Annotated in this window: 396 protein-coding genes, 6 tRNA genes, 4 other RNA genes, 6 pseudogenes and 1 riboswitch; of the genes and pseudogenes, 211 read left to right on the top strand and 201 right to left on the bottom strand. The window is 58.2% G+C overall.

Going from position 1 to position 436,550, the window contains the following annotated elements; translation table 11 throughout:
• Window positions 1-16 precede the first annotated feature (16 nt).
• Together ACL2XG_RS23695 and ACL2XG_RS23690 are read right to left on the bottom strand one after the other, a co-directional pair.
• A complete protein-coding gene (locus tag ACL2XG_RS23695) occupies window positions 17-2,134 on the bottom strand; it encodes a phage tailspike protein (protein WP_413723351.1) in 2,118 nt (705 codons plus the stop codon).
• A 660-nt stretch (window positions 2,135-2,794) separates the two neighbouring features.
• Window positions 2,795-3,514: a LuxR C-terminal-related transcriptional regulator gene (locus ACL2XG_RS23690; protein ID WP_413723352.1), complete on the bottom strand. Its 720-nt coding sequence runs from the start codon at window positions 3,512-3,514 to the stop codon at window positions 2,795-2,797.
• Between the two features lie 416 nt (window positions 3,515-3,930).
• Here ACL2XG_RS23690 and ACL2XG_RS23685 point away from each other — a divergent pair, with 416 nt between their 5' ends.
• Window positions 3,931-4,638, top strand: a complete 708-nt coding sequence (locus tag ACL2XG_RS23685; protein WP_410014154.1) for an SOS response-associated peptidase family protein — start codon at window positions 3,931-3,933, stop codon at window positions 4,636-4,638.
• A gap of 98 nt (window positions 4,639-4,736) precedes the next feature.
• Here the strand turns inward: ACL2XG_RS23685 and ACL2XG_RS23680 are convergent, their stop codons facing one another.
• Complete coding sequence (locus tag ACL2XG_RS23680; protein WP_413723353.1) at window positions 4,737-5,363, bottom strand: glycoside hydrolase family 19 protein; 627 nt, start codon at window positions 5,361-5,363, stop codon at window positions 4,737-4,739.
• A 464-nt stretch (window positions 5,364-5,827) separates the two neighbouring features.
• On the opposite strand from ACL2XG_RS23680, the gene ACL2XG_RS23675 reads away from it, so the two are divergent.
• Window positions 5,828-6,022 carry a hypothetical protein gene (locus ACL2XG_RS23675; protein ID WP_413723354.1) on the top strand — a complete coding sequence of 65 codons (195 nt, stop codon included), beginning with the start codon at window positions 5,828-5,830 and terminating at the stop codon, window positions 6,020-6,022.
• Between the two features lie 411 nt (window positions 6,023-6,433).
• On the opposite strand, the gene iraP is transcribed toward ACL2XG_RS23675, so the two are convergent.
• Both iraP and alaC read right to left on the bottom strand, forming a co-directional pair.
• Window positions 6,434-6,736, bottom strand: coding sequence for an anti-adapter protein IraP (iraP, locus tag ACL2XG_RS23670; protein ID WP_413723355.1), 303 nt, complete (start codon window positions 6,734-6,736; stop codon window positions 6,434-6,436).
• Window positions 6,737-7,063: 327 nt separating this feature from the next.
• Window positions 7,064-8,296, bottom strand: a complete 1,233-nt coding sequence (gene alaC, locus ACL2XG_RS23665) for an alanine transaminase (protein ID WP_413723356.1) — start codon at window positions 8,294-8,296, stop codon at window positions 7,064-7,066.
• 396 nt (window positions 8,297-8,692) lie between these two features.
• Between alaC and ACL2XG_RS23660 the strand changes: the two genes are divergently transcribed.
• Window positions 8,693-10,372, top strand: coding sequence for a LytS/YhcK type 5TM receptor domain-containing protein (locus ACL2XG_RS23660; protein ID WP_413723357.1), 1,680 nt, complete (start codon window positions 8,693-8,695; stop codon window positions 10,370-10,372).
• Between the two features lie 34 nt (window positions 10,373-10,406).
• Window positions 10,407-11,141 carry a LytR/AlgR family response regulator transcription factor gene (locus ACL2XG_RS23655; RefSeq protein ID WP_413723358.1) on the top strand — a complete coding sequence of 245 codons (735 nt, stop codon included), beginning with the start codon at window positions 10,407-10,409 and terminating at the stop codon, window positions 11,139-11,141.
• 83 nt (window positions 11,142-11,224) lie between these two features.
• Here the strand turns inward: ACL2XG_RS23655 and glk are convergent, their stop codons facing one another.
• Window positions 11,225-12,202, bottom strand: coding sequence for a glucokinase (gene glk, locus ACL2XG_RS23650; RefSeq protein WP_413723359.1), 978 nt, complete (start codon window positions 12,200-12,202; stop codon window positions 11,225-11,227).
• A 135-nt stretch (window positions 12,203-12,337) separates the two neighbouring features.
• Complete coding sequence (locus tag ACL2XG_RS23645) at window positions 12,338-13,030, bottom strand: aspartate/glutamate racemase family protein (RefSeq protein ID WP_413723360.1); 693 nt, start codon at window positions 13,028-13,030, stop codon at window positions 12,338-12,340.
• A 321-nt stretch (window positions 13,031-13,351) separates the two neighbouring features.
• Between ACL2XG_RS23645 and mgrA the strand changes: the two genes are divergently transcribed.
• Window positions 13,352-14,341, top strand: a complete 990-nt coding sequence (gene mgrA, locus ACL2XG_RS23640; protein WP_413723361.1) for an L-glyceraldehyde 3-phosphate reductase — start codon at window positions 13,352-13,354, stop codon at window positions 14,339-14,341.
• Window positions 14,342-14,518: 177 nt separating this feature from the next.
• Here mgrA and ACL2XG_RS23635 read toward each other — a convergent pair whose 3' ends face one another.
• Window positions 14,519-15,757, bottom strand: coding sequence for an Nramp family divalent metal transporter (locus ACL2XG_RS23635; RefSeq protein ID WP_410014144.1), 1,239 nt, complete (start codon window positions 15,755-15,757; stop codon window positions 14,519-14,521).
• Between the two features lie 383 nt (window positions 15,758-16,140).
• Between ACL2XG_RS23635 and ACL2XG_RS23630 the strand changes: the two genes are divergently transcribed.
• On the top strand, window positions 16,141-17,325 hold the full coding sequence (locus tag ACL2XG_RS23630; RefSeq protein WP_410014143.1) for a NupC/NupG family nucleoside CNT transporter: 1,185 nt from the start codon (window positions 16,141-16,143) through the stop codon (window positions 17,323-17,325).
• A 155-nt stretch (window positions 17,326-17,480) separates the two neighbouring features.
• Here ACL2XG_RS23630 and ACL2XG_RS23625 read toward each other — a convergent pair.
• The 3 genes from ACL2XG_RS23625 to gltX all read right to left on the bottom strand — a co-directional run bounded on the left by ACL2XG_RS23625 (window position 17,481) and on the right by gltX (window position 19,234).
• A tRNA-Ala gene (locus ACL2XG_RS23625) sits at window positions 17,481-17,556 on the bottom strand.
• 66 nt (window positions 17,557-17,622) lie between these two features.
• Window positions 17,623-17,698: transfer RNA gene (locus tag ACL2XG_RS23620), tRNA-Ala, on the bottom strand.
• A 126-nt stretch (window positions 17,699-17,824) separates the two neighbouring features.
• Window positions 17,825-19,234: a glutamate--tRNA ligase gene (gene gltX / locus ACL2XG_RS23615; RefSeq protein WP_413723362.1), complete on the bottom strand. Its 1,410-nt coding sequence runs from the start codon at window positions 19,232-19,234 to the stop codon at window positions 17,825-17,827.
• 247 nt (window positions 19,235-19,481) lie between these two features.
• Between gltX and ACL2XG_RS23610 the strand changes: the two genes are divergently transcribed.
• From ACL2XG_RS23610 to ACL2XG_RS23580, 7 genes are all read left to right on the top strand, one after another.
• A tRNA-Val gene (locus ACL2XG_RS23610) sits at window positions 19,482-19,557 on the top strand.
• Window positions 19,558-19,613: 56 nt separating this feature from the next.
• Window positions 19,614-19,689: transfer RNA gene (locus ACL2XG_RS23605), tRNA-Val, on the top strand.
• A gap of 41 nt (window positions 19,690-19,730) precedes the next feature.
• Window positions 19,731-19,806, top strand: a tRNA-Val gene (locus ACL2XG_RS23600).
• Window positions 19,807-19,823: 17 nt separating this feature from the next.
• Window positions 19,824-19,899, top strand: a tRNA-Lys gene (locus ACL2XG_RS23595).
• A gap of 44 nt (window positions 19,900-19,943) precedes the next feature.
• Window positions 19,944-20,069: non-coding RNA, RtT sRNA (locus tag ACL2XG_RS23590), on the top strand.
• A 45-nt stretch (window positions 20,070-20,114) separates the two neighbouring features.
• Window positions 20,115-20,240: non-coding RNA, RtT sRNA (locus ACL2XG_RS23585), on the top strand.
• 44 nt (window positions 20,241-20,284) lie between these two features.
• Window positions 20,285-20,410: non-coding RNA, RtT sRNA (locus ACL2XG_RS23580), on the top strand.
• A gap of 38 nt (window positions 20,411-20,448) precedes the next feature.
• On the opposite strand, the gene ACL2XG_RS23575 is transcribed toward ACL2XG_RS23580, so the two are convergent.
• Entirely contained in the window at window positions 20,449-21,351 is a 903-nt protein-coding gene (locus ACL2XG_RS23575) for a LysR substrate-binding domain-containing protein (protein ID WP_413723363.1), read from the bottom strand.
• Window positions 21,352-21,468: 117 nt separating this feature from the next.
• On the opposite strand from ACL2XG_RS23575, the gene ACL2XG_RS23570 reads away from it, so the two are divergent.
• The 4 genes from ACL2XG_RS23570 to ACL2XG_RS23555 all read left to right on the top strand — a co-directional run bounded on the left by ACL2XG_RS23570 (window position 21,469) and on the right by ACL2XG_RS23555 (window position 24,738).
• Entirely contained in the window at window positions 21,469-22,305 is an 837-nt protein-coding gene (locus tag ACL2XG_RS23570; protein WP_413723364.1) for an enoyl-CoA hydratase/isomerase family protein, read from the top strand.
• 18 nt (window positions 22,306-22,323) lie between these two features.
• Window positions 22,324-22,731 carry a nuclear transport factor 2 family protein gene (locus ACL2XG_RS23565; RefSeq protein ID WP_413723365.1) on the top strand — a complete coding sequence of 136 codons (408 nt, stop codon included), beginning with the start codon at window positions 22,324-22,326 and terminating at the stop codon, window positions 22,729-22,731.
• Window positions 22,732-22,733: 2 nt separating this feature from the next.
• The gene (locus tag ACL2XG_RS23560) at window positions 22,734-23,147 is read left to right on the top strand and encodes a carboxymuconolactone decarboxylase family protein (protein WP_413723366.1); all 414 of its coding nucleotides are present in this window, start codon (window positions 22,734-22,736) and stop codon (window positions 23,145-23,147) included.
• A 622-nt stretch (window positions 23,148-23,769) separates the two neighbouring features.
• The gene (locus ACL2XG_RS23555; protein WP_413723476.1) at window positions 23,770-24,738 is read left to right on the top strand and encodes an alpha/beta hydrolase; all 969 of its coding nucleotides are present in this window, start codon (window positions 23,770-23,772) and stop codon (window positions 24,736-24,738) included.
• A gap of 63 nt (window positions 24,739-24,801) precedes the next feature.
• Here ACL2XG_RS23555 and ACL2XG_RS23550 read toward each other — a convergent pair whose 3' ends face one another.
• Window positions 24,802-25,626 carry an SDR family oxidoreductase gene (locus ACL2XG_RS23550; RefSeq protein WP_413723367.1) on the bottom strand — a complete coding sequence of 275 codons (825 nt, stop codon included), beginning with the start codon at window positions 25,624-25,626 and terminating at the stop codon, window positions 24,802-24,804.
• A 110-nt stretch (window positions 25,627-25,736) separates the two neighbouring features.
• On the opposite strand from ACL2XG_RS23550, the gene ACL2XG_RS23545 reads away from it, so the two are divergent.
• Window positions 25,737-26,657 (top strand): LysR family transcriptional regulator, encoded by a 921-nt coding sequence (locus tag ACL2XG_RS23545; protein WP_410014140.1) that lies wholly within the window; start codon window positions 25,737-25,739, stop codon window positions 26,655-26,657.
• Window positions 26,658-26,675: 18 nt separating this feature from the next.
• Here ACL2XG_RS23545 and ACL2XG_RS23540 read toward each other — a convergent pair whose 3' ends face one another.
• The 14 genes and pseudogenes from ACL2XG_RS23540 to ACL2XG_RS23475 form a co-directional block, all read right to left on the bottom strand.
• A complete protein-coding gene (locus tag ACL2XG_RS23540) occupies window positions 26,676-28,199 on the bottom strand; it encodes a DHA2 family efflux MFS transporter permease subunit (RefSeq protein ID WP_413723368.1) in 1,524 nt (507 codons plus the stop codon).
• Window positions 28,200-28,211: 12 nt separating this feature from the next.
• Entirely contained in the window at window positions 28,212-29,432 is a 1,221-nt protein-coding gene (locus tag ACL2XG_RS23535) for an efflux RND transporter periplasmic adaptor subunit (protein ID WP_410014138.1), read from the bottom strand.
• 10 nt (window positions 29,433-29,442) lie between these two features.
• On the bottom strand, window positions 29,443-30,906 hold the full coding sequence (locus ACL2XG_RS23530) for an efflux transporter outer membrane subunit (RefSeq protein ID WP_413723369.1): 1,464 nt from the start codon (window positions 30,904-30,906) through the stop codon (window positions 29,443-29,445).
• 15 nt (window positions 30,907-30,921) lie between these two features.
• Window positions 30,922-31,368 (bottom strand): MarR family winged helix-turn-helix transcriptional regulator, encoded by a 447-nt coding sequence (locus tag ACL2XG_RS23525; RefSeq protein WP_410014136.1) that lies wholly within the window; start codon window positions 31,366-31,368, stop codon window positions 30,922-30,924.
• A gap of 210 nt (window positions 31,369-31,578) precedes the next feature.
• Window positions 31,579-32,313, bottom strand: coding sequence for a 4'-phosphopantetheinyl transferase family protein (locus ACL2XG_RS23520; RefSeq protein WP_413723370.1), 735 nt, complete (start codon window positions 32,311-32,313; stop codon window positions 31,579-31,581).
• A 64-nt stretch (window positions 32,314-32,377) separates the two neighbouring features.
• On the bottom strand, window positions 32,378-33,184 hold the full coding sequence (eutC, locus tag ACL2XG_RS23515) for an ethanolamine ammonia-lyase subunit EutC (protein WP_410016757.1): 807 nt from the start codon (window positions 33,182-33,184) through the stop codon (window positions 32,378-32,380).
• Window positions 33,185-33,226: 42 nt separating this feature from the next.
• Window positions 33,227-34,606, bottom strand: coding sequence for an ethanolamine ammonia-lyase subunit EutB (locus tag ACL2XG_RS23510; protein ID WP_410014134.1), 1,380 nt, complete (start codon window positions 34,604-34,606; stop codon window positions 33,227-33,229).
• Between the two features lie 13 nt (window positions 34,607-34,619).
• Window positions 34,620-36,005, bottom strand: a complete 1,386-nt coding sequence (gene eat, locus ACL2XG_RS23505) for an ethanolamine permease (protein ID WP_410014133.1) — start codon at window positions 36,003-36,005, stop codon at window positions 34,620-34,622.
• A 239-nt stretch (window positions 36,006-36,244) separates the two neighbouring features.
• Window positions 36,245-37,759, bottom strand: coding sequence for an ABC transporter substrate-binding protein (locus ACL2XG_RS23500; RefSeq protein ID WP_410014132.1), 1,515 nt, complete (start codon window positions 37,757-37,759; stop codon window positions 36,245-36,247).
• A 12-nt stretch (window positions 37,760-37,771) separates the two neighbouring features.
• The gene (locus tag ACL2XG_RS23495; RefSeq protein ID WP_410014131.1) at window positions 37,772-38,782 is read right to left on the bottom strand and encodes an ABC transporter ATP-binding protein; all 1,011 of its coding nucleotides are present in this window, start codon (window positions 38,780-38,782) and stop codon (window positions 37,772-37,774) included.
• Entirely contained in the window at window positions 38,779-39,771 is a 993-nt protein-coding gene (locus ACL2XG_RS23490) for an ABC transporter ATP-binding protein (protein ID WP_413723371.1), read from the bottom strand. Before ACL2XG_RS23490 ends, ACL2XG_RS23495 begins: the two co-directional genes overlap by 4 nt.
• Window positions 39,768-40,613, bottom strand: coding sequence for an ABC transporter permease (locus ACL2XG_RS23485; RefSeq protein WP_410014129.1), 846 nt, complete (start codon window positions 40,611-40,613; stop codon window positions 39,768-39,770). Before ACL2XG_RS23485 ends, ACL2XG_RS23490 begins: the two co-directional genes overlap by 4 nt.
• Window positions 40,610-41,548, bottom strand: coding sequence for an ABC transporter permease (locus tag ACL2XG_RS23480; protein WP_410014128.1), 939 nt, complete (start codon window positions 41,546-41,548; stop codon window positions 40,610-40,612). Before ACL2XG_RS23480 ends, ACL2XG_RS23485 begins: the two co-directional genes overlap by 4 nt.
• 23 nt (window positions 41,549-41,571) lie before the next feature.
• Window positions 41,572-41,985 (bottom strand): annotated as a pseudogene (locus ACL2XG_RS23475) (alpha/beta fold hydrolase); the annotation flags it as partial.
• A 253-nt stretch (window positions 41,986-42,238) separates the two neighbouring features.
• On the opposite strand from ACL2XG_RS23475, the gene ACL2XG_RS23470 reads away from it, so the two are divergent.
• Together ACL2XG_RS23470 and ACL2XG_RS23465 are read left to right on the top strand one after the other, a co-directional pair.
• The gene (locus ACL2XG_RS23470; RefSeq protein ID WP_410014127.1) at window positions 42,239-42,997 is read left to right on the top strand and encodes a LuxR family transcriptional regulator; all 759 of its coding nucleotides are present in this window, start codon (window positions 42,239-42,241) and stop codon (window positions 42,995-42,997) included.
• Window positions 42,998-43,087: 90 nt separating this feature from the next.
• Window positions 43,088-44,008, top strand: coding sequence for a proline iminopeptidase-family hydrolase (locus tag ACL2XG_RS23465; RefSeq protein WP_413723372.1), 921 nt, complete (start codon window positions 43,088-43,090; stop codon window positions 44,006-44,008).
• Between the two features lie 65 nt (window positions 44,009-44,073).
• On the opposite strand, the gene ACL2XG_RS23460 is transcribed toward ACL2XG_RS23465, so the two are convergent.
• Window positions 44,074-45,552, bottom strand: a complete 1,479-nt coding sequence (locus tag ACL2XG_RS23460; protein ID WP_413723373.1) for a 4-hydroxyphenylacetate 3-hydroxylase N-terminal domain-containing protein — start codon at window positions 45,550-45,552, stop codon at window positions 44,074-44,076.
• Between the two features lie 198 nt (window positions 45,553-45,750).
• The gene (locus ACL2XG_RS23455) at window positions 45,751-46,194 is read right to left on the bottom strand and encodes a hypothetical protein (protein WP_413723374.1); all 444 of its coding nucleotides are present in this window, start codon (window positions 46,192-46,194) and stop codon (window positions 45,751-45,753) included.
• Window positions 46,195-46,290: 96 nt separating this feature from the next.
• Here ACL2XG_RS23455 and ACL2XG_RS23450 point away from each other — a divergent pair, with 96 nt between their 5' ends.
• From ACL2XG_RS23450 to ACL2XG_RS23435, 4 genes are all read left to right on the top strand, one after another.
• Window positions 46,291-47,322 carry a putative B6 ABC transporter substrate-binding protein gene (locus ACL2XG_RS23450; RefSeq protein ID WP_413723375.1) on the top strand — a complete coding sequence of 344 codons (1,032 nt, stop codon included), beginning with the start codon at window positions 46,291-46,293 and terminating at the stop codon, window positions 47,320-47,322.
• A gap of 62 nt (window positions 47,323-47,384) precedes the next feature.
• The gene (locus ACL2XG_RS23445; protein ID WP_413723376.1) at window positions 47,385-48,947 is read left to right on the top strand and encodes a putative B6 ABC transporter ATP-binding protein; all 1,563 of its coding nucleotides are present in this window, start codon (window positions 47,385-47,387) and stop codon (window positions 48,945-48,947) included.
• Window positions 48,944-50,032 (top strand): putative B6 ABC transporter permease subunit 2, encoded by a 1,089-nt coding sequence (locus ACL2XG_RS23440; RefSeq protein ID WP_413723377.1) that lies wholly within the window; start codon window positions 48,944-48,946, stop codon window positions 50,030-50,032. Before ACL2XG_RS23445 ends, ACL2XG_RS23440 begins: the two co-directional genes overlap by 4 nt.
• Window positions 50,033-50,042: 10 nt before the next feature.
• On the top strand, window positions 50,043-50,975 hold the full coding sequence (locus ACL2XG_RS23435) for a putative B6 ABC transporter permease subunit 1 (RefSeq protein WP_413723378.1): 933 nt from the start codon (window positions 50,043-50,045) through the stop codon (window positions 50,973-50,975).
• A gap of 148 nt (window positions 50,976-51,123) precedes the next feature.
• On the opposite strand, the pseudogene ACL2XG_RS23430 reads toward ACL2XG_RS23435, so the two are convergent.
• Window positions 51,124-51,662, bottom strand: a pseudogene (locus ACL2XG_RS23430) (IS630 family transposase); the annotation flags it as partial.
• Between the two features lie 520 nt (window positions 51,663-52,182).
• On the opposite strand from ACL2XG_RS23430, the gene ACL2XG_RS23425 reads away from it, so the two are divergent.
• Window positions 52,183-53,505 (top strand): transglutaminase-like domain-containing protein, encoded by a 1,323-nt coding sequence (locus ACL2XG_RS23425; protein ID WP_413723379.1) that lies wholly within the window; start codon window positions 52,183-52,185, stop codon window positions 53,503-53,505.
• Window positions 53,506-54,085: 580 nt separating this feature from the next.
• Here ACL2XG_RS23425 and ACL2XG_RS23420 read toward each other — a convergent pair.
• The 3 genes from ACL2XG_RS23420 to zipA all read right to left on the bottom strand — a co-directional run bounded on the left by ACL2XG_RS23420 (window position 54,086) and on the right by zipA (window position 57,440).
• Entirely contained in the window at window positions 54,086-54,304 is a 219-nt protein-coding gene (locus ACL2XG_RS23420; RefSeq protein ID WP_331120350.1) for a DUF3820 family protein, read from the bottom strand.
• Window positions 54,305-54,333: 29 nt separating this feature from the next.
• Window positions 54,334-56,358, bottom strand: coding sequence for an NAD-dependent DNA ligase LigA (gene ligA / locus ACL2XG_RS23415; RefSeq protein ID WP_413723380.1), 2,025 nt, complete (start codon window positions 56,356-56,358; stop codon window positions 54,334-54,336).
• A gap of 68 nt (window positions 56,359-56,426) precedes the next feature.
• Window positions 56,427-57,440, bottom strand: a complete 1,014-nt coding sequence (zipA, locus tag ACL2XG_RS23410; protein WP_413723381.1) for a cell division protein ZipA — start codon at window positions 57,438-57,440, stop codon at window positions 56,427-56,429.
• 228 nt (window positions 57,441-57,668) lie between these two features.
• Between zipA and cysZ the strand changes: the two genes are divergently transcribed.
• From cysZ to crr, 5 genes are all read left to right on the top strand, one after another.
• Entirely contained in the window at window positions 57,669-58,433 is a 765-nt protein-coding gene (cysZ, locus tag ACL2XG_RS23405) for a sulfate transporter CysZ (protein ID WP_413723382.1), read from the top strand.
• Window positions 58,434-58,576: 143 nt separating this feature from the next.
• Window positions 58,577-59,545 carry a cysteine synthase A gene (cysK, locus tag ACL2XG_RS23400; protein WP_410014115.1) on the top strand — a complete coding sequence of 323 codons (969 nt, stop codon included), beginning with the start codon at window positions 58,577-58,579 and terminating at the stop codon, window positions 59,543-59,545.
• Window positions 59,546-59,959: 414 nt separating this feature from the next.
• Window positions 59,960-60,217 (top strand): phosphocarrier protein Hpr, encoded by a 258-nt coding sequence (gene ptsH, locus ACL2XG_RS23395; RefSeq protein ID WP_162368145.1) that lies wholly within the window; start codon window positions 59,960-59,962, stop codon window positions 60,215-60,217.
• 53 nt (window positions 60,218-60,270) lie between these two features.
• Entirely contained in the window at window positions 60,271-61,998 is a 1,728-nt protein-coding gene (gene ptsI, locus ACL2XG_RS23390) for a phosphoenolpyruvate-protein phosphotransferase PtsI (RefSeq protein ID WP_410014114.1), read from the top strand.
• 41 nt (window positions 61,999-62,039) lie between these two features.
• On the top strand, window positions 62,040-62,549 hold the full coding sequence (gene crr, locus ACL2XG_RS23385; RefSeq protein WP_413723383.1) for a PTS glucose transporter subunit IIA: 510 nt from the start codon (window positions 62,040-62,042) through the stop codon (window positions 62,547-62,549).
• A gap of 1,342 nt (window positions 62,550-63,891) precedes the next feature.
• Here crr and ACL2XG_RS23380 read toward each other — a convergent pair.
• The 8 genes from ACL2XG_RS23380 to ACL2XG_RS23345 form a co-directional block, all read right to left on the bottom strand.
• Window positions 63,892-65,208 carry an ATP-binding protein gene (locus tag ACL2XG_RS23380; protein WP_410014113.1) on the bottom strand — a complete coding sequence of 439 codons (1,317 nt, stop codon included), beginning with the start codon at window positions 65,206-65,208 and terminating at the stop codon, window positions 63,892-63,894.
• Window positions 65,208-65,888: a response regulator transcription factor gene (locus ACL2XG_RS23375; protein WP_410014112.1), complete on the bottom strand. Its 681-nt coding sequence runs from the start codon at window positions 65,886-65,888 to the stop codon at window positions 65,208-65,210. The genes ACL2XG_RS23380 and ACL2XG_RS23375 overlap by 1 nt, the downstream gene beginning before the upstream one ends.
• A 110-nt stretch (window positions 65,889-65,998) precedes the next feature.
• Window positions 65,999-66,886 carry a cysteine synthase CysM gene (gene cysM / locus ACL2XG_RS23370; RefSeq protein ID WP_413723384.1) on the bottom strand — a complete coding sequence of 296 codons (888 nt, stop codon included), beginning with the start codon at window positions 66,884-66,886 and terminating at the stop codon, window positions 65,999-66,001.
• A gap of 72 nt (window positions 66,887-66,958) precedes the next feature.
• Window positions 66,959-68,050 carry a sulfate/thiosulfate ABC transporter ATP-binding protein CysA gene (gene cysA / locus ACL2XG_RS23365; RefSeq protein ID WP_410014110.1) on the bottom strand — a complete coding sequence of 364 codons (1,092 nt, stop codon included), beginning with the start codon at window positions 68,048-68,050 and terminating at the stop codon, window positions 66,959-66,961.
• Entirely contained in the window at window positions 68,050-68,916 is an 867-nt protein-coding gene (gene cysW / locus ACL2XG_RS23360; RefSeq protein WP_410014109.1) for a sulfate/thiosulfate ABC transporter permease CysW, read from the bottom strand. Before cysW ends, cysA begins: the two co-directional genes overlap by 1 nt.
• The gene (cysT, locus tag ACL2XG_RS23355; protein WP_410014108.1) at window positions 68,916-69,749 is read right to left on the bottom strand and encodes a sulfate/thiosulfate ABC transporter permease CysT; all 834 of its coding nucleotides are present in this window, start codon (window positions 69,747-69,749) and stop codon (window positions 68,916-68,918) included. Before cysT ends, cysW begins: the two co-directional genes overlap by 1 nt.
• Window positions 69,749-70,771: a sulfate ABC transporter substrate-binding protein gene (locus ACL2XG_RS23350; protein WP_413723385.1), complete on the bottom strand. Its 1,023-nt coding sequence runs from the start codon at window positions 70,769-70,771 to the stop codon at window positions 69,749-69,751. The genes cysT and ACL2XG_RS23350 overlap by 1 nt, the downstream gene beginning before the upstream one ends.
• A 249-nt stretch (window positions 70,772-71,020) precedes the next feature.
• Window positions 71,021-71,605, bottom strand: a complete 585-nt coding sequence (locus ACL2XG_RS23345) for an RpoE-regulated lipoprotein (protein ID WP_413723386.1) — start codon at window positions 71,603-71,605, stop codon at window positions 71,021-71,023.
• A 299-nt stretch (window positions 71,606-71,904) separates the two neighbouring features.
• Here ACL2XG_RS23345 and ACL2XG_RS23340 point away from each other — a divergent pair, with 299 nt between their 5' ends.
• The gene (locus ACL2XG_RS23340) at window positions 71,905-72,300 is read left to right on the top strand and encodes a YgiW/YdeI family stress tolerance OB fold protein (protein ID WP_410014105.1); all 396 of its coding nucleotides are present in this window, start codon (window positions 71,905-71,907) and stop codon (window positions 72,298-72,300) included.
• Between the two features lie 43 nt (window positions 72,301-72,343).
• Here the strand turns inward: ACL2XG_RS23340 and ACL2XG_RS23335 are convergent, their stop codons facing one another.
• Window positions 72,344-72,769 (bottom strand): GNAT family acetyltransferase, encoded by a 426-nt coding sequence (locus ACL2XG_RS23335; RefSeq protein WP_410014104.1) that lies wholly within the window; start codon window positions 72,767-72,769, stop codon window positions 72,344-72,346.
• 243 nt (window positions 72,770-73,012) lie between these two features.
• On the opposite strand from ACL2XG_RS23335, the gene amiA reads away from it, so the two are divergent.
• The 5 genes from amiA to tkt all read left to right on the top strand — a co-directional run bounded on the left by amiA (window position 73,013) and on the right by tkt (window position 78,543).
• Entirely contained in the window at window positions 73,013-73,888 is an 876-nt protein-coding gene (amiA, locus tag ACL2XG_RS23330; RefSeq protein ID WP_410014103.1) for an N-acetylmuramoyl-L-alanine amidase AmiA, read from the top strand.
• Between the two features lie 103 nt (window positions 73,889-73,991).
• Window positions 73,992-74,912, top strand: coding sequence for an oxygen-dependent coproporphyrinogen oxidase (gene hemF, locus ACL2XG_RS23325; protein WP_413723387.1), 921 nt, complete (start codon window positions 73,992-73,994; stop codon window positions 74,910-74,912).
• A complete protein-coding gene (locus ACL2XG_RS23320; protein ID WP_410014101.1) occupies window positions 74,912-75,361 on the top strand; it encodes a YaiI/YqxD family protein in 450 nt (149 codons plus the stop codon). Before hemF ends, ACL2XG_RS23320 begins: the two co-directional genes overlap by 1 nt.
• A 221-nt stretch (window positions 75,362-75,582) precedes the next feature.
• Window positions 75,583-76,533, top strand: a complete 951-nt coding sequence (gene tal, locus ACL2XG_RS23315; protein WP_410014100.1) for a transaldolase — start codon at window positions 75,583-75,585, stop codon at window positions 76,531-76,533.
• A 15-nt stretch (window positions 76,534-76,548) separates the two neighbouring features.
• Window positions 76,549-78,543, top strand: a complete 1,995-nt coding sequence (gene tkt, locus ACL2XG_RS23310; RefSeq protein WP_413723388.1) for a transketolase — start codon at window positions 76,549-76,551, stop codon at window positions 78,541-78,543.
• A 171-nt stretch (window positions 78,544-78,714) separates the two neighbouring features.
• Here the strand turns inward: tkt and ACL2XG_RS23305 are convergent, their stop codons facing one another.
• On the bottom strand, window positions 78,715-79,422 hold the full coding sequence (locus ACL2XG_RS23305; protein ID WP_413723389.1) for a phage antirepressor KilAC domain-containing protein: 708 nt from the start codon (window positions 79,420-79,422) through the stop codon (window positions 78,715-78,717).
• A gap of 218 nt (window positions 79,423-79,640) precedes the next feature.
• A complete protein-coding gene (gene nudK, locus ACL2XG_RS23300) occupies window positions 79,641-80,219 on the bottom strand; it encodes a GDP-mannose pyrophosphatase NudK (RefSeq protein ID WP_413723390.1) in 579 nt (192 codons plus the stop codon).
• Between the two features lie 307 nt (window positions 80,220-80,526).
• On the opposite strand from nudK, the gene acrD reads away from it, so the two are divergent.
• Window positions 80,527-83,703, top strand: a complete 3,177-nt coding sequence (gene acrD, locus ACL2XG_RS23295) for a multidrug efflux RND transporter permease AcrD (protein WP_413723391.1) — start codon at window positions 80,527-80,529, stop codon at window positions 83,701-83,703.
• A 117-nt stretch (window positions 83,704-83,820) separates the two neighbouring features.
• On the opposite strand, the gene ypfM is transcribed toward acrD, so the two are convergent.
• Window positions 83,821-83,880, bottom strand: a complete 60-nt coding sequence (ypfM, locus tag ACL2XG_RS23290; RefSeq protein ID WP_410016756.1) for a protein YpfM — start codon at window positions 83,878-83,880, stop codon at window positions 83,821-83,823.
• 363 nt (window positions 83,881-84,243) lie between these two features.
• On the opposite strand from ypfM, the gene ACL2XG_RS23285 reads away from it, so the two are divergent.
• From ACL2XG_RS23285 to ACL2XG_RS23265, 5 genes are all read left to right on the top strand, one after another.
• Complete coding sequence (locus ACL2XG_RS23285) at window positions 84,244-84,420, top strand: hypothetical protein (RefSeq protein WP_413723392.1); 177 nt, start codon at window positions 84,244-84,246, stop codon at window positions 84,418-84,420.
• 219 nt (window positions 84,421-84,639) lie between these two features.
• Window positions 84,640-85,020 carry an ArsC family reductase gene (locus tag ACL2XG_RS23280; protein WP_410014094.1) on the top strand — a complete coding sequence of 127 codons (381 nt, stop codon included), beginning with the start codon at window positions 84,640-84,642 and terminating at the stop codon, window positions 85,018-85,020.
• Between the two features lies 1 nt (window position 85,021).
• Entirely contained in the window at window positions 85,022-86,149 is a 1,128-nt protein-coding gene (gene dapE, locus ACL2XG_RS23275) for a succinyl-diaminopimelate desuccinylase (RefSeq protein WP_413723393.1), read from the top strand.
• Window positions 86,146-86,820, top strand: a complete 675-nt coding sequence (locus tag ACL2XG_RS23270) for a M15 family metallopeptidase (protein ID WP_413723394.1) — start codon at window positions 86,146-86,148, stop codon at window positions 86,818-86,820. The genes dapE and ACL2XG_RS23270 overlap by 4 nt, the downstream gene beginning before the upstream one ends.
• Window positions 86,821-86,824: 4 nt before the next feature.
• Window positions 86,825-87,013 carry a YpfN family protein gene (locus ACL2XG_RS23265; protein WP_331117783.1) on the top strand — a complete coding sequence of 63 codons (189 nt, stop codon included), beginning with the start codon at window positions 86,825-86,827 and terminating at the stop codon, window positions 87,011-87,013.
• Between the two features lie 55 nt (window positions 87,014-87,068).
• On the opposite strand, the gene ACL2XG_RS23260 is transcribed toward ACL2XG_RS23265, so the two are convergent.
• The 6 genes from ACL2XG_RS23260 to dapA form a co-directional block, all read right to left on the bottom strand.
• Window positions 87,069-89,090 carry a tRNA(Met) cytidine acetyltransferase TmcA gene (locus ACL2XG_RS23260; protein WP_413723477.1) on the bottom strand — a complete coding sequence of 674 codons (2,022 nt, stop codon included), beginning with the start codon at window positions 89,088-89,090 and terminating at the stop codon, window positions 87,069-87,071.
• Between the two features lie 55 nt (window positions 89,091-89,145).
• A complete protein-coding gene (locus ACL2XG_RS23255; RefSeq protein ID WP_331117787.1) occupies window positions 89,146-89,598 on the bottom strand; it encodes a DUF441 domain-containing protein in 453 nt (150 codons plus the stop codon).
• Window positions 89,599-89,620: 22 nt separating this feature from the next.
• Window positions 89,621-90,478 (bottom strand): neutral zinc metallopeptidase, encoded by an 858-nt coding sequence (locus ACL2XG_RS23250; RefSeq protein ID WP_410014091.1) that lies wholly within the window; start codon window positions 90,476-90,478, stop codon window positions 89,621-89,623.
• Between the two features lie 159 nt (window positions 90,479-90,637).
• Window positions 90,638-91,351 (bottom strand): phosphoribosylaminoimidazolesuccinocarboxamide synthase, encoded by a 714-nt coding sequence (gene purC / locus ACL2XG_RS23245; RefSeq protein ID WP_410014090.1) that lies wholly within the window; start codon window positions 91,349-91,351, stop codon window positions 90,638-90,640.
• Window positions 91,352-91,596: 245 nt separating this feature from the next.
• Window positions 91,597-92,646, bottom strand: a complete 1,050-nt coding sequence (gene bamC, locus ACL2XG_RS23240; protein ID WP_410014089.1) for an outer membrane protein assembly factor BamC — start codon at window positions 92,644-92,646, stop codon at window positions 91,597-91,599.
• Between the two features lie 18 nt (window positions 92,647-92,664).
• Window positions 92,665-93,555, bottom strand: coding sequence for a 4-hydroxy-tetrahydrodipicolinate synthase (gene dapA, locus ACL2XG_RS23235; RefSeq protein ID WP_410014088.1), 891 nt, complete (start codon window positions 93,553-93,555; stop codon window positions 92,665-92,667).
• A 128-nt stretch (window positions 93,556-93,683) separates the two neighbouring features.
• Here dapA and ACL2XG_RS23230 point away from each other — a divergent pair, with 128 nt between their 5' ends.
• The 3 genes from ACL2XG_RS23230 to ACL2XG_RS23220 all read left to right on the top strand — a co-directional run bounded on the left by ACL2XG_RS23230 (window position 93,684) and on the right by ACL2XG_RS23220 (window position 96,319).
• Window positions 93,684-94,274: a glycine cleavage system transcriptional repressor gene (locus ACL2XG_RS23230; RefSeq protein WP_413723395.1), complete on the top strand. Its 591-nt coding sequence runs from the start codon at window positions 93,684-93,686 to the stop codon at window positions 94,272-94,274.
• Window positions 94,274-94,741 (top strand): thioredoxin-dependent thiol peroxidase, encoded by a 468-nt coding sequence (bcp, locus tag ACL2XG_RS23225; RefSeq protein WP_410014086.1) that lies wholly within the window; start codon window positions 94,274-94,276, stop codon window positions 94,739-94,741. Before ACL2XG_RS23230 ends, bcp begins: the two co-directional genes overlap by 1 nt.
• Before the next feature lie 105 nt (window positions 94,742-94,846).
• Window positions 94,847-96,319: a M48 family metalloprotease gene (locus ACL2XG_RS23220; RefSeq protein ID WP_410014085.1), complete on the top strand. Its 1,473-nt coding sequence runs from the start codon at window positions 94,847-94,849 to the stop codon at window positions 96,317-96,319.
• 49 nt (window positions 96,320-96,368) lie between these two features.
• On the opposite strand, the gene hda is transcribed toward ACL2XG_RS23220, so the two are convergent.
• From hda to upp, 3 genes are all read right to left on the bottom strand, one after another.
• The gene (gene hda / locus ACL2XG_RS23215) at window positions 96,369-97,082 is read right to left on the bottom strand and encodes a DnaA inactivator Hda (RefSeq protein ID WP_410016754.1); all 714 of its coding nucleotides are present in this window, start codon (window positions 97,080-97,082) and stop codon (window positions 96,369-96,371) included.
• A 107-nt stretch (window positions 97,083-97,189) separates the two neighbouring features.
• Window positions 97,190-98,488 (bottom strand): uracil permease, encoded by a 1,299-nt coding sequence (gene uraA, locus ACL2XG_RS23210; RefSeq protein ID WP_410014084.1) that lies wholly within the window; start codon window positions 98,486-98,488, stop codon window positions 97,190-97,192.
• Between the two features lie 57 nt (window positions 98,489-98,545).
• On the bottom strand, window positions 98,546-99,172 hold the full coding sequence (gene upp, locus ACL2XG_RS23205) for a uracil phosphoribosyltransferase (RefSeq protein ID WP_162368174.1): 627 nt from the start codon (window positions 99,170-99,172) through the stop codon (window positions 98,546-98,548).
• A 235-nt stretch (window positions 99,173-99,407) separates the two neighbouring features.
• On the opposite strand from upp, the gene purM reads away from it, so the two are divergent.
• A complete protein-coding gene (purM, locus tag ACL2XG_RS23200) occupies window positions 99,408-100,445 on the top strand; it encodes a phosphoribosylformylglycinamidine cyclo-ligase (protein WP_410014083.1) in 1,038 nt (345 codons plus the stop codon).
• Window positions 100,445-101,083: a phosphoribosylglycinamide formyltransferase gene (gene purN / locus ACL2XG_RS23195; RefSeq protein WP_413723396.1), complete on the top strand. Its 639-nt coding sequence runs from the start codon at window positions 100,445-100,447 to the stop codon at window positions 101,081-101,083. Before purM ends, purN begins: the two co-directional genes overlap by 1 nt.
• Window positions 101,084-101,187: 104 nt before the next feature.
• Here the strand turns inward: purN and pstB are convergent, their stop codons facing one another.
• Genes pstB through ACL2XG_RS23180 form a run of 3 tightly spaced genes read right to left on the bottom strand, consistent with a single transcriptional unit; the run spans window position 101,188 to window position 105,861 of the window.
• Window positions 101,188-102,003, bottom strand: coding sequence for a phosphate ABC transporter ATP-binding protein PstB (gene pstB, locus ACL2XG_RS23190; protein ID WP_410014081.1), 816 nt, complete (start codon window positions 102,001-102,003; stop codon window positions 101,188-101,190).
• Between the two features lie 13 nt (window positions 102,004-102,016).
• Window positions 102,017-103,630, bottom strand: coding sequence for a phosphate ABC transporter permease PstA (gene pstA, locus ACL2XG_RS23185; RefSeq protein WP_413723397.1), 1,614 nt, complete (start codon window positions 103,628-103,630; stop codon window positions 102,017-102,019).
• Window positions 103,627-105,861 carry a phosphate ABC transporter permease gene (locus ACL2XG_RS23180; protein WP_413723398.1) on the bottom strand — a complete coding sequence of 745 codons (2,235 nt, stop codon included), beginning with the start codon at window positions 105,859-105,861 and terminating at the stop codon, window positions 103,627-103,629. Before ACL2XG_RS23180 ends, pstA begins: the two co-directional genes overlap by 4 nt.
• A 178-nt stretch (window positions 105,862-106,039) precedes the next feature.
• On the opposite strand from ACL2XG_RS23180, the gene ppk1 reads away from it, so the two are divergent.
• From ppk1 to yegD, 6 genes and pseudogenes are all read left to right on the top strand, one after another.
• Window positions 106,040-108,109 carry a polyphosphate kinase 1 gene (ppk1, locus tag ACL2XG_RS23175; RefSeq protein WP_410014078.1) on the top strand — a complete coding sequence of 690 codons (2,070 nt, stop codon included), beginning with the start codon at window positions 106,040-106,042 and terminating at the stop codon, window positions 108,107-108,109.
• A 3-nt stretch (window positions 108,110-108,112) separates the two neighbouring features.
• Window positions 108,113-109,648 carry an exopolyphosphatase gene (ppx, locus tag ACL2XG_RS23170; RefSeq protein ID WP_410014077.1) on the top strand — a complete coding sequence of 512 codons (1,536 nt, stop codon included), beginning with the start codon at window positions 108,113-108,115 and terminating at the stop codon, window positions 109,646-109,648.
• A 271-nt stretch (window positions 109,649-109,919) separates the two neighbouring features.
• A complete protein-coding gene (locus ACL2XG_RS23165) occupies window positions 109,920-110,066 on the top strand; it encodes a YfgG family protein (protein WP_410014076.1) in 147 nt (48 codons plus the stop codon).
• Window positions 110,067-110,446: 380 nt separating this feature from the next.
• Window positions 110,447-111,706: pseudogene (locus ACL2XG_RS23160) on the top strand (magnesium transporter); the annotation flags it as partial.
• A gap of 142 nt (window positions 111,707-111,848) precedes the next feature.
• Window positions 111,849-115,211, top strand: a complete 3,363-nt coding sequence (locus ACL2XG_RS23155) for a diguanylate cyclase (RefSeq protein WP_413723399.1) — start codon at window positions 111,849-111,851, stop codon at window positions 115,209-115,211.
• Between the two features lie 72 nt (window positions 115,212-115,283).
• Window positions 115,284-116,642, top strand: a complete 1,359-nt coding sequence (gene yegD, locus ACL2XG_RS23150; RefSeq protein ID WP_413723400.1) for a molecular chaperone — start codon at window positions 115,284-115,286, stop codon at window positions 116,640-116,642.
• A gap of 34 nt (window positions 116,643-116,676) precedes the next feature.
• Here yegD and ureG read toward each other — a convergent pair whose 3' ends face one another.
• The 8 genes from ureG to ACL2XG_RS23110 form a co-directional block, all read right to left on the bottom strand.
• On the bottom strand, window positions 116,677-117,312 hold the full coding sequence (gene ureG / locus ACL2XG_RS23145; RefSeq protein ID WP_413723401.1) for an urease accessory protein UreG: 636 nt from the start codon (window positions 117,310-117,312) through the stop codon (window positions 116,677-116,679).
• A 105-nt stretch (window positions 117,313-117,417) separates the two neighbouring features.
• The gene (locus ACL2XG_RS23140) at window positions 117,418-118,095 is read right to left on the bottom strand and encodes an urease accessory protein UreF (protein ID WP_413723478.1); all 678 of its coding nucleotides are present in this window, start codon (window positions 118,093-118,095) and stop codon (window positions 117,418-117,420) included.
• Window position 118,096: 1 nt separating this feature from the next.
• Window positions 118,097-118,549: an urease accessory protein UreE gene (gene ureE / locus ACL2XG_RS23135; RefSeq protein WP_413723402.1), complete on the bottom strand. Its 453-nt coding sequence runs from the start codon at window positions 118,547-118,549 to the stop codon at window positions 118,097-118,099.
• A 17-nt stretch (window positions 118,550-118,566) separates the two neighbouring features.
• Complete coding sequence (gene ureC / locus ACL2XG_RS23130) at window positions 118,567-120,270, bottom strand: urease subunit alpha (protein WP_410014071.1); 1,704 nt, start codon at window positions 120,268-120,270, stop codon at window positions 118,567-118,569.
• The gene (locus ACL2XG_RS23125; protein WP_410014070.1) at window positions 120,267-120,584 is read right to left on the bottom strand and encodes an urease subunit beta; all 318 of its coding nucleotides are present in this window, start codon (window positions 120,582-120,584) and stop codon (window positions 120,267-120,269) included. The genes ureC and ACL2XG_RS23125 overlap by 4 nt, the downstream gene beginning before the upstream one ends.
• A 16-nt stretch (window positions 120,585-120,600) precedes the next feature.
• Window positions 120,601-120,903 (bottom strand): urease subunit gamma, encoded by a 303-nt coding sequence (locus ACL2XG_RS23120; protein WP_323476240.1) that lies wholly within the window; start codon window positions 120,901-120,903, stop codon window positions 120,601-120,603.
• Between the two features lie 11 nt (window positions 120,904-120,914).
• Window positions 120,915-121,748, bottom strand: coding sequence for an urease accessory protein UreD (locus ACL2XG_RS23115; protein ID WP_410014069.1), 834 nt, complete (start codon window positions 121,746-121,748; stop codon window positions 120,915-120,917).
• Between the two features lie 341 nt (window positions 121,749-122,089).
• Window positions 122,090-122,602 (bottom strand): GNAT family N-acetyltransferase, encoded by a 513-nt coding sequence (locus tag ACL2XG_RS23110; RefSeq protein WP_413723403.1) that lies wholly within the window; start codon window positions 122,600-122,602, stop codon window positions 122,090-122,092.
• A gap of 147 nt (window positions 122,603-122,749) precedes the next feature.
• Between ACL2XG_RS23110 and ACL2XG_RS23105 the strand changes: the two genes are divergently transcribed.
• Window positions 122,750-122,980 (top strand): DUF1272 domain-containing protein, encoded by a 231-nt coding sequence (locus ACL2XG_RS23105; RefSeq protein WP_410014067.1) that lies wholly within the window; start codon window positions 122,750-122,752, stop codon window positions 122,978-122,980.
• Between the two features lie 177 nt (window positions 122,981-123,157).
• Window positions 123,158-123,340, top strand: coding sequence for a hypothetical protein (locus ACL2XG_RS23100; RefSeq protein WP_410014066.1), 183 nt, complete (start codon window positions 123,158-123,160; stop codon window positions 123,338-123,340).
• Between the two features lie 96 nt (window positions 123,341-123,436).
• Here the strand turns inward: ACL2XG_RS23100 and ACL2XG_RS23095 are convergent, their stop codons facing one another.
• Both ACL2XG_RS23095 and ACL2XG_RS23090 read right to left on the bottom strand, forming a co-directional pair.
• A complete protein-coding gene (locus ACL2XG_RS23095; protein ID WP_413723404.1) occupies window positions 123,437-124,393 on the bottom strand; it encodes an aldo/keto reductase in 957 nt (318 codons plus the stop codon).
• A gap of 28 nt (window positions 124,394-124,421) precedes the next feature.
• Window positions 124,422-125,354, bottom strand: coding sequence for a LysR substrate-binding domain-containing protein (locus ACL2XG_RS23090; protein ID WP_413723405.1), 933 nt, complete (start codon window positions 125,352-125,354; stop codon window positions 124,422-124,424).
• A gap of 248 nt (window positions 125,355-125,602) precedes the next feature.
• Here ACL2XG_RS23090 and ACL2XG_RS23085 point away from each other — a divergent pair, with 248 nt between their 5' ends.
• The 12 genes from ACL2XG_RS23085 to ACL2XG_RS23030 all read left to right on the top strand — a co-directional run bounded on the left by ACL2XG_RS23085 (window position 125,603) and on the right by ACL2XG_RS23030 (window position 142,989).
• Entirely contained in the window at window positions 125,603-126,766 is a 1,164-nt protein-coding gene (locus ACL2XG_RS23085) for a methionine aminotransferase (protein WP_410014063.1), read from the top strand.
• A 59-nt stretch (window positions 126,767-126,825) separates the two neighbouring features.
• Window positions 126,826-127,608, top strand: a complete 783-nt coding sequence (locus tag ACL2XG_RS23080; RefSeq protein ID WP_413721144.1) for an ABC transporter substrate-binding protein — start codon at window positions 126,826-126,828, stop codon at window positions 127,606-127,608.
• 190 nt (window positions 127,609-127,798) lie between these two features.
• Window positions 127,799-129,055 (top strand): MdtA/MuxA family multidrug efflux RND transporter periplasmic adaptor subunit, encoded by a 1,257-nt coding sequence (locus tag ACL2XG_RS23075; protein ID WP_410014061.1) that lies wholly within the window; start codon window positions 127,799-127,801, stop codon window positions 129,053-129,055.
• Window positions 129,055-132,174, top strand: coding sequence for an MdtB/MuxB family multidrug efflux RND transporter permease subunit (locus tag ACL2XG_RS23070; RefSeq protein WP_410014060.1), 3,120 nt, complete (start codon window positions 129,055-129,057; stop codon window positions 132,172-132,174). Before ACL2XG_RS23075 ends, ACL2XG_RS23070 begins: the two co-directional genes overlap by 1 nt.
• Window positions 132,171-135,257, top strand: a complete 3,087-nt coding sequence (gene mdtC, locus ACL2XG_RS23065; RefSeq protein ID WP_413721145.1) for a multidrug efflux RND transporter permease subunit MdtC — start codon at window positions 132,171-132,173, stop codon at window positions 135,255-135,257. Before ACL2XG_RS23070 ends, mdtC begins: the two co-directional genes overlap by 4 nt.
• 7 nt (window positions 135,258-135,264) lie before the next feature.
• Complete coding sequence (gene mdtD, locus ACL2XG_RS23060; protein ID WP_413721146.1) at window positions 135,265-136,719, top strand: multidrug transporter subunit MdtD; 1,455 nt, start codon at window positions 135,265-135,267, stop codon at window positions 136,717-136,719.
• An 11-nt stretch (window positions 136,720-136,730) separates the two neighbouring features.
• Entirely contained in the window at window positions 136,731-138,116 is a 1,386-nt protein-coding gene (gene baeS, locus ACL2XG_RS23055) for a two-component system sensor histidine kinase BaeS (RefSeq protein ID WP_413721147.1), read from the top strand.
• Window positions 138,113-138,823, top strand: coding sequence for a two-component system response regulator BaeR (gene baeR / locus ACL2XG_RS23050; RefSeq protein ID WP_410014056.1), 711 nt, complete (start codon window positions 138,113-138,115; stop codon window positions 138,821-138,823). Before baeS ends, baeR begins: the two co-directional genes overlap by 4 nt.
• 85 nt (window positions 138,824-138,908) lie before the next feature.
• Window positions 138,909-139,247, top strand: coding sequence for a YegP family protein (locus tag ACL2XG_RS23045; protein ID WP_410014055.1), 339 nt, complete (start codon window positions 138,909-138,911; stop codon window positions 139,245-139,247).
• Between the two features lie 155 nt (window positions 139,248-139,402).
• Window positions 139,403-140,791, top strand: a complete 1,389-nt coding sequence (gene yegQ, locus ACL2XG_RS23040; protein WP_413721148.1) for a tRNA 5-hydroxyuridine modification protein YegQ — start codon at window positions 139,403-139,405, stop codon at window positions 140,789-140,791.
• Between the two features lie 252 nt (window positions 140,792-141,043).
• Window positions 141,044-141,943 carry a lipid kinase YegS gene (gene yegS, locus ACL2XG_RS23035; protein WP_410016752.1) on the top strand — a complete coding sequence of 300 codons (900 nt, stop codon included), beginning with the start codon at window positions 141,044-141,046 and terminating at the stop codon, window positions 141,941-141,943.
• Window positions 141,944-142,074: 131 nt separating this feature from the next.
• The gene (locus tag ACL2XG_RS23030) at window positions 142,075-142,989 is read left to right on the top strand and encodes a hypothetical protein (protein WP_413721149.1); all 915 of its coding nucleotides are present in this window, start codon (window positions 142,075-142,077) and stop codon (window positions 142,987-142,989) included.
• Here ACL2XG_RS23030 and thiD read toward each other — a convergent pair.
• The 4 genes from thiD to ACL2XG_RS23010 form a co-directional block, all read right to left on the bottom strand.
• Window positions 142,936-143,739 (bottom strand): bifunctional hydroxymethylpyrimidine kinase/phosphomethylpyrimidine kinase, encoded by an 804-nt coding sequence (thiD, locus tag ACL2XG_RS23025; protein WP_410014052.1) that lies wholly within the window; start codon window positions 143,737-143,739, stop codon window positions 142,936-142,938. The genes ACL2XG_RS23030 and thiD overlap by 54 nt on opposite strands.
• Window positions 143,736-144,530, bottom strand: coding sequence for a hydroxyethylthiazole kinase (gene thiM / locus ACL2XG_RS23020; protein ID WP_413721150.1), 795 nt, complete (start codon window positions 144,528-144,530; stop codon window positions 143,736-143,738). The genes thiD and thiM overlap by 4 nt, the downstream gene beginning before the upstream one ends.
• Before the next feature lie 39 nt (window positions 144,531-144,569).
• Window positions 144,570-144,670, bottom strand: a riboswitch (TPP riboswitch).
• 120 nt (window positions 144,671-144,790) lie between these two features.
• Window positions 144,791-145,012: a hypothetical protein gene (locus ACL2XG_RS23015; protein ID WP_413721151.1), complete on the bottom strand. Its 222-nt coding sequence runs from the start codon at window positions 145,010-145,012 to the stop codon at window positions 144,791-144,793.
• 303 nt (window positions 145,013-145,315) lie between these two features.
• Entirely contained in the window at window positions 145,316-146,047 is a 732-nt protein-coding gene (locus tag ACL2XG_RS23010; protein ID WP_410014049.1) for a helix-turn-helix transcriptional regulator, read from the bottom strand.
• 424 nt (window positions 146,048-146,471) lie between these two features.
• On the opposite strand from ACL2XG_RS23010, the gene ACL2XG_RS23005 reads away from it, so the two are divergent.
• From ACL2XG_RS23005 to ACL2XG_RS22995, 3 genes are all read left to right on the top strand, one after another.
• Complete coding sequence (locus tag ACL2XG_RS23005) at window positions 146,472-146,918, top strand: N-acetyltransferase family protein (RefSeq protein WP_413721152.1); 447 nt, start codon at window positions 146,472-146,474, stop codon at window positions 146,916-146,918.
• A 202-nt stretch (window positions 146,919-147,120) separates the two neighbouring features.
• On the top strand, window positions 147,121-148,074 hold the full coding sequence (locus ACL2XG_RS23000) for a quinone oxidoreductase family protein (protein ID WP_413721153.1): 954 nt from the start codon (window positions 147,121-147,123) through the stop codon (window positions 148,072-148,074).
• 122 nt (window positions 148,075-148,196) lie between these two features.
• Window positions 148,197-149,090, top strand: coding sequence for an SDR family oxidoreductase (locus ACL2XG_RS22995; protein ID WP_413721154.1), 894 nt, complete (start codon window positions 148,197-148,199; stop codon window positions 149,088-149,090).
• Between the two features lie 26 nt (window positions 149,091-149,116).
• Here the strand turns inward: ACL2XG_RS22995 and ACL2XG_RS22990 are convergent, their stop codons facing one another.
• Window positions 149,117-149,725 (bottom strand): TetR/AcrR family transcriptional regulator, encoded by a 609-nt coding sequence (locus ACL2XG_RS22990; protein ID WP_413721155.1) that lies wholly within the window; start codon window positions 149,723-149,725, stop codon window positions 149,117-149,119.
• Window positions 149,726-149,840: 115 nt separating this feature from the next.
• On the opposite strand from ACL2XG_RS22990, the gene ACL2XG_RS22985 reads away from it, so the two are divergent.
• Window positions 149,841-150,236, top strand: a complete 396-nt coding sequence (locus tag ACL2XG_RS22985; protein WP_413721156.1) for a hypothetical protein — start codon at window positions 149,841-149,843, stop codon at window positions 150,234-150,236.
• Window positions 150,237-150,347: 111 nt separating this feature from the next.
• Here ACL2XG_RS22985 and ACL2XG_RS22980 read toward each other — a convergent pair whose 3' ends face one another.
• On the bottom strand, window positions 150,348-151,367 hold the full coding sequence (locus ACL2XG_RS22980; RefSeq protein WP_413721157.1) for a zinc-dependent alcohol dehydrogenase family protein: 1,020 nt from the start codon (window positions 151,365-151,367) through the stop codon (window positions 150,348-150,350).
• 154 nt (window positions 151,368-151,521) lie between these two features.
• Between ACL2XG_RS22980 and ACL2XG_RS22975 the strand changes: the two genes are divergently transcribed.
• Complete coding sequence (locus tag ACL2XG_RS22975; RefSeq protein ID WP_413721158.1) at window positions 151,522-152,436, top strand: LysR family transcriptional regulator; 915 nt, start codon at window positions 151,522-151,524, stop codon at window positions 152,434-152,436.
• Here the strand turns inward: ACL2XG_RS22975 and ampC are convergent.
• A complete protein-coding gene (gene ampC, locus ACL2XG_RS22970; RefSeq protein ID WP_413721159.1) occupies window positions 152,433-153,608 on the bottom strand; it encodes a class C beta-lactamase in 1,176 nt (391 codons plus the stop codon). The genes ACL2XG_RS22975 and ampC overlap by 4 nt on opposite strands.
• A 287-nt stretch (window positions 153,609-153,895) precedes the next feature.
• On the bottom strand, window positions 153,896-154,393 hold the full coding sequence (locus ACL2XG_RS22965) for a MarR family winged helix-turn-helix transcriptional regulator (protein WP_413723479.1): 498 nt from the start codon (window positions 154,391-154,393) through the stop codon (window positions 153,896-153,898).
• Between the two features lie 156 nt (window positions 154,394-154,549).
• On the opposite strand from ACL2XG_RS22965, the gene ACL2XG_RS22960 reads away from it, so the two are divergent.
• Complete coding sequence (locus ACL2XG_RS22960) at window positions 154,550-155,488, top strand: AraC family transcriptional regulator N-terminal domain-containing protein (RefSeq protein WP_413721160.1); 939 nt, start codon at window positions 154,550-154,552, stop codon at window positions 155,486-155,488.
• 46 nt (window positions 155,489-155,534) lie between these two features.
• On the opposite strand, the gene ACL2XG_RS22955 is transcribed toward ACL2XG_RS22960, so the two are convergent.
• Window positions 155,535-155,966, bottom strand: coding sequence for a helix-turn-helix domain-containing protein (locus ACL2XG_RS22955; protein WP_413721161.1), 432 nt, complete (start codon window positions 155,964-155,966; stop codon window positions 155,535-155,537).
• Window positions 155,967-156,454: 488 nt separating this feature from the next.
• Between ACL2XG_RS22955 and ACL2XG_RS22950 the strand changes: the two genes are divergently transcribed.
• On the top strand, window positions 156,455-157,066 hold the full coding sequence (locus ACL2XG_RS22950) for a glutathione S-transferase family protein (RefSeq protein ID WP_410014038.1): 612 nt from the start codon (window positions 156,455-156,457) through the stop codon (window positions 157,064-157,066).
• Here the strand turns inward: ACL2XG_RS22950 and ACL2XG_RS22945 are convergent.
• Window positions 157,063-157,971: a LysR family transcriptional regulator gene (locus ACL2XG_RS22945; RefSeq protein ID WP_413721162.1), complete on the bottom strand. Its 909-nt coding sequence runs from the start codon at window positions 157,969-157,971 to the stop codon at window positions 157,063-157,065. The genes ACL2XG_RS22950 and ACL2XG_RS22945 overlap by 4 nt on opposite strands.
• A 107-nt stretch (window positions 157,972-158,078) precedes the next feature.
• On the opposite strand from ACL2XG_RS22945, the gene ACL2XG_RS22940 reads away from it, so the two are divergent.
• The 4 genes from ACL2XG_RS22940 to ACL2XG_RS22925 all read left to right on the top strand — a co-directional run bounded on the left by ACL2XG_RS22940 (window position 158,079) and on the right by ACL2XG_RS22925 (window position 160,593).
• Complete coding sequence (locus ACL2XG_RS22940; RefSeq protein ID WP_410014036.1) at window positions 158,079-159,011, top strand: NADP-dependent oxidoreductase; 933 nt, start codon at window positions 158,079-158,081, stop codon at window positions 159,009-159,011.
• A gap of 55 nt (window positions 159,012-159,066) precedes the next feature.
• On the top strand, window positions 159,067-159,936 hold the full coding sequence (locus ACL2XG_RS22935; RefSeq protein ID WP_410014035.1) for an SDR family oxidoreductase: 870 nt from the start codon (window positions 159,067-159,069) through the stop codon (window positions 159,934-159,936).
• A 57-nt stretch (window positions 159,937-159,993) separates the two neighbouring features.
• On the top strand, window positions 159,994-160,311 hold the full coding sequence (locus ACL2XG_RS22930) for an ABC-type transport auxiliary lipoprotein family protein (RefSeq protein WP_413723480.1): 318 nt from the start codon (window positions 159,994-159,996) through the stop codon (window positions 160,309-160,311).
• 81 nt (window positions 160,312-160,392) lie between these two features.
• Entirely contained in the window at window positions 160,393-160,593 is a 201-nt protein-coding gene (locus tag ACL2XG_RS22925) for a hypothetical protein (protein ID WP_410014028.1), read from the top strand.
• Window positions 160,594-161,531: 938 nt separating this feature from the next.
• On the opposite strand, the gene ACL2XG_RS22920 is transcribed toward ACL2XG_RS22925, so the two are convergent.
• The gene (locus tag ACL2XG_RS22920) at window positions 161,532-161,666 is read right to left on the bottom strand and encodes a hypothetical protein (RefSeq protein ID WP_410014026.1); all 135 of its coding nucleotides are present in this window, start codon (window positions 161,664-161,666) and stop codon (window positions 161,532-161,534) included.
• Between the two features lie 348 nt (window positions 161,667-162,014).
• Window positions 162,015-162,569, bottom strand: a complete 555-nt coding sequence (locus ACL2XG_RS22915) for a TetR/AcrR family transcriptional regulator (RefSeq protein ID WP_413721163.1) — start codon at window positions 162,567-162,569, stop codon at window positions 162,015-162,017.
• 92 nt (window positions 162,570-162,661) lie between these two features.
• Between ACL2XG_RS22915 and ACL2XG_RS22910 the strand changes: the two genes are divergently transcribed.
• Window positions 162,662-163,405, top strand: coding sequence for an SDR family NAD(P)-dependent oxidoreductase (locus tag ACL2XG_RS22910; RefSeq protein WP_413721164.1), 744 nt, complete (start codon window positions 162,662-162,664; stop codon window positions 163,403-163,405).
• A 447-nt stretch (window positions 163,406-163,852) separates the two neighbouring features.
• Here ACL2XG_RS22910 and ACL2XG_RS22905 read toward each other — a convergent pair whose 3' ends face one another.
• From ACL2XG_RS22905 to guaB, 3 genes are all read right to left on the bottom strand, one after another.
• On the bottom strand, window positions 163,853-164,677 hold the full coding sequence (locus tag ACL2XG_RS22905; RefSeq protein WP_413721165.1) for an isocitrate lyase/PEP mutase family protein: 825 nt from the start codon (window positions 164,675-164,677) through the stop codon (window positions 163,853-163,855).
• Between the two features lie 275 nt (window positions 164,678-164,952).
• Window positions 164,953-166,530, bottom strand: coding sequence for a glutamine-hydrolyzing GMP synthase (gene guaA / locus ACL2XG_RS22900; protein ID WP_413721166.1), 1,578 nt, complete (start codon window positions 166,528-166,530; stop codon window positions 164,953-164,955).
• Window positions 166,531-166,680: 150 nt separating this feature from the next.
• Window positions 166,681-168,144: an IMP dehydrogenase gene (guaB, locus tag ACL2XG_RS22895; RefSeq protein WP_413721167.1), complete on the bottom strand. Its 1,464-nt coding sequence runs from the start codon at window positions 168,142-168,144 to the stop codon at window positions 166,681-166,683.
• 161 nt (window positions 168,145-168,305) lie between these two features.
• Here guaB and xseA point away from each other — a divergent pair, with 161 nt between their 5' ends.
• Entirely contained in the window at window positions 168,306-169,751 is a 1,446-nt protein-coding gene (gene xseA / locus ACL2XG_RS22890; RefSeq protein ID WP_413721168.1) for an exodeoxyribonuclease VII large subunit, read from the top strand.
• Between the two features lie 27 nt (window positions 169,752-169,778).
• Here xseA and ACL2XG_RS22885 read toward each other — a convergent pair whose 3' ends face one another.
• On the bottom strand, window positions 169,779-171,002 hold the full coding sequence (locus ACL2XG_RS22885) for an MFS transporter (protein ID WP_413721169.1): 1,224 nt from the start codon (window positions 171,000-171,002) through the stop codon (window positions 169,779-169,781).
• Window positions 171,003-171,489: 487 nt separating this feature from the next.
• Between ACL2XG_RS22885 and mqo the strand changes: the two genes are divergently transcribed.
• The 5 genes from mqo to ACL2XG_RS22860 all read left to right on the top strand — a co-directional run bounded on the left by mqo (window position 171,490) and on the right by ACL2XG_RS22860 (window position 178,634).
• The gene (gene mqo, locus ACL2XG_RS22880; protein WP_410014018.1) at window positions 171,490-173,109 is read left to right on the top strand and encodes a malate dehydrogenase (quinone); all 1,620 of its coding nucleotides are present in this window, start codon (window positions 171,490-171,492) and stop codon (window positions 173,107-173,109) included.
• Between the two features lie 262 nt (window positions 173,110-173,371).
• On the top strand, window positions 173,372-176,587 hold the full coding sequence (locus ACL2XG_RS22875) for a beta-galactosidase (RefSeq protein ID WP_413721170.1): 3,216 nt from the start codon (window positions 173,372-173,374) through the stop codon (window positions 176,585-176,587).
• Entirely contained in the window at window positions 176,580-177,032 is a 453-nt protein-coding gene (locus tag ACL2XG_RS22870) for an N-acetyltransferase family protein (RefSeq protein WP_413721171.1), read from the top strand. The genes ACL2XG_RS22875 and ACL2XG_RS22870 overlap by 8 nt, the downstream gene beginning before the upstream one ends.
• A gap of 145 nt (window positions 177,033-177,177) precedes the next feature.
• Window positions 177,178-178,212: a M4 family metallopeptidase gene (locus ACL2XG_RS22865; RefSeq protein WP_413721172.1), complete on the top strand. Its 1,035-nt coding sequence runs from the start codon at window positions 177,178-177,180 to the stop codon at window positions 178,210-178,212.
• An 80-nt stretch (window positions 178,213-178,292) separates the two neighbouring features.
• Window positions 178,293-178,634, top strand: coding sequence for a protealysin inhibitor emfourin (locus tag ACL2XG_RS22860; protein ID WP_410014014.1), 342 nt, complete (start codon window positions 178,293-178,295; stop codon window positions 178,632-178,634).
• Here the strand turns inward: ACL2XG_RS22860 and ACL2XG_RS22855 are convergent.
• The 10 genes from ACL2XG_RS22855 to ndk form a co-directional block, all read right to left on the bottom strand.
• Window positions 178,631-178,852, bottom strand: coding sequence for a zinc ribbon domain-containing protein (locus tag ACL2XG_RS22855; protein WP_410014013.1), 222 nt, complete (start codon window positions 178,850-178,852; stop codon window positions 178,631-178,633). The genes ACL2XG_RS22860 and ACL2XG_RS22855 overlap by 4 nt on opposite strands.
• Before the next feature lie 81 nt (window positions 178,853-178,933).
• Entirely contained in the window at window positions 178,934-180,415 is a 1,482-nt protein-coding gene (gene der / locus ACL2XG_RS22850) for a ribosome biogenesis GTPase Der (protein ID WP_413721173.1), read from the bottom strand.
• 137 nt (window positions 180,416-180,552) lie between these two features.
• Window positions 180,553-181,734, bottom strand: coding sequence for an outer membrane protein assembly factor BamB (bamB, locus tag ACL2XG_RS22845; protein WP_410014011.1), 1,182 nt, complete (start codon window positions 181,732-181,734; stop codon window positions 180,553-180,555).
• Between the two features lie 10 nt (window positions 181,735-181,744).
• Window positions 181,745-182,368, bottom strand: a complete 624-nt coding sequence (locus tag ACL2XG_RS22840; RefSeq protein ID WP_410014010.1) for a YfgM family protein — start codon at window positions 182,366-182,368, stop codon at window positions 181,745-181,747.
• 13 nt (window positions 182,369-182,381) lie between these two features.
• Complete coding sequence (gene hisS, locus ACL2XG_RS22835) at window positions 182,382-183,656, bottom strand: histidine--tRNA ligase (protein ID WP_410014009.1); 1,275 nt, start codon at window positions 183,654-183,656, stop codon at window positions 182,382-182,384.
• A 23-nt stretch (window positions 183,657-183,679) separates the two neighbouring features.
• Entirely contained in the window at window positions 183,680-184,801 is a 1,122-nt protein-coding gene (gene ispG, locus ACL2XG_RS22830) for a flavodoxin-dependent (E)-4-hydroxy-3-methylbut-2-enyl-diphosphate synthase (protein WP_413721174.1), read from the bottom strand.
• A gap of 31 nt (window positions 184,802-184,832) precedes the next feature.
• On the bottom strand, window positions 184,833-185,819 hold the full coding sequence (rodZ, locus tag ACL2XG_RS22825; RefSeq protein ID WP_413721175.1) for a cytoskeleton protein RodZ: 987 nt from the start codon (window positions 185,817-185,819) through the stop codon (window positions 184,833-184,835).
• A complete protein-coding gene (gene pilW, locus ACL2XG_RS22820) occupies window positions 185,809-186,564 on the bottom strand; it encodes a type IV pilus biogenesis/stability protein PilW (RefSeq protein WP_410014006.1) in 756 nt (251 codons plus the stop codon). The genes rodZ and pilW overlap by 11 nt, the downstream gene beginning before the upstream one ends.
• An 83-nt stretch (window positions 186,565-186,647) precedes the next feature.
• Window positions 186,648-187,844 carry a bifunctional tRNA (adenosine(37)-C2)-methyltransferase TrmG/ribosomal RNA large subunit methyltransferase RlmN gene (locus ACL2XG_RS22815; RefSeq protein WP_410014005.1) on the bottom strand — a complete coding sequence of 399 codons (1,197 nt, stop codon included), beginning with the start codon at window positions 187,842-187,844 and terminating at the stop codon, window positions 186,648-186,650.
• A gap of 180 nt (window positions 187,845-188,024) precedes the next feature.
• Window positions 188,025-188,456: a nucleoside-diphosphate kinase gene (gene ndk, locus ACL2XG_RS22810; protein ID WP_331122459.1), complete on the bottom strand. Its 432-nt coding sequence runs from the start codon at window positions 188,454-188,456 to the stop codon at window positions 188,025-188,027.
• A gap of 498 nt (window positions 188,457-188,954) precedes the next feature.
• Here ndk and sseA point away from each other — a divergent pair, with 498 nt between their 5' ends.
• Window positions 188,955-189,797 (top strand): 3-mercaptopyruvate sulfurtransferase, encoded by an 843-nt coding sequence (gene sseA, locus ACL2XG_RS22805; protein WP_413721176.1) that lies wholly within the window; start codon window positions 188,955-188,957, stop codon window positions 189,795-189,797.
• A gap of 112 nt (window positions 189,798-189,909) precedes the next feature.
• Here the strand turns inward: sseA and sseB are convergent, their stop codons facing one another.
• The 5 genes from sseB to trmJ form a co-directional block, all read right to left on the bottom strand.
• Window positions 189,910-190,704, bottom strand: a complete 795-nt coding sequence (gene sseB, locus ACL2XG_RS22800) for an enhanced serine sensitivity protein SseB (protein WP_413721177.1) — start codon at window positions 190,702-190,704, stop codon at window positions 189,910-189,912.
• A 118-nt stretch (window positions 190,705-190,822) separates the two neighbouring features.
• Complete coding sequence (pepB, locus tag ACL2XG_RS22795) at window positions 190,823-192,121, bottom strand: aminopeptidase PepB (RefSeq protein WP_413721178.1); 1,299 nt, start codon at window positions 192,119-192,121, stop codon at window positions 190,823-190,825.
• Between the two features lie 155 nt (window positions 192,122-192,276).
• Complete coding sequence (locus ACL2XG_RS22790) at window positions 192,277-193,491, bottom strand: IscS subfamily cysteine desulfurase (RefSeq protein WP_413721179.1); 1,215 nt, start codon at window positions 193,489-193,491, stop codon at window positions 192,277-192,279.
• A 51-nt stretch (window positions 193,492-193,542) separates the two neighbouring features.
• Complete coding sequence (gene iscR / locus ACL2XG_RS22785) at window positions 193,543-194,043, bottom strand: Fe-S cluster assembly transcriptional regulator IscR (RefSeq protein ID WP_413721180.1); 501 nt, start codon at window positions 194,041-194,043, stop codon at window positions 193,543-193,545.
• Window positions 194,044-194,145: 102 nt separating this feature from the next.
• Window positions 194,146-194,889 (bottom strand): tRNA (cytosine(32)/uridine(32)-2'-O)-methyltransferase TrmJ, encoded by a 744-nt coding sequence (trmJ, locus tag ACL2XG_RS22780; RefSeq protein ID WP_410013999.1) that lies wholly within the window; start codon window positions 194,887-194,889, stop codon window positions 194,146-194,148.
• A 117-nt stretch (window positions 194,890-195,006) separates the two neighbouring features.
• On the opposite strand from trmJ, the gene suhB reads away from it, so the two are divergent.
• Entirely contained in the window at window positions 195,007-195,810 is an 804-nt protein-coding gene (gene suhB, locus ACL2XG_RS22775) for an inositol-1-monophosphatase (RefSeq protein WP_331122451.1), read from the top strand.
• Window positions 195,811-195,822: 12 nt separating this feature from the next.
• Here suhB and ACL2XG_RS22770 read toward each other — a convergent pair whose 3' ends face one another.
• A complete protein-coding gene (locus ACL2XG_RS22770; protein WP_413721181.1) occupies window positions 195,823-196,866 on the bottom strand; it encodes a nickel/cobalt transporter in 1,044 nt (347 codons plus the stop codon).
• Between the two features lie 2 nt (window positions 196,867-196,868).
• Window positions 196,869-197,534, bottom strand: coding sequence for a DUF1007 family protein (locus ACL2XG_RS22765; RefSeq protein ID WP_413723481.1), 666 nt, complete (start codon window positions 197,532-197,534; stop codon window positions 196,869-196,871).
• 228 nt (window positions 197,535-197,762) lie between these two features.
• Between ACL2XG_RS22765 and csiE the strand changes: the two genes are divergently transcribed.
• Entirely contained in the window at window positions 197,763-199,040 is a 1,278-nt protein-coding gene (gene csiE, locus ACL2XG_RS22760) for a stationary phase inducible protein CsiE (RefSeq protein ID WP_410013995.1), read from the top strand.
• A 169-nt stretch (window positions 199,041-199,209) separates the two neighbouring features.
• Here csiE and glyA read toward each other — a convergent pair whose 3' ends face one another.
• From glyA to purL, 6 genes are all read right to left on the bottom strand, one after another.
• Window positions 199,210-200,463, bottom strand: coding sequence for a serine hydroxymethyltransferase (glyA, locus tag ACL2XG_RS22755; protein WP_410013994.1), 1,254 nt, complete (start codon window positions 200,461-200,463; stop codon window positions 199,210-199,212).
• 280 nt (window positions 200,464-200,743) lie between these two features.
• Window positions 200,744-201,082 (bottom strand): nitrogen regulatory protein P-II, encoded by a 339-nt coding sequence (gene glnB / locus ACL2XG_RS22750; RefSeq protein ID WP_331122444.1) that lies wholly within the window; start codon window positions 201,080-201,082, stop codon window positions 200,744-200,746.
• Between the two features lie 65 nt (window positions 201,083-201,147).
• A complete protein-coding gene (glrR, locus tag ACL2XG_RS22745) occupies window positions 201,148-202,485 on the bottom strand; it encodes a two-component system response regulator GlrR (protein ID WP_410013993.1) in 1,338 nt (445 codons plus the stop codon).
• Complete coding sequence (locus tag ACL2XG_RS22740) at window positions 202,485-203,270, bottom strand: two-component system QseEF-associated lipoprotein QseG (RefSeq protein ID WP_410013992.1); 786 nt, start codon at window positions 203,268-203,270, stop codon at window positions 202,485-202,487. Before ACL2XG_RS22740 ends, glrR begins: the two co-directional genes overlap by 1 nt.
• Before the next feature lie 2 nt (window positions 203,271-203,272).
• Complete coding sequence (locus tag ACL2XG_RS22735) at window positions 203,273-204,709, bottom strand: sensor histidine kinase (RefSeq protein ID WP_410013991.1); 1,437 nt, start codon at window positions 204,707-204,709, stop codon at window positions 203,273-203,275.
• Between the two features lie 648 nt (window positions 204,710-205,357).
• Window positions 205,358-209,245, bottom strand: a complete 3,888-nt coding sequence (purL, locus tag ACL2XG_RS22730) for a phosphoribosylformylglycinamidine synthase (protein ID WP_413721182.1) — start codon at window positions 209,243-209,245, stop codon at window positions 205,358-205,360.
• A 223-nt stretch (window positions 209,246-209,468) separates the two neighbouring features.
• On the opposite strand from purL, the gene mltF reads away from it, so the two are divergent.
• Window positions 209,469-211,100: a membrane-bound lytic murein transglycosylase MltF gene (mltF, locus tag ACL2XG_RS22725; protein ID WP_413721183.1), complete on the top strand. Its 1,632-nt coding sequence runs from the start codon at window positions 209,469-209,471 to the stop codon at window positions 211,098-211,100.
• Here the strand turns inward: mltF and tadA are convergent.
• From tadA to murQ, 3 genes are all read right to left on the bottom strand, one after another.
• On the bottom strand, window positions 211,090-211,605 hold the full coding sequence (tadA, locus tag ACL2XG_RS22720) for a tRNA adenosine(34) deaminase TadA (RefSeq protein ID WP_413721184.1): 516 nt from the start codon (window positions 211,603-211,605) through the stop codon (window positions 211,090-211,092). The genes mltF and tadA overlap by 11 nt on opposite strands.
• 55 nt (window positions 211,606-211,660) lie before the next feature.
• Complete coding sequence (gene yfhb, locus ACL2XG_RS22715; protein ID WP_410013987.1) at window positions 211,661-212,299, bottom strand: phosphatidylglycerophosphatase C; 639 nt, start codon at window positions 212,297-212,299, stop codon at window positions 211,661-211,663.
• A gap of 192 nt (window positions 212,300-212,491) precedes the next feature.
• Window positions 212,492-213,433: an N-acetylmuramic acid 6-phosphate etherase gene (gene murQ, locus ACL2XG_RS22710; RefSeq protein WP_410013986.1), complete on the bottom strand. Its 942-nt coding sequence runs from the start codon at window positions 213,431-213,433 to the stop codon at window positions 212,492-212,494.
• Between the two features lie 180 nt (window positions 213,434-213,613).
• Here murQ and ACL2XG_RS22705 point away from each other — a divergent pair, with 180 nt between their 5' ends.
• Entirely contained in the window at window positions 213,614-214,462 is an 849-nt protein-coding gene (locus ACL2XG_RS22705; protein ID WP_413721185.1) for a MurR/RpiR family transcriptional regulator, read from the top strand.
• Between the two features lie 100 nt (window positions 214,463-214,562).
• On the opposite strand, the gene ACL2XG_RS22700 is transcribed toward ACL2XG_RS22705, so the two are convergent.
• Window positions 214,563-214,997 carry a GtrA family protein gene (locus tag ACL2XG_RS22700; RefSeq protein WP_410013984.1) on the bottom strand — a complete coding sequence of 145 codons (435 nt, stop codon included), beginning with the start codon at window positions 214,995-214,997 and terminating at the stop codon, window positions 214,563-214,565.
• A gap of 605 nt (window positions 214,998-215,602) precedes the next feature.
• Here ACL2XG_RS22700 and ACL2XG_RS22695 point away from each other — a divergent pair.
• Complete coding sequence (locus ACL2XG_RS22695; RefSeq protein WP_413721186.1) at window positions 215,603-215,911, top strand: hypothetical protein; 309 nt, start codon at window positions 215,603-215,605, stop codon at window positions 215,909-215,911.
• A gap of 423 nt (window positions 215,912-216,334) precedes the next feature.
• Window positions 216,335-216,595 carry a YfhL family 4Fe-4S dicluster ferredoxin gene (locus ACL2XG_RS22690; protein ID WP_410013982.1) on the top strand — a complete coding sequence of 87 codons (261 nt, stop codon included), beginning with the start codon at window positions 216,335-216,337 and terminating at the stop codon, window positions 216,593-216,595.
• A 140-nt stretch (window positions 216,596-216,735) separates the two neighbouring features.
• Here ACL2XG_RS22690 and acpS read toward each other — a convergent pair whose 3' ends face one another.
• The 11 genes from acpS to rpoE all read right to left on the bottom strand — a co-directional run bounded on the left by acpS (window position 216,736) and on the right by rpoE (window position 226,209).
• Window positions 216,736-217,122 carry a holo-ACP synthase gene (gene acpS, locus ACL2XG_RS22685; protein ID WP_410013981.1) on the bottom strand — a complete coding sequence of 129 codons (387 nt, stop codon included), beginning with the start codon at window positions 217,120-217,122 and terminating at the stop codon, window positions 216,736-216,738.
• Window positions 217,122-217,853, bottom strand: coding sequence for a pyridoxine 5'-phosphate synthase (gene pdxJ, locus ACL2XG_RS22680; RefSeq protein ID WP_410013980.1), 732 nt, complete (start codon window positions 217,851-217,853; stop codon window positions 217,122-217,124). The genes acpS and pdxJ overlap by 1 nt, the downstream gene beginning before the upstream one ends.
• A gap of 43 nt (window positions 217,854-217,896) precedes the next feature.
• The gene (recO, locus tag ACL2XG_RS22675) at window positions 217,897-218,643 is read right to left on the bottom strand and encodes a DNA repair protein RecO (protein WP_410013979.1); all 747 of its coding nucleotides are present in this window, start codon (window positions 218,641-218,643) and stop codon (window positions 217,897-217,899) included.
• A gap of 11 nt (window positions 218,644-218,654) precedes the next feature.
• Window positions 218,655-219,560: a GTPase Era gene (gene era / locus ACL2XG_RS22670; RefSeq protein ID WP_410013978.1), complete on the bottom strand. Its 906-nt coding sequence runs from the start codon at window positions 219,558-219,560 to the stop codon at window positions 218,655-218,657.
• Window positions 219,557-220,237 (bottom strand): ribonuclease III, encoded by a 681-nt coding sequence (rnc, locus tag ACL2XG_RS22665; protein WP_162368421.1) that lies wholly within the window; start codon window positions 220,235-220,237, stop codon window positions 219,557-219,559. Before rnc ends, era begins: the two co-directional genes overlap by 4 nt.
• Before the next feature lie 185 nt (window positions 220,238-220,422).
• Window positions 220,423-221,400, bottom strand: coding sequence for a signal peptidase I (lepB, locus tag ACL2XG_RS22660; protein WP_410013977.1), 978 nt, complete (start codon window positions 221,398-221,400; stop codon window positions 220,423-220,425).
• Between the two features lie 15 nt (window positions 221,401-221,415).
• Window positions 221,416-223,215 (bottom strand): translation elongation factor 4, encoded by a 1,800-nt coding sequence (gene lepA, locus ACL2XG_RS22655; protein WP_410013976.1) that lies wholly within the window; start codon window positions 223,213-223,215, stop codon window positions 221,416-221,418.
• Window positions 223,216-223,513: 298 nt separating this feature from the next.
• Entirely contained in the window at window positions 223,514-223,990 is a 477-nt protein-coding gene (gene rseC, locus ACL2XG_RS22650) for a SoxR-reducing system protein RseC (protein WP_413721187.1), read from the bottom strand.
• A complete protein-coding gene (gene rseB, locus ACL2XG_RS22645) occupies window positions 223,987-224,952 on the bottom strand; it encodes a sigma-E factor regulatory protein RseB (protein WP_413721188.1) in 966 nt (321 codons plus the stop codon). Before rseB ends, rseC begins: the two co-directional genes overlap by 4 nt.
• Window positions 224,952-225,605, bottom strand: coding sequence for an anti-sigma-E factor RseA (gene rseA, locus ACL2XG_RS22640; RefSeq protein WP_410013973.1), 654 nt, complete (start codon window positions 225,603-225,605; stop codon window positions 224,952-224,954). Before rseA ends, rseB begins: the two co-directional genes overlap by 1 nt.
• Window positions 225,606-225,633: 28 nt before the next feature.
• Entirely contained in the window at window positions 225,634-226,209 is a 576-nt protein-coding gene (gene rpoE / locus ACL2XG_RS22635; protein ID WP_162368415.1) for an RNA polymerase sigma factor RpoE, read from the bottom strand.
• Between the two features lie 422 nt (window positions 226,210-226,631).
• Here rpoE and nadB point away from each other — a divergent pair, with 422 nt between their 5' ends.
• Complete coding sequence (gene nadB, locus ACL2XG_RS22630; RefSeq protein ID WP_410013972.1) at window positions 226,632-228,272, top strand: L-aspartate oxidase; 1,641 nt, start codon at window positions 226,632-226,634, stop codon at window positions 228,270-228,272.
• A 32-nt stretch (window positions 228,273-228,304) separates the two neighbouring features.
• Here the strand turns inward: nadB and ACL2XG_RS22625 are convergent, their stop codons facing one another.
• Entirely contained in the window at window positions 228,305-229,102 is a 798-nt protein-coding gene (locus tag ACL2XG_RS22625; RefSeq protein ID WP_413721189.1) for a tRNA1(Val) (adenine(37)-N6)-methyltransferase, read from the bottom strand.
• Window positions 229,103-229,234: 132 nt separating this feature from the next.
• On the opposite strand from ACL2XG_RS22625, the gene srmB reads away from it, so the two are divergent.
• Window positions 229,235-230,590 (top strand): ATP-dependent RNA helicase SrmB, encoded by a 1,356-nt coding sequence (gene srmB, locus ACL2XG_RS22620; protein ID WP_413721190.1) that lies wholly within the window; start codon window positions 229,235-229,237, stop codon window positions 230,588-230,590.
• Between the two features lie 366 nt (window positions 230,591-230,956).
• Here the strand turns inward: srmB and grcA are convergent, their stop codons facing one another.
• Window positions 230,957-231,340 carry an autonomous glycyl radical cofactor GrcA gene (gene grcA, locus ACL2XG_RS22615; protein ID WP_410013969.1) on the bottom strand — a complete coding sequence of 128 codons (384 nt, stop codon included), beginning with the start codon at window positions 231,338-231,340 and terminating at the stop codon, window positions 230,957-230,959.
• Between the two features lie 339 nt (window positions 231,341-231,679).
• Here grcA and ung point away from each other — a divergent pair, with 339 nt between their 5' ends.
• Window positions 231,680-232,363: a uracil-DNA glycosylase gene (ung, locus tag ACL2XG_RS22610; protein WP_410013968.1), complete on the top strand. Its 684-nt coding sequence runs from the start codon at window positions 231,680-231,682 to the stop codon at window positions 232,361-232,363.
• A 62-nt stretch (window positions 232,364-232,425) separates the two neighbouring features.
• Here the strand turns inward: ung and grpE are convergent, their stop codons facing one another.
• Window positions 232,426-233,022 (bottom strand): nucleotide exchange factor GrpE, encoded by a 597-nt coding sequence (grpE, locus tag ACL2XG_RS22605; protein WP_413723482.1) that lies wholly within the window; start codon window positions 233,020-233,022, stop codon window positions 232,426-232,428.
• Window positions 233,023-233,145: 123 nt separating this feature from the next.
• Here grpE and nadK point away from each other — a divergent pair, with 123 nt between their 5' ends.
• The 3 genes from nadK to bamE all read left to right on the top strand — a co-directional run bounded on the left by nadK (window position 233,146) and on the right by bamE (window position 236,234).
• Window positions 233,146-234,024 (top strand): NAD(+) kinase, encoded by an 879-nt coding sequence (gene nadK / locus ACL2XG_RS22600; RefSeq protein ID WP_413721191.1) that lies wholly within the window; start codon window positions 233,146-233,148, stop codon window positions 234,022-234,024.
• 87 nt (window positions 234,025-234,111) lie between these two features.
• Window positions 234,112-235,773, top strand: a complete 1,662-nt coding sequence (recN, locus tag ACL2XG_RS22595) for a DNA repair protein RecN (RefSeq protein ID WP_413721192.1) — start codon at window positions 234,112-234,114, stop codon at window positions 235,771-235,773.
• Window positions 235,774-235,886: 113 nt separating this feature from the next.
• Window positions 235,887-236,234 carry an outer membrane protein assembly factor BamE gene (bamE, locus tag ACL2XG_RS22590; protein WP_413721193.1) on the top strand — a complete coding sequence of 116 codons (348 nt, stop codon included), beginning with the start codon at window positions 235,887-235,889 and terminating at the stop codon, window positions 236,232-236,234.
• 176 nt (window positions 236,235-236,410) lie between these two features.
• On the opposite strand, the gene ACL2XG_RS22585 is transcribed toward bamE, so the two are convergent.
• Both ACL2XG_RS22585 and ACL2XG_RS22580 read right to left on the bottom strand, forming a co-directional pair.
• The gene (locus tag ACL2XG_RS22585) at window positions 236,411-236,707 is read right to left on the bottom strand and encodes an RnfH family protein (protein WP_413721194.1); all 297 of its coding nucleotides are present in this window, start codon (window positions 236,705-236,707) and stop codon (window positions 236,411-236,413) included.
• Window positions 236,697-237,134 (bottom strand): SRPBCC family protein, encoded by a 438-nt coding sequence (locus tag ACL2XG_RS22580; RefSeq protein WP_413721195.1) that lies wholly within the window; start codon window positions 237,132-237,134, stop codon window positions 236,697-236,699. Before ACL2XG_RS22580 ends, ACL2XG_RS22585 begins: the two co-directional genes overlap by 11 nt.
• A gap of 159 nt (window positions 237,135-237,293) precedes the next feature.
• On the opposite strand from ACL2XG_RS22580, the gene smpB reads away from it, so the two are divergent.
• The 5 genes from smpB to ACL2XG_RS22555 all read left to right on the top strand — a co-directional run bounded on the left by smpB (window position 237,294) and on the right by ACL2XG_RS22555 (window position 240,408).
• Complete coding sequence (gene smpB, locus ACL2XG_RS22575) at window positions 237,294-237,776, top strand: SsrA-binding protein SmpB (RefSeq protein WP_410013963.1); 483 nt, start codon at window positions 237,294-237,296, stop codon at window positions 237,774-237,776.
• 46 nt (window positions 237,777-237,822) lie between these two features.
• Window positions 237,823-238,205, top strand: a transfer-messenger RNA (tmRNA) gene (gene ssrA / locus ACL2XG_RS22570).
• A gap of 180 nt (window positions 238,206-238,385) precedes the next feature.
• Window positions 238,386-239,624: an integrase domain-containing protein gene (locus ACL2XG_RS22565; RefSeq protein WP_413721196.1), complete on the top strand. Its 1,239-nt coding sequence runs from the start codon at window positions 238,386-238,388 to the stop codon at window positions 239,622-239,624.
• Window positions 239,625-239,780: 156 nt separating this feature from the next.
• The gene (locus ACL2XG_RS22560) at window positions 239,781-240,110 is read left to right on the top strand and encodes a type II toxin-antitoxin system RelE/ParE family toxin (protein ID WP_413721197.1); all 330 of its coding nucleotides are present in this window, start codon (window positions 239,781-239,783) and stop codon (window positions 240,108-240,110) included.
• Window positions 240,100-240,408 carry a helix-turn-helix domain-containing protein gene (locus ACL2XG_RS22555; protein WP_162368404.1) on the top strand — a complete coding sequence of 103 codons (309 nt, stop codon included), beginning with the start codon at window positions 240,100-240,102 and terminating at the stop codon, window positions 240,406-240,408. The genes ACL2XG_RS22560 and ACL2XG_RS22555 overlap by 11 nt, the downstream gene beginning before the upstream one ends.
• A 121-nt stretch (window positions 240,409-240,529) precedes the next feature.
• Here the strand turns inward: ACL2XG_RS22555 and ACL2XG_RS22550 are convergent, their stop codons facing one another.
• The 3 genes from ACL2XG_RS22550 to ACL2XG_RS22540 all read right to left on the bottom strand — a co-directional run bounded on the left by ACL2XG_RS22550 (window position 240,530) and on the right by ACL2XG_RS22540 (window position 244,375).
• Window positions 240,530-241,858, bottom strand: a complete 1,329-nt coding sequence (locus ACL2XG_RS22550) for an AAA family ATPase (RefSeq protein WP_413721198.1) — start codon at window positions 241,856-241,858, stop codon at window positions 240,530-240,532.
• Window positions 241,855-242,826, bottom strand: a complete 972-nt coding sequence (locus ACL2XG_RS22545; RefSeq protein WP_413721199.1) for a reverse transcriptase domain-containing protein — start codon at window positions 242,824-242,826, stop codon at window positions 241,855-241,857. The genes ACL2XG_RS22550 and ACL2XG_RS22545 overlap by 4 nt, the downstream gene beginning before the upstream one ends.
• A 685-nt stretch (window positions 242,827-243,511) precedes the next feature.
• Entirely contained in the window at window positions 243,512-244,375 is an 864-nt protein-coding gene (locus ACL2XG_RS22540) for a phage integrase N-terminal domain-containing protein (RefSeq protein ID WP_413721200.1), read from the bottom strand.
• Window positions 244,376-245,431: 1,056 nt separating this feature from the next.
• Between ACL2XG_RS22540 and hsdR the strand changes: the two genes are divergently transcribed.
• The 7 genes from hsdR to ACL2XG_RS22505 all read left to right on the top strand — a co-directional run bounded on the left by hsdR (window position 245,432) and on the right by ACL2XG_RS22505 (window position 253,831).
• Window positions 245,432-247,867, top strand: coding sequence for an EcoAI/FtnUII family type I restriction enzme subunit R (gene hsdR, locus ACL2XG_RS22535; RefSeq protein ID WP_413723483.1), 2,436 nt, complete (start codon window positions 245,432-245,434; stop codon window positions 247,865-247,867).
• 70 nt (window positions 247,868-247,937) lie between these two features.
• The gene (locus ACL2XG_RS22530) at window positions 247,938-249,407 is read left to right on the top strand and encodes an N-6 DNA methylase (protein WP_413721201.1); all 1,470 of its coding nucleotides are present in this window, start codon (window positions 247,938-247,940) and stop codon (window positions 249,405-249,407) included.
• On the top strand, window positions 249,407-251,170 hold the full coding sequence (locus tag ACL2XG_RS22525) for a restriction endonuclease subunit S (RefSeq protein ID WP_413721202.1): 1,764 nt from the start codon (window positions 249,407-249,409) through the stop codon (window positions 251,168-251,170). Before ACL2XG_RS22530 ends, ACL2XG_RS22525 begins: the two co-directional genes overlap by 1 nt.
• Window positions 251,171-251,180: 10 nt before the next feature.
• Window positions 251,181-252,281, top strand: coding sequence for a nuclease (locus tag ACL2XG_RS22520; protein WP_413721203.1), 1,101 nt, complete (start codon window positions 251,181-251,183; stop codon window positions 252,279-252,281).
• A 658-nt stretch (window positions 252,282-252,939) separates the two neighbouring features.
• Complete coding sequence (locus tag ACL2XG_RS22515; RefSeq protein WP_410013962.1) at window positions 252,940-253,191, top strand: prevent-host-death protein; 252 nt, start codon at window positions 252,940-252,942, stop codon at window positions 253,189-253,191.
• Complete coding sequence (locus ACL2XG_RS22510; RefSeq protein WP_413721204.1) at window positions 253,181-253,465, top strand: type II toxin-antitoxin system RelE family toxin; 285 nt, start codon at window positions 253,181-253,183, stop codon at window positions 253,463-253,465. The genes ACL2XG_RS22515 and ACL2XG_RS22510 overlap by 11 nt, the downstream gene beginning before the upstream one ends.
• Window positions 253,466-253,648: 183 nt before the next feature.
• Window positions 253,649-253,831 (top strand): hypothetical protein, encoded by a 183-nt coding sequence (locus ACL2XG_RS22505; protein WP_410016824.1) that lies wholly within the window; start codon window positions 253,649-253,651, stop codon window positions 253,829-253,831.
• A 47-nt stretch (window positions 253,832-253,878) separates the two neighbouring features.
• Here ACL2XG_RS22505 and tnpB read toward each other — a convergent pair.
• Window positions 253,879-253,986 (bottom strand): annotated as a pseudogene (gene tnpB / locus ACL2XG_RS22500) (IS66 family insertion sequence element accessory protein TnpB); the annotation flags it as partial.
• Between the two features lie 108 nt (window positions 253,987-254,094).
• On the opposite strand from tnpB, the pseudogene ACL2XG_RS22495 reads away from it, so the two are divergent.
• The 4 genes and pseudogenes from ACL2XG_RS22495 to ACL2XG_RS22480 all read left to right on the top strand — a co-directional run.
• Window positions 254,095-254,353, top strand: a pseudogene (locus ACL2XG_RS22495) (transposase); the annotation flags it as partial.
• A 109-nt stretch (window positions 254,354-254,462) separates the two neighbouring features.
• Window positions 254,463-254,837, top strand: a pseudogene (locus tag ACL2XG_RS22490) (integrase core domain-containing protein); the annotation flags it as partial.
• A gap of 153 nt (window positions 254,838-254,990) precedes the next feature.
• Window positions 254,991-255,323, top strand: a complete 333-nt coding sequence (locus ACL2XG_RS22485; protein ID WP_413721205.1) for a type II toxin-antitoxin system HicA family toxin — start codon at window positions 254,991-254,993, stop codon at window positions 255,321-255,323.
• A gap of 71 nt (window positions 255,324-255,394) precedes the next feature.
• The gene (locus tag ACL2XG_RS22480; RefSeq protein WP_413721206.1) at window positions 255,395-255,805 is read left to right on the top strand and encodes a type II toxin-antitoxin system HicB family antitoxin; all 411 of its coding nucleotides are present in this window, start codon (window positions 255,395-255,397) and stop codon (window positions 255,803-255,805) included.
• 288 nt (window positions 255,806-256,093) lie between these two features.
• Here ACL2XG_RS22480 and ACL2XG_RS22475 read toward each other — a convergent pair whose 3' ends face one another.
• Window positions 256,094-257,110, bottom strand: a complete 1,017-nt coding sequence (locus ACL2XG_RS22475; RefSeq protein ID WP_413721207.1) for an NADP-dependent oxidoreductase — start codon at window positions 257,108-257,110, stop codon at window positions 256,094-256,096.
• 91 nt (window positions 257,111-257,201) lie between these two features.
• Between ACL2XG_RS22475 and ACL2XG_RS22470 the strand changes: the two genes are divergently transcribed.
• Window positions 257,202-258,104 (top strand): LysR family transcriptional regulator, encoded by a 903-nt coding sequence (locus ACL2XG_RS22470; protein ID WP_413723484.1) that lies wholly within the window; start codon window positions 257,202-257,204, stop codon window positions 258,102-258,104.
• A gap of 279 nt (window positions 258,105-258,383) precedes the next feature.
• Window positions 258,384-259,190: an SDR family NAD(P)-dependent oxidoreductase gene (locus ACL2XG_RS22465; protein ID WP_413721208.1), complete on the top strand. Its 807-nt coding sequence runs from the start codon at window positions 258,384-258,386 to the stop codon at window positions 259,188-259,190.
• A 352-nt stretch (window positions 259,191-259,542) separates the two neighbouring features.
• Here ACL2XG_RS22465 and ACL2XG_RS22460 read toward each other — a convergent pair whose 3' ends face one another.
• The 7 genes from ACL2XG_RS22460 to ACL2XG_RS22430 all read right to left on the bottom strand — a co-directional run bounded on the left by ACL2XG_RS22460 (window position 259,543) and on the right by ACL2XG_RS22430 (window position 264,748).
• Window positions 259,543-260,019: a cold-shock protein gene (locus ACL2XG_RS22460; protein WP_413721209.1), complete on the bottom strand. Its 477-nt coding sequence runs from the start codon at window positions 260,017-260,019 to the stop codon at window positions 259,543-259,545.
• Window positions 260,020-260,237: 218 nt separating this feature from the next.
• Window positions 260,238-260,507 (bottom strand): hypothetical protein, encoded by a 270-nt coding sequence (locus ACL2XG_RS22455; protein ID WP_413721210.1) that lies wholly within the window; start codon window positions 260,505-260,507, stop codon window positions 260,238-260,240.
• A gap of 145 nt (window positions 260,508-260,652) precedes the next feature.
• A complete protein-coding gene (locus ACL2XG_RS22450; RefSeq protein ID WP_413721211.1) occupies window positions 260,653-261,246 on the bottom strand; it encodes a TetR/AcrR family transcriptional regulator in 594 nt (197 codons plus the stop codon).
• The gene (locus ACL2XG_RS22445) at window positions 261,246-261,587 is read right to left on the bottom strand and encodes a DMT family transporter (RefSeq protein ID WP_410013953.1); all 342 of its coding nucleotides are present in this window, start codon (window positions 261,585-261,587) and stop codon (window positions 261,246-261,248) included. The genes ACL2XG_RS22450 and ACL2XG_RS22445 overlap by 1 nt, the downstream gene beginning before the upstream one ends.
• 377 nt (window positions 261,588-261,964) lie before the next feature.
• Window positions 261,965-262,504, bottom strand: coding sequence for a DUF2058 domain-containing protein (locus tag ACL2XG_RS22440; protein WP_413721212.1), 540 nt, complete (start codon window positions 262,502-262,504; stop codon window positions 261,965-261,967).
• Window positions 262,505-262,642: 138 nt separating this feature from the next.
• Window positions 262,643-263,533, bottom strand: a complete 891-nt coding sequence (locus ACL2XG_RS22435; protein ID WP_413721213.1) for an oxidoreductase — start codon at window positions 263,531-263,533, stop codon at window positions 262,643-262,645.
• A 324-nt stretch (window positions 263,534-263,857) separates the two neighbouring features.
• The gene (locus ACL2XG_RS22430; RefSeq protein WP_413721214.1) at window positions 263,858-264,748 is read right to left on the bottom strand and encodes a LysR substrate-binding domain-containing protein; all 891 of its coding nucleotides are present in this window, start codon (window positions 264,746-264,748) and stop codon (window positions 263,858-263,860) included.
• A gap of 164 nt (window positions 264,749-264,912) precedes the next feature.
• On the opposite strand from ACL2XG_RS22430, the gene ACL2XG_RS22425 reads away from it, so the two are divergent.
• The 4 genes from ACL2XG_RS22425 (at window position 264,913) to ACL2XG_RS22410 (ending at window position 267,652) form a co-directional block, all read left to right on the top strand.
• On the top strand, window positions 264,913-265,458 hold the full coding sequence (locus ACL2XG_RS22425; RefSeq protein WP_413721215.1) for a sugar ABC transporter: 546 nt from the start codon (window positions 264,913-264,915) through the stop codon (window positions 265,456-265,458).
• Between the two features lie 4 nt (window positions 265,459-265,462).
• A complete protein-coding gene (locus tag ACL2XG_RS22420; protein WP_413721216.1) occupies window positions 265,463-265,789 on the top strand; it encodes a hypothetical protein in 327 nt (108 codons plus the stop codon).
• 13 nt (window positions 265,790-265,802) lie between these two features.
• Window positions 265,803-266,645, top strand: coding sequence for an MBL fold metallo-hydrolase (locus tag ACL2XG_RS22415; protein WP_413721217.1), 843 nt, complete (start codon window positions 265,803-265,805; stop codon window positions 266,643-266,645).
• Window positions 266,646-267,298: 653 nt separating this feature from the next.
• On the top strand, window positions 267,299-267,652 hold the full coding sequence (locus ACL2XG_RS22410) for a hypothetical protein (RefSeq protein ID WP_413721218.1): 354 nt from the start codon (window positions 267,299-267,301) through the stop codon (window positions 267,650-267,652).
• A gap of 381 nt (window positions 267,653-268,033) precedes the next feature.
• Here ACL2XG_RS22410 and ACL2XG_RS22405 read toward each other — a convergent pair whose 3' ends face one another.
• On the bottom strand, window positions 268,034-268,384 hold the full coding sequence (locus ACL2XG_RS22405) for a hypothetical protein (protein ID WP_413721219.1): 351 nt from the start codon (window positions 268,382-268,384) through the stop codon (window positions 268,034-268,036).
• 643 nt (window positions 268,385-269,027) lie between these two features.
• Between ACL2XG_RS22405 and ACL2XG_RS22400 the strand changes: the two genes are divergently transcribed.
• Complete coding sequence (locus ACL2XG_RS22400) at window positions 269,028-270,266, top strand: IS110 family transposase (RefSeq protein WP_413721220.1); 1,239 nt, start codon at window positions 269,028-269,030, stop codon at window positions 270,264-270,266.
• A 206-nt stretch (window positions 270,267-270,472) separates the two neighbouring features.
• Window positions 270,473-270,964: a lysozyme inhibitor LprI family protein gene (locus ACL2XG_RS22395; protein ID WP_413721221.1), complete on the top strand. Its 492-nt coding sequence runs from the start codon at window positions 270,473-270,475 to the stop codon at window positions 270,962-270,964.
• 312 nt (window positions 270,965-271,276) lie between these two features.
• Here ACL2XG_RS22395 and ACL2XG_RS22390 read toward each other — a convergent pair whose 3' ends face one another.
• Together ACL2XG_RS22390 and ACL2XG_RS22385 are read right to left on the bottom strand one after the other, a co-directional pair.
• On the bottom strand, window positions 271,277-272,236 hold the full coding sequence (locus ACL2XG_RS22390; protein ID WP_413721222.1) for a quinone oxidoreductase family protein: 960 nt from the start codon (window positions 272,234-272,236) through the stop codon (window positions 271,277-271,279).
• Between the two features lie 149 nt (window positions 272,237-272,385).
• Window positions 272,386-272,775 carry a RidA family protein gene (locus ACL2XG_RS22385; protein ID WP_413721223.1) on the bottom strand — a complete coding sequence of 130 codons (390 nt, stop codon included), beginning with the start codon at window positions 272,773-272,775 and terminating at the stop codon, window positions 272,386-272,388.
• A 141-nt stretch (window positions 272,776-272,916) separates the two neighbouring features.
• Between ACL2XG_RS22385 and ACL2XG_RS22380 the strand changes: the two genes are divergently transcribed.
• Window positions 272,917-273,837 (top strand): LysR substrate-binding domain-containing protein, encoded by a 921-nt coding sequence (locus ACL2XG_RS22380; protein ID WP_413721224.1) that lies wholly within the window; start codon window positions 272,917-272,919, stop codon window positions 273,835-273,837.
• 182 nt (window positions 273,838-274,019) lie between these two features.
• Here the strand turns inward: ACL2XG_RS22380 and ACL2XG_RS22375 are convergent, their stop codons facing one another.
• The 4 genes from ACL2XG_RS22375 to ACL2XG_RS22360 form a co-directional block, all read right to left on the bottom strand.
• A complete protein-coding gene (locus ACL2XG_RS22375) occupies window positions 274,020-274,502 on the bottom strand; it encodes a glutathione peroxidase (protein ID WP_410013943.1) in 483 nt (160 codons plus the stop codon).
• A 253-nt stretch (window positions 274,503-274,755) separates the two neighbouring features.
• Entirely contained in the window at window positions 274,756-275,418 is a 663-nt protein-coding gene (locus ACL2XG_RS22370) for a dTMP kinase (RefSeq protein ID WP_410016746.1), read from the bottom strand.
• 200 nt (window positions 275,419-275,618) lie between these two features.
• Complete coding sequence (locus tag ACL2XG_RS22365) at window positions 275,619-276,359, bottom strand: SDR family oxidoreductase (RefSeq protein WP_413723485.1); 741 nt, start codon at window positions 276,357-276,359, stop codon at window positions 275,619-275,621.
• Between the two features lie 295 nt (window positions 276,360-276,654).
• Window positions 276,655-277,596: an alpha/beta fold hydrolase gene (locus ACL2XG_RS22360; RefSeq protein ID WP_413721225.1), complete on the bottom strand. Its 942-nt coding sequence runs from the start codon at window positions 277,594-277,596 to the stop codon at window positions 276,655-276,657.
• Window positions 277,597-277,689: 93 nt separating this feature from the next.
• Between ACL2XG_RS22360 and ACL2XG_RS22355 the strand changes: the two genes are divergently transcribed.
• A complete protein-coding gene (locus ACL2XG_RS22355) occupies window positions 277,690-278,304 on the top strand; it encodes a CGNR zinc finger domain-containing protein (protein WP_413721226.1) in 615 nt (204 codons plus the stop codon).
• A 142-nt stretch (window positions 278,305-278,446) separates the two neighbouring features.
• Here ACL2XG_RS22355 and ACL2XG_RS22350 read toward each other — a convergent pair whose 3' ends face one another.
• Both ACL2XG_RS22350 and ACL2XG_RS22345 read right to left on the bottom strand, forming a co-directional pair.
• The gene (locus tag ACL2XG_RS22350; protein WP_413721227.1) at window positions 278,447-280,405 is read right to left on the bottom strand and encodes a glycoside hydrolase family 127 protein; all 1,959 of its coding nucleotides are present in this window, start codon (window positions 280,403-280,405) and stop codon (window positions 278,447-278,449) included.
• A gap of 32 nt (window positions 280,406-280,437) precedes the next feature.
• Window positions 280,438-281,835, bottom strand: coding sequence for an MFS transporter (locus tag ACL2XG_RS22345; RefSeq protein WP_410013939.1), 1,398 nt, complete (start codon window positions 281,833-281,835; stop codon window positions 280,438-280,440).
• A gap of 264 nt (window positions 281,836-282,099) precedes the next feature.
• On the opposite strand from ACL2XG_RS22345, the gene ACL2XG_RS22340 reads away from it, so the two are divergent.
• The 14 genes from ACL2XG_RS22340 (at window position 282,100) to ACL2XG_RS22275 (ending at window position 294,922) form a co-directional block, all read left to right on the top strand.
• Complete coding sequence (locus ACL2XG_RS22340; protein ID WP_413721228.1) at window positions 282,100-282,921, top strand: AraC family transcriptional regulator; 822 nt, start codon at window positions 282,100-282,102, stop codon at window positions 282,919-282,921.
• Window positions 282,922-283,799: 878 nt separating this feature from the next.
• Window positions 283,800-284,150 carry a flagellar transcriptional regulator FlhD gene (gene flhD, locus ACL2XG_RS22335; RefSeq protein ID WP_413721229.1) on the top strand — a complete coding sequence of 117 codons (351 nt, stop codon included), beginning with the start codon at window positions 283,800-283,802 and terminating at the stop codon, window positions 284,148-284,150.
• Window positions 284,151-284,152: 2 nt separating this feature from the next.
• Window positions 284,153-284,719 carry a flagellar transcriptional regulator FlhC gene (gene flhC, locus ACL2XG_RS22330; protein WP_413721230.1) on the top strand — a complete coding sequence of 189 codons (567 nt, stop codon included), beginning with the start codon at window positions 284,153-284,155 and terminating at the stop codon, window positions 284,717-284,719.
• A gap of 323 nt (window positions 284,720-285,042) precedes the next feature.
• Window positions 285,043-285,189, top strand: coding sequence for a hypothetical protein (locus tag ACL2XG_RS22325; RefSeq protein ID WP_410013935.1), 147 nt, complete (start codon window positions 285,043-285,045; stop codon window positions 285,187-285,189).
• Between the two features lie 319 nt (window positions 285,190-285,508).
• On the top strand, window positions 285,509-286,429 hold the full coding sequence (locus tag ACL2XG_RS22320; protein WP_413723567.1) for an alpha/beta hydrolase: 921 nt from the start codon (window positions 285,509-285,511) through the stop codon (window positions 286,427-286,429).
• 115 nt (window positions 286,430-286,544) lie between these two features.
• Window positions 286,545-286,691, top strand: a complete 147-nt coding sequence (locus tag ACL2XG_RS22315) for a hypothetical protein (RefSeq protein WP_410013933.1) — start codon at window positions 286,545-286,547, stop codon at window positions 286,689-286,691.
• A 380-nt stretch (window positions 286,692-287,071) separates the two neighbouring features.
• Complete coding sequence (locus tag ACL2XG_RS22310; protein WP_410013932.1) at window positions 287,072-288,181, top strand: ABC transporter ATP-binding protein; 1,110 nt, start codon at window positions 287,072-287,074, stop codon at window positions 288,179-288,181.
• A complete protein-coding gene (locus ACL2XG_RS22305) occupies window positions 288,171-288,821 on the top strand; it encodes an ABC transporter permease (protein ID WP_410013931.1) in 651 nt (216 codons plus the stop codon). Before ACL2XG_RS22310 ends, ACL2XG_RS22305 begins: the two co-directional genes overlap by 11 nt.
• Window positions 288,818-289,543, top strand: coding sequence for an ABC transporter permease (locus tag ACL2XG_RS22300; RefSeq protein WP_410013930.1), 726 nt, complete (start codon window positions 288,818-288,820; stop codon window positions 289,541-289,543). The genes ACL2XG_RS22305 and ACL2XG_RS22300 overlap by 4 nt, the downstream gene beginning before the upstream one ends.
• 15 nt (window positions 289,544-289,558) lie before the next feature.
• A complete protein-coding gene (locus tag ACL2XG_RS22295) occupies window positions 289,559-290,461 on the top strand; it encodes an ABC transporter substrate-binding protein (RefSeq protein ID WP_410013929.1) in 903 nt (300 codons plus the stop codon).
• 37 nt (window positions 290,462-290,498) lie between these two features.
• Window positions 290,499-292,046 carry an HAL/PAL/TAL family ammonia-lyase gene (locus tag ACL2XG_RS22290; RefSeq protein ID WP_413721231.1) on the top strand — a complete coding sequence of 516 codons (1,548 nt, stop codon included), beginning with the start codon at window positions 290,499-290,501 and terminating at the stop codon, window positions 292,044-292,046.
• Complete coding sequence (locus ACL2XG_RS22285; RefSeq protein WP_410013927.1) at window positions 292,043-293,245, top strand: CaiB/BaiF CoA transferase family protein; 1,203 nt, start codon at window positions 292,043-292,045, stop codon at window positions 293,243-293,245. Before ACL2XG_RS22290 ends, ACL2XG_RS22285 begins: the two co-directional genes overlap by 4 nt.
• Window positions 293,246-293,267: 22 nt before the next feature.
• Window positions 293,268-294,158 carry a 3-hydroxyacyl-CoA dehydrogenase family protein gene (locus tag ACL2XG_RS22280; RefSeq protein WP_413721232.1) on the top strand — a complete coding sequence of 297 codons (891 nt, stop codon included), beginning with the start codon at window positions 293,268-293,270 and terminating at the stop codon, window positions 294,156-294,158.
• Complete coding sequence (locus tag ACL2XG_RS22275) at window positions 294,155-294,922, top strand: enoyl-CoA hydratase-related protein (protein WP_410013925.1); 768 nt, start codon at window positions 294,155-294,157, stop codon at window positions 294,920-294,922. The genes ACL2XG_RS22280 and ACL2XG_RS22275 overlap by 4 nt, the downstream gene beginning before the upstream one ends.
• Before the next feature lie 116 nt (window positions 294,923-295,038).
• Here the strand turns inward: ACL2XG_RS22275 and ACL2XG_RS22270 are convergent, their stop codons facing one another.
• Window positions 295,039-295,200, bottom strand: coding sequence for a hypothetical protein (locus ACL2XG_RS22270; RefSeq protein ID WP_413721233.1), 162 nt, complete (start codon window positions 295,198-295,200; stop codon window positions 295,039-295,041).
• A gap of 1,234 nt (window positions 295,201-296,434) precedes the next feature.
• Between ACL2XG_RS22270 and ACL2XG_RS22265 the strand changes: the two genes are divergently transcribed.
• Window positions 296,435-297,424 (top strand): GlxA family transcriptional regulator, encoded by a 990-nt coding sequence (locus tag ACL2XG_RS22265; protein WP_410013923.1) that lies wholly within the window; start codon window positions 296,435-296,437, stop codon window positions 297,422-297,424.
• A gap of 8 nt (window positions 297,425-297,432) precedes the next feature.
• On the opposite strand, the gene ACL2XG_RS22260 is transcribed toward ACL2XG_RS22265, so the two are convergent.
• A complete protein-coding gene (locus ACL2XG_RS22260; protein WP_410013922.1) occupies window positions 297,433-298,110 on the bottom strand; it encodes a trypsin-like peptidase domain-containing protein in 678 nt (225 codons plus the stop codon).
• Between the two features lie 773 nt (window positions 298,111-298,883).
• Window positions 298,884-299,105, bottom strand: a complete 222-nt coding sequence (locus ACL2XG_RS22255; protein WP_410013921.1) for a hypothetical protein — start codon at window positions 299,103-299,105, stop codon at window positions 298,884-298,886.
• Between the two features lie 140 nt (window positions 299,106-299,245).
• Here ACL2XG_RS22255 and ACL2XG_RS22250 point away from each other — a divergent pair, with 140 nt between their 5' ends.
• Both ACL2XG_RS22250 and ACL2XG_RS22245 read left to right on the top strand, forming a co-directional pair.
• Window positions 299,246-300,118, top strand: a complete 873-nt coding sequence (locus tag ACL2XG_RS22250; RefSeq protein WP_410013920.1) for a LysR family transcriptional regulator — start codon at window positions 299,246-299,248, stop codon at window positions 300,116-300,118.
• 17 nt (window positions 300,119-300,135) lie between these two features.
• Window positions 300,136-300,690, top strand: coding sequence for a sugar O-acetyltransferase (locus tag ACL2XG_RS22245; protein ID WP_413721234.1), 555 nt, complete (start codon window positions 300,136-300,138; stop codon window positions 300,688-300,690).
• 5 nt (window positions 300,691-300,695) lie between these two features.
• On the opposite strand, the gene ACL2XG_RS22240 is transcribed toward ACL2XG_RS22245, so the two are convergent.
• A complete protein-coding gene (locus ACL2XG_RS22240; RefSeq protein WP_410013918.1) occupies window positions 300,696-301,187 on the bottom strand; it encodes a CinA family protein in 492 nt (163 codons plus the stop codon).
• Between the two features lie 190 nt (window positions 301,188-301,377).
• Window positions 301,378-301,542 (bottom strand): hypothetical protein, encoded by a 165-nt coding sequence (locus tag ACL2XG_RS22235; RefSeq protein ID WP_410013917.1) that lies wholly within the window; start codon window positions 301,540-301,542, stop codon window positions 301,378-301,380.
• A gap of 176 nt (window positions 301,543-301,718) precedes the next feature.
• Between ACL2XG_RS22235 and ACL2XG_RS22230 the strand changes: the two genes are divergently transcribed.
• Entirely contained in the window at window positions 301,719-301,853 is a 135-nt protein-coding gene (locus ACL2XG_RS22230; protein WP_413721235.1) for a hypothetical protein, read from the top strand.
• Window positions 301,854-301,880: 27 nt separating this feature from the next.
• Here the strand turns inward: ACL2XG_RS22230 and ACL2XG_RS22225 are convergent, their stop codons facing one another.
• A complete protein-coding gene (locus tag ACL2XG_RS22225) occupies window positions 301,881-303,173 on the bottom strand; it encodes an MFS transporter (RefSeq protein ID WP_413723487.1) in 1,293 nt (430 codons plus the stop codon).
• A gap of 96 nt (window positions 303,174-303,269) precedes the next feature.
• On the bottom strand, window positions 303,270-304,730 hold the full coding sequence (locus tag ACL2XG_RS22220) for a diguanylate cyclase (RefSeq protein ID WP_413721236.1): 1,461 nt from the start codon (window positions 304,728-304,730) through the stop codon (window positions 303,270-303,272).
• Window positions 304,731-304,885: 155 nt separating this feature from the next.
• Here ACL2XG_RS22220 and ACL2XG_RS22215 point away from each other — a divergent pair, with 155 nt between their 5' ends.
• The 3 genes from ACL2XG_RS22215 to ACL2XG_RS22205 all read left to right on the top strand — a co-directional run bounded on the left by ACL2XG_RS22215 (window position 304,886) and on the right by ACL2XG_RS22205 (window position 308,081).
• Complete coding sequence (locus ACL2XG_RS22215; RefSeq protein WP_410013915.1) at window positions 304,886-305,170, top strand: YciI family protein; 285 nt, start codon at window positions 304,886-304,888, stop codon at window positions 305,168-305,170.
• Window positions 305,171-305,497: 327 nt separating this feature from the next.
• A complete protein-coding gene (gene aldA, locus ACL2XG_RS22210) occupies window positions 305,498-306,940 on the top strand; it encodes an aldehyde dehydrogenase (protein ID WP_410013914.1) in 1,443 nt (480 codons plus the stop codon).
• A gap of 175 nt (window positions 306,941-307,115) precedes the next feature.
• Window positions 307,116-308,081: a 2-hydroxyacid dehydrogenase gene (locus ACL2XG_RS22205; RefSeq protein WP_410013913.1), complete on the top strand. Its 966-nt coding sequence runs from the start codon at window positions 307,116-307,118 to the stop codon at window positions 308,079-308,081.
• A 33-nt stretch (window positions 308,082-308,114) separates the two neighbouring features.
• Here the strand turns inward: ACL2XG_RS22205 and ACL2XG_RS22200 are convergent, their stop codons facing one another.
• The 3 genes from ACL2XG_RS22200 to ACL2XG_RS22190 form a co-directional block, all read right to left on the bottom strand.
• A complete protein-coding gene (locus ACL2XG_RS22200) occupies window positions 308,115-308,675 on the bottom strand; it encodes a DUF1003 domain-containing protein (RefSeq protein ID WP_410013912.1) in 561 nt (186 codons plus the stop codon).
• A 166-nt stretch (window positions 308,676-308,841) separates the two neighbouring features.
• A complete protein-coding gene (locus ACL2XG_RS22195) occupies window positions 308,842-309,594 on the bottom strand; it encodes a hypothetical protein (RefSeq protein ID WP_410013911.1) in 753 nt (250 codons plus the stop codon).
• 339 nt (window positions 309,595-309,933) lie between these two features.
• Window positions 309,934-310,278 (bottom strand): ArsR/SmtB family transcription factor, encoded by a 345-nt coding sequence (locus ACL2XG_RS22190; protein ID WP_410013910.1) that lies wholly within the window; start codon window positions 310,276-310,278, stop codon window positions 309,934-309,936.
• 129 nt (window positions 310,279-310,407) lie between these two features.
• On the opposite strand from ACL2XG_RS22190, the gene ACL2XG_RS22185 reads away from it, so the two are divergent.
• From ACL2XG_RS22185 to ACL2XG_RS22165, 5 genes are all read left to right on the top strand, one after another.
• Complete coding sequence (locus ACL2XG_RS22185; RefSeq protein WP_410013909.1) at window positions 310,408-311,157, top strand: SDR family NAD(P)-dependent oxidoreductase; 750 nt, start codon at window positions 310,408-310,410, stop codon at window positions 311,155-311,157.
• 112 nt (window positions 311,158-311,269) lie between these two features.
• Entirely contained in the window at window positions 311,270-311,566 is a 297-nt protein-coding gene (locus ACL2XG_RS22180) for a DUF1330 domain-containing protein (RefSeq protein WP_410013908.1), read from the top strand.
• 26 nt (window positions 311,567-311,592) lie between these two features.
• Window positions 311,593-312,273, top strand: coding sequence for an NAD(P)H-binding protein (locus tag ACL2XG_RS22175; RefSeq protein ID WP_413721237.1), 681 nt, complete (start codon window positions 311,593-311,595; stop codon window positions 312,271-312,273).
• A 42-nt stretch (window positions 312,274-312,315) separates the two neighbouring features.
• Window positions 312,316-313,257, top strand: a complete 942-nt coding sequence (locus tag ACL2XG_RS22170) for an AEC family transporter (protein WP_413721238.1) — start codon at window positions 312,316-312,318, stop codon at window positions 313,255-313,257.
• Between the two features lie 17 nt (window positions 313,258-313,274).
• A complete protein-coding gene (locus ACL2XG_RS22165) occupies window positions 313,275-314,003 on the top strand; it encodes an SDR family oxidoreductase (RefSeq protein WP_413721239.1) in 729 nt (242 codons plus the stop codon).
• On the opposite strand, the gene ACL2XG_RS22160 is transcribed toward ACL2XG_RS22165, so the two are convergent.
• Window positions 313,998-315,011 carry an AMP-binding protein gene (locus ACL2XG_RS22160; RefSeq protein WP_413721240.1) on the bottom strand — a complete coding sequence of 338 codons (1,014 nt, stop codon included), beginning with the start codon at window positions 315,009-315,011 and terminating at the stop codon, window positions 313,998-314,000. The two genes, ACL2XG_RS22165 and ACL2XG_RS22160, sit on opposite strands and share 6 nt — an antisense overlap.
• A gap of 342 nt (window positions 315,012-315,353) precedes the next feature.
• Here ACL2XG_RS22160 and metQ point away from each other — a divergent pair, with 342 nt between their 5' ends.
• A complete protein-coding gene (gene metQ / locus ACL2XG_RS22155; protein ID WP_413721241.1) occupies window positions 315,354-316,169 on the top strand; it encodes a methionine ABC transporter substrate-binding lipoprotein MetQ in 816 nt (271 codons plus the stop codon).
• Between the two features lie 38 nt (window positions 316,170-316,207).
• On the opposite strand, the gene ACL2XG_RS22150 is transcribed toward metQ, so the two are convergent.
• The 3 genes from ACL2XG_RS22150 to ACL2XG_RS22140 are packed head-to-tail and all read right to left on the bottom strand — an operon-like array spanning window position 316,208 to window position 318,733.
• A complete protein-coding gene (locus ACL2XG_RS22150; protein WP_410013902.1) occupies window positions 316,208-317,026 on the bottom strand; it encodes a MetQ/NlpA family ABC transporter substrate-binding protein in 819 nt (272 codons plus the stop codon).
• 20 nt (window positions 317,027-317,046) lie between these two features.
• Entirely contained in the window at window positions 317,047-317,715 is a 669-nt protein-coding gene (locus tag ACL2XG_RS22145) for a methionine ABC transporter permease (RefSeq protein ID WP_413721242.1), read from the bottom strand.
• Window positions 317,708-318,733 carry a methionine ABC transporter ATP-binding protein gene (locus ACL2XG_RS22140; protein WP_413721243.1) on the bottom strand — a complete coding sequence of 342 codons (1,026 nt, stop codon included), beginning with the start codon at window positions 318,731-318,733 and terminating at the stop codon, window positions 317,708-317,710. The genes ACL2XG_RS22145 and ACL2XG_RS22140 overlap by 8 nt, the downstream gene beginning before the upstream one ends.
• Before the next feature lie 357 nt (window positions 318,734-319,090).
• Between ACL2XG_RS22140 and ACL2XG_RS22135 the strand changes: the two genes are divergently transcribed.
• Genes ACL2XG_RS22135 through ACL2XG_RS22110 form a run of 6 tightly spaced genes read left to right on the top strand, consistent with a single transcriptional unit; the run spans window position 319,091 to window position 326,519 of the window.
• Window positions 319,091-320,770 (top strand): TIGR04028 family ABC transporter substrate-binding protein, encoded by a 1,680-nt coding sequence (locus ACL2XG_RS22135; RefSeq protein WP_413721244.1) that lies wholly within the window; start codon window positions 319,091-319,093, stop codon window positions 320,768-320,770.
• Window positions 320,771-320,805: 35 nt separating this feature from the next.
• Complete coding sequence (locus ACL2XG_RS22130) at window positions 320,806-321,750, top strand: ABC transporter permease (RefSeq protein WP_410013898.1); 945 nt, start codon at window positions 320,806-320,808, stop codon at window positions 321,748-321,750.
• Window positions 321,747-322,637 carry an ABC transporter permease gene (locus tag ACL2XG_RS22125; RefSeq protein ID WP_413721245.1) on the top strand — a complete coding sequence of 297 codons (891 nt, stop codon included), beginning with the start codon at window positions 321,747-321,749 and terminating at the stop codon, window positions 322,635-322,637. Before ACL2XG_RS22130 ends, ACL2XG_RS22125 begins: the two co-directional genes overlap by 4 nt.
• Window positions 322,637-324,337, top strand: a complete 1,701-nt coding sequence (locus ACL2XG_RS22120) for a dipeptide ABC transporter ATP-binding protein (protein WP_410013896.1) — start codon at window positions 322,637-322,639, stop codon at window positions 324,335-324,337. The genes ACL2XG_RS22125 and ACL2XG_RS22120 overlap by 1 nt, the downstream gene beginning before the upstream one ends.
• Window positions 324,338-324,348: 11 nt before the next feature.
• Window positions 324,349-325,413, top strand: a complete 1,065-nt coding sequence (locus ACL2XG_RS22115) for a putative FMN-dependent luciferase-like monooxygenase (RefSeq protein WP_410016743.1) — start codon at window positions 324,349-324,351, stop codon at window positions 325,411-325,413.
• On the top strand, window positions 325,410-326,519 hold the full coding sequence (locus tag ACL2XG_RS22110) for an alkylhydroperoxidase domain protein (RefSeq protein ID WP_410013895.1): 1,110 nt from the start codon (window positions 325,410-325,412) through the stop codon (window positions 326,517-326,519). The genes ACL2XG_RS22115 and ACL2XG_RS22110 overlap by 4 nt, the downstream gene beginning before the upstream one ends.
• A gap of 57 nt (window positions 326,520-326,576) precedes the next feature.
• Here ACL2XG_RS22110 and choX read toward each other — a convergent pair whose 3' ends face one another.
• Both choX and betC read right to left on the bottom strand, forming a co-directional pair.
• Window positions 326,577-327,524: a choline ABC transporter substrate-binding protein gene (gene choX / locus ACL2XG_RS22105; protein WP_410013894.1), complete on the bottom strand. Its 948-nt coding sequence runs from the start codon at window positions 327,522-327,524 to the stop codon at window positions 326,577-326,579.
• A gap of 23 nt (window positions 327,525-327,547) precedes the next feature.
• A complete protein-coding gene (betC, locus tag ACL2XG_RS22100) occupies window positions 327,548-329,083 on the bottom strand; it encodes a choline-sulfatase (RefSeq protein WP_410013893.1) in 1,536 nt (511 codons plus the stop codon).
• Between the two features lie 106 nt (window positions 329,084-329,189).
• Between betC and ACL2XG_RS22095 the strand changes: the two genes are divergently transcribed.
• The 4 genes from ACL2XG_RS22095 to ACL2XG_RS22080 all read left to right on the top strand — a co-directional run bounded on the left by ACL2XG_RS22095 (window position 329,190) and on the right by ACL2XG_RS22080 (window position 333,907).
• On the top strand, window positions 329,190-330,137 hold the full coding sequence (locus ACL2XG_RS22095; RefSeq protein WP_413721246.1) for a choline sulfate utilization transcriptional regulator: 948 nt from the start codon (window positions 329,190-329,192) through the stop codon (window positions 330,135-330,137).
• Between the two features lie 99 nt (window positions 330,138-330,236).
• On the top strand, window positions 330,237-331,127 hold the full coding sequence (locus ACL2XG_RS22090) for a quaternary amine ABC transporter ATP-binding protein (protein WP_413721247.1): 891 nt from the start codon (window positions 330,237-330,239) through the stop codon (window positions 331,125-331,127).
• Entirely contained in the window at window positions 331,124-331,957 is an 834-nt protein-coding gene (locus ACL2XG_RS22085) for an ABC transporter permease (protein ID WP_410013890.1), read from the top strand. The genes ACL2XG_RS22090 and ACL2XG_RS22085 overlap by 4 nt, the downstream gene beginning before the upstream one ends.
• A gap of 879 nt (window positions 331,958-332,836) precedes the next feature.
• Window positions 332,837-333,907 carry a porin gene (locus ACL2XG_RS22080; protein ID WP_410013889.1) on the top strand — a complete coding sequence of 357 codons (1,071 nt, stop codon included), beginning with the start codon at window positions 332,837-332,839 and terminating at the stop codon, window positions 333,905-333,907.
• A gap of 67 nt (window positions 333,908-333,974) precedes the next feature.
• Here ACL2XG_RS22080 and bhsA read toward each other — a convergent pair whose 3' ends face one another.
• The gene (gene bhsA / locus ACL2XG_RS22075) at window positions 333,975-334,232 is read right to left on the bottom strand and encodes a multiple stress resistance protein BhsA (RefSeq protein WP_410013888.1); all 258 of its coding nucleotides are present in this window, start codon (window positions 334,230-334,232) and stop codon (window positions 333,975-333,977) included.
• 304 nt (window positions 334,233-334,536) lie between these two features.
• Between bhsA and cecR the strand changes: the two genes are divergently transcribed.
• Genes cecR through ACL2XG_RS22050 form a run of 5 tightly spaced genes read left to right on the top strand, consistent with a single transcriptional unit; the run spans window position 334,537 to window position 340,243 of the window.
• Window positions 334,537-335,235, top strand: a complete 699-nt coding sequence (cecR, locus tag ACL2XG_RS22070) for a transcriptional regulator CecR (protein ID WP_410013887.1) — start codon at window positions 334,537-334,539, stop codon at window positions 335,233-335,235.
• The gene (gene hlyD / locus ACL2XG_RS22065) at window positions 335,232-336,266 is read left to right on the top strand and encodes a secretion protein HlyD (RefSeq protein WP_410013886.1); all 1,035 of its coding nucleotides are present in this window, start codon (window positions 335,232-335,234) and stop codon (window positions 336,264-336,266) included. The genes cecR and hlyD overlap by 4 nt, the downstream gene beginning before the upstream one ends.
• Complete coding sequence (locus ACL2XG_RS22060) at window positions 336,256-337,998, top strand: ATP-binding cassette domain-containing protein (RefSeq protein WP_413721248.1); 1,743 nt, start codon at window positions 336,256-336,258, stop codon at window positions 337,996-337,998. The genes hlyD and ACL2XG_RS22060 overlap by 11 nt, the downstream gene beginning before the upstream one ends.
• Window positions 337,985-339,127 (top strand): ABC transporter permease, encoded by a 1,143-nt coding sequence (locus ACL2XG_RS22055; RefSeq protein WP_413721249.1) that lies wholly within the window; start codon window positions 337,985-337,987, stop codon window positions 339,125-339,127. The genes ACL2XG_RS22060 and ACL2XG_RS22055 overlap by 14 nt, the downstream gene beginning before the upstream one ends.
• 9 nt (window positions 339,128-339,136) lie before the next feature.
• Window positions 339,137-340,243 carry an ABC transporter permease gene (locus tag ACL2XG_RS22050; protein WP_410013883.1) on the top strand — a complete coding sequence of 369 codons (1,107 nt, stop codon included), beginning with the start codon at window positions 339,137-339,139 and terminating at the stop codon, window positions 340,241-340,243.
• Between the two features lie 34 nt (window positions 340,244-340,277).
• Here the strand turns inward: ACL2XG_RS22050 and ACL2XG_RS22045 are convergent, their stop codons facing one another.
• Window positions 340,278-341,237 (bottom strand): quinone oxidoreductase family protein, encoded by a 960-nt coding sequence (locus ACL2XG_RS22045; protein WP_413721250.1) that lies wholly within the window; start codon window positions 341,235-341,237, stop codon window positions 340,278-340,280.
• 118 nt (window positions 341,238-341,355) lie between these two features.
• On the opposite strand from ACL2XG_RS22045, the gene ACL2XG_RS22040 reads away from it, so the two are divergent.
• Window positions 341,356-342,294 (top strand): LysR family transcriptional regulator, encoded by a 939-nt coding sequence (locus ACL2XG_RS22040; RefSeq protein WP_413721251.1) that lies wholly within the window; start codon window positions 341,356-341,358, stop codon window positions 342,292-342,294.
• 25 nt (window positions 342,295-342,319) lie between these two features.
• On the opposite strand, the gene ACL2XG_RS22035 is transcribed toward ACL2XG_RS22040, so the two are convergent.
• The gene (locus ACL2XG_RS22035) at window positions 342,320-343,579 is read right to left on the bottom strand and encodes an MFS transporter (protein WP_413721252.1); all 1,260 of its coding nucleotides are present in this window, start codon (window positions 343,577-343,579) and stop codon (window positions 342,320-342,322) included.
• Between the two features lie 372 nt (window positions 343,580-343,951).
• Between ACL2XG_RS22035 and ACL2XG_RS22030 the strand changes: the two genes are divergently transcribed.
• Window positions 343,952-344,959, top strand: a complete 1,008-nt coding sequence (locus tag ACL2XG_RS22030; RefSeq protein ID WP_413721253.1) for a LysR family transcriptional regulator — start codon at window positions 343,952-343,954, stop codon at window positions 344,957-344,959.
• Here ACL2XG_RS22030 and ACL2XG_RS22025 read toward each other — a convergent pair.
• The 6 genes from ACL2XG_RS22025 to hypA are packed head-to-tail and all read right to left on the bottom strand — an operon-like array spanning window position 344,951 to window position 351,410.
• The gene (locus ACL2XG_RS22025; RefSeq protein WP_413721254.1) at window positions 344,951-347,458 is read right to left on the bottom strand and encodes a carbamoyltransferase HypF; all 2,508 of its coding nucleotides are present in this window, start codon (window positions 347,456-347,458) and stop codon (window positions 344,951-344,953) included. The genes ACL2XG_RS22030 and ACL2XG_RS22025 overlap by 9 nt on opposite strands.
• 11 nt (window positions 347,459-347,469) lie before the next feature.
• Window positions 347,470-348,483: a hydrogenase expression/formation protein HypE gene (hypE, locus tag ACL2XG_RS22020; protein WP_410013877.1), complete on the bottom strand. Its 1,014-nt coding sequence runs from the start codon at window positions 348,481-348,483 to the stop codon at window positions 347,470-347,472.
• Complete coding sequence (gene hypD / locus ACL2XG_RS22015) at window positions 348,480-349,595, bottom strand: hydrogenase formation protein HypD (RefSeq protein ID WP_413721255.1); 1,116 nt, start codon at window positions 349,593-349,595, stop codon at window positions 348,480-348,482. The genes hypE and hypD overlap by 4 nt, the downstream gene beginning before the upstream one ends.
• The gene (hypC, locus tag ACL2XG_RS22010; RefSeq protein ID WP_413721256.1) at window positions 349,582-349,875 is read right to left on the bottom strand and encodes a HypC/HybG/HupF family hydrogenase formation chaperone; all 294 of its coding nucleotides are present in this window, start codon (window positions 349,873-349,875) and stop codon (window positions 349,582-349,584) included. Before hypC ends, hypD begins: the two co-directional genes overlap by 14 nt.
• Window positions 349,866-351,026, bottom strand: coding sequence for a hydrogenase nickel incorporation protein HypB (hypB, locus tag ACL2XG_RS22005; protein ID WP_413721257.1), 1,161 nt, complete (start codon window positions 351,024-351,026; stop codon window positions 349,866-349,868). Before hypB ends, hypC begins: the two co-directional genes overlap by 10 nt.
• A 39-nt stretch (window positions 351,027-351,065) precedes the next feature.
• Window positions 351,066-351,410 (bottom strand): hydrogenase maturation nickel metallochaperone HypA, encoded by a 345-nt coding sequence (gene hypA, locus ACL2XG_RS22000; RefSeq protein ID WP_410013873.1) that lies wholly within the window; start codon window positions 351,408-351,410, stop codon window positions 351,066-351,068.
• A gap of 292 nt (window positions 351,411-351,702) precedes the next feature.
• On the opposite strand from hypA, the gene ACL2XG_RS21995 reads away from it, so the two are divergent.
• From ACL2XG_RS21995 to fdhF, 14 genes are all read left to right on the top strand, one after another.
• Window positions 351,703-351,831 (top strand): hypothetical protein, encoded by a 129-nt coding sequence (locus tag ACL2XG_RS21995; protein ID WP_410013872.1) that lies wholly within the window; start codon window positions 351,703-351,705, stop codon window positions 351,829-351,831.
• Window positions 351,832-351,875: 44 nt separating this feature from the next.
• The gene (locus ACL2XG_RS21990; protein ID WP_410013871.1) at window positions 351,876-352,496 is read left to right on the top strand and encodes a 4Fe-4S dicluster domain-containing protein; all 621 of its coding nucleotides are present in this window, start codon (window positions 351,876-351,878) and stop codon (window positions 352,494-352,496) included.
• A gap of 2 nt (window positions 352,497-352,498) precedes the next feature.
• Window positions 352,499-354,514, top strand: a complete 2,016-nt coding sequence (gene hyfB / locus ACL2XG_RS21985; RefSeq protein WP_413721258.1) for a hydrogenase 4 subunit B — start codon at window positions 352,499-352,501, stop codon at window positions 354,512-354,514.
• Between the two features lie 11 nt (window positions 354,515-354,525).
• A complete protein-coding gene (locus ACL2XG_RS21980) occupies window positions 354,526-355,476 on the top strand; it encodes a respiratory chain complex I subunit 1 family protein (protein ID WP_410013869.1) in 951 nt (316 codons plus the stop codon).
• An 18-nt stretch (window positions 355,477-355,494) separates the two neighbouring features.
• On the top strand, window positions 355,495-356,934 hold the full coding sequence (locus ACL2XG_RS21975; RefSeq protein ID WP_413721259.1) for a hydrogenase 4 subunit D: 1,440 nt from the start codon (window positions 355,495-355,497) through the stop codon (window positions 356,932-356,934).
• An 11-nt stretch (window positions 356,935-356,945) separates the two neighbouring features.
• Window positions 356,946-357,596 (top strand): hydrogenase 4 membrane subunit, encoded by a 651-nt coding sequence (gene hyfE, locus ACL2XG_RS21970; protein WP_413721260.1) that lies wholly within the window; start codon window positions 356,946-356,948, stop codon window positions 357,594-357,596.
• 4 nt (window positions 357,597-357,600) lie between these two features.
• The gene (locus tag ACL2XG_RS21965; RefSeq protein WP_410013866.1) at window positions 357,601-359,178 is read left to right on the top strand and encodes a hydrogenase 4 subunit F; all 1,578 of its coding nucleotides are present in this window, start codon (window positions 357,601-357,603) and stop codon (window positions 359,176-359,178) included.
• Window positions 359,175-360,890, top strand: a complete 1,716-nt coding sequence (locus tag ACL2XG_RS21960; protein ID WP_410013865.1) for an NADH-quinone oxidoreductase subunit C — start codon at window positions 359,175-359,177, stop codon at window positions 360,888-360,890. Before ACL2XG_RS21965 ends, ACL2XG_RS21960 begins: the two co-directional genes overlap by 4 nt.
• Before the next feature lie 11 nt (window positions 360,891-360,901).
• Window positions 360,902-361,453: a hydrogenase 4 subunit H gene (gene hyfH, locus ACL2XG_RS21955; RefSeq protein WP_413721261.1), complete on the top strand. Its 552-nt coding sequence runs from the start codon at window positions 360,902-360,904 to the stop codon at window positions 361,451-361,453.
• Complete coding sequence (locus ACL2XG_RS21950; RefSeq protein WP_413721262.1) at window positions 361,450-362,232, top strand: NADH-quinone oxidoreductase subunit B family protein; 783 nt, start codon at window positions 361,450-361,452, stop codon at window positions 362,230-362,232. Before hyfH ends, ACL2XG_RS21950 begins: the two co-directional genes overlap by 4 nt.
• Complete coding sequence (locus tag ACL2XG_RS21945; protein ID WP_413721263.1) at window positions 362,225-362,626, top strand: formate hydrogenlyase maturation HycH family protein; 402 nt, start codon at window positions 362,225-362,227, stop codon at window positions 362,624-362,626. The genes ACL2XG_RS21950 and ACL2XG_RS21945 overlap by 8 nt, the downstream gene beginning before the upstream one ends.
• 98 nt (window positions 362,627-362,724) lie before the next feature.
• A complete protein-coding gene (gene hycI / locus ACL2XG_RS21940; RefSeq protein ID WP_413723488.1) occupies window positions 362,725-363,168 on the top strand; it encodes a hydrogenase maturation peptidase HycI in 444 nt (147 codons plus the stop codon).
• A gap of 276 nt (window positions 363,169-363,444) precedes the next feature.
• On the top strand, window positions 363,445-363,984 hold the full coding sequence (locus tag ACL2XG_RS21935; RefSeq protein WP_410013861.1) for a 4Fe-4S dicluster domain-containing protein: 540 nt from the start codon (window positions 363,445-363,447) through the stop codon (window positions 363,982-363,984).
• Between the two features lie 61 nt (window positions 363,985-364,045).
• The gene (fdhF, locus tag ACL2XG_RS21930) at window positions 364,046-366,205 is read left to right on the top strand and encodes a formate dehydrogenase subunit alpha (protein WP_410013860.1); all 2,160 of its coding nucleotides are present in this window, start codon (window positions 364,046-364,048) and stop codon (window positions 366,203-366,205) included.
• Between the two features lie 1,704 nt (window positions 366,206-367,909).
• On the opposite strand, the gene ACL2XG_RS21925 is transcribed toward fdhF, so the two are convergent.
• On the bottom strand, window positions 367,910-369,913 hold the full coding sequence (locus tag ACL2XG_RS21925; RefSeq protein WP_413721264.1) for a sigma 54-interacting transcriptional regulator: 2,004 nt from the start codon (window positions 369,911-369,913) through the stop codon (window positions 367,910-367,912).
• A 407-nt stretch (window positions 369,914-370,320) separates the two neighbouring features.
• Between ACL2XG_RS21925 and focA the strand changes: the two genes are divergently transcribed.
• Window positions 370,321-371,178, top strand: coding sequence for a formate transporter FocA (focA, locus tag ACL2XG_RS21920; protein WP_410013858.1), 858 nt, complete (start codon window positions 370,321-370,323; stop codon window positions 371,176-371,178).
• 156 nt (window positions 371,179-371,334) lie between these two features.
• Here the strand turns inward: focA and ACL2XG_RS21915 are convergent, their stop codons facing one another.
• The 11 genes from ACL2XG_RS21915 to ACL2XG_RS21865 all read right to left on the bottom strand — a co-directional run bounded on the left by ACL2XG_RS21915 (window position 371,335) and on the right by ACL2XG_RS21865 (window position 382,590).
• Window positions 371,335-372,609 carry a type II restriction endonuclease gene (locus ACL2XG_RS21915; protein ID WP_410013857.1) on the bottom strand — a complete coding sequence of 425 codons (1,275 nt, stop codon included), beginning with the start codon at window positions 372,607-372,609 and terminating at the stop codon, window positions 371,335-371,337.
• 307 nt (window positions 372,610-372,916) lie between these two features.
• Entirely contained in the window at window positions 372,917-374,203 is a 1,287-nt protein-coding gene (locus tag ACL2XG_RS21910) for an MFS transporter (RefSeq protein WP_410013854.1), read from the bottom strand.
• Window positions 374,203-375,357, bottom strand: coding sequence for a mandelate racemase/muconate lactonizing enzyme family protein (locus tag ACL2XG_RS21905; RefSeq protein WP_413721265.1), 1,155 nt, complete (start codon window positions 375,355-375,357; stop codon window positions 374,203-374,205). Before ACL2XG_RS21905 ends, ACL2XG_RS21910 begins: the two co-directional genes overlap by 1 nt.
• Before the next feature lie 242 nt (window positions 375,358-375,599).
• Entirely contained in the window at window positions 375,600-375,833 is a 234-nt protein-coding gene (locus ACL2XG_RS21900; RefSeq protein ID WP_410013852.1) for a hypothetical protein, read from the bottom strand.
• Window positions 375,834-375,938: 105 nt separating this feature from the next.
• Window positions 375,939-376,847 carry a fructokinase gene (gene mak / locus ACL2XG_RS21895; protein WP_410013851.1) on the bottom strand — a complete coding sequence of 303 codons (909 nt, stop codon included), beginning with the start codon at window positions 376,845-376,847 and terminating at the stop codon, window positions 375,939-375,941.
• Window positions 376,848-376,875: 28 nt separating this feature from the next.
• Window positions 376,876-377,910, bottom strand: coding sequence for an ABC transporter permease (locus tag ACL2XG_RS21890; protein ID WP_413721266.1), 1,035 nt, complete (start codon window positions 377,908-377,910; stop codon window positions 376,876-376,878).
• Window positions 377,907-378,926, bottom strand: a complete 1,020-nt coding sequence (locus tag ACL2XG_RS21885; RefSeq protein WP_413721267.1) for an ABC transporter permease — start codon at window positions 378,924-378,926, stop codon at window positions 377,907-377,909. The genes ACL2XG_RS21890 and ACL2XG_RS21885 overlap by 4 nt, the downstream gene beginning before the upstream one ends.
• Window positions 378,927-378,946: 20 nt before the next feature.
• Window positions 378,947-380,428 (bottom strand): sugar ABC transporter ATP-binding protein, encoded by a 1,482-nt coding sequence (locus tag ACL2XG_RS21880; protein WP_410013848.1) that lies wholly within the window; start codon window positions 380,426-380,428, stop codon window positions 378,947-378,949.
• Window positions 380,429-380,493: 65 nt separating this feature from the next.
• Window positions 380,494-381,483: an autoinducer 2 ABC transporter substrate-binding protein gene (locus ACL2XG_RS21875; RefSeq protein WP_410013847.1), complete on the bottom strand. Its 990-nt coding sequence runs from the start codon at window positions 381,481-381,483 to the stop codon at window positions 380,494-380,496.
• A 29-nt stretch (window positions 381,484-381,512) separates the two neighbouring features.
• Window positions 381,513-381,986 (bottom strand): VOC family protein, encoded by a 474-nt coding sequence (locus tag ACL2XG_RS21870; protein WP_410013846.1) that lies wholly within the window; start codon window positions 381,984-381,986, stop codon window positions 381,513-381,515.
• 31 nt (window positions 381,987-382,017) lie between these two features.
• Window positions 382,018-382,590 carry a sugar isomerase gene (locus ACL2XG_RS21865; RefSeq protein ID WP_410013845.1) on the bottom strand — a complete coding sequence of 191 codons (573 nt, stop codon included), beginning with the start codon at window positions 382,588-382,590 and terminating at the stop codon, window positions 382,018-382,020.
• A 627-nt stretch (window positions 382,591-383,217) separates the two neighbouring features.
• On the opposite strand from ACL2XG_RS21865, the gene ACL2XG_RS21860 reads away from it, so the two are divergent.
• Both ACL2XG_RS21860 and ACL2XG_RS21855 read left to right on the top strand, forming a co-directional pair.
• Entirely contained in the window at window positions 383,218-384,342 is a 1,125-nt protein-coding gene (locus ACL2XG_RS21860) for a GntR family transcriptional regulator (RefSeq protein ID WP_410013844.1), read from the top strand.
• A 108-nt stretch (window positions 384,343-384,450) separates the two neighbouring features.
• A complete protein-coding gene (locus ACL2XG_RS21855) occupies window positions 384,451-386,850 on the top strand; it encodes a phosphoketolase (RefSeq protein WP_413721268.1) in 2,400 nt (799 codons plus the stop codon).
• A gap of 645 nt (window positions 386,851-387,495) precedes the next feature.
• On the opposite strand, the gene ACL2XG_RS21850 is transcribed toward ACL2XG_RS21855, so the two are convergent.
• From ACL2XG_RS21850 to ACL2XG_RS21830, 5 genes are all read right to left on the bottom strand, one after another.
• The gene (locus ACL2XG_RS21850) at window positions 387,496-387,672 is read right to left on the bottom strand and encodes a general stress protein (protein ID WP_410013842.1); all 177 of its coding nucleotides are present in this window, start codon (window positions 387,670-387,672) and stop codon (window positions 387,496-387,498) included.
• Between the two features lie 537 nt (window positions 387,673-388,209).
• The gene (locus ACL2XG_RS21845; protein ID WP_413721269.1) at window positions 388,210-389,262 is read right to left on the bottom strand and encodes a LacI family DNA-binding transcriptional regulator; all 1,053 of its coding nucleotides are present in this window, start codon (window positions 389,260-389,262) and stop codon (window positions 388,210-388,212) included.
• A gap of 23 nt (window positions 389,263-389,285) precedes the next feature.
• The gene (locus ACL2XG_RS21840) at window positions 389,286-390,089 is read right to left on the bottom strand and encodes an ABC transporter permease (protein WP_410013840.1); all 804 of its coding nucleotides are present in this window, start codon (window positions 390,087-390,089) and stop codon (window positions 389,286-389,288) included.
• Window positions 390,073-390,861 carry an ABC transporter ATP-binding protein gene (locus tag ACL2XG_RS21835; RefSeq protein ID WP_413721270.1) on the bottom strand — a complete coding sequence of 263 codons (789 nt, stop codon included), beginning with the start codon at window positions 390,859-390,861 and terminating at the stop codon, window positions 390,073-390,075. Before ACL2XG_RS21835 ends, ACL2XG_RS21840 begins: the two co-directional genes overlap by 17 nt.
• Before the next feature lie 60 nt (window positions 390,862-390,921).
• Window positions 390,922-391,632, bottom strand: coding sequence for a M24 family metallopeptidase (locus ACL2XG_RS21830; protein ID WP_410013838.1), 711 nt, complete (start codon window positions 391,630-391,632; stop codon window positions 390,922-390,924).
• A 339-nt stretch (window positions 391,633-391,971) separates the two neighbouring features.
• On the opposite strand from ACL2XG_RS21830, the gene ACL2XG_RS21825 reads away from it, so the two are divergent.
• The 7 genes from ACL2XG_RS21825 to ACL2XG_RS21795 all read left to right on the top strand — a co-directional run bounded on the left by ACL2XG_RS21825 (window position 391,972) and on the right by ACL2XG_RS21795 (window position 400,634).
• Window positions 391,972-392,742 (top strand): glutamine amidotransferase, encoded by a 771-nt coding sequence (locus tag ACL2XG_RS21825; protein WP_410013837.1) that lies wholly within the window; start codon window positions 391,972-391,974, stop codon window positions 392,740-392,742.
• 52 nt (window positions 392,743-392,794) lie between these two features.
• Window positions 392,795-393,673: a nitrilase family protein gene (locus tag ACL2XG_RS21820; protein WP_410013836.1), complete on the top strand. Its 879-nt coding sequence runs from the start codon at window positions 392,795-392,797 to the stop codon at window positions 393,671-393,673.
• Window positions 393,674-393,922: 249 nt separating this feature from the next.
• On the top strand, window positions 393,923-395,452 hold the full coding sequence (locus ACL2XG_RS21815; RefSeq protein WP_410013835.1) for a sodium:solute symporter family protein: 1,530 nt from the start codon (window positions 393,923-393,925) through the stop codon (window positions 395,450-395,452).
• 10 nt (window positions 395,453-395,462) lie between these two features.
• Complete coding sequence (locus tag ACL2XG_RS21810) at window positions 395,463-396,236, top strand: glucosamine-6-phosphate deaminase (RefSeq protein WP_413721271.1); 774 nt, start codon at window positions 395,463-395,465, stop codon at window positions 396,234-396,236.
• A complete protein-coding gene (locus tag ACL2XG_RS21805; RefSeq protein WP_410013833.1) occupies window positions 396,229-397,386 on the top strand; it encodes an N-acetylglucosamine-6-phosphate deacetylase in 1,158 nt (385 codons plus the stop codon). The genes ACL2XG_RS21810 and ACL2XG_RS21805 overlap by 8 nt, the downstream gene beginning before the upstream one ends.
• A gap of 72 nt (window positions 397,387-397,458) precedes the next feature.
• Entirely contained in the window at window positions 397,459-398,595 is a 1,137-nt protein-coding gene (locus tag ACL2XG_RS21800) for an ROK family protein (protein ID WP_413721272.1), read from the top strand.
• Between the two features lie 242 nt (window positions 398,596-398,837).
• Window positions 398,838-400,634, top strand: a complete 1,797-nt coding sequence (locus ACL2XG_RS21795) for a hypothetical protein (protein WP_413721273.1) — start codon at window positions 398,838-398,840, stop codon at window positions 400,632-400,634.
• A 47-nt stretch (window positions 400,635-400,681) separates the two neighbouring features.
• Here the strand turns inward: ACL2XG_RS21795 and ACL2XG_RS21790 are convergent, their stop codons facing one another.
• Window positions 400,682-402,838 carry a putative bifunctional diguanylate cyclase/phosphodiesterase gene (locus ACL2XG_RS21790; protein ID WP_413721274.1) on the bottom strand — a complete coding sequence of 719 codons (2,157 nt, stop codon included), beginning with the start codon at window positions 402,836-402,838 and terminating at the stop codon, window positions 400,682-400,684.
• Window positions 402,839-403,212: 374 nt separating this feature from the next.
• Here ACL2XG_RS21790 and ACL2XG_RS21785 point away from each other — a divergent pair, with 374 nt between their 5' ends.
• Genes ACL2XG_RS21785 through ACL2XG_RS21775 form a run of 3 tightly spaced genes read left to right on the top strand, consistent with a single transcriptional unit; the run spans window position 403,213 to window position 407,376 of the window.
• Entirely contained in the window at window positions 403,213-404,844 is a 1,632-nt protein-coding gene (locus ACL2XG_RS21785) for an MFS transporter (protein WP_410013829.1), read from the top strand.
• Window positions 404,845-404,854: 10 nt separating this feature from the next.
• Window positions 404,855-405,964: an HlyD family secretion protein gene (locus ACL2XG_RS21780; protein ID WP_410013828.1), complete on the top strand. Its 1,110-nt coding sequence runs from the start codon at window positions 404,855-404,857 to the stop codon at window positions 405,962-405,964.
• Window positions 405,964-407,376, top strand: a complete 1,413-nt coding sequence (locus tag ACL2XG_RS21775) for an efflux transporter outer membrane subunit (protein WP_410013827.1) — start codon at window positions 405,964-405,966, stop codon at window positions 407,374-407,376. Before ACL2XG_RS21780 ends, ACL2XG_RS21775 begins: the two co-directional genes overlap by 1 nt.
• Before the next feature lie 91 nt (window positions 407,377-407,467).
• Here the strand turns inward: ACL2XG_RS21775 and ompC are convergent, their stop codons facing one another.
• The 3 genes from ompC to ACL2XG_RS21760 form a co-directional block, all read right to left on the bottom strand.
• Window positions 407,468-408,556 (bottom strand): porin OmpC, encoded by a 1,089-nt coding sequence (gene ompC / locus ACL2XG_RS21770; protein ID WP_410013826.1) that lies wholly within the window; start codon window positions 408,554-408,556, stop codon window positions 407,468-407,470.
• 124 nt (window positions 408,557-408,680) lie between these two features.
• The gene (locus tag ACL2XG_RS21765) at window positions 408,681-410,246 is read right to left on the bottom strand and encodes an MFS transporter (protein ID WP_410013825.1); all 1,566 of its coding nucleotides are present in this window, start codon (window positions 410,244-410,246) and stop codon (window positions 408,681-408,683) included.
• A 326-nt stretch (window positions 410,247-410,572) separates the two neighbouring features.
• A complete protein-coding gene (locus tag ACL2XG_RS21760; protein ID WP_413721275.1) occupies window positions 410,573-411,223 on the bottom strand; it encodes a TetR/AcrR family transcriptional regulator in 651 nt (216 codons plus the stop codon).
• A 128-nt stretch (window positions 411,224-411,351) separates the two neighbouring features.
• Here ACL2XG_RS21760 and ACL2XG_RS21755 point away from each other — a divergent pair, with 128 nt between their 5' ends.
• Together ACL2XG_RS21755 and ACL2XG_RS21750 are read left to right on the top strand one after the other, a co-directional pair.
• A complete protein-coding gene (locus tag ACL2XG_RS21755) occupies window positions 411,352-412,173 on the top strand; it encodes an alpha/beta fold hydrolase (RefSeq protein ID WP_413721276.1) in 822 nt (273 codons plus the stop codon).
• A gap of 27 nt (window positions 412,174-412,200) precedes the next feature.
• A complete protein-coding gene (locus ACL2XG_RS21750; RefSeq protein WP_413721277.1) occupies window positions 412,201-413,004 on the top strand; it encodes an SDR family oxidoreductase in 804 nt (267 codons plus the stop codon).
• A 66-nt stretch (window positions 413,005-413,070) separates the two neighbouring features.
• Here ACL2XG_RS21750 and treA read toward each other — a convergent pair whose 3' ends face one another.
• A complete protein-coding gene (gene treA / locus ACL2XG_RS21745; RefSeq protein WP_410013824.1) occupies window positions 413,071-414,723 on the bottom strand; it encodes an alpha,alpha-trehalase TreA in 1,653 nt (550 codons plus the stop codon).
• A 491-nt stretch (window positions 414,724-415,214) separates the two neighbouring features.
• Here treA and fucO point away from each other — a divergent pair, with 491 nt between their 5' ends.
• Entirely contained in the window at window positions 415,215-416,366 is a 1,152-nt protein-coding gene (gene fucO / locus ACL2XG_RS21740; protein WP_413721278.1) for a lactaldehyde reductase, read from the top strand.
• 922 nt (window positions 416,367-417,288) lie between these two features.
• Here fucO and ACL2XG_RS21735 read toward each other — a convergent pair.
• Entirely contained in the window at window positions 417,289-417,489 is a 201-nt protein-coding gene (locus ACL2XG_RS21735; RefSeq protein ID WP_410013822.1) for a hypothetical protein, read from the bottom strand.
• A gap of 474 nt (window positions 417,490-417,963) precedes the next feature.
• On the opposite strand from ACL2XG_RS21735, the gene ACL2XG_RS21730 reads away from it, so the two are divergent.
• Both ACL2XG_RS21730 and ACL2XG_RS21725 read left to right on the top strand, forming a co-directional pair.
• A complete protein-coding gene (locus ACL2XG_RS21730; RefSeq protein ID WP_413721279.1) occupies window positions 417,964-418,539 on the top strand; it encodes a S1 family peptidase in 576 nt (191 codons plus the stop codon).
• Window positions 418,540-418,620: 81 nt separating this feature from the next.
• Window positions 418,621-419,715, top strand: coding sequence for a LacI family DNA-binding transcriptional regulator (locus ACL2XG_RS21725; protein ID WP_413721280.1), 1,095 nt, complete (start codon window positions 418,621-418,623; stop codon window positions 419,713-419,715).
• Between the two features lie 14 nt (window positions 419,716-419,729).
• Here the strand turns inward: ACL2XG_RS21725 and ACL2XG_RS21720 are convergent, their stop codons facing one another.
• Both ACL2XG_RS21720 and ACL2XG_RS21715 read right to left on the bottom strand, forming a co-directional pair.
• A complete protein-coding gene (locus ACL2XG_RS21720; RefSeq protein ID WP_413721281.1) occupies window positions 419,730-420,059 on the bottom strand; it encodes a DHCW motif cupin fold protein in 330 nt (109 codons plus the stop codon).
• Window positions 420,060-420,136: 77 nt separating this feature from the next.
• The gene (locus tag ACL2XG_RS21715) at window positions 420,137-420,775 is read right to left on the bottom strand and encodes an RpiB/LacA/LacB family sugar-phosphate isomerase (RefSeq protein WP_410013818.1); all 639 of its coding nucleotides are present in this window, start codon (window positions 420,773-420,775) and stop codon (window positions 420,137-420,139) included.
• A 613-nt stretch (window positions 420,776-421,388) separates the two neighbouring features.
• Between ACL2XG_RS21715 and ACL2XG_RS21710 the strand changes: the two genes are divergently transcribed.
• Window positions 421,389-421,736 (top strand): helix-turn-helix domain-containing protein, encoded by a 348-nt coding sequence (locus ACL2XG_RS21710; RefSeq protein WP_413721282.1) that lies wholly within the window; start codon window positions 421,389-421,391, stop codon window positions 421,734-421,736.
• A gap of 307 nt (window positions 421,737-422,043) precedes the next feature.
• Here ACL2XG_RS21710 and ACL2XG_RS21705 read toward each other — a convergent pair whose 3' ends face one another.
• Window positions 422,044-423,612 (bottom strand): hypothetical protein, encoded by a 1,569-nt coding sequence (locus ACL2XG_RS21705; protein ID WP_413721283.1) that lies wholly within the window; start codon window positions 423,610-423,612, stop codon window positions 422,044-422,046.
• A 158-nt stretch (window positions 423,613-423,770) separates the two neighbouring features.
• Here ACL2XG_RS21705 and ACL2XG_RS21700 point away from each other — a divergent pair, with 158 nt between their 5' ends.
• The 4 genes from ACL2XG_RS21700 (at window position 423,771) to ACL2XG_RS21685 (ending at window position 428,706) form a co-directional block, all read left to right on the top strand.
• The gene (locus tag ACL2XG_RS21700; RefSeq protein ID WP_413721284.1) at window positions 423,771-425,051 is read left to right on the top strand and encodes a Gfo/Idh/MocA family protein; all 1,281 of its coding nucleotides are present in this window, start codon (window positions 423,771-423,773) and stop codon (window positions 425,049-425,051) included.
• Window positions 425,052-425,348: 297 nt separating this feature from the next.
• Window positions 425,349-426,041, top strand: a complete 693-nt coding sequence (locus ACL2XG_RS21695; RefSeq protein ID WP_413721285.1) for an ABC transporter ATP-binding protein — start codon at window positions 425,349-425,351, stop codon at window positions 426,039-426,041.
• A 71-nt stretch (window positions 426,042-426,112) separates the two neighbouring features.
• Window positions 426,113-427,045 (top strand): ABC transporter substrate-binding protein, encoded by a 933-nt coding sequence (locus ACL2XG_RS21690; protein WP_413723489.1) that lies wholly within the window; start codon window positions 426,113-426,115, stop codon window positions 427,043-427,045.
• 8 nt (window positions 427,046-427,053) lie between these two features.
• Window positions 427,054-428,706, top strand: a complete 1,653-nt coding sequence (locus ACL2XG_RS21685; protein WP_413721286.1) for an ABC transporter permease — start codon at window positions 427,054-427,056, stop codon at window positions 428,704-428,706.
• Window positions 428,707-428,768: 62 nt separating this feature from the next.
• Here ACL2XG_RS21685 and ACL2XG_RS21680 read toward each other — a convergent pair whose 3' ends face one another.
• On the bottom strand, window positions 428,769-429,095 hold the full coding sequence (locus ACL2XG_RS21680) for a glucose PTS transporter subunit EIIB (protein ID WP_413721287.1): 327 nt from the start codon (window positions 429,093-429,095) through the stop codon (window positions 428,769-428,771).
• A gap of 355 nt (window positions 429,096-429,450) precedes the next feature.
• Between ACL2XG_RS21680 and ACL2XG_RS21675 the strand changes: the two genes are divergently transcribed.
• From ACL2XG_RS21675 to epmB, 4 genes are all read left to right on the top strand, one after another.
• Window positions 429,451-429,972, top strand: a complete 522-nt coding sequence (locus ACL2XG_RS21675) for a hypothetical protein (RefSeq protein ID WP_410013811.1) — start codon at window positions 429,451-429,453, stop codon at window positions 429,970-429,972.
• Window positions 429,973-429,982: 10 nt separating this feature from the next.
• Window positions 429,983-430,432: a DUF421 domain-containing protein gene (locus tag ACL2XG_RS21670; RefSeq protein WP_410013810.1), complete on the top strand. Its 450-nt coding sequence runs from the start codon at window positions 429,983-429,985 to the stop codon at window positions 430,430-430,432.
• A gap of 445 nt (window positions 430,433-430,877) precedes the next feature.
• The gene (locus tag ACL2XG_RS21665; protein ID WP_410013809.1) at window positions 430,878-431,666 is read left to right on the top strand and encodes a fatty acid desaturase family protein; all 789 of its coding nucleotides are present in this window, start codon (window positions 430,878-430,880) and stop codon (window positions 431,664-431,666) included.
• Window positions 431,667-432,032: 366 nt separating this feature from the next.
• The gene (gene epmB, locus ACL2XG_RS21660) at window positions 432,033-433,055 is read left to right on the top strand and encodes an EF-P beta-lysylation protein EpmB (RefSeq protein ID WP_410013808.1); all 1,023 of its coding nucleotides are present in this window, start codon (window positions 432,033-432,035) and stop codon (window positions 433,053-433,055) included.
• Between the two features lie 49 nt (window positions 433,056-433,104).
• On the opposite strand, the gene ACL2XG_RS21655 is transcribed toward epmB, so the two are convergent.
• Window positions 433,105-433,521, bottom strand: coding sequence for a winged helix-turn-helix transcriptional regulator (locus ACL2XG_RS21655; protein ID WP_413721288.1), 417 nt, complete (start codon window positions 433,519-433,521; stop codon window positions 433,105-433,107).
• A gap of 102 nt (window positions 433,522-433,623) precedes the next feature.
• Between ACL2XG_RS21655 and ACL2XG_RS21650 the strand changes: the two genes are divergently transcribed.
• The gene (locus ACL2XG_RS21650) at window positions 433,624-434,745 is read left to right on the top strand and encodes an NADH:flavin oxidoreductase (RefSeq protein WP_410013806.1); all 1,122 of its coding nucleotides are present in this window, start codon (window positions 433,624-433,626) and stop codon (window positions 434,743-434,745) included.
• A 393-nt stretch (window positions 434,746-435,138) separates the two neighbouring features.
• Window positions 435,139-435,636: a ferritin-like domain-containing protein gene (locus ACL2XG_RS21645; RefSeq protein ID WP_410013805.1), complete on the top strand. Its 498-nt coding sequence runs from the start codon at window positions 435,139-435,141 to the stop codon at window positions 435,634-435,636.
• A 317-nt stretch (window positions 435,637-435,953) separates the two neighbouring features.
• On the opposite strand, the gene ACL2XG_RS21640 is transcribed toward ACL2XG_RS21645, so the two are convergent.
• Entirely contained in the window at window positions 435,954-436,463 is a 510-nt protein-coding gene (locus ACL2XG_RS21640; protein WP_410013804.1) for a ferritin-like domain-containing protein, read from the bottom strand.
• Between the last annotated feature and the right edge of the window lie 87 nt (window positions 436,464-436,550).

Below are 436,550 nucleotides of genomic sequence, written 5' to 3'. Positions count from 1 at the left end.
ATCATCACTGAGCGGCTTAGTTGAATATTCTGATATTAATAGCAATGGCAAAGGGAGAACTGACGCCAGTAACAGCAACTCGCGGCGATGAATTAGCGGGCCAAGTCACAAAAATTCCAGTACCAGAATTTCTATGGTCGCACAGTACAGTATCAGGCGTAGAGACTGAACCATCAACGCCACGCTTACCCAAAACGCACATATACTTACTACCCTCAAAGGCACTACCATCCACAGCGCGAGTTGTGATAATAATTTCCGCTACTCCGTGTGTGATAATAATATCGCCGCCATCAGAAATATCATAAACGGTGCCATTAATAGCATTGGTAATAACTTCGTGCCATTCGTAACCGAATGTCACACCATTAATTTGAGCCGTAGAATAACGTAGCGATTGGACAACCGTTCTATCCCGAGTTAAATCAAAAGCGGTCTGTGGGCGCTCCATCCATGTTCGACCAGCATTCATAGATCCTAGCCTGTATGTTGGAATATTGACACTGGAGCCTATACTACCGATCCATGGCCGAGATAAGTCATTTTGTGCATATTCAATAATACCATTGCCATCTTCATGAGAAGCGCCTCCTTTTTCTGTTCTGATGCCTTCAATCACTGTGTTATTTTGGTCGCCTTCAATATGAAGTATAGCCTTCAATTTTACAGTTGTATTTCCATGAATCTCAGTCCATTTTGAATCATATTGTGATGTACTTTCTTCAAAATATAAAGCATATTCAATATCAGCAATAAACATATTTTGTTCGAATTGCCTAGCGAATGAAGATTGTGCGCCTAGTCCAATAGTCCGGCCATAGCGATGCGCAAACCGGCAATTGACATAGGCAATGTTATAAAATGCATTGTTTTCAGACCAGAACAGCTTATTGTTTGTCAATATTCCTTCACCATTACTAAAGTCTATAAATGAACAATTATGAAATTTAGCCGCCCCACAATCATCCATCCGTAGACCACCAGCCGCAGCACTGTTAGTCCTATTTTCCATCCTCAATCCGCGGACCTCGAAATGCGCATGCATTGCTGCTGTACCAGTTTGATAAAGACGTAGGCCATAAACGGATTCCCGTACATCAACTTTATAAACGAGACCTTGCCATAAAGGATCTGTGGAATCAGATTGCAAACGGAGGGTGTGGGTAGTCGCGGTGGCAATAAATTCTCCACGGGGAACTCCATTACCTTTCCATGCCCGGGTGATGCGCCCTATTTCATCAATATACATTGCGAAAGAGCCTGCGGACACAGCTACGTCATAACCCTTGATATCGGCCATAACTTTATATGTTTTACCAACCGTAAGACCGGTAAGAATAATTCTCGCCATCCCTTGCGAGGCTGAAGCAGCACCCCAGGATAAACCGCCTGTTGATGTGAGTTCAACATTGCCGGTCAATGACCATCCGGAGAAAGTAACGGCGCTAACAGCAATATATTGCGCTATTAATGTGCCCGCGTCGACCAGGATCCGCGCGCCGGAAAAATCCAGCACGTGATCGATGACATTACTGACCGCTGTGCGATTAATTGAAAGCTGCTGAGTTATCAAAAACGTGCCAGAGCTTGTATTAAAATATCCGCCGCCTATAGACGAACAAAAATCAAGCCATGCTTGAATCGCTGCGGTATCATCCGTAACACCATTGCCTATGGCGCCAAAATCATAAGGTGTTATGGTGTGACTCAGCTTATTACCGATTGTTTTTTGGGGATAAGTATTCGTTATATCATAGCCTATCCACCCAGCTGCAGCCGTATCTAACAACTGATCTTTAAACTGATCAGGGTCATATTTCAACACGTTTGGAAAGTAAAATTGCTGGACGCCATCAGCATCAAGGACGGTCATTGACTGCCCTTCAACCGTTACAAATTTTGCTACCTGACCGGCATACACTGGATAGCCTCCGGCATTGATGTTTATAGGTTGAGCTACCGCGGTATAGGTACCCTCCGCACTCTCTACATAAACCTGTATTTGATTTGCAGCCACAGTCGGGTCCGTGTCAATCTGCCCGACATAGACAGAACCATTGGCGCATGCTTGGAAGCTATTGGCAAGGGTGAATAATTGTGATGGCATAGATACAACGATATTAGGTATGGTCATATGTTTAGTACCTCTTTGAATGTGTTAGATAAACCGTTTACTTCATTAGGTTGATATTTAGCAACCTGTTAAATGGACTGAGTAATGTAATGACCAAAAGAGAAGCGGCACAAATTAAACAACGGCATTTTTAACCACATAACAGATAATTATGTAAAAATGCTTCCTGAAATATGTCCATACCAAAAATCGTATCATAGAGAACTGTAAATAAAAACAGTACTTGACTACACCCCCAGCAGGCATTGCTGAGGTTTAAATCGATCATCAGCTATTTCAGCCGGACATTCTCCTTCTCCGGTTGCCATAAGTGTTGCCATCCAGAGGAAGACAGACCAACCACTCGTTTACACCAGGTGTAAAAGTTATATCGGAAATCCCCAGCTTGCCACAAACCGCTGGTACGGGGGTATCCAGTCCAGCCTGTTTGAAATCAAACGCGATCCACGCTTCTGTGTAACGGGACTTTTTGGTCGGCATTACCTCTGTCAAAGGGATAGGTTCATCACGTCGGATTGGCGATTTTGGGTGGGGCAGAATTCGGGGTGGGGTCAGTATGAAAGGCTGAACTTGCGAAACGGACATGGCCGGAAAATCGTAGGGCACTGAGCGGAAGGGAGATTTACATTCACCCCCGCCCAGAACTGACCAAAGCAAAGATCAGATTATTGAATCGCTGAAATTAATTGCTTCATGAGTTAGAAATCTCTTGGGGAGATAACGATGGTAATTATGTTTCTCGCAAAAATCCCTTAACTCCCCGATCTCTGTTACATGCACTTTATTGTAAATCTTCTGCATATAGTTATTAAATGTATTTAATGAAAGATTTAACCTAGCAGCAGCCTCTTTTGACTTCAAACCTTGCAAGCGATAAAACATTATTTCGCACTCGCGCTCAGTGAAAGTGTCATCCGGCTTATTCAATAATAGTGATCCCGGCATATGCCCTTTTACATAGTCGTTAAGTGTATATACTGTAAGTTGTGTATTATAACCAAGCATACCTATGCATTCGTGCTTATCATTAAAATAAGGGATTTTATGAAATATGAATGGAAAATCCACAGCATGAGGATGTAGCTCCAACGTAGAAAAAGGAGTCTGCGTCTCAAATATACGTTTATATTGTTTGGCAAAATTCTCTATTGATTCCTCGGTATCTAATATAGCGCAATCGAATTCACTGTCGAATTTACCAATGATTTCATTAGGCGACTTTTTGTCTGCGAGTAGAGCAAGCGGCTGATTGCAATAAACCAGCCTGGAGGACAAATCTCTTATCGCTATGGGACTTTTTAATTGGTCAAAAACGTAACGCATGGTGTTTGTAATATTAACTTCAGGAACCACAGTACACTTGCATATGTCATTACTCATAATTACCCCCGGTCATTGATGATATTTAAAAACTGTATCATCGCAAGGAGTGACTAACTACTGGCCTAAAGTACAGCGTAATAAAATAACATCCTTAATTTTACGGCTTAAGGTTTTTAATTAACGAATTTTTTCACTTTAATAAAAAAATAACTAGCCTTGCATTTCAAATAAACAATTATTGATGAGAGAAGTAATTGTTAATAGTGTGAGCCCCGCAGTGCTTTGGCCCATTATGGCCCATTTTTATTAATGATATTATGGAAGCATTAAATTTCGGATTACTGAAAGGATTAATGACGGGAAAATGGTCGGTTTAGTTTTACGGCACAATTTAAATTATTGTCGGGCTGCCACAGTTCTGTCTCTTCTATCCCGTCTATACTTAAGATCTCTCTGCAATATAGATGACGACCATGTGCGGCCGATTTGCTGAATTTAATACCAGAGAACACTATCTCGATTTCCTGCGAAGTGATGTTGCGTTTTCGGGCGCATTGGATGGCGAGCCGATAGGCCGCTACAACGTTGCTCCAGGCAGTCGCGTTCTGCTGCTGAACCAGCGCGACGATACGCTGCATCTGGATCCCGTTATCTGGGGTTATCAGCCCGCCTGGGCCAAAGAAGCAGGCCGCCCTCCCCTGATTAATGCCCGGTTAGAAACTGCCGCCGCCAGCCGCATGTTTAAGCCGCTATGGCACCATGGCCGCGCGCTGGTGATGGCCGACGGTTGGTATGAGTGGAAGAAAGACCCGGACCATACAAAAGTTAAACAACCCTATTTTATCTATCATAAAAATAAGAAGCCGATATACCTGGCCGCGATAGGCAGATTCCATCCCGATGCCCTGGACGCGCCGGAAGATGATGGTTTTGTAATCGTGACGGCGGCCAGTGATCAGGGGTTGGTGGATATCCATGACCGGCGGCCGCTGATCATGACGCGAAAGGCGTCATTAGAATGGATATCGCCGGATACGACGTCGGGGCGCGCCGAGGAGCTGGCCCATGATTGCGCCATGCCGGCGGGGGAGTTTGCGTTTCATCCTGTCAGCAAGACTGTGGGGAATATTCACAATAACAACAGTTCGCTAATTGCAAAAATTGATAATTCACACTTATAGTCCTCGCGCCGGCGAGGACTATACAGGGATGCCGCCGGGTACCGTGGGTGCCGCACAAACGGTCATATCAGCCGCCAGGACGGCACGCCACGGCATTTTCAGCACAGCGCATCCACCGCGACTTTATAGCGGGCCTGCCTATCGGCCAAGCCGTTGACGCCGCCGTTAATCCGTCTAGTCAGCCCCACCATATCGCCAATATCGGCGAAAGTGTTACATTTATTGGCCTGCCAAAACCATCCGGCCGAACGCGCGGCATTGATATCCGCCAGGAGCAAATCAGGCTCGGCAAGCAGATCTAAATCGAGCGCTTTACCGCAGGCGGCATAATTAGCATAAAAGGTCACCTGTTTTAAACCTCGCCCGCGATATAACCAGCCGTCTCCCGGTCGCGTATTTCCGTATCTGCCGCCATAAACAATATTGGCTATTTTCTGCTGCCTGTCGATAGGCAGGGTTCTTTCAGAAGGTTGGCGGCCCAACGCCTCGCGCTGTGCCGGCGTTAAGCGATTGCCGAATATCTTGAGTCCGTTTATCGAATAATTAAACGATTCCACTACTGTGGTAAATCCACCTGATTCCGTACCGATTTGCGCAATAAAAGCTGCCTGGCGCAGCGGCGTATTAATACTGAATTCAGCCATAATAGCCGCCATATGCGGAAACCAGCGTGCGGCTAACCCGGCGCTGATATTAGCCGCCTGTTGGAATTGCTCGAGTGTCATATGCTTTGGCCCTTAACCGCCTGGTTTTCCTCCAACCCTTACACAAGGCAAGCCGTCTACGCTGCTAAAGGTTGCCGGCCCGGCGGTGATGGCCCTTAACCCTGGCGCGTCCCGCCGCAGGGCTGCGCTTGGGAACAATCGTCAGGGCCATCAGTATCATGAACATGCCGGCCTAGCAGGGGAGCTTGATCGATTCCGCGGGTGAGCAATCCGGGCAATTCGGGAAGGAAATCGCCTTTAGCGCCCAACGCTGGGTCTGACGGGGCTTAACCATGTTTACCTCACCCAGTCGCTATCTGCGTGACCGCGATGCCAGGTGTGTCCGTCATGGGCGGGCAGCGGCCGGGGCGGAGATAAAAGAGCAGCAAGCCATTTTTGCGCTAGAATAATCAGGTAAGCGCGCATTTCCGCTGGTGGGATGTGCTATCACATAATGGAAACATTTTAAAAGGCATGGCATTAACATGAAGAAATTCATCATCGCAATGATGACTGTAGTATTAGCCCTACCCTTTTCCCCCCTTACGTATGCCCATGCCGGGGATGAATATCATCCTAAAACAGTGCATAAATATCACCGTCACCACCGTGCGGCAAAGCATCATGGCAAAAAGCAGATCTATCGCAAGGCCGAGCCACAGGTGGGACATAACAGATGATGGGGAGTAAATCAGCTTTAACAGCAACAGCGTGGCGAAACCGGGTCGTATTGCGTTGAGATAGGCTGATGGCGTTGATCCGGCAGGACCCGCCATAAAATAGCGGCTTTTTTCATACCACTTAAAAGTGATTACACTTTGACATTATACTAATTAATATAATATTTTGCTGGTATATTTCCTGGGTGTTGTAGGCTTGTTATTATCTTATTGCAGGGGTTATTGTTTTAATTATTGGCTAATGCGCTATTATCAGAGGCAATCAATGAGGATATTGCCGCCGGAACCTGCCCGCCGGCATAGGAAACAGGAAGCCATGCTGATGGGCAGCGCGCCAGCGCTTATTATTTAAACGACAATAACATCAATAAGTTATACTACGATATCACCGCGCCGTTAAGCCACGGGCTATTAATCGTTGTTAACCTTTTCTTCGTCGCCGTTGACTTCAACATACTGCGAGACTGAGATCAACCGGACAAAATGCGCCAATAATAAATCCACATCCGTTTGCAGAATCTCCTCGCTGGCGCCGGAAGCCGATAAAATGGCTTTTTCTATGTTGGTCGCCATAACCGATGAGCTACCCTGCCCGACAGTCAGCACCAGCGCGGCCAGGAGCAGGGACTGGGCTTCAACCTGGGCAGTCAGCTCTTTTGCCGCCGCATCCGCTTTGGCCATTTTTTTCAATATATCAATGACAAGGTTTCTCATAGTTTCCTACCTGGACGAAATCGCGGCCAACAGGTTGCCACGGCACTAAACATAGCCTGCTTATATTACTCTTATTGTGAGTAGGATAACATCTTCTGAACTGTAAGTATTGTGCGCGATGACCGCCACCATGGCGCCCACGCCAGTTGTAGTCCCATTGACGCGTATAGGGCGCTGTTGTGCAGGGATTAATTCATTAGAAATATTTATCAATCAACACAACATTATCCCCACCCACGAAGCAAAATGCCGTATGCGGGGACGAATGCCGTGTTGCCGGACCGGAAGAGAAGACGTTCCCCCTCCGCCAGGCCGGGTAACCGTTCCCTAGTCCGTAATGGCCTTGGCGCCGGCGGGTTTCAGCACGCCATCGGCACGGAACATGGCCTTGATGCCGCGTACCGCCTGCCGGATACGATCCTGGTTCTCAATCAGCGCGAAACGAACATGGGTATCGCCGTAGTCGCCGAACCCAATGCCCGGCGATACGCAGACCTTGGCGTCCGACAGCAGTTTTTTCGCGAATTCCAGGGAACCGAGATGGGCATAGTGCTCCGGGATCCTGGCCCAGACATACATGGACGCCTTTGGGGTATCTACCATCCATCCCGCCTCGTGCAGGCCGCGCACCAGGACATTGCGGCGCTGGTGATATTGTTCGACGATATCCAGTACGCATTGCTGGTCGCCTTCCAGCGCGGCGATGGCGGCCACCTGCAGGGGGGTAAACGTACCGTAGTCATGGTAACTTTTGATACGCGCCAGGGCGTTGACCAGTTCCGGATTACCCACCATAAACCCGATGCGCCAGCCGGCCATGTTATAGCTTTTCGACAGGGTGAAAAATTCCACCGCAATGTCCTTGGCGCCTGGCACCTGCATGATCGACGGCGCTTTCCATCCATCATAAACAATATCGGCATAGGCGAGATCGTGTACCACCAGCACGCCGTACTGCTGGGCCAGGGCCACCACCCGTTCAAAGAAGTCCAGCTCGACGCATTGCGCCGTGGGATTGGACGGGAAGCCCAGAATCATCATTTTCGGCGTGGGAATGCTTTCGCGAATGGCGCGCTCAAGCTCGCGGAAAAAGTCCACCCCCGCCACCAGCGGCACCGAGCGCACCTGGGCGCCGGCTATCACCGCGCCGTAGATATGTATCGGATAGCTGGGATTCGGCACCAGTACGGTATCGCCATGATCGAGGGTAGCCAGCATCAAATGGGCCAGGCCCTCTTTGGAACCGATGGTGACGATGGCCTCGCTGTCGGGATTGATCTCGACGCCGTAGCGATCGGCATACCAGCCCGAGATCGCGCGCCGCAGCCGGGGAATACCGCGGGAGGTGGAATATCCATGGGTATCCTCCCGTTTGGCGACAGTACAAAGCTTTTCAACGATGTGCGGCGGCGTGGGCCCGTCGGGATTACCCATGCTGAAATCAATAATATCCTCTCCGCGCCGGCGCGCGGCCATTTTCAACTCGGCGGTGATATTGAATACATAAGGGGGGAGACGATCGATGCGTGTAAAACGCCGTGGCAAACCGGATGCGGCCATAATATCCTCGTTGTACGTTAGCGCCCGGACCATCCGAGCGACGCCGGCCCATGCGTGGGCCTGTCCATGAAGCTATCCTATATTCGGCATGATTTCAATATCAACGGCAGACATCGCGGCGGACAAGATAAAAAGAGGAAATCTGAAATTTTATTTATCGATTATTCCCCTTTATTGCGGCAAATATTGGCCTGAAAACCGCGCGGCGGGCGATTTATGCCGGTAAATAAAATCCCCTTATGTTTACTCAGACTTCCCCGTTTTACGGCACTTCTCGCGTCATGGCGGCCGGAGCCGCCGCGATCCCCGACGGCGTCCGCGGCGGCAAATCTGGAATCTCAGGCGTCCATTGCTTATAGTAACGGCTAAAGGTTGGCCATTTACCGGGATGTCGTGGTGAAAGAAATGTTCGAAATGCTGCTGGCGGTCTATGAACGGGCGGCATTAATGTTGATTTGTCTGTTTTTGTTGACGCGCATCCGCCAGTTCCGCCAGTTATTGCAAAAAGAACAGCACACCCGCCAGGAATTGCTGGCGGTCACCGCCATTTTTTCCCTGTTTGCCATTTTCAGCACCTATTCCGGCATCCATGTGGAAGGCTCGCTGATTAACGTGCGGATTATTGCGGTCATGTCCGGCGGTATTTTATTCGGGCCCTGGGTCGGCATCGCCACCGGGATTATCGCCGGCGTGCACCGCTATCTGATCGATATCGACGGCCCGACCTCGGTGCCTTGCCTTATCAGCAGCGTGGTGGCGGGTTTTGTCTCGGGCTGGATCAAGCTTAGGGTGATAAAAGAGCGCCGCTGGGGCATCGGCATCCTGGGCGGCATGCTGTGCGAGTGCCTGACCATGCTGCTGGTCATTCTCTGGGCGCAGCCGATGTCCCTGGGGCTGGATATCGTGTCCAAAATTGCGCTGCCGATGATCCTCGGCGGGGTCAGCATCGGCATGATCGTGCTGCTGGTGCAGGGGGTCGAGGATGAAAAAGAGGTGATCGCCGCCCGGCAAGCCAAGCTGGCGCTGGATATCGCCAATAAGACCCTGCCCTACTTTCGCCATATCAACAGCGAATCCCTCACCACCATTTGCGATATCATCCGCGCCGATATCAAGGCCGACGCCGTGGCCATCACCAATGAACATCATATCCTGGCTTATGTCGGGGTCGGGGCCGAATTGTACAATATCGGCCATGAGATCATCAGCGATATGACCAGGGAAAGTATTCAAAGCGGCAACATCACCATCAAGAACAATGACGAGGCGGACCGTACGCCGCAAATCCACTCGCTTATCATTATCCCGTTATGGGAAAAAGGCGTGGTCACCGGCACCCTGAAGATCTATTACTGTCACGCCCATCAGATCACCAATTCACTCAAAGTGATGGCCATCGGCCTGTCGCAGATTATTTCGACGCAGATCGAGGTGTCGCGCATCGAACAGCTGAGGGAAATGGCCGACCAGGCGGAACTGCGCGCGTTACAAAGCAAAATTAATCCGCATTTCCTGTTTAATGCGCTTAACGCCATTTCCTCGTCGATCCGCATCAATCCGGATACCGCCCGGCAGCTGATTACCAATCTTTCCCGTTACCTGAGGTACAATCTGGAATTAAACGGCGCGCAAATCGATATCAAAAAAGAGCTTTATCAGATCCAGGATTATATCGCCATCGAGCAGGCGCGTTTCGGCAGCAAGCTGAGCGTTATTTTTGATATCGATGAAGAGTTGTCGTTCCCCCTGCCCAGCCTGCTCATCCAGCCGCTGGTGGAAAACGCTATTGTACACGGCATCCAGCCTTGCCGCGGTAAAGGCGTGGTGGTGATTTCCGTGCGGGAGGATACCGGCGGACGTATCCGTATTGCGGTAAAAGACACCGGCGGTGGCATCAGCGCGGAAGTCATCGAGCAGGTTAAACGCAATGAACTGCCGGCCGGGAAAATCGGCCTGCTGAATGTTCATCACCGGGTATTGCTGTTATATGGCGAAGGGCTGCATATCCGCCGTCTTGAACCGGGCACCGAGATTTGGTTTTACATTACCCCCCAGCCCCACAAGCTGGCGGCATGACGTCCATGGAGGACATGTTTAACCGCGAGGCACCATGAAAGCCATAATTGTCGAAGACGAATTCCTCGCCCAGGAAGAATTACGCTACCTTATCCATAAGCACAGCGGCCTGACTATCGAGGCCACGTTCGACGATGGACTGGATGTCCTGCGCTACCTGCAGCATCATGAGGTGGATGTGATTTTTCTCGATATCAATATCCCCTCCCTGGACGGCGTGTTGCTGGCGCAGAATATCAGTAAATTCAGCCATAAGCCGGAAATAGTCTTTATTACCGCCTATAAAGAACATGCGGTGGAGGCGTTTGAGCTGGAAGCCTTTGACTATATCCTGAAGCCTTATCAGGAATCGCGCATCGTCACCATGCTGCAAAAGCTGGAGGCGCAGCATCAGGCCGCCCCGGCGCCGGCTGCGGGTGCGGCGCCAGGGCGGCGGAATCAACACGCCATTAATTTGATCAAAGACGAGCGCATTATCGTTACCGATATCAGCAATATCTATTATGCGGCGGCGCAGGAAAAGGTGACCCTGGTCTATACGCGGCGCGAGGAATTTGTCATGCCGATGGTCATCACGGAATTCTGCAGCCGGTTGCCGGAGGAGTTTTTTTTCCGTTGCCATCGGTCGTATGTGGTGAACCTGGGAAAAATTCGTGAAATTGTGCCCTGGTTTAATAATACCTATCTGCTGCGCCTGAGCGATCTGGATTTTGAAGTGCCGGTCAGCCGCAGCAAGGTCAGGGCCTTCCGGCAATTGATGCGGCTGTAGCCGGGGGTTGGCTACAGAACCGTGTCCACGGGCATGCAGGGCAAGAGGGTAAAGGCGCCGGCAACAGCCGGCGTCCGGTCAGATCAGACCGAAACCTGGAGTTGAAGACCCATTAGCTGGCGCATATGCGCGCCGGCGCCGAGCAAGCCCGGTTGTTCGTGCCTGATCAGAAACACCGGGATATCGCGTACGTAATCGTTAAAGCGGCCTTTATCCTCGAACGCCGCGCGAAAACCGGAGGCGCGGAAAAATTCCAGGAAGCGCGGCACCAGGCCGCCGGCGATATAAACGCCGCCAAACGTGCCCATGTTCAGCGCCAGATTGCCGCCAAAACGCCCCATCAGCACGCAGAACAGCGACAGCGCGCGCCGGCAATCGTCATTGCTGCCGTCGACGGCCTGTTCCGTGACCTGTTGCGGCTCCAGTGAATCCGGAACGCGGCCATCGATGGTGACGAGGCTGCGGTACAAATTAACCAGCCCGGGGCCGGATAATACGCGTTCGGCCGACACATGGCCGAACTCGCCGCGCAGCACCGCCAGGACATCGGCTTCCTCTTTGCTGTTAGGCGCGAAGTCGACATGGCCGCCTTCGCCCGGCAGGCTTATCCAACGCTGGTCCAGATGCAACAGATGGCACACGCCAAGGCCGGTGCCGGCGCCGTACACGGCAATCGGCCCCTGGGCCTGCGCCTGCGTGCCGCCAAACTGCACCACATCGCCGGCGGCGAGCATCGGCACCGCCATCGAGACGGCGGTAAAATCATTGATGACCTCCAGGCGCGCTAATCCCAGGCTGTCCTTCATGGCCTTGATGGAAAATGCCCAGGTGCTGTTGGTCATCTCCACCCAGTCATCGGTTATCGGACAGGCGATAGCGATACAGGCCTCCGTGGCCTCGACCTTTTGCGCGGTCAGGTAGTGACGGATCACCGCTTCAAGGGTGGCGTAATCTTTACCGGAATAGGTGTGGATATGGGAAATCGCGCCATTGTCCATATCGCATAACGCCAGGCGGGCATTGGTTCCCCCAACGTCACCGACCAGGGCATATTTTGTCATTATGTAAGGCTCCGCTAACTCTTCTACTTGCCGTCGGAGGGTTACCGGCAGCAAACATAAACAATTTATTAATATAATAATAATACCAGTTATATTGGCCAATGCTATAAATTGAGTTTGCTTTCGGATTCGCCTTTATCCCAGGGCAAAGGCCACCGCGGCGGCGGCGTGGAGGGTGGTGGTGTCGAACAGCGGCACCGTTGCGTCGTCTTCGCCGATCAGCAGGCCGATTTCGGTGCAGCCGAGGATCAGTCCCTCGATGCCCTGGCCCTCCAGCGAAGCAATAATGCGCCGGAAGGTGTGGCGCGATTCATCGCGGATCTTGCCCAGGCATAACTCCTCGAAAATGATGTTATGAATCGCGTCCATTTCCGCAGCGCCCGGAACGGTGATTTCGATGCCGTGCGGATGCTCGAACCGCCGGCGATAAAAATCCTGCTGCATGGTAAAGCGGGTGCCCAATAGCCCGACCCGCCGCAGGCCACGGGCATTGATTTCCCGGGCGGTGGCATCGGCGATATGCAACAGCGGCAGTGGACAGGCCCATTCAATGGTGTCCGCCACCTTATGCATGGTGTTAGTGCAAAGGACGATGGCCTCGGCACCGGCTTTTTGCAGCAATACCGCTTTGGCCGCCAGCAGATCGCCCGCCCGTTGCCAATCACCCTCGGCCTGCATGTGGGCGATTTGGGCGAAATCGACGCTGTACAGCACCAGATCCGCCGAATGCAACCCGCCCAATGCGCCGCTAATGCCTTGGTTAATCAAGCGGTAATAAGGTAAAGTGGATTCCCAGCTCATGCCGCCTAACAGCCCTAGTGTTTTCACTGTGTGATCCTCGTGCGTCTTCGGCCGGGTCAATGCCGCGGCAACCGTAGCGCTTGTATTGTTTGTCAGGGAAGGGTTATTTTTAACTGAGTTTGATGATAAAACGGTGCTTGCCCATCACACCCGCGACAAGCTCGCGCGCGTTTGTTTGTCAGTAGTCTGAGTTATTTTTAATGGAATTTATCGCTTAACTGATGCTAAGCGCAATATATTATCCGACCAGGATAATTCACCGTTGCCGGTAAGCCTATGCCGTCGCTTGCCCGGCGAATTTAGCGGTAACCGATTCCTACCGTGATAGTAATGATAAAAGGATACTTTATGGTTTATCTGGCCAATCCAACGCGTTACGACGATATGTTATATCGCCGCTGCGGTAATAGCGGTCTTCAACTGCCGGCGGTGTCGCTCGGCCTGTGGCATAATTTCGGCGACGTCACGTTGCTGGAAAACAGCCGCGCCATGGTGCGCCGCGCCTTTGACTTAGGCATTACCCATTTTGACCTGGCCAATAACTACGGGCCGCCCCCGGGATCCGCCGAAGCCAATTTCGGCCGGTTGCTGCGCGAGGATTTGCTCCCCTACCGTGACGAGCTGATTATTTCCACCAAGGCGGGCTATACCATGTGGCCCGGGCCTTACGGCGACTGGGGCTCGAAAAAATACCTGGTGTCCAGCCTGGATCAGAGCCTGCGCCGTCTGGGCCTGGACTACGTGGATATCTTTTATCATCATCGTCCGGACCCCGCTACGCCGCTTGCCGAAACCATGAGCGCGCTGGATCTGCTGGTACGCCAGGGCAAGGCGCTCTACATCGGCCTGTCCAACTACCCCGCCGCGCTCGCCAGGCAGGCGTTGGCGCTATTAAACGACCTCGGCACCCCCTGCGTGATTCATCAACCCAAATATTCCATGTTTGAACGGTGGGTGGAACCGGAACTGCTTGATGTGCTGGCTGAGAACGGCGTGGGGTCGATAGCCTTTTCGCCGCTGGCCGGCGGTCAGCTGACGGACCGCTACCTGAACGGCATACCGCAGGATTCGCGGGCGGCCAGACCGGGTATGACCCTGACGCCGGAACAGCTTACCGCGCAGAAAATGGATAAGGTACGGCGCCTGAACGATATTGCCCTGGAACGCGGCCAGAAGCTGGCGCAAATGTCTCTGGCCTGGGTGCTGCGCGGCGATCGGGTAACGTCGGTGCTGATTGGCGCCAGCAAAACCTCGCAAATAGACGACGCGGTGGGGATGCTGGCCAATCGCGAATTCAGCGCCGACGAATTGGCGCGTATCGAAGCGATACTGGCATAAGGCCGCGCCGGCCCGCAATTTCCGCCCGGTATTGGCGGGCCCGGCGTGCCACGGAGCCTCGGTCGGGCGCATAAACCGCGCCCGGCCAACCCCATAGACACGCATTGCCCTTAACGCGCCGGGTGCGACCTCCGCGGTAGGGTGGCGTATCGGATAACCGGAGAAGATAAAGTCCGGTTACAGGCCGAACGCGGTGCCCACCATCAAATAGCCATTCAGCGTTACCACCACCGCCACGATAACCCACCCCAACGTCTGGATCAGGCGCGAGTTCACCATGTCGCCCATCAGGACGCGGTTGCCGGTAAAGGTCAGCAGCGGCACCAGCGCCAGCGCAATGCCGAAGCTGAGCAGAACCTGGCTTAATACCAGGATACGGGTCGGGTCCAGCCCCATCATGATAACCACAAAGGACGGCAGCATCGTGACCACCCGCCTTACCAGCAGCGGTATGCGAAAACGCACAAATCCCTGCATCACCACCTGCCCGGCCATGGTGCCCACCACGGTGGAGGACAGGCCCGCCGCCACCAGGCTCAAACCGAATACCGTCGCCGCCGTATGGTTCAGCAGCGGCGCCAAGGTCAGGTAGGCCTCATCCAGATCGGCGATGCCGGTATGCCCGCTGAAGTGAAATGCCGCCGCCGCGGTGGCCATCATGGCCAGATTGACAAAACCGGCGGTGGTCATGGCGATGGCCACATCCAGTTTAGTCGAGGAGTAGCGTTGGGCGCGGTTGCCGTGCAGTCCGTTTTGCGTCAAGGAAGAATGCAGGTAAATCACATGCGGCATAATGGTGGCGCCCAGCACCCCGGCGGCCAGGAAAACCGCGTCGCCGTTCGGCAGGCTGGGCAGCAGCATGCCTTTACCCAGTTCCGCCATATTCGGTTGCGAAAAAAACAGCTCCGCGATATAGGCGGCGGCGACAAACAGCAGCAGCCCGCCAATGACCAATTCCAGTGGTTTTTGACCCCGCTGTTGCAACATGAGGATCAAGAATGTGGCGATGCCGGTAATGATTGCGCCTTGCAGCAGCGAGCAGCCCAGCAGCATTTTAAAACCGATGGCCGCGCCGACGAATTCCGCCAAATCGGTGGCCATGGCAATGATTTCAGCTTGTATCCAGTAGGCCCACACCGCCGGGCGCGGGAAGCGATCGCGGATATGCTCCGCCAGGTTCTTGCCGGTGGCGATACCCAGCTTTGCCGACAACAGCTGGATGAGCATGGCCATAAAGTTGGCCCACACCACCACCCAGAGCAATCGGTACCCGAAGCTGGCGCCCGCCTGGATATTGGTGGCGAAATTACCGGGGTCGATATAGCCAATCGCCGCGATAAACGCCGGGCCAAGCAATGAGAGCTTTACCTTGCGTGATGCGCGATTGACACCGTCCGCAGTTCGGCTATTCAGCATATCAGTGACCCTTATGATCCATCGAATTAGCTTCATCCTATCCAAACGATAATAATTATCAAGCGCATTTAGGACGTTTCGGGTTATCTCTGCGATAGATGACGATGATGATGAGCATAAAGGGGGCAAAACCCAGCCTAATGACAGTTTCATCCCTAATTGGACCGGCTTAGAAGCGCCAATGGGTTACTAAATTACATTAGCACACTATTAACATAATTGGATATAAATTTAACTTTTTTCGCGACTTATCTGTGACCGCCTCGCTATCCTCATCTTCTGCTAGAGGATTTTTATATATTTGCAACTTATAACTCGTTTTTAGTTCGACCGTTACATAGAATGAGCGGCAAATTATTGCCTGCCTCATAACTGGAGCAACTATGTCCCGGATTTTTCATTTTGTCCTCGCTCTTGCCGTAGTGGCAATCCTGGCGTTATTGGTCAGCCACGATCGTAAAAAAATCAGGCTGCGCTTTATTGTTCAACTATTAGTCATTGAAGTCCTGCTTGCTTATTTTTTCCTTAACTCGCAGATTGGATTGGGTTTTGTGCAGGGATTCTCGGCGCTGTTTGATAAGTTGCTAGGATTTGCCGCCGAAGGGACAGGATTTGTTTTCGGTAATATGAATAAACAGGGCCTGGCATTCTTTTTCCTGAATGTGTTATGTCCGATTGTATTTATCTCGGCCCTGATAGGTATTTTGCAGCATATCCGGGTGCTCCCTTTTATTATCCGCATCATCGGTACCCTGCTGTCGAAAATTAACGGTATGGGCAAGCTGGAGTCGTTTAACGCCGTCAGTTCGCTGATCCTGGGGCAATCGGAAAACTTCATCGCTTATAAGGATATCCTGGGCAAGATGTCCGAACGCCGGATGTACACCATGGCGGCCACGGCGATGTCGACGGTATCGATGTCCATCGTCGGCGCCTATATGACCATGCTGGAACCGCGCTATGTGGTGGCCGCGCTGGTATTGAATATGTTCAGCACCTTTATTGTGCTGTCATTGATCAATCCCTACCAGGTCGGCAAGGAAGAAGAGCTGCAGATGAGTAATCTGCATGAAGGACAGAGCTTTTTCGAAATGCTGGGTGAATATATCCTGGCGGGCTTCCGGGTGGCCATTATCGTCGCGGCCATGCTGATTGGCTTCATTGCCATTATCGCCGCCATAAACGCCTTGTTCAGCCTGGTGTTCGGCATCAGCTTCCAGGGCATACTGGGGTATATATTTTATCCCTTTGCCCGGGTCATCGGCATCCAGGGCGACGAGGCGCTGCGGGTCGGCAGCATCATGGCCACCAAGCTGGTCTCCAATGAGTTTGTCGCCATGATGGATTTGCAAAAGGTTGCCGGCCAACTGTCCGCGCATTCCGTCGGCATCCTGTCGGTATTCCTGGTGTCGTTTGCCAACTTTTCATCCATCGGCATCGTGGCCGGCGCGATTAAAGGCCTGAACGAACACCAGGGCAACGTGGTATCCCGCTTCGGCCTGAAGCTGGTGTACGGCTCGACGCTGGTCAGCCTGCTGTCCGCCGCCATCACCGGTTTGGTAATTTAAACCGCCGTCCATCTTGCCGTCATAACGACGGTGCGGTTGGGGCCGGGGAAACCCGGCCTTTTTTATAGGATTGACGCGATAAATCGAGGCGGCGCCAGGCATGCACGCACAAGATATAAAAACAAAAAACCGGCCAGAAGCCGGTTTTTTTAATGTGGTGGAGCTAAGCGGGATCGAACCGCTGACCTCTTGCATGCCATGCAAGCGCTCTCCCAGCTGAGCTATAGCCCCAACGTACTTCCTGGGTAACACGAACACCGTCGTAACACATCATCATATCAGGCCAATCGAGGTGATTGGTGGAGCTAAGCGGGATCGAACCGCTGACCTCTTGCATGCCATGCAAGCGCTCTCCCAGCTGAGCTATAGCCCCGTACCCGACACATCATGTCTGGTGGACGGGGCGCATGATATGAAACCCGGCAAACAGTGTCAACGGCTAATTGAAATTAACGCATCAAACGCTGAAAAAGCCGTCAAATCCTCGATAACGAACGGTTTATCCGGCGCGCTGGGCGATATAGTCCAGCGCCTTATCGATACGGGCCAACGAACGTGACTGTCCGACGGCATGGACGGTGACATCCAGCGCCGGCGACTGGCCCGCGCCGGTGACCGCCACGCGCAGCGGCATCCCTACCTTGCCCATGCCCACGTTGAGCTCCGCCGCCGTCTCCTCGATAGCGTTATGCACGTGTTCAGGCGACCACGACGTCAGGGCGGCCAGTTTGGCGCGCGCCAGCACCAACGGCTCGCGGGCCACCAGGCGCAGATGTTTTTTGGCCGCGTCGGCATCGAACTGCTCGAAATCCTCATAGAAATAATGGCATGAGGCCGCCATTTCTTTCAGGGTCTTGCAGCGATCGCCGAGTAATGTCACCAGCTCCGCCAGTTGCGGCCCATTGCGGGTATCAATGCCCGCTTGTTCCATATGCCATACCAGGTGGGTGGCGACGTATTCCGGCGGCAGATGATTAATGTAGTGGTGATTAAGCCACAGCAGCTTTTCGGTGTTAAAGGCGCTGGCCGATTTGCTGATATCGTCCAGGGTAAACAGCCGCTTCATTTCTTCGATGGAGAAAATTTCCTGATCACCATGGGACCAGCCCAGGCGCACCAGGTAATTCAGCAGGGCCTCAGGCAGAAAACCGTCGTCGCGGTACTGCATTACGCCCACCGCGCCGTGGCGTTTGGACAGCTTCTTGCCGTCGTCGCCCAGGATCATCGAGACGTGGGCATATTCGGGCACCGGCGCGCCCAGGGCCTTGAGAATATTGATCTGGCGCGGCGTGTTGTTGATATGATCCTCACCGCGGATAACATGGGTGATTGCCATATCCCAGTCGTCAATCACCACGCAGAAATTATAGGTGGGCGAGCCGTCGGTACGGCGGATAATCAGGTCGTCAAGCTCTTGGTTGCTAAATTCAATCGGGCCGCGAATATTATCATTAAAGATAACCGAGCCGTCCTGGGGATTGGCGAAACGCACCACGCAAGGCTCGGCATCGTCATGCTGTTCATGGCTGTGGCGGCAGCGGCCGTCGTAACGCGGTTTCTCGCCGTTGGCCATTTGCTGCTCGCGCAGGGCTTCCAGGCGCTCCCTGGAGCAATAGCATTTATAGGCGGTGCCCTGCACCAGCATGTCGTCGATCACCGCGTTATAACGGTCGAAACGTTTGGTCTGGTAGTAAGGACCTTCATCCCAATCCAGGTTCAGCCAGTTCATTCCGTCCATAATGGCGTTGATAGCTTCCTGGGTGGAGCGCTCAAGATCGGTATCCTCGATACGCAGCACGAACTCCCCGCCCTGGCTACGGGCAAACAGCCATGAATATAAAGCGGTACGGGCGCCGCCGACATGAAGATAGCCGGTGGGGCTGGGCGCAAAACGGGTTTTAATTTTCATCAGGAACACTGCCTTATTACGCATGGCTGACAGTCGGGAGCAATGCTCCCGGCCGGTTATAAAAAGTGGACAATATTCTACCACTCCAGCCCGATTCCTCAACGCTGTTCCACTTTTGCTGCTCCTTTTGCAGAGATTAAAGGCGCAAACCCGTTCATCTTGACTAATTTTACGACGAACACACTTTTTACTTTCAAAAATCGTTGACTCACTTGGCAGTATCCCTATAATGCGACTCCACACGGCGGGGTGATTAGCTCAGCTGGGAGAGCATCTCCCTTACAAGGAGAGGGTCGGCGGTTCGATCCCGTCATCACCCACCACTTAATTTTCTAAGTGGCTCCGCTGTGAGAAATAGAAGTAATACGCGGTAAGAAGTGGGTGATTAGCTCAGCTGGGAGAGCATCTCCCTTACAAGGAGAGGGTCGGCGGTTCGATCCCGTCATCACCCACCACTTCTTAAGTCGGTATTGTTTTGATGTTCGTTTACAGAAATGGGTGATTAGCTCAGCTGGGAGAGCATCTCCCTTACAAGGAGAGGGTCGGCGGTTCGATCCCGTCATCACCCACCATTTCTGTCCTTTTAAGTGGGTCGTTAGCTCAGTTGGTAGAGCAGTTGACTTTTAATCAATTGGTCGCAGGTTCGAATCCTGCACGACCCACCACTTTCAAGAATACCCCCCAAACTTCAAACCAAGCCAATACCTCAATATTTCGCGTGTCGTGCGGATTTGAACCTGCGCAGGTTCGAGTCGAGCGCAGCGAGACAGCGTTGCCGCCAGGCGACGACCCGAAGGGCGAGGCCAGCGGCCGAGTCATCCTGCACGACCCACCACTTTCAAGAATACCCCCCCAATCTTCAAACCAAGCCAATACTACAATATTTCGCGCGTCGTGCGGATTTGAACCTGCGCAGGTTCGAGTCGAGCGCAGCGAGACAGCGTTGCCGCCAGGCGACGACCCGAAGGGCGAGGCCAGCGGCCGAGTCATCCTGCACGACCCACCACTTTCAAGAATACCCCTCAAACTTCAAACCAGGCCAATACCTCAATATTTCGCGCGTCGTGCGGATTTGAACCTGCGCAGGTTCGGGTCGAGCGCAGCGAGACAGCGTTGCCGCCAGGCGACGACCCGAAGGGCGAGGCCAGCGGCCGAGTCATCCTGCACGACCCAACAGCTTTCGTTCCGGGGTGACACTGGCCCGATAACTTCAGCTATACCGCCGCGGTTTTGCTGCGTAAAAAATCGAGCACGGCTCTGGTTGCTGCGCTGATGTGCTTATCACGGTAATAGTAGGCCCAGAAGCCCTGATAGACAGGACACCACTCCTGCAACAAAGGCACCAGCTTCCCGCTATCAATCTCTTCCTGTAAATGGTGCTCGACCCACATGGCAATACCCAGACCCTCTGTTGCGGCCCGTACCGCTGCACGCCGATCATTGATGGTCAGTGGCCCCTGTACTGCAAGGGTGATTTTCTCGCTGCCTTTACTGAACTCCCAGTTATAAGGCGAGGCATCAGGCTGCTGCCGCCAGTTAATACATCGATGGCGAGCCAGGTCTCTGGGGTGTTCTGGTGTTCCATTGGCCGCAAGGTAATCGGGGGAAGCCACCGGAATTTGTCGTAGTGCAGGGCCAACCGGAAAGGCGACCGTTTCCGGGTGTATGTATTCACCTAAGCGAAAACCAATGTCATATCCCTCACTGACGATGTCGATCCAGGCATCGTCCAGACGAACTTCCAGAGTGATTTCCGGGTATGAGGTATGAAATGTCGCAAGACGAGGGGCGATCAGATCATTCCAGGCAACGCGCGGCATAACGAGCCTGACATTCCCGACCGGGTGTTCACGTTGCCAGGATAGTTCCCGGGTTGCGGCTTCAATTTCCTGAAACGCCAGGCTCAGGCGTGCCAACAGTTGTGCCCCCTGATCGGTTGTGGACACACTTCGAGTGGTACGATGAAAAAGCTGGACCCCGGTCCGCTCCTCCAGGCGACGAATGATCTGGCTCATCGCTGAAGGGCTAATCTCCAGCAGACGAGCCCCGCCATTAAAGCTACCGGCTGTCGCAACAGCGATGAACGCTTCGTAGTCTTTAAATAGAGTCGATTTCATAGAGGTGTAAATTATATATCCTAACTGACATAGTTAATTGAAAATAACGGCGATTATCATTTTATTTATAATATGTATGCTTGTCGACACACTAGACACACTAATAGGAGAACCTTGATGCCTGACAAGCGATATTCCACCCTGCGTAAGCAACTGGATGATGGCGTGGCCACTGTCACGTTTGACAATCCTCCCCTCAATCTCGTCACCCCTGAAGTGATCGGGGAACTGACACTACTGCTTGAGGAATTGCGAACGGATGATAGGGTACGCACCATTGTGTTCGACAGTGCTGACCCCGATTTTTTTATCGGACATGCGGATCTCAACCTCTTTCTCGGCCCCCGTGATCGGGTGCCGCCGAAAGGCAACACACTCAACCCACTGCAAACCCTTCTGGAAACACTGCGAACGCTGCCTAAGGCCACTATCGCTATGCTTGACGGGCGTGCAGTCGGGATTGGGCCGGAGTTTCTTACCTCCTGTGATATGGCTTTTGCCTCTGATCGCTCGGTCCTGATGCAATTCGAGGTGGCTATGGGCGTGCTGCCTGGTGCAACGGGCTCACAGCGCCTGCCACGCCTACTGGGACGTATGCGGGCACTTGAAGTGATTCTGGGATGCGATGAAATCGCCGCTGATGTGGCTGAACGTTATGGCTTTATCAACCGTGCGATGCCAGTGGCCGAGCTCAAACCCTTTGTGAAGAGGCTAGCCCACCGGATTGCAACTTTCCCGGCGCAGGCTATCGCACTCACCAAAGTGGCGGTGGATGCTGCCGATCATCTGCCGATCCATCTCGGCCTGCTCGAAGAGAGTCATACCCTTAATCAGACGCTGGTGAGTGGCGAAGCTCAACGCCGGATGAAATCGTTTCTCGCTATGGGAGCGCAGACGGTGGAGTTTGAGAAAAACGACTTCGCCAGTTCGCTCGACAAGCTGCAATCTTCCTAATCGGAAAGGAGATATCACATGATCCACTTAACACCCAGGGCAGCGATGCAAAAGCTGGTCGATGATATTTCGAGTGATAACTGGCACGAACTGCACATGCTGTATGCACCTGACGCAGTTGTCCGCCATCCCATCGCACGTGATGAGCGCTCGTTGCTGCAAGGACGTAAAGGCCTAAAACAGCATTTTGAACGTTTTTTCGCCACAGGAGTGAAATTGCGTGCGACACCGATTCATTTCATTGATACCACGGACCCCGAACTGGTGATCGGTTCCTTCACCTACCACGGTGAAAAGGGTTTCGGGATGGAACATTTTGATCTGGAAGCGTGTTTCATCTGGCGGGTCCGTGATGGATTGATTCTTGACACGACCGATTACCTCAGCCCTCCGGTGCCGCCCCGTGACCAAACACAGGAGAAATAAACATGACACAATCCGCTATTAACCTCAGCCAGACCACCACTGAACGTCGTCAGCGAGGTGAGGAAATCATACGTCTACTGACCAATGGCGCACCGCAGCCTGCTTCACTGGATGCACTGGAACGTGACTTCCCGTTTCTTTCAAATGCCGTGAGTGCATTCGCGGTTGGTGAAATTTTCGATCGCACCGGCGTGTTGGACATTCGCACGCGTCAGATTGCGCTTTGTACGGCTTTCGCAGCGCTGGGTCTGACGGATTTTTTGAAGATTCATGCCGGTTATGCCCTCAATCACGGTGCCAGCGAAGAAGAAATTAAGGAAATCGCCAATATCGTGATTATTCCGGGTGGTTTCCCCCGGGCCATCATGGCTTCGCAGGCAATTTCAGCGTTACTTGCGGAGCGCAAAAAGGACTGACGACCAGACACCCATGCAGAACGCACTACCATCAGGCTGTGCGTTACTTTTTGGGAAATATGTTTCCCCCGACTCATGGCTTTTGAACTTAATTGATGGATGTCATAACCATCTTCTGGCCCGGCGGTACCTTACAGTAAAACCCACTACGGGAGGCGATATATTTTGTCATCGGGCCAGAAACAGGCTGGCATAGCTGTCGGATGTGTATACTGCTTTCAGCGAACACAGACCGAAAATTAATCTGATTAAATGCTTTTTAAACATGTACCTATCCCACAAGCGGCGCCGTCAATCGGCTCTCGGGGAACGCGAGCGGCTGGGGTGGCTAAAAAAAGCTGATTAAATAGCTTGCTATTTAATATCGAGTTAACTAAATTACCTCCAGGGAACTTAGCAAGGCCGGAAAGACCCAGTTAACCTACAAGACACCGCACCTGTGCTAACGTTTTCAGGACAGAGTTACAACCAATTAAATAGTGTGCTATATATTATTTCACTATTTAATGATGTGTGTAGCATAACCGCCACCATCGCCCCCGGCGATACTTTTTATCACTCAAGGAAATTTATCATGAACAAATTAACCACCCTGTTTACCGCTTCACTGTTGACGCTCGGCATGAGCAGCGCGTTTGCCGCGGGCCAGACCTCCGCCGCCGATCGCCAGGTCCAGGCGTTCCTGAACGCGTTGAACAGCCAGGGCGGCAAACCCATGGAGCAGCTTTCGCCGCAAGATGCCCGCCAGGTATTGGCTGATGCGCAAGCCAACGCCAAGCTGCCGCCGGCCGATGTCAGCGAAAAAACCATTAACGTCGACGGGAAGGATATCTCCCTGACCATCGTCAAACCTGCCGGCGCCAGCGGCACGCTGCCGGTATTTATGTTCTTCCACGGCGGCGGCTGGATCCTGGGCGACTTCCCCACCCATGAACGCCTGGTGCGTGATTTGGTCGTGGAATCCGGGGCGGCGGCGGTATTTGTAAATTACACGCCTTCCCCAGAAGCGCATTATCCGGTGGCCATCAACCAGGCCTATGACGCAACGCGCTGGGTAGCCGAACATGGAGCGGAAATCGGCGTCGACGGCTCACGTCTCGCCGTGGCCGGCAACAGCGTCGGCGGCAATATGGCGACGGTGGTGGCGCTGATGGCAAAAGAAAAAGGCGCGCCGAAAATCCGTTTCGAAGCCCTGATGTGGCCGGTGACCAACGCGAATTTCGATACTGTTTCCTATAAAACCTACGCCAACGGCCATTTCCTGACGCGTAATATGATGAAATGGTTCTGGGATGCTTATACCAAGGATGTCGCGCAGCGCAAGGATATTCACGCCTCGCCGCTGATGGCAACCCCGGCCCAGTTGAAAGGCCTGCCGCCGACGCTTATCCAAACCGCCGAGCTGGACGTACTGCGCGATGAGGGTGAAGCCTATGGCCGCAAACTGGATGCCGCCGGCGTAGACGTTACCATCACCCGTTATAACGGCATGATCCATGACTTCGGCTTGTTAAACCCGTTAAGCCAGGTGCCGGCGGTGCGTTCCCAAGTCCTGCAGGCCGCGACCGAACTGAAAACCCATCTGCAATAAGCACTCCGTTGATGACCACCCGGGAGCCTGATGGCTCCCTTTGCGTTATCCGCAGCCGGGCTGTCAGCAAAATCTTTCCCGCATAAAAGCAATATACTCATCCTCGGGCAATTCGCGCCGGGCGCGGATAAATCCCCGGCTATCGTCCCCGATCAGATAACGCAAACGATCCGACCCATCGGTGGCCGCCTCATGGATAACCTTGGCCACATCCAGCGCACTGATGGTCCTGGCCGCGCCCAGCGCGGCAAATGCCCGCTGCGTCTTGGCGATAAAAAGCGCGTAATCGGTTAATCCTTTATCCTGGGCTTGATATTCGCCCTGGCGCTCGACAAATCGGGTTTCCGTCACGCCGCCGTGCGGGATAACCAGTTTTACGCCGATGCCCACCGCCGCCAGCTCATAGGCCAGCGCTTCGCTAAACCCCTCCAGGGCAAATTTACTGGCGCAATAAAGCGAAATCATCGGCAGGGTGAACAGGCCGGCGCCGGAACTGAGATTGATAACAGTACCGCTGCCCTGGCGGCGAAAATGCGGCAATAGCGCCCGTGTCACCGCCATGACCCCGAAAACGTTGACGGCGAACTGCCGCTGGATCTGGGCCTCGGTCACGGCCTCAAACAGTCCGAACTGGCCGAAGCCGGCGTTATTGACCAGCGTGTCGATAGCGCCAAAGCGTTGCATGCCGGCGTCGATGGCGTCGCCGATGCTGTGCGCATCCTCCACATCGAGCCTGGTCAGCAAGATATTATCGCGCCCGGCCAGCGGGGATTCCGGCTGCGGGTGGCGTAGCGTGGCGACCACGTTCCAGCCTTGATCGGCAAAATAGCCGGCGGCGGCCAGGCCGATGCCGGAAGAGGTGCCGGTGATGAGCAGGGTTTTTGCCATGGGTGACAGACTCCGTTGGAAAGGCGTGAATGCCTGCGGCCAGCATAAATCCGTTGAAAGCATGCAACAATAGGCCTAATTTGACATGATTTGATGCAGGAAATAGCACAATGAAGAATACGGCATTGTTCGAACTGCAGGCTATAGACGCGGTGGCGTCGGCCGGCAGTTTCCGTCAGGCCGCCAGCCAGCTCGGCATTTCACCGTCGGCGCTTAGCCACCGGGTGGCGACGCTGGAAAGCCGTCTGGGGGTGCGTCTGTTTAACCGCACCACCCGCAGCGTTTCATTATCCCAGGCTGGCGAGCAATTGCTTAACCGGGTACGCCCGGCGCTCAATGAAATCGATGCGGCCATGGAGGGCGTCAACCGGTTTCGCCTGACGCCGTCCGGGCGCCTGCGGCTCAATACCGCCGAAGCGGCGGCCAGGATGATCCTGCGGCCGATCGTGCTGGAATTTTTGCGCCGTTATCCCGATATGACGGTGGAGATCGTGGCCGACGGCCGGCTGGTGGATATCGTCGCGGAGGGCTTCGACGCCGGCATCCGGCTGGCGGAAAGCGTGCCGCTGGATATGATTGCCGTGCCCTGCTCGCCGCCGCTGCGTTTTCTGGTGGTGGGCGCGCCGGCGTATTTTGCCTTATACGGCCGTGCGCAGGAGCCGGGCGAACTTGTCCGGCACCGCTGCCTGCGCAGCCTGCTGCCCAGCGGCGCGCCGCTGCATTGGCAATTTGAACGACGGGGCGAAAAGCGGGTGGTGAATGTGAGCGGCCCGCTGACGCTGGATAACCAGCCGCTGATGATCGACGCAGCCCTGGCGGGCGCCGGTCTGGCCTGGGTGAGTGAATCGGCGGCGGCGCCCTATCTGTTGTCCGGCGCGCTGTCGCCGGTACTGGAAGACTGGTGTCCGCGGTTTGCGGGGCTGCGCCTGTATTATCCGGGACACCGGCTGGTGCCGGCCGGTTTACGCATGTTTATCGATCTTATCCGTGAAGTCATGGATAGTCATGGCGACGCCCGGACGCCGCCATGAAGAATGCGCGCAATGACGTTAGTGTCCCCCGCCCCCGCCGCCCTGGGCGCTGAACGGCGGTTTCGCCAGCCAGATAACCAGGATCAGGGCAAAAAACATCCAGCCCAGCAGGGTAAAGTAGTCAATGGTGGAGAGCATATACGCCTGGCTTTCCACCAGCTTATCCAGTTGCGCCATGGTGGTCTGGCTGGCGCCCCCCAGCCCGGCGATATACTCCTGGGTGTTGGCGCTGTAGGGCGTGATGTTTTCCGTCAACTGCGCATGGTGGAAAATTTCACGCCGTTGCCAAATCCAGGTGGTTAACGAAGAGGCAAAACTGCCGCCCAATACGCGCAGGAAGGTTGCCAGTCCCGATCCGTCGGCAATCTCCCTTGGCGACAGGCTCGAGAGCAGGATACTGGTGGTCGGCATAAAAAACAGCGCCACGCCGATCCCCATAAAGCCCTGGATCATCGCAATATGATAATAATCCACCTGGGTGGTGAAATCAGCGCGCATAAAGCAGCTGACGCCGATCACCAGGAAGGAGCCGCCCGCCAGCAGCCTGAGGTCGAACTTATGGGCATAGCGCCCCACCAACGGCGACATGAATACCGGCAGTATGCCGATCGGCGCCGCCGCCAGCCCCGCCCAAACCGGTGTGTAGCCTAATTGGGTTTGCAGCCACTGCGGCAGCAACAGATTGATGCCGAAAAAGCCCGAATACCCCAATACCAGCGCCAGGGTGCCGAATGAAAAGTTGCGGTAGCGGAACAGTCGCAGATTAACGATGGGATGTTTATCGGTAAACTCCCAAATCACCAGGGCTGTCAGCGAGATAGCGGCAATCAGCGCGCCGATGATAATAAAGTTGGACCCAAACCAGTCCAGGTCGTTTCCTTTATCCAGCACCACCTGCAGCAGGCCGACGCCCACCACCAGCAGGCCCAGGCCGATATAATCTATAGGCTGGTGCTCCTGCTCCTCCGGGCGCCCCTTTAACTGGGCGAACACCAGCATGGCGGCAAAAATACCTATGGGTACGTTGATAAAGAAGATCCACGGCCAGGTGTAGTTATCGGTAATCCAGCCGCCCGCCAGCGGACCGACAATGGGCGCCACCACCGTCACCATGGCCAGCAGCGACAGCGCCATCCCCCGCTTGGCGGCGGGATAAATCGACAGCAGCAGGGTCTGCGCCATGGGATACAGCGGACCGGCGAAGAACCCCTGCAAGGCGCGGAAAATGACCAATTGCGTCATGCTTTGCGAAATACCGCACAAAAACGAGGTGATGATAAACAGCAGCACCGACGCCAGGAACAGTTTGGTCTGGCCGAAGCGCCGCGACATCCAGCCGGTCAACGGCAGGGCGATGGCGTTGGAGACCGCGAACGAGGTAATAACCCAGGTCCCCTGCTCCGAGCTGACGCCCAGATTGCCGGAAATGGTCGGCAACGCCACGTTGGCAATCGTGGTATCCAGTACCTGCATAAATGTCGCCAGCGACAGTCCGATGGTGGCCAGGACCAGGCTGGGCGGACGAAACGATTGTTCACTCATGGCGACTCCGCATTAATTTTTACCCTGGCCGGCGGCCATGGCCTGCTCGCCATTTTCATGGATGATGCGGGCCACCAGCTTATCGGCTTCCACCAGTTGATGGTCGTAGACATCGGTGGCGAAACGCGGCTGCTCTTGCGGATTAACCGCCAACACGGGGCCGTCCTGGTTGTGCAGGTTCACGGTCACGTTGGTGGACAGCCCTATGCGCAGCGGGAATTTATCCAGATGATCGGGCTCCAGGCGAATGCGCACCGGTAAACGCTGGACAATCTTGATCCAGTTGCCGCTGGCGTTTTGCGCCGGCAGCAGCGAGAAGGCGCTGCCGGTGCCGACGCCCAGGCTTTCGACCTTGCCGCGATAGGCGACATCGCCGCCGTAAAGGTCGGCATCAATTTCCACGGGCTGGCCGATGCGCATTTTCACCAGCTGTGTTTCCTTGAAATTGGCGTCGATCCAGATTTGATCCAGCGGCACCACCGCCATCAGGGCGCTGCCCGGCTGCACGCGGCTGCCGACCTGCACGGAACGCTTGGCCACATAACCGCTGACCGGCGCCACCATGGTGCTGCGCACATGATCCAGATAGGCCTTGCGCAGCTGGGCGGCCGCGGCCTTCACATCGGGATGGGAACTGATGGTGGTGTCGTCCACCAGGGCAAACGTGGTGCTTAACTGCTGCTGGGCCGACGTGAGCGAGGTTTCCGCCGAGGTCAGCGCGTCGCGTGAATGCGACAGCTCTTCCTGGGATATCGCCCCGTCGCGCGCCAGGTTGGCCCGCCGCTGGTAGTCGTCCCGGGCGCGCTGCAGCTGGATCTTGCTCGCCGCCACCATGGCCTTGTAATTATCCACATTGCTGTATAATCCCCGCACCTGGCGCACGACCTTGGCCAGATTGGCCTCGGCGCTTTCCTGGTTGACGATGGTATCGCTGGGATCCAGGCGCACCAATACCTGGCCCTGGCGAACAAAGTCGCCGTCATCGGCGGCGATGGCGGTAACCGTACCCGACACCTGCGGCGTAATCTGCACCAGATTGCCGGAGACATAGGCATCATCGGTGGATTCAAAAAAACGGGCGTGCAGCCAATAATAAAGGCCAAAAGCAATAGCGGCCACAATAATTATCGCCATTAAAATCAACAACATCAGTCTGCGCTTACCCGACTTCGCCGGCGGATTGACCGGCGCGGCGTTGTTATCTGTTGGAGCGTTGGTGGAATTCTCAGCCATAAAATAGTTCTCAGTGTGCTTGATTCATGGCCACGTTTTGCGCGGCATTGGAAGAAACGGAAGAATGAAAGCCGCCGCCCAGCGCCTGCATCAGCAAGATGGCGGTGTCGGTACGATCGGCATTCAACGCGGCCAGCTGACGCTCGGCCTGGATAAGCTGTTGTTCTACGCTCAGGGCATCAAGATAGTTGCCGACGCCCGCGCTGTAGCGCTGCATGGCATTGCCCCATGAATCATTGGCGATATCCCGCGCGCGCATTTGCTGCTGGATTTGGATATCCAGTGAATTCAGGCGGGTAATGGCATCGCCAATATCCCCCAGCGCCGACACCAGCGACTGGTTGTATTGCGCCACCGCCAGATCGTAATCGGCATTGCTGCCGGCCAGATCGGCGCGACGGCGGCCGCCGTCGAAGATGGGCAGCGACAGGGCTGGTCCAATGCTGAAATAACGTTCTGGCGCGCCAAAGAACGCGTCTCCCACCAGCGATTTGGTGCCGGCGGCGGCGGTCAGGTTAATGTTGGGGTAAAAGGCGGTACGGCTGACCTTGATATCCTTGGTTGCCGCCTCGACCCGCCAGCGCGCGGCCACCAGATCCGGCCGGCGGCCGAGCAGCTCGGCCGGAAGCGTGGGCGGCAGGCTGACGACGGACGGCGCAATCAGCTTCGGCCGCGGCAGGCCGGCGGCGCGATCCGGGCCCTGCCCCAGCAATACCGCCAGACGGATGCCGGCGGCGCGCACCTGCTGCTGGGTGTCGGTCAGGCTGGCTTCGGCCGAGGCCTCGAGGCTTTCGGTCTGTTGATACTGGAATTTACTGTCCAGCCCGGCGTTAAGACGCTTGGAGGCCAGATTCAGCATGGTGCGGGTGCGCTCCAGATCTTTTTGCGCCAGATCCTGCATCGCCCAGGCCTGGCCCAGGGTGTTGTAGGCGCGCGCCACGTCCGCGGACAACGTCAGCCTGGCCGCCTGGCGATCGACCTCCGAGGCGTTGGCCCGACCGACCGCGGCTTCCCAGGCGGCACGCTGCCCGCCCCATAAATCGAAGCTGTAATCGAAGTTCGCCGACAGGGTGCGCAGCGTGGCATATCTTTTACCTTGCCCGGTGGGATCGTCCACCGCGGACATGCGTTCGCGCGTGATGCCGGCGTTAGCATCAAGCGTCGGCATGCGATCGGCCTCGGCGGCCAGGACCGTGGCGCTGGCCTGGCGCGCGCGCGCGTCCGCCACCTGCAGATCGGGGCTGGAACGCAAGGCTTGCTGGATGAGCAGGTTAAGCTGCGGGTCGCCAAGGCTGTTCCACCAGTCGGCAGCCGGCCAGCCGGCGCTGGACAGGGTATTGGCCTTCAGCGTGTTTTCACTGTGCAGGCTGGCGACATCAAGCGTCCGGCCTTCGGTATGTAAACCATTTGGCAGGGCGCACCCCGCCAGGATCAGCGAGCAGAGCAACGGTAATAAACGAATGCGCAACGGCATAGTAAAATTTACTCCTTAAATACCGGCAGGGATCGCCAGCTTCTTCAGCAGGCGATCGAATTCATTAAGTTCTGAGGGTGTCAGGGGCGCCAGTAAATCATTAAAGGACTTGAGCGCTATCTGCGGGATCTGCCGGCAAAACGCATGCCCCTGCTCGGTCAGCGCCAGATGGAATTGACGTCGATCGGTGGTGCTGCGCACCCGCATGATCATCTTTTTATTCTGCAGCCGGTCCAGCATGCGCGACATGGCGCCGCTATCAAGGGAGATGCAGCGGCATAGCTCCGCCGACGTGGTTAAACCGTCCCGGTTCATCATCAACATGACCTTGAACTGGGCGGCGGTAATCTCGTAGGGTTCCAGATAGCGTTCAAGAATACGATCCTTGCACAGGTTCAACCGGTGGATTTGCCGTCCCCAGGCATAGACCTTATCAATATCGTCAGCGGAAAAATGGTCCATAATAATCTTTGCCTAGGCAGCTATTAGGCGGGGGACTATACTGCGGCTAAAGTACGTAAACAACCGTCAGTTTTGTAACCAAATATTTACACATGGAGAAATCGGCCGGCGCGGGCTTTTCCACATGGAGAAAAGCGCACTATTTGGTAAACCGACCAGCCTCGTTGGTAAACCGGCCAGCCTCGCCGGGCCAGCAGCAGCCGCAGGATCTCAGTCGTTGCCGATCGCCAGTACCGTCAGCACATCCTCCTCCCTGACGGCATAACCGCATTCAAACAGCATGCCCACCGGCAGCGCGGGCGTCAGTTCGACCTGCAGCTCCAGGGTGATGCGGTTGCCGGCCAGGCGGACCACGCGCGCGTCGAGAAAATCGAAGTAACGCTTGACCGAGGGATACAGCGCCTTGAACAGGCTCTCCTTGGCGGAAAACGCCAGGGTCAGGGCGACGGCGAAAGGCAGTTCCAGGGTGGCGAAATACTCGCGCTCCCAGGCGCTGATGATACCGGGCCACAGTTCCAGCGCGCGGGGACCGTTGATCAGTGTTTCGATATCTACGCCCAACCCGGATACCGCACGACCTGGGCGCCGCCAGCCTATACCGATGGCCAGCGTGCCGTGATGGGTCAGCGCGCCCTGCACGTCGTCCGGCCAGGCCGGCGCCCGGTCTTCCCCCGCCAGCAAATCGAAATGGCGATAGCCCGCATCCTCTAATACGCGTCCGGCGACGATGCGCCCCGCCAGATACTCCCCGCGCCGTTTAACGGCGGCGCCGGCGATTGACGGCGGCAGCCTGATACCCCGGGCGGCAAAATCCTCATCGTGATATAAGGCGATGTCAAAGCGACAGGACCAGGCCCGCGCCGGCGCAACCAGGGTAAGCAGATCGGCGGGGCCGAACGGCAGTCCCTGGTCCACGGATAAAATACAGGAAACAGGGTGGCTCATATCGTGAAGGTATCCTTATCGGGTCAAACGCTCAGGAAAACCGGCGCTATCCGCATAAGTATAATCACATTTTGCCCGGCAGGCGTTCGGCCTGTTTAAACAAGGGCTTAATCAGGCCGTATAAGGCCGGATTGTCGCTTTCATCCTTCAGTGCGATGCCCGATAAACGCCGCTGCCCGGCCTGTTCAAGCAGCCATGCCAGTTTAAAGGCCGCCTGGGGATAATCCAGCCCCTCGGGACGGATATTGGAGATACAGTTGCGTTCCGACTCCAGGCGCCGGATATGGGGCTCCCAGGTAAAATAGATGCCCAGGCTGTCAGGCGAGGATAAGCCGGGCCTCTCGCCAATCAGGATTGCCACCGCCCGCGCCTGCAGGCAGGCGCCGATATCATCCCCCAGGGCCACCCGCGACTGGTGGGCCAGCACCACCGGCGCCATTTTCAGCCCCAACAGCGCCAGGTAAGGCGTCAACGCGCGGATAAACGGCACCGCCTGGCGATGTACCGCCTTCGAGGACAGGCCGTCGCCGACTACCAGCAGGATATCGGCCTGTTTATCCGGATACGCGGTTAACATCTTGCGGCTGTCGTCGCCAAGACGGCGGCCCAGGTCCGGCCGGCAAAGATAGGTCTCCCGGTTTTGCGCCGCGCTGTGCACCGTAAGCGTGGTTATGCCATCCGCTTCCAGCTGTCGCGCCAGCGATTCGCTGTCAAAGGGTTGATGCACCGCGTCGCGGGCCTGGGCGTGGGCCAGCCCGAAGTTGAGCAGTTCACGGGTAGGCAGGCTGGAGCCGGAACGGCCGAGCGCGATGCGCGCCGCGGTAAACTCCCGCAGGCCCTCCCAGGGGTTGGCATGGACGCTATTGCCCACCGGATATTTGCCGGCCGGCTTCGGGACAGTTTTACTCATGGCTCACTCCAGGACATGATGTTGCAGCAGGGGATGCTGGCCGCTGGTGTCGCGCAGCATCCCGTCGGCGTTGATAATCTGCATACGCTGCAGCCAGGCGGAAAACTCCGGGGCATGTTTGAGCCCGAACAGCTCGCGTACATACAGGGCGTCATGGAACGATGTGCTTTGATAATTCAGCATGATATCGTCCGCGCCCGGCACCCCGATCAAGAACGTCAGCCCGGCGGCGGCCAGCAGGGTCAGCAGCGTGTCCATATCATCCTGGTCGGCCTCGGCATGATTGGTGTAGCAGACATCGCACCCCAGCGGCACGCCCAGCAGCTTGCCGCAAAAATGATCTTCCAGCCCGGCGCGGATAATCTGTTTGCCGTCATACAGATATTCCGGTCCGATAAACCCCACCACGGTATTGATAAGCAAGGGTTTAAAGCGGCGCGCGATGGCATAGGCGCGGGCTTCGCAGGTCTGCTGATCGACGCCGTGATGGGCATTGGCCGACAGGCAACTGCCCTGCCCGGTCTCGAAGTACATCACGTTGTCGCCCAGCGTGCCCCGGTTCAGGCTCAGCGCCGCCTGCCGGGCTTCATCCAGCAGCGCGAGGTTGATGCCGAAACCGGCGTTGGCCGCCTCGGTGCCGGCTATCGACTGGAAGACCAAATCTACCGGCGCGCCGCGCTCAATCAGCTTGATGGTATTGGTGACATGGGTCAGCACGCAGGATTGGGTGGGAATGGCAAAACTGCTGATCACGTCATCGAGCATATAGTTGAGTTTTTCCAACAGCGGCAGGCTGTCGCTGGCGGGATTGATGCCGATCACCGCATCGCCGCTGCCATACAGCAAACCGTCGAGCATGCTGGCGGCGATGCCTTTGAGATCGTCGGTGGGATGATTGGGCTGCAGCCGGACGCTCATATGGCCCGGCAGGCCGATGGTATTGCGAAAGCGGGTGATCACGCGGCATTTTTTCGCCACCAGGATCAGATCCTGGTTACGCATGATTTTGCTTACCGCCGCGGCCATTTCCGGCATGATGCCCGCGGCGACCTGGGTCAGGCGGGCGCTGTCGGTGCGCTCGGACAGCAGCCAGTCGCGGAAATCGCCCACCGTCAGGTGGGCGATGGGAGCAAAGGCCGCCGCGTCGTGACCGTCGATAATCAGGCGCGTGACCTCATCCGTTTCATAAGGAATAAGCGGCTGCTGCAAAAATACCGTCAGCGGCACATCCGCCAGCGCAATGCGCGCCGCCATACGCTCCTCGGCGCTGCCGGCGGCCACTCCGGCCAGGTAATCGCCGGAACGCGCCGGCGATGCCTTGGCCATCAGTTCGCGCAAATCGGCAAAACGGTAGCTGCGATGACTTAGCGTGGCGTGAAACATCAACCCTCCGGGATCAGTCCGATAACGTCAGCTGCGGATCCGGCGCCGCCGCGTCGCGGGCATAACGCGTCAGGCGGAAATAGGCATAACCCAATAACATCATTATGGCGAAAATCATAAACAGCATTTGATTGTAATAGATCATCGCCACCAGGCAGATGACCGCCATCACCAGCGCCAGCGCCGGGGCAAACGGATACAGCGGCGCGCGGAACGGGCGGATAAGCCGGGGTTCAAGGCGGCGCAGTTTAAACAGCGACGCCATGGAGATGATATACATTACAATAGCACCGAATACCGACATGGTAACGATGTTGGCGGTTAACGGCTGGCCGCCGATGATAATCAGGGAATCGGAAAAAATCGCCGCGATGCCCACCACGCCGCCGGCAACGATCGCCAGATGCGGCGTGCGAAAACGCCGGTTGATCCTGGAGAGCGGTTTCGGCAGGTAGCCGGCGCGCGCCAGGGCGAAAATCTGGCGCGAGTATCCCATGATAATACCGTGGAACGACGCAATCAGCCCGAACAGTCCCAGCCAGACCAGCATATGCAGCCAGCCGCTGCTGCCGCCGACGATAATCTTCATCGCCTGCGGCAGCGGGTCGTTGATATTGGCCAGTTTGGTCCAGTCGCCCACCCCGCCGGCAAACACCATCACGCCGAGCGCCAGCGCCGTTAAGGTCAGGATGCCGCCGATAAAGGCGCGGGGAATGGTGCGCTGGGGATCCTTGGCCTCTTCGGCCGCCATGGAGGCGCCTTCAATGGCGAGGAAAAACCAGATGGCAAACGGAATGGCGGCAAAAATACCGGAAAACGCGCCGACGCTGAAGTGTTCCGCGCCGGCCCAGCCGCCGCGGGTAAAGTTGGCCAGGTCGAAGCCCGGCGCCACCACGCCCATAAACACCAACAGCTCAAATATCGCCAGCAGGGTGACCAGTAGCTCGAACGTGGCGGCGATACTGACGCCGAGAATATTCAGCGTCATAAACACCAGATAGGCGGCCAGGGCCACCCAGCGCGGTTCCAGCGCCGGAAACTGCACGTTAAGATAGGCGCCGATGGCCATGGCGATGGCCGGCGGGGCAAAGACAAATTCCACCAGGGTGGCGAAACCGGCAATAAAACCGCCGGTGGGACCGAACGCGCGATGGGCGTAGGCGAAGGGACCGCCCGCATGGGGTATGGAGGTGGTCAGTTCGGTGAAGCTGAAGATAAAGGCGCAATACATGGCCGCCACCGCCACCGCGGTGACCAGGAAGCCCAGCGTGCCCGCCTGGGCCCAGCCGTAGCTCCAGCCGAAATACTCGCCGGAAATCACCAGGCCCACGGCGATGCCCCACAAATGGAAACTCCCCAGCGTACGCTTCAAAACCGGTGCCACTTTTGTGCTTTGCATAATGGTGTCCTAGGCTATGTAAGTATTTGTAAAGGTGCAAAGGTCATACCACATCAGCGGAGCACGGTGAATTGAGGCCAATATGCTGATAAAACAGCCGAATCGTTGATTAAAGCGCCGGCCGGGAGGCATAAACACGGGCGCCATGATGCTTTTTGGTGCAGATAAAGGGGGAATTCACCGCCGTCTGACGCGTGCCGGTGCAGGGAGCATGCGCATGTCCGCCCCCTGCCCTCGGGCTAGAGCTTATCGGTATCCTCAAGCGCGAAACGTCCCAGCGGATTCTGGTAAAAATCCTTGATATTCTTGCGGCTGACGTTGCGATAGGGGCTGTAATATAAATCGATCCAGTTCACGTCCGCCTTGGCCATTTTTTGCAGGTCGATATACATCTGCTGCCGCTTGCCGGCATTCATTTCCACCCGCGCCGCGGCCACCAGATCCTTGACCTTATCGTTATGATAGCGGGTCATGTAATTCATATTGGCGTCATGGCCCAGCACAAAGGTGGTTTTCTGATCCGGATCGAGGATATCGTTGGTCCAGTACATCACCGAAATATCATATTCGCCCGCCACCAGCATATCCCAGCTCTGGCTTGGGTCGACCTTTTGCAGGTTCACCGTTACCCCGGCCTTGGCCAGTTGCTGTTGCAGCAGAATGGCGATCTGCTCGTCCACCTCATCCCCGGCGTTGACGACATAATTCAGCTTCAGATCCGACGCGCCGGCGGCCTTAAGCATCTGCCTGGCTTTCTCGGGATCGTAGGGACGCTGCAGGTTGTCCGCATAATGAAACAGCGCGCCCTCGGGAATATAAGAGTTGGCGACATGGCCGAAACCGAAGGTCACGGTATCGACAATGGCTTTTTTATCAATGGCGAAATCCAGCGCCTGGCGCACCTCGACCTTGGCCAACGCGCCATGCTCGTGGTTAATCAGCAAATGATCCTCGCGGGTGGATCGATCCAGATGCACGTCCAGGTTGGGGTCTTTTTGCAATGACGCGATGCGGGAAAACGGCACCGATAGCGCCGCGTCCAGCTCACCCGCCTGCACTTTCAGCATGCGTGTGTTGTCGTCCGGCAGCGTCAGCCATTCCACGCCGTCCAGCTTGACGCGATCCGCCTGCCAGAAATAGGGGTTCTTCACCAGCACCACCTTTTCGCCACGGGTCCAGGACTTGACGCTAAAGGCGCCCGAGCCCACCGGTTTTTCGGCAAACGCCTCCTCGCCCATGGCTTTCACCACTTTTTCCGGCAGCACCGACACATTCGGCAGCGCCAGCTGCGAGAGGAACGGCGCGGACGGCGTTTTCAACGTTACCACCAGGGTGTGGGGGCCGGTGGCTTCGGCTTTATCGATGACGCTGTAGGAGTCGCGCCATAAGGACCCTTCATTATCGCGGATGCGCAGCAGGCTGAACACCGCATCCTGTGCGGTCACCGGCGACCCGTCGGAGAATTTGGCATCGCGCATCTTAAAGGTATAGACCTTGCCGTCGGGGGAGATTTCCCAGCTTTCCGCCAGCCCCGGCTCCAGGCGCGTGCCGTTTTTATCCACCCGCACCAGCACGTCGAATACATTGGAAAACACCCAGTTATCGGCGTTTTGCGCCGACTTAATCGGATCGAAGGTCGTGGAATCCTCGCGCCGGCCAATGCTCAATACCCCGGCGGCTTCGGCGATTTGGCCGACCGCGCTGAGCGCCAGAAAGACCGCGGCGGCGGCAACGTTAAAATGCTTACGCTTCATGGTTAACATACCTCATTGAAAAGGAAAGTCGGCTTCGCCGGTATTTCTGTCGAGCACACAGGCAAAAGCATGGTCGGCAACATGCCGGGTATCAGGGGTGGAACCGGTACGGCAAGCGGGTCGGGCATAACGGCAGCGGGGATGAAAGGCGCACCCCGGCGGAATGGCAATCGGGCTGGGCGGTTCGCCGGCCAGCGGCTCGGCGGGCAACGGCAGATCGGGGTTGATTTCCGGAATGGCCGCCACCAGCGCCGCGGTATACGGATGGCGCGGCAAATGGAATACCGATTCCACCGGGCCTTCCTCGACAATACGTCCCAGGTACATTACGGCCACCCGATCGCACAGGCGGCGGACAATGGCCAGATCGTGGGCGATAAACAGTATCGCCAGCCCCATGCGCTCACGCAGATCCATCAGCAGATTGATAATCTGCCCCTGGATGGAGACATCCAGCGCGGCAACGCATTCATCCGCCACCATCAGCCGCGGCTCCAGCGCCAGAGCGCGGGCGATGCCGGCCCGCTGGCACTGCCCGCCGCTCAGGGCGCCCGGCCGCTTATCCGCCTGCGCCGGCTGCAGCCCCACCAGCGTCAGCAGTTCGGCCACCCGGGCGGTTATCGCCCCCGGCGGCACTTTGCGATGCACGCGCAGCACTTCGGCGATGGCGGCGCCGATGGTCTGGCGGGGATTGAGCGATGAAAACGGGTCCTGGAAAATCATCGCCGTCTGCCGGCGCAGGCGGGCGATATCGCTCGTCAGGCCGTGGGTTACGTCGCGGCCGTCGAAACGTACGCTGCCGCCGGTGCTTTTCTCCAATTGCAGGATGGCGCGGCCGAGCGTGCTTTTACCGCTGCCGGACTCGCCCACCAGTCCCAGGGTTTCACCGGGGTGGATACGCAGCGATACGCCGTTCACCGCCTGAACCCGCGGCCGGTTCCAGCGCAGCGGATTGCCGCCGGACAGGGGAAACGACACCCGCAGCTCATCGACTTCCAATAATGGATAGGCGTTGGTGATCATGATCCCTCCCGGTGGGTTAACGCATGCAGAGGATAAAAACAGGCCGCGCCGTGGGCCGGATCGCCGCGCGCGGCCAGCAGCGGCGGTTGCACGGACGGACATGCCTCGCCGGCGCGCGGACAGCGGGTATGGAACCGGCAGCCCGGCGCAAAGCCATCCGCCGACGGCGGCTGGCCGGCGATGGTCTTTAAACGGCCGCCGCCGCCTTCGCTCACGGGCTGGCAATCGATCAATCCCTGGGTATAGGGGTGCAGCGGCTGCGCCAATACCCGGCGTTTGGCGCCGACCTCGCACAATCGGCCGGCATACATCACCGCGATCCGATCGCAGGTTTGCGCCACCACGCCCAGATCGTGGGTGATCATAATGATGGCCAGGCCCAGCCGGTCGCGCAGATCCATTAATAAACGCAGGATTTGCACCTGTACCGTCACATCCAGCGCGGTGGTCGGCTCATCGGCAATCAGGATTTTGGGCTCGCAGGCCAGCGCCACGGCGATCATCGCCCGCTGGCGCATGCCGCCGGAGAACTCATGCGGGTAATGATCCACCCGCCGTTCGGGATCGGGGATGCCCACCCGGCGCAGCAGGCCGACGGCCGCCGCACGCGCCTCCCGCCGCCCGGCGCCGAAATGGGCGCGGCGGCTTTCGGCGATCTGCCCGCCGACGGTCATCACCGGGTTAAGATGGCTGGCGGGATTCTGGAAAATCATGCCCAATTGATGGCCGCGCACCCGGGTCATCTGGCGGGGATCGAGGGTCATGATATCGGTCTCGCCCAGCCACGCCTCGCCGCCGCCCATGGTTAATCCTTCCCCAGGCAGCAGCCGCATCAGCGCCCGGCAGGTGACGGTTTTGCCTGAACCGCTTTCGCCCACCAGGCCGAGCATTTCGCCCGCCGCCAGGGTAAAGGAAACATCCTCCACCAGGGCGGTGCCCTGGCGGTTGTTGACGGTCAGGTGATTGACCCGCAGTACCGGCGCGCTCATGGCCGTGCCCCCAGTTTATCGCCCAGGCCATCGGCCAGCAGGCTGAAGCCCATCGCCAGCAGCACGATGGCCAGTCCCGGAAAAGTCGTGATCCACCAGGCGGTGGTGATGAAGCTCTGCCCTTCGGCAATCATCACCCCCCACTCCGCCGTCGGCGGCTGTACGCCGAGGCCGAGATAGCTCACCGCCGCGCCGTTCAGCAACACCAGCACGCAGTCCGACATGGAAAACACGATGGAGCCGGTCAGGGCATTGGGCAATAAATGGGCGAACAGAATGCGTCCGTGGCTAAACCCCAGGCTGCGCGCCGCCAGCATAAAGTCGCTATGCTTGAGGATCAGGACCTGCGAACGCACCAGCCGGGCGTAGGAAACCCAGCCCACCAGCGCCATGGCGATATAAAAGCTGCCCAGCCCCGGTCCGATAATGGCGATAATCGACAGCATCAGCACCAGGAAGGGAAATGCCAGCACAATGTCGATGCAGCGCATGATAAAGGCGTCGACGGGACCGCCGAGATAACCGGACAACGCCCCGACGATGGTGCCGATGGTAAACGGAAACACCACGCCCAGCAGGCAGATCTGCAAATCGACGCGCGCCCCCCAGAGGATCCTGGAGAAAATATCGCGGCCGAAGTTATCGGTGCCGAACGGGTGCGGCAGGCCTGGCGCCAGCAGGCGCGCATCCGCATTCTGGTAAAGGGGATCGAAGGGCGCGAGCCAGGGGGCGAGCGCCGCCAGCACACACCACATCAGCAGGATACCCATGCCCGCGCGCAGCGCGGCGCGCCGGGGTAGCCAGCGCACGGAAAAATGGCGGACGGCCTGGACGGGCATCATAATGTGACCCTCGGGTCCAGGGCCACGGTCAGCAGATCGGCCAGCAGGTTGACCAGCACCGTCGCCAGGGCAAACACCATTACCACGCCCTGCACCACCATATAGTCGCGGCTGAATATCGCCTTGACCAACAGCTGGCCCATGCCGGGGATGGCAAAGACGCTTTCAATCACCACCGTGCTGCCGATAAGCCAGCCGATATTCACCGCCAGCAGGTTGACCGTAGGCACCAGCGAGTTAGGCATGACATGACGCCAGAAGATACGTCCCTCTTCCTGCCCGCGCGCCCTGGCGGCGGTGACGTAATCCGCCTTCAGCTCCGCCAGCAGGCTGGCGCGCAGGTTACGCGTCAGCACCGCCGACAGCGCCAGCGCCACCGTCAGGCAGGGCAGCACCAGGTGATGCAGCCTTGCGCTCCACGCGTCGCCATAACCGGAGACAGGAAACCAGCCCAGGGTGACGCTGAACAGCAGGATCAGCATAATGCCCAGCCAGAACGCCGGAAAACCCAGTCCGGCGGTGGAAAGCAGCCGGATAACCTGGTCGGCGGCGCTCCCCCGCCGGCGGGCGGCGACGGCGGCCAGCGGCACGGTGAGCAGCAGCGCCAGCAGCACGCTGCCCGCGACCAGGCACAGCGTGGGCTCAATGCGGGTCATAATCAGTTTCAGGGTATCGACGCGATAGACAATGGAGCGTCCCAGCTCGCCGTGCAGCAGGTTAGTGAGAAAATAGCCGTACTGTACCCATAGCGGCTGATCCAACGCATACTGGGCGCGAATACGCGCGATCGCCGCCGGGGTGCTGCGTACCCCCAGCAGAATGCGCGCCGGATCGCCCGGGATGGCGCGCACCAGCATAAAGGTGATGATGCTGATGCCCAGCAATACCGGCACCAGTTGCAGCGGACGGAACAGGACAAAGCGATAACGGTGCATTCTCCCTACCCCCTGCCGCGTTGATGGGGTATATCCGCCGCGGTATTTTCCAGGATCAGGCGTTTGATTGCACCCGGATGGTGCAATACCACCTCGATGCCCAGCCAGCCGCCCCAGGAATGACCGAGCAGATGCACCCGATCCAGTCCCATGGCCCGGCGTACGGTGTCCACTTCACGCACATAGCGCGCCATGGTCCATAATCCGGGCAGATCCGGCCGATCGGACCGGCCGGTGCCCAATTGATCAAACGCCACCACCCGGTAGCCGTGGTTGCTGAGGCAGGGTTGCGCTTCGCGCAGGTAGTCGCAGGGCAGCCCCGGGCCGCCGTTCAGGCACAGCGCTGTCTCGTCGCCCGCGCCGAACTCGTAGGCCGTCACCCGATAACCGTCGACCTCAATATCCACTTGCCGGTCAGGCCTGATCTCACTCCACATATCTCCCCCGGTGCTTGCCGGCGGCCCGCGCCACGCCGCCATGATGATGTCTTTACGCTACGCATAAGCCGCGGCGCTGAACAGTTAGTAAAAATGCTAGGTTTCGCCTCCGGTCCCCGGGCGGCGTGGCATCCAAATTGCATGCCATCCGGTGGCCGACAACAAGCGTCGCGAGCGCCGGAAGCGATACGGGAATGGCTTTGCAGGATCCATGCCCTGGCGCCATGGAGACTGGAAGAGATAAGGGGGGCCGATGAGCATTGTGGTAACCGATGCATTGCCGACGCCGCAGGCCGGCTGCAGTCTTGACGACGCCTTTTTATACCTGTACCGGCAAAGCGCCCGGCTGGGCATGGAGGCGCTGATTTATGATTACACGCCGGTGCCGCGCTCGCTGGAAGGCGAACTCATTACGCCGTCGGTGCTGCGCATGAGCAATGTGCCGGAGGATATGCGGCAGCTATGGACCGAAAGCGGCTACTACCAGGTGGATCCAGTGCAGTTGTACGCCCTGAAAAGCTGCGCGCCTTTCGTTTGGTCTTATCAGCGCCCGGATACGACCTTGCTGCGCGATATCATCGGTGAGCGACATCAGCCTGTAACGCACTATATGCGCGACAACAATATGCCCTGCGGCGCCACGGTGCCCCTGCACCTGCCGCAGGGGGGATTCGCCACCCTGACCGGCATCGTCAGCGGCGGCGGCCGGGAGCGCGATCTGACCCAGACTCTGGCGGAGCTGGGCCTGCTGGCCCATACCTTTCAGGAGCGTGTTTATCCGCTATTCGACCGCCAGATGCTGACCTGCCAGTATGTGCGCCTGAGCAAACGCGAAAGGGAGTGCCTGAGCTGGTCGGCCGAGGGGCTGACCGCCAAGGAGATCGCCCGCAAGCTGTCGCGCTCGATTGCCACCGTGACGCTGCATTTGAACTCCGCGGCACGCAAGCTGGGGGCCAGCAACCGGGTCCAGGCCGTGGTGCGGGCGATGCATTACCGCCTGCTCGACAGCTGAGCCGGCGCAATACCTAGCATTTTCTCTAGCTATCCGCCGCCGGGCGCGCTGTTTTACCCTAGGTTATCCTTAACCGACAGGTAAACCGTCATGTACAGCATTACCGAAGGCTACGCGCCGTTTCAGCAATACCAAACCTGGTACCGCATCTGCGGCGATCTCCATAATGGCAAGACACCCCTGGTGGTGGTCCACGGCGGCCCGGGCTGCACCCATGATTATGTCGACGCGTTCCGCGATATCGCCGCCAGCGGCCGGGCGGTCATCCATTACGATCAGCTCGGCAATGGCCGTTCCACCCATTTACCGGACCAGGGAGCCGACTTCTGGCGGGTATCGCTGTTCCTGGCGGAGCTGGATAACCTGCTGGCGCATCTGGGCATCGGCAGCAACTATGCCTTGCTCGGCCAGTCGTGGGGCGGGATGCTGACGGCGGAGCACGCCGTGCTGCGCCCGGAAGGTCTCAAGGCAATCGTCATCGCCAATTCGCCGGCGTCGATGGCGCTATGGCTACAGGCGGCGGCCAGGCTGCGCGCCCAGTTACCGGCCCCGGTACAGCGCTGTCTGGTGGAGCACGAAACCGCGGGCACCCTGGACAGCGAGGCGTATCGCCAGGCCACCCGGGTATTTTACCAGCGGCACGTCTGCCGGCTTACGCCCTGGCCGGAAGAAGTCACGCGCACCTTCGCCGCCATGGACGCCGACCCGACGGTGTACCATGCCATGAACGGTCCGACGGAATTCCACGTTATCGGCACCATGAAAAACTGGGACATTATTGACCGGTTGGCGCGGATACAGGTGCCGGCGCTGCTGATATCGGGCCGCTACGACGAGGCGGCGCCGGAGGTGGTGCAGCCCTTCAAGGATCATATCGCCGGCGCCGAATGGGTGATATTCGAGCAATCAAGCCATATGCCGCACGTAGAGGAGCGCGCGGCCTGCATGCAGGTAGTGGGGAACTTCCTGGACCGTCAGTTGGAAACCCGGGAGAGCGTCGCCGGCCGTTAACCGCCGCGGCGACGTTGCCGGCGGCGATGTGTTGGCGCGGCCCGGCAACCGCGGCCGTGCGGTCATCAGGCCAGCCCGGCCAGTTTTTTTACCTGGCCGACGAACGCATCGCGCTTCACTTCCTCGAATAGCCGGGCGCGCAGCCGCGGCGCCGGGCTGGCATTCACGTTCTCGAACAGCGCCACCCGTCCGGCCAGCGCCCCGGTGGTCATATCCCAGATAAAATTCATCAAGCGTTCTTTTTCCATGGCGCTGGCGCCGTGGCCGGCCAATAACTCCCGCAGCGCGTGACCGATATCGGGATTGTCGAAGGCCGCCTTGCCAAAACGCATCACCAGCCCCTGCCCGCACATCTCCTGCAGGATATGGACAATGTGCGGATAGTGCCGGATGGAATACAGGCGGCCGGCGGTCAGCATGCCGGCATCGGGCGCCATTACGCCGCCCTCGGTAAGACGCGCCTGCGCTTCGGCGGCATAGATAAAGGCGCGCAGGGTTTGGGCATATTCAATCAGCTCCCCCAGCATGGCCTGCACGGCGGGAATGCGGCCGGTGCCCAGCACATCCAGCACCAGCTGCCCGGCGCCGACAAACAGCTCGGCCTTTACCGCCAGCCGTGTCAGCACATGCCAGTGGGCAAAAACGCATACCGGGCCGTAATACCGCATCGCGTCGGGATCGCCAAGATTAAAAATACGCTCGGCGGGCACAAAAACGTTATCGAAAATAATAAACTGGTCGGCTTCTTCCCCCAGCCCGGCGAGGGGGTGGTCAAACGGATCGGCGCCGGGATGGGAGACCATTTCCCGCGAAATCAATTTGATGCCCTCGGCGTTAACCGGGATCGCCCCCCAGATGCAGGCTTCCGGCGGCGTTTCCTGGCGACTCCCCAGGTTGGTGAAAAAAATCTCGTTGGCCTGGGCGGCGACGGAGCCGACGGTTTTGGCCCCGGAGACGCGAATCCCGCCCCGCTCGATACTTTTTACCCGCAGCAGCGACCCCCAGCCCGCCTTGGGCGACGATCGGTCGGCCTGCGGACCCGCCAGGCTTTCCGCGGCGGTCAGGTTATTATCGCGGCCATAGGCCAGGTAGCGTTCGATATTTTCGGCAAAATCGGGACGGCAGCCGTCCAGGGCGGACCGCTTGGCTTTAAAGACAGGCAGCAGGGCATAGAGTCCCACGACGATGGCGGGCGCCAGATCGGGCGGGCGGCCGAAGGTGCCGCCGGTCTTGAGCGAGGTGTATTCAATCATTTTGCGCCGCTCGCGCAGATCATCGCAGGTCCGGGGAATTTGCCAGGCGCGGCTGACCACCGTCCCGCTGGCGGGATCGACGCAGGTGGTGGCGTCGGCATGCTCCGCGCTGAACTGGTCGTCGAACATCGACGCCAGCACATTGACCCCCGCCGCCAGCGCGGGGTCGTCCATCACGCCGCCAAGCCTGTTGCCGTTAACCCACAGCCGCCGTCCATCCTCCAGGGATGCCTTGAACTCGGCGCCGGTCTTAAGCCGGTGCGGCTTACCCTTTGCCAACACGGATGTCATAGTGATTCCCCTTCCCTTGGGTCAAAAACGCAACGCCCCGGCTTTACGCGCGCCGGGCGCTATTTTTACCTATCCCGGCCCGGTCTTTATGGCCTGCCGCTATCCACCGTACCCGGCCGGTTAAGCTAAGCACGGGCTAAAGCAATATTCAAACGTTATGTCTTGCCGGGATAAGAAGGGTTTAAGAAACCGCCCGGGCTACAAACCGCTGGGCGCGACGCGGCACTGGATGGGATCCGCGCCGCCGGCGCAGTCGAGCGTAAGGGAGCGCGGGCTTTCGCCCCGGTGCGTCGACAAGGCCACCTCGTAGCGGGTTTGCCAGGATCGCCCCTGCTCGCCGCACCAGAAGCGTTGAACGGGCAACCGATCCTGATGGTCATTGAGGATAATCACCTCGCCGCTGGCGATATTCTTCCACAGCCCGGTGGATAGCGTCGCGCCGGGGGCAACGGCGCCCAACGGGACCGAATACCAGTGGGCGGTGGTCGCTTCGCAATCCAGGGGACGATGGCCGGTGTTATTCACCACCACCAGAAAAGGGGTTAATCCCCGCGTACCGCGTTGATAATTTGTTGATTCCCCGGCGTAGATTGCGGTGGTGAAAAAAAACAAACAGGGCAATACTAGCCCCTTTAGTGTCATAAAATGCTCCAGTAAACAGGTCCTATCCGTTAGGAATGCATCAGAAAAGATTTTATTAGCCGTATTGTCAACAATAAAATGTATCGAGGACAGAAGATGATGGGTAAAGGTTGGTTAAAATACGCGGCTGCGATGTCGGTGCTGTCGGTGCTCTGTTCAGCGGCCTATGCCGCTGATATTAAAACTATCGCCATAGTCACCCCCGAACCCGGCACTGATTTCGGCTGGAACCAACAGGGCATCAGCGCCGCCAGGGCGGCCGGTGCCAAAGAAGGCGTCAAGGTCATGGTGGCGGAGAACCTCGGCTACGGCGATATCCGCCCCACGCTGCGCGACCTGACGGAAGATGGGGCGCAGCTTATCATCGCCCACGCCAGCGGTTATAACCAGTCAGGGCCGGAAATCGGCGCGCAGGCCAATGTGCCGGTGGCCATCACCGACAGCCCGTCGTCGTTAAAAGCCGGCAAAGTGGCCGATTATACGGTAAGCGGCCAGGAGGGGGCCTACCTGGCCGGCGCGCTGGCGGCGAAAATGACGCGCAGCGGCACCATCGGCATCGTGGTTTCCGGCGAGCCGCCGGCCTGGAACGCGCAGTCCTCGGCTTTTATCCGCGGCGCCAGGGCGGCCAGGAGCGATATTAAAATCCGTTACGCGGTGATCGGCCCGGCGGCGTACAGCGATGCCGCGGGCGGTAAACGCGTGGCGGCCTCCGTTATCGCCGCCGGCGCGGATATTATCTTCGGCCAGGGCAACGGCTCGAGCTTCGGCATGCTGCAGGCGGTGGAAACCACCCCGGCGCCGGACGGCGGCAAAGTCTATTTTATCGACGTCATCGGCGACAAATCCCCCATTGATAAAGGCAACCTGCTCAGTTCCGTCCTGTGGAACCTGACGCCGGTCTACACCGCCATGATCGAGGATCTCAAGCAGGATAAATTCGGCTCCCACAACTACAAGACTTCGCTGGCGGACGGCTCGATCAGTCTGCTGAAAACCGCCCATATCCCGGACGATATCTGGCAGAGCGTCAACGCGGTGCGCGACGACATCATCAGCGGTAAAATCACCGTGCCGGCGGATTACGACGCTAAATCGCTGCACGACCTGCTGGCCGCCGGCGGTAAATAGTCCGGCGGCAAACGCCCCGGCCGGGGCGCGCCCGTCGCGCTCCGCTTAACGTTATCGAGATCATGATGAGCCAGAATCTGCCTTCATCGGCCTGCCCGGTCGTGACCGTCTGCCAGGTCACCAAGCGGTATCCCGGCATTATCGCCAATGACCAGGTTGACCTGGCGCTGTGGCCCGGCGAGGTTCATGTGCTGCTGGGGGAAAACGGCGCCGGGAAATCCACCCTGGTCGCCATGCTTTCCGGGCTGCAGCAACCTGACGAGGGGCATATCGCGGTGGGGGGCCGGGTCGAATCGCTGTCCTCCCCCCGTCGCGCCCGCGCGCTGGGCATCGGCACCGTGTTCCAGCATGCCATGATGGTGCCGGCATTAAGCGTGGTGGATAATATCGCCCTCGGCGATCCCTGGTGGCGGCGTCCCGCGCGCCGCCATTATGCGGATCGGGTTAATGCCATCGCCCGGGATATCGGCGTCAGGGTCAACCCGTTCGCCCTGGCGGGATCGCTCTCACTCGGTGAGCTGCAGCAGGCGGAAATCGTTCGTACCCTGCTGCGCGGCAGCCGTGTGCTGATCCTTGACGAAGCCACCGCCATGCTGACGCCCGACAACGCGCACGAACTGGGGCGGTTGATGCGCCGGCTGGTGGCGCAGGGCCTGGCGGTGGTCTTCATCACCCATAAGCTTAACGAGGCGCTGGCATGGGGCGATCGCATCTCGGTGCTGCGCCGCGGCCGTAAAGCCGGCGAGATAGGGCCTGAACGGCTCAAATCCCTTACCGCCCCGCAGACGACCCAGGAAGTGGTCGAAATGATGTTCGGCATTCCCGGCCAGGCCGCCGCGACGCCCGCGGCAGCCGCGGCGCCGGCGCCGAAAACAGCCGGTAAGCCGGTGCTTGAGGCGCAGGGGTTGGCGGTAGAGGATCCGCTGGTGCCGGTCGCCGGCATCGATTTGATGGTTCGCGCCGGTGAAATCGTCGGCATCGCCGGCATCGACGGCAACGGGCAAAAACAGCTGGCCGAGGCGCTGGCTGGCCAGCGCCCGGTGGCCGGCGGGCAAATCTGCCTGGACGGCGAGCGGATAGACCATGAAAACATCGGCCAGCGGCGCCGGCGCGGTCTGCGCTACGTCACCGACGACAGGCTGGGCGAAGGTACCGTCGCCACCTTTCCGGTCTCGATTAACCTGCTGCTCAAGCAGATAGGCGACACGCCCTTCTGGCGGCGGGGCATCGTGCAGCCGGCGGCTATTGCACGGCACGCGCTCAGGCAAATCCTGGAATACGATATCCGTACCCCGGCGGTCGATACGCCGGTTGGCAAGCTATCCGGCGGCAATATCCAAAAGACGCTGCTGGCGCGCGAACTTAGCGGCCAGGCCCGGGTGGTCATCTTCGCCAAGCCGACCCATGGGCTCGACCTGCAAAACACGCAATCGATCCGCGGGAGGATACGCCGCGCGGCCGGTGCGGGCATGGCGGTATTGCTGATATCAACGGATTTGGAGGAACTGCTGGAACTGGCGGACCGGATCGCAGTGATGGCGCAGGGCGGAATAATCGGCATGGTGGAGAATAATCCGGCGGCCCGGGGCCGCATCGGCGAGCTGATGAGCGGAGCCATGACATGAGCGGTCGCTCCGGTCCTGCCTGGGGGCGACGGCTGTCGCCGGCCCGGCTTAAATCCGCCCTGGCACGCGCCGGGCTGTCCGTGGGGCCGGTGGTTATCGCCCTGGTGATCACCGGCGCCCTGTTGCGGATCATGGGGGTCAATCCCCTGGATTATTACGGTTTTATTCTGCAAAAGGGGCTGATGACGCCCTCGGGCCTGCAGGCGACGCTGACCCGCATGGGGCCGCTGTTGCTTATTGCCGCCAGTTTGATGGTGGCGTTTCGCGCCGGTCTGTGGAACCTGGGCGGCGACGGCCAGTTTTTACTGGGCGCGGTTATCGCCTCGGCGGTGGCGGCCCCGCTGAATCAGCTCGGGGCGCCGTCGTGGCTGACGCTACTGGCGGCAATGGTGGCCGGTACGTTGATGGGCGGCGCATGGGCGATTCTGCCGGCCATCTTAAAGGCCTGGCAGCATATTAACGAAATCATTACCACGATGATGATGTCCTTTTTAGGCATTTCGCTGGCCAATGTACTGGTCAAGCTGGTGTTCGCCGATCCCGCCACCACCGTGCCGGAAACCCGTACCCTTCCTTATGCGCAGCGGCTGCCGCCGCTGTTCGGCACCCATACCTCAAGCGGGTTGCTGATTGGCCTGTTTGCCGTGATCGCGGTGCATTGGCTCATGAACCGCACCGCCTTCGGGCTGCGGTTGCGCACCGTCGGCGCCAATCCGCGCGCGGCGCTCCATGCCGGCCTGCCGGTCGGGGCGCTGACCATCGCGGTACTCGCCCTGTCCGCCGCGCTGGCGGGCCTGGCCGGCGCGGTGGAGGTTATCGGCATCGAAGGCAACGTGCGCGCCGACTGGAACCCGGCCTATAGCCTGCTGGTGGTGCCGCTGGTGTTTCTGGCCCGCTTCAACGGGTTCGCCACCATCGCCTTTGTCTTTATTTTTTCGGTGCTGTCCATCGGCAGCGAAAGCGCGGCCCGGCGGATGGGCGTTCCCAACCATTTTACCCTGGTCACGGTAGCCGTGCTGCTTATCGTGTTCGGCCTGACGGAAATGGTCGCGCAGCGGCGACGCGGCCGTGCCGGCGGGCAATGAGGCAAATCATATGGATTTACTGACGCAAGGTTTTCTCTCGTCCCTGCTGCTGGGGGCGATTATCGCCGGAGTACCGTTGTTGTTGACCGGCCTGGGCGAACAGTTATCGGAAAAGGCCGGGGTCTTGAATATCGGACTGGAGGGCATGATGCTCACCGGCGCCTACCTGGGTTTTTATACCGCCTGGCAGACCCAGTCCATGGGCATGGGGCTATTGGGCGGCGCTGCCGGCGGCATACTCATCGCCCTGCTGATGGCCGTGCTGTGCGTGTGGCTGCGCCTTAATCAGATCGTCATCGGTATCGCGCTGACGCTCGGCGCCCAAGGCGCCACCGCGCTGTTGCACTACCTGCAATTCAGCCGCACCTACCCCCGCCTGGGCGGTATCGACAGCGTGGCGCTGCCGCTGCTGTCCGGCATACCCTTTATCGGGCGCATCCTGTTCAACCAGCCGCTGATTGTCTATCTGGCGGTGGGCTGCGTGGCGCTGTTTGCCGTGGTCTATCGCCATACCAACCTCGGCCTGTATCTGCAGGCCGCCGGCGACAAGCCCGCCGCCCTCGACGCCGCCGGGGTAAGCGTTTTGTGGACACGCACGCTGGCGGTACTGGTGACGGGCGCGCTGGCGGGGCTTGGCGGCGCCTTTATGTCGCAGGTCGGCGCCGGTATTTTTGTGCCCTTCATGACCCAGGGCAACGGATTTATCGGCATCGTACTGGCGATGCTGGCGCGCGGCAGGCCGCTGTGGGTACTGGGGGGAGCATTGCTGTTCGGCGCCTGCCTGTCGTTGACCACCGCCCTGCAAGTGCTGGGGGTGGATATGCCCACCGATGTGATCCAGATGCTGCCGTTTATGGCGGTGATGGTGGTGCTGGTCGCATTCGGCCGGCGCGCCAGCTTGCCCGACGCCCTGGGAACGGCCTATATCCGGGGTGAACGCTAAGGGCGTTAAATCTACTTATAAAGATATGAAAGCCGTACAACTAAATGGGACTATCGATAAATTGTTAGAGCACTAAATAGATGATCCTAATACCGCTACATTTTTGCTTGGCCGTGCTTCCCTGCGGGAAATGGGCTTACTGTTTTCATTTATTGCTCCCGCCGGCGTAACTGACTTTGCCCGTCCCGCTGTGCAATGCACCGGCCAGATAATATTTTTCGTTCTGTCCGGGCGTGACAATGCGTTTTTGCTGACCGCGTAGCTGCCAGTCGGCACCGATTTTTGGGTTAAGATGGATCCCCACCTCGTCCTCGTAAAACACTGGATTTTCATGACTGCACGGGGCAAGCTCTTCAGCAACAGCGGCCACTTTATCTTCTTTATGTGGGTCACGAATGCTCAGCGTTGGCGCTGCCCTTCGCCACACCAGCCCGGCAGCGGGAAGCCAATGTCTCACCGTTGAAGCATGTAAACGACAACCTGTTATCTCATTGATTTTGATTGCCAATAACTTTGTGCTCCAGCGTGAGCGCTGATAGCCAAAATCTCCCGGCGAGTGTTTAACAAGCTAACTCAATAGTGCGCAGATATACTCAAACGGCCAGCGTCGCCCATGTCCCGGGGCTATGGTTTTAGACCTTCCGGGCCATAAAGCGTGAACCAATTAATCCAACGCGTCAGCGACGACAGGATAAATATTATGGCTATGTATATTTTGAATTAAATATTTTCTAATATCACCTCCATCATTCTCGGACAAGTCATCGGTGGATATGTTCATTGGTGAAAATTAATGTGACAAACACTCAATATCACATAAGCTTGCTATTAATTTCTGGAGAACACGCCTAATTGAATGATTGCACTAATCGTACCTTAAAGAAATTTGAAACATGCATCATTAATATGAACCTGTTTATAGGGTGAAAGAGAAAGGTGAGGTAGTAGGCAGAAGGGCATTAAAGGATCATTAAAATGTATTTCGTCATAATCCAACACATAATGTTCAACAGATGTGATAAGGAGAAGATGTGTGCAATTATTATTCAATCAACGCGGGAAAATAATTTATTACTAGTTAATGCTTGTTGCATTGGCTAATATTAACTTATGGTGCTGAAAAATTGGAGCACCCTCTAATTTATCTGGCCTAAGGTAAATAATATTAAGTTGTGTAAAAAATTTTAAGACGATCACAGGAGAACCCATGCAAACTACGTTAACATTCAACTCACCGAGCTCAATAAACACTAAGCCCTCATATGGATGTCGTAGGTTTTACGATGACGCTTCCTTCTTGCCAAATCCCCTACAAGGTTTAAAAAAAGCGGGAAATTTTGCTGTTAATACAAAGCTGATTTTTGACGAAAAAGCAGTGGGAAATCTAAAATTTTGCGAATTATTTACGAATAAAGTATTATTAAACACTCTTACAACTCCCTTTAAATATAATCAATCAAACCATGTAGTGTCTCCTAAAAATAATAGAACTAATGATTACATATCATTTATAATGAACAAGAAATTCATTAGCCTTGACAATTTATCTGAGTCTTTAATCGATGTAATTAATTCTCGCTATGCTGAGACATTAACTACGGAAGGTGAATGTGTTGAATTTAACCACTGCCGCGCCTTTTTCGATGTTAAGTATGATAAGATTCGTTTTGCATTCAAAAATGGTGCAGTTGTGAATCTCTCAGTTAATGCTGAAGGTAAGGTTTATGGGTTTTACGATTACTCACATGACTTAATTAAGATTATTGCGGCTGGGATTATAAGAACTGGATTCGCGGAGAAATTGGTCGTTGTCTTAGAGAAAATTGAAGTTGATAAGACAGCAGCTTTAGCAAATGTAGTGACGTCTGATGATAAATTAAAACTCCTTAACGGCATATTAAAAAAAACTCGGTATTTTTTCAAGGGTAGCCGTTTCAAGTCGAGTAATAAGATAAAGACCAACGATGATATAAAAGTTCGCTGGGATGAACACATCGAAACGATAAGACTCTTAGGATTATGCCGTGAATATCCTAATACTGGATTTCTTGAAGAATATATCAAATTTTCAGTCGACCATCAAGTTGGGAATTGCGGCGAAATGGCAAGAATAACTTATGCCTTTTGTGAAAGTTATCATTTATGTCCAGAGTTTATTAGTTTTGAAAAAAATAAATATTCTAATCACGTAGCATGTGGTGTTAAAATAAACAATGAATATTACATACTCGATCCTTGGGCTAATATAATATGTAAAGAAATAAATTTTATATCAGCTCTGAAGAATAAAATTGCCGCCTGGAACAAAAGTGGTAAATTTATTTTAAACGGGGAAGCTGGAACTATTCACATGAGTCAAAATAGTATAACGCCTGTTGACCTATTGATGACACCAGAAGATATTTCTAAATTCAAGTTAGTACGCAAAATGAAATTAAACCTGGGGCGTCAAGTTGTTGGCTCCGCCTTCATAAATTATCTAGAAGATAAATTGAAAAATAAAGGGTTTGATAAAAAAGCAGCGGGTTAAAAATTTCTTAATTGTAAAGCATTATTCAACGCATTGATTATAAAGCTTAATGCGTAGTTTTACGTAACCCTACATCCATTAGCAATAATGAGGAATTTTGAAGCCGCTCGACGGTAAGAAGTGCCTAAGATGTACTGAACCCCAAAATTTGACACTGCCGCTGTTTTCAACATGAGCCGGGTATTCTACCTGGTTCATTCACCTAAATAGGTGATCCTCATACCACGACACTTTTGCTTGACCGTGCCTCCCTTCGGAAAATGGGCTTCCCGTTTTCATAACCGGTGGAGTATGTCGGCGCGAGGTCGGCGTAAATGAGAACTGCTGGATGATATAAAAAGACCGGAACCAGACCGTTTATTGCCGCGGCGCCTCAATCGCCTTTGGAATCAGTAAATTTCACTAAAAATACTTTGATTGAAATGTATCAGAATCAGCTATGCTGAGCTTTAGTGCGAAAATACACCTTAAAAATAGCCTTGGCGCAGCTCAGGTGTCAACAATACACAAATGTTATAAATATAGTCCCCAAATAATTACTCTAACTTAAGGCATATTTTGTATTCTCGACGATATTAGTTCATTTTTTTTGCTTAAGCGGCTTGATAAGCCCCTCAAGCCCCTCGATTTTAATGGCGAGCGTAATCGACATCAGTTCCCCCAGCCGGCCCTGGGGGAATTCACCTTTACGGGCAAACCACAGCAGATAAGGCTCGGGCAGATCGATAAGCGCCCGCCCCTGATATTTGCCGAACGGCATTTCGGTATTGGCGATGGCCACCAGATCTTCTTTCTCCATGATTGACTCCTCTTGGGCCGGGATCGGTGTCACTCGCCCAGCAGGCGCATCATTTCCGCCTCATCTATTACCGGAATATTGAGCTGCTGCGCCTTGGTCAGCTTGGAACCGGCCGCCTCGCCCGCAATCACCAGATTGGTCTTGGCCGACACGCTGCCGCTGACCTTGGCGCCAAGGGCCACCAGGCGGTCCTTGGCCTCGTCGCGGGAAAGCCCGGTTAACGAGCCGGTCAGCACGATGGTCTTGCCGGCGAACGGGTTATTGTCTTCGGCGGGCGCCGCCACCGGCTCCGGCCAGTGGATGCCGATGGCGGGGCTGACCAGCTCGGCGATAACATCCAGGTTGTGCTGCTCGTCAAAAAAGTTGCGCACATGGGCGGCCACCACTTTACCAATATCCTGCACGCTCACCAGCGCGTCAATATCGGCGGCGTACAGCGCATCCAGGGTTTTGAATTCCGCCGCCAGGTTGGCGGCGGTGGCCTCCCCCACTTCGCGAATGCCCAGGGCATACAGAAAACGGGCAAACGTGGTTTGTTTGGCGGTCTCCAGGGCCGTCAGCAGATTTTGCGCCGACTTCGGCCCCATGCGATCAAGACGGGCCAGGATGTCCTTATTCAGGCGGAACAGATCGGCGGGCGTCTTGACCAGCTCGCGCTCGACCAGCTGATCGATGATTTTATCGCCCATGCCGTCCACATCCAGCGCCCGGCGCGACACAAAATGCTTCAGCGCCTCTTTGCGCTGGGCGCCGCAGACCAGGCCGGCGGTACAGCGCACCACGGCTTCGCCTTCCACCCGCTCGACGTCGGAGCCGCACACCGGGCAATGGGTGGGAAAGGCGATCGGCCGGGCATCGCCGGGGCGTCGCTCCAGCACCACGCCCACCACCTGGGGGATCACGTCGCCGGCGCGGCGGATAATCACCGTATCGCCGATTTTCAACCCCAGTCGCTCGATTTCATCGGCATTGTGCAAGGTGGCGTTGCTGACCATGGCGCCCGACACCAGCACCGGCTCCAGACGGGCCACCGGCGTTACCGCCCCGGTACGGCCCACCTGGAACTCGACGTCCCGCACCCGCGTCATCTGCTCCTGCGCCGGAAATTTATAGGCGATGGCCCAGCGCGGCGCGCGGGCGACAAAACCCAGCCGCTGCTGCAGCGCCAGGGAATCGACCTTGATCACCACGCCGTCGATATCAAAGCCCAGGCTGGCGCGCTGTTCCTGGACATGGCGATAGAATTCCAGCACCTGTTCGGCGCCGGTACACAACCTAATACGGTTGCTGACCGGCACGCCCCAGGATTTAAACAGCTGCAAGCGTTGCCAATGGCTGGCGGGCAGCTCGCCGCCTTCCAGCAGGCCGACGCCGTAAGCGAAAAAGGTCAGCGGCCGTTTGGCGGTGATGGCCGGATCCAATTGACGCAGCGAGCCGGCGGCGGCGTTGCGCGGATTGGCGAACACTTTGCCGCCCTCGCGTTTGGCGTCGTCGTTCAGCCGCTGGAAACCGGCCTCGGACATAAACACTTCGCCGCGGATTTCCAGCCGTTGGGGATGGGGTCCGTCGCCGTCCTGTAGCCGCAGGGGGATGGTGCGGATGGTGCGCACGTTGGCGGTGATGTCTTCGCCGGTGGTGCCGTCGCCGCGGGTGGCGGCGCGTGCCAGCCGGCCGTCTTCATACAGCAGGCTGACCGCCAGGCCGTCGAGCTTCAGCTCGCAGCAGAACACCAGGTCGTCGTCGCTTCTCAGGCGATCGCGCACCCGCTTGTCAAACGCCAGAAAACCGTCTTCGTCAAACACGTTATCCAGCGACAGCATCGGCACTTCATGGCGAATCTGGTGAAAGACGGTCAGCGGCGCGCCGCCGACGCGCTGGGTGGGGGAATCCGCGGTAAGCAGTTCAGGATGCTGCGCTTCCAGCTCGCGCAGCTGCGCCATCAGCCGATCGTATTCGGCATCCGGCACCTGCGGCTCATCCATCACATGATAAAAATATTCATAACGGCGCAGCAGGGCGCGCAGGGCGTCTATTTGTTGATTGATTGGTTCCATTGCTCACCATCAGCGAAAAACCCCCCGCAAGCGGGGGGCGTGAAAATCAGGCGCAACAGCCGTTGGCGTCAGGCGCTGGCGTTAACATCAAGCACGTCGCGAATGCGCGCCTTGTAGATATCCAGCTTCTGGGGCGTTAACATCCGGCGTTCATCATCCAGCACCACGCCGCCGCAATCGTCCGCGATACGCTGCGCCGATTGCAGCATCAGTTTGAAATTCTGATGCGCGTCGCCATAGGAGGGTACCATCATGAACATAGAGACGCCCGGGGTGGTGAAGGCCGCCATTTCCTCGGGATCAAAGGATCCGGGTTTGACCATGTTCGCCAGGCTGAACAGCACCGGGCCGCTGCCCGCGGGATTCAGGTGACGATGGAAGATATTCATTTCGCCAAACTGGAAGCCGGCCTGCAGCACGCTTTGCAGCAGTTCCTCGCCACCGATGACGGTGCCGTTGTGGGCCGCGACGTGCAGGACCAGCACGGTCTCCCGGCGCTTGGCCGGCTGGGCCGGCTGAGGGTCGGCGTCCCTTGGCGCGTCGCCGCGCGTTTCCTCACGGGGACGGGACGGCGCGGGAGCCGGAGGCGGCTCGTCCGGCAACACGGCCTGCTGGCGTTTTTTGAAAAATGAGGTCTTCATCCGCGGCGCCGGAGCGGGCGGCGCGAGCTCGTCTTCCGCTTCTTCCGCCTCGCTGTCGGCGTCGACATCATCGAGCAGGGGATCGAAGTTATTGCGCGCATGGGTTGCGGACTTATTGCCGAAACCCGGTTCCTGCTGCGAACGCGGTCCACGCGCATGTCCTCCCGGGACGCGAATCTCGGGTTCCTGCGTGTCATAGCGCCCAAACGCGGGCTCGTCGTCGGCACGGACCTTGGTTACCCTGACTTCGCCCACACCTTCATCACGCTCTTCCAGCGGAGGCTCGTCCTGATCCTGTCGGTCTTGTTTCAGTCGTTTAACCGGGCGATCGCGGAAAACCGATGAGCGTTCTTTACGGCTGGTCCACAGGCCGTGCAAGAGCAACGCTATGATAGCGATCGCACCAACAACGATTAATATCAGACGCAAATCCTGCATCATTGCCATCTCAGTTGTTCTAATTCATTGCCACGGCGGCAAACATTTACTCTGTTAACTCTATTTGCCTGCGTAGACAAGTGCAAGTCCGCGCGGTACTTTCTGACAATAAAGATAGCATCAGCACAGTTTTTTGCTGTTTTTTCAACCAAAAGTGCTAAAACGACAAAATACTGGCGTAGCCGATGCGTCCGTTTTCCTTTTTCTCCGTATAAAAAATGGTCGAAAAAAATGTTTAACGATACAAAATCCCGCAGCGGTTGCCATTATTTTGTCCGCGGCTGGCATTTAATCATGCTGCCGGGCATCAAACGCTACGTTGTACTGCCGCTTATCATGAATATCGTGCTGCTCGGCGGCGCGTTCTGGTGGCTGTACACACGTCTGAATATCTGGATCCCCAGGCTGATGGAACATATCCCCGCCTGGATGCAATGGCTGGGCTATTTGTTATGGCCGCTGTGCGTCCTGGCGGTGCTGCTGATATTCAGCTATTTTTTCAGCACCGTCGCCAACTGGATTGCCGCGCCGTTCTGCGGTTTGCTCGCCGAACAGCTGGAAGCGCGTCTCACCGGTCATACCCTGCCCGACAGCGGGGTCATGGCCATGGTCCGGGATACGCCGCGCATCCTGCACCGCGAATGGCTTAAACTGGCGTACTACTTGCCGCGGGCGCTGGCGCTGCTGCTGTTGCACCTGATACCGGCCTTCGGCCAGACCGTGGCGCCGGTGCTGTGGTTTTTGTTCGGCGCCTGGATGATGGCCATCCAGTACAGCGATTATCCCTTCGATAATCACAAAGTGCCTTTTATCGCCATGCGCCGCGCATTGGCGCGACACAAAGCCCAGAACCTGCAGTTCGGTGCCCTGGTCTATATTTGTACCGTAATCCCCTTGCTTAATCTGGTGATTATGCCGGTGGCGGTATGCGGCGCCACGGCGATGTGGGTCGACAGGTATCGTACCGATTTCGCGGCGCCGGTGCCTATGGGGTAATGGCCCGCCCCCCGGCGGTACGTTCTTAAAACTTATGTCTTAATAACATATCGATATACTATTCTTTTACTTCCGTCGGCCATGCGAAAGGGTATGCTTTGGTAATCATTCCCCTAATTTGCACTTACAGTAAAGGACCGGCCATGAGCAATATTTACGAAGACAATTCCTACACCATCGGCCATACGCCCCTTGTCCGCTTAAACCGCATCGGCAATGGTCGTATTCTGGCGAAAGTGGAATCCCGTAATCCGAGCTTCAGCGTGAAATGCCGCATCGGCGCCAATATGATTTGGGACGCGGAAAAACGCGGCGTGCTCAAACCCGGCGTTGAACTGGTGGAACCCACCAGCGGCAACACCGGCATCGCCCTGGCCTATGTCGCGGCGGCGCGGGGCTATAAGCTGACCCTGACCATGCCGGAAACCATGAGCACCGAACGCCGTAAGCTGCTCAAGGCGTTGGGCGCCAGCCTGGTGCTCACCGAAGGGCCGAAAGGCATGAAGGGCGCCATCGCCAAGGCGGAAGAGATCGTGGCCACCGATCCCAAGCGTTACCTGATGCTGCAACAGTTCAGCAATCCGGCCAACCCGGCCATCCATGAACAGACCACCGGCCCGGAAATCTGGGAAGATACCGATGGCGATGTCGACGTCTTCATCGCCGGCGTCGGCACCGGCGGCACCCTGACCGGGGTGAGCCGTTATCTGAAAAAGACCAAGGGAAAAGCGGTTATTTCGGTGGCGGTTGAACCCACGGACTCGCCGGTGATCACCCAGGCGCTGGCCGGTGAAGAAATCAAGCCCGGCCCACATAAAATTCAGGGCATCGGCGCCGGTTTTATCCCGGAAAACCTGGATTTGAGCCTGATTGACCGCGTGGTGAAGATCACCAACGACGAGGCCATCGCCACCGCCCGCCGCCTGATGGAAGAAGAAGGCATTCTCGCCGGCATTTCCTCCGGCGCCGCGGTTGCCGCCGCGCTGAAATTACAGGAAGACGCGGCCTTCGCCGACAAGACCATTGTCGTGGTACTGCCCTCTTCCGGCGAGCGTTATCTCAGCACCGCGCTGTTTGCCGATGTGTTTACCGAAAAAGAGTTGCAGCAGTAAAATCCATCGTCGCTTATGTGCGCTTCTACCCCAAAAAGCACCCTGCCGGGTGCTTTTTTGTGGAGTAGATCAAATTTTTGCCCCCTGCATAATTGATTTTGTTGGCTCTGTCTTGTATTTAAGCAGACAATTATTTCGATGTATGAAATTAATCAGGCTATTAATTGTTCTGCTAGCTGAATCGATTAACGCCCTATGGATTTTGGCGCAAAAGCGGCATAATGGTAAATGGCACAACGGCGTATCACAGCTTTCATAAGCGTTAGCCAGAAATGCTTTTATACCGTTTTTTGCTCGCATACATCTTTGTCTTTGTAACATACTCAGGCACTAACCATATAGGCTAAAGTCCATGTTTTAAGCTAAACTTTAGCCCCACAACACTGATATCATCTAATAAGTTGGGGAAACATAATGTTCCAGCAAGAAGTCACGATTACCGCACCTAATGGTCTGCATACCCGCCCTGCCGCTCAGTTTGTCAAGGAAGCCAAAGGCTTCGTTTCCGATATCACCGTAAGCTCCAACGGTAAAAGCGCCAGCGCAAAAAGCCTGTTCAAACTGCAAACGCTGGGCCTGACCCAGGGTACCGTGGTCGCCATTATCGCCGAAGGGGAAGACGAGCAAAAAGCTGTGGAACATCTGGTTAAACTGATGGCAGAGCTTGAGTAATCCAGGCCCGTTTTTTTACGTTAACGCGAGTCACGAGTGAGTAAGGTAGGGTTATGATTTCAGGCATTTTAGCATCACCGGGCATCGCCTTTGGTAAAGCGCTCTTACTAAAGGAAGATGACATCGTCATCAACCGGAAAAAGATTTCTGCCAACCAGGTTGAGCAGGAAATCGAGCGTTTTCTGGCTGGACGTACCAAAGCATCCGCGCAGCTGGAAGCGATCAAAACCAAAGCTGGCGAAACCTTCGGTGAAGAAAAGGAAGCAATCTTCGAAGGCCATATCATGTTATTGGAAGACGAAGAGCTTGAGCAGGATATCATAGCCCTTATCAAAGAAGACCTGGCGACGGCGGACGCCGCCGTTTACAACGTTATCGAGACCCAGGCCAAGGCGCTGGAAGAGCTTGACGACGAATATCTGAAGGAACGCGCCACTGACGTGCGCGATATCGGCAAGCGGCTGCTGCGCAACATTCTCGGCATGCCCATCATCGATTTAAGCGCCATCGCCGAAGAAGTGGTGCTGGTGGCAACCGATCTGACGCCCTCAGAGACGGCGCAGCTCAATCTTGACAAGGTGCTGGGGTTTGTCACCGATCTGGGCGGGCGCACCTCCCATACGTCCATTATGGCCCGTTCCCTGGAACTGCCGGCCATCGTGGGCACCGGCAACGTCACTAAAAGCGTGGTTAATGGCGATTATCTGATTCTTGATGCCGTCAACAACCAGGTGTATGTCAATCCGACGCCGCAGCAAATCGAAGAACTCAAGGCGCTGCACAGCCAGTACGTGCTGGAAAAGACCGAGCTGGCCAAGCTGAAGGACCTGCCGGCCATTACCCTTGACGGCCATCAGGTCGAAGTGTGCGCCAATATCGGCACGGTGCGCGACGTCGCGGGCGCCGAGCGCAACGGCGCCGAAGGCGTGGGCCTGTATCGCACCGAGTTCCTGTTTATGGATCGCGACTCCCTGCCGACCGAGGAAGAACAGTTCCAGGCCTATAAAGCCGTGGCGGAATCCCTCAGCACCGGTTCCATTATCGTGCGCACCATGGATATCGGCGGCGATAAAGATTTGCCTTATATGAACCTGCCGAAAGAAGACAATCCGTTCCTGGGCTGGCGCGCCATCCGCATCGGCCTGGATCGCAAGGAAATGCTGCACGCGCAGCTGCGCGCCATTCTGCGGGCGTCGTCCTTCGGCAAGCTGCGCATCATGTACCCGATGATTATCTCGGTGGAAGAAGTGCGCGAACTGAAGGTGGAGCTGGACCTGCTGAAAGCCCAGTTGCGCGAGGAAGGGAAATCCTTCGACGAGTCTATCGAAGTGGGCGTGATGGTGGAAACACCGGCCGCCGCGACCATTGCCCATCATCTGGCGAAAGAAGTTGATTTCTTTAGTATTGGGACAAACGATTTAACTCAGTATACTCTGGCGGTGGATCGCGGTAACGAGTTAATTTCGCATCTCTACAACCCCATGTCACCGGCGGTGTTGACGCTGATTAAACAGGTTATTGACGCATCTCACGCGGAAGGTAAATGGACTGGTATGTGTGGCGAGCTGGCAGGTGATGAACGTGCTACACTACTGTTATTAGGGATGGGACTGGATGAATTCAGCATGAGTGCTATCTCTATCCCGCGCATCAAGAAAATTATTCGTAATACGAATTTTGGCGATGCAAAGGCGTTAGCAGAGGAAGCTTTAGCTCAACCGACCGCGGACGAGTTGATGAATCTGATAAACAAATTCATTGAAGAAAAAACGCTCTGCTGATTTCACGACGCTGACCCGCTATAAATGCTTAGGAGAAGATCATGGGTTTGTTCGATAAACTGAAATCTCTGGTTTCCGATGATAAGAAAGACATGGGAAGCATAGAAATAGTTGCACCCCTTTCAGGTGAAATTGTTAACATTGAAGATGTGCCTGATGTCGTTTTTGCCGAAAAGATCGTGGGCGACGGCATTGCCATTAAACCCAGCGGTAACAAAATGGTGGCACCGGTTGACGGCACCATTGGGAAAATTTTTGAAACCAACCATGCTTTTTCCATCGAATCCGATAACGGGATCGAGCTTTTTGTCCATTTCGGCATCGATACCGTCGAGCTGAAGGGCGAGGGCTTTAAGCGTATCGCACAGGAAGGTCAGCGCGTCAAGAAAGGCGACGTCGTGATTGAGTTTGATCTGCCGTTATTGGAAGAGAAAGCCAAATCCACCTTGACTCCGGTCGTGATCTCCAATATGGATGAGATCAAGGAACTGATTAAGCTGACCGGCAGTGTTGTTGTAGGCGAAACACCCATTATTCGTATAAAGAAATAATACCAGGCAACCCAGTCCCAGCCAGGATGTGTTATCGTCCGGCGCAAACGGCACCCCAGCGGGTGCCGTTTCTCTTTGCTGAACCCGGTGTTGCCATGATTTGCCTTTAACACGTCTGTATTGCGGCCGGTGATCATGGGGTCCGTCGCGCCATGGGACTGAGGTGGTCTTTAGGTTCTGTGCAAGTGAATGTCGCTGCGGCGAGGGTTATGCCGCTGCGGTAAGGTTTATGCTGCTGCGGTAAGGTTTATGCCGCTGCGGTAAGGTTTATGTTGCCGTGGCGTGGGTTTCGCTTGCCGTGCGTGCGGTGGTTATATGCAATGCCGGGCGCCGGCAAGCGACAAAGAGGCCGTACCGCGACGGCCTCCTTGACCTCCGCGCGCCCGGCAGGTCGCGCGTCGCTGCGCGATGCCTTCCGCCGCCCATGTCCCCGTTATGCACCGGCCCGGTTAGCGCTCCCGGCGCCACCGGGCCTTTCGCCGCTCCCGGCGGCTCATGCCGGGGCCACTGGCGCCGTCAGCGCGCTTTATGCCGGTCCACATGTCGCTGTTCGCCTGCAGCCTATGAAGCGATCGCGACGCTGTTGCCTGGGATAAGGTCTGGCGTCGGCAGACGATTGACCGTTATAGATGCAGTTGGTAGAGCAAAAGACAGGTCATACAGGCATGCTCTTAGCAGTTAGGCAGTTAGGCAGTTAGGCAGTTAGGCAGTTAGGCAGTTAGGCAGTTAGGCAGTAAAGTGTTTATCATTCAACTTTAAGCTTTAATAGTAAGCATTACACTTTCGGCCATCAGCGGGTAGACTCTGGGCCAAAATGGATGCTGATATTTTTCCCGGTAAGTGCATGCCGCAAGAAACCCAAAAACGCTATTTTACTCACAGGCGATGGTGTTGACGTGGTGCCGGCATAGAGTGCGCCGGCGGCGCGCATCACGGCTGGATGAGCCGCCGGGAGCGGCGAAAGCCCGGATTGCGCCGGGAGCGCATATCGGGCGGTCCAAAAGCCGGGATGGGTGATGCCGGGCACCGCGCAGCGGCGCACGATCTGCCGGACGCGCGGAGGTCAAGGAGGCCGTCGCGGTACGGCCTCTTTGTCGCTTGCCGGCGCCCGGCAATACCTATGAACACCTCACGCACGGCAAGCGAAACCCACGCCACGGCAACATAAACCGCCCCGCAAACCACAAACGGAACCCTCGCCGCGGCAACATAAACCTCACCCGCAAGCGTCAGCGAAACCCTCACTACGGCAACATAAGTCCCCCCCCGCAAGCCTGTCGCGCAGTTGACTAAAAAACTGGCCCGACGCTACGCCATCTGCACCCTTAAACACGCGCAGGGTTCAGGCCCAGTGAGGAATACGGATACGGATGACCAGGCCGCCGCTGGCGCCGTTAAACGCTTCCACCTGCCCGCCGTGCGCCAGCACCGCCTTGCGGGCGATGGCCAGGCCCAGGCCGTAGCCCTTGCCGTTCAAGGGCGAATTGACGCGCACGAAGGGATCGAAAATACTCGAGAGCTTGCTCTCCTCCACGCCCGGCCCCTGATCGGCAACGGTAATATCCAGTTGAGTCTCCACCCGGGACAGCGTCACGCTGACGCGTTGCCCGTGGGTGGAAAAACGCACGGCGTTGCGCACGATATTTTCCACCGCGCGCCGCATCATTTCCGCATTGCCTTTCACGGTATAGTCTTCCGGCTGGGCGGCGCTCAGCGCGATTTCCACCCCGGGCACCTGCGCCTCGTAGCGTGCGTCGTTGACCACCGCCTCCACCAGCCCGTACAGATCAAAATAGTCTTCGCCGGCAGACCCCTGGTGCTCGGCGCGGGTGAGCGCCAGCAGCTCGCCAATCATCCGGTCCAGACGGCCCGCCTCATGTTCGATGCGATCCAGGGATGCGGAAACATTATTCGGATTTTGGTGCGCCAGGCCGATGGCCAGCTGCAGGCGCGCCAGCGGCGAGCGCAGCTCATGGGAAACGTCATGCAGCAACGCCTCGCGATCGCTGACCAGCACCTGCAACCGTTCGGCCATGGCGTCGAAATCCTTGGCCACGTCGGTAATTTCGTCGTGGCGCCGACGCATCACCGGCAGCAGGCGCACGCTTAAATCGCCGCGGGATACCCGTTCAAACGCCCTGCGCAGCATCAGCATCGGCCGGGTCAGGTTCCAGGCCAGCAGCATGCTGAACAGCAGCCCGCCCGTCAGGCCCAGCCAGAACAACGGGCTTGGCATATGCAAAATGCTGCCGCGGCGTCCCTGGTGCGCGTCATGGCGCAGCCCGAGAAGATCGTAACTGAGCAGGTAATGCCGTCCGTCGGCGGCGGTAACCCGCCGGCTGATGATGTCGGGCGGTCCGAAGCGGGTGGTATCGTCCGCGACCGGATCGGCGACGTCGGCGACAAAGGAGAAGAACTGCCGATCGGTGCTCGTCCATGCCGCGCGCAGGGCCTCGAACGCCGGTGTCCCGCCGCTGGCCAGTACGGACGCGGCGGAGTCAAGCTGCAGGTTGGCGATACGGCGGGCGATATTTTCCTCGGGCGGCTCGTGATGGCTGCCGTAAAGGGAGAACACCACCCAGAGCAGTTGGGTGATCAACAGGAAAATCAGCCAGAATCCCAGCAGTATCTTCCAGAACAAACGACCCCGGTTGGCCATTAGCGAATCCGGTAACCGATGCTGCGCACGGTTTCAATACTCAGATTACTGCCGGGCAAAACGGATAATTTCTGGCGAATATTGCTGATATGGACATCGACGCTGCGATCGTAGGCCTCGCGGCGACGGCCCAATCCCTTTTCCGACAGGTCGTCCTTCGAAACCACGCGATCCGGCGTGCGCATCAGCAATTCCAGTAAATTAAACTCCGAGGCGGTGAGGTCAAAGGCCACTCCCTGCCACTGGCTGGAGCGGGTGGCGGGGTTGAGCGTCAGTTCGCCATAGCGTACCGCCCCCGATTCCGGCGGTTCACTGCGCTGCTCGTCAAACCGGCGCATCACGGCGCGCAGCCGCGCCACCAGTTCGCGTGGATAACAGGGTTTGGGCATATAGTCGTCGGCGCCCATTTCCAGCCCGATCACCCGGTCGATATTATCGCCTTTGGCGGTAAGCATGATAATCGGGATACGGCTGCTTTTGCGCACCTGGCGCAGCACATCGGTACCGCTCATATCCGGCAGCATGATATCCAGCACCATGGCGGTATAGTCGCCGGACAACGCGCCGATGACGCCTTCCTTTCCGGTCAGGGCCAACGACGTGGTAAATCCTTCAGCGCTCAGGTATTCACTGAGCATCTTGCCCAGTTCCTGATCGTCGTCAACCAGCAAAATCTTCATATTTTTCTCCATAACAGCGGCATCTCTCTTCATCAGGCCTAAGCATGGCATAAAACCGCGCCGGGCAGGCGAATTATCCCCTTATGCAGACCGCTAATCAGGTAAGTCGTTCAGACCGCGTCAAACACGCCGGTGGAAAGATAACGGTCGCCGCGATCGCAGATAATCGCCACGACCAGACTGCCAGGCGCCTCGCGGGCAATGCGCAACGCGCCAGCCACCGCGCCGCCGGAGCTGACGCCGCAGAAAATGCCCTCCTCGCGCGCCAGCTGACGCATGGTATCCTCGGCTTCCCGCTGGTGGATATCCATGATCACATCAACCACCTCCGGGCGGAATATGCCTGGCAGATAGGCCTGCGGCCAGCGGCGTATGCCGGGGATAGCGCTGCCTTCGGCGGGCTGCAGCCCGATAACGCGCACGCCGCCGTTCTGGTTTTTCAGGTACTGGCCGACGCCGGTGATGGTGCCGGTGGTGCCCATGGCCGAGACAAAGTGGGTGATGCCGCCCGCGGTTTGCCGCCAGATTTCCGGGCCGGTGGTGGAAAAGTGGGCATAGGTATTATCAGGATTATTAAACTGGTCGAGCACCTTGCCCTCGCCTGAGCGCGCCATATCCTGCGCCCGGTCGCGCGCGCCTTCCATCCCCTCCTCCCGGCTGACCAGCACCAGCTCGGCGCCATAGGCGCGCATCGCCGCCTGCCGCTCCATGCTCATGTTCTCCGGCATCAGCAGCCGCAGCCGGTAGCCCTTCATGGCGGCGATCATCGCCAGCGCAATGCCGGTATTGCCGCTGGTGGCTTCGATAAGCCTATCGCCCGGCGCGATTTCGCCACGCCGCTCCGCCTGGGCTATCATCGCCAGCGCCGCGCGATCCTTGACCGAGCCGGCCGGGTTATTGCCTTCCAGCTTAACCCGGATCTCGCTGCCGGTCCCCGCCCCCATACGGCTTAATGTTACCAACGGGGTATTGCCTATGCATTGTTCAAGGGTTGTCACGTCGCTATTCCAATAATAAAACAGGCGGCCGCCGGGCCGCCTGTTGCGAGAAGGGGTAAGGTAAAGAACTTATCAAGCGCTTTCAGCGAAAGCAACGGGTTGCAACGCCTTATCGCCCACATACAGGCGGGCGTTCTGCGCCCCGAGGTAATACCGCTCGCCGCGCCGCGGCGGCGTCACGCCCGCGCCGGGCAATACCACGCTCAGGGGCTCCTGGTGCCAGCCGACGGGCTGGACCAGCAGTTGCCAATAATGCCCGCGCGGGCTGATATCAATGACCTGCACCGGCAGCGGACAACGATCGCTGGGCTGATCGGCGATCTCCATTTCCCAGGGACGCAGGAACAGATCCACGTGGCCCTGGTGGATGGGCGCATAGTACAGCGGCCAATGATACTGGCCGATATACAACTGCGACCCGCGGATTTCGCCATCCAGCCGGTTTACCTCGCCCATGAACTCCAGCACAAAACGGGTGGCCGGCTCGCGCCAGACGTCCTGCGGCGTGCCGACCTGCTCAATATTGCCCTGGCTCATCACCACCACGCGGTCGGCCACTTCCATGGCTTCTTCCTGGTCGTGGGTAACAAACACGCTGGTGAATTTCAGCTCTTCATGCAGCTGGCGCAGCCAGCGGCGCAGTTCTTTGCGCACCTGAGCATCCAGCGCGCCGAAGGGCTCGTCGAGTAGCAGGATTTCAGGTTCCACCGCCAGGGCGCGCGCCAGCGCCACCCGCTGTTTCTGTCCGCCGGAAAGCTGCGAGGGGAAGCGGTTGGCCAGGTGGCCAAGCTGCACCATCTCCAGCAGTTGCGCCACCTTCTGCTTGATGGCGGCGGCGGAGGGACGCGCGCGCCTGGGCAATACCGTCAGGCCGAAGGCGATATTGTCGGCCACGGTCATATGGCGAAACAGCGCATAGTGCTGGAACACGAAACCAACATGGCGATCGCGGGCATGACGCTGGCTGACATCCTGCCCGCCAAAACGCAGATGGCCGCTGTTATGGTGCTCAAGACCGGCGATAATGCGCAGCAGGGTGGTCTTGCCGGAACCGGACGGTCCCAGCAGCGCCACCATCTCGCCGGTGGGAATATCAAGGGAGATATTGTTCAGCACCTTGGTGCTGTCGAAATATTTGCTGATATTGTCGATTTCGATACTCATCACTGCTCCCCCTGCCGAAGATGCGCCTGCTGGCGCGCCAGGCGCCACTGCAAACCGCTCTTCAGGAATAATGTAACGATAGCCATCAGCGTCAGCAGCGCGGCGGCGGTAAAGGCGCCCACGGTGTTGTAATCCTGATGCAACAATTCAACCTGCAACGGTAAGGTATAGGTCTCGCCGCGAATCGAGCCGGAAACCACCGACACCGCGCCGAATTCGCCGATGGTGCGCGCATTGGTGAGGATGACGCCGTACAATAACGCCCAGCGGATATTGGGCAACGTCACCCGGCGGAACATCTGCCAGCCGGAGGCGCCGAGCAAAATCGCCGCCTCATCCTCGTCGCTGCCCTGGCTTAGCATCACCGGCACCAGCTCGCGCACCACGAACGGACACGTGACAAACACCGTGACCAGCACCATGCCCGGCCAGGCAAACATCAGCTGGATATTATGGGTGTCCAGCCAGCCGGCCAGCGGGCCGTTGGATCCGTAGAACAGCAGATACAGCAGGCCGGCCACTACCGGCGATACCGCAAACGGCACATCCATCAGCGTCAGCAGTAGCTGCCGGCCGCGGAAGTTAAACCGGGTCACCAGCCAGGCCATCAGCGTACCGAACACCACGTTGACCGGCACGGCGATCAGCGCCACCAGCACCGTCAGCCAGATGGCGTGCAGCATGTCCGAATCGTTCAGGTTGCGCCAAACCGGCGCCAGGCCATCCGCCAGCGCGGTGACGAAAATGTAGCCCATCGGGATCACCAAAAACAGCAGTGAAATCACCATGCCGGTGCCGATTAACAGCCATTTCAGCCAGTCGGTGCGCACGCGTTCCGCGCCGTTAAAGGCGGAGATATCAGCCATCAGTGACCTCCCAGGCGCCTGCCAAAGCGCGATTGCAAGACGTTAATGGCGAACAGCAGCAGCAGCGACGCCGCCAGGATCACCGAGGCGATGGCGCTGGCGGCGGGATAATCGAACTCCTGCAGCCGGATGAAAATCATCAGCGAGGTGACCTCGGTTTTCCAGGCGATATTGCCGGCGATAAAAATCACCGCGCCGAACTCGCCCAGGCTGCGGGTAAACGACAGCGCGGCGCCGGCCAGCAGCGCCGGGGCCACCTCCGGCAATACCACCCGGCGAAACGACTGCCAGCGGCTGGCGCCCAGGGTTTGCGCCGCTTCTTCATATTCCGGGCCCAGTTCCTCAAGCACTGGCTGCACCGTGCGCACCACGAACGGAATGCTGGTAAAGGCCATCGCCACGGTAATGCCCAGCCAGGTATAGGATACCTTGATGCCGAAGTGCGCCAGCCAGGCTCCGTAGAAGCCGGTGGTGGAAAACAGCGTCGCCAGGGTCAGGCCCGCCACCGCCGTGGGCAGGGCAAAGGGCAAATCCATCAATCCGTCCAGCAGCCGGCGGCCGGGAAAATCATAGCGCGTCAGGATCCAGGCCATCAGCATGCCGAACGCGGCGTTAAACAGCGAGGCGACGCCCGCCGACAGCAGCGTGACCTTATAGGCCGCCAGCAGCTGCGGGCTGGTGATCACCTCCCAATACTGCTGCCAGCTCATCTGCGCGAGCTGCATCACCAGCGCGCTCAGCGGCAATAATAAAATCAGGCAGACAAACAGCAGACTGCTGCCCAGGCTCAAGCCGAAACCGGGCAGCACGCGTTTGCTTTGCAGGGCCAACATCAACGATGTCCCGCCGCGATTAATTTATCCAGCTCGCCGCCATTGCCGAAATGGGTGGTCATAACCTGCGGCCAGCCGCCGAACTGGTCCTCGACCCGAAACAGCGTGATTGCCGGAAATTTATCCTTCGCCGCCGTCATGATGGCGTCATTATTGACCCGGTAATAGAAGTTGGCGATGACCTGCTGCGCCGCCGGGCTGTAAAGGTAATTCAGGTAGGCTTTCGCCGCCTCGAGGGTGCCGTTTTTCTCGACGTTTTTATCCACCCAGGCCACCGGGAATTCCGCCAGGATATTCACCGCGGGCACGATGACCTCATAGTTGTCGGTGCCGTACTGGTTACGGATATTATTCACTTCCGATTCAAAGGAGATCAGCACGTCTCCCTGGCCCCGTTCGGCAAAGGTGGTGGTGGCGCCGCGGCCGCCGGTGTCGAAAACCTCGACATTGGCGATGAATTTCTGCATCCAGGCGCGGGTCTTCGCCTCGTCGCCGCCGTCCGCAAGGCTGGCGGCGCCCCAGGCGCCCAGATAGGTATAACGCCCGTTGCCGGAGGTTTTCGGGTTGGGGAACACCAGCTTCACGTCGTCGCGCACCAGATTGTTCCAGCCATGGATATTTTTGGGATTGCCCTTGCGCACCAGGAACGCCATGGTGGAATAAAACGGCGAGCTATTGTTGGGCAGCCGGCTTTGCCAGTTCGCCGGGATTAAATCGCCGCGGTCGTGCAGGATCTGCACGTCGGTAACCTGGTTGTAGGTCACCACGTCCGCTTTCAGGCCCTGCAAAATCGCCAGCGCCTGTTTGGAGGAACCGGCGTGGGATTGTTTAATGGTCAGCGTGTCGCCGGGATGCTGCGTTTGCCACTGCTGCTCGAACGCCGGGTTCAGGGCCGCAAACAGCTCGCGCGACACATCATAGGAGCTGTTCAGCAATTCAGTCGAGTGCGCCGGACCGCAAGCCAGCAATACCGCCGCGATGCAACCTTTGACCGCACGGCTTGAAATCAGCGTTTGATTCATTCTTTACCTTTGGTTCATACGTTATAAAACCTGCCTTATGGTGATACAGTTTATTTATAACGGCCCTATAACCTGTAACGGTTTTTTATACCTTTTTCTGCTTTAAGAGCATGAAAAGCTATAAGCACCCTCATGGTGCGTAAAACGCCGCCGACGGCGGCCGTTAAGGCTGGGAACCAGGGTAAAAAAACGCCGGCTGCGGCGGTGAGCCGCGCCGGCATGTCATGCGCGCCGCCGGCGGGGAACGGCTTAACCGGCGCTGTTGGCGTGCCAGACTATTTTGCTGACCCGCCAGCTTTTTAACGTGTCGTCCGCCGGCATCAGCTCATCCGGACCATGCCAGGTGCCGGAAAAAACATAGCTCACATGGCGGCTCTGCGGCGCGGCGCACACCACCTGATCCTCGCCTGCGCCGCGCGCGCAGGCGCCGAAGGCTTTGTCGTACAGACTGCTGAAGGGCGTGCCGATTTTTACGCCCCAGGCGCTGGCGATGTCGCTGTCCGTCACTTCCACGCGTTCAACCTTCCCCGCCTGCGGACCGTAAAACGTCATTTTTATCCGATCGTCTTTTAACGCCTGATAAAAGGCGACGATACCGCCGCTGCGCGTCTCCATGCCGCCGCGCAAACGATAATTGCCGTTCAGCGCCTTATCCAGCGCCTCATGTTCCAGCGGCGTGGCGGCGGTAACATTACCGACGCCGGTATCGCCGACAGTGGCGCTGCTGCCGAACCAGTTAAACGGCGACAGGCTGGACCAGGAGAAATTGGACAGGGTCGAACAGCCCGCCAACAAAATGGGAAGCCCGATAATCAACGGGCGCAACTGCTTCATGTAAACTCCTTAACAAAGATTCCGGCAAGCGTTTGCGGTATTGGATACCGCAAACGACGTAAAGTGCCATTAATCGGGTTGATTGACAAACCGCGTTTTTAACGCGGGAACATCCCCGCGGATAACGGATTATAGGGTGCGTTAATGTCTGTTTACCGGCCCCGTAATGACGGCGGGCTCGCAAATCAAGCGCCATGTGCCATGCTTAGGTTTTCATTGTATAAATAAATAATCGGGATTCTACCCTGCCCATTCCACCGGTTACGGCGGCATGGGCCGATTTAAAAGGAGAACTATTGATGATGAAAAAAGCGACAATTGCCGCGCTTATCCTATTATGCAGCCTGCCGGCACTGGCGCAAAACGGCGGTTTTCACGGCGACGAGCCGCCCCCGCCCCCCGACAAACAGCAAAGCGGCTTCAGAGGCTCCGCCGATGCCAAGCAGGTCACCATAAAGCAGGCCAAGGGGATGAAAGACAATGCCTGGGTCACCCTGCAGGGCAATATCGAGAAAAAGCTTGGCGGGGATAAATACCTGTTTCGCGACCATACCGGCAGTATCGAGGTGGAAATCGATAATGATAAATGGAACGGGCAGGATGTCTCTCCCAAGGATTTACTGGTCATCAGCGGTAAGCTGGATAAGGACCGCCACGGCGTAAACGTGGACGTGGAACATCTCCTGAAGCAATAAGCCGGCCGGGGCCGGCACGACCACCGGCCCTTCCCCCGCCGCGCTAGTACTCCTGATCCTCGATCAGCCGCTTGCCCAGGGTCACGCTCTCGATAAGTTCGTATTCCAGCTTTTCATACATGCCGATCACCGCCTCGTTGTCTTCGCGCACCATCAGATGGATCTTCGGACAACCGCGCGCGATAAGCTTTTTCTCCAGACGGCTTATCAGCGCGTTGGCAATGCCCCGGCCGCGGTAATCGGGGTGTACGCCAAGATAATAGGCCGAGCCGCGATGGCCGTCGTACCCGCCCATAATCGAGCCGACCACTTCCCCCGCCACCTCGGCCACCATAAACAGGTCGGCGCCGCACTGCATTTTACGCTCGATATCCATTTCCGGATCGTTCCAGGGACGCAGCAAATCGCAACGTTCCCAAAGCGTAATCACTTCCTCGAAATCGTCTTGACGAAATACACGGATTTCCATAGCTGACCGCCGTAATTTCAAGCAAATAAACCTAATAGACTGATTATCGCGTTATTTACCCTGAAGGCAAATAACATCGTCGCCGGGAGCGCTATTTCTTGCTTATTAACCTGATAACGGTTTTTCCCGCGCGCCGGCAGGTAATAGATGGACATAGTTCCGCCATCGATCGCGGGAGATTCTTATGTTATACCCTAACATTTGCCGCCAACCCTCAGCATCCGGTCTGTTTTAGCTATGGTCATGAAAAAAGTCATACCCTCCGCCCCCCTGAATATTCTGCAATCCCGCCGCCAAATGCTGCTGTCGTGCCTGGCGCTGGCCTCGTTGACCGCCCGGCCGGGCTTTGCCGCCGGCGCGCTGCTGCCCGCAAGCCCGGGCGCGCCCAGGCCCGCCGGCGGTCCGCACTGCGTGATGATTGATCCCGGCCATGGCGGCATCGATCCCGGCGCCATTGGCCACCAGGGCGCCAAGGAGAAGCATGTGGTGCTGGCGATTGCCAACAAGGTGCGCGACAACCTGGCGCGGCACGGCCATATCCAGACCCGGCTGACCCGCGAGCAGGACGAATTTATTCCCTTGTTCCGGCGGGTCGAGCTGGCCCATGAGCACCGGGCGGATCTGTTTGTTTCCATCCACGCCGACGGGTTTACCAGCCCGGACGCCGCCGGCGCGTCGGTATTCGCCCTGTCCAATCGCGGCGCCAGCAGCGCCATGGCCGGATATCTGTCGCAAAAGGAAAACGCCGCCGATGACGTGGCGGGAGGCAAATACCGGCAGCAGGATAATTATCTGCAGCAGGTGTTGTTTGATCTGGTGCAGACCGATACGATTAAAAACAGCCTGACGCTGGGCCGCCACCTGCTTAACCATATCCGGCCGGTGCATCAGCTGCACAGCCAGCATACCGAGCAGGCGGCGTTCGCGGTGCTGAAATCCGCCTCGATCCCGTCGGTGCTGGTGGAAACCTCCTTTATCACCAACCATCGGGAGGAGCAGTTGCTGGAAACCGCGGCGTTTCAGGATCGTATCGCCTCGGCCATCAGCAGCGGCATCGTGGACTTTTTCGCCTATTTCGACGCCCATGAGCGGCATGCGGGCGGCGCCACCCGCCCCTAAGGGGCGTTGCGGCGGTTGGTCACGGCAGCCGGCGAGGTTATACTGCATGGCCTATATCTCCGCGCGGCCTTAACCCCGCGCGCAATCAACCAGGGCTTGCGACATGACTTCACCTGATATTGGACATATCAAAGGCTTCCTGCTGGATCTGCAGGACAGAATCTGCCATGCCCTAGCCGCGGAAGACGGCGGCGCCTTCAGGGAAGACCTGTGGACGCGCGACGAGGGCGGCGGCGGGCGCACCCGGGTCCTGCGCCAGGGCCAGGTATTTGAACAGGCGGGAGTCAATTTTTCCCACGTGGAGGGCGCGCGCCTGCCCGCCTCCGCGAGCGCGCACCGCCCCGAACTGGCCGGGCGGAGCTTTCAGGCACTGGGCGTGTCGCTGGTGGTCCATCCGCACAACCCCTACGTTCCCACAAGCCATGCCAACGTGCGTTTTTTTATCGCCGAAAAACCCGGCGCCGATCCGGTGTGGTGGTTTGGCGGCGGCTTCGATCTCACGCCGTTTTATGGTTTCCAGGAAGATGCGGTGCACTGGCACCAGACCGCCCATGACCTCTGCCGTCCGTTTGGCGACAATGTGTATTCCCGCTACAAAAGCTGGTGTGACGACTACTTCTTCCTGAAACACCGCAACGAGGCGCGCGGCATCGGCGGGCTGTTTTTCGATGATCTCAACACGCCGGATTTCGAGCGGGCCTATGCATTTACCCGCGCGGTGGGCGAAGGCTACCTGGACGCCTACCTGCCGATAGTCCGCCGGCGCAAGGTTTTGCCGTGGGGAGAGCGGGAACGCCAGTTTCAGCTCTATCGTCGCGGGCGCTACGTCGAGTTCAACCTGGTCTGGGATCGCGGTACGCAGTTCGGGCTGCATTCGGGCGGGCGCACGGAATCCATTTTGATGTCGCTGCCGCCGCAGGTGCGGTGGGAATATGATTATCAACCGCAGCCGGACAGCCCGGAGGCGGCGCTGTACCGCGACTTCCTGCCGGTGCGCGACTGGCTGTCCCAAGGAGAACGTTAATGGCGATATGGGTTGACGCCGATGCCTGCCCCAAGGTGATCAAGGAAATTTTATTCCGCGCCGCGCAGCGTTTGTCGGTCATGGTAACGCTGGTGGCCAACCAGACCCTGGCGGTGCCGCCCTCGCCCTTTATCCGCACCCTGCGCGTCGGCGCCGGCTTTGACGTGGCGGATAATGAAATCGTCCGCCGCGTCGGCCCGGGCGATCTGGTGATCACCGCCGATATTCCCCTGGCGGCGGAAGTGCTGGAAAAAGGCGCGGTGGCGCTCAACCCGCGCGGCGAGATGTACCGGCCCGAGACGATTCGCGAACGGCTGACCATGCGGGATTTTATGGATACCCTGCGCTCCAGCGGCATCCAGACCGGCGGGCCGCCGCCGCTCAGCCAGCGCGAACGCCAGGAATTCGCCCGCGAGCTGGATAAGTGGCTGCAGCAGGCCAAAGGCTGACGACGCCACGGTTTCACCCGGCACACGGCGGCGCCGGCGGCGGACGGGCCGCCGCTTTTTATTCGGCGCCCGGGCCCCGCTTGCCGCGGGGCCGCCATCGTTTTTGTCCATTATAATAATCAGAAAAAGCGCATTTCATTCTGCGTCTTGTTGAGGCAGTGTTATCCTTAGGTTAACTGTAACTTAGATCAGATGTATTATTTTCTTCATGGAGTTGAGAAATGAATCAGTTAGAAGCGCTAAAGCAATTCACTACCGTCGTGGCCGACAGCGGCGACATCGAATCGATTCGTCATTATACCCCGCAGGATGCCACCACTAATCCATCGCTGATCCTCAAGGCCGCCAGCCTGACCGCCTACCAGCCGCTGTTTGAAGACGCGCTGGCCTATGCCCGCAAGCAGGGCGGCACCCGGGAAACGCAGATCATCAATGCCAGCGATAAGCTGGCGGTGAATATTGGCGTCGAAATACTGAAAAGCGTCCCGGGCCGCGTCTCCACCGAAGTGGATGCCCGCCTGTCGTTCGATCGCGGTATGTGCGTGGCCAAGGCGCGCAAACTGGTCGGCCTTTACCAGGATCAGGGCATTGATAAATCCCGTATCCTGATCAAACTGGCCTCCACCTGGGAAGGCATCAAGGCGGCGGAGGAATTGGAACGGGAAGGCATCAACTGTAACCTGACCCTGCTGTTTTCGTTCGCCCAGGCCCGTGCCTGCGCCGAAGCCGGCGTATACCTGATTTCGCCGTTCGTCGGGCGCATCTATGACTGGTATAACCAGCGTAAACCGATGGAACCGTACGATGTGGAACAGGATCCGGGCGTTAAGTCGGTGCGCGCTATCTATGATTATTATAAAGAACATCGCTACCAGACGGTGATCATGGGCGCCAGCTTTCGCAAGACGGAACAGATCCTGGCGTTAGCCGGCTGCGATCGCCTGACCATTTCCCCGGCCTTGCTGGAAGAGTTGCATAACAGCGAAGAACCGGTAGAGCGCAAGCTCTCTCCTTCCACTGAAGGTTTTCACCAGCCCGCCCCGTTGTCCGAACCCGAATTCCGTTGGGAACACAACCAGGATCCGATGGCCGTTGATAAACTGGCTGAAGGCATTCGTCAGTTTGCGGTGGACCAACAGAGCCTGGAAGACCTCCTGGCGGCCAAACTGTAATCTTTGGAGCATTCAATGACCTCTCGTAAAGTGCTTGCCAATGCCATCCGCGCCTTAAGCATGGATGCGGTTCAAAAAGCCAACTCCGGCCATCCCGGCGCCCCGATGGGCATGGCGGATATCGCCGAAGTGTTGTGGCGCGATTATCTGAACCATAATCCGTCCAATCCGAAATGGATGGATCGCGACCGGTTTATCCTTTCCAACGGCCACGGCTCGATGCTGCTCTACAGCCTGCTGCACCTGACCGGCTACAACCTTCCCATCGAAGAGTTGAAAAACTTCCGCCAGCTGCATTCCAAAACGCCGGGCCACCCTGAATACGGTTATACCGACGGCGTGGAAACCACCACCGGCCCATTGGGCCAGGGCATCGCCAACGCGGTGGGCATCGCCATCGCCGAACGCACCCTGGCGGCGCAGTTTAACCGTCCGGGCCATGAGATCGTCGATCATCATACCTATGTCTTTTTAGGCGACGGCTGCATGATGGAAGGCATTTCCCACGAGGTCTCCTCCCTGGCCGGCACCATGAAGCTCGGCAAGCTGGTGGCGTTCTACGACGATAACGGCATATCCATCGACGGGCATGTGGAGGGCTGGTTTAACGACGATACCGCCAAGCGGTTTGAAGCCTACGGCTGGCACGTGGTGCGCGGTGTTGACGGTCACGACAGCGATGCGGTGAAAGCGGCGATTGAAGAAGCGCGCGCGGTGACCGATAAGCCGTCGCTGCTGATGTGCAAGACGGTAATCGCCTTCGGCTCGCCGAATAAAGCCGGCACTCATGGGGCGCACGGCGCGCCGCTGGGCGCCGACGAAGTCGCCGCCACGCGTAAGGCCATCGGCTGGAACGAGCCGCCGTTTGTCATCCCGCAAGAGGTGTATGACGGGTGGGACGCCAAACAGGCCGGCGCGGCCAAAGAGTCCGCCTGGAACGAAAAATTCGCCGCCTACGAAAAAGCCTTCCCGGAGCTGGCGGCGGAATTCAAGCGCCGTACCCAGGGCCATTTGCCCGCCGACTGGCAGGCGCAGAGCAAGGCGTATATCGAAAAACTGCAGGCCAACCCGGCCAGTATCGCCAGCCGTAAAGCCTCGCAAAACGCCCTGGAGGCTTTTGGCCCGCTGCTGCCGGAACTGTTGGGCGGCTCCGCCGACCTGGCGCCGAGCAACCTGACCCTTTGGTCGAAATCGGTGTCCATCGCCGATGACGCCGCGGGCAACTATATTCATTACGGCGTGCGCGAGTTCGGCATGACCGCTATCGGCAACGGTATCGCGCATCACGGCGGCTTTGTGCCTTATACCGCCACTTTCCTGATGTTCGTGGAATATGCCCGCAACGCGGTGCGTATGGCGGCGCTGATGAAGGCGCGGCAGATCATGGTGTATACCCATGATTCCATCGGCCTGGGCGAGGACGGACCGACCCATCAGCCGGTGGAGCAGTTGGCGAGCCTGCGGCTGACGCCGAACATGAGCAACTGGCGGCCGTGCGACCAGGTGGAAACCGCCGTGGCCTGGCAGCAGGCGCTTGAGCGTCATGACGGACCTACCGCGCTTATCCTCTCGCGCCAGAACCTGGCGCAGCAGGATCGCAGCGCGCAGCAATTGGCCGATATCGCCCGCGGCGGTTACGTCCTGAAAGACAGCGAGGGTACGCCTGAGCTTATTATTATCGCCACCGGCTCGGAAGTGTCGCTGGCGGTGGCGGCGTGGGAGAAACTGAGCGGCGAGGGCCGTAAGGTGCGGGTGGTGTCGCTGCCGTCCACCGACGTGTTTGATAAGCAGGATGAGGCGTACCGTGAAGCGGTGCTGCCCCATGGGGTGCAGGCGCGCCTGGCGATTGAAGCCGGCATTGCCGATTATTGGTATAAATATGTCGGCCTGAACGGCGCCATTGTCGGCATGACCACCTTTGGTGAATCGGCTCCGGCCGAGGAACTGTTTAAGGTGTTCGGTTTTACGGTCGAAAATGTGCTGGAAAAAGCGCGCGGCTTGTTAAAGTAGTCTTGGGCGCTCGGTCGGGCGGCAACACCACGCCCGAGTCGACCCCATCGTCACGCTCTGCCTTGAACAGGTTTACCTGCGGATTTCATTCTCCGTGACTACCCTGCTTCTGAAACCAGCCGGCATTTGCCGGCTGGTTTTTTTTATGCCGGGAAGCGGCGGAAACGGTACTCAGGCCGCGGCGCCTTTTTGTTCCTGGGCGATATGCGCCGCCCATAAGCCGGCGACCCATTTTACGCCTTTGGCCGTGAAGCGGGTCTGGGAAAAGGCGTGGCGGTTTTCCCCGGTGCCACGGTACAGTTCAAAGCGCCCCGCCTCCAGGTGCTGCTGGTGCGGCGTGAGCACGCCGGACAGGCGGTACATGATTTGGCGTTCCAGCAGGAACTGGCGGAAATCCGCTTCTTTGGCTTTCAGTAATTTGCAGACCTGGCGAAACCCCAGGGCGCCGTCGACCACCACGTAGCGATCGAAAAAATCCGCTTTGGGCGCGATAGCGGCAAGGCGGTTTTCCAGCGCCTGGCGGCGTTCATATTCCTGGGCCCAGGCGCGCGCCGCCACCGCCGGGTTGGTAAAGTCCGGCAGGTCGTGCTGCATTTCCCGTTCATGCCAGCGATCGAGCACCGCCGGGGTGTAGCCCGGCGACAGCCGCGCAATGACCGTAAGCGAGTCGCGCTTGTTCAGCTGATATTCCTGGGAGGTTCCGTCCGGGCGTTGATAATCCGTCGCGCGCACAGGCTGGCTTAGGCGCCGGGAGGCGTCCAGGCTGTTGATCAGGCGTTTCACTTCACCGTGGGAGATGCCGGTCAGACCGGCCAGTTCACGGCTGCTCATCGAGACCGTTTGATGAAGGGTTTCAAAACCCGCTGCGGATATCATCATAGCTTTCCCCACGTCTTTATCAGTACGGCAAACAGGCAGTGCGGGCATATCGCCGAACAGAGCCCATTATGGTTCACCACCGGACCGGAGCCTTTGCCGGGAGACAGGCTCCCTGTCGGTAGTGTAATAAATATACAGCATAGCTGTGTATTTATCCAGTACTTTATTAACGCGAGTCGTTACAGCCGCAGATTACCCAGCCGTCCGCCGCCTGGGCGTTATGCCTTCAGCCAGCCCCGGATGTGCGCCTGCTGCAACAGCATAATGGTCTTGCCGTCCTGGATGCGGCCGTCCTGCACCATCGCCATGGCCTCAGGGTACGGCAGCTCCAGCACTTCGATATCCTCATCATCAATACCGCCGCCGCTGTTGTCGCGCTGCGCATCGTCATATTCGGCGGCAAAAAAATGCAGGATTTCCGTAACGCCGCCCGGCGACATATAGGCCGAAAAGAGTTTCTCCACCGTTCCCACCGCATAGCCGGTTTCCTCAATGGCTTCGCGCCGGATGCACTCCTCCGGCGAGTCATCGTCCAGCAGGCCGGCGCAGGCTTCCAGCAGCATGCCGGTGGCGTTGCCGTTAACGTAGGTAGGCATACGGAACTGGCGTATCAGCACCACGCTGTTTTTGGCGCGGTTATACAGCAGGATGACGGCGCCGTTGCCGCGGTCGTAGACTTCGCGCATCTGGCGTACCGGCGTGCCGTCTTTTCTTTGCAGTTCGAAAACAAATCTCCGCAATACAAACCAATGGTCCGATAACAACTTATTTTCGATAATTTTGATCATAAACGCCATGACGCCCTCTATAATCCGACTAAAGACCTGGAACTGTGATCTTGATCATAACGCAAACCGGCGCCGGAGCGAGAGCGATTCCGGGCAAACCGCGTTAAAGGATAAGGTGGGAACAGGCTTGGCGCCGCGCGCGACCGGCGTGGAAAACGGCGGCGTCCGCCTCGGATACAACGACACTAGTACTTCTTTACACGATCTCCTTTTTTTCTCCACGTTTTCTTCGGTCCCGGCGCGTAAAGTACCATGGCGGCGAGCAACGTCACTTTCGCCGTACGATAACAGGACACTCGCCCCGGGGTTTTATTGAATGGCTAATTTTTTTATCGATCGCCCGATTTTCGCCTGGGTACTGGCAATTATCGTTGCCTTGACCGGCACCATGGCTATATTTACGCTGCCCATTGAGCAATATCCCAAATTAACGCCGCCCACGGTGCGTATTACCTCCAAGTATCCCGGCGCTTCCGCTAAAACGGTGGAGAATGCCGTTACCCAGATTATCGAACAAAACATGACCGGCCTGGATAATCTGCTATATATGGCCTCGCAAAGCAGCAATACCGGCCAGGCCACCACCACCCTGACTTTCGAGGCGGGGACCGACCCCAACGAAGCGATGCAGGAAGTGCAGAACCAACTGCAGGTGGCGATGAAACGATTGCCGCAGGCGGTGCAGACCCAGGGCGTGACCGTCACCAAGACCGGCGACAGCAACCTGATGATGGTGGCCTTTGTGTCCACCGACGGGTCGATGGATAAATCCGATATCGCGGATTATATGGTGAGTAATCTGCAAGAACCGCTCAGCCGGGTCAGCGGGGTCGGCAGCATCGATGCCTACGGGTCGCAATACTCGATGCGCATCTGGCTTAATCCTGATGCCCTGGTCAATTACCAGTTAACCACCGCCGACGTGGTCACGGCCATCGAGGCGCAAAACAGCCAGGTGGCGGTCGGCCAGCTGGGCGGCACGCCGGCGGTGAACGGGCAGGCGCTTAACGCCACCATTAACGCCCAGTCGCAGTTGCAGACGCCGGAGCAGTTTCGCGCCATTACCCTGCGGGTCAACAGCGACGGCTCGGCGGTGACGCTCGGCCAGGTGGCGACCATCGAGCTGGGTTCGGAAAGCTACGATTACCTGACCCGCTATAACGGCATGGCCGCGGCGGGCATGGGTATCAAGCTGGCCTCCGGGGCCAATGAGCTCGATACCAACCGGCTGGTAAAACAAAAGCTGGCGGAGCTGGCGCCCTTTTTCCCCCATGGCCTGAAGGCCGAAATCGCCTATGAAACGGCGCCGTTTGTCACCGCCTCCATCGAGGACGTGGTGAAAACCCTGCTGGAAGCCATTGTGCTGGTGTTCCTGGTCATGTACCTGTTCCTGCAGAATTTCCGCGCCACCCTGATCCCGACCATCGCCGTGCCGGTGGTGCTGCTCGGCACCTTTGCGGTGCTCTCTGCCAGCGGGTTCAGCATCAATACCCTGACCATGTTCGCCATGGTGCTGGCGATAGGGCTGCTGGTGGACGACGCCATCGTGGTGGTGGAAAACGTCGAGCGGGTGATGAGCACCGAGGGCCTGTCGCCGCGCGACGCCACGCGCAAATCCATGAGCCAGATCCAGGGCGCGCTGGTGGGCATCGCCCTGGTGTTGTCGGCGGTGTTTGTGCCGATGGCGTTTTTTGGCGGCACCACCGGCGCCATCTATCGTCAGTTTTCGGTCACCATCGTCGCCGCGATGGTGCTGTCGGTGCTGGTGGCCATGATATTGACCCCGGCGCTGTGCGCCACCCTGCTTAAACCGCTGCCGGCAAATCATCAGCACGCGCGGCGCGGTTTTTTCGGCTGGTTTAACCGTGTATTTGACCGGGGGGCGGAACGTTACCAGCAGGGGGTCACGCGCATTTTGCAACGCACGGCGCGCTGGCTGCTGCTGTACGGCCTGCTGCTGGCCGGCATGGCGTTTCTGTTCTTGCACCTGCCCACGTCGTTCTTGCCCGAGGAAGACCGGGGGGTGTTTATGGGACAGGTGACGCTTCCCACCAATGCGACCCAGGAACAAACGCTGAAGGTGGTCGCCAAGGTGGAAAACTACTTTCTGACCCATGAAAAAGATAATGTGCTGTCGGTATTCTCCACCATCGGCGCCGGTCCCGGCGGCAACGGGCAAAATGTCGCCAGGATGTTTATCCGCCTGAAGAACTGGGATGACCGCGCGAGCGCCGATCGCACCGCATCAGCCATTATCGCGCGCGCCACCAAGGAGTTCAGCCATATTTCCGAGGCGCGGGTGCTGGCCAATAATCCGCCGGCCATCTCCGGCCTGGGCAACGCCGCCGGTTTCGATTTGATGCTGGAAGACAAGGCGGGCCAGGGCCATGACACATTGATGAAGGCGCGCGACCAGCTGCTGTCGCAGGCGGCCGCTTCGCCTGAGCTATCGCGCGTGCGGCATAACGGGCTGGACGACAGTCCGCAGTTGCAGATCGACATCGATCAGCGCAAGGCGCAGGCCCTGGGCGTGAGCGTTGACGATATTAACGATACGCTGCAGACCGCCTGGGGTTCCAACTACGTCAACGACTTTATCGACCGCGGCCGCGTCAAGCGGGTCTATGTGCAAGCGGCGGCCAAATACCGCATGCTGCCCGACGACGTGTATCGCTGGTATGTGCGTAACGGCAGCGGCACCATGGTGCCCTTCTCCGCGTTCGCCACCTCACATTGGGAATACGGCTCGCCGCGGCTGGAACGCTATAACGGCGTTCCGTCGGTGGAAATTGTCGGCGAAGCCGCGGCCGGCGTGAGCAACGGCACGGCGATGGACCTGATGGAGAAGCTGGTGGCGGGACTACCCAACGGCATGGGGCTGGAATGGACCGCGATGTCGTATCAGGAACGGCTCTCGGGTTCCCAGGCGCCGGCGCTGTACGCTATCTCGCTGCTGGTGGTATTCCTGAGCCTGGCGGCGCTGTATGAAAGCTGGTCGATACCTTTTTCGGTGATGCTGGTGGTGCCGCTGGGCGTGGTGGGCGCGCTGCTGGCAACCTGGATGCGCGGGCTGGAGAACGATGTGTATTTCCAGGTCGGCCTGCTGACGGTTATCGGCCTCTCGGCGAAAAACGCCATTCTGATCGTAGAGTTCGCCAATGAGCTGAACCAGCGCGGCCAGGGAGTGATCGAGGCCACACTGCACGCCTCGCGCATGCGGTTAAGGCCCATCCTGATGACCTCGCTGGCGTTTATCTTCGGGGTGCTGCCGATGGCCATCAGCCGGGGAGCGGGGTCCGCCAGCCAGCACGCGGTCGGTACCGGCGTTATCGGCGGCATGATCTCGGCCACGATACTGGCGATCTTTTTTATCCCGCTGTTTTTTGTGCTGATCCGCCAGCGCTTCCCGACCAAAGATCATCCGGACGCCAATATCCAGTTATTGCCGGATAACGCGGACGTAACGCCCGGCGACGGCCCAACCCGGCTTTAAACCGATAATCCGCTAAAACGACAAAGGCCACCTTGATGAGAGGTGGCCGTTTATTCGTACGATGATTTCCAAGCTGGTTAGCGTTAAAAAGGAACAACGCCTTTTTTCAGCTTGCCACTACTTGCGCAGCATTGCTTCGATGAAATCTTTCCAAGTGACTAACTCTGTATCAATCATACCCTGCCTCTCTTTTTTGTACGGCGATTATACAAAGTCTCTTTAGAAAATAAAAGAGGGCTACGGATGTATTAATTTTAATTGCCCGTAGAGATCACATAATATATTAGCCTCAGGGGGCTAATGCCCTGTTTTGATGCACGACTCTCCGGCCATGACCGGTTTTTTCCCCGCAATGGTTAATGTTTAGATCAAAAATGTGACAATTCAGCCGCAATGATTGCAATTTGCTAAAAATTGCAATTAATTGCTGATTTTAAACAACAAATCTTTAATCATCGTCGCAATATCCGCATTTGAACAGGCAAAACCAGGCATTTGCCCTACCCTTTCTTCATAAGTTCTTTTTATGGTTTGGCGCCCATGAACCAGGTAATGATAAAAAAACATATTCACCCTGAATGCTTAAAAGCGGGTGTCAGGGAGTCGAACGCAACCCTTTATAAGCGCAGCAAGAAATCCTTTATTGCCTTCATTGTCTTGGCGCTGCTTTTTAATAAACAGCACTATGGCCCGGCAGAAAAAACGCAACCCCGGTAAAGCGATACATGGGCGTAAAATAATAAATCGATGCATAAGTTAAATTATTGGCACATTATGTTATCACTTGGGTTAATAATAGGGTTTTTAGCGCGGTAAAAAAGACAGTATTGCCCGTCGGCCATAACGATAAGCAATGATTGCCCCGCCGTCTGGATCCTCCGGCCATTTTCCCGCATTATTGGCGCAACAATGTTTTTTTACAGGTAACGCTTTGCCATGGCAGACCCGGATGTTGCATTTACGCTCTACGGTATCAAAAACTGCGATACGATAAAAAAGGCCCGCCGCTGGCTTGACGAGCGGCAGGTGGCTTACCGGTTCCACGACTATCGCGTCGATGGCGTCGACCGCGGATTAGTGCAGGGTTTCGCGGACGGCGTGGGCTGGCAGGCGCTGCTTAATACCCGCGGCACCACCTGGCGCAAGCTAAGCGACGCCGAGCGGCAGGCGGCCGAAGGGGCCGCGGGGGCGCTGGCGCTGATGGTCGGCCAGCCGGCCGTCATCAAGCGGCCGGTGCTGCAGTCCCCTGACGGCAGGCTTATGGTAGGTTTCGACGCCGAAGGCTACCAACTCTTCATCACCCACAAGGAGGCCTGACATGTCTTGTCCGGTACTGGAGCTGGCGCAGCAGTTAATCAAACGCCCGTCCCTCAGCCCCGACGACGCCGGCTGCCAGGCGCTGCTGATTGACCGCCTGCGGGCGGCCGGGTTTACCATCGAGCCGATGAACTTTGGCGCCACGCACAATTTTTGGGCCTGGCGCGGCGAGGGCAGAACCCTGGCGTTTGCCGGCCATACCGACGTGGTGCCGGCGGGCGATGCTCTCGGCTGGGATAATCCGCCGTTCGAGCCGGCCCTGCGCGACGGCATGCTTTTCGGCCGCGGCGCCGCCGATATGAAAGGCTCGCTGGCCGCCATGATCGTCGCCGCCGAGCGTTTCGTCGCCCAGCATCCACAGCATCGGGGACGGCTGGCATTCCTTATCACTTCGGATGAGGAGGCCACCGGCGCCGACGGTACGGTAAAAGTGGTGGAAGCGTTGATGGCGCGCGATGAGCGGCTGGATTATTGCCTGGTGGGTGAACCGTCGAGCCATCTGCGCGTCGGCGATATCGTGAAAAACGGCCGGCGCGGTTCGCTGACCGCCACGCTTACCGTGCTCGGCACCCAGGGGCATGTGGCTTACCCGCATCTGGCGGATAATCCGGTGCACCGCGCCATGGCGGCGCTCAATGAGCTGGTGACGATCGTCTGGGACGAAGGCAATGCGTTTTTCCCCCCCACCACCATGCAAATCGCTAATATCCACGCCGGTACCGGCAGCAATAATGTGATTCCGGGCGAATTGCTGGTGCAGTTCAACTTCCGCTTCAGCACCGAACTGACCGATACCCTGATCCGGTCCCGGGTGGAGGCCCTGCTGGAGCGTCACGGGCTGCGCTACCATATCGACTGGTGGTTATCGGGCCAGCCGTTTCTCACGCCGCCCGGAGAGCTGGTGGCGGCGGTCATCAACGCGGTCAGGCATTACCAGGACCTGACGCCGCGCCTGGAAACCACCGGCGGCACCTCGGATGGGCGTTTTATCGCCCGCATGGGCGCGCAGGTGGTGGAACTGGGGCCGGTGAACGCCACTATCCATAAAGTGAACGAATGCGTCAGCGCCGCCGACCTGCAATTGCTAAGCCGGATGTATCAGCGCATCATGGAGCAACTGATCCCATGATGACGCCGGACATGTTGACCGGCCAGACCGACCGGCACCTGGCGCCGCTGTGCGATCGCCATCGCCTGCAGCCCGAGGCGGTCACCGCCTTTCAAGACCTGCGGCAGGCTGCGCGCCAGGCGGGTTTCAATCTGCAGCCGGCCAGCAGTTTTCGTGATTTTGACCGCCAATTGGCTATCTGGAATGGCAAGTTTCGCGGCGAGCGGCCATTATTAGATAACTACAGCCGGCCGCTGGACAGTCAAAGCCTGACGGTGGCCGAGCGCTGCCACGCCATCCTGCGCTGGTCGGCGCTGCCGGGCGCCAGCCGCCATCACTGGGGCAGCGATCTGGATGTGTACGATCCGGACTTATTGCCCGCCGGCGCGACGCTGCAGCTGGAGCCGTGGGAGTATCTGCCGGGCGGCTATCTTGCCCCGCTGGCCGACTGGCTGGGCGAATGGATGGCCGGATACGGTTTTTACCGCCCCTACGCCCATGACCGCGGCGGCGTGGCCGCGGAACCCTGGCACCTGAGCTATCGTCCCCTGGCGCAGGAGGCGGAGCGGCTGCTTACGCCGCAATTACTGCTGGCATCATGGAAAGACCGCGATGTGGCGGGCGCATCCTGGCTGACGCCTCGATTGCCGGCCCTGTTTCGCCGTTATATTGGAAATGTGGATAAGGAGTAAGGATATGCATTGGCTGGCGGACTACTGGTGGATTATTTTAATTATCCTGGCGGGTATGCTGATAAGCGGCATTAAAGAGTTGCGCCGCGTAGATGTGAAACGCTACCTGAAAGACAAGCCCGAGTTGCCGCCGCACCGCGACAACAACGCAAAATGGGACGACGACGACGACTGGCCGAAAAAGAAACCCTAGCGGCCAGAAATAACGGCAGGTTCCGTCGCGTGAAGAGGCGACGGGTCTTGCTGCGTCACGCCCCTTGAAGGTGCCCGCCGGGTGCGCTCCAGTCACGCCAGCGGCGGCAAGTGTCGCTACTGATATCTTCCAGCGCCCGCGCGGTCTCCTCCCGCCAGCGTGTTATCACCGCCTTTTTACCGCTTAATCCCGTTTGCTCCACGATAGCGTTGACGTCAAGCCGTTGCTCCAGCCATAACCGCAGCGCCGCCAGCGGCAAGTCCGACCGGCGTAGCAACCGGCTAAGCGACATGCGGCAGGCCTCCGGCGTTCGCCGGGCAAACGCGAACCCGGCCAGGTTGCGCCAGTCGTCATCATCCAGCTCGTCGGCGGCCGGCCGTGCGCAACCGTGTCCGCCGCCGGCGCCGGCGGCATGGAAGGCGTCTGCGTGGATAACACCATCACGCGTTAACAGCGCCGCGCCCTGCGCCGCCAGCCGATGACCGGCGGAACTGAGCGGATAGAGCGCCATGGCGCTGTAGCACCCGCTGCTGGCCTCCCGATGGGTGCCGATGTGCACCAGATGAAATCCCACCGCCTGCCAGAACCGCCACAGCTCGGCGGTCAGCCCGAAGCTGACCGAGACAAAATCCAATGGCGCGGCCCCGGCCACCATGCACGCTACCAGCTGCCGTCCCCACCCCCGGCGGCGCCCGGCCGCGGTCACCGCAATGCGGCTGATGCGGCGCGATCGCAGGCAGGGCGCCGTCCACAGGCCGCCGTGCGCCGCCAGCGATTGGGCGACCAGGCTGCCCGCCGGGCGCCGTCTTCCCGCCCAGACCTCATGGGCCAGCGCCGGCGGCAAACCGCCCTCCGCCACCGACCAGAGCGCGCCGGTTAAGCGATCGCCCGACCGGGCGGCAATAAAATACTGCCCCGGCGCATCCATTAACCGGCGTAAATCCAGCGGGGTGGTACGGTAATGGGCGCTGGACAACAACTGGTAGAACGCCTGTAATTCCCGGGGATGGGACAACCAGTGTTCCCGGGCGGGACGGATCAGCGCCGGGGCGGCGTCAGGGGGCGCGGCGTCCCGCTCCGCCGGCTCGGCGAACAGCAGCGCCGCGCCCAGCCAGCGCTCCAGCGGGTCGTCTTTGGCCCAGCGCAGGGGGTGTTCCAGGGTAAGGTGATGCCATCTCGGCAGCGTTGCGCAGAACTTAAGCAGAAAACCCCGTCCGGTGCCTTCGTAGCCCTGCACGGTGGTGGTCAATAATACCCGGGGGAAATAACCCAGCAGTTCCCGTAGCAGCGGCATGGGAATGGCGGCGGCTTCATCCACCAGCAGCCAGTCCGCCGCCGGATGATGGCGGCACTGCAGCAGCAGGGCGTCGGGCGCGAAAAAGCGGACACGGTGACCGGCATGCCGCTCCAGGACCTCGGCCGTGGCTTTGGCGGGCGCCGTCGCCCAGCAGTGTCCTTCGCTGCGCGCCGCCAGCATCCCGGCCAGGGTCGATTTGCCGCGTCCACGCGGCGCGGTCAGGACAAAAATACCGGTTTTAGCCGCCTGCAGCCGGGACAATACTGCCCGCTGTTCATCGGTAGGCCCCGGTGCCGGCGGCCGCCAGCGTGGGAGCGCCGGCGGCGGCGTAAAAATAGCGTCCTGCGGCTGGTGCTGGCGCAGCAGCGCCACGCCGGGGTCGGCCAACAGGCTTTGCCGGAAATGCGCCACAAAATGGGGGGTTGCAATGGGTATGGGACGTTCGCTCCAGCGCAGGGAATCGATATCGGGACGCGTTGGCCAGGATGCCCATTCGGGCACCAGCAGCACCAGCCAACTGCCGGCCCGCAGCGTGCCGGCCAGCGCCGCCAGCGCGTCGACCGCCAGGCCGTGGCGCGCGTCAAACACCGCGTGCCTGAATTCACGCCCCAACAGCGTCCTGAATGCGGCGGGCGCGCAGCAAAGCGGCCAGTCCTCCGGCGGCGCGCCAATCCAGGGCCAGTCCCCGGGCAACCGGCCGCGCAGCATCTGCGCCTGCGCGAGGCTCCATTTGGCGTCGCCGCTTACCACCAGCAAACGGCGCACGCCGGCGCGCCGCATTCGGGCCGTCGCCGCGCGCCAGGGGTCCGTCACGCCGGGAGCCGCCCTGTCCATGTCAGGTTTTGCCAATCAACAGCGACAGTATGCCTGCGGCAATCAGCGGCCCGACCGGCACGCCGCGAAACAGCGCCACGCCCATCACCGTTCCCACCAGCAACCCGGCCACCACCGAAGGCTGGTGGGCCATGAGGGACACGCCCCGCCCCCCCAGCCAGGACACCGCCACGCCGATAAGGATTGCCAGCAGTGATTTCCAATGCAGAAAGGAGTGCATGACGCTGCCGGCGGAAATGGTGCCGCTGGCGATGGGCGCCATGACGCCGATGGTCAGGATAATGATGCCCAGCGTCAGCCCCTGTTTTTCCACCCAGGGGAAAAAATGGCTCAGCGGGGTAATGCGGATAATCAGTAATACCAGGATCGCCACCGTAACGGTGTTGTTGTGGCTGATAATGCCCAGCGCCGCCAGCGCCAGCAAAATCAGCAGCGTAGGATCCAGAAATGTCATGGTGTAGTCCCTGCTGAGTCCTTTAGCGACCGGCAAAGGTATCGCATTGATTCATATCGCCGGTGTCAAAACCGCGTTTAAACCAGGTATAACGCTGCTGCGACGTGCCGTGGGTAAAGCTGTCCGGCACCACCCTGCCCTGTCCGCGCTGCTGCAGGCGGTCGTCGCCGATCGCCGTGGCCGCGTTCAGCGCCTCCTGCAGATCGCCGGTCTCGAGGATCTGCTGTTTTTGCATGGCGTTGCCCCACACGCCGGCATAACAATCCGCCTGCAGCTCCATTTTTACCGAAAGCTGGTTGATCTGTTGCTGCGTGGCGCCCTGCTGCATTTGCCTGACCTTTTGCTCGGTGCCCAGCAGATGCTGGACATGATGCCCCACTTCATGGGCAATCACATATCCTTGGGCAAAATCGCCGCCGGCCCCGAGTTTATTTTTCATTTCATCATAAAACGACAGATCGATATAGACCGTGCTGTCGGCGGGACAATAAAAGGGCCCCATCACCGACTGGCCGGTGCCGCAACCGGTTTGCGTGGCGCCGCGGTACATGACGAGCTTAGGCGGCGCATAGGTGTTGCCGGTGCGCTGGAAAATCTCTTTCCAGGTATCTTCGGTGGTGGCCAGCATCACCGAGGTAAATTTAGCCGCCTCGTCGTCATTGGGACTGGCGCGCTGCGGTGACGACTGCTGCACGGACTGGCCGCCGCCGGTAAGCAAAGGCGTCAAATCGATGCCGTAATAACCGGCCACCACCACCACGATCAGCACCACCACGCCCGTCTTGCCGCGCAGCGGGATGCGCATGCCGCCACCGCCGCCGGAAGATGAATTACGCCTGTCTTCAACATTATCGCTTTCGCGACGTCCTTGCCAACGCATACGCTTACCTACGGCTGTTTAGTTATACCGTGGAGGATAGCACAAAATGCCGTTTTGGACGGCGCCGTCCGCCGGCGCGCGCGGGAAAAACGGCATGACGCGGCATGCCTGTCGCCTCGGTCGGCAGGCCGCGGCGACGGCAGGGAAACGATTGCGTCGTTAGTCCAGCGTTACGCCAATACGGTGGGCAACTTCCTCGTAGGCTTCGATAACCCCGCCCAGGCTCTGGCGAAAACGGTCTTTATCCATCTTATTGAGGGTGGCTTTGTCCCACAGGCGGCTGCCGTCCGGCGAAAATTCATCCCCCAGCACCACCTCGCCATTAAACAGGCCGAACTCAAGTTTGAAATCCACCAGGATCAGGCCGGCATCGTCAAATATTTTACTCAGCACGTCATTGGCCCGGTAGGTCAGTTCTTTCATGCGCGCCAGATGCGGTGCGCTGGCCCAGCCGAAGGTCTCGCAGTAGGACTCGTTGATCATCGGGTCGTGTTTGGCGTCGTTCTTCAAAAACATATCGAACAACGGCGGATTGAGCACCAGCCCTTCCTCTATCCCCAAGCGTTTCACCAGGGAGCCCGCCGCACGGTTGCGCACGACGCACTCGACCGGCACCATGGCGAGTTTTTTCACCAGCACTTCGGTATCCGAAAGCAGACGCACGATTTGCGTCGGGATCCCGGCCTCGGCGAGTTTGGTCATGATAAAATAGTTGAATTTATTGTTAACCATGCCTTTGCGCTCGAACTGCTCAATGCGCTGACCGTCTAACGCTGACGTATCGTTGCGGAATTCCAGAATCAGCAAATCCGGATCGGCGGTGGTATAGACCGTTTTCGCCTTTCCGCGATACAACTCAGCTAACTTTTGCATCTTTTTTACTCCAGTGGCAGATAACGCAGACTAAAAATAAAAAAGGGCGTAGGCCCTCTGTTTGCTAACAAACCGCTGCCCGCGGGTAGAAGTTCATCAAGCCGCCGTCAATACGTCCATGCCGGCTCGGGCGCGCCATCCCTGGCGCGCCACCTTTATTTACCTTTATACACCTTGCCCATCCTGGCGGTACAAACGCCTACGAAGGCTGGTCAGCAAATACAGCGGGGCGTTAGCCCCTGATATTACTTACTCGATGTCTTACTGAACGCCGCCTGGAACACCGCCACCAGCGCGTCGTTTTTCGCCTGGGCGAGGGTATGGCCCTTCGGATCGGTAAACTGCAAGGTGCTGCGGTTGCCGAGATCGCCGACCTGCAGCTTGTAGTCGCCGTTAAGAAGATCCGGATCCTTGACGCCCAGGTCGTCCCAGGTGCCGCTGCCCGGTGCATCATAGGTCACGGAAATAGTGCCCAGCGGACGGCTGGTATCCTTGACCTTCATCCCGATTTTTTCAAGCGCCGCCGGCAGGTGTTGCCATACCACGGCATAAGGGGAACGCACCACCAGCAACGGCAGGCCGGAATCGTCGGCGCCGCTGATAACGCTCAGATCCGCCGTCTGGCCCGAGGCGATTTTACTTGCCTGGTCGCTGTCGAGCTGTTCAATCCCCTGCGCCACGCTGTTCAGCATGGCGACGGTATAGCGCTGTACGACAGCCGGGGCGCTGACCGGATTGCCCTGCTGCTCAAGCCCTAAGGATTTAACCATTAGCGAGGTTTGGTAGCCCTCGGTGCGCAGGCTGACCTGGTAACGGCCGCGGTATTGCACGTCCTCGTCGGCCCGCGTCCACTGCACCCAATCGGTATTGAGCGTCTGGCTGCCGTCCTGGCGGGAGGCGATGGTGTAACCTTTGCTTTGCACCACAGCGACCACCTTGGACCAAAGGTCGCGGGTTTGCGCGCTGTTTTCAAGCTGGATGACCGCGGTATCGCCCGTATATTGCGAGCGGGAACCATCAAGCAAAGCCAAAGGCTGCGCCGGAGGACGAATATCCAGTCCCTTGCCCACGTTCCCGCGGGCGTTCGCGACGGGCACTTCGTAATCCCCAGTCTGCACCGGCAGGATCATCCCTGATGGACTGTTGAGCGGGCGCAGCGCCGGCGCTTTCAGGTATTCTTCGTTGCCGTTGACCTGCCGTTTGTAACGTTGATCGCTGGAACAGGCCGCAAGCAGCATGAACAACGACGCGCCCACCACTTTTGCCACCATCGACTTTTGCAATAAATAAGCCATCAATTCTCCCTAACAGAGTTATAGCAAACCGGCATCCGTTAAAGCTTGCTCAACAACACGGCTATCATTCTCGGTCAGCGGCGTCATCGGCAAACGTAACGTATCGGTTGCCATTAATCCCAATGCTTTACAGGCCCATTTAACGGGAATTGGGTTGGATTCAATAAATAATTTCTGATGTAGCGGCATCAGGCGTTGGTTCAGGCGGCGCGCTTCGGCAAAATTGCCCTGCAGCGCCAGAGCGCAAAGCTCCGCCATTTCCCGCGCGGCGATATTGGCCGTGACGGAAATCACGCCTTTGCCGCCCAGTTGCATGAAGTCCAGACCCGTGGAATCGTCGCCGCTCAACAGGATAAAGTCCTCATCAACCAGCTCTTGGATCTGGCTGACGCGGTTTAAGTTCCCCGTCGCTTCCTTAACAGCCACGATATTCTTGATTTTCGATAAACGCCCGATGGTCGGCGGCAGCATATCGCACCCGGTACGCGCCGGCACATTATACAGGATTTGCGGCAGATCGGTGTGTTCGGCAATCGCCTTGAAGTGCTGGAACAACCCTTCCTGGGTCGGTTTATTGTAATAAGGCGTCACCGTCAGGCATCCGACCACGCCGCTATCGTTAAAGCGCTGCGTCAGGCTGACCGCCTCGGCGGTGGAATTGGCGCCGGTGCCGGCGATAACCGGAATGCGCCCGTCGCTTAACTCCAGGGTGCGCATCACCACTTCGCCGTGTTCGTCATGGCTCAGCGTCGCCGATTCCCCTGTCGTCCCGACGGAGACGATAGCCGACGTCCCGCTGGCCACATGATAATCGATTAATTTTTTTAGACTTACCCAATCGACGGCACCCTTGTCATCCATTGGTGTAACCAGCGCAACTATGCTGCCAATAAAGCTTCCCGTAAACATTGACCATCCCCTCCACAAACAGGTTATTCATGGTACTTTTGTCACCTATCCAAAAGCAAGCAAACATCGGCCATGTAAGCCCTTGGCAGCAGGTTTTTTTTAGGGTTACCATGTAAATCACATCAGCCATGACAGGAAGCACCATTTTGCCACAGTCACAACAACACTATCTGGTCATTACTGCGCTTGGCACCGACCGTCCCGGTATCGTCAATACCATTACCCGTCACGTCAGCAGCTGTGGATGCAATATTGAAGATAGCCGTCTTGCCATGCTGGGTGAAGAGTTTACGCTTATCATGCTGTTGTCGGGCAGTTGGAATGCGATTACCCTGATCGAATCCACCCTGCCGCTCAAGGGCGCCGAGCTGGACCTGCTGATTGTCATGAAACGCACCAACGCCGGCGAGCAGCAGGCGACGCCGAATACCGTCTGGGTCAAGGTCGATGTGCAGGACTCGCCGCATTTAATCGAGCGTTTTACCGATCTGTTCGACAGCCAGCACATGAATATCGCGGAGCTGGCCTCCAAGACCCAGCCGGCGCGGGGCGACGCGCCGCCGCGCCTGAATATCCAGATTACCGCGCACGGTCCCTCCGGCTGGCCGGTGGAACAGATCGAAGATAGGTTTCATCAGCTCTGTACAGAACTGAATGCGCAAGGCAGTATTAGCATTGTGAATCATCCACAGAATCAAGAGAAAGATGGAGTATGTTAATGATGCCACTGAAAGCCGGAGATACCGCACCGAAATTTAGTTTGCCCGATCAGGACGGCGAACAGGTCAGTCTGACCGACTTCCAGGGACAAAAAGTGTTGGTCTACTTTTATCCCAAAGCCATGACGCCCGGTTGTACCGTCCAGGCATGCGGACTGCGCGACAATATGGACCAGCTGAAAAAAGCGGGTGTGGAAGTGCTGGGCATCAGCACCGACAAACCGGAGAAACTCTCGCGCTTCGCCGAAAAAGAGCTGCTGAATTTCACCTTATTGTCCGATGCGGATCATCAGGTGGCCGAGGAATTCGGCGTCTGGGGCGAAAAATCGTTTATGGGCAAAACCTACGACGGCATCCATCGCATCAGTTTCCTGGTGGGACTGGACGGCAGGATTGAAAAAGTCTTCGACGACTTCAAGACCAGCAACCACCATGACATCGTGCTGGCTTATCTGCAGGAGGCGTAGCTCCGCCGGGTCCGCTGTGCCCGTACACCGGGCGCGCCAGCGGTGAGAACACTTTCCGGCCCTGGCTGTCCAAGTGATATCACCCAGGTTAAGGTTGGATAGTTTATGTACACATGGATGAAAAAAAGTCTTGTCGCCGGCCTGTTGACCGCCATGGTCGCGGGCGGGCAGCCCGTGCTGGCCGACGAATTGCAGGACCAGCTGCCGGATATGGGCACCACCGCCGGCAGCACGCTCAGCATCGACCAGGAAATGCAGATGGGGGATTTTTATGTCCGCCAGATGCGGGGCGGCGCGCCGCTGATTAACGATCCCCTCCTCAACGCCTACATCAATCATCTGGGCGGCGTGCTGGTGGCGCATGCCAATTCGGTGCGTACGCCATTCCATTTTTTCCTGATCCACAGCGATGAGCTGAACGCCTTCGCCTTTTTCGGCGGCAATGTGGTGATGCATTCCGCCCTGTTCTACTATACCGCCAATGAAAGCGAGCTGGCCTCGGTGCTGGCCCATGAACTTTCCCATGTCACCCAGCGCCATCTGGCGCGGGCGATGGAAGACCAGAAGCGCAACGCTCCCCTGACCTGGGCCGGCGCCCTGGGGTCGATATTACTGACCATGGCCAATCCGCAAATGGGCATGGCGGCCCTGAGCGGCACCATCGCCGGCACCCAGCAGGGCATGATCAGCTTCACCCAGGCGAACGAACAGGAAGCGGATCGTATCGGCATCCAGGTGCTGCAACGATCCGGGTTTGATCCCCAGGCCATGCCGGACTTTCTGCAAAAGCTTTCCGATCGGGTGCGCTACTCCACCGCGCCGCCTGAAATGCTGCTCACCCATCCCCTGCCGATGAGCCGCCTGTCGGACATCCGCAACCGGGCGAACCAGATGAAGCATCTGGTCATCGATTCGTCGCAGGATTTTTATCTGGCCAAGGCGCGTATCCTCGGCATGTACGGCTCGGGCGGCATCGTGCTGGACGACGATCTGATCGCCGCCTGGAAAAAAGGCAACGCGCGCCAGCAGCTTGCCGCCGAGTACGGCCAGGCCATCCTGTTCTACCAGGCGAAAAAATACGACGACGCCCGCAGGGCGCTGCAACCCCTGCTGGCCAAACAGCCGGCCAATATCTGGTTCGTGGATTTGATGACCGATATCGATCTGGCGCAACAGCAGGCTCCCCGGGCCATTACCCGCCTGGAGGCGCTGGTGAAGGTCCAGGACAACAACGCGAATCCGGTGCTGCTGCTTAACCTGGCGAACGCCTATGTGGAGGGGAAACGTTTTGCCGATGCCAGCCGTTTGCTTAACCGCTACACCTTTAATCATCCCGACGACACCAACGGCTGGGACCTGCTGGCGCAGGCCAACGCCGGCCAGGGACTGCGCGATCAGGAACTGGCGGCGCGCGCCGAAAGCCTGGCGCTGAACGGCGAGCTGGATCAGGCGGTGCGGGCGTTAAGCAGCGCCAGCTCGCAGGTTAAGCTCGGCAGCCTGCAGCAGGCGCGCTATGACGCGCGCATCGACCAGCTGCGCCAGATGCAAAAACGCTTTAAACCCTTCCAGAAGTCATAAGCATTGCGCCGGGCCGGGCACGGTGCATTGCTTATCCGGCGCGCGGCCGTTACAGATTAAGGATATCTTTGACGAAGGGAATGGTCAGCTTGCGCTGCGCGCGAATGGAGGCGTGATCGAGCTGATCGAGCGTATGCGACAGCGTGCGCATATCCCGCTCCAGCCGTTTGAGCAAAAAACGGCTGACATCTTCCGGCAGCTCAAAACCGCGCAGCCGGGCCCGCAGCTGCAGCGCGGCCCCTTTTTCCTCATCGGAGAGGGCCTGCAGGCGGTAAATCTGCCCCCAGTCCAGGCGCGAGGCCAGATCGGGCAAATTCAGGTTCAGCTGGCGCGGCGGACAGTTGCCGCTGATGATAAGCCGGGTGCGGCCCGTTTCCTGGATGCGGTTGTACAGGTTGAAAATGGCCATTTCCCAGGGTTCGTCGCCGACGATGCATTCGATGTTGTCGATGGTGACCAGCGCCAGTTGCTCCATGCCGTCCATCACCTCCGGCACAAACCAGGTGCGCTTATCCAGCGGCACATACCCCACCGCCTCCCCCCGTTGGGAAAGTTCGGCGCAGGCGGCGTGCATCAGATGGCTGCGGCCTCCCCCCTTGCGTGACCAAAAGTAAAGATAGCTGCCGTGTTCCTGCGCCAGCATGCTGTGCAGCGCCGCCAGCAACGACCTATTTTCGCCCGGATAAAAGCTGGCGAAAGTTTCATCGTCGGGGAGATAAAGCGGTAAGGAAAGCTGTGCCGGCGTGTTCAGAAAGACCTCTATGCATACGGGCGGGAACCGATCTAGTTTATCATAGAATAGCCACGGCGGCGTATTGCTTCACCGCCGGGCACCGGCCGCGGGTTATCCGTACACCCGTGGGCGCGAGGTTATTTTTCGGCGGATTCGGGGGCCGGGAGTTCGGTCGCCTCGATAATCACTTCTTCGCCGCGCACCAGGGTAATGACCCGGAACAGCAGGCTCAGGCCGATACCCACCACGGTGGCCAGCGCCATGCCTTTCAGTTCGGCGGCGCCCAGATGAATTTTGGCGCCGCTGACGCCGATGATAAGGATAACCGAGGTCAGGATCAGATTTTGCGGTTTATTATAATCCACCTTCGATTCGATCAGCACCCGGATGCCCGAGGCGGCAATCACCCCGTACAGCAGCAGGGAAACGCCGCCCATTACCGGCACCGGCACCGCCTGGATGGCCGCCGCCAGCTTGCCGACGCAGGAAAGCAGGATGGCGAGGATAGCCGCGCCGCCGATAACCCAGGTACTGTAGACCTTGGTAATGGCCATCACGCCGATATTCTCGCCGTAGGTGGTATTGGGCGTCGATCCAAAAAATCCGGACAGCATGGTGGAAAAACCGTTGGCGAACAGCGAGCGATGCAGGCCGGGATCGCGCAACAGATCTTTTTTGACGATATTGGCCGTCACCACCAGGTGGCCGACGTGTTCGGCTATCACCACCAGCGCCGCCGGCAGGATGGTCAGGATGCCGATCCACTCAAAGCGCGGCGTATAAAAGGTCGGCAGCGCGAACCAATGGGCGGCGGCGACCGGGGATAAATCCACCACGCCCATCGCCCAGGCCAGCGCGTAGCCCACCAGCACCCCGATCAGGATCGGGATAATGGCCAGGAAGCCGCGAAACAGCACCGATCCCAGCACGGTAACACCCAGGGTCACCAGGGAAATAATAATGGTGGAACTCGCCACCGGCGCGCCTTCCGTCGGCAGCAGCCCCGCCATATTGGCCGCGACGCCGGCCAGTTCCAGGCCGATTACCGAGACGATGGCGCCCATGGCGGCCGGCGGAAACACCACGTCAATCCAGCCGATACCGGCGACCTTGACGATCAGCGCCACCACGCAAAACAGCGCGCCGCAGGCGATAAAACCGCCCAGCGCCGCTTCATAGCCCAGCGGCAGCAACAACAGCACCGGCGATATAAAGGCAAAACTGGAACCCAGGTACGCCGGGATCTTGCCTTTGCAGATAAACAGGTACAGCAAGGTGCCGATACCGTTAAACAGCAGGACGGTGGCCGGATTGATTTTAAATAAAATCGGCACCAGCACCGTGGCGCCGAACATGGCGAACAGATGCTGAAAGCTGAGCGGGATGGTTTGCAGTAGCGGCGGGCGTTCATCAACACCGATGGCGCGACGGGTCATGTTGAGTTTCCTTAAAGTGAGAAGCAAAAAAAAGCCGGCCTGCCGGCCGGCTTGATTTTATTTGGTGCCAAAGAGTTTATCGCCCGCATCGCCGAGGCCCGGCATAATGTAGCCGTGCTCGTTAAGCCCCTTGTCGATGGCCGCGGTATACAGCTCGACATCGGGATGGGCTTTTTCCAGCGCCGCGATACCTTCGGGCGCCGCCACCAGGACCAATATCTTGATACTCTTGCAGCCGGCCTTCTTCAGTAGGTCGATGGTGGCGATCATCGAGCCGCCGGTGGCCAGCATCGGGTCGACCACCAGCGCCATGCGCTCGTCGATGCTCGAGGCCAGCTTCTGGAAATAAGGCACCGGCTCCAGGGTGGTTTCATCACGATACATGCCGACCACGCTGATACGCGCGCTGGGCACGTTCTCCAGCACGCCGTCCATCATGCCCAGGCCCGCGCGCAGGATAGGCACCACGGTGATCTTCTTGCCCTTGATTTGTTCAATTTCCACCGGACCGCACCATCCCTCGATGGTGACCTTTTCAGTTTCCAGATCGGCGGTTGCTACGTAGGTCAGTAAACTTCCCACTTCAGAGGCCAATTCACGAAAACGCTTGGTGCTGATATCATTTTCACGCATCAAACCTAATTTATGTTTCACAAGCGGGTGCTTTACCTCAACGATCTTCATCATTATTCTCCCCAAGTAGCATTAATTGCGCAAAAAAATCGCGAGATTATAACCCCTTTTATTTACTGCGCCATACGAAAATAGCTGATCCTGATCAACCGTTAAGCGAAATAAAGGCTGGACAACAAAAGCCGGGAGGGCGTTTGACATCACCACTCGCAAACGATTGCCCACGCTGTTAGAATTGCCTGCGCCAGAATACAAGCCAACATACCATCTCCGTGGGGATCTTGCAGTGACCGATAAAACCTCTCTCAGCTATAAAGACGCAGGCGTGGATATTGATGCCGGCAACGCCTTAGTAGACCGCATCAAAGGTGTGGTGAAACAGACAAAACGTCCGGAAGTCATGGGCGGGCTGGGTGGGTTCGGCGCGCTATGCGCCCTGCCGCAGAAATACCGCGAACCCATCCTGGTATCCGGCACCGACGGCGTCGGCACCAAGCTGCGTCTGGCGATGGATTTAAAACGTCACGATACCATCGGCATCGATCTGGTGGCGATGTGTGTCAACGATCTGGTGGTGCAGGGCGCCGAGCCGCTGTTCTTCCTGGACTATTTCGCCACCGGCAAACTGGATGTGGATACCGCGGCGGCGGTGATTACCGGCATTGCCGAAGGCTGTAAACAGTCCGGCTGCGCCCTGGTCGGCGGCGAAACGGCGGAAATGCCCGGCATGTATCATGGCGAGGATTATGACGTGGCGGGTTTTTGCGTCGGCGTGGTGGAAAAATCGGAAATCATCGACGGCAGCAAGGTACAGGCCGGTGATACTCTGCTGGCCCTGGCCTCAAGCGGCCCGCACTCCAACGGGTATTCCCTGGTGCGTAAGATCCTTGAGTTCAGCCAGACCGACCCGCTCACCACCCAACTGGACGGCAAGCCCCTGGCCGATCACCTGCTTGAGCCGACGCGCATTTATGTTAAGGCGCTGCTGGAGCTTATCGCGCAAACCGAGATCCACGCCATCGCCCACCTCACCGGCGGCGGTTTTTGGGAAAACATCCCCCGGGTATTGCCGGCGGACACGCAGGCGGTCATCGACGAGGGCAGTTGGCAATGGCCGGCGGTATTCGGCTGGCTGCAGCAGGCCGGCAACGTCAGCCGCCATGAAATGTACCGCACCTTTAACTGCGGCGTCGGCATGATTGTCGTGGTGCCTGCGCACAGCGCCGATCGGGCGCTGTCGTTGCTGACCGGCCTGGGCGAGACCGCCTGGAAGCTGGGCGAGATCCAGACGCTGGCCGGCGGCGAACGGGTTATTATCCGTTAATGAAAAAGCTGGTGGTGCTGATCTCGGGCGAGGGCAGCAATCTGCAGGCGGTGATCGATGCCTGCCGGCAGGAAAGAATGCCGGCGCGGGTCGCGGCGGTCTTCAGCAACCGGGCCGACGCGTTAGGACTCAGGCGCGCCGCCCGCGCCGATGTGCCCGCCCGCGCGCTGCTGCCCGGCGACTATCCCGACCGTGCGTCCTTCGACCGCGCCCTATGCGAGGCCATCGACCGCTATCAGCCGGACGCGGTGATCCTGGCCGGTTATATGCGCATCCTGTCGCCGGACTTTGTCAGCCATTACGCGGGACGGATGCTGAATATCCACCCTTCCCTGCTTCCCTTGTATCCGGGCCTGCATACCCATCGCCAGGCGTTGGCCAACGGCGATCGCGAACACGGCACCTCGGTGCATTTCGTGACGGAACAGCTGGACGGCGGCCCGGTCATCCTGCAGGCGAAAGTGCCGGTCTTCCCCGGGGACACCGAGGCCGACCTGATCGCCCGGATTAAAACCCAGGAGCATGACATCTACCCACTGGTGATAAGCTGGCTGCTGGACGGCCGGCTTGCGCTGCGGGAAGGCGCCGCCTGGCTGGACGGCGCGCCCCTGCCGCCGGCGGGATACGCGGCGGAATAAACGCCGCCGCGCCGCGCCATAACGCCGGCGGCAGCCACGGCGCCCGGCCGGTAAGGACGTTCACTGGGCGCCGACGCCCTTCGCCGGTAACATCGCCAGGCGAATTAGCGCAGGCGGCCGGTAATATATTCTTCGGTCTTACGCTGCGCGGGCGAGGTGAACAGCCGATCGGTGCCGGCGTATTCCACCAGCCTGCCCTGATGGATAAAGGCGGTATAATCCGATACCCGCGCGGCCTGCTGCATATTGTGGGTCACCAGCACCAGGGTGAAATGCGCTTTCAGCGAAATCATCAGTTCCTCGATGGTCAGCGTGGTGATGGGATCAAGCGCCGAGGTCGGTTCATCCAGCAGCAATACTTCCGGTTCAATGGCTATCGCCCTGGCGATGACCAGCCGCTGCTGCTGGCCGTTGGACAAGCGGAACGCATTCTCCTTCAGCCGATCTTTTACTTCATGCCATAGCGCCGCCGCGCGCAGCGCCTGCTCGGCCGCGTCGTCCAGCACCCGCCGGTCGCGAATGCCCAGCAGGCGCAGGCCGTATACCACGTTATCGTAGATGGATTTCGGAAAGGGATTGGGCCGCTGGAACACCATGCCCACCCGCCGCCGGAGCGCCACCACATCCTGCCGCGCGTCGTTGACATCCCGCCCCGCCAGGCGCACCGCGCCTTCGACGCGGCAATCATCGTTCAAATCGTTCATGCGGTTAAAACAGCGCAGCAAGGTCGATTTGCCGCAGCCGGAGGGACCGATCAGCGCTGTAATACGCTGGCGCGGGATGCGCAGGGTGATATCCTCAAGCACCGTGCGTCCGCCGTAGGAGACGCTAAGATGCTCGGTCTCCAGGACAGTCTGCTGCGGGGTAAAGCGCTGGACATCCGGCATCTGCGCAAAGAGATCGGGGGTTAGCAGGGACATAAATCACACTCCATTAAAGCGCCAGCGCGCGGTATTTTTCCCGCAGGCGGTGACGCAGGCCGATGGCCGCCAGGTTCAGCCCCACCACGATCACCACCAGCAACAGCGCCGTGGCGAAGACCAAAGGACCCGCCGCGTCGCTATCGGGACTTTGCAGCGCCATATCGTAAATCTGGAAGCCCAGATGCATAAATTTCCGCTCGGCGTGCAGATAGGGAAACACCCCGTCCAGCGGCAGCAGCGGCGCGGATTTAATGACCCCGACCAGCATCAACGGCGCGGTCTCGCCCGCCGCCCGCGCCACCGCCAGGATAAGCCCGGTGATCATCGCCGGGGCCGCGCCCGGCAGCACGACGCGCCACAGCGTTTCCGCCCGGGTGGCCCCCAGCGCCAGCGACCCATGGCGCAGCGACGGCGGAATGCGCGCCAGGCCTTCCTCGGTGGCGACGATCACCACCGGCAACGTCAGCAGGGCCAGCGTCAGCGCGGCCCACAGCAGCCCGGGGGTGCCGAAGGTCGGATTGGGCAACGCATCGGCATAAAACAGTTGGTCCAGCGTACCGCCAAGCACATAGACAAAAAAGCCCAGGCCGAACACGCCATACACAATAGAGGGCACCCCCGCCAGGTTGCCCACCGCAATACGGATTAGCCGGGTCAGCCAGCCGGACTTGGCATATTCATGCAGATACACCGCCGCCATCACCCCGAGCGGCATCACCATCACCGACATCAGCATCACCAGCAGCAGCGTGCCGACAATGGCCGGGAAAACCCCGGCCTGCGCCGGATAGTCATTGGCGTCGCGGGCGACAAAATGACCGATCTGCGTGGCCCAAAGCCTGACTTTTGCCATAAATCCCATTGCGTTGGGATACCAGGCGCGCTCGATTTCCCGCAGCGGTATCTCGCGGGTGGCGCCCCGGGCGTCACGCAGCAGCACCCGATCGCGGTCCATCTCTTTATTAATATCCGCCGCCTGGCGGGAGAGACTCTGCGCCTGGTGTTCGAGCTCACCCTGGCCGGCGCGGTACAGCGCCTGGTTGAGCGGCGTCCATAGCCCGTCTTTTTCCCATTGCTGCCGCCGGGCGGCTAACCGTTCGGCGCGCTGGCCAAGGTCGGCCTGCATCCTGGCGCGCAGTCCCGCGGCCAGCCGGCGCTGCGTGGCCATTGACGCCAGCCGCTGTTGCAGCGCCCGCGGCATATCGTCGGCGGTCAGGGGTTGCCCGTCCTCGGTCATGCCCTGCAGGAAACCATACTCCCTGCCATAGCCGCTGCGTTCCAGCACCACCAGATCCGGCGGGCGGGAGCGCGCCACCACCCGATCCGCCCGCACCCGATAAAAATCCCGGGCGGCTGAGGCGCCGCCGGTGCGGATAATATAAAATTTATCCCCCTCGCCGCCGGGCGGCGCGGCGCGTTTTTCGGCGTAGATTTCGCCGATCCACGTGTCCGGCTGGCCGGACGCCGTCTCCAATTGCAATTGATACACCGGCTGCGGCCAGAACAGGCGCATGCCCTGCAGGCTGAGCAACGCCACCAGCATCAGCATGGCCAGCAGGCTGACGCTGACCGAACCGGCCGTCAGCCAGACCCATGGGCGGCCGGATTGGAACCAGTGCTTCATCCCGTCTCCCCGTCCTGTTGGCGGTAATGGGCGCGCAGGCGCAGGCGCAGCGCTTCGGCCAGGGTGTTTATCAGGAACGTAAAGATAAACAGCACCAGGGCTGTCAGCAGCAATAACCGATAGTGCCCGCTGTTAAGCGACGCCTCGGGTATCTCGATGGCGATATTGGCCGCCAGCGCGCGCAGGCCCTGGAACACGTTGCCGTCCACGCGCGCCATGTTGCCGCTGGCCATCAGCACGATCATCGTCTCGCCGGTGGCGCGTCCGAGTCCCAGGATAAACGCCGAAAACAGGCCGGCGCCGGCGGACGGCAGGGTGACCCCCAGCAGCGTTTGCCAGGGGGTTGCGCCCAGCGCCAGCGATCCCTGGATCAACCGCGCCGGCACGTTGAACAGCGCGTCCTCCGCCAGAGAAAACATCACCGGCACCAGGGCGAAACCCATGGCGGTGCCGACCACCAGCGCGTTCAGCGGGTTAAAATCGTCTCCCAGCCAACCCGACAGGGGCTGGCCGAACAACGCCGCATCGATCCAGGGCGAAAGGCGGCACGCCAGCCAAACCACCAGCGCCACCACGGGCAGCAGCAGCAGACAGTCCCAGCCCGCGGAAAACCGGGCGCCGAGGCGGGCGGGCAACCGGCTGACCCCCCAGCCGGTCGCCAGTATCGCCAGCGGCAGCAAGAGCGGCAGCAGCAAAATGCCGCTCAGCACCCGGCTATAGTAGGGCGCCAGCCACAGAGCGGCGATCAGGCCGATAACGACGCTTGGCACCGCCCCCATGATTTCCATGGCCGGCTTGATCCACCGCCGCAGCGCCGGCGCCATAAACCAGGCGGTATACATTGCCGCCGCCAGCGCCAGCGGGGTGGCGAACAGCATGGCGTAACCGGCGGCCTTCAGGGTGCCGGCCAGCAGCGGCACCAGGCTGAATTTGCCGCCGTCCAGGCCGCCGGCGGCGGTGGATTGCCAAACCCAGGCCGGCGCGGGATAGTGGTGATAGGCTATTTTTTGCGTCAGCGTGCGCCAGCTGATATCGGGGAAGGCGGTATCGAGCCGCCAGATGCGCCAGCCGCCGGCATCCAGGGTGACGATCGCCTCATCCGCCCCGCCGCCGGGGCCGGGGCCGGACTCACCGATTATCGGACTGAATACCGCGCGCAGGGCGGGCGCCAAACGCGTCTGCAGCAGGGGGGCCTCCTGGCGGGCGCTGAACAGGGAGAACGTACCGTCCGGGGCCAGCACGCCGAACACCGCGCGCTGCGCCGACGCCAGGATCTGCGCGCCGGGCGGCAGCGGGGCGGCAAATTCCCGAATGCGCGCCAAATGATGTCCGTTATCGTCGCTGACATCGAACCACAGGGCGAGCCGCTGGCCGGCAGCGCGCACCAGCAGGGAGCCGTCCGCGGGCAGCAGGGTCACCTGCGCCGGGCCCGCGGGCGCCAGCGCCTGCCGCTGGCGCAGCTGGATTTGACCGTCATCGCTGAGCCGGTAGATGCTCAGCAGGTTTCCGGCCAGCAGATACAGCAGGCGGCCGTCCGGCGACAGCAGCACCTCATCGACGGTGCCGTCGTCCGGGGTCAGTTCGCTACGCGTCAAGCCGGCTGGCCCCAGGCGGGCGACCAGAATCCGGCCGGATGCCAGCTGCGCCGCCATGACCGCCTGCTTTTCCGCCGGCTGCGCCAGCGCCGCATGACGCAGCGGCTGGCCGTCGCCGCTTAACGGCAGCGGGTTTTCCCCGAACGGAAATACCCAGGAGAGCGCGGCGGCGCGGCCGTTCGGCTGCGCCAGACGGGCGTTGCCGCGGCGGTCAAGCAGCAGGTACAGCGGCTGGCCGCCGCTGGCGGCCGCCAGTCCGGCAAAATCCGCCATCAGGCCGGCCGCGGACGGCGCCGCGCCGCGCCGCGGCAGCAGATGTCCCTGCCCGCGCCCATCAATAACATAAGCGCTGGACAGGGAGGCGTCGATACCCATGGCCTGAATGGCGGCCACGCCAGCGCCGTCCGGCGGCGCGGCCGCCTGATCCCTTACCGCCTGACTCCAGGGGACGGCGCCAAGCGGCGTGACCGAGGGGGAACGAAACAGCGGCAATACCGCGTACAGCAGATAAAAAAACATGACCAACAGCGTTAACAGCACCAATGCCCCGCCGCCGCTGACGAGGCCGCGCGTCACGCGGTCGCTCCATCGACGGTAGGCGGCGGTTTTCGTATTGGATAGCCGTTTTATTGTCATATTCCTCTGTTATATAGAGTCAACCCTATGGTCGGTACTGATTAAGGAAGCCTATGTTGCCTGTAAGATATTAAGATGACAATCTTAAGAAGGTTGTTCTGATGGACTTTGCTCCCGTGGGGGCGATAATACTCTTAATACAGGATCCCCCCTTCCTGAACAAATTAACGGAGTGGCAATGGGTCAGGAAAAGCTTTACAGCGAAAAAGAACTGAGTTGGTTATCGTTTAATGAACGTGTTTTGCAGGAAGCCGCGGACAAATCCAATCCGCTCATTGAGCGTATGCGGTTTTTAGGCATTTATTCCAACAACCTGGACGAGTTTTATAAAGTCAGGTTCGCGGAATTAAAACGGCGCATCCTGATAAGCGAAGAACAAGGATCCAAGGTAACATCGCGCCATCTGCTCAATAAAATCCAGGCCAAGGTGCTCAATGCCGAGCAGGAGTTCGATAATCTCTATAACGATCTGCTGCTGGAAATGGCGCGCAACCAGATATTCCTGATTAACGAACGGCAATTATCCCCCAATCAGCAGGAGTGGCTGCGCGTATATTTCAAACAGCAGCTGCGCCAGCATATTACGCCGATCCTCATCCAGCATGACACGAATCTGGTGCAATTCCTGAAGGATGACTATACCTATCTGGCGGTGGAGATTATCCGCGGCCAGGAGACCAACTACGCCCTGCTGGAAATTCCGGCCGATAAAGTGCCGCGTTTTATCAATCTGCCCGCCGAGCCGCCACGCCGGCGCAAACCGATGATTTTGCTTGATAATATCCTGCGCTATTGCCTTGACGATATTTTTATCGGCTTTTTTGACTACGATACCCTGAACGCGTACTCCATGAAAATGACCCGTGACGCGGAGTATGACCTGGTCACGGAAATGGAGTCGAGCCTGCTGGAGCTGATGTCGTCAAGCCTTAAGCAGCGCCTGACCGCGGAGCCGGTACGGTTTGTCTACCAGCGCGATATGCCCAACAGCATGGTGGAAATGCTCAAGGATAAGCTGGGTATTTCATCCTATGACTCGGTCATCCCGGGCGGCCGTTACCATAATTTCAAGGATTTTATTACCTTCCCCAACGTCGGCAAGGCCAACCTGGTGAATAAACCGTTGCCGCGCCTGCGCCATACGTGGTTCGAACACTTCCGCAACGGATTCGACGCCATCCGGGAACGGGATATATTGCTGTATTACCCTTATCATACCTTCGAGCACGTCCTGGAGTTGTTGCGCCAGGCGTCCTTCGACCCCAACGTGCTGTCGATTAAAATCAATATTTACCGGGTGGCGAAAGATTCGCGCATTATCGACGCCATGATCCATGCCGCCCATAACGGCAAAAAAGTCACCGTGGTGGTGGAGTTGCAGGCGCGCTTTGATGAAGAAGCCAATATCCACTGGGCAAAACGGCTGACCGAGGCCGGCGTCCATGTGATTTTCTCCGCCCCGGGGCTTAAGATCCACGCCAAGCTGTTCCTGATATCGCGCATGGAAGGCGAGGAGATCATGCGCTATGCGCATATCGGCACCGGCAACTTCAATGAAAAAACCGCTCGCCTCTACACCGATTATTCTCTGATTACCGCCGACCCGCGCATTACCAACGAAGTGCGGCGGGTGTTTAATTTTATCGAAAATCCTTATCGTCCGGTCAGCTTCGATTATCTGATGGTATCGCCCCAGAATTCGCGCCATATGCTGTACCAGATGATCGATCAGGAAATCGCCAATGCCCAGGCCGGGCTTGCCTCGGGCATTACGCTTAAAATTAACAACCTGGTGGATCAGGGGCTTATCGACCGGCTGTACGCGGCCTCCGGCGTGGGGGTGCGCATCCGTATCCTGGTGCGCAGCATGTGCTCGCTGATCCCCAACCTGCCGGGCATCAGCGACAATATCCAGGTAACCAGCATCGTCGATCGGTACCTGGAGCACGATCGGGTCTATGTCTTTGAAAACGGCGGTGATAAAAAGGTATTCCTCTCCTCCGCCGACTGGATGACCCGCAATATCGATTACCGTATCGAAGTGGCGGTGGCGCTGCTGGACCCGCGCCTCAAGCAGCAGGTTCTGGATATTCTGGCATTACTGTTCAGCGATACGGTAAAAGCGCGCTATATTGATGCCGCCCTCAGTAATCGCTATGTCCCGCGCGGCAATCGTCGTAAGGTACGTGCGCAGATAGCCATCTATGATTATATTAAGCGACTTGAGCAATCCGGAGATCAGGCCTGACGTATGCCATTAAATAACTTAACCACGCCCAAACCCGAAGAATTCGCGGCCATCGATCTGGGATCGAACAGCTTCCATATGGTGGTCGCCCGGGTGGTCAACGGCGCGTTGCAAGTGCTGAGCCGGCTAAAGCAGCGGGTGCACCTGGCCGACGGGCTGGATGCCAATAATGTGTTAAGCGACGAGGCCATAGAGCGCGGGATAAACTGCCTGGCGCTGTTTGCCGAGCGCCTGCAGGGGTTTTCCCCGCTGCGGGTGACCATTGTCGGCACCCATGCCCTGCGCGAGGCGGTGAATGCCGAAAAGTTTCTCACCCTGGCGGCGCAGGTGATCCCTTACCCGATTGAAATTATTTCCGGCCATGAGGAAGCGCGGCTGATTTTTATGGGCGTGGAGCATACCCAATCCGAAAAAGGCCGCAAGCTGGTGATTGATATCGGCGGCGGCTCGACTGAGCTGGTGATTGGCGAAAATTTCGAGCCTATCCTGGTGGAAAGCCGCAGGATGGGGTGCGTGAGTTTCGGCAATTTGTTTTTCCCCGGCGGCGTCATCAGCCCCGCGCATTTCCGACGGGCCCGCCTCGCGGCGGCGCAAAAAGTGGAAACCCTGGCCTGGCAATACCGCATTCTCGGCTGGCAGGTGGCCCTGGGCGCGTCCGGCACCATCAAGGCGGCCTGTGAAGTGCTGCTGGCGCTGGGCGAAAAGGACGGCGCCATTACGCCTGAGCGTTTGCAACTGCTGCATGACAAAATCATGAAGTTTAAAAATTTCAGCGCCCTGAACCTGCCGGGACTGTCCGAGGAGCGAAAGAGCGTGTTCGTGCCCGGCCTGGCGATTCTGTGCGGCGTGGTGGATGCCCTGGCCATCAGTGAATTACAGCTTTCCGACTGCGCCCTGCGCGAAGGGGTGCTGTATGAGATGGAAGGCCGCTTCCGGCATCAGGATATTCGCTCGCGCACCGCCAGAAGCCTGGCGGAACACTACAATATCGACAGCGATCAGGCCAAACGCGTCTGCGACACCACCGACCATCTGTATCAGCAATGGTGCCGGCAGAACGAGGATTTGCAAAACCCGCAGCTGGAAGCGCTGTTGATCTGGGCCGCGCAGTTGCATGAAGTGGGCCTGGGTATTAACCATAGCGGTTTGCAGCGTCATTCGGCCTATATATTGCAGCAGACCAATATGCCGGGATTTAACCAGGAACAGCAGCTGTTGCTGGCGACATTGGTGCGTTTTCACCGCAAGGGCATCAAGCTCGACGACATGCCGCGCCTGACGCTGTTCAAGAAAAAGCATTTTCTGCCCTGCCTGCAGTTACTGCGGCTGGCCGTATTGCTGAATAACCAGCGCCAGGCCACCTCGCCGACGCAGCTGCGGCTGCTGACCCACGAGCATCATTGGACGCTGGTGTTCCCGGCCGGTTTTTTCGCCCAGAACAATCTGGTGCAGCTGGATCTGGAACGGGAGCAAGCATACTGGGCGGAAGTTCCCGGCTGGCGCCTTGATATCACCGAGGAAGCCGAGGCGGTGAGTTAACCGCGGCGCGCAGAGGCTCCCGGCGTAGGGGGCCATGGCGCGCTATGGCTTACGCCCCCAGGCCATTGTTACCGCCCCAGGCTCATGTGCGGCTTGTGTGCGGTTTGACATGGATGTATAACATTCCTATGACTGAAAAGCGTCCGGAGATCATACAATCGCTTCCCCAATGCGGTTATAATGACAACCGATGCCGTTATCCCATAACCTTGAAAGGACCCCTTTAGTGAAGTTGGCCTATCCTATGCGCAGACGACGAACCTCGGTGCGAATGACTCGCTGGATCCTGTTTATCAGCTTTATTTTTTTATTCGCCCGTCTGATCTTCGCCACACTTGGCGCCTGGGACCATCACCAGGATACCCTGTCGGAACCGGCCGGCCAGATCATCAATGTCGACAATAGCCACGACGATTAATCCCGCCCCCGCCGCCGTCCGCGTGTAGCCGGCTGTAAGCTGTTCCGGCACAGGCCCGCGCAATCCGCTGCGCCGCGACCGTTTTCCCCGTCGCTTTTATCGCGTCCGATCCTTCCCGCGCCCCGCTGTGCTATCTATACTGCTTGCGACGGTAACCGATTTATCCGCCCGCAGCCCATAGTCAAACACGGGGAACGCACGCTATGCCCGCCATCAAACAACACTCCCTGGAACTGACCGGCCTGCGCCGTCAGGTACTGGGTTTACTGCTGTCCAACCGGGCGCTGGTCGACAGCATCCTGGGAAGGCCGGCGCGCGATACCTCGGTCGCTCCCCAGCTCATTTCCGACCAGACCGGCCGGCTGGTGGCGATTCAACGGCACCTGCACGCGGCGGATCTGGCGGATTTGCTGGAAAGCCTGCCCCATGATGAGCGGCTGGCGCTCTGGCGGCTGGTGGGCAACGATAAGCGCGGCAAAACGCTGGTGGAAGCCTCCGAAAGCGTCTGGGAAAGCCTGATCGCCGGAATGAGCAACCGCGATATCCTCAATGCCATCAGGCCGCTGGATGTCGACGAGCAGGCCTACCTGGCCCGCTATCTGCCGCGGGATCTGGTCGGCCGCATGCTGACGTCCCTGGAACCGCACCAGCGCGCCCAGGTACGGGCAATGATGAATTTTGACCGGGATAGCGTTGGCCATCATATGGATTTCGAACTGGCGGCGATTCGTCCCGACGTAACGCTCGCCACGGTGCAACGCTACCTGCGCTTACGCAAAACGCTGCCGGCCAATACCGATAAACTCTTTGTCGTCGATCGCCACAATCTGCTGGTGGGGGAACTGGCGCTGTCCACGCTGCTGCTTAAGCCGCTGCAGAAAAAGGTCCTTGAGGTCATGGATCCCAATCCCACTACCTTTCATCCGGAAGATCGGGCGGAGGACGCGGCCGGCGCGTTTGAACGTTACGATTTGATTACCGCGCCGGTAGTCGATGTCAAAGGCAAGCTGATGGGCAGGCTGAGCATCGAACATATGGTCGATCTGTTTTTTGAGGAAAACGACAGCAACCTGCGTAACCTGGGCGGTTTAAGCCCCGCCGAGGATATTTTCGCCCCGGTGAGCAAAACGGTGCGCACCCGCTGGGCGTGGCTGGCGGTCAACCTGTGCACCGCGTTTATCGCCTCCAGGGTGATCGGACTGTTTGAAGGCACGATATCGCAACTGGTGTCGCTGGCGGCCCTGATGCCCATCGTCGCCGGCATCGGCGGCAATACCGGTAATCAAACCATCACCATGATTGTCCGCGCGCTGGCGCTGCATCAGTTGGAAAAAGGCAACGCGGTGTTTTTACTGCTGCGGGAATTGGGCGTGGCGTTGATCAACGGCCTGGTCTGGGGCGGCATTATGGGCATCGTCACCTGGCTGCTCTATCGCGACGCGGGCCTTGGCGGCGTCATGATGCTGGCCATGCTGCTTAACCTGGTGCTGGCGTCATTGATGGGGGTGCTGATTCCGCTCACCATGGTACGCTTCGGCCAGGATCCGGCGGTGGGATCAAGCGTGATGATTACCGCCGTGACCGACACCGGCGGTTTTTTTATTTTTCTCGGGCTGGCGACGCTGTTTTTAATGCATTAATACGCCCTTTTTCTGACCTCGGTGCGGTGCAAGGCGCAGACCACCAGACCTATTATGTCCTTTGCTTATGTATAAACGGCCAAAACACACTTTTATGCGGTTTCTGGACTATTCTAACTATACGAAAGCCTAGGATTCTATTATGCATGCCAACGACGCAGCTTCCGCTTATAAGGTTAAAAAAACAGGGATATTTATTGCGGCGGTAGCGTTGCTGGTTTTCATCTTGTCCATGGCTTGCCTGCGCCTCAATCATTACGCCGAACCCTTGTCCCCCTTATGGCTTGTCACCGCCGTTATGCTGTCGGTGCTGTTTTCCTGCCCGTGGCGCCGCTGGCCGGCGATGATACTGTGCTGCGCACTGGCGGTCATTGCCGCCCATAGGCTGATGGCGGAGGATATGCCGGCCGCATTGCCCCTGATCGGCATTTCCTTTGCCGAGGCCGCCTGCGGCGCCTGGCTGCTGAAATGGACGTTAGATCCCCTCGATCCGCTGGACGGCATCGTGCCCTGGATGACGTTTTTCCTGATTGCGGTGCTCCTGATCCCCTTTCTCGGCGCGCTGGCCGCGGGTTTCCTTGCCGCGCCCGCCCATATCGGTTTCATGGCGTTCGCGCCGCAGTGGTTTACCGCCGAGGCCATCGGCATCCTGGCGCTGACGCCGGTGGGCATGCTCTGCCGGCACCAGACGCTGCCGCTGATGCTAAAACAGCGGTCCTGGCTGGAACTGCTGCTGATGATCCTGCTGACGCTGGTCATCAGCTATTTTGCCCTGCGGTTTTTACCCTTCCCCTTTACCATTATTATTCTGCCGCTGCTGATGGGCGCCATACGCTTGCCGCGTTTTGAGGCCTTCGGCCTGTTTTTAGTCATCACCCTGGCATTATTCATTACGCTGGGTTCCGGGTTTATCAAGGTGGGTTTACCCACCAGCAATCACCTCGCCATTTTATTGCATATACCGCTGTTGATGATCCTGATCCCCGCCAATGCGATGGCCATGGTCATGTACGCCTTTCGCCTGGAACGCGGCCATATCATGCAAAGCGAGACCCGTTTTCGCAACGCCATGGAGTATTCCGCCATCGGCATGGCCTTGGTCTCGCTGGAAGGCACCTGGATGCAGGTGAATAAAGCGCTGTGCCGGTTCCTCGGCTATGAGGCCGCCGAACTGAAGAAGCTCAGTTTCCAGGAGATCACCTATCCGGCCGATCTCAGTTCCGATCTTATCCAACTCAACGATCTGGTTAACGGCCATATTGATAGCTATACGCTGGAAAAACGCTATATCCGCGGCGATGGGGAAATTGTCTGGGCGCTGCTGGCGGTATCCGTGGTGCGCGACCAGAAGAGCAAGCCGCTCTATTTTATTTCCCAAATAGAAGATATCAGCGAAATCAAACACAACAATATTATCAACCAGCGCCTGATGGAGCGCATTACCCTGGCCAACGAGGCGGGCGGCGTCGGTATCTGGGAGTGGGATGTCGAGGCGAAAATCATGAGCTGGGATAAGCGCATGATGGAAATTTACGCCATGCAATCCGGCGAAACCGTCAGCTATGACTATTGGCTGGCGCGCATTATCGATGAAGACCGGCCTTTGGCCCTGCAAACCCTGAACGAATCCCTGGAGGAAAATAAGCCGTTCCTGCTGGCATTCCGCATTCGCCATCCCGGCGGGGAAATCCGCCATATCCGCGCCTACGCCAATATGCTGATGGATGAGAACGACCGGGTGGTGCGCATGCTGGGCGTCAATCTGGATATGACCAGCGAGGTCCGCCTCCGGGAGGCCCTGCACGAGGAAAAGGAACGGCTGCATATTACCCTCGATTCCATCGGCGACGCGGTGATTTCCGTAGACCAGGGGATGCGCGTCAATTTCATGAACCCGGTGGCGGAAAAGATGACCGGCTGGCGCCAGGAGAAAGCCCATGGCCGGCATATCGACAGCATTATGCATATCAGCCTCGGCGTCGATGGCCCGCGGGTGGGCATGTCGATGGACGATGTCAATGCCGGGCCCCACGAGGGGTTGACCCTGCGCCAGGATCTGGTGCTCAACAACCGCAAAGGCACGCTGTTCGATATTCATTACAGCGCCACGCCGCTCAAGAACCTGAAGGGGGAAATCCTGGGCGCGGTGCTGGTTATCAAGGATGTCAGCGAGTCGCGCCAGTTGCTGTTGCAGCTCAGTTACAATGCGTCCCATGATGTCTTGACCGGCCTGCCGAACCGGGCCAGTTTCAAACAGCATCTTGATGCCGCGCTCCTGACGGCAACGCGCGAAAAACGCCGTCACGCCCTGGTCTTTATCGATCTGGACCGGTTCAAGCAGATTAACGACACGGCCGGACACGCGGCGGGCGACGCCTTGCTGCTGGAGCTCGGCCTGCTGATGCAGGACAATATCCGGCAGTATGATTGCCTGGCGCGACTCGGCGGCGACGAGTTCGGCCTGCTCCTCACCGATTGTCCCTTACCCGAGGCGCAGGGTCTGGCCCAGCGCGTCATCGATGCGGTTAACGCCTACCGCTTTTATTGGCAGGAGCAATTATTCCGTATCGGCGGCAGCGCCGGCGTCACGCTGATATCGGCGGATAATTGCGATGCCAAGGAAGTCATGGCCCAGGCCGACAGCGCCTGCTATGCGGCAAAACATAGCGGCCGCGGCCAGGTATTGTTATACGAGGCGCGGCAGGATCCCGCCGGCCCCGCGTCGGTAACACAGGATATCCTGAGCCGCGAGCGGCTGCTTGATATGATGGATAACGAGAGTCTCCACGTGCAGATCGAGGCGGTCGCGCCGCCCGATGCCAGACTTGAGGTGGGTTTCTACCTGATAAGTTTCGTCATCCAGGGCCGGGACGCATTACTGGTCAGCCAGGAAGACTTTATGCGCGCGGCGCGGGCGCGTCATTTATCGCTGGCGGTGGATCGCTGGCTGCTAGGTCAGATCTTCACCGTCCATGGCGCCGCCATCGCCGCCCAGGGGATTTGCCTGGTACTCCCCCTGTCCATGGCAGGGCTGGCCGACGCAGACATGATGGATGAGCTGCTGTCTCTCGGCGAGCGCCATCCTTTACTGAACGCGCGCCGGCTGATTATCAGTCTCGACGGCGGGGATTTCATGGCCGCTTATCCCGCCGCCGGGCTGGCCGCGGACCGATTGCGCCAGTACGGCTACCCCATCATGCTTAATCAGTTCGGCGCCGATTTAGGCGCGTTTAACAAGCTGAAAGCGGGGCATATCGATTACATCAGGCTGCCTGACCCGTTTATCGCCAATGTTCATTGCAGCCAGATGGACGATATTATGGTCAGGGTGATCCACGGCCATATCCATCGCCTGCGGGCGCGCTCCCTGGCCGGTCCCGCCAACCAGCCCGCCACGCTCGCCGCCCTTGCCGCCATCGGCGTCGATTTCGCCGCCGGCGAAACCGTAGGCCAGAGCCTGCCGCTGTCCACCCTATTGAATAAAGGCTATTTCACTGTTCAATAATCGTCGCGCGCCGTTGCCTGCTCCCCGACATTGCTGTAAAGTTCCCCGCCTCATCGGCATGGGGAGGCAGCGATGTTTATTGGTTTTGACTACGGTACCGCGAACTGCTCGGTCGCGGTGATGGACGGCGACCGGCCGCGCTTATTGCCGCTGGACGGCGCGTCGCCCTATATGGCCTCTATGCTTTGCGCGCCGACGCGCGAGGCTGTCAGCGAATACCTGCATCAGTTCTGGCAGGTGCCCACCGGCAGTGATGAAAATCAACGGCTGCTGCGCCGGGCGATTAACGCCAACCGGGAAGAAGATATCGTCCTGACGGAGCAAAGCCTGCAGTTCGGTAGGCAGGCGCTGGCAAATTATATTGCCGATCCCGAAGAGGTTTATTTCGTCAAATCGCCTAAATCCTTCCTGGGCGCCAACGGTCTCAAGCCGCAGCAGATTGCGCTGTTCGAGGATCTGGTCTGCGCCATGATGCGTTATATCAAACGCCAGGCCGAGGCGGCCTTGTCCACGCCCATTACCCAGGCCATGATTGGCCGGCCGGTCAATTTCCAGGGCACCGGCGGCGAGGAAGCCAACCGTCAGGCCCAGGATATTTTGCAGCGGGCCGCCTCACGCGCCGGGTTTACCGATATCGACTTCCAGTTCGAGCCGGTGGCCGCGGGGCTGGATTTCGAAGCCACCCTCGATCGGGAAAAAATTGTCCTGGTGGTGGATATCGGCGGCGGCACCACCGACTGCTCGCTGCTGCTGATGGGGCCGGAATGGCTGAAGCAGCGGGATCGCCGGCAAAGCCTGCTGGGGCACAGCGGCTGCCGCGTCGGCGGCAACGATCTGGATATCATGCTCGCGTTTAAATCGCTGATGCCGGAGCTGGGCCTGGGCGGCATGACGGAAAAAGGCCTGGCGCTGCCCGCCCTGCCGTTCTGGCAGGCGGTGGCGATTAACGATATCCCGGCGCAGGGTGATTTTTACAGCAGCAATAACGGCCGGTTCCTGCGTGAACTGATCCGCGACGCCGCCGATCCCGAACGCGTCGGCGCCTTACTGCAGGTCTACCGGCAGCGGTTAAGCTATCGCCTGGTGAAGAGCGCGGAAGAGAGCAAAATCGCCCTGTCCAGCGAACCGGCGACCCGGGCGGGCCTGGAGTTTATCCGCCCCGGCATGCAGGTGCCCATCTGCCAGGCGGAACTGGAGGAGGCCATCAGGGCGCCGCTGGGCCGGATCCGGCAACAGGTGGACGACGTGCTGGCGCAGGGCGCCGCGCCGCGGCCGGATGTGGTCTATCTCACCGGCGGCAGCGCCCGCTCGCCGCTGTTGCGCCAGGCGCTTGAGCGCAGCCTGCCGGACATTCCGATCGCCGGCGGCGATGATTTCGGCTCGGTCACCGCCGGACTGGCGCGCTGGGCGCAGCGCCAGTTCATCGCCTGAAGCCGGGCGGCGGCCTTAGCGCCTGGCAGGCGGCTTAGCGCGGCAACCCGCCGTCGGTTTCCAGCAGGCCCTGGCGGATGATAAAGGCGATGAGCGTATCCAGGCCGTCGCCGGTTTTCAGGTTGGTGAACGCCCATGGGCGCGCTGGCCGCATCCGGTTGGTATCGCGCTCCATCACCTCCAGCGAGGCGCCGACGTAGGGCGCCAGATCGATTTTATTGATCACCAGGAAATCGGATTTGGTAATGCCCGGCCCGCCTTTGCGCGGGATCTTCTCCCCTTCCGCCACGTCAATCACGTAAACGGTCAGATCGGCCAGCTCCGGACTGAAGGTCGCGCTCAGGTTATCGCCGCCGCTTTCGATGAAAATAATGTCCAGATTGCCGAATTTGCGCGCCAGATCCTCCACCGCCGCCAGGTTCATGGACGCATCCTCGCGAATGGCGGTATGCGGGCAGCCGCCGGTTTCCACACCGACGATGCGATCGGCCGCCAGCGCGCCCGCCTCGGTGAGGATGCGCTGATCCTCCCTGGTATAAATATCGTTGGTCACCACCGCCAGTTGGTAGCGATCGCGCAGCGATTTACACAGCACCTCCAGCAGCGCGGTCTTGCCGGAACCCACCGGACCGCCGACGCCGACGCGTAAGGGTTGTTTATATTCTTGCATCTTAACTCCCGGATAACATCGCAAAATAGCGCATCGTCCCATGGCCCGTCCCGTGCCCAGGCCAGGGAGCGAAGCGTCCGCCGCTTGCGCCCGATAATGACATCATCAGGAACGAAACAGGCGTGAATACTGGGTTTCATGGCGGGACGACGCAATGGCCTGCAGCGGAAAACTGCCGCCCAGCGCATCGTCATCCAGCCGCCCGGCGCGGGCGAATGCCGCCGGCAGCAGCGCGGACAGCTCACGTAACAGGCTTTGCGCCTTCTGCTGGCCGAACGGCACCAGCTTCAGCCCCGCCATGACGCCGCTTTCCAGCACGCTGTAGCCGTAGCCCATGGCCAGCGCCTCCAGAGGAATCGCCCATTGCCAGCCCAGCCAGGCCATACCCGCCAATTGGCTCTGGCGCAGCGCCGGCAGCCATGCGCCGTCCAGCGGCAGGTCCGGCCATTCCAGGATCAGCCGGCTTAACGCCTGGCCCCGCTGCTGTTCTTCGCGCCTGAGCTCGCAGGTCTCGCGCGCGGCCAGCAGAAAATCGCTCCAGCGGGCAAACTGCCCGCTGTCATCCGCCGCGCAGGCCCGGTACAGGCGGATCAATACCGGCCAGTCCAGGCCGCCTAAGGTGTCGGCGATAATCTGCCGCTGCCAGTCGGCAAAGGCGTCGCCTGACATAACCCAGCCCGCCTCCACCGCCCATTCCAGCCCCTGCGAATAGGTAAAGCCGCCCACCGGCAGGCTGGGGCTGATAAGCTGCATCAGGCGCAGCAGCGCGGTTTGCTCCAGCATATCAGTGCGGATGATGATGGCCATGGGGCGCGCTCTGGTACGCCCCGGCCTCGGGTTCGAACGCCGCCTGCTCGGTCCTGACCGCCGCGCCCAATCCCATCACCATGGCGTCCAGCACATGATCGTGCTGATAGCGCACCCAATCGCGCTCGATCTGCAACGGCACATGGCGGTTGCCCAGGTGATAGCAGACCCGCGCCAGCAGCAGCGTATCGCGCGCATACACCGTGGAGACGGTTTCAGGCGCGGCAATCACCCGCACGACTTCGCCGCCGTCTTCGGTGGCAAGCACGTCCCCGCCGCGGATCACCTGCCCGCGCGGCAACAGCAGGCCGGCCTCGCGGCCGTCGTCCAGACGCACCTGGGCCCGGCTCTTGATGCGTGTATCCAGATCCAGCGTCACGGTGGCGGTAGCCGCCAAAGCCTTATCAAGGTGTTTCGTTAAAACAATCATCCTGATTCCCGACTCGGTTAAAAAAGAAAATAGCGCTGCGCCATCGGTAAGATATCGGCGGGCTCGCAGGTCAGGAGTTCGCCGTCGGCCCGGACCTGATAGGTCTGCGCGTCCACCTCGATGGTGGGCTGCCAATGATTATGGATCATATCGGCCTTCCTGACGTGGCGGCAGTGCCTGACCTCGCCCAGCAGGCTTTGCAGGCCCAGCCGGCCGGCCAGGCCGTTGCCGTACGCCGCCTGGGACAAAAACGTCATGCGCGTGGCGTGGCGCGCGCCGCCGAGCGCGCCGAACATCGGGCGGTAGTGGACCGGCTGCGGCGTGGGAATCGACGCGTTGGCATCGCCCATCGGCGCCATGGCGATCATGCCGCCCTTAATGATAAGCGCCGGCTTGACGCCGAAAAACGCCGGCGACCACAGCACCAGATCCGCCAGCTTGCCGCGCTCGATGGAGCCGACCTCATGGGATATGCCGTGGGTGATGGCCGGGTTGATGGTGTATTTGGCGATATAGCGCTTGACCCTGAAATTGTCGTTGCGCTCACCGTCCGGCGCGAGCGGGCCGCGCTGCACCTTCATTTTATGCGCCGCCTGCCAGGTGCGCAGGATCACCTCGCCCACCCGGCCCATCGCCTGCGAGTCGGACGACAGCATGGAGAAGGCGCCCAAATCGTGCAGGATATCCTCGGCGGCGATGGTTTCACGCCGGATGCGCGATTCGGCGAACGCCACGTCCTCGGCGATGCCGGCGTCAAGATGGTGGCAGACCATCAGCATATCCAGATGCTCGTCGATGGTGTTCACCGTATAAGGCATGGTGGGGTTGGTGGATGAGGGCAGGATGTTCGCGTGGCCGCACACCTTGATGATATCCGGCGCATGGCCGCCCCCCGCCCCTTCGGTATGATAGGTATGGATGGTGCGATCGCCGATGGCGGCCAGCGTATCCTCGACAAATCCCGCTTCGTTCAGGGTGTCGGTATGGATAGCCACCTGCACATCATACTTATCCGCCACGCCCAGGCAGCAATCGATGGCCGCCGGCGTGGTGCCCCAGTCCTCATGCAGCTTCAGGCCGATGGCCCCGGCTTCCACCTGTTCGGCCAGCGCTGCCGGCTGCGACGCGTTGCCCTTACCGGTAAAACCGATATTGACCGGCAGGGTTTCCGCCGCCTGCAGCATGCGCGCCAGATACCAGGGACCGGGGGTGCAGGTGGTGGCGTTGGTGCCCGCCGCGGGCCCGGTGCCGCCGCCGATCATGGTCGTTACGCCGGCGCAGATGGCTTCTTCCACCTGCTGCGGGCAGATAAAATGAATATGCGCGTCGATACCGCCGGCGGTGACGATTTTGCCCTCCGCCGCCACCACTTCAGTGCCGGGGCCGATGGGGATGGTCACCCCGGGCTGGATGTCCGGATTGCCCGCCTTGCCGATGCCGACGATCCGTCCGTCCTTGACGCCGATATCCGCTTTAACGATACCCCAGTGATCGATAATCAGGGCGTTGGTCAGCACCAGATCGACACAAAACGCCGACGTCATCTGCCCCTGCCCCATGCCATCGCGGATCACTTTGCCGCCGCCGAACTTTACCTCTTCGCCATACAGGGTAAAGTCCTTTTCCACCTCGATCCACAGCTCGGTATCCGCCAGCCGCAGCCGGTCGCCCACCGTGGGGCCGAACATTTCCGCGTAGGCGCGGCGGGAAATTTTGCTCATGACGATGACTCCAGCTTGCCCATGATCTCGCCGCGAAAGCCGTAGACTTCGCGTTTGCCCGCATAGGCCACCAGGGTAACGTCCCGGGACTGCCCCGGCTCGAAGCGCACCGCCGTGCCGGCGGCGATATCCAGCCTGAACCCGCGCGCCGCCGCGCGATCGAACTTCAGCGCCGGATTAACTTCGAAAAAATGGTAATGCGATCCCACCTGTACCGGCCGGTCGCCATGGTTGGCGACGGTAACCGTCACGCGATCGCGGTCGGTGTTAAGCTCGATATCGCCCTCGGCGATACACATTTCACCAGGTATCATAACGCCTCGCTGCTTGTCAGATTATCGGATCGTGGACCGTCACCAGTTTGGTGCCGTCGGGGAAGGTCGCTTCCACCTGCACGTCGGGGATCATTTCCGGCACCCCTTCCATCACGTCATCGCGGGTTAATACCTCGCGGCCCAGGCTCATCAGTTCGGCCACCGTCAGCCCGTCGCGCGCGCCCTCCAGGATCGCGGCGCTTATCAGCGCCACCGCCTCCGGATAATTCAGCTTCAGCCCACGGGCCTGCCGCCGTTCCGCCAGAAGGGCGGCGGTAAACAGCAACAGCTTGTCTTTTTCTCTTGGCGACAATTCCATTCTTCAACTCCTCAGGTTGCCCAGATACGCGGGGGCGACGCTTCCAGCCCCAGCATCCCGGGCCGTAAACAGGCCCAGATCCGGTGCAGCAGATGCTGCAGCCGCTGGTTATCATTATCCAGCACCCGTACGACCAGCAATGAATCCAGCAGGCTGGCGCCGGCCGCCGGCGCATGGGCGGCGTCGAGCAGCAGACGCACCTCGGCCAGCATCTTCTCGGTGACGGGGGTGGCATAAAAGGTCGCGCTTAGCGGATGGCCGCCCAGTTTTTCCAGCCGGCCCGCGCTGATGCGCAACCGCTCGAACAGGCCCGGCGATCCCGGCAGGATAATGCGCAGGGACGCATCCAGGCTACCGGAGGTAAAGGCTTCGCCGGCCGCCGGCCGGCCAAGGCACAGGGTTTCAAAGCCCAGCAGGCGCGCGCCGGGGGCCAGCCGGAACTCGGTATCGATAGCCACCCTGGCGGCCGGGAACAGGATATTATCCTGCGGCAGCCATTCAAGTATGCTGTCCTCGCCGAGCGAAAATCGCTGCGACACCCGGGCCAGCTGACCCGCGCTGCGGTAAAATTTGGTGGCGCCCGGCATGGTCAGCAGCGCATGACTCTGCGCCGCCATGGCGACCGATAATTCAAGCCGGTCACCGCCGACCACGCCGCCCGGCGGATGCAGCAAATAGACGTGGGGGTGATCGGCCTGGGGATAAAACGCCCGCTGCACCCGGTAGGGTCCGCTATGCCGCCGGGTCGTCAGCAACGTCCGGCCGTGGCGCCGCTCGAATCCCAGCGCGAGCTTACCCAGCCAGCCCGCGGGCGGCGGCACGGGTAGAACAGTGTCGTTTGTCATAGCACCCTACTGCACGGCATACCATGGCCTTGTAGTGACAGGCCATGAGATAACAAGTCCAAAGCCTTTCCGTAGCAATATTTAAGCCAATTCTCAACCGGGGATCACCTGTGCTCACGCCCTCATGGCGCACCATATTAGTGCCATGCCTGCACCCCAAGCGGTAACAGCGATAAAAATGCGCCATGCCGGTGCGCAAGGGTGAACGCGCTATAACGCCAACACCGCCTTCCCCGGCGGGGAAAACAGGGTTACCCGCCGACCCGGGTTCAGCTATAGGGCGAGATAAAATTAACCGTTGGGCGCGTTAAGGCACCGGGGATTAGGGGGCTAAAATGGCGTTAAGCCAAGGCGCCAGAACCGCGCAACATGGCGTACAGGGCGGTATCCCAGCGCTCCCGGCCCACTTTGGCCGAGCTGCGGCGCACGCCTTCGCGGATAAAACCCAGTTTTTCATAGGTGTGGATTGCCGCCTGGTTAAAGGTGTAGACATTCAGTTCCAGGCGCTCAATCAGCGGCTCGGCAAACACCCGCTGCACAATGGCGCTCAGGAAGGGGATGGCGATGCCCTGCCCCCGGTTGGCGGGGTTCACGGCCACCCGCCCCAGCAGGGCGACGCCGTTGCGCCAGTCAAAAGTCACCTGGGCGGTAGCGGTGGCCGCGCCGGGCTCCCCGGCGCAAAACAGCCATCTCCGGGGAGGCGTGCCGGCCGATTCGCCGAGCATTTCAGCTAATTGCGGCGGATCCAGGGGAAAACGCGGCAGGGGACCGCCCCATTGCGCCAGCTCTTTTTCGGTGTTAAACCAGCGGCAGATGCCGGGAAAATCAGCTTCCGCCATATGACGTATATTCATTCTACCCCGCCGTGTAAGGACATTAACCCGACCCTGGGATATCTGTCCCGAAATGGACCTCATCCCGGCCGCTTTTGGCCTGTACTATATCAATATATTTTGTTAAAAATCACAAGTTGCCGTCAAACTTTATTACGTGGGGAAAAGATGCTTGAATTACGCCCGAACTGCGAACGCTGTGATTGCGATTTACCCCCCGCAAGCCATCAGGCGCGCATCTGTTCTTATGAATGCACCTTCTGCGCCGACTGTGCCGCCAATGAACTTAATAATACCTGCCCCAACTGCGGCGGAGAATTAACTGCCAGGCCCATCCGTCCACCCCACCGGCTTAAACTGCATCCGGCCTCGACACGGCGTATTATTGCAAAACGTTAACTTTCAGCTATCGAATCCATCTATGAAAGCAGCTATCAAAGATAAGGCATTAACGTAATATGCTTTCATCGGCGACAAAGGAATGATGACCATTCGGTGCTGGCCGATAGATAAAGGATTAATACCCTTATCCGGCCCACTTTTTGTGCATAAAATTAACGTTATCCGAGGCAAAAAATGTATAATTTTTCACGTTTTCAGGCAAAAGAATTGGCATTGGCCTATATGAGCGGCAAGGCCACCGGCCTGACGCCGGAAGAATTTTTTCAACAGGTGATGAAAGCGGAAAAATCCTTTGATTCCCTGATCAGAACAGGAACCGCGCAGCCCGCCAAGGGTGTGCTGGTCAAATCCTTTTAACGCCCGCGGGCGGGAAAGTGAAGCCGCCCGCCCGGTATGATGCCCTACCCGGCGCGGGGCTCCTCCCGGCATGGCTGCGCGCCGCGGCCGCGAGGTTTATTTCCAGGCGCTGGCTTCATCCAGCACGCGGACATCCTCGGCGCTGAGCCGCAGTTCAAGCGCTTGCGCCAGTTCGTCAAGCTGTTCCACCGACGTTGCGCTGGCAATAGGCGCCGTGATGCCGGGCTGCTTGAGATTCCAGGCCAGCGCCACCTGGGTCGGCGTGACCTGGTGCTGCTCGCTGACGGCATCCAGCGCCTTCAGGATGCGCAGGCCGCGCGGGTTTAAGTATCCCTCCACCACGCTTTGCCCGCGCGGGCTTTTGGCGGCATCTTCGGTGGCGCGGTATTTACCGGTCAGGAAGCCGCTTGCCAGCGCGTAAAAGTTGATTACGCCAACGCCATGCGCGGTCACCACCGGCGCCAGGTTTTGCTCGTATTCCTGGCGATCGTAAAGATTAAACTTGGGCTGCAGCGTTTCATAACGCGCCAGGCCATTCTGTTCGCTGATGCGCAGCGCCTGCGCCAGGCGTGGACCTTCATAATTCGACGCCCCGATGGCCCGCACCTTGCCTGCTTTAATCAAGGCGTCGAACGCGGCCAGGGTCTCCTCCAGCGGTACGGACTTGTCGTCGTCGTGGGATTGATACAGATCGATATAATCGGTTTGCAGGCGCTTAAGCGACTCTTCCACCGCGCGTTTGATATACCCCGCCGACAGCCCCTTTTTATCGCCGCCCATGGGCTTGCCCACCTTGGTGGCGATAATCATCCCGTCCCGCCTGCCGCTTTTTTTCAGCCACTCGCCGATAATGGTTTCGGATTCGCCGCCCTGGTTGCCGTCAACCCAGGCCGAGTAGACATCGGCCGTATCGATGAAATTCAGCCCGCGCTCCGCGAGGGCGTCAAGCAGGCGAAAGGACATCTGCCGATCGATGGTCCAGCCAAATACATTGCCGCCGAATGCCAGCGGCGGCACGGTAATCCCGGAACGGCCCAGCGTTCTTGTTTCCATGGTGATACCCCCTTATTGCTGTTGAGCGTTACTGTTTTGCCATGCTGACTACCTTAGCACTCCCCAGGTTACGCGCCAGCCTTTGCCGGCTCTCCCGCGCCTCCCGCTCCAGCCAGTGCTTGAACAGCGTAAGCGAAGGCGACAGGACCTTTTGCTCAGGATGAATCAGATAATAAGAGGCGCCGCTTTGTATGCACAGCGGAAATGGCGCCGTCAGACGCCGGGCCTCAAGATCGAACTCCAGCAGGCAGAGATCGCCCATGGCGATGCCATATCCCTGCAGGGCCGCGGTCATGGCCAGATCCAGCGTGTCAAAATGCTGCGCCTTGGTCAGCGGCGCTACGTCGCAGCCCGCCGTCTTTAACCATAATAGCCAATCGCGGCGATCGCGGGTGGGATGAAGCAGGGTTTTATCCGCCAGCCGGGCGACGTCGGCGTCAGGCGCGGTCCACAGTGCCGGGATGCACACCGGAGTGAGTATTTCATCAAACAGCGGGGTGGCCTGGATGCGTTTATTCTCCGGCCGGCCGAAGATCACCGCCGCGTCAAAATGTTCGCTGGCGAAATTAACGCCGTGCGAGAATGAGGTGGTCAGGGCGATATCGATTTCCGGATGCTGGTTTTGCAGTTGCATAATGCGCGGCAGTAACCAGCGCATGGCGCAAGTGGGGCATTTTACCCGCAGCGTGCCCGTGCGCCTGGCGGCAAGGGCAAGCGTGGCGTCGATTTGCCCCAGCGCCTGCTGCAGCGGCGCCAGCAGGGCGGCGCCCTGCTCGGTCAGTTCCAGTCCCCGCGCCTGGCGAATAAACAGCGCGCAGCCCAAGTGCCGTTCCAGGCCGGCTATCTGGCGGCTGACGGCGCCCTGGGTGAGATGCATATGTCGCGCGGCATGGGTGAAATTTAGCCGCTCAGCGACTACGATAAAGGTTTTCAGCACGTCCAGCGAGGGCAGCGGATTCATGATTCGGCTCCGGATAACAGCAGGATTGATGAAACATCCACGGGCATGGCTCCAGTGGTAATAGGGCCGGCGAAGGCGGCTGCGCCGCGCTGATGAGATTATCGCCGCGCTCCAGGCATGTTCCCGGCGCATGGCATGCATGATAAAGGATCGGTTGTCGCGCGGCCGGATATGTTGCTTAATCATGATTCATCCAGCCTTACGTGTCACGGCTTTTGCGGTTTTAACCCTACCAGGAGGTTGTTCCCATGCAGAGCGTTATTCCCCCCAGGTCTAAGTTGCCCGATGTCGGCACCACGATCTTCACCACCATCGGACAGCTGAGCGCCGAGCACCAGGCCCTGAATCTGTCCTCGGGGGCGCCAAGCTTTGACTGCGATCCGCTGTTGATAGACGGCGTGGCGAAAGCCATGCGTGCCGGACATAACCAGTATGCGGCCATGCCTGGACTGATGGCCCTGCGCGAGGCGCTGGCGGATAAAGTCGAGCGCCTGTACGGCTGCCGGTATGATCCTGAAAGCGAAATCACCATACTCGCCAGCGCCAGCCAGGGGCTTTACAGCGCCATCAGCGCCCTGGTGCATCCGGGCGACGAGGTGATCTATTTTGAACCGGCGTTTGACAGCTATTCCCCCATCGCCCGCTTGCAGGGGGCGGTGCCGGTGCCGGTGAAAATCCCGCTGGAACAGCACGCTATCGATTGGGACGCGGTGGCCGCGGCCGTGACGCCGCGCACGCGCATGATTATCGTCAACAGCCCGCATAACCCTACCGGCATGGTGTTCAGCGAAGAAGATATCCAGCGGCTGACCGCCCTGACCGCCGGCACCGATATCCTGATCCTCTCCGACGAAGTGTATGAGCATATGGTGTTCGACGGCGCGCCTCACCGCAGCATGGCGGCGTATCCCGCCCTGGCCGAGCGAAGCGTGGTGGTTTCGTCCTTCGGTAAAACCTACAGCGTCACCGGCTGGCGCGTGGGGTATTGCCTGGCGCCGGCCGAATTGATGCTGGAAATCCGCAAGGTGCATCAGTTTATGGTTTTTGCCGCCGATACGCCGATGCAGTATGCGTTTGCCGAAGCGTTGGGCAAGCCGGAAAGTTATCTCGGCCTGGCGGCTTTTTACCAGCAAAAGCGCGATATACTGACCCGCGCCCTGCGGGATTCGCCGTTTAAACTGCTGCCCAGCGCGGGCGGTTTTTTCCTGTTGGCGCAGTTCAGCCATTTCTCGGCGGACAGCGATAACGATATGGTTATAAAATTAATCCGCGATGCCAAAGTCTCGTCGATACCCCTGTCGGCGTTTTACAGCGACGGCACCGAAACCGGCATGATCAGGCTCAGTTTCGCCAAAGATGAAGCCACGCTGCGCGAAGGCGCGCGCCGGCTTTGCGCATGGCGCCAGGCGTAAGTGGCCGGGATGGCCGTATTTTTTTGACGTTCACACACTACCTATGACGGGACACGACAATGAAAAAAATAGCGACACTGTTGATATTGGCCTGCGGCATGGCCGCGCTGCCGGCCATGGCGGCCGAGGGCAAAATCCGTTTTGGCCTGGAAGCGCTTTACCCGCCGTTTGAATCCAAATCGCCGAGCGGTGAATTGCAGGGGTTCGATATCGATTTGGGCAACGCCGTGTGCCAGGCCGCCGGCGTCAAATGCGAATGGCTGGATACCTCATTCGATGGTTTAATCCCGGCGCTGCAGGGACGCAAATTCGACGCCATCAACTCGGCGATGAATGTCACCGAGAAGCGCCGCCAGGCCATCGATTTCACCCAGGTGATCTATCGGGTGCCCACCAAACTTATCGCCCGCGCCGACGCGGGGCTGCAGCCGACCCCGGACGCGCTGAAAGGTAAAAGCATCGGCGTGCTGCAAGGCTCCATCCAGGAATCCTACGCCAACGCCCACTGGGCCGGCCAGGGCGTGAACGTGGTGGCCTACCAGGATCAAAACCAGATCTATATGGATTTGACCTCCGGCCGCCTCGATGGCACGCTGGTGCTGGCGCCGGCCGGGCAGTCCGGTTTCCTGTCCCAGCCCCAGGGCAAGGGTTTTGCGTTTAGCGGACCCGCGGTCAGCGATGACGCCATCCTCGGCAGCGGCATCGCCTTCGGCATTCGCAAAGGCGACGACGCCCTGAAAAAACAGCTGGACGACGCCATCGCCAAGGTGAAGGCCCAGGGAACCATCGGCACCCTGGCGAAAAAATATTTCGGCGATATCGACGTGTCCGCCCCCGACTGATGCGTCCGCAGGCCCCGGAAAGCACTTTTCGGGGCAATATTCATACCAGAACGACAAACCCTGACAATACCTCCACACTTCCTCCATTTTTACCCGCGTTTTTTTGGCTAAACTGGGTATATCATTCTTATTTTATGCGGGAACGTGCGATTCTGATGCCTTGTCCGCATGATTACAGGTATAGCGATACATGAAGGGTAAACGCAATGGACGCTTATTGCTCCTGATAACGACACTGCTGATCCTCCTTATCGGCGCGTTTTTCATATGGCGGCATGTCCGGGAACAGCCCGCCGCCGAACCCACCGCCGCCGCCCGGCCGGGCGCGGCCCGCCCCGAGACCGGGCGGCGTGGCGGCCGCGCCGGGCGCCACGCGCAAACGCTGTCGCCGGTGCAGGCGGCCACCGCGCAGTCCCGATCGGTGCCGCGGTTTCTCACGGGCCTGGGCACGGTGACCGCCGCCGGCACCGTCACCGTAAGGAGCCGGGTGGACGGCCAGCTGATGGCGCTGCATTTCGCCGAGGGCCAATGGGTCAAGGCGGGGACGTTATTGGCGCAAATCGATCCGCGGCCGTTTGAGGTGGCGCTGCTGCAGGCCAAGGGGCAGTTGGCGAAGGACCAGGCGACGCTCGCCAACGCCCGGCAGGATATGGCGCGCTACCAGCAGTTGGTCAAAACCAGCCTGGTCTCCCGTCAGCAGCTCGACACCCAGCAATCATTGGTGCGCGAGGCCGAGGGCACTTTGCTGGTGGACCAGGCGGCGGTGGCCAGCGCCGAGCTGCAACTGGCCTACAGCCGCATTACCGCGCCGATGGACGGCCGGGTCGGCCTGCGCCAGGTGGATGTGGGTAATTTTATCACCAGCGGCGATACCACGGGCATCGTGGTGCTGACCCAGACGCGGCCGATCGATGTGCTCTTTACGCTGCCGGAAAGCGATATTCCAAGCGTTATCGCCGCGCAGAAAACCGGCAACGCGCCCCTGATTGAAGTATGGGATCGCACCAATAAAACCAAGCTGACCGAGGGCGCGCTGCTCAGCCTGGACAATCAAATCGACGCCACCACCGGCACGGTAAGGCTTAAGGGCCGCTTTGCCAATGCCGACGACAGCCTGTTTCCCAATCAGTTCGTCAATATCCGCATGAAGGTCGACACCTTGCAAAACGCGGTGGTGATCCCCCCCGCCGCGGTACAGATGAGCAACGACGGCCATTTTGTCTGGGTCCTGAACGATGACGACCAGGTGAGCCAGCACCGGGTCACCACCGGCATGGAAGACAGCCAGCAGGTGGTGATCACCGCCGGCCTGCAGGCGGGGCAGCGGGTGGTTACCGACGGTCTTGACCGGCTGACCGAAGGGGTCAAGGTCGAGGTTATCGCCCCCGCCAGCACGCAGCCCGCCGCAGGCCCCCGCGCCCCCGCGCGCCGCGGGGAAAAATCCTGATGGAGTTGCTGCCGTCCAGCCATAGCGGCGGCCCCTCGCGCCTGTTTATCCTGCGGCCGGTCGCCACGACGCTGCTGATGATCGCCATCCTGCTGGCCGGTATCCTCGGCTACCGGACGCTGCCGGTGTCGGCGCTGCCCGAGGTGGATTATCCCACGATCCAGGTGGTGACGCTGTATCCCGGCGCCAGCCCGGACGTGGTCACCTCCGCCATCACCGCGCCGCTGGAGCGGCAGTTCGGCCAGATGTCGGGATTAAAGCAAATGGCGTCGCAAAGCTCGGGCGGCGCGTCGGTGGTTACGCTGCAGTTCCAGCTGTCGCTGCCGCTTGACGTGGCGGAACAGGAAGTGCAGGCGGCCATCAATAACGCCACCAACCTGCTGCCGGACGATCTGCCCAATCCGCCGGTATACAGCAAGGTCAATCCCGCCGATCCGCCCATTATGACGCTTGCGGTCACGTCGACATCCATGTCGATGATCCAGGTGGAAGATATGGTGGAAACACGGGTGGCGCAGAAAATTTCCCAGGTCAGCGGCGTGGGGCTGGTCTCGATTTCCGGCGGCCAGCGCCCGGCGGTGCGGGTCAAGCTTAACGCCCCCGCCCTGGCGGCCTACGGCCTTGACAGTGAAAGCGTGCGCACCGCCATCGACGCCGCCAACGTCAATTCCGCCAAGGGCAGCCTGGATGGCCCGCAGCGTTCGGTAACCCTGTCGGCCAACGATCAGATGAAATCCGCCGAGGATTACCGCCGGCTAATCGTCACCTGGCAAAACGGCGCGCCGGTGCGGCTGCGCGATGTGGCGACCATTGAACAGGGCGCCGAGAACAACCGCCTGGGCGCCTGGGCCAACCGTCAGCCGGCCATTGTCATGAATATCCAGCGCCAGCCCGGCGCCAATGTCATTACCACCGCCGACAGCATCCGCGCCCTGTTGCCGTCGTTGACCGCCAGCCTGCCGAAATCGGTCACCGTCTCGCTGCTGGCCGACCGTACCGACAATATCCGCGCCTCGGTCAGCGATGTGCAGTTTGAACTGTTGCTGTCCATTGCGCTGGTGGTGATGGTGATTTACCTGTTCCTGCGCAATGCCGCCGCCACCATTATCCCCGCCGTGGCCGTGCCGCTGTCGCTGGTGGGCACCTTCGGGGTGATGTATCTGCTCGGATTTTCCGTCAATAACCTGACCCTGATGGCGCTGACCATCGCCACCGGTTTTGTGGTGGACGACGCCATCGTGGTGATCGAGAACATCTCCCGTTATATCGAACAGGGGGAAAAACCCCTGGCGGCGGCGCTGAAGGGCGCCGGCGAGATAGGCTTTACCATTATTTCCCTCACCGTGTCGTTGATCGCGGTGTTAATCCCGCTGCTGTTCATGGGCGATATCGTCGGGCGGCTGTTCCGGGAATTTGCGGTGACCCTGGCGATAGCCATCCTGATTTCGGCGGTGGTGTCCCTGACCCTGACGCCGATGATGTGCGCGCGCATGCTGAGCTACGAATCCCTGCGCCGGCAGAACCGCTTTACCCGCGCCAGCGAAAGGCTGTTCGAACAACTGGTGGCCGGCTACGGCCGCTGGCTGCGCAAAGTGCTGTTTCATCCCTGGCTGACGCTGTCGGTGGCGATTGCCATGCTGGCGCTGACCATTGTCCTGTATCTGGTTATCCCGAAAGGATTTTTCCCCACCCAGGACAACAGCGTGATCCAGGGCACGGTGCAGGCGGCGCAAAGCGTGTCGTTCAGCAATATGGCCCAGCGCCAGCAGGAGGTGCTGTCGGTCGTCATGCGCGATCCGGCGGTACAAAGCGTATCCTCGCTGATTGGCGTGGACGGCGCCAACGCCACGCTGAACAGCGGACGGCTGCAGATCAACCTCAAGCCGCTGGATAAGCGCCAGGACAGGATCGGCGTGGTGATCGAACGCCTACAGCGGGCCACCGCCGGCCTGACCGGCATCCAGCTTTACCTGCAGCCGGTGCAGGACCTGACCATCGATACCCAGCTCAGCCATACCCAGTATCAGTTTACCCTGCAGTCCTTGTCCCTGACCGATTTGGGTAAATGGATACCGCCGCTGCTCACCCGGTTGCAAAGCCTGCCTCAGCTGCGGGATGTCAGCAGCGATTTGCAAGATCGCGGCCTGGAAGCCTATATCAAGGTGGACCGGGACAGCGCCAGCCGCCTGGGCGTCAGCATGGCCGATGTGGCGAACGCGCTGTATAACGCCTTTGGCCAGCGCTTGGTTTCCACCATCTATACCCAGGCCAACCAATACCGCGTGGTGCTGGAGCAGGATACCGACACCCTTTCCGGGCTCGCGGCGCTCGACGATATCCGCATCAGGGGCGCCGACGGCAATATGGTGCCGCTAAGCGCCATCAGCAGCGTACAGCAGCGCCTGGGCGCCTTGTCCATCAACCATCTCGAGCAATTCCCCGCCGCCACCGTCTCGTTCAATCTCGCCCCCGGGTATTCGCTGGGCCAAGCGGTGCAGGCCATTACCCGGGCGGAACAGGATCTGGATGTGCCCGACTCCGTGGCCACCCGGTTCCAGGGCAGTACGCTGGCGTTCCAATCGGCGCTGGAGAGCACCGTATGGCTTATCGTGGCGGCCATCGTGGCGGTGTATATCGTGCTGGGCGTGCTGTATGAAAGCTTTATCCATCCGGTCACCATCCTGTCCACCCTGCCCACCGCCGGAGTGGGCGCGCTGCTGGCGCTGATCCTGTCCGGCCACGAGCTGGACGTGATAGCCATAATCGGCATTATCCTGCTGATCGGCATCGTCAAGAAAAACGCCATCATGATGATCGACTTTGCCCTGGCCGCCGAACGGGAAAAAGGCATGACGCCCTATGACGCCATTTTCCAGGCGTGCCTGCTGCGCTTTCGCCCGATCCTGATGACCACCCTTGCCGCGCTGTTCGGCGCCCTGCCGCTGATGTTCAGCACCGGGGTCGGGGCGGAGTTGCGCCGGCCGCTGGGAATTTGCATGGTGGGCGGGCTGGTGGTGAGCCAGGTGCTGACATTGTTCACCACCCCGGTGATCTATCTGCTGTTCGACCGCCTGTCGCGCCGCGGCCGGGCCGTTGTCGATAAGCCGGAAACGACATGAAATTCTTCGCCCTGTTTATCTACCGCCCGGTGGCCACGCTGCTGCTGACGCTGGCGATTGCCCTGTGCGGGGTGATAGGCTTTCGCCTGCTGCCGGTGGCGCCGCTGCCGCAGGTGGATTTTCCGGTGCTGCTGGTCACGGCGTCCCTGCCCGGCGCCTCCCCCGAGACCATGGCCTCGTCGGTGGCCACGCCGCTTGAGCGGGCGCTGGGCCATGTGGCCGGCGTCAACGAGATGACGTCCACCAGCGCCCTGGGCACCACGCGCATTATCCTGCAGTTTGATTTTGACCGCGATATCAACGGCGCCGCGCGCGATGTCCAGGCGGCGCTGAACGCGGCGCAAAGCCTGCTGCCCAGCGGCATGCCCAACCGGCCGCAGTACCGCAAGGTGAATCCGTCCGACGCGCCGATCGTGATCCTGACCCTGACCTCGGACACCTACAGCCAGGGCCAGCTTTACGATATCGCGTCCACCCAGCTGGCGCAGAATATTTCCCAGATGGACGGCGTCGGCAATGTCACGGTCGGCGGCGGCTCGCTGCCGGCGGTGCGGGTCGAGCTCAATCCCCAGGCGTTGTTCAACCAGGGCGTGTCGCTTGACGAAGTGCGCGAGGCCATCAGCCAGGCGAACGTGCGCCGCCCGCAGGGGGCGCTGGAGGACAACCAGTCCCGCTGGCAAATCCGCACCAACGACGCCCTGTCTACTGCGCGGGAATACCAGCCGCTGATTGTGCACTACCAAAACGGCGGCGTGGTGCGGCTGCAGGACGTGGCCGACGTGCGCGATGCGGTACAGGATGTGCGCAACGCCGGCATGGTCAACAGCAAGCCGGCCATTTTGATCGTGATTTTCCGCTCCCCCGACGCCAATATCATTTCCACGGTGCAAAGCATCCGGGCGGCCATCCCCGCCCTGCGCGCCTCGATACCGGCCGGCATCGAGATGAACGTGGCGCAGGATCGCTCGCCGACTATCCGCGCCTCCCTCGACGAAGTGGAACAGTCGCTGGTGATTGCGGTGGCGCTGGTGATCCTGGTGGTACTGCTGTTCCTGCGCTCCTGGCGCGCGACGCTGATTCCGGCGCTGGCCGTGCCGGTGTCGCTGATCGGCACCTTCGCCGCCATGTACCTGTGCGGGTTCAGCCTGAATAATATCTCGCTGATGGCGCTGACCATCGCCACCGGTTTCGTGGTGGATGACGCCATCGTGGTGGTGGAGAATATCGCCCGTCACGTGGAATCCGGTATGAATCCCCTGGCGGCGTCCCTGCTGGGGGTGCGTGAAGTGGGTTTTACCGTACTGTCGATGAGCCTGTCCCTGGTGGCGGTATTTATTCCGCTGCTGCTGATGAGCGGCCTGCCGGGCCGGCTGTTCCGCGAGTTCGCCGTGACGCTGTCGGTGGCTATCATGATTTCCCTGGTGGTGTCGCTGACGCTCACGCCCATGCTTTGCGCCCGCCTGCTGGGCAGGGATACCGCGCGCGCCGCTAAAAAAACCGATCGGTTTACCGCCCTGCTGCTGCGGCTGCAGGGCGGCTACGCCCGTTCGCTGCGCTGGGTGCTTAATCATGCCGGCTGGGTGCTGGTGCTGTTTTTGGCCACCCTGGCGCTGAATGTATGGCTGTATATCGCCATACCCAAAACCCTGATGCCGGAGCAGGATACCGGGCGGATACAAGGGTTTATCCAGGCCGATCAGAGTATTTCCTTCCAGGCGATGCGCGGCAAGCTGCAGGACTTTATGAAAATCGTGGCGGCCGATCCGGCGGTGGACAATGTCACCGGGTATACCGGCGGCTCGCGCACCAATGCCGGCTCGATGTACATCTCCCTGAAGCCGTTATCCGAACGCCGGGAAAACTCGCAGGAAATTATCGCCCGCCTGCGCGCCAAGCTTGCCCGGGAGCCGGGCGCCGATCTGTATTTGTCGGCGGTGCAGGATATCCGTGTCGGCGGGCGGGAGTCCAACGCCGCCTACCAGTACACGCTGCTGGCGGACGATCTGGCGGATCTGCGCGCCTGGGAACCCAAGGTGCGCCTGGCGCTGGCGGCGCTGCCCGAACTGGCCGATGTGAACTCCGACCAGCAGGATAAAGGGGCGGAGCTGGGATTGATCTATAATCGCGACGTGCTGTCCAGCCTGGGTCTGGCGGTCTCGGACGTCAATAATCTGCTTAACAATGCGTTCGGCCAGCGCCAGATATCCACCATCTACCAGCCCCTGAATCAATATAAAGTGGTGATGGAAGTGGCGCCGGCCTATACCCAGGACCCCAGCGCGCTGGACCACATGTTTTTGATCAACAGCGCCGGCCAGCCGATCCCGCTGTCGGCATTTGCCCAATGGCAACCGGCCAACGCCCCGCTGTCGGTTAACCACCAGGGACTGTCCGCTGCCTCGACCATCTCCTTTAACCTGCCGGAAGGCGTGGCGCTGTCCACCGCCTCCGGCGCCATCGAACGCGCCATGACGGAATTGGGCGTGCCCGCCAGCGTGCGCGGCACCTTCGCCGGCACGGCCAAGGTCTTCCAGCAGACCCAGCAATCCCAACTGTGGCTTATCATCGCCGCCATCGCCACGGTGTATATCGTGCTGGGGATCCTCTATGAAAGCTATGTTCATCCGCTGACCATCCTGTCCACCCTGCCCTCGGCGGGCATCGGCGCGCTGCTGGCCCTGGAGGCGTTCAGCGCCCCGTTCAGCCTGATTGCCATGATAGGCATCCTGCTGCTGATAGGCATCGTCAAAAAGAACGCCATTATGATGGTGGACTTCGCCCTGACCGCCCAGCGGCAAAGCGGCATCAGCGCGGCGGATGCCATTTTTCAGGCCTGCCAGCTGCGCTTTAGGCCCATTCTCATGACCACCCTGGCCGCGCTGTTCGGCGCGCTGCCGCTGGTGATCGGCAGCGGCGACGGCGCCGAGCTGCGCCAGCCCCTGGGCATTACCATCGTCGGCGGGCTGGTGGTCAGCCAGCTGATGACCCTGTACACCACGCCGGTGATTTATCTGTTTTTTGATAAATTGCGTCTGAAAGGGCGTCCGTCCCGCGCCGGCATCGTTATCCCCGAGCAAGAGTAACCGCGATATGCAATGGCATCCCTTTCATCATAACACCGCCCCCGCCGACCCCCGGCCCTCCGCTTCTGTGCACTGGCAGCTGTGGACGGTGGCCTTTGGCTTTTTTATGCAAACGCTGGACACCACCATCGTCAATACCGCCTTGCCCTCGATGGCCCATAGCCTGAAGGAAAACCCGCTGCATATGCATTCGGTTATCGTCTCCTATGTGCTGACGGTGGCGGTGATGCTGCCGGCCAGCGGCTGGCTGGCGGACCGGTTCGGGGTGAAAAAGGTTTTTTTCAGCGCCATCGTGCTGTTTACCCTGGGTTCCCTGCTGTGCGCGCGGGCCGGGTCGCTGCAGGAACTGGTGCTGTCACGGGTGGTGCAGGGCATCGGCGGCGCGATGATGGTGCCGGTGGGCCGCCTGACGGTGATGAAAATCGTGCCGCGTTCGCAGTATATGGCGGCGATGGCGTTTGTCACCATGCCGGGGCAGATCGGGCCGCTGATCGGTCCCGCCCTGGGCGGCTTCCTGGTGCAATACGCCAGCTGGCACTGGATCTTCCTGATTAACCTGCCGGTGGGGATTGTCGGCGCCCTGATCACCTGGCTGCTGATGCCGAACTACAAAATGGAAACCCGCGGCTTTGATATCGGCGGATTTTTCCTGCTGGCGGTGGGCATGGCCACCATGACCCTGGGGCTGGAAGGCCATAAAGGGCTGAATATCCCCCCGGCGTATATCGTCGGCCTGATGCTGACCGGCCTGCTGGCGCTGTTTGGCTACTGGCTGCACGCCAGGCGCAATGAAAACGCGTTGTTCAACCTGCGGCTGTTTGAAACGCCCACCTTCGCCATCGGCCTGCTCGGCAGCCTGCTGGGCCGCATCGGCAGCGGCATGCTGCCGTTTATGACGCCGCTGTTTTTACAGCTCGGCATGGGCTACACCCCTTTTCACGCCGGGCTGATGATGATCCCGATGGTGATAGGCAGCATGGGCACCAAACGCATTATCGTGCAGTTGGTCAACCGCGCCGGTTATCGGAACGTCCTGACCGGCGCCACGCTCGGGCTGGCGGCGGTGAGCCTGGTGTTTCCGCTGGTGGCGCTGGCGGGCTGGACTTACGCCATCCCGGTGGTACTGTTTTTCCAGGGCGTGGTTAACGCCATGCGTTTCACCTCGATGAACACCCTGACGCTCAAGGATCTGCCCGATCCGCTGGCCAGCGGCGGCAACAGCCTGTTGTCGATGGTGATGCAGCTGTCCATGAGCCTGGGCGTGACCACGGTGGGCATCCTGCTGGGCTTGTTTGCCGGCGGCCAGGCGCCGCTGGCGACAGGCGATATCCACGGCGTGTTTATCGCCACCTATTTATGCATGGCGGTGGTGATTGCCCTGCCGGCGCTGGTATTTATGCGCGTACCGCCGGACACCTCGCCCAATGGGCTATTGTCCCAAAGCGACCCGAAGGGCCAATAAGGCGTAAGAAGATGAAATTCGGCATTACCGCAAAGCTGTTCCTCGCCATTTTCGCCACCTGCATGCTGGTGGTGATTACCATGCACTGGGGCGTGCGCGTCAGCTTTGAGCGCGGTTTTATCGATTATATTAAACGCAGCAATAACCAGCGCATCGAGCTGTTAAGCACCGCGCTGGCCGAACAGTACCAGCTGCACGGCGACTGGCGTTTCCTGCGCAATAACGATCGTTTTGTCTATCAGCTGCTGCGTTCCTTTGAACAAAACCTGGACGAGGGCAAGAACCTGCCGCCCCACGGCCTGCGCACCCAGATCTGGGTGGTGGACGCGCAGCGGCAAAAGCTGGTCGGGCCGGGCGGCCCCCTGCCGGATGAAGGCCCGCGCCGTGCGATCAACGTGAACGGCACCCTGGTCGGCTGGGTGATGTCGACGCCGGTCGAGCGCCTGACACGCGATGCGGATATCAGTTTCGACGCCCAGCAGCGGCGCACCAGCTGGCTGATTGTCGCGCTGGCGGGACTGCTGGCGGCGGCGGTTACCTGGCTGACCGCGCGCGGCCTGCTGGCGCCGGTCAAACGGCTGGTGAGCGGGACCCATCAGTTGGCCGCCGGCAACTTTTCAACCCGGGTGGAGACCGGCACCCAGGATGAGCTGGGGCGGCTGGCCAATGACTTTAACCAGCTGGCCATGTCGCTGGAAAAAAACGACGCCATGCGCCGCGCGTTTATGGCCGATATTTCCCACGAGCTGCGCACGCCGCTGTCGATACTGCGCGGCGAGCTGGAAGCGCTGCAGGACGGGGTGCGCCAGCCCACCGGCGAATCCCTCGCGTCCCTGCAGGCGGAGGTCGCCATCCTGACCAAGCTCGTGGATGATTTGCATCAGCTTTCCCTCTCCGACTCAGGCGCGCTGGCCTATCGCAAGGACCGGGTGGACGCCATCCATATCCTGGCTATCGCCGCGGCCTCGTTTCGGGAACGTTTTGTGCTCAAAGGGCTGGACCTGACCCTGGCGCTGCCCGATAAGGCATGGATATTCGGCGATGCGGATCGCCTGACGCAGCTGTTCCTCAACCTGCTGGAAAACAGTTTGCGCTATACCGACGCGCCGGGCAGCGTGGCCGTCGAGGGATGGATACGGGAAGACAGCCTGACGCTGCGCTGGCGGGACAGCACGCCCGGGGTCGAGGATGACCAGCTTACGCAGATTTTTGAACGGTTCTACCGTACCGAGGGCTCACGCAATCGCGCCAGCGGCGGCTCGGGGCTCGGGCTGCCTATTTGCCAGAATATCGTCGAGGCGCACGGGGGACGCATATCGGCCGCGCATTCGGCTTCTGGCGGCCTGCAAATCACGGTACAATTACCCCTCGATCAACGGGCACCCAGGACTCTATGAGCGAACTCGACAGCGCGCCGCTAACCATCCTTATCGTCGAGGATGAGCCCAAGCTTGGGCAATTACTGGTGGATTACCTCCAGGCGGCGGATTATCGCACCCATTGGCTGACGCGGGGCGACGAAGTGGCCGACTATCTGCTGAAGACGCCGGCCGCGCTGGTGCTGCTGGATTTGATGCTGCCGGGCCGCGACGGCTTGTCGGTGTGCCGCGATATCCGGCGCTTTTCCGATGTGCCGATTATCATGATGACCGCCAAGACCGATGAGATCGACCGCCTGCTGGGCCTTGAAATCGGCGCGGATGATTATATCTGCAAACCTTACAGCCCGCGGGAAGTGGTGGCCCGGGTCAAGGCCATCATGCGCCGCTGCTATCGTCCGCAGGCCTGCGCGCCGCAGCCCAGTCCGTTAAAAATCGACGAGAACAGGTTCAAGGCCAGCTACCGCGATCTGGCGCTGGATTTAACCCCGGCGGAATTCCGCCTGCTGAAAATACTGGCCGGCGCGCCCGGCCAGGTCTTCTCGCGCGAAGCCCTGCTAAACCAGCTGTATGACGATTACCGCGTGGTGACCGACCGCACCATAGACAGCCATATCAAGAATTTACGCCGCAAGCTGGAAGCACTGGCCGACGATGTGGTGTTTATCCGCGCCGTCTACGGCATGGGCTATCGCTGGGAAGCCGAGCCCGGAGATTTAATTTAACCGATTCAGCCACGGTGACAGCCGCGATCGTCTCCTATACTTCATTTAGCGCGAAGGCGCCGTGCAACGTTGAGGAGGAGCCGACATGGCAACCGTACATTATGAGCTGGAAAAAGTGAAGAACGGGCATTTCATATTTAAATTAAAGGGTAATAACGACGAAATCATTTTATCCAGCGCCACCTTTTGCAGCAAGGCGTCAGCGGAAAATGCCATTCGTTTCGCCCGTTACAATGCCCCCGACGAGAATAACTACGAGCTGAAAAGCAGCCGGGACCGGCATGCGTATTTTATTCTGCGGGGCGGCAATTATCAAATCCTCGGCCAAAGCGGTCCTTACAATTCCGAAACCGCCGCCCGACGAGGCATCAAAGCCGCGATGGAATGCGCCGCCACGAAAGAGATCATGGATTTGACGGCCTGATCCGTTCCGCCGGGGGCGCATCCGGTGTCCCCGTTGCGATGAATTAACCCTGCCTGTTATCGGTTTTTGCTGATCTTTTCCCCGCCAGGGGCTAAAATCCCGTGCTGCACTGCCCCCGCAGGGGCAGCCTGACTTGACATCAGACGAGATTTATCATGTTTACTCCGGAATTACTCTCACCCGCCGGTTCGTTAAAAAATATGCGTTACGCTTTTGCCTACGGCGCCGACGCGGTCTATGCCGGCCAGCCGCGCTATAGCCTGCGGGTACGCAATAACGAATTCAATCACGAAAACCTGTCCGCGGGCATTCAGGAAGCCCATAGCCTGGGTAAGAAATTCTATGTGGTGGTGAATATCGCCCCGCACAACGCCAAGCTGAAAACCTTTATCCGCGATCTCACGCCGGTGGTCGAGATGGGTCCCGACGCGCTGATCATGTCCGATCCCGGCCTGATTATGCTGGTGCGCCAGGCGTTTCCGGCCATACCCATCCATCTGTCGGTCCAGGCCAACGCGGTAAACTGGGCAACGGTAAAATTCTGGCAGCAGGCCGGACTGACCCGGGTGATCCTTTCCCGGGAACTGTCGCTGGAGGAGATTGCGGAAATCCGGGCGCAGGTACCGGAAATCGAGCTGGAAGTGTTTGTCCACGGCGCCCTGTGCATGGCCTATTCCGGCCGCTGCCTGCTGTCGGGATACCTCAATAAGCGCGACCCCAACCAGGGCGCCTGCACCAATGCCTGTCGCTGGGAATATAACGTGCAGGAGGGCAAGGAAGACGAGGTAGGCAATATCGTTCATCAGCATGAGCCGATCGCCGTTACCCAGGTTGAGCCGACGCTCGGCATTGGCGCGCCGACCGGCAAGGTGTTCATGCTGGAAGAGGCCCAGCGCCCCGGCGAATATATGAGCGCGTTCGAGGATGAACACGGCACCTATATCATGAATTCAAAGGATCTGCGCGCCGTCGCGCACGTGGAACGCCTGACGGCGATGGGCGTGCATTCCCTGAAAATAGAAGGCCGCACCAAATCTTTTTATTATTGCGCGCGCACCGCCCAGGTCTATCGCCGGGCGATTGACGACGCCGTAGCCGGCAAGCCGTTTGACGTCTCCCTGCTCAAAACGCTTGAGGGCCTGGCGCACCGGGGTTATACCGAAGGCTTCCTGCGCCGCCATGTCCATGAGGATCAGCAGAATTACGATTACGGTTATTCTGTTTCAGACCGCCAGCAGTTCGTCGGCGAATTTACCGGCGCCCGGCGCGACGGGCTGGCCGAAGTGGACGTGAAAAACAAATTCTCCCGCGGCGACAGCGTGGAACTGATGACCCCACAAGGCAATATCAGCTTTACCCTGGAACGCATCGTCACCGGCAAAGGCGCCGACGCCGACGTGGCGCCGGGCAACGGCCATAGGGTCTACCTGCCGATCCCGGAGGCTATCGACGTGCGCTTCGCCATATTGTTGCGAAACCTGCCGGGCACCACCACGCGTAATCCGCACGGCAGCATCGCGGCGGCGGACAGCACCGCGGGCTGATCGTTCAACGAAATTCAGCATTGGTCATCCGGAAATTAGAATTGGGTCACAATACGTACCGGGGGCAAAGCGTATAATGCGCTTGCTGAATCAAAATGCAAAACAATGACCCAGCCTCACCAGGAACCACCTCTTTCGCCAGCTCATCCTCCCTTGAGCTGGCTTTTTATTTGGCGAAAAGCCCCTTCATGACGCATTATCATTTCTGTATGAAAACCCCTACTTCAAGGAAAGGCATTGATGCAATCAGCCATGGCAACCACTCCCGCCTCACTGCTTATCGTGAACGGCAAAAGCGCGGGTAACGAAGAGCTCAGACTGGCGGTGGAGCAGCAACGCGAAGCCGGTTTTCCGCTGCACGTGCGCGTTACCTGGGAGCATGGAGACGCGCAGCGCTACGTCGAGGAAGCCGTTCGCCTGCGGGTGGACACGGTCATCGCCGGCGGCGGCGACGGCACCATTAACGAAATCGCCAGCGCCCTGGCGCTGCTGCCGGCGGCGCGCCGCCCTTGCCTGGGTATCCTGCCGCTGGGCACCGCCAACGATTTTGCCCTCAGCTGCGCCATTCCCCAGGAGCTGGATAAAGCGCTGATGCTGGCCATTAACGGCAAGGCGGTGGATATCGACATCGCCCAGGTTAATCACGATCGTTATTTCATCAATATGGCCACCGGCGGCTTCGGCACCCGCATCACCGCCGAGACGCCGGCCAAGCTGAAATCCGCCCTGGGCGGCGCGTCCTATTTTATCCATGGCCTGCTGCGCATGGATACCCTGAAAGCCGACAGCTGCGCAATCCGCGGCCCGGGCTTTAACTGGGCGGGCGAGGCGCTGGTTATCGGTATCGGCAACGGCCGCCAGGCCGGCGGCGGGCAGGCGCTTTGCCCGGACGCGCTGATCAACGACGGCCTGCTGCAGCTGCGCGTTTTCGCCTCGGAGGCGCTGCTGCCGATCCTCCTCAACAGCCTGACCAGCGATGAGCAAAACCCCCATGTCATCGCCGCTTCTCTGCCCTGGCTTGAAATCGAGGCGCCGCATGAGGTCACCTTCAACCTCGACGGTGAGCCGCTGAAGGGAAAAAAATTCCTGATTACCATCTTGCCGGCGGCGCTGGCATGCCGTCTGCCGCCCCTTTGTCCGCTGCTGGCCTAGGGGAACCGGCCATGTCGCCGCCAGTGATTTGATCTTACGCACATTTTCGACAGTCCGGGACGACACGCGCAAGAATTTGTATAACAACTTAGGGTAATCTATAGGCTATGTAGCTGTTTCAGGAAGTTATCATGCAAGCATTTTCACCCGCCCTGCCCGCGCCGCAAACGCTTTACTACAGCGCCGGGGAAGCCCATCCCCTGGAGACGCTGACGGAAAAAAGCCTGTGCGACATGGTCGAGGATATGAAAGTCACCCAGAGTGACAAAGAACATTATATTACCGGCTGGATGGGGCCCCACAGCGTGGTGGTTATCCATAACTACCGCGAAAAGCGCGGCACCTCCAACGGTTTTGTGTTGACCAAAGAGAACCAGTACCGGCTCAGCGTGCAATCCATTGAGTTCCGCATCCCGAAATTAATCCTTTGGCTGTCGCTGCGCCGCAATCCGCGCACCATGACGCTGATTACCTACAATACGCTGGGCGATATGGTCAGCCCGCTGATGCAGTTTCGCAATATGACCGATAAGCCTGTCAAGCGCATGCTGGAGCAGGACTGGCAGGCGCTTAACGACTATATCGGCATGGCCTGCTGGCAGTTGGAAAACGGCAATCCGCTGTGGCATCAGTTGCTGCAGACGTTAACGCCCGACACGCTATCAGGCTTGATCAACGCGCCGGTGTTCAGCGAAAAACGACTGCAAAAAGACGGCGAGTACGAAGGTTTCTGGGCCGGGAATGTCTTTATCGGCCGCTGTCTCGGCCCTTATCCGGCGCTGCAATTATTATGGCGCGATGAAGACAACCAGATGCAGCCGGGGTATATCTATACGGCGGTACCGGAATACCGGGGCGGCACTCCCCTGCCGTCATTGCGCATCCGCCCGCACCGCGGCGAGAACAGTTATTTGCTCAACGCCTTCGACGCCCGACATCTGCACGACGCCCGCTCGCTGCTTAACTTTGCCCAGGGCATTCTCACCGGAATGTCACCACCACTGGTGGAAATGATGGACCGGCCCGATCCCCTGCCCGACCTGTAGATCATCCGCATGCAGCAGCGCCTGCTGCAGCCAGGCTTTGGCCGCCGCGAGCGTTTGCGCCCAGTCGTCATGCAGCGGACGCAGGGCCGCCAGCGCGGCGGAGAGCGTGCAACCGGTGCCATGGGTATGCCGGGTGTTCACCCTGACGGCGTCGAAACGCCGTTCGTCCGTGGCGGTGATAAGCCAGTCGGGACTGGAGTCGCCATGCAGGTGGCCGCCCTTCATCACCACCGCCTGGCAGCCGTAGGCCAGGAGTTCCCGGCCCTGCCGGCGCATTTCCTCCTCGCTGGCGGCGGCGCGGCAGCCCAGCAGCGCCGCCGCTTCCGGCAAATTAGGGGTGATGATGGACGCCAGCGGCAATAAGACATCCCGCACGGCGCTCACGGCATCCGGCGACAGCAGGAAATCGCCGCTTTTCGCCACCATCACGGTATCGAGCACCACATAGGGTATGGGATATTGCCGCAGTTTTGCCGCCACCGTCCGCACGATGTCCGCCTGCCCGAGCATGCCGATTTTAGCGCTGTCGATACGCAGGTCACCGAGCACGGAATCCAGCTGGGCGGCGACGAATTCAGCGCTGATAGGATAGATGGACTGCACGCCGCGGGTATTTTGCGCCACCAGCGCGGTGATGACCGTGGCGCCATAGGCGCCAAGCGCCGAGAAGGTTTTTAAATCAGCCTGGATACCGGCGCCGCCGCTGGGATCGGTGCCGGCGATACTGAGCAGGTTATGGCAGCGCTTCATGGTATATCCTCCTCCTGCAGGCCGTACAGCCGGTCGAGGAAGCCGACGGCAAAGCTGCCCGGACCCGCCGCGTCCCGGGCGGTTAACCGCCCGGCCAGCGCCATGATCCTGCAGGCGGCGGCCAGATGCTGCAACCGATCGCCCGGCAGGGCGCAAAACGCCGCCGCCACGGCCGATAAGGCGCAGCCAGTACCGGTGACGCGCGTCATCATGGCGTCGCCGTCGGTCACGGACCAGACCCGATCGCCGTCGGTGATAAAGTCCACCCGGCCGGTAACCGCGACCAGGGTGCCATAGTCCGCGGCCAGCCGGCGGGCAAAAGGCAGGGCGAGGCGGGAGTCGTCGGCGCTGTCCACGCCGCGGCCCAGGGCCGGCTGCCCGGCCAGCGCCAGGATTTCCGAGGCATTGGCGCGAATGGCGGCGGGTTTTAACGGCAATACGCCCCGGGCGAATTCAGTACGGAAGGTTAATGCGCCCACGGCCACCGGATCCAGCACCCATGGCGTGCCGGCCTGATTGGCCGACGTAATGGCGGCCATCATCGCCTCGGCCCGCGGCGCGGTCAGCGTGCCGATATTCACCAGCAGCGCATCGGCCATGGCGGCGAACTGAACCGCCTCACAGGGTTCGATCACCATGGCCGGGGCGGCGCCGACGGCCAGGAGCGCATTGGCGGTAAACGCCTGTACCACGTCATTGGTCATACAATGGACTAATGGCTTGCGCTGGCGCAGCAGGGTAAGGGAAGACGCGGCGGCTAAGCCGGGCAGTTCGGCAGGTTCGGTAATCATAGCGCTCCCAGCCGGCGCTGAGGAAGACGGACCCGGCGGGACAACAGGCCGTGACTTCCCTACGCTGGCATTATCCAGATCAGGTCATACGGGTAAAATCTCAGTCCGGCGCACAGCGGCGGACACCCCGAGTCAAGTGGCATGATTATCCGGCGGGCGGGAGAAAAGATCAATGGTGAGTTTGCCGGCGGAGCCTGGTCCCTCCGCCGGCGTCGATCTCATAAACACAATTATCAGCAGACTTAATAATAAGGCGATGATCAGGGCCGCTGGGGACTGACCAACATCCGGCCGTAACAAGCGTCCCCGCAGAATTGCGCACCCGTGGCGCCGGTGGACGTCAACCACCACTGCGCACTCTCCCCGGCCCCCTCCAGGCGGGCAAATCCCGCCTCGGCCAGCGCGCTCAACCGCCCGGCCAGCCAGAGATCGTCTTTTATCGGCGGGGAAAAGCGCCAACGGGGCTCAGCATGACAAAACATTGGCTTATTATTCATGAGATCGATTAAAATTATTTTATGGAGATGCTCAGAGGAATATGCCGTTAATGAAAACAAAGCTAATAAATTAAAAAGACAGAATCTAATCATGCCTACCTTCAACAGCCAGAAGAATCACCGGGCAATGATAGCATCAAATTTCTCGCGGCAACGCCTGCATCTTAAACACTATATAAATGATTGCAAATATATTGGCAACGCTGTCCATTTTAAGCCGACAGCATAATAAAACTCCCACAGATGGACAGGGTTGTGATCACGTTGCGCGAAATGATAAATGGATAGTTAACCAAATAATTTAAGTTCCGTGGCCCGGCTGATGGCATGTTTTGCATTCGTAACGCCTAGCTTATCAATAATATTTCTGATATGAAATTTTACCGTTCCCTCGCGTATTGCCAGGATGGTCGCGACCTCGCCATAGGTTTTTCCGACACTGGCCCAGAATAATACTTCTTTTTCCCGGGGAGACAGCGCCTGGACGTGTGATCTCTCGCCATGGGACGTGGCGTTGGGCAACGTATTTTGCATAAAGTTCAATACCTTATCATGAGTGCTAATCAGCAGCATCTGCAGTCTTTCTTTGTTTTGCTCAATAAAATGATAAAAGTCCTCCTTTCCCTGGCGGTTGCTGATGCTTAATGTAGCCAGGTTGTTATCGCAATCATGCAACGTAAAAGTGTAGCCGCTGTCAAGCCGGTAATATTTTGACAGCCTGAAAAAGCTATGCTCTTGTATTATCGACGGATTATCAGGCCAAAAAAAAGGGGTGAATTTCCGGCAGGCGATGAGCATCACCGGGTCGATTTTTTGATAACCGTAACTGCGGTATTGATTCAGCCAGCCGCTGGGGTAGTCGGATATTATATAGGCTGGGAAGTTATCGCTTTTATTCATCATAAAGTAGGCAAAACAGAACGCGTTGGCGTTCTTGAATATCTGCTGAAGATAAAGTTTGATTTCTATTTTCATCGTTTGGATAAAGAAATCTTGATTATTCTCTAAGGGTTTTTCCATAAAATATGCCTGCCATATTAACTAACACTCATCATTTATTATCCATAAGGGGTAATAAAGAGCAGTTTCAACATGTAATACCGGTGGGATTTTGGATAATATAAGAGGCAGGCTATGGATGCAACCTCTAACAGTTTTATCAATCATTGCGGCGTTAATGACTGCCGCCCAGGGCTTGCGCCACCCTCATACCGGTGTTTAAGACGGTGTATCCTCAGCGGCATCCCGCGTTTATATTAATCTAGTTTAAGCTTCAGCTAGATGCGACCGGATAATAATCGCGATCGCCTGCCGGCGGACCGCACCGCGCCGGCACCGCATCCTTTACCGCCTGGAAATAATAAGCACAATATTATTTATTCCATCTATAAGTTAAACTTGATACTGAGAAGGTAACAAATCAATAAGTTAACTAAGGTTTAAGATGAAAAAAGAGGATGTGGTTGTCAGGGATTACCGGGAAGCGGATCGTCCTTTTCTGCGTACTCTCTATCTGTCGGCACGCAAGACCGGCTGGACCTGGCTTGATAACCGTCAGTGGCGGCTGGAGGATTTTGACGGCGCCACGTTCGATGAAAAGATCATCGTCGCCGAAATACAGGGCCATATTGCCGGTTTTGCCTCGCTTTGGCTGCCGGACAGCTTTTTGCATAATTTGTTTGTCGATCCTGCCTGGCAGCGCCGCGGGGTAGCCACCGCGCTGCTGACGGCGTGCTATCCGCTCTGCCGCGGCACCATGGCGCTTAAATGCCTGCAGGAGAATGTGGGTGCGCAGCAATTCTATCTGCGTCACGGCTGGACGATTATCTCATCCGGTGTTTCCGAGCACGGCAAATATTATCTGATGCACCGCAGGATCCGGCAGCAGTAGCCAGGCGCGCCCGCGCCGCGTTTTCGTGGCCGCTGCCCCCGTCTTGGGGTTACAGGACGATGCGCGGGCGTCTGTTGCCGTGACGATTTATTCTTCTGTGCGGCTTTTCCTGGCGGCCATGTATGTGCATAATACACATATTATCCATTTGAACCCGGTTGCCATCGGGGATGGCCGGATTCGCGCCCAGGGGTGAAACGGAATGAAAGCAGCGATCGTAACAACGGCGGGCCAGCCCCCCGTCTACGGAGACTTCAGTGAACCAGCGCCCGCGCCGGGCAAAAGCCTGATCCGCGTCAGCGCGTCGTCGCTGAGCCACATCACCAGGAATCGCGCGTCGGGCGCGCATTACAGCGCCGACAGCGCGCTGCCGTTTATTCCCGGCATCGATGGCACCGGCATCACGCAAGACGGCCGGCGCGTCTATTTTCTGTTGCCGGTGCAGCCTTACGGCGCCATGGCCGAGCAATGCCTGGTGGACGCGGGCCATTGCATCGCCCTGCCGGACGACCTGGACGAGGTTTCCGCCGCCGCCATGGCCATACCGGGCATGTCGTCATGGGCGGCCCTGGTGGAACGCGCCCGGCTGCGCGGGGGTGAAACGGTGCTGATTAACGGCGCCGCCGGCACGTCCGGCCGCCTGGCAATCCAGATTGCCCGGCATCTCGGCGCCGGGAAAATCATTGCGACGGGACGCCGGACCGCATCGTTCGGCGATCTCCGCCGTCTTGGCGCCGACGTGACGATTCCGCTGGTCCAGAATTTGAACGCCCAGGAGCAGGCCTTTACGCACGAATTTCGCCAGGGCGTCGATATCGTGCTGGATTATTTATGGGGGGTTAGCGCGCAAACGCTGGCCATCGCCGCCGCCAAGGCCGGTCCTGAGGGCGTACCGATTCGTTTTGTGCAAATCGGCTCGTTAAGCGGGGCCGATATCACCCTGCCGGGGGCGGCGTTGCGGTCGTCCGCATTGCAGCTGATGGGCAGCGGCATCGGCAGCGTGCCGTTTCCGCGCATGCTGGCGGCCATCCAGGGCGTGCTGGCGGCGGCCCCGGAGGCCGGTTTTGCCATCGCGGCGCAATCCATGCCGCTGGCGGAGGTCGCGCGGGCCTGGGCCGCTGATAACGACGGCGCGCGCATCGTATTGCGGCCCTGAAAGCCCGTTCAGGGTCATTGCCGAACCTGTTAGTCGATATACCCGTATAACGTCACTACTTTACCCCTACGGCCGGAAAGCCGATAGTAGCTCTTCGCCCATACCTCTCTGGAGAAGCTATCATGCGTGTCTTTGTTACCGGCGCTACGGGGTTTATCGGCTCCGCCATTGTCAGGGAACTGATCGCCGCCGGCCATCAGGTGCTCGGTCTCGCCCGCTCGGAGGCCTCCGCCGGGTCGCTTATCGCCGCCGGCGCCCAGGCGCATCGCGGCAGCCTGGAAGATCTGGACAGCCTGCGCGCCGGGGCGTCCCTGTCCGACGGCGTCATTCATACCGCCTTTATCCACGACTTCACCAAAATGAAGGAAAATTGCGTGATAGACCGGCGCGCCATCGAGGCGCTCGGCGCCGCGGTCTCCGGCAGTGGCCGCCCCCTGGTGGTCACCTCCGCCACCGGGCTGATGTCGCTCGGCCGTAGCGCCACCGAGGACGATGTCCCGGCGGCCGGCCCCGATGCGATACCCCGGGTCGCCTCGGATAACGCGGTGGCCGCGCTGGCGGCGCAGGGCGTGCGCGTCTCGCTGGTACGCCTGCCGCCTTCGGTCCATGGTGAGGGCGATCATGGCTTTGTGCCGCTGCTGATCGGCATCGCGCGCGAACGGGGCGTTTCAGCGTATGTGGACGAGGGCCTTAATCTTTGGCCCGCCGTGCACCGGCTCGACGCGGCGCGTTTGTTCCGGCTGGTGCTTGAACAAGGCGCTGCGGGCGCCCGCTATCATGCCGTCGCAGAAGAAGGGGTGCCGTTTCGCGCGATCGCCGAGGTTATCGGCCGCCGCCTGGGCCTGCCGGTCGTCGCCAAGACCGCCGGTGAAGCCGCCGCACACTTCGGTTGGTTCGCGCACTTCGCCGCGCTTAACAGCCCGGCCCTGAGCCGGCAGACCCGCGAACAGCTGGGCTGGCGGCCGGAGCAGCCTGGACTGATTGCCGATCTCGACCACCCACGCTATTTTTCCTGACCGGCACGGCGGTTTTCGGCCGGTGATCAGGAAGAAGCCGGTATGTTTTGGGCTTCGCCGGCGAGCAGATGGCGCCTGGCGCTCGCCATAATCTCATCCGAGAGCGCCTGCCCTTTTGTGGCCCGGGCCAGCACCAGCGCCCCGACCAGGGTGGCCATCTCAGCCAGTGCGGCTTCCCGCGCAGCGCCGGCATCGCCCTCTTCCCGCCCATCGGCAAGCAGGGCAATCAGTTTTTCCAGCCCCTGGAGAAACGCCAGGCGCACGGGCTTGTCTTGCGGCTCACGGGCGACATCGGTGGCCAAGGCGGCCAGCGGGCACCCCGTTGCCACCGCCGTCAGGTTCTGCGGCGCGAGATATCCCTCAATCAGCGCGGCGTGCGCCGCGGCGGGGTCCCCGGTTCCGTCCATGCGCGCATGCCAGCGCTCAACCGAATCCCCGAAGGCCTTGGCGCAGGCAATGGCGGCCAGTTCATCCTTCGACGCAAAATGCCCGTAGAACCCGCCATGCGTCAAGCCCACCGCGCCCATCAGATCGGCGACGCTGACGCGCAGGCCCTGTTCACGGAACAAACGTGACGAGGCGTCTACAATGGCGACGCGGTTGCGTTCGGTTTCGGCTCTTGATACCCGCGGCATGGCAACTCCCACTATGGCATATACATTATCAGCATCATCTATTATAGCCCTGGCAGCTATCCGGCGCTACACTGTTTGCCCCTGCCCGCGTGTTTCACTGTGAAGGAGAGAGCCCATGCCTTATCTGCAACTTGATGTAAACGGCCATTATGCCACGCCGGATAAGCAGCGCCTGGCCGCCAAACTCTGCGCCACCTATGCCGATATGATGTCCGTCGATATCCGGCGTATCAGCATCGCCATCCGGGAATTGGGCGCAGGCGGCGTCTGGCGTATTACGGCGGCCGATAGCGCGCCGGAGCCGGTTTCGGTGCTGATGCTGGACATCCGCAAAGGCCGGTCGGCCGACCAGCGCATGGCGGTGGCCAAGGCGCTTTGCGCGCACTGTGTCGAAATACTGGGACTGCGCGCGGATCGGCTCAACGTCGAGTTTACCCAGCATGACGGCGACGAGATGTATCACCCGCAGCTGGGCGGCTACAGCCCGGATTGGGAGCCAGGCCAACGCTAGGCGGCAGACAATTTGTCGGCGCTATTGCGCAGCGCCCGCGCAAAGACGCGCCAGAACGCCTGGGGATATTGCGGCGAAGGCTTTCCGCAAGCTGGCGCCGTTGGCCGGGCGCTACATTTCCATAACGATCTTGCCGAAAGCGCCGCGGTCGAGATGATCGAGCGCCGCGGCAAGATCAGCCAGCGGATAGCGGGTATCGATCACCGGTTTAAGGCCCGTCCGGTCGACGGCCCGGACCAGATCCTCCAGCGCGCGGCGATGGCCGGTGCCTATACCCTGGATGCTGACATCCTTAAGCATCAGCGGCATGGCCTGAGCCGACACCTCGAACCCCTCCAGCGCGCCAATCTGGTAGATGCGCCCGCCGACAGCCGCCGTCTGGACGGCCTTGCCGAGGTGCGGTCCGCCGACCAGCTCGAAAATATGATCGGCGCCGCGGTCGCCGGTGATGCGCAGTACCGCGTCCACCCAATCTGCGTGCCGGCGATCGATGCCATGATCCGCGCCCAGCGCCATGGCGCGCGCCAGCTTGTCGGCGCTGGCGGAGACAATGGCTTCGGCCCCATGCGCCTTGGCGATCTGCAGGCCGAACAGCGCGACGCCGCCCGTTCCCTCTATCAGCACCGTCTCGCCGGCGCGCAGGCGGCCGCGCTCGACAAGCGCGAACCAGGCGGTAAGCCCGGCGCAGGGCAATGTACTGGCTTGCGCATCATCCAGCGTATGCGGCGCCCGCACGAACCAGTCTTCCGGGAACGCCACATAGTCCGCCAGCACGCCGGGATAAAAACCGCCCAGGGTACGATAGGACGGCGTGCGGGCGTCACCGCGCCGGACGCCGTCGATCCAGCCGGGCGTGAAGGTCGAGATGACGCGCTCGCCGGTGCTGAAGCGGGCGGCATCCGCGCCCGCGGCGATCACCGTTCCCGCGAGATCGGAACCGGGGGTGAAGGGAAACGCGATGGGTAAACCCCGGCCGCTTTCGGTTACCATCTTGTCGCGATAATTGAGCGAGACGGCGGCCACCTTCACCAGGACTTCGCCCCGCCCCGGCGCCGGAATCGGCACCTCACGCAGCGCCAGCCGGTCCCGGCCTATGGCGTCCATCTCCCAACGTCTCATGGTTTTTGTCATCACGTACTCCGTTGCATCTTGGCGGAAAGGGCGTCCCGCGCGATCATCCGCCCGGCAGAGGCCCTTGAGGTTAGGGTCCGCACAGTATCGCATCCTGGATAGTGCATGATAATGCGCTATAATCGGCACAATCTGTTGAATGTGAGGCAACTGTATGAAAGGCGCGGAATTCGCCGAGCTGCTGGCTTTTATGGCCGTCGCGGAAGAAAGAAGCTTCCGTCGCGCCGCCCGGCGGCTGGGCCTGTCGCCCTCCGCCCTCAGCCACACCATCCGCTCGCTTGAGGAGCGCCTGGGCGCCAGGTTGCTTAACCGCACTACCCGCAGCGTGGCGCCAACCCAAGCCGGCAGCGACCTGGCCAATCGCCTGCGCCCCGCGGTCGCCGATATGGAGGGGGCCGTCAGGGACGTCGGCGCCTGCCAGCTGCAGCCGCGCGGCGTGGTGCGCGTGAACCTGCCGCGTATTGCCGCCCGCCTGGTGGTGACGCCTGTCCTGGCGGCGTTCCAGGCGCTTTATCCTGACGTATGGCTTGACCTGGTGATTGATGACAGCCTTACCGATGTCGTGGCCAGGGGGTTTGACGCGGGGATCCGTTCGGGGGAGCTGGTGCAGCAGGATATGGTGGCGGTCAGGCTGACGCCGGACCTGAAGATGGCGGTCGTCGGGTCACCCGCCTATTTCGCTGGCCGAACGGCGCCCCAGGCGCCACGGGAGCTGCGCGATCACCGGTGCGTCACCTACCGCTGGCACGAGACCGGCGCGCTGTACCGCTGGAGCTTCCAGGGTCCGGACGGCTCCCTGGCCGTCGACGTCGACAGCGCCATTACCGCCAACGACACGGATCTGCTCCTTGCGGCGGCGCTGCAAGGCGCCGGCCTCGCGTTCCTGCCCGAAAGCTTTGTTGCGCCCTATATTGACCGCGGGGAGCTGATCCATGTGTTGGAAGAATGGTGCAAACCCTTTCCGGGCTTTTATCTCTATTATCCCAACAAGCCCCATATGCCGGCGGCGCTCAGGGCGTTCGTCGACTTTATCAAGCTGCCGATCCCCTCGCTTGGCGCGCGGGTTTAGCGCGCCAGGGCGTCCTGCCCGGCTATGTCGTTAAAGATCCGCCATGCCGCCTGGGCGCGCTCAACATTCGGATAGTTGCGGTTGGCCAGCATCACGATGCCCATTTTTTTCTCGGGGATAAAGGCCACATAGGCGCCAAAGCCGTTGGTGGCGCCGGTTTTATTCAGGAAAACGGCCTGATTGGGCGGCGTGGGAGGGGTATGGATTGTTACCGGCTGGATAGCATGCGTCATATCATCCGCATTCCCGTCGATAACCGTCTGCAGCGCCACCGGCCAGGGGTATTGCTCCCAAATCATGTCCTGGGTGTATTTCGTGGTTGAGAAATAGCCGCGATGGGTTGCGGTCACGGCTTGCTGCACAGGCGATCCCTCGCCATTGCCCAGCATATTGGCGTCGACAAACCGGATCATATCGGCGGCGGTGGATTTTACGCCATAGGCCTCTTCGCCCAGCAGGCCGGGAGTGACGCGTACCGGCTTATTCTGCTTATCATACCCCCAGGCATAGTTTTTCATCTCCTGTTCCGGCACGATAATCCAGGTATGGCGCATGTCCAGCCCGGGCAGGATGACGTCCCGCAGCAGATTAACATAGGTTCCTCCCATCGCCCGGGCGGAGATAAGTCCCAGGACGCCGATACTGATATTGGAATAAGAGCGCCCCTGCCCGGCGCCCTGCGCGGAACGCCAGGCGCGCAGGTAGTCCATCAGCTGCGCCTCGTTGGTTACGGCATCGGGAACCTGCAGCGGCAGCCCGCCGCTGGTATGGGTGGCCAAATTGATAAGCGTCAGGTTGCCGAAAGGGGTATCCCGCAAGATGGGCAGGTATTGCCCGACTTTGTCGGATAAGGCCAATTTATTGTGCCGTGCGGCATAGGCGGCCAGCGCCACGTTAAACGTTTTACTCACCGACCCGAGCTCAAACAGGGTATCGGACGTGACTTTTTTTGCCGGTGCCCGTTGCGCCAGCCCGTAGTTATAGAAATAGTGCCTGCCGTCCACCGTAAGGGCCACGGCCATGCCGGGAATCTGGTGCTTTTCCATCATCGGCAGGATGGCGCGATCGACGTCGGCGCGATAGGCATCCGGCGCTGCGTCGGCAGCCCGGGCGCTTAGGGTGATGGCAAGCAGGGACAGGGCGATAAAGGGAAATGGCTTTGTTTTATACATAAAACGCTCATTACGATGGATGATAGGCACTGGTGCAGTCATTAACCTGTATGACGGTTAAAACAGCGTGGGTGCATGCGATGTTGTCTTCGCCAACGGATAACATGATCATCTCCACTGATTCAATATCTGATAAACCGGCCATGATTAGGTCGTATTTGCCCGCCGCGAATCCGCTGCTTAATGTCAAAAATACCCCCGCCGGGTACCGCCGCTCAGCGGCAAAATACGATGCCTACCCTTTATTGCCCGGTAATGCCGATGCCTTAGAAGATAACCCGCGCGCGCTATGCATCGGCCTGATTGTCGGACGCAGAGCGTTCAAGATCGTGCGCAAACCGGCACGCCAGCCGCACCAGTTCGTCAAATTCCGCCGGGTCCCAATGCGAAAAAATCGCCCGTCCCCTCCGCTCCCGCGCGGCATCCACGGCATCGGTCATTAATTTTCCCTTCGGCGTTACCTCCGCTTCCCGCAGGCGGCGATCGATCATCCCGGGTCGACGCGTCACCAAACCCAGGCTCTCAAGCTTGGCAACCTGGCGGCTGACCGTGGTGTGGTCGCGCCCGACGCGATCGGCAAGGCCCACCACGCCGATGGGCCCGAGACGCTCTATCAATACGAGCAGTGGAAACAAGGCCCGATCGAGCGCAATGCCGGCCTCCCGTACCATGGCTTCATCGTTCTGCGGACGGTTCATCACGCTCACGATCCCCAGCAGCGCCCCGTGCAACACCCGGAGCTGTTCAGAAATTTGTTTATCCCGCACTCTTTTTCCCGTTGATATAGCCCGATGTCTATTCGGTGCATATTACACAGACAGGATCGGATCGCGATAGCGAATTCAGCGGCTGAGCCATTCCCTTGCCGGAAATTAATCAATCAATCAACCACCACGATTGAGTATACTGACGTCCTACGCCATCGCATCAGGAAGGCCGCCATGATTTTTGAACCTGACGAAGCGGATCGCCGCCTGCGCAATGAAACCGAACACATCCGTGCCGGGCTTGCACGCCGGATCACGGCCTTTGTCGGGGACGGCGAGGAACGCGCCACGACTCTGCCCGGCCTGAGCTTTGCACAGGTCAGGGAGCCGAGACCGCCGACGTCCTATCTCTATGAGCCGAGCCTTTCCATGATTATTCGCGGCAGGAAGCGCGTTCAGCTCGGCAATACCACCTACCTCTATGACGAGTCCCGCTTCCTGCTGACCGCGGTCAATCTTCCTACCGTGACCGAGGTGCTGGAGGCCAGCCCCGCGGTCCCCTATGTCTCGTTGCTGATGAGGCTGGATCTTCAGGCGGCGCGGCAAATCATCGCCGACGTGGATACGCACGCATCGAACGCGCCTGTGGCGGGAACGGCCATGGCAACCGGCCCCGCCACCCCTGAGCTTTTCAATGCCGTGGCGCGTCTGGTCGATCTGCTCGACAAGCCTCGGGATCTTCCCCATCTGGGTGCGCTTATCCAGCGGGAGATCATCTATCGCATCCTCACCAGTTCAGCGGGGACGCGTTTTCGGGAAACCGTCTTACTCGGTACGCAAAGTCAACGAACCGCCAAGGCGATCGCCTGGCTGCGGGAAAACTATACGCAACCACTGCGCGTCGAGAACCTGGCGGAACTGGCCGCCATGGGCGTCTCCACGCTGCACCATCACTTCCGGGCCATGACCGCGATGAGTCCCTTGCAATATCAAAAGCATCTGCGGCTGCATGAAGCCCGGCGCATTCTCCTGGGAGAAAATATCGATGCCGGCACCGCGGCGATCCGGGTCGGCTACGAAAGCGTCACGCAGTTCAACCGCGAGTACCGGCGCATGTTCGGCGCGCCGCCCATTCGCGACGTCACGTCATTACGGACGGCCAGGGCGAGATGAACCGCGCAGGGCCCGCCCTCCCGTTACTGGCGGGCCAATAGGTAATTTAAAGGCGATAACCGGGGCCTGGGCGCGGGCTGTTTTTTAATGTGAGGACCGGCTGTAAACCATAATCCGTGCGCACGGGTAAACGCCGGTACGCCGAAGGCGTGATATGGAAATTTTTTTTAAACGCCCGGGTCAGGGCCGAATGATCGTCGAATTGGTATTTATGGGCGATGTCCTTGATGGTGATTGCCGACTGGCGCAACTCCTCGGCCGCACGGGTCAACCTTCTTTTGCGGGTGTAGGTGGCAAGGGAATACCCGGTGAGCTTTTTGAACAATCGCTGTAAATACCATTTGCTGTAGCCGGACTTGGCGGAGAGTATCCCCACATTCAGCGGCGCCTCAAGATTGCTTTCAATCCATATCAACAAATCATCCAAAATATTCTCATGGTACATAATGACTCCCAGGTTAAGATCGTTCTTTTCCACCCGGTTCCCTTTACAGGCACGGTAAGGCGGCAAGGTATGTTATGGCTTACCGGCTTACCACCCACTTACTGTCGCGCACCAGAACTCGGGGCGGCGAACGGATGGCACTGAAATACTTGCGGCCATTTCCCCTTTGATTTGCGCCGCGACCGCTTCTGGTGGATGAGCTGAGGCAACGCTTATGCTGCCTGGCCTCAAGTGGCGCGTCGCAATGAATCAGGCGGCAGGCCGCCGAAGCGTAACCGGCCCTTTGGCACCTTTGGCGACGACGAGATGCGGCTGGCCCTGTCATGCTGGATCCATTGCCGCCCCCGTTGTGCCAATCAGCGGACAAGACTACCGGCTAAGCGGCACGTTAAACATGATCCCGTTACCGCGGATAATCCCGGGCAACAACGCGCGATACGTTGGGAGGCCGTGTTACGTTGCCGTAAAGGATCGCAATTCTGTCGGCGTTGACATCAAGCTACAAACAAGAGGTTGGAACAATGTTGCTGTATCAATTTCGCATGGGCACAAACCCGCGGCGCGTCATCATCTATCTCGCGGAGAAAGGGATCGACATCCCACGCTACGAACTCGATTACGCGAACGGCGAGCATCGCTCCGTTCGCTACCTGGGCATCAATCCGTCGGGCAGGGCCCCGACCCTGGTAACCGATACCGGCCTTGCGATCACTGATTCGGCGGCGATCGTCGAATACCTGGAGGAACGCTTTCCGGACAGGCCGATGATAGGTTCCGACCCCCTCTCACGGGCACGCGTGCGCTCGCTTGAAAGGTTGGGCAGCGATCTGGTCGCCCGGGGCCAGTTGTGGCTCTGGAACCAGACCAACGCCTTCCCGGCAAAGGAGCCGGCCCCGTCGCAGGAGACGGCCGATCGCATCTCCCGCTACTTATCGGAACTTCTCGATATCCTGGAGAAAGAAATTGGCGGGAAGGCATTCCTCGCCGGCGATGAACCGACGATTGCCGACTTCACCGTCTTCCCGATTTTTCAAACGGCGCGCGAGAGGTTCAGCCTTCCCTTCGGCGAAGATCATCCGCGGTTGGATGCCTGGTACAGGCGCTTTCGGTTACGCCCGAGCGCAGACTATTAGAGCGGTTGGCGCAAACCATTATCCCCCATGGGCAGGGTAAAGGATCCATGGGGATACTGGTTGCACATGAACTCCACGAAGGCCCGGACTTTGGCGCTCTGCAAACGGCGCGACGTGTGCAGAACCCATAGCTCGACTTCGTCGCCGGCAATCCCCCACATCACCAGTTCGCCCTTTTCCAGCAGGCTCCCGATAATGGACTGCGGCAGCATCGCCGCCCCGGCGCCGGCGGCAATGGCATCCCGCACCATCAGGAGCGAAGACAAACGCAGAACAGGTTGTGGTTCGACGGTGAACTGACCGTTGCGGACCGACCAAATATCGCCGTCGCGATAGGAAGGCATGACGACCGCCGGAACCTGGAAAGGCTTGTCGCGTCGCCCCGTCGGCATCTGAACGGATGGCGCGGCGGCAAGGACCAGCCTGTCCCTGGCAAAGCACCTGCCGACCAATGTGCTGTCCTTGCCCGGATTGATGCGGATGGCGACATCGAAATGTTCTTCCACGAGATTGACGAGACGATCCTCCGCCACGGCGTCGATCTGGACGTCGGGATAGAGCACCAGGAACTCAGCGGCAAGCCGCCCCAGCGCCAACTGCGAAAACAGGAGCGGTGCCGCGAGGCGCAGACGGCCCCGCGGCGTCCCGAGGCCGTCCCGTGCCGCCGCCACCGCTTCAACAACCTCGCGCATCGGCCCCTCCGTTCTGCTCAGCAACAGGTGGCCGGCTTCGGTCAACTCCAGGCGCTGCGTACCCCGCTCGATAAGCCTAATGCCCAGCGCTTCTTCGAGATCGGCGACACGGCGCGACAGGGTTGCCTTAGACCGGCCGCTGGCGCGGCTGGCCTTGCCGAAGCCGCCGTGAGCCGCCACCAGCTGAAAATCCTCTAGGGCGTTTAAATTCATGATGTCTCATTTTCAATACAAGTTGTCTATATTTTAGAGTCTTTGTTTTGAATATGAAACCCTTTATTGTTGGGTCATACGCAACCCACACCCTAAAGGAGTTTCTTATGAACCACATTCGTGCACTGGTGCTCAACGAGTACGGCGGCCCCGCCGCCGTCGGGATTTCGTCAGTGGCGGCGCCGACGGCAGGCGCAGGCCAGGTGCTGGTCCGCGTCCAGGCCGCCGGCGTCAATGGCCTGGACTGGAAGGTCCGGGAAGGCTATGTCCGGGACGCTTTCCCGCTGCAGTTGCCGACCGTCCTGGGCATCGAACTCGCCGGCGTCGTCGAAGCGGCAGGCCCGGGCGTCACCCGGTTGCGCAAAGGCGATCGCGTCATGGGACCGCTCGGCGGGCTGGGCGCCTACGCCGACCTGGTGGCGGTGAGCGAAGCCAATCTCAGCCCGGTGCCGGACTCGCTGAGCTTCGTCGAAGCGGCGTCGCTTCCCGTCGCGTCGGTGGCGGCGTGGCAAAGCCTGAACTTCGCCGGCCCCATCGGTTCCGGGCAGCGCATCCTGATCCAGGGCGCGGCCGGCGGTCTGGGCGGCTTCGCGGTGCAATACGCACATCAAGCCGGCGCCGTGGTGTACGCCACCGCCTTGGGCAGCCACGCCGACTATGTCCGCGGCCTGGGCGCGAACCAGGTTATTGCCTACGATAAAGAGCAGTTCGAAGCCACGGCAAGCGATATCGACCTGGTGCTCGACTACATCGGAGGCGAGGTGCTGAACCGCTCGTGGTCCGTCCTCGCCGAAGATGGCGTCATCGTCAGCACCGCATCGCCGGCCATACTGGCGAGCACCCCGGCAGGGCGCCGCGGCCTTTGGTTCATGAACACGCCGGATGCCGCACGGCTGCAAGCGATCGCCGAAGATGTGGCGCGTGGACGCTTGCAGTCCAGGATTGGCGCCGTCGTGTCCTTCGGCGAACTGCCCGCGGCTATCGAGCGTAATCGGACGCAGCCACAGGTGGGCAAGACCGTGGTGGATTTCTCCCTGTGAATCCACTGCGCCACATTGAAATAAACCAACCAACCTAAACCATGGAGACATCATCATGACCATTCTCGTTACCGGCGCTACCGGCACTGTCGGCCGCCAAGTCGTCGAACAGCTCGTGAAGCGCGGCGCCGATGTCCGCGCGTTCGTGCGCGATCCCGCAAAAGCCAACTTCCCGGCCGGCGTCGGCATCGTCCAGGGCGACCTGCTCGACGTCGACGCGCTGCGCGCCGCGTTATCAGGCGTCTCGACGCTATTCCTGCTCAACGCCGTCGTTGCCGACGAATTCACGCAGGCGCTGATCGCGCTCAACCTCGCCCGCGACGCAGGCATCGAGCGGATCGTCTACCTTTCGGTGATCCACAGCGACCGCTACGCGAACGTGCCGCACTTTGCGGGCAAGTTCGCCGTCGAGCGGATGATCGAGCAGCTTGGCCTGACCGCGACCATCCTGCGCCCCGCCTACTTCATCAACAACGACGTCACCATCAAGGACGTGGTGACTAGCCACGGTATCTACCCGATGCCGATCGGCAGCAAGGGGCTCGCCATGATCGACGCGCGCGACGTCGGCGAGATCGCGGCCATCGAACTCTTGCGCCGCGAGAAGTCCGCCGCGGCGCTCCCGCTTGAGCGGATCAACCTGGTCGGCCCCGAGACGCTGACCGGCCCTGACGTCGCCGCCATCTGGACCGACGTCCTCGGGCGCCCGATCGCCTTCCCCGGCAACGACACCGCGGGGTTCGAGCACAGCCTGCGGCAATTCATGCCGGGCTGGATGGCCTACGACATGCGCCTGATGGGAGAGCGTTTCCTCACCGAAGGCATGCTCCCGGATGCCGGCGACGTCGAACGCCTCACCACGCTGTTGGGACGCCCGCTGCGCTCTTATCGCGCCTTTGCATCCGAGATCGCCGCCGCAGTTTGACAGCGCGATCCGCCTGGCGCTTGGCCGGGAAACACTTAGCCAGCTTTCGCCGCACGCCTGGCCACCCGGGATATGTCCGGGCTGGCCAACCGCACCGACTCCCTGCCGATACTTACCATTCACCTCCAAGTGCGCCGGTTCGACGTGTGGCCCGGACAGTTTGTTGAATTTGCCGCCGATTGGCGCCTGAGCCGGCTCAGCGGCGATCGGCGCATCGGGCTTACCTGCCACAGCCAATTCACTGAGCTTGCACTGGGCGAAGATGCGACTATGCTAGCGTCGCAACGCCAGGTGATAACGCGGCTGGCGGCGCAGATTGCCACCCAGGCCAGGAACTGGGTTCGTGACAATCGCGACGTTTGCGTCGCGCCATAACCCACGCCTGCGGGCCGCCGCGCAACGTGGCGCCCTGGGGTTATCTGATGATTAAACTGCATAGAGGCAGGAAACCACACTATGAAAAAAATACTATTGCCAGTTTACATCGCGCTGGCTTTTTTACTCAACGGCTGCCTGATGGTGGGCGGACACGACCGGCACCCGGACCGGCGCTATGACGATCGCTACAACCACCACCAAGGCCGGTTAAGCGACCGGGATCGTGAGCATATCCAGGGGCGTGATCGCGATCGCGACAATAGCCCGCGTTATAGATAAAACTTATCCGGCTACCATTGCTAACATCACGTCTATATACACTGACCCTTACCGGATTATCGTGGTCAGCGCAGCGATGCGGGCGCGCTGACCGGGGTAATGCCTGCACGACCAGAGCTTGGGAATCGGGGCGATCGGTGAAGGGAAGCCAGTCCCGCGAGGACCCTGCCCAATCGATTGACCATTGCGACAAGATGACGAGGCTAACCTCATGGTAATGTACGTTTTTTATACCAACGATACGGCATTAAACGTTTACGAAAGTAAGCTGCTACACCATGCCGAGATAGCAAAAATCACCGCCGACGGGTTTTATAAACTGGACCAGGAAGTTGAAGCATCAACACAAATTGAGGCGATAAAAAAGTTGGCCGCGCGACGCAGGGAAGACGCGGAATCCCTGGGCGCATTCACCAAAAACATGTTATTTTCCTCGGTGATAGGATCATTAATCTGATAAAGCAATTGTCATGTTAGTCTCCCCCTCCCGCCTATCCTTGGGTAAGTGCTGTGCAAGTGACATGCGGCTATTATTATAGTAGCCGCATTGCGGTTTTCCTCCCGCGGCTAACCCGACAATCAAAGTGTTCCGCCACGCCGCCGGCGTGCGTTGACGGCAGGCGTTGGTTACAGATGCGTGCCCAAGGAAATACAGCCGGATAACATCAACACTAATGGCGTACAACTTAGCCAAATGATTCTTTTCATATTCACCCCCCGAGATCGCGATGCTCAATAAACTCGCGCCCGTCCATAGATTAAAATAACGAAACACAGCCGGTTAGGACGAATATCGACAGCATGCATAAAGGTAAAATCAGTCGGTTCATAAAAACTCCAAATGGGTAAACAACTGGGATTATTTAAGGTACGGCTGTAGGTCACGGCTTTTACTGCAAGGCGTTGAGCGGAAACCCTACTAAACCGTACCGTACTGTTTAGTTTTGCATGATCTTTATTTGCCTGTCAATAGAACGATGCGCTATTTTTAATCCACCGCTGCCTGTTTGCTCGTAAGCGTAAGCGATGAGATGATCTTCCCCCTTCTTCACGACAGCATCCATTTCCGCCATGATGGATAAACTTTAATCAGAAGAAAAAGTAAGAGGGATACCCTGTTTGAAATGAAATTTACCGGCATCGATCTGGCTAAAACGACCTTTTATCTCTTCAGTACCCATGCTTACGGAAAACCGGCTGGCAAGATAAAACTTCCGCGTAGCCGTTTACGCTCAGCAACCGCCTATGACTGTTGCTATGGAAGCTTGTGGAGCATCACATCACTGGGCAAGAGAGATACAAAAGCTCGGCCATAAAGCAATCTTGATTCCGGCCCAATATGTCAGGGCTTATCAGCGGCGCCAGAAAAATGTGTCTTGCCGTGTCGCAAAAATCCTAAAATCAGCGACCCAAATGTGGCTTCAACGCACGCCTACCCCATTCAAAAACAGGCTCACCAGATGCGCGATCCGTGCTTTTGGAGAGCTGTCTTTCTCGACAGCGAGTGAGATTGCCGTTGCGATGCACACCAAGTCGTCGAAAGTGACATCAGGCCGAATAGCTCCGCCTCTCTGCGCCAGGTCCAAAAGACGGACCCCTTCCCCACTGGTTGCCAGGCATCCCGGCGTTCCAACCTGGAGAACCGTTCCGAGCAAGGCCGCGAGGCCGCGATAGACCGTAGTGTATTGAACCAGCTCTTCGAGATAGGCCCGCAAGCCGCCCAGTGGGGCAAGCTCTGCGTTTCTGGCACGGCTGGTTTCTGCTAATGCCAGGAAACGAGCGCTGTAGGCCGCCGCCAATAGATCTTCGCGTGTCGGAAAGCGCCGATATAGCGTGCCGATTCCTACGCCCGCTCGTTTCGCAACGTCCTCTAATGAGGCGCTCGCGCCTTTCTCAAGAAACACTTCCTCGGCGGCGGCAAGAATACGCTCCCTGTTTCGCTGCGCATCGGCTCTCAATGTGGGTTCATCGGTCAAAGGAATAGTCTCGCTGCTACTTGTTAAGTGGAGGATACCTCCATATAATAAATGGAGCAATCCTCCACTTGATACGAAAGCGAGCTCACGACATGACGAAACGATTTGAAAATAAGGTTGTGGTGGTTACGGGCGGCACGGACGGCATCGGTTTGACCACGGCGGCGTCCTTCGCGGAACAGGGCGCTCATGTGTACATCACTGGCCGCCGCCAAGAGCGCCTAAATGAGGTTCTGAAGGAAATCGGGCACGGTGCCATTGGGGTGCAAGGCGATGTCAGCAATCTTGCCGACCTTGATCGTCTGTACGCACAGATCCAGCGAGAGAAAGGCCGCGTGGATGTGGTCTTCGCCAATGCTGGCGTATCGGAATCCGCACCCATCGGTGGCATTGAGGAAGACCATTTCGATCGCGTGTTCGGCATCAATGTGAAGGGCACGGTCTTCACGGTGCAAAAAGCCCTGCCGCTGATGTCTGCTGGCGGCGCGGTTGTGCTGACTGGATCAGGAGCAGGCAGCAAGGGCTTTGCAAATCTATCTGTCTACAGCGCGACGAAGGCGGCGATCCGCTCGCTCGCCCGCACCTGGACGACCGACCTGAAAAGTCAGGGCATTCGGGTGAATGTCGTTTCGCCGGGCATGGTACTGACCCCGGCAATGCAGACCTATCTGCAAAACAACGCCGGCGCTGAAGAATGGATGCAGCAAACCATCCCGTTCGGCAGGCTCGCCACGACTGAAGAAATCGCCAAAGCCGTGCTATTTCTGGCGTCGGACGAAAGCAGCTTTGTCGGTGGTGAGGAACTGTTCGTTGATGGTGGCTTCGTGGCCGTCTGATATGCGGTGCGACCCTTCAGTCTTGTGACCTGTGCTAAGGCCGTCTAGCCGACTGGCGACGACAGGTTAATTCGCTCTTCGGGGCGACAATAAGGCCACTGGGTCTACCGCGCATTTTCGCCAGTCTGAGGGGGTGAAAAGAAATATTCCCTTTTTATCTTTGTCATTTGTCGCCTAAGTCCAACGTTTTGCGACAACACCTCGCCGTCGGTTTTTCCTGGCGCTCAGACGTTGCAAAAGTCAGTCGCAAATTCCCTATAATATGCGGCAATATTTGCAACACAATGGGGGCGCCATGAGAGACAAACACAGCCCCTGTACGCTCGACCTGGAAAGCGGCCGGCTGCGGATCGGTTACGCCAGGGTATTGAGCGATGACCAGGACTTGAGGAATCAGTGCGACGAATTGCACACGGCAGGCAGAAATGCAAACCTGAGCTTAGAAGGCTAAGCACCTTCAGACTTTCTAAAAAATGCCTCCAGTTCGGAGAAACCAATAGCCTTCTTCGAATAACCGAAAGTACCTTCAGCGCATATCTCGCGGGCTGCCTGAACAAAAGAACCGTATGCCAGTCTGGCCATTGATGCGCCAACGCTGATACGTTTCACTCCCGCGTCGGCCAGTTGCACAACACTGAACGTCTCACCCGGCAATCCCATAACAACGTTAACTGGCCTTGTCACTGATTCACAAACGGTCTTGATCATTGAAAGATCGTGAAGGCCGGGAGCATAAAGTACATCAGCTCCCGCCTTTTCAAAAGCTTGTAATCTCAGGATCGTATCATCCAAATCAGGACGTCCCCACATAAAATTCTCGGCGCGAGCCGTGATCACAAAATCATGATCCAGCGCCTCCCGCGCTTTTACTGCGGCTTCGATACGATCGACTGCGAGGCTTAAATCATAGACAGGGGCATCGGGCAGACCGGTATGATCTTCGAGGGAGCAACCTGCCAGACCAATATTGACCGCAATTTTTATGGTTTCCGCGGCACTGTCCGGATCATCACCAATTCCTTTTTCAAGATCCGCTGACACTGGCAGAGACGTTGATTCAACAATGGCCTGACAATGATCAATAGTCTGCTTCCACGAAACCCGCCCTTCAGGTACACCTAAGGAGAATGCAAGACCGGCACTGGTCGTAGCAAGTGCCTGGAATCCCATACTTTCAAGTATTCTGGCCGTCCCGATGTCCCAGGGATTAGGAATAATAAAAGTATCTGGCATTTCATGAAGGAGCCGAAAAGCCTTGCTCTTATCTCCCATAAATGCCCCTTTGAGTGGTATTAATTTGTTTTAAATGGCTGGAAATCATTCGGAGCCATCCGTTGATTATCAAACTAAATACACAGCTGTTTTCGCCGTGGAGAGTTTCATCACCCTATATCAAAAAACTCATTCGAGGCAACCGACCTTATGCTGGAGTTCTATTCCATATAAAGCCAGATGGATTCCCATGGCCCACAAAAAAAATCGCCAATAAATCCTATGATTTTACTGGCGATTTTAGACGTTAGCGGAACTCAGTGGATGCTAAAAACTTATTCCCACTCAATCGTCGCCGGCGGTTTCCCCGATATATCGTAAACCACCCTTGAAATCCCATCGACTTCATTGATGATTCTGTTAGACACCCGGCCCAGGAACTCATAGGGCAAATGCGCCCAGTGAGCGGTCATAAAGTCGACGGTTTCCACCGCGCGCAGCGAGACCACCCAGTCGTATTTGCGGCCGTCGCCCATGACGCCCACTGAGCGTACCGGCAGGAATACGGTAAATGCCTGGCTGACCTTATGGTAGAGCTCGGCCCGGTGCAGTTCCTCGATAAAAACCGCGTCGGCGCGGCGCAGCAGGTCGCAATATTCTTTCTTCACTTCGCCCAGCACGCGCACGCCAAGACCCGGTCCCGGGAAGGGATGACGATAAAGCATATCGTAGGGCAGGCCCAGCTCCAGGCCGATTTTGCGCACTTCATCCTTGAACAGTTCTTTCAGCGGCTCCACCAGGCCCAGTTTCATCTCTTTCGGCAGGCCGCCGACGTTGTGATGGGACTTGATGACATGGGCCTTGCCGGTGGCGGAGGCGGCGGATTCGATCACATCCGGGTAGATGGTGCCCTGCGCCAGCCATTTGACCAGGGATTGTTTGCTGGCTTCCTGATCGAAAACCTCGACAAATACCCGGCCGATGATTTTGCGTTTGGCCTCCGGCTCGTCCACGCCGGCCAGCGCACTGAGAAAACGCTCTTCGGCGGCGACATGGACGATATTCAGGCCGTATTTCTGGCCGAACATTTCCAGCACCTGGTCGGCTTCGTGCAGGCGCAGCAGGCCGTTATCGACAAACACGCAGGTTAAACGCTTGCCGATGGCGCGGTGCAGCAGCATGGCGGTGACCGAGGAGTCCACCCCGCCCGACAGACCGAGGATCACGTGATCCTCGCCTATCTGCGCGCGCAGCCGGCTGACCGCGTCCTCGATGATCTTATCCGGCGTCCACAGGGCCTCGCACTGGCAGATATCAAGGACAAAGCGTTGCAGAATGCGCTGTCCCTGGCGGGTATGGGTCACTTCCGGGTGGAATTGCACGCCGTAAAAATGCCGTTCTTCGTCGGCCATAATGGCGAACCGGCAGCTTTCGGTGCTGGCGACGGTAACAAAACCCGCCGGAATGCCGGTGACCTTGTCGCCGTGGCTCATCCACACATCGAGCAGCGGCCGGGTGTTGACGCTTAAGGAATCCTGGATATCGCGCACCAGCTGGCTGTCGGCCACCACCTCGACCTGGGCGTAGCCGAACTCGCGCTGGCTGGAGCCTTCCACCCGGCCGCCCAGCTGCATGGCCATGGTCTGCATGCCGTAGCAAACGCCCAAGACCGGCACGCCGGCCCGGTACACATAGTCCGGGGCGATGGGGCTGTTCAGTTCGGTGGTGCTTTCCGGGCCACCGGAAAGGATGATGCCGCTGGGGGCGAAGGCGCGGATCTGCGCCTCCGTCACGTCCCAGGCCCAGAGTTCGCAATAGACGCCGAGCTCACGGACGCGGCGGGCGATCAGCTGCGTATATTGCGAGCCGAAGTCCAGGATCAGGATGCGGTGTTGATGAATATTGTCTGTCATAGAAGGCATATTCCAGGAGCGGATAGCAAATAAAATACGTCCCGGCCGCGGCCGGGAAGAATAACAGCTGGGAGGGCCGTTACTCGGCCATCCGAAGCGTAATTAACTGCGGGCCGCCGACGCGGGTCAACGCCGCGCCGTGCGCAGCGCTTAGCCCATGCGGTAATTCGGGGATTCTTTGGTGATGGCGACGTCATGGACGTGGCTTTCCTGAATACCCGCGCCGCTGATACGCACAAATTCAGCCTTGGTGCGCAGCTCGTCGATAGTAGCACAGCCGGTCAGGCCCATACAGGAGCGCAGCCCGCCCATTTGCTGGTGGACGATTTCCTTCAGGCGGCCTTTATACGCCACCCGGCCTTCGATACCTTCCGGCACCAGCTTGTCGGCAGCGTTGTCGGTCTGGAAATAGCGATCGGAGGAACCTTTGGACATGGCGCCAAGCGACCCCATGCCGCGGTAGGATTTAAACGAACGGCCCTGGTAGAGCTCGATTTCACCGGGGGATTCCTCGGTGCCGGCCAGGAGCGACCCGACCATGACGCAGGAGGCGCCGGCGGCGATGGCCTTGGCGATATCGCCGGAGAAGCGGATACCGCCGTCGGCGATAACCGGGATGCCGGTGCCTTCCAGCGCTTCCACCGCATCGGAAATGGCGGTGATTTGCGGCACGCCCACGCCGGTGACGATACGGGTGGTGCAGATGGAGCCGGGACCGATGCCCACTTTAACCGCGCTGACGCCGGCCTCGACCAGCGCGATGGCGCCGGCGCCGGTAGCGATATTGCCGCCGATAATCTGCAGGTCGGGATATTTGGCGCGGGTGGCGCGGATACGTTCCAATACGCCCTCGGAATGGCCGTGGGAGGAATCGATCAGCAATACGTCGACGCCGGCGGCGACCAGCGCGTCGATACGCTCTTCGTTACCGGCGCCGGCGCCTACCGCCGCGCCTACCCGCAGGCGGCCGTGCTCGTCCTTGCAGGCGTTGGGCTTGCGCTCCGCTTTCTGGAAATCCTTGACGGTAATCATGCCGAGCAGATGGAAATGCGCATCCACCACCAGCGCTTTTTCCACGCGCTTTTCATGCATTTTCTGCAGCACGACTTCGCGCGCCTCGCCTTCTTTTACCGTGACCAGGCGCTCTTTCGGCGTCATGACCGCGGTAACCGGCTGGGACAGGTCGGTGACAAAACGCACGTCGCGGCCGGTGATAATGCCCACCAGCTCGTTGTCGCCGGTGACCACCGGGTAGCCGGCAAAACCGTTACGGGCGGTCAGTTCCTTTACCTGGGATAAGGTGGTGGCGGGAGTAACGGTCTTGGGATCGGTGACCACGCCGCTTTCGTGTTTTTTCACCCGGCTGACTTCTTCGGCCTGGCGTTCGATGGACATATTTTTATGGATAAAACCAATGCCGCCTTCCTGGGCCAGGGCGATAGCCAGGGGCGCTTCAGTCACGGTATCCATGGCGGCGGAGAGCAGCGGAATATTCAGGCGTATTTTTTTAGTCAGTTGCGTGCCGAGTTCGGCCGTGTTGGGTAACACCGTGGAATGTGCAGGTAACAGGAGGAGATCGTCGAACGTTAGAGCTTCTTTTGCGATACGTAACATAGCAATATCTCACCAGGATGAATGTATAAAATATTGCCGTGGCATTATACAGAACGTAACCGGTTGCCTCCAGCACTTTTTAAAAAAAATGCTTGATCTGCGCTGAGCGATAAGTAATATCAATCGATTAACCCTTATTTATAGAAGTTGATCTGGCTCACATGTCTTCACCGCCCACCGCTTTGATTTTTACCGTCTCCCGTCTTAACCAGACGGTGCGCGAACTGCTGGAAGGCGAAATGGGCCAGGTCTGGCTGACCGGCGAAATCTCCAACTTCTCGCAGCCCGCCTCCGGCCACTGGTATTTTACGCTGAAGGACGATCGCGCCCAAGTGCGTTGCGCGATGTTTCGCAACAGCAACCGGCGGGTAACCTTCCTGCCGCGCAACGGCCAGCAGGTGCTGGTGCGGGCGGCGCTGACGCTGTACGAACCGCGCGGCGAATACCAGTTGGTAACCGAAAGCATGCAGCCCGCCGGCGACGGCCTGCTGCAACAGCAATTCGAGCAGCTTAAGCAGCGCCTGTCCGCCGAAGGTCTTTTTGACAGCATCCATAAGCAGCCTTTGCCCAGCCCGGCCCGCCGGGTCGGCGTGATCACCTCCGCCAGCGGCGCGGCGCTGCATGATATCCTCAATATTCTGCGGCGCCGGGATCCCTCGTTGCCGGTGGTGATTTATCCCACCCAGGTGCAGGGCCAGGACGCGCCGGCGCAGATCGTGCGCGCCATCGAGGCCGCCAACCGGCGCGGCGAGTGCGACGTGCTGATCGTGGGCCGCGGCGGCGGTTCGCTTGAAGATCTCTGGGGCTTTAACGATGAGCGGGTGGCGCGGGCGATTTTTGCCAGCCGCCTGCCGGTGGTGAGCGCGGTCGGCCATGAAACCGATGTCACCATCGCCGATTTTGTCGCCGACCTGCGCGCCCCTACCCCTTCGGCGGCGGCGGAGCTGGTCAGCCGCAATCAGCTGGAGCTGGCGCGGCAATTACAGTCCCAGCAGCAGCGCCTGGAAATGGCGATGGACTATTTTATGGCACAGCGCCAGCAGGTCCTGACCCGGATGCAGCACCGCCTGCAGCAACAGCATCCGCACCTGCGCCTGGCGCGCCAGCAAACGGCGCTGATAAAACTGCGCCGCCGGCTGGACGACAGCCTGCAGGGGCAGTTGCGCCAGGCGCGCTTACGCCAGGAGCGTTTGCTTCAGCGCCTGGGCCAGCGGGCGCCGCTGCCGCGCATTAATCACGCGCAGCAGCGCTTACAGTCTTTAGGCTACCGGCTGCGGCAGGCGATCGGCGGCCGCTTGAACCAGCAGGGGCACATACAGGCGCTGCGCTACCGGCTGGCGCAGGGCATCACCCGGCAGTTAAGCGGGGAGCAGCGGACCTTCGGCATGCTGTGCTCCCAGCTGGAAGCGGTCAGCCCGCTGAAAACGCTGGCGCGCGGGTTCAGCGTTACCACCGATACCAGGGGGGCGCTGGTCAAACGGGCCCGGCAGGTGAAGGCGGGGGATATCCTGTCAACACGTCTGGAAGACGGGCGGGTGGAAAGCCAGGTGCTGAGCGTCACGCCCGCCGCGGCGAAATCCGCGCGGCGCGCCAAAGACGCCGGATAACGCCCGGGGCCGGCGCCGTACGCCTGATTAATTCTGATTACCGCGCGCGGAGGCCAGGCGGGCAAAAGCGTTATAGCCCGCGCCAATCACCAGCAATGCGCAGGTGCCGAAAAACACCGGCCGCATACCAAAATGCCCGCCGATAAACCCGCCCAGCAGCGGCCCCGCCACCTGGCCGACATATTGCGCCGAGGTGGAATAACCCAGCATCCTGCCGGCAATCTTGTCCGGCACGTTATGGCGGATAACGCTGGCGATACAGGGCAGCAGCCCGCCCAGCGCCACGCCCATAAAAAAGCGCAATACCACCAGTTGCCAGCCGCGGGTGACCATCGCCTGCGGAATCAGCAATAGCCCCGCGACCAGCAGGCAGCCGATTATCACCGTCCACGGCCCGTTGCGATCGGCCAGCCTGCCGAGCCAGGACGCGGAGACAATGCTGCCCAGCGCCGCGCTGGCCATCACCAGTCCGGCGACAAACGTGACCTGCGTGGACGCCACCAGTTGCGCCACGTACAGGGTGATAATCGGCTCGATGGACATATTGGCCACCATCAGCAGCGCGCCGGTAATCAGCATCGCCAGCACCGGCCGGGTAAACCCGGCGGCCTCCTCCGGCACGCTCTCTTTTTTGCGCCTGATGGTGGCGCCCGGTTCTTCCCGCAACAAAAACGTCGTCGCCAGGAAGGAGATAAAAATCGTCGCGCCGGCCACCATAAACGTGGCGCGGATGCCGATAAGCGGCGGCAGGGTGCCGCCTATCAGCGGACCGATGAAATTACCGGCCATGATGCCGGAAGACAGGACGCCCAGCGCCCAGCCGGTGCGCGCTTTGGGGGTTTGGGTCGCCACCAGGATCATGGACCCCGACGCATAGCCCCCCAGCAGGCCGGCCAGCAGGCGCAGCGCCACCAGTTGCCAGACGCTGTGCGCCATGCCCAGCAGTGTCATGGCGACCGCCATGCCGAGGCTGGCGCGGATCAGCATCAGCTTGCGGCCATAGCGATCGCCCAGGCGTCCCCACAGCGGCGCGGTCAGCGCCGCGCTGAAAAAGGTGGCGCCATAGGCCAGGCCCGACCAGAGGCTGATGGCGGCGTGGGTCGTTGCGCCCAGCTGTTCTACATACAGGGGCAGGAACGGCAGCAGCAGGGTCATGGCGATAATGGTGGTGAACGAACCAAAGACGCAGACAAACAAATTTTGTTGCCAGTAGCGGCTGCCGTCAGCCGAATCCGTCGGGGTGCTTGTCATATCCTTCCTGCGATCTGTGATGGCCATGGATTGGCGGAAATAATTAACCGCGCGTCGCCGTAGTGCTCCCGAGTAGCAAAAATAATATCAATCCAGCCGCCATGAAAACAACTTCTGCGCTACGGAAAAAAAGAGTGAAATGACGAGCTGCTAATTATTCCCGTAATAAAGAGGATCCGGCTGCCTAATGGGTCAACCATCGCAGATTACACTTAAAATGCCTTTTTTGTCCTGATAAAAAGAGAGTAAGCATTTGTTAATGAATGGTAAAAATTAATCAGCACCTTTGGACAAACAGCTGTTTATCAACCATTTACAACCTATAAGCTTTATGTATCTTAACCAGGTGATAACATCACTTTTTAGTTTACTTAGCCGTTGACGGCTAATAGAATCAAAAACGCTAAGCAGACAGTATTGGGCTCAAAGCAACCTCAATAATATTGCCCTGCGGTATACTTAATTTTCTTAAATAGAGACACTGCGCATGAAAGAGCATTTCATCGCACCCCTTTGCATGAATTTGTTGGCATCGTCCCAACGGCAAACGGCTGCGAATAACGCCCCGGTGGATGTTGTCCTGATCGGCGGTGGAGTCATGAGCGCTACGCTTGGAACCTACCTTAAGGAACTTGAGCCAGACTGGACCATCAATATGTATGAGCGTCTGGATAAGACCGCGGAAGAGAGCTCCAATGGCTGGAATAACGCCGGCACCGGCCATGCGGCGTACTGCGAGTTAAATTACACCCCGGAAATGGCCGACGGCTCGATTGATATCACCAAAGCGGTGGCGGTCAACGAGGCGTATGAAATTTCCCGCCAATTCTGGGCCTATCTGGTAAAAAATAATATTCTCGGCGCCCCCAAATCCTTTATTAATAACGTTCCCCATATGAGTTTTGTCTGGGGGGAGGAAAACGTTAATTTCCTGCGCAAGCGTTATGCCGCGTTGCAGGGCAGCACGTTATTCCAGGGCATGGAATATACCGAGGACAGCCACGTCATCAGGCAGTGGGCGCCGATGATCATGGCGGGCCGCGACACGTTCCAAAAGGTGGCGGCCACGCGCATGGCCATGGGCACCGACGTCAACTTCGGCGAACTGACGCGGCAGATGCTCGCCGCGCTGGAACGGCGGCCGAACGTTAACCTGCACCTGCGCCACGACGTGCTGGATATCAGCCGCAACGACGACAGTACCTGGACGGTAAAAGTCGCCGACCTGAACAACAACGGCCGGCAAAGCTCGGTGCGCGCACGCCATATTTTTATCGGCGCCGGCGGCGCGTCGCTGACGCTGCTGCAAAAATCCGGCATTCCCGAAGCCCGGGGTTATGCCGGCTTTCCGGTGGGCGGCAAATTCCTGGTGACCACCCGGCCTGAGGTGGTCAACGGCCATCTGGCGAAAGTTTACGGCAAGGCGTCGGTCGGCGCGCCGCCGATGTCGGTGCCGCATATCGATACCCGCATGCTGGACGGCGAGCGCACCCTGCTGTTCGGCCCCTACGCCACGTTCAGCAGTAAATTCCTTAAACGCGGCTCCTGGTTTGATTTGTTCGGTTCGCTGACGTGGCAGAACCTGATGCCGATGATCCGTGTCGGCCTGGATAATTTCGGCCTGCTGGGATACCTGGTGAGTCAATCGTTTATGTCGGATAAAAAACGGCTGGCGGCGCTGAAGGAATATTATCCCGAGGCCAGGCTGGAGGATTGGGAACTGACCGACGCGGGCCAGCGGGTGCAAATCATTAAAAAAGACGCCAGGAAAGGCGGCATCCTGCAGTTCGGCACCGAGGTGGTCAGCTCGGCGGACGGCAGTCTGTCGGCGCTGCTTGGCGCGTCGCCCGGCGCCTCGACCGCCGCGCCGATTATGCTGCAACTGCTTGAGAGCATGTTCAAAGAGCAGGCGGCCTCCCCCGCCTGGCGCGCCAAGCTCCAGGAAATCATCCCCTCCTACGGCCGCCCGCTCGACGGCAGCGTTGAAATGACCAATAAAATACGCGCCTATACCAGCGGGATCCTGCAGCTGGCCTGCGTCGAGGCTACCCAGGGCAGCGCCGCCGGGTCCGCCGGCCTGTGGGATACCTTGCCCAAAGCCATCTAGCCCACACAGCGGCCGGCTATGCGCCGGCCGCCCGCCGCGGCAAGCAAGCGCCCGGCGGTCATCGCGTTTTTTCCCCCGCCAAGCCGCCTTGCCCCGGCGGCCGGGTGCACGGACCCTGAACGCCCCTGTCCGCCGTTTGGCGATGGCGTATACATTGGCATTTAACTGAAATACTATGTGAACAAAGTACATGCTTTCCCTGCCGGCCATGGCATCACCGCCAAAGACGCCCGGGCAATCATCACCCTAAAGAAGGTATGCCATGCCGCTATCCCCGACACAAGAAAACAGCCCGGCATCGTCGTTATCCTCGCTGGCGGCGGTGCTGGCGCGCGGGGATTGGCAAAATCCCGGCGCGACCCATTACCGCAGGCTGCCCGCCCATCCGCCCTTCCATAGCTGGCGCGACGAGGAACTGGCGCGTCGGGACACCGAAAGCGAACAACGCCGTTCCCTGGACGGCGAATGGCGTTTCAGCTATTTCCCACGCCCCCAGGCGGTACCGGAAAGCTGGCTGGAGGACGATCTGCCCGGCGCGCAGGCCATGGCCGTGCCGTCAAACTGGCAAACCGCCGGTTATGACCGGCCCATTTATACCAATGTCAAATACCCTATCCCGGTCAATCCGCCCTATGTGCCCGAGGATAATCCCACTGGCTGCTATTCGCGGGATATTCTGCTGCCCGACGGCTGGGCCGGCCAGGGCCGGACGCGGATTATTTTCAACGGCGTTAATTCGGCGTTTTATTTGTGGTGCAACGGACACTGGGTGGGGTATTCGCAGGATAGCCGCCTGCCGGCGGAATTTGACCTGAGCGATTATGTGCATCAGGGCCGCAACCGGCTTTGTGTTTTAGTGTTGCGCTGGAGCGACGGCAGCTATCTGGAAGATCAGGATATGTGGCGTATGAGCGGCATTTTCCGCCCGGTGTCCCTGCTGCATAAACCGCCGGTCGGTTTTACGGATATCCGTATTCACACCCGGCTGGATGCCCTGTTGCATGACGCCGTGCTGGACGTGGACATCGCGATTACCCCTCAGGCCGCCGGCGCCGCCTCGGACTATAGCGTCGAGGTCGCCCTCTGGCGGGGTGACCTGCGCGTGGCCGCTCAATGTTCTGCGCTCGGCAGCGCGATAATCGACGAGCGCGGCCGCTATCCGGAGCGGGTTACCCTGGCGCTGCCGGTGGCCGCGCCGCGCCTGTGGAGCGCCGAAACGCCGGATTTATACCGGGCGGTGGTGGCGCTGCGCGACGGCCGGGGCGCGCTGGTGGAAGCCGAGGCATATGACGTAGGCTTTCGCCGGGTGGAGATACGCGACGGCCTGCTGCGCCTTAACGGCCAGCCGCTGCTGATCCGCGGCGTTAACCGTCACGAGCATCACCCGGCCCATGGCCAGGTCATGGACGAAGAAACGATGCGCCGGGATATCCTGTTGCTGAAACAGAATAATTTCAACGCGGTGCGCTGTTCGCATTACCCCAACCATCCGCTGTGGTATCGGTTATGCGATCGGTATGGCCTGTACGTGGTGGATGAAGCCAATATCGAAACGCACGGCATGGAACCCATGAGCCGGCTGGCCGACGACCCGGCCTGGTTTGCGGCATTCAGCGAACGGGTTACGCGCATGGTGCAATGCAACGGCAATCATGCCAGCATCATCATCTGGTCGCTGGGTAACGAGTCCGGCCACGGCGCCACCCATGACGCCTTGTATCAGTGGGTGAAAGCCCATGATCCCAGCCGGCCGGTGCAGTATGAAGGGGGCGGGGCCAATACCCGCGCCACCGATATCATCTGCCCGATGTATGCGCGCGTCGATGAAGATCAGCCGTTCCCGGCGGTGCCGAAATGGTCGATAAAAAAATGGATCGGCCTGCCCGATGAGCAGCGTCCGCTGATTTTATGCGAGTATGCCCACGCCATGGGCAACAGCCTGGGTGGTTTTGCCGCGTATTGGCGCGCCTTCCGCCAGCATCCGCGCCTGCAGGGCGGCTTTATCTGGGACTGGGCGGATCAGGCGCTCGAGCGCCAGGACGGCGAAGGCCGGATGTTCTGGGCCTACGGCGGCGATTTCGGCGATACCCCAAACGATCGCCAGTTCTGCCTTAACGGCCTGGTGTTTCCCGACCGCACCCCTCATCCGGCCCTGGTGGAGGCAAAGCACCAGCAGCAGTTTTTCCAGTTCCGCCTGCTGGACACCCGGCCGCTGAAAATAGACGTCGCCAGCGAATATCTGTTTCGCGCCAGCGATAACGAGCTGCTGCGCTGGACCCTTGAATGCGACGGCGATCCGCTGTTAAGCGGCGCGACGCCGCTGCGGCTGGCGCCGGGGCAACATGCCGCGCTGACGTTAGGCGACCTTCCGCCGCAGGCGGAAAAGGCGGGCGAATGGTATCTGCGCGTCAGCGTCGAGCAGCCTGCCGCCACCCCCTGGTCCCCCGCCGGACATCAGGCGGCTTGGGCGCACTGGAAACTGGCCCGCGGGTTTATGGCGCCCATCGTCCCCGGCCCCTCCCGCCCGACGGACGAAACGCCCAGTCTGACTGAGAATGCCGGCGAGTTTATCGTCCGCCATCACGATCAGCGCTGGATGGTGGATAAACAGCGCGGCCAGTTAACCCAGTGGTATCGCGGCGACGCGCCGGGTCTGCTCAGTCCCTTGACCGATCAGTTTATCCGCGCGCCGCTGGATAACGATATCGGCATCAGCGAAGCGGACTGCGTCGACCCCAACGCCTGGGTGGAGCGCTGGCGCGCCGCCGGCCTGTATGACCTTGAGCACCGCTGCCTGCGGCTTTGCGCCGATCAATTGGCGGATCGGGTTGTGTTCGAGGCGGTACACGGCTATTTCCACCAGGATCGCCTGCTGCTGCAAAGCCACTGGCACACGACCATCGACCATGCCGGCCAGATGGAAAACCGGGTCCGGGTGGTGGTGTCGCCGTCCCTGCCGCCCCTGGCGCGCGTCGGCGCGGCATGCCAGCTCGCCCCCGGCGCGCAGGAGGTGTCCTGGCTGGGGCTGGGGCCGCACGAAAACTATCCCGATCGCCTCGCCTCGGCGCAATTCTCCCGCTGGCGCCTGCCGCTGGATAAGATGTATACGCCTTATATTTTCCCGGTGGAAAACGGCCTGCGCTGTTTTACCCGTGAAGTGGCCTTCGGCGACTGGCGGATCGACGGCAATTTTCATTTTTCCCTTAGCCCCTACGGCACCGGGCAGCTCACCCGCGCCACCCACTGGCATTTGCTGCGACCGGAACCGGGCCTGTGGCTGCATCTGGACGCCCGCCATATGGGCGTGGGCGGCGATGACTCCTGGAGCCCGAGCGTGCATCAGGATTATCTGCTCTGTGAGCGGGAATATGATTACAGGTTACGTTGGCGGCGGGTATCCCTTGACAGCGCGGCCATTTTATCGCCAACACCGGTATCAACCTCGACCATACCGGACCGGGGAGGCGCCCATGACTGATGATACCAGGATAGTTATCCGTCCCATGACGCTTGCAGATAAAGAGGAATGGAAATTCCTCTGGCGCCGTTATTTAAGTTTTTACTCCACCATCCGCGACGATGCGCTATATGAGCATACCTTCGCGCGCCTGCTCGACCCGGCCTGCCCCGGCATGTTTGCCTATGTGGCGCTGTTGCAGGGGCATCTTATCGGCCTGGTCAATTGTATCGTGCACGATCACGGCTGGTATCATGAAAAAGTCGTGTACCTGCAGGACCTGTATGTGGAGGAATCGGCGCGCGGCAAAGGCGCGGGCCGGCAGCTGATCGAACGGGTTTACGCCCATGCGGACAGCCACGGCATGGCCAATGTGTACTGGACGACGCGCACCACGAACCATTCCGCCATGAAACTGTATGACAAGGTGGCCCATAAGACCGATTTTATCAAATACCAACGCTAGCCCCGCGGCGGGTGAGCCCGGTTTCTGGCGCGCCGCCCGCCACCGGCAACGACCTGCCGGCAGCCAAGGCTTAGCGATCCGCTTTGGTCGCGATGATAAAAACCCCTATACTTTAATAAAATGCTAATTATTGATAGGGGGTAAAATGGAAAACCTATACCGGCGGCACCTGAGCGTTATTCCACCCTATATACTGCGGCGCATTATCGAAAAAGGCAGCGAACACCAGCGCCAGTATGCCCGGCATACCCTGAACCATGTCTATAGCCTGATGGGACAGAACCCGGTGGCGGCCCGTTACCAGCCGACGGCGCAAGCCGGCACGGTGGAACGCGCCATTTATGACGCGCATAACACCACTAACCTGCCCGGCAAGGCGGTGCGGCGGGAAGGCCAGACGGCGGGGAACGACGTTGCGGTCAATGAAGCCTACGATTACCTGGGCGTCACCTACGATTTTTATTGGCAGGTGTTCCAGCGCAACTCGCTGGACGCCAAAGGGTTGCCGCTGACCGGCACCGTGCATTACGGTACCGATTACCAAAATGCCTTCTGGAACGGTGAACAAATGATATTTGGCGATGGCGACGGTGAAATATTTAACCGATTTACCATCGCTATCGACGTGGTGGCCCATGAATTAACCCACGGCGTCACGGAATCCGAGGCGAATTTAATCTACTTTGAACAGGCGGGCGCGCTTAACGAGTCGCTGTCGGACGTCTTCGGTTCGCTGGTGAAACAATATCACCTGGGACAAACCGCCAAACAGGCCGACTGGATCATTGGCGCCGGTTTGCTGGCCGCCACCATCAAGGGCAAAGGGCTGCGCTCGATGGCCAAGCCCGGCAGCGCCTACGACGACCCGGTGCTCGGCAAGGATCCCCAGCCCGCCGACATGGCCGGTTTTGTGCACACCCGCGAGGACAATGGCGGCGTGCATCTCAACTCCGGCATTCCCAACCGGGCGTTTTACCTGGCGGCCATAGCCCTGGGCGGCCATGCCTGGGAAAAAGCGGGGGCTATCTGGTACGCCACGCTGTGCGATAGCCAGTTAAAACAAAACGCCGACTTCGCCGCTTTCGCCAGACTGACCGTGAAACACGCCGGCGAGCGTTTTGCCGCTAAAGAGGCCAAGGCGGTGGAGCAGGCCTGGCGCGAGGTGGGCGTATTGTCTTAAGGCCCGTGCCGTTCGCCTCGGCAAGGGCCGGCATGCGGCCCGGAGTGGGTGTTGCGTTGACATAATGCCGGGAGAGCCTGATGGACCTGTTATCTTTATTAAACGAGCATGCGGTGATTGAACTGTCGCGCGAGGGGGGCTTTGCCTATATTCCCAAGCTTGCCGCCCAACAGCGTTTTGCCCTGTGCGACCTGTCGTCGGCGCAGCGGGAGCAGTTGTGCCATCTGGTCAGCCGCGTGGCGCTGCTGGCCCAGCACAGCGGGCAGAACCGCGCGCCCGGCAGCGGCGATCAGCGGTTTTACCGCATCCTGATCGTCGGCCAACCGCCGGGAGAGGCGCAGCCGGCACAGGCCGAAATCGTGGTGCCGGAGAGCAGCGCGCCGCCGGAATTGGAAATTTTATGGCAAAAGGGGACGTTTTAAAGCGCGGCGTAATGCCAGTCCACCCTTTTCCTGGAAATCAGGCCGTCGCCGCGCGGACAGAAATAATCCACCGCGCCGCAGGCCTTAAGCACGTCCAAGGGCTGCCCGCAGTCGGGACAGATAGCCTGCGCCTGAAAGCGGCGACGGCAATGCTCGCAAACCTGATCTTCGCCGTCGGCCTGCATCGGACCGGCGCATACCGGACACCGTGGCGTCATGATCGCCTCCCCCTTTCCCACGTGTAGCCGCACCCGGCCGCAATTCACCCGCTTAGCGCGGACCCGGTGGGCATCGCGTGCTTATTTACTTTTTTTAATGTGACTAATCAAACGCTTGCGTTTACGCATCTGGTTCGGCGTCAGCTTGTTATGCTTGCCGGCGAACGGGTTTTCCCCTTCATTGAACTGGATACGGATCGGCGTGCCCATGATTTCCAGCGAGCGGCGGAAATAATTCATCAGGTAGCGTTTATAGGAGTCCGGCAGGTTTTTGACCTGGGTGCCGTGGATCACCACAATCGGCGGATTATAACCGCCGGCATGGGCATATTTCGGTTTCACCCGGCGCCCGCGCACCAACGGCGGCTGATGCTCTTCCACCGCCATTTGCATGATTTTGGTCAGCATCGCGGTGCTGATGCGCTTGGTGGAGCAACGATAGGCTTCATTCACCGATTCGAATAGGTTGCCCACGCCGCTGCCGTGCAGGGCGGAAATAAAGTGCACCCGGGCAAAGTCGATAAAGCCCAGACGCATATCCAGGGTTTCCTTGACCTCGTCCTTGATCTCCTGCGTCAGGCCGTCCCATTTGTTCACCGCGATCACCAGCGATCGCCCGCTGTTAAGGATAAAGCCCAGCAGCGACAGGTCCTGATCCGAAATCCCCTCGCGGGCATCAATAATCAGCAGCACCACGTTGGCGTCTTCGATGGCCTGCAGGGTCTTGATCACCGAGAATTTCTCCACCGTCTCGGTAATCTTGCCGCGCTTGCGCACCCCGGCGGTATCGATAAGGATATATTCCCGCTCGTCGCGCACCATGGGGATATAGATACTGTCGCGGGTTGTGCCCGGCATATCGTAGACCACCACGCGATCCTCGCCCAGGATACGGTTGGTCAGGGTGGATTTGCCGACATTAGGACGCCCGACGATGGCCAGCTTGATCGGCAGGGACTGCGGATCGAACGCTTCTTCCTCGTCCTGCGGGATTTCGTAATCGTCCTCGTCTTCTTCGGTCCAGGGTTCCATGCCGGGATACTCGATAGGCTCCTCGACCGCGCCGCCATCGCCTACCAGCGGTAGCAAGACTTCTTCCATCAGGGCACTAACGCCGCGGCCATGGGAGGCGGCAATGGCGAAGACTTCACCCAGCCCGAGGGAATAAAAATCGCCCACCGCGCTCTCGGCATCAATGCCGTCGGTTTTGTTGGCTACCACCACCGTGGTTTTCTGCCGGCTGCGCAGGTGTTTGGCAATGCCCTGATCCGCCGCCATCAGTCCGGCGCGGCCGTCGACCAGGAACAGCACGATATCCGCTTCCTCGATCGCCACCAGCGACTGCCCGGCCATACGGGTTTCGACGCCATCCTCGGTGCCGTCGATACCGCCGGTGTCAACGACGATATACTCATGGCCTTCCCATTCTGCACGACCATACTTGCGGTCACGCGTCAGCCCCGGAAAATCCGCCACCAACGCATCGCGGGTATGCGTTAACCGATTAAACAGGGTGGATTTTCCTACATTCGGGCGCCCGACCAGCGCGACGACAGGTATCATTGTTACAACCTCATCAGGTAATTTTTCTGTTTCAGCACTTAATCAGGCTGATTATATAAGACAAAACGGCTCCTGAACATGTCAGGAGCCGTTAATGACCCGCGCGCCCAGACGTCAGCGGCGGATAAGCACAGGCATTAGCGGGTAAAGGCGTACACCTCGCCGCCGTTGGCCTGCAACAGCAGCTTGCCGCCGGCAACCACCGGATTGCTTTGCAAGCCGGAGCTGTCCACCTTAACCTGCGCGACAAAACGTCCGTCGTCGGTATTGATCCAGTGCATATAGCCCTCCGAGTCGCCAACGACGATATACCCGTCGAACAGCACCGGCGACGTCAGGTTGCGGTGCAGCAGCTCGCTTTGGCGCCACAGGGTAACGCCGCCCTGGGTATCCAGCGCAATCAGGCGATCGTCCTGATCGACCAGGTAAATGCGGCCGCCTTCGACGATAAGATCGTTGACCGAACCGATTTCACGGCGCCAGATAATTTGCCCGGAACGCAGATCCAGCGCCGCCAGGTTGCCGTTATAGGCCAACGCGTAGACCACGTTATTGACCACCACCGGCGTCATGTTGACATCACCGAGACGCGCGATTTCCGTCGCGCCGCTCGGCTGGGAAATACGCTGCTGCCAGATCAGCTGGCCCTGGGTCATCATCACCGCGCTGACCCGGCCGTTATCGCCGCCGACGATGGCCGCGCCAAACGCCGGCGTCGGCGCCGATTCGCCGCGCAGGGTCAGCGGCGGCATATCGAGGTTAACCGTCCACTTCACGGCGCCGTCGGTTTCGTTAAGACCCTGCAGCATGCCGTTGCTGGTATGGACCAGCACCAGGCCGTCGCTGACCACCGGCGTCGACAAGGCTTCGCCCGCCACCTTGGCCTGCCAGGCGATGGTGCCGTCCTCGGCGTTCAGCGCATAGACCTGGGCCTTTTCGCTGCCGACGAAAACATGCCCGTTGGCCACGGCCAGGCCGCCGGATAACAGCGCGGGAAGATTACGCGACAGGAAACCGGTCTTTTCCGACAGGTCCACCGACCAGATTTCCTTGCCGGTATCAATATCCATCGCGGTTACGGTACCGCGGCGGTCCGCGGCGAACACGCGGTTATCCTGCCAGGCGGGACGCAGGTTGGAGTAAAACTCGCCGGTACCATTACCGACCGAGCGGCTCCATACCTGGGTAGGCTGAAACTGATTGTCCACTTTCGGCAGCGGGGACATGGTCACCACATCTTCTTCACCGCTAAACCAGGAACAGCCGCTGAGCAAGGCAACGGAAATCAGACCTACGAAAAATGTTTTACGCAATTGCATGGGGTCCCTCTTAGCTGGACAGGTTATTCAGTTTCATGCGCAACAAGGCTTGTAATGCCTGAGGCGGGTTCGCTTTAAGCGCTTTATCGTACGCTTCACGCGCCGCTTGATTATTGCCTTTGATGACCTGCGCGTCGCCACGGGCATCTTCCACTAATGCCGACCAGCCGGCATGCGTTTCTTTTTCCAGGGTCTTCAGCGCGCCGTCGACGTTTTTCGCCTCGATCTGGACACGCGCCAGACGAATGTTTATCAGCGCCTGCAGGTTTTCTTCATTGGTCTGGGTCAGCGCTTTTTGCAGCTGCTTTTCGGCGGCGGCGAAATTACCGTTATCCACATAAAAACGCGCCAGATCCATGGAGGTCAGGGCGCCATAATTATTGTTGTTGGCGTCGGCGAATTTCTGCGCTGCGTCGACGGCGGGCGGGGCGGCGTCGTGGGTCAGCGCCGTGTTCACCTGCTGCCATGACGCAGACGACGCCATCATGGCGTCATTTTGATGGTTATGCCAATAACGCCAGCCCACCAACGCGGCGATACCGATGACCACGCCGATAACCAGCGCTTTACCGTTATCCGCAAAGAACCGACTGAGCGCTTCGCGCTGTTCGTTTTCCGAGCTGTAGACTTCCACGTGGTCCTTCTCCTTAACCTAATATCGATGCCAGGCGCGCCGCGACATCGCTTTGCGCCAGCGTTTCCTGGTCGCCCGTGGCCAAATTCTTCATCACCACCTGTTGGGCGGCGACTTCGTCCTCACCGAGCACCAGGGCCAGGCGCGCGCCCCATTTGTCGGCCCGGCCGAACTGCTTCTTAAAATTACCGCCGCCGTAATTGGTCATTAACCGCAGGTCGGGCAAGGCGTCGCGGATTTGCTCCGCCAGCGCCATTGCCGCGCCCTGGGTCTCATTGCCGGAGGAAATGAGGTAGACATCCACCACCGCCCTGGGCTTGAACTGCGGGTTCGCTTCCCGCACCAGCAGCACCAGGCGCTCCAGCCCCATGGCAAACCCTACCGCCGGCGTGGCGCGCCCGCCCAGTTGCTCGACCAGCCCGTCGTAACGGCCGCCGGCGCAGACGGTGCCCTGCGCGCCAAGGCTGGTGGTGACCCATTCAAAAACGGTACGGTTATAATAATCCAGGCCGCGCACTAAACGCGGATTAACCGTATATGGGATACCGGCCCGCGCTAAAAGTTCACACAGGCCGTCAAAGTGTTCGCGCGACTCGTCGTCAAGGTAGTCGGTCAAGACCGGCGCATCGTTCAGCAAGGCCTGGATGCCGGCATTTTTGGAGTCAAGTACGCGCAGCGGATTGGTATGCATGCGCCGGCGGCAATCATCGTCCAGCGCCTCCTCATGCTGCTCGAGGAAAGCCACCAGCGCCTCGCGATACCGCGCGCGCGCGTCCAGCGAGCCGATGGAATTCAGTTCCAGCGCCACATGTCCGTCGATGCCCAGCGCCCGCCACCAGCGCGCGGTCAGCAAAATCAGCTCCGCATCGACATCCGGCCCCGCCAGGCCGAACACCTCGACGCCCAGCTGATGGAACTGGCGATAGCGGCCTTTTTGCGGGCGCTCATAGCGGAACATCGGGCCAATATACCACAACCGCTGTTCCTGGTTGTACAGCAAGCCGTGTTCAATCCCCGCGCGCACGCAGCCCGCCGTGCCTTCCGGGCGCAGCGTCAGGCTTTCGCCGTTGCGATCCTCGAAGGTGTACATCTCTTTTTCCACGACATCGGTTACCTCGCCGATGGCGCGCTTGAACAAGGGCGTCTGCTCAACGATGGGCAGGCGAATTTCGCTATAACCGTAACCGGCCAGGACGTTCTTAAGCGTGCCTTCAATGCGCTGCCAGACAGCCGTATCTTCCGGCAAATAGTCGTTCATGCCGCGAATGGCCTGGATGTTCTTTGCCATGTCGATTCTCTTCGGGTTTTGAGTTACTTATCAATCAAATTAACGGTAATGCGATTGCTTTCATCAAGCATTGCCGCCTTAGCGCGAATTTTAGCCTCGAGCTGATCTATCATCTGCTCGTTATCAAAACGATCCCGCTGGCGCACGCCGTCTTCATAGAAACCGCTTTTATTATGGCCGCCGGTAACGCCGATGGTCGAGACCAGGGCTTCGCCCGGACCGTTGACCACGCAGCCGATAATCGAGATGTCCATCGGCGTGACAATGTCCTCCAGGCGCTGTTCGAGGGCGTTGACGGTGCCGATGACATCAAACTCCTGCCGCGAGCAGGTCGGGCAGGCGATAAAATTGATGCCGCGCGCGCGGATGCGCAGGGACTTGAGGATATCGAATCCCACCTTCACTTCCTCAACCGGGTCGGCCGCCAGCGAGATACGCAGGGTGTCGCCGATGCCCTCGCTCAGCAGCATCCCCAGGCCGATGGCGGATTTCACCGAGCCGCTGCGCATGCCGCCCGCTTCGGTAATGCCCAGATGCAGGGGCTGCTCGATGCGCGCGGCCAGCAGGCGGTAGGACTGCACCGCCAGGAAAACGTCGGACGCCTTGACGCTGACCTTAAACTGGTCGAAATTCAGTTTTTCCAGGATATCCACATGGCGCATGGCCGATTCCAGCAGGGCCTCGGGCGTGGGTTCGCCATACTTTTCCTGGATATCCCGCTCCAGCGAGCCGGCGTTGACGCCGATGCGGATCGGGATGTTTTTATCGCGGGCGCAGTCCACCACCGAGCGGATGCGCGCCTCGCTGCCGATATTGCCGGGATTGATGCGCAGGCAATCGACGCCGTACTCCGCCACTTTCAGCGCGATGCGGTAATCAAAATGGATATCGGCCACCAGGGGAACATTGACCTGCTGCTTGATAAGCCGGAAAGCCTCCGCCGCATCCATGGTGGGTACGGAAACGCGCACGATATCGACGCCCACGCGCTCAAGCGCCTGGATTTGCTTCACCGTCGCCGCCACGTCGGTGGTGCGGGTATTGGTCATCGACTGCACGGCAATAGGCGCGCCGTCGCCGATGGGCACGTTGCCTACGTTAATCCGGGTCGATTTGCGGCGGTTAATGGGTGCTTTATTATGCATTATGTTCTCTCCATAATTGCCGAACAGAAGCTTAGTTAGCCGCTATTGTAAATCGGGCAACCTGGTTTGACCTGACATAACGGCTAAGATCAACCGGCTTGCCCTGGAACTCAATCTGTACCGCGGCCGGCGCGCCGATTTTCAATTTATAGGGGGCCTGACCCGCCAGGTTAAGCTTGCCGCCGCTGCGCTGGGTGCCGCTGAACAGCTTCTTGCCGCTGGCATCCGAGACTTCGAGCCAGCAATCCGCGGTAAAATTCATCACCAGTCCGCCGCCGGCGGTGGTGTCGGACGGCGCCGGCGCGGGCTGTGATTCAGCCGGGGCGGGCGTGGGGGCGGAGCTTGCCGCGCTGTTGGGGGCCGGCACGGCCGCGCCCTGGGGCGTGGCGGGCTGGGGCGTTGCTGGCTGCGCCGCGGCGGGCGACTGGGCTAGCGGCACCGAATGCGCTTCGCTCTCCGCAGGCTGGTCGGCGGGGGGTTGCCCCACCTCGTCGGTGGACGTATTGTCGCCGCCGTTCTGGGCGGCGGCGGTATTATCGCTATCCGCCCCCGTCGCAAGCCGGTTGGAGGACTGATCGGCCATATCGGTAATATCCTGCTGCTGCGCCTGGTGATTTTGCCACCACCACGCGCCGGTCAGGCCGATGACCACGAATAAAATCAGCCAGGTGAACCCCATCAGCCAACCGTCCCGTTTTTTGCGGGTTTTCCCGAGGGAAAAACTCTGCATCGGAGCAACCTTCGAGGCCCGGATCGGCGCCTGTTTCGCCATCATCGGCAGGAGTTCTTCCTCAGAGACATGGACCAATCGGGCATAGGAGCGGATGTAGCCGCGTAAAAAGGTCGAGGCCAGGTTGGGGTTGGCTTTATCCTCTTCTATTTCCCTGACGGTAGTGACCTTCAGGCACAGGCGTTCCGCCACGGCCTGCTGGCTCAAACCCATTTGTTCACGGGCCTGACGCAGGCGTCCGCCTGTCGTCGTCGGTACTGCTTGATCTTGGAGGGCTTCAGTATTCATTAGCTAGGAACTGCTGGTACTGTTTAGATTGTGGAAAACTTCGCGCAAGCCGTGCGCCATAACGTTGTACGTCATTCTGGCGTCCCGCTAACGCAGCGAAACGAATCTGTAACCATAAACTTTCAGCGCTTGCCGGAAGAATATGCTGATAAACATCCAATAATAGTTGTGCTTTGTCGCCTTTCCCTTCACTGAATTGCCGGTCTGCTTCCGCCAGCAAAGGCACGCCTTTCTCCGGATCGTATTTTAGCGCGCGGCTGAGCAACGTCCGCGCCTCTTCTTTTTGGCCGGCCTTATAAAAGCAATAACCGGCGTTTTCCAGGCTGTCGGCAACCAGACCATAATCCGCCGCTTGCGCCGCGGCGGCAAACTGTTGTTGCGCCGGTACATACTGCCCTAAACTACATAAAAACGCACCGTAATTATTCAGAACAGTGGCGTTTTGCGGCGCCAGTTTCAGCGCCAGCCGGTAACGGCTGTCAGCGGCGTCGTTTTCACCGACCCGCTGCTCATAAAGCGCCATGCCCAGCTGCGTACGGTAATCGTCCGGCGCCGCTTTGACCGCCTTGGCGAGATTTTGCCGCGCCGCGTCAAGGTTATTGGCGGCCAGGTACTCCATGCCCAGCTGCAAACGCGTTTGCGCGGACTGGGCGGAAACATCGGTCGGCGGTTTTTCGCCGGCGCATCCATTCAATAAGGCAATAACCACTACTGCTGCTATCCCACTTAACCGCGTCAGCGTCATGCTTGTTCCCTTTATCCTGTTCTGTGAGCGTCCATGCCGTTAATCAAGGCGCGCGGACTCAATCCCGATGCCGTTTCCCGGCGTCAAACCGCCTTGACGTCGATCGGCTGGCCCGCCATACGCTTGCGCAGCGTTCTTTTGGTGCGATCGATGACGTCGCCGGCCAGCTGGCCGCAGGCGGCGTCGATATCGTCGCCCCGGGTCTTACGCACGATCGTGGTAAAACCATATTCCATTAATACTTTTGAAAACCGATCGATGCGGCTGTTGGAACTACGGCCGTAGGGCGCCCCGGGGAAGGGATTCCAGGGGATCAGGTTGATCTTGCACGGCGTGTCTTTCAGGCATTCCGCCAGTTGGTGGGCATGTTCAGTGCCGTCGTTGATATGATCCAGCATGACGTATTCCACCGTGACCCGTCCCTGGTTGGCATTGGATTTATCCAGGTAACGCCGCACCGAGCCGAGGAACGTTTCGATATTGTACTTTTTATTAATCGGCACGATTTCATCACGGATGGCATCGGTGGGCGCGTGCAGGGAAATAGCCAGCGCCACGTCAATCATTTCACCGAGCTTATCCAACGCCGGCACCACGCCCGAGGTCGACAGCGTCACCCGGCGCTTGGACAGGCCGAAGCCAAAATCGTCCATCATGATTTCCATTGCCGGCACCACATTGTTGAGGTTCAGCAGCGGTTCGCCCATGCCCATCATCACCACGTTGGTGATCGGACGCTGGCCGGTGACGCCGACGGCGCCGATAATCCTGGCGGCGCGCCATACCTGGCCGATAATTTCCGATACGCGCAGGTTGCGGTTGAACCCCTGCTGGCCCGTGGAGCAGAAAGTGCATTGCAGCGCGCAGCCCACCTGCGACGACACGCACAGGGTGGCGCGATCGTCTTCCGGGATATAGACCGTTTCCACCTGCTGGTCGCCGACCTTGATGGCCCATTTGATGGTGCCGTCGGTGGAGCGCTGCTCGGTCGCCACTTCGGGCGCGCGGATTTCGGTCAGCTCTTTTAACCTGGCGCGCAGATGTTTGTTGATGTCGGTCATCTGGTCGAAATCATCGCAGCAATAGTGATACATCCACTTCATCACCTGATCGGCGCGAAAGGGTTTTTCACCCAGGCCGGCGAAGAATTCCCGCATCTGCTGGCGGTTCATGTCCAGCAGGTTCAGTTTTTGATGGGCGGACGCGCCAGCCGGTGGCGCCGATGCGGGCGCGTCGGACAAGGCGTCCGAGACTGCCGCGGTGATAAGTTGTTCTGACATAATGTAGAAATGCCTCGTTATTACACGTTATGGCGTGGAAAAGATAAAAAAAGCCCCGGAGAGAGTGCGGACTAACTCCTCGTCAACTCCTGATCCGGGGCGCATTGGAAATAGATTTTAGCGCAGAGCCGCGCGGCTTAAAAGCATAAGCCCGGCTTTTTTATCGATAATGCGCGACGCTTAGCGTGTGCGCGGGCAGATTTCGTCATCACTGAAGAAATAAGCAATTTCCCGCGCGGCGGATTCCGCCGAGTCGGAACCATGCACCGCGTTTTCGGTAAAGCTGTCTGCGTAGTCGGCGCGCAGGGTGCCGGCCAGGGCGTTGGCCGGGTTGGTGGCGCCCATGATGTCGCGGTGACGGTGCACGGCGTTTTCACTTTCCAGTACCTGGACCATAACCGGTCCGGAGATCATAAAACCCACCAGTCCATCAAAGAAGGGTTTGCCCTGGTGCTCGGCGTAAAAACCTTCAGCCTGTTCGCGGGTAAGGTGCAACATTTTTGCTGCAACCAGAGTAAAACCGGCGCTTTCATAACGGTTAAAAATCGCGCCAATGGCATTCTTTGCCACCGCATTGGGTTTTAAGATGGATAAAGTACGTTCTATCGACATTATGACCTCTATGTTACACAGCAATGGAAGACCGGGTTAATCAGTTGTTATGCCGGCCTGTTTAAGTGGCGCAGATTATAGGGATCGGACAGCCGCTTGCCTACCAGAAATGCAACATTCCATTAAAAAAAATGCAGCTTATTCCCTACTTTTCAAGGGGCTATTCTATTTTCCATAAATAAAAAATAAATTCTAGCGTAATTTTCATCCAACCGGCGAGATTGTCCCGCCGGGACGCCGACGTGGGCTAAGTGCTTGAGGCCGACGCAATTTATGCGCAGGACGTTAACATTATCATCGGGACGAAAACGCGTCCTATCCGTCATTTTCCGCGTTTAGGCCGTGCAAAGCCGGTTTCGGCGCCGGCATGCGGATAACGGCGGCGGCCAGCGCCGTCTTCCTCTTGTCCGGCGCGGAAAAATCGCTGACAATGCCGGTTATCTTACCGCTGCGCGGCGGGCGCCTCTGCGCCCGCCGGGCCGTTACCGGAGAGCCCGCATGAATTCATCCCTGTTTGTTGCCCCAGACTGGCTGGCCGAGCGCCTGGACGATCCCGAGGTAAGGGTTATCGATGCCCGTATGCTGCCGCCAGGCTACCAGGGGCCGCGCGACCTTTATCAGGAGTATCTCGACGGACATTTGCCGGGGGCGGTTTTTTTTGATGTGGAAGCCCTCTCGGACAACGCCAGCCCCCTGCCCCATATGCTGCCGCGCCCGGAGGATTTTGCCCGCGACATGGCGCAGTTGGGCATCAGCGATGACCAGCACCTGGTGATTTACGACGACGGCTCGCTGTTTTCCGCGCCCAGGGTATGGTGGATGCTGCGTATTGCCGGCGTCGGACAGGTGTCGTTGCTGGCGGGCGGACTGGCGGGGTGGCGGCAGGCCGGCCTGCCGCTGGCGCAGGGTCCGGTGCCCGCGGCGCCGGGCGTCTTTACGGGCCGGTTTGCCGCGGACAAAGTCCGGGATATAGCCCAGATGCGGCGCCTCATCGCCGGACGGTCGGCGCAGATTGTCGATGCCCGCCCCGCCGCCCGCTTCAGCGGACAGGCGCCTGAACCGCGTCCCGGCCTGCGCATGGGCCATATCCCCGGCAGCGTCAATGTGCCCTGGAACACGCTGGTGGCGGACGGGCGGTTAAAATCCGCTGACGCGCTGCGGGCGCTGTTCGCCGATGCGGGGGTGGATTTGCGCCGGCCGCTGGTGGCCAGCTGCGGGTCCGGTGTTACCGCCGCGGTGGTGGTGCTGGCGCTGACGGCCCTGGGGGTGGAGGATGTGGCGCTGTACGACGGGTCCTGGAGCGAATGGGGCGGTCGGGACGATGTCCCCGTCGCCGACTGAGTTGGCGTGACGTCCGAAACGGGCATGGCGGGCAGGAAGAATAACGCGTAGCGCGCCGGCAGTGTTTTGCCGTCACAGGCGGCGCCCCCGGCGCGGGCGCGGGGACGCGATGTCAATGTTTGCCGCTGTCGCGCACGGTGCGCAGCCAACTGCCCCATTTGCGCTCGTAAAACGGCGTAATATGATGGATAAAGTAGTGGCTGATGCCCGGTTCCTCCTGTCCGACCAGGCAGATATCCACCGGCTCCTCGTCCGGCGCGGTATCGGTGGCAACCCGCCCCACCGCCTGGATGGTCGCTTCCTCATCGCCCTCGCACTCCAGCCCAATCAGCCAGTGCGGCTTCTCCTGCGGGGAGTCCTGCACCTGGACGACAAACGCCCGGCGCACCTGCTTGATATCCGCGAATAGCCGGGTGAGCGAGTCGATCATCTGCGCGGGTTTTTCCGCCGGATCGCTTAGCGTAATACGCATTTCGCCCTCCAGGATCTCCCGCTCGGTCAAGGCGTCGCCTTCATTCATCATAAGGGCGGTAATTTCATCCGGCCCGAAGGCTTTGCCGTACGGCAGCTTAGGGTTCAGGAACAGCTCCGCGCCGGCGGTCATGGCAAACAGGGTGCGGGCGGGCAGCGCCAGGAACGGCTGGGTCTGGCTCACGGCCTGTTGCAGTGCGTCAAGTGAGGTAAAAAAAGGAATGGCGGTGGTGCCGTCCGGTTTTTCCCAGTGCTGCAAATTGACCGGCTGTTCCCCGTCGTGGCGGGCGGCGCCGGCAATCCAGCCGTCCCCCGCGTCGCCGAGGACATACACCGTGGATTCCAGCAACAGGCTGAAAAAGGCCGGACGATGGGCCGGCTCGTTGGCCGCCAGCGCCAGCGCCTGTTCCAGCGCATTATCGAGGGATGCTTTCATGACGTATTTCCTGCAATCACGTCCCGGCCGCCGGCAGGGTCACCGCACGGCGGCCAGGGAAAACCAAAGCGACAGCATAACCGGCCTCAGGGCCGCCGGTGTGCCGCCAAATGCCCTATTATTCCGCCGCCTGGGCCAGCAACAGGTTGGCCAGGGTGCGGACGCCCAGTCCGGTGGCGCCGGCCGACCACTGGTCCACGGCGCTCTTGCGATAGGTCGCGGAACAGTCGATATGCAGCCAGCCCTGACGGTAGTTTTCGACAAAGTGCGACAGGAACGCCGCGGCGGTGCTGGCGCCGGCGCTATGCGCCGCGCCCGCCACGTTGCTCAGGTCGGCGAAATTGGACGGCAGCTGCGCGCGATGGAACTCCGCCAGCGGCAGGCGCCAGAACGGTTCGTTTTCCGCCGCCGCGCTCTCCAGCAACGATTGGGCCAGGACATCGTCAAAGCTGAATAAGGCGTGGAAATCATTGCCCAGCGCGGTCTTGGCGGCGCCGGTCAGCGTGGCGCAGTCGATGATAATGCGCGGTTTTTTCGCCGACGCGTCGATCAGGCCGTCCGCCAGCACCAGCCGCCCCTCGGCGTCGGTATTCATCACCTCGACGCTCTTACCGTTACGATAGCGGATGATATCGCCTAACTTGAAGGCGTTGCCGCTGACCATATTATCGGCGCAGCACAGATAAAGACGCACGCGCTGTTTCAGGCCGCGGGCGATGGCCAGCGCCAGCGCGCCGGTCACCGTGGCCGCGCCGCCCATATCGGACTTCATCGAATCCATAAAGCTGCTGCCTTTCAGGCTATAGCCGCCGGTATCGAAGGTAATGCCTTTCCCCACCAGGCAGGCCAGCACCGGCGCGTCGGGATTGCCGCCCGGGTTATAGTCCAGCGACAGCAGCACCGGCTGGCGATCGGAACCACGGCCGACGGTGTGCAAGCCCATATAGTTTTTGTCGCGCAAATCCTCGGCCTTGGTGATCTTATAGCTGATGTCGTCGCAGGCGACGGAGCACATGATATCCACCGCGCGCTGCGCCAGCTGTTCCGGCCCCAGCTCTTCCGCCGGGGTATTAATGGTGTGGCGTACCCAGTCGATGATCTTCAGCCGGTTATCCAGCTCCAGCCTGGCCGCGGCGTCAAGCTCGGGCCAGGATACCTCGCGCTGTCCCTTCGGCCCGCGATAGCCTTGCCAAAAGGACCAGCAGCCCTCGAGGTCCCAGAGTTCGCCGTCGAGGCGCACATGCCTGACGCCCTGCCCGTCGATTTTGCGCGCCGCGCGCTGGATCGCCGCCAGACGGTTTTCACCCGTCAGGTGGATGGTCATGCCGCGATCGTTCACGCTCAGCAGCGCTTTTTCGCCCCAGCGGGCGTCGGCGGGGGTGGTTGCCAGCATCACCGGCATCGCTTCGGTTGTCATAACCAGGCTCCTAGAGTTTTTATGTTTAATCCCATGCCGTGCGTATCCCGCGCGGTGACGGTTAATCGTGATTTGACAGGATATTACCTGAAAGGGCGGACGTTATCACCGGCCAGGATGACCAGCCGGGATGACAAGGAGATGACAGGAGCCGCTTAGCGGCGGACCCAGTCGGCGCCGCTGCGCTGCGCGCCCTGTTTGTACATGCCCCACTGCGGCGAAAGCTCACGCAGGCGGCCGATGGCCTGATGCACCACCTGGATGGCGTAGTCGATCTCTTCCGCGGTGGTATAACGCCCGAGCGAAAAACGAATGGAGCTGTGGGCCAGCTCGTCTTCCACGCCCAGGGCGCGTAGCACGTAGGACGGCTCCAGGCTGGCGGACGTGCAGGCGGACCCGGACGACACCGCCAGATCCTTTAACGCCATGATAAGCGATTCGCCATCCACGTAGTTAAAACCGACGTTAAGAATATTTGGCGCGCCCTGCGCCAGGTCGCCATTGAGATAGATTTCCTCGATATCCTTCAGCCCCTGCCACAAGCGGTCGCGCAGAGCCCGCAGGCGAGGCGTTTCGGTAGCCATTTCTTCTTTGGCGATGCGGTAGGCCTCGCCCATGCCGACAATCTGGTGCACCGGCAACGTGCCGGAACGCATGCCGCGCTCATGGCCGCCGCCATGCATCTGGGCGTCAATGCGTACCCGCGGCTTACGGCAAACATACAGCGCGCCGATGCCTTTCGGCCCATAAATTTTATGGCCGGAAAAAGACATCAGATCAACGTGCAGTTGGCTGAGATCGATAGGCAGCTTGCCGACGCTCTGGGTGGCGTCCACATGCAGCAGTATGCCGCGGCTGCGGCACAACTCGCCGAGCGCGGCGATATCCTGTATCACGCCGATTTCGTTGTTGACGTGCATGATGGACACCAGGATGGTGTCGGCGCGCATGGCGTCCTGCACCTGTTGCAGCAGAATAATACCGTTGCGCTGCGGCGCCAGGTAAGTGACCTCGAAACCCTCGCGCTCAAGCTCGGCGCAGGTATCAAGCACGGCTTTGTGTTCGGTTTGACTGGTGATGATATGGCGGCCTTTCCCTTGGTGAAAGGTGGCCGCGCCTTTGATCGCCAGGTTATCGGATTCTGTCGCGCCGGAGGTAAACACGATTTCGCGCGGGTCGGCGCCCACCAGCTCGGCTATCTGGTTGCGCGCAATGTCCACCGCTTCTTCGGCCTGCCAGCCAAAACGGTGCGAGCGGGAAGCGGGATTGCCGAAAGTACCGTCCATGGTGAGATACTGCATCATTTTTTCAGCCACACGCGGATCGGCTGGCGTGGTGGCGGAATAATCCAGGTAGATCGGTAGTTTCATTGCTCATATGCCCCTGAAACACTGCGTATATCGCAGCCGTCGTATTTCTGCTTATGCGCGCAGATTAACGTTAATGGTTTCCTGTATACGTCCGTTGGCGGTAGCGGTGCGGCGGATATCGTTGTTTTGCCGATCGGCCACGTCCAGGACTTCTTCGTTATTGACCAGTTCGGCCAGAGAGATATTATTGAGGAAATCACTGATGCGCACGCTGAGATCGCGCCACAGGGTGTGGGTCAGGCAGCGTTCGCCGTTTTGACAGGCTTCTTTTCCCTGGCAACGGGTGGCGTCGACGGATTCATCGACCGCGGTGATAATGGCGCCGACGGCAATCTGATCCGCCGCCTTGCCCAACAGATAACCGCCGCCCGGTCCGCGCACGCTGGCCACCAGGTCATGCTTGCGCAAGCGGGAAAACAGCTGTTCGAGATAAGAGAGGGAAATGCCCTGGCGTTCGGAAATTTCAGCGAGGGGAACTGGCCCCTCGTTGGAATGCAGCGCAACGTCGAGCATGGCGGTAACCGCATAACGGCCTTTGGATGTCAGTCTCATAATGGTGGTCCCGGTGGGTGAAATATCGTAAAAGTCTGCCATTCCTGACTAATTTAGTCAACTATTTAACCAACCGTTTTACTCAAGTATTCCCGTCCGATATCACAGTGTCCCGTCATGAGACCTATGCTGTTGCTCGATGGAGGTCAGGATGCCGCGCAATATATGCAGCTCCTGGCTTTCCGGCCGGGCGCGGGCAAACAGGCGGCGCAGCTTGTTCATCACCTGCCCCGGATGCGCCTTGCGGATAAAACCGGTCTGGTCCAGCACCTGCTCCAGATGCTGGTAAAACCGTTCCAGCTCATCCACCAGCGGGTAAGGCGACGGTTCGTGGTTTTCCGGCACGCCGGCCTGCTGGCGCTCGAGAAAGGCAATGCGCACCTCATAGGCCAGGATCTGCACCGCCATCGCCAGGTTTAAGGAACTGTACTCCGGATTGGCCGGGATCTGCACATGAAAATGGCATTTTTGCAGTTCGTCGTTGGTCAGGCCGACGCGTTCGCGGCCAAACAGCAGCGCCACGGGCGCATGCTCGCCTTCCTGCACGCATTTCACGCCGCATTCGCGCGGCTCCAGCATCGGCCAGGGCAAGGTGCGCGAGCGGGCGCTGGTGCCGACTACCAGGCTGCAGCCGGCCAGGGCCTCGTCCAGGGTATCGACGAGGGTGGCGTTGCCGATGATGTCGCTGGCGCCGGCCGACAGGGCAATGGCCTGCGAATCGGGTTTCGTCAGCGGATTGACCAGATACAGGTTGCTTAATCCCATGGTTTTCATGGCCCGGGCGGCGGAACCGATATTGCCGGTGTGGGAAGTTTCAACCAGGACGACGCGGATATTGTGCAGCATAGACTTTCAAGGCAAAGGAATTATGGTCAATAGTTTATCACAGCCGTAGGCATATTGCTGGCGCTCTGCTATAATCTGCGCCGTTTTAGTTCTTTAACATCTTAGTGGACGATATCCATGCATCCGATGCTCAACATCGCCATTCGCGCTGCGCGAAAGGCGGGTAATTTAATTGCCAAACATTATGAAACCCCCGATGCCGTCGAAGCCAGCCAGAAAGGCGATAATGACTTCGTGACCAACGTCGATCGCGAGGCGGAACGTTTAATCATCGAAGTTATCCGCAAATCTTATCCCCAGCACACCATCATCAGTGAAGAATGCGGCGAACTGGCAGGCGAAGACCCCGATGTACAATGGATTATCGACCCACTGGATGGCACCACCAATTTCATCAAGCACCTCCCGCATTTCGCCGTGTCCATCGCCGTGCGCATTAAAGGCCGCACCGAAGTGGCCGTGGTCTACGATCCCATGCGCAACGAACTGTTCACCTCCACTCGCGGCCAGGGCACCCAGCTGAACGGCTATCGCCTGCGCGGCAGCACCTCCCGCGATTTGGAAGGGGCGATCATCGCCACCGGTTTCCCGTTTAAGCTAAAACAGCACTCCGCCACCTATATGAACCTTGTCGGCAAGCTGTTCAAGCAATGCGCCGATTTCCGTCGCAGCGGTTCCGCCGCGCTGGATCTGGCCTATGTGGCGGCCGGCCGGGTAGACGGTTTTTTTGAAATCGGCCTGAAACCCTGGGACTACGCCGGCGGCGAGCTGCTGGTGCGTGAAGCCGGCGGCCTGGTCACCGATTTTGTCGGCGGCCATAACCATCTGGTCTCCGGTAACCTGGTGGCGGGCAACCCGCGCGTGGTCAAGGCCATGCTGGGCGCGATGCGCGAAGAACTGAGCGATGCGTTAAGGCGTTAAGCGCCATCAGCTTCACTGGCTGAAAGGCCGGATGCCGATCGTTGGCGCATAGTGCGCGCCGGCGAAGAGTACCGCGCCGGCAACGATCAGCGCCATGCCGCCGGCGAGGGATAATGCCGCCCAGGCGGCAGCGCGCGCAGCGCCGCCTGCGTGCCTGCGAGTCAGGTGTTCGGCATAACGGCGCCCGAAAAATACCAGCAGCGATACCAGCAACAACGTCAGCGACGTCCCCGCCGCCATCACCAGCGCCGACAGCACACCCCACAGATAAACCCCCAGCACCTTGGCAAACAGCAGCACCATTACCGCCCCGGAACAGGGACGCACGCCCATGGCCAGCACCACCGCCAGCCGGGTACGCCAGCCCTCCGCAGAGACCAGCTCCTCATCGCCGGGCAGATGGCGGTGGCAGCAGCCGCCATGATGGTGATGATCGCCCGGCCCGCCGCTCCCGGAAGGCAAATAAGTCAGCCGGGGATAACACGCCAGCGGCAGGGCCCGCCCGCGGGTAGCGTAGCGCCGGCTCAGCGTCCGCCATAGCCGCAGGGCCGCCCGGCGGCACAGCAGTACGCCCGCCAGGATCATCAGCAGATAACCGGCCCGCTCCAGCCACGCTTCGCTCAGATGCAGAATCCCGGAAGAGAGCCGCAGCGCCACCAGCACCAGCGTCACCAGCGCAATCGCCATGGCGCCCTGCAGCAGCGAGGCCGCAAGCGTCATCGTCAGGCTGAGTTTTAAGCGCGCGGGATGGGTGGAAAGATACGTGGTGATAACCACCTTGCCATGTCCCGGGCCGACCGCGTGCAGTATGCCGTAGGTTAGGCTGAACAGCAGCAGGGCGCCGCCGTATCGCCCGGGATCACGCTGCACCTGCTGCATCAGCTGGGCCAGCTGCTGATGCAACTGACGCTGCCACTCGATGCTTAGCGTCATGATGTTGGCCCAGTGCAACGATATCCAGCCCAGCGCGCCCAGCAACGCCAGCAAAAACAACCAGAACGGCCACAGGCTGAACCAGGGATTGGCCGCGGGCCCCGGCGCTTGGCCGGTTCGCATCCTTAATGACATTGCAGCGTCACCCGCTGGGCAAACTGTTTGCCCAGCGCCATATCGACGTCCGGCGCCGCCGCTTTATCCAGCGACAGCGCATAGCGCTGCAGCGCCGCGTTGGGGGCGGGGGTCATCAGGTCGATGGCGCACCGCGCGGCCAAGTCCGGCGGCAGGCTGACGGCGTGTTTATCCGCATAGGTCATATCGACAAAATAGGTAGGATCAAAGGTGGAAAACACGATGGGCGCCCCTTTCAGCTCCGGCGGATGCGCCAGCGGCAGCACAAATACCAGCCGCGCCTTGAGTCCATTGCGCTCCAGATGATATTCCGTGGGCAGGTTTTCAAATTTCACCGCCTTGCCGTCCCGGTACACTTCCGTGAAATAGTGCTGGCCCAGCACATTGGCCATAATCTGCGCCGCCAGCTTTTTCCAGATCACCGAATCCGGTTTGGCGTCGCCGGCGTCATAAAATACATCGGCTGAGGTGATCTCATCCATGGTCCAGGTCATCTTCAGCCCGGTAAGCCGCTCGTCTTGCGCCAGGATGTCTGTTTTCATATCGATAAAACTATGTGGATGAGCATATACCGGCCGGCAAAAACCACCGGCGACGGCCAGAAACAATCCGAGGGGCAATCGCCGGCATGGCGTATTACCCCTGTCTTTACCCATGTTGCCACATAACATTTTGCCGTCCTGTTATTCCCCGGGAAGATGCTAGCGGAAATCCGGAACGCGCCGCAAGACATTTTCGGTCAACTTTGCATAACCGGCGGAACGATTAGGAAGGCTAAAGTGTGACCGGGCTTAAAGCCCGCAAACAAAATAGGCTGTAATCTCACTTAGGGAAATTGTTTCGCTATTATTAGCTGTATTCCTTAACGTAAGGGCATCACATCTATGAGCCTGAACACCCCAGAGGTGCCAGCGCTTTCAGGTCCACAACGCCGTAGCCATTTGCTTTTGATGCTTTTTGCGCCCGTGCCGTCATTGTCATTGGCCGCCCTGGCCCGTTATAACGGCGAGGATTTGCCCACGACACGGCGCGATCTGGCTCATATAGAGAGCGAGATCCGACGCATATACCATCTTCAGCTGATTGCGCATCATGACGGCAGCTACCGGATCGAAGGCACAATCCTGAACCAGCGCCTATGCCTGATAGAAGGCATGCGCCGGGCCTTACGCCTGTGCGCGGACAAAGTAACCCGCTATTTCCTGCCGTTGCAGGAACAGCTCTGGTCCCAGGCTCCCGCCGCTTTTCAGGCAAGCGCGCTACAAATAGACGAACTGGTTGAGCGGTTCACGGTGCTTATCGATCGCCCCGCCGCCCCGTATGACCGGGCTTTTCTCGCGATTTATCTGCGCTATATCCTTTGTCAGTGCCCGTTGGCCGATCATCCTGAATTCAACCAGCATCAGCAGCAGTGGCTGCGGCAAAAAGCCGAGTATGCCGCCGTGACGGACATGTTCCGCCATTGGCCGGTCCCTCCCGCCGAACTATTGTGCCTGACGCTCCTGTCGCGGATGCTGAAAACCCCGCACCGCGCCCGTTCGCCTTCCGGCGAGGACCGGCAGTTACTGCACGAGGTGGAGGAACTGGTCAAACGCTTCGAGCAACTGGCCGGCATGAGTTTCAATGAGCCGGAAATGCTGGCTGGCCAGCTGTTTTCACATCTCAGCGCGGCCCTGGAACGCTGTCATTTTCACGTGGGCATCGACAACAGCCTGCAAATGGAGGTGGAGGAGAAATACCCGCGGCTGCTGCGCACCGCCAAGACGGCGGTTATGCCGTTTGAGGCCGCCTATCGCATTCGTTTTTCACGCGAAGAGATGGGATTGATTGCGGTCATTTTTGGCGCCTGGCTGATGCAGGACAATGATTTGCAGGAAAAACAGGTGGTGATCCTGACCAAAAGCGGCGGCGAGCAGGAGAAGTTGCTGGAGCTGCAGATTCGCGAGTTAACCCTGCTGCCCCTGAATATTAAATTCCAGGCGCTGGCGGAATTCCAGGCGCAAGGCGCGCCGAAAAACACCGTTCTGGTGGTGACCTCGTTCGCCATGCCGCTGCCGCTGTTTTCCCCGCCGTTGATGCTGGTGCGCCTGCCGCTGGCGCAAAGCCAGCAAGAGCGCATCCGCCAGCTTTTGGAAACCCCGGGCACGGCCGGCAACTGCTGAGACAGATTCACACCGAACGCAAAGCAGACGCGTTAAAGGGAATGCGTGCCGATGGGGGGCCGAATCGGGCGTGGTTTTCACGCCCGCCCGGGCGCCCCATGGCACGATAGGCCCGCCAACACGATATTCAAACCAGACGTATCAACGTGAGCGCGGGCCTGGGGGGCTATCAGGCATAAACCGGATAGCGCGCGCAGATATCCAGCACTTTCTTTTTAGTGCGCTCGATAACCGCTTCGTCATGGATGCTGTCCAGAATATCGCAAATCCAGCCGGCCAGCTCGCGCACCTCCTGCTCGCCGAAACCGCGCCGGGTGACCGCCGGCGTGCCGATACGGATACCGGAGGTGACAAACGGACTTTTAGGATCGTTTGGCACGGCGTTCTTGTTCACGGTGATATTCGCCCTTCCGAGCGCGGCATCGGCTTCTTTACCGGTCAGGTTTTTGTCCACCAGGTCCAGCAGGAACAGATGGTTATCGGTACCGCCGGAAACAATGTTGTAGCCGCGTTCCAGGAACACCGCCACCATGGCCTTGGCGTTCCTGGCCACCTGCTGCTGGTAAATACGGAACGCCGGCTCCATCGCTTCTTTCAGCGCCACCGCCTTGCCGGCGATCACATGCATCAACGGCCCGCCCTGCCCGCCCGGGAAAACGGCGGAATTGAGCTTCTTATACAGTTCTTCGCTGCCGCCCTTGGCCAGGATCAGGCCGCCGCGTGGACCGGCCAGGGTTTTATGGGTCGTGGTGGTCACCACATGCGCGTGAGGCACCGGGTTCGGATAGACATCGGCGGCGACCAGGCCGGCCACATGGGCCATGTCGACAAACAGGTAAGCGCCCACTTTATCGGCGATTTCACGCATCTTAGCCCAATCGACAATACCGGAATAGGCGGAAAAACCGCCGATAATCATCTTCGGCTTATGCGTTTCGGCCAATTGCGCCAGCTCCGCGTAATCGATATGGCCGCTCTCATCAATGCCGTAAGGAATGATGTTATACAGTTTGCCGGAAAAGTTAACCGGCGAACCATGGGTCAGGTGACCGCCGTGGGCCAGGTTCATGCCCAGCACCGTATCGCCGGGCTGCAACAGCGCGGTATAGACGGCAAAGTTGGCCTGCGACCCGGAATGCGGCTGCACGTTGGCATAATCGGCGCCGAACAGCTCCTTGGCGCGATCGATGGCCAGCTGCTCGACGATATCGACAAATTCGCAGCCGCCGTAATAACGCTTGCCCGGATAACCTTCGGCATATTTATTGGTCAACTGGGAGCCTTGAGCCTGCATGACGCGCGGACTGGTGTAGTTTTCCGAGGCAATCAGTTCAATGTGCTCTTCCTGGCGCACCACTTCCTGCTCCATTGCCTGCCATAATTCGGCATCATAATCTGCAATGTTCATATCACGCTTTAACATCCGCTTCTCCTGGCTCAGCTGGCATCGCTGTGGGGTGAAAAAAAAGATTGTAAGAATCCGTTGACGCTATGGCGATAGTGTAAACTTTTTTGCCCCTGCTCCGATAGGGCCCGCGCCGGTTTTTAAGCAAACGATTCCGTCGCCGCGCGCCCATAAGGGCGGGCACGCGCGGGTCGCAAGGGGATTGGGATTTTTTTTCATGCCGGCGGGGAATTTTTTCATGACCACGGGACTCCCCGCCCAGCGGTATATGCCGCGGGCGCGGGAATAACGGCGGGCGTCAGATCGCTTCTTCGTCCTGCTCGCCGGTGCGGATACGCACAACGCGCGCAACGTCGAAAACAAAGATTTTACCGTCGCCGATTTTACCGGTCTGGGCGGTATGCATGATGGTATCGACGCAGCTGTCGACGATATCATCGGCCACCACCAGCTCGATTTTTACCTTGGGCAAAAAATCCACCATATATTCCGCGCCGCGATAAAGCTCGGTATGGCCTTTCTGGCGCCCGAAGCCTTTCACCTCGGTGACGGTCATGCCGGTGATGCCGACTTCCGCCAACGCCTCGCGCACATCGTCCAGTTTGAACGGTTTGATAATTGCATCGATTTTTTTCATCGTAAAACCTTTTTCAGGCAGCCCGGCGACGCCGGCCGCGCAGCATGGGTAAAAAGAGAGCCAACTTAGGCTTTAAAGTCGTTAGCGTCCAGCTCGTGACGAGACAAAAGCTTATAAAATTCAGTGCGGTTACGTCCGGCCATACGCGCCGCCTGGGTAACGTTACCTTTGGTGATCTGCAATAATTTACGCAGATAATGTAATTCAAATTGCAATCTGGCCTCAACAAACGTCGGCAAGACGGTATTTTCCCCCTCCAGCGCCTGCTCCACCAGCGCTTCGCTGATGACCGGGGCCGACGTCAGGGCCACACACTGTTCTATCACGTTAACCAGCTGACGTACATTGCCAGGCCAACTGGCCGCCATCAGACGTTTCATGGCATCGGTGGAAAAGCTGCGTACAAACGGCTTATGGCGCAGCGCCGCCGCCCGCAGCAAATGATTGGCCAGCACCGGGATATCCTCGGCACGCTCATGCAGCGCCGGCAATTTCAGGCTGACCACATTCAGGCGGTAATACAAATCTTCGCGAAACCCGCCTGCGGCCATCACCTTGGGCAGATCGCGGTGGGTGGCGGAAATGATCCTGACGTCGATATCCACATCCCAATTGCTGCCCAGCGGGCGCACTTTGCGCTCCTGCAGGACGCGCAACAGCTTGACCTGCAAGGATAGCGGCATATCGCCAATCTCGTCCAGGAACAGCGTCCCGCCCGCGGCCGCCTGGAACAAACCCTCCCGGCTGCTCACCGCGCCGGTAAACGCCCCTTTGGCATGCCCGAACAGCTCCGACTCCAGCAACTGCTCCGGCAACGCGCCGCAGTTAATGGCGATAAAAGGATGTTTGGCGCGGGGGCTGGCGGCATGGATCGCCTGCGCCAGGATCTCCTTGCCGGTGCCGCTCTGGCCGTTAATCAGCACGCTGACATCCGACTGCGCCACCATTTTAGCCTGCTCCAGCAGCCGCAGCATGAGGGGGCTGCGGGTGACGATTGACTCGCGCCAGCTGTCGTCGCCCGCCGGCATCGACAGTTGCAGGGCATGATCGATAGCCTGGTATAAGGCATCCCTGTCGACGGGTTTGGTCAGGAAACTGAACACGCCTTTTTGCGTGGCGGCTACCGCATCGGGTATGGAACCATGGGCGGTCAGGATGATCACCGGCATGCCGGGCTGATGGCGCTGGATCTCGCCGAACAGCGCCAGCCCGTCCATTTCGTCCATGCGCAGATCGCTTATCACCAGATCGATTTTTTCCCGCGCCAGCACGCGCAGGGCGTCCTGGCCGCTTTCGGCGGTGGTGACGGTAAATCCTTCGCTGGTCAGGCGCATGCCCAGCAGTTTCAGCAGGCTGGTATCATCGTCGACCAATAATAAATGGGCGGTTTGATGTTGGCTCATTATTTACCGGTTCCCTGTTGTGGTCCGGCGGCGCCACGGCCCGCGGCGGCGTCCGGCGCGTCGTTATCGTCGTTGTCGGGCATATCCGGCGACAGCTGCTTGCGGGAGGATAACCGCTGCTCGATTTCCGTCAGGTTCTGCAGTTTGCGGGTGGTCACGTCCAGCTTACGCTGCAGCTCCATCTGCTGGATGCGCAGCATGTCTATCTGGCTGGCGCTGGTTTCCTGCTGCCGCTGGCTGCGGCTGCGCTCCTCCGCCAGCATCAGGCGCAGCGCCTGTTGTTGGCGCCACATTTTAAACAGCGGATAGATCGTCGCGGGAAATTGGGAACGGAATTCCAACAGGTGCTGATAAGACTCGCGCCGTTCAATCACGCTGATGCCGGCTGAATTGAGCAAAATACTCTGCCTGAAGGCGTCATGCCAGGTCTCGCCCGACTGATGCCCGGCTTCGGCGCGCGCCTGGGTGGGCGTTATGCGTTCGGCGCACTGCATGGCGCGCAGCCAGTAGCCGGGGTCGGCCAGGGTGGATTCTGCGTCGGTTTGCCAGAGTTCGTTGCATTCGGCGGCGAAACGGTTCGGCGGCGAGACCTGCTGCACCTGGGCCGTGGAAGAGCCGGCCACATCGCGGTGAGCGGGATAACCATGGCATCCCGCCAGCAGCACGGGCAGCAGGCATACCGGCCTGAACAGCCCGCGTATTGATGCCGGCGGCAAGGAAAAGCGAATCAGGCGATTAAAGCTTAGCGTCAATCTGCCCATCGCCGGTGCGGTACGTAACATCATTATTATTCATTCTCGGCGGTTAAGGGTAATTCTATCCGAAAGCAGACCCCGGCATACTCCACCGTCACCAGGTTAAGCTCGCCGTTCATCCTGCGGATACAATCACGCGCGATGCTTAATCCCAGGCCGCTGCCTTTAACCGCGCCCTTGCGTTGAACGCGGCCCTGGTAAAACGGCTCGAAAATCATGGTTTGCTCCGCCGGCATGATCGGCTCTCCGCTGTTGGCGATGTCCAGGATAAGGCGACCGGACGAAGTGCGGCTGCGGATCCAAATGTTACCGGATTCCGGGCCATAGTGCACCGCATTGGAGTAGAGATTGTCCAGCACGCGCATTAACAGCACCGGCTGCGCCCTGACGCGTTCGCACTCCAGCGCCACCAGGGTATGGATGTCCTTGGCGCGGGCCGGCAGGCTATGGGCGGTAATAACCCGCTCGATCATGGCGCCGAGAGCGATATCTTCATAGTCCGCCGGACTGTCGGCCAGTTTGCGATTGTAGTCGAGCAGCTGTTCGATCAGTAGTTGCAAGTGACGGCTGCTGCTGTCCAGGATGGCCACCACGTCCTGCTGATCCGGCGTCAGCGGACCGGCCACCTCGTCCGCCAGCAGCGCCGTGCCCTCGCGCAGGCTGGCCAGGGGCGTTTTCAGTTCATGGGAGATATGGCGTAAAAACTCATGGCGCTGGGATTCCAGCCAGGACAATCGTTCGTTAAGCCATAAAATGCGCTGCGCCAGCGACTGGATTTCACGCGGGCCGGTAAAAGAGACCCAATCGTCCAGGGGCCGTCCCTGCCCAAGCCGGTTAATCATTTTTTCGACCCTTTTCACCGGACCGATAATCATGCGGGTAAAGAGGATCACCAGCACCAGGCTAAACATAAACAGCAGCAGCGCCTGCCAGCCGAAAAAACGGCCGCGCTCGGCGATGGCCCGCTGCAATTGCTGGCCGCGGGTAAAAATATCATTGCGCGTGGCCTGCACCATATCATTGTTGGCATGGGAAAAATCCCTCAGCAAGGCGGACGCCTGCGCATTCGGTCCGCTGTTTTCGCATTGAATGGCGGCGAGCTGGTCCAGCAGTTGGGTAAGCCGCTGATAATAGCGTTGATCGGGCAGCATGCCGGCGCGGACGTTGAGGATTTGGGTATATTGCCGTCGCTGGTTTTGGTAAAGGGTGACCAGGGTTTCATCGTCGAGCACGCAATACTGGCGATAGCTGCGCTCCATCTCCAGCGCCACGCTGCCCATGGACTCGATGCGCCGGGCGTCCGACAGCGTGGTACGGTTGATATCCGCCGCCTGCTCGCTAAGATTATCCAGGCTTTGCCAGGCCTGGTAAGCCAGTAACAGCAGGGGCAGCAGCACCAGCGTAAAGGCCAGGATCACCAGTTGCCGCAGAGATCGGGGAAAGGGACGCCACGTCTTCAAAAAAATCATCCTGTGATTGCCGACAAAGTCTTTGCCGATGCTATCCGGTTCGGTGGCTTGAAGAAAGCATAAAAAAAGCACTTGGCCCGCGGGCAAGTGCTTTTTTATCGGAATAGGGGGTGCCTCACTCAACGTGTCGTCCTGTGGGTGATAAAGCCGTAAGGCAATTATCGGTATGTTGGACGATAGGCACCGTTCTTTGGCGTCATTCGGTAGTTATGAAGCAAAAGCCGTTGGTTAAGCGTAAACGGCGCTGTCATATCGGGGTGAATGAGCAACTGGGCTATAGTATGCAGCATTCATGCCATAAATAAAATAATTTTATAATACGTTGAAAATAAATAACATTTTCTGGTATCGACCCCTATACCGCATTGTACTGCCCGGGCCGGCGCCACCGTTTGTCTCCCGAAAGAGACATAAATCGCAGTAAAATAAAATATCATTAAAAAACAATTAATTAAGTGTCTCCAAAAAGAGACAGAATTATCTTAAGAAATGAATTAAAGCGACACTTTGCTTTCGGCTGCCCCACCGGCGGAGTACGTGAAAAAAAAGCGCCGGCAACGAGCCGACAGCCGCTGATTAGCCTCTGACGGGACGGCGCCACGGCACGCACAGGATGCCGCCGCGCGCGCCGTGAGCGCCACGGCCGGCTTAGCCCAGCTGTTTGCGCGCGTTGCGGAACATGCGCATCCAGGGACCGTCTTCGCCCCACTCGCCGGGATGCCAGGAATTGCTCACCGTCCTGAATACCCGCTCAGGATGCGGCATGGTCAGAGTGACCCGCCCGTTGGCGCTGGTCACGGCGGTGATGCCGTTCGGGGACCCGTTCGGATTGGCCGGATAGGTTTCGGTAACCTTGCCGGTGTTATCCACGAACCGCAGCGCCACCAGGCCCGCATGTTCCAGCGCCGCCAGATGCGCGGCATCGCGCACCTCCACCAGCCCTTCGCCGTGGGATACGGCGATGGGCAGGCGGGAACCGACCATGCCCTGCAACAATAACGAGGGGCTTTGCGTCACCTCCACCAGGCTGAAGCGGGCTTCAAAGCGTTCCGACTTGTTGCGCACGAAGCGCGGCCACAGTTCGGCCCCCGGGATAAGCTCGCGCAGGTTGGACATCATCTGGCAACCGTTGCACACCCCCAGCGCCAGGGTTTGCGGACGGTTGAAAAACGCCTCGAACTCGTCGCGCACGCGCGGATTGAACAGGATGGATTTGGCCCAGCCCTCCCCCGCGCCCAGCACATCGCCGTAGGAGAAGCCGCCGCAGGCCACCAGCGCCTGGAACTCCTGCAAATCACGGCGCCCGGACAGCAGGTCGCTCATATGCACGTCGATGGCGTCAAAGCCGGCGCGATGGAACGCCGCGCCCATCTCCACATGGGAATTCACCCCCTGCTCGCGCAGGATAGCCACCCGGGGCTTCGCCTGCCTGGCGATATAAGGCGCGGCGATATCCTCGGCCGGGTCAAAGCTCAGCGCGACATTCAGGCCCGGATCGCTATCATCCTGCTTGGCGGCGTGCTCCTCGTCGGCGCAGTCGGGGTTATCACGCAGACGCTGCATCTGCCAGGTGGTTTCCGCCCACCAGGTGCGCAGCAGGGTGCGGCTTTCGCTATAGACCGCGCGGTCGGCGCGGCGGATAACCACCCGGTCGCCCGCTTCGGCCCGGCCGAGATAACGCAGGCAATCCGCCAGGCCATGGTCGGCGAACAGTTGTTCGACGCGATCCCGATCGCCGGCGGCGATCTGGATCACCGCGCCAAGCTCTTCATTAAATAACGCCGCCAGCGTATCCTCGCCAAGGGCCGCGATATCGATATCCAGGCCGCAATGGCCGGCAAAGGCCATTTCCAATAGCGTCACCAGCAGGCCGCCGTCGGAACGGTCGTGGTACGCCAGCAGAACGCGGTCCGCCACCAGTTGCTGCAGCGCGCGATAAAAGCCGCCCAGCTGCGCCACGTCGCGCACGTCCGCCGTATCGTCGCCCAGCTGGCGATAGACCTGCGCCAGGGCGGTGGCGCCCAGCGCCTGATGCCCGGCGCCCAGATCGATAAGCAACAGGGCGTTATCCTGCCCGGCGCGCAGCTGCGGGGTTACCGTGCCGCGCACGTCTTCCACCCGGGCGAAGGCGGTAATCACCAGCGACATGGGCGACGTCATTTCACGCTGCTCAGCACCCTGCGGCCAGCGGGTTTTCATCGACATCGAATCCTTGCCCACCGGAATGGTCAGGCCCAGCGCCGGGCAAAGCTCCTCGCCCACCGCCCTGACCGCGTCATACAGGCCGGCATCCTCGCCGGGATGGCCGGCGGCGGCCATCCAGTTGGCGGAAAGCTTGATGCGTTTAATATCGCCAATCTGGGTCGCCGCCAGATTGGTAAGCGCTTCGCCCACCGCCAGCCGAGCCGAGGCGGCAAAATTCAGCAGCGCCACCGGCGCGCGTTCGCCAATGGCCATCGCTTCGCCGTAATAGCTGTCCAGGCTGGCGGTGGTGACCGCGCAGTCCGCCACCGGCACTTGCCACGGCCCGACCATTTGATCGCGCGCCACCATGCCGGTGACCGTGCGATCGCCGATGGTAATCAGGAAGGTTTTTTCCGCCACCACCGGCAGATGCAGCACCCGTTTTACCGCCTCGGCCATCTCGATGCCGCCGCGGTTAAGCGGCGTGCCCGCCACTGGCAGCCGGACAACGTCGCGCGTCATTTTCGGGGTTTTGCCGAGCAGCACGTCCAGCGGCAAATCGATGGGACGGTTGTTGAAATGGCTGTCGTCCAGGCTGAGATGCAGTTCTTCCGTCGCCTCACCAATCACCGCGAAGGGCGCGCGCTCGCGGCGGCAGATGGCCTCGAAGGCCGCCAGCTGTTCAGGCGCCACCGCCATCACATAACGTTCCTGCGATTCATTGCACCAGACTTCCAGCGGGCTCATGCCGGGCTCGTCGTTGGGAATATCCCGCAGTTGGAAACGCCCGCCGCGATTGCCGTCGCTGACCAGCTCCGGCATGGCGTTGGACAGCCCGCCGGCGCCGACGTCATGGATAAACAAAATAGGATTGTCGTCGCCCATCTGCCAGCAGCGGTCGATCACCTCCTGGCAGCGGCGCTCCATTTCCGGGTTGTCGCGCTGCACCGAGGCGAAGTCGAGATCGGCGTCCGACTGGCCGGACGCCATCGAGGACGCCGCGCCGCCGCCGAGACCGATATTCATCGCCGGGCCGCCCAGCACGATAAGCTTGGCGCCGGGGGTGATCTCTCCTTTCTGCACATGGCCGTCGCGAATATTGCCGAGGCCGCCCGCCAGCATAATGGGCTTATGGTAGCCGCGCAGCTCAACGCCGTTATGGCTGTCGACCCGCTCCTCATAAGTGCGGAAATACCCGGTCAGCGCGGGACGGCCGAACTCATTGTTAAACGCCGCGCCGCCCAGCGGACCGTCGGTCATGATATCCAGCGCGCTGACAATGCGATCCGGCTTGCCGAAATCCTCTTCCCACGGCTGGCCGAAACCGGGAATGCGCAGGTTGGAGACGGAAAAGCCCACCAGGCCGGCCTTGGGCTTGGACCCGCGGCCGGTGGCGCCCTCATCGCGTATCTCGCCGCCGGAGCCGGTGGCGGCGCCGGGCCAGGGTGAAATAGCCGTGGGATGATTATGGGTTTCCACCTTCATCAGGATATGCGCCGCTTCCTGGTGATAATCGTAACGGGCGCTGCCGGGTGCGGCGAAGAAACGTCCCACCGCCGGTCCCTCCATGACCGCGGCGTTGTCCTTATAGGCGGACAGGACAAACTCCGGCGTCTGTTCAAAGGTGTTCTTGATCATTTTAAACAGCGACTTCGGCTGTTCCTGGCCGTCGATAATCCAGTCGGCGTTGAAGATTTTATGGCGACAATGCTCGGAGTTGGCCTGGGCGAACATATACAGCTCAACGTCGGTAGGATCGCGGCCCAGGCGGGTAAACGCCTCAAGCAGGTAGTCGATTTCATCCGGCGCCAGCGCCAGCCCCAGCGTCTGGTTGGCCTGCTCCAGGGCGTCGCGGCCGTCCGCGAGCATAGCCACGGTGCGCACCGGCGCGGGCTCGTGATGGGCAAACAGCGCCTGCGCCTGCTCCAGTTCGCCGAAGACGGTTTCCATCATCCGGTCATGCAGCAACGTCCCCAGTTGCCGCCACTGGTCACCGGTCATCGACGCGCCCTGGAAATAAAACGCCAGCCCGCGTTCCAGGCGCTTGACCTGCGCCAGCCCGCAGTTATGGGCGATATCGGTGGCCTTCGACGACCAGGGGGATAATGTGCCGGGACGCGGCGTAACCAGCAGCAGCCGGCCCTGGGGCGCATGTTCGGCGAGAGAGGGGCCATACTTCAGCAGCCGTTGCAGCCGGGCAAGCTCGTCGGCGGAAAGCGGCGCGCTCAGGTCGGCAAAGTGGACATATTCAGCATAGACATCGCTGACCGGAAGCCGGGCATCCTGGCAGCGGGACAATAGCTTGTTGATACGAAATGCCGACAGAGCGGGCGAACCACGCAGTATTTCCATAATAAAAGATCTCTCGTCTTTGAACCGGCGACCAAAGGTGCTCGGGTACGGCTTGCCATGGGGCGCATCTTTAGCGCAGCTTCAGGGGGGAAACGCGCGCCATTATAGAGAATCCCGGCGGCGGACGAAACCGTTTGCGCGGTTATTGTTGCGATTCTTCTTGTTAAAACGTCCCCGCGGCGGGAATGCAATAAATTTGCACCTTGGCGTTTTGTTAAGCAAAATGCTCCGACCCCAGGGAAAAAAAGATAATAACACCGCGATCACAGACCGCGATAAAATCGCCCCGGCGAGAGATAACTATTTGAAGCGTTTTAAATTAAATTATGTCGTGACCGGCGTTATCGCCGTCTTGCTGACCTGGGCGTTGTGGTTAAACGTCCCCTGGCACAGCATGCAGGACGATAAACTCAGCCAGATAAAAGCCAGGGGAACGCTGCGCGTCAGCACCATCGACGCTCCGCTGAGCTTTTATACCGCCAACAACCAGCAAACCGGTTTCGATTACGAACTGGCGAAGCGTTTCGCCGATTATCTGGGGGTCAGGCTGGTCATCCGCCAGCGCCATACCCTCAATGAACTGTTCGACGATCTGGACAACGACGATGCCGATCTGCTCGCCGCCGGATTGCTCTACAATAACGACCGCCTGCAGCGTTTTACCACCGGCCCCGCCTACTATTACGTTTCCCAGCAACTGGTGTACCGCCTGGGCCAGCCGCGGCCGAAAAACCTCGGCGCCCTGCAGGGCCGGCTGGCCGTCTCCTCCGGGTCGGCGCATATCTCGCTGCTGCGCGGCCTGAAGGAAACAAAATATCCGCAATTGCAATGGGAGGTATCCTCCGATCTCAGCAGCAAGGCGCTGCTGGAGCAGGTGGCCGAAGGCAAGCTCGACTATACGCTGGTGGATTCGGCGACCGTCGGCCTGCTGCAACGGGTGCATCCGCAGCTGGCCGTGGCCTTTGACGTCAGCGACGAGGAGCCGGTCACCTGGTATCTGCCGCGGCGCAATAGCGACAACCTTTCCGCCGCCCTGCTGGATTTTTTCAGCGGCCAGGAAGCGGACGGCACCATGGCGCGGCTGGAGGAAAAATATCTCGGCCACGTGGGCAGTTTTGATTACGTGGACACCAAGACCTTTTTGACCTCCATAGACGCCACGCTGCCGACGCTGCAAGGGCTGTTCCAGCAATATGCCAAGGAAATCGACTGGAAACTGCTGGCGGCCATCTCCTATCAGGAATCCCATTGGAATCCCCAGGCCGTCTCCCCCACCGGCGTGCGCGGCCTGATGATGTTGACCCGCGCCACCGCCGATAGCCTGGGCATTACCGATCGGCTGGACATTGAACAAAGCATCCGGGGCGGGGCGCTGTATCTGGAACGCATGATGCAAAAAGTGCCCGATACCATTCCCGAGGATGAAAAAATCTGGTTTGCGCTGACCGCCTATAATATGGGTTATGCGCATATGCTGGACGCGCGCGCCCTGACGGCAAAGCAGCAGGGCAATCCCGACAGCTGGGTGGACGTCAAGCTGCGCTTGCCGATGCTCAGCCAGCCGCGCTACTATCAGCAAACCACTTACGGCTATGCGCGCGGCCAGCAAGCCTACAATTACGTGGAAAATATCCGGCGCTACGAAATGAGCCTGAACGGCTACCTGGAAGAGAAAGAGAAAAAGGCGGCGCAGCTGGCGGCGACCGAGGCTGAACCGCTAGCCCCGTCCCCGGCCGCGACGCCCGGCCCGGCGCCGGCGAAAATCCCGCCGCAGATCACCGGACTGTTCCCGCCCAATGCGACCGGCGCCGTGGCCGCGCCGCCCTGGATCCGGCCCGGCGGCGTTATTCCGTAATCGTCGGGTCCTGGGACTTCAGCGCCAGGCGGCGCGCTTTATGCGCCTCGCGGCGGGCGCGGAAAAACGCGCTCAGCTGGGCGGAGCACGCCCCGGCCAGTACGCCCTCGGTAATAGCCACGCAATGATTAATGCCCGGCTGGCGCAGCACATCGCACAGCGAACCCGCCGCGCCGGTTTTCTCATCCCTGGCGCCGAAGACCAGCCGGCCGACGCGCGCATGGATAATCGCGCCGGCGCACATTACGCAGGGTTCAAGCGTGACGTATAGCGTGGTATTCACCAACCGGTAGTTGCCAAGCACCGCCCCGCCCTGGCGCAGCGCCATGATTTCCGCATGGGCGGTGGGATCGTGCCGCCCGATGGAACGATTCCAGCCTTCGCCGATGACCCGGCCGTCCAGCACCAGCACCGCGCCCACCGGCACCTCGCCCTCGCCTTCGGCCCGGCCGGCCAGGGAGAGGGCATGGCGCATCCAGATTTCGTCGCCCTGTTCGCCGTGCATATCTGTTCTCCCGGATGATTCGCAGCCGGTGATTATACAGGGATAAAGGGATTTTTTAATCCAGTTGTTTTAACTCGCCCTCGCGGGTGACGCGCCAGCGATGTTCGCAAAAATAGAGCAGCGGGCTGTCGTGCTGGCTATCGCTATAGCCGCTGAACAGCTTAAGCGGCGTGCCCAGTTCGCGCTCGAGCTGGGCCACTTTTTCATGCCCCAGGCAGCGCAGGGTCAATACCCAGCCGCCGTGCCGGCGGGTCATCCTGCTGCCGATAAGCTTAACCCGCGGCAAAAACAGCGCGTCGGCGTACACTCCTTGCACCAAGGGTTCCGGCGAGCCGGTGATCAGCCACACCTGCGCATCCTGGCTGGCCAAATAGTCGTTCAGGCGCTGCAGCACGATGGGAAAGCCGGTGACCCGCTGGCGGAACCAGACGACAAAACGTTGCTGCAACTTGATAAGCCGGGCTTCGCTGTGGCCGAAGGTAATTGCCCATAACAACAGGCTCATCGGCCAACGCGCCGAGCGCCCCTTCACCAATAGCCCGATGCCGACGACCGGCAATACCGGCAGGACCAGGATGGCGTTCAGCGGCAGGTGGCGCAGCAGATAACGCAGAAAACAACCGAACATATCCTGTTGATGCAGCGTGCCGTCCAAATCGAAAAAAACTATGCGCGAGGCTGCTGTGCGACTCAAAACAACTCCTCCGGTTAAAATATCTTATGATCCCGGGCGTCCGTCCCCGTCGCCAGGGTAACGATCATGCCGGCCCACGGACAACATGTCCGGCGCCGGAAGGGGAAAAATACGCGCATGCGCATACGGTTGTTATCAGTGTAGACAGTACTGGTGGATGTAGCCTGTTTACCGCGCCCTGAAAACGGTGTTTTATTTCCCGGCATCAAGGGCATGGCGCAAATAGCCCCGGTGCTCCGACAGCAGGCGCGCCGCCTCGTCGGCGTCAGCCCCGGTGAGGATCATCAAAATCGCCGGTTTCACCGCATAGCCGGTCAACGCGAGGATTTCACCGGCCCGCGCCGTATCGCAGCCGGTCGCCTCGGCCACAATACGGCAGGCGCGATCCGCCAGTTTAATGTTGGTGGCCTTCACATCCACCATCAGATTTTGATAGACCTTACCGAGTTTCACCATGGCGCCGGTGGAAATCATATTCAGCACCAGCTTTTGCGCGGTGCCGGACTTCATCCGGGTGGAGCCGGTCAGCACCTCGGGGCCCACCACGGGCGAAATGGCGATACGCGCCTCACGGGCCAGCGGCGAACCGGGATTGCAGGAAATGGCCGCCGTGGGACACCCCAGCCCCGCAGCATAGCGCAAACCGCCGATCGCGTACGGGGTACGGCCCGATGCCGCCAGCCCGACCACCATATCCACGGCGCGCAGTCCGATGGCCTGCAAATCATCCCGGGCCAGGGTCAGGCTATCCTCGGCCCCCTCCACCGCTTTCAGCAAGGCGCCCGGCCCGCCGGCGATCAGCCCCACCACCATGCCTTCGGGCACGCCGAAGGTGGGCGGACATTCAGCCGCGTCCAGCACGCCCAGCCGGCCGCTGGTGCCGGCGCCCAGATAGATCAGGCGACCGCCGGCGGCAAGCGCCGCCGCCGCCAGATCCACCGCCCCGGCGATGGCGGGTAATTCGCGGCCGATGGCCTCCGGCACCAGGCGATCCTGTTGATTAAACAACGTCACCATCTGCAGGGTGGAGAGCATATCCAGGTTCATCGAGGCCGGATTACGGGTCTCCGATACCAACGCGCCCAGGGTTGCCACATCATTGTTCATCTCGTCACCATTGAATTTTTTATTCATTTAATTGAATCTATTATTGAATATTAAATTCCGGCAGGCGAGAAAATTCTGTACTCTGTCGTCTCCGGAGCGGAATGGCCATGGCAGGGTTCGACATGCATGTTCACCCTGGGCGCTTTATTTATAATCCCTTGTTAATGGGCCGTTGTTTTATGAGTTTTTCGTTATGAGTCTTTTGTTATGAGCAGTGTGCTTCGTATTCGTCAGCTATATCGCTCGCTATCGCTCAACGACCGCAAGCTGGCCAATTATCTTTTAACGCAAACCGACCAGGCAAGGCATCTCAGCTCGCAAAAAGTCGCCGAACAGGCAGGCGTCAGCCAGTCAAGCGTGGTGAAGTTCGCGCAAAAGCTGGGTTACAAAGGCTTTACGGCGTTAAAACTGGCGCTCAGCGAAACCTTGGCCGGCGCCTATGAGCTGCCGTCCATCAGGGTGCATAACCATATCTTAAGCGACGATCCGCTGAAAGCGGTGGGCGAAAAGCTGCTGACGGAAAAAGTGGCCGCGCTGCGGGCGACGCTTGATATCAATAGCGAGGAAAAACTCCGCCAGGCGGCGGCCATGTTGCAGGAGGCCCGCCGGGTGATTATCGTCGGCATCGGCGCATCCGGCCTGGTGGCCAAGGATTTCTCCTATAAGCTGATGAAAATCGGCATGTCGGCGGTGGCGGAAACCGACATGCACGTACTGTTGGCCACCATCCAGGCGGTCAGCCCCCATGACCTGCTGCTGGCCATCTCCTTTAGCGGCGCGCGCCGCGAGATTAACCTGGCGGCGCAGGAGGCGCACCGGGTAGGGGCGCGGGTGATGGCAATCACTCACTTCTCGCCTAATGCGCTGCAACAGCACGCCGATATCGCCCTCTACACGGTGGCGGAAGAACAGGCGCAGCGCAGCGGCGCCATTTCCTCCACCATCGCTCAGCAATCGCTGACCGATCTGCTGTTTATGGCGCTGGTGCAGCGCGACCTGGAAAATGCGCCGCAGCGCATCCGCCATAGCGAAGAACTGCTCAAAAAATTAGTATAATCCCCATCCTGACGAGAGATGCGCCGGCGCGGCCCCGGCCGCATCCCCAGCCGGTTTCAGCATTCAATGCGCCCGTGCCAAAGGCGTAGCCCCGTCGCGGTCAGCGCGGGTTCGGCTTGCCGTCAGGGGACGCCGGCAGGCGGGTTTTCTGATTAAAGATAAAAAACCGGGCGGTGGAATAGTTAAATACCATCCCGGTCAGGCTACCCGCCGCCACCCCCAAAATCGGGTACTGCTGTACCAAGGCATAACAGGACACCAGAAACCAATAGGTCAGGTAATTGACCGCCCCGCCGCTAAGCATACATATACCGTACCTGATGGCCTCGGACAGGGCAGAGCGACCGCTGCGGCTTTGGCGAAAGGTAATCATTTTATTCAGGATCCACGTGGTCAGCACCGCGCAGACAAAAGACACCCCGCGTCCGGCATACAGGCCTAACGCATCCTTTAATAGATACAGCACTCCCGAGTCGACGATAAAACCGACACCACCAATCATACCGAAGAAGAACAGTTCTTTAATTTTTTGCATATTTTCCACTCAACGTGTGCTGCTGCCCATAAGGCATCAGGGCCGGCCATGTTGATTTTTTGTCTGGGCGCCGCGAAGCGCAGGAGCATTGCCGATACTGTATCTCAAATTCACGCCAGCGGCCTCCTTTCCTGAGCGTAAAACCGTTTTGCCAAAAGCCGCGTCAATAAATGATAACCACGTTTGGCCCGTGAGATAAAGCACCGCCGGAAGTGTGCAACCCCCGGGCGCCGCCGCCAGGCGGATAATGCTGATGTAAACGTCAAGCGCACCGCCAGAGGTCATAATAAGAAAGGGAGTTAATGCAAGGGGACATTGATAAAAATCGTCGCAATATTGATTATAAAAACGTCACTTTATCCTGATAAGCGTTATAGGACATTCATTTCACATCATTATTTTACTTATAAAATTTCATATGCATTTAAATTTCACTCACTTTTCATCCCCTCTTTATTGAATATCACTGGGCTCACATGCAAACTGACGCCGTTATATTTTTTAACAGAAAAGCATCAAAGTTTAAAAAATAAAATAACCATTTTGCGACCAGGAACCCTTTCCAGGGTTTCGGGTAGAACAAACATACCCAGGAATAAATAACAATGAATAAATCTATTTTTTTAATACCCTTGTCTTTTTTAATCCTTATGTCTTCAGGATGCAGCTATTTAAGCGGGACGCCGGGAGAACAGCCTTCCAGCGTTTCACCAAAAATCGTCACGGCCGCCGGTCAAAAACAATTTTGGAACGATCCGGGATTATTCGGAGCCGTACCAAAGAACCAGCAGCAGGAAGGTGATAACGCCTGTGCCCGCGATGGCAACGGTAAAGCCATCGGCTACCACCCGCACCCGAAGAAATACGATGGCACCTATTTCCCAGGCGGCGGCTATTTATGCCGGATGATATAAAAAAGGCCGCCTGTGCGTGAAAACGGCAGGTATGCTATTAAAAATCTATTGTAGCGTTAAGCAAAGTACCTTGAAGCCATGGCCGGATAATGAGATACGGGGGGGTGCTCTTTTCGTCCTTGGGCCACAGGTACTTATTCAGCGCGGGGGCAAAAATGATTTTTAGCCGCCGCAACACCGACTTCACCGCGCGCCTGCGTCAGGCGGTTTACCGCCGTGCCTGAACGCGGTTGCGGCTAAAAATCCCGTATTATTGGCCTTTAACGTACTTTGTGGTACTGTGCCCGTCATTAAAAATCCTTTGCTGCTTTGGTTTTTAATGTGATTTAAACTGTATTAATACACATGCTTTTCACAATGGCGTGCTGATAAGCAACCCGTCCTCTTGATGATTTATAATAAGATATTACCTAAGTTATTGATATGGCTTTATTCATTACCAAGAAGTGCATTAATTGCGATATGTGCGAGCCGGAATGCCCGAACCAGGCCATTACCATGGGCGCGCAGATATACGAGATCGACCCCAACCGCTGCACCGAGTGCGTCGGCCATTACGACACGCCCACCTGTCAGAAAGTGTGCCCGATCGATAATACCATCCTGCCGGATCCCGCGCGTAGCGAGAGCAGCGAACAGCTATGGGAAAAATTTGTCGTCATGTACCACGGCGATCGACTCTGACGGCCACGCGCCAGACGTTCTCTGCCAGCCAGATAAAGCGCCATCCCCCTGCAACCCGTCATTGCCGCCCGCGCGTCGATAATCGCCCTGATGCCGGCCTGGGTTATCCCCTGCCGTGCCGGTTCCCTATCGCCCTGATTTCAGCCCTGGCCCTCGATAATCACCGTCGCGCAGGCGTAGCGCCGTTCGTCGGCAAGCGTAACGTGGACGCTGGTGACCCCGAGGCTAATCGCCAGCGCGGCGGCCTGTAAATAGAGTTTCAGGCCGGGTTTACCCAGTACATCATTGACCACCTCAAATTGCGCAAACGCCAGCCCGTTGCGGATGCCGGTGCCGAAAGCCTTGGCCGCCGCCTCTTTTACCGCAAAACGTTTCGCCAGGAAGCGTATCGGCTGCCGATGGGCCTGGTACTGCGCCCACTCCGCGTCGCTGAGAATGCGGCGCGCGAAGCGGTCGCCGCTGCGCTCCACCACGGCCTCGATTCGCTCAATCTCAACGATATCGGTGCCGATGCCGAGGATAGCCATCAGGCGCGCGCCGCGAGCATCAGCCGTTTCATTTCCGCCACCGCGCCGGCCAGGCCGCTCATGACCGCGCGGCCGATAATGGCATGGCCGATATTAAGCTCATGCATCTGCGGCAGCGCCGCGATCGGCTGGACATTATGATAGGTCAGGCCATGGCCGGCATTGACTTTTAAGCCCAGGCCGGCGGCATAGACCGCGGCCTGCCGGATACGTTCGTATTCAACCTGGCGCGCGTGGTCATTCGCGGCGTCGGCATAGGCGCCGGTATGGATTTCAATATACGGAGCGCCAACGGCGGCGGCGGCGGCGATTTGTCCCTCGTCGGCGTCGATAAATAATGAAACCTGGATGCCGGCCGCCGCAAGGCGCGCCACAGCATCGGCCATTTTCGCCCGCTGTCCGGCCACGTCCAGCCCGCCTTCGGTGGTGACTTCCTGGCGTTTTTCCGGCACCAGGCAGCAGAAGTCGGGACGCGTGGCGCAGGCGATGGCGACCATCTCGTCCGTTACCGCCATTTCCAGGTTCATGCGGGTATGCAGCGTTTCACGCAACAGGCGCACGTCACGATCGGTGATATGGCGGCGATCTTCGCGCAAATGCACGGTGATGCCGTCGGCCCCGGCCTGCTCGGCGATAAACGCCGCCTGCACCGGATCGGGATAAGCCGTGCCGCGCGCGTTGCGCAGGGTGGCGATATGATCGATATTGACGCCTAACAACAGTGCTGACATACCATCCTCGGTTACTGTGACGCGTGGATCCAAAGATCTCAGTTTAACTGGAGGGGCCGCCGTTGGGCAACGTTTTCAGCGGGGGTTTCCGGGCCATGAACTGACGAAACAGCTCGGCGCTTTTCAGCGGCTTGCCGCCCAGGTAGGGTTTGAGGGCCATGCGGGTAAAGCGTTTGGCGGCGCGCAGGGTGGCGATATCGGCGAATTCACGCGCGGCCAGCGAGCGCAGCTCGCGGCCGGTAAAGCTGTAATGATCGATGATAACGCTGGCGATAAACCCTTTTTCCTCGCGGTAGCGATAGGTCATCTCATCGCTGACCGGTTCGCCGCTGCCGGCGCAGTGCAGGAAATCCACGCCGTAGCCGAGGTGCCCGAGCAGGGCCAGCTCAAAGCGCCGGAGCGCGGGTTCAGGCGAGCCGCTGGCGCCGGCCAGGGTTTGCAGGCAGTGCAGGTAATCAAAAAACAGCGAGGAGTAATCGGTTTCGTGCGCCAGCACGCGGGAAAGCAGTTCGTTGGTGTAAAGGCCGCTGTAGAGCATCAGGCCGGTAAGAGGCAGTCCCATGGAGACCGGTTCGGCGCTGCGCAGGGTTTTCACCTCGCCGCGTCCGCTCCAGCGGATCAGCAACGGCGTAAACGGCTGCAGCACGCCTTTAAGGGCGGAACGCCGGGAGCGCGCCCCTTTGGCCAGGATACGCACCCGTCCGTCGTTTTCGGTAAAAAAATCCAACAGCAGGCTGGTTTCGCTATAGTGGCGTCCATGCAGGACGAATGCGCGCTGCCAGCCTTCCATCGGCGGATTCCTCAGACGTCGTCGCCGTAACCCAGGCTTTTCAAGGCGCGTTCATCATCGGCCCAGCCGGATTTAACCTTGACCCACAGTTCAAGATGCACCTTGTTCTCGAACATGGTTTCCATATCCTGACGGGCTTCGATACCGATGGTCTTGATCTTGGCGCCGCCGTTGCCGATAACCATTTTCTTCTGGCCTTCGCGCTCCACCAGAATCAGGCCGTGGATATCATAACCGCCGCGCTCGTTGGTGATAAAACGCTCAATCTCGACCGTCACCGAATACGGCAGCTCTTCGCCCAGGAAACGCATCAGCTTTTCGCGAATGATTTCCGAGGCCATAAACCGCTGCGAGCGGTCGGTGACATATTCTTCCGGGAACTGATGTTCGCCCTCGGGCATATGCTTACGCACTATGCCCGCGAGAGTATCGACATTCATCCCGGTTTCGGCGCAAATAGGCACCACATCAAGAAAATCCATCTGCTGGCTGAGGAACGTGATATGCGGCAGCAGCTTGCTTTTGTCGGTGACGTTGTCCACTTTATTGATGGCCAGCACCACCGGGCAGTTTACGCCGCGCAGCTTGTTGACCACCATTTCATCGTCCGGCGTCCAATGGGTGCCTTCCACGACAAAAATCACCAGTTCCACATCGCCCATGGAGCTGCTGGCGGCGCGGTTCATTAACCGGTTAATGGCGCGTTTTTCTTCAATATGCAGCCCGGGGGTGTCGACGTAGACGGCCTGGTAAGGCCCCTCGGTATGAATGCCCATAATGCGGTGGCGCGTGGTTTGCGGCTTGCGCGAGGTAATGGAGATCTTCTGCCCCAGGAACTGGTTCAGCAGGGTGGACTTGCCCACGTTAGGCCGTCCGACAATCGCCACGAATCCACAATAGGTTTTATCTTCGTTCATTCAAGCTCCAGCTCTTTCAGCGCCTGCTCGGCGGCTGACTGTTCGGCTTTACGGCGGCTTGAGCCATTGCCCACGACGGGTTCCGGCAAGCCACTGACATGGCAGTGAATAGTAAATTCCTGGTCATGCGCCTCGCCACGCACCTGAACCACCAGATAAGTCGGTAACGGCAAATGGCGCCCCTGCAAATATTCCTGCAGCCGGGTCTTCGGATCCTTTTGTTTGTCGCCGGGGCTGATTTCGTCCAGGCGGCTTTGATACCAATTGAGGATCAGGCGTTCGATATTTTCAATATCGCTATCAAGAAAAATACCGCCAATAAGCGCTTCCACCGTATCGGCTAGAATGGATTCGCGGCGAAATCCGCCGCTTTTCAATTCGCCCGGCCCCAGGCGCAGGCACTCGCCGAGTTCAAACTCGCGCGCCATCTCGGCCAGGGTATTGCCACGCACCAGCGTAGCGCGCATCCGGCTCATATCGCCTTCGTCCACCCGCGGAAAACGCAGGTACAGCGCATTGGCGATAACAAAACTCAATATGGAATCCCCCAGGAATTCCAGCCGTTCGTTATGTTTGCTGCTGGCGCTTCGGTGTGTCAGGGCCTGTAACAAAAGCTCATGCTGTTGAAAAGTGTAGCCCAGTTTTTTCTGGAGCCTGTTTATTAAGATGGGATTCATGCGTTACCAATAACTCAACCATGCGTCAAATAACTACAGCAGACGGAACAGGCCTGTCGGGACAATACCGGATCAAAGCTGTTTCGTGTGCAGTGGCCCCCGAATCGGGGGCCAGTCTTTATTGCCAGAAGGGGGTATTCTACAACGGGAAGCATAATAATGCTTCGCTTAAAAAACGTATTTGATTAATGTATTGCACCAATCCGCCGTAAACGCACGCCGGTGGGCCATTGACCTTCTTGTTTTTCAAAACTCATCCAAATCGCGGTCGCTTTGCCAACCAGGTTTTTTTCCGGAACAAATCCCCAGAAACGGCTGTCGGCGCTGTCGTCGCGATTATCGCCCATCATAAAATACTGCCCGTCCGGTACCGACCATTCCGCCAGTTGCTGATTGCGCTGGTGGTAATACATTCCCACCTGATCCTGCTGGCCCGGCACCGTCAGGATATGGTGCGTCACGTTGCCCAGGGTCTCGGTGCGCTCCGCCAGGCGGATGCCGCCGTCCACCTGCTGATCGGGCGGGACCTGCAGGAAGCCGGTGGCGGACTCGCCGCTGCCGGTGGAATCAAAGGTCTGGACAAAATCGCTCGGCGCCATGTCGCTATAAGTCACCGCTAATGCGCTGGAACAGGACGAATTATTGGCGCAGCCCGGCTGTACCGTCACGCTTTTGTTCAGGGGATCGTAAATAATCCGATCGCCCGGTAAACCAATCACCCGTTTAATATAATCCAGCTTGGGATCGGGCGGATATTTAAATACCACGATGTCCCCGCGCTGCGGATGACCGGTCGGTATCAGCGTCGTCTGGGTAATGGGATTCTTGATGCCATAGGCAAATTTTTCCACCAGGATAAAATCCCCCACCAGCAGCGTCGGCATCATGGAACCGGAAGGAATTTGAAACGGCTCGTAAATAAATGATCGTACAATAAATACCACCAATAATACCGGGAATATGGAACCGCAGGTTTCAACCCAGCCCGGCTGTTTGGCCTTTTTCAGCAAGGCCTTGTTCTGCGCCGCGTCACCTTCCGCGGCCGTGCTTAACTGCGCCTGCCTGATGCGGCGCGCCGGTGCCAGTTTAAATCGATCCACGCACCAGATAATGCCGGTTATCAAGGTGGCTATTGCCAGGATCAGGGCAAACATATTTGCCATGCCAACTCCTTTGGGTTATTTACTGTCTTTGCCAACGTGCAGGATCGCCAGGAACGCTTCCTGCGGGAGCTCGACGTTCCCCACCTGCTTCATGCGCTTCTTGCCTTCTTTCTGTTTTTGCAGCAATTTCTTTTTACGGCTGACATCGCCGCCGTAACATTTCGCCAGGACATTCTTACGTAATTGCTTAATGGTGGAACGGGCAATAATGTGATTGCCGATGGCGGCCTGAATGGCGATATCGAACTGTTGGCGCGGGATCAGCTCCTGCATTTTTTCCACGATATCGCGGCCGCGGCGCTGGGAATTGTCGCGGTGGGTGATCAGGGCCAGGGCATCCACCCGTTCGCCGTTGATAAGGATATCCACCCGCACCATGTCCGAGGTCTGGAACCGCTTAAAACCGTAGTCCAGCGAGGCGTAGCCGCGCGAAGTGGATTTCAGCCGGTCGAAGAAGTCCAGCACCACCTCCGACATGGGAATGTCATAGGTCAACGCCACCTGGTTGCCGTGATAGACCATATTGGTCTGCATACCGCGTTTCTCGATGCACAAGGTGATCACATTGCCCAGGAACTCCTGCGGCAACAGCATGTGGCATTCGGCGATAGGCTCGCGCAGCTCGAGGATATTATTCAGCGGCGGCAGCTTGGACGGGCTGTCGACGTAAATGGTCTGGTTATCGGTGGTCACGACTTCGTAGATTACCGTGGGCGCGGTGGTGATAAGCTCCAGGTCGTATTCGCGTTCCAGCCGTTCCTGGATGATCTCCATATGCAGCAGGCCGAGGAAGCCGCAGCGAAAACCAAAACCCAGGGCGGTGGAGCTTTCCGGCTCGTAGAATAACGAGGCATCGTTGAGGCTGAGTTTGCCCAGCGCGTCGCGGAACGCCTCATAGTCGTCGGAGCTGATGGTGAACATGCCCGCATACACCTGCGGTTTGACCTTTTTAAAGCCCGGCAGCGCCTTATCGGCGGGCTGGCGGGCCAGGGTCAGGGTATCGCCCACCGGCGCGCCCAGGATATCCTTGATGGCGCACACCAGCCAGCCCACCTCGCCGCACCTGAGAATATCGCGATCGATGCGTTTGGGGGTGAATATGCCCACCCGGTCGGCGTTATAAGTCAGGCCGGTGCTCATCACCTTGATTTTGTCGCCCTTGCGCAGGGTGCCGTTTTTCACCCGCACCAGCGACACCACGCCCAGATAGTTATCAAACCAGGAATCGATAATCAGCGCCTGCAGGGGCGCTTCCGCGTCGCCCTGCGGAGGCGGGATATCGCGCACCAGCCGCTCCAGCAGTTCGGGGATGCCCACGCCGGTCTTGGCCGAACAGCGCACCGCGTCGGTGGCGTCGATGCCGACGATATCCTCGATTTCCTGTGCTACCCGGTCGGGATCGGCGGCGGGTAAATCGATTTTGTTCAGAACCGGCACCACCTCCAGATTCATTTCCATGGCGGTATAGCAGTTGGCCAGGGTCTGCGCTTCCACGCCCTGCCCCGCGTCCACCACCAGCAGCGCGCCTTCGCAGGCGGCCAGGGAACGGGAAACCTCATAGGAAAAATCCACATGGCCCGGCGTGTCGATAAAATTAAGATGATAAATCTGGCCGTCGTTGGCTTTGTAGTCGAGCGTTACGCTCTGGGCCTTGATGGTAATGCCGCGTTCACGCTCCAGGTCCATGGAATCCAGGACCTGGGCTTCCATTTCACGTTCCGCCAGGCCGCCGCAGGTCTGGATCAGCCGGTCGGATAGGGTCGACTTACCATGGTCGATATGGGCAATAATGGAGAAATTACGAATGTTCTTCATTTATAAGGAATTTTCTCGGGTATTTTTGATAAAAAATAGGACAATGGGCACGGACGTGGGCACAAGTACAAACCACCCGTGAAAATATGGAGGCATCTTACACTGAAAGGACAAATCATTAAAGGTGGGCGCTGTTAGCATCGATGACAGCCCCCTTCCCGCATCGCCGAGCCATGCCCGCGATCCCTCGCGCTACTCAAGATTGCCATCGGCGAAGATCATCAGGCGCAATGACGTCGGCTTTAATCATGGTATGGAGTGGCATAAGTCGTAATGGGGGCCGCAAGGCCAGACGGCCTTAGTCCCTGGATGGGGTTTCACGGCGGAGATAAAACGAGGACGGCGGCAGCGCGACTTGCAAAATCACCGGCTGGTATTCGCGGTCGTTGCCGATGCGCCGGGCAAAAAACCGCGCCAGCATAAACCCGCCGACACCGCCCATAAGCCCGCCGCAGGCCGCGGCGAGGTCGGTATTAAACCAGCCTTGCATAATGGCCGCGCAGCCGATCAGGCCCACCAGCGGCAGCATATAGACCAGCAGCGCAGAACGGATCAGGCTGGCCTCGGTGATGCCGACTTCCACCCGCTGCCCCGGTACCAGCGGATGCTTGCTTTCCACCTTTAGCTGATGCGCTGAGTCAGCCCCCATTTTATTGAGGATGCTGGTGCCGCAACTGCTGCTGGCGTGGCAGCTGCCGCAGCCGGAACGCTGTTCGCAGCGCAGTTGCGCCACACCCTGCTGCCAGGAGATAACCGTCGCCCATTCTTTGATCATGGTTGCGCCTTAAATAAAACGCCGTCGGCAATGCGTTTGGCGGTAGCCGGAGGCAATTCGCCGACAACGGTAATGTCTTTATTGTCGCGCACCTCGGTGTGTATGGTGCGCCGGCCGGTGCGGATAAACCGCTCCGCGTCGCCCTGCTGCGCCGGCGAGACATTTACCGAGAAACTGAACAATCCGTCGGTAAACAGCCTGGTCTCGATAGGCACGTTAATGCCGGGCAATGTACGGCGGCTGCGTGAGACTTCACTCACGCCCGCCGGCAGCCAGTTGGTCGTCCAGTCAAACTCCGCTTTCTCCGAGGCGGGCATAGCCAGCAGCGGCGGCAGGTTGACCGTTTCCAGACCCTGCATCAGGGACTGCACCTGCGGATCCACGATAAACGAGATCACGCGAAACTGTTCAAGCGCCTCGCCGTCGCGATCGAGCAGATCGGCGCGCAGCGGCAATTTGGTGGCGGCGTCAATCCACAGCACATAACCAAATCGCGTGCCGTCCCGCGCCACGACCCGTACCACGTCGCACAGACGATCGGTAACCCGGGTGCGGCCGACAGGAATAAAATCGTAGAATTGGGCCAGGCGTTCAAAATCAGCGTAAACGATAGAAGGGAGAGAATCAACGATATGATCGCCGGCCAGCGTAAAAGGCTCCAGACCAGGCTCGAAAAAGCTGATCTCGTTATCACGCTGTAAGATTTCGCGGCGGGGACCGTCCATTTGCAGCAGCTGGGCCAGGCGATGTTTTTGATACACCGCGTGACGAAAGCGTAAGGAGTCGACACCCTGCTTGCTGACGCTGACAAAAGCAAACTCATAATTCAATGACTGGCTGGCCTGGCTCATCTGCTGCAACAACGCCCCGGGCGCCATGGCCGGCGTATCGGCGGCGGTCGCGCTGGAGGAAAAGAGCAGGCTGCCTGTCATTAAACACACAGCACACCAAAATGGCTTCATTACTGCGGTTGCATTCCTAAAGACTGGGTACCAGGCACCTGTACCGCGGCCTGCTGGGTTTCATGCTGGTCGAATTGCAACTGCGTGGAGTGAACCCGACGCTGCAGTTCATAATCCTGCAATATGGCGTTGATACGCTTGCGCTGTTCCTGCACCTGCTGCTGGGAACCGTTATCAGCGGTGTTGGTCGCCGAAGGCACGCCCAGGCTGACCGGAGACGCCTGGCCCATCATCGGCAGCGTATTGAACACCGGCGCTTCCGGCTGGGTATCGTTGTTGACCGGCTGGTTATAGTGTTGCACGCCCACAATCACCGCCAGCGACACGCACGCGGCCAGGCCGATTTGCGTAATCTGCGCGGCCCAGGGACGGGCTTTATGCCAGAACGGCAGCTTGTGCCAGGTCTCGGGCTGCGGCTGCGATTCCTTGACCGCATCGGGCACCAGGCGGACCGGCTCACGGGCGATAGCCTGCGCGACGCGGTCGGCGATATCGAGATGCAGCGTCGCGCCGATGTCCCCGCGCAGGGTATCGCGAATCAGATGATACCGTTGCCAGCTTTGTTGTAACTTATCATCCCTGGATAATTCGTTGAGCAGTTCGTTATCGAACGACTCCCCATCCATAAGAGCGGAAAGCTTTTCGTTATGCATGCGTGGGTACCTTCTCCTGCCGCCATCGTTATCGCTGAATCAGCGGTTGAATTTTGTTGTCAATAGCTTCGCGCGCACGGAAGATTCGCGATCTTACCGTTCCCACCGGGCAATCCATGATGGACGCTATCTCTTCATAGCTCAGGCCATCCAGTTCCCGAAGCGTGATTGCCATACGCAAATCTTCGGGAAGCCCTTCGATAGTGCGAAACACTATCTGTCGCAACTCTTCAGACAACATTAAATTCTCAGGGTTCGATATTTCTTTCAACGCGCCGGCACTTTCATAATTTTCGGCGTCGTTGGCGTCCACATCGCTTGACGGTGGGCGCCGGCCCTGAGCAACCAGATAATTTTTAGCCGTGTTAACAGCGATACGATACAACCATGTATAAAAAGCGCTATCCCCCCGAAATGACTCGAGGGCGCGATAAGCTTTGATAAACGATTCCTGGGCCACATCCGGCACATCCCCCTGGGGAACATATCGGGATACCAGGCTCGCCACTTTGTGCTGGTAACGAACGACCAGTAAATTGAACGCTTTTTGGTCGCCTTTTTGTACCCGTTCAACCAGCACCTGATCCGTTAACTGCTCGCTCATCCGAGGTAAATTCTCCTCAAATTTATCTCCACGCGAAAAATAGTACCGCCAGCCTCTAAACCCATAACACGAGCAAGCTCCCGTTTGGAGTTTACGCTATACATAAAGTTCCGTCCCGCCTGTCTTTTTTGTTAAATGTAATCGGGGACGGATCTCGGCGCGCCAGCACGTTGGCCGGGAAGCAGTCAGACTATCATGAAATAAAGTTTTATAGTGTCAGAATCCTGAAATCACTCTGCCGAAGCGGCACGTTTACGCCCGGCACCCTATTGAAAGCGCAGGGTACCGTGAAATCCTCCGGATGTCAGTAAACATGCGTAAATACCCCCACGGGTAAAATATCAGCAATTAGCGGTTCAGCCCTAAATCATACAGTGCTAACATCGGAAAACTATTATTTCTGGCAGGGTAACCACCCCATTATGCAACCTTTAACTGAACATGTAACCGACGTGCTGGTCATTGGCAGCGGCGCCGCCGGTCTTTCACTGGCGCTGCGTCTCGCGGGACATTGTAAGGTCATGGTTTTAAGCAAGGGCCCGCTTAACGAAGGATCAACCTATTATGCCCAGGGCGGGATCGCGGCGGTGTTCGATGAAACCGATACTATCGCCTCCCACGTCGAGGATACGCTGATCGCCGGCGCCGGCCTGTGCGATCGCGAGGCGGTGGAATTCATCGCCGGCAACGCCCGTCATTGCGTACAGTGGCTGATAGACCAGGGCGTGTTGTTCGATACGGAATCCGGCACTGGCACCGGCGGCGTGGAAACGGAACACCATGCCGGCACGTCTCCCGATGAGCGCTATCACCTGACCCGCGAGGGCGGCCATAGCCACCGGCGCATCCTGCACGCCGCGGACGCCACCGGCAAAGAGGTGGAAACCACCCTGGTTTCCCAGGCGGCCAATCATCCCAATATCCATATTATGGAACGCTGCAACGCGGTGGATGTGATCAGTTCCAATAAAATCGGCCTGCCCGGCACCCGGCGCGTGGTCGGCGCCTATATCTGGAACCGCGAAAAGGAACGCGTGGAAACCTGCCGGGCCAAAGCCGTGGTGCTGGCTACTGGCGGCACCTCGAAGGTTTATCAGTACACCACCAATCCCGATATTTCGTCTGGCGACGGCATCGCCATGGCCTGGCGCGCCGGTTGCCGGGTGGCCAATCTGGAATTCAACCAATTCCACCCCACCTGCCTGTTCCATCCCCAGGCGCGTAATTTCCTGCTTACCGAGGCGCTGCGCGGCGAGGGCGCCTACCTGAAACGTCCGGACGGCTCGCGCTTTATGCCCGATTTCGACGAGCGCGCCGAGCTGGCGCCGCGCGATATCGTGGCCCGCGCCATCGACCATGAAATGAAGCGCCTGGGCGCCGACTGCATGTACCTGGATATCAGCCATAAGCCCGCGGACTTTATCCGCCAGCATTTCCCGATGATTTACCAAAAATTGCTGACGCTGGATATCGATCTGACCAAAGAGCCGATTCCCATCGTGCCGGCGGCACACTATACCTGCGGCGGCGTAATGGTGGATCAGCACGGGCGCACCGATCTCGACGGGCTCTACGCCATCGGCGAAGTGAGTTATACCGGCCTGCACGGCGCCAATCGCCTGGCGTCCAATTCCTTGCTGGAATGCCTGGTCTACGGCTGGTCGGCCTCGGAGGATATCCGCACGCGCCTGCCAGCCATCAAGCTGGCCAAACAGCTGCCGGCCTGGGATGAGAGCCGGGTGGACAACTCCGACGAGGAGGTGGTGCTACAGCATAACTGGCACGAGCTGCGGCTATTTATGTGGGATTACGTGGGCATCGTGCGCACCACCAAACGCCTGGAGCGCGCCCTGCATCGCATCAACCTGCTGCAGCGGGAAATCGACGAGTACTATTCCAACTTCCGTATCTCCAATAACCTGCTGGAAGTGCGCAACCTGACCCAGGTGGCCGAGCTTATCGTCAAGAGCGCCATGCTGCGTAAAGAAAGCCGGGGCCTGCATTACACCCTGGATTATCCGGAAATGGCCGCCAACCCGCAGCCGACCATCCTGCATCCCTGATCCATGGCAAACCGGCGGCCCGCCCGCCGGTCCTACCCTGCCGGCCGGGATAAATAAAACCCGTCGGTCAGTGCGCGATAGGCGGCGGAATAAGCGCCGTCGCCAGCGCGCAGCGCCAATGTCGTATACGTCAGTTCTCCCGCCTGCGGCGAAAAGCCCAGCAGCACCCGATGACAGGGTTTTCCCGCGCGATCGGCCACGTCGGTGCGATAACGCAAATGCCAGCCCCCGCGCTGCGCCATGGCGATGACCTCTTCGCCGGTAGCGGTCGGCAATACCAGCGTCAACAGGCCGTCGCGGGCCACCAGCCGCCGCGCGGCATCCAGCAGGCGCCGGTGGGTCAGGGTCGCCGTGTAACGCGCCTTATCGCGCTCAGCGCTTCTGGTGGCCAAACCGACCGGAAAATAAGGCGGATTGCTGACGATCAGCCCATATCCCGCCCCGGGATCCTCTTTCCCGCCGCGTTGCGCGGAAAACCCCGGCGTCGCCTGCGGCGCAAAGTCCAGTATATCGCCGTTAAAAATGCGCAAGCGGGACGACCACGGGCTGGCGGCGAAATTTTCCCCCGCCTGTCCGGCGGCGGCGGGGTCCAGCTCGACGGCGTCAATGCGCACGCCAGGGTCCGCGCGCTGCGCCACCATCAGAGCGATCAGGCCGCAGCCGGCGCCGATATCCAGCACCCGCCGCGCCGTGCCCAGGGGCGTCCAGGCCCCCAGCAGCACGCCGTCGGTCCCCACTTTCATTGCGCAACGGTCGTGGGCGACAAAAAATTGCCTGAAGGTAAAACCGTCCCGGCGCAGCGGCATAGTCTGTTTTAACGATTCGATCATTATTAGGCTCTTTGGGACATATCGGGGTACTTTATGGCAAACCGGCCGCGGATGAAATCATCCGTTTGCGCGGAAACAGATGAAGATTATCCGCGATCCGTCTATAATCTGCGCCCCAACCAGAGGTAGACCATGACTGTAACCCAATTTTCCGAACTCGACCTGCATGAAAGCCTGATCGCCGCACTGCGCGATAAAGGTTACGAGCGCCCCACCGCCATTCAGTCCGAAGCGATCCCGCCGGCGATGGACGGGCGCGACGTATTGGGTTCGGCGCCTACCGGTACCGGCAAGACCGCCGCCTATCTGTTACCGGTATTGCAGCACCTGCTTGATTTCCCCCGCCGGAAATCCGGCCCGCCGCGGGTACTGATTATCACCCCTACCCGCGAGCTGGCCATGCAGGTGGCGGAACAGGCCAAGGAACTCGCCGCGCATACGCACCTGGACATCGCCACCATCACCGGCGGCGTGGCGTTTATGAATCATGCCATCGTGTTCAGCGACAACCAGGATATCGTGGTGGCCACCACCGGCCGGCTGCTGCAATATATCAAGGAAGAAAATTTTGACTGCCGCGCGGTGGAAACGCTGATCCTGGATGAAGCGGATCGCATGCTGGAAATGGGTTTTGCGCAGGATGTGGAGCTGATCGCCGCCGAAACCCGCTGGCGCAAGCAGACCCTGTTGTTTTCCGCCACCCTGGAGGGCAACGCGGTCAAGGATTTCGCCGAGCGGCTGCTAAACGATCCGGTGGAAATCGACGCATCGCCCTCACGGCGCGAGCGTAAAAAGATCACCCAATGGTATTATCGCGCCGACGATATCAAACATAAAACCGCCCTGCTGGCCCATCTGCTCAAACTGCCGGACGTGACCAAGGCTATCGTTTTCGTACGCAAACGCGAGCGGGTGCATGAACTGGTCGGCTGGCTGCACGCGGCCGGCATCGCCACATGCTATCTGGAAGGCGAAATGGTGCAGGCCAAACGCAATGAAGCCATCAACCGCATGACCGACGGGCGGATGAACGTGCTGGTGGCGACGGACGTGGCGGCGCGCGGCCTGGATATCGACGATATCAGCCATGTCATCAACTTCGATTTGCCGACCACCGCCGACGTCTACCTGCACCGTATCGGCCGTACCGCCCGCGCCGGACGCAAAGGCTCGGCCATTTCTCTGGTGGAGGCGCACGATCATCTGCTGTTGGGTAAAATCAGCCGCTACCTGAACGAGCCGCTGAAAGCGCGGGTGGTGGATGAACTGCGTCCCGTCACCCGTGCGCCGGCCGAAAAAACCACCGGTAAACCTTCGAAAAAAGTGCTGGCCAAACGCAAAGAGAAAAAAGAGCTGAGCCAGATGAAGGACAAGGTTAAAGTCAAGGTGCGTTTACGCGATAAGCGCAATATCGGCAAACGCCGGGCGCCAAAATCGGCCGCGGAGGATGCGGCGGCGGCCGTTACGCCAAAACCGCATGATGAATAAACCATCACGCGCCCTGAAAAGCCGCCCGCACGGGCGGCTTTTTTGTCGCCTTAGGGGTAAGTTTCAACGCCTTAAGCCATTTTTCGCCTAAATCAGCTAATTTCCGGCTGAAAGCTGCGCGCGCCACAAACAAGCGCGGCGTAAATGAATGAAAAAAACAATTTATTTCATTAGGTTAAAGATAGTTTTGCCATAAAATGGCATTGGTCAAAATAGGCGCAGGGGGTGAATATTCATATTTTGATCCAGACGGGAATTCAGCATTTCTAAACGCAACATATTGATTTTAATACAGGGTTTTTGCCGTGCGGAAATAGCGGAAATCAAAAAGGGAGCCTAGGCTCCCTTTTATACACCGCGACGCCGTTAAAGGGCGGCGGTAAAGGTACGGGTAATGACATCGCGCTGCTGTTCAGGCGTCAGCGAGTTAAAACGCACGGCATAGCCCGAGACACGGATGGTCAGCTGCGGATATTTGTCCGGGTTGGCTACGGCGTCTTCCAGGGTTTCACGGGTCAGCACGTTGACATTCAGATGCTGGCCGCCTTCCACGCGTACGGTTTCCTTGGCTTCTAGCGGAATTTGACGGTATTCGATATTGCCCAGTTCGCTTAAGGCAACGACCTGATCGTCGGCGTAGCCGGCAACGGCACACAGGCAACGGGCCTGTTCAATGCTGTTATCCAGCAGCCAGAAAGAGTTAACCAATGCTTTGTTGTCGGCCTTGGTGATTTGAGTTCCGATAATCATAGAATGTCTCCATGGTGTGGCTACAAAATCTGCCCGTCGTCGTCCGGTAGGCTACCGGCTGCTTGGGTATTTGGTAAAACCAATTTGTCTAACTGACTGTATACCAGCCAATCGGCATCGTTTCCTTGATTTAAATCAATTTATCCGTAGTAAAGAAACGCATCAAAAAGTCATGTTTTTGTTTTATATCAATTTTTGAGTTATTTATCACTTTCATTAATTTAACTTTTTTTTAAGCTTTATTTATTTTGTTGGCGTGCCTCTGGCGGCGGAAAAGATTCCGCCTGCGGACATAAGCCGGTAAGCTAACGCCAGTCGCCAATCCACATGGAGCGTACCATGACACAAAGTCCAACCTGGCGGGATGCGCTCGCCGAAGAGAAGACCAAGCCCTATTTCCAGCAAACGCTGAACTTCGTCGCCAGCGAGCGGGCGGCGGGCAAGATTATCTATCCCCCGCAAAAAGACGTATTCAACGCGTTCCGCTTCACCGAACTTGCCGCGGTAAAGGTGGTGATACTGGGGCAAGATCCCTACCACGGCCCCAACCAGGCGCACGGCCTGTCCTTTTCCGTCCGGCCGGGCGTGCCCGCCCCGCCCTCGCTGGTCAATATCTACAAAGAGCTGGCCAATGATATTCCGGGTTTTACCAAACCGGAGCACGGCTGCCTGCAAAGCTGGGCCGGGCAAGGCGTGATGCTGCTCAATACCGTGCTTACCGTCGAGGCGGGCAAGGCCCATTCCCACGCCAGCCTGGGCTGGGAAACCTTTACCGATAAAGTGATTGCCGTGCTGAACGAGCAGCGCGAGGGGATCGTCTTTATGCTGTGGGGATCGCACGCGCAAAAAAAAGGCACGATTATCGACCCGCAACGCCATCATATTCTGAAAGCGCCGCATCCGTCGCCGCTGTCGGCACACCGGGGTTTCTTAGGCTGCGGGCATTTCTCCAGGGCCAACGCCCTGTTGGCACAGCAGGGAAAACCGGAGATTGACTGGCAACCGCGGTTGCCGTCGGAATAACTGGGGGAACAGGGAATGGGCCGGTTATCGGGCTCGACGACCGGCTCGCGGGCGCGGAAATCCTACGCCTTGGCTTTCGATACCGCCACCATGGCGGGACGCAGCAGGCGGCCGTTCAGGGTGTAGCCTTTTTGCATAATCATCATGACATGGTTTGGCTCGTGCTCATCGGATTCCAGCATGGTCATGGCCTGGTGCACCGCGGGATCGAACGGCACATGGGTCTGGTCGACCACGGCGATGCCGTACTTGCGCACCACGTCCAGCAGCGACTTCAGGGTCAGTTCGATGCCTTCGATAAGCGGGGTCAGCTCGCTATTGTTTTTATCGGCCATATCCAGGCCGCGTTCCAGATTGTCAATCACCGGCAGCAGTTCGCCGGCAAATTTTTCCAGGGCGAATTTATGGGCTTTTTCCACATCCAGCTCGGTGCGGCGACGAAGATTTTCCATTTCCGCCTTGGCGCGCAGCAGGCTGTCGCGCTCGCGCTGCTGCAATTCTTCCAGCTTGGCTTCCAGACTGGCGATACGCTCATCGCGCGGATCCACGACGTTCTCCGTCTCGGACGCCGCGTCCATCCGCTGCCCGGCATCCATCTCATCCGTGGTAATGTCTTGTGAGACTTGCTCGTCAGGTATCTTCTGTTCTTTACTACTCATCATGAGTTCTCCGCGTTTTAGCCTTTTAGTCTTGCTACTCCGCTTATTATGGGGATGAATAGCAGGTATTCAAGGGATGTCGCATAATGTAGTCAGCAAAACACGGCGAGGAAAAGCAAATACATGAACACCCCTTTCAAAAGCATCGGCATTGTCGGCCATCCGCGTCATCCCAACGCCCTGGCCACGCACGAGATGTTGTACCACTGGCTGATCGGGCAGGGACATGAGGTGATCATGGAGCAGCATATCGCCCGCGACCTTGATCTTACCGGCGCTATTACCGGCAGCCTGGCGGATATCGGCCAGCGGGCCGATCTGGCGGTGGTGGTGGGCGGCGACGGCAATATGCTGGGCTCGGCGCGCATCCTGGCGCGGTACGATATTAAAGTCATCGGCATCAACCGCGGCAATCTGGGCTTTCTTACCGATCTCGATCCCGATTCCGCGCTGCAGCAGCTTACGGACGTGCTGGCGGGCAATTACCGCTGCGAACAGCGTTTTTTACTGGAGGCCCAGGTCTGCCGGGGCAATGAGTGCGGACGGCTCAGCACCGCCATCAACGAAGTGGTGCTCCATCCTGGAAAGGTGGCGCATATGATTGAATTTGAAGTGTATATCGACGATAGCTTCGCCTTTTCGCAGCGTTCCGACGGCCTGATCATCGCCACGCCGACCGGTTCCACCGCCTATTCCCTCTCCGCCGGCGGCCCGATCCTGACCCCGCCCCTGGACGCCATCGTCCTGGTGCCGATGTTTCCGCATACCCTGTCCTCCCGGCCGCTGGTTATCAACGGCAGCAGCACCATCCGGCTGAAATTTTCCCAGGCCAGCAGCGAACTGGAGATCAGCTGCGACAGCCAGATCGCGCTGCCGATACAGGAGGGCGAGGAAATTTTTATCCGGCGCAGCGAATATCACCTGGATCTGGTCCATCCCCATGATTACAACTATTTCAATACGCTCAGCACCAAGCTCGGCTGGTCGAAAAAATTATTCTGAAAATCAGCATTCGTTTCTTTACTGTATATAAAACCAGTTTATACTGTGTTTAACCACAGCTGTGTTTTTATATACAGGAAACGTATCATGCTGGCTCAACTGACCATTGCTAACTTTGCGATCGTGCGCGAGTTGACGATTGATTTTCAATCGGGAATGAGCGTTATCACCGGCGAAACCGGGGCGGGCAAATCCATTGCCATCGATGCCCTCGGTTTGTGCCTCGGCAGCCGTTCCGACGCAGGCATGGTGCGCCCCGGCGCCCCCAGGGCGGATATCTGCGCGCGTTTCGCCCTCGGCGACGCCCCGCTGGCAGCGCGGTGGCTGGCGGACAATGAGCTGGATAACGGCAATGAATGCCTGCTGCGGCGCGTGGTCGGCCATGACGGGCGCTCGCGGGGGTTTATCAACGGCATGCCGGCGCCCTTATCGCAGTTGCGCGAGCTGGGCCATCACCTGATCCAGATCCACGGCCAGCATGCCCACCAGTTGCTGCTGCGTCCCGACTATCAAAAACAGCTGCTCGACGCCTATGCAGATGAACAAGCGCTGCGGCAATCCATGGCCGGCGCTTATCGGCAATGGCACCAGAGCTGCCTGGATCTGGCCGCGTTCCGCCAGCACGCCTCGGAGCGCGAGGCCAGGCGCGAATTATTGCAGTACCAGTTAAAGGAGCTGAACGATTTTATCCCGGCGGACGGCGAATTCGAGCAAATCGATCAGGAATACAAGCGGCTGGCCAACAGCGGCCAGTTGATCACCACCACCCGCCAGGCGCTTGAGATACTCAGCGAGGGCGAGAACCAGACCCTGCTTGGCCAGCTGTACGCCGTCCAGCAGCGGGTAGGCGAACTGGTGGGCATGGACGGCGCGCTTTCCCCGGTAATGGATCTGCTGGAAGAAGCCTCAATCCAGCTGACCGAGGCCGCGGAGGAGCTGCGCCATTACGGCGATCGGCTCAACCTGGACCCGGCGCGACTGTATGAGCTCGAACAGCGGCTGTCCCGCCAGATCTCCCTGGCGCGCAAGCATCATGTGAAACCGGAAGACCTGCCGCTGTTTTATCAGCAGTTGCTGCAAGAACAACAGTTGCTGGAGCAGCACGACACCGACGCCCAGGCGCTGGTCGAGACCGTGGCGCAGCACCACCTCCAGGCGGTGCAAACCGCGCGGCGGCTGCATGAAAAACGCGTGCATCATGCCACTGAACTTTCCGCCCTGATTACCCGCAGTATCCGCGAGCTGTCCCTGCCGCACGGCAGGTTGGAAATCACAACGCATTTCGATGCCGAACAGCTGAGCGCCGAAGGGGCGGATCGTATCGAATTCCTGGTCACCACCAACCCCGGCCAGCCCTTGCAGCCGTTGGCGAAAGTGGCCTCCGGCGGCGAATTATCGCGCATCGGCCTGGCGATACAGGTGATTACCGCCCGCAAGATGGATACCCCGGCGCTGATTTTTGATGAAGTGGATGTGGGCATTAGTGGCCCCACCGCCGCAATTGTGGGTAAAATGCTGCGTCGGCTGGGCGAATCCACCCAGGTGATGTGCGTAACCCACTTGCCCCAGGTTGCGGGCTCCGGTCACCATCACTTTTTTGTCAGCAAAAATAGCGACGGTAACGAGACCGAAACCCAAATGATCGCCCTGGACAAAAAAGCCCGCCTGCAAGAGCTGGCGCGCCTGTTGGGCGGGAGCGAGGTCACCAAAAATACGCTGGCAAACGCTAAAGAACTGCTCGCAGCTTAGAAAAGGCTAACTTTTTTACGTTCCCGTGGTCATAGATGGGCCTTGTAGAGGTTCCCAATGTCGGCAAGGTCTATTATCATCGGCATCCTATGCCTAAAAGGAATGTGATTATTATGAGCTGTAAGACGTTGACCGCTGCTGCCGTCGTTCTCCTGATGTTAACCGCCGGTTGCTCCACGCTTCAAAGATTGGTCTATCGCCCGGACATTAACCAGGGAAACTATCTGACAGCAACTGACGTAGCTAAAATTCATACCGGCATGACCAAGCAGCAGGTGGCGTATATCCTGGGCACGCCAATGATGCAGGATCCGTTCGGCAGCAGTACCTGGTTTTATGTGTTCCGCCGCCAGCCCGGTCATCAGCCTGTCACGCAACAAACGCTTACCCTGACCTTTAACAACACCGGCACCCTGACCAATATCGATAACCGGCCGTCATTGGATACCCCGCGCGGGTAAATCAGCGGTAAAAAGCCGAACTGAAGCGAAGCGGCAACGCCTGGCGAAGTAATCCCAGCGCAGGCGGCACAGCGGTAAAACGGGGCAATGCGAAGTTAACACGCTTGAGAGGGCAACGGGCCGGGCGCCTGGGGTATATTACCTACACTGCCGGCCCCCGTCGTCCCGCGCACCCTCTACTTTTTTGTGCGTTCCGCGCGCTGGCGGCGCAGCTCCTTGGGATCAATCAGCAGCGGGCGGTAAATTTCCACGCGATCGCCGTCATTGAGCCGATCGCTTAATTTGGCCGGGCGACTAAAGATACCGACCTTATTCTTGTCCAGATCGATATCGTGCCGTATTGCCAGAAGGCCCGAGGCCTGTATCGCCTGCTCAAGCGTACTGCCCGCAGCCAGCACCAACTGCCGCAGGTATTGCCGCTCAGGCAGCGCATACACCACTTCCACGCGGATATCCGCAGCTTCAGGCGGCACGGTAAACCTCTTTTGCCCGCTGGGTGAATGCCTGGACCATGTTATTCGCCATCTCTTTAAAAATTGGCCCGAACGCCAGCTCGATTAGCCGGTTCTTAAACTCAAAGCTCATTTCGAATTCGACCTTGCACGCCTCGGGACTCAGCGTGGTAAAACGCCAGTCGCCGGCAAACGAGCGGAACGGCCCTTCCACCAGGCGCATTACGATGCTTTCGTTGTCGGTGATGACATTACGGGTCCTGAATGTTTTGCTGATGCCCGCTTTGGAAACATCCATCTCGGCGGTCAGTTCGTTTCCTTCCTTGGCCAGCACGCGGCTGCCGGTGCATCCGGGAATAAACTCCGGATAAGCGCGAATATCATTGACCAAGGCAAACATTTGCTCCGCGCTGTAGGGCACTAACGCGGAACGACTGATATGAGGCATAAGGGTTCCTGTCTTGACGATCATTGCTTAATATTATCATTTATCTGTCTTGAGACAAAAAGTGTTGGCGCCCGTTTGTCTTAAAAAGCATCAATACCGCAAGGTAACGTAAGGAAAGCATTTTATTCCCGCCCATAAAACTGTATAATATTTAGTATCATGACAAAGAAAAAAGCTTACAAACCCGGTTCAGCCACCATTGCGCAAAACAAGCGCGCCCGACATGAATATTTCATCGAGGAAGAGTTCGAAGCCGGACTCGCGTTGCAGGGATGGGAAGTCAAATCGCTCCGTGCCGGCAAGGCCAACATCAGCGATAGCTATGTGCTGCTTAAAGATGGCGAAGCCTTCTTATTTGGCGCCACCTTCCAGCCGCTTATGGCCGCCTCGTCGCATGTGGTATGCGACCCTATGCGCACGCGTAAACTTCTGCTCAACAAGCGTGAGTTAAGCTCGCTGTTCGGCCGGGTGAATCGCGAGGGCTACACCGTGGTCGCCCTGTCGCTGTACTGGAAAAACGCCTGGACCAAGGTCAAGATTGGCGTCGCCAAGGGTAAAAAAGATTTCGATAAGCGTGAGGATGTCAAATCCCGCGAATGGCAAGTCGATAAAGCACGCATTATGAAGAACGCCAACCGTTAAGATTTGCCGCGCTATTGAATTTTTGCTATAATGAAATTAACAACTTGGGGCTGATTCTGGATTCGACGGGATTTGTGAAACCCAAGGTGCATGCCGAGGTGAGGTAGGCCTCGTTAAACAGCCTCAAAAAAAATAATTGCAAACGACTCGCAATACGAACCCGCTGCTTTAGCAGCTTAATCAGTCTAAACCACTGATGGTTCCCTCTCTCCCTAGCCTCCGCTCTTAGGACGGGGATCAAGAGAGGTCAAACCCAAAAGAGCTCGCGTAGAGATCCTGCCTGGGGTCAAAGCGTCAAATCTAATCAGGCTAGTTTGTTAGTAGCGTGTCCATCCGCAGCTAACTGGCGAATGTAATGATTGGACTAAGCATGTAGTACCGAGGATGTAATAATTCCGGACGGGGGTTCAAATCCCCCCAGCTCCACCAAATTCTGTTCTATAGAACGTCAAGTAAGTCCAATAAGCCCGCATGGCGCAAGCCCTGCGGGCTTTTTTATGTTTGTGGGATACTATGGCGATCTTGTGGCTTCCACAACTTTTAGGTACCTTCTTAGGTACCCGAAAGGCAGGTACCCATCCGATGGGTACCTAAATGATGGAGGTACCTATGGCACGGTTAACAAAACCCCTCACCGATACGGAGATCAAAGCCGCCAAACCACAGGATGCGGATCACACACTGCACGACGGTGAAGGTCTGCAATTGCTAATCAAAAGCACCGGCAGGAAAGTCTGGCAGATGCGCTACTACCGGCCTTTAACCAAAAAACGCGCAAAACTGACTTTTGGGCCTTATCCCGAAGTCACTCTGGCCGATGCCCGGCAACGCCGTACAGCGGCCCGCGCCCTGCTGGTAAAAGATATTGACCCTTATGAACACCAGCTTTCATTGCGCAAGCAAGCGCTGGAAACCCAATCCAACACCTTTAAGGTCGTTGCCGAGCGCTGGCTACAGTTAAAAAAGAGCAGCGTCACCGCCGACTATGCCTCCGATATCCGGCGCTCCCTCGAAAAGGATATCTTTCCCGCCATCGGCGATATCAGCATTACCGACATTAAAGCGCGCACGCTGGTGCAGGCAATCCAGCCGGTGCAGGCCAGAGGCGCGCTGGAAACGGTAAGGCGGTTATGCCAGCGGATTAACGAGGTGATGATCTATGCCATGAACGTTGGTCTGATCGATGCGGCTCCCAGTGTCAATATCAGCAAAGCATTCGAGAAACCGCAGAAAAAACACATGCCCAGTATCCGCCCGGATCAACTACCGCAACTGATGCAAACGATGCGGCTGGCTAACATCGAACTCCCTACCCGTTGTTTATTTATGTGGCAGCTACTGACGATTAGCCGCCCTGCCGAAGCCTCGGATACCCGTTGGACAGAACTCGATTTATCAGCGAAAGAATGGCATATACCGGCAGAACGCATGAAAATGAACCGGGAGCATATAGTGCCGCTTTCTGCGCAAGCATTATCTATTCTGGAGATTATGAAGCCACTGAGCGGCCAGCGTGAATACGTTTTCCCCAGCCGCATAAAACCGAGGCAACCGATGAACAGCCAAACGGTGAATGCAGCGCTGAAACGCGCTGGTTTTGGTGGGGTCCTGGTATCCCATGGGCTGCGTTCAATCGCCAGCACCACGCTTAACGAACAAGGCTTCCCACCAGACGTTATCGAAGCCGCGCTGGCACATGTGGATAAAAATGAAGTACGCCGCGCCTACAATCGTAGTGATTACCTTAAACAACGACGCCCGATGATGCAGTGGTGGGCCGAATTTGTGTCGACCGCGGATAGCGGAAGCGTGATGAGCGAAGGAATAAAAGGGTTAAGAGTTTTATAACCGATCGGTCTAACGTTGATCACTACTATTCAATTATATGTTGCTCATTATTATACGTCTAATCGGGAGTAAGATAAGGATTCCCGCGGTGTTATACCCCCTGGTTACAGTCGTTGCGGCTTGCATAAACATAACGTTTTTGTTATGTTTTGAGCCATGGAATACACTATTGATTACTACAGTGAAGACGTTCGATACGATATCGATCATTGGCCGTTGTCTTTGCGAGCCAGGTATACCAGGCTTACCGAACGTATGACAGTATACGGTGGCAACCTCGGTGAGCCACACACCAGCGCCTTCGGAAATGGACTTTTCGAACTTCGAGTAAAAGGTAACGAAGGGATTGGACGTGTGTTCTTTTGCGCGGTAGTGGGAAAACGAATTGTGATGCTGCATAGCTTTATCAAGAAAACCCAAAAAACGCCGCGCAAAGAACTCAGCATCGCTGAAGCCAGATTGAGAGAGGTAAAAAATGAACGCTAAACGCATACCGCCAACCAAAACCCATGCCGAAATGGTCTCTGATTGGATGGAGCAACCGGAATTCAAGGCTGAATATGAAAAGCTGGACGGGGAATTCGCCCTGCTTGATGAGCTGTTGGCCGCACGCAAAAAAGCCGGCCTCACCCAAGCGCAAGTCGCTGAGCGCATGGGGACCAAAGCAACGGCGATTACACGGTTGGAAAGCGGTTTAGCCTCCGGTACACAAGGACCGTCTTATAACACGCTGAAAAAATATGCCGCTGCGGTAGGGAAAAAACTGCAAATACGGTTTGTATAATTACTCTTAGGGATTAGTCGTTGCTCAATCTGACTGTCGGCTAAGAGCTGACGCTCATGACGTCCTCTATCAACAGCAAGTTACACGTAGTACAGCGGTTAGCCAGAGCTACTTTACGCGCCTAACCGTTGATAAATGAGTGCAGGGCCTGATAAAAAGTCGACACTTTCCCTTCAAAACCATGTTCCAGAATAATAAAGATGTCCTCTCGGGTCAGATTATGTTCTTTACGATTTTCCTGCAGTTTTTTCCAGTAGGCTTTAGATTTGGCATTTTCTGGCGCTACATCCGGGAGATTATGAACCGCATTTTCTTCTTTGTACTTTCTGAATATTTCATCTTCAATATCATCGTAAGGGCTGATAATGACGTCTGCGCGGTGACCATATTGGGCTTTCGCATCACCGTCCAGAACGGCTATCGCGTCTTTGGATGAACAGATGAAACCGGTCGCTGCATTACGCTTCATCAAATCAACCACATTGCTGCAGCCACCAATATAAACGACCTTGACCCGGTTCTTTGTATCCATACAGGAGAGCTTAAGGTTGATATAGTGCTCAAGCGTCAGGTCTTCGGTGAAGATGAACTTGTCATACCCTTGGAACCCAAACATTTCCAGCTGAATAAAGCTGTAAGAGACCTGATTATGGCTGACCGTACCGTTTTCACTTTTCAGATAGATGATTGGCGTACCGTATTCATAAATGGTTTTCATGATGGCGAGAGAGTGCGTAGTGAAGAGTACTTTTATATCCCTTTTAATGCAAATATCCCTGATCGCACTCATCAGTGAAACCTGCGCTGAGGAATCAAGAGATACGTCTATTTCATCTATGATGATTAGCCGACTTGAGGAGGTTATCATCTTGAAAATACTGATAACAAAAAACTCTCCGGAGCTGAAATAGTCTTCGCGTATATATCGGTTATTATCAAGCGGCAGAAAATAGTAGTTAATGCCTTTTATTTTCACGAGTTTGAGATTATGAAACTTGTTTTCATGCTTGTAAACGGAATTGAGGAAAGCTATAAGATCGTGTGCGTCTTCATAGTCTTTTTTTAAGTACTTTTCCCTCAGCGTCATATCGATGTTGCCCAGGGAGGGAAAGTCTGAGAAGCGTTTACCGTAAGGTATAGGCAGTTCGACGTTCAGAAACGCCTCATCCCGGAGAATATTCTTCGTATCAAGATCGCCATCATTGTACCTGAAAGTATAGACGTCTTCGTTAATCTTAACGTCGATCTGCGTCTTTTCATTGATGCTAAACACTGACGACGTTTTACTGACGATGGCGGTGTCCTTGAGCAGGGCGAGCGCTTTAACGATGGACGTTTTACCCACGCCATTCTTGCTTGTCATACAGATAAGTGGGTCGCTTGAAAAATCAAAGGACACGCTGATTTCGGCCAGATGCTGCAACGCTCTGATATCTACACTAACGATCATTTCAGTAGCTCCTTGCCTCTGAGCAGCTTGCTAATGATAGCGTTCCCGTATTTTTTGCGTAGATGAAAAAGGTAGTCCCTGTCGATGTTGTTAATCTGACTCAGCACGCCGGCGATCGACAATATCGACGCCATCTCATCCATCCCGGTATAATCCATCAGTTTTTTTCTGTCAGTTTTGAGCAGATGCAATTTCACTTCAATATCCGTCTTGGTTGCTTTGCTGACCGTCATTTTTCCGTCGTTAAGTATACTTATTCCCAGAATCTTTCTTTCAAACTTTTTCGTAATGAGTTTTGTTTTTTTATGATTGATAGATAGTTTCAGAAATGCGTCGGATGACAGTATGGCCGAGAGGTCGCCTGTGACCATGTCTTTATCCATTTCATCATGCGATGAAATAATAAGATCATCCGAGTAACGACTGTAGATATATCGGTTTGCATGGCAGTATGCCTCAATAACATTGTCATAATCATAAAAACAGAAGTTACTTATTGAGGGCGAGCATGAAAATCCAACGGGCAGATGGTTATCGATAGTGCACAGGTAAACGATCCTCTCTATATTCTTCCTGACCTCTTCAGAGTCCACCGTTTGTATATTTACACAGTATTTTGAAAGCGTGTGTGACACAGCTTCAGCACTTATTGAGTGGAAAAACTTCGATATGTCAGTCTTAAAGATAAATTCACTGTTGCAGTGCGGCCGGACGGCGTCAGCAATATTTACATCTTTTTGGTAAGAAAAAACGATATCTTTTCTCACAGGCATTTCGCTGAACACAAACCGGGAAAGAAAAGTATGAATAACTTTAAGCTTGTCGGAACACTGGTAAAGCTCAACCTTTTTGTTACTCAGGGGAATTAGGCTGGATTCGTCTTCCGTCCTGAGGGTATGGAAATCAGTGAAGTCTTTTTTGTTATTGAAGTAGGAATTAAAAACACTCTCCAGACTGTTATCCTTCATTCATCCTTTACCTATGCTTGATCTGATGGGGCCATCAGAAAGAGTTGACTGAAGCGTCTTTGCTTACCCTGTAAATTATTAAGGCCCCCGATAATTGCTTAACGGAGGCCTTAATAATTTACGAGACTATACTGCCTTTAGAGGCTTCCTAGTTGACCGGAGATACTCCAAGGTCAGAAGCATGCGGTAATTATGACCACTTCCGCCTCTTTTATCAAGCCCGCCGTACCCCGTAGCCAGATAAACAAGCCTCGAAAGATGTAATGTCCGCTCTTGGCTCAGGCTGTGTGAAAACCCTGACCAAAAACTGAAGTGCGCATGTCTACGCAAAATCTGAAATTGATCGACTGGTTAGTAGAGCCGAATTGTACGTATGAGCGCGGTTTTCAGCTCTGTTTTTGACAGTCTCTGCGACCAAAAATGTTTTCACACAGCCTGGGCACTGCGCTGACGGTCAGATCTGATCGGACCCAGATTAGCAAGGGTGCCAGATTAAGTACGAATCAGTACACCCTATAACTTACCGCGAAATATGCCGAACTAACAGCATCTCGAATCATCCTGGATAGATGCTAGGCATTGAGCCATTGGCCGCTGGTGATGACGTCGATTTTAATGCGGCTCGTATCAAGTCAAAAATCAATCGATGTTGCCCCCTTCCTCGGGTCAAATATTCATGCAACACCTACCGCCCGAGATATACAGCCGTGATCTGGGTTCGCTCATGTCCCAGTTCCCGGCTGATAGTTTGGCGGGCTATCGCATCCTGGGTACGCTCCAAGGGTGATAGCATGTGGCTAGACTTGCCACCAGCCGCCGGAGCTGGCCATCCCGTCAATGTTTTATACCGAGCCTGTGCGTAATGATGTCGCAATCCATGCATATTACTCAGCCCCGCCGCTTTGCATTGTCCGTCATAAACATGGCGCTGCTGTATATAGGTTTTATATGCGGGGATTAGCGATCCAGCGCCAGCCAACCTACGCGATAGATCGAGTATGTCTCGTTGCTCAACAGTTGTAATGGGTATTATTCGTTCACGCCCACCCTTGGTCCATGTCTTCTTGAGGACGATACAGTCTCCACGGTCAGCATAGCCGGGTCGGAACTTGATGGACTCTTCACGACGCAGCCCAAAAGCCTTTTGCAAAAGCAGACTCATGCGTACATAGGGATCATTCACTTTATCCAAACTATCGCTTAACTCGCGCGCCTTGTTCTCGCTGGCGACAAATCGCCGCTCAGGGATACCCAGTTGCGTATTATCTGCTGGGATAACACCGGCCTTGCCGACCTTCTCTGCCCACCACCGCAAATGCGCCAGGCGATTCTTGAGTGTGCCCGCCGACAACCTTTCACCCTGCCAACGCTCAAGTAATACCGTAACATGTTTACCCTTAAGCGACGTTGCCCGCATCTGCCGAAATCCCGCCTCCCGCAATTGACGGCTGGCCAACGCCAATGAACGCATACGGTCGGCTTGCGTGGCATGGCTGCCGTCGCGATTTCGTTGGCAAAGCTGGCGTAGCGTATAGGTGAGATCATCCATCGATTTCTCCTGTTTAGCCGAGTTTTTTCTGTCCTGAGCTAAAAAAGGTAAGTGTTATTGCCAACTCGCTGAAGCGAGATCCCCGAAGGGCATGGGCCAGGTGCTCAGATCACCTGTTGCCTCGAATGAGGCCACCGTCCTGCTTCCTGTGGGAAGACCGGACGGTGTTTACCGCAAGGAATAGCAATGCAAACAATTTGGATAATGACCTCCTTTGAAATGATGGGCATGGGATAGACGGTTACGCCAGACAGGCGTTTATAACGCCGTACTGGAACGACAAAAGAAGCGCCGAAAGGCACGATGTGATGATGGCTGGATGTATCAATCCAGGGATAAGCCAGGCTCCCCCATGGATAGGGGCGGCGTGAGATGTTGAGCCGAAACACGCCAGGTGTGGGCACCGGATGGGTACGACATCGGTGAAGTGGAGAAAACTTCAGCCGATGTGGCGTTTATTGCCTTGCGCCAAGGTTCCCGGTATTTAAACCTGCCGGGAGGTTATTGCCCTGCCAGTGTGTCAGGGCATCATCATGTGCGCAGCATGAAATAAGATACAGCGCCAACCCGCATTGTTGCTGCAATTCCCAGGGCCGTCACTGCGGCGTGCAGTGACGGCCCATTAGTTAGCTTGAGCCGCTGCAACAGCATACAAGCGTTATCTTTCTCAAGCTCATAGCGCGCAAGATCCATCTGGCGCACCCGCTAAAAAACTGGCTGACGCGGCCGTACGGCCTTGTCGGCTCCCCGGCGACATGATGCTATTGGCCCCATATAGCCGGGGAGCTTGTTTAGAAAGCGTTGCCACAAAAGTCATGGCGCGCGTGTTACACACTTCTCGAAGTGGTTTTTATGCCCGGCTGGCACGTTGGGGCGCACTTTAACCTCGGCAGCAAGCCCAGCTAATCTGTGATGCCATATCTGCTTTGTGGTTACCATCTAACGTAAGGCGTCATTTTCGACGGCATCGGATTACCTAAACCGCGTTTCAGGTCAAGACGTGAGGCTCAATGTATGCAAAGATATCTGCTTCTCTTTACCGTTGAGAGCTTTGCTATGGCTGGCGTGAATAAAACTAATCTGACGGAAACGGATATCATCACCAAGTTCATCCTGCCGGCGATTAAAGAGGCGGGTTGGGATGTGATGTCGCAGATTCGTCAGGAGGTAAAACTCCGTGATGGTAAAGTTGTCGTGCGTGGCAAACTGGCTGCGCGCCTCACGGTGAAATCTGCTGATATTGTGCTTTATCACAAGCCGGGATTACCGCTGGCAGTCGTGGAAGCGAAAGCTAATAAGCATGAAGTTGGCAAAGGCATGCAGCAGGGTTTGGATTACGCGCGTTTACTAGACGTGCCTTTTGTCTTTGCCTCCAACGGTGATGGTTTTATATTCCACGATAAAACTAATCCCGCGCAGCTTGAGTCTGAGATCACGCTGCATGATTTCCCCGCGCCAGAGCAACTCTGGCATAAGTACTGTGCCTGGAAGGAGTTTACCGCTGAGCAGCTTCCGGTAGTCAGCCAGGATTATTACGATGACAGCACTGGCAAGTCACCCCGCTATTATCAGTTACAGGCCATAAACAAAACTGTAGAGGCCGTCTCCGCAGGACAAAAACGCGTCTTACTGGTGATGGCGACGGGAACAGGAAAAACCTATACCGCATTTCAGATTATCTGGCGCTTGTGGAAGGCGAAAAATAAGAAACGCATTCTGTTCCTGGCCGATCGGAATATTCTGGTCGATCAGACCAAAAATAATGACTTCCAGCCGTTCGGCAGCGCCATGGCAAAAGTGGTAGGTCGCACTATCGACCCGGCATATGAAATTCAGTTGGCGCTCTACCAGGCTATAACTGGGCCGGAAGACTATCAAAAAGCGTTCAAACAGGTAGCACCCGACTTCTTTGATATGATTGTTATTGATGAATGCCATCGTGGCAGCGCATCTGAAGACAGCGCATGGCGCGAAATCCTGGAATATTTCAGCAGCGCGACGCAGATTGGCCTGACCGCCACACCCAAAGAAACCGAAGACGTTTCCAGTACCGACTACTTTGGCGAGCCGGTGTATACCTATTCCCTTAAAGAGGGCATTGAAGACGGTTTCCTCGCGCCTTACAAAGTGGTGCGTGTGGATATAGATGTGGATGTGCAGGGCTGGCGGCCCATTAAAGGACAATTGGATAAATACGGTAAATTAATTGAGGATCGTATTTATAACCTGAAGGATTTTGACCGAACCCTGGTGATAGACGAGCGCACGATGCTGGTGGCGCAAACCATCACCGATTATCTAAAACGCACCAACCCGATGGATAAGACCATCGTCTTTTGTAACGATGTCGACCATGCCGAAAGAATGCGGCACGCACTGATAATACTCAATCCGGAGCAGGTGCTGAAAAACGAAAAATACATCATGAAAATTACCGGTGATGACGATATCGGCAAGGCGCAACTGGATAATTTCATCAACCCGAAAAAAGCCTATCCAGTTATTGCCACCACCTCTGAACTGATGAGCACCGGTGTGGATGCCCAAACCTGTAAGCTGGTGGTGCTGGATCAGAACATCAAGTCGATGACCAAATTTAAGCAAATCATCGGGCGCGGCACACGTATCAACGAGAAGTTCGGCAAGCTGTGGTTCACTATTCTCGATTTCAAAAAGGCCACCGAACTCTTTGCCGATGAACGCTTTGACGGTGTGCCGGAAAAAGTGATTCACGTCACGCCGGAAGAGATCACCGATCCAGACTCCGGATTCGACGAGGTACTGGCAGATGAATCCTCTGAGGAAGCTACTTCTTCTGGCGTCAGAAATGCCGAGGAACCCTCAGCAATTTATGATGCGACACCGGGTGACAATTCCGGCGCATTCGAGGAAGACGAAGAAAACAAAATCCGTAAATTCCACGTCAACGGTGTGGCGGTAAAAGTGCTGGCGAAACGCGTGCAGTATTACGACGCCGACGGCAAGCTGGTGACTGAATCTTTCCAGGATTACACCCGCAAAACGCTGCTGAAAGATAAACAGTACGCTTCGCTTGATGACTTCACCCGTAAGTGGCACTCTGCCACGCGCAAGCAGGTTATCATTGCGGAGCTGCAACAATTGGGCATCCTTTGGGAAGTTCTGGCGGAGGAAGTGGGTAAAGATCTCGATCCGTTTGATCTGCTTTGCCATGTGGTTTACGGCCAGCCGCCGCTAACACGGAAAGAGCGCGCCGACAACGTGCGCAAGCGTAACTACTTCACCAAATATTCGGCGCCTGCGCAGAACGTATTGAATACGCTGCTGGACAAATACGCCGATGAAGGCGTACAGGAAATTGAGGATATTCAGGTGCTGAAACTAAAACCGTTCGACACACTGGGTCGCCCGCTGGAAATCATCAAAAGCAGTTTTGGTAACAAGCAGGCCTATGAACAGGCCGTGAACGAATTGGAAAACCAAATCTACCAACTGCCGCCGCAATCAGCCTGATACCCCAATAACATTCCGCCACCGGGATTATGCCTCCGGTGGCATTCTTTTGTAAGTATGGAAATCAAACATGTCGATTAGCTCTGTCATTAAATCCTTGCAGGACATTATGCGTAAAGACGCAGGCGTGGATGGCGATGCCCAGCGCCTCGGCCAGCTCTCCTGGCTGCTGTTCCTGAAAATTTTTGATACCCAGGAAGAAGAGCTGGAATTGGAGCAGGATAATTATCAGTTTCCCATCCCCCGACGCTATCTGTGGCGTACCTGGGCGGCGAACAGCGAAGGGATCACCGGTGATGATCTGCTGGAGTTTGTGAATGACGACTTATTCCCCGCGCTAAAAAACCTGACCGCGCCAATAGACAAGAACCCGCGTGGTTTTGTGGTCAAACAAGCGTTTAGCGATGCCTATAACTACATGAAAAATGGCACGCTGCTGCGCCAGGTGATCAATAAACTCAATGAAATCAACTTCAGCAGCAGCGCGGAGCGCCATCTGTTTGGCGACATCTATGAACAAATCCTGCGCGATCTGCAAAGCGCGGGCAACGCGGGCGAGTTCTATACTCCGCGTGCGGTTACGCGCTTTATGGTCAACCGCATCGACCCGAAACTGGGCGAGTCGATTTTGGACCCGGCCTGCGGTACGGGGGGCTTCCTGGCCTGCGCGTTTGACCACGTTAAAGAGCATTACGTTAAAAACACCGCTGACCATCAGATGCTGCAACGACAGATCCACGGCGTGGAGAAAAAACAGCTGCCGCATCTGCTGTGTACCACCAACATGCTGTTGCACGGCATCGAAGTACCGGTGCAAATACGCCACGGCAACACGTTGAACAAACCGCTCGCCTCCTGGGATGAGCAACTGGATGTGATTGTTACCAACCCTCCGTTTGGCGGCACCGAAGAAGACGGTATCGAGAAAAACTTTCCGGCTGAGATGCAGACCCGAGAAACCGCCGACCTGTTTCTGCAATTAATCATTGAAGTGTTGGCCGACAAAGGCCGCGCCGCCGTGGTATTGCCGGACGGCACGCTGTTTGGCGAAGGCGTAAAAACCAAAATCAAGAAGCTGCTCACCGAAGAATGCAACCTGCATACCATAGTGCGCCTGCCGAACGGTGTGTTTAGCCCGTACACCGGCATTAAAACCAATATCCTGTTCTTCACCAAAGGCCAGCCGACCAAAGACATCTGGTTCTACGAACACCCCTACCCTGACGGCGTGAAAAACTATAATAAGACCAAGCCAATGAAATTTGAGGAGTTCCAGGCTGAAATCCATTGGTGGGGCAACGAAAAGGACGGCTTTGCCAGTCGGGTGGAAAATCATCAGGCGTGGAAAGTGAGCATTGAGGAAATCATTGCCCGCAATTTCAACCTCGATATCAAAAACCCCTACCAGGGCGAAACCATCAGCCACGATCCGGATAAGTTATTAGCACAATTCCAACAGCAGCAAAGCGAAATCAGAAAATTGCGCAACCAACTGCGCGATATTCTTAGTGCCGCGCTGACGGGCAAGGAGGCAAACTGATGGCTGTTGAAAAACTAATCACCGACCATTTCGACACATGGACCTCCGCCCTGCAAACCCGCTCCACCGCAGGGCGCGGCAGCAACGGTAAAATCGACCAGTACGGCATAAAGAAATTGCGCGAGCTAATTCTGGAACTGGCGGTGCGCGGTAAGCTGGTGCCACAGGATCCGAATGATGAACCGGCGTCTGAGTTTTTGAAGCGCATTGCGGCGGAAAAAGCAGAGCTGGTTAAACAGGGCAAGATTAAGAAGCAGAAGCCGCTGCCGGAAATTAGTGAGGATGAAAAGTCGTTTGAATTGCCGGTCGGGTGGGAGTGGGTGCGTCTTGCTGAGGCCTTTGATGTAAGGGATGGAACCCATGATACTCCCAAATATCAAATGTCTGGTTATCCCCTTGTAACTAGTAAAAATCTATCTTCAGGAAGGCTTGATCTAAGCGATATTAAATATATTGGTGAAGAAGATCATAAAAAAATAAATGAGCGTTCATTTGTAGAACGCAATGATGTGCTTTTTGCAATGATTGGCAGTATTGGGAATCCAGTGATTGTTGATGTTGATGAAGAATTTTCAATTAAGAATGTTGCGCTATTTAAATACTATGAAAAAGAGCTCGCTCAACCAGAGTTTCTTAAAAATGTGCTCGAGTCATTATCGTTAAAGCTTAAAAATTCTTCATCTGGTGGAGTGCAGCCATTTGTATCACTTGGTGCTCTCAGGAATATAGTAATTGCATTGCCTCCTTTACAAGAACAAAGGAGAATAATAGCGAAATTATCGGAGTTTATATCCCTCTGCCACCAACTGGAGCAGCAATCTTTGACCAGCCTGGAGGCGCACTTCCAACTGGTTGAAGCTCTGCTATCCACGCTTACCGATAGTCAAAATGCCGGAGAACTCGCCGAAAACTGGGCGCGAATTAGCCAGCACTTCGACACACTGTTCACCACCGAAGCCAGTATCGACGCACTGAAGCAAACAATTCTGCAACTGGCGGTGATGGGTAAACTGGTACCGCAAGATCCCAACGATGAACCTGCTTCCGAACTGCTAAAACGCATTGAACTAGAAAAAGCGCAGTTGGTAAAAGAAGGTAAAATTAAAAGGCAAAAAACGTTATCGCCGATCAGTGATGAGGAAAAGCCTTTTGAGTTACCGCAGGGGTGGGAGTGGTGTCGTTTTGAGGAACTTGTTGATATTCAAAGTGGTATTACTAAAGGTAGAAATCTTACAGGCAAGACCTTGATTTCTGTTCCCTATCTACGTGTGGCAAATGTACAGCGAGGATATCTCGAACTATCTAATATTAAAACTATCGAAATAGCTAGTGAGGAAAAGGGGAAATATCGGGTAAACAAAGGGGACTTATTAATAACAGAAGGTGGGGATTGGGACAAAGTTGGTAGAACCGCTCTTTGGACGGGAGCAATAAATTATATAGCTAATCAGAATCATGTTTTCAAAGCGAGGCCAATTACGAATGAACAAAATGTAAAATGGCTAGAAATGTTCATGAATTGCCCTGTGTCTCGAGACTATTTCGCAGGAGCAAGTAAACAAACAACGAACCTTGCTTCAATAAATCAAACTCAGCTTAGAGGATGTTTCATTGCACTTCCGCCGATTGATGAGTCAAATAGAATCTTAAATAAATATTTCACCCTCGTTAATTTGTGCGACGCCCTTATATCCCGCCTGCAAGCCGCGCAGCAAACCCAGCTTCATCTGGCCGATGCGCTCACTGACGCAGCGCTAAACTAAGGAACAAAACATGTCGATCCATCATGCCATTTGGCGCGTGGGCGAAAATCCAGAGCCGTTATCAATTAGTCGGCTGGCTAGCGAGAAATTGCTGGAGAGTATGATCCTGCGAGACCCGTCCATTTTATCAAATCAATGGATGATTATTGGACAGCAGGAACCTACATTTGGTGGGCGCCTCGATCTGTTGGCGATTGCCCCGGATGCCTCGCTGATCCTTATTGAGTTAAAGCGCGATCGCACGCCGCGCGAGGTGGTGGCGCAGGCGCTGGATTATGCCTCCTGGGTTGCGGGGCTGACCCCGGAACGCCTGTCGCAGATTTACGCGCGTTTTTCCAAAGGCGGCAACCTAGGCGACGCTTTCAAGCAGCGCTTTAACAGCGTGCTGGAAGAGGAATCGCTTAATCAATCTCATCAGATAATTATCGTTGCCTCTGAACTCGATCCGTCAACCGAGCGCATTGTTACTTACCTTAGTGAACGTGATATCCCCATCAACGTTCTGTTCTTCCAGGTATTCCAGAATGCGGACGAGCAGCTTTTAAGCCGCGCCTGGCTTATTGACCCAAGCGAAACCCAGACCAATGCCGCGCAGGCCACGTCGGGTATCAACGCTGAAGAACGCGAACCCTGGAACGGCGAGTTTTATGTCTCCTTTGGCGACCCGCTGAGCCGTAGCTGGCAGGATGCCCGGCGTTATGGGTTTATCAGCGCGGGTGACGGTAGCTGGTACAGCCAGACGTTAAAACAGCTGCAGCCAGACGATCGCGTCTGGGTAAAAATCCCCGGTACAGGCTATGTAGGTATTGGTAAAGTGCTTTCAGCCGTGCAGCCCGCCAGCAGCTTTAAAATCGACACGCCTGAAGGTGAGAAGCTGGCAATGGACGTACTTCAGCACGGCGAACTTTATCGCCAGAATGCGAATAACCCGGAGAAATCGGAATACTTTGTGCCGGTGAAATGGCTGGAGACCCGCAGCGAGAGCGAAGCAGTCAATGAGGTCGGTTTCTTTGGCAATCAAAATACTGTGTGTAAACCCACCACGCAAAAATGGCGCCATACCGTCGAGAAATTAAAGAACTATTTCAAACAATGGAATGCTGACGCCTAGCTTACTCTAGGCAAACAAAATTTTAGGCCCACATTTGGGCCCATAAAACAAAAGTTTAATCAGGAATAATCCATATAATCAAAATAATAGGCAGCCTATTCAACTTCCCCCAGCCCAATAAAACAAAGGGTTGCGCGCAAGCGCGACCCTTTCTCTTTTGGATTGGCGGCAAAATGGCGACAGGCTAGTAACGGATGTAAAGCAAACCAGCTGATAAGGCCACACCTTGGCATGCAGCCAATCTTGTTCCGGCAGAGATGCCCCTTACCATTGCCCGGTTGCCCCATAGAGGGACAATTTCTTGCCGTGTAATCACCCGCAAGAAACAATAAAACCCAAAGTTTTAGTTATTCCTATTCATGATTCACACCCGTTGTGTGACCCATGCCAGGGCTATTTTATTTCGTCGTTTTGTGGCTTTCTCATGAGCATCAAATATTTTTTGAACGGTTTAGCATCACCTTTCAGATAGGCCTCCCCGCCCGCAAATACATCCATCACCCCTGATTACTTAACACTATGTTATATATTAATAAAAAATGAAAAGACTGAACAGTATTACGTCAATCTTTCCGCGTGGGACCCACGTAACACTGTTGCTACCCTTTTAACTTAGTGCTAAATTTAGTATCAAATATCATACTAAAAAGGACTCGTTATGTCGGTACAACCTATCCTTGCCAATGTGTCGGTGAGTATCAGCGATTTTAAAAAGTCACCTAATGGCGCCCTGAAAGAGGCCCACGGCCAACCGGTGGCGGTGTTGACCAACGGCCATATCTCCGGTTACTACATTTCACCGGAAACATGGGAAGCCATGGTGGATTATCAGGAAGATATCGAGCTTGGCAAGATCGCCCGTTCACGGATGAAAGGTAAGCGCGTTAAGGTCAAGCTGGATGAGCTATGAGTTGGAGTTTGAAGAGCATGCCCTTAAGGAGTTTAAAAAACTGGGCGCGCCATTACGGGAGCAGTTCAAAAAGAAGTTAAAAGAGATTTTGGTCAATCCCCATATTCCCGCCAATTGGCTCAGCGGCATGCCTGATTGTTATAAAATCAAGCTCAGGTCTGCCGGGTATCGGTTGGTTTACCAGGCGATCGATGAACAGGTGATTGTGCTGGTGCTGGCCGTGGGCAAACGTGAACGCTTGGAAGTTTATAACGCCGCTAAAGCCTGGCTATAACCGGGTGGCATGTGCTGGAACAACGGTTCAAAATCTGACCACATAATCCCATCACTTTTCCGCATTGGTATACGTTTAGGTATATCCTAAAATCTGAATTGCAACTTAATCCATTTATACCAATGCATTACGTTGAAAATGCAGATTCCCCCGGCGCTGAAGCCAGATTGAAAGAGATAACATATGAACGCTAAACGCCTGCCGCCAACCAAAACCCATGACGAAATGGTCACTGAGTGGATGGGGCAACCGGAATTCAAGGCTGAATACGAAAAACCGGATCGGGAATGCGCCCTACTTGATGAGCGGTTGGCCGCACGCAAAAAAGCCGGCCTCGCCCAAGCGCAAATCGCTGAGCGAATGTGAACCAAAACAACGGCTATTACACGGTTGGAACGCGGTTTAGCCTCCGGTACCCAATTGCCGCGTTTGCCCCGGAAGACGAAGACATGGCCGGACAACGGATCTTCCCGGAGGGCGGATACGACTTTGGCGGCGAGGCCCTGGAATCCCTTTCTCATATCAGTGTGGCCGGCGACCAGCCAGATACTGTAAGTATCTCTGCCAAACGGACCATTCACATTTAGAGATCTTCCGGCATATTGATTATGTCCCGATAGGAGATCGCCATGCGCAAAGCCCGATTCACCGAACACCAGATCATCGCCGTTCTGAAGTCAGTCGAAGCCAGACGCAGCGTTAAAGATGTCTGCCGCGAAGCCGGTATCGCTGAAGCCAGCTACTACAATTGGAAAGCGAAATTTGGCGGCATGGAAGCCTCTAATATCAAAAAGATGAAAGATCTTGAGGATGAAAACCGTAGCCTGAAACAGATGTTTGCCGATCTCAGTCTGGAAAACCGGGCGTTGAAAGATGTCATCGAAAAAATGTTTGGTTCGCCCCCGTTTTGCAAGCATACGATGATAAAAGCTGTTTGCGTTAATGTATCCGGCCTCTCGCAAGTCAGCTGCTTTTGGCAGCAAGGCCATGATGGGATAAGCGCGTCGTTAGAGTGCTGGATCGGATAGTGGCAAATCGCGGATATCCGCTGAAACTGCGGATGGATAACGGTCCGGAACTGATATCGCTCACGCTGGCGCAATGGGCGGAAGAACATGGCGTGATACTGGAATTTATCAGGCCGGGCAAGCGGACACAGAATGCGTTTATCGAACGGTCGAACCGGACGTACCGGACAGAAATACTGGATTTTTATCTGTTCAGGACACTGAATGAAGTACGGGAAATCACAGAGTGCTGGCTGACTGAATATAACAGCGAGCGGCCTCATGAATCGCTGAATAACCTGACGCCGGAAGAGTACCGGCTGATGGCTGAAAATCCGGAAATCTCAAAAAGTGTGTGGGACTAAAACCGGTGTGCTTACAGTTTCAGCCCTATCTCAGAAATGAACCGCAATCGCCTAACCACCTGACTGACCCTGATCCCGGATTAGTGACCCAAACCCCAGAAGAAATTTCAAGCCACAATATTGTCGAGGTAGGTGCGGGACTATGGTGGCTGATTGTTAGATTTAACAGATAGGCCAACAAGGAATGGCCACCCGGAGGCAGTATTGTTAAAAGTGGTTATTATACCCACTATCATATTGACTCATATTTTTTCTGTGGGTACTATACCCACAGAGGGACAAAATGGAGTCAGGATGGAAAGCGCTAAGTTAATCAAGCTATTGATAAATGATGGATGGATAGCAAGGAAACAAAAAGCAAGCAGTCATATCACGCTTGAAAAGGAGGGAGTAAGGGAAATCATCACCCTTCCCCACCCAAGGAAAGAAATCTCAAAAGGAGTTCTAAGACAAGTAAAGAAGATTTCGGGGCTAAAGGTCATTTAACAGAAAGGACGGCGCAAGCTGCCTTTAATAGCGCTTTCACCCTTAGTATAGTAAGTCATGCGAGGTACTTAATGATCTATCCAGTTTTCATTTTCGGAACTAAAAGCGGTGAATATGACGGTTATTTCCCCGATATTCCCGGTTGTTTTTTTGCCGGGGATACATTGGAAGAAGCCGTTCGCGATGCAGAAAAAGCATTCGGTGTACATGCTGAAGCCCTCACAGAGCGCGGCGAGCACGTTCCCGCCCCTACTGATCCCTCAGCCTATATTCACGATGATCGCCTGTCAGAGGATGACGGCTTCCTAGGCTTTGTTGAGCTCGATCCGACAAAGTACGAAACCAAAGCCGTTAAATTTAATCTCACTATGCCCGGCAATCTCATTACGGCCATCGACCGTTATATTGAGACAAACGGGCATTACAAAAACCGTTCGGCGTTTCTTGCGGAGTTGGCCCGCAAGGAAATTGCGAGGAATTGATTGATATGGCCTCTAGCGGGGCCAATCTTGTTTACACCTACAGAGATTTTCGCTGAAGCCCCCTTATTCCCATGAAAGCACGTTTAACCGGGAACGGACGACGTTGACGTCGCCTTTGGCCTTGTTCCTTCGCGCCGTCGCACAGCATTAGACAATCATGTAAGTTCGGCCATAACCTGCCCCAGAACCGAAGGCTCAAGGTAAAAATAACCGGAAATAATGAGCATTTTACTTTTCTTATCCTGCAGTCCAGCCGGCCTCAACACATGGCGAAGTGGGATAAGATAATCAAAAGTGTGTAAGCACAATTTTGCCCTGGATACTGCCTGATAAAGCACGCTTATGTGCAGCTGAAGCCATTTGTAAAGGGTAGGTGCTATCAATGACGACCCTGATAATTCCCGTTTCCAGAAGGCTACCCGCCGCTGAGAGTTGCGCGCCACTGGAACGCACTTGCGTTGTTGACACCGTAATTCCTCTTTCCGCTGCCTCTTTCTGTCCGGAAAAATGCAAAGGATTAACAAGAAACATTGCCCCGCCTTGCTTGATGCTGCTCAAAAAGCGCTCAACGTGCGTTCCACCTGAAGTATCAATGACAAGATCGGCATTTTTTACTACGGTCTCGGGAGCTATTTTGGTGTAGTCGATAAACTCATCCGCACCGAGATCGCGTAAAAGCGCCTCATTGCGGGAAGAAGCGACTGCAATCACTCGCGCGCCTTTCCACTTGGCAATCTGCACCGCAAGGTGTCCTACGCCTCCTCCGGCGCCGTTGACCACTACTGTCCGGCCTTTTAGAGGAACAGGTGTATGTTTGAATGATTGAAACGGATTAGGCGCGTCATGCCCCAGTTCGACAAGGAACTGCCAGGCCGTCAGCAGTGACATCGGCGCACCCGCGGCCTGGACATGTTCGATGCTCTGAGGTTTTAACGCCAGCTCTGATGCAGGAACGCTCACGTAGTCGGCATAGGCACCGCTGCCTTCCATGGCTCTTTCAGGAAAACGCACCATGGAATAGACTTCATCGCCAATGCTGAATCCGGAAACATTTTTGCCGACCGCTACGACTACACCGGATATATCCGTGCCCAGGATGAGCGGAAAGTGGGGATGGGGCCACCATTCAGGCGGCAACGCCCGATAACCGTCACGCAGATACCAGTCTGGCGGGTTGAGACTGACCGCATACACCCGAACAAGCACTTCCGTACATCCCATCGTTGGCCGGGGTGCATCTTCATATTTAAGGTTCTCTGGACCACCAAACGCGTGCAGTCGTACTGCTTTCATCATTTCAGTCATCACAAGCTCACTCTAATGGGGATTCAGTTGCCAGATAATATGACTAATAATGATGATTGATAATGGGGCTGGATTTCGCTTTAATGTTGCCATGAAGGAACAAATAGGTTTTGAAAGACTCACCGGTCTTATCGCATTCGCTCGCGCGGGAGCGCTTGGCAGCTATACCGCCGCTGCCCGCTCGCTATCCGTTTCACCTTCAGCGATAAGTAAGAGCATCCAGCGACTGGAACAGCGTCTTGGCGTCACTTTATTCACCCGCACCACACGCTCGCTGGTTTTGACTGCTGAAGGCCGCGAGCTGCACGAGAGGGCTTTACGGTTGTTGCGCGATGCCGAGGAGCTCGAGCAGGTAGCCATGCGTACGCGGGCAGAGCCCGCGGGAACATTACGCATTGCGGCATCGTTGCCGATAGGCCTCCATATGATCGCCCCTGCGCTTGCGCCATTCTGCGCCCTGCATCCAAAAGTGACGATTGACTTACGGTTAAGCGATCGCGTGATAAGTATCGTTGACGAAAGTATTGATATTGCCATCCGGCTCGGCGACCTCGCGGATTCAAATCTCCTGTCGCGTCGCCTTTCACCCTATCAGATGGGTTGTTATGCTTCGCCTGATTATTTGGCCAAATGCGCCCCGCCAAAACACCCTAATGATCTTATAGGGCATAAAACGGTCAATCTGCGTTACCAAAATACGGGGCGGATTTTTCGCTGGCCGTTCCGGGTTGGCGAGCGGGAGATCGAAATCGTGCCGTCATCTGCTGTCATCGTCGATGCAAGCGAAGCCGTTATAGCGGCAGTCGCTGCCGGTGCCGGAATAGGAATGGCGACAAGTTTTATGGCGGCTTCTTTGGTAAGGCGCCAGGAGTTAATTCCCGTTCTGACGGATTTTTCTGTAGAGCGGCATAATATTTCGGCAGTCTGGCATGAAAGTCGTCGTTCAAACCCTGCCGTACGTGCGTTTCTGGAATTTATGCTGGAGCAGTTTTAAATTCTCTTAACTGGACCGCCCGCAAAACGGCGGACATGTCCTGTCACCACGCGGCAACAGGTGACAGCCGGTAGCAGCGCACAACCGGAGGAAAGCGCGTCGGGTATAGAATGCATTGCCCCCTCCTGCCATAGTGACCTGAAAACCCGCGGCATAACAGCGCAGCCGGAATACGCGCTATGGCCGTTTATTTCAGACGTCTGGATTTCAGTGAGCAAGCATCCGGGCATGAAATGCGTTATACCTGATGACCCCCTAATTAAACAGCAGGAGCCCGTAATGGATTTGGATCTCAAAGACAAAGTGGCGCTGGTGACAGGCGCCAGCACCGGTATCGGTTTCAGCATTTGTGAAGAGCTGGCGGCAAACGGCGTGCATCTGGTGATGGTGGCCAGGACCCAATCGCGGCTGGACGACGCCGCCGACAGGCTGGCGCGGCGTTATGGCGTCTCCACGCTGCCGCTGGCGGGCGACGTGACCGATGCCGCGTTTCCCCGCGAGGCAGTCCGCCTGGCGGAGCAGCGGTTTGCCGGCATTGATTTACTGGTCAATAATGCGGGCCGGGCCCATGCCGGCACGCTGCTGACCACCACGGAGGAAGACTGGGAGGCGATGACCGCCACCAAATTTACCGCCATGCGCCGTTTTTGCCGCGAGGTGATCCCGGGTATGCAACGGCGCCGGTGGGGACGTATCGTGAATATCTCCTCCATCGGAGGGCTGTATCCCAACCCGCCGCTAACCGTTTCCCATGCCCTGAGTGCGGCCATTAATAATTTGACCCGCAGTTTGGCGCTGGATGTCGCGCCGATGGGCATTCTGGTCAATGCCATTGGCGTTGGCGCGGTCGCGACGGAAAACTGGGCAAACAACATGCTGCCCAACGTTCGCGAGCGCCGTCCGGAACTGGCCGGTAAAACCGATGAGGACATCATGGACATTCTCGGTAAGGAAAGAACCCCCGTCGGGCGTTTCGGACGCCCGGAGGATATCGCCGTTATCGCCGCGTTTTTGCTTTCCGCACGCAATCAGTTCGTTACCGGGCACACCGTGGAAGCGTCCGGCGGCGCGGACCGGTTTATGTAATGCTGATCACACCCGCGGCTATGGCCAGGTATGCAGCGGGTTGACATGGGTAAGGAGGCGCCGCCGCATTTTCTCCCCAGACAAATTGTCCCTTTCAGGATAGCGGCCTGCGTGCCGCTTCGCGGCACAGGCATCAGAAGAAACGCAACCCAGGTTGCATCCTTCGGGATCAGCGCGAGCCGCTAAATCGTCTGGATATGTTGTGAAGCGTTTTCTCTTCTGCCGCCAATGGCATAGGTCTTTCCCTCCCGCGGCAGGAGATGGAAATGTTCCGGGGGTAAAGGCGGCGGTACGGACACACGCCAGGCGTTATCCGCCGGCTCGTCGAGGCATGGGGTCGGTCCGAATTATTTCAGACCTTGAGCAGTTTTACCGTGGCATCCACGTCTATCTCATCTTCCGAGAAGATTAACGTCGTTCCCTGGAAGGTGGTGATCGCCAGTTTTTTCAGCGAGCGCATGTCGCCAGGCTTCGTGGCTGATTTCGGCCGAATGCTACTCATCAGCACCCCTACGGACAGCACCGCATTTTCTTTATCAATGCGGGTCTCGGCAGGCACTTCCTCGCTGTAAACCAGGTAAGACTTGATCGACGTAAGCTTAAGACGCTCGCCTGCGATATAGATGTATTTGCTTTCCGGTGCGACTTTCACGGCATAAGCCGACAACCCCTTGTTATTCGTGGTGGGTTCGAAGATCACCGCCGCATCTTTCTTAATCAGCTCAGGGTTGGCGACCTTAATCACATGAAAATAACGGTTATCGCCGTTTTCATCTTTGATAAATCCAAAACCTTTATCTTTAAACCAGGTTGTGATCGTTCCATTCATCGCCGTTACCGCCTGCTTAATCGTTTATCTAATCAGTTTTTGCAGCGCGCAGTGTAAAACACAATGCCTGCGCAGACTACGTCTTTGGTTTAAGTCTGGACGATAAATGTAGGGTATGCGAACGGGACGGCCAGGTAAAGGCGTCAGCGACGCAGAGTGAAACGCGGCGGCCAGACGTGGCGGAAGAGTTAACGTGGCGGCAGCAGCATCAGGTCTGGCTATTTTTTGCGCAAAAGAAAAACAGCCGCTGCCGTCAGAACACCTATCAGGGGCATGGCTCCGGCGCCGGCTATGAAGTTATGCTGATCTATTCGTTTTTCCCGGCGGATATCAGCAAAGCGGGCAAGCGCGTGTTTTTCATCAGCGGCGCTGACCTCTTCAAATTGTTTTTTATAACCCTGATGGGTCAGCCGAGAGGCCAGGTCCGTGTCTGATCTTTCCAGCACGACGGTTTGCTTCCCCTTTTTGAAAAAAAGGTATTCCGGCATTGGGTGCTCCACACGGAAGAGGATTTGATATAAATAATATATCCGGTCTCACTTCATGTTGTACACATCTGCCTGTATATTCGCCGCCGCCAGATCAATCACGCGTATTTTATTCGCTCATTTCCAGTAAGGAATGTTTTTGGCCCTATTCATCTGCCACTCCCGGGCTGATATGGTCTGGATGATTGTTCAGTGTCAGCGCAAGCAGCCTCTGCTGAAGGCTGAGCAGGCTTTCCCTGTTTTCCGGCGTTCCACCTTTAAGCAGACTCGTGAACCAGATGCCGTCTGCCGCAAGTCTGGCAATCTCCAGATCCGGTGCACTGTCAGTCTCCTGATGCTGTTTCAGGCGCTGAGCGAGCCAGCTTTCCCAGCGTGTTATCAGTTCAGGTTCAGCACAGAGAGAAAACGTCAGCGCTGACATCTTTTCCGTGCAGGCGACAATTGTCGTCCTGATATAAGCCCGTGTAAAGCGACCGTAGCCGCCGGGGTCACGCGCCATGAAGTCCTCAAGGAGTACATTGAACTGCTCCAGCTCATCATCAAATACCGCAGTGATAAGATCCTGTTTGCTGGAAAAATGGTGAAACAGGCCGCCTTTGGTCACACCCGCGTCAGAGGCGATGTCGCTGACGCTGACACCGGCAAAGCCACGGGCCGCCATCAGACTTGCCGTACTATTGAGCAAACGGCGGCGCACATTGACAGGGTCTTTTTTTGGTCTGCCGGACGCTGTCATCATCAGTGGGCACTCATCTTGGAAAAGCCGTTAATCACCACCACGCCGACAACAATCAGCGCGATACCCGCGATGGCCGCCGCATCAGGTTTTTGCCTGAAAACGACCACGCCGATAAGGGTCGTCAGAATAATGCCCAGCCCTCCCCAGGAGGCATAAGCAATCCCTAGCGGAAGCGTACGCAGCACCTGAGCCAACAGATAAAAGGAACAGGCATAAAGAACAGCGCAAATTAGCGAGGGCATAAGGCGGGTAAAATGTTCAGACTTGCCCAGAAACAGGGTGCCCACCACTTCCAGAACGATGGCGAGTGCGAGTGCTGCGTAAGCGAGTAGTGAAGACATGGTTTTCTCCTGAAATAAAAACCAATACTAGATACCTACCGGCCGGTATGCAAGTTAAGCGTCAGCGGTTTTTTTCTGCTGCGTAACCTCGGATTAACATAAGACGTGCTGTGACAGGCAGGAGCCCCCCGCGGCCATCCTCATGGCACCACGTTGCCGGTCACGCCTGTTGGCACCCATAACAGCAAAAAGAGACTAACCCTAGCCTGGATACGATAAAAAGCGGGAACGCCAAAAGACGTCATCCCGTCGGGCCGGCAGCGCGGGCGTTGGCGACTGTCGAGAATAACCCTGCGTTTTCCGGTACTGGCTGAACATCCGATGTTAATGAAAAGCCCGGAAGGACTTTTCATACATCAGCATCAGCAAGGCGTTGATTACCACATCAAATCATCCGGCACTTTAAAATCGGCATACGGATCTTCTTCATCTTGTTCTTCCTGACTTAGCGCACTATTTAATACAATACTGTTCGCATCTCGCTGCGCAATTTTATCGGCTACGCTCGCCGGGATAATAGCGTATTTACTCACGCCGCTGTTATCATCAACCAACCGGGCAATGGCGAGACGGCCACTGATCAGCTGAGATTGAGTCAGCTTGTCCACAGCTATCTTTTTAATGAGATTATTATCTGTGAAGTTAAAATCAATATCGCCTTTGGCAATATTGATTCGGTTCATTTCAATTAACTGCTTCACCTGGGCTTTATATTCTTTCGATAAAGCAGCTTGTTTTTGTTGCTCGCTGAGCTGTTTATCACGTTCAAGCTGGGCTTTTTTATTTTCTTCCACGGCCTCCCTTGCCTCACGGGCCTGCGCCCGTGATTTTTTAGCCGTTTTTTGGACTTTGGCTATTTTTTTGCTGGTTACTAATCCAGCTTTTAGCATCTGCTCTTGTAAGGTGAGTTTTGTCATCTTCGTTTCTCAAACAGTCGAATAATTTGTGTGATTATACCCGTAATGTATGAGGCTGTACCAGATTGAGCACCTGATCACCGTGCGGCATGAGTTTGGCGGGTCTATCAGAGGCTGGCGTGACCTGCCCTTAGGATTTCAGCCCGGCCCCTCGCTCCCTGCCGCCAGCAATGGCACCAGCACGTCGCTGATGGGCGTGGGAATACCCTGTGAGCGACCATAACGCTGTATCACACCGTTGCGGATATCCCATTCCAGTGGGCGGTTGGCCTGCCTGTCGGCGAGAATGGAGGTGCCTAAATCCGCCGGGGCATGATGAAAACCATCAACGATCTCCTGCGGAACGTTATCATCCAGTACGGCACCTTCCGCTCGCGCAACCGTCAGAGACTCACGCAGATAAGCCAGCGCCAGTTCAGTGATATCCGCCCGTGTGAACATCCCGGCACGGCGATTCGCCAGTACCATCAGACCAGCGACCGCGTTCTGCAGCAGTTTGCGCCAGGCGATGGAGATAAAATCGGTTGACAGCTCAACCGCGCAGCGTGTGCCGCTAAGCGCATCCGCGACCCGTTTTGCCGGCGCCACATCCGGCAGCGTCAGGCGCGGCCTGGCGCGCAGCCAGACGGAGGCATCCGGCTCGCGCTGTGCCGGGAACCACACTACCGAAGGCAGCACCGTTGCGCCGTTGACCAAGGGTTCCAGTTGGGTTTTCTGCTCGACGCCATTTTGCAGTGCGCATACCACGGTGTTTTCATCGCACAGCGCGGCCAGCCAGTGGGCGCTGTCAGCCACCTGGGTGGTTTTCACCGCGATAAACACCAGATCGAACGTACGGTTGATAGCCGCCGGATGAGTCAATACCGGACCGGGCACCACAATTTCACCCTCATCGTGACGCAGAATTAACTGCGGATGCGCGGTGCGCCCGCAAAGGAGTGGCGTGCGGTCAACTTCATGCAGTACAGCGGCGATGGTGGTACCGATAGCACCCGGACCAATAAGAGCAATTGTGGGATGATCAGACATCTTGTGTTCTCCTGATGTGAATACCGCCGCGTAATAAGGCGTTCCAGCTGGCATGTTGCAGGGCGGCGAATAACGTAAGCAAAATAATGTGTCCAGGCATAGGCTCATGCTAAACAGCGCGCGCCCGGATGAAAAGTGAAGTGTCGTCATCGAGGCATGAGTAAATACTCATGTAGTAATGGTAACTGAGCTGCGCCTGTTGTGATTCTGCCAGTAACCAGCGACGGAATTTCATGATGGTTCCGATGACGCTTAGCAGTCCGGTCCTCATTTTGGCAGGGACGGTTGGCATACACCAGCCCACACTATGTCACCCCAATTCTGTCATGTCCCGCCATTAATTTCAGCCAGTAGCCAGTGTTCAAAATCCTGCAGTGCAGGTTCATTTATTCCTGTTTCCACCGGTTTTACCAAACAGAATTTTTTGCTCAGGTTTTCTGATTCTGGCCAGGGTGCGACAAGCGCTCCGCTACGCAGTTCTTTTTCGACGTACATACGCGGCACCATTGCCACGCCTTGTCCCGCCAAAGCGGCAGCTATTGCCATTTCATGAAGGTCATACCGGACACCTTGCGCCGGATTATCAAAGATTATTCCGTTTTCCTGGGCATAGTGATGCCATGCTTCCGGATTCTGCCGCCGGTGAATACGCGGTAGTTCGTTCAACCTCTCATAGACGTTCTTGTCCGTTAACAGTGCAGGATGGCATACAGGCACCAGTTTTTCCTGAAAGAGAAAATGCAAACGCATCCCTGCCCATGCGGGATGTTCAAAATGAACTGCGGCGTCAAAGCCACTCCCGGTGAGAATGAATGGGTCGGTTCTGGCCGCAATATGCAATGTGATATCCGGATGCATAGATCTAAAGCCGTTCAGGCGGGGAATCAGCCATCGACTGGAAAACGTCGGCAGGACGGCAATTTCCAGACTTTTGCTTCCTTCAGGCATCCCCATTATGTATTGAGTATCCCTGTCGAGTCGTTCGAGCGTTTCGCGTATGTGATGTGCATAGCGCGCACCTACAGGATTAAGCTTGACGCGGCTTCCGGTACGGTCAAACAGTCTGCAGTTCAGCAAAGATTCAAGGCGCGCAATCTGCCGGCTGATGGCGCCTTCCGTCAGCGATAACTCCTCTGCGGCCCGGGCAAAATTACCGTGCCTTGCGGCAGCCTCAAAAGCCTGCAGGGAAGTGCTGCTGGGAATTTTTCTGCGCATAAAACCGCCCCTGTTGTGTGTATAGGGTGACCCATCAGTGACTGAATATCACTAAACCATGAAATAATATCGATTTATAGCCAAAAAAACAGCATGTAGCATGATGAAAAATCATTAAACGGGCTCATTAGATTCCTGCCGTTTATTCATGCAGAGGTTAGTCAATGTTGTATATCGTGGAATGCACCTATGCCAATCCCGGAAGCGAGGAAGACTGGAATGAATTTTACAGCCGGGAAAAACTGCCGGCGCTAGTCTCCGTCACCGGATTCAGCACTTCCCAGCGCTTCCGGGCCCTGAAACCTGGCTGCCCTGTTTATCTCGCCATTCATACCATTAAGGATGCGGATGTGATCTCCAGTGACGAATACCGGATGAAAGGCGGCGGTAATTTCTCGCGCTGGCAGGAGCACATCACTGACTGGCACCGTAATCTGTATGAGTGTGAAGGCCCGGCTCCGGCCGTATCCTCGGATGAACTGCTGCTGCTCAGCGCCCGGCCGATCGGCTTTATCGAGACCGGGCTGGGATACCGGGCACTGGCAATGCAGGCGTCAGGGCTGGATAAATCCCCGGGGCGGCGCGTTGCCTACGTTCTTGCACGTGAAAATGCCGAGCAGTTAGCAGAAGTCCCCGGAGCATACCTCTACGAAACGCTTACACCGCAATTGCAGAACCCGGCTAAGTGTCACCAGAGAGGAAAACAATAAAATCATGCCAAATCTGACTTTTTACATTTCTGAAGATCAGTCTGACAGGTTCACCGATTTCTCCGATTTCACCCATATCTGCCGCGCACTGTGCAGTGAGATTCTCGGCGCAGAAGCAGAAAAAGTTCACATCATATATGTCGATGTCAGGCCGGGATGCGGGCATCCGGTGTATGCCGAACTCTGTTATCGCCTGACAAAATCGCGTGTGCCGGACGTGATGGAAAAGTTTATGCGTGAACTGGATCTGGCCATTCGGCAGGCCTCGGGGCTAATGGCGCGTATCCGCTGTTTTGGCTCGAGCGCACCACAAATATTCGCTCGAAACTGACCATGAGGAATTTATGAACCATCCGCCTTTCACATCCCGTCAGATTGGGGATTTTCTGGTTACCGCCCTGAGTGATGGCAATATGTCAGCCAGCCTGGATTTACTTTCAGGCATTGAGACGGCGGATGCTGGGTTAATTCAGCGCAGCGCCGGGATCGCTGAACCCGGTAATATCCATATCAACTGTTATCTGATCCGCGGTCAGGGACGCACCATTCTGGTTGACGCCGGCGCGGGAGGCCTGAACAACGTCGGAGGGCTGCTCAAAAGAAACCTCGGTGCCGCGGGGGTAGGCCCCGCTGACGTGGACACCGTCTTATTGACGCACGGCCATCCTGACCATATTGGCGGCCTGCTGGATGCTGAAGGAAGGCCAGTCTATAAACATGCTGAACTCTATCTTCATCCTCTTGAAGCGGAATACTGGCGGGATGATGAAAGATTAAAAATGGCCAGCGAGCGTGGGCAGCGTAATTTTAAGCTGGTCCGCCGAACGTTAGAAGCGTATGCGCAGAACTTGCGCTTTCTGGACGGGAAGGAGATAACCGGGGGCATTCTCCCGGTATGGCTGCCGGGTCACACGCCAGGCCATACCGGATTCCGCATCGATTCAGGTGATAAATGCTTATTGATATGGGGAGACATCGTCCACTTCCCGCATATCCAGTCAGCACACCCGGCCGTTTCCATTGTATTTGACTGCAACCCCGCTCAGGCCGAAGACACACGGAAAAAACTCCTGGAACAGGCAGTCAGGGAAAAACTGCTCATTGCAGGCATGCACTTAGAGCGTCGGGGGTTTGCCCGCGTTCTCATGGCTGATGGCGGATATCGAATTTCCTACCCGGAAGAATGAATGGATATTCGCATCTCATGAAATACCTGTTCGCAAATCACTTAACCGCTTCCAAAAAACCAGAAGTGGTAGAGGAGTAAGCCAGGAGAGGGCGATCTGCTCTCCATTGATTAACGCACCGCGATGTTAGTAGTGTTTGCTAGTGGCACAGGCTGTGTGAAAACCCTAGTCAAAAACTGAAGTGCGCGTGTCTACGCAAAATCTGAAATTAATCGACCGGTTAGTAGAGCCGAATTTTACGTATAAGCACGGTTTTCAGCTCTGCTTTTGACAGTCTCTGTAACCAAAAGTCTTTTCACACAGCCTGGGTACGAAGCAGACATGCTGATGTGAATAGTCCGATATGAACGATCTTCGGACATTGCTAACGGCATTCAGCGTGAATTAACGAGGAGTTGGTCACAACTATTACGCGCAGCAATTTAGTGGTCTGTGTGATAATCAAATACTAAGAAATACTTTCACCAAACCACTAATCGAGGTGAAAATGCCATTGATTGATTTTTATGAAAGTTAAGAAAAAACCCGTGAGCAGGAGAAACAATGCAAGATTCGGGATACCGAAAACAGGGAACAGACTAGTGCAGCATTCTATAAACATTTGGCTGTCGATTTAAAACGAGCAATAAATAAACAAACACTAAGGGGTTTTGATGAGTCCTCGCATAGATTTTAGCCAACAGATGAAGGAAGTATTGGTATCTGCATTCAAGCAGACGCTACCGGATGTTGATTATAATTGTGGGAAATTTGAACTTGCATCTTCAGAGGTAGATCGTGCAACAGTAGTTGCGGCAATGCTAGCGACTAAAAAGTGGCTAGTCGAGAATGTAGAGCTAATAGATAGCGAGGTGACTCGCTTATCTCTTTTATCGCAGAAAGATTGGAATCTGGAGCAGGTTGAAAGAGCAAGATACAACTTAACATCGGCGTTGATGCTAATACCAACTGTAGAAGAGTTAAACGAGATATACGATAAGGCGGCAGGCAAAGTTCAGGGAGTGTAGATCATCCGGAATTCTGTTTCTGACTGGAGCAGGATTTCGGGTCAGGGTCACTTCTGGCACTCAACTGCCATAGGCGGGCCCAAGGGCAGCTTCGATCGCAGGCTGTATGAAAACTCTGATTGCTGACAGAAGGTCACGCGTTTAGACGACTTCTTAGAAAATTTGCATAGAAAGATGATGAAGATTTTACTTAAAAGCGCAGGCGTCAGCCTCTTTTGCGTTCACCTCTGAAGCTTAAACCGTTTTCACACTGTCTGAGCGAATTACAGACGCAACACTAAGTTTATTGCGCCCTTGAGCACAATCTTGACCAATGTGTAGAACTCATTGGGAAAAAAGTGCGGAAAATAGAGAATTAACTCAAGTTTTGTTTATATAGTTCTAAATGAATTTATCATGCCAAAAATAAGTTGCGCCAGTTACATTTTGTGCATGAACTTGCCCATATTCAAATGTAGGTTCTTTCTTCATATGTTGCGTATTCAACTCTGGTTTATTCCAATAAATCAAGTTCGCTTCAAATTCACTCAATAGTTTCTCAGCGAAATCAAAAGGCTTAATCCATTCTATTGGGATGGTTTTGCTGTTTTTAAAAAAAAACAACACAGCACAAATATATACGCTTTGACAAATTGTCATATTTAGGATGGTGTAACTTAGTAATTGCGCTGTGGCCTGAAGAAAATCGTGAGCTCTTCGATGATGTCTTGCCGATGTAAACAAGCTTTTCATTTTCATCATCTCCAACTGTAATCAAATAAATAGGATAACAAGCTAGAGGGGCCTCACCATCACAATTTGACGATAAGTAATTTTGGTTAGACTGCCATGAAATATCTAGGTTTTGGGCTGAAAGGCCAATAGTTTCATGTAGTGCATATGAGGATTGGAGAACTAGAAAACATCCTATCTCTTTTTCAGGAATTAGTAATGAAGGGTCTTCCAAACTTCTGCGAAGATAACTTTCATTCGATCCGTATTCGAGGGGTCTGTAAGTTAATTCATAAGCCATAACATCGATCCTTTAAATTTCATAACGATATGTTAAAGGATGGATGACCTGCTGGTCAATGTGCCTAGGGACTAGCTATGTCAGCTTCTGGCACGTAGGGGACAAATTACCTGAGCTGAAGGTCCGCTGTGAGCGAGGTATAGTCATTCGCACCCTGAGAATTACACTTTTAAGTGATTCAGGGTATGCGCTTACTGGTTACGAATATTGAGCGAGAATCACGTGATGATCGCCGCTTTTCTTTCGAGCCAGTAGGTGCTCCACGTTCGCTAACGAATACTCAGGGCATGCAGATAACTGCTGGCTATATTTCTTTCGAAGAGCGTGGAATGCATACCAATCCCCGATGAGAAGGAGTTGGTGATGACTGCGACTAATCAATTTGCTGCACATGTTGGTCTGGACTGGGCAGATAAAAAACACGATGTCTGTGTTCAGTTTAATAACGGTGAACGCGTATTCCATGTGATTGAACATACAGCAGAAGCGCTTGATGTCTGGCTTACCGAGTTACACCAGAAGGTAAAAGGCAGGATCGCTATAGCTCTCGAGCTGAAGAAGGGCCCCGTGGTATATGCTCTTCAAAAATATCCGTTTATCACTGTTTTTCCTGTCCACGCTTTATCGCTGGCTCGTTACCGGCAGGCCTTCTCACCCAGCGGCGCAAAAGATGACCCGCAGGATGCCGAACTGGCATTAGAGTTAATGCTACGTTACCCCCAAAAGATAAAAGCCATTGAACCCGACAATGCGGATATTCGCTTACTTCAGCAACTGGTTGAGCAGCGTCGTCAGTTGGTTGAAGATAAACGCCGTTTTGTGAACCGGCTAATCAACACGCTTAAACAGTATTATCCTCAGCCCCTGGAGTGGTTCTCACATCGGGGTAGCTTGCTACTGTGTGAACTGATTATGCGGTGGCCCAGTCTGCAACAACTGAAACGCGCCAGGAGCGATACGATCCGCAACTTTCTGAATGCCAAAGGTGGCCGCGCAATGGCCCTTACCGAGCTACGTGTTGCGAGTATTGATAATGCGACCCCATTAACTACCGACCCGAGTGTTATAGAGGCTAATGCTTTGATGGCAACAGCACTGGCGACACAAATCAAAGTCGTGAGTGAAATCATCAAAACCTATGGCGAACGAATCGAAACGTTGTTTGACACTTTGCCAGATGCAGGTCTGTTCAAATCGCTTCCAGGCATGGGGCCGTGTATGGGCCCACGTATGCTTGCTGCACTTGGAGATAACCGTGACCGTTTTACTAGCGCAGAAGAAATTCAAAACTACGCAGGTATAGCACCGGTAACAGAACGAAGTGGCCAGAAATCCTGGGTTCACTGGCGTTGGCAATGTGCCAAGTTCGTTCGACAGACGTTCGTGGAATGGACGGCGAAAACGGTTAACTCATCATACTGGGCCAGGCTGTATTATCAGGGACAGCGAGAAAAAGGAAAATCTCATCAATCAGCGATTCGTGCTCTGGCATTCAAATGGATAAGGATCATTTACCGCTGCTGGAAGACCAGAACCCGCTACGACGAAGCGAAATATTTGCTGGCACTCGAAGCGCGACACTCGCCCTTACTGAAGCCATAAAAAGCTTGTCGAATGTCTCAGGGCGTGAAGCGGAAGTTTGCGATTGCTTTCAAACCAGGTATTGTCATTTCTGACATAGCCGTATGTTCATCAACGAGCAGCAGGTCACAGACCCGGTATAATCCAGGAATTCACTGTGCAGGATGTTCTTTACCCTCAAGTTGGATTACTGTTGATGTATCCGTAACTTTTAATAATTTCCTACCATGACTCAACTACGCTATCGCCTTATACCGCTAGTTTTTTTATCAGGATACGTTTTACACAGTTATGCCGAAGTTCCGCTGCCAGACAGTGTACTGAAGGATAATACCGAAACTTTTGAAATAGCTTGCCCTGACAATCCCCAGCAGACAACTATTGATATGAATGATTGTATAGGCACAAAACGTGATGCAGTTAAGTCTGTCGAAGCGAAGTATTTAAACACAGCACGTCAACGTATTTCGGCAACACAAGATAACCAGACCCTTAATGCCTTTGAGGCAGAAAATAAGGCGTGGGACATTCTGATTGATACGGCATCACATGCTACTGGTGTAGAGTGGCAGGGAGGCACAATTCGAGGGGTTAAAGCTACTGACCGTGAGATAGCCCTGATTGAATTAAGGATTCATAATCAGTGGCAGAACTGGCTGCGCTATGAAGACTCGACACCGCCAGTACTACCGGAACCACTTTTCCATAACGTCGAATGAAATACTAGAAAACAGTGCAACAAGCATGCTTTCCATGAGTACAGAATCGGTCTCGGGAGATCGATTGAAAATGCGGGTTGAGTGTATTTAGCATAAAGACTCATGCCTCATGATACATCAATGTGATGTGGGGCTTTCCGGCGCTTTTACACTCTTCCCTGCCCCCCGTTTATTAACATAGACTGATTTAGCAACGTCTGCTTTTGGCACAGAGCGGACATTTCAGCTTTCCCCTACCCTTGACATCTGAACTTAGCCTTGACACCAGAACACAGTAATTAGCCCAGCGCGCTCATACGGGTCAAACACACCTCATGGCTTCATAACGATGCGCCCAAGCGGTTTCGCTGTCTCGGCGAATTCGTGGGCCGCAGCAGCGCTGGCCAGGGGGAAGATGCGGTCAATGACAATCCTGATGCGCCCTGCTGCTAAAGCCTGCAACATGTCGTCCACACTTGCCCGAACTCCAGGCCTTTCAAAAAGGGGTCCCATGAATACCCCCATGAGTGTCTGGTTAGACTGCATTGGCGGCCACAAGTCGACAGTCAGGCCTCCACCGCCCGCATTACCGACGAAGATGAGACGTCCTTCCGGAGCGAGTGCAGAAAGCGAAGCAGGCAACGTCGTCCCCACCGGATCGATGACGAGGTCAACACCGCTGCCATGGGTGTACTGTCTGACACTGTCCACGACGTTATTCTCTGCACGATCCACGACATGATCGGCACCAAGTTCCAGCAACCGGCTTCTTCGCTGCGTTCCGCTTGCCACGGCGATGACCGTTGCGCCTGCTTGTGAGGCAAGCTGAACGACCGCGAGCCCCACGCCACCAGCTGCTGCCTGAATAAGGACGGTTTCTCCGTGCCGGAGCATGCCTCGAGTGAAAAGGCAATGGTGCGCGGTTCCAAAAGAAATCGGTAAAACCGCCGCTTCTGCCATATCCACCCCATCGGGTATAAGCCAGGTTCGTTCCGCGGGCACAGACCAACGTTCCGCATGTGATCCCTGCATGTGAAAAGCCGCGACTCTGTCCCCAACCGTACGGCTACGGACGTTCGATCCTACTGCAACAACTGTGCCCGCGGCCGCGTAGCCGACGATCCATGAAGGAAGAGGCGGCGGAGTTAAACGGCGGTTGATCAGATCTCCACCTTCTATCGAGATAGCCTCGACAGAAATCAGAACGTCGTCAGGTCCTGCGACCGGTTCGGGGATATCGACATATTTCAGGACGCCGGGAGCGCCTTCCACGTCATAAACCGCTGCTTTCATAAATTTTCCTCTGTCTCATCAGTAAATCCTGACCAGCCTGGCAAACCATCCCGATGCGGCATATAGCAATTCAGAAATCTCTCTGCTGCCTCTACAGGCAGCGCGGTCTGCCCTGTTGAATTTTCGACTGGCGGAAAGACCCGTAACGCTTAGGGCAGCCTGGCAATCACCTTAATCTCAAACTGGAATCCGTAAAGCCACGTCACGCCGATCCCGGTCAACGTAGGGTAAGGCGCCTCCCCCCAATATTCTGGCAGGATACTCCAGATAGCGTCGAGGTTTGACTCGGGATCGACGACAAAGAGGGTAACGTCAACCACATCACCGAACGTGCAGCCCGCAGCCGCGAGAACAGCATTAAGGTTATCGAATGCCAGCCTGATCTGCTCTTTAAGATCCTGTTCAGGCAAACCATCCTCCCGGCTACCCACCTGCCCCGAAACGAACAAGAAACCGTTGGATTTGATGGCCGGTGAATAGCGATTGCGCTCATAGAGCGCCTGCCGACCGAAGGGAAAAACTGCTTCGCGTGTTGTCATGTTTGTACCTTTGCAATGGGCGAAATCTGCCCGGTGAACATAAAGACACTTTACAGGTACTGGATCGGGCGGATAAACAGGCGACTTTGTCCATCATTGTTTGTAAAATCCAAACAATCGGTGAGAAAGAGAGGATAAGGAATGGATCGTTTCGATGCGATGCGCGCCTTTGCTCGCGTGGTGGAGGCAGGTAGCTTCACAAAGGCTGCCCAGACGCTTCATATGAGCAAAACCACGGTGACGCAACTTATTCAGCAGTTGGAAGCGCGCCTGCGCGTCAAGTTACTCCATCGCACCACCCGCAAGCTCGGTGTCACTCCCGACGGCGCGGTCTACTACGAGCACGTCATCCGCCTGCTGGCGGACATGGAGGATGCTGAAAACAGCCTCTCCAGTGCGGCGATTACGCCCGGAGGACGATTACGGGTGGATGTGCCCAGTCCGCTGGCCCGCCTTGTGCTGGTGCCAGCGCTACCGGCTTTCCACGCACGCTACCCTGATATCCAGTTCGACATGGGCGTGAGCGACCGGGTGGTGGATCTGATCGGCGACAATGTGGATTGCGTCTTGCGCGGTGGCGAAATCACCGACCAGTCCCTGATCGCACGCCATGTCGGCGATTTGCAAATCGGCGTCTACGCCGCCCCCAGCTATGTGGAACGCCTTGGCGCTCCTGCGCACCCGCGCGATCTGGAAAACACCGACCATCGCATAGTGGGATTCTTGTCTTCACGCACCGGTAAGATTGATCCTCTGGTGCTGCACTGTGAGAGTGAACATATTGAAATCAAAAGCAGCTATGTGCTTGCAGTGGATGATGGCAATGCTTACCTCGAAGCTGGGCTAGCCGGGTTAGGCGTGATTGCGCTGCCAGTCTATATGGCGGCAGCACATCAGGCTTGTGGCTCCTTGACTCCGCTATTTGAACACTGGCGTATTAATCCAATGCCTCTGTACCTGGCGTTTCCGCCGAACCGCCATGTCAACGCCAAACTGCGAGTTTTTATTGATTGGATCGTTGAATTGATGCAGCACCATGTCCCCAATTCTAACAATAAGTAACTACGTCCCAGCCCCCTGATTCGCTCATCAGCGTCGATTGGTGGTCATTCTGGTGGTCTTGACTGAAAGGGAATTCAGATGTCGACGTCCGCTCCTGGCACAGAGCGGACGTTAATCCCACTCGGGCATAATCAGTTTATCGGAAGCTCTCTAAATGTGGACGATTCGAATTACACGAACACTTAGATTTCAAGTGCAGCAAGAATTACGGTTTCCATTTTCTCTGGGGTGGTGAACGGTGCAAAACGCTTGACCGGTTTGCCGTCGCGTCCGATCAGGAACTTAGTGAAGTTCCACTTTATCCGCCCCCCCAGCACACCGGGCAATTCGTCTTTCAGGTAACGAAACACCGGGTGCGTAGCAGCGCCGTTGACCTCCACTTTTTCGAATATCGGGAAGCTCACACCATAGTTGATGTGGCAGGTCTGCGCGATTTCATCGGCACCGCCGGGTTCCTGATTACCGAACTGGTTACAGGGGAAACCAAGCACCACCAGACCCTGGGCGGCGAACTTCTTGTAGAGCGATTCAAGGCCTGCGTATTGTGGCGTGAAGCCACAATGGCTGGCGGTATTAACCACCAGAACCAGCTTACCCGCATAGTCGGCCATAGAGATGAGCTGGCCACCCAGACTGGTGGCGGTGAGTTGATGAAAGGTGATCATGTCGGGCTCCTCAGAGAAGATTTGCAAAGTCGAACGAAAAGAACAACAAACAGACGTGCTAAAGGCCTCGTGTCGCTATGAGTAAGATAGAGTCAGTAGCAGCGCCGATTCAATGAGTATTCACGACCGTGGCTGGCAGCCAGCCCGGTAAATCATAACAAGACTGAAAATACTGAGTGGTTTCGATTCTGTAGACGCAACACAAATCTGAGGGTCACACTGGGGTGGAGGGTGACGGAATAGGTTGCTGTAATTACTGGCGACATGCGGCAGAAGCCCTGCCCGCAAAACCGATGCCTATAGGGCATCCAAGCACTCTGTAGATCTCAGAAATAACCTGCATCGTTGCGTCTTCGATGATTCCTTCATTACGGCATAAAACCCAGCCGTGATCTGCAACTTCTCGCTCAAACGCCTTGGTACAGGCTACATGCTCTTCCAGCTTATGAATTACCGTACTACTTAGCCCACGCGTTCTGGCCGCGGCCCTTGTCCATGAAATGTCAGGCGCAGTAACAACCCCGACATGCAGGTCTGGCGTTCGCACGTTTCGTTCAATGTTAAGCTGTAAGATCTCTGCAAATGGAACCATCCGGCGAAACGCGGCTTCCGACGGGTACCAACGATCCATTAAGATAATGCTGCCCGGTGGCTGTTTAGTCAGCACATGCTCGGAAATCCAGGCACGGCTATCGGCAAAGCGCTCACAAACTTCCAATTCCAAATCCAGGGTGGGATTTCTAGCGAGCCTGTTCACGAGGGCCATTGTTTCCCTCCTGTAGGGATCGCTTTTTTTCTCGCAAAGTCGGATCACCGTCTTGTTATCTGCCCTGAGTACTTTCGTAATGGCCTCCAACAGTGTGGTTTTGCCGACTCCCTTGGGCCCATCCAGAGAAATAAACAGCGGACGACTCATTCTTGAAATGACGATTGACATAGGGTTTGCTTAAAACTCAAATCTGGCAAAAGCATCTTATTACCTTCTTATTAACCGCTGACCACCCTTTCGTTCGTAGCAGTTGCCTGTAGCGTCAGCGTGAACCCAATACCCAAAACAGGCAAATGAATAGATTACCAAATCATATAGTAAGATAATGATCTAAATTGGGTTTCACATTAATAGTGAACCAGCCCGCCGTCCACAGCATACTGGCTTCCGGTTACGTAGGACGCATCATCTGAAAGCAGAAAAAGTGCGACGGCGGCAGCTTCATCAGCTGTACCGGCTCGCCTGAGAGGCACCTGGCTTACCACAAAATCTTCAAACTTTTGCCGCGACTCCCCGGACATGAAGTGTCTAAAATTAGTCTCGATAGGTCCTGGCACCAGCGTGTTGGCGCGAATATTGCGCGCGGCCAGTGAGGCGGCCCAGCTTTTTACCATGGCGACAACGGCGCCTTTTGTTGCACCATATAAGCTCGTCATGGGCGCACCTTCATAGACTGAAGACGATGCGGTGACCAACACTGATGCACCTGGGTTCAACGTGTTGGAAAGTGATGCAAGCTGCAGCATGGGCCCGCGAACATTGGCATTCATCATGCGATTAAAGGCGTCGGCCGTAACGGATTCCGGTGCGCCAATTTCTGCGTAACCCGCATTCAGCCACAATCCGTCGAGGTGCCCCCAGCCGCTGACTGCCGTTGCGAGCGCATCAATATCAGCCTCACTTGCAGCATCACTTTTCAGGATCAGTGCAGTGTCCGGCAACAGTTTGCGGGTTTGGGCCAGACGTTCTTCACTCAGCCCCGTGATGGCAACTTGTCCTCCCTCTTTCACAATTCGCAGCGCGCCTGCCAGCCCAATGCCGCTGGTGCCACCCGTTATAAGTATACGTTTACCGTGAAATCTTCCCATAATTACGCCCTTTTGATCCTTATAATCGCCATTTACCTTACGAAAGATAAACATAGTCGTCATCTGTTTAATTGTGTAGAAGTGGCATGAATGGATGACCTATCCAGAGCAGATTCACTTTTGGTTAGTCATTTCGTTGTCAGGCGTTTTTAGAATTGTTTCAAAGTCTGCTCTGGCACAAAGCAGACAATACTTTGATAGCAAGGGCATTCCCGGCAGATCCCTTGGCCAGGAGCGCTGTGGATAAGCCTGTTGAATTGAGCGGTTGCCTTGGCCAACATCTCAAACCGACCCGCTACCCTATATTCTTGTCCAGGAACGCACGAATCACAGGAATGATTTGCCTGGCGTGGGTTTCAAGCGCGAAGTGCCCGGTGTCATAGAAGCGAATATCCGCCTTGGGCAGATCGCGTTTCCAGGCTTCGGCCCCGTCCGGAAGGAAAAACGGATCGTTCTTTCCCCAAACCGCCAGCAATGGTGGCTGGTACTTGCGGAAGTACGCCTGGAAGGCGGGGTACATTGCTACGTTGGAGGCGTAATCCAAAAGCAGGTCGAGCTGAATGTCCGCATTGCCAGGCCGCGATATCTGGAGCCCTTCCAACGTATAGCCATCTGGCGAAACCGAATCCTTGTCGGTAACCCCTTCCAGGTATTGCCACTTAATCGAGGCCGGTGTCGGAAAGTCATGCAGGGCGCTCCGGTTCTGCTGCGTCGGTTCGCGCCAGTACTTTTGAATAGGTGCCCAGCTATCGCCCAATCCTTCCTCATAGGCGTTGCCGTTCTGAGAAATAATGGCGGTCACCCGCTCAGGATGGGCGACAGCCAGGCGCCATCCCACCGGGGCGCCGTAGTCGTGAACCATAAGCGCGTATGTAGCGAGCTTAAGCTGTTCGGTAAACTGGCCGATGGTCTGCGCCAGCTGGCTGAAGGTGTAGGCGTACTCGCCCCGCGCCGGGGCCGCGGTAAAACCAAAGGCCGGTAAATCCGGCGCGATCACATGATAGCGTTCGGCCAGTTCGGGAATAAGGTCGCGAAACATAAACGATGAGGCTGCGAAGCCGTGAAGCAGCAGTAGCGTGGGTGCGCTGGGGTTGCCTGCCTCGCGGTAGAAAACCTTCACATCACCCACCTGCTCGTAGCGGTAACGAATGGGGCCGATAGCATTGGCGGAATGCGCACCGTCAACAAGCAGAGAAGTCGCGGGTCCGGTAGCTGCAATCGATTTGGAAGAGGTCATGATAATTCCTTTTGTAACCGTTAAATTTGTAATTTGAAGGTTACGTGGTTTTTTGGTAACCTGTCAAATATATTTTATTAGTTACAGGCCAATATGAATCCGACCAGCACGTCTTCCGGCCCGCTCTTTCTGGCGGACAATCTTGCCCTCGATTTCATTAACAGTGAGTACGGTGTGGGCGACCAACATCATGACTGCCTAACCGACGATCAAAGCGTCGCGAGCTGGCTGAAGCTGGCGGGCCTTTGGCCCGATGGCGCTAACCAGCAGATCCCCTGTGGCCTGCTGGCTGAAGCCCGCGGGCTTCGCGACTGTGCGCGGGCAGTGGTGAACGCGGCAATGAAAGGCGTTCAAGCCGATTTCACCGCCATCAATCAGGTGCTTGCGGCGGGTTGTCCGGTGAAGAGGCTGGAATGGGATGGCGAAGCGCAGGAATTGCGCATCGGTGTTCACCACCGGGATAGCAGCCCGGCAAGCCTGCTTTGGCCTGTGGCCGATGCTTTGGTACGTCTGGTTACGGGCGATAAATTCGAATTCGTACGCCAATGCGAAGCCCATGACTGCATTCTGCTCTTCCATGACCTGAGCAAATCGCACCGCCGCCGCTGGTGCAGCATGGCCACTTGCGGCAATCGGATGAAAGTGGCGGCGTTTCGTTCCAGGAAGACATCCCAATTGCGTTCCGCCGCCATACGCAATCCGCGGTGATGTCAGGCACGATAGCCGGCCGGCATAGACAATCTGTTTCGCCCGGGCCGGCGAAGCTGCCGCCATCGCTGCGCTGACGAGGCAGGCCTGACGCCCCGGGGCGCTCCCTGCCCCGCGTCTCCTTTTATACGGCGATATCGGATCAGTCCTCTGCGACCCATACCCGCATCTCCCCTTCGCCGCGGTTGGCCCAGCAAAAATAAGGAATAAACAGCAGGGATTGCTGCCGGCGCCGCGGAGGTACTCCGTCATAATCATAAAGCGTTTGTTGCGAAACATCCGCAGGCGGCAGGCCCTCCCCCGGCGCCTGGATCAGGGTTTTCCCCGCCAGCACGCCTTCACCGGACACTAAGCGAAAATCATTTCCGGCGGACAAACGCAGCTGATGCAAATTATCGCCGTTATCGGCCTGTTCAAGGCAATACACCAGCGGTCCACGCTGCAAAGCAACCTTTCCCAGGTTTTGGCGCACCAGCGGATTGCTGCGGACCCGGCGCACCGGCATCGGCAAAGTCAGTTGAATACTGTCGCCTTCAGACCAGGTACGCGTGAAATAGGCATATCCCCACCGGGGCGCCATAGCCACCGGTTCGCCGTTCAGCATCGCCTGCGGCGACGGACACCAGCCCGGCAAACGCAGCGCCAGCGTAAAGGATGTCGGCGCCGCACAGGTGACGGTGAGAGTAACGGTTTCGTCCCAAGGGTAATTACCGGTTTGCCGCACCGTCAGGGCACGATCGCCCGCCGGCAGGGTCACCTCGCTGCCGATATAGAGATTTACAAACAGGGTCTCGTCGTTGCGGGCGTAAATGTAATTGCCGAGCGAGCCCAGCAACCGGGCGATATTGGGCGGACAGCAGGCGCAGCCGAACCATTGCTGGCGCACCGGTTTAACGTGATCGTAAATATGGTTGCATTTAATGGCGCCAGGATGGACTTCCAGCGGATTGACGTAGAAAAAATGTTTGCCGTCAAGAGCCATGCCCGCCAGCACGGTATTATACAGCGCTCGCTCCATCACGTCGGCATACTGCCCGTCGGCCTCCATTTGCAGCATGCGCCTGGCAAACATCATCAGGCCGATGGACGCGCAGCTTTCCGTATAAGCAGTGTCGTTGGGCAGATCGTAACCGGAAGTAAACGCCTCGCCATGGCTTTGGGCGCCGATTCCGCCGGTAATGTACATCTGGCGCCGGGTCATGTCGTCCCATAAGCGACGGCAGGCGCGGCGCTTCTCATCATCGCCGCTGACACGCGCCAGATGGGCGACGCCCGCCAGCAGATAAACGAACCTGACCGCATGGCCTACCGCCGTTTCCTGCAGCGCAATGGGTTTATGCGCCTGGCTATACGCCTTGTCTTTCACCATCCAGGCCGTGCCGTAGTTGTGCCAGTGGGAAGTGCGGCCGCGGCGCTCGTATTCAAGGTCATAGAAATGAGGTTCGGTACCGCGCTGCTCAACAAAATAGCGCGCCAGGGCGAGATAGCGCTGATTGGCCGTGACGTCATACAATTCCATCAACGCCAGCTCGATTTCCGGGTGGCCCGGATACCCATGCAACTGCCGGGGACCCGGGCCGAAAACCCCGTCAATATGATCGGCCAGGGCGCACACGACCTCGAGCAGGCGGGTTTTGCCGGTGGCGCGGTAGTAAGCCACGCCGGCTTCAATCATATGTCCGGCGCAATACAGCTCATGGCATTCCGCCAGGTTGGTCCAGCGTTTTTCCGGCGCCTTCACGGTAAAATAGGTATTCAGGTAGCCGTCCGGCTGCTGGGCGGCGGCGATCAGCTCAATGGTTTCATCGGCGGTACGCTCCAGCTGCGGATCCGGCTGCCGGCACAGCATCCAGGCCACCGCCTCCAGCCATTTCGCGACATCGCTGTCCTGGAATACCATTCCGTAAAATTCTCCCTGGCTGCGTCCGGCCGCGAGGCGGAAATTTTCTATGGCATGACTGGGTTCCGCGTCGGCGATACGATCGTTTAGCGCCTCCCACTGGTACGGCAAGACCACATCCCTGACCAGTCGCTGATAATCCAGCCAGAAGGAATCGGTCAGCTTGATATGATGCAGGTCGATTTCGGATGTTTTTTCCATTTTTGATTACCTAATCAATGTTTAATCAATGTTTATGCCAACCGGCGGTCCTGAAGATCGCGGGATATACGGGCCATACTGGTATTGTCCAGCCGGCAAAAACGCAACGCCACAGCCAGCAATAAATGGAATATCGTCGGTATCAGGGTTTCCATCATCTGGATACCGTGGAGCGACGCGGGGGTTTGGCGATCGATGCCGGGAGCATAGGCCACCAGAACGAACACCAGGCTGATAATACCGGCGCTGGATGCCCAGGCCAGTTTGATAAAAAACAGATTAAAGGCAAAGCTCATGCCGGATGAGCGGATACGCGTTTTCCAGAAGCCATAATCATCGGCAAACGCCATAAGGGAGAAATGCAGCGTCAGGGTAAAACCGAGGATAATGCTGTTGATGAAAATCAGCGCCAGCCATAGGGTGCGGTACGCCTCGCCAATGGGGATAAACCACATCAGGATGCCCAGGACCGCCAGGGTAATATTGGTGTAATAATAGAGTTTTACCGTATCGATGCGCCGTGACAGGCCATTGACGATCATGGCACCAAGAATGGACGCCACGGTGACGGCGGTAAAAAACAGCGAAGCGTAGCCGGCGCTGCCGTGCAGCGCATAGGTAATAAAATACATATAGCCGCCGCCGCGAATATTAAAGACATTTATCAGCAAAAATGACATCAGCAACATCAGCAGCAACTGATCGTTTTGCCGCAGACCCCGCAAATGGTCCCGTAGTGAAAACTTACCCATCACCGCCAGGGGCACCCGTTCACGCACCCAGAAAAAACAGCACAAAAACATCGCCACCGCGATAACGCACAGCACGGCGACGCCGCGTTGATAGCCTTGGGCCGCATGGCCGCGCCCCAGCGCCTCCACCAGCCAGGGCAATCCCACCGAGACCAGGAAACCGGCGACGCCGCACAGCACAAAACGCCAGGCCTGACAGGAAATCACCTCCCGGTGGACACCGGTCATGGTGTTTATCAGCGCGCAATAGGGCACATTGATGGCGGTATAACTCAGGGAGAGCATCAGGTAGGTGACAAAGGCCCAGAGGATTTTTGCATGGATGCCCACATCGGGCACGGTGAACGTCAGGATACCGATAATACCGATGGGCAGCGCGGCCCATAGTTGCCAGGGGCGAAACCGTCCCCAGCGGCTTACGGTCCGGTCAGCCACCACGCCCATCAGGGGATCGGAAACGGCATCCACGACGCGCAGCACGATAAACATAATGCCGACCAGCGCCGGGGTGAGTCCGAATATATCCGTATAAAAGAAGGTGAGGAAATTCATCATCAGGCAGGTAATAACGGTACCGCCCGCATCGCCTAAACCGTAACCGATTTTTTCACGCATGGATAAATAGCTGCCGGCGGTTATTGCCGGGGCAACCGTATGGGGAATGGAGGTGGTTGACATTATTTTCTCCTCGCCGATAACGCGTTATTGGCATGCGGAAGGGTTAAGAAGTTAACGCTTCAATGTAATAAGCATTTTTAGGGTTCCACCGGTTAAACGTCGCACACTACCGGGGGCGCAACAAGGTGAGGAAAAGGCAGATAAAGGGTACAATTCCGACATGGATTTAAAATTGTGAAGCAGATCAATAGTGCGTTTATATTACCTGACATGCCCAGTCAGGTTTGCTAAGGTGAAGGAAAACGGCAACCAAGGTAATTGATTATGCTAGAAATATCAGTTAATTACCCCATTAGAATTGAAAATGGCGGCCTTTTTATTTCCCGCGGCCTGGGCCACCACCCCACCCGCGTCCTGGGATCCTATGAATTAATTTTTGTTGAACAGGGGATATTAGCGATTCGAGAGAACCAGCGTGATTTTTATGTCAAAGCCGGGGAATCGCTTTTATTATGGCCAGGCCGGGAACATACGGGCATAGGTAATTTTCCCGCGGATTTAAAATTTTACTGGCTGCACTTCAGCATGACGGCCAGTAATGCCGCCAAAGAACAGGCGATTAAATTACCTATACCGCAATACAGTAAAATACGCGATCCACGCCGGTTTGTTACGCTGTTCAGGCTGTTTCTCAGCGAGCAGGAAAACCGATCGCCCCCTTCCTCGCTGGAATTAATTCTGCTGCTGCTGTTGCAACAGGTGGCGGACGGCTGGACCGAAAGCACTGAACCGGCGGAACCGGGCATAGCCTTGGCCTGGAAAGCGCAACAGCTGATCGGCACCCAGTTTCATCTGCCCCTTACCGCATCCGGGTTGGCGTCTCAACTCTTCTGCAATGCCGACTATCTGGGCCGGGTCTATAAAATGACGTTCCGTATGACCCTTACCGAGGCCATTCACCGGCGGCGCATCGGCAACGCAGAAAAACTGCTGGTTGCGGACTGCGGCATCATTGCCGATATCGCAAAACGCTGTGGTTTCCAGGATGTGGGATACTTCAGGCGGCTGTTTCGCCGGCTAACCGGTTTGACGCCGCTGGAATATAAAAAGCGTTACTGTAAAGAGCATATCAATTCGGATATCTAGGCACGCTGGGGAACAACAGGGGAAGACCCAAAAAAAACACCGGCCGGGAGAGGCGCCCGGATTGACGCACCCTCTGCGCACGCAAGCCACCCCTGCTTACTCACCCGTCGCTGAGCGATACAACCTTTACACACTGTGGAAAGCCGTTGCCGGGTATGTTATGCGCAGTAGGGTATTAATTATCATTACGGCATACGCTGGCTTAATAGGTAATTGTTAAAATACCGCAACACTTTTACCTTATTACGCTCGGCTGAGCGCGAATGGATTCACTTACTGCATATAATTTTGATTAAGTCACAATTTTGCCACTAAAAATTCATGTTAAATGCACTTTAAGCAAAATAAAGAGCCTAAATATTTAACACTTCAATTTAATTACCATGCTAATATTTTTAATATCAGCTATTACTAAAAAATAGCGAAAAGTCAATAAATTATTAGTGGTTGATTTTAATAGGTATTTATTTAATATGTCGATCGCTGTAACATTTGCTTAATTAAACGCGTTGTCTTAATATAAAATTAATACTTTGTAACTATTATCCTCGCAGCAATTAAGTCAAATATTGATGGCTTCACACTTAATTCTTGGTTGCGAGAAAGTATCAGTTGTTAACTTTCATGAAAATAAATGGCATCTCATCTATTTGGTTGGTCATACAACTAATGTATGACAGACGAGCTCTCCGGCTAGTTAATAGTGAATAATTGCCCGGTGATACCAGGCTATTTTTAGCAGCAATCAGGAAAAGAGAGACGAATATGACCGAATGTGTGATGTTATGCGTTGGATTGTTATTCTTTAGTGCTTGTTTTATATAAATAATAATATCAATACTCTAATTATGGTTAACGGTGATTGTCAGGATGAAAAAATGAACGCCAAAGAAATTCGCCAATATATCTTCGATCTTAATTTTTCCTATTTACTTCTGGCGCAACGCTTGATTAATCAGGATAAAGCCGCCGCAATGTTTCGCCTGGGTATTGATGAAGACATGGCCGATACGCTGAAAAAGCTGATACCATCACAAATGACGAAACTGTCGGAAGCCAGTCAACTCTTATGCCTGTTTCGCTTTGATGACCATCAGACCATTAGATTGCTGACCCAAGAGTCGCGGATTGACGAATTGCAGCAACTTCATACGGGTATTGTTTTGTCGACTGTGTTAGCAAAACGTACAAGCGCAAAAATAGTGCCTTTACCTAACCCAAGGGGGTGACCATGACCTATAAAAGCATCATTCAGGAAGCAAAAGATATCCAAATGGCCATGGAACTGATCACCCTGGGGGCGCGTCTCCAGATGCTGGAATGTGAAACACAGATCAGCCGCCCCAAATTAATCAAACTCTATAAGGAATTGCGCGGCAGCCCTCCACCGAAAGGGATGCTGCCGTTCTCTACCGACTGGTATATGATATGGGAGCAGAATATCCACTCCTCTATGTTTTATAATATCTTCCGGGCATTAAAGAAAAACGGCGAATCCAGCGATATAGCGATAATTATCCAGGCTTATCACCTCTATCTGGAGCAGTGCCCGCCGCAGGTGGACGAGTTACCGCTGCTGACCATGACCCGCGCCTGGACCCTGGTACGCTTTGTCAATAGCGGCATGCTGCAATTAACGCCCTGTAGCCATTGTCAGGGCCATTTTGTCACTTATGCCCATCATCCGGTTTATGGGTTTGTCTGCAGCTTATGCCAGCCGCCGTCGCGGGCCATAAAAAGACGTAAGATTATGCCCGAATCAGAAATGCCAGCGATAACGCCACAATATGCGTACTAATTAATGCCCCCCTGTTTATCACGCTGGCTGAAAGGCATGAAACGGACTGTTGAAATCGGCATATTATGAGTGGCATACGCGCCCAGGCTAAGAGCGCCGGACAGGTTTTTTTTTCGCCAGGACATCCGTCTCGCCGCATTGCCGTTATGACGCCACAGCGGCTAACCGCCTGAGGTTATCCGTGGCCTATACCACCTGGTCTATAAATCAGTTAATTTGAACAACACCAGCGAATTTATTCGATATCCCATTATGTTAATGAGCGTTATATTTATTCCATCGAAAGCAAAACGCTTTCACTCATACCACACAGGATATCAATCATGAAAAAGACCATCGCAGCCCTCGCCCTTATCGCAGCCGTTCTTGCTCCAGCAGTTTCCATGGCGGCAGGCGGTGATTACCAAAGCTACACCAACACGTATCCGGTGACGCAAAGCAGTAATCATCACGTCAATACCGCCGAATAAGGGCGTCATTTTGTAAAAGACAAAAAAATTGATTAAATCGCAAAACCATGGCGCAAAAGTCGTGGTTTTGCGATTTTTTTTGCCCGCCTTGAGTGGCCTTGCCAGCATGATTTGCCATCAGCGCCGCCTGGGCCACGCCAGCCGGCGCAACGTGACCCGTATGCCCGCAAAATAAGAGACAACATGGCCGTTGGGCTATAAGATTCAGTGTCAGTAAACGTTGCCTGCGAGATCCCAGTGTATTTGTATTTATTGAATTCAGCTGATTTGCCGGGGTTTTCCCCGGTTATGTTAACTTTATCGGCGCGGGTTAACTCCGATGAGCACTATTGACGCGTTAGGTCCAATGGGGCCGCTTAAGGGAACCCTTAGTGGAGTGCCAGATAAGTGTTCGCCAGTGGTCCTTATCATCCCGGGGTCCGGCCCAACGGATCGCGACGGCAATAGCGTACTGGGAATAAAAGCCGCGCCCTATAAATTATTGGCGGAAGGACTGGCCGCCAAGGGGATAGTCAGCGCACGCATCGATAAGCGCGGCATGTTTGCCAGCGCGGCAGCCGTACCGGACCCGGATGCGGTGACCGTCGCTGATTATGTCGATGACATTCACAACTGGATTAACACCCTGCGCCGGCGTACCGGCACAAACGCGGTATGGTTGCTTGGCCATAGTGAAGGCGGTTTAGTGGCGCTTAGCGCACTAACACGAGCGTCGGAACATATAGCCGGGCTGTTATTGGTCGCATGCCCCGGCCGGCCGGCCGGCGAAGTGCTGATGTCCCAGTTGCGCGCCAACCCCGCCAACGCGCCGTTGCTTGACGCGGCCGCCAAGGCGATCGCCGCGCTTTCGTCCGGCCAGCTCATAGATGCCAGAGCAGTGCCGCCGGCCCTGGAGGCGTTATTCCGGCCGGCGGTGCAATCCTTCCTGATCAGCCTCTTTGCCTTAGATCCCGCGCAACTCATCAAGCAGGTTAACAAGCCGGTGCTGATACTGCAGGGAAAACGCGATCTCCAGGTCGGTATTGCGGATGCCAAACGTCTCCATCAGTTCGCGCCGGCCTCTACCCTTCTCCTGATCCCCGACACCAATCATGTGCTTAAACGGGTCGCTGTTGATGAACCCAGCATCAATCTGGCCGCCTATGCCGATGCGAACCTTCCCCTGGCTCCGGGCGTTATTGAAGCCATTGCGCTTTTTGTCAGGTCGAATAGCGGACAAACCCCACATCAAATCAAATAATTTGAACAATAAAAACAAATTTATTCACTAGACTATTTAATTAATGAGCGTTATATTAATCACATCGAAAGCGAAAGGCTTTCACCTGTACAAACAGAACGAGAGGATATCAATCATGAAAAAGACCATCGCAGCTTTAGCCCTTATTTCCGCCATGCTCGCCCCCGCAGTTTCCATGGCCGCCGGCGGTGACTACCAGAGCTATGCCAATACCTATCCGGTAACGCAAAGTTCTAACCAGCATGTCAATACCGCGGAATAATAGCGCGGTAAAAGTAAGACAAAATTTTTCATCAAGGCGCAAATCCATATCAAGATATGATCATGGATTTGCGTTTTTTTTTGCGCTTATGGCGGTCGCATAGCCGCGCCAACGCCAAGCCCCTCCCCTCTTTATCCATACCCCCTTACCCATTAGGCAAACTCTGTTGATGGCGGTGCCTCATTACAGTGCGCCGCGCTACATGATGGAACATCCAGGCTCCCGCCCTAACTCATCATCGCGCAGGCAACGGGGCGTCCCGCCACCGCTGTGGGCGGGCGGACATCCGACTGGAGTTGGCATCTAAATTGCTTGGTTGTACATACAAGAATATACATGCCTGATTTTACAGCGCGGATTATAAATTTGATGGATAAGCCATGATCGCATTCGACAATGTCACCAAATTTTACCCCGATGGCACCGTTGCCGTGGACAGATTGTCTTTTGTCGCGCCTACGGCAAAAATCACCATTCTGGTCGGCCCCTCCGGTTGCGGCAAAACCACCTCGCTGCGCATGATCAACCGGCTGATTGAGCCGAGTTCGGGCGTGATTACGCTCAATGGGCAATCCACGCAGGATATGGATGTGGTGCGGCTGCGGCGCAAGATAGGCTATGTCATCCAGAATGCCGGCTTATTCCCGCATAAAACCGTACAGGATAATGTCGCCGTTACCGCGCGCCTTAACGGCGCGACGCGGCATGCCGCCCGGAAAACCGCGCTGGATTTACTGGCGCGGGTGGGCCTGTCGCCGGAGATGGGCCAGCGTTATCCCTGGCAATTGTCCGGCGGGCAGCAGCAGCGGGTAGGTGTTGCCCGGGCGCTGGCCTCGGATCCGGAATTCATGCTGATGGACGAGCCCTTCAGCGCGGTGGATCCGGTGGTGCGCGAGCAGTTGCAGGATGAATTCCTGCGCCTGCAAAGCGATATCGGTAAAACCATTATTATGGTCACGCACGATATTGATGAAGCCATGAAGCTGGGCGATCGGGTGGCGGTGTTCAGGCCCGGCGGCAGGCTGGCGCAGATCGACGCGCCGTCTAGGCTGCTTAACCATCCCGGCGATGCGTTTGTCGCCGATTTTATCGGCCGGGACCGTGGCTACCGTAAGCTGGCCTTTAGCGCCATCCCCTCCGGCCTGGCCTTGTCCAGCGAACCCTGCGCCGCCGTGGGGATGCCGGTCGCCGAGGCCCGTGAGCGGGCGCAGGGCCGGTGGATACTGGTGACCGCTGACAACCAGCCCCTGGGCTGGTTTGATGTCGCCCAGCCAAAAAGCCATATCCTGGCCGGCGACATTAACCTGAGCGGTACGTTTGCGCCGCTGAGCGGCTCGCTGCGGCAACTGATGGACGCGGTGCTGAGCTCGCCTTCCGGCCGGGGGATCGTCGTTGACGATAACCGGCAATTACTCGGTTCGGTGAATATCGAGCAGGCGTTCGGCGCCGCGCGTCAACCGATGGACGTGGAGCAACGCCATGCGGTTTGACTGGCTCTGGGCGCAAAAAGACACCATTTTCAACCTGCTGTGCTGGCACCTGTATTTGTCCGTGGTGCCGGTATTGATTGGGTTAATCCTGGCCATCCCGGCCGGGATCGTTATCTATCGCAGCGCGCATATCAAGAACCTGCTGCTCAATATGCTCGGACTGCTCTATACCATTCCCTCCCTGGCGTTGTTTGTGCTGCTCCCGGGGATCCTTGGCACCCGAATTCTCGACACGCTTAACGTGGTGGTTGCGCTGACGCTGTACGCGTTTTCATTATTGGTGCGCACGGTATGCGACGGGCTGGATTCCGTGCCGGAAGACACCCGCCAGGCCGCCGTGGCCCTGGGATACCGGCCGCTGCAGCGGTTCTTGCTGGTGGAGCTCCCCCTGGCGGTTCCCGTTATCGCCGCCGGGATGCGGGTGGTCCTGGTATCCAATGTCAGTATCGTGTCCATCGCCGCGGTGGTGGGCATGCCGCAGCTCGGAGCGCTGTTTACCCAGGGGTTCCAGCTGCATTTTCTGACGCCGATTATCGCCGGTATCGTCTTATGTATCGCGCTGGCCCTGGTTCTCGATAATTTACTGCTGCTGGGCGCGAATAAGATCACGGCCTGGAAACCTAAACGGAGCGGACGATGATAGCGTGGTTTATGGACAGCGCCCATTGGCTGGGCGATGACGGCCTGCTGGTATTAATCACCCAGCATGTTATTTACAGCGCCGAAGCGTTGCTTATCGCGTTGATTATCGCTTTTCCCATTGGCTGTTATGTCGGCCATACCGGCAAAGGCACACGCACGCTTATCGGTATCGCCAACGCCATGCGGGCCTTGCCCACGTTTGGCCTGATTATTTTACTGGTCATTATTTTCGGCCCGGTGTTCGAATCGGATCTGGCGTTTATCGTCCCCTGTCTAATTGTGCTGATTATACTGGCGCTGCCGCCGATTATGATGGGGATCTATTCCGGCATGACCGCCATTGATCCCAGCGTTATCGACGCCGCCGTCGGCATGGGGTATTCACCCTGGCGCCTGCTGCTGACCGTGGAAATTCCCTGCGCGCTGGCGCTGATCCTGTCCGGCATTCGCAGCGCGGCGCTGCAGATTGTCTCCACCGCCACCATTGCCGCCTATGTGTCGCTGGGCGGCCTGGGCCGGTTGATTATCGACGGCCGCGCGCAAAACGATTATCCGCAGATGGTCGCCGGCGCCATTACGGTGGGCGCGCTGGCCCTGGCGGTGGATTTTATCTTCTCGTTGTTCATTCGTTTCATGGTCTCATCCGGCATACAGCGGCGCGAGCGCCGGCGTAAGCCTTTTATTCTATTAACCCACTATATCAATCGCCTATATCATTAACCGGAGCCCGTCAAAATGAAAATGAATCAATTGCTCGCAGCAACGTTGTTTTCCGCCGTTTTATTGCAGACCGCCCCGGCATCGGCTGATGATAAAACGTCCGCGACCGGCGATATCGGGACCATTATCGTGGGATCGGCGGATTTTCCGGAAAGCCAGTTGCTGGCCACGATCTATGCCGACGCGCTGGCCGCGAAAAATATCAAAGTGGAAAAGAAATTAAACATCGGCAGCCGGGAAGTGTATATGCCCGCCTTGCTGGACGGTTCCATTAATTTAATCCCGGAATACAGCGGCGCGACACTGAGCTATCTGGACGAGAAAACCCAGGCCCATAGCGTGGAAGATGTCGAGGCCGCGCTGGGTAAAGCCCTGCCCGCCAAGATCAAGATGCTGTCCATCTCCCGGGCGCAGGATAGCGACGTGCTGGCGGTTACCGACAAAACCGCCAAAAAATATAACCTGAAGACCATCAGCGACCTGCAGCCCGTCGCCGGCAAACTGGTGCTGGGCGGACCGGCGGAATGGAAAAGCCGGCGCGAGGGGGTGAAGGGTTTGAAAGACATTTACGGCCTGACCTTTAAAAACTTCAAGGTACTGGATGTGGCGGGACCGCTGACTTTGTCGGCGCTGGTCAATAATCAAATCCAGGTGGCGGATATGACCTCGACCGACCCGGCGATGAAAAAAAATAACCTGGTGGCCCTGGAGGATCCCAAGCATCTGTTCCCGGCGCAAAATATCGTGCCCCTGATTGCCGCCGACAAACTCAGCGCCCCGGTCGGTGACACGCTGAATAAGATTTCCGCCCAGCTTACCACCGATGATCTGATTGTCATGAACGGCAAACTGGCCAATTTTGACAGTATCGATGCGGTGGCAAAGGAATGGCTGACCCAGCACGGCCTGGATAAATAATGCCGGTGAATGAAAACCATCCGGTCGGGAGCATGATATGGCTTTAGTGGATAGCATTCTGTTAGGCAAAACCGCGACCACCACCAGCGATATCGCCGCGATTGCCGCAGGCGCCGAGGTACGGCTCGATCCGCCGGCGCTGGCGGGCATGGCGGCGGTGCACCAGGAAATCAACCGGGCGCTGGCCGCGGATAAAGTGATTTACGGCCTGACCACCGGCGTGGGCGATCTGGTTACCCAGCGCCTGTCCTCGCCGCAAATCGCCGCCGTGCAGTTGAACATGCTGAAAAGCCATGCCTGCGGCACCGGCGCGGATCTGGCGCCCCGGGAAGTGCGCGCCATGATGGCGGTAATGATCAAATCGCTGTTGCAGGGTTATAGCGGCGTCAGTCCGTCTCTTGTGACCAGCATGGCGATGATGCTGAACCGGGGTGTTATTCCCTGGGCGCCCGCCAAAGGGTCGGTGGGGTATTTGATAGCCACCGCGCATATCGGCCTGGCGGTTTTCGGCCACGGCAAAGCCTGGTACCAGGGGGAACTGCTGCCCGGCGGGGAAGCGCTGCGCCGGGCGGGTATCGAGATGCGCACGCCGGGACCGCGCGAGGGACATGCCCTGGTCAGCGGCACATACGAAATCACCGCCCTGGGATGCCTGGCGGTGGAGGAATTTACCGCGCTGCTGCCGGTCGCCGACGCGGCCGGCGCAATAAGCCTGGAGGCGTTGAAAGGCAATATCCGTGGTTACGATGCCCGTCTGCACGCGCTGCGTCCGCATCCCGGCCAACTGGAGACGGCGCGCATCCTGCGCTGCCTGCTCCAGGACAGTGAAATACTGGACCGCTATCGTGATTTTCGCGTGCAGGATGCGCTGAGCCTGCGCTGCATTCCGCAAATTCACGGCGCGGTACGCGACGTGCTGGCCTGGTGCCGGCAGGTATTGACCACCGAGATCAATTCCGTCACCGATAATCCGGTATTTCTGGTGGAGGACGGCGAGCTGCAGGTTCTGCCGGGCGGCAACGGCCATGGCGCGCCCACCGCCCTGTGTCTTGACGCGCTGGCGATCGCCGTTGCGCAGCTCAGCACGGCGTCGCAGGCGCGTTCCGACCGGTTGACCAACAGCCATCTCAGCGGTCTGCCGGCATTTTTGATCCAGGAAGGCGAGGCGTATTCCGGCATGATGATCCCGCCTTATGTCGCTGCGGCGCTGGCCGGCGAAAACCGCGCCCTGGCCTCTCCCGCCAGCGTTCACACGGTGTCGACCTGCGCGGGCCAGGAAGATCATGTCAGCATGGGTGTGACGGCGGCGCGTAAAGCGCTGGATGCCCTGCAAAACGCCGTCGATATCGTGGCCATCGAACTTCTCTGCGCCACCCAGGCCATTGATTTCCATCGGCCGCTGCGCCCCGCGCGGGGAACCCGGGCGGTGCTGGCGGTAATACGCCGGGAAGTGCCATTCCGCCAGCGGGACGACGAGATGTATCCGGATATGTTGGCCATCCGGCGGCTGATCGCCGACGGCCGGTTATCGCAAGCCCTGGAACCCGTGCTGGCCGATGGCGCCGCTACGGGAGCGCGCCTATGACGATCCCCGTTTCACCGCGGCCGCTGGAAGGCATCCGGGTGCTCGATCTCTCGCGCGTACTGGCGGGTCCTTATTGCGCATCCCTGCTAAATGATTTGGGCGCGGAGGTGATTAAAATAGAAATGCCGGGCAAAGGCGATGATTCCCGTGATTTCGGGCCGCATATCGGCGGCGAAAGCAGTTATTTCATGCTGCTCAACCACGGCAAAAAAAGCCTGACCCTGAATCTTAAAACCCCCGAGGGCCGGCGGCTGCTGGAGCAATTGATCGCAACGGCCGATGTGCTGGTGGAAAACTTCCGCCCCGGGGTGACCCGGCGTCTGGGCATTGATTACGGCGCGGTAAGTGAAATCAATCCCAGGCTTATCTACGCCAGCATTTCCGGTTTCGGACAGGAGGGCCCCCTGGCGCATAAGGCCGCGTATGATCACGTCATCCAGGCCATGGGCGGCATTATGCAGGCGACCGGCTGGCCGGACGGCGAGCCGACCCGCGTCGGCGACGCCATCGGCGATGTCGTCGCCGGGCTTTATTGTTCATGGGGCGTGCTGGCCGCGCTGCTGCAACGGGGCATCACCGGCCGCGGCCAGCAGGTGGACATGGCGATGCTCGACGCCATGGTCTCGTTGCAAATGGTCTCGCTCACCCAGTTGCTGGGCGGCAAACCCTCCGCCGGGCGCCTGGGCAATGCGCATCCCATCAGCGCGCCGATGGACAGTTACCGGGCCGCCGACGGCCACGTGGTCATCGCGGTCGCCAACGACAGCCTGTTCGCCCGTCTGGCGGCGGCCATTGACCAGCCTGGGCTGGATAAGGACGCGCGCTTCGCCACCGATCCGCAGCGGCTGCGACATCAGTCCGAGCTGCGCGGTTATATCGAGGCGTGGCTGCGGGATAAAAACGTGGCGCAGGCGGTGACGCTGCTCGACCAGGCGGGTATTCCCGCCGCGCCGGTTTGGGGGCTGGACGAGGTATTGCAAAGCCCGCATGCCTTAGCGCGGGGACTACTGCAAAAAGTCGTTCATCCCACCGCCGGCGAAATCAGCCTGCTCCCCCAGCCGGTCAAGCTGAGCGGCATGGCGCAGCCGCCTGAACTGATGCCGCCGCGGCTGGGCGAGCATACCCGCGGCATCCTGGGCGACATCCTGGACCTGAGCGAGCGCGAGCTGGATGAACTCCAGCAACGCGGTGTTATTTAACCCGGCAACGGAGCAAAACGCTATGCAGCCAATTAAAATCGCCGTAATCGGCGCCGGCACCATGGGAACACGCATCGCGGCGGTATTCGCGGCGCGGGGCTTTGCCGTTTCGCTCTATTCGCGCACTGCCGCCTCGCTGGAGAAAGCGGAGCCGGTGATCCGGACCCTCGCCGGGGGGGACGCGCCGGTGACCTTCACCACCGTATTAGAGGATTGCCTGTCCGGTGCGGGGTTTGTGTCGGAGAACATCGCGGAAAACCTGGCGCTGAAACAGGAGGTTTTCCGGCAGATTGAGCAGCATGTCGGCGATGACTGCCTGCTGACCACCAATACGTCCAGCGTGCCGATCGGCGCTATCGCCACCGTTCTGCGGCGGCCGCAGCGGTTTATCGGCCTGCACTGGTTTAACCCGGCGGACGTGATGCCGATGCTTGAGATCGTGCGGGGACCGCTGACCGGCGAGCCCGCCTTTCAGCAGACAACGGCGCTGTGCCGCGCGCTGGGAAAGACGACCATCGCCGTCGACAAAGACGTGCCGGGATTTATCGTCAACCGTTTGCAATACGCCTTGCTGCGCGAGGCTTTGCATTTGGTATCGGCGGGCATAGGCACCGTCGAGGACGTGGATTTCGCGGTACAAAGCACCCTTGCGCCCCGCTGGTCCGCCATGGGGCCGATGAAATTAATGGATTTCGCCGGGCTGGATACCGTGCGCAACGTGGCGGCTATCCTGTTGCCGGAGCTGGCCAACGATACCCATTTGCCCGCGTGGGTGCTGGATCGGGTGGAGCAAGGCCATCTCGGCGTAAAAAGCGGCCGGGGCTTTTATGTCTGGAGCGATGAAGAAATCAAAACCGGCATGGAACACCGCAACGACATCATTAGCCTGCTGACCGCGAAGAGGTCGTCATGAGCTTTATTTCCTGTCGCCGCGACGGGGCCGTGGCGCATATCCAGCTGGACCGGCCGGAAAAACTGAATGCCCTGAGCGCCGGCATGCTGGACGAACTCTACGCCGAACTCTCGTCGCTTGATGCCGATGCGGATATCCGCGCGGTGGTTATCTCCGGCGGTCCCCGGGCTTTCGCCGCCGGCGCCGATACCGGCGAACTGGCCGGCGCATCCGCCGTTGCGCTTTATGTCAGCGGCTTCAGCGAAAAATGGGATCGCATCGCCGCCATCGACACCCCCCTGATTGCGGCGTTATCCGGCCACACGCTGGGCGGCGGGCTGGAACTGGCGCTGTTATGCGATATTGTTATTGCCGATGATACCGCGCGGCTGGGGCTGCCCGAGACGCATATTGGCATCATTCCCGGCGCGGGCGGCACGCAGCGGCTGGTCAAAGCGGCCGGTAAAGCCATGGCGATGGACATGATCCTGACAGGGCGCCGGCTGTGCGCCGCCGAAGCGCTGGCGGCGGGCTTGATAAGCCGCATTGCCGCGCCCGGGCAATTGATTGCCGTTGCGATGGAGATTGCCCATAGCGTGGCGGCGGCGGCCCCGCTGGCGGTTAAAATGGCCAAACGCGCCGTGCTGGCGAGTTTTGATATGCCGTTGACGGCGGGCATCGGCTATGAGCGTTCGCTGTCGGCGCTGATTGCCGCCAGCGACGATCGCGACGAAGGCATGCGCGCGCTGGCGGCAAGGCGCCCGCCGCAATTCAGCGGGCGCTAATCAGTTATCGCGACGGCCGCAAGCCTGTGGGTTCGCCGGTAAACAAAAACCGCGCCTTGGCCAGCCGGGAAGCCGGCATTGGGGGCGCGGCGCTCACAACAGGCGGGGATGCAGGATCAGCGCGGCGTTTGGTGCCATCGCCTGGCCTCACCTAAGACAATCTCGCGGTACGCCGTGGCGCGGATGCCTTGATTGGTACCGCCGGAGACCATTTCGTATTTGAGCTTTTCATCTGCCTCCGTTCCCACATTCAAGGTTTTTTTAACCGTTAAAGTCACCAGTGATGACTCCTGTAAAAAATTTGACCTGGAATCTTGTCACATGCCAGCGGCGCACAAGCAGATCCGCATGACATTTTTTGTTTAATTTTTGCTCGTGGCCGGGGGTAAGATTTCTTAAGTTAACCTTAAGAAGGAGGTGAATCATGGCAACCGTTGCGGCGTTTATCATCTATGCCATCGTCATGACAGTTATTGCGGTGAAAGTGCGCGAGTAGCGGCGACGATCTCCCCGCCCGTCCCGGGACGCGCACCGCGCCCCGGGAACACCATCCGCGAAGACGGCAAAGGGGCGACGTGAATTCGGCGCAGGCCTGAGCGGGAATTTCTTTAAAACTGAACGGCGGTTATTTGCCGGATTTATATTTCCAGTTCCATTTAATGGAACCCATTAGGTAAATACGCCAGCGGGTTTCCCTGGCGACGTTAACCCTTTGCCGCCTGGAAAGTGAGGACTGTTTCGGCCGGGACATATTCTCGCTTGCCGTAATAATGCATTATCACAGAACAATTGTTACGCATTTAACATTCATGTAACGCCAAAGCCAATATTGTCTTGCGCCGCCACGTCGGGATGACTATTCGGTAAAACACCATCCCGGATTGATATTTACCCGGCATGCTCCGCCATACTTTAAAAGGCGTTAATGCCGTCATCGCTTGCCCGATCCGGCCCATTACGCAGGATTACGTAATGAATGATTAATGAATATAAAAATGGAATGTCATCCCAGTTACGATAATAACCCTGCCTTGCACAGTACGTCTTCGCGGAAAACGCTGTTTAATTATATCTCAGTAAAATCTGATAAACCATCATAAACCTCAGTGGATCTTAATAATAAAAACGTTTAATTTCATAAAGATACTTAATTTTCAGCTCTGCTGGCGCCGGGCTTTCCGGCACTGCTGTAAAAATGAATATATCCTAAAGTAATTAATAATATATGTTTTAAGTGTTTTTTCTTGCCATACTGTCCATTTTTTGCTGACCGATTAAACAGCGGAAATAAATATTACTTATATATTAAAATGTATCTAATCATTTCAAATCCTTGCCAAGGCGCTTTACATTATCTTACTATCCGGCTATTAATATTCACAACTTTTCCACCTTGCAGATGATTATAAAAATTAAGGCCAATGGTAGCAAATTTCCAATTTACCGACGATTTGCGTCAAATGTTAACCACTACTATTGCAACACCTGTTTATCCGCACAAGGTCATTAAGCATGCCAAATCGCATACCCACAAAAAAAATAGTGATTTTGGGTATTCCACCGATCGATCTTTTAAATGTCGCCGGTCCAATGGAAGCGTTTCGTCTGGCGAATACGCTGGCGGAAAATAAATCCCCTTACCAGGTGGAACTGGTCTCCGCCGGACCGGATAAAACCATCGAAACTGAAGCGGGAATAAGCCTGCTGGGCCATTCAGCCCTGACCGATAAAAAATGGGATACATTCGTTATCGATACGTTGATCATCACCACCACTATTGCATCATTCGGCCTGTATCCGGCGCATACCATTGAGTGGATCAGCAGCCAGGAAAGCCGGGTCCGCCGCATTTGCACCGTCTCCGGCGGTATCTTCGCCCTGGCCCAGACGGGCATGCTGGAGGGAAAACACGTGACGACCCACTGGCGCGTAATGGATGAATTCGCCAAACACCATCCCGGAGTTCATCTGGAGGAGCAGCCCATTTGGGTCAAGGATGGCAAAATATACTCCTCCGCCGGCATGTCTTCCGGCATTGATCTGGCGCTTAACCTTATCGCCGACGATCATGGCGACCGGCTGGCGGGGGAAGTGACCAAGGAGCTGGTGATGTTCCTGCGCCGGCCCGCCGATCAGGCCCAGCTCAGTTTTTCACTGTTGGCGCAATACTCCAGCCACCGCAGCCTGAAAACGCTGCAACCCTGGATACATGAGCATTTAGCCCAGGAACTTACCGTTGATGTGCTGGCGGATAAGCTGGCCATGAGCCGGAGCACCCTGATCAGAATATTTAAACATGAGCTGAACACGACGCCGGCGAAATATATCGAGAACATCCGCCTGGAAACCGCGCAGCGCTACCTGCAAATGACCACCATGAACCTGGATAAGATTGCGGCCAAATGCGGCTTTACCAGCGCGGATGTGCTCAGGCGGGTATTTCAGCGCAATATCGGCATCAGCCCCCAGGCCTATCGGCAACAGTTGGCCAAAGAGGATTGAACGTCCCGTCAGTGTAGCCCGCCGACAGCGACTCTGGCCACGGGGAGCGCGGCCGCCGGCGTCGGCAAGTCGGGCATTGCCGTTGATTTTCTCACGCTGGCCAAGTCCTTGCCGTCCATTTCGGTGGCCACCCAAGCCGCGATATTTTGATACGGGACAAAGATGCTTTGCCTGCGTTTCGGGTGCGTGGCGGTAAAGATGCCGACGATAGCGCCGTCGGCCACATATACCGGCCCGCCGCTCATGCCCTGGATGCCCCCGGCGTCGGTCAGCCCCATCCGGCAACTGGTGCCGGGCTTATCCCACCAGCCGAAGGCCTGTAACGTGCCGGATGACGATGTGGGCAGCGTCGTATAGGCGTTGTAGCCATAAAGATTGACGCGTTCGCCTTTAACCGCTGATTCCAGCCTGGGCAACGCCCGTCCCTTATTATTATGGTAGATTATAGCCACATCGCAGACGGGATTATAGGCTTTTACCCGGACCATCATTAATTTAGCCACATGCCCGGCGGTAAGACTGTAATTTTCCGTCAGCGGGAAACTGGAGCCGACAGCGCCCGCCAATACAGGAATACCGATAAAATGAAAATCTGCTTTGTTACTGGCGGTCTTGTCAACATTATAATGACCTACCGCGCTGCAACCCGTCAATAATGACGCCAGGATAAAGATAATTACTTTCACTGTTGTGCCTGCTGATAACATGCATTGCAAAGAAGAGCCTTGCGACTGCTAATGAAAATGATGCCCTGTAATATACAAATAGCGTCAATCAATTTTTCATTGAGAAATTCTGTATTTCGGGCATGCCATGACATCCTTATCCACGCGAGTTTAAGGGTATATTCGCTATGACGTCATTATAATGACCCATGAAAAAACCATTGATTTATATCAATTTTATGCCGCCTTGTTCATCATCGACTCCTGACGGCCATGGGTTGCCACCCTATTGTCCACAGCATAGAAAGCCTGATGTCGTATTACGGGTGGTAACGGTAATTTTATATAGCCATATAATCTTATTTCTTTTTTATGCCGTTTTTTAGGCAGGCTTCTGCTGGCAATAAATTGCGCATGCCGGTGAAAACTATACAGCATAGTTAAAACAAGAATCACACATATAATTAACAAATTCATTGATAGTAAACCGGTTCGGATTTTTGATAAATATGACCCGTCCTGACCACATTCGGGGGCCATCGCGTTACGCTTTTATCGGTACAGTTATTTCATACAGATCGCCAAAAACTGGGGATATTAATTCGCCCGCATTTTCATCAGCGCGCGAGTATATTAAGACTATAGGAAAATTCCTAGGTGTCATTGTTACGACGATATGCTTCTTTTTTCAACAGCGGGGATACGTGGTTTTGCCGGACGGGGATATTGCCGGATCTTGCGTCCGGCCGGGGGAATGGAACCTACCGGCGGCCCCTTACGGCCGCCGGCGGGATTTACTCCAGCAGCCGCGTCGGGACAAAATCGCCCGCCTCCGCCGCGTCCCGGCGGAATTTGTCCAGCGCTTCGCGACTGTCCGCCGCGCGTACCTGGAGCGGGGAGATGCTGAACCCCTGCAAAAGTACCGCGCGGATAATAATGCCCGCCGCCGGATCGTCCAGGGACTGGGGGGTGATGACGTCGGCTTTGCGCAAAAAGATAAAATGCTGTTGTTTCATGCCATTCTCCTTTATCTACCGGATAACCAGAACGCTATGTGAGCGGGATCACAAGAGCATTCATTAGGTCCGAAAACAGTAGAGCGCAAAAAATGATTGAAATATAATCACTTAAATTTCGCCATTGATAACCGTTTGGAATGGATAATCGATTATTGCGCGCCTTTGTCATCCTGGCGGCTACCAGGAACTACCGCGAGGCGGCACAACAGCTGTGTATTACCCAGCCGGCGTTGTCAAAACAGATTAAAGCCCTGGAACATGCGCTGGGCATCACGCTGTTTGTCAGGGGAAGACGGGGCGCCCTGCTGACGCATCCGGGAGAATTGCTGTTGCCGAAAGCCGCCGAACTGGTGGAGCTGGCAGGGACATTCAGGCACTATGCCCTTGGGGTGGCGAAAGGGACCACCGGCAACCTGGCGATCGGTTTTGGCATCTCCGCCTTAAAAACGGTGCCGGAATTGATTGCCCGCTTCCGGCGCGCGTATCCGGACGTGACCGTCAGTTTGGAGGACCTGTCCTCGGCGCAACAGCATGCCCGCTTATTATCCGGCCAGCTGCAGCTGGCTTTTATGCGCCTGCCGGTGGATCCGCCGCTGCAGGGGCGACGGTTTATGTCGGAAAGCCTGGTGCTGGCGGCCAATAAATCCGCCTTGCCGGCCAGAGACCCCGACATGCGGATGTGGCGGCATTTCCTGCTGGCGCAGCCCTGGGTCCAGCTTTTGCCGGATAAAGGGCCGGGGCTGTATCAGCAGATAGAACAGTATTTGCGCTTTAACCAGATTAGCCCGCGGGTGGTCCAGCAGACCCGGGATATGCAAACCCTGATGGCGCTGGTCGCGGCGGGCGTGGGAATCGCCATCGTGCCGGAAAGCGCCGCGCACATCGCTCCCAGGAATATAGCGATGATCCCGCTGCAGGGAGCCTATGCCCGCTGGGAGGTGGGCATGATTTGGAACCCCACGCTGGCGGACCCGGTGCGGGATGGGTTTATCGGCATGGTTAACGCTTAACAAAAGGCGGCAATACAATGAGCGAATTGGAGAAAATGCGCCGGGGCGAGCATTATTTTATCAACGATCCCGAACTGGTCGAAATACGGCACGCCGTCAGGGATAATGTCGATCGCTATAATGCCCTCGGGCATCGTGAAACGGCACGGCAGCAGCAGCTGCTGGCGGAAATCTTCGGCCAGGTCGGCGATGATGTGCATATCGAGAAAAACCTGCGGGTCGATTACGGCATGAACACCCGGCTCGGGAGCCATGTGTTTATCAATTTTAATTTTGTCCTGCTCGACTGCGCGCCGGTAAACATCGGCAACCATGTGTTTATCGGCCCGGACGTGCAGCTCTACACCGCCCATCATCCGCTCAACCCCGGGGAACGCGGCCGGCATATCGGCTGGGCCGAACCGGTTACGCTAAGCGATAATGTCTGGATTGCCGGCGGCTGCATTATCCTGCCAGGCGTGACGATTGGTGAAAATACCACCATCGGCGCGGGCAGCGTGGTGACGCGCCCGATTCCCGCCAATGTCGTGGCCTGCGGTAATCCGTGCCGGGTATTACGCGCCCTGCCATGAAGACGCTATTTATTTTGCAGTAATTCGCGCATCCTGACCAACGCGAAAACAGCCGCCTGTTCAATAACGGCTTCGCAATCGCCGCTGAACCGTTTTACCTGCGCATGGACCTTGTTATCCGGCGTAACCCATCCAAACCAGATGGTGCCCGCGGGGGTGCCGTCAGGTCCGTCCTCGGGTCCGGCGTAGCCGCTGACCGACAGGGCGATATCTTCACCTGCGACCTGCAGCGCGCCCGCGGCCATCTCTTTCACGACCTGTTCGCTCACGGCGGTATAGGTTTCCAGGGCGTGCCATCCGACGCGCAATACTTCATGTTTGGCGCGATCCGTATAAGTGATGAAGCCGCGGGTGAAAAAATCACCGCTGCCGCCCACGGCGCACAGCGCCATGGCCACCAGGCCCGCCGTGCAAGATTCCGCGGTGGTCAATATGAGCCTATCCCGGCGTAATGTTTCGGCAAGAGCGCCGGCGGCGGCGTTGAGTTGTGAATTCATCAGTCGAGTTTCCATAAACCTGTGGTGTTGTTCTTTTATATTATAATATCGAGGCAACGCGGAAAGTGCCGGTGTTCTGAATTATAGCATTGCGCTTTTTAGCTGGATTATAAAAAATTCATGGGCTGCTGATAGTTAACATCAGCAGCCCATGGGCTTAGGCTAACAGTGCGCCCTGCCGGCGGCATCATTATTTTTTGGTGCTGCTTTTCCCCTTGGCCTTATCGTCTTTTTTATCTTTGTCGTCACTTTTGGCTTTTGCCGGCGACTTCGCTTTTTCAGAAGGTTTGTCCTTGACGGGCGCTTTATCTTTGGAGGGGGCAAACGTTCTCTTACCTTCATGATATAGGGTCATTTTAACTCCAATGCATTAGGTGATGATTTGGTAAGAAATATACAAAGTGCCGATGACCGCAAAATAACAACAGACACTTTTATTGCACTAGCATTATTAGTTTAGACCGGGCACGGGTTAACACAACTTTATTTTATCCATAGAACCGGGACGTCCGAATTGAACGAAATGATGTTATGTTTAATAATAGACTGGGGCCACCGGCGCGCCGGCATACCCCCTGTCACCGCTGCCCAGAGGATAATGCCATGCTGCCGACATTACAGTTTATCAGTGAGCTTCTCAAGCTGATCCACAGCCTGTTCAGCTAAGGACGGATGCGGCCCTTAGCTGAAGCGTTAACGCAAATGATCGTCGCCGCGCAGGGTTATCAGCGCCAATAGACTGATTGCTGAAATTATAACGACATAATAAGCCGGTATATCAATGTTACCCGTTTGTTTTATCAATCCGGTAATGATGAGCCCCGCGCAGCCGGAAAATACCGCGTTGGAAAGCGAATAAGAAAGGCCGAGACCGGTATAACGCACCCGGGTCGGGAACATTTCGGCCAGCATCGCCGGCCCGGGACCGGCCAGCAGCCCCACCACCGCGCCGGCGACCAGCACCGCAAGCGCCTTCATCGCCAGGGGGCTAGACGGATCCTGCAGCAGATGCAGCAGCGGAAACGTAAACAGGATGGTGGCCAATATCGCCGCCACCATCACCCGCTTGCGCCCAATCCGATCGCTCAGCATACCCGCCGGCAGAATGGTCAGGGCGAAACCCACGTTGCCAAGCACGGTGGCGACCAGCGCCTGTAAAAAACTGGCGTGCAGCGTCGTTTGCAAATACGCGGGCATGACCACCAGAAAGGTGTAGCCCGCGGCGGACCAGCCCATCATGCGGCCGATGCCGAGCATGATGGCCTTGACGACGGCCAGCGCCGGCGCCGAGGGCGCTGCCGGCGCGGCGTCGTGATGGATGGCGCGAAAGGTGGGCGTTTCCTCCAGGCGCAGGCGCAGGCCCAGCGCGACGACGCCCATCGGCAACGCCAGCAGGAACGGAATGCGCCAGCCCCAAACATGCAGCTGATCGGGAGTAAGGCAGGCGCCCAGCAGCGCCACCATGCCCACGCTCGCCAGCAATCCCAGGGCCACAGTGAATGATTGCCAGGCGCCGAACAGGCCGCGCCTGCCCGGCGGAGCGAACTCGGTCATCAGTGCCACCGCGCCGCCGAACTCACCGCCGGCGGAAATCCCCTGCACCATACGCAGTAGGGTCAGCAGCAGCGGCGCGGCCACGCCCAGGGTGGCGTAGGTCGGCATTACGCCGATAAGCGCGGTGGACAGCGTCATCATGATGATAACGGTAATCAGCGTCGGCTTACGGCCAAGGCGATCGCCGATACGGCCAAAAATTATCGCCCCCAGCGGGCGGCAGAAAAAAGCCAGGGCGAAGGCGGCGTAGGTCAGCACCAGGCTGGCCGCGGCGCTTTCGCCCTGCAGGGTAAAAAAATTGGCGGCGATGAGGGTGGCGAGAAAACCATAAACGCCGAATTCGTACCATTCAATAAAATTGCCCACTGAGCCGGCAATCAGCGCTTTGCGTTGCTCGGGCGTTACCGCAATGGCGGTGCGGGAGAAAGTCATACGGTCACGGTCGCTGTCGATAAATAGGAACATGCACTATAAATCATTTGCCCGCGCTGGCAACAATACCGGCGGCGCGCGGCGTCTTGCCCGATGCTAATCGCGTTTTTCAGCGCGATTGCGTCCCGCCTTTTTCGCCTGGTATAAGGCAATATCGGCGCGATCGATTAGGGCGTCCAGGTTTTCCATTGGCCGGTGTTCCGCCACGCCGCAACTGACCGTGGCGCTTATCACCGCCCGGTCGGTAACCACCTCCGACTGCCCGATATCGTGGGAAAGGGTATTCATGCGCCGCAGCGCCTCGTCGCCATTGCATTCGGTAAGCAGCACCAAAAATTCATCGCCGCCCCAGCGGCAGACGAAATCCGTGCGGCGCAGGGACGTCCGGATTAAGCGGGCGATATGCTGGATGACCCGATCGCCCGCGCCGTGGCCATAACGATCGTTAATTTGCTTAAAATAATCGATATCAATGATCGCCATGGCCAGCGGGGCGTTTTCTGCCGCCTTGGTCCCCCGCAAACGCTGGAAGCGGTACTCAAACGCCTGACGGTTCATGATGCCGGTCAGTTTATCGGTGGTGGCCATGGTTTCCAGGCGGCGCTGGTAGCCGCCGATGGTCAACCATAAAAACAGGATAAACAGTACGCTGACGCCGGCCCCGATGCCGAGGTTCTTAAGCAGCGTCATAAACAGGACCCGCTCCAGGGGATGCTCGCTTTGCTCCACCATCAAATACCAGTCGAATTCCGGAATGAGGCGCGTATGGAGCAGCACCTGCCTGCCCTGGTAATCATATTGATAGCTGCCGCCCGGCACGGTCAGAATCGACGTCGCGAGCGGGCCCAGTCCCGGTTGCAAGCGGATTTGCAGCGGCCGTTTAAAGGTGGTGCCGTGCAATATGACCGCCCCGGTTTTATCAACGAAATAAATGGTGCGGTTATAGCGGCGTTCATATTTTTCAATCAGGTATTTGACTTTTTCGACGGAAAGGCCGATGCCGGTAATCCCGATAAAATTGCCCTGGTAATCCATAACCTTATGATTAACGAAGATATCCAGGTGAGTATGGTCCTCGGGATCGGGGCGCGCGTCGATAAAATACGGCTTGTCGCCGGCCGTGGCTTTTATCTGGAAATACCACCGATCCTTATCCTCCTGCTCGGAGACGGTTTCCAAAACCCGTTTGGGATCATAATAGCGCCGGGTTTTGTCGGAGACAAAAAAGGAAAAAATAGTGTCGAAACGCCGATCGATCTCGCTCAGATAGCGAATCATCGCCTTCGGATCCTGCTCGCCATCCACCAGCACCCAGTCGCGGACAAAGGTGTCATGGGCCATCAGGGAAGAAATAAATATCGGTTTTAACAGATCTTGCTGGATCTCGGAATAGACATTGTCGCTGGTCAGCGGTAGCGTGTTTTCTTCGATTTCGTCGTTGAGCGATTGCCTGGCCACCTCATAGCTGCTCCAGCTGATGATTAAAAAAGCAGTGAGCAACATCAGGGTAAATAAAATAATGGCCCGTGTTTTATTCAACCAATGCAGGTTGTTCATCAAGTTCACCTGGTACGTCATCTTCTTGCCATAAAGAGTGCGTTAATAGTGCGTCCCTGTCACGCGACAAATCCCGGTCGGGTTTCATCGGCAGGTGGAGGTTGCCACTGTTAAGGTTTATCCTGACGGCATCATAAATCACGCAGGAGCCGCAGATGTTTATCGTTGATTTAACGTATGAAGAGCCCATGGAAAAAGTTGAGGCGCTGCTGGAAGCGCACCTCGCCTGGTTGCGTAACTATTTCGCCACCGGCGATTTTGTGGCCTCCGGAAGGAAAGTGCCGCGCATCGGCGGCATCATCCTGACGCGGACCCTGCCGCGTCCCGATCTGGATGCGATCCTGGCGCAGGACCCCTTTAAGGAAGTGGCCAACTACAGCATAACCGAATTTGTCCCTTCCACCACCAGCGAACTGCTCAGCGCCCTGCGTACGCTCTGATAATGAGCAGGGCGTCACGCTCAACGCGTTGGCGCCCCCTCCTGCGGTCAATGGATTTCTGTGATATTGCTCAAAATTACACATTAATATTGCCTGTCTGCCGGACAAGGTATTTTTGAGATATTAATCACAGCGTTCTTGAAATGGTTGCCAGACTATTTTTCCTCGTGGCAATAAGACAAAGATACTGCGCGCAAAATGCGGCAAAAGCCAGGGATGCGGGGACCCATGCCGCCGCCGGGGCCATTGCATTATTACGACGGCCGGAGTAAAACTTTTATCCAATGCGCAACAATAACCCTACAATTTCTTAATGGAGTTGCAGCGATGGCAATAATACAGCAACAGATGTATATCGACGGCGAGTTTGTTTCCAACCGCAGCGATAAATGGATTGATGTCCTCAACCCCGCCACCGAGGAAGTCATATCCCAGATACCGGACGCCGATGCGGACGATGTGCGCAACGCCATCGACGCCGCCGCGCGGGCGCAGCATGATTGGGAAGACTTGCCGGCTCAGGAACGGGGCGTGTGGCTGCATAAAATTGCCCAGGGCATCCGCGCCAGGGAACAGGAGCTAACCGATATTATCGTGGCCGAAGGGGGCAAGACCCAGGGCCTGGCCAGGACCGAGGTCTTGTTTACCGCCGATTATCTCGACTATATGGCCGAATGGGCGCGGCGCTATGAGGGCGAGATCATACAAAGCGACCGGCGCAACGAGAATATTTTTGTGTTTAAAAAAGCCATCGGCGTGACCACCGGCATCCTCCCCTGGAACTTTCCCTTTTTCCTGGTGGCGCGCAAAGCGGCGCCCGCGCTTATCACCGGCAATACCATCGTCGTAAAACCCAGCCAGCTGACGCCGAACAACGCCATTGCCTTTGCCGGCATCGTGCACGAGGCCGGCTTGCCCCGCGGCGTGTTTAATCTGGTGACCGGCCGGGGTTCGGTGGTGGGCCAGGAGCTGGCGGCCAACGCAAAAGTCGGTATGGTAAGCCTGACCGGCAGCGTGGCGGCGGGAGAGCAGACCATGGCGGCGGCGGCGAAAAACATTACCAAGGTCTCGCTGGAGCTCGGCGGCAAGGCGCCGGCCATCGTCATGAACGATGCCGATCTGGATCTGGCGGTCAAGGCGATAGTCGCCTCCCGCGTCATCAATACCGGGCAGGTCTGCAACTGCGCCGAACGCGTGTATGTGCAGGAAGATATTCAGGATGACTTTATCGCCCGGCTCACCGCGGCGTTTAACCAGGTGACTTTTGGCGATCCTGCCCGGGAAGAAAACCTGGATATGGGGCCGTTGATTGACGCGGCCGCGCTGAAAAGCGTGCAGGACAAAGTGGATAACGCCGTGGCGCAAGGCGCCAGGGTGGTCACCGGCGGGCGGCGGGCGGGCGATAAGGGCTATTTTTTCCAGCCTACCCTACTGGTGGATGTAAAGCATGAGATGGATATCATGCATGAGGAAACCTTTGGCCCGGTGCTGCCGGTCACGACCTTCCGCACCCTTGACGAAGCGGTGCAAATGGCCAATGACTGCGAATTCGGCCTGACCTCCTCGATTTATACCACCAACCTCAATACCGCCATGGCGGCGATAAAAAAACTGAAGTTCGGCGAAACCTATATTAACCGGGAAAATTTCGAGGCCATGCAGGGCTTCCACGCGGGATGGCGCAAGTCGGGCATCGGCGGCGCCGACGGACGCCACGGGCTGGAAGAGTATTTGCAAACCCATGTGGTGTACCTGCAATACCAGGCCTGATGGCGGCCAGCGCCGCCGGCGGAGCGGGTTGCCGGGCGCCGGGCGCGGGTTCCAGCCGGCCTGGCGCCCGGCGGCGATTGGCCCGCCGCCGCGCCTGCGCTAGAATAACCCTCGTCCGCGGCATGCCCGCGCGGGGTCCTGCACCGCCGGACCGGAGATAAGCGACGAGGTAACCATGTCTGATAAACCGGTGCTATTTATGGCCTGCCCGCTATTTACGCAGGCCCATACCTTATTAAGCGCGCATTTCACCCTGCGCCATACCACGGAAAGCACGCTGGCAGGCACCCTGGCGTCGCTGTCCGCCATGACCGACGTGCAGGCGTTATTGGTTTCCCTGGCCATGCCGCTGGACAGCCAGGCCATCGAACAATTGCCGCGCTCCATCAAGGCTATCTGCACCTATTCGGTGGGGACCAACCATATCGATTTGGCGGCAGCCAAGGCGCGCGGCATCAAGGTGTTGTTTACGCCGGATGTGCTGAGCGAATCCTGCGCCGACACCGCCCTGCTGCTGATGTTGGGCGCGGGCCGCCGCGCGCTGGAAGGGCTGCGTCTGTTAAAAGGCGGTGATTGGCCGGGCTGGGCGCCGGACCAGCTGTTGGGCAAGGATGTCTGGAACCAGCGCCTGGGGATCTTCGGCATGGGCCGCATCGGCCAGGCCATTGCCCGGCGCGCGCGCGGTTTTGATATGGAAATTCATTACCATAACCGGCACCGGTTGCCGCCCGCGGCCGAACAACACGCCGTGTATCACGATTCCCTCGCCGACCTCGCCGCGCACAGTGATTACTTTTGCATAGCCTGTCCGCCCGCCCCGGAAACCCGGGGCGTGGTGGATGCCCCCTTGCTGGCGCAGCTGCCCAAGGGCGCGGTGGTGGTGAATATTTCGCGCGGCGACATTATCAACGATAACGCGCTGATCGCCGCGCTCAACGCGGGCCACGTGGCCGCCGCCGGGCTGGACGTTTTCGCCGGCGAGCCCGATATCCATCCCGCCTACCGGCAGATGGACAACGTATTCGGCCTGCCGCATCTGGGCAGCGCCACGCTTGCCACGCGCCTGCGCATGGCGTCGCTGCTGCGCGACGGACTGGTGGGTATTCTGGCGGGCAGGATGCCGGCCAATGCGGCCAACTGATCGCAGCCGTCGTTAACCACGGGCGGCGATCCGTCACCCCTGGGGTGTTGGCGCATCCAGCAACAGTTTTTTGTGCAATTCCGCGGCCAGCATCTCAATGCGCTCGCTCAGGTTTTTGGTCAGAGTGGTCAGCTCGGTATTTTGCTGCAGCAGCACCATGATTTGCGCCGAGGTTTGCGCCGCCCGCTCCTGGCGTTCGGCATTGGCGACGGCCAGCGCCTCGCGATGCTGGGCATCCGCGTCGGCATGCGCCTTGTCCCGCTCCGCCTGGCGCGTCTGGGCCAACAGGATCAGCGGCGCGGCATAGGCCGACTGCAGACTGAACGCCAGATTAAGCAGGATAAACGGATAGATATCGAATTTGGCGAAACCAAAGGTATTGATGCATACCCAGGCGATAACGATCAGCGTCTGCGCCCCTAAAAACATCGGCGTGCCGAAGAATCGGGCGAAACCTTCCGCCTTACGCGCAAACCAGCCGTTGCCGAACGGCGCGGACAAATGGGCGTGACGGCGGTGGAAACGCAGATGATCAATCTTTGCGGGCGCGGCGTCCGCGGCGTCGGGCGTGGCGGCTGAAGTCGGTTTTTCCATGGTTTTTCTCATCCGGGGCAATGATGTTTATCTTGCTGATAATACCGGTTATGCCAAAGGCCGAGCTCGGCCGTTGACGCATGCGCCCATTATAGTTGCCGGCGCGCGGAAACCGGCACATATAATATGTAACCGGGCGATCGCCCGGTTTCCCCATGACCTACCCTCACATCCGCAGGATCGGCGTGGTGTCGGCGTAAGCGCTGGGCACGATTCGGATACTCACGTGATCATGCAATTGCCGCTGGCAATAGCGATAGGCGGAATACGTCAGCGGCCAATACGGCTCATCCTGACGGCCTTCAATTTTCATGGCGGTTTGGTGCCGGAAATTCACATCGAAATTAACCATAATCTTATAATAATTGCTCCACTCCAGCCCCAGCTTGATGATACGTCTTAATAGCATCGTTTTTATCGCCCCCGCCAGATGAGGCCTGTTTTTATCGCCGCGCCTGCGCAAGGCTTTAAAACCCGCCACATCGCCCCGCCGTATAAATTTTCTCGCCAGCGCTCTGGTATCCCGCCATAACCCGTCATCAAAGCGCGGCCTGGAAGGGCTGTTTTTAAGCAATATGTTTTTTGCGCACTCGCAATTCCTCCCTAAGATCCGGCATTTTTCTATTTTCTCAAGCAACCGAGATTTTACGGATATAAAATCATAATTATCCCGTAAAAAGTCACGCCATGACATCAGCAACATTTTGGCGGTCGCGCCGTCGATACCCGTTAATACGGTAAAACGCCTCACCCTGCGGCGGCTAATGGCAACCCCCAGGCGTAGTTGCCTGATTTTACGATAATCCAGTTGCTCGGTAGTGATACCCAGCGCCTGGTTAAGCTGATCAAGGGTAAATTGAGTCACGCCGTCCCCGCTGTCAAGATTACGGACATTAGCAAAACCATAGACTAAAGCCACCCGTCTATTCATCGGGCGTTGATTTGTGATCACAGGGACGAATACGCTATTATCATTGGCGGCGAAAACGATATTATTTAATTTTTTATTGCAAGCGCCCTTATGATTTGCATTCATTCCAGTGATGTCATCAGTCGGAATTTTATTTAATAAGCACGCGATACTTGACGGTATAAAATTCACCATAAAACTCCTTCGTATTTAATAATATTTATCTATAACGATAACATAAATATCCATTACCCGGATTTACTAGCGCGGACGTGCCGGCGAGAAGAGTTACGATTGTATATTACTTATATTATCGGCGGGATATATTCATATACTGCAATAAAATTATTAAACAGAAGTCGTATTGTCGCGCTCTCTGGCGCACTGCGCGGCGTAGGACGTGAGGATGGCCTGGATCAGGGGGCCGAAGCGTTCCTGCAGATCGTCAAGCCGGGACGTATTGCGCACTTCCACCCCTTTGCGTTCACTGCGGATCAGGCCGGCTTCCCGTAATATCTTGAAGTGCTGGGACAAGGTGGATTTCGGCACGGCGCGATCGCTGAACGCAAGAAACGCCGAACAGGGCCGGGCGCACCCGGCCCGGGCGATCTCGGCGAAGATATGAACGCGCAGGGGATCGGACAGGGCATGCAAAATCCCCTCTACGGTAATGTCTTCAGGCGCGGGGTGCATTATCGGTCTCATAAAAAATTTATAGCAGATTGTTGACAAGGTGTCCAATAGTTCATACTTTACGAACTAAGATAGTTCATAAATTCCGAACTAACGTACTTCATCCTATCCACCCTCCGGAGTCTGCTTATGAGTCAGTTGCAAGGTAAAGTCGCCGTCGTCACCGGCGCATCCAAGGGCATTGGCGCCGCTATCGCCAAAAGCTTTGCCGCCGCCGGCGCGTCGGTTGTGGTTAATTATGCCGCCAGCCGCGAGGATGCGGATAAAGTGGTCGCCGGGATCGTCGCCGACGGCGGCAAGGCGATTGCCGTACAGGGCGACGTGGGCAACGCGGCGGATGTCGAGCGCGTGTTCAGCGCCGCCAGGGACGCCTACGGCGCGCTGGACGTGCTGGTAAACAACGCCGGGGTCTTCGCCTTCGGACCGCTTGAAGAGGTGACCGAGGCGGAGTTCCACCGCCAGTTTAATATCAATGTGCTCGGCACTATCCTGTCGACGCGGGAAGCGCTAAAGTATTTTAATCCCCAGGGCGGCAGTGTTATCAACATTACCTCGGCGATCAGCACCCACCCCACCCCCGGCTCGGCTATTTATGCCGCGACCAAAGGGGCGATTGATACCCTGACGGTCGGCCTGTCGCGGGAACTGGGCGCACGCGGCATCCGGGTCAATGCCATCGCGCCGGGCGGCGTGGCAACCGAAGGCGCCGCCCGGTTAGGCATAGTGGGCAGCGACTTTGAAAAAGAATTGATTGCGCAGACGCCGCTGGGCCGGTTCGGCCTGCCGGGGGATATTGCCGCCGTCGCGCTGTTCCTGGTGTCTGACGCCGCCGCCTGGCTGACCGGCGAACGCATCAGCGCCTCCGGCGGCTGGCGCTGACGGCCGGCGAGCACCTTACCGATAAGCCCGGCCCGGACGCCTGTCCGGCCGGGATACCCCTTTATCCGGCGGCGGCGGCGACGCCCCTGCCCCTCACACCCCGGGAGCGACTATGCCGGCCTATTTTGTTGCGGTACGTGAAGCGGTAAATGATCCAGAGCAAATGAAAATCTACGGCGAGAAGGCGGGGAAAAGCACCGCTATCCATCAGCCCGTTCCCCTGGCGCTGTACGGGCGTTTGCGCCATACCGACGGCGGCGCGGTGGAAGGCGCGGTGATCCTGGAATTTCCCACCTTCGAGGCGGCCGAAGCCTGGTATGATAGTCCCGAGTATCAGGAGGCGGTGGCGCACCGGTTTCGCGGCGCGACCTACCGGACGTTTATCATCCAGGGCGTGGAAGGCGAATAACGCGGCCGCGCCCGCGGAGAGAAACCATGAAAGTGATGATCTGGGGCGCCACCGGCATGGTGGGCCAGGGCGTACTGCGGGAATGCCTGCTGGCTGAAGACGTGACGGCGGTCGTCGCCGTGGGGCGCTCGGCGCCGCGCGTGGAACATCCCAAACTGCAAACCCTGATCCACACCGAGCTGCTGCAGTATGACGCGATTGCGCACCGGCTCGGCGGTATCGACGCCGCATTTTTTTGCCTGGGGGTCAGCTCGGTGGGCATGGACGAACAACGCTACGCGACCATTACCCATGATATGACCCTTGCCGCCGCGCAGGCGCTGGCGCGGATAAGCCCGGCGGCGACCTTTGTCTATCTCTCGGGCGCGGGGGCCGACAGTGCGGAAAAAAGCCGCACCATGTGGCAGCGGGTACGCGGCGGCACCGAAAACGCCCTGCAACGCCTGCCGCTGAAAGCGGTGTATATTGTTCGCCCCGGCATCATCCTGCCTAAACACGGCGCGCGGTCGAAAACGCCGCTGTACCGCGTGCTTTACCTGCTGCTGACGCCGGTGATGTCTTTGTTTAGGCCTTTGTTTCCCCGCCGTATCCTGACCACGCAAACCCTGGGCCTGGCCATGCTTAACCTTGCCCGGCGCGGTTTCTCCCGTCCGGTGCTGGAATCCGGGGATATATACGCTGTTTCCCGGTCGGTAAAAACAAAATAACATCCGGTCATAAAACGGTGTAATGGCTATAGCCGGTAATGTATGATGAATGCATTATGTCGCCTGGGCCATGATATGCTTGACGTCCTCATTAAAGCCTTCTCGTTCTTTTTTATTATCGTGGTCGGTTATCTGTTAAAGAAATACGGCGTGCTGCAGCGATCCGATAGCATCGCCTTATCGAAAATAATGATGAACCTCACGCTGCCCGCGGCGGTCATCACCGGCTTTGCCAGCTTTGAAGTGGACCCTTCCCTGCTGGTTCTGGTGCTGATTGGATTTCTCTGTAATATCCTGCTGCTGGCGGCGGGCTATCTTCTTGCCCGCAAACGCGACAATGACACCAAAGTATTTTATATGATCAATTCGCCCGGCTATAATATCGGGTGTTTTACCCTGCCTTATGTGCAAAGCTTCCTCGGTCCGGTGGGCATCGTCGCCACCTGCCTGTTTGACGCGGGTAATTCGGTTATCTGCACCGGCGGCAGTTATGTCGCCGCGTCCAATGTCATCGGTATTAATACCGGCCTGAAAAACACCTTCAAGCGCTTATTTTCCTCTATTCCGTTCGACGTCTATATGCTATTGCTGGTGGCGGCCCTGTGCGGCTACCATCTGCCAAGCCAGGTCACCATACTGACGTCTATCGTCGGCAACGCCAATCCTTTTATCGCCATGCTGATTATCGGCATGATGCTTGAAATCAATATTGACCGGTCGCAGCTGAAAAACGTCTCTAAGGTGCTGGCGCTGCGTTATGGCGCCGGCGCCCTCCTGGCCGCGCTGTTTTATTATGGCACCCCGCTGCCGCTTGAAATCCGCCAGGTGCTGGCGGTGGCGGTATTTGCCCCGATATCCGCGCTGTCGCCGATGTTTACCGCCCGGTGCAGTTCCCTGGGCTCGGTATCCAGTTTTACCGGTTCCCTGTCGATATTTATCAGCATTATCATCATCACCACCCTGCTGACGCTGATGCAGGGATAAACGCGGAGGAAGACATTATGCAGATAGAAGGCAGTATCGCACTGGTGACCGGCGCGAACCGCGGGCTTGGCAAGGCCTATGCCGAGGCGCTGCTCAACGCGGGCGCGGCCAAGGTTTACGCGGCGGCGCGCAATCCAGCCGCCATTACCGATCCGCGTCTCACACCGGTGAAGCTGGACGTGACCTCGCCGGCCGATGTTGCCGCGGCGGCGCTTGCGTGCGCGGATGTGACCCTCCTGGTCAACAACGCCGGCATCCTGCTGCAAAGCCCGATACTGGCCGCGGGTGCCGGCGACGCCATGCGCCGGGAAATGGACGTGAATGTCTTCGGGCTGCTGGCGATGATGACCGCCTTTGCGCCGGTGCTGGCGAAAAACGGCGGCGGCGCCCTGGTCAATATGCTGTCCGTGGTGAGCTGGTTCACCTCGCCGTTTAACGCCACCTACGGCGCGTCGAAACATGCGGCGCTGTCGATCACGGATGCGGCGCGCATCCAGCTGCGGGCGCAGGGAACGCGCGTTATCGGCGTCTACGCCGGGTTTATCGATACCGATATGACCGCGGGCATCGACGCCGCCAAGGTATCGCCCGCGCAGGTGGCGGAACAAACCCTGGAGGGCATCCGTCACGATCGGGAGCATGTGCTGGCCGATAAGCGCGCCCGGGACGTGTGGGATAGCCTCAGGCGTGATCCCGCGGCGATGGAGGCACAAATGCAGCAGCTGTGGGATCAGCGTTCATCATAATGGGCGCGCGGTATGCGCCGCCGCGCCGGCGGAGGGGATCTCGTGATATAAGGAGCGCGCCGCGTTGCCGGCAGCCGGCCGGCCGTTTAATACATGGCGCGGCGCCCCGTGCTGCATGACCCGGGTAAGGCTGGCGTCATCAAGGCCGTCGCCTTCCACCAGCAGGTACTGCAAGCTGCGAAAAGCATCCGGATACCTGCGCGCCACCTGGTTAAACAGGGCGGCGGGAATAAACAGGATACTGATGGCGAACTGCGCCAGCGCCGCCGTTAAGCGGGAAGCATCGCGCACGATATCCTGCGGCAGCACCACCGCCGCCGCGCCGTTAAGCAACGCCCCCCAGACCTCGAGCTGATAGGCACAACCGGTGGCAGCGGCGATGCAGCCTACCCGATCGTCGGGATTAACCCGCACGTGCCGGCGATTGATGACCTGGCCGACAAGGCCGTGCGCGTCCAGCTCACGGCTGGCGGGCCGCCCGGTTTGCGCCGTCACCAGCAGGTGGGTGCGCTGCGGCAGGGACGTGGGCTGCGGCATAAAATCGCTATCGTTACCGTCGCCCACCGCGATATCCTCAAGAATGATCAAACGGGTGTCCAGCGCCCGCTCCCGGCAAGGCGCATCGGTCAGGGTAAAAAGCACCCGCCACTGGCGCAGCATGGCGGCCAGCCGTTCGTCCGGCAGCGACACGTCCAGCGGCACCACGCTGCCGCCGGCCAGGATAACGGCCGCCTGGGCGGTGATATGCTCGATACCCGGCGCCAATAATACCCCCACCGGCGTTTCATGTCCTACCCCCAGCCGGCGCAGATGCGCGGCCAGGGAGCGCGCATCGCGGGCCAGTTCGCCATAGCTCAGGATGCGATCCAGCGTAATAATCGCCGGTTTGCTTTTGTTCAGCACGGTCTGGCGCAAAAAGCGCTCGCTTAACACACCGTCCGGCGCCGGGGCGCCGGCAAGGCGCTGCGGGTAAAAACGAACGGCGGAATGAACCGGTAACTGAACCATGGGGGCACCTGAGCGCGGGGAGTCGTGTTAACATTATGGGCCAAATACTGTTGCAGTTTTATTAATTAAAGTAAAAATTATAGTTCTGTGAGTATTATCTCACTTAACGGCAGGAAAAATAGTTACTTATTGATTATATACGATTTTCTTATTTCTTAATCGACAATAATGCTCAGAACAATTCATCATTTATTAATGCACTTTCAGCAATATATTACCCCTGTCATTTGCTGTAACCTTTAATAAAAGCGCATGCCCCAGGGCTGACCGCCGGATTTGCCCATACCTTCAACCCAGCCGGATAATTCTCCGGCCATTGACCTATTCTGGAGTCGCGGTAACATGACACTCACCTATAAAACCATCGCCCTTGCCGGCATGATGGCCATCCCCCTATTGTTAAGCGCATGCGATAATGCGGATAAAAACCCCGGCCATATCAAGGTAGGCATCAGCGCGGGCATCGACCAGCCGCTGTGGGACGCGGTAAAAAAAGTGGCGAAGGATAAGTACAACCTGGACGTGGAGGTGGTGACATTCACCGATTATGTGCTGCCGAACGAAGCGTTGAACACCAAGGATATCGACGCCAATGCCTTCCAGCACGGCCCTTACCTGGATCAGCAAATCAAGGAGCGCGGCTATAAGCTGGCGGCGGTCGGCAAAACGTTTGTCTACCCCATCGCCGGCTATTCGCGCAAAATCCATGCCATCGGCCAATTGCCGGACGGCGCGCAAATCGCCATCCCCAACGATCCGACCAATTTGGGACGATCGCTGCTGCTGCTGCAGACAAACGGGCTGATCACACTCAGGGAAGGCACCGGACTGCTGCCGACCTCGCTTGATATTACCGCCAACCCGAAGCACCTGAAAATTGTCGAAATCGAGGCGGCGCAGCTGCCGCGCACGCTTGACGACGGCAAGGTCGACGCGGCCATCATCAATACCAACTATTCCACGCAAATCGGCCTGTCCCCCCATAAGGACGGCCTGTTCATTGAAGATAAGGATTCTCCCTACGTCAACCTGATCGTGGCCCGGGAAGACAATAAGGATAGCGATAAGATAAAAAACCTGGTGAAAGCGTATCAAACCGATGAAGTGGCCGCGGCGGCGGATAAAATCTATCACGGCGACGCGGTAAAGGGCTGGTAACGCCACAGGGCCGGTTTACCGGCCCTGTACACGTGTTATTAATTATTAACCGGGATTACCGCGCCTTTATATTTTTCGCGGATCCAATCCTGGATGGCCTTGGAATGCAATACCTTGACCAGGGCTTTTATATCCGGCTTATTTTCGTCGCCGCGATGGACGGTGATAATATTGGCATAGGGGTTATTTTCGCCGCTTTCCACCGCGATGGGATCTTTAACCGGGTTAAGCCCGGCGTCGATGGCGTAGTTGGCGTTGATGACCACCGCGTCGCCCTCGTTATTGTTATACATCTGCGGCAGCAGGGATCCTTCGATATTCGGCAGAAACTGGAGATGTTTCGGATTGTCGGTGATATCGGTAATGCGCGCGTCCACCTTGCTGACGCCGGGTTTCAGTTTAATCACGCCCTCGCGTTCAAAAATCGACAGGATGCGGCCTTCTTCCGCCACCGAATCGCGCATGATCACCTTGCCGTTTTGCGGCAGCGCCTTCAGGCTTTTATATTTCTTCGAGTAAATGCCGATGGGCTCGATATGGATGGCCCCCGCGCTGACGAAATCATAGGTCTTGTCGCCGGCGTGATCCTTGAGCACGCTGTTCAGGTACGGCACATGCTGGAAGTAGTTGGCGTCGATATCGCCGCTCGCCAGCGCGGTGTTGGGCAGGATGTAGTCCTGGAAGGGTTTGATTTCAAGGTCGATGCCCTGTTTGGCCAGGATGGGTTTGGCCTGCTCAAGGATCTCGGCGTGCGGCACGTTGGAAGCGCCGACGGTGAGGGTATCCGCCCGGGCCTGAGCCGACAGGCTAAGGACGGTCAGGGTGGCGGCGGCTATAAGTGTCAGGCTTTTTTTCATAATGTGGTATCCCGGTCTGTTTAACGTTTATCAAGCAGTGAGGTAATGACGTCGCCAAGCAGCTGGATAACAAACACGATGATAAGAATCATCACGGTCGCCACCAGCGTGACATCGTTATGGTTGCGTTGGAATCCTTCCAGATAGGCCAGGTTGCCCAGCCCGCCGGCGCCGATCACCCCGGCCATGGCGCTGTAGCTGACCAGCGCTATCAGGGTGACGGTGATGCCCGACACCAGGGCGGGCGAGGACTCCGGCAATAACACGCGAAAGATCAGGGTGGCGGGGCGCGCGCCCATGGCGCGGGACGCCTCGATCACGCCTTTATCCACTTCGCGCAGTCCGATCTCCACCAGGCGGGCGTAAAACGGCGCGGCGCCGACGATCAGGGCCGGCAGCGCCGCGTTGGCGCCCAGGATGGTGCCGATCAGGATTTTGGTAAACGGGATCAGCAGCACGATTAATATAATGAAGGGAATGGAACGGAACACATTCACCAGCACCGAGATCGCGCCATACACAATGCGATGGGCAAACAGGCCGCCGCGGGCGGTGAGGAACAGCGCCAGCCCAAGGGCGATGCCCAGGGCAAAGGTCGCCAGGCCGGCCAATGCGGTCATATAGAGCGTATCCGCGGTTGCCGCCCAAAGCTGGTCAATGCGCAGATGGGGAAACAGGGACTCAAGCATGTTTTACCACCTCGGTGGCGATGCCGTGGCGGGCCAAATCGGCCAGGATAGCGGCCAGCAGCGCCTCATCGGCCGCCACATGCAGCCACAGCTCGCCGAACACGCCGCTGGCGGTATGCGTCATCTTGCCGTGCAGGATATTCAACGGCAGCTGATAACGCAGCGTCAGCTCCGCCACCACCGGCTGATGGGTGCTCAGACCGACAAAGGTCAGCTTCAGGATGGCGCCGGGCAGGTTTTGCACCAGCAGCGGGTTAAAGGCCTGTTCAATCTCCTGATACTGGCTGACCTGCCTGACAAATTGCCGGGTGATCTCCTGCCGGGGATGGGTAAACACTTCCAGCACCTCCCCTTCCTCCACCACGCGCCCCGCCTCCATCACCGCCACCCGCCCGCAGATTTTGCGCACGACATGCATCTCGTGGGTAATCAATACGATGGTGAGATTAAGCTTGCGGTTAATGTCGAGCAGCAAATCCAAAATGCTGTCGGTGGTCTGCGGATCCAGCGCCGAAGTGGCCTCGTCGCACAGCAGCACCTCGGGGTTGTTGGCCAGCGCCCGGGCGATGCCCACCCGTTGTTTTTGCCCGCCGCTGAGCTGCGAGGGATAGGCGTTTTCCCGGCCCTCTAGCCCCACCAGCGCCACCAGTTCCGCCACCCGCGCGGTGATGGCGGCTTTGGACGCGCCGGCTATCTGCATGGAAAAGGCGATATTGTCCCTGACCGTGCGCGACCACAGCAGGTTAAAATGCTGGAAAATCATGCTGATTTTCAGCCGCGCCTGGCGCAGCTGTTCACCGCCGGCGCGGGCGATATCCTGGCCGGCCACCCATACCTCGCCGTCGCTGGGTTTTTCCAGCCCGTTCAGCAGGCGCACCAGCGTGCTTTTGCCCGCGCCGCTGTAGCCGACAATACCGTAAATCTGGCCGCGCCCTACGCGCAGACTGACATTATCCACCGCCACGATCGGCGTTTTATCACCGTCGAATATCTTGCTCACGTTCGTCAGCACGATCATAACCCGTCGATCCTTATTACCCCTGCCGGGACTGCGTTAAGCTGATGATTAATTTCACTGATTATTTTTTAATCATTATTTGAGATGCTAATAATGTTCGGGATAGTAGGGGAAGCTTCGTCGCGGCAGAAGAAACAATAAAATATGAGATATATTTTATTCTTCTATCTATTTGGCGAACGCCGGTTTATAACGCGTTTATTAAAGGCCAGGGATCGCTTAGCTGTATTTATTATAAAGTTAGCCAGGATTGTTATTTGGTTATGCTTTTTCCGGCAATGGATATTTGAATATATCTGTTCTGCTGGCGCGGTATTTACCCGATATTGGCTCCCATGTTTCGCCTGAGGGTTCGTCATGCAGAAAAAAAACCGTTCCAACAACAAGCATCCTGGTTTTAATGGCTTCAAACATTTCCGCGTCACGGGCCTGACGCTGGCGCTGCTCAGCCTCGCCGCCGCGGCGGCCGCAGAGACAACCAGCGCCGCCACCCCGGTACAGGGCGGCACGCTGATTTATCTGGAGCAGCAGGCGCACACCAATCTTTACCCGCCGGCCGGCGGTTTTTATCCCAACGGCGGCATTTTGAACCAGATTACCGATAAGCTGACCTATCAAAATCCGCAAACGCTGGCCATTGAGCCCTGGATCGCCGAATCCTGGACCACCAACGACGATAAAACGCAGTACACCTTTAAAATCCGCCCCGGCGTCACCTTCTCGGACGGCACGCCTCTTGACGCCAACGCGGTGGCGAAAAACTTCGATACCTTTGGCCTGGGCAATAAAGAACATCACTTGCCGGTGTCGGAAGTTATCAACAACTACGATCACAGCGAAGTGATTGACCCGCTGACGGTGAAATTCATCTTTAAAAAATCATCGCCCGGTTTCCTGCAGGGCACCGCCACCATCGGATCGGGGCTGGTATCGCTCGGCACGCTGGCGCAAAACTTCGATGCCCTGGGCGACGCCCGCCATATCATCGGCTCCGGGCCGTTTGTGGTCAGCGGGGAAACCCTGGGCCGCGAGGTGGATCTGGCTGCGCGGCCGGATTACCGCTGGGGACCGAAAAATCTGGCGCAGCAGGGGCGGGCCAATCTTGACGGCATCAAATACCTGATAACGCCGGAAGACAGCGTGCGTATCGGCGCGCTGTTGGCCGGCCAGGCGGATTTTATCCGCCAGGTCCAGGCCTACGACGAGAAACAGGTCGCCGAACAGCAGTTTAACCTGTACGCCGCGCCGACGCGCGGCGTCAACGACGGCATTTCCTTCCGGCCGGATAACCCTCTGGTGGCCGATGTGCGGGTCCGCCAGGCTCTCCTGCGCGCCACCAACAGCAAACAGATCGTCGAAACCCTGTTTTCGCCGCACTATCCCCAGGCGACGTCGGTGATTGCCGCCACGGCGGCCGGCTACGTTAACCTGGCGGACCAACTGGCTTTTGACCCTCAGCAGGCGAAAAAACTGCTTGATGAGGCCGGCTGGGCGCCGGGCGCGGACGGCGTGCGCCAGAAAGACGGCCGGCCGCTGGCGCTGACCATCTATGAATCGCCGCCGCAGCCGCAAAATAAAGAAGTCCTGCAACTGGTGGCGCAGCAGTGGAAACAGGTGGGAGCGCGGTTGAATATCCTGGCCGGCGATGCCGGCAGCAAGGCGGCGGACAGTCTGGACCCGCTGAAAACCCCGGTCAACGTGGTGGAAGTCGGCCGCGCCGATCCGGATGTGATTAAAAGCGAGTTTTACCCCACCAATCGTGACGCGCTGCTGCAAAAAGGCGGTCTGAGCAGCAAGGTGAACACCTTTAGCGACGATAAGCTTAACGCGCTGCTGGTGGCCATCTCAGCGGAAGTCGACGGGCAAAAACGGCTGCGTCTGGCGGGCGATGCCCAACGTTATCTGCTCGAACAGGCCTATGTTATCCCGATTTTTGAAGAGCCGCAGGTCTTTGCCGGCGCGCCCTATCTGAAAGGCGTCAGCTTCGAGGCGGTGGGACGGCCGTCGTTTTACGGCGCCTGGCTGGAAAAACACTAAACCGCGCCGGCGGCCCTAACGCCCAGGAGGCCAGAATGAACCGTTATTTTTCCGCACGTATCGGACAGGCGCTGCTGGTGCTTTGGGCGGCCTTCACCGTTTCTTTTATCTTATTGCAGGTGCTGCCGGGGGATGCCGTCCTGATAAAATTCCAGGATCCGGATATGGGCCTGAGCGCGGCGCAAATCGCGGATATGCGCGCCGCGTACGGCGCCGATGTGTCCTTATGGCAACAGTATCTGCACGCGGCGGGCAATGTGCTGCGCGGCGATCTGGGGTACTCGGTGCAGGCCGGCGTGCCGGTAACGCAACTGCTGGCCGCCAATCTGCCCCCCACGCTGCGCCTGGCGACCGCCGGTTTCCTGGTGGCGGCGACCCTGGCGCTCGGCATAGCGTTTCTGTCGAGCCTGACGACGTTCCCCTGGCTGCGATCGCTGTTGCACGCCCTGCCCTCGCTGTTTATCTCCGTGCCCACTTTTTGGCTGGGCATCGCCCTGATCCAGCTGTTTTCCTTCCGGCTCAGGCTTATCCCGGTCGTCAATCCCGGCGAGTGGCAGGGGCTGATCCTGCCGGTTATCACCCTGGCTCTGCCGATTGCCGCCCCGCTGGCGCAGATCCTTTCCCGCAACATCGACGAGGTGCAAACACTGCCCTTCGTGGCGGTGGCGCGGGCCAAGGGCGGCAGCCGCGGCGGCGTGCTGTGGCGCCATGTGGCGCGCAACGCCGCCCTGCCGGCCCTGACCATGGCCGGCCTATTGCTGGGCGAACTGATTGCCGGCGCCCTGATAACCGAAACGGTGTTCGGCCGCGGCGGCCTGGGCCAGCTTACCCTGCAGGCGGTCAATAACCAGGATGTGGCGGTGTTGCAGGCGCTGGTGCTGATTTCCAGCGCGGCCTTTGTCGCCATTAACCTGGCGGTGGATTTAGTCTATCCGCTGCTCGATCCCCGCGTGAACACCAAGACGGAGGCCGCGCCATGAGCAGCTTGCCCTTAAATACCCCCGCGCCGGCCCCCGCCGCGCCGCCGCCATCGGCCGGCGCCGGCGCCACGGCGCGCCGTGGCCGGCGGCCTTTGCCCGTAGTGCGCCCCGGCCTGCTGTTGTCCTGGCTGGTGATTGCCGTCGTGCTCTGCTGGGCGATAGCGCCGGGGCTGTTTACCTCCTATAGCGGTACCGAAGGCATAACCGGCGCCCAGCGGCTGGCGCCGGGCGCCGATCATTGGCTCGGCACCGACCAGTTGGGACGCGATCTCTATGCCCGCATCGTCTACGGCGCGGCGTTTTCGCTGTCGGGAGCCCTGGTGGCGGTGAGCGTGGGACTGGTGCTGGGCACGCTGCTTGGCGTCGTGGCCGGCGCCACCGGCGGCATCGCCGAAAGTCTGATCATGCGTTTTATCGATGTCCTGCTGTCGATACCGGGGCTGCTGTTATCGTTGAGTATTATTATTCTGCTGGGTTTCGGCACCGTGCATGCCGCGATCGCCGTGGGCGTCACCTCGGTGGCGAACTTTACCCGGCTCGCCCGCTCGGAGGTGGTGCGGGTGCGCCACAGCGATTACGTCGAGGCGGCCTACGGCAGCGGCGGCACCTTTTGCGCCGTCCTGTGGCGGCATATCCTGCCCAATTCCCTGACCTCGGTTATCGCGTTTTCCGCCCTGCAGTTCGGCAGCGCCATCCTGGCTATTTCCACGCTGAGCTTCCTGGGGTACGGGACGCCGCCGCCGACGCCGGAATGGGGCCTGCTGATTGCCGAAGGACGTAACTATATTTCCACCGCCTGGTGGCTGACCACTTTCCCCGGCGTGGTGGTGGTGCTGGTGGTGCTGTCCGCCAACCGTATCAGTCAGTCTTTTGCCAGGAGCCGCTGATGAGCCTGCTGCACGCTTTACCCGGATTGGGCGGCAAGCCCGCCGCCGCGCGCGATAGCGCAGAGCCGGCGCTGGAGCTGGATGAGGTCTGCATCGCCTACGAGGCGGGGGGGCAACGTCGGCGCGTGGTGCATGACGTTTCGTTTCGCATCCGCGCCGGCGAAGTGGTGGCCCTGGTAGGCGAGTCCGGCTCGGGCAAAACCACCATCGCCCAGGCGATTATCGGCCTGCTGGCGGACAACGGCCGGCTGGAACAAGGCGGCATCCGCCTTAACGGCGTTGACATCGCCCGCTGGCCGCAGCGTCGCCTCGACGCCCTGCGCGGGGCGCGCATCAGCCTGATCCCGCAGGACCCGACCAGTTCCCTTAATCCGGTCAAGACCATCGGCAGCCAGGTGGCGGAAATCCTCGCCATCCACGGCCGTATGCCACGCAAGGCGCGCGATGCCCGGGTCATCGCGCTGTTAACCCGCGTCGGGCTGGCGCATCCCGAGCTGCGCGTTCATCAGTATCCTCACGAACTGTCCGGCGGCATGAAACAACGGGTGTTGATCGCCATCGCCATAGCGCTGCGCCCGGCGCTGATTATCGCCGACGAACCCACCAGCGCCCTGGACGTCACGGTGCAAAAACGTATCCTGGACCTGATCGATGAGCTCAGGCGCGAATTCGGCACCGCGGTGCTGCTGGTGACCCACGATCTGGCGGTGGCGGCCGAGCGCGCCGATCGCCTGCTGGTGTTCCGCCATGGGCGGATACAAGAGCAGGGGCCGGCCGCGGAGGTGCTGCGCGCGCCCAAAAACGACTATACCCGCCAGCTGTTTAACGATGCCCCGGCGCTGTCGGCGCGCGCCCGTCCCCCCCTGCCCCGGCAGGACGCCGCGCCGATGGCGATCGTGGTCGAGAATATCGGCAAAACCTTTGCGCTGGGCGGCAAGAACGCGGCGCCCCTGCGCGCGGTGGACCAGGTGTCGTTTACCGTGGCGCAGGGCACCACCCACGCGCTGGTGGGTGAATCGGGTTCGGGCAAGACCACGCTGGCGCGTATCCTGCTGGGTTTCCAGCGGCCGGACGCCGGGCGGGCGTTTGTCGACGGCACCGAGATTACCGGACTGCGGGGAGAGCCCCTGCGCCGGTTACGCCAGAAAATCCAGCTGGTCTACCAGAACCCCTTCGGTTCCCTTGATCCGTCGCAGCGTCTGTTTAACGTTATAGAAGAACCGCTGCGCAATTTCGACCCGCTGAGCACAAGCGAACGCCGCCGGCGGGTGGAGGAGATGGCCGAACGCGTCGCCCTGCCGCCGGCGCTGCTGGATCGTAAAGCGCGCGAACTGTCCGGCGGCCAGCGCCAGCGCGTGGCCATTGCCCGCGCGCTGATCCTGCGGCCGCGCATCCTGGTCCTCGACGAGGCCACCTCGGCGCTGGATGTGACGGTACAGGCGCAGATCCTGGCGCTGCTGCAGGAATTACAGCAGCAGTTGGGCCTGACGTATTTATTCATCTCCCATGATCTCGCCATCGTGCGCCAGATTTCCCATAGCGTTTCCGTGCTGTACAAAGGCCGCCAGGTGGATGCCGGCGCCGTTGGGCGCATCTTCAGCCAGCCCGGCGACGCGTACACCCGGGAATTGATCAATGCCATACCCGGCCGGCGACCTGATCATGACGTCGTACGGCTGCAACCAGGGGATACCTTATGAGCAATAGCACTATCAGCGGTAAACGATTAGGTTTTTTTACCCGGCTGCTGGATGAGGTTAATCCACGGCAACGGTATCGTCTGGCGACCGAGCAGATTGCGCATGCCGAAACCCTTGGTTTCGACACCGCCTGGGTGGCCCAACATCACTTTCATGAAGCCGAGGGCGGCCTGCCCGCGCCGCTGGTATTTCTGGCGCACGTGGCGGCGTTAACGCGCCGTATCCGCCTGGGCACCGGCGTCATCACCCTGCCGATGGAGCTGGCGCTGCGGGTGGCGGAAGATACCGCGGTGCTGGATCTCCTGGCGGACGGACGCCTGGAGATCGGCCTGGGCTCCGGCGGCACGCCGTCTTCTTTTCCGCCGTTCGGCCTGCAAAGCAGCGAGCGCGGCGCCGCTTTCGGCGCCAACCTGGCCATCCTGCTGGCGGCCTGGCGCGGGGAGGAGATCGGTGCCGGCGGCAACCGGCTGTATCCGGCCGCCCCGCACCTGGCGGGAAGGGTATGGCAGGCGACGTTTTCAGTTGACGGCGGCGCCCGCGCCGGCGCCGCCGGCGACGGCCTGATGCTCTCGCGCACCCAGCCCCGTCCCGAACATACGCCCGACATGCCGCTGGATGCCATCCAGAATCCCATTATCGACGCTTATCTGGACGCCTTGCCCGACGGCGTCGCGCCGCGCATCCTTGGTTCCCGCACCGCGTTTGCCGCCGACGACGGCGACCTGGCGCGCCGGTTGGCGGAAAAAGGGCTGCGCCGCCAGGCGGAAAACGCCCGCGCCGCCGGACAGTCCCCGCGGGGCGATCGCCTGGATGATCTTATCGCCGCCTTTGACGTCCATCTCGGCACCCCCGATCGGGTATTGGCGACGCTGCGGCAGGATACCGCCCTGGCGCGGGTGACCGATTTGGCTTTCCAGGTCCACTCCATCGACCCGCCCCATGCTGACATTTTGCGCTCGCTGGAGCTTATCGCCCAGGAGGTGGCGCCCGGACTGGGCTGGACACCCTCGGCGCAACGCAGCGCCGAGGCGCCGGATTACCGCACCCCCACATGTTCTTCACAGGAGAGGCTATGACCGATACCCTGGCAAACGAGGATATACTCGACCACCTGGCGGAGATTGCGCCGGATTCCCCCCTGGCGGCGGCGCGTATTACCCGCGACGCGGCGACCCGTCATATTCAGGGCAGTTACCAGGCGCTGTTCACCGCCGGCGACGGCATTGATTTTTCCCTGCCGGAGCGGCTGGAGGTCGCGCGGCAGGTCGCGTTATGGCATGGCGACAGCCGCCTGGCCGACTTTTATGCGCTCCGGCAGGCCGCGCCGGCCGCCGGCAGCGCCAGGCTTGAGGCGGCGCTGGTCCATGCCCAGTTGCTCAGCCATCGTCCCGCCGCCGCCGCCGCGGAACATCTGGCGGATTTGCGGCGGGCGGGGTGGTCCCTTGACGCCATCGTGACCTTGTCGCAGCTGGTCGCGTTTGTCAGTTTCCAAAGCCGTCTGCTGCGCGGCTACCGGCTGATAAACCAGCGGCCGGTGGATACGCCGTCGGATCAGGCGGCGCCGGCGGGACGCTGGCGTACCGGGGGCACCACCCGCGGCGGGCGTACCGCTCCCCTGGCGTTTACCCAGCGGGAGCTGGGCTGGGAGCCCTGGCTCGCCGCCAAAAAATTAACCGAATTCACCCCCCAGCAGCAAAGTGTGCTGGTGAACAACGGCCATGCCGACTCCGACTATTTCCGGCTGCTGGGGCGCAACCTGCCGGTGCTTGAACAGCGAACGCTGACCGACAAAGGCATTTTTTATACTTCCGGCGGCCTGGCGCGTAAAGAGCGGGAGCTGGCCGCGGCGGTGGCCAGCAAAGTCAACGGCTGCATCTATTGCGCCTCGGTACACGCCCGCAAGGCCGGGCAGCTGTCCAAGCAGCCGGACGACATACAGCGGCTGCTGGACACCCCGCCGGGTTCGGTGCTCAGCAGCGGCCAGTCGCCGCGCTGGCAGGCAATAATTGATTTCGCCGCCGCCCTGTCCGCCACCCCGGCCGTGGCGGGGGAGCAACAGCTGGCGCGGCTGCGCGAATTGGGATTAAGCGATTTGGCGCTGCTGGATCTGGTGCAGGCCACCGCGTTTTTCGCCTGGGCCAACCGGCTGATGCTGACGCTGGGGGAACCCTTCGACGAATAACCGCGGTAAGCACAACCGCCCGCGCACTGGGGCGCGGGCGGTCCTGAGCGCCGCCGGCTAGAGCTGCAGCGCTTGGCGCACCGCGGCGAGCCCCGGCTGACCCTGGCGTGTGGTAACGCCGTCCAGCCAGCGTTCCAGCAGTTCGGGATGCTGCTTAAGCTCCGCCGCGGCCGCCTCATTGGCGGTCTGCTTATCATCCAGCACCCGTTTGATTATCCGGTTTTCCAAATCGACGTTAAACGTCAATTGAGTAAACAGCCGGCCGGTATTGGGGCATTGGGCGGCAAAATCCTTACGCGTGACGGTATTCACGGTGGCGCTGCCGTAATTCGGCCCGAAATAACGATCGCCGCCGCTCAGATAGGTCAGCTTATAGTGGGTATTCATGGCATGCGGCTCCCAGCCGAGGAACACTATCCACTGCTGCTTGCCCACCGCGCGCCCGACCTGGGCCAGCATGCCGCTTTCGCTTGATTCCACCAGCGTCCAGCCGGTCAGGTTGAAATCATGCTTATCCAGCATGTTCTTAATGTTCTGGTTGGCGGGCGCGCCGGGGGCAATACCATAAATTTTATGATCGAACCGGTCGGCATATTTTTCCAGGTCGGCAAAATCCTTTACCCCGGCCTGCGCCACATAGTCCGGCACCGCCAGGGTAAATTTAGCGCTGGCCAGGTTGGCGCCCACCACCTTGACCGCGCCGTCGCGGGTGTATTTTTCAATCACCGGCTGCTGCGCCGGCATCCAGTTGCCGAGGAACACGTCCAGTTGCCCGGTCTTCAAGCCCTGGTAAGCCAGGGCCACCGAGAGATTCTGCACCTGCTGGCGATAGCCCAGGCCCTGCAGCAGGACCCCGGCGACCGCGTTGGTGGCGGCGATATCGGACCAGCCGGGATCGGACATATTCACCGTTTGACAATCGGCCTCCCCGGCGGCGCGGGTTGGGATCGGCAGGCCCATCGCAAGCGATAGCCCCAAGGCAACAACAGCGGCGTGCACGCGCATAATCTTCCTCACAGGTAACAGTATCAGAGCGTTGAAGGCGGGCGCGGATAGCGCGCCAGCGCCTCCTGCTCGTCCAGGGATTGGTGGTTACGGATAAACCGGTGGCTGGCGTCCTGCCAGGGCTGATAATCCCAGTCGGGCGCGCCGTCCCGCCCCAGCGCCCCGGTCAGGAACAGCCTGGCGCGCTGGCTGCTTAAGATCCGCTGGTTCAGATCGGGAAGGTTCCAGCGCGCCTGTGCTTCCTGCTGAAACTGCCGCAGCTGCGGCGCAAACGCCGGCGATAACGCCAGATTGGCCAGTTCCAGGGGATCCTGGCGCAAATTGTAGAGCTGATCGGGTTCCCCCAGGGAGGCGATGAATTTCCACGGTCCGCGCCGGATCATCACCATCGGCGCCAGCGCGCCCTCCGCCAGATATTCGCCGTAAACCCCGTCCGGTCCCGCTTCGCCGCGCAGATGCGGCGCCAGGCTGCGGCCGTCCAGAGGCGCGGCCTGCTCCTCTTCCGTCAGCGGCCGGCCATGGGCCAGCTCGCGCAATGTCGGAAGCAGGTCGGCCAGCGACACATTCTGCTCAACGCGCCGGGGCGCAAAGCGGCCGGGGGCGTGGATGATCATCGGCACGCGCGACGCGCCTTCAAAAAAACTCATTTTGTACCACAGGCCGCGCTCGCCGAGCATTTCGCCATGATCGGAGATAAGGATGATAATGGTGTCGTCGGCCAGGCCGGTGGCATCCAGGGTGTCGCGCACCTCGCCGAAGCGATCGTCGACATAGGCCAGGGCGCCGTAATAGGCATGGCGCGCCCGGCGGATGTGGTCATCATCCAGCAGCCCGTCGGTCAGCTGATACATGGCGCGCAGCCGCTGCGAATGCGCGTCCGGCGGCGCGTCCCCCGCCGCCACCCTGGGCAGGTCGATATCCTGGGGGCGATAGCGATCCAGGTAACGGCGCGGGATGGCGAAGGGATCGTGGGGATGCGTGAGCGACATCATCAGCAGGAAGGGCCGCCCGTCGTCCCGCCTGGCCAAATCAAACAGCTTTTGCCGGGTGTGGAACAGGGCCTCGTCGTCAAAATCCAGCTGGTTGGTGCGGATACATTCTCCCGCGTCCAGTACCGAACTCATATTGTGATACCAGTCCAGCCGGCGTTCAGGATGACGCCAGTCCGGCGTCCAGCCGAAATCCGCCGGGTAGATATCGGTGGTCAGCCGTTCGTCAAACCCGTGCAACTGATCCGGCCCGCAAAAATGCATTTTGCCGGCCAGGTAGGTGCGATAGCCTTCCTGCCGCAGATAATGGCAGAATGTCGGACTCTCGGCGCGAAATTCCGCCGCATTATCGTATACGCCGTTACGGGAAATTAACTGGCCGGTCATCAGCGACGCGCGCGATGGCGCGCATAATGGACTATTGCAATACGCGGAGGTAAATACCACGCCTTCGCGCGCCAGTCTGTCTATATTTGGCGTTTTGCTGACATTATTTCCATAAGCGGAAAGCGCGCCGGCGGCAAGCTGATCGGCCATAAGAATAACAATATTCGGTTTTTTGCTAAGCATAGTTAAATTTCGCTTTAAATAAATTTACAGCTCAATGTTATTTTTATCGCACAAATATATTTTGCTGTGAACCGGTTAATTTCTTATCGGTCTATAAGGGGACGTTATGGCAAACAATTTCCGGCTGCCGCCGTTACAGGCGCTGACTGTTTTTGAAGCGGCGGCGCGTCATCTTAATTTTACCGCCGCCTCGAAGGAATTAGGTTCGTCACAGCCGGCGGTGAGCCAGCGCATCAATTTATTGGAAAATCAATTAGGCGCCACGCTGTTCGAACGGCGCCACCGCGGCGTGGCCCTGACCGACACCGGGGAGCAGCTTTACCAGATCGTACGCGCCAGCCTGCAGGAGATCAGTCAGCAAATAGAAAAAATACAGCTGAAAAAACAACGGGATGTGCTGCGCATCGATACGGATATGGGTTTTGCCAGCTACTGGCTGCTGCCGCGCCTGGACCAGTTGCAACAGCTGATCCCCAATGTCGATGTGCAGATATCCACCTCGCCCAACGAGTTCTCCCTGCGCGACAGCAGCGCCCATCTGGGCATCTCGTTTGGCGACGGCCAGATCCCCGGCTGCCACAGCGATATGCTGTTTCCCGAACTGGTGGTGCCGGTATGCAGCCCACTGTTTTTCCAGCAGTTCGGCAGGCCGACTGCGGCCCGGGACCTGCTGGCGCTGGCGCTGCTCAACCTGCCCGATACCCTGCCCCGGCGCTGGCTGAGCTGGCAGGATTGGTTTCGCGGCCAGGGCGTGGAGCCGGACGACGGCGTGACCTCCCTGACCTTCAACGCCTATTCGCTGGTCATCCAGGCGGCGCTGAAAAGCCAGGGCGTGGCGCTGGGCTGGAAGCCGCTGGTGGATCAATTCCTGGATAGCGGCGAACTGATCGTCTGCGGGCCGCAATTAAAAACCGGGCGCGGTTATTATTTAATTCAGCCGGAGCGGGGAAATAATCGCCTGCTTTACCAGAAAGTTAAAAAATGGTTAATCCGTGAATCGTTCAGTTTTAAACAGCATGCGAAAAATAACGCCCATTACGGTCAATTGGTTTAAATCATTTAGTTATAACTCAGACGATAATATTTTATTGCGCCGTTCTTTTTTCTTATAGCCTGTGCTTATGGTTGGGACATGGCAAAAAAATAAAATCCGATGAATGAAACGCTGATAAAAATTGACGGGCTGTATAAAATATTCGGCGACGGCGAACGGCATGCCCTGTCGCGTTTGCAACAGGGCATGGACCCTGCCGACATATTTACCCAATTTGGCTGCTCGGTGGCGTTAAACAATATTTCGCTGGATATTTATCGCGGCGAGATCTTTGTCATCGTCGGCTTATCCGGCTCCGGCAAATCCACCCTTCTGCGTACCCTCAATCGCCTGATAACACCCAGCGCCGGCGAGGTGTTTTTCAGCGGACAACCGCTATCGGGGCTATCGGCAACCGCGCTTATCCAGCTGCGCCGGCATGAAATGGGCATGGTGTTCCAGTCTTTCGCCCTGCTGCCGAGACGCAGCGTATTGGATAACGCCGCCTTCGGGCTGGAGCTGGCCGGTGTCGGCACGGCGCAGCGCCATAAGCAGGCGCTGGCGGTATTGGCGCAGGTGGGGCTGGCGCAGGTGGCGGGACAACTGCCGCATCAGCTGTCCGGCGGCATGCAGCAGCGGGTCGGCCTGGCGCGCGCGCTGGTGGTCAATCCCACGCTGCTGTTGATGGACGAGGCGTTTTCCGCGCTCGATCCCATCAACCGCCGCGAAATGCAGGAACTGCTGCTGCGCCTGCAGGCCGGCCAGCGGCGAACGGTCATTTTTGTCACTCACGATATCGAGGAGGCGCTGCGTATCGGCAGCCGCATTGCCATTATGCAGCAGGGCCGGGTCATCCAGATCGGCACCGCCGAGCAAATCGTCAATGCGCCGGCAAACGCCTACGTGCGCCGTTTTTTCTCCGGCGTCGATACATCGCGTTTCGTCCTGGCCGAAGATTATGCCGGCGCGTTCAGCGGCCAGTCACCCGCGCACCGGGAGTCCCGCCCATGACCGGAACGGTTGATTTCAGCGCGCAGATCGACGCGGGCGTGCGTTACCTGCTGGAACACTGCGGCGGATTTTTTGACGCGGTGGCCAAGGTGATCGACACGGTTGCCGGCGCCCTTGAGCTGGGCCTGGGCTGGCTTTCGCCCTGGGGGTTGGCCGTGATTGCGGTGGGATTGAGCCTGTGGCGCGTCGGCAAGGGGTTCGCCGTGTTCAGCGCCCTGGCGATGCTGTATATCATTTATAGCGGCTACAGCGAACATGCCGTGGTCACGCTTGCGCTCACCCTGGCGTCAACGTTATTCAGCCTGCTCGCCGGCATTCCCCTGGGGATTATGATAGCCCGGCGGCACCGGGCGGGCCAGCTTGTCAGGCCGATGCTGGACTTTATGCAAACCATGCCCGCCTTCGTCTACCTGATCCCCGCCACGATCCTGTTTGGCCTCGGCCGTCCGCCGGGCATTTTCGCCACCGTACTGTTCGCCATGCCGCCGGTGGTCCGCTTAACCGATTTGGGCATCCGTCAGGTGGACAAAAGCCTGGTGGAAGCCGGCCTGGCGTTTGGCTGCACCCGCCGGCAGCTATTATGGAAGGTACAGTTGCCCAATGCGCTGCCGGCCATTATGGCCGGGGTAAACCAAACCATCATGATGGCGATGTCGATGGTGATTATCGCCTCCATGGTCGGCGCCGGCGGTCTTGGCAACGATATATTGACCAGCATCCAGCAGCTGGACATCGGCCAGGGGCTGCAAAGCGGCATGGCGGTGGTGCTGATGGCCATGCTGTTGGACCGGCTCTCGGCGAGCCTGGTGCGGGAGCCTGGAGTTAAATAATAAGCATATTATTAATCATGGTTACTATTAGCTAAATAACGATATGCTTTTTTTACTTAATCAACGTTGGGCAAATTGACAATGTTTTATGGTGGTTATGCCCAGGCTGTGCGGCGAGTAAAGGGTTATTATGCTGTGATAGGTAATATCTATATCAAAAAAAACACTTTGTTTATTTTGTCATGATAATGCAAAGTAAGCGGCGTACGGGCACAGGCAAAAACGGATTGTCCGGTTAATTTAAGATAAGTTAACTTTAAGGCGGCTGTATTCGGATAAGTTTTGCTACTGCCGTATTGTCGCGACAATTGTTATACAAATGATAAATATTATCTTGACAAGTGTTATTTACAGCGAGGCAATAACGGCACGGACAATGACTCCTTGCCGCGCGCGGTGCTGGCCCGGGTAAAATGTATTATACCAATTTCGATCTGGCTGGCTGCCACGCGGGGCATCAGAGACGAGCAGTACTGATGCTGGCCAGGCTCTTTTTGACCGCGGATTTGACTTAAGCAGCGCTCATCACCGGCCGGAAGGTAGCTTGATACGGCCATTGGTTTAAACCCTTAAATAAAAAAAGGGTTTTGTGATGGCTCTCAACTTTTAAATCTGTATGACAAGTTAAGGTAGCGTACCGCGCGGCATAGCGCTCTATGATAGGTAGATTCCTACTTTAATGAAAAGTTCACAATCTTCGTGACGATTTTGCTGCTACTATCCTGCAAAATCGGTCCACAGGGTGATATTTAAATTAGCATTGCGCGTTCTCTTAGCTTTTATTTTTAAATTATAAATGCTGGTTAGCTCAGGACATCAGCCATCAAAAGGTTGAGTCCTTTTTATAAACTCGAGAGTATTTGGTAAGGAAAAACAGGAATGAAGAAGATAGCATTGGCCGTTTTAGCGACATTGATTGCCCCAGCTCTGCACGCCGCGGAAATTTATAACAAAGACGGCAACAAGCTGGATCTGTACGGCAGCGTGCGCGCCCGCCACTATTTTAGTGACAATAAGACCATTGACGGCGACCAAAGTTACATGCGTTTTGGCTTCAAAGGCCAGACCCAGATTAACGACACCCTGACCGGTTACGGCCAATGGGAATACAATGTTCAGGCCAACCATACTGAAGGCGGCACCGACGCGCTGACCGGCACCAAAACCCGTTTGGGCTTTGCCGGCTTGAAACTGAAAGACTACGGCTCAATCGACTACGGCCGCAACTGGGGCATCGCTTATGATGTCGCGGCGATAACCGATACCGCGCCAATCTTCGATGACCTGACCTACAGCGCCGCCGACGTGTTTATGGGCGGCCGTACCACCGGCGTGGCCACTTATCGCAACAACAACTTCTTCGGCCTGGTCGACGGTCTGAAATTTGGCTTGCAATACCAGGGCGCCAACGACGAAAATTCCGGTAACGCCCGTGCCGCCAACAAATCCAACGGCGACGGTTACGGCGCATCGGCGTCTTATACCTTTGATTTCGGCCTGTCGGTACTCGGCACTTATGCCTCGTCCAACCGCACCCAGCCGCAAAACAGCCTGGCTCTCGGTAACGGCGACAAAGCCGACGTCTGGGCGGGCGGCTTGAAATATGACAATTCCGGCGTCTATGCCGCCGCGTTGTACGGCGAAACGCATAACTACACCCCGATCACCGGCGGCTACGCCAATAAAACCAAGAACTTCGAAGCCATCGCTTCTTATCTGTTCGATTTTGGCCTGAAACCGATGTTCGGTTACTTCCAGTCCAAGGCCAGCGATGTTGAAGGCATCGGCGATGTCGATCTGGTGAAATACTATGACGCGTCCCTGACCTATTTCTTCAACAAGAATATCAATGCGTATGTTGATTATAAAATCAACCGTCTCAGCGAAGACAATAAGCTGGGCATCGCCGACGATGACCAGGTCGGCCTGGGCTTGACCTATCAGTTCTAAGGTTTATCAAACGCAAAAAAAAGCGGCCCTGCGGCCGCTTTTTTTATGCTGTTTTTTTACGTTGAGCTTATTTATACAGCTCGGCGCTGCCGCGCAGGGTGTCATTACCGCCGGCGCCGATAATACGATACGAGGTGGCGTTGGCGGCATCGGCCTTGGCGGCCAGCTGGGATTCCAGATCGGACAGGTTACTGGTGGTGGATGACGATACCACGCCGATGGAATGTTCGCCGGCGGGACGGCTGGTGACTTCCTGGGCGGCGAAGGCGCCGGCGGAAACGGTGCTGAATACGATGGCTGCGATGGCAAGTGTCAGGTTTTTCATAATGTCTGTTCTCATGGTATGAAGCATTAATGGACTGGACGTTAATTTGTTAACGTTCGATAAGTAAATAATAGACATCTTGGCGCTGCAGATCAAGTAATATTTTATCAATCATTAACTAATTACCTAAAGTACTGTAAAGACCGGTGAATATGTTGGCATCGCCGTGTCTGTTTGTTTCCCCGGTCAGGAAACGTCATCCTTGACGCGGCCAGCCGCCTAAATAAATCACGGCGGTCCTTTACAGCGAACCGGGCGGGGGTTAAAGTTAATCAAACGTTTGACTTATTTTATTGGAGCCACCATGCCCCCTTCTCCGGCCCCCACCGCGCGCGGCGAACAGGCGAAAGCCCAGCTGATCGCCGCCGGCATTACCTTATTTGGCGAAAAAGGCCCGCAAACCGCCACCACGCGCGAAATCGCCCAGTTGTCCGGGCAAAATATCGCGGCGATTTTTTATTATTTCGGCTCCAAGGAAGGGCTGTACCTGGCGGTCGCGCAATGGATTGCGGATTTTATCGCCCAGTCCCTGCATTCACAGGCGCAACAAATTGATGCGCTGCTGGCGCAGCCGGAGGTGGATGCCGGGCAGTGCCGGCGTTATCTGCATGAGTCCCTGCTGACCATGACCGGGCTGCTGGCCCGCAGCGAAACGCTGAATCTGAGTAAAATCATCTCGCGGGAGCAGCTCTCCCCCACTGGGGCCTACGCCATTATCCACCAGCAGGCGATTGCGCCGATGCATCAGCGCATCACCCGGCTGGTGGCGGGTTTTACCGGCTGCGATCCGCTGTCGGTCGCCACCATCGTCCACACGCATGCCCTGCTGGGCGAAGTGCTGGCGTTCCGGCTGGCGCGGGAAACCATCCTGCTGCGCACCGGATGGAGCGACCTGGGCCCGGCGCAGGTTACCCAGATCAACCAGGTGCTGACACAGCATATCGATTGGTTCCTTCATGGATTGCGGGCCGAACAGGCCGGCCACACAGGCAAAAAATCATGAATAAAAAAAGTATCACCGCGGCCGTCATCGTTATCGCGCTGCTGGGCGCGGCGATCTATGGCGTCATGTACTACCACCGCCAGCAAAACCGGCCGTTGACCCTTTACGGCAATGTGGATATCCGCACCGTTAACCTTGGTTTCCGCGTCGGCGGCCGTCTGGCTCAGTTGGCGGTGGATGAAGGCGATGTGGTGCATCCCGGCCAGGTGCTGGCGAAACTGGACGATGCGCCGTATCGCAACGCCCTCGCGCAGGCCCAGGCCAATGTGGACAGCGCCAGGGCCAAACTGGATTTATCCCGCTCCGGGTATCGCAACGAAGAAATCGCCCAAGTGCGCTCGCAGATGGCGCAGTTGCAGGCCGCCTTCAATTATGCCGACAGTTTTTACCATCGCCAGCAGGGCGCCTGGGCCAAACGGGCCATTTCCGCCGACCAGCTGGAGGACGCGCTGACCGCCAGCAACCAGGCCAAGGCCAACCTGCAGGCGGCCAGGGATAAGCTGCAACAGTACCTGGCCGGCAACCGGCCGCAGGAGATCGCCTCCGCCGAAGCGGATCTCGCCCAGGCGCAGGCGGCGCGTGACCAGGCCGCCCTGGATGCAACCGATACCATGCTGGCGGCGCCCTCGGGCGGCACTATCCTGACCCGGGCGCAGGAGGTCGGCAGCATGCTTGGCGCCGGCGACACCGTATTTACCCTTTCCCTGACGCGGCCGGTGTGGGTGCGCGCCTATATCGATGAACGCAACCTCAACCAGGCGGTGCCCGGCACCCGGATTATCATTCGCGCCGACGGCCTGCCGGACAAGGCCTATCACGGTAAAATCGGCTTTGTCTCGCCGACGGCGGAGTTCACGCCTAAAAACGTGGAAACGCCGGAACTGCGCACCGATTTGGTGTATCGCCTGCGGATTATCGTCACCGATGCCGACGACCGGCTGCGCCAGGGCATGCCGGTGACCCTGGATTTCGCCGACGGCCAGGAGCCAACCGCGGCACAGCCCGCCGGCGGGAATGTTTATGCCCGCTAACCAGATTGTGCTGGATGCGCTGGAGAAACGCTTTGCGTCCCTGGCGAAACCGGCGGTGGCCAGCCTTACCATCACCCTGCAAAGCGGCGGGGTCACCGGGCTGGTCGGCCCGGACGGCGCGGGCAAGACCACGCTGCTGCGCATGCTGGCCGGCCTGCTGACGCCAAGCCAGGGCACCCTGCGCGTGGCCGGATTGGATCCGGTGGGCGACGACGCCGGCCTGCACGCCATCCTTGGCTATATGCCGCAGAAGTTCGGGCTGTATGAAGACCTGACGGTGATGGAAAACCTGACGCTGTACGCCAGCCTGCGCGGCATTACCGGCGAACAGCGCCGGCACACCTTCGAGCGCCTGCTGGCTTTTACCGCGCTGGCGCCCTTTACCACCCGGCTGGCGGGCAAGCTGTCGGGGGGAATGAAACAAAAACTCGGCCTGGCATGCACGCTGATAGGCCAGCCCAAGGTGCTGTTGCTCGACGAGCCGGGGGTCGGGGTGGATCCCATTTCCCGCCGCGAGCTGTGGCGCATGGTGCATGAACTGGCCGACGACGGCATGCTGATCCTGTGGAGCACCTCATACCTGGACGAAGCGGAACAGTGCCGCGAGGTGCTGCTGATGAACCAAGGGGAACTGATCTATAGCGGCGCGCCCAAAGCGTTGACGGCGACCATGGCGGGCCGCACGTGGCTGGCCCATGACGCCGCCGGCACCAACCGCCAGCTGCTGCGGCGCGCGCTGCGGCTGGAACAAATAGGCGACGGCGTCATCCAGGGCAAAGCCGTGCGCCTGATCCTGAAAAAAGACGCCGACCGGTCGGGCCTGGGCCGGGCGCTCGGCTTGTCCGATGCGGATATCGAGGAAACGGCGCCGCGTTTCGAGGATGCCTTTATCGATCTGCTGGGCGGCGGCCCGGCCACCCAACAGGCGCTGGCGGATATTATGCCGCAGGTAACCGGCGACCGGCATGAAACGGTGATCGAGGCCCGGGGGCTAACCAAGAGGTTCGGTGATTTTGCCGCGACCGATAACGTGGATTTCACGGTGACCCGGGGGGAAATTTTCGGCCTGCTGGGCCCGAACGGCGCCGGTAAATCCACCACTTTTAAAATGATGTGCGGCCTGCTGATCCCCACCGCGGGCCAGGCGCTGGTGCTGGGAATGGACTTGAAGACCAGCTCCGGCAAAGCCCGCCAGCGCCTGGGATATATGGCGCAAAAATTTTCGCTCTACGGTAATCTGACGGTGGCGCAGAACCTGCGGTTTTTCTCGGGCGTCTATGGATTGCACGGTAAGCGCCAGCGCCAGAAAATCGCGCAGATGAGCGAGGCGTTCGATTTCGGCCCCATTTTCAACCAGACGCCCGACGCGCTGCCGCTGGGATTTAAGCAACGCCTCGCCCTGGCATGCTCGCTGATGCACGAGCCGGATATCCTGTTCCTTGATGAGCCCACCTCCGGCGTCGACCCCCTCACCCGGCGTGAGTTCTGGCTGCATATCAACGGCATGGTGGAAAAAGGCGTCACCGTGATGGTGACCACCCATTTTATGGACGAGGCGGAATATTGCGACAGGATCGGCCTGGTGTATCACGGCAAGCTGATTGCCAGCGGCACCCCGGACGAGCTGAAACTGCAAACGGCAGACCAGGAGACGCCGAATCCCACCATGGAACAGGCGTTTATCACGCTGGTGCAGAACGTTGACAAGGACGGCGGCAATGACGCGGCATAACGCTACGCGGTTCTCCTGGCGGCGGCTGCTCGCCCTGTGCGACAAGGAAACGCGCCAGATCCTGCGCGATCCCAGCAGCGGCCTGATCGCCTTTGTCATTCCCCTGATGCTGCTGTTTATCTTCGGCTACGGCATCAACCTGGATTCCAGCCGCCTGCACGTGGGCATCCTGATGGAACAGCAGAGCGAGGATGCCCGCGACCTGGCCATGGCTTTTGCCGGCTCCCCCTATATCGCCCCGACCATCAGCGATAACCGCCGCGCGCTGGTGGCGCTGATGCAGGCGGGAAAAATCCGCGGGCTGATCGTGATCCCGGTTGATTTCGACATCAATATGGACCGGACCGGCAACAGCGCGCCCATCCAGGTGATTACCGACGGCAGCGAACCCAATACCGCCAATTTCGTGCAGGGGTATGCCCAGGGCATCTGGCAAATATGGCAGCAGCAGCGCGCCGAGGATCGGGGCCGCGCCTTTCATCAGCTGATCGACGTCAAGGTGCGCTATTGGTTCAATCCGGCGGCGGTCAGCCGGCATTTTATCATTCCCGGCGCCATCACCATTATCATGACGGTGATCGGGGCCATCCTGACCTCCCTGGTGATAGCGCGCGAGTGGGAGCGCGGCACCATGGAGGCGCTGCTCTCCACCCAGGTGACGCGAAGCGAACTGCTGCTGTCCAAGCTGCTGCCCTATTACGTGCTGGGAATGGTGGCGATGGCGCTGTGCATGGCGGTGGCGGTGTTTGTCATGGACGTGCCGTTCCGCGGTTCGCTGGCGGTGCTGTTCGGCATCAGCAGCCTGTTTCTTGCCAGCACCCTGGGGATGGGGCTGCTGATTTCCACCCTGACGCGCAACCAGTTCAACGCCGCGATGGTGGCGCTAAACGCGGCGTTCCTGCCCGCCGTGATGTTGTCGGGTTTTATTTTCCAGATAGACAGCATGCCCGCCGTGGTGCGCGCGGTGACCTATATCATCCCGGCGCGCTATTTTGTCAGCACGCTGCAAAGCCTGTTCCTGGCGGGTAATGTCGCCGGGATTTTAGTCGTGAATACCTTGTTCCTGGTGGCGTCCGCCGTGGGATTTATCGGCCTGACGGCCTGGAAAACCAAACGCAGGCTGGATTGAGGAAGGGTTATGTTCTATCGCTTATGGACGCTTATCGTCAAAGAACTGCAGTCGCTGCTGCGCGAGCCGCAAACGCGGGCGATCCTGATCATGCCGGTTATTCTGCAGGTGCTGCTGTTCCCGTTTGCCGCCACGCTTGAGGTGACCCATGCCACCATCGCCGTTTACAGCGAGGACAGCGGCCAGGCCTCGGTGGAGCTGACCCAGCGCTTCGCCAAGGCCAAAGCCTTTACCGCGGTGGTATGGCTGCGCAGCCCGCAGCAGATCCAAAGCACCCTGGATAACCAGCGCGCCCTGCTGGTGGTGCGTTTCCCGGCGCAATTCTCACGCGACCTGGCCGCCGGCATTCCAGCGCCGCTGCAGTTGCTGCTGGACGGGCGCAACTCCAACAGCGCGCAGATAGCGGCCAACTATATCCAGCAGATTATCCGCGATTACCAACTGGAGCTGACGGCGCGGCAGGTTAAACCCAATAACAGCGAACTGGTGATACGCAACTGGTATAACCCCAACCTGGATTATAAATGGTTTGTGGTGCCGTCATTGATTGCCCTGATCACCACCATCGGCGTACTGATCGTCACCTCGCTGTCGGTGGCGCGCGAGCGGGAGCAAGGGACCCTGGATCAACTGCTGGTTTCGCCGCTGACCACCTGGCAGATTTTTGTCGGCAAAGCGGTGCCGGCGCTGGTGGTGGCCAGTATCCAGGCGTCCATCGTGCTGATTATCGGCATTTTGGGGTACCGCATTCCCTTTGCCGGCTCGCTGCTGCTGTTTTACGGCACCATGCTGATCTACGGCCTGTCGCTGGTGGGGTTCGGCCTGCTGATCTCCTCGCTTTGCTCGACGCAGCAGCAGGCGTTTATCGGCGTGTTTGTGTTTATCATGCCGGCCATCCTGCTGTCGGGTTATGTCGCGCCGGTGGAGAATATGCCGTCGTGGCTGCAAACGCTGACCTGGGTAAACCCGGTGCGGCATTTTACCGATATCATTAAAGAGATTTACCTCAAGGATGCGGATTTCGCCATTATCTGGCACAGCCTGTGGCCGTTGCTGGCGATCACCGCCACCACCGGCAGCGCGGCCTACTGGATGTTCCGCCGCAAGATTGCCTGAGCGGAGCGGTAACCGGCGGCCGACGTCACCTGCGTCAGTCCTCTTCCCCAAGCAGCACAATCTTGCCGGCAAAATGGCGGTCTTCCAGACGCCGGTGCGCCCCGGCCCCGGCGCTTAAAGGGAAGGTCTCCACGGCCGGCGGCGCGATCCATCCCCGCCGCCAGGCGGAAAACAGGGCGCGGGCGCGGCTTGCGCGCTGCGCGCCGTCGCCAAGATAGGTCCAGAGATCGCCGCCGATCACCCCTTTCGACGCCATCATCAGGCTGGAAGGCGCTAAGGCGGGCGCCGCGCCGCCCGACATGCCGAATAACACCACCCTGCCGCCGGGATGCAACGCCGCAAGACTGTTCGGGAGCGTACTGCCCACGGAATCAAACACATACTTCACGCCGCCCCCCGTCGCCTCACGAACACGCTCCGCCCAGTTATCGTCATAACCGTAAGCGGCGAGGGCGCCGTTAGCCAGGCAGATACGCTGTTTATCCCGCGTCGAGGCCACGGCGTAGACCCTGGCGCCGCGCGCCTTCATCAATCGCGTCAAATGTTGCCCCACCCCGCCGGCGGCCGCCAGCACCAGCACCCGATCGTTTTCCGCCACCCTGACGCTGTCATTGATAAGGTATTGCGCCGTAAGGCCCTGCAACAATATGGCCGCCGCCGCCACATCACCGATGTCGTCGGGCAGTTTCAAGGCGCGGTCGACCGGCACGTTTACCCGGGTGGCATGGGCAAACGGCACGTCGGCAAAACCCACCCGCTGCCCGAGATGCCAGCCGGTCACCTCCGCGCCGACCGCCGTCACATAACCGACGCCCTCATACCCGCCGATATGAGGTGCGCGATCCGCCAGGGGATAGTCCCCGCGCCGGCGATAAATATCGGCAAAATTAAGTCCGGCCGCCGCCATCTTGACCTGCACGGCGCCCGCGGGCACCGCGGGGGTGGGGTGATCACCGTAAAACAACACTTCCGGCCCGCCAAACCGATTAAACATTAATGCCCGCATTCGCTTTCCTCCATGCAACACCCAGGGTAATGACCAGGAGTATTCCATGGCGGTTATATGCTATAAATAGCGATAAAATAGTTTAATAAAACACCGTGGGTTTTTAATGGACCGTTTAACCAGCATGGCGGTATTTATCCAGGTCGTGGAAAAAGGCAGCTTTGTCTTGGCCGCCGCCGAGATGAACATCTCCCCCACCATGGTCGGCAAACATATACGTTTCCTGGAAAGCCGATTGCAGGCCAGGCTGCTGGCCAGGACTACCCGTCAGCAGGGCGTAACGGAAATCGGCAGGCTGTTTTATGAACGCTGCCGCCGCCTGCTGGCGGACGCGGAGCAGGCCGAGGCGCTGACGCATCATTTATTAACCGAACCCGCCGGGAAACTGCGCATCAGCGCGCCGGTCGTCTTTGGCAATCATGTCTTGACCCCGCTGCTGACCGGGTTCATGCAGTCACACCAGGAAATAACGATTGAAGTGGTATTATCGGACCGTAAAGTGGATTTGATAGACGAGCATTTCGACGCCGTTTTCCGTATCGGCGATATCGGCAGTGATGGCGTGATTGCCCGTCGGCTGCCGGATTATACCCTGGTGCTGGCGGCCTCCCCGGATTATCTGGCCCGTTATGGCGCCCCAGCGCGTCCCGCCGACCTGAGCGGACATAACTGTTTTGGCTTCAGCCAATGGCAGGGCAATAGCCGCTGGCGGCTGACCGGCCCTGGCGGGGAGGACAGCGTGGAGGTTCACCCAAGGTTGCGCATCGACTCAGGTGAAAGCGTGCGGCAGGCGGCCCTGGCAGGCTTTGGCATCGCGATGCACGCCGAGATATTGTTGGGCAACGATATCGCCGCCGGCCGGCTGGTCCAGGTGCTGCCGGACTGGCGGGCCATCCCGCGGCCCATGCATGTGATTTCCTTGCCGGACCGCCAGCAACCACTGAAACTCGAACTGTTTATTGCCTCCCTGGTGGCCGCGCTCTGGGGGCGCACGCCGGCGAATCCGGCGGCTGCCGGCATGGAGAGCCGGCCCGGCTATCCCTAGAGCCGCCATCGGCGGCCCCTGGCCCTTATTTGCCCGTGCCGGCGGCGGATTCCACCTTCGGGCGGCCGCTGCCGCCGCCGTTATCATAGCCGGAAATGGTTTTGCCCTGCGTTTCGCGCCCGAAGCTGACCAGAATACTGATCAGAATAGCCACGGTGCCCGCCACCATGGCCATGGCCAGGCCGTAGTTATTGCCGTGCGCTTCGGCGATACGGGACTGCAGCGTGGCGTTCACCGAGGCAATCAGGTTGCCCAGCTGGTACACAAAGCCCGGCAGCACCGCCCGCGAATTGGCGGGCACCAGCTCCGTCAGGTAGGTAGGCACCACGCCCCAGGCGCCCTGCACCATAAACTGCATCAGAAACGCGCCCAGGCCTATCAGCACCGACCCGCTGGCGAACGCCCACAGCGGCAGCACCGGCAGGGCCAGCAGGGAGGCGATGATCATCGCTTTTTTACGCCCTATTTTTTCCGACAGGGAGCCGAAACAGATGCCGCCCAGCATGGCGGCGATATTGTAGCCGATGGCGATGATGCTGACGGTATGGGGAGCAAAGCCGTGCTGCACTTTCAGAAAGGTGGGATAAAGATCCTGGGTGCCGTGGCTGAAAAAGTTAAAGCAGGCCATCAGCACCACCATATAGAGGCAGAGCTTCCAATGGGCGCGGATAATGGGCAGCAGCGCCACGCTCTCCTTGCGTTCCCTGGCCGCCAGCCATACCGGCGATTCCGGCACCTTGAAGTAAATATAGGGCAGCAACAGCACCGGCAGCGCCCCGATCAGGAACATGCCGCGCCAGCCGACGCTCTCGAAAAACAGGCCGAAAATAATCGCCGCCAGCAGGTAACCGGCGGGATATCCCGCCTGGAAGATGCCCGACATCAGGCCGCGGGACCTGTCGGGGATGGTTTCCATCGCCAGTGACGAGGCCACGCCCCAGATGCCCCCCATCGCCACGCCGTATACCACCCGGAAGGCAATAAAAAGCGCCAGCGTCGGCGACCAGGCCGACAGCAATTCAAACAGCGAGAACATCAGCACGTTGATCATGAGAATCGGCCGGCGGCCATACTTCTCGGCCAGGCGGCCAAACAGCAACGCCCCCAACGGACGCACCGCCAGGGTCAGCATAATCGAGATGGAAACGCTGGCGATATCGGTTTTAAACCACGCGGCCAGATCGCTTAGCACAAATACCAGGATAAAAAAGTCGAAGGCGTCCAGCATCCAGCAGGCAAAACAGGCGAATGCCACGTTGCGCTGTGTAGGGGTCCAGTTAAACATAAGTTAGTGTCCTATCTTTGAATCGGTCACCTTTACGGTGGCACCGGAAAAAATAAGCCAGGCCTGGGTATGCCGCCGGGGGGTTCCCCGCTACCCGGATGAGAACAGAGCGGAATAATATGTTTTTAAATTGTTAACTATTTGTTTATAGCACGTAATACTCTTACTTTTATTGTGGATTTGTATCATTTATCAAGATTATGTAAACAGTCATTGCCTCGGGCGCCCCGCGCCATTCTCCATTGGCGCCTGCCCGCCGGCGGCCGCATTTTGTCCACCGTCCCGCCCCTTATTCAGCGTTATACTGCCGGTATGGCTTATTTCCGGCGCACGCTTGGCATGGCGCGGCCGGCCCGGTGATGGTAAAGAAACATGGTAAGGATTGACGATTTGGCGTTGTTTGTCCGCTCGGCGGCGCTCGGCAGCTTTTCGAACGCGGCGCGGGAGGCGGATCTGTTGCCGGCCCAGGTCAGCGCGGCGATCAAGCGCCTGGAGCGGGAGCTGAACATCCGTTTGTTTGCCCGTTCCACCCGCAGCCTGCGCCTGACGGCCGAAGGGGAGCAGTATCTGCCTTATGCCCGCGCAGCGCTGCGCAGCCTGCGCGAGGGGCAGGACCTGCTGCATCAGGAGCCGGCCGGCCTGCACGGTATGCTGCAAATCGCCGCCCCGTCCGATTTGGGACGTAACGTGCTGCTGCCCTGGATCACCCAATTTCGTCATGATCATCCCAACCTGCAGGTGCGGCTTTATTTATCCGATCAGGTGACCGATATCTTCAAGGATCCGGTGGATGTGGCCTTCCGCTACGGCATTATGGATGACGCCAGCTACGTCGCCCTGCCGCTCGCGGCGGAAAACCGGCGGGTGGTGGTGGCGTCGCCGGCGTATCTGGCGCGCCGCGGCCGGCCTTCGACCCCGGCCGATCTGGCCGGACATGATTGCCTGACGTTTGTGCTGCACGGCCGTGTGTATGATAAGTGGCGTTTTTATCCGCACGGCCAGCCGCAGGCGGTGGGCGTAAGCGGCACCCTGACCAGCGACGACGCGGAAGTGGTGCGCCGCCTGGCCATTGCCGGCGAGGGGATCGCCTATAAGTCCTGGCTGGAGGTATGCCATGACGTGCGCGCGGGCAGGCTTGAGGTGGTGCTGAAAGGCTATGGCGGCGATCGCGTGCCGTTGCATCTTATCTGCCCGCACCGTCGGCAATTTTCGCCGGCGGTACGCCAGCTGTACGAGCGGCTGAAGCTCGGATGCGGGGAACTGCAGCGGGAGTACGCCGCCCTGCTTGACGGCGCGGCGCCGGAAAATCCGGCCGCGGCCGATCCCAAAGGCCGGGAAGACGCAGCGGACGTAGCCCCGTGCCGGGACAGCTCAGCCTAGCAGGCGCGCGGCGGCGATCAGCGCCTGTCCCAGCGCCAGTCCGCCGTCGCCGGCCGGCAGCCGGGAGGGAACCAGTACCCGCAGGCCCTGCAGTTCCCGCACCAGCAGTTCGCGAAACAGCCGGTTATGCAGCACGCCGCCGGACAGGACCACCGTGTCGATGCCATGGCGCGCCGCCGCCTGCCGGGCCAGCGCGGCGAATCCCCGCGCCAGGGCCAGGTGGAAGCCATAGGCCCGTTCGGCCGGGCCGGCGCGCCAGGCCAGCCATTGACGCCAGAAGGTCGCCATATCCAGCCGGTTATCCAGCAAGGGTAGCGATACGGGCAAAGTCACCGCCGGCTCCCCTCCCTGCCCGGCGCCGCGCCACGCCAGCGCCTCCAGCCGGCAGGCCGCCTCCCCTTCCCAGCTGGTTTCGCCGGCACACACCCCGAGAGCCGCGGCCACCGCGTCAAATAACCGGCCGGTGGAAGACGCCGGCGGCGCGTTGATCCCGCGCGCCACCGCCCTGGCCAGCAGCTCGCCCGCGCCCGCGGGAATATGCCCGGCTTCCGGCAGGCCGCGCCAGTCGGGCACAAAGCGCAGCCACTGCGCCAGCAGGTTGCGCCAGGGCTGGCGCGCCGCCAGATCGCCGCCGGGCAGGGCGACGGCGGGCAGGCCGCCCAGCCACCGGGATTCGCGGTAGTCCACGAGAAGGCATTCTCCCCCCCACAGGGCGCCGCCCTCATGCCCGCTGTCCGCCAGGCCGTCCCCGCGCCTGTCGTCATCCGGCGGTATGTCCCGCGTCGGAATGTCGTGCCGGCGCGCGCCGCCGTAGCCCAGTCCGTCCATGGCCAGGCCGATTACCGGCCCGCCGTCGAGCGGCCAGCCGTGTTCACCCAGGCAGGCTGCCAGATGGGCGTGATGATGCAGGATGGTTAGGCAGGGTAAGCCGCGTTCGGTCGCCAGCGCCGCGCCCCAGCGCCGGCTGAGGTAGCCGGGATGGGCGTCCACCGCCACCGCCCGCGGCGTAAAATCCCAGATGGCGTGAAACAGCGCCAGCGCCTGCTGCCGCTGGCGCTGGATGCCTTCATCCGCCAGATCGCCCAGATGCTGGCTGAGCACCGCCTGTCCGTCGCGCAGCAGGCAGAAGGTGTTTTTTAAATCCGCCCCCATGGCCAGTATGGCCGGCGCCAGGGCAAATCCGGGAGGCAGCGCGATGGCGTCGGGCACATAGCCGCGGGAACGGCGCAGCATCTCCACCCCCCCGGCGCTGAGGCGCACCAGGGAATCATCGGCGCGCTGGACGATATCGCGATCGTGTAATAGCCAGGCGTCGGCGATGGCGGCCAGCTCATCCAGCGCCTGGCGGTTATCCAGCGCCGGCGGCCGGCCGTTAAGATTGCCGGAGGTCATGACCAGCGGCCGTCCGGCGCGACGCAGCAACAGATGTTGCAGCGGACTGGCCGGCAGCATCACGCCGATTTCATGCAAGCCGGGCGCAATACCGGCGCACAGCGCCAGCGGCGCCTGCGCGCCTATCGCACCGGGCGCCGGGGCGCCGCCGTCACCGGACGCCCGATCGGCCGGCGCGCCGGCAGCGGAGGCGGCAAGCCCGGGGGCAACGTCCGCGCCGTAGGCGACCGCCGTCGCACAGGGCGGCAACGGCACCAGCACAATGGGCGCGGCGGCGGATTGCAGCAACGCCACCAGCGCCGGGTCGGCATGCCCGAGGCAGCGGCGCAGCCAGTCGCTGTCCGGCATCATCACCGCCAGCGGTTTGGATGGCCGCCGTTTACGCGCGCGCAGCCGCGCCACCGCCGCCGGGTTGGTGGCGTCGCAGGCCAGGTGAAAACCGCCCAAGCCTTTCACCGCCACGATTTCCCCGGCCAGCAGCCTGCGCGCCGCCTCGGTAATGGCGTCATCGGCAGCCGCCAGCCGCCCGCCATGGCGGTCCGCCAGCCAGGCCTGCGGCCCGCAGGCGGGACAGGCGTTCGGCTGGGCATGAAAACGCCGGTCGGCGGGGTTGTGGTATTCAGCCAGGCAATCAGGGCATTGGGGAAACGCAGCCATGGCGGTATTGGGCCGATCGTAGGGCATGCGGCGGATCAGGGTAAAACGCGGCCCGCAGTGGGTGCAGTTGATAAAAGGATAGCCGAAACGGCGATTGGCGGGATCAAACAGCTCGGCCAGGCAGTCGCCGCAGGTGGCCGCGTCCGGCACCACCTGGGTTTTCATCGCGCCGCCGCGGCTTTCGATAATGGTAAACGACGACGGCGGGCGCGCCCACTGCCAGGGCAGGATATCGATTTCGTCGATGGTCGCAAGCGTAGGGCAATCCCGGCGCAGCTGGGCGATAAACCGCCCGGTATCGTGGCCCCACAGGCGCACCTCTACGCCGTCGGCGTTATTGCCGACGTCGCCGGTCAATCCCAGGCGGTGGGCCACCTGCCAGACCGTGGGCCGAAACCCCACCCCCTGGACCTTGCCGGTGATGCGTAACAATACGCCGTTGTGCGCCATCGTCTTCTCCGCTAGCAAATCCTCGGCAGGGGTTCGTCATGGGGCAGATCGAGCAAACGGCTAACGCCGTACAGCCCGCGCAGCCGGACCTGTTTATCCCCGGTCACCTCGCCGATGACCGCGGCGTCGCGTCCCAGCGGGTGCGCGCGCAGCGCCCGCAGCACCTGCTGCTCCGCCGCCGCGTCCACTATCAGCACCAGCTTGCCTTCATTGGCGAAATTCAGCGGCTCCAGCCCCAGCAGTTCGCACAGTCCGCGCACCGTGGTTTTTACCGGCAGCGCCGCCTCGTTAATGCTCATGCCGCACAGGCTGCCGCGGGCGAACTCATGCAGGATGGCGGTCACGCCGCCGCGCGTGGCGTCGCGCAGGGTACGCACGCCGCCGATATCGCGCAGGGCGGCGATAAGCGGCGCCAGCACCGCGCAGTCGCTGACCAGATCCGCCTCCATGCCGAGGTGCTCGCGCAGGTTAAGGATCGTGGCGCCGTGATCCCCCAGCGTACCGCTGACCAGGATGCGATCGCCGGCGCGGATACGGGACGCGCCCCAGTCGATGCCGGTCGGGATCACGCCCAGCCCGGCGGTATTGATAAACAATTTATCCACCGCGCCGCGCGGCACCACTTTGGTGTCGCCGGTCACAATCTGGATGCCGGCGTCGCGGGCGGTGGCGGCCATCGACCGCACCACCCGTTCCAGGATCTCCAGCGGCAGTCCTTCCTCAAGGATAAAACCGCAGGAAAGCCAGCGCGGGGTGGCGCCGCTGACCGCCAGATCGTTGGCGGTGCCGCACACCGCCAGCTTGCCGATATCGCCGCCGGGGAAAAACAGCGGGTCGACCACATAGCTGTCGGTGGTAAAGGCCAGCCGGTCGCCCAGGGCGGTCATTTCGCTCAGCTGCAAGCGGGCCTGGTCTTCCCCGGTGCACAGCAGCGGGTTGTCGAAGGCGCTGAGGAATACTCCGCTTATCAGCGCCTGCATGGCGCCGCCGCCGTTGCCGTGCGCCAGCGTAATCTGTTTGTTCATGCCTCACTCCGACGATATTGATACCAGGCGGCGCAAGCCCCCTCCGATGAAACCATCAGCGCGCCGAAGGCGTTTTCCGGCGTGCAGACGCCGCCGAACAGCGGGCAGTCCGCCGGCTTGCAGCGCCCGGTCAGCACCGCGCCGCAGCGGGCGCGCGGGTCATCCGCCACGGGTTGCTGGGCGGGATGGAACCGCAGCTCCGCGTCAAACGCCATCCAGTCCGGACGCAGGCTGACGCGGGAATCGTCGATAACCCCCAGGCCGCGCCATTCGCTGGCGCCCGCGGTAATGAACACCTCGTCCATGGCGCGCTGCGCCAGGCCGTTACCCTGCCCCGGCACCACGCGCCGGTATTGGTTTTCCACCGTGCAGCGCCCCGCGGCGTACTGTTCGATCAGCATCAGCAGGCCCTGCAGGATGTCCCCCGGTTCGAAGCCGGTGACCACCACCGGCTTATGGCAAACATCGCTGATATAAGCAAAAGGCTGTTCGCCTATCACCATGCTGACATGGCCGGGGGCGATAAAACCGTCGATGCGCACATCCGGCTGCGCCAGCAGGCTTTTCAGCGTCGGCATCAGGGTGATGTGCTGGCAGAACAGGAAAAAGTTCTCCACGCCGTCGGCGCGCGCCTGCTGCAGGGTGACGGCGCTGGCGGGCATGGTGGTTTCAAACCCGATGCCGAAAAACACCACCTGCCGGTCGGGGTTCGCCCGGGCAATGTCCAGCGCGTCAAGAGGCGACCAGACCATACGCACGTCGGCGCCCCGCTGGCGGGCGGTCAGCAGCGACCCGTTGCGGCCGGGCACGCGCATGGCGTCGCCGAAGGTGCAAAAAATCACCCCGGGCCGCTGGGCGATTTCCAGGCAGGCGTCGATGCGCCCCGCCGGCAGCACACAAACCGGACAGCCCGGACCGTGAATAAATTCCAGCGACGGCGGCAGTAATTTATCGAGACCAAATTTAAAAATGGCATGGGTATGGCCGCCGCACACTTCCATGATCTGCAGGGGGCGCGCCGGCGTATAGCCGGTAAAAGGCATGCGCTCGGCGATGCGGGTGACCAGGCCGCGCACCAGCTCGGGCTGGCGGTATTCGTCAACGAACCGCATCAGGCTCACCTCCGCGCAGGAAATAACCGACGTCGGGCTCCACCTCGCCCATGGCCTGAAGCGCCTCCAGGGTTTCCCGCGCCTCATGCTCGTCGAGCAGGCTCATGGCAAACCCGACATGCACCAGGATCCATTGACCCGGCAACGCGGCCATGGCGGCCTCGTCGGCGCAAACCAGCCGCACGTTAACCCGGCGTCTAACACCGCACACATCGACCCAGGCGTTGCCCGGGCTGTCGTTATCCAGCGCCATCACCTGGCCGGGAATGCCTATGCACATGACTGTGCCTCCGCGTCCGCCGCTGTCCGGCCGCCGGCCAGCTGATCCGTCAGCCAGCCCAGCCAGGCGTCCATGCCCGCGCCGGTGGTGGCCGACACCATCAGCACCGCAATCGCCGGATTCACCCGGCGGGCATTGGCGATACAGATATCGACGTCAAACGTCACCCAGGGCAGCAAATCGGTTTTATTGAGGATCATTAGCCCGGCGGCGGCGAACATATGGGGATATTTCAGCGGCTTGTCCTCTCCTTCGGTGACCGACAGCACCACCACTTTCAACCGCTCGCCCAGATCAAAACCGGCCGGGCACACCAGGTTGCCGACGTTTTCGATAAACAGCAGGCTGCTCTCCGGCGGCGCCAGCCGTTGGGCGGCGTCATGGATCATTTGCGCGTCGAGATGACAGCCTTTGCCGGTATTGACCTGAATGGCCGGGACGCCGGTGGCGCGGATGCGGTCGGCGTCATTGGTGGTTTGCTGATCGCCTTCGATCACCGCGCAGCTGACCCGGTCCCGCAGCCGCAGCAGCGTTTCGGTCAGCAGGGTGGTCTTACCCGATCCGGGGCTGGAAACCAGGTTCAGCGCCAGGATATTCATCGCCTGGAAATGCGCCCGGTTGCGTGCCGCCAGCCGGTTGTTTTTATCCAGCACGTCAATCTCGATTTCCACCATGCGGCGCTGGCTAAGACCTGTCGCATGGGTACCCGCCGGGCCCTGGCCGTAATCAAGATCCCCCTGGGGGCCTGACTGCGGAATAAACGCCGAACCGCCGGTATCCCCGGCGGGATAAGCGGCACGTCCGGCGCCGCTGCCGGCATTTCCGTCGCGATCCATAACGCGCCCGGCGGCCGGCGGCGGCATGTGCCCCGGCGCCACGCTGTAGTAATGATTATGCACGTCGCCGTGATAGTGATGATGGATTATCGTCGCAGGCGCGGCGGCGGTCAGGCTGATGCGGCGCGGCGAAGCGGCGTGGGCGGCGTCATGATGGCTGTGGCCATGGTCATGATGAGGGTGATCGTGATCGGCATGGCTATGGTCATGATGAGCGTGGTCGTGATCGGCATGGCTGTGGTGATGATGAGAGTGGCGATCATCATCACCCTCGATATGACGTTCGCCTTCGGCACAACCGCAGGTACTGCACATGGCAAGTCTCCTAACATCGTGAATAGGCCCAGTATAACGTTACGCCACTTCCAGTCGTTTGATCTGGATGTGGTCATGGGCGTCTGTTTGCAGCTGATGCCCGCCGCACAGCGGACAGACCAGCAGCGGCGCGTCGGGCAGCATGACGTGGCGCAGGCAGCGCCCGCACCAGGCCTCGGCCGGCTGCTGCTCGAGATGCAGCACGCATCCCTCGGCCGCGGTGCCCCGGCACACCATATCGAAACAAAAATGCAGGGATTCCGCCTCCACGCAGGAGAAGGCGCCGATGGACAGCCAAACGCCGGTTACGCGCCGCGCGCCGTTTAACCGCGCCTGCTGCTCCAGGATTTCCAGCGTGTTCTGCGCCAGTGTTAATTCATGCATTAATGGCTCCGCTTAAGGTCGGGTGAGCGCCCGGTCAAGACTTCGCGCGCGACGCTGGCCGCGGCCAGGCCGGGGCGGCGGTCCCGCGGGCGTTTCCGGACGCGGGGACCGTGGCAGTGCTTATCATGCGCATGCAAGGGGGATGCCAGGTCTGGCGCGCCGGCACGAATAATTTAAACTTAAAAATCAAAGGACTGACGCCAGCCCCGGCGGCGCTGTTCCCTTCACGGCCCCCGGCGCCGGCACGTCGTCACTTATGACGACACTCCCGCGGCCGCCGGGGTCGACACTTATGACGATATTACCCTCGCCCGCGCCTTTTTTCCTTGATCACCCTCCCACCGATGCCCGCGCCACGGGCCTTGCCGGCTATAACCCTACTGCTGGCATGGAATATGCTTTAGTCGCGGGCATCGATTAAGCATGCAGCCTGACTGTCATCCGTTTCTCCTGGAGGAGAGGGTTATGAACCGCTTTGTTATCGCGGAACCACAGCTTTGCATTGGCTGTAACACCTGTATGGCCGCTTGTACCCAGGTGCATAAGGCCGTGGGGTTGCAGTCGCACCCCCGGCTTTACGTAACCCGTACCGGCGAGCATACCGCGCCGTTGCTGTGCCGCCATTGTGAAGACGCGCCCTGCGCCCGCGTCTGCCCCGTCAACGCCATAACCCATGGTCCTGACGCCATCGAGCTCAATGAAAGCCTGTGCATCGGCTGCAAACTGTGCGGACTGGCCTGTCCCTTCGGCGCCATCACGCCCTCCGGCAGTACGCCGGTGAATATCCCCACGTTGTTCGAGAATTTTATTCCCTCGCGGCAACTGGCCGATGTGCCGGAAAGCCCGCAGAACATGAATCCGTTCCTGGCCTGGAACGCCGGGGTCCGGAGCGTGGCGGTGAAATGCGACCTGTGCGATTTCCATCCCGACGGCCCGCAGTGCGTCAAGGTCTGCCCGACCGACGCGCTGGTGCTGGTGGATGACGGCGCGGTGGAACAGGCCAGCCGGCGCAGGCGCAACTATGCGGCGCGCTGGCTGTCGTCGGATCTGGATTTTCTTTCCCCCCCTACACCGGAGCAGGAATAAACATGGGCCCCTTTCAATTACTCAGCGGTTCGCTCGGGTTGTACGTTATCGGCGGCATCCTGTCGCTGTTGCTGGCGCGCCGGGAAGCGCTGGCGATATGGGTCGCCGGTCTGACGGCGATGGCCGGCGGGGTACTGGGCGGACTTGCCGCCGTCCCGGTATTGCTGAGCGGCGAGACGCTGACCTGGGCCTCCGCCGGCCCCTTTCCCTTTGCCGCCTTCAGCGTGCGCCTGGACGGGCTGGCGGCCTTTATGCTGCTGGTGATTTCGCTGCTGGTGACGGTGTGCGCCCTCTACTCCATCGCTTATGTACGCGAATATATCGGCCGCGGCGCGGCGGCGATGGGCTTCTTTATGAACCTGTTTATCGCCTCGATGGCCACGCTTGTGGTGATGGACAACGCCTTCTGGTTCATCATCTTCTTCGAAATGATGTCGCTGGCGTCCTGGTTCCTGGTGATTGCCGATCAGGACGAAGAATCCGTTAACGCCGGGCTGCTGTACTTCTTTATCGCCCACGCCGGGTCGGTACTGATCATGGTGTCGTTCTTCCTGATGTGGCGCCAGAGCGGCAGCCTGGAGTTTGCGTCGTTCCGCGGGCTGTCGCTGTCGCCCGCCGGCGCCTCGGCGGTGTTCCTGCTGGCGTTTTTCGGTTTCGGCGCCAAGGCCGGCATGCTGCCGCTGCACAGCTGGCTGCCGCGCGCGCATCCCGCCGCGCCGTCGCACGCCTCGGCGCTGATGTCCGGCGTCATGGTGAAAATCGGCATTTTCGGCATTATCAAGGTCGGCATCGACCTGCTGGGCGCCAGCCAGCTGTGGTGGGGCATCCTGGTATTGGCCTTCGGCGCGGTGTCCTCGGTGCTCGGGGTGCTGTACGCGCTGGCGGAGCATGATATCAAGCGCCTGCTGGCGTGGCATACGGTGGAAAACATCGGCATCATCCTGATGGGGGTGGGCGTCGGCATGGTGGGCATTGCCGCCCATCATCCGGTGCTGGCCGCGCTCGGGCTGCTCGGCGCGCTGTATCATTTGCTTAACCACGCGGTCTTCAAAGGACTGCTGTTCCTCGGCGCCGGCGCCATTATCTGGCGCGTGCACAGCCGCGATATGGAAAAAATGGGGGGCCTTGGCCGCCTGATGCCCCTTACCGCGATGGCGTTTCTTATCGGCTGTATGGCCATCTCCGCGCTGCCGCCGCTCAACGGTTTTGTCAGCGAGTGGTACACCTATCAATCCCTGTTCACCATGAGCCATGACGGCGGCTTTATCATGCGCCTGAGCGGACCCGTGGCGATGGTGATGCTGGCCATTACCGGCGCGCTGGCGGCGATGTGCTTTGTCAAGGTCTACGGCATCAGCTTTTGCGGCGCGGCCAGGAGCGATAAAGCCGCCCAGGCCCGCGAGGTGCCCTGGCAGATGACCACGGCCATGCTGCTGCTGGCGCTGTCGTGCGTGCTGCTTGGCGCCGGCGCGTCCCTGGTGGCCCCGGTGCTGGCGAACGTCGCCGCCGGGCTGAGCCATACCCATGATTTTACCGTGGTCCAGGGGACGCTGCTGGTGCCGCAGCAGGCCGGCCAGGCCATGATGTCGCCGCTGATGATGTTTATCCTGCTGCTGGCCCTGCCGCTGATCCCGCTGGCGATTTACCTGCTGCGCAAAGGCGCCCAGCCGGGCTATCGCCGCGGCGGCGATCCCTGGGCCTGCGGTTATGCCTGGGAACCGCTGATGGCCATGTCGGCCGGCAGCTTTACCCAGCCGCTGCGCGTGATGTTCGCCACCCTTTACGGGCTCAGGCGCCGGCTCGACCCGTCGCCCCGGCTTAAACAGGCGCTGGAGTACGCCACGCTCGGCGCGGGCCGCGTCGAACCCTTCTGGGATGAGGATATCATCAACCCCTTGGTACGTATCACCCAGCGCCTGGGCGCGCGGGTCCAGGTCTTGCAGGGCGGGGATTTCCGCATTTACTGCCTGTACGTGGTCGCCGCGCTGGTCATCCTGCTGCTTGTCACCGCCCTCTGAGGAGAGAGACCATGTTGATACAACCGTTGCCGTCGCTGACCATGGGGCTGTTCGCCCTGGTCCAGGCGCTGCTGCTGCTGGCGTTGACGCCGCTGCTGACCGGCCTGTCACGGCAAATCCGCGCCCGTATGCATTCCCGGCGCGGACCCGGGCTGTGGCAGGATTACCGCGATATCGCCAAGCTGCTCAAACGCCAGGACGTGGCGCCGGAGCAGGCGGGGCCGGTATTTCGCGTCATGCCTTATGTGCTGCTGGGCAGTATGCTGCTGGTGTCCATGACCCTGCCGGTGCTGACCCGCTTTTCACCGTTCGGCGCGGCGGGGGATCTGATCGCCCTGCTGTATCTGTTCGCGCTGTTCCGGTTCTTCTTTTCGCTGTCGGGGCTGGATACCGGCAGCACCTTCGCCGGCATCGGCGCCAGCCGCGAGCTGACGCTGGGCGTGCTGGTGGAGCCTACCCTGATCCTGGCGCTGCTGGTGGTGGCGCTGATTACCGGCTCCACCAATATCGGCGCCATCAGCGCCACGCTTTCCGCCGGCTGGATTTCCCCCACCGCCACTTTCCTGGCCCTGCTGGCCTGCGGCTTCGCCACCTTTATCGAGATGGGCAAGATTCCGTTCGACGTGGCGGAGGCGGAACAGGAACTGCAGGAAGGGCCGCTGACCGAGTATAGCGGTTCCGGCCTGGCGCTGGTGAAGTGGGGCATCGGCCTGAAACAGGTGGTGATGGCCGAACTGTTCCTGGCGGTATTTATTCCCTTCGGCAAGGTCACGGAACTGACCGCGCCGTCGCTGCTCTGGGCGCTGGTCGCCACGGTTATCAAGCTTGTCGTGGTGTTTACCCTCGCTTCCCTATTGGAAAACAGCCTGGCGCGCGGGCGCTTTTTATTGATTCCGCGCGTGACCTGGCTGGGGTTCGGCGTCGCCGCGCTGTCCTTTGTTTTTTACCTCACCGGACTTTAAGGAGCCAGGAAATTTATTATGGAGAATATAGCCCTTGCGACTGTTCTGGTCCCATTTGCCGGCGCGCTGCTGACCGCCTGCCTGCCCCAACGCCTGGCGAAATGGCTCTGCACCCTGTTTGCGCTGCTGGCGACGCTCGGCACGCTTTGGCTGGCGCAGGCGTTTTTCAGCGGCGGCAAGCTCGACGCCACCTATACCCTGCTGTCGTATGGCGACACGGCGCTGATAGGCGTCACCGTCGATCGCATCAGCACCCTGATCCTGTTCGCAGTGGTGTTTCTCGGCCTGCTGGTGAGTCTGTATTCCACCGGTTACCTTACCAACGGCAACCGTGAGCATCCCCATGAGGGCACCAATCGTTATTATGCCTTCCTGCTGGTGTTTATCGGCGCCATGGCGGGGCTGGTGCTGTCGTCCACCCTGCTCGGCCAGCTGCTGTTTTTTGAAATCACCGGCGGCTGCTCCTGGGGATTGATCGGCTACTACCAGACGCCGAAAGCCCAGCGTTCCGCCATGAAAGCCCTGCTGATAACCCACTTCGCCTCCATCGGCCTGTACCTGGCGGCGGCGACGCTGTTTATCACCACCGGCACCTTCGCCCTCAGCGCCCTGGGCCAGCTGCACGGCACCCCCGCGCTGGTGGTGTTCGGCGGCATCCTGTTCGCCGCCTGGGGCAAGTCCGCCCAGTTGCCGCTGCAAGCCTGGCTGCCGGACGCCATGGAGGCGCCGACCCCGGTCAGCGCCTATCTGCACGCCGCGTCCATGGTCAAGGTCGGGGTGTATATCTTCGCCCGCGCCATCCTGTCCGCCGGCGACGTACCGCATATCATCGGCTGGGTCGGCATGGTAATGGCGGTGGCGACCATGATCTACGGCTTTATGATGTACCTGCCGCAAAAGGATATGAAACGGCTGCTGGCCTGGTCCACCATCACCCAGCTGGCGTATATCTTTTTCGCCCTGTCGCTGGCGATCTTCGGGTCGAAGGAGGCCTTCAACGGCGGCATCGCCTACATCTTTAACCACGCCTTCGCCAAGAGCCTGTTCTTCCTGGTGGCCGGCGCCTTCAGCTACAGCTGCGGCACCCGCATGCTGCCCAGGCTTAAGGGCGTCATCGGCAAGATGCCGCTGCTGGGCATCGGTTTTTGCGTGGCGGCGCTGGCCATTACCGGCGTGCCGCCGTTCAACGGCTTTTTCAGCAAGTTCCCGATTTTCGCCGCCGGCTTCGCCCTGTCAAGCCAGTACTGGGTGCTGACGCCGCTGATGATCCTGGTGTTGATTGAGTCTGTCGCCAGCTTCGCCTGGCTGCTTTTTTGGTTCGGACGGGTGGTTCCCGGCAAGCCCAGCGAGGCGGTGGCGCAGGCCGCGCCGCTGCCGCTGGCCATGCGCGCGGTGCTGGTGGTTCTGATCGTGATGTCGCTGTGCTCCAGCTTTATTGCCGTCGCCTGGCTTGGATAAGGAACAAATTTATGACCGGATCTCTGATAGTCAATAACCTCGCGGGCCTGATGATGCTCACCTCGCTGTTGGTCATCGGCGCCAAACGCCCCATGGTCTCCTGCTGTTTGTATGCCCTGCAATCGCTGGTGCTGGTGCTGATTTTCTTCACCCTGGCGCAAACGCTCCAGGCCCACCAGCTGATGCTTTGGTCCCTGAGCGCGCTGATCACCAAGGTGGTGCTGGTGCCGCTGATCATGGCCAGGGCATTTAGCAAACTGTCCGATCCCGGGGCGGATGGCGGCATTATCAGCCCGACCCTGCTGATGCTGGCGGCGGCGATTATCGTGCTGCTGTGCTGGTTTGTCGTCGCGCCGGTAAACCTGCCGATGGTGGCAGCGCTGAAACCGGCGCTGGCGGTGTCGCTGGGCCATTTCCTGCTCGGGCTGCTGTGTATCGTCACCCAGCGCAATATCCTCAAGCAGGTATTCGGATACTGCCTGATGGAAAACGGCTCGCACCTGACGCTGGCGCTGCTGGCCAACCGGGCGCCGGAGCTGGTGGAAATCGGTATTGCCACCGACGCTATCTTCGCCGTGCTTATCATGGCGTTCATGGCACGCAAAATCTACCGTACGCTCAACACGCTGAACGTTAATCAACTGACGGCGCTGAAGGGGTAATGAGATGAGCAATACCGCTATGTTATTGATATTACTGGTTACACCACTGGCGATATCGCTGCTGGCCTTTGCCTGCCGGTTCGCCGGCGGCGCGGCGCGCGGCCTGGTCACCGCCCTGCACACCCTGGGCATCATCGCCTTGCTGGCGGAAGCGCTGTGGGTGGTAGGCCAGGTCATGGCGCAAGGAGCGCTGCTGGCCGCGCACCGCTGGCTGTATATCGACAGCCTGGGCGCGCTGTTCCTGGCCATCCTCGGCATTATCGGTTTCATCACCGGCCTGTACTCCATGGGTTACATGCGCCATGAAGTCGACACCGGTGAAATTTCCGTCACCACCTTGTGTCACTACTACGGCTTTTTTCATCTGTTTTTATTCACCATGCTGCTGGTGGTGAGCAGCAACAACCTGATCCTGATGTGGGCGGCGGTGGAAGCCACCACCCTCAGTTCGGCGTTCCTGGTGGGCCTTTACGGCCAGCGCTCCTCGCTGGAGGCGGCCTGGAAATACATCATTATCTGTACCGTCGGCGTCGCATTCGGCCTGTACGGCACCATTCTGGTCTACGCCAACGCCGCCAGCGTCCTGCCCGATCCGGGCCAGGCGATTTTCTGGACCGAAGTGCTCAAACACACCAGCCTGCTGGATCCGACGCTGATGCACCTGGCGTTTGTGTTCGTGCTGATTGGTTTCGGCACCAAGACCGGCCTGTTTCCGATGCACGCCTGGCTGCCCGACGCCCACAGCGAAGCGCCCAGCCCCACCAGCGCCCTGCTGTCGGCGGTGCTGCTCAACTGCGCCCTGCTGGTTATCCTGCGCTATTACATCATTATCAGCGCCGCCATCGGCCCGGTGTTCCCCAGCCGCCTGTTGATCGTATTCGGCATGCTGTCTGTGGCGGTAGCCGCGTTTTTCATTCTGGTGCAGCGCGATATCAAACGGCTGCTGGCCTATTCCAGCGTGGAGAACATGGGACTTATCGTGGTGGCGATTGGCATCGGCGGCCCCCTGGGCGTGCTGGCGGCGCTGCTGCATACCCTCAACCACAGCCTGACGAAGACCTTATTATTCTGCGGGTCCGGCAATGTGCTGCTGAAATACGGCACCCGCGATATGGGCGCGGTAAAAGGCATGATGCGCGTCGCGCCCTTTACCGCCGTTATGATGGCGGCGGGCGCGCTGGCGCTGGGCGGCATGCCGCCGTTTAACATTTTCCTCAGCGAATTTATGACGGTGGCGGCGGGACTTGCCGGCGGCCATCTTATTCTTACCCTGGTGCTGTTGCTGCTGCTGACCGTGGTGCTCGGCGGGCTGGTGCGCATGATTGCCATGACCGTGTTCGGCGACCGGCCGGAGGCGACGAGCAAAGGCGAACTGGGCTGGCTGACCACGCTGCCGATGGCCGTGCTGCTGGTGCTGATGCTGGTGATGGGCACCTGTATTCCCCGGCCGGTGATCGGGCTGTTGGAAAACGCCGCCACCATCGTGCTTAACCACGATGTGGCATCGTTCAGCTGGCCCTGGGCCGCGCTGGATACCGGGACGGCAACGCCCATTCATTCCCCGTCAGGAGAAGTAAAGTGACAGACATCATTTCCGACAAACTCGGCCTGGGTTACCTGGCGCAGGTAAACGAAAAATTCCCCGCGGCGGTCCTGGCCCACGAATGGCAAACGGCCAATCAGTTAACCATCACGGTGAAGGTTAACGCCCTGCCGGAGGTGGTGGAGTTTCTCTACTACAACCAGGGCGGCTGGCTGTCGGTGCTGTTCGGCAACGATGAGCGTACCCTGTGCGGCGATTTTGCCGTCTATTATGTGCTGTCGATGGAACAGGGCGAGAAGTGCTGGATCATCGTCAAGGCGCTGGTGAGCGCCACGACCCTTGAATTCCCGTCGGTGACGCCGCGCGTCCCGGCGGCGGTGTGGGGCGAACGCGAAATCCGCGATATGTACGGCCTGATCCCGGTGGGCCTGCCGGACGAACGGCGCCTGGTGCTGCCCGACGATTGGCCGGAGGATCTCTATCCGCTGCGCAAGGACAGCATGGACTATCGCCAGCGCCCGACGCCGACCACTGAGACCGAAACCTATCCCTTCGAGAACGACGCCGCCGGCGAGACCCGGGTGGTGCCCATCGGCCCGCTGCATATCACCTCCGACGAACCGGGCCACTTCCGGCTGTTTGTCGACGGCGAGCAGATTGTCGACGCCGACTACCGGCTATTCTACGTCCATCGCGGCATGGAAAAGCTGGCGGAAACCCGCATGGGGTATAATGAGGTCACCTTCCTGTCGGACCGGGTGTGCGGCATCTGCGGTTTTACCCACAGCGTGGCCTATACCAACTCGGTGGAAAACGCGCTGGGCATCGTGGTGCCGCCGCGCGCCCACGCCATCCGCAGCATCCTGCTGGAAGTGGAACGCCTGCACAGCCATCTGCTGAATATCGGCCTGTCCAGCCACTTTGTCGGTTTTGACACCGGCTTTATGCAGTTCTTCCGCGTGCGCGAAAAAGCCATGACCATGGCGGAACTGCTGACCGGCGCCCGCAAGACCTACGGCATGAACCTGATCGGCGGCATCCGGCGCGATATCCTCAAGGAGCAGCGGCTGAAAACGCTGCTGCTGGTGGCCGAAATGCGCGCCGACTTCGTCCAGTTGGTGGATATGCTGCTCAGCACGCCGAACATGGCGCAGCGCACCCAGGGCATCGGCCGGCTGGACCCGAAAATCGCCCGCGATTTCAGCCCGGTGGGGCCGATGATCCGCGCCAGCGGCTTTAAGCGCGACCTGCGCTTCGATCACCCCTACGCCAACTACGCCAACCTGCCGAAAACGCTGTTTACCCTTGACGGCTGCGACGTCTATTCCCGCGTCATGGTACGGGTAAAAGAGGTGCTGGACTCGCTGGCGATGATTGAATACGGACTGGACAACCTGCCCGGCGGCCCGCTGCTCACCGAGGGCTTTACGTATCAGCCGCATAAATTCGCGCTCGGCTTTTCCGAGGCGCCGCGCGGCGAAGATGTGCACTGGAGCATGCTCGGCGATAACCAGAAGCTGTTCCGCTGGCGCTGCCGCGCCGCCACCTACGCCAACTGGCCGGTGCTGCGGTATATGCTGCGCGGCAACAATATCTCCGATGCGCCGCTGATCATCGGCAGCCTCGATCCCTGCTATTCCTGCACCGATCGCGTGACGCTGGTGGATATCAACAAGCGCAGGGCGAAAACCGTGCCTTATCAGGAGCTGGAACGCTATGGCATTGAACGCACCCATTCGCCGCTTAAGTAGAGGGTTGAACGATGTTCAAACTGTTTAAAACCATCCTGAAAGCCGGCGAGCCAACGGTAAAATACCCGTTCAAGCCCCTTGAGGTGATGCCGGGATTTCGCGGCAAGCCGCAGTATGACCCCACGCAGTGTATTGCCTGCGCCGCCTGTACCAGCGTCTGCCCGGCCAACGCCCTGACCATGGAAACGGACCTGGCGTCGGGCGAGCGGCGCTGGCAGCTGTTTCTCGGCCGCTGCATTTTCTGCGGCCGCTGCGAGGAAGTCTGTCCGACACGCGCCATCGTGCTGTCGGAGGAGTTTGAAATGGCGGTGACGCAAAAGGCGGATTTGTATGTGAACGCCACCTTTACCCTGCAGAAATGCCGGGTATGCCATCAACCCTTTACCGCCAAAAAATCCATCGATTATACCCTGGCGCTGCTGGCGCATTCCGGCCTGGACGCAGCCGCGCTGGACGCGCTGCGCCCGCAGTTCGAAACCTGCCCGGACTGTAAGCGTCACCAGAACCTGCAAAGCAACCGCGATCTGCGCCTGCCGCACGACGCGGGGAGAGAAAGCCAATGAGCCAGCAAGACATCCCGCTGCAACACCATGTCAGCATCCCCGTGGCGCCCGACCCGCATACCCTGGCGCTCAAAAAAACGCTGCTGCAGAATATCAAGCGCTCGGCCTATGTCTACCGGGTGGACTGCGGCGGCTGCAACGGGTGTGAAATCGAGATCTTCGCCGCCATTACCCCGTTGTTCGACGCCGAACGCTTCGGCATCAAGGTGGTGGCCTCGCCACGCCACGCGGATATCCTGCTGTTTACCGGCGCGGTAACCCGGGCGATGCGGGTGCCGGCGCTGCGCGCCTATGCCGCGGCGCCGGATCCGAAAATCTGCATTTCCTACGGCGCCTGCGGCTGCGGCGGCGGCATTTTCCACGATCTTTACTGCGTCTGGAGCGGCAGCGAAAGCATCGTGCCCATCGATGTCTGGATCCCCGGCTGCCCGCCCACGCCCGCCGCCACCATCTACGGTTTTGCCGTGGCGCTCGGCCTGCTGGAACAAAAGCTGAAAGGCGAATCGCACCTGGAGCAGCCGGACGAAAAAGCGGCGCTGCTGCTGCCGGATGTGCCGCTGCATACCCGGGTGCTGGTCGAGCGCGATGCGCGGCGCATGGCGGGCTATCGCGCGGGACGCGAAATCAGCGACACCCTGCTGTCGCTGCTGCCCGGCGCCACGCCCGCGGTCTTGGCGCAGCGGGTGGACGACTGGCTGCGGCAAGCCGACGATCCGCGTTTGCAGGATATCGTCGCGCAGCTGATGCTGACCCTGAACAGCGAGGCCCATCATGGCTGAGGTCTATTTCTGGTCGCTGCGCCAAAAGTTTCTGGACAGCGACGACGACATGCCCGCCCAGGCCAAACAGGTGATGTATTACTCTCTGGCCATCGGCCACCATGTGGGGGTCATTGACTGCCTGAACAAGGAATTCATCTGCCCGCTGGAACAATACGAGCAGTGGATCGCCCTGCTGCCGGAAGGCGAGGCGCGGCGCAAAATGCACGGCCTGCTGACCTTTGGCGAAATCGTCATCGACAGCACCCATACCGACCTGCTGGCCAATGCCTTTGCGCCGCTGCGCGCAAACCAGCCCGCGCCCTTCGGGACATGGAGCGCCCGGTTGATCGGCCTGCTGGCTGAAATCGCCGCCGAGCCGGCCATTTACCTGATTGTGCGGAGAGTATTATGACCGTTGACGACCACGCTGGCGACGGCAAGATGGTGCCGGCCGGCCGCGGCCACGCCGATGACGTGTCCGACAGCGTCGTGCTGACCGTCGGCAACAGCATGATGGGCGACGACGGCGCCGGGCCGTGGCTTGCGGAGCTGATGGCGCGCGCGCCGGTGGCCGGCTGGACCGTGGTCAACGGCGGATCCGCGCCGGAAAACGTGGTCCACCGGGTGCGCGCCCTGCGCCCCAAACGGGTGGTGGTGGTGGATGCCGCCGATATGTCGCTGAAGCCCGGGGAGCTGCGTCTGGTGGACCCCGCCATCATCGCCGACATGTTTATCATGAGTACCCATAATCTTCCGCTGAGCTTTGTGATCGATCAATTAAAGGAAGATGTGGAAGAGGTATGGTTTATCGGTATCCAGCCCGATGTGGTGGCATTTTATTTCCCCATGACCGCGCCGGTCAGGGAGGCGGTCGAAACCCTGTATGCGCAATTGGCGCACTGGCGGGGCGACGGCGGTTTCACCTGGCTGGCGCCCGCCGGGCAGGATGACTGAGGACGGCGCATGCCGCCCCGTCACGTGTTATCGACACCTGGTCCGGTCGACACTTTTGTCGACCGGTTCGCCAGCGGATCTGACGATATGGGCGCCTGCGGGCCCATCATCAGCCGGCGGTCAAAAAATGCCGGATTTTATTCTTTGTTTTTCATAGCCTTAAAAAAACAGCACGGCGCGTGCAAACTGGCATAAACCATGCTTTATATAGGGATATAATCTCGCCCATGCCACCGGGCCGAGAACCACGACAGATGGAACCGCGAGGAGAAATGAATGAACCGGTTCGTTATTGCCGATCCACAAAAATGCATTGGCTGCTTCACTTGTGAAGTCGCCTGCGTCATGGCGCACAACGGCGACCACCCCGGCGCGCTCAATCACGACAATTTTTTGCCGCGCCTGAAAGTGATGAAAGAGTGGAATATCAGCACGCCGGTGCTGTGCCGGCAGTGCGAGGACGCCCCGTGCGCCAATGCCTGCCCGAACGGCGCCATTATCCACGCCGAGGATTCCATCCAGGTATTGCAGGAAAAATGCATCGGCTGCAAAACCTGCGCCGTCGCCTGTCCCTATGGCGCCATGGACATCGTCACGCGCCATGTGTATGACGATCGTAATCCACTAGCCGGCCATAGCATCAAGGCGGAAGCGCAGAAATGCGATCTGTGCGTAGGCCATGCCGGGGGCCAGGCCTGCGTGAATGTGTGTCCCACCGACGCGCTGGTGCTGATGACCCACGAAACCGTCGAAATGATGAAACTGAAAAAACGGCAGCGGGCCGCGTTGGAAGGCTTCAGCGCCGTCCTGTCATGACCGCTTCTTTTATTAACCGCTGGAAGATAGGTAAAAAATCCTCCACAAGGGGTATGGCATAATGCATAAAGCACTCACCGTATGTCCGTACTGCGGCTCCGGCTGCAAGATCAACCTGTTGGTTGAAAACGGTAATGTCGTCGGCGCGGAAGCGGCGGACGGCGTCACCAACCAGGGCCAGTTATGCCTTAAGGGGTATTATGGCTGGGATTTCCTCAATGACACCCGCTTGCTGACCCCCCGCTTGCGCAGCCCGATGATCCGCCGCGAAAAAGGCGGCAACCTGGAGGAAGTGTCCTGGGACGAGGCGATCGAATATACCAGTTCCCGCCTGCGCGACATCAAGCAGAAATATGGCGCCAAGGCCATTATGCAGACCGGCTCCTCGCGCGGCACCGGCAATGAAACCAATTACGTGATGCAAAAATTCGCCCGCGCGGTCATCGGCAACAACAACGTCGACTGCTGCGCCCGTGTCTGCCACGGCCCCTCGGTTTCCGGCCTGCAGGTGACGCTGGGCAACGGCGCCATGAGCAACTCCATTTGCGAAATCGAAGACACCAAGTGCCTGCTGGTATTCGGCTATAACGCGGCTGACTCGCACCCTATCGTGGCGCGGCGCATCCTGAAGGCCAAGCAGAAAGGCGCCAAGGTGATCGTCTGCGATCCCCGGCGTATCGAAACCGCGCGTCTGGCCGACCTGTGGTTGCCGCTGAAAAACGGCTCCAATATGGCGCTGGTGAACGCATTCGCCCACGTATTGATCAACGAAGGGCTGTATGACGCCGATTACGTCGCGCGCCATACCGAAGGGTTCGACGAATACCGCGCTATCGTGGCCAAATATACGCCGGAATATGCCGAGGAAATTACCGGCCTGCCGGCGCAGCAAATCAGGGAAGCCATGCGCATGTACGCCGCCGCGCCCACCGCCACCATTTTATGGGGCATGGGCGTGACCCAATGGGGCCAGGCGGTGGATGTGGTGAAAGGGCTTTCCGGCCTGGCGCTGCTGACCGGCAATCTGGGCAAGCCGAACGTCGGCGTCGGCCCGGTGCGCGGGCAGAATAATGTGCAGGGCGCCTGCGATATGGGCGCGCTGCCGAATATGTTCCCCGGCTACCAGCCGGTGACCGATCCGGCGGCGCGGGAAAAATTCGCCCGCGCCTGGGGCGTGGAAACGCTTGATCCGGAGCCGGGTTTTACCCTGACCGACGTGCCGCATAAGATCCTAAGCGGCGAAATCAGGGCCAACTATGTGATGGGTGAGGATCCGTTGCAGACCGAGCCGGATCTGTCGGTGATGCGCCAGGCGTTCAAACAGCTGGACCTGCTGATCGTGCAGGATATCTTTATGACCAAGACGGCGTCGGAAGCCGACGTGATTCTGCCCGCCACGTCCTGGGGCGAGCATGAGGGGGTCTATACCGCGGCGGATCGGGGTTTCCAGCATTTTGAAAAAGCCATCGAGCCGAAGTTTAACGTTAAGCCGGACTGGGAAATCATCAGCCTGCTGGCCACCGCGTTGGGCTATCCGATGCATTACAACAACACCAAGGAAATCTGGGACGAGCTGCGCGGCCTGTGTCCGCTGTATGTGGGCGCCACCTATGAGAAGCTGGCCGGGTACGGGTATATTCCCTGGCCGTGCACCGAGGAAAGCAGTCCGGGCACGCCGTGGCTGTATGCGGGCAATAAGTTTGACCGTCCGGGCGGCAAGGGACTGTTGTTCGCCGCCGAGTGGCGCGCGCCGATGGATCTGGTGGACGGCGATTTCCCGCTGGTGCTCTGTACCGTGCGCGAAGTGGGGCATTATTCCTGCCGTTCGATGACCGGCAACTGTACCGCGCTGGCCACCCTGGCCGACGAACCGGGTTATGTGCAGATTAACCCGCAGGACGCCGAACGGCTGGGTATCCGCGATCAGCAGCTGGTGTGGGTCACCTCGCGCCGCGGCAAGGTGATTACCCGGGCCTCGGTAAGCGAGCGCATCAACCTCGGGGCGGTGTACATGACCTATCAGTGGTGGATTGGCGCCTGTAACGAGCTGACGATCGATCATCTCGATCCTATCTCGAAAACGCCGGAATATAAGTACTGCGCAGTGAAACTGGAGGCCATCGCCGATCAGCGCTGGGCGGAAAGTTACGTACAGACGGAATATAGCCAGCTGAAGGCGCGGCTGCGCAATGCGGTGGATGACGCGATTATTCCCGCCTGATAGCAGTGTTAAACCGGTGCCGGCTTAGCCTGTATGCTAGGCTGGCACCGGTTTTTTTTATGTTGGGTCGGTGACGGTTTCGCGTTTATGTTGGGTCGGTGACGGGTTCGCGGTTATGTGGGATCGGTGACGGGTTCGCGTTTATGTGGGATCGGTGACGGGTTCGCGTTTATGTGGGATCGGAGACGGGTTCGCGTTTATGTGGGATCGGAGACGGGTTCGCGTTTGTGTGGGATCGGTGACGGGTTCGCTTGCCTTGCGTTCGGTGGTTATATGGAATGCCGGGCGCCGGCAAGCGACAAAGAGGCCGTACCGCGACGGCCTCCTTGACCTCCGCGCGCCCGGCAGGTCGCGCGTCGCTGCGCGATGCCTTCCGCCGCCCATGCCCCCGTTATGCACCGGCCCGGTTAGCGCTCCCGGCGCCACCGGGCCTTTCGCCGCTCCCGGCGGCTCATGCCGGGGTCACAGGCAACGTCAGCGCGCTCTATGCCGGGACCTATGTCGCGGTCAGTGAGGTTTTATTGGGAACAATATAGTCGCTGTTGTTTATTGGGAGCCGGCATGCAATTGAGATGCAGCTAATCACAATGGCAGGCAATGGCACAGCGAAGTATCAGGTCATACCGGAAAGTATCAATCTTCAATCTTCAATCTTCAATCTTCAATCTTCAATCTTCAATCTTCAATCTTCAATCTTCAGCATCCAACATCCAACATCCAACATTCAACACCATCAGCATCAGCATCAGCATCAGCATCAGCATCAGCATCAGCATTCGACATTCGACATTCGACATTAGCATTTAGCATTTAGCATTTAGCATTTAGCATTTAGCATTTAGCATTTAGCATTTAGCATTTAGCATTTAGCATTTAGCATTTAGCATTTAGCATTTAGCATTTAGCATTTAGCCAGTAGAATTCGGCCATAGACCGTAAGTCCCCGATCATTTGCCCGGAAAGTGCATGCGCCTGAAATCTGGCAAAAACGCATCATCCAACAGACGTTGGTGTTGACCTTGTTGCCGGCATAGAGTGCGCCGGCGGCGCGTAGCACGGCTGGATGAGCCGCCGGGAGCGGCGAAAGCTAAGGGCCGCGCCGGGAGCGCGTCCCGTGCGGTCCAAAAGCCGGGATGCGTGATGCCGGGCACCGCGCAGCGGCGCACGATCTGCCGGACGCCCGGAGGTCAAGGAGGTTCGGGCGCAGCGAACCTCCTTGTCGCTTGCCGGCACCCGGCATTCCATATAACCACCGAACGCAAGGCAAGCGAAACCGTCTCCGATCCCACATAAACGCGAAACCGCCACCGACCCAACATAAACGCGAAACCGCCACCGACCCGACATAAACGCGAAACCGTCACCGACCCAGCATAAACGCGAAACCGCCACCGACCCGACATAAACGCGAAACCGTCACCGACCCAACATAAACGCGAAACCGCCACCGACCCGACATAAACGCGAAACCGCCACCGACCCAACATAAACGCGAAACCGTCTCCGATCCCACATAAACGCGAAACCGTCACCGACTTAACATAAACGCAAAACCGTCTCCAACCTAACCCTCACCGGCTTCCCCTAAAACCAACCTGTGCCGGCAGATATTCACCCGATAGCCAATAATCGCATTATCAACAACAGCCAGGCGCAAACCAGCTTTTTACCCTCCCGGCATGGCGAATCCGGCAACGAGGCGGGCTACCATTCCTGAGGTGAAATCCCGAGGCGCTGCATGCGCGACAGCAGCGTGGTGCGCTTGACGCCCAGCTTGAAGGCCGCGCCGCGCGGCCCGGCCACGATGCCGTTGGCCTCGCGCAGCGCCTGGATAATCCGCACCCGTTCCGCCTCGTCGTTTTCCGGCGGGGCGGTATCGGGCCTTGGCCTGGGCGCCGCATGGGGCGCGGGCGCGTCGGCCACCGGCGCGGCGCGCTGCAGTTCATCGAGGCGCAGGTTCAACGTATTGCCGCGCGTGAGGATCACCGCCCGCTCAATCACATTCTCCAGCTCGCGCACGTTGCCCGGCCACGGATACTGACTGAGCTGGCGCAGGGTCTCGCCGGGAATGCTGTCGATGGCGCGGTTCATGCGCCGGGAGATTTTCTGGGTGAAAAACTTGGCCAGCAGCGGAATATCCTCCGGCCTGTCGCGCAGCGGCGGGATGGTGATGGGAAAAACGTTCAGCCGGTAGTACAGGTCGCTGCGGTATTCCCGATCCGCCACCATTTGCTTCAGATCGCGGTTAGTGGCGGCAATCAGCCGCGCGTTCACCGGAATCACTTTACTGCCGCCGAGCCGTTCGATTTCACGCTCCTGCAATACCCGCAGCAGCTTGGGCTGCAGTTCCAGCGGCATGTCCCCCACTTCGTCGAGAAACAGCGTACCGCCTTCAGCCAGCTCAAAACGCCCCTGGCGGGTCGTAATGGCGCCGGTAAAGGCGCCCTTTTCGTGGCCGAACAAATCGCTTTCCATCAGGCCGGACGGCACGGCGGCGCAGTTCATTTTCACCATGCGTTTGCCGCTGCGCGCGCTGTGGTTGTGAATGGCGCGGGCAATCAGCTCCTTGCCGGTGCCGGTTTCGCCTAAAATCAGCACCGTGCTGTCGCTGTCCGCCACCATTTCCACCTGCTCCAGCAGCGCGCTCATCGCCGCGCTTTGCCAGATAATTTCACCGAAGCTGCCGCTGTCGTGCATCTGCTCGTTGAGCCAGATGTTTTCATGTTCCAGGTTATCCTTTAACCGGGAAATCTCATCATAGGAACGGGCATTGTCCACCGCGATGGCGATACGGGCGCTGACCTGACTGAGCAGGCGCAGGTTGTCCTCGCTAAACGTGTCGCTGCTGCACAGCGCCAGTTTCAGGATGCCCAGCGGCTTGTGCCCGAACACCAGCGGCAGCAGGCATAAGGTCTGCAGCCCGTCATCCAGCATGGCCGCCAAATGGGGATCTTCGTCGCCAAGCTGCGGCGCGTCGCGCAAATCCACCAGCAGCGGCCGGCACTCCGTCAACACCCGCGCCGCCAGGCGGCTGCCCGCCATGGGCACGCGCTTTTGCTCGCGGCGCATCTGCGTGCCCGCCGTATAGCGGGTCAGGTAAACATTAAGCGAGGCGTTGTCGCCGCCGCCCTCGCACAGCGCCAGGCTGATATAGTCGATGCCGAAAAACCGGTGTATCTCCTTTGATACTTCCGCGGCCAGCGCATCCATATCCAGGCAGGAAAGGACCGAATTGGTGACATCCACCAGGATGCGGTGATGATCGCGCTCATGGCGCAACTGGTCGTTTTCCTGGCGCAGGGTTTCATGGACGCCAAGATTTTCCAGCGCCAGCGCCAGCAGCTGCGCCAGGCGGCGCAAAAAAGCCCGTTCGTCCCGGCTGTAATGGTAGCCGTCGGCGCGGGTAAATATCACCTCGCCAAACTGCCTGCGGGGAGAGGCGACCGGCAACGCGCACCGGCTAAGGGGTTCCGCCAGTTCGTCGTCGGGAAGCGGCGCCGGCGCGGCGCGCGCGCCGTTCTTATCGCAAATCAGATGGCGTTTGGGCAGCGAAAGCATCAGGTCAATACACTGACAGGGGATCGGCAGCGGCAACAGCGCGGCCAGCAGGGATTCGGCGTCGCGCTGGAAAAAAAGCCGTTGCGAGAGCTCGATGATCGCATCCTGCCATAACCCGCTATGTTCAGTATCATTCGACGTCTTGAGCATCAGGATAGTTTCGCAATATTCACATTTATTCCTTCGCTGTATTTTAAAGGAGAGTGGAGGGAAAAAATATTCACGCGGGTCATTAATTTGATCTGATGCGGCATTTCATTTTGCGGCCGCGCCGTAACGGGCAAAAACGGCGCAATCGATATATATTTAATTATATTACGATTTATATTTCTCACGGCGGATAATTATTTTGCACCGTGATGAAAATAATTCTCTTTTACATTTTTCCTTGCCGCTCAATGCCCTAGATTTACCCTACCCCGCCCCCGGCATCTTATCATTAATCAACACTGGTATGGGAAATGCATTAATCCTCGCGTCTCACGCTTTTTATCTCTGTAAGCACATGTTCTGAAGGTAAATAACAAGCAGTTATTGCAAAATAACCGGGAGTCATTATGAATAGCGAAAATTATTTTGATCTGCGCCTGCCTGCGGAAATGGCCAAAATGGCCGAGCAGGCGGGGGTATACAAGACCATGAAAAAACCGGAGATGACCTTTTTCCTGGCCATGACCGCCGGCATGTTCATCTCCATTGCCTTTGCTTTTTATATTACCGTGACCGCCGGTCCCGGCCCCGCCGGCGGCCTGACCAAACTGGTGGGCGGGCTGTGTTTTTCGCTGGGCCTGATCCTGGTGGTGGTGTGCGGCGCCGATCTGTTTACCTCAACGGTGCTGACGGTGGTGGCCAAGGCCAGCGGCAAAATCACCTGGCGGCAATTGACCCTGAACTGGATAAACGTTTATATCGGCAACCTGGCGGGGGCGTTGTTTTTCGTGGCGCTGATCTGGTTTGCCGGCCAGTATATGGCGGGCAACGGCGGCTGGGGCCTGAACGTGCTGCAAACCGCCGATCACAAGATGCACCATACCTTTATCGAGGCGGTCTGCCTGGGGATCCTGGCCAACCTGATGGTCTGCCTGGCGGTGTGGCTGAGCTATTCGGGCCATTCGCTCAGCGATAAAATCTTCGCCATGCTGCTGCCCATCGGTATGTTTGTCGCCAGCGGTTTTGAGCACAGCATCGCCAATATGTTCCTGATTCCCCTGGCTATTCTTATCCGTGATTTTGCCCCGCCCGACTTCTGGCAGGCCATCCACGCCTCGCCGGATCAGTACGCCTCGCTGACGGTGGGCCAGTTTATCGTCGATAATCTGATACCAGTGACCCTCGGCAATATTATCGGCGGCGGCCTGCTGGTGGGATTAACCTACTGGGTGATTTACCTGCGTCCGGGCAATGCCCACAGCTAAGCTGCCGGCGCAACCTAACCGGCGGCGGGAAGACGCACAACCCGCGTCGGTTTCTCACCGTCACGGGTGACGAATCGCCGCCGCCGACGGCACTTTTGACGAACAAAAAATCGACAGCCGCCGCCCGTGCCGGCCACCATCAAGCAGCCCCCGCGATCAGGCCAGGTCTTTGGAGATGGCGTACATGCCTTTGATGCCGTTGCCGAAGCGCGCCAGCGCTGCGCGATGATTCGCCAATTCGCTGTAGGGCAGGTAACGCACTTTCATATCGGCCACGCGGCTGAAGGCCGGACGGCGCAGCTGGGCCTGCACCTCCGTCTCACGGTTGTCCGGCGCCACCAGGAACAGCCCTTCGCTGGCCTGGGTATCGCCGCTCAGGGCCAGATCCAGCATGCGCACGATGCCGGAGTAGATCGAGGTGGTATGCTCCACCTCAAACGCCGCCATCACCCGATCGCGCTGCGCGTTCAGCCATAGCACGTCAATCAGCCGGATGGCGTCGGCGGCGGGCGAGGCGACAATATCCGCCGGCAACTGCTCCAGGCAGCCGGACCCGAGCACGCCGTTGCCATAAGGACGCCGGCGATCGTTGGACGCAATCCACACGCTGTAGCCCAGGGCCAGGCCCAGATCGCGCAGCCAGCCCTGGATCTCGGTATGGGTGCGCTCGTTTTCGCCCGCCAGCTGCTGCGCCTTGGCCGCGCCGGCGCCGTCGGCACGCACCTGCGCCAGATCCGCTTCCCAGATCCGGCGCCCCTCGCGGTCATCGGCGCGGGGCGGAACCGGGTAACGCCCGCTGCCCAGATCGAACAATAATCCCGCTATCGCGCCAAAATCGTTCGACAGCAACGGGCGCCAGGTCTCGTTCAGCGCGATAATGCCGCGCCGCATGGCCAGGTACTCCTGCCATTTGCCCAGTTTAACGTTGGCGCCGGTGAGGGCATTGTAGCCTTTGACGATAGCGGTATTGCACGGCGGCATCAGCGTTGGATGGAGAAAATAAAGCAAATTGGCCACCGCCGGCCCCAATCCTTTAATCGCCAGGCGATCGATGTGGTGGATGGCGCTGATAATCGGGTCGGCGCCGGTGCAGCCGGCACAGGTAAACAGCAAATGGCCGAAGGCGCGCTGATGGTCCGCGTTTTCATAAATATCGGGAATACGCAGCTTGGGTTTCCATAAAAAGGCGTGATCGGCGCCCTTGAATATCTGCCGCTGTTCCGCAATCGAATGGACGATGGTTTCCAATGACGAGCCGCGATACTGATTGCCGAAGACCCCGCGCTCGATTTCATCCACCACCTGCGTGATGCCCCGGCGGATCGACCGGAAATTCTTGATGCGCTGATCCCATAAAAACCAGCTTTGATAGGTGCCGGCCGGATCGTTGCGCCACCGCTCGATTAACAGACCCACCGCGTCTTCATTCATCGCTTTCCCACCCTGACATACCCGCCGGCATCATTACCGGAAAACGAAAGCGCAACCGGCCTCTTTTTCAGCGCCGCGCCGCTTTCTGGTTATCGTCATGGCAAAGCGGGGCGCGCGCTTTATTTTAGCCGCCGGGCGCCGGGGGTTATTGTCGTGGATCATCAATTGAGGGACGAAAACCGGCGCGGCGGCAAACGGCGGGCAAGGAGGCGCTCCTTTTTGGCATCGCCTATCGCCGCCTGGCGGCTTAGCAATGGCCCGCGCGCGACGGCCAGGCATGGCATCGCGCGCGTAAGGGGAGTGAAGCCTAAGCGGCCTGCAGGCGAAGGCTATCCACCTTGCGCTGGCGCACAAACAGCAGCATCACCACGATACCGGCCACCGCCAGGATACTGGCGAGGATAAACGCCGAATGGTAGCCGCCGCCGTACTGGATCAAAAAGCCGGTGATGCCGGGGGACAGGATACCGGCCAAATTGGCCAGCAGGTGGACAAACCCGCCGGCGGAACCGATGCGCTGCGCCGGCACGATATCCTGCAACAGCGACCAGCACGCCTGCGGCGTCATATAGGCGAAAACGCTGGCGACGGTTATCAGGGTGACCGCCGCCCCTAAGCTGGACGCATAGGCGGTCATCAGCACGCACAGCGCGGCGATGGCCAGGCCGCACACGATGACCAGCTTGCGCGACAGCAGGAAGTTGCCGGTTTTGCGGAACAGGGCGTCGCAGACGAGCCCGCCGCCGATAAAGCCGACCGTCGCGCCGAGCCAGGGCAGGATGCCGACAATACTCATGCTCTTGATATCCAGATGCTGGAAATCCGTCAGGTAGCTGGGCAGCCATGACAGGAAAAAGAACTGGATATAGTTAAAACAAAAGAACGCCGCCGCCACGCCCAAAACCGGCATCGACAGCACAAAAAAGAACACGCCGTGTTTCTGCGCGCCGGCGGCCGCAGCCGCGGGTTTGGCCGGGCGATCGGCGGTGATCAGCGCCACCTCCTGCGGGGAGACGCGGCGGTGCTGCTCCGGACGGTCGCGAAAAAACACCAGCCACAGCGCCAGCCAGACAAAGCCCAGGCAGGCAATCACCACAAAAGAGACGCGCCAGCCGAAGTTAAGCCCCACCAGGCCGACAATCGGCGCGGCGACGGCCGCGCCCAGCGGCTGGCCGGCGTTGGTAAAGCCCACCGCCCTACCCACTTCCCGGCGCGGAAACCAATTGGAAATGGATTTATTGGTGGTGGTGCCCATCGGTCCTTCGCCGATGCCGAACAGGATGCGCACGATAAGCAGATGGCCAAAACCGGTGGCCAGGGCTGTGGCGCCGCAAAAGAACGACCAGAAGCCGGCGGCCCAGGCATACACTCTGCGCGGGCCGAACCTGTCCGCCCCCCAGCCGCCGATAAAGCAGAACAGGCAATAGCCGACAAAAAAGAAGCTGAATAAAATGCCCATCTGCGCATCGCCGATATGCAAATCCTGTTTAATCAGCGGCGCCATCACCGAGAGCGCCGCGCGATCGAGATAGTTGAGCATGCCGGCGGCGAACAGCAGCAACGCCACGATAAAACGATAGTTATGCTTAAACATCAGGCTTTCTCCCGGGTCAGGCTGCTATGGGCAACGCGGTAGCGTGCGAGAAGGTCTTCATCCGGGGCGAATCCCAGCCCCGGGGTGGTGGGCAGCCGCAGGCGCGGCTGGAAATCCAGTTCGGCATATAAGGGTTCGGGCCACTGCAAATAGGGCACCTCGAGCGCGATATCCTCCGGCAACGTGGCCACCAGATGCGCCGTGGCCAATAGCGCCGCGCCATAATAGAAGCAATGCGGCACCACTTTTACCCCGTAATGGCGCGCCAGCCGGTAAACGTCAAGGGCGGCGCTGATGCCGCCGATTTTGGCCACGCTCGGCTGGGCGACGCTGACGGCCCCCGCCGCGAAATGCTGTAGAAATCCCTGCACGCCCTGGGCATTTTCGCCGGCGGCGATGGGCGTGCCGCAGGCCCGCACCCGGGCCAGTCCGGCCAGATCGTCCGGCGGCCAGACCGGTTCCTCCAGCCAGGCCAGGCCCAGTTCATTGAGGGCCTGCGCCCGCCGGCAGGCTTCGTCCACCGGCCACGGGCAGTTTACGTCCACCATCAGCTGCGCGTCGTCCGGCAAGGCGTCGCGCGCCGCCGCGATGGCGGCATACTCGGTTTCATGCAGCTTGATGGCGCGAAAGCCGGCGCGGTAGGCGCGCAGGGCATGGGCGGCCACCTGCGACGGGTCGTTGTCATAGCTTACCAGGCTGGCGTACACGCCAATTTCCCCGCGTGCGGCGCCCAATAGCTGCCACAACGGTTTACCGGCCTGTTTGGCGCACAGATCCCATAAGGCGATATCCATCGCCGACAGCGCGAACTGGACCGGCCCGCTGCGGCCAAAGGCATGAAAAGCCCGCTGCGCGTGATCCATCAGTTGTCCTAAGCCCGCGGTCGTGCCGTCGAAGGACCGGCCGAGGAAAAATCGTCCCACCGGGCCGTCCAGCGCGGCGTAGGTCACGGGATTGGACAAATGACCAAACCCCTCGCCCCATCCCTGCAGACCGTCGTCCGTGGTCACACGCACCAATAATGTTTCCATGCGGGTCAGCTCGCGCGAGGCGGCATTATAGGCGTCATCCCCGCCGCCGCCCGTCTGGTCGCTGCTTCTGCCGGACGTGAACGGCATCGCCACGCGCATCACTTCAATCGCGGTAATCTTCATAACCTGTGCCTCTACGCGGTCGGTTTATTTGCCGGATATCGGCGTTAAGTTATTGGGATATAAGTCATTATAGTTAGCGGTTTTTGCGCCAACATTGGAAAACGGCACAGTGTTGCGCGTGGGGAAATGAAATTATTTGTGCAAATGAATAAGATGGTGAGAGGCCGGTCACGAAATTTCAGTGCGGGATGCGCGGCGTGCCGGCGCGGGCGCGCCGGCGGCAATAAGCCCCGGGGGGGCGATTATTTATCGTTGCCCGAGGCTATCTGGGCGTTCTTGTTATCGCGTTCGGCCCGGCTGTCTTTGGCCGCCGCCCGGGCCTTTTCGGCCATGGCGTCCGTCTGCTCATCGGTCAATTCTTCTTCCGCCTCGAAAAGCTTACCCAGCCCCTGGCTGATGGTCACATCCTCGGGTTTCTGTCCTTCGCCGGCATTGGATTCGCCGGTTTTTACCGCATCGGTTTTAGGGTCGGTCATGGCGTTGTGCTCCATTCAAGAGATAAAAAGGTCTATACCGCTAAGCATAGACCTTTAATGGCATTACCGACCCATTCTATTACGCCGATAGACAGACACGGCGTGCTAATCGATGCGCGGCAGCCAGGCCGCGCCGCGAACCCCGCTGGAATCACCATGACGGGCTTTGCGCACCGGCGTATCGCACTCGCCGCCGAATACCCATTGCGGCAATAGCGCCGGCAGCGTGGTATACAGCCGATCCACGTTGCTCATGCCGCCCCCCAGCACAATCACCCGCGGGTCCAGGGTATTAATCACGCCGGCCAGCGCCTTGGCCAGGCGGCGCTCATACTGCTGCAGCGCCAGTTCGGCGTCGCCGTCGCCGTCCCCGGCGCGCCGGGCGATTTCCGCGCCGCTCAGGGTCGCCCCGGCGGCGCGCCGGTAGGCGGTGGCAAAACCGGTGCCGGAGATAAAGGTTTCATTACAGCCGGTTTTGCCGCAGTAACAGGGCACCTCGCGCTGGTATACCAATTCGGTCGCGTCGGGCCAGGGCAGCGGATTATGGCCCCACTCGCCGGCGATGCCGTTATGGCCGGCATATACCCGGCCGTTGACCGCCAGGCCCCCGCCGCAGCCGGTGCCGATGATCACCGCGAACACCATTTCCTCGCCGGCGCCGGCGCCGTCGGTGGCCTCGGATATCGCCAGGCAGTTGGCGTCGTTGGCAACCGTAATGGGACGCCCCAGCAGCGCGCCCAAATCCTCCTTGAACGGCCGGCCGTTAAGCCATACCGAATTGGCGTTCTTGACCTTGCCGGTCAGCCGGGACAGGCTGCCGGGAATGCCGATGCCGATGGAGCCCTGTTCGCCCACCGCCCGCTCCGCCCCCAGGATCAGATCGCGGATGGTGGCAAGCGTCGCCGCATAATCGTCGCGCGGCGTCGGCACCCGGTAACGGTACAGTTCGCCGCCCGCCGGATCCAGCGCGATAACCTCGGTCTTGGTGCCGCCTAAATCAATGCCAATATACATACGGATACCTTTGTTATGCCGATGTCTGTCACGGGTTGCGCTGCTTTAGCCGCTTGCCGAGCCAGGCAAACAGGCCGCGGCACACCACGATGACGATGATAATGCCGCCCCAGGTGGCGGTGATCATAAACGGATCCAGCCGCAGCAGGTTCAGGCCGCTGGAGATAAGCTGCAGGATAATCACCGCCAGCACCACGCCGGATACCCGGCCGAAACCGCCGAACGGACTGACTTTGCCCAGGAACGCCGCCAGCACCGCCACCAGCAGGTACGAATCCGCATAGCTGGCCTTGACCGAGTTCAGCTGGCCTATCATCACCAGCGCGGTCAGGGCGGCGAAACACGACGACAGCACATACTGGATCACCGTCACCTTGACGGTATTGACGTTGGAAAAGCGCGCGGCCACCGGATTGGAACCCATCATGTACAGGTTAAAACCAAACCGGGTCTTATTGAGGATCACCGAGGCGACGATGGCGGCGGCGGCAAACAGATACAGCGAGTTGGGCACGCCGAAACTCTGGCCATTGCCGATATTCACCAGCGCCGGCGGAAATCCGGTAATGGTATACCCCTTGGTAAAGACCACATTCAGGCCGGAAATCAAGGTCATGGTGCCCAGGGTCACCAGGATGTCCGGAATTTTCAGCAGGGCTATCAGCAAACCATTGACTACGCCCACCAGAATGCAGGCCAGCAGCCCCAGGAAAATGGCCAGCGCCACCATCTCGCCCGAGGCCAGCTTCATGCCGTTAACCGACACGGATTGCAAAAACAGGGCGATGACGATGCCGTTCAGGTTGGTGGTGGCGATAATCGACAGGTTAATGCCGCCGGACAACATGGAAATCATCATGCCCAGCGACAGGAAACCGACGATGGGCAGTTGATACGCCATGGAGCTGAAGTTCTGCAGGCTGAGGAATTTGTCGCCGTTCAAGGCATACATCACCATAAAGACCGCCGCCAGCACCACATACAGCGAGGCGTTTTCTTTCAGCGCCGGCGGCAGGCCCGCCGCCGCGCCCGGTAGTGTATTACTGTTGCCGACCGCTTTCATGATGGCTCCTTAAGTTCAACCAAAACCCGCACCCGCGAACGCCGTTGCTTGATGACCTGCAGCGCGTTAGCCGCTACGCTTACCAGGATCACCAGGCCGGTGAATACGTTGTAATAATAGGGAGAGACTTTCAGCAGGGTCAGGCTATTGCTGAGAATGGCGAACAACAGTACCCCGAGCAGCGTGCCCGGCACGGTGCCGCGCCCGCCGGTGACCGATGCCCCGCCCAATACCACGGCGGCGATGACCTGCAGTTCCGACCCGACGATGGAATTGGGGATCACCGTTTGCACAATCGACACCTGGACGATACTGGCAAAACCGGAAATGGCCCCCACCAGGGTATAGATAAACAAGGTGGTTTTTTTCAGGTTGAATCCCACCCGTTCGGCGGAGAGCGCATTGCCGCCCACCGCGTACAGGCTGCGCCCCAGGATGGTATGGCGCAGGAAAAAATGCAGGACAATCGCCAGCAAGAACCACAGGCAGGTGACAAAGCTGATGCCGTAAAGCGAGCCGTTGGCGGCATGCAGCGGGAAAATCTTTAATTCCGCCAGCCCAAGGAACGACGGCGGAATATCGTAAATCAGGTCGCCCTGGGTCACGACATACAATAAGCCGTAGAACAGGCTGTTGGTGGCGATGGTGACGATAATGGCGGTAATCTTGAAATAATAAATTATGACGCCGTTTAATAAGCCCATGGCCGCGCCGATTATCATGCTGCACAAAATCGCCAGGTAAATATTGTCCAGATTGGCCTGCAAAAACCAATACACCACGGCGTACTGCGCCACCTGGGCGATGGCGGTAAACGACACGTCGAAACCGCCGGAGAGCAGTACCAGCAGCACCCCGAGGGCGAAGATCCCCAGCACCGTATAGGATTTAAGCAGGCTGGCGATATTGTCCAATGACAGGAAGGCCGGATTGTTCAGGGCGATGGCGATGGAAAATACGATAATCAGTATTAACAGCACTGCTTCACGCGCTTTAAAAAGTTTAACAAAAGCCATAATAAGACCACCTCTTGATATCAGGCACTTTCCATCTCCTGCTGCAACGCCTCGTTGTCGACGGCATCGGTCGCGTATTCCTTACCGAAACGCCCCCGGGTCATCATGATGATGCGATCGCAATTCGCCAGCAGCTCCGGCAGTTCGTCGGAAATAAACACGATGCCCATACCCGCCGCCGCTTTTTCTTTCACCGTCTGGTAGATATAACTTTTAGCGCCGACGTCGATGCCCACCGTCGGGCTGTCGAGGATAAAGATGCGCGGATTGGTCGCCAGCCATTTGGCCAGCACCACTTTTTGCTGATTGCCGCCCGACAGCATGCGGATCTCTTTATCCATGCCGCCGTATTTCACCTGCATGCCCTGGAGCAATCCCCTTACCGCGGCGCGCATTTTGCGGCTGTTAATCAGTTTCAGCGGATTAAGGTAATCCTTCAGCGAGCAGATGGCGGTATTGGCAGCAATGCTTTGCTCCATGATAAGCCCCTGCGCGAGCCGGTCCTCCGGCACATAGGCAATGCCGTTGGCCACGGCGGCGCTGATGCCGCCGATGCGCACCGGACGGTTATCAATCAGTATTTGCCCCTCCTGGGCCGGCTCCACGCCGAACAGCGCCAGCGCCAGCTCGGTGCGCCCCGCGCCCAGCAGGCCGGCGATACCCAGCACCTCGCCCTGGTGTAAATCGAAACTGATATCCTGGAAACTGTTTTTCTTGCTGAGCCCGCGCACGCTCAGCAGCACGTTCTGCGTGGCATGGGAGACGCGCGGCGGATAGGTCAGTTCATACCCCAGCATCAGCTCTTCAATCCGCGCGGTGGTCAGCGCGTGGGCGGCGACGGTATCGATCAGCCGCCCGTCGCGCATGACGGTAATGCGATCGCAGATTTCCAGCAGTTCGTTCAGCTTATGGCTGATAAAAATAAACGAGATGCCCCGGGAACGCAGGCGGTTAAGAAGGGTAAACAGATGTTTGATTTCGGTGCGCGTCAGGGCGGTGGTCGGCTCATCAAGGATAATCAGCCGCGAGTCGTTGATCAGCGCCCGGGCGATGGCCACCAATTGCTGTTTGGCAATGGGCAAATCCTCCACCAGGGCATCCAGGTCCAGGCTGACGCCCAACTGCCCGATAATGGCCTTCACCTGCTCCTGATAGGCGCTGGAAAACACCCAGGGTTTCTGGTCGTTGATCATCTGGCTGATGTAGATATTTTCCATTACCGTCAGGTTGGGAAATAACGACAGATCCTGGTAGATAATGCCGATACCCTGTTTTACCGCCTCGATGGCGGAATATTTTTCGATGCGCCGGCCGTTGATGCGCAGCAAACCGCGATCGTAGGCCAGGACCCCGGCGACAATCTTCATCAGGGTCGACTTACCGCAGCCGTTCTCCCCCACTAAACCGTGAATTTCCCCGACGTTAATGTCAAAACTGACATCATTGAGGGCGGTGACCCCGTCAAATGTCTTGGTAACATGTTCAACGGCAAGAAATTCCATGTCGTATTCCTCAGGCGTAACGGCGTGGTTCCCGGTCAGGGGCGCCACGCCTGGAGTGGTTATGATTAGAAATCGTACTGGCTGTAGTTTTCCTTGGTGACCGTCAGCGGCTTATCAAAAATGATATTTTTGCCGTCGACAACCGGCTTGCCGATGCCGGGGATTTCCAGGCCGTTCTTGATTTGATCGCGTTTGCCGTCAAGGATCATCTTGGCGATATAGGTCATGGAATAGGCGGCATCGCCCGGGCTCCAGAGCACGGAGGTGGTAATGGAACCGTCCTTGAGGAACGAGGCGCTTTCCTTGGGCGAAGTGGTGCCCATCACGGTCAGCTTGCCTACCAGCCCCTTTTCGCGCAGCGCCTGGGCGGCACCCGGCGCGCCCTGGCTGCCGAAGGAGATCACGCCTTTTAAATCCGGATAGGTCGACAGCAGTTCCAGCGTTTTCTGGCGCGAGGCGTTACGGTCCTCGCTGACCGGGAAACGGTCGGCAATAAGCTTCAGGTTCGGGTATTTTTCCTTGGCCTCCTTGATGGCGGCGTCCGCCCAGATATTATGGGCCGGCACGGTAAGCGAGCCGACAAAAATGGCATATTCCCCGCCGTCTTTAGCGTGCTGGGCAAATTGATCCATCATATATTTGCCGAATTTTTCATTTTCAATCATTTCCACATCGTAATCGGCATTGGGCTGATTCACCGATTCATGGGTAATCACCACGATGCCCTTTTCATGGGCGCGGGCAAATACCGGCTCGCAGGAGCTGGCGTTGTTCGGCACCACCAGCAGCGCATTAACGCCCTGGCTTATCGAATCCTCGATAATACGCACCTGCTGCGCCTCATCCGGCGACGCGGGCGCCTGCTGATAGACCTTGACATCAAAATCCTTACCGGCTTTTTTCAGCCCTTTTTCATAATCGTTAAACCAGGCGGAGCGTAATTTCGGGATGCCCACCATGGTTAATTCCTTGTCGGCGGCGCCGCTGATGCTGGGCAACAGGCTGACGGACGCGCCCAACAGCATGCAGAGCGCCATTGCATTGATCTTTTTCATGGTTTTTCCTTATCGCTGACTAAGCTTTATCAGGCGGGATAACGGCTTTCGGGTTGCGGGATAGCGCCGGCATTGCCTAATTCGATCACCGCGCCCTGAAACCGTTCTTCGGTATCAAGATAATAAAAAACATCGTCACCTATATTGCCGCTTTGCACCACCTGGTAGCCGCGCGCCGCATAACGCGCAATCGCCTGGTCGCAATCCTGGAAATACAGCTTCATGTGGTGCAGGCCGTAGCCGTGCTTTTCAATATATTCGTCATAGATGCTATAACCGCTGACCGGCTGCATTAATTCCATTTGAATTCCATTAACCCAGCACACGGCTATTTTATAAATATGCTCCGCCGGTTTGCCGCGATAGAGGGAATGGCGAATATTGTGCGGACCATAGGTATACACATCCCAGGGGCCGATATCGCATACTTGATAATAATGCGCCATGGCGTCATCCAGGTTTTCCACCAGATGCGCTATTTGAATAATGTCACCGTCTTTCATCGTGGAACCTTTTTGAATAAGGGTAAGGGTCTCAGGCAAATTTTTGCGGCAAGCCTTCCAGATTGGTATGGCGTGTTTTCATCTCGTCGAGGGAAATACCGGTTTTTTCAATCAACAGCATGGTAATGATATCGACAAACAGAAACAGCGATTGCTCCAGCAGCGAGGACATCGGCTGGATTGACGGCACTTCCTGGTCGCCGCCGAAAATCTGTCCCGGCACGCGCACGGTCAGATCGGCATAGCCGCCGTGTTCGTTTTCCGGATGGGCGGTAAGCAGCGCCACCCGGGCGCCGGCCTCCTTGGCCAGCTTTATCACGTTCAGCTCGACATTGGTGACCGCGCAATGGCCGATCAGCAAGTCGCCCGCGCCAAGACAGGGCGTGGTGGTGTCGTAGACCACATAGCTGTCGAACCCCATGTGTTTCAGGCGCATGGCGAACGCGCGCACCGAGAGTTGCATTCGCCCCATGGCATAGAGTTGAATGGTCTTTGCTTTACAAATTTCATCCATCAATTGGCTTATTTCAGCTTCATCCACGGCCAGCAGGGTGGCTTTGTTTTCCGCTATCACCTGTTCTACCAGGCCTTTGTAGGTATACATCGGCAATTCCTCACTTTTATCATCGTCGGCGGGAGGCACAATATAATTTACATGTTAGCTGATATGTAAAATTAATTAGCCAACATATGCATACAACATACGATAAATTTTTGGCATATCTATCGATATTGATCACATTTTTTACGCCGAAATGTTAAATATTATGATGAAATGTGCAGTTAAGTGATAAGGATCACATTACTATTGCGCGATATTCCGTTACCTGCCTGTTGACATCCTGTCCCCCAGCAGGAGCGCTATGACGCCGGCAGCAAACCGCGACCTGGCGCGGCGCGCTTCGCATCCGCGCCGGCTACGGCATTGGCGGCGACATAAAGATTGAACAAAAATGCCGCCCGGCCGGGGCGGCGAAAAAAACCGGAAAAAAATCTCGATTTAGCGCGCTGCTCGTGGGTTTATTTATCGCTGAAACAGGATAATCGGCCGCTAAACATAGGCGCTATCGCCGTATTTATCAGCCGAATAACCCGCTTGATTTTACAACTTTTATCATTTATGGTGTTTTGCAACATTACGCGACGCATGTTGTACAGTAGCTGTAATAATCCAGCGGTCCTCACTCATTTCTTTTGGATAATTAATTTCAGCATGGGCAAAAGAATCATCATGGCGAAAAGAGGTAAACTGGATAGCGTTTTTTTGAATATCGAACAGCGCATTCGCGACAATATTTACCAGGAAGGCCAGCGTCTGCCGTCGGAATCGGTATTATGCGATGAATTCTCGGTATCGCGCCCCACCGTCTCCAAGGCGCTGTCCAAACTGCGGGAACTGGGGCTTATCAGCAGCACCCAGGGGTCCGGCCATTATGTCTGCGCGCGGCAGCAGCCGGCGGCGGCGGCGCAGGGAGAACTGACCCTCGGCATCCTCTCGCCGCGCATGGAAGCCAATGAAAGCGGCTTCCTGTTCGAGCAGATCTTTAAGTCCATTGCATCGCTCTCCCAGCAGTTCAATTTCTCCCTGGTCTGGAACGGCATCGTCACCATGGGCATCGACGCCAGTAAGCAGAAAATAATCCAGACCATTGAAAACATCATCGATCGCTACATTAAAAATAATGTTCACGGGATATTTTTTATACCGATAGAGTTCCATCCCTTCGCCGATGAAATTAACCAGATGATCCTGCAAAAACTTTCTTTGTTCAATATCAGAGTCATCCTGGTTGACAGCGATTTCAAAGCCTATCCTAATAAGTGCGCCTACGATCTGGTGGGCATTGATAATATTGCCGCCGGTTTTGAAGTCACCCGCCATTTATTAAAAAACGCGACCCGTCGCGTTGATTTTTTATGTGAAAACTATTCGGCGCATACCGTTTCAATGCGCATCATGGGCTATAAGCTGGCGCTGCTGGACGCCGGCATCCAAGCGCAGGAAGGCTGGGTGCACAAGGGTCTGGCGGGGGATAAGGACTTTATTAACGGCGTTCTCGACGGCGGCGCCACGAATATTGTCTGCGCCAATGATTTTACCGCCATGAAATTATTATCCACCTGCGGCCAGATAGGCCGCCAGGTTAATGTCGTCGGCTTTGACGATAATGAATACTCCGCCCTGCTCGGTATTCCGCTGACCACCTATAAACAGCCCTTTGGCGATATTGCCAGGAACGCCATATTCCTAATGCTTAACCGGCTGCAGTTTCCCCAGGACGCGCCGCGCCATCTGCAGCTGCGCGGCGAGATGATCATCCGCTCGTCCTGCGGCACGCGCCGCGACCCCGCTTGAGATACATTTCTTCATAGTTCCACGGGCCGTGCGCCGGGCATGGCCGCCATCCCACGCTAGACTTGAGATAGAGCCATTCCGTAGAACCTACTCCGAAGGAGCAATGACATGGAAAATACGACCTCGCAGGTTTCCGCCCCCGACGCCGCCGAACTGGCGCTGATCGACCGCTACTGGCGGGCGGCGAATTACCTGTCGGTGGGCCAGATCTACCTGATGGATAACCCCCTGCTGCGCCGGCCGCTGTTGCCGGACCATATCAAGCCGCGCCTGCTCGGCCACTGGGGCACCACTCCCGGCCTTAATTTCATCTATGCACACCTGAACCGGGTTATCCGCGCCCGCGACCTGGATATGATTTATATCTGCGGGCCGGGGCACGGCGGCCCCGGCATGGTGGCCAATACCTGGCTGGAAGGCACCTACAGCGAGATTTATCCGGATATTTCCGACGATGCCGAAGGCATGCGCAAACTGTTTCGCCAGTTTTCCTTTCCCGGCGGCATTCCGAGCCATGCGGCGGCGGAAACGCCGGGTTCCATTAACGAAGGCGGCGAGCTGGGCTATGCCCTGGTCCATGCCTACGGCGCCGTGTTCGATAATCCCGATCTGATCGCCGCCTGCGTTATCGGCGACGGCGAGGCCGAAACCGGGCCGATGGCCGCCAGCTGGCATTCCAATAAATTTATCAACCCCGCCCGCGACGGCGCGGTGCTGCCTATCCTGCATCTTAATGGCTATAAAATCGCCAATCCTACCCTGCTCGGGCGCAGCAGCGATGACGATTTGCGTCAGCTGTTCCAGGGCTACGGCTACCGGCCGATTTTCGTCGCAGGCCATGAGCCGGCCAAAATGCATCCGCTGATGGCCGCCGCGTTCGACCAGGCGTTCGATGAGATCCGCGCCATCCAAAACGACGCGCTCACCGGCAACGCCGCGCCGCAATCGCTCCCCCGCTGGCCGATGATTATCCTGCGCAGCCCCAAGGGCTGGACCGGGCCGAGAGAGGTGGACGGCAAAAAGGTCGAGGGCTTCTGGCGCGCCCATCAGGTGCCGGTGGCGGGCTGTCGCGAGGACGAGGGCCACCGGCAGATCCTGGAACACTGGCTGCGCAGCTATAACCCGGACGATTTGTTCGACGGCAACGGCCGTTTGCTGCCGGAACTGCGCAAACTGGCGCCGGAGGGCGGCAGGCGCATGGGCGCCAATCCCAATGCCAACGGCGGTCTGCTGCGTAAGGCGCTGAAGGCGCCGGCAATCCAGGATTATGCGGTGGCCAGCAAGAAACGGGGGGATATCCAGGCCGAAGCCACCAAAATATTCGGCGAGTACCTGCGCGATATCTTCCGGCTCAATGCGGATAATGCCAACTTTCGCCTGTTCGGCCCCGACGAAACCGCCTCCAATCGTTTAAGCAGCGTGTTCGAGGCCACTAACCGGGTCTGGATGGAGGAAACCAAAGCTTACGACGAGCAGCTGTCCCAGGACGGTCGGGTGATGGAGGTGCTGAGCGAGCATCTGTGCCAGGGCTGGCTGGAAGGCTACCTGCTCACCGGCCGCCACGGGCTGTTTTCCTGTTATGAAGCCTTTATCCATATTGTCGATTCCATGTTCAATCAGCATGCCAAATGGCTCAAGGTGTCGCGCGCCCTGCCCTGGCGCAAGCCCGTTTCCTCGCTCAATTACCTGCTGTCCTCGCACGTCTGGCGCCAGGATCATAACGGCTATAGCCATCAGGATCCGGGTTTTGTCGATCTGGTCGCCAATAAAAAGGCTGATATCGTGCGCATCTATTTCCCGCCGGACGCCAATACGCTGCTGTGGGTCGGCGATCATTGCCTGAAAACCTACGATCGCATTAATGTGATCGTGGCCGGCAAGCAGCCCGCGCCGCAGTGGCTGTCTATGGACGAGGCGGTGACACACTGCGAGGCCGGTCTGGGCATCTGGGACTGGGCCGGCAACGAGGACGGCACCACCGCCCCCGATGTGGTGATGGCCTGCGCCGGCGACGTGCCCACCATGGAAACGCTGGCCGCCGTCGAGCTGTTGCGCCGGCACGTGCCGGAGCTGCGCATCCGGGTCGTCAACGTGGTGGATCTGCTGGCGCTGGAGTCCGAGACACAGCATCCGCACGGCCACAGCGATGAATTTTTCGATAGGCTTTTTACCCCCGACCGGCCGGTGATTTTTGCCTATCACGGTTATCCGTTCCTGATCCACCGCCTCACCTATAAGCGGAAAAATCACGCCAATATCCATGTGCACGGCTTTATGGAGGAAGGCACCACCACCACGCCGTTCGATATGACCGTGCTGAATAAACTTGATCGTTTCCATCTGGCCATGGCGGCGATCAAACGCATTCCCGGACTGAAGGATTCCGCCAAGGCCGCCGCCGCCATCGATTTTTTCAAGGCCAGGCTGGATGAACATTATCATTATGTGCGCGAGCACGGCGACGATCTGCCCGACGTCAAGGAGTGGAAGTGGCAAAAAATCAGCTAAGGCGCACGTCCAGATGACGCTGGGTGCGCAGACCCGGCTAAAGGACGCTATCCCGCGCTATCTTTCAGCGAGCAATCACCCTGCATCAAGGTGATAGGGGTTTTCCCGCGGGATACCTATCCGGTGACATGGATGTTAACCACCCGTGGATGTAAAAAGCCTGAAGGGGCACAGAGAGGATGCGGAAGATAAGAGTATGGGCGATGGGAAAATGATACTGATGAACCCTGATCGCTGATTTGTTGGCTTGGCGTCTAAAAATACCCGCCCAGGCGCCTGAAGAAAGGGCGATTTGCTCATTTAATCCTTTTCTTCGTGCGTCATTTATTGATTCCCATAATTTAATTGTTCTCCGGTATCATAGGCACAAAAAAATTTAAATAAATCAACAGCCGCTCAGAACAGAAACTTTCCGGTGAAGATGCGGCTATCACCTTAATAGCACGACGATAATAGCCACGCTGCGCACCCGGCAAATTCAGCGCCCCCAAAACCCGTTTTGGAGGCGCAATGACTACCTTAACCCTGTCATCACTTAATCCGCCCTATTACGACACGACGGTCATTAAGAGGGTATCAGCAGTTTTTACCAAAGTGCTTTTCATCTCATCGGTGCGGGTAACGCGTTGTTTTCCCCGATGCTAACTAAGAGCTGCGGCCGCCGCCATGGCTGTGTTGACCGCCTTTCTTGCCTGCTTCCGAGGCTTTTTCAGGATCGTTCTTAAAGTTGCCGCCACTCTGCTGACCGCCTTTTTTACCCGCGTCGGACGCTTTCTGTTTATCTTCGGCGAAGTTGCCGGAACCGCCACGATGTTCAGCCATGTTAACCTCCAATTGCAGATGATATCATCAAGCCGTTAGATATTACCCATCTTATTAATACTACTCATTTAACGGGCTTGAACTGTTTATTGATGACTATTTATTACACGTGACTCATCATCAATGGAATTAATGTTAGGCAAGGTTCTCTAAAAGAGCAAATACGGCATTTAGGTGAAAATGACCCTCATAATGAATTTCAACATACTGAAAAAGATGTATTTTTTGCATTTATGTTTTATGGGATTATTTATTAACATAATAGAAATGGTGATTTTTATTAATTAAATCAACAACAAATTACCACTCAAAAATTTATAAAAATATTTATACACACCTGATAAAAATAATAAACGAGGCGGTATAACATATTGATTTTTTGGTCGGTATATCCGTTCTACGCCGTAATAAGCATTATTACCGGAAATATAACAAGGTACGCAAAGGAACATTCCCGCCGCTAAGGGACAATCCCATGCGCAATTAACCGCAGCCGCCGTCCCGCCCGCCATGGTATGCGCGGCCGACCCGCGCGGCTCAGGCCGACGGTCCCTGCCCCACCGAATGGCGGATGCGCAGCTCGGTGGAGAATTCACTTGGGCAGGGCGCGTCCGGGAGGGCACCGATGCGCTGCAACAGCAGGGTGGCGGCGGCGCGGCCCATGGCATTTCCCGGCTGGCGTACCGTGGTAAGTGCGGGACTGAGCAGCCGCGCCGCGGGGATATCATCAAAGCCGGTGACGCTGATGTGTTCCGGCACGGCGATACCACGCTCACGGCAACGGCGTATAAAGCCTATGGCTATCAGATCGTTGGCGCACAGCACCGCCGTAGGGCGCTCCGTCGCCGGCAGATTGATAATCGTATCCGCCGCCCGGCTGCCGGACGCCTCGGTATAGTCGCCGCTTAATACCGGCACCGAGTCCGGCATAATATCGGCGGCGGCAAATGCCTCGCGAAATCCGGCCAGGCGCTGTTCGCTGGTCCACAATCCGCGCGGCCCGCCGAGGACGGCCAGCCGCCGATGCCCGCGCCCCAGGACATATTGCGCCATGGCGCGCGCGCCCAGCAGGTTTTGCGCACTGATAAAAGGCGCGTCGATCCCCGGCAGGCATTCATCGACAAATACCACCGCGCCTTGCTGCGCCAGCCTCATCAGCGAGGGGCTGGGCAGACCGGTGCCGGACAGGTAGATCACCCCGTTCAGGCGCTGGGTACGCAACACCTGTGCGTAATACTCCTCGCGCTGCGTATCAGCCCAGGTCATGCACAGCACCAGCAGGCAATCAAGGTGGTCAAGCACGCCCTGGATGCCTTCGGCCACGTCGGCGAAAAACGCATTGCCCAGATCCGGCACGATAAAACCAATGGAGGAAATACGCTGGTGTTTCAGGCTGCGCGCGGCGTTGTTGGGTTCAAAATTCAGCTCGGCAATGCAGCGCAGCACGTGCGCGCGCGTATCCGCGGCCACCGGCCGCGCGCTGTTGTTAAGCACCGCGCTGACGGTACCGATGGAAACATTGGCTAAACGCGCCACGTCGCGAATCGTAGGCCGTACCGGCCTGCCAGGCTTTACGCTATCATCGGTCATCAGGCGTCCTGTGCGGGATTAAACTAACGGCGCCAGTAGCGCCGCGACCAGCGCCTGGCGGTCGACGAGGAGCGCCACGGCGTAACCAGATATTCCAGCAGGATAACCAGCAGAAAGCTCAAGACCCCCAGCAAGGCCAGAAAACCGATGGCGGAAAACGTGCCGGCGGTATTAAGCCTTGAGTTAGCCTGCAGCAGATAAGCGCCCAGGCCGCCGCTGGTGGACGCGGTCCACTCGCCGATAACCGCCCCGGTGACGCTGAAGGTGGCGGACAGCTTCAGGGCGGAAAACAGCGGCGTATAGGTGGCCGGCAGCTTAACGTAGCGGAAGATGCTCAGGCGGGAACCGCCCATGGACCGTACCAGATTAAGCATATCCTTATCCACGGAGTTCAGCCCGTCGAGCACGTTGACCACCACCGGAAAAAATACCACCAGCGCCACAATCACCAGTTTCGGCGCCAGGCCGAAGCCCAGCCAGATCGTCAGCGCGGCGGAAATCGCGATAACCGGCACCGCCTGGCTGGCGATCAAAATTGGATACAGCACGCTTTTCACGCCGGGGATCGCATCCATCAGCACGGCAAAGACGAATCCGGCGCCGGCGCCCAGGACAAACCCCAGCAAAAAGGTGGTGAAGGTGGCCTGGAACCCGATCCAGAGCACCGACCAGTCCGATAAGGCGTGCTGCCAGGTGAGCTGCGGCGAGGGCAGGACATACGCGGGAATCTGATAATAACGCACCGCCGTGTCCCAGACCGCCAGCACCAGCAGCAGTGCCACGAGCGGGCCGCCCAGCGGCAATAACAGCTTACGGATGTTGATCATGGATAAGCGCTTCCTGTGCCGGTTGTTCAGTGTAAATCAGATCCAGGATGTGTCGTTTCAACTGGGTGAATGCGGGGCTGGTAAGGCAGGACAGCGGACGCGGACGCGGGATATCCACGCTGAAAATCTGCTGGACACGGCCGGGACGGGGCGTCATCACCACGACCCGGTCCGCCATAAAAATCGCCTCGTCGATATCATGGGTAACAAACACCACGGTGCGGTGCTGCTCCGCCCAGACCGTCAGCAGCCATTGCTGCATCGCCAGGCGGGTCTGGGAATCCAGCGCGCCGAACGGCTCGTCGAGCAGCATCACGTCATGCCGCATCGCCAGGGTGCGCATCAGCGCCACCCGCTGGCGCATGCCGCCGGACAACGCCGCCGGATAGTGATTGATGAATTCGCCCAGGCCATAGCGCTCCGCCAGGGCCACCCCCGCCGCGCGCTGGTCCCGCGTCGCGCCTCCTTTAAGGATGGCGCCCAAGACGATATTGTCGATAACCGTCATCCAGGGCAGCAGCAGGTCTTTTTGCAGCATATAGCCGACATGGCCGCTGCGGCCGGTAACATCGTCGCCGTCTATCAGGATCTTACCGCTGTCAGGTGTCAGTACGCCGGACACCAGATTGAACAACGTGCTTTTACCGCAGCCGGACGGGCCGACCACGCAGACAAACTCGCCCGCGCGTACGTCCAGATCGGTGGGCGCCAGGGCGGTCATCGCGCCGAAGCGCCGCGTAACCTGTTGAATCGATAACTTGGGAACTGTCATGACGTTGCCTCTGGGCTATCCCTTCGCGGATAGCGCACTATAGAATCTGTTCGGTTTCCGTTACAAAACCTCGCATCGCTCACGGCCGAACCAGACCACGTCCTCGACCTTGACCGCTACGTCGCCGCGCCGGGCAAAGGGTTCCACAGCCCAGGCTCCCCACATGGGCGTGTCGTTGCCGGCATCGATAAAACCCAGGGTATAGGCGGCGCCGGCCGTCAGGGAATGGCCAATATTACCCAGCAAATCCAGCAGGATAAATCCTTCCCGCGTCAGGCGTTGGTGACTCAGGCCGAACAGCTCTGCGGCCGGCATGCCGGGCCGGCATAACGCCAGGGTATCGCGGTGGATATGTTCCAGCGCCCGCAGCGCGTCCACCGCCTCGGGATAATCGCCCACGACGCGACAGCGGGTGCAGTCGCCCCAGAAGCCCTCGGCGGTAATGGGATGCACATCCACCATCAGTACGTCGCGCGCTGCCGCGGCCTGCGCGCCCGGTCCCTGGGTCGGGAAACAGACCTTGGCGTTCTCGCCCAGGCCGACGTTGGTAATGGTCCAGATGCCCGCCGCGCCCTGATCGCGCAGATAGGCATGTATGGTTTCCTCCACGGCGGACTCCGATACGCCCGGCCGGACCGCGGCCAGGCCCGCCTGGGCGGCCGCTTTCGCCAAAAGTTGCGCCTGGCGCAGCCCGGCCGGGGCCTCAAGGGCGATATCCGGCCCGGGACGATAGGTCCAGAGGGGTTTCATCGGCGGTGGCGATAAAGGCATGATAGCGGCATCCTGTTAGCAAACATGACCGGCATGGAAATATGGCGGCGTCGGGGGAACATGGCAATATCCGGGCGTGGATCCCCGGTGCACTGATTATAGCCTCCCGTGTTCATCATCAATACACCGGCGGGAGAATGATCAATGTTTAGCGATTCAATCCATATTGAAACGGTTCAATCTTTATATGTCAATATCGTTTTATAAATAAATTTATGCTTGATATAACATGATAAAAATGACAATTTTATTAATTGAAACGGTTCAACTTCTCTTAAATGCTGCGCTAAAAAGGGGCGAGCCGCACAAAAATGATCCATGCCTGTGGAGGGTAATAACATGAGTCGGAAACAGATATTATTAGTGGGAGAGACATGGGTGTCGTCAGCGACCCATTTCAAGGGATTTGATCAGTTCGGCAGCGTCACCTTTCATTCGGGCGCCAAGGCGATCATCGCGGCGCTGGCCGGTACGGAATTTGCCCTGACCCATATGCCGGCGCACGTGGCGGTGGAGGAATTCCCTTTTACCGGGCAAGAGCTTAGCCGTTATGACGCCATCCTGCTGTCGGATATCGGCGCCAACTCGCTGCTGCTGCATCCGGATGTCTGGCTGCACGGTAAAACGGTGGCCAATCGTCTTGACGTACTGCGCGACTGGACTGCCGCCGGCGGTGCCCTGGCCATGTTCGGCGGCTACCTGAGCTTCCAGGGCATCGACGGCAAGGCGCGCTGGCACCGCACCGCCGTGGAGCAGGCGCTGCCGGTGGAATGCCTGCCTTATGACGACCGCATCGAGGTGCCGCAGGGGTTCCGTCCGGTTATCGACCCGCGAAAGCAGGGACATGCGCTATTTAACAATATTACCGGCGATTGGCCGCTGCTGCTGGGCGCCAACGAGGTGGTGCCCAAGGACGGCAGCGATGTGTTGGCGCGCCTGCCGGATGAGCTGGGCGGACACCCGCTGCTGGTGACCGGTGCCCACGGGCGCGGGCGCACGCTGGTCTGGACCTCGGATATCAGCCCCCATTGGCTGCCGCAGAATTTTATCGACTGGCCCGGTTATAAACAGCTGTTGCTCAACATGCTGGGCTGGCTGACCACCCGTTAATCCGCCGATTAGCAGGGATCCTCGTTACCGACATTATCCTCCGGAGGCCGCCATGGCGCCTAAACCGAATGAAGCCTTAGTCACCGTAGCCTGCTTGCAAATGGAGCCGGTTTTTGGCGAGACCGTGCGCAACGTCAACACCTCCATCGCCATGATCGAACAGGCGGCGGCGCGGGGGGCGAATCTGATGGTGTTGCCCGAGCTGTGCAATACCGGCTATGTGTTCGCCACCCGCGACGAAGCCTTCGCGCTGGGAGAAGCGCTGCCAGACGGCCCTTCCTGCCGCGCCTGGATCGACTGCGCCCGCAGGCTGGGGGTGTATATTGTCGCCGGCATCACCGAGCGCGAGGGCGAACTGCTGTATAACGCCGCCGCTATCATCGGGCCGGAAGGGTTTATTGGCCGCTATCGCAAAGTGCATCTGTGGGGGGATGAAGCTATTTATTTCGCGCCGGGCAACCTGGGTTTCCCGGTATTCAAAACCCGCATCGGCACCTTGGGGTGCCATATCTGTTATGACTGCTGGTTTCCGGAAAGCTTCCGCCTGGCGGCATTGCAGGGTGCCGAGATTGTCTGCGTCCCCACCAATTGGGTGCCGATCCCGGGCCAGGATCCCAACCGCGAGGCCATGGCCAATATCATCTGCATGGCGGCGGCGCATACCAATTCGGTATTTGTAGCGGCGGCGGATCGGGTAGGCGTGGAACGCCATCAGCCTTTTATCGGCCAGAGCCTGATTGTCGGCTATACCGGCTGGCCGGTGGCGGGACCGGCCAGCGCCACGGATACCGATATCATCATGGCGACCATTAACCTGGCCGATGCCAAACGTCATCGCAACTGGAACGCCTTTAACCAGGTGCTGCGCGACCGCCGCACCGATGTGTATGATCAGATGCTCGGAACGTCCCATCAACCGGGCAATTTTTAGCCGCGGCGGCGGGTCATATCAAAGTCCTATGGCCCGCCTCCTGCGCCGGCAGATAAATGTGATATAACTCTCTTTCGGGCTTCTCAAGCTATGCTAACGTCAATTAGTCATTATTTAGGATTAATCTAGCTATCAATGAGAAGATTCCAAATAAAAATTTAATCAATTAGTCCTAATTAAGGATTATATGTCGCGCTGGGCGGTCACGCTGCCTCGTTGCGCTAACCCCACCCGCTACCGGAGTGAGCTATGAACGGAACAGATTATGTGGTCATGGCGCTGTATGCGCTGATGATTGTGGCGATCACGCTTTGGGCCATGCGCAAAGTGGGCAGCACCAAGGACTTTTTTGCCGCCGGCGGTAAAATGCCCTGGTGGCTTTCCGGCATTTCACATCATATGTCGGGTTATAGCGCGGCGGTGTTCGTGGCTTACGCCGCGGTGGCCTACAGCTATGGCATCACCATTTATTTCTGGTGGGCGCTGCCCATTTCCATTGCGGTGTTTATCGGCTCGTTTATTTTCGCCCCGCGCTGGGCGCGGCTGCGCATCCATATGCATATCGAATCGCCGATGGAATATCTCGCCACGCGCTACAATGTGCCGACGCAACAGCTGCTGGCCTGGAGCGGCGTGCTGCTGAAAACCTTTGATGTCGGCGCCAAGTGGGCGGCCATCGCCATTATCATTAATGTCTTCACCGGGCTCGCGCCGGTATACGGCATCGCGATATCCGGCGCATTATGCCTGTTTTATACCGTGATGGGCGGGTTATGGGCCGATGCCTGCAACGACTTCGGCCAGTTTATCGTGCAGTTTATCGCGGCCATCGTGATGGTGGTGGCGGTGGCGGCCCATCTGGGCGGCGCGCACGAACTGCTCACCGTCTGGAACCAATTGCCGCCGGCCCATACCGATATTATCCGCGAGCCCTACACGCTCGGCTTTATGCTGGCCTATTTTGTCATCTATACCCTCAGCTACAACGGCGGCACCTGGAACCTGGCGCAGCGGTTTATCGCCTCGCCCCGCGGGCGGGACGCGCACAAGGCCGCCCTGCTGTCCTCGGTGTTGTACCTGGTATGGCCGCTGGTGCTGTTTTATCCCATGTGGGCGGCGCCGGTACTGTTCCCCCATATCGCCGATCCGACGCAATCCTACTCCATCATGGCGATGCAGCTCTTACCCAACGGCCTGATAGGTCTGGTGCTGGTGGCGATGTTTACCCATACCCTGTCGATGACCTCATCGGACTCCAACGCCATTACCGCCGTGGTCACGCGCGATATCCTGCCGGTTTTGTTTCCGCGCCGGTTCGGCAACGGCCAATCTTCCCTGGTGGTGGCGCGGGTAACCGTGGTGCTGTTTATCCTGACCACCCTGCTTATCGCGGTTAACGCCAGCCGGTTCGGCGGCGTGCTGACCCTGCTTATCGTCTGGTTCGGCGGCCTGGTCGGCCCCATCTCGATCCCCATGCTGCTCGGCCTGCTGCCCTGGTTCAGAAAATGCGGCCCGACGGCGGCCATTGCCTCATGGGCGGCCGGGGTGGCGGCATTTTTCGCGGTAAAATTCGTCGTGCCGGGCATGAGCACCACGCAAATCGTCGCCATCCCGGTCTTCACCTCGTTGATTGTCTATACGCTGGCGGGGATGTTGCGGCGTAGTCCGGTCAGCCCGCAGGTGGACATTCTGCTGGCCGCGTTAAACCAGGATCAGGGCACGGCGCAGGCTGCCGAACCCATCCACAACCTGCGTAAACCCGAATCCGGCCAAAACTAAGGAGCTTGGTATGTCATTGCCGCTACTGAACCGTCGGTGCGAGAATTTATCCGTCCAGGTGTTTGCCGATCGCCGGCAAATGGGACGCCACGCCGGCGAGGCCGCCGCCGCCTGCCTGCGTAACCGCCTGAGCGCCCAGGATAACGTCAGGATTATTTTTGCCGCCGCCCCTTCGCAAAATGAGTTCCTGGCCACCCTGGCGGCGGCCGGGGATATAGACTGGTCGCGGGTGACGGCGTTTCATATGGATGAATATATCGGCCTGCCCGCCGATTCACCGCAGCGCTTTAGCCACTATCTTAAGCGGCATCTGTTCGATATCGTCCGCCCCGGGCAAGTCCATCTGATCCCGACGGGCGACGCAGGCCGTGTGTGCCGCGAATATGCCGCGCTGATTAGCCGCGCGCCGGTGGATATGGTTTGCCTGGGGGTGGGAGAAAACGGCCATCTGGCGTTTAACGATCCGCCGGTGGCGGATTTTCACGATCCCGCCGTCATGAAAGTGGTGGCGCTGGACCCGGTCTGCCGCCAGCAGCAGGTCAACGACGGCTGCTTCGGCGAGATAAACGCGGTTCCCACCCACGCGCTGACCCTGACCATGCCCACCCTGATGGCGGCATCGCGCCTGTTTTGCATGGTGCCGGGCAGCAGCAAACGCGCGGCGGTGCGCGCCATGCTGGCGTTGCCGGTAACCACCGCCTGCCCCGCCACCGTTCTGCGTACCCACCCCGCCTGTTCACTGTTTACCGACGTAGACGCGTATGGAGAGCTAACGCATGGATAAGGTTTGTATCCGCGGCAGGGATTACCGGGAGTTAACCAGCATCGAGATCCACGCCGCCGGCGGGCTGATCCGTGAAATACGGCCGCTGCCGCAGGATGATAGCCTGCCCATCCTGGCGCCCGGTTTGGTGGATTTGCAGGTCAACGGTTATGCGGGGGTTGATTTTAACCGTTGCCCGATTGATGAACAGGCGGTACTGGAGGTCACCCGGGAATTATGGCGACAGGGCGTCACCACCTTCCTGCCCACGGTCATCACCAACGGCGATGAGCAGATCGCCGGGATGGCGGCGGCGATTGCCAATGCCCGCCGGCGCTTTGCCCCGGTCGGGCAAAGCGTGGCCGGAATCCATCTGGAAGGGCCGTTTCTTTCTCCCGAGGACGGACCACGCGGCGCGCATGACAAACGTTTTGTCAAAGCACCGGACTGGACGCTGTTTCAACGCTTCCAGCGCGCGGCGCAGGGCGATATACGCCTGCTGACCCTGTCGCCCGAATGGCCGCAGGCCCCGGCATTTATCCGCCGCTGCGCGCAAGCCGGGGTGGTGGTCGCCTTAGGTCATACCGCCGCCGACGCGTTACAGATAGACGCGGCGGTCGAGGCCGGCGCCACGCTGTCCACCCATTTGGGCAACGGGGCGCATTTGCTGCTGCCGCGCCACCCCAACTATATCTGGGAGCAACTGGCGCAGGACCGGCTGTGGTGCGCCATGATTGGCGACGGCGAACATTTGCCGGCGTCGGTCATGAAGGTTTTTATGCGCGTCAAAGGTGAACGCGGCATCCTGGTGAGCGACGCCACCAGCCTGGCCGGCATGCCGCCCGGACGCTACCGGCTGCATATCGGCGGCGAGGTGATCCTGAGCGACACGGGGCGCCTGGCGATGGCCGATAACCCGCGGTTGCTGGCGGGATCGGCGCGCTCATTACTGTACGGGGTGAATAATCTGCTCCGCCTGGGCCTGGCCACGCGCCGCGAGGCGTGGGAGATGGCGTCGGTACGTCCCTCGGCGCTGCTTAACCTGCCGACGCGGCATGGTCTGGCGGTTGGCGCCCCGCTGGACGCAGTGGCGCTTGACGAAGACCGGCGCGGCGGATTGTCCGTGCTGGCCGTTTATCAGCGGGGAGAATGCGTCTGGCGGGATGAATAGGTTTTTCCGGGCATCAATGGTTATGCCATAATGCCCGCTGATATTCAGCCGGAGGTTAGGGTAAGCCAGCCTATGAAAGAGCCAGGAAAAGGACCCGCGCTGCTGCGCCAGTACAATGAAAAGCATGTCCTGTCTTTCTTGCGGCAACAGCGCGTCAGCTCGCGCCTGGATATTGCCCGCGCGCTGTCATTAAGCAAAAATACCATTTCGCTGATCGTGGATGATTTTATCGCCCGGGGCTACGTTGCCGAACTGGGCGTGGCCCAATCCAACGCCATCGGCCGCCCCAAAATCCATATTGCGCTGCTGCCGGATAAAATGAAGGCGGCGGGCATTATGGTCGAGCGCCAGCAATTGCACTGGGCGGTCTATGACTATTTTTCCGAGGTCATCGAGCAGCAAACGCTGGCCATAGATACCGTCGCCCCCGGCCCGGTATTGGCGGAAATCACGCGCGTCGTCCAATGGATGCACCGGCGTTATCCCGAACTTATCGGCATCGGCGTGGGCTTTCCCGGTATTATCGATCCGCTTGCCGGCGTGATGCACGTATCGTCGCATCTGGGCTGGCAACAGGTCGACCTCCTGGCGACCCTGGGCGAAACCGTGCCGATACCGGTCGGCGTGATGAATATCGTCAAGGCGGCGGCGCTGGTATCGCGCCAGCAAGGCACCCGGCAGCCGGGAGCCGAACCCGGTTTTTACCTGCGGATCGCCGAGGGCATCGGCGGCGCGCTGCTGACCGAACAGGGCGTTTATTATGGCGGCAGCTGGACCGCGGGCGAAGTCGGGCACCTGAACGTCGCCGCCGACGGGCCGCTTTGCACCTGCGGACAACGCGGCTGCCTGGAATCGTTAATCGCACTCAGGGCCATCAACGCGCAGCTGGATCAGCTGCAGCCGGGGCTGCAGTGGGCCAATCGCGCGGCGGCGCCGCAGATAGTGGAACAGGTTATCGGCCGGGCGGGCGAATTGCTCGGCAAGGCGCTCAGCCAGATTATCCATCTGGTCAACCCGCGCACCCTGCTTATCGACTGCGCCTATAATGCCTCGTCGCTGTTTACCGAACAGGTATTGGCCACGGCGCGCCGTACCACCCTCTCTTTTGCCTACGGCCATACGCAAATCCGCTTTCTCTCCCATAGCTATGACCCGGCCCAGGGACTGGCGCTGGCCATGATCCAACGCTTCGAGCGCATTAATTTGTAGCGGCGGTACGCGCCGCCGCAAAGCAACACCGGATTAACCGCCGGTGCGGCAAGGCAACGGGTTTAATGTTCATTGTTAATTGGTATAGCTTCAGTTATTTAAGATGCGGCAGTCAATATAATGGGGATGTATCAATTTTGTGATAGACCGGTACTTTAATAATCCCCAAAAATAATTAGCATATACTATTTATCAAATAAATAGCTGATGCGTTTTAATCGCTACAAAAGGTGGGATTCTTGATGAATGAAATACCCTCGTCCATTGGTTTTATTGGTGTCGTTAAACATCAGGATATCGAAGTATATAATAAAGCCAACGCCGGGCGGTCATTACTTAAAAAAAAGACGCCATGGAAAATACACTATTCACGCAAAGAGCTGCCAGCCCTTATCCCTATCCGTAAAAACGGCAGGCCGGCCACAGCCAGAGCGGAAAACGATTCTCAAGTCAATCGCCCCCCCGTCAAAAGGCAAAGGATTGAAGGCAATACCTTCTCTGGCGGACTGGTGGCGATTAACAATCGCCAACCGCCAGATTCAGGCGCTCCGCCTCGCTATTGTCCTGCCGATAGCGCTCTGCCCGCAGGGCGTACCCTCCCTATAAATCCGCTGCAAACAAAAAACCAGGAGGATATCTGGCCGGTTAAGCAGGAATTAGGAACGATAAAAGAAAAATTAGCCAAGGAGATTTTACGCAATGGCCAATTACGCAGACTGATTCAGCTAGCAGATGAGGCGCAGGCACACAGACAAGAACATCATCTGCACGCCAGTGAGATTACGTCAGCACATTCCGCCACGCCTCATCAATGCCAGATATGCGCGCTTTGGGCTACCTACCATCAATTACTGACCGCAATGGAAACCGCAAAGGCGCAATCGGGCGTGCTTAACCTAGATCAGGACGGCCAACGCCAAAATAGCGACACCGTTCTTTTAACACTCGCATCCGTACTGCATCACCTCATCAGAGAAGACAGCGATAAACTGCTCGACGTTATCCGTTCCCTTGCCGGGGTTCGCATTGCGGGCCTACCTGACTCGCAGGAAACGGCAAACAAAACTGCAACCCGCCCCAGTCCGGATGTTGCAGCGCATCTCTATGAGGTCCTCACCATTAGCCCGTCATATCTGGAAAAAACATGGCAGATAAAAGACCATATCATTAAGCTGCTCGAAGAATTAAATAAGACGCTGGCGCAAAATACCGGTCTTCGCCGGCTAATGGGGAAGTCCCCGTTGACCGCCCACGCTGATGGCCACGTGCATACATTCACTCTCCAGGATGCCGATATGCAACATCCCGACAAATGCAATATTTGCGTGTTCTGGACGCATTACAATAATTTTTTCCAAGGATTGAAGCGCAATCCACAGCCTTGCACTTCCGCGACAGAATATCATGACCGCCATCGCGATTTAAACTCTGGGGTTTTTAAATTAACCCATACCCTGTTATCAATGCTGAAAAAGGATAATGATACCCTGCTCGATAGTCTGGCGCATCATGCGATAACCGCCGACAACCCAGGTGACCCGCCCATGAAAAACATTTCATGGGAGGACATTACAGCAGCCTTAACTATCGACCCGAAAGTGGTGATGGCCGGAAGCGACATGCCGCGCATTAACCCTGCTTTAGGCAAAATGCTGAATATAGAATCACAGATAAACCGTATAAAATCCGAATTCGCCGATATGCTGTCGCTCGATTTCCGGCTGCGCCAGCAGTTGGCGCAACATTCAGGTCCTGGAACACCCGCCATGCATTTTCATGTCAACGCATCAGAGACAATAGACTACAACACCGCTCATCAATGCTATTTTTGCCGGCTTTGCACGCTTTACAACCGTGAACTGTACCCTCCATCCCGGCCGGACACGCGGTTACATGCGCATAGCAGCGGAAATCCCCCCACCGGTCTCGACAATCATTGGCGGATTTTCAGCTTAACGCACTTACTGCTGACGCATCTGAAAAACGATACCCAGACCCTGCAAGACAGCCTGCCTTATTATCGAGATATAAAGGCTTAACGTCCTTATGCCCTGCGCCAGCAAACACGCGCGCTTTTGACGTCACCTCAGCGCACCAGTCCCAGGCGTTCGGCGAAATCATCGGCCGGCATCGGTTTGCCGAACAGAAAACCCTGCGCTTCCAGGCAGCCTTTTTTCTTCAGGCGTTCGCATTGTTCAAGCGTTTCCACGCCCTCGGCGATCACCTCCAGCTTAAAGCTGCTGCCCAGGTACAGGATAGCGCGGACGATGGCGGCGTCGGGGGGAGAATCCACCATGGCGCGCACAAAGGTTTGGTCCACCTTCAGGCGGGTCACCGGGTAATGTTTCAGCATGCTCAGAGAAGCATAGCCGGTGCCGTAGTCGTCAAAAGCGATGCCGACGCCGTACGCGCGCAGTTCCCTTAGCGGCTTCAGCATATGTTCATCGTGGCGCAGGATGATATTTTCCGTAATTTCCAATTCCAGCGCCTGCGGGGGTAAGCCGGTTTCCTGCAGGATGGCGCGTACCTGTTGCGCCAGCGTGCCGGTCCTGAACTGGGCGCTGAACAGATTCACGCCCATGCGAAACTCGGTTACGCCCCGATCGCGCCAGGCCGCCGCCTGGCGGCAGGCGGTCCTGATCACCCATTCTCCGACGCGCTCGGCCCAGGGACCGGACTCCAGCGCCGGAATAAATACCGCCGGACCCAGCAACCCCTTCTCCGGATGGCGCCAGCGCAGCAGGGCTTCCGCGCCGACGATGGCGTTATCGGCCAGCCTCACCTGCGGCTGGTAAAACAGTTCGAATTCATCCCGATCGTATGCCCTGCCCAGTTCCCCCTGGTAAGAGCGCTTGGCCTGTGATAATTCACGCAGCTCCCGGGTAAAAAAACGGCGGCAGTGGCGGCCGTCGGCCTTGGCCTGGTAAAGCGCCAAATCGGCGCTGGTCAGCAGTTCCTGGATGGTCAGACCGTGGACGGGATACAGCACAATGCCGACGCTGGCGCCGATATTGACCGGCTGGCCGTCGATGGTGACAATCTTGTTGATTTCATCAATGATATGATCGGCGATTTCCGCCGCCCTCTTGGCATCGGACAGTCCGGGAAGCAACAGGGCGAATTCGTCGCCGCCCATACGCGCGACCACGTCGCCCGAGCGCACGCAGTTTTGCAGCTTGAAACCCACGTCCACCAGCACCGCGTCCCCGCCCGCATGGCCCAGGTTATCGTTAACGTCCTTAAAGCCGTCCAGGTCCACCAGCATGATGATGGCGGCGTCCTCGTCCCTAAGGGTTTGCTCAAGACATAAGCCCAGCAGGGTACGGTTGGCCAGCCCGGTAAGGTGATCCATATGCGCCAGTTGGAACAAGCGCTCTTCGTTGCGGCGCCGTTCGGTGATATCGCGCAGGATGGCGCCAAAGGTGACGCGATCGTGGTCCACCCACGAAGACGCGGACAGTTCCACCGGGATCCAGACGCCGTCGGCGGAGCGCACTTTCAGTTCCAGGGTGCTGCCGCGCTGTGTGCCGTCGCCGGCGCCGGCCAGGCGCTGCAGACGGCCGACCAGGCCGTCCGGCACCAGCACGCTGACGTTGCATCCGATAATCTGTTCGCTGCTATACCCCAACAGTTTGCCCGCCGCCGCGTTCCAAAAGGTGATGATACCTTTATCGTCGGCGCAGACAATGGCGTCGGGGGACGTATGGGCAATATTTTCGAAACGAAACTGGCTGGCGTTGCGCGCGCGTTCCAGACGCCGCATTTCCAGCCGGTCCAGGACCAGCGCGGCCAGGTCGTGCATATTTTGCCTATCGCCCGCGCTCAGCCCCGGCCGGGGCACGCGGTCGATAATACACAGCGTGCCGAGGGCGACCCCATCCTGATTGCGTAACGGAATACCGGCGTAAAAACGGATAAAAGGCTCCCCGGTCACCAAGGGATTATCCCGGAACTGCGGATCCTTATGGGTATCCGGAATCACCATGATATCGTGCCGGCGAATGACGTGCGCGCAAAACGAGATATCGCGCGGCGTTTCGCAGGAGGCGATGCCGATACTGGCGGCAAACAGCTGGCGTTCGGCTTCGATCAGCGAAATGAGCACAATAGGCACTTTAAAAATATTGGCGGTAAGGTGTACTAACCGGTTAAAGCCTATTTCCGATAATGTGGAATGGATGCCATATTCTTCCAGCACGGCAAGACGCTTTTCCTCTTCCCTATCCGACGGCGAATCATTCATGTGTGCCTCTGCGAATCACGTCAAAAATAATAATTAAAAAATAAATTATTTCATGCATCAGGGTTATATCGGCATGATGAAGGCAACGCTTGAGTCATTGTCGCGTAAGCGTTGTGACGGCACGCTCCGATTCGTCAGATACCACACCATTTCGCGCCTGTTTTTCTTGTTAAGTATAGACAGCGCCGGCGGAATGCGGCGCAAATGACTCAATGCCGCGGTATTAGACGGCTTCACGAAAAACACCCCGAAATGAAGAAAATCATGCCAGCCCGCTAGGAACCGCCAATATGTCATGCTAGGTTTAATTTGCTATCTAATGATAAGAAATTTTGTTGTTTACTCTCAATCATTCACAACGCGGCCGGAGGACCATGGCAAAAAAAGATCCCTACGCCCCGCGCGAATGGCTGCCGCATGAGAAGCCCGCGCTTCCCGGTTCGCCCTCGACCCCGCTGCACCCCGTGCCAAAACGCATTGCGTACGGCATCGTCGGCGTGCTGGTTTCAATTACCGGCGGGCTGGGCAATGCGTTGGTGACGGCCAACCTGAGCAACCTGCAAGGCACTTTTGGCGCTTACTCCAACGAGATTGCCTGGCTGCCGGCGGTTTATCTGATGACCAATGTGTCGATAAACCTGCTCTTGGTGAAATTTCGCCAGCAGTATGGCCTGCGGGTATTTACCGAAGCCTTTTTGGTGCTGTATGTCTTAGTGGCGTTTTTTCACCTGTTTGTGAACGATCTTAACTCCGCCATCATGGTGCGCGCCGCGCACGGCATGGTGGGCGCGGCGCTGAGCTCGCTGTCGATTTACTACCAAATCCAGGCTTTTCCGGCCAGGCACCGCCTGAAGGGCCTGACCATCGGCATCGGGGCGTCGCAGGTGGCGATTCCGCTGGCGCGGCTGTTCTCCTCGGAACTGCTGGCCCTTAATGAATGGCGTGGCCTTTATCTGTTCGAGCTGGGGCTGGCCCTGCTGTCGCTCGGCGGCGTGCTGTTGCTTAAGCTGCCGCCCAGCGATCGCATCAAGGTGTTTGAGAAAAAAGACTTTCTGACGTTTATACTGCTGGCGCCCGGCATGGGGCTTATCTGCGCGGTGCTTTCCCTTGGCCGCATCGACTGGTGGTTATCCGCGCCCTGGATTGGCGTTTCGCTGGCGCTGGCCGTAGCGCTGATTACCGGCGCCATCCTGGTGGAACGCAACCGCCGCAATCCGTTGCTGAATATCCGCTGGCTCAGCAGCGGCAGTATCGTGCGCCTTGGGCTTATCATGTTGCTGATCCGTATCGTGCTGGCCGAGCAAAACACCGGCGCCATCGGCTACCTGCAGCAAATCGGCCTGCTCAACGATCAGATGCGCGGTTTGTCCCTGGCGATCCTGGCGGGTATTGTGGCCGGCATCGTCATCAGCGCCCTGACGATTAATCCCAAAAATCTCAGCCGCCCTATTATTATCGCTCTCGTGTTGATGACCTTCGCCTCGCTGATGGACGCGCAGTCCAACAGCCTGACGCGACCGGATAATCTGTATATCAGCCAGTTTTTACTCGGTTTCAGCAGCGCCTTTTTCCTGGCCCCGGCGCTGCTGGCCGGCATCGGCGGCGTGGTGGCCGAGCCGCGCAACCTGGTGAGCTTTTCAGTGCTGTTCGGCATGAGCCAGAACCTGGGCGGGCTGCTGGGATCAGCACTGCTCGGCACATTCCAGGTCATACGCGAAAAGTTTCATTCCAGCCAGATAGCAGAGCAGCTAAGCCTGCAAAATCCCCTGGTGGCCGAGCGGGTCGGCAGCTATAGCGCCGCCTATGGCGGCGTGCTTAACGACAGCGATTTGTTAAGCGCGCAGGGACTGGCGCAATTACAGGCCGTCGCCACCCGGGAAGCCAATACGCTGGCCTATAACGATGTGTATATGCTGACCGCGGCCATTGCGCTGGCAACGCTGGTCTGGATTTTATGGCGACTGTTCCGGCTGCGGATGCAGGCCCGGCGCCAGGTTAACCATTAATGGAGCAACAATGAGTCAGCAACCCGACGGCCCGGCCACGGCGCCGGAAAAGGAAAAAAGCAGCTATGCCCGTATCCTGACCACCCTGGTGGCGGTGGCGATCGCCATTGTCGGCGTGCTGGTCATCCTCTACGCCTGGCAGTTGCCGCCGTTTACCCGCCAGGTGCAGACCACGGACAATGCGTATGTTCGCGGCCAGGTTACCGTCATCAGCCCGCAGCTCAGCGGCTATATCACCCAGGTCGCGGTACAGGATTTTGCCTGGGTGCGCAAAGGCGATCTCCTGATGACCATTGACGAGCGCATTTACCGGCAACGGGTGCATCAGGCCATGGCGCAGCGGGATATGAAACGGGCCGCGCTGGCCAATAATATTCAGCAACGGCGCAGCAGCGAGGCGGCGATTGCGCGCAACCAGGCGGCGGTGGTCAACGCCCAGGCGCAGGCGGAAAAAGCGCGCCTGGATTTAAAGCGCGTCGAGGACCTGATGTCCGACGGCTCGTTATCCGTGCGCGAGCGCGACGCCTCGCGCGCCAGCTACAGCCAGGCCAGGGCGGATATCGCCCAGGCCACGGCGGCGCTGGAGATGTCCCGGCAGGATTTGCAGACGGTCATCGTCAACCGCGCGTCGCTGGAGGCCGATGTCGCCAGCTCGCAGGCGGCGCTGGAACTGGCGCAGATTGATTTGGCCAATACCCGCATTGTCGCGCCGCGCGATGGGCAATTGGGCCAGATCTCGGTCAGGCAGGGCGCGTATGTCAGCGCCGGCACCCACCTGACGTCGCTGGTGCCCGAGCAGATGTGGGTGATCGCCAATATGAAGGAAACGCAAATGGCCGCCATCCGGCTGGGACAACCGGTCAGTATCCGGGTGGATGCGCTGGACTACGCCAGCCTTAGCGGCGAGGTGGAAAATATTTCGCCCGCCGCCGGGTCGGAATTCAGCGCCATTACGGCGGATAACGCCACCGGCAACTTTGTCAAAATCGCCCAGCGCATCCCGGTGCGGATAAAAATCCACGATGATGGCCCTCTTTACCGGCGGTTGCGTCCCGGCATGTCGGTGGAAGTCAGCATCAATACCCTGAATGCCGAAAACCAGCAAGGCGAGGTACGCTGATGCCGGCGAAGCCCCTCCTGCTGCGTTTATCCGCGCCCGGCCTGCTCCTGCTGCTGTGCGCCTGCCACCCTGGGCGCGAGCCGGCGGCGCAGTCCAGCCTGCTTATCCCGGCGCAGTGGCGCGAAAAGGTGGGCCCGGCGGCGCCGGTGGAGGCGCGCTGGTGGCGGGAATTTAACGATCCGGTATTAAGCCGGCTGGTTGAACAGGCTCTGCGCAATAATACCGATATCCTCACCGCCCGCGCCCGGGTTGACGAATATCGCGCCCGGCTGCGCGCGGCCAACGGAGATCGCCTGCCGTCGCTGGACGCCGGCGTCGACGGCACCCGCGCCCGGGTGCTGTCGTCGGCCACCGGCCTGCCGGTCTATAGCACGGTCTACCAGGGCACGCTGCAGGCGGGTTATGACGTGGATCTCTGGGGACGGCGGTCCGCTACCGCCGCCGCCGCGCGCGCAAGCCTGGAAGCGCAGCAGGCCGCGGCGGCGGCGGCCATGCTGACGGTGGCCTCGTCCGTCGCCTCGGGATATCTGACGCTGTACGCGCTGGACCGGCAACTGGCGTTAACCCGCGCCACCCTGGAATCACGGCGCAATTCGCTGAAACTGGCGCGCAGGCAGTTTGAAACCGGCTATTCATCGCGGCTGGAATACGTGCAGGCGCAGGCGGAATACCAGGCCGCCAGCGCCCAGATACCGCAGCTGTCGCATCAGATAACGGAACAGGAAAACGCGCTAAGCATTCTCTTGGGCGCTAATCCCGGCGCCATCCCGCGCGGCGACGATGCCGGCCGGCTGCGCCCCCTGCCCTTGCCCACCCTGCTGCCCTCGGAGCTGATGCGACGGCGTCCCGATATCATCCAGGCCGAACGGCAGCTGATTGCCGCCGACGCGACGCTAAGCTCCGCCCGCGCCGCTTTGCTGCCCTCGCTTAACCTGACCGCCTCCGGCACCCTGCAGGACAATGCCCTGGAAAAGCTTATCGATAATCCTTTCCGGCTGTGGAGCATCGGCGGCAGCGTACTGGCGCCGCTGCTCAACCGCGAGGCCCTGAACGCCCAGGTGGATATCAGCGCCGCCACCCGCAACCAGGCCCTCTACAATTACGAAAAAGTGGTGCGATCGGCGTTCAGCGAAGTGAACAATAGTCTGGACGCCATCACGCGGCTAGAGGAACAGCTGACGGAAACCCGGCGGCAGGAGGACGTGGTCAGCGAGGCGTTGCGCATCGCCCATAATCGCTACCGCAACGGCTACGCGTCTTACCTGGAAGAACTGGATGCCCAGCGTACCCTGTTCGCCACCCAGGTCAGCGTAATACAGTTGCGCAACAACGTGCTGCTGGCGCAAATTGATCTTTACCGTTCCCTTGGGGGCGGCTGGCGGGTGGACGGCGATAACCTGGAGCCGCGCTAGGGCAGAAGTGAATGCGGTTCGCCGCCTGAGGGAAGACTCGGGGCGCGCGCGGCGTTGGCCCATCGCTTTGGGCCAACGCCTAACTGATTAATCAGAAATAATAAATCAGCGCCACCGCCAGCACATCGTCGGTATTGATACCGCTGTTTTTGGTGAAGTCGTTATTTTTCAGTAAATTGACTTTGTAGATAACGTCCGTGGACATGCGTTTATTGAAGAAATAAGCGCCGCCGACGGCCAGGTATTTCAGCGTATCCTGATTACCATAGCCTTCGATATCCTTACTGCGGGTTTGCAAATAACTGACGATCGGCGCCAGGCCGTTGGTGAATTGATATTGCGCCAACAGTTCCACCACCTGGGCCCGGTTGGCAAAACCATACACGCTGTGGCTGCTGCTGCCGAACGGCGTCGCGTTATAGGTTTCGGTATAGGTGGCCGCCAGGTAGATCTGGTGGGCGTCATATTTCAGGGCACCGCGATAGGCGTCGGCTTTATCGCCATGGCCGTAGGCCAGGTTATTTTGTCCCTCGGTTCGATCGGACGTGGCAAACGTAGCGCCGGCGCTGATACCCGCGCCAAAGTCATAAATCAGCGCCGCGCCGTAGCCTTCGCCGTTCTGGCGCAGGGCATCGCGGCCGTTATTGGTTTCGGTGGCGCTGCCGTTCTTGCCCTGGTACTGGGCGGTGAGCTTCAGGCCGTCGATCAGGACGTTATTGCGATAGGTCAGCAGGTTGCTGGTACGTTTAAACATAAAATTGTCAATGCCGTAAGCGTCGCCGCCAAATTCGGGGATCACATCGGTCCAGGCGCCCAGATCGTACAGTACCCCGAAGTTACGCCCGTAATCCACCGACCCGTACTGCTGGGTGCGCAGGCCGGCGAACCCGAGGCGGGTGACGCTGGTGCTGGTGCTGCTTTCCGCCTGGTTGGCGTTGACCTGGTATTCCCACTGGCCGTAACCCGTCAGGGACGAATTAATCTCGGTCTGGCCGCGAAAACCAAAACGGAAATAGGTTTGATCGCCATCGATGCCCGGATTATCGCTAAACATATGCAGCGTATCGACCTTGCCATACAGATCGAGCTTGTTGCCGTCTTTATTGACAATCTCGGCCGCGTTGCCGTTGCCGGCAATAAAAACCAACGGTAAAACCCACCACAGAACAGAAGATTTCATTTTATTCCAACCCTCAATTAATTAATTTAAAATAAAATTCAAATAGTGAATTGCTGTGTTACGTCCATATTTATCCCTTGGCCGGTGCGGCCAATTATTGTTTATGGCTTTTCTTTTTCAGCGTTTAAACGGCATGCTCCTGCGGTACGGCTTTTTCCGGCGCACCTTTATGGCGGTTAAGGTAGCCGATGTTGTTATTGCCCCACAGCGATTCGTATTTCATGCCGGTCAGCGTCTCCACGGTGGCCCGTGCCTCCGGCGTGATCTGCTGCGGCAGCGGATGATTGGCCGCGCGCATTTTCTGCGTTTCCAGCTGCAGGATGCGGTGGGTTTTCAGGTTCAGCTTAAAGCGCAGGGAAATAATGAAACCCGCGGTCAGCACCAGCACCGTGCCGATGCACAGGATGGCCAGGATGGCGTGGCTTACCTGCGGCAACTGCACTTTCTGCCCGGAAACGAACCCCGACAGCTGCAGGAACACCCCCACCAGCATTACCGCCCCGGCCTGGGACGCCTTGCGCGTCAGCGTCATGATGCCGGCGAAGATGCCCTCGCGCCGCTGGGCGGTGATCGCCTCGTCCACATCGGCGATATAGGTGTAGATATTCCAGGGCACATAGTTGATGCCGCCCCGGCCAAGGCCGGCCACGGCCGATACCAGCAGCAGCAGCGAGAACGTGTCGCTCAGGCCGGCGTAGTACAGCACGCCGTAGGAGAGCGCGCTCAGGCCGAACAGGGTGACCACCAGCCGGTAGGACGGCGCCGGTCCGAAGCGGATGCACAGCGGGATCATGCCGATCACCGCCACGAACTGCAGGATCGCCATCACCCCCATCAGGTTGGAGGCCACGGTGGCGCTTTGCATCAGCACGAACACCACATAATAGGTAAACACCGCGTTGAACACGTCCTGGGCGATGTAGCCGCCGAGGTACAGGCCCAGATGCTGGCGAAAAATGCGCACGCGCAGCGTGGAGGACAGTTCGATATGCAGGCGCCGCAGGCTTTGTCCCAGGGTCAGCTGCTGTTTTTCACGCTCAAGCTTTAATACCGCCTCCGATTTCAGCGCCGCCGGTCGCTCCCAGGTAAACAGGTAGACCAGGGTCAGCACCAGCGCGCAGATCACCGCGAACACCACGCTGGCGTAGAAAAAGGAAATGGCGTTGTCCTTGCCGAAATGCGACAGCAGGATGCCGGGTAAAAAGGCGGCCAGGATGGCGGACAGCTGCGCCAGGGCGATGCGCGCGCCGGAGAACTTGGATTTTTGTTTAAAATCGTCGGTCATTTCCGGTACCAGGGTTTCGTAGGGCACCAGGATCATGGTGTAGACCACGTCGAACAGCAGATAGGTCAGCAGGTAATAACCGTAGCCCATGCCGCCGACCCACATCAGGCAGTAGCTGAACACGCAGGGAATGCCGAGCAGGATAAAGAACTTGCGGCGGCCGAAGCGCTTGCCCAGCCAGGTGCCGCCGAAGTTATCGGTCAGGTAGCCCATCAGCGGGCTGACCACGGCGTCCAGCACCCGGGCGCAGGCAAAGATAAAGGTGGCCTCAATGGGCGAGAGGCCGCAAAACGTGGTGTAGAAATAAAGCAGCCAGGCGGCGGTCAGGGCGGTGGTGCCCGCGCCCAGGAAATCGCCGGAGCCATAAGCCAGGTATTGCGGTAAACCTATGGAACGTATTTTCATTGCTGTGATGTCCAGGGTTGTATCTGGTTAGACAAAGGTTGAAGAACACTTGAATCTGCCGGTTATAACGCGGTTCAAGATAGAACCAACCAACAATGAAAACCTTTCTGCGGTTGCCAGAACGTTGCGTCCAGTGGCAGAAAAACGAAGAGAATAACGATCGAGGTCAAAGATATAAAAAAATAGTTTATTTTTAATAAAACATCATTTTATTTAACGGCAATGGAAATAACGGCGGCGCGGCGCCCTTTATTCCGCGGGCATCCAGGCCGCCGGGTTCCTGCCCGCCGCCTGGATGTGGCGGCGAACCGCCGCCGCCCTGCCCGTCAGTTCCCCGTGGACTTAACGTCGTCCCGCCAGCGGTCCAGATAGGCCATGACCGCCCGCAGGGCTTCGTTTCGCACCGCGTTATTGATGCGGCCGTCTTGGACATAGCCGAACTTCAGGCAAGCGAAGCCAATTTCAACGGCGAGGGTCGCAACGTCGGGCGACGCCGGCAATGCCGGCAGTTCGCCCAAGCGCGCGGCCGTGTCGCGCAACAAGCGTCCGATTGATGCGTTCTTGACGGCATGGGCGGCACGGTCGGTATCGCTAAAAGAACCATTCAGCAACAGCACGCTCGCCACCGGATGGGCGTTGTAATACTCCACGCAAATATCTATCACTCTGCGCACCCACGCGCTAAGCGTACGGGCGCGGGCGGCGTCCGAATCCGCGATGGCGTCGGCAAGGCGGCGCATATGGATCTGCGAGATATGCGCGAACAGTGCGTACTTATCAGGAAAGAAGGGATAGATGCTGGCCCTAGGTACTTCCGCCAGGGCAGCAAGGGCGGGGATCGAGGTTTTTTCCGGGCCCAGTTGCTCGAGCATGCGCTCCGCCGCCTCGATGACCCGGGTCATGCGTTCCAGCGACCGTTCCTGCACGGGACGGCGCGTTCGTTTTTCCTTGGGGGGACTTGCATCAAAATCAGACATATGTTAGATTTACAAAAAAGTGACAGATGTTGGATATTAGCAGATTTCACTAAGGATGACCACGCCCTACGTCAAACCGGTACGTATGCGGGCAAAACGCTTTCTTGAACATCCAGACGGGAGAGGCCATGACAGCCGTAAACGGGGAGATCTATATCCATGTCGAGGAACAGGGCAAAAGCGACCCGACGCTTATCTTCCTGCATTATTGGGGCGGGTCGTCCCGAACCTGGCGCCACGTCATCGCCGCCCTGGCAAACGCCTGGCGCACCCTCGCCGTCGATTTGCGCGGTTGGGGTTTGTCGGATGCGCCGCGGGAGAATTATGCGCTGGCCGATTTCGCCGATGACGTTGAACGGGTGATCAGGGCGCGAGGTTTGTCGGATTTCGTGCTGGTTGGGCACTCCATGGGCGGTAAGATCGCTCAATTGATCGCGTCGCGCCAGCCGGAGGGACTGGCCGGGCTGGTGCTGGTCGCTCCTTCGCCGCCCACGCCGCTCGGGTTGCCGCCCGAGATGCTCGTCGGCATGGAGGCGGCGTACGCGTCCGCGGCCTCGGTTGCCGCCACCATCGACCAGGTGCTTACGGCAAAGCCTCTCACCGAAGGCCAGCGGCGGCAGGTTATCGAAGACAGTCTGCGCGGCGGCGCGGCGGCAAAAATCGCCTGGCCGCGCCACTCCAGCCAAGAGGACATTTCGGCCGCGGTAAGCGCGATTACGGTGCCGGTCCTGGTCATTGCGGGTGAATGCGATCGGGTCGACAGCGTCTCCACGCTCGAGACGGAACTGCTACCGCGTATCCCCCAGGCCAGGATGCACGTGCTGGCGGGCACCGGACATCTATCCCCCCTGGAATCGCCCGGGGAAATCGCCGCATTGATCAGAACCTTTATTTCAGCATTGCCCAAAAACGCCATCTCGGCGCGCGTCAGACAAGCGTCACAACCCTAACCACCTGCAAAGTAAGGACCTCATAATATGTACAAGACCATTCTTATTACCGGCGCCGGCTCCGGTTTCGGCGAAGCGGCCGCCATCGGCTTGGCGCGCAACGGCCACCAGGTTATCGCCACCGTGCAATGCTCGCCGCAGGTAACGCCGTTGCGCGAAAAAGCCAAGGCTCTGGGACTAGCCAATCTGCGGGTGGAAAAGCTTGATCTCCTCGACGCGCATGACATGGCCTACGCCCAAAGCTTCGACATCGACGTGCTTTGGAATAATGCAGGCATGGGCGAGGGCGGTCCGGTTTTCGAAATTCCGCTCGATCTCGTTCGCCATAACTACGAGGTCAACGTTTTTCTTCCGCTCGCGCTGACGCAAAGCTTCGTCAAAAAGTGGATCAGGCAGAACAAGCACGCAAAGGTTGTCTTCACCTCATCGATGAGCGGGCTGTTCTCACCCGCCAATTGGGGCGTTTACGCTTCGACCAAGCATGCGCTGGAATCCATTGCCGAGGCGATGCAGCAGGAATTGGCCGGGCACGGCATCAAAGTCCAGACCATCAATCCAGGCGCCTATTATACCGGTTTTAACGAGACCATGGCCGATACGGCCTTCCGCTGGCTCGACGACACGAACAATATTACCCGGCGAGCCGACCTGCGCGCGCAGTTCGACGAGGCGCTGGCATCGCCATTTGGCCATCTCGATGCGCGGGAAATGATTGATCGCATGATTGAAATCGTCCCCGCCGACAACGGAAAATTCCGTAACGTGGTGCCCCAGGCGGTGGAGGATATGCTGAAAGCTCAACAACTGGCGGCCTGGGACAATCAGATCTGAAAAAACCCCAAGGCGGCGCTTCGGTCGCGCCACCTTCCCCGCCGGCTTGCAGGGAACCGGGCGTTATCAGGCGCCGACGGCGGCGGCCGGTTCCAGCGTGGCCTCAGCCTGGCTGGCGGTATCCGTATAGTCCGGCATCTTGTCGTTATACATATCCAGCAGCTTAAGGGTGACGCCGTTGGTCCAGCCAAAACCGTCCTGCAGCGGATACTCGCCGCCCCCGCCTCCGCCGAGGCCGCTGCCTTCCACCACGTATTTCTCCACCAGCTTATGCTGATTGTTGAACAGCCGCTGCACGTTGCCCAGGAAACGGGTGGCAATATCTTCCGCCAGCTCGTCAAGACCATAATTGCGCAACCCCTCCACCGCGACCCATTGCAGCGGCGCCCAGCCGTTCGGCGCGTCCCATTGCTGGCCGGAAACATTGGTGGTGGTAATCAGCCCGCCCTGTTTGAGCAGCTGATCGCGTATCGTCTGGGCGGTGCGGGTGGCGCGCTCCAGCGGCGCTACCTTGTTATACAAGGGGAAAACCATGGCGGCGGTCAGCTGATCGCGCAGCTTATCCTGGCGCCAGTCGAAGTCGGCGTAATACCCGCCCTCCTCGTTCCACAGGTGCAGGTTAATCGCCTGCTTACGGCGCTCCGCCCGCTGGCTGTAATAGCTGGCGGCATCATGGTTGCCGCTCAGCAGGCTGGCCTTGGCGAGCGTCTGCTCCAGATGGAAGAGCAGCGCGTTCAGATCCACCGGCAGGATGGACGTCGTGCGGATAGACGACAGCGCCAGCGGATCATCGAACCAGCGCGAGCTGAAATCCCACCCCGATGCCGCCCCAGCCCGCAGGTCCCGGTATACCTCCCCCGCCGGGCGATCCGTGGCCTCGCTGGCGGTCACGATATCGTCCATATAGGACTCGGTGCGCGGCGTATCCAGATCATCCCAATAACGGTTAAGCAGCGCGCCGTCTTTCATGCGCACCACCCGTTCGGCGGCGGCGCCGTTCTCCAGCGCGTCGCCTCCCTCCATCCAGTACTGGTATTCTTTTTTCAGCTGCGGCAAATAGTTTTGATAGATGCCGTCCCCTTCCCTGCTCGCCAGCAAATCCACCATCAGGGCAAAAAACGGCGGCTGCGAGCGGCTCAGGTAATAACTGCGGTTACCGTTGGGAATGCGCCCATAGGTATCGATTTCATGGGAGAAATTATCGGTCATATCCACCACCAGCTCCCACTTATCGCATTCGGCCAGGCCGAGCATGGTAAAATAACTGTCCCAATAATAGACTTCGCGAAAGCGTCCGCCCGGCACGACGTAGTCCTTCGGCAGCGGCAGCAGCGAATCATAGGGCCTCACGGTGGAGGTATTGCGGGTCAGCACCGGCCACAGGGTGGTGATATGCTCGCGCAGGGTTTGCCCGTTAGGCGGCACATATTTCACCCGGTCGGTGGGGAATATAAAATTTTTCTCGACAAACGTCCGCAATTTGAAGTTCTTGCGCCGCTTTTTCGCCTGATAATCGGACAATATGGCCGCCGGGGTACGGCGCGGCACCGCATCGGCAAAGGTCTTCTGATCGGAAAATAATTTTGCCGTCTGCACATCGATGTACAACTGCCCCAATAAGGCATCCGGTCCCTGGCGTACATTGATATTATATTTATTTTTTTTTGCCAGCGCCGTTGAAAAAACCCGGCCTGACGCGGTACCCAGCGACATGCCCATGGTTAGAAATCTTCTCCAGGCCCACCTGAAAGAGCGTGTAATCATAGGTTAACTCTCCATTTTTATACGCCATCCGGCTAAACTGGCCACGGTCAGCCTTAGCATAACCCGTAGCTGATTTATAACTATAGCCACTCACGCCATAAGCTGGGGCCGGGGAGGCAAATTAGCCGGTGAAATTAGCTGGTTAGCCCGTTTCACGGCCATATTCGGAATTATCGTAACGCCCAGGCGTCCACCGCCGCGTAAACCGGCCGCCGCGCGCGCGCGGGAACACCCCCTCCCCGCCAATAACAGGATAATTACATTCGCTCCCGGCATTTAGCATTAATAACAAAGCCAATATATTTCCAGGTAAAAAATATTTCATTATTCCTGATGCTTTTTTTAATTCACCGTTAATGTGAAGTGAAGCATTTAATAATACTTGTCGTCCACGACCACAGGTGAAAATATTAACTTACCCTCCGCTATAACAAAGGTTATTTATTATGGCTAATAGAATGATCCTTAATCAAACCTCTTATTTCGGTAAAGGCGCCATCACCCATATCATTGACGAAGCGCGCACCCGCGGCTACCACAAAGCCCTGGTGGTTACCGATAAAGATCTCATCCGCTTTGAAGTGGCCACCCGCGTAACCGATCTCCTTAAACATGCCGGACTGCCCTTCCAGATTTATGATGAGGTGGTGGCGAACCCCACCATAGAGATAGTCCATAAAGGCGTTGCCGCTTTTAAGGCCGCCGGGGCGGATTATCTGATAGCCATTGGCGGCGGGTCGCCGCAGGATACCTGCAAGGCCATCGGCATTATCATCAATAATCCCGAATTTGCCGATGTCCGCAGCCTGGAAGGCGTCGCGGCCACCAAAAAACCCTGTGTGCCGATCCTGGCGGTGCCCACCACCGCCGGCACCGCTGCCGAGGTCACCATCAATTATGTTATCACCGATCGGGAAAACCGGCGCAAATTTGTCTGTGTTGATCCGCATGATATTCCGCTGGTGGCGATTATCGACCCCGATATGATGGCCAGCATGCCCGCCAGCCTGAAAGCCGCCACCGGCATTGACGCCCTGACCCATGCCATAGAAGGCTATACCACCCTCGCGGCGTGGGAACTCACCGATATGTTCCATCTCAAGGCCATAGAAATCATTGCGCGGTCCCTGCGTGATTCCGTACAAGGCAACGCGCGTGGCGTAGAGGATATGGCGCTGGGTCAATATGTCGCCGGCATGGGATTTTCCAATGTCGGCCTTGGGCTGGTGCATGGCATGGCACATCCGCTGGGCGCGTTTTATGATACGCCGCATGGGGTGGCGAACGCGGTACTGCTGCCCACCATCATGGCCTATAACGCGGCGCACACCGGGGAAAAATTCCGCCATATCGCCGTGGCGATGGGCGTTGAAGCGGCGAAGACCATGGATATCGCCCAGGCGCGCGCCGCCGCCATCAATGCGGTCAAACAGCTGTGTCATGATGTGGGCATTCCCGCGTCGCTGCGGGATCTGGGCGTGAAAAAAGAAGATATCGCGCAACTGGCCAAAGCGGCCTTCGCGGATGTTTGCACCGGCGGCAATCCCCGCGCCGCCTCGATTGCCGATATTGAACAACTGTATCAAGCGATTTTCTAACCGCGCCTGAAACCGCCTCCCGCCAACACTTATCTCAAAGCAGACGTGTTCAAGGGAGAGCCTGCCAATGGGGTTGAATCGGGCGTGCTTTTCCCGCCCGACCGAGCGCCCCATGGCGCGGTATGCCCGCCAACACCCATCTCAAAGCAGACATGTTCAAGGGAGAGCGTGCCAATGGGGTCGAATCGGGCGTGGTTTCCCCGCCCGACCGAGGCCCCATGGCGCGGTATGCCCGCCAACGCCGAACTCAACGCAGACGTGTTCAAGGGAGAGCGTGCCGATGGGGTCGAATCGGGCGTGCTTTTCCCGCCCGACCGAGCGCCCCATGGCACGGTATGCCCGCCAACACCGAACTCAATGCAGACGTGTTAAAGGGAGACCGTGCCAATGGGGTTGAATCGGGCGTGCTTTTCCCGCCCGACCGAGCGCCCCATGGCACGGTAGGCCCGCCAACACCGAACTCAACGCAGACGTGTTCAAGGGAGAGCGTGCCGATGGGGTCGAATCGGGCGTGCTTTTCCCGCCCGACCGAGCGCCCCATGGCACGGTAGGCCCGCCAACACCGAACTCAACGCAGACGTGTTCAAGGGAGAGCGTGCCAATGGGGTCGAATCGGGCGTGGTTTCCCCGCCCGACCGAGGCCCCATGGCGCGGTATGCCCGCCAACACCCATCTCAAAGCAGACATGTTCAAGGGAGAGCGTGCCGATGGGGTCGAATCGGGCGTGCTTTTCCCGCCCGACCGAGCGCCCCATGGCACGGTATGCCCGCCAACGCCGAACTCAACGCAGACGTGTTCAAGGGAGAGCGTGCCGATGGGGTCGAATCGGGCGTGCTTTTCCCGCCCGACCGAGGCCCCATGGCGCGGTATGCCCGCCAACACCCATCTCAAAGCAGACGTGTGCAAGGGAAAATACGGCAGGCTAGATCCGCTGCGCGTGATCAGAATGGATCCGGTATTCCATATCGCTCACCCGCTGCCAAACGTCGGCCGGGATATACACCGGCATATTCTCGCAGCCCATGGCGCTAAACAGGGCATCCGTCTCGGATCCGGTAAACATATCGCTGACCGGCTCTTCAGGCTGGGTGACAAACAGACGCTTTAAACGATCGACAATCATCTCGATTCTCCTGGCTGTGGACAAGAAGCCTGACCTTCCAGGGCCGGTTAACCCTGAAACGCTACCCTACCGACTGTATATGACAGTTGTACTGTTATAACCATAAATCACCACCGCGTGAAAGCACTTTTTCACCTAATCTTATACCCCATAAGGCAATGCCGCTTCCCCCGCCGCCTAAACCCGATCGCAGCGCGCGCCTAAAACGCCCCTTTGGATTAATGAGGATATATTAATAATGATCTAAGCATAATAAATATTCGCCAAAAAAAACCACACACCCATTACATCAACGCCCTGATAATGTATTATAACGGTAATTATTTTATAGGTATTTAATTATCCGCGCCCTGATATAACCCGTCACCCTGCGCCGCTGGAAATAAAAACACCTCACCCATAAAATAGAAGAAGCATATCATTTTTAACCAAAGTTAATTAATTACCTTCATACACATTACGACAGGATCAATTATGTTAAAACACTCCCACGCGCTATGGGCAGCACTATTTTTACTCACCGGCTGCTCGTACGGAAAATATGGCTTTGATAAAGACACCCGCGCTAAAGCCGATATGCGTTTTATCGGCATCCCGGCGCTGGCCGGCGCGGTCGGCACCAGCTTTCCCATCGGCGACGGCTACAGCCTCACCGCCAGGCATGTGGCCAAAATCATGATGATGGACGTGGTGGCCTACCACGAGGTCTGTGATATCGCTCTGATTCGCGCCGGCAAGGGCCGGGTGGATTTTCGCCCGGCGGTGGCCGGTGAAAATGTACGCATGTACGGTTATTCGGCGCTGAGCACGCTGCCGGTATCATCGCGCGGCATTGCCTCCTACCAGGATCATTACGACGGCTGTCCCGCCTTCGCCTCCACCTCCGGCGTGGTCCAGGGCATGAGCGGCGGGCCGGTATACGGCGATGACGGCGCGGTGGTGGGCGTGGTGATAGCCTATAATAAACGCCTGGGCGTATCGGTGTTTATCCCCTGGCAGTCCATCGACACCTGGGTGGAAGAAAAGCGCGCGACACACCGCACGGCATAATCGCCCCGGCGGGTCGCTTTGATTTGCTCGTATCCCCGCGCCGTTGTAGCATTGTCGGCGTTCTCCTTGCCGAGCCATATCATGCCCAAGCCTAAAAACCCCCGCCCCGTCACCGCGCGCTCCACCCACGGCGTAACCCTCTTTGATGTGGCTAAACTCGCCGGCGTGGCGCCAATTACCGTCTCCCGAGTGATGAACCAGCCCAATCAGGTCAAGGACGCCACCCGGCTCAAGGTACTGCGGGTGATCGAAGAAACCGGCTACGTACGCAACCAGATCGCTGGTTCGCTGGCGTCCAATCGCACGCGCCTGGTGGCGGTGGTCGTGCCCATGCTCACCAACCCGATATTCGCCGACACCTTCCAGGCCATCGCCGCCAGGCTGGCGCAGGCAAATTACCAGGTATTGCTGGGCATTTCCGGCTATCAGGCCGCCCAGGAGCAGGAACTGCTGGAAGTGGTGCTCAGCCGCCGCCCCGACGGCATTATCCTCACCGGCACCATCCATACCGAGGTCAGCCGCAAACGCCTGCGCGCCACCGGCATCCCGGTGGTGGAAACCTGGGACATGACCGACGATCCCATTGATATGCTGGTGGGGTTTTCCCATGAGACCATAGGCCAGCGTGAAGCGCAGCACCTGCTGGCGCAGGGCTACCGCGATTTTGCCCTGATTGAGGTAGACGACCCGCGCGGCATGCGGCGCAGCAACAGTTTTATCCGCCAGCTGGCCCAGCAGGGCATCGCCCCGCTCGACCGCCAGACGTTCCACGGTTTGCCCACTCTGGAACAGGGGCGGCAAGGCCTGGTAAACCTACTGCATCTGCTGCAACGCCCGGCGGCGGCCCAGGCCGCATCCGCCGGGATACGACGGCCGCTTATCCTGGTGTGCACCTCGGATACCCTGGCGCACGGCGTCTTGACCGAGGCCGCCAGCCGGGGGATCGCCATACCCGGCCACATCGCGGTAATGGGGTTCGGCGATATGAATTTTGCCGCCCATACCTTTCCGGCGCTGTCGACGGTTAAAATCGACGGCGCGCATATCGGCCAGCGCGCGGCGGCGGCCTTGCTCGAGCGGTTAAAAGACCCCAACGGCGCACCGCCCGTGGCCATGGATGTCGGTTTTACGCTGGTGGATCGGGATAGCACCGGTCCGCTGATTGACGCGCGATAACGCGGCCCGCGCCGTCAGTCGACGATAAACAGGGTGGCGCCCCGGTCGGTATAGGACCGGTGCGCTTCCGCATTATCCGCCACCTGGTAACTGTTGCCCGGCGTCAGAGTAAAAATACGCCCGTCCGCCAGTTCGGTATGCAACTCGCCGGTGAGGCACAACAGGATATGCCCTTTGACACACCAGTGATCGGCCAGGTAACCGGCGGAATATTCCACCATACGCACGCGGATATCGCCGAAATGACAGGTACGCCAGATGGCTTCCCCGCGCGCGCCGGCATGGTGCGTGGGGTCCACGCGCGACCAATCCGTGGTGCCGAAGGGAATCTCTTTTATCTGCATGTCGTCAAGCCCCGGGCCTGGATAAGCGTTTTCAGGCGGATTTCGCCCGCGGCCCGCCCCGGATGGGCGGGCTGTCGTTACGCTACCAGTGTTTCGATATAGCCGGCAATGGCTTTATCCCGGCAGTTGGCAAAGAAATATTCCTTGAATTTAGCCCCGGCGACGGCGCCCTTCAGCAAATCCTGATCGAGATCGGCCAGGATGGACAGCAAATCGCGATAGCTCACCGCTTTCACCGCATCCAGGATCTTTTTATTCCGCTGTTCCGGCACCACGCGCTCCTTGGGATACCCCTGGCCGCCGGCGGTTTCAAACAGCTTTTCGAAAATATACTGCAGGTTCAGCTCCGCGCCCCAGCCGAATCCCTTGGCAAACGGCAGGGAGATGGCATTGCCGTCGTTTATCTGGGCAAACATATAGCCGTCGGCGGGATCGATGGCCAGGCCGCAAATCACCCCCGGGAAGGAATTGCAGGCCAGCATGGCGCCGGCGCCGGTTCCGCAGCCCGTCACGACATAATCCGCCGCGCCGGAGTTCAGCAATATCGCGGCCAGGATGCCGTTCTGAACGTAGGTCAGCGTCGCCTTATCGTCGGCGGAATACATGCCGTAGTTAAACACCTGGTGACCCAACGGCTCGACCACCTTGGTCAGGGTGGCGGCGATAAGCTCATTTTTAGCAGCCTGGCTGTTTTCGTTAATCAGTGCGATTTTCATAAAAGCGTTATCCGTAGTCAGTGAAAAGGATGAGGCGAGAATGCGTTGATGTCCTGCGGTCTTCGCTTGGCGGCCAGCCTGGCGACCTGACCGCCTGGCGTTATGATAAAGAAACCGGCATCACTATTCAATAAAATGAAATGCCGTTTTATTTTAGATTATGGCATCCCGGCGCCGGCAAAAACCTCGTTGCCGTCACGCAAAGCGCCGGTCATCGCGCGGCGTCCGGCCCGGCACAAATTAGCTTATGAGGTAATTATAATTTAATTAATGAAAATAATTACAATACCCTCCCATTGGCAACAACCGCGACCGCCGTTTTTGGGTTCTTTATCCCCTTTAATGACAATACTTCCCCAGCGCTCACTGAATTTAAAAAATTATTTTTATATCATCCCTTTTCTATTAAATGCCATGTATCAATGAATTATCCGGGTATTGCCAAGAGAACTATCTTTGTTTATAAGTCATAAGTAACCAGGATGCTCTATTACAAGGAAAATTTATGTTTCGATATATAGATTGTGGACTATCAAATGTCTGGCTAACTAACGGTTATAAGCATAAAGATACTGGAACAAGAACATCTACCGCCATTCAGGATGGGGCGGATTTGCATCGTTTAATCGCCCTGGAGTTAATTAACCGCCGCGGTCCCCTGGTGTCGTCTGAAATGCGTTTCCTGCGTCATGAGATGAATTTATCCCGCCAGTCGCTCGGCCATGAACTGGGCGTGGAAATAGCCTTTATTACCCAGTGGGAACGCAACGATCGCCGCCTGCCCCGCGACGCCGATGTCAATCTGCGCATCCTGTATGCCACCAACCGGTTAACGGATCGCGACACGACGCTCTCGGTCCATTTGCTTGCCGATGACGACTACCCGCCTTCGCCGGTGCCGATGGTATTTACCTGGGCGGATAGCGGCTGGCGGCTTGATCCCCCTGCGGCGCGGCCCTGAGGACGCGCGACCTTTCTTGCCGCCGCCGGCGCGGCGCGCAACGACGGGGAGCTACCGCCTCTGCCGGCACGGGCCGGGTTTTCCGCGCCTTTAGCGTGGTTGTGATCCAGCGCACGCTTTATCCCCTGTTAACGGGCCGACATCACCTTGCTGCCGCCGCCGCGCGTGATTATCGTCACATTTACGCACAACACTTTATGAACTCCCTCACATTTTTCCCATTTATCCTGGCGCACGGGCCGGCAGCGACATTATGCCGGTAGGTTTTATCCCGCCAGGCGTTTAGCCTCTTCACGTCGGGGCAATATCAACGCCCCGGATGCGCCAGGGCATACAGCCGGGCCGGATTCATCATCATGCGGAGGCAAAAGGGATGGGCATCGGCGCTCTCGTCAAGCCAGCGATCGGTTTTTTCCGCGCAGCGCTCCGCGGCGGCGACGGCATCATCCAGCTCGGCGCGCAGCGCGCGGCTGCAGCCGTATTGATGGATAAACCAGTGCAGCTCGATCAGTTGCCGGACGTGGCCGAACAGGCGCGAATACCAGTCCGCCCGTTCCCAGGCCGCCGCCAGGTCACGTGTCCAGGCGGCCGGCAAAGCGGCTTCCTGCAAAAGCGCCTGTGCCATATGCCGCAGATGACGGGCCAGGAACTCCGCCTGCTGCCGTTCAAGACGGCTAAGCTCCCGCTGCGCCAGGCCCGCGGCGTTATCGTCAGCCGGAAACAGCGGCTGGAAAGACTGGCTCCAGTTGGCGCCGCGGGCGTCGGAGTGGATCAGCCGCAGCGCGTCATCCATATCCTGCGGGATCTGGCTGTGGCGATGCATTATCCGCCCCAGCAGATAAGGCGCCTTGCACATCCAGTCATAGCTGGTAAAAAACAGCTGCCGCAGTTTCTGGCGCTGGAGGCTGTCCGGCGGGCGCACCCCGCGGGTCTCGAGCCAGTCGTCGAACAACGTGGCCGCGGCGACCGGCGGCGCGCCGCTTATCATGCGCGCCAGGCCATAAAGATTGCTTTCATTGACCGAGTCCAGGAGCGAGCCGTTGTTGACCCATTCCCAGCTGATACGCACGCTGACGGCCTCCAGCCGCTCGCCAACCACCGCTTGCACCCACCCCAGCCGGCCCTGGATTTCATCAATCAGCAGGCAGGGCAGCAGGGTCCAGCCGTAATCAATGCCCCACAAATCAATATCAAGCCATATTTTGCGCTGTTCAAAAGCGCCGATGGCCGGATTATTGGCAAAGCCGGGGCGATAGTCCACCGCCGTGGCCTTCAGCGAAGCGCGCACATCGGGCGGCAGCCGCGCCAGCGTTTGCTGCAACTGCCGGCGGGGCCAGCTGTCATCGGTGTAATCACGCAGCACCAGTTTTTTATTTTGCCGCCGCAGCTGCAGGTGAAGGGATTGCAGCGGCGCGTGCCACTGCGTTTCATTAAACGCCGGCGTTTGCAGGCTGAGGATCAGTCCGTCAAACAGCGGCAGTTGCGCAAGCGACGCGCTGACCACGTCGGTATAAAAATAATACAGGAATTTTTCCCCCTGGCCGGCGTCGTCCGCCAGGGACAGTTCGGGAAATTTATGCTCGATGCGGCCGTCCTGCGGAAAGGCCTCGCCCTGCAGCCACACCGTCAGCCGCCGCGCCCGGCAATAGGCGCTCACGCGCCGCAGGTAGAGCAACGCGCCTTCCCATTCATGCTGCAGATTGGCTTTATCCGCGCCCTGGTAATGGGCCGGGGGCGGGGCCAGCAGCGCCAGGATATTTTGCTGGTGAATCACCAGGCCGGTGAAGCGGTATTTTTCCATCACCGCCGCCATTTCCAGGAAATGCGGCCAGTGCCAGATAAGCGGGGAGTTAATTTCCAGCAGACGTTGCGGCACGGTATTTTCCCTAATCAAGCGGCGCGAAGACAGCAAGGCCGGTCCAGCGGGTATAAAGCATCCGCTTTAGCCTGTCAACAGGCCGGACTTCCAGCGTTGAATCACCAGAAGACAAGACCTCATGTACTGTAATACCAGGAATACGGGAGAACGATAACATGAAAAAATATGCATTGGTCGGCACCGGCGGCCGGGCTGGACTTTATCTGCAGGCTATCGCCGGGGAATATCGCACCCGGGGCGCGTTTGTCGCCTTTTGCGATACCAACCGCACGCGAATGGAATACGCCAACCGGTTAATCGGCGCGGCGGGCCACGACGGCGTGCCGATGTATACCGCGCTGGAGTTTGATCGCATGATAACCGAAACCCGGCCGGATACCGTCATCGTCACCTCTATCGATCGCACCCACCATCGTTATATCGTGCGCGCCATGGAATTGGGGTGCGATGTTATCAGCGAAAAACCGATGACCATCGACGAGGAAAAATGCCAGGCGATTATCGACGCCATTAACCGTACCGGCAAGAGCCTGCGCGTGACCTTTAACTACCGCTATGCCCCGCATCACAGCAAAATCCGCGAACTGCTTGCCGCCGGCGCTATCGGCGAGGTGTTTTCGGTGCATTTCGAGTGGCTGCTGAATACCCGGCACGGCGCCGATTATTTCCGCCGCTGGCACCGTGATAAACGCAACAGCGGCGGCTTGCTGGTGCATAAATCCACCCACCATTTCGACCTGGTCAACTTTTGGCTGAACAGCGAGCCGGAAACGGTGTATGCCCAGGGAGATCTGCGTTTTTATGGCAAGGATAACGCCGAAAGCCGGGGGGTGGGGCAATTTTATTCCCGCGCCTTCGGGAGCGAGGCGGCGGCCGAAGATCCCTTCGCCCTGCACATGGATCAAAGCGAACCGCTGCGCGAGCTTTACCTCAACGCCGAACATGAGGACGGCTATTATCGCGACAAAAGCGTTTTCGACGACGGCATCAGTATCGAGGATGTCATGGGCGTGATGGTGCGCTATAAAAACAAGGCCATCATGACCTATTCCCTGAACGCCTACCTGCCGTGGGAAGGGCTGAACGTGGTGTTCAACGGCAGCCGGGGCCGGCTGGAGATGAAACTGGTGGAAACGTCTTATGTAAACAGCGGCGGCGAAAAAGAGCTGGAAGGCGCTATTGAGAGCTGCTCTATACGGGTATTTCCGTTGTTCGCCGCGCCCTATGACGTCCCGGTGGATTTCCTGGCCGGCGGCCACGGCGGCGGCGATAAGGTTATGCTGGCGGATGTGTTCGGCGCGCCGGCGCCGGACCCGCTGAAACGCGCGGCCAGCTACCGCGACGGCGCCATGTCCATCCTGACCGGCATTGCCGCCAACCGCTCGCTGCGCACTGAATTACCGATACACATTCGCGATCTGGCGGTAAAACTGTAGCCCGGCCGGACCCTGCCGTTTATCGGCCGCAACGATAAAGCCTGGATGGCGTTTTTACCGTTGCGGCAATAAAACCGTCATATTCCCTCTCTATACTCCAGCGAAGATAAAGTCCCAAAGAGGATAATACTATGTACGCCCGCCTGTCCTTAGCGCAGGGGCGAACTTCCGGTCGACGGTCAGCGCCGGAAGGTTTGTCCCGCGCCCTATTTTCCCCCAAGCGCCATTGCCGTAGCATCCCCGCCGCCAGCCGCCGCGCGCCGGCCGTTTGCCTGACGTTTCGCCCGGGGGCCCGACATGCGCAACCTCGGCGCTAACGACGGCACGCCAATCGTCATCAGCGGACTCAGCCATCAGTTTGGCGGCAAGCGCGTATTAGAGGATATCCATCTGCATGTGCCCGCGGGCACGACCCTGGCCCTGCTCGGACCCTCGGGATGCGGTAAAAGCACTCTGCTGAAATTACTGGCCGGCCTGCTGCAGCCCGCGCGCGGCGAGATCCATTTCGGCCCGCGGCTGATGGCGAGCCATAGCGTCTGTATTCTTCCCGAACAACGCGATATCGGCATGGTGTTCCAGGACTATGCCCTGTGGCCGCATATGAGCGTGGCGCAAAATGTCGCTTTCCCGCTGCGCATGCGCCGGGTGGCCCGCGCCGAACGCCGGCTGCGGGTCGACAACGCGCTGGAGCGGGTCGGCCTGGCCGCCTTCGCCGGACGCAAGCCGTCGGAGCTGTCCGGCGGCCAGCAGCAGCGGGTGGCCCTGGCCCGGGCCATCGTGGCCGAGCCCCGGGTCCTGCTGTTCGACGAACCGCTATCGAATCTCGACCGCGAACTGCGCGAAACGTTATGCGGCGAAATGGCCCGCCTGCTCCGGCAGCTCAGCATTACCGCCGTTTACGTCACCCACGATCGCGGTGAAGCGCAACAGCTTGCCCAGCATATCGCGCATATGGCGCAGGGGCGCATCGTCAATTATCACGCCACTTGAACCGGGGAAAACACATGCAGCAGACCACCCACCGTTTATTAAGCCGTATCAGCACAGGAGCTTTATCCATCATGATTGCCGCCGCCACCCTTATGGCCGCCGACGCCCGGGCGCTGACCCTCTATACCGCCGGTCCCGGCTCCCTGGCCAAAAAGCTGGCGGCCGGCTATGAGCGGCAATCGGGGACCAAGGTCGATGTTTTTCAGGCCACCACCGGTAAAGTCATGGCCCGCCTGGAGGCCGAACAGGCCAACCCGCGCGCCGATGTCCTGATTTCCGCTTCATGGGATACCGCGGAAGAACTGCAACAACGGGGATGGCTGCTGGCCTACGGCAGCCCGAACGCCGCCAGCGTGCCGGCGCAGTTTAAAACCGGCTATTATGTGGCGCAGGGCATCTCCGCCCTCGGTATCGTCTGGAACAGCGCCAGCGGTACGCCGGAGCCGCATGACTGGCAGGACCTGGCGCAGCCGGCATTCAGGGATAAGGTGACCACCCCCGATCCGGCGCTGTCCGGCGCCTCACTGGATTTGCTGATGGGCCTGCAAAATGCCCTGGGCGAGAAAGCCTGGACATTGTTCGGACAGTTAAAGGACAACGGAATGATTATCGCCGGGCCCAATGCCCAGGCGCTGACGCCGGTACTGCAGGGCGCCAGGGCGGCGGTGTTCGGCGCGGTTGACTATGTCGCCTATAACAGCGTGCAGGAAGGCGAGTCGGTGAAAGTGATTTTTCCCTCCAGCGGCACGGTGATCGCCCCGCGTCCGATGATGATCCTGAAAACCAGCCCGCAGCCCGATCAGGCCAGGGCTTTTATCGATTATGCGCTCTCCCCGGAGGGGCAACAGCTGGTGGCAGAAGCCTGGCTGATGCCCGCGCGCAGCGATATCAGCGCCAAACGTCCGCTGTTCAGCGATTTGCGGCTGCTGCCGGCGCAGGGCGCCCAGCCCGCCACGCGTGACAAGGTGCTCGACCGGTTCGCCAAACTGTTCGGCCAGCGCTAGGCTTTGCGATGCGCGCTTTTTTCCTGCCGCTGCTGACCCTGGCGGCATTACTGGTGCTGGTGGCGCTGCCGGCGCTGTTTGTGCTGCTGCAGGCCATTTTTCCCCAGTTGGCCGCCGGCTCGCTGGCGCATGCGTTTGGCGCGGTCCCGGCCCTGTGGCGGGACCCGCAGGTGCCCGCGCTGCTCGGCGGCACGCTGCAAACCGGCCTGGGCGTGGCGCTGGCCTGCGCCCTGCTGGGCATTCCCCTGGGCGCGCTGCGCGGGTTGTTTGCCGTGCCGCTGGCGCGGGTCTGGGATGTGCTGATCCTGGTGCCGTTCCTGACGCCGCCCTATATCGCCGGCTTATCCTGGATGCTGGCGTTGCAGCGGCGCGGTTACCTTGAGCAACTGACCGGCCTGCAATTGGATCGGCTCCTGTTCAGCCGCGCCGGCATGGTGCTGGTCATGACGCTGACGATTTTCCCGGTGGTCTATTTTGCGGTGTCGCGCGCCATGGCCGCGGGCGGCCACCGTCTGGCGGACGTGGCGCGGGTACACGGCGCGGGGCCGTGGCGGGCGTTTTGCCTGGTCACCCTGCCGCTGGCGCTGCCGGCCATTTTCGCCGGCCTGCTGCTGGCGTTTACCCTGGCCATCGAGGAATACGGCGTGCCCGCCGCCCTGGGCATGCGCGCCGGTGCGCCGATGCTGACCGTCGGCATCGAGCGGCGCCTGGCGGACTGGCCCATTGATTTAACCTCGGCATCGCTGCTTTCGTTATTACTGGTGGCGCTGGCGCTGGCGGCGTACGGCATCCAGCGCACCCTGTCCGGCGGCCGTGACGTGGCCATCACCGGCGGAAAACCGGCGGCTATCGCCTCGCGGCCGCTCGGCGTATGGCGCTGGCCGGTGGTGGTGCTGTTCGGCCTGATCGCCGGCCTGGCGGTGGCGGCCCCGGTGGCCGCCATGCTGGCCACCGCGTTTTCCGCCACGGTATCCGGCGGACTGACGCCGGCCAACCTGACGCTGCGCCATTTCGGCAATCTCTTCGCGCAGCACGGCGAGGCGGCCGACGCACTGGCCACCAGCCTGGGCCTGGCGCTCGGCACCGCGCTGTTTACCGGTCTGGTGGGATTGATGGTGGCCTGGCTTATCAACAGCACCCGAGGCCGCGCCACGGCCTGTATCGACGCGCTGTCGCTGCTGCCGGCCGCGCTGCCGGGCGTGGTGGTGGGCGTCGGCCTGATCCTGGCCTGGAACCGGCGTTTCTGGCCGGTAACGCCTTATGATAGTTGGGTTATCCTGCTGCTGGCCTACAGTTGCCTGCTGTTGCCTTACCCGGTGCGCTATACGGGAGCCGCGCTGCGCCAGCTCGGATCCAGCCTGGAGCCGGCGGCCAGGGTGCACGGCGCCAGCGCCGCGCGGGCATTGCGCTATATCGTGCTGCCGCTGGTATTTCCCGCGCTGCTGGCCGCGATGCTGATGGTATTTGCCGTAGCGTCCAGGGAACTGGTGACCTCGCTGTTGCTGGCGCCGCCCGGGGTGCAAACGGTATCGGTATTTATCTGGCGCCAGTTCGAGCAAGGTTCGGTAGGCGACGGCATGGCCATGGCCAGTATCGCCATGCTGTTAAGCATGGTGGTCATGCTGACGGCGCTGGCGCTGTTACAGCGTCCGCGCCGCTAGGCCTGCGTGGGGCAACGTCCCGCCCGCCGCCGCGCGGGAATATGAAGGGGTGAAAGCGGGGCTTACTTTTCCTGGCTGCTTTCCAGGCCGAAGCGTTCCGCCAGCTCACGGCGCAGGTTATCGGACTGGCGGCCGAAGATAGCCTGCACCTCCTGGCCGATAACCACGACGCCGAGCGCGCCCAGATGCTGGATCTGGCCGGTATTGACCTTGCCCAGATCCTTGACCTTAACCCGCAGCCGGGTAATACAGGCATCGACATCCACAATGTTTTCCTGCTCGCCCAAGGCGCTAATCAAAGAGGCAATATCCGGATCACGCGGGGCAACGTTATGCTGGTGCGTCAATTTTTCTTTAAAAACACGCATAAACTCTTTGATATTGACCATTCTGGTATCCTTATAAAAGATATCGACAGGCACGCGGCGGACGTGAATCCGTAACCCGCCGCACATACCCGGAAAAACCACTGCTGCACCGGCATATCCTACCGCGATGCCGGGTTGGCGCAAAGCGTGATTCATATCCCATTCCTCTTTTATCGCCACCGGCTTGGAAAAATGTGATCCCCATACGTTTTCCGCCGTCTGGCGCCGGCCGACGGGCCCTGCCGCGCCGCGCGCGTCTCGCCCGCATGCGTTATTTTCAGCCGCCGTTATTTTTTTACGCCTATACTTTTCAGAAGGTTAAACGAGCAGGTAACCTGGCTATCTTCTTTATCTATCGGCTTTCGAGGTAACGGAAATGGATAACGACCACTTACCCGACGACTATCGCAGCAGGCATTATCCGGTCAAGGAAAATATGCGCTTCCAGCTTTTCGCCTGGAGAATGCAGAATCTCGGCTTTGTGCTGCTGTTTATTTTTATTGCCGCGGCCTGCCTGGGACTGTTTTCCCAAGGCGTACTCAGCAATGCATCCGCGCAATCAGCCGGGGGCAATATGATCCTTGAATATGACCGCTTCGCCCGTAACAGCACGGAGACTCATTTTATAATCCGCATAAAAATCAATAAAGAAAACCAGCTTACCGCCGTCCTGCGCGGCGATATCCTCGATAATTACGATATCGAGTTTATCCAACCCACCCCCGATGTTTCGATTATCAACGATAACGCCCTGACATTAACCCAGCCGATCGCCAAAAAAGACGGCTGGCACAGTATTTACGTCACCCTAAAACCAAATAAAATGGGCTACTTCACCAATACCATCGCACTTTCCGATAATGAAAAAATAACGTTTAACCAATTAGTTTATCCTTAGGGAGAACATCATGGATATGGTATTAAGAGCGGCCTTTATTTACCTGATCCTGATCGTGGTCTTTCGCATATCGGGCAGACGCACGTTGCTTGAAATGAACAGTTTCGATTTTATTTTGCTGCTGATTATCAGCGAAGCCTGCCAACAGGCGATCCTGGGCGAGGATTTTTCGGTGATCGGCGCCACGATTTCCATCGTTACCCTGATAAGCCTTGATTTGGTGCTTTCCTGGCTGAAGGATAAATACCATATTGTCTGGCTGGCCGCCGACGGGCCGCCGCTGCTGCTGGTGGATGACGGCAAGGTGCTGGAGCTGCGCCTCAAGCGGACCAAGATTTCCCATGACGATCTGCTGACCAGCGCGCGCAAATCGGACGGCATCCTGGACCTGGACCAGATTCGTTATGCCATTTTGGAGCAAAACGGCAAAATCACCATTATTCCGAAAAAAGAGTCATAAATCCGTGGCCGCCGGCTAATATCCCTCTCCCGCCGCGTTTATCTCACCCCGCCGTGACTCACGGCGGCATAGCCACGTATAAATATTATTTTTATAATTTTATTATATTTAAATAAAATTAACTTTTTATCAATCAGTCATGCTAAATCATTTTCATCATAGCGTATTGACAGCCGGCGAATATATATTGTTATATAACTTCTGGCAACCGTATTCTCGTCCTCATATCGCTGCCTGTTTAATATTTTAAATTATTTCTGATGTTATTTTGTCATTTAATAACATCCGTGATCGCCGGGGGAAACGTTTTATGGATAAAAACGCAATATCGCATGCAATATTAAGAGAGTATAAAAGCAAGCCTATTAAATGGTTTATTATTTATTCAGCGAAGTTCTCATTATGGGCCTGCTGGTTAGGCTTATGCGTTTACGGCATTGTGTCCGTGGACCGCTGGCCCATCCGGCTGCTCCTGCAATTGCTGCTGGGGATGGGATTTGCCCATGGCGTGGAATTGCAGCATCAGGCGCTGCACCATACCGGTTTCCGCTCCAGAAAAGCCAATCATGGCGCCGGATTTCTGCTGGGATTGCCGATGCTGGTCTCATATTCAGCCTATCGCGACAGTCATCTGTTTCATCACCGGGCGCTCGGCCGGGCGGATGACGAGGAATTTTTTAAACACGATCTACGCTCCCCGCCGCGGCTGTGGGATAGGATTAGCATTTTTTTTATGTTAAATCATTTTTATTCACAATTAATGAAGTTTATCCACGCCGTAAAAAGACGTCCCTTTCCGGTAAAAATCGCGACCAGTAACCCCCACATCCTGCGCAACGAATATCTTCTGATGGGCGGGATTTTTTTTACCGCCGCCGGCGCATCGCTGGCGGCCGGCAGTGATATTTTTATCCAGTGCTGGCTGCTTCCCCTGCTGTTTTTCGCCGCCCCCATCCATAGCTTAATAGAATTACCCGAACATTACGGCTGCGATAAGTCCAGCGTGCGGGTTTGCGACAATACCCGCACCATCCAGGCCCATCCGCTGATCAGCTGGTATACCAACGGCAATAATTATCACGTTGAACACCACCGCTTCCCCTCATTACCCATGGAACAACTGGCGCGGGTGCACCGGCAAATTAAGGGGGACCTGCGTTATTACAGCGATTCCTACCCGGCGTTTTACCGGCATATCATCAGGCAGGCCTGGCCACGCCCGCGTCGCCGATAAGCCGTATACGCGCGGCGATGTCGCCGGCGCCCATAAAGCCCAGTCGTAAATAAATAGGAATTTATATTGCTGCATATTTTGAACCAAATTCCTATAGTTTGGCGTGGGTTCATCTCATCCGCTAATAAAGACGACTTTCCATCGTTAAAAAAACACGTTAATCTAAAAGAAAATTAAGATGGCCGGCCATGACTTATCCCCACGCTGAAAAACGCGGTCACCGCCGTAGTGGCCGGGCCATCTTGAACCGTTATGGCGCGGTGATATAACCCATGCGGGGATTTTTTTCGCGGCCATCCGTTAATTAACCCAATTCATTAATTACAATAACTAATAAATCGTTAGCTTACATATAAAGAAAAAACAGTGAATAGACCTTTTAAGGCCATATCTTCCGCGGACGACTGGCAAAAACAATTATCCGAGGTTATTTCGGATCCTGATGAATTATTATCATTACTGGGGCTAAGCGATAATCCCCGTCTGCGGCAAGGCCGGCCGGCGCGCCGTCTTTTCCCGCTGCGGGTGCCACGCGGTTTTGTCAACCGCATGGAAAAGGGTAATGAACACGACCCCTTGCTGCGGCAGGTTATCACCGCGGCGGACGAATTTATCGTCACGCCGGGCTATGTCGCCGACCCGCTCGGCGAGCATGACTGCGTGATGCCGGGGCTGTTGCATAAATACCGCAACCGGGCGCTGTTGCTGGTGAAAGGCGGCTGCGCCATCAACTGCCGGTATTGCTTTCGCCGCCATTTCCCCTACCCGGAAAACAGCGGTAACAAGGCTAACTGGCGTAACGCCTTAGCCTATATCCGGGCGCATCCGCAGATCGATGAAATTATCTTTTCCGGCGGCGATCCGCTGATGGCCAGGGATCATGAACTGGCCTGGCTGGCCGACGAACTCCAGGCCATTCCCCATATCCGGCGCCTGCGCATCCACAGCAGGCTGGCGGTGGTGATACCGGCGCGCATTACGGAGCAATTATGCCGGATGCTGGCCGCTTCGCGGCTGCAGGCGATTATGGTGACGCATATCAACCATGCCAATGAGATCGACGCCGACGTTGACGGCGCCATGGGCAGGCTGCGCAACGCCGGGGTGACGCTGCTTAACCAGAGCGTCCTGCTGCGCGGCGTCAATGACAGCGCCGATATCCTGGCGGCGTTAAGCAACCGGCTGTTTAACGCCGGTATCCTGCCCTACTATCTTTTTGCGCTGGATAAGGTCGCGGGCGCGGCGCATTTTATGGTGGGCGACGACGAAGCCAGGCGCATTGTCAGTACGCTATCCACCAAGGTTTCCGGCTATCTGGTGCCCCGGCTGACGCGCGAAATCAGCGGAATGCCCAGCAAGATACCGCTGTCTCTCACGCCGCCGTCCTGAACAGACGCGCGCATGAAGATGTTATCAATCCGCCCTGCGGCGGCGCGTATTAGCTATTATGATCGAACGTGGCCCGCGCGCGCTCCACTTCGGGCAGGTACTCCACCGTCCATTGGTGCAGCGCCTGGAAAGGCTGTTTCAGCGTATGGCCCAGGGGCGTGATTTGATACTCCACCGCGATGGGCGAGGCGGTAATAACGCGCCGCGCCACGATGCCGTAGCGCTCCAGACGCCGCAAACTCTGGGTCAGCGCCTTTTGCGTAATACCATCAAGACGGCGTTTGATAACGTTGAAACGCAACGGCCCGGCGCACAGGGCGGCCAGGATCAGCACCGACCACTTATCCGCAATCTGGTCGAGGAGCATGCGGCTTGGGCAATGCGCCGCGGAAAAAACCGGACAGTGCTCTCCCGGCACGGCGCTGTCGCCGGCATAGCGGATGGCGGTGTCTTCAACTTCCGACATGGTGGTTTCCTTTTGGCTACCTGGTAGCGTCAAAGTGCCTGATTGACTCGCAGTATACATAATATACCATCAAAAGCTTCACGTTAACCGGAGATGATCTGTATGCGCGCACCGCAAGTCGATATCCTGTTCCAGCCTTTGCGAATAAAATCGCTGGTATTGAAAAACCGTATCGTCATGGCCCCCATGACCCGCTCGTTTTCACCTGACGGAGTGCCGGGGGATAACGTAGCCGCCTACTACCGCCGCCGCGCCGAAGCCGATGTGGGGCTGATCCTGTCGGAAGGTACGGCAATCGACCGGCCGGCGGCCAGGAACGATCCGAACGTGCCGTTTTTCCATGGCCAGGACGCGCTGGCCGGCTGGCAACGGGTAATCGATGAAGTCCACGCCGCCGGCGGTAAAATGGGACCGCAGCTGTGGCATGTGGGCGCGGTGGCCAGTTTCCAGACCGAATGGGTGCCCGATGTGCCGGTGGAGAGTCCTTCAGGCCTGGCGGCGCCGGATATGCCCCGCGGCGAGATCATGAGCGACGAGGCCATTGCCGATACCCTTGCCGCCTATGCCCGGGCGGCTGCCGATGCCAAGCGGCTGGGTTTCGATACTTTTGAGATCCACGGCGCCCATGGCTATCTCATCGATCAGTTCTTCTGGTCCGGCACCAACCGGCGTACGGATCGTTTCGGCGGTGCCACCATTAAAGAGCGCGCCCGTTTTGCCGCCGAGGTATTAAAGGAAATGCGCGCGGCGGTCGGGCCTGAATATCCGATTATCCTGCGCGTCAGCCAGTGGAAACAGCAGGATTATGCCGCCAGGCTGGCGACCACCCCGGACGCGATGGCCGATTGGCTGGTACCGCTGGTGGAAGCGGGCGCCGACGTGCTGCACTGCTCGCAACGGCGTTTCTGGCAACCTGAATTCCCGGAGCAGGATGGGGAAAACGGGCTTAACTTCGCCGGCTGGGCGAAAAAATTGACCGGCGCCGCCACCATCAGCGTGGGTTCCGTGGGTTTGTCCGGGGATTTTATCGGCAGCTTTAGTGGGGAAAACGCCAGCCCGGTCGGATTGGATAATCTCATCGGGCGGCTGGAGCGCAATGAGTTTGACCTGATAGCGGTCGGGCGTGCGTTGATAAGCGACCCGCACTGGGCGGCCAAGGTGCGCGCCGGCGATACGGGGAATATGGCGGATTTCACCCCCGCGGCGTTGGGCGAATTATTTTAGCGGGCGGCCCCGCGGTTGCGCGGGGACCGACCAGTTGTTTCCGGTCCCCTCGCGGCAAAGATGCCTGCGCTATGCCTTTATTGTTGTCGTTTATAACACCCGCGCCGCATTAATACCCCGGCATATCGGGTAGAACATTTCTGTATTTTATCCAGGGAATTTAATCTGATAAATGCCGCCCATTTTTACCGCCGCACAAGCCCTATAATATGCGGCTGTTCCCGCCAACCTTTTGATATTAATCGCAACAATAAACTTTTATATAAAATATCGCCATGGCCGCCGCTCATGGTTTGTCTAATTCGCAACGGTATACTAGGCTTATTATTATCAGCCGACTAAGTTAACATCGCTGATTATACCTATAATCCTAACAACGTGATGGTGAGCCCGATGAATATCAAGACTCTTGAAGACCTCTTTATCCATGCCCTTTCAGATGTATACAGCGCTGAAAAGCAAATCACCCGCGCTTTGCCGAAAATGGCCCGGGCCGCTACCGATCCTCAGCTGATTGATGGCTTTAAGCTTCATCTGGAACAAACGCATGGGCAAATCGAGCGTATTGATAAACTGGTGGAAGTCACACCGAATATCAAGATTAAGCGTATGAAATGCATGGCAATGGAAGGATTAGTGGAAGAAGGCCAGGAAATTATCGACGAGGTTGAAAAAGGCCCGGTACGTGATGCAGGTCTTATTGCCGCGGCGCAAAAAGTTGAACATTATGAAATCGCCACCTACGGCACGTTAGCCACCCTGGCGGGGCTGCTGGGGTATACCGAGGCTAAAACCCTGCTGGCCGAAACGCTGCAGGAAGAAAAAGATACCGACATCAAATTATCCAAGCTGGCCAGTGTTAAAGTAAATACGGATGCCGGTAAAAAATAACCCATATCAGCATGTTAACAAGGTAAGTATTTTTATAATACATTTCACCCTGTATGGTCATAGCATTAATAGGCTCGTTTAAGGTTGAGTAAATATCATCAGCGCAAAAACCCGGTATTTATTGCCGGGTTTTTTGCATTTTAACCAACATAAAGAGCGTATTTTACGGCGCGACGCCTGGAATATTCCGGCCCGGTTGTCCCGATGAGTGGCGAAAACAATTCTTCGGGACCCGATGCGCCGCGCCGTAAGCGCAGTATGGGTTACGCCGGCAATAATTGCCCGTGCCTAAGGCCGTTATCGTGCCGGATAAGCCATTATTTTTTAGCTTCCGTATGCGGCGCCTGCGAACGCGCCAGGAATTGCCGGGTGGTTTCCGGCAGATGTTCCAGCAGCCAGGCGGCCATCGCTTTCTCCTGTTCCAGGATCTGCGTGAAAATACGTTGCCCTTCGGTATCGCCCACCGCCTGCGCCGCGGCGATAAGCGCGGTATAGGAGGCAATTTCAAAATTTTCGAAGGTATAGCCGCTAATGCCGCCTTTGATCACTTCATCGCTGGCAAACATGCCGCCCATCGCCTGGCCCATGGCCGCCACTTTGCCCGCCATATCCTTAAATGTCGAACTGGATGAATCATAACGTTTAATAACGCTTTCCACCAGACGCTGCTGCTCGATGGTTTCATCAATATGCTGTTTAATGCGGGCCTCCAGCGCCGGGTAGTGCTCAAGACGCCCCGCCATGCGTTTCAGCATGCTTTCGGCCTGTTCTTCCATGGCATGGGCATCACGCAGCCAGTCCAGATAATTGTCATGTAAATCGGCCATTTTTCACCTCTCAATCAATAACGGCATTGCGGAAATAAGAAAATTATCGGTTATCGAATAGCCTTTTCAGTTTAGCTTCCCTTATGA

This window comes from Sodalis sp. RH24 (assembly GCF_047324145.1).
Taxonomy (GTDB): Bacteria; Pseudomonadota; Gammaproteobacteria; order Enterobacterales; family Enterobacteriaceae; genus Acerihabitans.
Note: the sequence above shows the minus strand (reverse complement) of the source record. Positions and strands in the feature narration are given on the sequence as shown.

What these genes read in the sequence shown, in the direction of transcription:
- ACL2XG_RS21815 (WP_410013835.1), top strand. Translation starts at nt 393,923, where the DNA reads ATGAACGGAACAGATTATGTGGTCATGGCGCTGTATGCGCTGATGATT.
- glk (WP_413723359.1), bottom strand. Translation starts at nt 12,202, where the DNA reads ATGACAAAATATGCCCTGGTCGGTGACGTTGGGGGAACCAATGCCCGC.
- ACL2XG_RS22410 (WP_413721218.1), top strand. Translation starts at nt 267,299, where the DNA reads ATGAGTCCTCGCATAGATTTTAGCCAACAGATGAAGGAAGTATTGGTA.
- acrD (WP_413723391.1), top strand. Translation starts at nt 80,527, where the DNA reads ATGGCTAATTTTTTTATCGATCGCCCGATTTTCGCCTGGGTACTGGCA.
- ACL2XG_RS22045 (WP_413721250.1), bottom strand. Translation starts at nt 341,237, where the DNA reads ATGTTTAATCGGTTTGGCGGGCCGGAAGTGTTGTTTTACGGTGATCAC.
- ACL2XG_RS23680 (WP_413723353.1), bottom strand. Translation starts at nt 5,363, where the DNA reads ATGACACTCGAGCAATTCCAACAGGCGGCTAATATCAGCGCCGGGTTA.
- ACL2XG_RS22980 (WP_413721157.1), bottom strand. Translation starts at nt 151,367, where the DNA reads ATGACAAAAACCATGAGACGTTGGGAGATGGACGCCATAGGCCGGGAC.
- ACL2XG_RS23285 (WP_413723392.1), top strand. Translation starts at nt 84,244, where the DNA reads ATGAACCAGGTAATGATAAAAAAACATATTCACCCTGAATGCTTAAAA.
- ACL2XG_RS22465 (WP_413721208.1), top strand. Translation starts at nt 258,384, where the DNA reads ATGGATTTGGATCTCAAAGACAAAGTGGCGCTGGTGACAGGCGCCAGC.
- ACL2XG_RS23490 (WP_413723371.1), bottom strand. Translation starts at nt 39,771, where the DNA reads ATGAGCGCGCCGGTACTGCGGGTCAATCACCTGACCGTCAACAACCGC.
- suhB (WP_331122451.1), top strand. Translation starts at nt 195,007, where the DNA reads ATGCATCCGATGCTCAACATCGCCATTCGCGCTGCGCGAAAGGCGGGT.
- ACL2XG_RS22110 (WP_410013895.1), top strand. Translation starts at nt 325,410, where the DNA reads ATGACCGATACCCTGGCAAACGAGGATATACTCGACCACCTGGCGGAG.
- ACL2XG_RS22220 (WP_413721236.1), bottom strand. Translation starts at nt 304,730, where the DNA reads ATGAACAACCTGCATTGGTTGAATAAAACACGGGCCATTATTTTATTT.
- ACL2XG_RS22860 (WP_410014014.1), top strand. Translation starts at nt 178,293, where the DNA reads ATGGACCTGTTATCTTTATTAAACGAGCATGCGGTGATTGAACTGTCG.
- ACL2XG_RS22435 (WP_413721213.1), bottom strand. Translation starts at nt 263,533, where the DNA reads ATGTCTGATCATCCCACAATTGCTCTTATTGGTCCGGGTGCTATCGGT.
- ACL2XG_RS21880 (WP_410013848.1), bottom strand. Translation starts at nt 380,428, where the DNA reads ATGGAATTTCTTGCCGTTGAACATGTTACCAAGACATTTGACGGGGTC.
- ACL2XG_RS22385 (WP_413721223.1), bottom strand. Translation starts at nt 272,775, where the DNA reads ATGACAACACGCGAAGCAGTTTTTCCCTTCGGTCGGCAGGCGCTCTAT.
- ACL2XG_RS23095 (WP_413723404.1), bottom strand. Translation starts at nt 124,393, where the DNA reads ATGGAAACAAGAACGCTGGGCCGTTCCGGGATTACCGTGCCGCCGCTG.
- ACL2XG_RS22480 (WP_413721206.1), top strand. Translation starts at nt 255,395, where the DNA reads ATGATCTATCCAGTTTTCATTTTCGGAACTAAAAGCGGTGAATATGAC.
- ACL2XG_RS22375 (WP_410013943.1), bottom strand. Translation starts at nt 274,502, where the DNA reads ATGATCACCTTTCATCAACTCACCGCCACCAGTCTGGGTGGCCAGCTC.
- ACL2XG_RS22425 (WP_413721215.1), top strand. Translation starts at nt 264,913, where the DNA reads ATGTTGTATATCGTGGAATGCACCTATGCCAATCCCGGAAGCGAGGAA.
- ACL2XG_RS23260 (WP_413723477.1), bottom strand. Translation starts at nt 89,090, where the DNA reads ATGCGGCGCGCCGGCGTGCGCCGTTTGCTGGTGGTAAGCGGCGACGCC.
- ACL2XG_RS22165 (WP_413721239.1), top strand. Translation starts at nt 313,275, where the DNA reads ATGCAGATAGAAGGCAGTATCGCACTGGTGACCGGCGCGAACCGCGGG.
- ACL2XG_RS22525 (WP_413721202.1), top strand. Translation starts at nt 249,407, where the DNA reads ATGGCTGTTGAAAAACTAATCACCGACCATTTCGACACATGGACCTCC.
- sseB (WP_413721177.1), bottom strand. Translation starts at nt 190,704, where the DNA reads ATGAAAGCATCCCTCGATAATGCGCTGGAACAGGCGCTGGCGCTGGCG.
- ACL2XG_RS21990 (WP_410013871.1), top strand. Translation starts at nt 351,876, where the DNA reads ATGAACCGCTTTGTTATCGCGGAACCACAGCTTTGCATTGGCTGTAAC.
- ACL2XG_RS23685 (WP_410014154.1), top strand. Translation starts at nt 3,931, where the DNA reads ATGTGCGGCCGATTTGCTGAATTTAATACCAGAGAACACTATCTCGAT.
- hypE (WP_410013877.1), bottom strand. Translation starts at nt 348,483, where the DNA reads ATGAACAAACAGATTACGCTGGCGCACGGCAACGGCGGCGGCGCCATG.
- nudK (WP_413723390.1), bottom strand. Translation starts at nt 80,219, where the DNA reads ATGGCGTTTATGATCAAAATTATCGAAAATAAGTTGTTATCGGACCAT.
- ACL2XG_RS22365 (WP_413723485.1), bottom strand. Translation starts at nt 276,359, where the DNA reads ATGGGAAGATTTCACGGTAAACGTATACTTATAACGGGTGGCACCAGC.
- ACL2XG_RS22190 (WP_410013910.1), bottom strand. Translation starts at nt 310,278, where the DNA reads ATGCACCCCGCGCCTGAAGACATTACCGTAGAGGGGATTTTGCATGCC.
- ACL2XG_RS22735 (WP_410013991.1), bottom strand. Translation starts at nt 204,709, where the DNA reads ATGATTTTTTTGAAGACGTGGCGTCCCTTTCCCCGATCTCTGCGGCAA.
- ppx (WP_410014077.1), top strand. Translation starts at nt 108,113, where the DNA reads ATGCCATTAAATAACTTAACCACGCCCAAACCCGAAGAATTCGCGGCC.
- ACL2XG_RS22960 (WP_413721160.1), top strand. Translation starts at nt 154,550, where the DNA reads ATGATTTTTGAACCTGACGAAGCGGATCGCCGCCTGCGCAATGAAACC.
- ACL2XG_RS21870 (WP_410013846.1), bottom strand. Translation starts at nt 381,986, where the DNA reads ATGAAAGACGGTGACATTATTCAAATAGCGCATCTGGTGGAAAACCTG.
- ACL2XG_RS23120 (WP_323476240.1), bottom strand. Translation starts at nt 120,903, where the DNA reads ATGGAATTGTCGCCAAGAGAAAAAGACAAGCTGTTGCTGTTTACCGCC.
- ACL2XG_RS21780 (WP_410013828.1), top strand. Translation starts at nt 404,855, where the DNA reads ATGAGTCAGCAACCCGACGGCCCGGCCACGGCGCCGGAAAAGGAAAAA.
- ACL2XG_RS22925 (WP_410014028.1), top strand. Translation starts at nt 160,393, where the DNA reads ATGAAAAAAATACTATTGCCAGTTTACATCGCGCTGGCTTTTTTACTC.
- glyA (WP_410013994.1), bottom strand. Translation starts at nt 200,463, where the DNA reads ATGTTAAAGCGTGATATGAACATTGCAGATTATGATGCCGAATTATGG.
- ACL2XG_RS22990 (WP_413721155.1), bottom strand. Translation starts at nt 149,725, where the DNA reads ATGCCGCGGGTATCAAGAGCCGAAACCGAACGCAACCGCGTCGCCATT.
- ACL2XG_RS22885 (WP_413721169.1), bottom strand. Translation starts at nt 171,002, where the DNA reads ATGACAAGCACCCCGACGGATTCGGCTGACGGCAGCCGCTACTGGCAA.
- ACL2XG_RS23575 (WP_413723363.1), bottom strand. Translation starts at nt 21,351, where the DNA reads ATGAAATCGACTCTATTTAAAGACTACGAAGCGTTCATCGCTGTTGCG.
- ACL2XG_RS21935 (WP_410013861.1), top strand. Translation starts at nt 363,445, where the DNA reads ATGAACCGGTTCGTTATTGCCGATCCACAAAAATGCATTGGCTGCTTC.
- ACL2XG_RS23110 (WP_413723403.1), bottom strand. Translation starts at nt 122,602, where the DNA reads ATGAATATACGTCATATGGCGGAAGCTGATTTTCCCGGCATCTGCCGC.
- mltF (WP_413721183.1), top strand. Translation starts at nt 209,469, where the DNA reads ATGCTCCGACCCCAGGGAAAAAAAGATAATAACACCGCGATCACAGAC.
- guaA (WP_413721166.1), bottom strand. Translation starts at nt 166,530, where the DNA reads ATGACAGACAATATTCATCAACACCGCATCCTGATCCTGGACTTCGGC.
- purC (WP_410014090.1), bottom strand. Translation starts at nt 91,351, where the DNA reads ATGCAAAAGTTAGCTGAGTTGTATCGCGGAAAGGCGAAAACGGTCTAT.
- ACL2XG_RS22445 (WP_410013953.1), bottom strand. Translation starts at nt 261,587, where the DNA reads ATGTCTTCACTACTCGCTTACGCAGCACTCGCACTCGCCATCGTTCTG.
- ACL2XG_RS23250 (WP_410014091.1), bottom strand. Translation starts at nt 90,478, where the DNA reads ATGCGTTGGCAAGGACGTCGCGAAAGCGATAATGTTGAAGACAGGCGT.
- pepB (WP_413721178.1), bottom strand. Translation starts at nt 192,121, where the DNA reads ATGACAACCGAAGCGATGCCGGTGATGCTGGCAACCACCCCCGCCGAC.
- ACL2XG_RS21950 (WP_413721262.1), top strand. Translation starts at nt 361,450, where the DNA reads ATGAGCCAGCAAGACATCCCGCTGCAACACCATGTCAGCATCCCCGTG.
- cysZ (WP_413723382.1), top strand. Translation starts at nt 57,669, where the DNA reads ATGTTTAACGATACAAAATCCCGCAGCGGTTGCCATTATTTTGTCCGC.
- ACL2XG_RS21915 (WP_410013857.1), bottom strand. Translation starts at nt 372,609, where the DNA reads ATGAATGAAGACGCGGTGGGTCTGTTAATCGAGCGGTGGCGCAACGAT.
- purN (WP_413723396.1), top strand. Translation starts at nt 100,445, where the DNA reads ATGAAAAAGCTGGTGGTGCTGATCTCGGGCGAGGGCAGCAATCTGCAG.
- ACL2XG_RS22310 (WP_410013932.1), top strand. Translation starts at nt 287,072, where the DNA reads ATGATCGCATTCGACAATGTCACCAAATTTTACCCCGATGGCACCGTT.
- ACL2XG_RS21855 (WP_413721268.1), top strand. Translation starts at nt 384,451, where the DNA reads ATGGAAAATACGACCTCGCAGGTTTCCGCCCCCGACGCCGCCGAACTG.
- fdhF (WP_410013860.1), top strand. Translation starts at nt 364,046, where the DNA reads ATGCATAAAGCACTCACCGTATGTCCGTACTGCGGCTCCGGCTGCAAG.
- ACL2XG_RS22055 (WP_413721249.1), top strand. Translation starts at nt 337,985, where the DNA reads ATGACGCGGCATAACGCTACGCGGTTCTCCTGGCGGCGGCTGCTCGCC.
- nadB (WP_410013972.1), top strand. Translation starts at nt 226,632, where the DNA reads ATGCAACCTTTAACTGAACATGTAACCGACGTGCTGGTCATTGGCAGC.
- ACL2XG_RS22815 (WP_410014005.1), bottom strand. Translation starts at nt 187,844, where the DNA reads ATGTCAGAACAACTTATCACCGCGGCAGTCTCGGACGCCTTGTCCGAC.
- csiE (WP_410013995.1), top strand. Translation starts at nt 197,763, where the DNA reads ATGAGCCTGAACACCCCAGAGGTGCCAGCGCTTTCAGGTCCACAACGC.
- ACL2XG_RS23140 (WP_413723478.1), bottom strand. Translation starts at nt 118,095, where the DNA reads ATGCTGGAGCAAACCGCGCTGCTGCGCCTGATGCAGCTTATCAGCCCC.
- ACL2XG_RS23530 (WP_413723369.1), bottom strand. Translation starts at nt 30,906, where the DNA reads ATGCCGTTGCGCATTCGTTTATTACCGTTGCTCTGCTCGCTGATCCTG.
- ACL2XG_RS22205 (WP_410013913.1), top strand. Translation starts at nt 307,116, where the DNA reads ATGTCTGATAAACCGGTGCTATTTATGGCCTGCCCGCTATTTACGCAG.
- ACL2XG_RS22185 (WP_410013909.1), top strand. Translation starts at nt 310,408, where the DNA reads ATGAGTCAGTTGCAAGGTAAAGTCGCCGTCGTCACCGGCGCATCCAAG.
- ACL2XG_RS22320 (WP_413723567.1), top strand. Translation starts at nt 285,509, where the DNA reads ATGAGCACTATTGACGCGTTAGGTCCAATGGGGCCGCTTAAGGGAACC.
- ACL2XG_RS23635 (WP_410014144.1), bottom strand. Translation starts at nt 15,757, where the DNA reads ATGCTGAATAGCCGAACTGCGGACGGTGTCAATCGCGCATCACGCAAG.
- ACL2XG_RS23440 (WP_413723377.1), top strand. Translation starts at nt 48,944, where the DNA reads ATGAGCGGTCGCTCCGGTCCTGCCTGGGGGCGACGGCTGTCGCCGGCC.
- ACL2XG_RS22240 (WP_410013918.1), bottom strand. Translation starts at nt 301,187, where the DNA reads ATGAATTCACAACTCAACGCCGCCGCCGGCGCTCTTGCCGAAACATTA.
- bcp (WP_410014086.1), top strand. Translation starts at nt 94,274, where the DNA reads ATGATGCCACTGAAAGCCGGAGATACCGCACCGAAATTTAGTTTGCCC.
- ACL2XG_RS22625 (WP_413721189.1), bottom strand. Translation starts at nt 229,102, where the DNA reads ATGATCGAATCGTTAAAACAGACTATGCCGCTGCGCCGGGACGGTTTT.
- yegQ (WP_413721148.1), top strand. Translation starts at nt 139,403, where the DNA reads ATGTTTACTCCGGAATTACTCTCACCCGCCGGTTCGTTAAAAAATATG.
- ACL2XG_RS21695 (WP_413721285.1), top strand. Translation starts at nt 425,349, where the DNA reads ATGCGCAACCTCGGCGCTAACGACGGCACGCCAATCGTCATCAGCGGA.
- uraA (WP_410014084.1), bottom strand. Translation starts at nt 98,488, where the DNA reads ATGACCCGTCGCGCCATCGGTGTTGATGAACGCCCGCCGCTACTGCAA.
- ACL2XG_RS21875 (WP_410013847.1), bottom strand. Translation starts at nt 381,483, where the DNA reads ATGAAAAAGATCAATGCAATGGCGCTCTGCATGCTGTTGGGCGCGTCC.
- ACL2XG_RS23675 (WP_413723354.1), top strand. Translation starts at nt 5,828, where the DNA reads ATGAAGAAATTCATCATCGCAATGATGACTGTAGTATTAGCCCTACCC.
- pdxJ (WP_410013980.1), bottom strand. Translation starts at nt 217,853, where the DNA reads ATGTCAGCACTGTTGTTAGGCGTCAATATCGATCATATCGCCACCCTG.
- ACL2XG_RS23090 (WP_413723405.1), bottom strand. Translation starts at nt 125,354, where the DNA reads ATGAATCCGCTGCCCTCGCTGGACGTGCTGAAAACCTTTATCGTAGTC.
- ACL2XG_RS23485 (WP_410014129.1), bottom strand. Translation starts at nt 40,613, where the DNA reads ATGATGCCCGTCCAGGCCGTCCGCCATTTTTCCGTGCGCTGGCTACCC.
- treA (WP_410013824.1), bottom strand. Translation starts at nt 414,723, where the DNA reads ATGGGCATGTCGCTGGGTACCGCGTCAGGCCGGGTTTTTTCAACGGCG.
- ACL2XG_RS23085 (WP_410014063.1), top strand. Translation starts at nt 125,603, where the DNA reads ATGCAGAGCGTTATTCCCCCCAGGTCTAAGTTGCCCGATGTCGGCACC.
- ACL2XG_RS23455 (WP_413723374.1), bottom strand. Translation starts at nt 46,194, where the DNA reads ATGACACTAAAGGGGCTAGTATTGCCCTGTTTGTTTTTTTTCACCACC.
- ACL2XG_RS22160 (WP_413721240.1), bottom strand. Translation starts at nt 315,011, where the DNA reads ATGGTTCAGTTACCGGTTCATTCCGCCGTTCGTTTTTACCCGCAGCGC.
- ACL2XG_RS23570 (WP_413723364.1), top strand. Translation starts at nt 21,469, where the DNA reads ATGCCTGACAAGCGATATTCCACCCTGCGTAAGCAACTGGATGATGGC.
- ACL2XG_RS22690 (WP_410013982.1), top strand. Translation starts at nt 216,335, where the DNA reads ATGGCTTTATTCATTACCAAGAAGTGCATTAATTGCGATATGTGCGAG.
- tal (WP_410014100.1), top strand. Translation starts at nt 75,583, where the DNA reads ATGAATCAGTTAGAAGCGCTAAAGCAATTCACTACCGTCGTGGCCGAC.
- iscR (WP_413721180.1), bottom strand. Translation starts at nt 194,043, where the DNA reads ATGAGACTGACATCCAAAGGCCGTTATGCGGTTACCGCCATGCTCGAC.
- yegS (WP_410016752.1), top strand. Translation starts at nt 141,044, where the DNA reads ATGGCAACCACTCCCGCCTCACTGCTTATCGTGAACGGCAAAAGCGCG.
- ureC (WP_410014071.1), bottom strand. Translation starts at nt 120,270, where the DNA reads ATGAGCAAAATTTCCCGCCGCGCCTACGCGGAAATGTTCGGCCCCACG.
- gltX (WP_413723362.1), bottom strand. Translation starts at nt 19,234, where the DNA reads ATGAAAATTAAAACCCGTTTTGCGCCCAGCCCCACCGGCTATCTTCAT.
- ACL2XG_RS22440 (WP_413721212.1), bottom strand. Translation starts at nt 262,504, where the DNA reads ATGACAAAACTCACCTTACAAGAGCAGATGCTAAAAGCTGGATTAGTA.
- ACL2XG_RS22125 (WP_413721245.1), top strand. Translation starts at nt 321,747, where the DNA reads ATGAGCAGCTTGCCCTTAAATACCCCCGCGCCGGCCCCCGCCGCGCCG.
- ACL2XG_RS23560 (WP_413723366.1), top strand. Translation starts at nt 22,734, where the DNA reads ATGACACAATCCGCTATTAACCTCAGCCAGACCACCACTGAACGTCGT.
- acpS (WP_410013981.1), bottom strand. Translation starts at nt 217,122, where the DNA reads ATGGCTATCCTCGGCATCGGCACCGATATCGTTGAGATTGAGCGAATC.
- ACL2XG_RS22695 (WP_413721186.1), top strand. Translation starts at nt 215,603, where the DNA reads ATGAATAAATCTATTTTTTTAATACCCTTGTCTTTTTTAATCCTTATG.
- smpB (WP_410013963.1), top strand. Translation starts at nt 237,294, where the DNA reads ATGACAAAGAAAAAAGCTTACAAACCCGGTTCAGCCACCATTGCGCAA.
- xseA (WP_413721168.1), top strand. Translation starts at nt 168,306, where the DNA reads ATGTCTTCACCGCCCACCGCTTTGATTTTTACCGTCTCCCGTCTTAAC.
- ACL2XG_RS23165 (WP_410014076.1), top strand. Translation starts at nt 109,920, where the DNA reads ATGACTCGCTGGATCCTGTTTATCAGCTTTATTTTTTTATTCGCCCGT.
- mqo (WP_410014018.1), top strand. Translation starts at nt 171,490, where the DNA reads ATGAAAGAGCATTTCATCGCACCCCTTTGCATGAATTTGTTGGCATCG.
- ACL2XG_RS22380 (WP_413721224.1), top strand. Translation starts at nt 272,917, where the DNA reads ATGGATCGTTTCGATGCGATGCGCGCCTTTGCTCGCGTGGTGGAGGCA.
- ACL2XG_RS23480 (WP_410014128.1), bottom strand. Translation starts at nt 41,548, where the DNA reads ATGCACCGTTATCGCTTTGTCCTGTTCCGTCCGCTGCAACTGGTGCCG.
- ACL2XG_RS21760 (WP_413721275.1), bottom strand. Translation starts at nt 411,223, where the DNA reads ATGTCTGATTTTGATGCAAGTCCCCCCAAGGAAAAACGAACGCGCCGT.
- ACL2XG_RS22935 (WP_410014035.1), top strand. Translation starts at nt 159,067, where the DNA reads ATGACCATTCTCGTTACCGGCGCTACCGGCACTGTCGGCCGCCAAGTC.
- flhC (WP_413721230.1), top strand. Translation starts at nt 284,153, where the DNA reads ATGACCTATAAAAGCATCATTCAGGAAGCAAAAGATATCCAAATGGCC.
- ACL2XG_RS22400 (WP_413721220.1), top strand. Translation starts at nt 269,028, where the DNA reads ATGACTGCGACTAATCAATTTGCTGCACATGTTGGTCTGGACTGGGCA.
- mgrA (WP_413723361.1), top strand. Translation starts at nt 13,352, where the DNA reads ATGGTTTATCTGGCCAATCCAACGCGTTACGACGATATGTTATATCGC.
- ACL2XG_RS22920 (WP_410014026.1), bottom strand. Translation starts at nt 161,666, where the DNA reads ATGGCGGAAATGGATGCTGTCGTGAAGAAGGGGGAAGATCATCTCATC.
- ACL2XG_RS22940 (WP_410014036.1), top strand. Translation starts at nt 158,079, where the DNA reads ATGAACCACATTCGTGCACTGGTGCTCAACGAGTACGGCGGCCCCGCC.
- hemF (WP_413723387.1), top strand. Translation starts at nt 73,992, where the DNA reads ATGACTTCACCTGATATTGGACATATCAAAGGCTTCCTGCTGGATCTG.
- ACL2XG_RS21975 (WP_413721259.1), top strand. Translation starts at nt 355,495, where the DNA reads ATGGAGAATATAGCCCTTGCGACTGTTCTGGTCCCATTTGCCGGCGCG.
- ACL2XG_RS22985 (WP_413721156.1), top strand. Translation starts at nt 149,841, where the DNA reads ATGCCTTATCTGCAACTTGATGTAAACGGCCATTATGCCACGCCGGAT.
- baeR (WP_410014056.1), top strand. Translation starts at nt 138,113, where the DNA reads ATGAGCGAACTCGACAGCGCGCCGCTAACCATCCTTATCGTCGAGGAT.
- ACL2XG_RS23535 (WP_410014138.1), bottom strand. Translation starts at nt 29,432, where the DNA reads ATGGCTGAGAATTCCACCAACGCTCCAACAGATAACAACGCCGCGCCG.
- ACL2XG_RS23460 (WP_413723373.1), bottom strand. Translation starts at nt 45,552, where the DNA reads ATGACATCCGTGTTGGCAAAGGGTAAGCCGCACCGGCTTAAGACCGGC.
- ACL2XG_RS22255 (WP_410013921.1), bottom strand. Translation starts at nt 299,105, where the DNA reads ATGAAACAACAGCATTTTATCTTTTTGCGCAAAGCCGACGTCATCACC.
- ACL2XG_RS23010 (WP_410014049.1), bottom strand. Translation starts at nt 146,047, where the DNA reads ATGGAAAAACCCTTAGAGAATAATCAAGATTTCTTTATCCAAACGATG.
- yegD (WP_413723400.1), top strand. Translation starts at nt 115,284, where the DNA reads ATGTTTATTGGTTTTGACTACGGTACCGCGAACTGCTCGGTCGCGGTG.
- choX (WP_410013894.1), bottom strand. Translation starts at nt 327,524, where the DNA reads ATGCGCGTGCACGCCGCTGTTGTTGCCTTGGGGCTATCGCTTGCGATG.
- ACL2XG_RS22855 (WP_410014013.1), bottom strand. Translation starts at nt 178,852, where the DNA reads ATGACGCCACGGTGTCCGGTATGCGCCGGTCCGATGCAGGCCGACGGC.
- ACL2XG_RS22275 (WP_410013925.1), top strand. Translation starts at nt 294,155, where the DNA reads ATGAGCTTTATTTCCTGTCGCCGCGACGGGGCCGTGGCGCATATCCAG.
- purL (WP_413721182.1), bottom strand. Translation starts at nt 209,245, where the DNA reads ATGGAAATACTGCGTGGTTCGCCCGCTCTGTCGGCATTTCGTATCAAC.
- ACL2XG_RS23265 (WP_331117783.1), top strand. Translation starts at nt 86,825, where the DNA reads ATGCATTGGCTGGCGGACTACTGGTGGATTATTTTAATTATCCTGGCG.
- ACL2XG_RS21885 (WP_413721267.1), bottom strand. Translation starts at nt 378,926, where the DNA reads ATGGCTTTTGTTAAACTTTTTAAAGCGCGTGAAGCAGTGCTGTTAATA.
- ACL2XG_RS22580 (WP_413721195.1), bottom strand. Translation starts at nt 237,134, where the DNA reads ATGCCTCATATCAGTCGTTCCGCGTTAGTGCCCTACAGCGCGGAGCAA.
- ACL2XG_RS22420 (WP_413721216.1), top strand. Translation starts at nt 265,463, where the DNA reads ATGCCAAATCTGACTTTTTACATTTCTGAAGATCAGTCTGACAGGTTC.
- ptsH (WP_162368145.1), top strand. Translation starts at nt 59,960, where the DNA reads ATGTTCCAGCAAGAAGTCACGATTACCGCACCTAATGGTCTGCATACC.
- ACL2XG_RS21810 (WP_413721271.1), top strand. Translation starts at nt 395,463, where the DNA reads ATGTCATTGCCGCTACTGAACCGTCGGTGCGAGAATTTATCCGTCCAG.
- mdtD (WP_413721146.1), top strand. Translation starts at nt 135,265, where the DNA reads ATGCAATGGCATCCCTTTCATCATAACACCGCCCCCGCCGACCCCCGG.
- ACL2XG_RS23075 (WP_410014061.1), top strand. Translation starts at nt 127,799, where the DNA reads ATGAAGGGTAAACGCAATGGACGCTTATTGCTCCTGATAACGACACTG.
- ACL2XG_RS22145 (WP_413721242.1), bottom strand. Translation starts at nt 317,715, where the DNA reads ATGCTTGAGTCCCTGTTTCCCCATCTGCGCATTGACCAGCTTTGGGCG.
- ACL2XG_RS22430 (WP_413721214.1), bottom strand. Translation starts at nt 264,748, where the DNA reads ATGCGCAGAAAAATTCCCAGCAGCACTTCCCTGCAGGCTTTTGAGGCT.
- hisS (WP_410014009.1), bottom strand. Translation starts at nt 183,656, where the DNA reads ATGGCAAAGAACATCCAGGCCATTCGCGGCATGAACGACTATTTGCCG.
- guaB (WP_413721167.1), bottom strand. Translation starts at nt 168,144, where the DNA reads ATGTTACGTATCGCAAAAGAAGCTCTAACGTTCGACGATCTCCTCCTG.
- ACL2XG_RS22265 (WP_410013923.1), top strand. Translation starts at nt 296,435, where the DNA reads ATGCCAAATCGCATACCCACAAAAAAAATAGTGATTTTGGGTATTCCA.
- cecR (WP_410013887.1), top strand. Translation starts at nt 334,537, where the DNA reads ATGCCCCCTTCTCCGGCCCCCACCGCGCGCGGCGAACAGGCGAAAGCC.
- ACL2XG_RS22050 (WP_410013883.1), top strand. Translation starts at nt 339,137, where the DNA reads ATGTTCTATCGCTTATGGACGCTTATCGTCAAAGAACTGCAGTCGCTG.
- hsdR (WP_413723483.1), top strand. Translation starts at nt 245,432, where the DNA reads ATGGCTGGCGTGAATAAAACTAATCTGACGGAAACGGATATCATCACC.
- recN (WP_413721192.1), top strand. Translation starts at nt 234,112, where the DNA reads ATGCTGGCTCAACTGACCATTGCTAACTTTGCGATCGTGCGCGAGTTG.
- ACL2XG_RS22705 (WP_413721185.1), top strand. Translation starts at nt 213,614, where the DNA reads ATGAGCAGTGTGCTTCGTATTCGTCAGCTATATCGCTCGCTATCGCTC.
- hypA (WP_410013873.1), bottom strand. Translation starts at nt 351,410, where the DNA reads ATGCATGAATTAACACTGGCGCAGAACACGCTGGAAATCCTGGAGCAG.
- ACL2XG_RS23655 (WP_413723358.1), top strand. Translation starts at nt 10,407, where the DNA reads ATGAAAGCCATAATTGTCGAAGACGAATTCCTCGCCCAGGAAGAATTA.
- rseC (WP_413721187.1), bottom strand. Translation starts at nt 223,990, where the DNA reads ATGATCAAAGAATGGGCGACGGTTATCTCCTGGCAGCAGGGTGTGGCG.
- ACL2XG_RS21645 (WP_410013805.1), top strand. Translation starts at nt 435,139, where the DNA reads ATGAATATCAAGACTCTTGAAGACCTCTTTATCCATGCCCTTTCAGAT.
- ACL2XG_RS22305 (WP_410013931.1), top strand. Translation starts at nt 288,171, where the DNA reads ATGCGGTTTGACTGGCTCTGGGCGCAAAAAGACACCATTTTCAACCTG.
- ACL2XG_RS22475 (WP_413721207.1), bottom strand. Translation starts at nt 257,110, where the DNA reads ATGACTGAAATGATGAAAGCAGTACGACTGCACGCGTTTGGTGGTCCA.
- trmJ (WP_410013999.1), bottom strand. Translation starts at nt 194,889, where the DNA reads ATGCTGCACAATATCCGCGTCGTCCTGGTTGAAACTTCCCACACCGGC.
- ndk (WP_331122459.1), bottom strand. Translation starts at nt 188,456, where the DNA reads ATGTCGATAGAACGTACTTTATCCATCTTAAAACCCAATGCGGTGGCA.
- bamB (WP_410014011.1), bottom strand. Translation starts at nt 181,734, where the DNA reads ATGCAATTGCGTAAAACATTTTTCGTAGGTCTGATTTCCGTTGCCTTG.
- hypB (WP_413721257.1), bottom strand. Translation starts at nt 351,026, where the DNA reads ATGTGCAGTACCTGCGGTTGTGCCGAAGGCGAACGTCATATCGAGGGT.
- ACL2XG_RS22290 (WP_413721231.1), top strand. Translation starts at nt 290,499, where the DNA reads ATGGCTTTAGTGGATAGCATTCTGTTAGGCAAAACCGCGACCACCACC.
- dapE (WP_413723393.1), top strand. Translation starts at nt 85,022, where the DNA reads ATGTCTTGTCCGGTACTGGAGCTGGCGCAGCAGTTAATCAAACGCCCG.
- ACL2XG_RS23465 (WP_413723372.1), top strand. Translation starts at nt 43,088, where the DNA reads ATGTACAGCATTACCGAAGGCTACGCGCCGTTTCAGCAATACCAAACC.
- ACL2XG_RS23125 (WP_410014070.1), bottom strand. Translation starts at nt 120,584, where the DNA reads ATGATACCTGGTGAAATGTGTATCGCCGAGGGCGATATCGAGCTTAAC.
- ACL2XG_RS23425 (WP_413723379.1), top strand. Translation starts at nt 52,183, where the DNA reads ATGCAAACTACGTTAACATTCAACTCACCGAGCTCAATAAACACTAAG.
- mdtC (WP_413721145.1), top strand. Translation starts at nt 132,171, where the DNA reads ATGAAATTCTTCGCCCTGTTTATCTACCGCCCGGTGGCCACGCTGCTG.
- ACL2XG_RS22995 (WP_413721154.1), top strand. Translation starts at nt 148,197, where the DNA reads ATGCGTGTCTTTGTTACCGGCGCTACGGGGTTTATCGGCTCCGCCATT.
- lepA (WP_410013976.1), bottom strand. Translation starts at nt 223,215, where the DNA reads ATGAAGAACATTCGTAATTTCTCCATTATTGCCCATATCGACCATGGT.
- betC (WP_410013893.1), bottom strand. Translation starts at nt 329,083, where the DNA reads ATGCTTAGCAAAAAACCGAATATTGTTATTCTTATGGCCGATCAGCTT.
- dapA (WP_410014088.1), bottom strand. Translation starts at nt 93,555, where the DNA reads ATGTTTACGGGAAGCTTTATTGGCAGCATAGTTGCGCTGGTTACACCA.
- ACL2XG_RS23080 (WP_413721144.1), top strand. Translation starts at nt 126,826, where the DNA reads ATGAAAAAAATAGCGACACTGTTGATATTGGCCTGCGGCATGGCCGCG.
- pilW (WP_410014006.1), bottom strand. Translation starts at nt 186,564, where the DNA reads ATGACGCTGACGCGGTTAAGTGGGATAGCAGCAGTAGTGGTTATTGCC.
- ACL2XG_RS23380 (WP_410014113.1), bottom strand. Translation starts at nt 65,208, where the DNA reads ATGGCCAACCGGGGTCGTTTGTTCTGGAAGATACTGCTGGGATTCTGG.
- hyfH (WP_413721261.1), top strand. Translation starts at nt 360,902, where the DNA reads ATGTTCAAACTGTTTAAAACCATCCTGAAAGCCGGCGAGCCAACGGTA.
- ACL2XG_RS21640 (WP_410013804.1), bottom strand. Translation starts at nt 436,463, where the DNA reads ATGGCCGATTTACATGACAATTATCTGGACTGGCTGCGTGATGCCCAT.
- ACL2XG_RS23255 (WP_331117787.1), bottom strand. Translation starts at nt 89,598, where the DNA reads ATGACATTTCTGGATCCTACGCTGCTGATTTTGCTGGCGCTGGCGGCG.
- ACL2XG_RS22230 (WP_413721235.1), top strand. Translation starts at nt 301,719, where the DNA reads ATGTTTAATAATAGACTGGGGCCACCGGCGCGCCGGCATACCCCCTGT.
- bamC (WP_410014089.1), bottom strand. Translation starts at nt 92,646, where the DNA reads ATGGCTTATTTATTGCAAAAGTCGATGGTGGCAAAAGTGGTGGGCGCG.
- ACL2XG_RS22235 (WP_410013917.1), bottom strand. Translation starts at nt 301,542, where the DNA reads ATGACCCTATATCATGAAGGTAAGAGAACGTTTGCCCCCTCCAAAGAT.
- ACL2XG_RS21735 (WP_410013822.1), bottom strand. Translation starts at nt 417,489, where the DNA reads ATGATTGTCGATCGTTTAAAGCGTCTGTTTGTCACCCAGCCTGAAGAG.
- ACL2XG_RS22060 (WP_413721248.1), top strand. Translation starts at nt 336,256, where the DNA reads ATGCCCGCTAACCAGATTGTGCTGGATGCGCTGGAGAAACGCTTTGCG.
- ACL2XG_RS23545 (WP_410014140.1), top strand. Translation starts at nt 25,737, where the DNA reads ATGAAGAATACGGCATTGTTCGAACTGCAGGCTATAGACGCGGTGGCG.
- hypD (WP_413721255.1), bottom strand. Translation starts at nt 349,595, where the DNA reads ATGCGGTTCGTTGACGAATACCGCCAGCCCGAGCTGGTGCGCGGCCTG.
- srmB (WP_413721190.1), top strand. Translation starts at nt 229,235, where the DNA reads ATGACTGTAACCCAATTTTCCGAACTCGACCTGCATGAAAGCCTGATC.
- ACL2XG_RS22875 (WP_413721170.1), top strand. Translation starts at nt 173,372, where the DNA reads ATGCCGCTATCCCCGACACAAGAAAACAGCCCGGCATCGTCGTTATCC.
- ligA (WP_413723380.1), bottom strand. Translation starts at nt 56,358, where the DNA reads ATGGAACCAATCAATCAACAAATAGACGCCCTGCGCGCCCTGCTGCGC.
- ACL2XG_RS22530 (WP_413721201.1), top strand. Translation starts at nt 247,938, where the DNA reads ATGTCGATTAGCTCTGTCATTAAATCCTTGCAGGACATTATGCGTAAA.
- flhD (WP_413721229.1), top strand. Translation starts at nt 283,800, where the DNA reads ATGAACGCCAAAGAAATTCGCCAATATATCTTCGATCTTAATTTTTCC.
- grcA (WP_410013969.1), bottom strand. Translation starts at nt 231,340, where the DNA reads ATGATTATCGGAACTCAAATCACCAAGGCCGACAACAAAGCATTGGTT.
- ACL2XG_RS22090 (WP_413721247.1), top strand. Translation starts at nt 330,237, where the DNA reads ATGAATGAAACGCTGATAAAAATTGACGGGCTGTATAAAATATTCGGC.
- ACL2XG_RS22315 (WP_410013933.1), top strand. Translation starts at nt 286,545, where the DNA reads ATGAAAAAGACCATCGCAGCTTTAGCCCTTATTTCCGCCATGCTCGCC.
- rseA (WP_410013973.1), bottom strand. Translation starts at nt 225,605, where the DNA reads ATGCATAACGAAAAGCTTTCCGCTCTTATGGATGGGGAGTCGTTCGAT.
- ACL2XG_RS23470 (WP_410014127.1), top strand. Translation starts at nt 42,239, where the DNA reads ATGAGCATTGTGGTAACCGATGCATTGCCGACGCCGCAGGCCGGCTGC.
- ACL2XG_RS23695 (WP_413723351.1), bottom strand. Translation starts at nt 2,134, where the DNA reads ATGACCATACCTAATATCGTTGTATCTATGCCATCACAATTATTCACC.
- grpE (WP_413723482.1), bottom strand. Translation starts at nt 233,022, where the DNA reads ATGAGTAGTAAAGAACAGAAGATACCTGACGAGCAAGTCTCACAAGAC.
- ACL2XG_RS23320 (WP_410014101.1), top strand. Translation starts at nt 74,912, where the DNA reads ATGGCGATATGGGTTGACGCCGATGCCTGCCCCAAGGTGATCAAGGAA.
- ACL2XG_RS23420 (WP_331120350.1), bottom strand. Translation starts at nt 54,304, where the DNA reads ATGGAGAAAGAAGATCTGGTGGCCATCGCCAATACCGAAATGCCGTTC.
- ACL2XG_RS22520 (WP_413721203.1), top strand. Translation starts at nt 251,181, where the DNA reads ATGTCGATCCATCATGCCATTTGGCGCGTGGGCGAAAATCCAGAGCCG.
- ACL2XG_RS22555 (WP_162368404.1), top strand. Translation starts at nt 240,100, where the DNA reads ATGAACGCTAAACGCATACCGCCAACCAAAACCCATGCCGAAATGGTC.
- ACL2XG_RS22200 (WP_410013912.1), bottom strand. Translation starts at nt 308,675, where the DNA reads ATGGAAAAACCGACTTCAGCCGCCACGCCCGACGCCGCGGACGCCGCG.
- ispG (WP_413721174.1), bottom strand. Translation starts at nt 184,801, where the DNA reads ATGCATAATAAAGCACCCATTAACCGCCGCAAATCGACCCGGATTAAC.
- ACL2XG_RS21775 (WP_410013827.1), top strand. Translation starts at nt 405,964, where the DNA reads ATGCCGGCGAAGCCCCTCCTGCTGCGTTTATCCGCGCCCGGCCTGCTC.
- focA (WP_410013858.1), top strand. Translation starts at nt 370,321, where the DNA reads ATGAATAGCGAAAATTATTTTGATCTGCGCCTGCCTGCGGAAATGGCC.
- ACL2XG_RS23450 (WP_413723375.1), top strand. Translation starts at nt 46,291, where the DNA reads ATGATGGGTAAAGGTTGGTTAAAATACGCGGCTGCGATGTCGGTGCTG.
- ACL2XG_RS21725 (WP_413721280.1), top strand. Translation starts at nt 418,621, where the DNA reads ATGCCCAAGCCTAAAAACCCCCGCCCCGTCACCGCGCGCTCCACCCAC.
- ACL2XG_RS22280 (WP_413721232.1), top strand. Translation starts at nt 293,268, where the DNA reads ATGCAGCCAATTAAAATCGCCGTAATCGGCGCCGGCACCATGGGAACA.
- ACL2XG_RS21820 (WP_410013836.1), top strand. Translation starts at nt 392,795, where the DNA reads ATGGCGCCTAAACCGAATGAAGCCTTAGTCACCGTAGCCTGCTTGCAA.
- lepB (WP_410013977.1), bottom strand. Translation starts at nt 221,400, where the DNA reads ATGGCAAATATGTTTGCCCTGATCCTGGCAATAGCCACCTTGATAACC.
- ACL2XG_RS23155 (WP_413723399.1), top strand. Translation starts at nt 111,849, where the DNA reads ATGCATGCCAACGACGCAGCTTCCGCTTATAAGGTTAAAAAAACAGGG.
- ACL2XG_RS22505 (WP_410016824.1), top strand. Translation starts at nt 253,649, where the DNA reads ATGAACGCTAAACGCCTGCCGCCAACCAAAACCCATGACGAAATGGTC.
- ACL2XG_RS22135 (WP_413721244.1), top strand. Translation starts at nt 319,091, where the DNA reads ATGCAGAAAAAAAACCGTTCCAACAACAAGCATCCTGGTTTTAATGGC.
- ACL2XG_RS21675 (WP_410013811.1), top strand. Translation starts at nt 429,451, where the DNA reads ATGGATAACGACCACTTACCCGACGACTATCGCAGCAGGCATTATCCG.
- ptsI (WP_410014114.1), top strand. Translation starts at nt 60,271, where the DNA reads ATGATTTCAGGCATTTTAGCATCACCGGGCATCGCCTTTGGTAAAGCG.
- ACL2XG_RS22355 (WP_413721226.1), top strand. Translation starts at nt 277,690, where the DNA reads ATGAATCCGACCAGCACGTCTTCCGGCCCGCTCTTTCTGGCGGACAAT.
- fucO (WP_413721278.1), top strand. Translation starts at nt 415,215, where the DNA reads ATGGCTAATAGAATGATCCTTAATCAAACCTCTTATTTCGGTAAAGGC.
- ACL2XG_RS21670 (WP_410013810.1), top strand. Translation starts at nt 429,983, where the DNA reads ATGGATATGGTATTAAGAGCGGCCTTTATTTACCTGATCCTGATCGTG.
- amiA (WP_410014103.1), top strand. Translation starts at nt 73,013, where the DNA reads ATGAAAAAAGTCATACCCTCCGCCCCCCTGAATATTCTGCAATCCCGC.
- hlyD (WP_410013886.1), top strand. Translation starts at nt 335,232, where the DNA reads ATGAATAAAAAAAGTATCACCGCGGCCGTCATCGTTATCGCGCTGCTG.
- ACL2XG_RS21690 (WP_413723489.1), top strand. Translation starts at nt 426,113, where the DNA reads ATGATTGCCGCCGCCACCCTTATGGCCGCCGACGCCCGGGCGCTGACC.
- ACL2XG_RS22395 (WP_413721221.1), top strand. Translation starts at nt 270,473, where the DNA reads ATGACTCAACTACGCTATCGCCTTATACCGCTAGTTTTTTTATCAGGA.
- ACL2XG_RS22905 (WP_413721165.1), bottom strand. Translation starts at nt 164,677, where the DNA reads ATGGGAGATAAGAGCAAGGCTTTTCGGCTCCTTCATGAAATGCCAGAT.
- ACL2XG_RS22865 (WP_413721172.1), top strand. Translation starts at nt 177,178, where the DNA reads ATGGAAAACCTATACCGGCGGCACCTGAGCGTTATTCCACCCTATATA.
- ACL2XG_RS23550 (WP_413723367.1), bottom strand. Translation starts at nt 25,626, where the DNA reads ATGGCAAAAACCCTGCTCATCACCGGCACCTCTTCCGGCATCGGCCTG.
- ACL2XG_RS22345 (WP_410013939.1), bottom strand. Translation starts at nt 281,835, where the DNA reads ATGTCAACCACCTCCATTCCCCATACGGTTGCCCCGGCAATAACCGCC.
- ACL2XG_RS22945 (WP_413721162.1), bottom strand. Translation starts at nt 157,971, where the DNA reads ATGAATTTAAACGCCCTAGAGGATTTTCAGCTGGTGGCGGCTCACGGC.
- baeS (WP_413721147.1), top strand. Translation starts at nt 136,731, where the DNA reads ATGAAATTCGGCATTACCGCAAAGCTGTTCCTCGCCATTTTCGCCACC.
- ppk1 (WP_410014078.1), top strand. Translation starts at nt 106,040, where the DNA reads ATGGGTCAGGAAAAGCTTTACAGCGAAAAAGAACTGAGTTGGTTATCG.
- rpoE (WP_162368415.1), bottom strand. Translation starts at nt 226,209, where the DNA reads ATGAGCGAGCAGTTAACGGATCAGGTGCTGGTTGAACGGGTACAAAAA.
- ACL2XG_RS22700 (WP_410013984.1), bottom strand. Translation starts at nt 214,997, where the DNA reads ATGCAAAAAATTAAAGAACTGTTCTTCTTCGGTATGATTGGTGGTGTC.
- sseA (WP_413721176.1), top strand. Translation starts at nt 188,955, where the DNA reads ATGAATTCATCCCTGTTTGTTGCCCCAGACTGGCTGGCCGAGCGCCTG.
- thiM (WP_413721150.1), bottom strand. Translation starts at nt 144,530, where the DNA reads ATGATTACCGAACCTGCCGAACTGCCCGGCTTAGCCGCCGCGTCTTCC.
- ACL2XG_RS23005 (WP_413721152.1), top strand. Translation starts at nt 146,472, where the DNA reads ATGAAAAAAGAGGATGTGGTTGTCAGGGATTACCGGGAAGCGGATCGT.
- ACL2XG_RS21840 (WP_410013840.1), bottom strand. Translation starts at nt 390,089, where the DNA reads ATGATCAACATCCGTAAGCTGTTATTGCCGCTGGGCGGCCCGCTCGTG.
- ACL2XG_RS22250 (WP_410013920.1), top strand. Translation starts at nt 299,246, where the DNA reads ATGGATAATCGATTATTGCGCGCCTTTGTCATCCTGGCGGCTACCAGG.
- ACL2XG_RS21890 (WP_413721266.1), bottom strand. Translation starts at nt 377,910, where the DNA reads ATGAAAGCGGTCGGCAACAGTAATACACTACCGGGCGCGGCGGCGGGC.
- ACL2XG_RS22975 (WP_413721158.1), top strand. Translation starts at nt 151,522, where the DNA reads ATGAAAGGCGCGGAATTCGCCGAGCTGCTGGCTTTTATGGCCGTCGCG.
- ACL2XG_RS22035 (WP_413721252.1), bottom strand. Translation starts at nt 343,579, where the DNA reads ATGTTTAACTGGACCCCTACACAGCGCAACGTGGCATTCGCCTGTTTT.
- ACL2XG_RS21825 (WP_410013837.1), top strand. Translation starts at nt 391,972, where the DNA reads ATGAGTCGGAAACAGATATTATTAGTGGGAGAGACATGGGTGTCGTCA.
- pstA (WP_413723397.1), bottom strand. Translation starts at nt 103,630, where the DNA reads ATGAAGCACTGGTTCCAATCCGGCCGCCCATGGGTCTGGCTGACGGCC.
- ureG (WP_413723401.1), bottom strand. Translation starts at nt 117,312, where the DNA reads ATGCAAGAATATAAACAACCCTTACGCGTCGGCGTCGGCGGTCCGGTG.
- ACL2XG_RS21830 (WP_410013838.1), bottom strand. Translation starts at nt 391,632, where the DNA reads ATGCCTTTATCGCCACCGCCGATGAAACCCCTCTGGACCTATCGTCCC.
- ACL2XG_RS21785 (WP_410013829.1), top strand. Translation starts at nt 403,213, where the DNA reads ATGGCAAAAAAAGATCCCTACGCCCCGCGCGAATGGCTGCCGCATGAG.
- ACL2XG_RS22390 (WP_413721222.1), bottom strand. Translation starts at nt 272,236, where the DNA reads ATGAAAGCAGCGGTTTATGACGTGGAAGGCGCTCCCGGCGTCCTGAAA.
- aldA (WP_410013914.1), top strand. Translation starts at nt 305,498, where the DNA reads ATGGCAATAATACAGCAACAGATGTATATCGACGGCGAGTTTGTTTCC.
- alaC (WP_413723356.1), bottom strand. Translation starts at nt 8,296, where the DNA reads ATGGCCGCATCCGGTTTGCCACGGCGTTTTACACGCATCGATCGTCTC.
- ACL2XG_RS21765 (WP_410013825.1), bottom strand. Translation starts at nt 410,246, where the DNA reads ATGAAAATACGTTCCATAGGTTTACCGCAATACCTGGCTTATGGCTCC.
- rseB (WP_413721188.1), bottom strand. Translation starts at nt 224,952, where the DNA reads ATGAAGCCATTTTGGTGTGCTGTGTGTTTAATGACAGGCAGCCTGCTC.
- crr (WP_413723383.1), top strand. Translation starts at nt 62,040, where the DNA reads ATGGGTTTGTTCGATAAACTGAAATCTCTGGTTTCCGATGATAAGAAA.
- ACL2XG_RS21835 (WP_413721270.1), bottom strand. Translation starts at nt 390,861, where the DNA reads ATGACAGTTCCCAAGTTATCGATTCAACAGGTTACGCGGCGCTTCGGC.
- metQ (WP_413721241.1), top strand. Translation starts at nt 315,354, where the DNA reads ATGACACTCACCTATAAAACCATCGCCCTTGCCGGCATGATGGCCATC.
- ACL2XG_RS22225 (WP_413723487.1), bottom strand. Translation starts at nt 303,173, where the DNA reads ATGACTTTCTCCCGCACCGCCATTGCGGTAACGCCCGAGCAACGCAAA.
- cysK (WP_410014115.1), top strand. Translation starts at nt 58,577, where the DNA reads ATGAGCAATATTTACGAAGACAATTCCTACACCATCGGCCATACGCCC.
- ACL2XG_RS22565 (WP_413721196.1), top strand. Translation starts at nt 238,386, where the DNA reads ATGGCACGGTTAACAAAACCCCTCACCGATACGGAGATCAAAGCCGCC.
- ACL2XG_RS23000 (WP_413721153.1), top strand. Translation starts at nt 147,121, where the DNA reads ATGAAAGCAGCGATCGTAACAACGGCGGGCCAGCCCCCCGTCTACGGA.
- ACL2XG_RS22140 (WP_413721243.1), bottom strand. Translation starts at nt 318,733, where the DNA reads ATGATCGTGCTGACGAACGTGAGCAAGATATTCGACGGTGATAAAACG.
- ACL2XG_RS23180 (WP_413723398.1), bottom strand. Translation starts at nt 105,861, where the DNA reads ATGACAATAAAACGGCTATCCAATACGAAAACCGCCGCCTACCGTCGA.
- pstB (WP_410014081.1), bottom strand. Translation starts at nt 102,003, where the DNA reads ATGTCCCTGCTAACCCCCGATCTCTTTGCGCAGATGCCGGATGTCCAG.
- ACL2XG_RS21945 (WP_413721263.1), top strand. Translation starts at nt 362,225, where the DNA reads ATGGCTGAGGTCTATTTCTGGTCGCTGCGCCAAAAGTTTCTGGACAGC.
- ACL2XG_RS21925 (WP_413721264.1), bottom strand. Translation starts at nt 369,913, where the DNA reads ATGCTCAAGACGTCGAATGATACTGAACATAGCGGGTTATGGCAGGAT.
- ACL2XG_RS21755 (WP_413721276.1), top strand. Translation starts at nt 411,352, where the DNA reads ATGACAGCCGTAAACGGGGAGATCTATATCCATGTCGAGGAACAGGGC.
- ompC (WP_410013826.1), bottom strand. Translation starts at nt 408,556, where the DNA reads ATGAAATCTTCTGTTCTGTGGTGGGTTTTACCGTTGGTTTTTATTGCC.
- ACL2XG_RS22765 (WP_413723481.1), bottom strand. Translation starts at nt 197,534, where the DNA reads ATGGGTAAAGACAGGGGTAATACGCCATGCCGGCGATTGCCCCTCGGA.
- ACL2XG_RS22950 (WP_410014038.1), top strand. Translation starts at nt 156,455, where the DNA reads ATGTTGCTGTATCAATTTCGCATGGGCACAAACCCGCGGCGCGTCATC.
- ACL2XG_RS22455 (WP_413721210.1), bottom strand. Translation starts at nt 260,507, where the DNA reads ATGCCGGAATACCTTTTTTTCAAAAAGGGGAAGCAAACCGTCGTGCTG.
- ACL2XG_RS23495 (WP_410014131.1), bottom strand. Translation starts at nt 38,782, where the DNA reads ATGATCACCAACGCCTATCCATTATTGGAAGTCGATGAGCTGCGGGTG.
- zipA (WP_413723381.1), bottom strand. Translation starts at nt 57,440, where the DNA reads ATGATGCAGGATTTGCGTCTGATATTAATCGTTGTTGGTGCGATCGCT.
- ACL2XG_RS22450 (WP_413721211.1), bottom strand. Translation starts at nt 261,246, where the DNA reads ATGATGACAGCGTCCGGCAGACCAAAAAAAGACCCTGTCAATGTGCGC.
- ACL2XG_RS23510 (WP_410014134.1), bottom strand. Translation starts at nt 34,606, where the DNA reads ATGTTTCACGCCACGCTAAGTCATCGCAGCTACCGTTTTGCCGATTTG.
- ampC (WP_413721159.1), bottom strand. Translation starts at nt 153,608, where the DNA reads ATGTATAAAACAAAGCCATTTCCCTTTATCGCCCTGTCCCTGCTTGCC.
- glnB (WP_331122444.1), bottom strand. Translation starts at nt 201,082, where the DNA reads ATGAAAAAAATCGATGCAATTATCAAACCGTTCAAACTGGACGATGTG.
- ACL2XG_RS21715 (WP_410013818.1), bottom strand. Translation starts at nt 420,775, where the DNA reads ATGAAAATCGCACTGATTAACGAAAACAGCCAGGCTGCTAAAAATGAG.
- ACL2XG_RS22740 (WP_410013992.1), bottom strand. Translation starts at nt 203,270, where the DNA reads ATGATGTTACGTACCGCACCGGCGATGGGCAGATTGACGCTAAGCTTT.
- ACL2XG_RS23565 (WP_413723365.1), top strand. Translation starts at nt 22,324, where the DNA reads ATGATCCACTTAACACCCAGGGCAGCGATGCAAAAGCTGGTCGATGAT.
- ACL2XG_RS23445 (WP_413723376.1), top strand. Translation starts at nt 47,385, where the DNA reads ATGATGAGCCAGAATCTGCCTTCATCGGCCTGCCCGGTCGTGACCGTC.
- eat (WP_410014133.1), bottom strand. Translation starts at nt 36,005, where the DNA reads ATGCAAAGCACAAAAGTGGCACCGGTTTTGAAGCGTACGCTGGGGAGT.
- ACL2XG_RS21905 (WP_413721265.1), bottom strand. Translation starts at nt 375,357, where the DNA reads ATGAAGATTACCGCGATTGAAGTGATGCGCGTGGCGATGCCGTTCACG.
- ACL2XG_RS23345 (WP_413723386.1), bottom strand. Translation starts at nt 71,605, where the DNA reads ATGAAGCAGTTGCGCCCGTTGATTATCGGGCTTCCCATTTTGTTGGCG.
- tkt (WP_413723388.1), top strand. Translation starts at nt 76,549, where the DNA reads ATGACCTCTCGTAAAGTGCTTGCCAATGCCATCCGCGCCTTAAGCATG.
- ACL2XG_RS23555 (WP_413723476.1), top strand. Translation starts at nt 23,770, where the DNA reads ATGAGCAGCGCGTTTGCCGCGGGCCAGACCTCCGCCGCCGATCGCCAG.
- ACL2XG_RS22350 (WP_413721227.1), bottom strand. Translation starts at nt 280,405, where the DNA reads ATGGAAAAAACATCCGAAATCGACCTGCATCATATCAAGCTGACCGAT.
- ACL2XG_RS21845 (WP_413721269.1), bottom strand. Translation starts at nt 389,262, where the DNA reads ATGACCGATGATAGCGTAAAGCCTGGCAGGCCGGTACGGCCTACGATT.
- ACL2XG_RS21680 (WP_413721287.1), bottom strand. Translation starts at nt 429,095, where the DNA reads ATGGTCAATATCAAAGAGTTTATGCGTGTTTTTAAAGAAAAATTGACG.
- ACL2XG_RS23100 (WP_410014066.1), top strand. Translation starts at nt 123,158, where the DNA reads ATGTATAATTTTTCACGTTTTCAGGCAAAAGAATTGGCATTGGCCTAT.
- ACL2XG_RS21790 (WP_413721274.1), bottom strand. Translation starts at nt 402,838, where the DNA reads ATGAATGATTCGCCGTCGGATAGGGAAGAGGAAAAGCGTCTTGCCGTG.
- ACL2XG_RS22175 (WP_413721237.1), top strand. Translation starts at nt 311,593, where the DNA reads ATGAAAGTGATGATCTGGGGCGCCACCGGCATGGTGGGCCAGGGCGTA.
- ACL2XG_RS23270 (WP_413723394.1), top strand. Translation starts at nt 86,146, where the DNA reads ATGATGACGCCGGACATGTTGACCGGCCAGACCGACCGGCACCTGGCG.
- ACL2XG_RS22550 (WP_413721198.1), bottom strand. Translation starts at nt 241,858, where the DNA reads ATGATCGTTAGTGTAGATATCAGAGCGTTGCAGCATCTGGCCGAAATC.
- ACL2XG_RS22560 (WP_413721197.1), top strand. Translation starts at nt 239,781, where the DNA reads ATGGAATACACTATTGATTACTACAGTGAAGACGTTCGATACGATATC.
- ACL2XG_RS22870 (WP_413721171.1), top strand. Translation starts at nt 176,580, where the DNA reads ATGACTGATGATACCAGGATAGTTATCCGTCCCATGACGCTTGCAGAT.
- ACL2XG_RS23070 (WP_410014060.1), top strand. Translation starts at nt 129,055, where the DNA reads ATGGAGTTGCTGCCGTCCAGCCATAGCGGCGGCCCCTCGCGCCTGTTT.
- ACL2XG_RS22340 (WP_413721228.1), top strand. Translation starts at nt 282,100, where the DNA reads ATGCTAGAAATATCAGTTAATTACCCCATTAGAATTGAAAATGGCGGC.
- ACL2XG_RS21800 (WP_413721272.1), top strand. Translation starts at nt 397,459, where the DNA reads ATGAAAGAGCCAGGAAAAGGACCCGCGCTGCTGCGCCAGTACAATGAA.
- ACL2XG_RS22180 (WP_410013908.1), top strand. Translation starts at nt 311,270, where the DNA reads ATGCCGGCCTATTTTGTTGCGGTACGTGAAGCGGTAAATGATCCAGAG.
- ACL2XG_RS21650 (WP_410013806.1), top strand. Translation starts at nt 433,624, where the DNA reads ATGCGCGCACCGCAAGTCGATATCCTGTTCCAGCCTTTGCGAATAAAA.
- ACL2XG_RS22085 (WP_410013890.1), top strand. Translation starts at nt 331,124, where the DNA reads ATGACCGGAACGGTTGATTTCAGCGCGCAGATCGACGCGGGCGTGCGT.
- ACL2XG_RS23435 (WP_413723378.1), top strand. Translation starts at nt 50,043, where the DNA reads ATGGATTTACTGACGCAAGGTTTTCTCTCGTCCCTGCTGCTGGGGGCG.
- ACL2XG_RS22910 (WP_413721164.1), top strand. Translation starts at nt 162,662, where the DNA reads ATGACGAAACGATTTGAAAATAAGGTTGTGGTGGTTACGGGCGGCACG.
- ACL2XG_RS21730 (WP_413721279.1), top strand. Translation starts at nt 417,964, where the DNA reads ATGTTAAAACACTCCCACGCGCTATGGGCAGCACTATTTTTACTCACC.
- ACL2XG_RS22130 (WP_410013898.1), top strand. Translation starts at nt 320,806, where the DNA reads ATGAACCGTTATTTTTCCGCACGTATCGGACAGGCGCTGCTGGTGCTT.
- ACL2XG_RS23500 (WP_410014132.1), bottom strand. Translation starts at nt 37,759, where the DNA reads ATGAAGCGTAAGCATTTTAACGTTGCCGCCGCCGCGGTCTTTCTGGCG.
- ACL2XG_RS22515 (WP_410013962.1), top strand. Translation starts at nt 252,940, where the DNA reads ATGTCGGTACAACCTATCCTTGCCAATGTGTCGGTGAGTATCAGCGAT.
- ACL2XG_RS22030 (WP_413721253.1), top strand. Translation starts at nt 343,952, where the DNA reads ATGGTAAGGATTGACGATTTGGCGTTGTTTGTCCGCTCGGCGGCGCTC.
- ACL2XG_RS22025 (WP_413721254.1), bottom strand. Translation starts at nt 347,458, where the DNA reads ATGGCGCACAACGGCGTATTGTTACGCATCACCGGCAAGGTCCAGGGG.
- ACL2XG_RS22470 (WP_413723484.1), top strand. Translation starts at nt 257,202, where the DNA reads ATGAAGGAACAAATAGGTTTTGAAAGACTCACCGGTCTTATCGCATTC.
- ung (WP_410013968.1), top strand. Translation starts at nt 231,680, where the DNA reads ATGACACAAAGTCCAACCTGGCGGGATGCGCTCGCCGAAGAGAAGACC.
- ACL2XG_RS23015 (WP_413721151.1), bottom strand. Translation starts at nt 145,012, where the DNA reads ATGTTTTGTCATGCTGAGCCCCGTTGGCGCTTTTCCCCGCCGATAAAA.
- bhsA (WP_410013888.1), bottom strand. Translation starts at nt 334,232, where the DNA reads ATGAAAAACCTGACACTTGCCATCGCAGCCATCGTATTCAGCACCGTT.
- ACL2XG_RS22120 (WP_410013896.1), top strand. Translation starts at nt 322,637, where the DNA reads ATGAGCCTGCTGCACGCTTTACCCGGATTGGGCGGCAAGCCCGCCGCC.
- rodZ (WP_413721175.1), bottom strand. Translation starts at nt 185,819, where the DNA reads ATGAATACTGAAGCCCTCCAAGATCAAGCAGTACCGACGACGACAGGC.
- der (WP_413721173.1), bottom strand. Translation starts at nt 180,415, where the DNA reads ATGATACCTGTCGTCGCGCTGGTCGGGCGCCCGAATGTAGGAAAATCC.
- ACL2XG_RS23525 (WP_410014136.1), bottom strand. Translation starts at nt 31,368, where the DNA reads ATGGACCATTTTTCCGCTGACGATATTGATAAGGTCTATGCCTGGGGA.
- ACL2XG_RS22295 (WP_410013929.1), top strand. Translation starts at nt 289,559, where the DNA reads ATGAAAATGAATCAATTGCTCGCAGCAACGTTGTTTTCCGCCGTTTTA.
- mak (WP_410013851.1), bottom strand. Translation starts at nt 376,847, where the DNA reads ATGTATATTGGCATTGATTTAGGCGGCACCAAGACCGAGGTTATCGCG.
- ACL2XG_RS22460 (WP_413721209.1), bottom strand. Translation starts at nt 260,019, where the DNA reads ATGAATGGAACGATCACAACCTGGTTTAAAGATAAAGGTTTTGGATTT.
- cysA (WP_410014110.1), bottom strand. Translation starts at nt 68,050, where the DNA reads ATGAGTATCGAAATCGACAATATCAGCAAATATTTCGACAGCACCAAG.
- recO (WP_410013979.1), bottom strand. Translation starts at nt 218,643, where the DNA reads ATGGAAGGCTGGCAGCGCGCATTCGTCCTGCATGGACGCCACTATAGC.
- ACL2XG_RS23630 (WP_410014143.1), top strand. Translation starts at nt 16,141, where the DNA reads ATGTCCCGGATTTTTCATTTTGTCCTCGCTCTTGCCGTAGTGGCAATC.
- ACL2XG_RS22405 (WP_413721219.1), bottom strand. Translation starts at nt 268,384, where the DNA reads ATGAAAAGCTTGTTTACATCGGCAAGACATCATCGAAGAGCTCACGAT.
- ACL2XG_RS21995 (WP_410013872.1), top strand. Translation starts at nt 351,703, where the DNA reads ATGACGATATTACCCTCGCCCGCGCCTTTTTTCCTTGATCACCCTCCC.
- ACL2XG_RS21865 (WP_410013845.1), bottom strand. Translation starts at nt 382,590, where the DNA reads ATGTATACCTACAAAGGCCTGGTAGAACAGGTGATAGCGGAAAACAAA.
- rnc (WP_162368421.1), bottom strand. Translation starts at nt 220,237, where the DNA reads ATGAATCCCATCTTAATAAACAGGCTCCAGAAAAAACTGGGCTACACT.
- ACL2XG_RS23540 (WP_413723368.1), bottom strand. Translation starts at nt 28,199, where the DNA reads ATGAGTGAACAATCGTTTCGTCCGCCCAGCCTGGTCCTGGCCACCATC.
- ACL2XG_RS22080 (WP_410013889.1), top strand. Translation starts at nt 332,837, where the DNA reads ATGAAGAAGATAGCATTGGCCGTTTTAGCGACATTGATTGCCCCAGCT.
- ACL2XG_RS23340 (WP_410014105.1), top strand. Translation starts at nt 71,905, where the DNA reads ATGATGAAAAAAGCGACAATTGCCGCGCTTATCCTATTATGCAGCCTG.
- ACL2XG_RS23105 (WP_410014067.1), top strand. Translation starts at nt 122,750, where the DNA reads ATGCTTGAATTACGCCCGAACTGCGAACGCTGTGATTGCGATTTACCC.
- hyfB (WP_413721258.1), top strand. Translation starts at nt 352,499, where the DNA reads ATGGGCCCCTTTCAATTACTCAGCGGTTCGCTCGGGTTGTACGTTATC.
- ACL2XG_RS22245 (WP_413721234.1), top strand. Translation starts at nt 300,136, where the DNA reads ATGAGCGAATTGGAGAAAATGCGCCGGGGCGAGCATTATTTTATCAAC.
- ACL2XG_RS21965 (WP_410013866.1), top strand. Translation starts at nt 357,601, where the DNA reads ATGAGCAATACCGCTATGTTATTGATATTACTGGTTACACCACTGGCG.
- ACL2XG_RS22170 (WP_413721238.1), top strand. Translation starts at nt 312,316, where the DNA reads ATGATGAATGCATTATGTCGCCTGGGCCATGATATGCTTGACGTCCTC.
- ACL2XG_RS22360 (WP_413721225.1), bottom strand. Translation starts at nt 277,596, where the DNA reads ATGACCTCTTCCAAATCGATTGCAGCTACCGGACCCGCGACTTCTCTG.
- ACL2XG_RS21655 (WP_413721288.1), bottom strand. Translation starts at nt 433,521, where the DNA reads ATGTCGGAAGTTGAAGACACCGCCATCCGCTATGCCGGCGACAGCGCC.
- ACL2XG_RS22215 (WP_410013915.1), top strand. Translation starts at nt 304,886, where the DNA reads ATGTTTATCGTTGATTTAACGTATGAAGAGCCCATGGAAAAAGTTGAG.
- ACL2XG_RS21850 (WP_410013842.1), bottom strand. Translation starts at nt 387,672, where the DNA reads ATGGCTGAACATCGTGGCGGTTCCGGCAACTTCGCCGAAGATAAACAG.
- ACL2XG_RS23520 (WP_413723370.1), bottom strand. Translation starts at nt 32,313, where the DNA reads ATGAGCCACCCTGTTTCCTGTATTTTATCCGTGGACCAGGGACTGCCG.
- ACL2XG_RS22545 (WP_413721199.1), bottom strand. Translation starts at nt 242,826, where the DNA reads ATGAAGGATAACAGTCTGGAGAGTGTTTTTAATTCCTACTTCAATAAC.
- ACL2XG_RS21860 (WP_410013844.1), top strand. Translation starts at nt 383,218, where the DNA reads ATGGCGAAAAGAGGTAAACTGGATAGCGTTTTTTTGAATATCGAACAG.
- ACL2XG_RS21900 (WP_410013852.1), bottom strand. Translation starts at nt 375,833, where the DNA reads ATGACCGACCCTAAAACCGATGCGGTAAAAACCGGCGAATCCAATGCC.
- ACL2XG_RS23230 (WP_413723395.1), top strand. Translation starts at nt 93,684, where the DNA reads ATGACAGGAAGCACCATTTTGCCACAGTCACAACAACACTATCTGGTC.
- iraP (WP_413723355.1), bottom strand. Translation starts at nt 6,736, where the DNA reads ATGAGAAACCTTGTCATTGATATATTGAAAAAAATGGCCAAAGCGGAT.
- hypC (WP_413721256.1), bottom strand. Translation starts at nt 349,875, where the DNA reads ATGTGCATAGGCATTCCCGGCCAGGTGATGGCGCTGGATAACGACAGC.
- ACL2XG_RS22415 (WP_413721217.1), top strand. Translation starts at nt 265,803, where the DNA reads ATGAACCATCCGCCTTTCACATCCCGTCAGATTGGGGATTTTCTGGTT.
- era (WP_410013978.1), bottom strand. Translation starts at nt 219,560, where the DNA reads ATGAACGAAGATAAAACCTATTGTGGATTCGTGGCGATTGTCGGACGG.
- ACL2XG_RS22510 (WP_413721204.1), top strand. Translation starts at nt 253,181, where the DNA reads ATGAGCTATGAGTTGGAGTTTGAAGAGCATGCCCTTAAGGAGTTTAAA.
- ACL2XG_RS23030 (WP_413721149.1), top strand. Translation starts at nt 142,075, where the DNA reads ATGCAAGCATTTTCACCCGCCCTGCCCGCGCCGCAAACGCTTTACTAC.
- upp (WP_162368174.1), bottom strand. Translation starts at nt 99,172, where the DNA reads ATGAAGATCGTTGAGGTAAAGCACCCGCTTGTGAAACATAAATTAGGT.
- murQ (WP_410013986.1), bottom strand. Translation starts at nt 213,433, where the DNA reads ATGAATAAAAAATTCAATGGTGACGAGATGAACAATGATGTGGCAACC.
- ACL2XG_RS22325 (WP_410013935.1), top strand. Translation starts at nt 285,043, where the DNA reads ATGAAAAAGACCATCGCAGCCCTCGCCCTTATCGCAGCCGTTCTTGCT.
- ACL2XG_RS21910 (WP_410013854.1), bottom strand. Translation starts at nt 374,203, where the DNA reads ATGTTTAAGCATAACTATCGTTTTATCGTGGCGTTGCTGCTGTTCGCC.
- nadK (WP_413721191.1), top strand. Translation starts at nt 233,146, where the DNA reads ATGAACACCCCTTTCAAAAGCATCGGCATTGTCGGCCATCCGCGTCAT.
- ACL2XG_RS21685 (WP_413721286.1), top strand. Translation starts at nt 427,054, where the DNA reads ATGCGCGCTTTTTTCCTGCCGCTGCTGACCCTGGCGGCATTACTGGTG.
- ACL2XG_RS21795 (WP_413721273.1), top strand. Translation starts at nt 398,838, where the DNA reads ATGAATGAAATACCCTCGTCCATTGGTTTTATTGGTGTCGTTAAACAT.
- ACL2XG_RS22770 (WP_413721181.1), bottom strand. Translation starts at nt 196,866, where the DNA reads ATGCGAACCGGCCAAGCGCCGGGGCCCGCGGCCAATCCCTGGTTCAGC.
- ACL2XG_RS21720 (WP_413721281.1), bottom strand. Translation starts at nt 420,059, where the DNA reads ATGCAGATAAAAGAGATTCCCTTCGGCACCACGGATTGGTCGCGCGTG.
- ACL2XG_RS23280 (WP_410014094.1), top strand. Translation starts at nt 84,640, where the DNA reads ATGGCAGACCCGGATGTTGCATTTACGCTCTACGGTATCAAAAACTGC.
- ACL2XG_RS22095 (WP_413721246.1), top strand. Translation starts at nt 329,190, where the DNA reads ATGGCAAACAATTTCCGGCTGCCGCCGTTACAGGCGCTGACTGTTTTT.
- cysW (WP_410014109.1), bottom strand. Translation starts at nt 68,916, where the DNA reads ATGGCTGATATCTCCGCCTTTAACGGCGCGGAACGCGTGCGCACCGAC.
- tadA (WP_413721184.1), bottom strand. Translation starts at nt 211,605, where the DNA reads ATGCACGGCGAACAGGGCGACGAAATCTGGATGCGCCATGCCCTCTCC.
- ACL2XG_RS22370 (WP_410016746.1), bottom strand. Translation starts at nt 275,418, where the DNA reads ATGAGTCGTCCGCTGTTTATTTCTCTGGATGGGCCCAAGGGAGTCGGC.
- ACL2XG_RS23045 (WP_410014055.1), top strand. Translation starts at nt 138,909, where the DNA reads ATGGCAACCGTACATTATGAGCTGGAAAAAGTGAAGAACGGGCATTTC.
- ACL2XG_RS23305 (WP_413723389.1), bottom strand. Translation starts at nt 79,422, where the DNA reads ATGATGATATCCGCAGCGGGTTTTGAAACCCTTCATCAAACGGTCTCG.
- ACL2XG_RS22540 (WP_413721200.1), bottom strand. Translation starts at nt 244,375, where the DNA reads ATGGATGATCTCACCTATACGCTACGCCAGCTTTGCCAACGAAATCGC.
- ACL2XG_RS23350 (WP_413723385.1), bottom strand. Translation starts at nt 70,771, where the DNA reads ATGAATCAAACGCTGATTTCAAGCCGTGCGGTCAAAGGTTGCATCGCG.
- thiD (WP_410014052.1), bottom strand. Translation starts at nt 143,739, where the DNA reads ATGAAGCGCTGCCATAACCTGCTCAGTATCGCCGGCACCGATCCCAGC.
- ACL2XG_RS21700 (WP_413721284.1), top strand. Translation starts at nt 423,771, where the DNA reads ATGAAAAAATATGCATTGGTCGGCACCGGCGGCCGGGCTGGACTTTAT.
- ACL2XG_RS21750 (WP_413721277.1), top strand. Translation starts at nt 412,201, where the DNA reads ATGTACAAGACCATTCTTATTACCGGCGCCGGCTCCGGTTTCGGCGAA.
- hycI (WP_413723488.1), top strand. Translation starts at nt 362,725, where the DNA reads ATGATGGGCGACGACGGCGCCGGGCCGTGGCTTGCGGAGCTGATGGCG.
- ACL2XG_RS23115 (WP_410014069.1), bottom strand. Translation starts at nt 121,748, where the DNA reads ATGACAAACGACACTGTTCTACCCGTGCCGCCGCCCGCGGGCTGGCTG.
- ACL2XG_RS23375 (WP_410014112.1), bottom strand. Translation starts at nt 65,888, where the DNA reads ATGAAGATTTTGCTGGTTGACGACGATCAGGAACTGGGCAAGATGCTC.
- ACL2XG_RS22040 (WP_413721251.1), top strand. Translation starts at nt 341,356, where the DNA reads ATGGACCGTTTAACCAGCATGGCGGTATTTATCCAGGTCGTGGAAAAA.
- bamE (WP_413721193.1), top strand. Translation starts at nt 235,887, where the DNA reads ATGAGCTGTAAGACGTTGACCGCTGCTGCCGTCGTTCTCCTGATGTTA.
- ACL2XG_RS22300 (WP_410013930.1), top strand. Translation starts at nt 288,818, where the DNA reads ATGATAGCGTGGTTTATGGACAGCGCCCATTGGCTGGGCGATGACGGC.
- ACL2XG_RS21980 (WP_410013869.1), top strand. Translation starts at nt 354,526, where the DNA reads ATGTTGATACAACCGTTGCCGTCGCTGACCATGGGGCTGTTCGCCCTG.
- ACL2XG_RS23220 (WP_410014085.1), top strand. Translation starts at nt 94,847, where the DNA reads ATGTACACATGGATGAAAAAAAGTCTTGTCGCCGGCCTGTTGACCGCC.
- ACL2XG_RS23690 (WP_413723352.1), bottom strand. Translation starts at nt 3,514, where the DNA reads ATGAGTAATGACATATGCAAGTGTACTGTGGTTCCTGAAGTTAATATT.
- ACL2XG_RS22285 (WP_410013927.1), top strand. Translation starts at nt 292,043, where the DNA reads ATGACGATCCCCGTTTCACCGCGGCCGCTGGAAGGCATCCGGGTGCTC.
- ureE (WP_413723402.1), bottom strand. Translation starts at nt 118,549, where the DNA reads ATGATTGTTTTAACGAAACACCTTGATAAGGCTTTGGCGGCTACCGCC.
- ACL2XG_RS21805 (WP_410013833.1), top strand. Translation starts at nt 396,229, where the DNA reads ATGGATAAGGTTTGTATCCGCGGCAGGGATTACCGGGAGTTAACCAGC.
- ACL2XG_RS22790 (WP_413721179.1), bottom strand. Translation starts at nt 193,491, where the DNA reads ATGAAACTACCGATCTACCTGGATTATTCCGCCACCACGCCAGCCGAT.
- glrR (WP_410013993.1), bottom strand. Translation starts at nt 202,485, where the DNA reads ATGAGCCAACATCAAACCGCCCATTTATTATTGGTCGACGATGATACC.
- cysT (WP_410014108.1), bottom strand. Translation starts at nt 69,749, where the DNA reads ATGTTGGCCCTGCAAAGCAAACGCGTGCTGCCCGGTTTCGGCTTGAGC.
- ACL2XG_RS22150 (WP_410013902.1), bottom strand. Translation starts at nt 317,026, where the DNA reads ATGAAAAAAAGCCTGACACTTATAGCCGCCGCCACCCTGACCGTCCTT.
- hyfE (WP_413721260.1), top strand. Translation starts at nt 356,946, where the DNA reads ATGACCGGATCTCTGATAGTCAATAACCTCGCGGGCCTGATGATGCTC.
- ACL2XG_RS23335 (WP_410014104.1), bottom strand. Translation starts at nt 72,769, where the DNA reads ATGGAAATCCGTGTATTTCGTCAAGACGATTTCGAGGAAGTGATTACG.